417 protein-coding genes, 3 tRNA genes and 4 pseudogenes (2 of these 424 only partly in view) are annotated in these 456,002 nt (G+C 64.6%); 225 read left to right on the top strand and 199 right to left on the bottom strand.

Going from position 1 to position 456,002, the window contains the following annotated elements:
* A protein-coding gene (locus L879_RS19885; RefSeq protein WP_051434933.1) for a thioredoxin domain-containing protein crosses the window boundary here: on the top strand, positions 1–6 show its 3' portion. It extends 621 nt beyond the left edge of the window; only the last 6 of its 627 coding nucleotides appear in the window; its start codon lies off the left edge, out of view; it ends in the stop codon at positions 4–6.
* 181 nt (positions 7–187) lie between these two features.
* Here the strand turns inward: L879_RS19885 and L879_RS19890 are convergent, their stop codons facing one another.
* On the bottom strand, positions 188–1,189 hold the full coding sequence (locus L879_RS19890; RefSeq protein WP_035458312.1) for a complex I NDUFA9 subunit family protein: 1,002 nt from the start codon (positions 1,187–1,189) through the stop codon (positions 188–190).
* 179 nt (positions 1,190–1,368) lie between these two features.
* On the opposite strand from L879_RS19890, the gene L879_RS0100615 reads away from it, so the two are divergent.
* A tRNA-Leu gene (locus tag L879_RS0100615) sits at positions 1,369–1,453 on the top strand.
* A 322-nt stretch (positions 1,454–1,775) separates the two neighbouring features.
* Here the strand turns inward: L879_RS0100615 and L879_RS0100620 are convergent.
* Both L879_RS0100620 and L879_RS0100625 read right to left on the bottom strand, forming a co-directional pair.
* Complete coding sequence (locus L879_RS0100620) at positions 1,776–2,171, bottom strand: (R)-mandelonitrile lyase (RefSeq protein ID WP_027314415.1); 396 nt, start codon at positions 2,169–2,171, stop codon at positions 1,776–1,778.
* A 215-nt stretch (positions 2,172–2,386) separates the two neighbouring features.
* Positions 2,387–3,292 (bottom strand): LysR family transcriptional regulator, encoded by a 906-nt coding sequence (locus tag L879_RS0100625; protein WP_027314416.1) that lies wholly within the window; start codon positions 3,290–3,292, stop codon positions 2,387–2,389.
* A 118-nt stretch (positions 3,293–3,410) separates the two neighbouring features.
* Between L879_RS0100625 and L879_RS0100630 the strand changes: the two genes are divergently transcribed.
* The 4 genes from L879_RS0100630 (at position 3,411) to L879_RS0100645 (ending at position 7,314) form a co-directional block, all read left to right on the top strand.
* Entirely contained in the window at positions 3,411–4,310 is a 900-nt protein-coding gene (locus L879_RS0100630) for an alpha/beta hydrolase (protein ID WP_027314417.1), read from the top strand.
* 64 nt (positions 4,311–4,374) lie between these two features.
* Positions 4,375–5,694, top strand: coding sequence for an MFS transporter (locus L879_RS0100635; RefSeq protein ID WP_051434934.1), 1,320 nt, complete (start codon positions 4,375–4,377; stop codon positions 5,692–5,694).
* 85 nt (positions 5,695–5,779) lie between these two features.
* Positions 5,780–6,502: an SDR family NAD(P)-dependent oxidoreductase gene (locus tag L879_RS0100640; RefSeq protein WP_027314419.1), complete on the top strand. Its 723-nt coding sequence runs from the start codon at positions 5,780–5,782 to the stop codon at positions 6,500–6,502.
* Positions 6,499–7,314, top strand: coding sequence for an SDR family NAD(P)-dependent oxidoreductase (locus tag L879_RS0100645; protein WP_027314420.1), 816 nt, complete (start codon positions 6,499–6,501; stop codon positions 7,312–7,314). The genes L879_RS0100640 and L879_RS0100645 overlap by 4 nt, the downstream gene beginning before the upstream one ends.
* A 28-nt stretch (positions 7,315–7,342) precedes the next feature.
* Here the strand turns inward: L879_RS0100645 and L879_RS19895 are convergent, their stop codons facing one another.
* The 4 genes from L879_RS19895 to hemP are packed head-to-tail and all read right to left on the bottom strand — an operon-like array spanning position 7,343 to position 10,256.
* On the bottom strand, positions 7,343–8,131 hold the full coding sequence (locus L879_RS19895; RefSeq protein ID WP_035458313.1) for a heme ABC transporter ATP-binding protein: 789 nt from the start codon (positions 8,129–8,131) through the stop codon (positions 7,343–7,345).
* On the bottom strand, positions 8,128–9,210 hold the full coding sequence (locus tag L879_RS19900) for a FecCD family ABC transporter permease (protein ID WP_051434935.1): 1,083 nt from the start codon (positions 9,208–9,210) through the stop codon (positions 8,128–8,130). The genes L879_RS19895 and L879_RS19900 overlap by 4 nt, the downstream gene beginning before the upstream one ends.
* A complete protein-coding gene (locus tag L879_RS0100660; RefSeq protein WP_027314421.1) occupies positions 9,207–10,070 on the bottom strand; it encodes a heme/hemin ABC transporter substrate-binding protein in 864 nt (287 codons plus the stop codon). The genes L879_RS19900 and L879_RS0100660 overlap by 4 nt, the downstream gene beginning before the upstream one ends.
* A 15-nt stretch (positions 10,071–10,085) precedes the next feature.
* The gene (hemP, locus tag L879_RS23040; RefSeq protein WP_245265142.1) at positions 10,086–10,256 is read right to left on the bottom strand and encodes a hemin uptake protein HemP; all 171 of its coding nucleotides are present in this window, start codon (positions 10,254–10,256) and stop codon (positions 10,086–10,088) included.
* A 244-nt stretch (positions 10,257–10,500) separates the two neighbouring features.
* Between hemP and L879_RS0100675 the strand changes: the two genes are divergently transcribed.
* The 5 genes from L879_RS0100675 to L879_RS0100695 all read left to right on the top strand — a co-directional run bounded on the left by L879_RS0100675 (position 10,501) and on the right by L879_RS0100695 (position 15,376).
* Positions 10,501–12,654 carry a TonB-dependent hemoglobin/transferrin/lactoferrin family receptor gene (locus L879_RS0100675; RefSeq protein WP_084020591.1) on the top strand — a complete coding sequence of 718 codons (2,154 nt, stop codon included), beginning with the start codon at positions 10,501–10,503 and terminating at the stop codon, positions 12,652–12,654.
* Positions 12,655–12,692: 38 nt separating this feature from the next.
* Positions 12,693–13,031: a heme-degrading protein HmuQ gene (gene hmuQ, locus L879_RS0100680; RefSeq protein WP_027314423.1), complete on the top strand. Its 339-nt coding sequence runs from the start codon at positions 12,693–12,695 to the stop codon at positions 13,029–13,031.
* A gap of 11 nt (positions 13,032–13,042) precedes the next feature.
* Positions 13,043–13,546 carry a heme utilization cystosolic carrier protein HutX gene (hutX, locus tag L879_RS0100685; RefSeq protein WP_027314424.1) on the top strand — a complete coding sequence of 168 codons (504 nt, stop codon included), beginning with the start codon at positions 13,043–13,045 and terminating at the stop codon, positions 13,544–13,546.
* A gap of 27 nt (positions 13,547–13,573) precedes the next feature.
* Positions 13,574–14,329, top strand: a complete 756-nt coding sequence (locus L879_RS0100690; protein ID WP_027314425.1) for a HugZ family pyridoxamine 5'-phosphate oxidase — start codon at positions 13,574–13,576, stop codon at positions 14,327–14,329.
* Between the two features lie 132 nt (positions 14,330–14,461).
* Positions 14,462–15,376: a YihY/virulence factor BrkB family protein gene (locus L879_RS0100695; RefSeq protein ID WP_027314426.1), complete on the top strand. Its 915-nt coding sequence runs from the start codon at positions 14,462–14,464 to the stop codon at positions 15,374–15,376.
* Here the strand turns inward: L879_RS0100695 and L879_RS23435 are convergent.
* Both L879_RS23435 and L879_RS0100705 read right to left on the bottom strand, forming a co-directional pair.
* Positions 15,373–15,534 carry a hypothetical protein gene (locus L879_RS23435; protein ID WP_154664034.1) on the bottom strand — a complete coding sequence of 54 codons (162 nt, stop codon included), beginning with the start codon at positions 15,532–15,534 and terminating at the stop codon, positions 15,373–15,375. The two genes, L879_RS0100695 and L879_RS23435, sit on opposite strands and share 4 nt — an antisense overlap.
* A gap of 189 nt (positions 15,535–15,723) precedes the next feature.
* A complete protein-coding gene (locus L879_RS0100705) occupies positions 15,724–16,269 on the bottom strand; it encodes a sigma-70 family RNA polymerase sigma factor (protein WP_027314427.1) in 546 nt (181 codons plus the stop codon).
* Positions 16,270–16,644: 375 nt separating this feature from the next.
* On the opposite strand from L879_RS0100705, the gene L879_RS0100710 reads away from it, so the two are divergent.
* The 9 genes from L879_RS0100710 (at position 16,645) to L879_RS22445 (ending at position 25,237) form a co-directional block, all read left to right on the top strand.
* Positions 16,645–17,154: a cytochrome b gene (locus L879_RS0100710; RefSeq protein ID WP_027314428.1), complete on the top strand. Its 510-nt coding sequence runs from the start codon at positions 16,645–16,647 to the stop codon at positions 17,152–17,154.
* A 165-nt stretch (positions 17,155–17,319) separates the two neighbouring features.
* Positions 17,320–17,934 (top strand): ribonuclease D, encoded by a 615-nt coding sequence (locus L879_RS0100715; protein ID WP_027314429.1) that lies wholly within the window; start codon positions 17,320–17,322, stop codon positions 17,932–17,934.
* Between the two features lie 104 nt (positions 17,935–18,038).
* On the top strand, positions 18,039–18,827 hold the full coding sequence (lptC, locus tag L879_RS19905; protein WP_161634614.1) for an LPS export ABC transporter periplasmic protein LptC: 789 nt from the start codon (positions 18,039–18,041) through the stop codon (positions 18,825–18,827).
* Positions 18,824–19,468, top strand: a complete 645-nt coding sequence (locus tag L879_RS19910) for an LptA/OstA family protein (RefSeq protein ID WP_051434937.1) — start codon at positions 18,824–18,826, stop codon at positions 19,466–19,468. The genes lptC and L879_RS19910 overlap by 4 nt, the downstream gene beginning before the upstream one ends.
* A gap of 43 nt (positions 19,469–19,511) precedes the next feature.
* Positions 19,512–20,357, top strand: coding sequence for an LPS export ABC transporter ATP-binding protein (gene lptB, locus L879_RS0100730; protein ID WP_027314430.1), 846 nt, complete (start codon positions 19,512–19,514; stop codon positions 20,355–20,357).
* 136 nt (positions 20,358–20,493) lie between these two features.
* Positions 20,494–21,918 carry an RNA polymerase factor sigma-54 gene (rpoN, locus tag L879_RS0100735; protein WP_027314431.1) on the top strand — a complete coding sequence of 475 codons (1,425 nt, stop codon included), beginning with the start codon at positions 20,494–20,496 and terminating at the stop codon, positions 21,916–21,918.
* Positions 21,919–22,032: 114 nt separating this feature from the next.
* Positions 22,033–22,611, top strand: a complete 579-nt coding sequence (gene hpf / locus L879_RS0100740) for a ribosome hibernation-promoting factor, HPF/YfiA family (RefSeq protein WP_027314432.1) — start codon at positions 22,033–22,035, stop codon at positions 22,609–22,611.
* A gap of 82 nt (positions 22,612–22,693) precedes the next feature.
* The gene (gene ptsN, locus L879_RS0100745; protein ID WP_027314433.1) at positions 22,694–23,152 is read left to right on the top strand and encodes a PTS IIA-like nitrogen regulatory protein PtsN; all 459 of its coding nucleotides are present in this window, start codon (positions 22,694–22,696) and stop codon (positions 23,150–23,152) included.
* A gap of 93 nt (positions 23,153–23,245) precedes the next feature.
* Positions 23,246–25,237, top strand: coding sequence for a methyl-accepting chemotaxis protein (locus L879_RS22445; RefSeq protein ID WP_051434938.1), 1,992 nt, complete (start codon positions 23,246–23,248; stop codon positions 25,235–25,237).
* Positions 25,238–25,252: 15 nt separating this feature from the next.
* Here L879_RS22445 and L879_RS0100755 read toward each other — a convergent pair whose 3' ends face one another.
* The 5 genes from L879_RS0100755 to L879_RS24440 form a co-directional block, all read right to left on the bottom strand.
* The gene (locus L879_RS0100755) at positions 25,253–25,735 is read right to left on the bottom strand and encodes a GNAT family N-acetyltransferase (RefSeq protein WP_035458314.1); all 483 of its coding nucleotides are present in this window, start codon (positions 25,733–25,735) and stop codon (positions 25,253–25,255) included.
* Positions 25,736–25,942: 207 nt separating this feature from the next.
* A complete protein-coding gene (locus tag L879_RS0100760) occupies positions 25,943–26,671 on the bottom strand; it encodes an SIMPL domain-containing protein (RefSeq protein ID WP_027314435.1) in 729 nt (242 codons plus the stop codon).
* 94 nt (positions 26,672–26,765) lie between these two features.
* Positions 26,766–27,851: a polyamine ABC transporter substrate-binding protein gene (locus L879_RS0100765; protein ID WP_027314436.1), complete on the bottom strand. Its 1,086-nt coding sequence runs from the start codon at positions 27,849–27,851 to the stop codon at positions 26,766–26,768.
* Between the two features lie 100 nt (positions 27,852–27,951).
* The gene (locus L879_RS0100770) at positions 27,952–29,106 is read right to left on the bottom strand and encodes an aminotransferase (RefSeq protein ID WP_027314437.1); all 1,155 of its coding nucleotides are present in this window, start codon (positions 29,104–29,106) and stop codon (positions 27,952–27,954) included.
* Positions 29,107–29,204: 98 nt separating this feature from the next.
* Complete coding sequence (locus tag L879_RS24440; protein WP_027314438.1) at positions 29,205–29,927, bottom strand: calcium-binding protein; 723 nt, start codon at positions 29,925–29,927, stop codon at positions 29,205–29,207.
* A gap of 198 nt (positions 29,928–30,125) precedes the next feature.
* Between L879_RS24440 and L879_RS0100780 the strand changes: the two genes are divergently transcribed.
* The 3 genes from L879_RS0100780 (at position 30,126) to L879_RS0100790 (ending at position 33,968) form a co-directional block, all read left to right on the top strand.
* Positions 30,126–31,130 (top strand): FecCD family ABC transporter permease, encoded by a 1,005-nt coding sequence (locus tag L879_RS0100780; RefSeq protein ID WP_027314439.1) that lies wholly within the window; start codon positions 30,126–30,128, stop codon positions 31,128–31,130.
* Positions 31,127–31,909, top strand: coding sequence for an ABC transporter ATP-binding protein (locus L879_RS0100785; protein ID WP_027314440.1), 783 nt, complete (start codon positions 31,127–31,129; stop codon positions 31,907–31,909). The genes L879_RS0100780 and L879_RS0100785 overlap by 4 nt, the downstream gene beginning before the upstream one ends.
* Before the next feature lie 94 nt (positions 31,910–32,003).
* Positions 32,004–33,968, top strand: a complete 1,965-nt coding sequence (locus L879_RS0100790; protein WP_027314441.1) for a nucleoside-diphosphate sugar epimerase/dehydratase — start codon at positions 32,004–32,006, stop codon at positions 33,966–33,968.
* On the opposite strand, the gene L879_RS0100795 is transcribed toward L879_RS0100790, so the two are convergent.
* The 6 genes from L879_RS0100795 to L879_RS19930 form a co-directional block, all read right to left on the bottom strand.
* Positions 33,901–34,842: an NAD-dependent epimerase/dehydratase family protein gene (locus L879_RS0100795; RefSeq protein ID WP_027314442.1), complete on the bottom strand. Its 942-nt coding sequence runs from the start codon at positions 34,840–34,842 to the stop codon at positions 33,901–33,903. The genes L879_RS0100790 and L879_RS0100795 overlap by 68 nt on opposite strands.
* Positions 34,839–35,864, bottom strand: a complete 1,026-nt coding sequence (locus tag L879_RS0100800; RefSeq protein WP_027314443.1) for an MraY family glycosyltransferase — start codon at positions 35,862–35,864, stop codon at positions 34,839–34,841. Before L879_RS0100800 ends, L879_RS0100795 begins: the two co-directional genes overlap by 4 nt.
* 1 nt (position 35,865) lies before the next feature.
* On the bottom strand, positions 35,866–36,873 hold the full coding sequence (locus tag L879_RS0100805; RefSeq protein WP_027314444.1) for an NAD-dependent epimerase: 1,008 nt from the start codon (positions 36,871–36,873) through the stop codon (positions 35,866–35,868).
* 142 nt (positions 36,874–37,015) lie between these two features.
* Positions 37,016–38,425: a calcium-binding protein gene (locus L879_RS22455; protein WP_051434939.1), complete on the bottom strand. Its 1,410-nt coding sequence runs from the start codon at positions 38,423–38,425 to the stop codon at positions 37,016–37,018.
* Positions 38,426–38,610: 185 nt separating this feature from the next.
* Positions 38,611–39,519, bottom strand: coding sequence for an MBL fold metallo-hydrolase (locus L879_RS0100815; RefSeq protein WP_027314445.1), 909 nt, complete (start codon positions 39,517–39,519; stop codon positions 38,611–38,613).
* A 94-nt stretch (positions 39,520–39,613) separates the two neighbouring features.
* Positions 39,614–42,157, bottom strand: a complete 2,544-nt coding sequence (locus tag L879_RS19930; protein ID WP_051434940.1) for an ABC transporter ATP-binding protein — start codon at positions 42,155–42,157, stop codon at positions 39,614–39,616.
* Positions 42,158–42,349: 192 nt separating this feature from the next.
* Here L879_RS19930 and L879_RS22460 point away from each other — a divergent pair, with 192 nt between their 5' ends.
* Positions 42,350–42,904, top strand: a complete 555-nt coding sequence (locus L879_RS22460) for a hypothetical protein (RefSeq protein WP_027314446.1) — start codon at positions 42,350–42,352, stop codon at positions 42,902–42,904.
* A gap of 101 nt (positions 42,905–43,005) precedes the next feature.
* Here L879_RS22460 and L879_RS22465 read toward each other — a convergent pair whose 3' ends face one another.
* The 4 genes from L879_RS22465 to L879_RS0100845 form a co-directional block, all read right to left on the bottom strand.
* Positions 43,006–43,533 (bottom strand): hypothetical protein, encoded by a 528-nt coding sequence (locus L879_RS22465; protein WP_051434941.1) that lies wholly within the window; start codon positions 43,531–43,533, stop codon positions 43,006–43,008.
* Between the two features lie 82 nt (positions 43,534–43,615).
* A complete protein-coding gene (locus L879_RS23440; protein WP_027314447.1) occupies positions 43,616–45,565 on the bottom strand; it encodes a cadherin domain-containing protein in 1,950 nt (649 codons plus the stop codon).
* A 109-nt stretch (positions 45,566–45,674) separates the two neighbouring features.
* Positions 45,675–46,724 carry a helix-turn-helix domain-containing protein gene (locus tag L879_RS19945; protein WP_051434942.1) on the bottom strand — a complete coding sequence of 350 codons (1,050 nt, stop codon included), beginning with the start codon at positions 46,722–46,724 and terminating at the stop codon, positions 45,675–45,677.
* Positions 46,725–46,878: 154 nt separating this feature from the next.
* Positions 46,879–47,523, bottom strand: a complete 645-nt coding sequence (locus L879_RS0100845) for a dienelactone hydrolase family protein (RefSeq protein ID WP_035458315.1) — start codon at positions 47,521–47,523, stop codon at positions 46,879–46,881.
* A 126-nt stretch (positions 47,524–47,649) separates the two neighbouring features.
* Between L879_RS0100845 and L879_RS0100850 the strand changes: the two genes are divergently transcribed.
* From L879_RS0100850 to L879_RS0100865, 4 genes are all read left to right on the top strand, one after another.
* Positions 47,650–48,216 (top strand): HPF/RaiA family ribosome-associated protein, encoded by a 567-nt coding sequence (locus L879_RS0100850; RefSeq protein ID WP_027314449.1) that lies wholly within the window; start codon positions 47,650–47,652, stop codon positions 48,214–48,216.
* Between the two features lie 213 nt (positions 48,217–48,429).
* Positions 48,430–49,182: an invasion associated locus B family protein gene (locus tag L879_RS19950; protein ID WP_051434943.1), complete on the top strand. Its 753-nt coding sequence runs from the start codon at positions 48,430–48,432 to the stop codon at positions 49,180–49,182.
* A gap of 237 nt (positions 49,183–49,419) precedes the next feature.
* A complete protein-coding gene (locus L879_RS0100860; protein WP_027314450.1) occupies positions 49,420–50,316 on the top strand; it encodes a DMT family transporter in 897 nt (298 codons plus the stop codon).
* Between the two features lie 56 nt (positions 50,317–50,372).
* A complete protein-coding gene (locus L879_RS0100865; RefSeq protein ID WP_027314451.1) occupies positions 50,373–50,870 on the top strand; it encodes an MmcB family DNA repair protein in 498 nt (165 codons plus the stop codon).
* 9 nt (positions 50,871–50,879) lie between these two features.
* On the opposite strand, the gene L879_RS0100870 is transcribed toward L879_RS0100865, so the two are convergent.
* Both L879_RS0100870 and L879_RS19955 read right to left on the bottom strand, forming a co-directional pair.
* Positions 50,880–51,437, bottom strand: coding sequence for an ActR/PrrA/RegA family redox response regulator transcription factor (locus tag L879_RS0100870; protein ID WP_154664035.1), 558 nt, complete (start codon positions 51,435–51,437; stop codon positions 50,880–50,882).
* Between the two features lie 57 nt (positions 51,438–51,494).
* On the bottom strand, positions 51,495–52,874 hold the full coding sequence (locus tag L879_RS19955; protein WP_051434991.1) for an ActS/PrrB/RegB family redox-sensitive histidine kinase: 1,380 nt from the start codon (positions 52,872–52,874) through the stop codon (positions 51,495–51,497).
* A gap of 228 nt (positions 52,875–53,102) precedes the next feature.
* Here L879_RS19955 and L879_RS0100880 point away from each other — a divergent pair, with 228 nt between their 5' ends.
* The 3 genes from L879_RS0100880 to L879_RS19960 all read left to right on the top strand — a co-directional run bounded on the left by L879_RS0100880 (position 53,103) and on the right by L879_RS19960 (position 56,516).
* Positions 53,103–54,365 carry a polyhydroxyalkanoate depolymerase gene (locus tag L879_RS0100880; protein ID WP_027314453.1) on the top strand — a complete coding sequence of 421 codons (1,263 nt, stop codon included), beginning with the start codon at positions 53,103–53,105 and terminating at the stop codon, positions 54,363–54,365.
* 76 nt (positions 54,366–54,441) lie between these two features.
* Positions 54,442–55,185 carry a M48 family metallopeptidase gene (locus tag L879_RS0100885; RefSeq protein ID WP_027314454.1) on the top strand — a complete coding sequence of 248 codons (744 nt, stop codon included), beginning with the start codon at positions 54,442–54,444 and terminating at the stop codon, positions 55,183–55,185.
* A 131-nt stretch (positions 55,186–55,316) separates the two neighbouring features.
* Positions 55,317–56,516, top strand: coding sequence for a multidrug effflux MFS transporter (locus L879_RS19960; protein ID WP_035458323.1), 1,200 nt, complete (start codon positions 55,317–55,319; stop codon positions 56,514–56,516).
* Here the strand turns inward: L879_RS19960 and L879_RS0100895 are convergent.
* The 3 genes and pseudogenes from L879_RS0100895 to L879_RS19965 form a co-directional block, all read right to left on the bottom strand.
* Positions 56,501–56,851, bottom strand: coding sequence for a DUF1330 domain-containing protein (locus tag L879_RS0100895; protein WP_027314455.1), 351 nt, complete (start codon positions 56,849–56,851; stop codon positions 56,501–56,503). The two genes, L879_RS19960 and L879_RS0100895, sit on opposite strands and share 16 nt — an antisense overlap.
* Positions 56,852–57,011: 160 nt before the next feature.
* Positions 57,012–59,138: a transglycosylase domain-containing protein gene (locus tag L879_RS0100900; protein WP_027314456.1), complete on the bottom strand. Its 2,127-nt coding sequence runs from the start codon at positions 59,136–59,138 to the stop codon at positions 57,012–57,014.
* Between the two features lie 116 nt (positions 59,139–59,254).
* Positions 59,255–59,935, bottom strand: a pseudogene (locus tag L879_RS19965) (UdgX family uracil-DNA binding protein); the annotation flags it as partial.
* Between the two features lie 196 nt (positions 59,936–60,131).
* Between L879_RS19965 and L879_RS0100910 the strand changes: the two are divergent.
* Positions 60,132–60,506: a ComEA family DNA-binding protein gene (locus tag L879_RS0100910; protein WP_027314457.1), complete on the top strand. Its 375-nt coding sequence runs from the start codon at positions 60,132–60,134 to the stop codon at positions 60,504–60,506.
* A gap of 51 nt (positions 60,507–60,557) precedes the next feature.
* Here the strand turns inward: L879_RS0100910 and L879_RS0100915 are convergent, their stop codons facing one another.
* Positions 60,558–61,061 (bottom strand): PRC-barrel domain-containing protein, encoded by a 504-nt coding sequence (locus tag L879_RS0100915; protein ID WP_027314458.1) that lies wholly within the window; start codon positions 61,059–61,061, stop codon positions 60,558–60,560.
* A 118-nt stretch (positions 61,062–61,179) separates the two neighbouring features.
* Complete coding sequence (locus tag L879_RS0100920) at positions 61,180–61,602, bottom strand: OsmC family protein (protein WP_027314459.1); 423 nt, start codon at positions 61,600–61,602, stop codon at positions 61,180–61,182.
* Between the two features lie 91 nt (positions 61,603–61,693).
* Between L879_RS0100920 and L879_RS0100925 the strand changes: the two genes are divergently transcribed.
* The 5 genes from L879_RS0100925 (at position 61,694) to L879_RS0100945 (ending at position 65,622) form a co-directional block, all read left to right on the top strand.
* Complete coding sequence (locus L879_RS0100925; protein ID WP_245265143.1) at positions 61,694–62,338, top strand: DUF1345 domain-containing protein; 645 nt, start codon at positions 61,694–61,696, stop codon at positions 62,336–62,338.
* A gap of 127 nt (positions 62,339–62,465) precedes the next feature.
* Positions 62,466–63,698, top strand: a complete 1,233-nt coding sequence (locus L879_RS0100930; RefSeq protein ID WP_035458327.1) for a glycosyltransferase family 2 protein — start codon at positions 62,466–62,468, stop codon at positions 63,696–63,698.
* A 19-nt stretch (positions 63,699–63,717) separates the two neighbouring features.
* Positions 63,718–64,794, top strand: coding sequence for an HlyD family secretion protein (locus tag L879_RS0100935; RefSeq protein WP_027314462.1), 1,077 nt, complete (start codon positions 63,718–63,720; stop codon positions 64,792–64,794).
* Positions 64,784–65,047, top strand: a complete 264-nt coding sequence (locus L879_RS0100940; protein ID WP_027314463.1) for a TackOD1 domain-containing metal-binding protein — start codon at positions 64,784–64,786, stop codon at positions 65,045–65,047. Before L879_RS0100935 ends, L879_RS0100940 begins: the two co-directional genes overlap by 11 nt.
* 26 nt (positions 65,048–65,073) lie before the next feature.
* Entirely contained in the window at positions 65,074–65,622 is a 549-nt protein-coding gene (locus tag L879_RS0100945) for a GNAT family N-acetyltransferase (RefSeq protein ID WP_035458446.1), read from the top strand.
* Here the strand turns inward: L879_RS0100945 and L879_RS0100950 are convergent.
* The 3 genes from L879_RS0100950 to L879_RS0100960 all read right to left on the bottom strand — a co-directional run bounded on the left by L879_RS0100950 (position 65,619) and on the right by L879_RS0100960 (position 68,170).
* Positions 65,619–66,164: a regulatory protein RecX gene (locus L879_RS0100950; RefSeq protein WP_027314465.1), complete on the bottom strand. Its 546-nt coding sequence runs from the start codon at positions 66,162–66,164 to the stop codon at positions 65,619–65,621. The genes L879_RS0100945 and L879_RS0100950 overlap by 4 nt on opposite strands.
* The gene (locus tag L879_RS0100955) at positions 66,161–66,913 is read right to left on the bottom strand and encodes a phosphatase PAP2 family protein (protein ID WP_027314466.1); all 753 of its coding nucleotides are present in this window, start codon (positions 66,911–66,913) and stop codon (positions 66,161–66,163) included. The genes L879_RS0100950 and L879_RS0100955 overlap by 4 nt, the downstream gene beginning before the upstream one ends.
* Positions 66,914–66,976: 63 nt before the next feature.
* The gene (locus L879_RS0100960) at positions 66,977–68,170 is read right to left on the bottom strand and encodes a winged helix-turn-helix domain-containing protein (RefSeq protein WP_027314467.1); all 1,194 of its coding nucleotides are present in this window, start codon (positions 68,168–68,170) and stop codon (positions 66,977–66,979) included.
* A gap of 241 nt (positions 68,171–68,411) precedes the next feature.
* On the opposite strand from L879_RS0100960, the gene L879_RS0100965 reads away from it, so the two are divergent.
* Complete coding sequence (locus tag L879_RS0100965) at positions 68,412–69,914, top strand: MDR family MFS transporter (RefSeq protein WP_027314468.1); 1,503 nt, start codon at positions 68,412–68,414, stop codon at positions 69,912–69,914.
* A 15-nt stretch (positions 69,915–69,929) separates the two neighbouring features.
* On the opposite strand, the gene L879_RS0100970 is transcribed toward L879_RS0100965, so the two are convergent.
* On the bottom strand, positions 69,930–70,139 hold the full coding sequence (locus L879_RS0100970) for a hypothetical protein (protein ID WP_027314469.1): 210 nt from the start codon (positions 70,137–70,139) through the stop codon (positions 69,930–69,932).
* Between the two features lie 302 nt (positions 70,140–70,441).
* Between L879_RS0100970 and L879_RS19970 the strand changes: the two genes are divergently transcribed.
* From L879_RS19970 to L879_RS0101000, 6 genes are all read left to right on the top strand, one after another.
* On the top strand, positions 70,442–72,007 hold the full coding sequence (locus tag L879_RS19970) for a helicase HerA domain-containing protein (protein WP_035458331.1): 1,566 nt from the start codon (positions 70,442–70,444) through the stop codon (positions 72,005–72,007).
* A gap of 67 nt (positions 72,008–72,074) precedes the next feature.
* Entirely contained in the window at positions 72,075–73,511 is a 1,437-nt protein-coding gene (locus L879_RS0100980; protein WP_027314470.1) for a M20 family metallopeptidase, read from the top strand.
* Between the two features lie 145 nt (positions 73,512–73,656).
* Positions 73,657–74,595, top strand: a complete 939-nt coding sequence (locus L879_RS0100985) for a ring-cleaving dioxygenase (RefSeq protein WP_027314471.1) — start codon at positions 73,657–73,659, stop codon at positions 74,593–74,595.
* 227 nt (positions 74,596–74,822) lie between these two features.
* Complete coding sequence (locus tag L879_RS0100990; protein ID WP_027314472.1) at positions 74,823–75,341, top strand: putative pterin-binding protein; 519 nt, start codon at positions 74,823–74,825, stop codon at positions 75,339–75,341.
* Between the two features lie 26 nt (positions 75,342–75,367).
* Entirely contained in the window at positions 75,368–77,308 is a 1,941-nt protein-coding gene (locus L879_RS0100995; RefSeq protein ID WP_051434946.1) for a putative bifunctional diguanylate cyclase/phosphodiesterase, read from the top strand.
* A 122-nt stretch (positions 77,309–77,430) separates the two neighbouring features.
* Complete coding sequence (locus tag L879_RS0101000; protein WP_027314474.1) at positions 77,431–77,820, top strand: 6-carboxytetrahydropterin synthase; 390 nt, start codon at positions 77,431–77,433, stop codon at positions 77,818–77,820.
* A 70-nt stretch (positions 77,821–77,890) separates the two neighbouring features.
* Here the strand turns inward: L879_RS0101000 and L879_RS0101005 are convergent, their stop codons facing one another.
* Complete coding sequence (locus L879_RS0101005; protein ID WP_027314475.1) at positions 77,891–78,706, bottom strand: MipA/OmpV family protein; 816 nt, start codon at positions 78,704–78,706, stop codon at positions 77,891–77,893.
* A gap of 168 nt (positions 78,707–78,874) precedes the next feature.
* Between L879_RS0101005 and L879_RS23445 the strand changes: the two genes are divergently transcribed.
* Positions 78,875–79,093 carry a hypothetical protein gene (locus L879_RS23445; RefSeq protein ID WP_154664037.1) on the top strand — a complete coding sequence of 73 codons (219 nt, stop codon included), beginning with the start codon at positions 78,875–78,877 and terminating at the stop codon, positions 79,091–79,093.
* Between the two features lie 13 nt (positions 79,094–79,106).
* On the opposite strand, the gene L879_RS22470 is transcribed toward L879_RS23445, so the two are convergent.
* The gene (locus L879_RS22470) at positions 79,107–79,676 is read right to left on the bottom strand and encodes a BON domain-containing protein (protein WP_051434947.1); all 570 of its coding nucleotides are present in this window, start codon (positions 79,674–79,676) and stop codon (positions 79,107–79,109) included.
* 87 nt (positions 79,677–79,763) lie between these two features.
* Between L879_RS22470 and L879_RS19980 the strand changes: the two genes are divergently transcribed.
* Positions 79,764–80,036, top strand: coding sequence for an HNH endonuclease (locus L879_RS19980; protein WP_027314476.1), 273 nt, complete (start codon positions 79,764–79,766; stop codon positions 80,034–80,036).
* A 47-nt stretch (positions 80,037–80,083) separates the two neighbouring features.
* Here the strand turns inward: L879_RS19980 and L879_RS0101020 are convergent, their stop codons facing one another.
* Positions 80,084–80,527: a MarR family winged helix-turn-helix transcriptional regulator gene (locus L879_RS0101020; protein WP_027314477.1), complete on the bottom strand. Its 444-nt coding sequence runs from the start codon at positions 80,525–80,527 to the stop codon at positions 80,084–80,086.
* A gap of 71 nt (positions 80,528–80,598) precedes the next feature.
* Here L879_RS0101020 and L879_RS0101025 point away from each other — a divergent pair, with 71 nt between their 5' ends.
* Complete coding sequence (locus tag L879_RS0101025) at positions 80,599–81,030, top strand: VOC family protein (protein WP_027314478.1); 432 nt, start codon at positions 80,599–80,601, stop codon at positions 81,028–81,030.
* A 186-nt stretch (positions 81,031–81,216) separates the two neighbouring features.
* Here L879_RS0101025 and L879_RS0101030 read toward each other — a convergent pair whose 3' ends face one another.
* On the bottom strand, positions 81,217–83,271 hold the full coding sequence (locus L879_RS0101030; protein ID WP_027314479.1) for an NAD(+) synthase: 2,055 nt from the start codon (positions 83,269–83,271) through the stop codon (positions 81,217–81,219).
* Positions 83,272–83,439: 168 nt separating this feature from the next.
* Entirely contained in the window at positions 83,440–83,880 is a 441-nt protein-coding gene (locus tag L879_RS0101035; protein WP_027314480.1) for a PAS domain-containing protein, read from the bottom strand.
* Positions 83,881–84,008: 128 nt separating this feature from the next.
* On the opposite strand from L879_RS0101035, the gene L879_RS0101040 reads away from it, so the two are divergent.
* Both L879_RS0101040 and L879_RS0101050 read left to right on the top strand, forming a co-directional pair.
* Positions 84,009–84,935 carry a 1-phosphofructokinase family hexose kinase gene (locus L879_RS0101040; RefSeq protein WP_027314481.1) on the top strand — a complete coding sequence of 309 codons (927 nt, stop codon included), beginning with the start codon at positions 84,009–84,011 and terminating at the stop codon, positions 84,933–84,935.
* A gap of 114 nt (positions 84,936–85,049) precedes the next feature.
* Entirely contained in the window at positions 85,050–85,571 is a 522-nt protein-coding gene (locus L879_RS0101050; RefSeq protein ID WP_027314482.1) for an Hsp20/alpha crystallin family protein, read from the top strand.
* Positions 85,572–85,630: 59 nt separating this feature from the next.
* On the opposite strand, the gene ppsA is transcribed toward L879_RS0101050, so the two are convergent.
* Positions 85,631–88,048, bottom strand: a complete 2,418-nt coding sequence (gene ppsA, locus L879_RS0101055; RefSeq protein ID WP_027314483.1) for a phosphoenolpyruvate synthase — start codon at positions 88,046–88,048, stop codon at positions 85,631–85,633.
* 243 nt (positions 88,049–88,291) lie between these two features.
* Here ppsA and L879_RS19985 point away from each other — a divergent pair, with 243 nt between their 5' ends.
* Together L879_RS19985 and mgtA are read left to right on the top strand one after the other, a co-directional pair.
* A complete protein-coding gene (locus tag L879_RS19985) occupies positions 88,292–88,750 on the top strand; it encodes a YbhB/YbcL family Raf kinase inhibitor-like protein (RefSeq protein WP_035458333.1) in 459 nt (152 codons plus the stop codon).
* 21 nt (positions 88,751–88,771) lie between these two features.
* On the top strand, positions 88,772–91,360 hold the full coding sequence (mgtA, locus tag L879_RS0101065; protein WP_027314484.1) for a magnesium-translocating P-type ATPase: 2,589 nt from the start codon (positions 88,772–88,774) through the stop codon (positions 91,358–91,360).
* A 30-nt stretch (positions 91,361–91,390) separates the two neighbouring features.
* Here mgtA and L879_RS19990 read toward each other — a convergent pair whose 3' ends face one another.
* Together L879_RS19990 and L879_RS22475 are read right to left on the bottom strand one after the other, a co-directional pair.
* Positions 91,391–92,242, bottom strand: a complete 852-nt coding sequence (locus L879_RS19990; RefSeq protein WP_161634616.1) for an ABC transporter ATP-binding protein — start codon at positions 92,240–92,242, stop codon at positions 91,391–91,393.
* A 298-nt stretch (positions 92,243–92,540) separates the two neighbouring features.
* A complete protein-coding gene (locus L879_RS22475) occupies positions 92,541–93,290 on the bottom strand; it encodes a calcium-binding protein (RefSeq protein ID WP_051434949.1) in 750 nt (249 codons plus the stop codon).
* 261 nt (positions 93,291–93,551) lie between these two features.
* Here L879_RS22475 and L879_RS0101080 point away from each other — a divergent pair, with 261 nt between their 5' ends.
* The 4 genes from L879_RS0101080 (at position 93,552) to L879_RS0101095 (ending at position 96,847) form a co-directional block, all read left to right on the top strand.
* On the top strand, positions 93,552–94,466 hold the full coding sequence (locus tag L879_RS0101080; RefSeq protein WP_027314485.1) for an NADP-dependent oxidoreductase: 915 nt from the start codon (positions 93,552–93,554) through the stop codon (positions 94,464–94,466).
* 173 nt (positions 94,467–94,639) lie between these two features.
* Complete coding sequence (locus tag L879_RS0101085; RefSeq protein ID WP_027314486.1) at positions 94,640–95,443, top strand: aspartate/glutamate racemase family protein; 804 nt, start codon at positions 94,640–94,642, stop codon at positions 95,441–95,443.
* Positions 95,444–95,470: 27 nt separating this feature from the next.
* On the top strand, positions 95,471–96,253 hold the full coding sequence (locus tag L879_RS0101090; protein WP_027314487.1) for an aspartate/glutamate racemase family protein: 783 nt from the start codon (positions 95,471–95,473) through the stop codon (positions 96,251–96,253).
* Between the two features lie 93 nt (positions 96,254–96,346).
* Positions 96,347–96,847 (top strand): nuclear transport factor 2 family protein, encoded by a 501-nt coding sequence (locus tag L879_RS0101095; RefSeq protein WP_027314488.1) that lies wholly within the window; start codon positions 96,347–96,349, stop codon positions 96,845–96,847.
* A 73-nt stretch (positions 96,848–96,920) separates the two neighbouring features.
* On the opposite strand, the gene L879_RS23450 is transcribed toward L879_RS0101095, so the two are convergent.
* Entirely contained in the window at positions 96,921–97,115 is a 195-nt protein-coding gene (locus L879_RS23450) for a hypothetical protein (protein WP_154664039.1), read from the bottom strand.
* A gap of 72 nt (positions 97,116–97,187) precedes the next feature.
* Here L879_RS23450 and L879_RS20000 point away from each other — a divergent pair, with 72 nt between their 5' ends.
* From L879_RS20000 to L879_RS0101110, 3 genes are all read left to right on the top strand, one after another.
* On the top strand, positions 97,188–97,763 hold the full coding sequence (locus tag L879_RS20000; protein WP_051434950.1) for a TRAP transporter small permease: 576 nt from the start codon (positions 97,188–97,190) through the stop codon (positions 97,761–97,763).
* A gap of 3 nt (positions 97,764–97,766) precedes the next feature.
* Positions 97,767–99,074 (top strand): TRAP transporter large permease, encoded by a 1,308-nt coding sequence (locus L879_RS0101105; protein WP_027314489.1) that lies wholly within the window; start codon positions 97,767–97,769, stop codon positions 99,072–99,074.
* 112 nt (positions 99,075–99,186) lie between these two features.
* Positions 99,187–100,329 (top strand): C4-dicarboxylate TRAP transporter substrate-binding protein, encoded by a 1,143-nt coding sequence (locus L879_RS0101110; RefSeq protein ID WP_027314490.1) that lies wholly within the window; start codon positions 99,187–99,189, stop codon positions 100,327–100,329.
* 159 nt (positions 100,330–100,488) lie between these two features.
* On the opposite strand, the gene L879_RS20005 is transcribed toward L879_RS0101110, so the two are convergent.
* Entirely contained in the window at positions 100,489–101,163 is a 675-nt protein-coding gene (locus tag L879_RS20005) for a GntR family transcriptional regulator (RefSeq protein ID WP_084020599.1), read from the bottom strand.
* 155 nt (positions 101,164–101,318) lie between these two features.
* Here L879_RS20005 and L879_RS22480 point away from each other — a divergent pair, with 155 nt between their 5' ends.
* From L879_RS22480 to L879_RS23455, 12 genes and pseudogenes are all read left to right on the top strand, one after another.
* A complete protein-coding gene (locus L879_RS22480) occupies positions 101,319–102,092 on the top strand; it encodes a helix-turn-helix transcriptional regulator (protein ID WP_027314491.1) in 774 nt (257 codons plus the stop codon).
* A 178-nt stretch (positions 102,093–102,270) separates the two neighbouring features.
* Complete coding sequence (locus L879_RS0101125; protein ID WP_035458335.1) at positions 102,271–103,047, top strand: SDR family oxidoreductase; 777 nt, start codon at positions 102,271–102,273, stop codon at positions 103,045–103,047.
* Positions 103,048–103,175: 128 nt separating this feature from the next.
* Positions 103,176–103,943, top strand: a complete 768-nt coding sequence (locus L879_RS0101130; protein ID WP_027314493.1) for an SDR family NAD(P)-dependent oxidoreductase — start codon at positions 103,176–103,178, stop codon at positions 103,941–103,943.
* A gap of 32 nt (positions 103,944–103,975) precedes the next feature.
* Complete coding sequence (locus tag L879_RS0101135; RefSeq protein WP_027314494.1) at positions 103,976–104,716, top strand: SDR family NAD(P)-dependent oxidoreductase; 741 nt, start codon at positions 103,976–103,978, stop codon at positions 104,714–104,716.
* Positions 104,717–104,828: 112 nt separating this feature from the next.
* Positions 104,829–105,659: an SDR family NAD(P)-dependent oxidoreductase gene (locus L879_RS20015; RefSeq protein ID WP_084020601.1), complete on the top strand. Its 831-nt coding sequence runs from the start codon at positions 104,829–104,831 to the stop codon at positions 105,657–105,659.
* Between the two features lie 7 nt (positions 105,660–105,666).
* Positions 105,667–107,361 (top strand): FAD-dependent oxidoreductase, encoded by a 1,695-nt coding sequence (locus L879_RS0101145; protein WP_027314495.1) that lies wholly within the window; start codon positions 105,667–105,669, stop codon positions 107,359–107,361.
* Positions 107,362–107,373: 12 nt separating this feature from the next.
* Positions 107,374–108,000 carry a glutathione S-transferase gene (locus tag L879_RS0101150; protein ID WP_027314496.1) on the top strand — a complete coding sequence of 209 codons (627 nt, stop codon included), beginning with the start codon at positions 107,374–107,376 and terminating at the stop codon, positions 107,998–108,000.
* A gap of 357 nt (positions 108,001–108,357) precedes the next feature.
* The gene (locus tag L879_RS22485) at positions 108,358–110,550 is read left to right on the top strand and encodes a hybrid sensor histidine kinase/response regulator (RefSeq protein ID WP_051434953.1); all 2,193 of its coding nucleotides are present in this window, start codon (positions 108,358–108,360) and stop codon (positions 110,548–110,550) included.
* A 273-nt stretch (positions 110,551–110,823) separates the two neighbouring features.
* On the top strand, positions 110,824–114,609 hold the full coding sequence (locus L879_RS0101160; protein WP_154664040.1) for an autotransporter domain-containing protein: 3,786 nt from the start codon (positions 110,824–110,826) through the stop codon (positions 114,607–114,609).
* An 860-nt stretch (positions 114,610–115,469) separates the two neighbouring features.
* Positions 115,470–116,579 (top strand): acyltransferase family protein, encoded by a 1,110-nt coding sequence (locus tag L879_RS20025; protein ID WP_051434954.1) that lies wholly within the window; start codon positions 115,470–115,472, stop codon positions 116,577–116,579.
* Positions 116,580–116,734: 155 nt separating this feature from the next.
* Positions 116,735–116,893 (top strand): annotated as a pseudogene (locus tag L879_RS24555) (transposase); the annotation flags it as partial.
* The gene (locus tag L879_RS23455; protein WP_161634617.1) at positions 116,893–117,504 is read left to right on the top strand and encodes an IS5 family transposase; all 612 of its coding nucleotides are present in this window, start codon (positions 116,893–116,895) and stop codon (positions 117,502–117,504) included. The pseudogene L879_RS24555 and the gene L879_RS23455, both read left to right, overlap by 1 nt.
* Positions 117,505–117,732: 228 nt before the next feature.
* On the opposite strand, the gene gyrB is transcribed toward L879_RS23455, so the two are convergent.
* From gyrB to mutM, 10 genes are all read right to left on the bottom strand, one after another.
* On the bottom strand, positions 117,733–120,159 hold the full coding sequence (gene gyrB / locus L879_RS0101180) for a DNA topoisomerase (ATP-hydrolyzing) subunit B (protein ID WP_027314500.1): 2,427 nt from the start codon (positions 120,157–120,159) through the stop codon (positions 117,733–117,735).
* Between the two features lie 201 nt (positions 120,160–120,360).
* Entirely contained in the window at positions 120,361–120,975 is a 615-nt protein-coding gene (locus L879_RS0101185) for a LysE family translocator (RefSeq protein WP_027314501.1), read from the bottom strand.
* A gap of 146 nt (positions 120,976–121,121) precedes the next feature.
* Positions 121,122–121,919 carry a CPBP family intramembrane glutamic endopeptidase gene (locus L879_RS20035; protein WP_051434955.1) on the bottom strand — a complete coding sequence of 266 codons (798 nt, stop codon included), beginning with the start codon at positions 121,917–121,919 and terminating at the stop codon, positions 121,122–121,124.
* A 4-nt stretch (positions 121,920–121,923) separates the two neighbouring features.
* Entirely contained in the window at positions 121,924–123,075 is a 1,152-nt protein-coding gene (gene recF, locus L879_RS0101195) for a DNA replication/repair protein RecF (RefSeq protein WP_027314502.1), read from the bottom strand.
* Positions 123,076–123,399: 324 nt separating this feature from the next.
* Complete coding sequence (gene dnaN / locus L879_RS0101200) at positions 123,400–124,518, bottom strand: DNA polymerase III subunit beta (RefSeq protein ID WP_027314503.1); 1,119 nt, start codon at positions 124,516–124,518, stop codon at positions 123,400–123,402.
* Positions 124,519–124,656: 138 nt separating this feature from the next.
* Positions 124,657–126,159 (bottom strand): chromosomal replication initiator protein DnaA, encoded by a 1,503-nt coding sequence (gene dnaA, locus L879_RS0101205; protein WP_027314504.1) that lies wholly within the window; start codon positions 126,157–126,159, stop codon positions 124,657–124,659.
* Between the two features lie 779 nt (positions 126,160–126,938).
* The gene (gene rpsT, locus L879_RS0101210) at positions 126,939–127,205 is read right to left on the bottom strand and encodes a 30S ribosomal protein S20 (protein WP_027314505.1); all 267 of its coding nucleotides are present in this window, start codon (positions 127,203–127,205) and stop codon (positions 126,939–126,941) included.
* Positions 127,206–127,379: 174 nt separating this feature from the next.
* A complete protein-coding gene (locus L879_RS0101215) occupies positions 127,380–128,183 on the bottom strand; it encodes a TSUP family transporter (RefSeq protein ID WP_027314506.1) in 804 nt (267 codons plus the stop codon).
* Between the two features lie 2 nt (positions 128,184–128,185).
* Positions 128,186–128,959, bottom strand: coding sequence for an enoyl-CoA hydratase (locus L879_RS0101220; protein WP_027314507.1), 774 nt, complete (start codon positions 128,957–128,959; stop codon positions 128,186–128,188).
* Positions 128,960–129,069: 110 nt separating this feature from the next.
* Positions 129,070–129,963: a bifunctional DNA-formamidopyrimidine glycosylase/DNA-(apurinic or apyrimidinic site) lyase gene (gene mutM / locus L879_RS0101225; protein WP_027314508.1), complete on the bottom strand. Its 894-nt coding sequence runs from the start codon at positions 129,961–129,963 to the stop codon at positions 129,070–129,072.
* Positions 129,964–130,058: 95 nt separating this feature from the next.
* On the opposite strand from mutM, the gene ubiE reads away from it, so the two are divergent.
* The 8 genes from ubiE to L879_RS23910 all read left to right on the top strand — a co-directional run bounded on the left by ubiE (position 130,059) and on the right by L879_RS23910 (position 136,278).
* Positions 130,059–130,808: a bifunctional demethylmenaquinone methyltransferase/2-methoxy-6-polyprenyl-1,4-benzoquinol methylase UbiE gene (gene ubiE / locus L879_RS0101230; protein WP_027314509.1), complete on the top strand. Its 750-nt coding sequence runs from the start codon at positions 130,059–130,061 to the stop codon at positions 130,806–130,808.
* A 3-nt stretch (positions 130,809–130,811) separates the two neighbouring features.
* Positions 130,812–132,386: a 2-polyprenylphenol 6-hydroxylase gene (gene ubiB / locus L879_RS0101235; RefSeq protein WP_027314510.1), complete on the top strand. Its 1,575-nt coding sequence runs from the start codon at positions 130,812–130,814 to the stop codon at positions 132,384–132,386.
* Entirely contained in the window at positions 132,383–133,597 is a 1,215-nt protein-coding gene (coaBC, locus tag L879_RS0101240) for a bifunctional phosphopantothenoylcysteine decarboxylase/phosphopantothenate--cysteine ligase CoaBC (RefSeq protein ID WP_027314511.1), read from the top strand. Before ubiB ends, coaBC begins: the two co-directional genes overlap by 4 nt.
* Positions 133,594–134,049, top strand: a complete 456-nt coding sequence (dut, locus tag L879_RS0101245) for a dUTP diphosphatase (protein WP_027314512.1) — start codon at positions 133,594–133,596, stop codon at positions 134,047–134,049. The genes coaBC and dut overlap by 4 nt, the downstream gene beginning before the upstream one ends.
* A gap of 10 nt (positions 134,050–134,059) precedes the next feature.
* Positions 134,060–134,509 (top strand): RrF2 family transcriptional regulator, encoded by a 450-nt coding sequence (locus tag L879_RS0101250; protein WP_027314513.1) that lies wholly within the window; start codon positions 134,060–134,062, stop codon positions 134,507–134,509.
* A 74-nt stretch (positions 134,510–134,583) separates the two neighbouring features.
* Positions 134,584–135,558: a cysteine synthase A gene (cysK, locus tag L879_RS0101255; protein ID WP_027314514.1), complete on the top strand. Its 975-nt coding sequence runs from the start codon at positions 134,584–134,586 to the stop codon at positions 135,556–135,558.
* Positions 135,559–135,690: 132 nt separating this feature from the next.
* Positions 135,691–136,041 (top strand): hypothetical protein, encoded by a 351-nt coding sequence (locus tag L879_RS20040; RefSeq protein WP_035458337.1) that lies wholly within the window; start codon positions 135,691–135,693, stop codon positions 136,039–136,041.
* 12 nt (positions 136,042–136,053) lie between these two features.
* On the top strand, positions 136,054–136,278 hold the full coding sequence (locus tag L879_RS23910; RefSeq protein ID WP_035458338.1) for a hypothetical protein: 225 nt from the start codon (positions 136,054–136,056) through the stop codon (positions 136,276–136,278).
* 256 nt (positions 136,279–136,534) lie between these two features.
* Here the strand turns inward: L879_RS23910 and L879_RS0101270 are convergent, their stop codons facing one another.
* Positions 136,535–137,158, bottom strand: coding sequence for a glutathione S-transferase family protein (locus L879_RS0101270; protein WP_027314515.1), 624 nt, complete (start codon positions 137,156–137,158; stop codon positions 136,535–136,537).
* A 49-nt stretch (positions 137,159–137,207) separates the two neighbouring features.
* Complete coding sequence (gene typA / locus L879_RS0101275) at positions 137,208–139,037, bottom strand: translational GTPase TypA (RefSeq protein ID WP_027314516.1); 1,830 nt, start codon at positions 139,035–139,037, stop codon at positions 137,208–137,210.
* 311 nt (positions 139,038–139,348) lie between these two features.
* On the opposite strand from typA, the gene L879_RS0101280 reads away from it, so the two are divergent.
* Entirely contained in the window at positions 139,349–139,732 is a 384-nt protein-coding gene (locus tag L879_RS0101280) for a YybH family protein (RefSeq protein WP_027314517.1), read from the top strand.
* A gap of 99 nt (positions 139,733–139,831) precedes the next feature.
* On the opposite strand, the gene L879_RS0101285 is transcribed toward L879_RS0101280, so the two are convergent.
* Positions 139,832–140,941 (bottom strand): site-2 protease family protein, encoded by a 1,110-nt coding sequence (locus L879_RS0101285; RefSeq protein WP_027314518.1) that lies wholly within the window; start codon positions 140,939–140,941, stop codon positions 139,832–139,834.
* Between the two features lie 232 nt (positions 140,942–141,173).
* Between L879_RS0101285 and L879_RS0101290 the strand changes: the two genes are divergently transcribed.
* The 4 genes from L879_RS0101290 to L879_RS0101305 are packed head-to-tail and all read left to right on the top strand — an operon-like array spanning position 141,174 to position 142,697.
* Positions 141,174–141,497, top strand: a complete 324-nt coding sequence (locus tag L879_RS0101290; RefSeq protein WP_027314519.1) for an ArsR/SmtB family transcription factor — start codon at positions 141,174–141,176, stop codon at positions 141,495–141,497.
* The gene (locus L879_RS0101295; protein WP_035458339.1) at positions 141,494–141,925 is read left to right on the top strand and encodes an SRPBCC family protein; all 432 of its coding nucleotides are present in this window, start codon (positions 141,494–141,496) and stop codon (positions 141,923–141,925) included. The genes L879_RS0101290 and L879_RS0101295 overlap by 4 nt, the downstream gene beginning before the upstream one ends.
* A gap of 56 nt (positions 141,926–141,981) precedes the next feature.
* The gene (locus tag L879_RS0101300) at positions 141,982–142,209 is read left to right on the top strand and encodes a hypothetical protein (RefSeq protein ID WP_027314521.1); all 228 of its coding nucleotides are present in this window, start codon (positions 141,982–141,984) and stop codon (positions 142,207–142,209) included.
* A 5-nt stretch (positions 142,210–142,214) separates the two neighbouring features.
* On the top strand, positions 142,215–142,697 hold the full coding sequence (locus L879_RS0101305) for a DUF1801 domain-containing protein (RefSeq protein WP_027314522.1): 483 nt from the start codon (positions 142,215–142,217) through the stop codon (positions 142,695–142,697).
* Between the two features lie 303 nt (positions 142,698–143,000).
* Here the strand turns inward: L879_RS0101305 and L879_RS0101310 are convergent, their stop codons facing one another.
* On the bottom strand, positions 143,001–144,233 hold the full coding sequence (locus L879_RS0101310) for an argininosuccinate synthase (protein WP_027314523.1): 1,233 nt from the start codon (positions 144,231–144,233) through the stop codon (positions 143,001–143,003).
* A 265-nt stretch (positions 144,234–144,498) separates the two neighbouring features.
* Between L879_RS0101310 and L879_RS0101320 the strand changes: the two genes are divergently transcribed.
* The 12 genes from L879_RS0101320 (at position 144,499) to L879_RS0101375 (ending at position 156,852) form a co-directional block, all read left to right on the top strand.
* The gene (locus L879_RS0101320; RefSeq protein WP_027314524.1) at positions 144,499–145,128 is read left to right on the top strand and encodes a 2-hydroxychromene-2-carboxylate isomerase; all 630 of its coding nucleotides are present in this window, start codon (positions 144,499–144,501) and stop codon (positions 145,126–145,128) included.
* Between the two features lie 85 nt (positions 145,129–145,213).
* Positions 145,214–146,509, top strand: a complete 1,296-nt coding sequence (locus L879_RS0101325) for an MFS transporter (protein ID WP_154664042.1) — start codon at positions 145,214–145,216, stop codon at positions 146,507–146,509.
* 341 nt (positions 146,510–146,850) lie between these two features.
* Positions 146,851–148,548 carry a 30S ribosomal protein S1 gene (gene rpsA, locus L879_RS0101330; RefSeq protein WP_027314526.1) on the top strand — a complete coding sequence of 566 codons (1,698 nt, stop codon included), beginning with the start codon at positions 146,851–146,853 and terminating at the stop codon, positions 148,546–148,548.
* 360 nt (positions 148,549–148,908) lie between these two features.
* Positions 148,909–149,874 (top strand): signal peptide peptidase SppA, encoded by a 966-nt coding sequence (sppA, locus tag L879_RS0101335; protein ID WP_027314527.1) that lies wholly within the window; start codon positions 148,909–148,911, stop codon positions 149,872–149,874.
* Between the two features lie 26 nt (positions 149,875–149,900).
* Entirely contained in the window at positions 149,901–150,215 is a 315-nt protein-coding gene (ihfB, locus tag L879_RS0101340) for an integration host factor subunit beta (RefSeq protein WP_027314528.1), read from the top strand.
* 16 nt (positions 150,216–150,231) lie between these two features.
* A complete protein-coding gene (locus L879_RS0101345) occupies positions 150,232–150,582 on the top strand; it encodes a LapA family protein (RefSeq protein WP_027314529.1) in 351 nt (116 codons plus the stop codon).
* Positions 150,583–150,591: 9 nt separating this feature from the next.
* Entirely contained in the window at positions 150,592–151,539 is a 948-nt protein-coding gene (gene lhpI / locus L879_RS0101350; RefSeq protein WP_027314530.1) for a bifunctional Delta(1)-pyrroline-2-carboxylate/Delta(1)-piperideine-2-carboxylate reductase, read from the top strand.
* Positions 151,540–151,549: 10 nt separating this feature from the next.
* The gene (locus L879_RS0101355; protein ID WP_027314531.1) at positions 151,550–152,209 is read left to right on the top strand and encodes a phosphoribosylanthranilate isomerase; all 660 of its coding nucleotides are present in this window, start codon (positions 151,550–151,552) and stop codon (positions 152,207–152,209) included.
* 33 nt (positions 152,210–152,242) lie between these two features.
* Complete coding sequence (trpB, locus tag L879_RS0101360; protein ID WP_027314532.1) at positions 152,243–153,463, top strand: tryptophan synthase subunit beta; 1,221 nt, start codon at positions 152,243–152,245, stop codon at positions 153,461–153,463.
* A gap of 189 nt (positions 153,464–153,652) precedes the next feature.
* Positions 153,653–154,492, top strand: coding sequence for a tryptophan synthase subunit alpha (gene trpA / locus L879_RS0101365; protein ID WP_027314533.1), 840 nt, complete (start codon positions 153,653–153,655; stop codon positions 154,490–154,492).
* 154 nt (positions 154,493–154,646) lie between these two features.
* The gene (gene accD, locus L879_RS0101370) at positions 154,647–155,507 is read left to right on the top strand and encodes an acetyl-CoA carboxylase, carboxyltransferase subunit beta (RefSeq protein ID WP_027314534.1); all 861 of its coding nucleotides are present in this window, start codon (positions 154,647–154,649) and stop codon (positions 155,505–155,507) included.
* A gap of 19 nt (positions 155,508–155,526) precedes the next feature.
* Positions 155,527–156,852 carry a bifunctional folylpolyglutamate synthase/dihydrofolate synthase gene (locus L879_RS0101375; RefSeq protein WP_027314535.1) on the top strand — a complete coding sequence of 442 codons (1,326 nt, stop codon included), beginning with the start codon at positions 155,527–155,529 and terminating at the stop codon, positions 156,850–156,852.
* 165 nt (positions 156,853–157,017) lie between these two features.
* Here the strand turns inward: L879_RS0101375 and L879_RS0101380 are convergent, their stop codons facing one another.
* On the bottom strand, positions 157,018–157,920 hold the full coding sequence (locus L879_RS0101380; RefSeq protein WP_027314536.1) for a LysR family transcriptional regulator: 903 nt from the start codon (positions 157,918–157,920) through the stop codon (positions 157,018–157,020).
* Positions 157,921–158,014: 94 nt separating this feature from the next.
* On the opposite strand from L879_RS0101380, the gene L879_RS0101385 reads away from it, so the two are divergent.
* Entirely contained in the window at positions 158,015–158,341 is a 327-nt protein-coding gene (locus L879_RS0101385; RefSeq protein WP_027314537.1) for a hypothetical protein, read from the top strand.
* Between the two features lie 44 nt (positions 158,342–158,385).
* Here the strand turns inward: L879_RS0101385 and L879_RS0101390 are convergent, their stop codons facing one another.
* The 13 genes from L879_RS0101390 to L879_RS0101450 all read right to left on the bottom strand — a co-directional run bounded on the left by L879_RS0101390 (position 158,386) and on the right by L879_RS0101450 (position 176,962).
* On the bottom strand, positions 158,386–158,709 hold the full coding sequence (locus L879_RS0101390) for a DUF930 domain-containing protein (RefSeq protein WP_161634618.1): 324 nt from the start codon (positions 158,707–158,709) through the stop codon (positions 158,386–158,388).
* Between the two features lie 486 nt (positions 158,710–159,195).
* Positions 159,196–159,516 carry a thioredoxin gene (gene trxA, locus L879_RS0101395; protein ID WP_027314539.1) on the bottom strand — a complete coding sequence of 107 codons (321 nt, stop codon included), beginning with the start codon at positions 159,514–159,516 and terminating at the stop codon, positions 159,196–159,198.
* Between the two features lie 101 nt (positions 159,517–159,617).
* A complete protein-coding gene (gene addA / locus L879_RS0101400; RefSeq protein ID WP_027314540.1) occupies positions 159,618–163,052 on the bottom strand; it encodes a double-strand break repair helicase AddA in 3,435 nt (1,144 codons plus the stop codon).
* A complete protein-coding gene (addB, locus tag L879_RS0101405; RefSeq protein ID WP_051434957.1) occupies positions 163,049–166,264 on the bottom strand; it encodes a double-strand break repair protein AddB in 3,216 nt (1,071 codons plus the stop codon). The genes addA and addB overlap by 4 nt, the downstream gene beginning before the upstream one ends.
* Before the next feature lie 17 nt (positions 166,265–166,281).
* Entirely contained in the window at positions 166,282–167,016 is a 735-nt protein-coding gene (locus L879_RS0101410) for a nucleotidyltransferase family protein (RefSeq protein WP_027314542.1), read from the bottom strand.
* A gap of 9 nt (positions 167,017–167,025) precedes the next feature.
* Positions 167,026–168,591: a tRNA (adenosine(37)-N6)-threonylcarbamoyltransferase complex ATPase subunit type 1 TsaE gene (gene tsaE / locus L879_RS0101415; RefSeq protein WP_035458477.1), complete on the bottom strand. Its 1,566-nt coding sequence runs from the start codon at positions 168,589–168,591 to the stop codon at positions 167,026–167,028.
* A gap of 29 nt (positions 168,592–168,620) precedes the next feature.
* The gene (locus L879_RS0101420) at positions 168,621–171,119 is read right to left on the bottom strand and encodes a sensor histidine kinase (protein WP_154664058.1); all 2,499 of its coding nucleotides are present in this window, start codon (positions 171,117–171,119) and stop codon (positions 168,621–168,623) included.
* Positions 171,120–171,555: 436 nt separating this feature from the next.
* Positions 171,556–172,956 (bottom strand): adenosylhomocysteinase, encoded by a 1,401-nt coding sequence (gene ahcY, locus L879_RS0101425; protein WP_027314545.1) that lies wholly within the window; start codon positions 172,954–172,956, stop codon positions 171,556–171,558.
* A 107-nt stretch (positions 172,957–173,063) separates the two neighbouring features.
* Positions 173,064–173,384 (bottom strand): HPr family phosphocarrier protein, encoded by a 321-nt coding sequence (locus L879_RS0101430; RefSeq protein WP_027314546.1) that lies wholly within the window; start codon positions 173,382–173,384, stop codon positions 173,064–173,066.
* A gap of 5 nt (positions 173,385–173,389) precedes the next feature.
* Positions 173,390–173,788 (bottom strand): PTS sugar transporter subunit IIA, encoded by a 399-nt coding sequence (locus L879_RS0101435; RefSeq protein WP_027314547.1) that lies wholly within the window; start codon positions 173,786–173,788, stop codon positions 173,390–173,392.
* Positions 173,789–173,876: 88 nt separating this feature from the next.
* Entirely contained in the window at positions 173,877–174,332 is a 456-nt protein-coding gene (locus L879_RS0101440; RefSeq protein ID WP_027314548.1) for an HPr kinase/phosphorylase, read from the bottom strand.
* Positions 174,329–176,182, bottom strand: a complete 1,854-nt coding sequence (locus tag L879_RS0101445; RefSeq protein WP_027314549.1) for a sensor histidine kinase — start codon at positions 176,180–176,182, stop codon at positions 174,329–174,331. The genes L879_RS0101440 and L879_RS0101445 overlap by 4 nt, the downstream gene beginning before the upstream one ends.
* A 78-nt stretch (positions 176,183–176,260) precedes the next feature.
* Positions 176,261–176,962, bottom strand: a complete 702-nt coding sequence (locus L879_RS0101450; RefSeq protein ID WP_027314550.1) for a response regulator transcription factor — start codon at positions 176,960–176,962, stop codon at positions 176,261–176,263.
* A gap of 565 nt (positions 176,963–177,527) precedes the next feature.
* Here L879_RS0101450 and L879_RS0101455 point away from each other — a divergent pair.
* The 4 genes from L879_RS0101455 to L879_RS0101470 all read left to right on the top strand — a co-directional run bounded on the left by L879_RS0101455 (position 177,528) and on the right by L879_RS0101470 (position 182,979).
* Complete coding sequence (locus tag L879_RS0101455; RefSeq protein ID WP_027314551.1) at positions 177,528–179,138, top strand: phosphoenolpyruvate carboxykinase; 1,611 nt, start codon at positions 177,528–177,530, stop codon at positions 179,136–179,138.
* Positions 179,139–179,211: 73 nt separating this feature from the next.
* Entirely contained in the window at positions 179,212–180,663 is a 1,452-nt protein-coding gene (locus L879_RS0101460) for an FAD-binding oxidoreductase (protein ID WP_027314552.1), read from the top strand.
* A 139-nt stretch (positions 180,664–180,802) separates the two neighbouring features.
* Positions 180,803–181,858 carry an ABC transporter ATP-binding protein gene (locus L879_RS0101465; RefSeq protein WP_027314553.1) on the top strand — a complete coding sequence of 352 codons (1,056 nt, stop codon included), beginning with the start codon at positions 180,803–180,805 and terminating at the stop codon, positions 181,856–181,858.
* A 26-nt stretch (positions 181,859–181,884) separates the two neighbouring features.
* Positions 181,885–182,979: an NAD(P)/FAD-dependent oxidoreductase gene (locus L879_RS0101470; RefSeq protein ID WP_027314554.1), complete on the top strand. Its 1,095-nt coding sequence runs from the start codon at positions 181,885–181,887 to the stop codon at positions 182,977–182,979.
* A gap of 12 nt (positions 182,980–182,991) precedes the next feature.
* Here the strand turns inward: L879_RS0101470 and L879_RS0101475 are convergent, their stop codons facing one another.
* A complete protein-coding gene (locus L879_RS0101475; protein ID WP_027314555.1) occupies positions 182,992–184,398 on the bottom strand; it encodes a sodium:proton antiporter in 1,407 nt (468 codons plus the stop codon).
* Between the two features lie 175 nt (positions 184,399–184,573).
* Here L879_RS0101475 and L879_RS0101480 point away from each other — a divergent pair, with 175 nt between their 5' ends.
* Positions 184,574–185,362, top strand: coding sequence for a class II glutamine amidotransferase (locus tag L879_RS0101480; protein ID WP_027314556.1), 789 nt, complete (start codon positions 184,574–184,576; stop codon positions 185,360–185,362).
* Between the two features lie 16 nt (positions 185,363–185,378).
* On the opposite strand, the gene L879_RS0101485 is transcribed toward L879_RS0101480, so the two are convergent.
* The 6 genes from L879_RS0101485 to polA all read right to left on the bottom strand — a co-directional run bounded on the left by L879_RS0101485 (position 185,379) and on the right by polA (position 195,057).
* Entirely contained in the window at positions 185,379–185,663 is a 285-nt protein-coding gene (locus L879_RS0101485; protein ID WP_027314557.1) for a hypothetical protein, read from the bottom strand.
* A 257-nt stretch (positions 185,664–185,920) separates the two neighbouring features.
* The gene (locus L879_RS22490; protein ID WP_051434958.1) at positions 185,921–189,451 is read right to left on the bottom strand and encodes a DUF8508 domain-containing protein; all 3,531 of its coding nucleotides are present in this window, start codon (positions 189,449–189,451) and stop codon (positions 185,921–185,923) included.
* A 165-nt stretch (positions 189,452–189,616) separates the two neighbouring features.
* On the bottom strand, positions 189,617–190,327 hold the full coding sequence (locus L879_RS0101500) for a glutathione S-transferase (protein WP_027314558.1): 711 nt from the start codon (positions 190,325–190,327) through the stop codon (positions 189,617–189,619).
* A 90-nt stretch (positions 190,328–190,417) separates the two neighbouring features.
* Positions 190,418–191,413 carry a 2-hydroxyacid dehydrogenase gene (locus L879_RS0101505; protein WP_027314559.1) on the bottom strand — a complete coding sequence of 332 codons (996 nt, stop codon included), beginning with the start codon at positions 191,411–191,413 and terminating at the stop codon, positions 190,418–190,420.
* Between the two features lie 43 nt (positions 191,414–191,456).
* Complete coding sequence (locus L879_RS20055) at positions 191,457–191,999, bottom strand: GNAT family N-acetyltransferase (protein ID WP_051434959.1); 543 nt, start codon at positions 191,997–191,999, stop codon at positions 191,457–191,459.
* Position 192,000: 1 nt separating this feature from the next.
* Positions 192,001–195,057: a DNA polymerase I gene (polA, locus tag L879_RS0101515; protein WP_027314560.1), complete on the bottom strand. Its 3,057-nt coding sequence runs from the start codon at positions 195,055–195,057 to the stop codon at positions 192,001–192,003.
* A 316-nt stretch (positions 195,058–195,373) separates the two neighbouring features.
* On the opposite strand from polA, the gene L879_RS24445 reads away from it, so the two are divergent.
* The gene (locus L879_RS24445; RefSeq protein ID WP_027314561.1) at positions 195,374–198,772 is read left to right on the top strand and encodes a beta strand repeat-containing protein; all 3,399 of its coding nucleotides are present in this window, start codon (positions 195,374–195,376) and stop codon (positions 198,770–198,772) included.
* 70 nt (positions 198,773–198,842) lie between these two features.
* Here the strand turns inward: L879_RS24445 and L879_RS0101525 are convergent, their stop codons facing one another.
* Positions 198,843–200,051, bottom strand: coding sequence for an ROK family protein (locus L879_RS0101525; protein WP_027314562.1), 1,209 nt, complete (start codon positions 200,049–200,051; stop codon positions 198,843–198,845).
* Between the two features lie 228 nt (positions 200,052–200,279).
* On the opposite strand from L879_RS0101525, the gene xylF reads away from it, so the two are divergent.
* From xylF to L879_RS0101545, 4 genes are all read left to right on the top strand, one after another.
* Positions 200,280–201,326, top strand: coding sequence for a D-xylose ABC transporter substrate-binding protein (gene xylF, locus L879_RS0101530; RefSeq protein ID WP_027314563.1), 1,047 nt, complete (start codon positions 200,280–200,282; stop codon positions 201,324–201,326).
* Positions 201,327–201,477: 151 nt separating this feature from the next.
* Entirely contained in the window at positions 201,478–202,776 is a 1,299-nt protein-coding gene (locus tag L879_RS0101535) for a sugar ABC transporter permease (RefSeq protein WP_027314564.1), read from the top strand.
* Positions 202,777–202,789: 13 nt separating this feature from the next.
* Positions 202,790–203,569, top strand: a complete 780-nt coding sequence (locus L879_RS0101540; protein WP_027314565.1) for an ATP-binding cassette domain-containing protein — start codon at positions 202,790–202,792, stop codon at positions 203,567–203,569.
* A 146-nt stretch (positions 203,570–203,715) separates the two neighbouring features.
* On the top strand, positions 203,716–204,468 hold the full coding sequence (locus tag L879_RS0101545) for an SDR family NAD(P)-dependent oxidoreductase (RefSeq protein WP_027314566.1): 753 nt from the start codon (positions 203,716–203,718) through the stop codon (positions 204,466–204,468).
* Between the two features lie 63 nt (positions 204,469–204,531).
* On the opposite strand, the gene L879_RS0101550 is transcribed toward L879_RS0101545, so the two are convergent.
* On the bottom strand, positions 204,532–205,854 hold the full coding sequence (locus L879_RS0101550; RefSeq protein WP_035458342.1) for an AmpG family muropeptide MFS transporter: 1,323 nt from the start codon (positions 205,852–205,854) through the stop codon (positions 204,532–204,534).
* Between the two features lie 63 nt (positions 205,855–205,917).
* Positions 205,918–206,742 (bottom strand): SIR2 family NAD-dependent protein deacylase, encoded by an 825-nt coding sequence (locus L879_RS20060; protein WP_035458343.1) that lies wholly within the window; start codon positions 206,740–206,742, stop codon positions 205,918–205,920.
* Between the two features lie 133 nt (positions 206,743–206,875).
* Here L879_RS20060 and L879_RS20065 point away from each other — a divergent pair, with 133 nt between their 5' ends.
* Positions 206,876–207,493 carry an NUDIX domain-containing protein gene (locus L879_RS20065; RefSeq protein WP_245265145.1) on the top strand — a complete coding sequence of 206 codons (618 nt, stop codon included), beginning with the start codon at positions 206,876–206,878 and terminating at the stop codon, positions 207,491–207,493.
* On the opposite strand, the gene fghA is transcribed toward L879_RS20065, so the two are convergent.
* Both fghA and L879_RS0101570 read right to left on the bottom strand, forming a co-directional pair.
* Positions 207,447–208,292 (bottom strand): S-formylglutathione hydrolase, encoded by an 846-nt coding sequence (gene fghA, locus L879_RS0101565; protein ID WP_027314568.1) that lies wholly within the window; start codon positions 208,290–208,292, stop codon positions 207,447–207,449. The two genes, L879_RS20065 and fghA, sit on opposite strands and share 47 nt — an antisense overlap.
* Positions 208,293–208,308: 16 nt before the next feature.
* Positions 208,309–209,421 carry an S-(hydroxymethyl)glutathione dehydrogenase/class III alcohol dehydrogenase gene (locus tag L879_RS0101570; protein ID WP_027314569.1) on the bottom strand — a complete coding sequence of 371 codons (1,113 nt, stop codon included), beginning with the start codon at positions 209,419–209,421 and terminating at the stop codon, positions 208,309–208,311.
* A gap of 113 nt (positions 209,422–209,534) precedes the next feature.
* Between L879_RS0101570 and L879_RS0101575 the strand changes: the two genes are divergently transcribed.
* Complete coding sequence (locus L879_RS0101575; RefSeq protein ID WP_051434960.1) at positions 209,535–210,218, top strand: MBL fold metallo-hydrolase; 684 nt, start codon at positions 209,535–209,537, stop codon at positions 210,216–210,218.
* 123 nt (positions 210,219–210,341) lie between these two features.
* Here the strand turns inward: L879_RS0101575 and L879_RS0101580 are convergent, their stop codons facing one another.
* Positions 210,342–211,808: a catalase gene (locus L879_RS0101580; protein ID WP_027314571.1), complete on the bottom strand. Its 1,467-nt coding sequence runs from the start codon at positions 211,806–211,808 to the stop codon at positions 210,342–210,344.
* Positions 211,809–211,902: 94 nt separating this feature from the next.
* On the opposite strand from L879_RS0101580, the gene L879_RS0101585 reads away from it, so the two are divergent.
* Positions 211,903–212,802, top strand: a complete 900-nt coding sequence (locus L879_RS0101585) for a hydrogen peroxide-inducible genes activator (protein ID WP_027314572.1) — start codon at positions 211,903–211,905, stop codon at positions 212,800–212,802.
* Positions 212,803–213,004: 202 nt separating this feature from the next.
* The gene (locus tag L879_RS0101590) at positions 213,005–214,036 is read left to right on the top strand and encodes a cysteine synthase A (protein WP_027314573.1); all 1,032 of its coding nucleotides are present in this window, start codon (positions 213,005–213,007) and stop codon (positions 214,034–214,036) included.
* A gap of 67 nt (positions 214,037–214,103) precedes the next feature.
* Here L879_RS0101590 and L879_RS0101595 read toward each other — a convergent pair whose 3' ends face one another.
* The 4 genes from L879_RS0101595 to L879_RS0101610 form a co-directional block, all read right to left on the bottom strand.
* Positions 214,104–214,481, bottom strand: a complete 378-nt coding sequence (locus L879_RS0101595) for a hypothetical protein (protein ID WP_027314574.1) — start codon at positions 214,479–214,481, stop codon at positions 214,104–214,106.
* 212 nt (positions 214,482–214,693) lie between these two features.
* A complete protein-coding gene (locus L879_RS0101600; RefSeq protein ID WP_027314575.1) occupies positions 214,694–215,461 on the bottom strand; it encodes a sulfite exporter TauE/SafE family protein in 768 nt (255 codons plus the stop codon).
* A gap of 240 nt (positions 215,462–215,701) precedes the next feature.
* Positions 215,702–216,241 carry a GNAT family N-acetyltransferase gene (locus L879_RS0101605; RefSeq protein ID WP_027314576.1) on the bottom strand — a complete coding sequence of 180 codons (540 nt, stop codon included), beginning with the start codon at positions 216,239–216,241 and terminating at the stop codon, positions 215,702–215,704.
* Positions 216,242–216,248: 7 nt separating this feature from the next.
* Positions 216,249–216,848 (bottom strand): helix-turn-helix domain-containing protein, encoded by a 600-nt coding sequence (locus tag L879_RS0101610; RefSeq protein ID WP_027314577.1) that lies wholly within the window; start codon positions 216,846–216,848, stop codon positions 216,249–216,251.
* Between the two features lie 148 nt (positions 216,849–216,996).
* Here L879_RS0101610 and L879_RS20070 point away from each other — a divergent pair, with 148 nt between their 5' ends.
* The 4 genes from L879_RS20070 to minE all read left to right on the top strand — a co-directional run bounded on the left by L879_RS20070 (position 216,997) and on the right by minE (position 219,597).
* Positions 216,997–217,254, top strand: a complete 258-nt coding sequence (locus tag L879_RS20070; RefSeq protein ID WP_035458344.1) for a hypothetical protein — start codon at positions 216,997–216,999, stop codon at positions 217,252–217,254.
* 581 nt (positions 217,255–217,835) lie between these two features.
* Positions 217,836–218,504 (top strand): septum site-determining protein MinC, encoded by a 669-nt coding sequence (gene minC / locus L879_RS0101630; protein WP_210278646.1) that lies wholly within the window; start codon positions 217,836–217,838, stop codon positions 218,502–218,504.
* Positions 218,505–218,521: 17 nt separating this feature from the next.
* A complete protein-coding gene (gene minD, locus L879_RS0101635) occupies positions 218,522–219,337 on the top strand; it encodes a septum site-determining protein MinD (protein WP_027314580.1) in 816 nt (271 codons plus the stop codon).
* Complete coding sequence (gene minE, locus L879_RS0101640; RefSeq protein WP_027314581.1) at positions 219,334–219,597, top strand: cell division topological specificity factor MinE; 264 nt, start codon at positions 219,334–219,336, stop codon at positions 219,595–219,597. The genes minD and minE overlap by 4 nt, the downstream gene beginning before the upstream one ends.
* A 51-nt stretch (positions 219,598–219,648) precedes the next feature.
* Here minE and L879_RS0101645 read toward each other — a convergent pair whose 3' ends face one another.
* The 3 genes from L879_RS0101645 to L879_RS0101655 all read right to left on the bottom strand — a co-directional run bounded on the left by L879_RS0101645 (position 219,649) and on the right by L879_RS0101655 (position 222,626).
* Positions 219,649–220,641, bottom strand: coding sequence for a thermonuclease family protein (locus L879_RS0101645; RefSeq protein WP_027314582.1), 993 nt, complete (start codon positions 220,639–220,641; stop codon positions 219,649–219,651).
* A gap of 163 nt (positions 220,642–220,804) precedes the next feature.
* Complete coding sequence (locus tag L879_RS0101650; RefSeq protein ID WP_051434961.1) at positions 220,805–221,152, bottom strand: septal ring lytic transglycosylase RlpA family protein; 348 nt, start codon at positions 221,150–221,152, stop codon at positions 220,805–220,807.
* A gap of 250 nt (positions 221,153–221,402) precedes the next feature.
* Positions 221,403–222,626 carry an MFS transporter gene (locus L879_RS0101655; protein ID WP_027314584.1) on the bottom strand — a complete coding sequence of 408 codons (1,224 nt, stop codon included), beginning with the start codon at positions 222,624–222,626 and terminating at the stop codon, positions 221,403–221,405.
* Between the two features lie 263 nt (positions 222,627–222,889).
* Here L879_RS0101655 and L879_RS0101660 point away from each other — a divergent pair, with 263 nt between their 5' ends.
* Positions 222,890–223,822, top strand: a complete 933-nt coding sequence (locus L879_RS0101660; protein ID WP_035458345.1) for a DMT family transporter — start codon at positions 222,890–222,892, stop codon at positions 223,820–223,822.
* On the opposite strand, the gene L879_RS0101665 is transcribed toward L879_RS0101660, so the two are convergent.
* A complete protein-coding gene (locus L879_RS0101665) occupies positions 223,814–224,104 on the bottom strand; it encodes a hypothetical protein (protein WP_027314586.1) in 291 nt (96 codons plus the stop codon). The genes L879_RS0101660 and L879_RS0101665 overlap by 9 nt on opposite strands.
* Positions 224,105–224,337: 233 nt before the next feature.
* Between L879_RS0101665 and L879_RS0101670 the strand changes: the two genes are divergently transcribed.
* The 7 genes from L879_RS0101670 (at position 224,338) to L879_RS0101700 (ending at position 229,270) form a co-directional block, all read left to right on the top strand.
* Positions 224,338–224,676 carry a hypothetical protein gene (locus L879_RS0101670; RefSeq protein WP_154664044.1) on the top strand — a complete coding sequence of 113 codons (339 nt, stop codon included), beginning with the start codon at positions 224,338–224,340 and terminating at the stop codon, positions 224,674–224,676.
* A 283-nt stretch (positions 224,677–224,959) separates the two neighbouring features.
* Entirely contained in the window at positions 224,960–225,169 is a 210-nt protein-coding gene (locus L879_RS0101675; RefSeq protein ID WP_027314588.1) for a cold-shock protein, read from the top strand.
* Positions 225,170–225,434: 265 nt separating this feature from the next.
* Complete coding sequence (locus L879_RS0101680) at positions 225,435–226,277, top strand: class I SAM-dependent methyltransferase (RefSeq protein WP_084020609.1); 843 nt, start codon at positions 225,435–225,437, stop codon at positions 226,275–226,277.
* Complete coding sequence (locus L879_RS0101685; protein WP_027314590.1) at positions 226,274–227,023, top strand: pseudouridine synthase; 750 nt, start codon at positions 226,274–226,276, stop codon at positions 227,021–227,023. The genes L879_RS0101680 and L879_RS0101685 overlap by 4 nt, the downstream gene beginning before the upstream one ends.
* Positions 227,024–227,135: 112 nt before the next feature.
* Positions 227,136–227,212 (top strand) — tRNA-Arg (locus tag L879_RS0101690).
* 109 nt (positions 227,213–227,321) lie between these two features.
* Positions 227,322–228,350 (top strand): tyrosine-type recombinase/integrase, encoded by a 1,029-nt coding sequence (locus L879_RS0101695; protein WP_027314591.1) that lies wholly within the window; start codon positions 227,322–227,324, stop codon positions 228,348–228,350.
* A gap of 650 nt (positions 228,351–229,000) precedes the next feature.
* Positions 229,001–229,270 carry a hypothetical protein gene (locus L879_RS0101700; RefSeq protein WP_027314592.1) on the top strand — a complete coding sequence of 90 codons (270 nt, stop codon included), beginning with the start codon at positions 229,001–229,003 and terminating at the stop codon, positions 229,268–229,270.
* Positions 229,271–229,516: 246 nt separating this feature from the next.
* On the opposite strand, the gene L879_RS0101705 is transcribed toward L879_RS0101700, so the two are convergent.
* The gene (locus tag L879_RS0101705; protein ID WP_027314593.1) at positions 229,517–230,191 is read right to left on the bottom strand and encodes a recombinase family protein; all 675 of its coding nucleotides are present in this window, start codon (positions 230,189–230,191) and stop codon (positions 229,517–229,519) included.
* A 240-nt stretch (positions 230,192–230,431) separates the two neighbouring features.
* Between L879_RS0101705 and L879_RS0101710 the strand changes: the two genes are divergently transcribed.
* The 6 genes from L879_RS0101710 (at position 230,432) to scpC (ending at position 237,785) form a co-directional block, all read left to right on the top strand.
* On the top strand, positions 230,432–231,613 hold the full coding sequence (locus tag L879_RS0101710; RefSeq protein WP_027314594.1) for a DUF8462 domain-containing protein: 1,182 nt from the start codon (positions 230,432–230,434) through the stop codon (positions 231,611–231,613).
* A 313-nt stretch (positions 231,614–231,926) separates the two neighbouring features.
* On the top strand, positions 231,927–232,100 hold the full coding sequence (locus L879_RS23460) for a hypothetical protein (protein WP_161634619.1): 174 nt from the start codon (positions 231,927–231,929) through the stop codon (positions 232,098–232,100).
* Positions 232,101–232,294: 194 nt separating this feature from the next.
* Complete coding sequence (locus tag L879_RS20075; RefSeq protein ID WP_154664046.1) at positions 232,295–233,527, top strand: YonV family putative phage-derived protein; 1,233 nt, start codon at positions 232,295–232,297, stop codon at positions 233,525–233,527.
* Positions 233,528–233,872: 345 nt separating this feature from the next.
* Complete coding sequence (locus tag L879_RS0101720; RefSeq protein WP_027314595.1) at positions 233,873–235,186, top strand: pentapeptide repeat-containing protein; 1,314 nt, start codon at positions 233,873–233,875, stop codon at positions 235,184–235,186.
* Between the two features lie 520 nt (positions 235,187–235,706).
* Positions 235,707–236,162, top strand: a complete 456-nt coding sequence (locus L879_RS0101725) for a baeRF12 domain-containing protein (protein ID WP_027314596.1) — start codon at positions 235,707–235,709, stop codon at positions 236,160–236,162.
* 111 nt (positions 236,163–236,273) lie between these two features.
* Positions 236,274–237,785, top strand: coding sequence for a succinyl-CoA:acetate CoA-transferase ScpC (scpC, locus tag L879_RS0101730; RefSeq protein WP_027314597.1), 1,512 nt, complete (start codon positions 236,274–236,276; stop codon positions 237,783–237,785).
* Positions 237,786–237,970: 185 nt separating this feature from the next.
* Here scpC and iolB read toward each other — a convergent pair whose 3' ends face one another.
* From iolB to L879_RS0101750, 4 genes are all read right to left on the bottom strand, one after another.
* Complete coding sequence (gene iolB / locus L879_RS0101735; RefSeq protein WP_027314598.1) at positions 237,971–238,768, bottom strand: 5-deoxy-glucuronate isomerase; 798 nt, start codon at positions 238,766–238,768, stop codon at positions 237,971–237,973.
* A 12-nt stretch (positions 238,769–238,780) separates the two neighbouring features.
* Complete coding sequence (gene iolE / locus L879_RS0101740; RefSeq protein ID WP_027314599.1) at positions 238,781–239,665, bottom strand: myo-inosose-2 dehydratase; 885 nt, start codon at positions 239,663–239,665, stop codon at positions 238,781–238,783.
* Positions 239,666–239,678: 13 nt separating this feature from the next.
* Positions 239,679–241,526 (bottom strand): 3D-(3,5/4)-trihydroxycyclohexane-1,2-dione acylhydrolase (decyclizing), encoded by a 1,848-nt coding sequence (iolD, locus tag L879_RS0101745; RefSeq protein WP_027314600.1) that lies wholly within the window; start codon positions 241,524–241,526, stop codon positions 239,679–239,681.
* A gap of 104 nt (positions 241,527–241,630) precedes the next feature.
* Positions 241,631–243,544, bottom strand: a complete 1,914-nt coding sequence (locus L879_RS0101750; RefSeq protein ID WP_027314601.1) for a bifunctional 5-dehydro-2-deoxygluconokinase/5-dehydro-2-deoxyphosphogluconate aldolase — start codon at positions 243,542–243,544, stop codon at positions 241,631–241,633.
* 144 nt (positions 243,545–243,688) lie between these two features.
* Between L879_RS0101750 and iolG the strand changes: the two genes are divergently transcribed.
* Entirely contained in the window at positions 243,689–244,678 is a 990-nt protein-coding gene (iolG, locus tag L879_RS0101755) for an inositol 2-dehydrogenase (RefSeq protein WP_027314602.1), read from the top strand.
* Between the two features lie 150 nt (positions 244,679–244,828).
* On the opposite strand, the gene L879_RS0101760 is transcribed toward iolG, so the two are convergent.
* The gene (locus L879_RS0101760) at positions 244,829–245,653 is read right to left on the bottom strand and encodes a MurR/RpiR family transcriptional regulator (protein ID WP_035458492.1); all 825 of its coding nucleotides are present in this window, start codon (positions 245,651–245,653) and stop codon (positions 244,829–244,831) included.
* A 311-nt stretch (positions 245,654–245,964) separates the two neighbouring features.
* Here L879_RS0101760 and L879_RS0101765 point away from each other — a divergent pair, with 311 nt between their 5' ends.
* The 4 genes from L879_RS0101765 (at position 245,965) to L879_RS0101780 (ending at position 250,044) form a co-directional block, all read left to right on the top strand.
* Entirely contained in the window at positions 245,965–246,906 is a 942-nt protein-coding gene (locus tag L879_RS0101765) for a sugar ABC transporter substrate-binding protein (protein WP_027314604.1), read from the top strand.
* Positions 246,907–246,986: 80 nt separating this feature from the next.
* Positions 246,987–248,129 carry an ABC transporter permease gene (locus L879_RS0101770; protein WP_035458350.1) on the top strand — a complete coding sequence of 381 codons (1,143 nt, stop codon included), beginning with the start codon at positions 246,987–246,989 and terminating at the stop codon, positions 248,127–248,129.
* Positions 248,129–248,914 carry an ATP-binding cassette domain-containing protein gene (locus L879_RS0101775; protein ID WP_035458351.1) on the top strand — a complete coding sequence of 262 codons (786 nt, stop codon included), beginning with the start codon at positions 248,129–248,131 and terminating at the stop codon, positions 248,912–248,914. The genes L879_RS0101770 and L879_RS0101775 overlap by 1 nt, the downstream gene beginning before the upstream one ends.
* An 11-nt stretch (positions 248,915–248,925) precedes the next feature.
* Positions 248,926–250,044 carry a Gfo/Idh/MocA family protein gene (locus L879_RS0101780; protein WP_027314607.1) on the top strand — a complete coding sequence of 373 codons (1,119 nt, stop codon included), beginning with the start codon at positions 248,926–248,928 and terminating at the stop codon, positions 250,042–250,044.
* Here the strand turns inward: L879_RS0101780 and recQ are convergent.
* Complete coding sequence (recQ, locus tag L879_RS0101785) at positions 250,041–251,843, bottom strand: DNA helicase RecQ (RefSeq protein ID WP_027314608.1); 1,803 nt, start codon at positions 251,841–251,843, stop codon at positions 250,041–250,043. The genes L879_RS0101780 and recQ overlap by 4 nt on opposite strands.
* Entirely contained in the window at positions 251,840–253,111 is a 1,272-nt protein-coding gene (locus L879_RS0101790) for a TIGR03862 family flavoprotein (protein WP_027314609.1), read from the bottom strand. The genes recQ and L879_RS0101790 overlap by 4 nt, the downstream gene beginning before the upstream one ends.
* 151 nt (positions 253,112–253,262) lie before the next feature.
* Here L879_RS0101790 and L879_RS0101795 point away from each other — a divergent pair, with 151 nt between their 5' ends.
* Both L879_RS0101795 and L879_RS0101800 read left to right on the top strand, forming a co-directional pair.
* Positions 253,263–253,727 (top strand): CAP domain-containing protein, encoded by a 465-nt coding sequence (locus L879_RS0101795; RefSeq protein ID WP_027314610.1) that lies wholly within the window; start codon positions 253,263–253,265, stop codon positions 253,725–253,727.
* Between the two features lie 60 nt (positions 253,728–253,787).
* Positions 253,788–255,566, top strand: coding sequence for an SLC13 family permease (locus L879_RS0101800; protein WP_027314611.1), 1,779 nt, complete (start codon positions 253,788–253,790; stop codon positions 255,564–255,566).
* Between the two features lie 9 nt (positions 255,567–255,575).
* Here the strand turns inward: L879_RS0101800 and L879_RS0101805 are convergent, their stop codons facing one another.
* Entirely contained in the window at positions 255,576–255,827 is a 252-nt protein-coding gene (locus L879_RS0101805; RefSeq protein WP_027314612.1) for a hypothetical protein, read from the bottom strand.
* Between the two features lie 403 nt (positions 255,828–256,230).
* On the opposite strand from L879_RS0101805, the gene L879_RS0101810 reads away from it, so the two are divergent.
* Positions 256,231–256,785 carry a hypothetical protein gene (locus tag L879_RS0101810; protein WP_027314613.1) on the top strand — a complete coding sequence of 185 codons (555 nt, stop codon included), beginning with the start codon at positions 256,231–256,233 and terminating at the stop codon, positions 256,783–256,785.
* 149 nt (positions 256,786–256,934) lie between these two features.
* Entirely contained in the window at positions 256,935–257,894 is a 960-nt protein-coding gene (locus L879_RS0101815) for a DMT family transporter (protein ID WP_051434964.1), read from the top strand.
* Here L879_RS0101815 and L879_RS0101820 read toward each other — a convergent pair.
* On the bottom strand, positions 257,857–258,816 hold the full coding sequence (locus L879_RS0101820; protein WP_027314615.1) for a hypothetical protein: 960 nt from the start codon (positions 258,814–258,816) through the stop codon (positions 257,857–257,859). The two genes, L879_RS0101815 and L879_RS0101820, sit on opposite strands and share 38 nt — an antisense overlap.
* Positions 258,817–259,073: 257 nt before the next feature.
* Between L879_RS0101820 and ribA the strand changes: the two genes are divergently transcribed.
* Positions 259,074–260,186, top strand: coding sequence for a GTP cyclohydrolase II RibA (ribA, locus tag L879_RS0101825; protein ID WP_027314616.1), 1,113 nt, complete (start codon positions 259,074–259,076; stop codon positions 260,184–260,186).
* Positions 260,187–260,346: 160 nt separating this feature from the next.
* Positions 260,347–262,041, top strand: a complete 1,695-nt coding sequence (locus L879_RS0101830; protein ID WP_027314617.1) for an L-lactate permease — start codon at positions 260,347–260,349, stop codon at positions 262,039–262,041.
* Positions 262,042–262,105: 64 nt separating this feature from the next.
* On the opposite strand, the gene L879_RS0101835 is transcribed toward L879_RS0101830, so the two are convergent.
* The 5 genes from L879_RS0101835 to L879_RS0101855 all read right to left on the bottom strand — a co-directional run bounded on the left by L879_RS0101835 (position 262,106) and on the right by L879_RS0101855 (position 268,520).
* Positions 262,106–263,275, bottom strand: a complete 1,170-nt coding sequence (locus tag L879_RS0101835) for a M20 aminoacylase family protein (protein WP_027314618.1) — start codon at positions 263,273–263,275, stop codon at positions 262,106–262,108.
* A gap of 90 nt (positions 263,276–263,365) precedes the next feature.
* The gene (locus L879_RS0101840; protein WP_027314619.1) at positions 263,366–264,577 is read right to left on the bottom strand and encodes a hypothetical protein; all 1,212 of its coding nucleotides are present in this window, start codon (positions 264,575–264,577) and stop codon (positions 263,366–263,368) included.
* Positions 264,578–264,774: 197 nt separating this feature from the next.
* Positions 264,775–265,665, bottom strand: coding sequence for a 3-hydroxyisobutyrate dehydrogenase (mmsB, locus tag L879_RS0101845; protein WP_027314620.1), 891 nt, complete (start codon positions 265,663–265,665; stop codon positions 264,775–264,777).
* Positions 265,666–265,722: 57 nt separating this feature from the next.
* The gene (locus L879_RS0101850) at positions 265,723–266,877 is read right to left on the bottom strand and encodes an isobutyryl-CoA dehydrogenase (RefSeq protein ID WP_027314621.1); all 1,155 of its coding nucleotides are present in this window, start codon (positions 266,875–266,877) and stop codon (positions 265,723–265,725) included.
* Positions 266,878–267,023: 146 nt separating this feature from the next.
* Positions 267,024–268,520 carry a CoA-acylating methylmalonate-semialdehyde dehydrogenase gene (locus tag L879_RS0101855; protein ID WP_027314622.1) on the bottom strand — a complete coding sequence of 499 codons (1,497 nt, stop codon included), beginning with the start codon at positions 268,518–268,520 and terminating at the stop codon, positions 267,024–267,026.
* 115 nt (positions 268,521–268,635) lie between these two features.
* Between L879_RS0101855 and L879_RS0101860 the strand changes: the two genes are divergently transcribed.
* Both L879_RS0101860 and tal read left to right on the top strand, forming a co-directional pair.
* On the top strand, positions 268,636–269,526 hold the full coding sequence (locus L879_RS0101860) for a LysR family transcriptional regulator (RefSeq protein WP_027314623.1): 891 nt from the start codon (positions 268,636–268,638) through the stop codon (positions 269,524–269,526).
* Between the two features lie 69 nt (positions 269,527–269,595).
* A complete protein-coding gene (tal, locus tag L879_RS0101865) occupies positions 269,596–270,567 on the top strand; it encodes a transaldolase (protein WP_027314624.1) in 972 nt (323 codons plus the stop codon).
* A 158-nt stretch (positions 270,568–270,725) separates the two neighbouring features.
* On the opposite strand, the gene L879_RS0101870 is transcribed toward tal, so the two are convergent.
* The 3 genes from L879_RS0101870 to L879_RS0101880 all read right to left on the bottom strand — a co-directional run bounded on the left by L879_RS0101870 (position 270,726) and on the right by L879_RS0101880 (position 275,486).
* Positions 270,726–272,405, bottom strand: a complete 1,680-nt coding sequence (locus L879_RS0101870; RefSeq protein WP_027314625.1) for a thiamine pyrophosphate-binding protein — start codon at positions 272,403–272,405, stop codon at positions 270,726–270,728.
* 188 nt (positions 272,406–272,593) lie between these two features.
* The gene (gene amaB / locus L879_RS0101875; protein ID WP_183501296.1) at positions 272,594–274,144 is read right to left on the bottom strand and encodes an L-piperidine-6-carboxylate dehydrogenase; all 1,551 of its coding nucleotides are present in this window, start codon (positions 274,142–274,144) and stop codon (positions 272,594–272,596) included.
* Between the two features lie 208 nt (positions 274,145–274,352).
* A complete protein-coding gene (locus L879_RS0101880) occupies positions 274,353–275,486 on the bottom strand; it encodes a saccharopine dehydrogenase family protein (RefSeq protein ID WP_027314627.1) in 1,134 nt (377 codons plus the stop codon).
* 115 nt (positions 275,487–275,601) lie between these two features.
* Here L879_RS0101880 and L879_RS0101885 point away from each other — a divergent pair, with 115 nt between their 5' ends.
* The 7 genes from L879_RS0101885 (at position 275,602) to L879_RS0101915 (ending at position 283,739) form a co-directional block, all read left to right on the top strand.
* Positions 275,602–276,030: an Lrp/AsnC family transcriptional regulator gene (locus tag L879_RS0101885; protein WP_210163800.1), complete on the top strand. Its 429-nt coding sequence runs from the start codon at positions 275,602–275,604 to the stop codon at positions 276,028–276,030.
* Positions 276,027–277,235, top strand: a complete 1,209-nt coding sequence (locus tag L879_RS0101890) for an NAD(P)/FAD-dependent oxidoreductase (protein ID WP_027314629.1) — start codon at positions 276,027–276,029, stop codon at positions 277,233–277,235. The genes L879_RS0101885 and L879_RS0101890 overlap by 4 nt, the downstream gene beginning before the upstream one ends.
* A gap of 352 nt (positions 277,236–277,587) precedes the next feature.
* Positions 277,588–278,895 carry a sn-glycerol-3-phosphate ABC transporter substrate-binding protein UgpB gene (gene ugpB / locus L879_RS0101895; RefSeq protein WP_027314630.1) on the top strand — a complete coding sequence of 436 codons (1,308 nt, stop codon included), beginning with the start codon at positions 277,588–277,590 and terminating at the stop codon, positions 278,893–278,895.
* A gap of 124 nt (positions 278,896–279,019) precedes the next feature.
* Entirely contained in the window at positions 279,020–279,901 is an 882-nt protein-coding gene (ugpA, locus tag L879_RS0101900; protein ID WP_027314631.1) for a sn-glycerol-3-phosphate ABC transporter permease UgpA, read from the top strand.
* The gene (gene ugpE, locus L879_RS0101905; RefSeq protein ID WP_027314632.1) at positions 279,901–280,746 is read left to right on the top strand and encodes a sn-glycerol-3-phosphate ABC transporter permease UgpE; all 846 of its coding nucleotides are present in this window, start codon (positions 279,901–279,903) and stop codon (positions 280,744–280,746) included. Before ugpA ends, ugpE begins: the two co-directional genes overlap by 1 nt.
* Before the next feature lie 119 nt (positions 280,747–280,865).
* Complete coding sequence (locus L879_RS0101910) at positions 280,866–281,942, top strand: sn-glycerol-3-phosphate import ATP-binding protein UgpC (RefSeq protein ID WP_027314633.1); 1,077 nt, start codon at positions 280,866–280,868, stop codon at positions 281,940–281,942.
* 162 nt (positions 281,943–282,104) lie between these two features.
* On the top strand, positions 282,105–283,739 hold the full coding sequence (locus L879_RS0101915; RefSeq protein ID WP_027314634.1) for an HAL/PAL/TAL family ammonia-lyase: 1,635 nt from the start codon (positions 282,105–282,107) through the stop codon (positions 283,737–283,739).
* A 48-nt stretch (positions 283,740–283,787) separates the two neighbouring features.
* Here the strand turns inward: L879_RS0101915 and L879_RS0101920 are convergent, their stop codons facing one another.
* Positions 283,788–284,090: a hypothetical protein gene (locus L879_RS0101920; protein WP_027314635.1), complete on the bottom strand. Its 303-nt coding sequence runs from the start codon at positions 284,088–284,090 to the stop codon at positions 283,788–283,790.
* 77 nt (positions 284,091–284,167) lie between these two features.
* Here L879_RS0101920 and L879_RS0101925 point away from each other — a divergent pair, with 77 nt between their 5' ends.
* Positions 284,168–284,680: a GNAT family N-acetyltransferase gene (locus L879_RS0101925; protein ID WP_027314636.1), complete on the top strand. Its 513-nt coding sequence runs from the start codon at positions 284,168–284,170 to the stop codon at positions 284,678–284,680.
* 13 nt (positions 284,681–284,693) lie between these two features.
* On the opposite strand, the gene L879_RS0101930 is transcribed toward L879_RS0101925, so the two are convergent.
* From L879_RS0101930 to L879_RS0101990, 13 genes and pseudogenes are all read right to left on the bottom strand, one after another.
* Positions 284,694–285,932 (bottom strand): allantoate amidohydrolase, encoded by a 1,239-nt coding sequence (locus L879_RS0101930; protein WP_027314637.1) that lies wholly within the window; start codon positions 285,930–285,932, stop codon positions 284,694–284,696.
* Positions 285,933–286,012: 80 nt separating this feature from the next.
* The gene (locus tag L879_RS0101935) at positions 286,013–287,056 is read right to left on the bottom strand and encodes an NAD(P)/FAD-dependent oxidoreductase (protein ID WP_027314638.1); all 1,044 of its coding nucleotides are present in this window, start codon (positions 287,054–287,056) and stop codon (positions 286,013–286,015) included.
* A 75-nt stretch (positions 287,057–287,131) separates the two neighbouring features.
* Positions 287,132–287,446 carry a 2Fe-2S iron-sulfur cluster-binding protein gene (locus tag L879_RS0101940; RefSeq protein ID WP_027314639.1) on the bottom strand — a complete coding sequence of 105 codons (315 nt, stop codon included), beginning with the start codon at positions 287,444–287,446 and terminating at the stop codon, positions 287,132–287,134.
* 183 nt (positions 287,447–287,629) lie between these two features.
* Positions 287,630–287,815, bottom strand: coding sequence for a con-10 family general stress protein (locus L879_RS0101945; protein WP_027314640.1), 186 nt, complete (start codon positions 287,813–287,815; stop codon positions 287,630–287,632).
* A 319-nt stretch (positions 287,816–288,134) separates the two neighbouring features.
* Positions 288,135–288,473 (bottom strand): annotated as a pseudogene (locus tag L879_RS23065) (sulfatase-like hydrolase/transferase); the annotation flags it as partial.
* Between the two features lie 4 nt (positions 288,474–288,477).
* Positions 288,478–288,984, bottom strand: coding sequence for a YidH family protein (locus L879_RS0101955; RefSeq protein WP_245265158.1), 507 nt, complete (start codon positions 288,982–288,984; stop codon positions 288,478–288,480).
* A gap of 139 nt (positions 288,985–289,123) precedes the next feature.
* Positions 289,124–290,632, bottom strand: coding sequence for an arylsulfatase (locus L879_RS0101960; protein WP_027314643.1), 1,509 nt, complete (start codon positions 290,630–290,632; stop codon positions 289,124–289,126).
* Positions 290,633–290,803: 171 nt separating this feature from the next.
* Positions 290,804–291,313 (bottom strand): hypothetical protein, encoded by a 510-nt coding sequence (locus L879_RS24140; protein ID WP_245265146.1) that lies wholly within the window; start codon positions 291,311–291,313, stop codon positions 290,804–290,806.
* On the bottom strand, positions 291,310–292,296 hold the full coding sequence (locus tag L879_RS0101970) for a formylglycine-generating enzyme family protein (protein ID WP_084020613.1): 987 nt from the start codon (positions 292,294–292,296) through the stop codon (positions 291,310–291,312). Before L879_RS0101970 ends, L879_RS24140 begins: the two co-directional genes overlap by 4 nt.
* 384 nt (positions 292,297–292,680) lie before the next feature.
* Positions 292,681–293,397 (bottom strand): ABC transporter ATP-binding protein, encoded by a 717-nt coding sequence (locus L879_RS0101975; RefSeq protein WP_027314646.1) that lies wholly within the window; start codon positions 293,395–293,397, stop codon positions 292,681–292,683.
* Positions 293,394–294,170 carry an ABC transporter ATP-binding protein gene (locus tag L879_RS0101980; RefSeq protein WP_027314647.1) on the bottom strand — a complete coding sequence of 259 codons (777 nt, stop codon included), beginning with the start codon at positions 294,168–294,170 and terminating at the stop codon, positions 293,394–293,396. Before L879_RS0101980 ends, L879_RS0101975 begins: the two co-directional genes overlap by 4 nt.
* Positions 294,167–296,014, bottom strand: coding sequence for an ABC transporter permease (locus tag L879_RS0101985; RefSeq protein WP_027314648.1), 1,848 nt, complete (start codon positions 296,012–296,014; stop codon positions 294,167–294,169). Before L879_RS0101985 ends, L879_RS0101980 begins: the two co-directional genes overlap by 4 nt.
* 13 nt (positions 296,015–296,027) lie before the next feature.
* Positions 296,028–297,233, bottom strand: coding sequence for an ABC transporter substrate-binding protein (locus tag L879_RS0101990; protein WP_027314649.1), 1,206 nt, complete (start codon positions 297,231–297,233; stop codon positions 296,028–296,030).
* Between the two features lie 140 nt (positions 297,234–297,373).
* Here L879_RS0101990 and L879_RS0101995 point away from each other — a divergent pair, with 140 nt between their 5' ends.
* The 4 genes from L879_RS0101995 to L879_RS23465 all read left to right on the top strand — a co-directional run bounded on the left by L879_RS0101995 (position 297,374) and on the right by L879_RS23465 (position 300,822).
* Positions 297,374–298,582, top strand: a complete 1,209-nt coding sequence (locus L879_RS0101995) for an amidase (RefSeq protein WP_368086298.1) — start codon at positions 297,374–297,376, stop codon at positions 298,580–298,582.
* A gap of 76 nt (positions 298,583–298,658) precedes the next feature.
* Positions 298,659–299,540: an SMP-30/gluconolactonase/LRE family protein gene (locus L879_RS0102000; protein ID WP_027314651.1), complete on the top strand. Its 882-nt coding sequence runs from the start codon at positions 298,659–298,661 to the stop codon at positions 299,538–299,540.
* 5 nt (positions 299,541–299,545) lie between these two features.
* Positions 299,546–300,559, top strand: coding sequence for an aldose epimerase family protein (locus L879_RS0102005; protein WP_027314652.1), 1,014 nt, complete (start codon positions 299,546–299,548; stop codon positions 300,557–300,559).
* 86 nt (positions 300,560–300,645) lie between these two features.
* A complete protein-coding gene (locus L879_RS23465) occupies positions 300,646–300,822 on the top strand; it encodes a hypothetical protein (RefSeq protein WP_154664047.1) in 177 nt (58 codons plus the stop codon).
* A gap of 6 nt (positions 300,823–300,828) precedes the next feature.
* On the opposite strand, the gene L879_RS0102015 is transcribed toward L879_RS23465, so the two are convergent.
* On the bottom strand, positions 300,829–302,907 hold the full coding sequence (locus L879_RS0102015; RefSeq protein WP_027314653.1) for a M3 family metallopeptidase: 2,079 nt from the start codon (positions 302,905–302,907) through the stop codon (positions 300,829–300,831).
* Between the two features lie 204 nt (positions 302,908–303,111).
* Here L879_RS0102015 and L879_RS0102020 point away from each other — a divergent pair, with 204 nt between their 5' ends.
* Positions 303,112–305,124, top strand: coding sequence for an AI-2E family transporter (locus L879_RS0102020; protein WP_027314654.1), 2,013 nt, complete (start codon positions 303,112–303,114; stop codon positions 305,122–305,124).
* 7 nt (positions 305,125–305,131) lie between these two features.
* Here the strand turns inward: L879_RS0102020 and L879_RS0102025 are convergent, their stop codons facing one another.
* From L879_RS0102025 to bcsN, 18 genes are all read right to left on the bottom strand, one after another.
* Positions 305,132–306,115 (bottom strand): peptide ABC transporter ATP-binding protein, encoded by a 984-nt coding sequence (locus tag L879_RS0102025; RefSeq protein WP_027314655.1) that lies wholly within the window; start codon positions 306,113–306,115, stop codon positions 305,132–305,134.
* A complete protein-coding gene (locus L879_RS0102030) occupies positions 306,112–307,128 on the bottom strand; it encodes an ABC transporter ATP-binding protein (protein ID WP_027314656.1) in 1,017 nt (338 codons plus the stop codon). Before L879_RS0102030 ends, L879_RS0102025 begins: the two co-directional genes overlap by 4 nt.
* Before the next feature lie 2 nt (positions 307,129–307,130).
* The gene (locus L879_RS0102035) at positions 307,131–308,042 is read right to left on the bottom strand and encodes an ABC transporter permease subunit (RefSeq protein WP_027314657.1); all 912 of its coding nucleotides are present in this window, start codon (positions 308,040–308,042) and stop codon (positions 307,131–307,133) included.
* A complete protein-coding gene (locus L879_RS0102040; RefSeq protein WP_027314658.1) occupies positions 308,039–309,049 on the bottom strand; it encodes an ABC transporter permease subunit in 1,011 nt (336 codons plus the stop codon). The genes L879_RS0102035 and L879_RS0102040 overlap by 4 nt, the downstream gene beginning before the upstream one ends.
* A gap of 65 nt (positions 309,050–309,114) precedes the next feature.
* Positions 309,115–310,713 (bottom strand): ABC transporter substrate-binding protein, encoded by a 1,599-nt coding sequence (locus L879_RS0102045; protein ID WP_027314659.1) that lies wholly within the window; start codon positions 310,711–310,713, stop codon positions 309,115–309,117.
* Positions 310,714–310,971: 258 nt separating this feature from the next.
* On the bottom strand, positions 310,972–312,876 hold the full coding sequence (locus L879_RS0102050) for a response regulator (RefSeq protein WP_027314660.1): 1,905 nt from the start codon (positions 312,874–312,876) through the stop codon (positions 310,972–310,974).
* On the bottom strand, positions 312,873–314,597 hold the full coding sequence (locus L879_RS0102055) for a response regulator (protein WP_027314661.1): 1,725 nt from the start codon (positions 314,595–314,597) through the stop codon (positions 312,873–312,875). Before L879_RS0102055 ends, L879_RS0102050 begins: the two co-directional genes overlap by 4 nt.
* Positions 314,594–315,670: a chemotaxis-specific protein-glutamate methyltransferase CheB gene (gene cheB, locus L879_RS0102060; RefSeq protein ID WP_084020615.1), complete on the bottom strand. Its 1,077-nt coding sequence runs from the start codon at positions 315,668–315,670 to the stop codon at positions 314,594–314,596. The genes L879_RS0102055 and cheB overlap by 4 nt, the downstream gene beginning before the upstream one ends.
* Positions 315,671–315,680: 10 nt before the next feature.
* Positions 315,681–317,900 carry a hybrid sensor histidine kinase/response regulator gene (locus L879_RS0102065; RefSeq protein ID WP_027314663.1) on the bottom strand — a complete coding sequence of 740 codons (2,220 nt, stop codon included), beginning with the start codon at positions 317,898–317,900 and terminating at the stop codon, positions 315,681–315,683.
* Positions 317,901–317,927: 27 nt separating this feature from the next.
* On the bottom strand, positions 317,928–319,604 hold the full coding sequence (locus L879_RS0102070; RefSeq protein WP_027314664.1) for a methyl-accepting chemotaxis protein: 1,677 nt from the start codon (positions 319,602–319,604) through the stop codon (positions 317,928–317,930).
* Between the two features lies 1 nt (position 319,605).
* On the bottom strand, positions 319,606–320,163 hold the full coding sequence (locus L879_RS20080) for a chemotaxis protein CheW (protein WP_051434965.1): 558 nt from the start codon (positions 320,161–320,163) through the stop codon (positions 319,606–319,608).
* A 50-nt stretch (positions 320,164–320,213) separates the two neighbouring features.
* Positions 320,214–321,692: a CheR family methyltransferase gene (locus L879_RS0102080; protein WP_027314665.1), complete on the bottom strand. Its 1,479-nt coding sequence runs from the start codon at positions 321,690–321,692 to the stop codon at positions 320,214–320,216.
* Entirely contained in the window at positions 321,692–322,240 is a 549-nt protein-coding gene (locus L879_RS0102085; RefSeq protein ID WP_368086299.1) for a chemotaxis protein CheW, read from the bottom strand. Before L879_RS0102085 ends, L879_RS0102080 begins: the two co-directional genes overlap by 1 nt.
* A gap of 158 nt (positions 322,241–322,398) precedes the next feature.
* On the bottom strand, positions 322,399–324,507 hold the full coding sequence (locus L879_RS20085; protein ID WP_084020621.1) for a tetratricopeptide repeat protein: 2,109 nt from the start codon (positions 324,505–324,507) through the stop codon (positions 322,399–322,401).
* Positions 324,498–325,595, bottom strand: coding sequence for a family 8 glycosyl hydrolase (locus L879_RS0102095; RefSeq protein ID WP_084020623.1), 1,098 nt, complete (start codon positions 325,593–325,595; stop codon positions 324,498–324,500). The genes L879_RS20085 and L879_RS0102095 overlap by 10 nt, the downstream gene beginning before the upstream one ends.
* A complete protein-coding gene (locus L879_RS0102100) occupies positions 325,592–328,153 on the bottom strand; it encodes a cellulose biosynthesis cyclic di-GMP-binding regulatory protein BcsB (protein ID WP_084020625.1) in 2,562 nt (853 codons plus the stop codon). The genes L879_RS0102095 and L879_RS0102100 overlap by 4 nt, the downstream gene beginning before the upstream one ends.
* A 9-nt stretch (positions 328,154–328,162) precedes the next feature.
* Positions 328,163–330,358, bottom strand: coding sequence for a UDP-forming cellulose synthase catalytic subunit (gene bcsA / locus L879_RS0102105; RefSeq protein WP_027314669.1), 2,196 nt, complete (start codon positions 330,356–330,358; stop codon positions 328,163–328,165).
* A 161-nt stretch (positions 330,359–330,519) separates the two neighbouring features.
* Positions 330,520–331,491, bottom strand: coding sequence for a cellulose biosynthesis protein BcsN (gene bcsN, locus L879_RS22495; RefSeq protein ID WP_051434968.1), 972 nt, complete (start codon positions 331,489–331,491; stop codon positions 330,520–330,522).
* A gap of 354 nt (positions 331,492–331,845) precedes the next feature.
* On the opposite strand from bcsN, the gene L879_RS0102115 reads away from it, so the two are divergent.
* Positions 331,846–333,033, top strand: coding sequence for a multidrug effflux MFS transporter (locus L879_RS0102115; RefSeq protein WP_027314670.1), 1,188 nt, complete (start codon positions 331,846–331,848; stop codon positions 333,031–333,033).
* Here L879_RS0102115 and L879_RS0102120 read toward each other — a convergent pair.
* A complete protein-coding gene (locus L879_RS0102120; protein ID WP_183501308.1) occupies positions 333,024–333,893 on the bottom strand; it encodes a LysR family transcriptional regulator in 870 nt (289 codons plus the stop codon). The two genes, L879_RS0102115 and L879_RS0102120, sit on opposite strands and share 10 nt — an antisense overlap.
* A gap of 172 nt (positions 333,894–334,065) precedes the next feature.
* Between L879_RS0102120 and L879_RS0102125 the strand changes: the two genes are divergently transcribed.
* From L879_RS0102125 to L879_RS0102135, 3 genes are read left to right on the top strand one after another with little or no spacing between them, the layout of a single operon-like run.
* The gene (locus L879_RS0102125) at positions 334,066–335,265 is read left to right on the top strand and encodes an acyl-CoA dehydrogenase (protein ID WP_154664048.1); all 1,200 of its coding nucleotides are present in this window, start codon (positions 334,066–334,068) and stop codon (positions 335,263–335,265) included.
* Between the two features lie 14 nt (positions 335,266–335,279).
* Positions 335,280–336,086, top strand: coding sequence for a 4-hydroxy-tetrahydrodipicolinate reductase (dapB, locus tag L879_RS0102130; RefSeq protein ID WP_027314673.1), 807 nt, complete (start codon positions 335,280–335,282; stop codon positions 336,084–336,086).
* A 5-nt stretch (positions 336,087–336,091) separates the two neighbouring features.
* A complete protein-coding gene (locus tag L879_RS0102135) occupies positions 336,092–337,264 on the top strand; it encodes a CaiB/BaiF CoA transferase family protein (protein ID WP_027314674.1) in 1,173 nt (390 codons plus the stop codon).
* Between the two features lie 14 nt (positions 337,265–337,278).
* On the opposite strand, the gene L879_RS0102140 is transcribed toward L879_RS0102135, so the two are convergent.
* The gene (locus tag L879_RS0102140; protein ID WP_084020629.1) at positions 337,279–337,851 is read right to left on the bottom strand and encodes a TetR/AcrR family transcriptional regulator; all 573 of its coding nucleotides are present in this window, start codon (positions 337,849–337,851) and stop codon (positions 337,279–337,281) included.
* Positions 337,852–337,992: 141 nt separating this feature from the next.
* Here L879_RS0102140 and L879_RS0102145 point away from each other — a divergent pair, with 141 nt between their 5' ends.
* Both L879_RS0102145 and L879_RS0102150 read left to right on the top strand, forming a co-directional pair.
* Entirely contained in the window at positions 337,993–339,126 is a 1,134-nt protein-coding gene (locus L879_RS0102145; protein ID WP_027314676.1) for an efflux RND transporter periplasmic adaptor subunit, read from the top strand.
* A gap of 9 nt (positions 339,127–339,135) precedes the next feature.
* Positions 339,136–342,219 carry an efflux RND transporter permease subunit gene (locus L879_RS0102150; protein ID WP_027314677.1) on the top strand — a complete coding sequence of 1,028 codons (3,084 nt, stop codon included), beginning with the start codon at positions 339,136–339,138 and terminating at the stop codon, positions 342,217–342,219.
* A gap of 74 nt (positions 342,220–342,293) precedes the next feature.
* Here the strand turns inward: L879_RS0102150 and L879_RS20095 are convergent, their stop codons facing one another.
* The 7 genes from L879_RS20095 to L879_RS0102185 all read right to left on the bottom strand — a co-directional run bounded on the left by L879_RS20095 (position 342,294) and on the right by L879_RS0102185 (position 349,372).
* A complete protein-coding gene (locus L879_RS20095) occupies positions 342,294–342,746 on the bottom strand; it encodes a Fur family transcriptional regulator (RefSeq protein ID WP_051434969.1) in 453 nt (150 codons plus the stop codon).
* 183 nt (positions 342,747–342,929) lie between these two features.
* Complete coding sequence (locus L879_RS0102160) at positions 342,930–343,355, bottom strand: Fur family transcriptional regulator (RefSeq protein ID WP_027314678.1); 426 nt, start codon at positions 343,353–343,355, stop codon at positions 342,930–342,932.
* A gap of 113 nt (positions 343,356–343,468) precedes the next feature.
* On the bottom strand, positions 343,469–344,644 hold the full coding sequence (locus L879_RS0102165; protein WP_027314679.1) for a Gfo/Idh/MocA family protein: 1,176 nt from the start codon (positions 344,642–344,644) through the stop codon (positions 343,469–343,471).
* A 16-nt stretch (positions 344,645–344,660) separates the two neighbouring features.
* A complete protein-coding gene (locus L879_RS0102170) occupies positions 344,661–345,722 on the bottom strand; it encodes a sugar phosphate isomerase/epimerase family protein (protein WP_027314680.1) in 1,062 nt (353 codons plus the stop codon).
* Positions 345,723–345,840: 118 nt separating this feature from the next.
* On the bottom strand, positions 345,841–346,791 hold the full coding sequence (locus L879_RS0102175) for an ABC transporter substrate-binding protein (RefSeq protein WP_027314681.1): 951 nt from the start codon (positions 346,789–346,791) through the stop codon (positions 345,841–345,843).
* A gap of 65 nt (positions 346,792–346,856) precedes the next feature.
* Positions 346,857–347,855: an ABC transporter permease gene (locus L879_RS0102180; protein ID WP_027314682.1), complete on the bottom strand. Its 999-nt coding sequence runs from the start codon at positions 347,853–347,855 to the stop codon at positions 346,857–346,859.
* Entirely contained in the window at positions 347,852–349,372 is a 1,521-nt protein-coding gene (locus tag L879_RS0102185; protein ID WP_027314683.1) for a sugar ABC transporter ATP-binding protein, read from the bottom strand. Before L879_RS0102185 ends, L879_RS0102180 begins: the two co-directional genes overlap by 4 nt.
* Before the next feature lie 242 nt (positions 349,373–349,614).
* On the opposite strand from L879_RS0102185, the gene L879_RS0102190 reads away from it, so the two are divergent.
* A complete protein-coding gene (locus L879_RS0102190) occupies positions 349,615–350,679 on the top strand; it encodes a LacI family DNA-binding transcriptional regulator (protein ID WP_051434971.1) in 1,065 nt (354 codons plus the stop codon).
* On the opposite strand, the gene L879_RS0102195 is transcribed toward L879_RS0102190, so the two are convergent.
* A complete protein-coding gene (locus tag L879_RS0102195; protein WP_027314685.1) occupies positions 350,676–351,056 on the bottom strand; it encodes a hypothetical protein in 381 nt (126 codons plus the stop codon). The two genes, L879_RS0102190 and L879_RS0102195, sit on opposite strands and share 4 nt — an antisense overlap.
* Positions 351,057–351,400: 344 nt before the next feature.
* On the opposite strand from L879_RS0102195, the gene L879_RS0102200 reads away from it, so the two are divergent.
* Positions 351,401–351,814 (top strand): VOC family protein, encoded by a 414-nt coding sequence (locus tag L879_RS0102200; protein WP_027314686.1) that lies wholly within the window; start codon positions 351,401–351,403, stop codon positions 351,812–351,814.
* Between the two features lie 27 nt (positions 351,815–351,841).
* Here L879_RS0102200 and L879_RS0102205 read toward each other — a convergent pair whose 3' ends face one another.
* Positions 351,842–353,473 carry an alpha-D-glucose phosphate-specific phosphoglucomutase gene (locus L879_RS0102205; protein ID WP_027314687.1) on the bottom strand — a complete coding sequence of 544 codons (1,632 nt, stop codon included), beginning with the start codon at positions 353,471–353,473 and terminating at the stop codon, positions 351,842–351,844.
* Between the two features lie 170 nt (positions 353,474–353,643).
* Entirely contained in the window at positions 353,644–354,444 is an 801-nt protein-coding gene (locus L879_RS0102210; RefSeq protein ID WP_027314688.1) for a DUF1194 domain-containing protein, read from the bottom strand.
* Between the two features lie 292 nt (positions 354,445–354,736).
* On the opposite strand from L879_RS0102210, the gene L879_RS0102215 reads away from it, so the two are divergent.
* The 4 genes from L879_RS0102215 to L879_RS0102235 all read left to right on the top strand — a co-directional run bounded on the left by L879_RS0102215 (position 354,737) and on the right by L879_RS0102235 (position 357,243).
* Entirely contained in the window at positions 354,737–355,156 is a 420-nt protein-coding gene (locus L879_RS0102215) for a DoxX family protein (RefSeq protein ID WP_027314689.1), read from the top strand.
* Positions 355,157–355,355: 199 nt separating this feature from the next.
* Positions 355,356–355,646 (top strand): hypothetical protein, encoded by a 291-nt coding sequence (locus L879_RS0102220; RefSeq protein WP_027314690.1) that lies wholly within the window; start codon positions 355,356–355,358, stop codon positions 355,644–355,646.
* A gap of 276 nt (positions 355,647–355,922) precedes the next feature.
* On the top strand, positions 355,923–356,693 hold the full coding sequence (locus tag L879_RS24145; protein ID WP_051434972.1) for a LuxR C-terminal-related transcriptional regulator: 771 nt from the start codon (positions 355,923–355,925) through the stop codon (positions 356,691–356,693).
* A 334-nt stretch (positions 356,694–357,027) separates the two neighbouring features.
* The gene (locus L879_RS0102235) at positions 357,028–357,243 is read left to right on the top strand and encodes a hypothetical protein (RefSeq protein ID WP_027314691.1); all 216 of its coding nucleotides are present in this window, start codon (positions 357,028–357,030) and stop codon (positions 357,241–357,243) included.
* 102 nt (positions 357,244–357,345) lie between these two features.
* Here the strand turns inward: L879_RS0102235 and L879_RS0102240 are convergent, their stop codons facing one another.
* The 3 genes from L879_RS0102240 to L879_RS0102250 all read right to left on the bottom strand — a co-directional run bounded on the left by L879_RS0102240 (position 357,346) and on the right by L879_RS0102250 (position 360,603).
* Positions 357,346–357,546 (bottom strand): hypothetical protein, encoded by a 201-nt coding sequence (locus L879_RS0102240; RefSeq protein WP_027314692.1) that lies wholly within the window; start codon positions 357,544–357,546, stop codon positions 357,346–357,348.
* A gap of 114 nt (positions 357,547–357,660) precedes the next feature.
* On the bottom strand, positions 357,661–358,551 hold the full coding sequence (locus L879_RS0102245; protein ID WP_027314693.1) for a LysR family transcriptional regulator: 891 nt from the start codon (positions 358,549–358,551) through the stop codon (positions 357,661–357,663).
* A gap of 171 nt (positions 358,552–358,722) precedes the next feature.
* Positions 358,723–360,603, bottom strand: coding sequence for a PHA/PHB synthase family protein (locus tag L879_RS0102250; protein ID WP_027314694.1), 1,881 nt, complete (start codon positions 360,601–360,603; stop codon positions 358,723–358,725).
* A 177-nt stretch (positions 360,604–360,780) separates the two neighbouring features.
* Here L879_RS0102250 and L879_RS0102255 point away from each other — a divergent pair, with 177 nt between their 5' ends.
* The 6 genes from L879_RS0102255 (at position 360,781) to L879_RS0102280 (ending at position 366,744) form a co-directional block, all read left to right on the top strand.
* Positions 360,781–361,617 (top strand): universal stress protein, encoded by an 837-nt coding sequence (locus tag L879_RS0102255; protein WP_027314695.1) that lies wholly within the window; start codon positions 360,781–360,783, stop codon positions 361,615–361,617.
* A 35-nt stretch (positions 361,618–361,652) separates the two neighbouring features.
* Positions 361,653–362,237, top strand: a complete 585-nt coding sequence (locus tag L879_RS0102260) for an NAD(P)H-dependent oxidoreductase (protein WP_027314696.1) — start codon at positions 361,653–361,655, stop codon at positions 362,235–362,237.
* 63 nt (positions 362,238–362,300) lie between these two features.
* Positions 362,301–364,163, top strand: a complete 1,863-nt coding sequence (locus L879_RS0102265) for a heavy metal translocating P-type ATPase (protein WP_051434995.1) — start codon at positions 362,301–362,303, stop codon at positions 364,161–364,163.
* A 128-nt stretch (positions 364,164–364,291) separates the two neighbouring features.
* Positions 364,292–365,893 carry an MBL fold metallo-hydrolase gene (locus tag L879_RS0102270; RefSeq protein WP_027314698.1) on the top strand — a complete coding sequence of 534 codons (1,602 nt, stop codon included), beginning with the start codon at positions 364,292–364,294 and terminating at the stop codon, positions 365,891–365,893.
* Between the two features lie 129 nt (positions 365,894–366,022).
* A complete protein-coding gene (locus tag L879_RS0102275) occupies positions 366,023–366,427 on the top strand; it encodes a hypothetical protein (protein WP_027314699.1) in 405 nt (134 codons plus the stop codon).
* A complete protein-coding gene (locus L879_RS0102280; RefSeq protein WP_027314700.1) occupies positions 366,427–366,744 on the top strand; it encodes a c-type cytochrome in 318 nt (105 codons plus the stop codon). Before L879_RS0102275 ends, L879_RS0102280 begins: the two co-directional genes overlap by 1 nt.
* Before the next feature lie 11 nt (positions 366,745–366,755).
* Here the strand turns inward: L879_RS0102280 and L879_RS0102285 are convergent, their stop codons facing one another.
* The 5 genes from L879_RS0102285 to L879_RS0102305 form a co-directional block, all read right to left on the bottom strand.
* Positions 366,756–367,193 (bottom strand): universal stress protein, encoded by a 438-nt coding sequence (locus tag L879_RS0102285; protein WP_027314701.1) that lies wholly within the window; start codon positions 367,191–367,193, stop codon positions 366,756–366,758.
* A gap of 49 nt (positions 367,194–367,242) precedes the next feature.
* Complete coding sequence (locus tag L879_RS0102290) at positions 367,243–368,085, bottom strand: universal stress protein (RefSeq protein ID WP_027314702.1); 843 nt, start codon at positions 368,083–368,085, stop codon at positions 367,243–367,245.
* 61 nt (positions 368,086–368,146) lie between these two features.
* On the bottom strand, positions 368,147–369,133 hold the full coding sequence (locus tag L879_RS0102295) for a zinc-dependent alcohol dehydrogenase family protein (RefSeq protein WP_027314703.1): 987 nt from the start codon (positions 369,131–369,133) through the stop codon (positions 368,147–368,149).
* Positions 369,134–369,158: 25 nt separating this feature from the next.
* A complete protein-coding gene (locus tag L879_RS0102300; protein WP_027314704.1) occupies positions 369,159–369,440 on the bottom strand; it encodes a hypothetical protein in 282 nt (93 codons plus the stop codon).
* 234 nt (positions 369,441–369,674) lie between these two features.
* Positions 369,675–370,091 carry a MerR family transcriptional regulator gene (locus L879_RS0102305; RefSeq protein ID WP_027314705.1) on the bottom strand — a complete coding sequence of 139 codons (417 nt, stop codon included), beginning with the start codon at positions 370,089–370,091 and terminating at the stop codon, positions 369,675–369,677.
* 76 nt (positions 370,092–370,167) lie between these two features.
* Here L879_RS0102305 and L879_RS0102310 point away from each other — a divergent pair, with 76 nt between their 5' ends.
* Positions 370,168–372,459 (top strand): heavy metal translocating P-type ATPase, encoded by a 2,292-nt coding sequence (locus L879_RS0102310; RefSeq protein ID WP_027314706.1) that lies wholly within the window; start codon positions 370,168–370,170, stop codon positions 372,457–372,459.
* 142 nt (positions 372,460–372,601) lie between these two features.
* A complete protein-coding gene (locus tag L879_RS20105) occupies positions 372,602–373,693 on the top strand; it encodes a L,D-transpeptidase family protein (protein WP_161634620.1) in 1,092 nt (363 codons plus the stop codon).
* Positions 373,694–373,737: 44 nt separating this feature from the next.
* On the opposite strand, the gene L879_RS0102320 is transcribed toward L879_RS20105, so the two are convergent.
* On the bottom strand, positions 373,738–374,403 hold the full coding sequence (locus L879_RS0102320; protein WP_027314707.1) for a transglutaminase-like cysteine peptidase: 666 nt from the start codon (positions 374,401–374,403) through the stop codon (positions 373,738–373,740).
* Positions 374,404–374,563: 160 nt separating this feature from the next.
* Positions 374,564–375,592 carry an endonuclease/exonuclease/phosphatase family protein gene (locus L879_RS20110; RefSeq protein ID WP_035458364.1) on the bottom strand — a complete coding sequence of 343 codons (1,029 nt, stop codon included), beginning with the start codon at positions 375,590–375,592 and terminating at the stop codon, positions 374,564–374,566.
* Positions 375,593–375,802: 210 nt separating this feature from the next.
* Between L879_RS20110 and L879_RS0102330 the strand changes: the two genes are divergently transcribed.
* The 11 genes from L879_RS0102330 (at position 375,803) to phnE (L879_RS0102380) (ending at position 386,282) form a co-directional block, all read left to right on the top strand.
* Positions 375,803–377,137 carry an extracellular solute-binding protein gene (locus L879_RS0102330; RefSeq protein ID WP_027314708.1) on the top strand — a complete coding sequence of 445 codons (1,335 nt, stop codon included), beginning with the start codon at positions 375,803–375,805 and terminating at the stop codon, positions 377,135–377,137.
* 101 nt (positions 377,138–377,238) lie between these two features.
* On the top strand, positions 377,239–378,123 hold the full coding sequence (locus L879_RS0102335; protein ID WP_027314709.1) for an ABC transporter permease subunit: 885 nt from the start codon (positions 377,239–377,241) through the stop codon (positions 378,121–378,123).
* Between the two features lie 11 nt (positions 378,124–378,134).
* A complete protein-coding gene (locus tag L879_RS0102340) occupies positions 378,135–379,067 on the top strand; it encodes an ABC transporter permease subunit (protein WP_027314710.1) in 933 nt (310 codons plus the stop codon).
* Positions 379,068–379,092: 25 nt separating this feature from the next.
* A complete protein-coding gene (locus L879_RS0102345) occupies positions 379,093–380,184 on the top strand; it encodes an ABC transporter ATP-binding protein (RefSeq protein WP_027314711.1) in 1,092 nt (363 codons plus the stop codon).
* Between the two features lie 29 nt (positions 380,185–380,213).
* The gene (locus L879_RS0102350; protein WP_027314712.1) at positions 380,214–381,131 is read left to right on the top strand and encodes a sugar phosphate isomerase/epimerase family protein; all 918 of its coding nucleotides are present in this window, start codon (positions 380,214–380,216) and stop codon (positions 381,129–381,131) included.
* A 92-nt stretch (positions 381,132–381,223) separates the two neighbouring features.
* On the top strand, positions 381,224–381,916 hold the full coding sequence (locus L879_RS0102355; protein ID WP_027314713.1) for a DUF1045 domain-containing protein: 693 nt from the start codon (positions 381,224–381,226) through the stop codon (positions 381,914–381,916).
* Positions 381,913–382,536, top strand: coding sequence for an LbetaH domain-containing protein (locus tag L879_RS0102360; RefSeq protein WP_027314714.1), 624 nt, complete (start codon positions 381,913–381,915; stop codon positions 382,534–382,536). Before L879_RS0102355 ends, L879_RS0102360 begins: the two co-directional genes overlap by 4 nt.
* Positions 382,537–382,689: 153 nt before the next feature.
* Positions 382,690–383,493 carry a phosphonate ABC transporter ATP-binding protein gene (phnC, locus tag L879_RS0102365; RefSeq protein ID WP_027314715.1) on the top strand — a complete coding sequence of 268 codons (804 nt, stop codon included), beginning with the start codon at positions 382,690–382,692 and terminating at the stop codon, positions 383,491–383,493.
* 60 nt (positions 383,494–383,553) lie between these two features.
* Positions 383,554–384,456, top strand: coding sequence for a phosphonate ABC transporter substrate-binding protein (gene phnD / locus L879_RS0102370; protein WP_027314716.1), 903 nt, complete (start codon positions 383,554–383,556; stop codon positions 384,454–384,456).
* Positions 384,457–384,519: 63 nt separating this feature from the next.
* Entirely contained in the window at positions 384,520–385,416 is an 897-nt protein-coding gene (gene phnE / locus L879_RS0102375) for a phosphonate ABC transporter, permease protein PhnE (protein WP_027314717.1), read from the top strand.
* On the top strand, positions 385,413–386,282 hold the full coding sequence (phnE, locus tag L879_RS0102380; RefSeq protein ID WP_027314718.1) for a phosphonate ABC transporter, permease protein PhnE: 870 nt from the start codon (positions 385,413–385,415) through the stop codon (positions 386,280–386,282). Before phnE (L879_RS0102375) ends, phnE (L879_RS0102380) begins: the two co-directional genes overlap by 4 nt.
* A gap of 6 nt (positions 386,283–386,288) precedes the next feature.
* Here phnE (L879_RS0102380) and phnF read toward each other — a convergent pair whose 3' ends face one another.
* Complete coding sequence (gene phnF, locus L879_RS0102385; RefSeq protein ID WP_027314719.1) at positions 386,289–387,047, bottom strand: phosphonate metabolism transcriptional regulator PhnF; 759 nt, start codon at positions 387,045–387,047, stop codon at positions 386,289–386,291.
* 73 nt (positions 387,048–387,120) lie between these two features.
* Here phnF and phnG point away from each other — a divergent pair, with 73 nt between their 5' ends.
* From phnG to L879_RS0102440, 11 genes are all read left to right on the top strand, one after another.
* Positions 387,121–387,609: a phosphonate C-P lyase system protein PhnG gene (gene phnG, locus L879_RS0102390; protein WP_245265149.1), complete on the top strand. Its 489-nt coding sequence runs from the start codon at positions 387,121–387,123 to the stop codon at positions 387,607–387,609.
* The gene (gene phnH, locus L879_RS0102395) at positions 387,609–388,205 is read left to right on the top strand and encodes a phosphonate C-P lyase system protein PhnH (protein WP_027314721.1); all 597 of its coding nucleotides are present in this window, start codon (positions 387,609–387,611) and stop codon (positions 388,203–388,205) included. The genes phnG and phnH overlap by 1 nt, the downstream gene beginning before the upstream one ends.
* Positions 388,206–388,208: 3 nt before the next feature.
* Positions 388,209–389,318: a carbon-phosphorus lyase complex subunit gene (locus tag L879_RS0102400; protein WP_027314722.1), complete on the top strand. Its 1,110-nt coding sequence runs from the start codon at positions 388,209–388,211 to the stop codon at positions 389,316–389,318.
* Complete coding sequence (locus L879_RS20115) at positions 389,318–390,238, top strand: alpha-D-ribose 1-methylphosphonate 5-phosphate C-P-lyase PhnJ (protein ID WP_438268091.1); 921 nt, start codon at positions 389,318–389,320, stop codon at positions 390,236–390,238. The genes L879_RS0102400 and L879_RS20115 overlap by 1 nt, the downstream gene beginning before the upstream one ends.
* Entirely contained in the window at positions 390,231–391,019 is a 789-nt protein-coding gene (gene phnK / locus L879_RS0102410) for a phosphonate C-P lyase system protein PhnK (protein WP_027314723.1), read from the top strand. Before L879_RS20115 ends, phnK begins: the two co-directional genes overlap by 8 nt.
* A gap of 2 nt (positions 391,020–391,021) precedes the next feature.
* Positions 391,022–391,723 carry a phosphonate C-P lyase system protein PhnL gene (gene phnL, locus L879_RS0102415; protein ID WP_027314724.1) on the top strand — a complete coding sequence of 234 codons (702 nt, stop codon included), beginning with the start codon at positions 391,022–391,024 and terminating at the stop codon, positions 391,721–391,723.
* A 15-nt stretch (positions 391,724–391,738) separates the two neighbouring features.
* Positions 391,739–392,884 carry an alpha-D-ribose 1-methylphosphonate 5-triphosphate diphosphatase gene (locus tag L879_RS0102420; RefSeq protein ID WP_027314725.1) on the top strand — a complete coding sequence of 382 codons (1,146 nt, stop codon included), beginning with the start codon at positions 391,739–391,741 and terminating at the stop codon, positions 392,882–392,884.
* 2 nt (positions 392,885–392,886) lie between these two features.
* The gene (phnN, locus tag L879_RS0102425) at positions 392,887–393,447 is read left to right on the top strand and encodes a phosphonate metabolism protein/1,5-bisphosphokinase (PRPP-forming) PhnN (RefSeq protein WP_027314726.1); all 561 of its coding nucleotides are present in this window, start codon (positions 392,887–392,889) and stop codon (positions 393,445–393,447) included.
* A gap of 116 nt (positions 393,448–393,563) precedes the next feature.
* Positions 393,564–393,884, top strand: a complete 321-nt coding sequence (locus tag L879_RS20120) for a GYD domain-containing protein (protein WP_035458368.1) — start codon at positions 393,564–393,566, stop codon at positions 393,882–393,884.
* Positions 393,885–393,985: 101 nt separating this feature from the next.
* Positions 393,986–394,225, top strand: a complete 240-nt coding sequence (locus L879_RS0102435) for a hypothetical protein (RefSeq protein WP_027314727.1) — start codon at positions 393,986–393,988, stop codon at positions 394,223–394,225.
* Between the two features lie 108 nt (positions 394,226–394,333).
* Complete coding sequence (locus L879_RS0102440; RefSeq protein WP_368086300.1) at positions 394,334–395,377, top strand: glucokinase; 1,044 nt, start codon at positions 394,334–394,336, stop codon at positions 395,375–395,377.
* On the opposite strand, the gene L879_RS0102445 is transcribed toward L879_RS0102440, so the two are convergent.
* The gene (locus L879_RS0102445) at positions 395,374–397,539 is read right to left on the bottom strand and encodes a glycoside hydrolase family 3 N-terminal domain-containing protein (RefSeq protein WP_027314729.1); all 2,166 of its coding nucleotides are present in this window, start codon (positions 397,537–397,539) and stop codon (positions 395,374–395,376) included. The genes L879_RS0102440 and L879_RS0102445 overlap by 4 nt on opposite strands.
* A gap of 71 nt (positions 397,540–397,610) precedes the next feature.
* Between L879_RS0102445 and L879_RS20125 the strand changes: the two genes are divergently transcribed.
* The 3 genes from L879_RS20125 to L879_RS20130 all read left to right on the top strand — a co-directional run bounded on the left by L879_RS20125 (position 397,611) and on the right by L879_RS20130 (position 402,232).
* Positions 397,611–399,410: an ABC transporter ATP-binding protein/permease gene (locus tag L879_RS20125; protein ID WP_051434973.1), complete on the top strand. Its 1,800-nt coding sequence runs from the start codon at positions 397,611–397,613 to the stop codon at positions 399,408–399,410.
* Between the two features lie 95 nt (positions 399,411–399,505).
* The gene (locus L879_RS0102455; RefSeq protein WP_027314730.1) at positions 399,506–400,774 is read left to right on the top strand and encodes a glucoamylase family protein; all 1,269 of its coding nucleotides are present in this window, start codon (positions 399,506–399,508) and stop codon (positions 400,772–400,774) included.
* Positions 400,775–400,840: 66 nt separating this feature from the next.
* Positions 400,841–402,232, top strand: a complete 1,392-nt coding sequence (locus L879_RS20130; RefSeq protein WP_161634621.1) for a glycoside hydrolase family 15 protein — start codon at positions 400,841–400,843, stop codon at positions 402,230–402,232.
* A gap of 168 nt (positions 402,233–402,400) precedes the next feature.
* Here the strand turns inward: L879_RS20130 and L879_RS0102465 are convergent, their stop codons facing one another.
* From L879_RS0102465 to L879_RS0102495, 7 genes are all read right to left on the bottom strand, one after another.
* Positions 402,401–402,868, bottom strand: coding sequence for an Lrp/AsnC family transcriptional regulator (locus L879_RS0102465; protein ID WP_027314731.1), 468 nt, complete (start codon positions 402,866–402,868; stop codon positions 402,401–402,403).
* Positions 402,869–403,205: 337 nt separating this feature from the next.
* Positions 403,206–404,042, bottom strand: a complete 837-nt coding sequence (locus L879_RS0102470) for a DUF1684 domain-containing protein (protein WP_027314732.1) — start codon at positions 404,040–404,042, stop codon at positions 403,206–403,208.
* Positions 404,002–405,663, bottom strand: coding sequence for a dipeptide ABC transporter ATP-binding protein (locus L879_RS20135; protein ID WP_084020637.1), 1,662 nt, complete (start codon positions 405,661–405,663; stop codon positions 404,002–404,004). Before L879_RS20135 ends, L879_RS0102470 begins: the two co-directional genes overlap by 41 nt.
* 3 nt (positions 405,664–405,666) lie before the next feature.
* Positions 405,667–406,542, bottom strand: a complete 876-nt coding sequence (locus L879_RS20140) for an ABC transporter permease (RefSeq protein WP_035458369.1) — start codon at positions 406,540–406,542, stop codon at positions 405,667–405,669.
* Positions 406,539–407,474 (bottom strand): ABC transporter permease, encoded by a 936-nt coding sequence (locus tag L879_RS0102485; RefSeq protein ID WP_027314733.1) that lies wholly within the window; start codon positions 407,472–407,474, stop codon positions 406,539–406,541. The genes L879_RS20140 and L879_RS0102485 overlap by 4 nt, the downstream gene beginning before the upstream one ends.
* A gap of 10 nt (positions 407,475–407,484) precedes the next feature.
* Entirely contained in the window at positions 407,485–409,113 is a 1,629-nt protein-coding gene (locus tag L879_RS0102490) for an ABC transporter substrate-binding protein (RefSeq protein WP_154664050.1), read from the bottom strand.
* A 332-nt stretch (positions 409,114–409,445) separates the two neighbouring features.
* Positions 409,446–410,369, bottom strand: a complete 924-nt coding sequence (locus tag L879_RS0102495) for a LysR family transcriptional regulator (protein WP_027314735.1) — start codon at positions 410,367–410,369, stop codon at positions 409,446–409,448.
* 132 nt (positions 410,370–410,501) lie between these two features.
* Here L879_RS0102495 and L879_RS0102500 point away from each other — a divergent pair, with 132 nt between their 5' ends.
* The 6 genes from L879_RS0102500 to L879_RS0102525 all read left to right on the top strand — a co-directional run bounded on the left by L879_RS0102500 (position 410,502) and on the right by L879_RS0102525 (position 415,295).
* Positions 410,502–411,785: an NAD(P)/FAD-dependent oxidoreductase gene (locus L879_RS0102500; protein WP_027314736.1), complete on the top strand. Its 1,284-nt coding sequence runs from the start codon at positions 410,502–410,504 to the stop codon at positions 411,783–411,785.
* A gap of 232 nt (positions 411,786–412,017) precedes the next feature.
* Entirely contained in the window at positions 412,018–412,782 is a 765-nt protein-coding gene (locus L879_RS0102505) for an SDR family NAD(P)-dependent oxidoreductase (protein WP_051434975.1), read from the top strand.
* 251 nt (positions 412,783–413,033) lie between these two features.
* Positions 413,034–413,585, top strand: a complete 552-nt coding sequence (locus L879_RS20145; protein ID WP_051434976.1) for a flavin reductase family protein — start codon at positions 413,034–413,036, stop codon at positions 413,583–413,585.
* 28 nt (positions 413,586–413,613) lie between these two features.
* Positions 413,614–414,021, top strand: a complete 408-nt coding sequence (locus tag L879_RS20150) for a VOC family protein (RefSeq protein WP_161634622.1) — start codon at positions 413,614–413,616, stop codon at positions 414,019–414,021.
* Positions 414,018–414,878, top strand: a complete 861-nt coding sequence (locus tag L879_RS20155; protein WP_084020639.1) for an alpha/beta fold hydrolase — start codon at positions 414,018–414,020, stop codon at positions 414,876–414,878. The genes L879_RS20150 and L879_RS20155 overlap by 4 nt, the downstream gene beginning before the upstream one ends.
* Before the next feature lie 18 nt (positions 414,879–414,896).
* Entirely contained in the window at positions 414,897–415,295 is a 399-nt protein-coding gene (locus tag L879_RS0102525; protein ID WP_027314738.1) for a RidA family protein, read from the top strand.
* Positions 415,296–415,391: 96 nt separating this feature from the next.
* Here the strand turns inward: L879_RS0102525 and gcvA are convergent, their stop codons facing one another.
* Entirely contained in the window at positions 415,392–416,441 is a 1,050-nt protein-coding gene (gcvA, locus tag L879_RS0102530; RefSeq protein ID WP_245265150.1) for a transcriptional regulator GcvA, read from the bottom strand.
* Positions 416,438–417,514, bottom strand: a complete 1,077-nt coding sequence (locus L879_RS0102535) for an LLM class flavin-dependent oxidoreductase (protein ID WP_035458371.1) — start codon at positions 417,512–417,514, stop codon at positions 416,438–416,440. The genes gcvA and L879_RS0102535 overlap by 4 nt, the downstream gene beginning before the upstream one ends.
* Before the next feature lie 195 nt (positions 417,515–417,709).
* Between L879_RS0102535 and L879_RS0102540 the strand changes: the two genes are divergently transcribed.
* Both L879_RS0102540 and L879_RS0102545 read left to right on the top strand, forming a co-directional pair.
* Positions 417,710–418,447: an SDR family NAD(P)-dependent oxidoreductase gene (locus L879_RS0102540; protein WP_027314741.1), complete on the top strand. Its 738-nt coding sequence runs from the start codon at positions 417,710–417,712 to the stop codon at positions 418,445–418,447.
* Positions 418,448–418,460: 13 nt separating this feature from the next.
* Entirely contained in the window at positions 418,461–419,549 is a 1,089-nt protein-coding gene (locus L879_RS0102545) for an LLM class flavin-dependent oxidoreductase (RefSeq protein WP_027314742.1), read from the top strand.
* 123 nt (positions 419,550–419,672) lie between these two features.
* On the opposite strand, the gene L879_RS0102550 is transcribed toward L879_RS0102545, so the two are convergent.
* The 16 genes and pseudogenes from L879_RS0102550 to L879_RS24450 all read right to left on the bottom strand — a co-directional run bounded on the left by L879_RS0102550 (position 419,673) and on the right by L879_RS24450 (position 438,353).
* The gene (locus tag L879_RS0102550; RefSeq protein WP_027314743.1) at positions 419,673–420,761 is read right to left on the bottom strand and encodes a M24 family metallopeptidase; all 1,089 of its coding nucleotides are present in this window, start codon (positions 420,759–420,761) and stop codon (positions 419,673–419,675) included.
* Positions 420,762–420,781: 20 nt separating this feature from the next.
* The gene (locus tag L879_RS0102555; RefSeq protein ID WP_245265151.1) at positions 420,782–421,684 is read right to left on the bottom strand and encodes an ABC transporter permease; all 903 of its coding nucleotides are present in this window, start codon (positions 421,682–421,684) and stop codon (positions 420,782–420,784) included.
* Positions 421,681–422,724 carry an ABC transporter substrate-binding protein gene (locus L879_RS0102560; RefSeq protein ID WP_027314745.1) on the bottom strand — a complete coding sequence of 348 codons (1,044 nt, stop codon included), beginning with the start codon at positions 422,722–422,724 and terminating at the stop codon, positions 421,681–421,683. The genes L879_RS0102555 and L879_RS0102560 overlap by 4 nt, the downstream gene beginning before the upstream one ends.
* Before the next feature lie 2 nt (positions 422,725–422,726).
* Positions 422,727–423,836, bottom strand: coding sequence for an ABC transporter ATP-binding protein (locus L879_RS20160; RefSeq protein ID WP_051434980.1), 1,110 nt, complete (start codon positions 423,834–423,836; stop codon positions 422,727–422,729).
* Complete coding sequence (locus tag L879_RS0102570) at positions 423,837–424,697, bottom strand: ABC transporter permease (RefSeq protein ID WP_051434981.1); 861 nt, start codon at positions 424,695–424,697, stop codon at positions 423,837–423,839.
* 1,195 nt (positions 424,698–425,892) lie between these two features.
* On the bottom strand, positions 425,893–426,594 hold the full coding sequence (locus L879_RS22505; protein WP_084020645.1) for an IS1595 family transposase: 702 nt from the start codon (positions 426,592–426,594) through the stop codon (positions 425,893–425,895).
* A 68-nt stretch (positions 426,595–426,662) separates the two neighbouring features.
* Positions 426,663–426,896: pseudogene (locus tag L879_RS24150) on the bottom strand (transposase); the annotation flags it as partial.
* Between the two features lie 845 nt (positions 426,897–427,741).
* Positions 427,742–429,658 carry a potassium transporter Kup gene (locus L879_RS0102585; protein WP_027314748.1) on the bottom strand — a complete coding sequence of 639 codons (1,917 nt, stop codon included), beginning with the start codon at positions 429,656–429,658 and terminating at the stop codon, positions 427,742–427,744.
* The gene (locus L879_RS0102590; protein WP_027314749.1) at positions 429,659–430,177 is read right to left on the bottom strand and encodes a hypothetical protein; all 519 of its coding nucleotides are present in this window, start codon (positions 430,175–430,177) and stop codon (positions 429,659–429,661) included.
* 125 nt (positions 430,178–430,302) lie between these two features.
* Entirely contained in the window at positions 430,303–430,995 is a 693-nt protein-coding gene (locus L879_RS0102595; RefSeq protein ID WP_027314750.1) for a response regulator, read from the bottom strand.
* Complete coding sequence (locus L879_RS0102600; RefSeq protein WP_027314751.1) at positions 430,992–433,673, bottom strand: DUF4118 domain-containing protein; 2,682 nt, start codon at positions 433,671–433,673, stop codon at positions 430,992–430,994. The genes L879_RS0102595 and L879_RS0102600 overlap by 4 nt, the downstream gene beginning before the upstream one ends.
* A 46-nt stretch (positions 433,674–433,719) precedes the next feature.
* Positions 433,720–434,319: a potassium-transporting ATPase subunit KdpC gene (gene kdpC, locus L879_RS0102605; RefSeq protein WP_027314752.1), complete on the bottom strand. Its 600-nt coding sequence runs from the start codon at positions 434,317–434,319 to the stop codon at positions 433,720–433,722.
* A 12-nt stretch (positions 434,320–434,331) separates the two neighbouring features.
* Entirely contained in the window at positions 434,332–436,389 is a 2,058-nt protein-coding gene (gene kdpB, locus L879_RS0102610; RefSeq protein WP_027314753.1) for a potassium-transporting ATPase subunit KdpB, read from the bottom strand.
* Between the two features lie 10 nt (positions 436,390–436,399).
* Positions 436,400–438,109, bottom strand: coding sequence for a potassium-transporting ATPase subunit KdpA (kdpA, locus tag L879_RS0102615; RefSeq protein ID WP_027314754.1), 1,710 nt, complete (start codon positions 438,107–438,109; stop codon positions 436,400–436,402).
* A gap of 12 nt (positions 438,110–438,121) precedes the next feature.
* A complete protein-coding gene (kdpF, locus tag L879_RS20170; RefSeq protein ID WP_035458373.1) occupies positions 438,122–438,211 on the bottom strand; it encodes a K(+)-transporting ATPase subunit F in 90 nt (29 codons plus the stop codon).
* A 13-nt stretch (positions 438,212–438,224) separates the two neighbouring features.
* The gene (locus L879_RS24450) at positions 438,225–438,353 is read right to left on the bottom strand and encodes a hypothetical protein (protein WP_275944438.1); all 129 of its coding nucleotides are present in this window, start codon (positions 438,351–438,353) and stop codon (positions 438,225–438,227) included.
* A 446-nt stretch (positions 438,354–438,799) separates the two neighbouring features.
* Between L879_RS24450 and L879_RS0102630 the strand changes: the two genes are divergently transcribed.
* The 5 genes from L879_RS0102630 (at position 438,800) to L879_RS0102650 (ending at position 440,762) form a co-directional block, all read left to right on the top strand.
* The gene (locus L879_RS0102630) at positions 438,800–439,180 is read left to right on the top strand and encodes a hypothetical protein (protein ID WP_027314755.1); all 381 of its coding nucleotides are present in this window, start codon (positions 438,800–438,802) and stop codon (positions 439,178–439,180) included.
* Positions 439,181–439,315: 135 nt separating this feature from the next.
* A complete protein-coding gene (locus L879_RS0102635) occupies positions 439,316–439,516 on the top strand; it encodes a hypothetical protein (protein WP_027314756.1) in 201 nt (66 codons plus the stop codon).
* 33 nt (positions 439,517–439,549) lie between these two features.
* Complete coding sequence (locus tag L879_RS0102640; protein ID WP_027314757.1) at positions 439,550–439,936, top strand: hypothetical protein; 387 nt, start codon at positions 439,550–439,552, stop codon at positions 439,934–439,936.
* Between the two features lie 5 nt (positions 439,937–439,941).
* Positions 439,942–440,079, top strand: coding sequence for a hypothetical protein (locus tag L879_RS23470; protein WP_154664051.1), 138 nt, complete (start codon positions 439,942–439,944; stop codon positions 440,077–440,079).
* A gap of 191 nt (positions 440,080–440,270) precedes the next feature.
* Positions 440,271–440,762, top strand: coding sequence for a hypothetical protein (locus tag L879_RS0102650; protein ID WP_154664052.1), 492 nt, complete (start codon positions 440,271–440,273; stop codon positions 440,760–440,762).
* A gap of 1,262 nt (positions 440,763–442,024) precedes the next feature.
* Here the strand turns inward: L879_RS0102650 and L879_RS23475 are convergent.
* Positions 442,025–442,813, bottom strand: coding sequence for a DUF6538 domain-containing protein (locus L879_RS23475; protein ID WP_368086302.1), 789 nt, complete (start codon positions 442,811–442,813; stop codon positions 442,025–442,027).
* A 39-nt stretch (positions 442,814–442,852) separates the two neighbouring features.
* Positions 442,853–442,942, bottom strand: a tRNA-Ser gene (locus L879_RS0102665).
* 265 nt (positions 442,943–443,207) lie between these two features.
* On the opposite strand from L879_RS0102665, the gene rplU reads away from it, so the two are divergent.
* The 5 genes from rplU (at position 443,208) to proB (ending at position 447,029) form a co-directional block, all read left to right on the top strand.
* Positions 443,208–443,600: a 50S ribosomal protein L21 gene (gene rplU / locus L879_RS0102670; protein WP_027314761.1), complete on the top strand. Its 393-nt coding sequence runs from the start codon at positions 443,208–443,210 to the stop codon at positions 443,598–443,600.
* A gap of 35 nt (positions 443,601–443,635) precedes the next feature.
* Positions 443,636–443,902 (top strand): 50S ribosomal protein L27, encoded by a 267-nt coding sequence (gene rpmA / locus L879_RS0102675; RefSeq protein WP_009763277.1) that lies wholly within the window; start codon positions 443,636–443,638, stop codon positions 443,900–443,902.
* A 178-nt stretch (positions 443,903–444,080) separates the two neighbouring features.
* The gene (locus tag L879_RS0102680; RefSeq protein ID WP_027314762.1) at positions 444,081–444,731 is read left to right on the top strand and encodes a GNAT family N-acetyltransferase; all 651 of its coding nucleotides are present in this window, start codon (positions 444,081–444,083) and stop codon (positions 444,729–444,731) included.
* Positions 444,732–444,882: 151 nt separating this feature from the next.
* Positions 444,883–445,917, top strand: coding sequence for a GTPase ObgE (gene obgE, locus L879_RS0102685; protein WP_027314763.1), 1,035 nt, complete (start codon positions 444,883–444,885; stop codon positions 445,915–445,917).
* Positions 445,914–447,029, top strand: coding sequence for a glutamate 5-kinase (proB, locus tag L879_RS0102690; RefSeq protein ID WP_027314764.1), 1,116 nt, complete (start codon positions 445,914–445,916; stop codon positions 447,027–447,029). The genes obgE and proB overlap by 4 nt, the downstream gene beginning before the upstream one ends.
* Here the strand turns inward: proB and L879_RS0102695 are convergent.
* The gene (locus L879_RS0102695; RefSeq protein ID WP_084020647.1) at positions 446,999–447,868 is read right to left on the bottom strand and encodes a DUF72 domain-containing protein; all 870 of its coding nucleotides are present in this window, start codon (positions 447,866–447,868) and stop codon (positions 446,999–447,001) included. The two genes, proB and L879_RS0102695, sit on opposite strands and share 31 nt — an antisense overlap.
* 94 nt (positions 447,869–447,962) lie before the next feature.
* Between L879_RS0102695 and L879_RS0102700 the strand changes: the two genes are divergently transcribed.
* The 8 genes from L879_RS0102700 (at position 447,963) to L879_RS23080 (ending at position 455,231) form a co-directional block, all read left to right on the top strand.
* Positions 447,963–449,204 (top strand): glutamate-5-semialdehyde dehydrogenase, encoded by a 1,242-nt coding sequence (locus tag L879_RS0102700; RefSeq protein ID WP_051434997.1) that lies wholly within the window; start codon positions 447,963–447,965, stop codon positions 449,202–449,204.
* A gap of 23 nt (positions 449,205–449,227) precedes the next feature.
* Complete coding sequence (locus L879_RS0102705; protein WP_035458537.1) at positions 449,228–449,857, top strand: nicotinate-nucleotide adenylyltransferase; 630 nt, start codon at positions 449,228–449,230, stop codon at positions 449,855–449,857.
* A complete protein-coding gene (gene rsfS / locus L879_RS23075; RefSeq protein WP_084020653.1) occupies positions 449,854–450,336 on the top strand; it encodes a ribosome silencing factor in 483 nt (160 codons plus the stop codon). Before L879_RS0102705 ends, rsfS begins: the two co-directional genes overlap by 4 nt.
* Before the next feature lie 75 nt (positions 450,337–450,411).
* The gene (rlmH, locus tag L879_RS0102715; RefSeq protein ID WP_027314769.1) at positions 450,412–450,906 is read left to right on the top strand and encodes a 23S rRNA (pseudouridine(1915)-N(3))-methyltransferase RlmH; all 495 of its coding nucleotides are present in this window, start codon (positions 450,412–450,414) and stop codon (positions 450,904–450,906) included.
* A gap of 3 nt (positions 450,907–450,909) precedes the next feature.
* Positions 450,910–452,259 carry a murein hydrolase activator EnvC family protein gene (locus L879_RS0102720; RefSeq protein ID WP_027314770.1) on the top strand — a complete coding sequence of 450 codons (1,350 nt, stop codon included), beginning with the start codon at positions 450,910–450,912 and terminating at the stop codon, positions 452,257–452,259.
* Entirely contained in the window at positions 452,259–453,575 is a 1,317-nt protein-coding gene (locus L879_RS0102725; protein WP_027314771.1) for a S41 family peptidase, read from the top strand. The genes L879_RS0102720 and L879_RS0102725 overlap by 1 nt, the downstream gene beginning before the upstream one ends.
* Positions 453,576–453,800: 225 nt before the next feature.
* Positions 453,801–454,343: an RNA pyrophosphohydrolase gene (locus L879_RS0102730; protein ID WP_027314772.1), complete on the top strand. Its 543-nt coding sequence runs from the start codon at positions 453,801–453,803 to the stop codon at positions 454,341–454,343.
* Positions 454,344–454,571: 228 nt separating this feature from the next.
* Entirely contained in the window at positions 454,572–455,231 is a 660-nt protein-coding gene (locus tag L879_RS23080; RefSeq protein WP_161634624.1) for a DUF1236 domain-containing protein, read from the top strand.
* Between the two features lie 110 nt (positions 455,232–455,341).
* Here L879_RS23080 and L879_RS0102745 read toward each other — a convergent pair whose 3' ends face one another.
* Positions 455,342–455,536, bottom strand: a complete 195-nt coding sequence (locus L879_RS0102745) for a hypothetical protein (RefSeq protein WP_027314775.1) — start codon at positions 455,534–455,536, stop codon at positions 455,342–455,344.
* Positions 455,537–455,861: 325 nt separating this feature from the next.
* Positions 455,862–456,002, bottom strand: partial view of a PIN domain-containing protein gene (locus L879_RS0102750; protein WP_027314776.1) — the end only. The gene runs 978 nt beyond the window's last position; only the last 141 of its 1,119 coding nucleotides appear in the window; its start codon lies off the right edge, out of view; its stop codon occupies positions 455,862–455,864.

The following is a 456,002-nucleotide window of genomic DNA, read 5'->3' on the forward strand; positions in this document are numbered from 1 at the left end:
GGCTAAAGCATCGGACCCAAAAGTGGACTTGCACTTTTGGGATAGGATCCGATGCTTTCTTCCTGAGTGAGAGCATCGTTCGTGAAAAAGCGGCACGGCAGAAAAGAGCTGTTTCCACTTGCGTAGAAACAGCAGCGAGCCCGTTACGGAAGCTGATTTCTTGACGGGGAACCAGCTTCCGTCTTCGTCATGCCGTGTTGCGCTTGAGGTCGAACTGACCGGTCTTGCGGAAACGCAGCAGATAGCCCGGCACGATGGCCTCGATGGTGGTGGGCGTGATCCCAAGGCCCTGGAGCGTGCGCCCCTCGCGGGCGGCCGCCTCGGAAACCACGTTGTCGCTCTCCAGCAGGATCGCCTGGTCGCGGGTGGTAACGAGCTCGTCCGGGATGAGGCCGAGGGTCAGCCAGTCGAGGCCGCCCAGGACGCTGCCCATGGCCCGGGCCGCCTTGGCCGGAAGCGGGACGATGGTGCGCTTGCGCTCGGTCACGGTGAAGACGAATTCCATCATCTGGCGCATGGTGCGGATTTCCGGCCCGCCGAGCTCGTATGTCCGGCCGGTGGGGACCTTGCCGTCCACCGCCGCCACGATGGCGGCCGCCACGTCGCCCGCATAGACCGGCTGGAAGCGCGTATCCGCTCCGGGCAGGGGCAGCACGGGCAGCATGCGCGCCAGGCTCGCGAAACGGTTGAAGGAGCTGTCGCCGGGGCCGAACATGAGAGACGGGCGCAGGATCACCGCATCCGGCCTCGCCTCGAGCAGGGCTGCTTCGCCCTCCGCCTTGGTGCGGGCATAGACCGATTCGGAATCCGCATTCGCGCCGATGGCCGAGACATGGGTGAAGGACACCGCCTTCGTAGCCAGCCGAGCGATCATGGCCGGAGCCTTCGCCTGGAGCGTGTCGAAACGCTGGCGGCCCGTCTCCTGCAGGATGCCGACGAGGTTGATCACATGGTCGGCGCGGGCCACCGCATGGGCCACGGAAGCCTCGCTGCGCAGGTTCGCATGGATCGGGGTTATCTGCCCCACCTTCCCGAGAGGGAGGTAGTTCGCCATGTTCGGCTGCCGGGTCGGCACGAGCACCCGGTAGCCGCGCTGGGCCAGGAGGCTCACCACATAGCGGCCGAGAAAGCCCGAACCGCCGAAGACGGTGACGATTTGCTGCTCAGGCGTGCGAAGGGCACCGATCATGAAACTCTCCTGCCCGGATAAGGACTTGGTCCAGAGCTTGGGTGTGAATTTTCGAATGTCTCTAGTCAAACGCCGCTCCCCTGTGAAGGGGCGCAGGGCCAAGAAAGCGCATCGGCCGCATTTTCGGTGATTGACGTGCCGCCCGAAGCACCGTAAACGAAGCCTCGCCGACAAGGCATGCCCAGGTGGCGGAATTGGTAGACGCGCTGGTTTCAGGTACCAGTGGTGAAAGCCGTGGAGGTTCGAGTCCTCTCCTGGGCACCATCCATTCTTAAAGGGCGTGCTTCCGCGGAAGCTTTTCAATCAATCAAAGGCTTGAGGGCACCCGAGTGATGCAAACGGGTGATCCGAATGGTCATGCCTTTGGCGCGCCTCTGAAAGCATTCCAAGACCGGAATTCATCGGCTCCGTGAACGGGCTCCTGGGCGCTTGCAGGCTGCCGGGACAATGCGAGCCGGCAGGCTTCCGGAAACCGGCATCGTCGATGATCCTGGAAGCCTTCATCCTTCGATCTCAGCATCCCTCGAGCAGGCCCCGATGGGAGCAGAATCTCCCTTGCCGCGCGGGAGGTCCCTTTATCCCGGCGTCAGCCGCGATACTGCTCGTCGGTCACGTGCTCCATCCAGTCGACCGGCGATCCGTTGAGCTTCTCCTGAATGGCGATATGGCTCATGGCCGTGGTCTGCGTGGCCCCGTGCCAGTGCTTCTCGCCCGGCTCGAACCAGACCACATCGCCGGGGCGGATCTCCTCGATGGGCCCACCCTCACGCTGCACCAGGCCGCAGCCGGCCGTCACGATCAGCGTCTGCCCGAGCGGATGGGTGTGCCATGCGGTCCGTGCCCCCGGCTCAAAGGTGACAAGGGCCCCGGCAACGCGGGCCGGTTCGGGCGCGCTGAACAGCGGATCGATTCGCACCGTCCCCGTGAAGTAAGCCGCCGGCCCTTTTTCAGACGGCTGCAAGCCGGCTCTCTTGATGTCCATGGTTTCAGTTCTCCTGCCGTTTCGCAGACGATAGAGGCTGTCGATGCAGCGACGAGGCGCAAGCATACGTCTTCCAGGCACGTCTGGCTAAACCCTCATGCCTCGTCTTCCCGGCATGTGCGGTGCCGTCACACCCGGAGCAGGGTCTTGATCGCGCGGCGTTCGTCCATCGCACGATAACCTTCGGCGACGTCCGCCCGGCGATGCGCGGGGGCTCAGGCGAGCATGGTGCCCATCCGCTGCGCCACGGCGCGGGCGGCGTTTTCGAGATCCTGGATGACCGGGCGCTGATCGTCGATGCGCCAGACCAGCGCGCTCTCGATGGGCGGCAGGTCGAGCTCCACGAAGGCGATGCCGGGATGCGTAAAGTAGTTCTGGGCGCGGGCCGAGAGCGTCATGACGCAATCGCCGGTGGCCACGGCCACAAGCCCTTCGCGCACCGTGGTGATTTCCGGCCCGGCGGCGATCCGGCGGCCCTCGGGCGTGGCCGTGGGGAAGTGATAGCTTGTCCATCCATCCGAGACATAGCCCGGCGGAAGCTGCACCATGCATTCGTGCCGAAGCTCCTCCGGGTCGACCAGCGCGCGTCCCTGAAGGCGATGACCCTCCGGCACGACGAGCAGGCGCGCATCGCGAAAGAGCGTCGCTCCCCGCGACAGCCCCGCATTCGGGAGGGGCAGGCGGACGATGGCGACATCGACCATGCCGTGCACCACGGCTGAGCCCTGGTTGAGGTAGTTGAGCTCGACGAAGCGCAGCCTGACATCCGGACGCCGGCGCTGGAACTCCGCGACGATTCCCGAGGTCAGCTCGTAGAACCCCCCGCCGAGATAGCCGATCGCGAGCTCCATCCCTCGCCCCTGCGCCCGGCGGCGGGCGTCGCTGAGGGCCGTCTTGAGCGCCATCACCGAGGGCTGGATGTCCTTGAGAAAGGCTTCGCCCAGAGGGGTGAGGCTCACCCGGCGGCTGGTCCGCTCCAGCAGCTTGCCCCCGAGTGCCTCCTCGAGGGCCTTCACCGCTTCCGAAACGACCGACTGGCGCACGCCGATGAAGTCCGCCGCCCGTCCGAAATGCAGCATCCGTGCGACGGCCACGAAGCATTCGAGTTTGCGCAGGTCCATTCCTGATCCATCGGAAAACGCGATTGATAGGCGCGTCTTTTAATATTGATCAATCGGCATACTGGGCAAAGATCGCCTCAAAGAGTCAATCGAATCTTGATCCCAGGGAGGCGGGGGCATGAACGTCGCGGAATGGTCCGTTGAGTTTCCATGTTACGATGCAACCATTCGCGGCACGTTCTATCGGCCCGAGGTGAAGGGCGAGGCGTCTCTGCCAGCCGTGGCCCTCGGCCACGGCTGGGGAATGACCGCCGGCGGGGACCTCGAAGATTATGCCCGTGCCATCGCCCGCCGGGGCATCGCCTGCCTGACCTTCGACTACCGGCGTCTCGGCAAGAGCGACGGCTTGCCCCGCCAAGAAATCGATCCGGCCTGGCAATTGGAGGATTACCGGGCGGCGATCACCTATCTCTGCTCGCGGCCCGAGGTGGATGCCGGGCGGATCGGCGTCTGGGGGACGAGCTATAGCGGCGGCCATGCGCTGGTCATCGCGGCGACGGATGCGCGCGTGCGCTGCGTGGTGAGCCAGGTGCCGACGATCAGCGGCTACCTGTCCGGGTTGCGCAAGACCCATCCCAACAACCTGAAGGCCCTGCACGATCTCTTCGCCGACGACCGGCTGGCCCGGCTGCGGGGCGAGCCGCCGCGCACCATGAAGGAGGTGGGCCTCGAAGGCGAGGCGGGCGTGGCCTATCCGGGCGCGGAATCCTACGATTACATGATGGGGCAGGCCGCCCGCTGCCCGGAATGGCGCAACGAGGTGACGGTCCGTTCCCTGGAAATGGCGCGCGCCTACGAGCCTGGACAGTGGATTTCCCGCATCGGGCCCAAGCCCATGCTGATGATCGTCGCCGCCGACGACCGCCAGACCCCCACCGATCTTCAGCTCCAGGCCTTCAATGAGGCTTCGGCCCCGAAGGAGTTGCTGCTCATCAAGGGCGGTCACTATACGGCCTACACCACGCATTTCGAACGGACCAGCACGGCGGCCGCCGACTGGTTCAGCAAACACCTGTGACCGAAAGCAGGTTGAAAGGCTCGCAAGCAGCCAAGCAGAGCCCAAGCTTCATGGGAGGAAACACATGACAAGCGCTCACATCCTATCGCCCGCCGTGGGGGCGAAGACGACGACCATGGACAAGCAGAAATCGCTGCGCTCCCTGCGCGCGGCGGCCGTCGGCAACATGCTCGAATGGTTCGACTGGACGCTCTACGGCACTTTCGCCGTCTATCTCGCGTCCAATTTCTTCGACAAGACCAATGCGACCTCCGCGCTTCTGTCCGTGCTCGCGGTCTTCGCGGTCGGCTTCGTCGCGCGGCCTATCGGCGGCATCGTCTTCGGTCGCTTCGGCGACCGGATCGGCCGCAAGAACACGCTCATCCTCACCATGTCGACCATGGCGCTCGCGAGCCTCATGATCGCACTCATTCCGAGCTATGAGAGCATCGGCATCTGGGCCTCCGTGCTGCTGCTGGTCGCCCGCCTGCTGCAGGGGCTGGCCCATGGCGGCGAATCGGGCGTGTCCTATGCCTATGTCGCCGAGATCTCGCCGCCTCAGCATCGCGGCCTGTGGGCGAGCTCGGTCTTCGTCAGCGTCACGCTCGGCGTCATGGCCGCGACCTTCCTCGGCATCGTGCTCACCTCGGCCTTCTCCAAGGAGGAGATGATGTCCTACGGCTGGCGCATCGGCTTCGCGGTGGGCGGCCTGCTCGGCATCGTCGCGTTCTACATGCGCCGCGCGGCTCATGAATCGCCGATCTACAGCAACAAATCCGCGAGCAAGGCCGAGGCGCGGCCGCTGACGGGCCAGGAGAAGCTGCAGATCCTGCTCAAGGTCGTCTTCTTCTCCGCATCGTCCAACGTCGCCTATTACACCTGGGTGACCTTTGCGCCGAGCATGGCGATCTCCGCTCACGGCATGGATGCGAACGGCGCCTTCATCGCCAGCCTGTGCGCGCAGATCATCACGCTGCTGCTGCTGCCGTTCTTCGGGCACCTGGCGGACCGGTTCGGCCGCAAGCCCATGGTCTTCCTCTATGGCCTCGGCATCATGGTGGCGCCGTTCCCGGTCAATGCCATCCTCGGCTCCGAGCCCTGGACCCTGTTCGTTTCGCAGGGACTGGGCCTCGCGGTCTGGGCGCTGATCGCCTCCATCTACCCGGCGCTGATCGCCGAGCAGATTCCCACGCAGCAGCGCGCCCTGGGCGTCGGCTTCCTGTCCTCGCTCTCCGTGGCGATCTTCGGCGGCACCGCGCCCTATCTGAACACCTGGCTCAACTCCATCGGCATGTCCTGGGTGTTCTCGGTCTACATCATGGTCCTCGGCCTCCTCGCCGTCATCGCCGCGATGATGATCCGGGAGACGAAAGGCGTGCCGCTGAGCGAGATCCGCGGCCAGTAAACGAGACTTGTAAACGAGACCTGCCGGCTGTCCGCCCGACAGCCGGCACCCTTCACAAAGTGATTTCAAGACAACGAACAGATTCATGGAACAGAAAAAAGTTGCCGTCATTACCGGCGCGAGCGGCGGAATCGGCTCGGCCATCTGCGAGCGTCTGAAAGCCGATGGTTTTACGATCGTCGCCATCGACCGCGTGAGCCCTGCGCAGCAGGATGCGGATTTCGATGGTGTGACGGTCGACATCGCGGACACGCAGGCCCTCGCCAAGGCCGCGGAGGATATCGTCGCCCGCCACGGCGCGATCGATGTCTGGGTCAACAACGCGGGTTTTCTGGAGCGCCGGGAAGCGCTCGACATCAGCGAGGCCGAGTGGAACCGGACGCTCGCGGTCAATCTGACGGCGACCTTCTTCGGCGCACAGTATGCGGCGCGCAGCATGCGCGCCAGCGGCCGCGGCGGAGCCATCGTCAACCTGTCGAGCTATGCCGGCCTCAAGGCGCGGCCCAACTGCGCCGCCTATGCCGCCGCCAAGGCGGCCGTCGCCCATCTCACGTCCTGCCTCGCCGTCGAGTGGGGCCAATACGGCATTCGCGTCAACGCCATCGCGCCTGGATACATCGAAACCGCCATGAGCGCGTGGATGCACCAGGATCCAGTGCAGCGGACGCAGCTGCTGGGGCGCACGCCGCTCGCGCGGCTCGGCGAGCCGATGGAGATCGCCGACGCGGTGAGCTTCCTGGTCGGCAAGGACAGCAGCTACATCACCGGCCATGTCCTGAGCGTCGACGGAGGCATAGTCCGCGCATGAGCGAGTCGTACTGGAACGGCAAGACGTTCATCGTCACCGGCGGCGCGCGGGGTCAGGGCGCGGCGGAGGTCAACCGGCTCCTGGCGCTCGGGGCGAATGCGGTCGTCGTCGATCCGCTGTCGCCGGACAGCGCCGACTGGGCCATCGACCGCGCGCCGGATTCCCGCCTGCGGCTCGTCGCAGGCGGCGTGCAGCTGGAGAGCACGTGGCGCGAGGTCCTGGAGGCCGTCGCCGCCATCGGCGCGCCGCTGGCGGGGCTCGTCAACAACGCCGGCATCACCTTGCGCAAGACCGTCACGCAAACCTCGCTGGAGGAATGGGAGCGCCTGCTGAGCGTCAACCTGACGGGAGCCTATCTCGGCATCCGCATGACGGCCCCGGTGATGATGGACGGCGGATCGATCGTGAACGTGTCGTCGACGGCCGGGCTGACGGGCTATTTCAGCGCCGCCTACACGGCCAGCAAATGGGGTCTTCGCGGACTCGCGAAGGCGGCGGCCATCGAGCTCGCTCCCCGGAAGATCAGGGTCAACACCGTCTGCCCCGGTCTCGTCGACACCCCGATGATCAACAGGCCGAACGGCGGCTACGGTCACGACCAGGCGCGGGCGTTCTTCGAGGGCAACCGGTCCCTGACGCCGCTCGCCCGCGGCGCCGATCCGGATGAAGTGGCCGGAGCGGTGATCTTCCTGCTCGGTCCCGACAGCCGCTTCGTCACGGCGACCGACCTGGCCGTCGACGGCGGCATGATCGGCGGCGGAATCTACAGCCATATCGGCCGCTCCGTCGGCACCGTGCAGGACGCTCTCTGACCGTATCCTCGGTGGCCCAGGACGGCCTTCACGCCACCGCCAGTCTCCAGGGGCTCGGCGGCAGCGGGGATGCGTTCAGGGTGACGCCGAAGACCTCCGCGAGGCGCGTGGGCGTCAGCACGGCGCCGGGCGTTCCCCGGCCGATGAGGCGCCCCCTTTCGAGCAGGACCAGATCGTCGGCGAGATCGGCCGAAAGCTGCAGGTCGTGCAGAACGGCGATGACGCAAAGGCCGTCGCGGGCAAGCGTCCGCGCCGTCTGCAGCAGGGCCAGCTGGTGCTTCAGGTCGAGGCTGGCGATGGGCTCGTCGAGGAACAGGATCTGCTGCGTCTCCAGCGTCCGTCCGGCCGTCAATTGCGCCAGTACGCGGGCGAAGTGAACCCGCTGCCGCTCCCCGCCCGAGAGCGTCTGGTAATTGCGCTGCGCAAGATGGGCCACGTCCGCCTGCTCCAGGGCTTCGTGCGCGAGGCGGCGACGGTCGCCGCGGGACAGGCCCCGGCCGATCCCCTGGGTGCCGAGGCTCGCCACCTCGAGGACCGTGAAGGGAAAGGTGAGGTCGGAGGCCTGCGGCATCACGGCCCGCCGGTGGGCGAGACGCCAGGCCGGAATCGCGTTCAGCGACTCCCCGTTCCATCGCACCGTGCCGCGCGAGGGATGAAGCTCGCCGGAGAGAAGGCGCAGGAGCGTGGACTTGCCCGCGCCGTTGGGGCCGATGATGACGGTGAAGGAGCCGCCCGCGAAGGCAAGATCGATTCCGTCGATCAGCATCCTGTCGCCGCTGCCGTAGGAGAGGCCCTCGGCCTGGAGGAGCGTGTTCACAGGGCCATTCCTCCCGGGCGGCGCAGCAGCAGCCAGAGGAAGAACGGCGCGCCGATGGCGGCGGTGAGAATGCCGATGGGCAGCTCCGCCGGTGCTGCGACGGTCCGCGCGACCGTGTCGGCGGCCACGAGCAGGGCCGCGCCGAGCAGGGCGGAGGCGGGCAGCAGCATCCGGTGATCCGCGCCCGCCAGGAGGCGCAGCACATGCGGCACCACGATTCCCACGAAGCCGATCATCCCGGCGGCGGCGACCGAGGCTCCCACGGCCACCGCCACGAACAGGATCGCGAGCGCCTTCACCCGCTGCACCGGCACGCCGAGATGATAGGCTTCCGCCTCGCCGAGGGAGAGCGCGTTCAGGCCGCGCGCCAGAAAAGGCGTGGCCAGGAGCATCGGCAGGATGAAGGGCGTCGCCGCCGTCACCTTGGTCCAGGTCGCGCCGCTGAGCGAGCCGAGGGACCAGAACGCGAGATCGCGCAATTGCCTGTCGTCGCTCAGATACGAGAAGAGGCCCATGATCGCGCCCGACAAAGCCCCGAAGGCGACGCCTGCGAGCAGCATGGTGGCGATCGACGTGCGGCCGCCGCGGGTCGCGACGAGATAGAGCGCGAGCGTCGTCAGGAGGCCGCCCGCGAAGGCGCCGACGGGCAGGGCGTGGAACGGCAGGGGGCCGATCAGCGGCGCGAGCAGCGCATCGCCGAGAACGATGGTCGCCGCGGCCGCGAGCGCCGCGCCCGCCGACACGCCGACGAGACCGGGATCGGCGAGCGGGTTGCGGAACAGGCCCTGCATCAGCGCACCCGAGGATGCGAGCGCCGCGCCGATGAGAAGACCGAGGAGCAGGCGCGGCAGGCGGACCTGGAGGACGATGAGGGCGTCCCCCTCCATCGCCGCCGTCCGTCCGGTAAGAGCATCCGCGACGATGCCGAAGACGCGCGCGGGCGCAAGGCCGGTGGCGCCGAGGCCGAGGGCTGCGAGGCTCGTCAGCAGAACCAGCGCGGCGAGCGCCGCCAGCAGAAGCGCCGTGCGCTCGCGCAGCGCGAAGCGCGGCCCGCCGTCATGCAGGGCAAGGGCGGTCATGGCTTCGCGTTGCCCGCCTGATCGGGATGCAGCGCCGCCATCAGCCTGCGCGCCGCCTCGGGCGTGCGCGGGCCGAAGCCCAGCAGATAGAGCGAATCCATGACGATGAGCCGCTTCTTCGCCGCTGCGGGGGTCGCGGCGAAGGCCGGGAAGGCGAAGGGGTCCGAGGCCGCGCCTCCGGGGCCGTGGCTCATCATGACGACGGCTTCCGGCGCCGCGGCGATCAGGCCCTCGTCCGACAGGGGTTTCCAGCCGGTCAGGGACGAGGCCACGTTGGCGGCCCCCGCGAGCGCCAGCATGGCGTCGGCGGTGGTGCCCTGCCCGCCGACGAGCGGGCGTCCGTTCTGCAGCGACAGCACGAAGAGCGCCCGCGCCGGGCGGGTCACCCGCGCCCGGGCGTCGGACAGCCGCGCGAAGCCCGCCTCGATCTCCTTCACGAGGGCGACCCCCGGCCCGGCCGCGCCGACGGCCTGCGCGATGATCTCGACCCGCTTCACGATTCCGCCCGGGCTCGGCTCGTCGGGCACGCGCACGACGGGAATACCGGCCTGTTCGATCAGCTTCAGGGCGTCGGGCGGGCCCGCGCCCTCGGAGGCGATCACGAGGGTCGGGTTGAGCGAGAGCACGCCTTCCGCGCCGAGGGAGCGGACATAGCCCACATTGGCCTTCGTCCCGAGAGCCTCCTCGGGAAAGAGGCTCGTGGAATCGACCCCCACGATCTCCTCCGCCTTTCCGAGGCGGTAGAGGATTTCGGTCACCGCTCCGCCGACGCTCACGATGCGGCGGGCCGGGTCGGCCCGAAGCTGCGAGGCGCAGAGGAGAAGCGGTGGAGCAAGAAGCAGCGCGCGGCGCGAGAGCATGGGCGGAGAAACCTTCTACTTGGTGAGGATGAGCTTGCCGTTCGCGGTCACGCGCAGGCGGTAGCGCTCGCCCCGATGGATCAGCACCACCTCGCGTCCCGTCCCGATCAGGCTCGCGACCTCGATTTCCTTGAGGGAGGGCGTCCTGTCGTCCTTCGAAGCGGGCGGCGGAGGCGGGGATTGCACGATCATCTCCAGTTTTTACTCGTTCTAAATTTGATGAAATCTAAACTGACTATGTATTCGCAGTTTAGAATGATGTAAAACTGCAATGTTCAAAGTCAGTATTGACGCAGTTACTTGATTTGGCTATCGGATGTAAACCCTTCTCAGGCGAGGAGGGCCGAAATAGCCAGCCAGCGCGAATCCGACTTCTGCGCCAGCCAGCCAGTCATCAAGAAAAACACGATCAAAGACTGGAATCGTCAGGATGATTACCTTCCTGCGCGAGGGGCTTCGCGCGTCCACATCACCCTTTGCTCTTCTCGTTCTCGCGCCTCTGATGGGCGCCTCTCTCGTCTCGGGTGCGCAGGCGCAGGGCGCTCCCGCTGTGCCGCCCCTGCCGAAGGAAGAGGTTGCGCTGGAGCTCGACACGATCACCGTGACCTCAGGCAAGACCGAGGACAAGGCGATCGACGATCTGGCCGGTTCGAGCGTCGTGACGCGCCGCCAGATCGACCTTCTGCAATCCTCCCGCGTCTCCGACGTTCTTCAGGGCGTACCCGGCGTCGCCGTTCAGGAGACGGGCACCGATCCCGGCCAGGCGGTCAACATCCGCGGCCTGCAGGATTTCGGCCGCGTGAACGTGCTCGTCGACGGAGCCCGGCAGGATTACCAGGTGAGCGGCCACGGTGCGAACGGCACCTTCTATCTCGATCCCGAACTGATCGGGCAGGTGGACGTGGTGCGCGGTCCGGTCTCCACGGTCTACGGCTCGGGCGCCATCGGCGGCGTGGCTTCCTTCCGCACCCGCACCATCGACGACATCCTCGCGCCCGACGAGCGATACGGCGCGGTGCAGAAGCTCGGGCTCGGCACCAACGGCGCGGGCGTCGTCACCAACAGCATGGTCGGCGCGCGCATCGGTACGGCGGCGGATGTGTTCGGCCAGTTCGTCTACCGCAACACCAACGATTATCGCGACGGCAACAACGACAAGATTCAGGATTCGGATTCCGAGCTGACATCCGGCCTGTTCAAGTTCAACGTCAGCCCGGCGGACGGCCATACCTTCAGCGGCTCCGCGCTGCTGCAGAACTACACCTTCACCAATAACGGCGACACGGGCACCGGAACCCGGTTCAGCAACGACGTCACCGCCAATACCTACACCCTCGGTTATCGCTTCAACCGGCCCGACAATCCCTGGCTCGATCTGAGCGTGAAGGGCTATTACACCACGACCGAGGACAACAAGCGGGTCGTGACGCCGAGCAGAACCTACGGCTCCCTCGGTGTGAAGCCAAGCGACCGCCTGGATTACAGCATGGAGACGCTAGGCTTCGACATCAGCAATACGTCGCGCTTCGATGCTGTCGGCCTGGGCCATGCGCTGACATTCGGAATCGACGGCGCCCGCGACCGGGGCGAAACCCTCGACCGCGCAGGCGGATACGGCTCGGCCTTCACGCCGTCGGGCGAGCGCAGCCTGTTCGGCGGATTCGTGCAGGACGAAGTTCGCATCACGCCCTGGCTGCGCGCCATCGGCGCGCTGCGCTTCGACAGCTACGAACTCGACGGTGGCGGCGTGCACGCCGACGGCTCGCGCGTGTCGCCCAAGCTCACCATCGGCGTGGAGCCGGTCAAGGGAATCGAGTTCTACGGCACCTATGCGGAAGGCTATCGCGCGCCGTCGATCACCGAGACCCTGATCCAGGGCTCGCACCCGTTCCCGATCTTCAACATCCTGCCGAACCCATCGCTCCGGCCCGAGGTCGCTCACAACCTCGAAGGTGGCGTCAACGTGCAGTACGACGACGTGCTGAAGGCGGGCGACAGGTTCCGCGCCAAGGTCTCCGTGTTCCAGAACAGGATCGACGACTACATCGATTCCGTCCCGGTGGGGCCGCGCTACAACGTGCCCGTCGTGCCGGGCATGCCTGTGAGCGCCTGCGCCTTCGCGCCCGAGATGTGCCTCATCGGCATTCAGGATCAGCAGTACCGGAACATCGCACGCGCCGAGCTGCAGGGAGCGGAGATCGAGGCAGCCTACGATTGGGGCGGCGGCTTCGTGACCGTCGCGGGCACCGTCATCGAAGGCAGGAACGACATCACGGGCGATCCGCTGAACTCGGTCGTGCCGAACCGGATCAGCACCACGCTGGGCTTGAGGCTGCTCGACGACAAGCTCACCGTGGGAACCCGCCTGACCCTCGTCGACGACAGCAAGAAGAACGTCGCCAATCCCACCGGAGGTTACGGCCTCGTCGATCTGTTCGCGTCCTATCGCTACGACGAGAACATCAGCGGCGACATCACCATCCAGAACCTCTTCGACCGGCAATACACCCAGTACCTGAACAGCGAGCCGAGCCCCGGCCTCACGGCGAAGTTCGGCCTGACGGTGAAGTTCGCCAGCCGCTGACGCCCTCTCACATATTCCATCGAAGGAGATCGTTTCCGATGTTCATTGCCATGAATCGGTTCAAGGTGCGCAAGGACGCCGCGCAGGAATTCGAGAATCTCTGGCTCACGCGGGAAAGCTACCTGCACGAGCTCGAAGGCTTCATCGAGTTCCACATGCTGCGCGGTCCCGAGCGCGAGGATCACGTGCTCTATTCCTCGCACACCCTCTGGACCTCGAAAGCGCATTTCGAGGCCTGGACCCGCTCCGATCAGTTCCGTGCATCGCACACCCGCGCGACCACCAGCACCAACAAGCCGCTGACTCTCGGCCATCCGGAATTCGAAGGCTTTGAGGTGATTCAGACCATCGGCCCGATGTCGAAGGCCGCGGAATAGGATTGCCGGCGATGACCGTGACCGATCTGATCCGGCAGGACCTCGCCGCCAAGCCGGACGGGGTTCTCGAATCGATTGCCGAGAGCCGCGGCGTGCCGCTGGAGGCGGTGCTCGCATGCCTCGAACCCGACGCCGCCCTGCGCGTCGCGGGCAGCCTCTACCAGGACATCTGGAGCGAGCTGACCGGCTGGGGCGAGATGACCTTCGTGGTGCACAGCCGGGACGGGGTGTTCGAGTGCAAGGGCAGCGTCCCGCCGGGAACAGAGGGGCGCGGCTATTTCAACATCCATGGGGACAGCCCCATCGGCGGCCACTTGAGGATGGATCGCTGCCGGTCCATCTACTTCATCGACCGCCCCTTCTTCGGCAAGCGCTCCTGCTCGGTGCAGTTCGTGAACGAGGAAGGCGGCGCGATGTTCAAGATCTTCGTGGGCCGCAATGAGGACCGTTCCCTCAAGGCGGACCAGGTCGCCCGGTTCGAGGCCCTGCGCGAGAAGCATCGCGCGGCGGCCTGACCGGCGCTGCAGGGAGCAAGGAAGCCCATGGCCAAGGAACCGATCCTGCCCGTCGACGACGAGGCCCGCGGGCTCGCGAAGAAGCTCATGCGCACGGCGCGCTCCGGCGCGCTCGCCACGAACGAGCCCGAGACCGGCACGCCGTTCGCGAGCCTCGTGCAGGTGGGCACGGATCTCGACGGGTCGCCTGTCATCCTGACCTCGCAGCTTTCAGTGCATACCCGCCTGCTGGAGGTCGATCCGCGCTGCTCCCTGCTTCTCTCCGCCATCGGCAAGGGCGATCCGCTGGCGCATCCGCGCCTGACCCTGCTGGCCAGGGCCCGGCGCCTCGAACGGGACAGCGATGCGGCGCCCCGGATCCGGCGCCGCTACCTGCTCCAGCATCCGAAAGCCGAGCTCTATGTGGACTTTCCCGATTTCGCCTTCTGGCGGCTGGAGGTCGAAGCGGGCAGCCTGAACGGCGGTTTCGGCCGGGCCTATCGCATGGAAAGGGCGGATCTTCTCGCCGATCTCTCCGGCTTCTTCGATTTCTACGATTTCGAGGCCGAGGCCGTCGCGCATATGAACGGCGACCACGCCGACGCGGTCGGGCTCTACGCCACGAAGCTCTGCGGCGCGCGCGAGGGCGCGTGGCGCCTGATCGGCATCGATCCGGAGGGCCTGCAGCTGGCCCTGGGCGACGAGATCCTGCGCCTGTCCTTCCCGCGGGCGCTGACCGGCCCGCACGAGGTGCGCCCCATGCTCATCCGGCTGGCGAACGAGGCCCGCAACCGGGCCGAATAGGGGCATTTCCATCGGGCGCTCGGAGCCGGCTCCGGAATAATCCTTGCCTTGGAAGGCGCGCGCCCGCATCAAGGGGCCGGAGCGTGCAACACCATCCGCGCGCTCCGCCGATCCGGATTCTCAAGCGTCACGATGCGACCAGCCTTTCTTCCGCCCCGCCTCCGTTCCATCCTCGCCGCCCTGGCCGATGCGGGCTCCAGCTTTGCCCGCAACGACGGCCTCGCGATGGCGAGCCACGTGGCGCTGTCGCTCGTGATCGCGCTCTTTCCCTTCCTGATCTGCGTCGCAGCGCTGGCGGCCTTTCTCGGGGCCGGGCGCATCTCCACGCATATCGTCCACCTGCTGTTCGATTTCTGGCCCGAAGGCGTGGCCGGGCCGCTGGCGCGGGAGGCCGACAAGGTTCTCATCCCGCGCCGGAACGTGCTCACGATCAGCGTCGTCCTGACCCTGCTCGTGGCCACCAACGGGGTCGAGAGCCTCCGGGTCGCCCTGTGCCGGGCCTATGGGGTCAGGCGGTTCCGGCCCTGGTGGCGGGCGCGGCTCATCGGCGTGGGCTTCATCCTGATCGGCGCGGGCGCTCTGGTCGCCTCGTCGGTGCTCGTGGTCCTGTGGCCCTCCCTCTGGCGCTCGGCGGTGTCCTCCATGCCCGATCTCAAGGCCCTGGGCCTGACCTATGACGCGGTGCGCTACGGGCTTGCCTCCCTCGTCCTGGTGGCGGGCCTTGCCGCGACGCATCTCTGGCTGCCGGACGTCCGGCCTCGCCCGCGCGACATGGTGCCGGGCATCGCGGCGACCCTGGTGCTCTGGCTTCTCGGCGCGAGCCTCTACGGCGAGCTTCTCGCAACCATGACGCATATGAAAGCCACCTATGCGGGCCTCGCAGGCATTCTGACGGCGCTGATCTTCCTGCAGATCTCGGCCGCGATCTTCATTCTCGGCGCCGAGATCAACGCGGCGCTGGGCAGGCGCAGAAGCGCGGCGGACGAGACGCAGCCCGCTTCCGCCGCGCCGATGGCTGCGGAGCCGGCCTCCATCCCCCAGCTTTAGCTGATCCCTTCCTCCTGCTTCCGCTCGCAATCCCGTTTCGGGACCTGCTGGGAAGGCTGCTGTTGCTGAGCGAGGACGGTACCGTCCTTTTGCGCCGTCGCCGTGAAGGACGGTGCGGCGATCGTCGTGAGCAAGGCGAGGGAGAGTGCGCGAAGCATGGCTGCTGTTCCCTTCTCGAGGCCGCCCGATGTTCTCATTCAAGAAGAAAGCATCGGATTCAATCCCAAAAGTGCAAGTCCACTTTTCTCGTCCGATGCTAGAGCATGGAATGCAAAAGTGGGAAGCGAGTTCGCGTGAAGAAACGGTTCCAGGCAGGCAGGAAACGGTGCCGGTACCGAAAACCTCGGCTAGGTGTGCATGAGCAGGGCGGCCTTCACGAGCCTGTCGGGTCCGAGATCGTCGTTCGCATCGAAGTTCAGCAGATCGGCGAGCCGGTTGCGGGCGCGGTTGATGCGGCTCTTGATGGTGCCGATATTGGTGCCGCAGATCCGCGCCGCTTCCTCGTAAGACAGGCCTTCCGCGCTGACGAGAAGGAGCGCCTCGCGCTGGTCGAAGGGAAGCTTGCCGAGGGCGCTCAGCATGTCGGTGAGGTCGAGCCGCGCGCCCTGGTCGGGCATGACGGCCATCTTCTCGGCCCAGGAGCCCTTCGGATCCTCGATCTCGCGCCTGCTCCTGCGGACCTGGGTCAGGAAGTCGTTGCGCAGGATCGTGAACAGCCAGGCCTGCATGCTGGTGCCGGGGTGGAACTTGTCGAGATTGCTCAGGCCTTTGAGCAAGGTGCCCTGCACCAGATCGTCCGCCCTGTCGAGACTGCCGGAGAGGGAAATGGCAAAAGCTCGCAGACGCGGGATCGCATCCAGCATCTGCTGCTTCAGGGAGCTTTCGACCGTCACCCTTTTCCATCCTTCCCGATTTCAAGCCAGCTACAAAACCTCTCCCTGGGTCCCGCCGCATTAACCTATGCGAAACTTGACGACACTCATGACGCGCAGGCTCGGCTCGGAACGGGTATCGGCTCCGCTGCTCCAGGCAGGACGCAGGAGCTTCCCGATCGTCGGCCGCAGCCCGCCTGCAGCCCGACCCTGCCCTCTTGAGATGGATCAAACCGCTTCCGCGCCGTCGGGACTAGAGTTTTGATCTCTCGGAAAGGCCGCGCGCGGCCGGTGCGCCGGATGGCCGAAAAGGGCCTAGTTTAGAATTATTACAAAGTTTTAAGTTGCACGCTCACGCTTCGAGGAACAGGATCTCTGCGGTCCAGGAGGTTTCCAATGACCCGCTACCCCCGCGTTCTCATCGTTCTGCATTGGCTGATGGCGCTTCTCATCCTCGCCGCCTGGTTCACCGGCGAAGGCGGACGGTCCGTTCGCGAGAATCCCCCTCTCCTTCACTTCCTTCTCGGCCTCGCCGTGCTGACGTTGGTTCTGCCGCGTCTCGTCCTGCGTCTCGCCCTCGGGGCTCCCGCCCCCACCGCGACGAGCCCGCTTCTGCGGCGGGCGGCCGGTCTCGGCCATGGGGTGCTCTACGCCTTCATGATCGGCCTGCCTCTCACCGGATGGTATGCAGCCTCCCGCATGGGCGTGCCGGTCAATGTGTTCGGATACACCCTTCCCAGCCTCACGGCGGCGGTCCAGGGCTCTCCCGGCCTGATCGCGGAGCTGCATGAAACCGGCGGCACGCTCATCCTGATCCTGGCCGGTCTCCACGCCGCGATCGCGGTCTGGCATCAGGTGGTTCTGCGCGACGGAACGCTCAGGCGCATGAGCCTTTCGGCCGGCTGACCGGCCCGTCCTCTCCGCCCGATCCTGAACCATCCTTGCCGGCCCAGCCTCACCGCTCGTGAGGCTGCGCCGATCCATCAGGATGAGGCGCATCATGCTCAAAAGTGCATTTCCCTTTCGGGGCCGATGCTCTAAGGCCTGTTGCGACAGATTATTGGACGTTCCATGACAGTACGCCTCCATCGCGGCGACCTGCCCGCGGATTACGAGCCCGGCTCCGCCATCGCCATCGACACCGAGACTTTGGGTCTTAACCCGCACCGGGACCGGCTCTGCGTCGTGCAGATCTCCACCGGGGACGGGTCCGCCGATGTGGTGCAGATCCTGAAGGACGGCCCCCTGCCGGAAAACCTGATCCGCGTTCTCTCCGACGAGAGCGTGCTCAAGATCTTCCATTACGCCCGCTTCGATCTCGCCGTCCTGTTCCATGCCTTCGGCGTCATGCCGCGCCCGGTCTACTGCACCAAGGTCGCCTCGCGGCTTGTGCGCACCTATACCGACCGTCACGGCCTCAAGGACCTCACGCGCGAGCAGCTCGGCGTCGAATTGTCGAAGCAGCAGCAATCCTCCGACTGGGGCGCGGACACGCTCACGCCGGCCCAGCTCGACTATGCCGCCTCCGACGTGCTCCACCTTCATGCCCTGAAGGAGAAACTCGATCGTCTGCTGGAGCGGGAGAACAGGCTCGGCATCGCCCACCAATGCTTCGCCTTCCTGCCGACCCGGGCGCAGCTCGATCTCCTCGGCTGGCCGGAAACGGACATTTTTGCCCATTCTTGACGCCTGCTTAAACTTTCCCCCATAAACCCCATATCCGTCATAACATCGCCATGACCCTCCGGCATGGCGCCATGCCGGTTGCGGACGGAAGGGATTTGGACAAAGTGGCGGTCGCTCAGGGCACGATGATGCGGAATGCCCCGGCCTCGGTGCCGGCCGAGCGCTCGCGCGCCTTCCGCAAGGCCCGCCGCCATTCCCGCTGGGTCCGCTTCGCCAAGATCGCCATTCCCCTCGGTTCCCTTGTAGGCATGGCCGCCGTCGGCCTCGTGGCCTATTACGACCCGTTCCGGAAGATCGAGCATCTGAGCTTCGGCGCCATCGGCGTGAGCGGCACCAATGTCACCATGGCCAGCCCGAAGCTCACCGGGTTCAAGAACGACAACCGGCCCTACGAGGTGACGGCCAGCGAGGCGACGCAGGATATCCGCAAGCCCGACCTCGTTCAGCTGAAGGATCTGAAGGCCCGGATCGTCACGGACGATCGCGGCAGCGTCGCGCGGCTCCAGGCCGATACCGGCACCCTGGACACCAAGAAAGAGCAGATGCGCCTGCGCAAGAACATCGTGGTCACCACGGATGCGGGCCACGAGGTCAGGCTCAACTCGGCCTTCGTGCGCTTCAAGGCCGGTTCCGTGGTGTCCAACGAGCCCGTCGTCGTGTCCTTCGGCAGCGGCACCATCGAGGCGGAAGGGCTGAGCGTCACGGAGAACGGCAAGGTCATGAGCTTCGAAGGCCGCGTCCGCACCGTTCTCCAGCCCGGGTCCGATTCCAAGCCTTCTGCTCCCGGCGCCGCCGGCACGGGTCCTGCGGTTCCCCTCAATCCGTCTCCCAAATCCCCTGCCGCGGCTCCCGCACCGGCGCCTGCGCCTCAACCGACAAGTGTCCGTCCATGATGAGTTTCACCCGCGCCGCCCTCGCCATCGTGCTTCTGTCTCCCGTTCCGATGGAGGCCGCCTGGGCTCAGGCCGGCAAGGAGCGCGCCGTCGGCTTCGGCAATTTCGGCTCCAGCAAGGAACCGATCAAGATCGACGCCGACAAGCTCGACGTTTTCGACAAGGAGGGCCGCGCGGTCTTCTCCGGCGATGTGGTCGCGGTCCAGGGCGAGAGCACCATGAAGTGCACGACCATGACGGTGTTCTACGAGCAGCGCGACCAGGAGGGCGGCCGCGTGTCGCCGGCGGCCCAGACGGCGGACGACAGCGCGATCAAGAAGATCGACTGCAAGGGACCGGTCACCATCGTGTCCCGGACCCAGGTCGCGACCGGCGAGAACGCCACCTTCGACCGGGGCTCCAACAAGATCATGCTGACCGGCAATGCCACGCTCAGCGACGGGCCCAACGTGACCAAGGGCGAGCGGGTGCTCTATGACATCAACACCGGCGTCGCCAATATCGAGACGAAGCCCGGTGGCCGCGTGAGGGCGCTCTTCGTTCCCGGCAACGGCGGCCCCGCCCCGACGGGCGCGGGCGGCGGAGCGCCGGCCGCGAACAACGCCAAGCCGAAACCGCCGCAGAAGCCGGCCACGAACTGAGGCGAAAAACCCGCCTTCCTCTCTTCAAGCGAGCGATTGCCCCGTGAAACCTCTGTTCAGCCGTTCCCAGCCCGGTTCCTCGGATGTGAGCCTTCTGGATCGCAGCCCTGCCGAAGCGAACCCTCACTTCCATTTTCAGACGGAAGACGAGGCGGTTTTCGGCGGTCCCGGAATCCTGGCCGTGAAAGGCCTGCAGAAAAGCTATCGCGGCCGCACCGTGGTGCAGGACGCGGGCCTGAACGTGCGCGCGGGCGAGGCCGTGGGCCTGCTCGGCCCCAACGGCGCAGGCAAGACCACGATCTTCTACATGATCACGGGCCTCGTCTCGGCGGATCGCGGCGTCATCAGCCTCGACGGCCACGACGTGACGGGCCTGCCCATGTATCGCCGCGCCCGTCTCGGCATCGGCTACCTCCCGCAGGAAGCCTCGATCTTTCGCGGCCTCAACGTGGAGGACAACATCCGCGCCGTGCTCGAGATCGTCGAGCCGAGCCGCAAGGAGCGCGAGCGCAAGCTCGATGCGCTCCTCGACGAGTTCAACATCACGCGCCTGCGCAAGTCGCCCTCCATCGCCCTCTCCGGCGGCGAGAGGCGGCGCTGCGAGATCGCCCGCGCGCTCGCGGGCGAGCCGACCTTCATGCTTCTCGACGAGCCCTTCGCGGGCATCGATCCCATCGCGGTGGGCGACATCCAGAACCTGGTGCGGCACCTGACCCGCCGCGGCATCGGCGTGCTCATCACCGACCACAACGTGCGCGAGACCCTGGGCCTCATCGACCGCGCCTACATCATCCATTCCGGCCGCGTTCTCACCGAGGGCACGCCCGACGCCATCGTGGCGAACGAGGACGTGCGCCGCCTGTATCTGGGCGAGGATTTCCGCCTCTGAGACATCGCGCGGGAACCGGGGATCGGCACGTCCCGCGCGCTGTGCTGGGACAATCGGCCTTTTGACGGAGCGCGGTCGGCCGCATTACAACGTCGGCGGCACGCAAGAAGCATGCCTGAGGTTTCCGGGGGCGGTCATGAGCGCGATGCCACGGCTGGAGCTGCGCCAGGGCCAGTCCCTGACGATGACCCCTCAGCTCGTTCAGTCCATCAAGCTGCTGCAGCTCTCCCATGCGGAGCTGGCGGCCTATGTGGCGGCGGAACTCGAACGCAATCCCCTCCTGCAGGAAGGCGAGATCCGGGCCGATGCGCCCGTGTCGAGCCTTGCCGATTTCCTGCGCGCCAAGGAGAAGGCGCAGGCCGCGGGCGCCCGCATGATTCCGGGGCCGCCGCCCTCGCGGGGCGAGCCCGGCGCGGCCTCCACCGGTCATGCGACGGGTGCGGGGCACGGGGAGATCGGGCGCGAGATGGAGGATACGCTTGCCCGCGCGGCGAGCCTGACCGAGCATCTGGAAGCCCAGCTCGATCTCGCTACGGCCGATCCCCGCCTGCGCGCCGTCGGCCGGCATTTGATTCACAGCCTCGACGAAGCGGGATACCTCACCGAGGACCTCGCGGCGATCGCGCAGCGGCTGAAGGTCGGGCGCGAGGATGTGGAAACGGCGCTCAGCCTGATCCAGACCTTCGAGCCCTCCGGCGTCGGCGCGCGCCACCTGGCCGAATGCCTCGCGATCCAGCTGAAGGACCGGGACCGGCTCGATCCCGCCATGCAGGTGCTGCTCGATCACCTCCACCTCGTCGCCCGGCAGGATTTTGCGGCCCTGCAGAAGCTGTGCGGCGTCGACAGGGAGGATCTCGCCGGGATGCTGGCGGAGCTGCGCCGTCTGGAGCCCAAGCCCGGCCTCGCCTTCACGCCGGCCGCCATCGACGTCCTCGTGCCCGATGTGCTGATCCGGCCGTTGCCCGATGGGGGTCTGTCCGTCGAGCTGAACCCGGAGACCCTGCCCCGCATCCTGCTCAACCGCTCCTACTACGCCGAGGTGGCGAAGGCCCTGCGCAAGGCGGAGGACAAATCCTTCCTGTCGGAATGCTTCCAGGCGGCGAGCTGGCTCACGCGCAGTCTCGACCAGCGCGCCGGGACCATTCTCAAAGTCGCCACCGAGATCGCCCGCCAGCAGGAGAATTTCTTTCGCGAGGGCGTCGCCGCCCTGCGTCCGCTGACGTTGAAGAGCGTGGCCGAGGCGATCGGCATGCACGAATCGACGGTCTCGCGCGTGACGGCGAACAAGGCTATCGGCACGGAGCGCGGCACTTATCCGATGAAGTTCTTCTTCGGCGCCGCGACAGGCGAAGGCGCGCATTCCGCCAAGGCCGTCCGCCACCGAATCAAGCAGCTCATCGAAGCGGAGAATCCGGACGGCGTGCTCTCGGATGAGGCAATTGCCCAGAAATTGAAATCGGAAGGCATTCAGGTCGCCCGCCGAACGGTGGCGAAGTACCGCGAGGCGCTGCGCATCCCATCCTCCGCGGACCGGAAGCGAAAGCGCAAGGTGAGAGCCTGACCGGTTCGGACCGCTATTTCAAGTCTTGTATTGCCTGCCATTCGGATCATCATCGACCTCAAGCGCAGCCGACGAAAGATCGCATATCGCGAGAGCGCAGGTGAGGAGGACACGATGACGTTGAGAGTATCCGGTAAGAACATCGATATCGGCGAAGCTCTCAGGTCTCAGGTTCAGACCCGAGTGGCCGGCGTGTTGTCGAAATATTTCGACGGCGGCTATTCCGGCCATGTGACCGTCGCTCGCGACGGCAGCGGTTTTCGCACCGATTGCGTGCTCCATCTGACCTCGGGCATGACGCTCGAAGCCTCCGGCGCGGCCGGAGACGCCTATGCCAGTTTCGATCAGACGGCGGCGCGAATCGAAAACCGCCTGCGCCGCTACAAGCAGCGCCTGAAGGACCGCCCGGCTTCCGCCAGCGGTCGCGCGGAAGCGGGCATCGAGGTTCCCTATGCGGTTCTCGAAGCCCCCAGCGACGAGGCGGTCGAGGAAGAAAATTATCATCCCATCGTCGTCGCCGAAACCACGAAGCCGCTGCACAGGCTCTCGGTCAGCGACGCTGTGATGCAGCTCGATCTGACAGGATCCGCCGCTGTCGTATTCATCCACGCTAGCACCGGACGCATGAACGTCGTATACCGCCGCGGCGACGGAGCGATCGGTTGGGTCGATCCGCCGCTTGCACAGCCTTGACGGGGATTACCCCTTCCTGGCCCGGTTCTTGCGTGGAACGGTGAGAGGCCTTCCAGGCTTCACACCAAAATGCAGCGTGATCATGCCCTTGCTGGATTTTCTAGACCCTCGAGCCGTCCTGCCCGCCCTGCGCGTCAGCGGCAAGAAGCAGGCTCTTCAGGAACTGGCCACCCATGCCGCCCGTCTCACGGGGCTCTCCGAGACCGTCATCTACGAGTCTCTCCTGCAGCGTGAGCGCCTCGGCTCCACCGGGATCGGCGAGGGAATCGCCATCCCGCACGGCAAGCTGTCGGGGCTGACCCGGATCTTCGGCCTCGTGGCGCGGCTCGAAAAGCCCGTCGATTTCGAGGCCCTCGACGGCCAGCCGGTGGATATTCTCTTCCTGCTCCTGGCCCCTGAAGGGGCAGGCGCGGACCATTTGAAGGCGCTGGCGCGGGTCGCCCGCGTCCTGCGCGAGCCCGGGCTCATCGAGCGGGTCCGCGCCACCCGGGACGCCACCGCCATCTATGCGATCATGACCGAACTGCCGAAGGCCGCCTGATCCGTCTAGCCGTTAGTACGTTACCTAGCGTAATATCTCCTTAACCTGTCCGCCCCAATCTTGCCGCAAAGACAAGACGAGGGATTTGGGACAATGGCGTTTGTGGCTCGGTGGAAGCTGCCGTCGGTTCGCGCGCGCGTCGCCGCGCTGAGCGGCGTGATGGTGCTTGGTTTTGCGGTGATCGGCGCGGTGTTCCAGGCGGGCCGCAGCGAGGTGGAGCAGGCCCTGGCGGCGCAGCAGACCTATTCCGCCCTGGCCGAGCAGGCCTATCAGTTCCGGGGCCGCGCCGATGCCCTGAAGGTCACGGCGGGGGAATGGACCGCAAGCCGGCTCGCCCATCACGGACAGGCCTTCATCGACCGGCACAAGGCCCTTATCGAGCAGCTCGAGGCCATGAGCGCCGCCTCCGGCGCCCGGCTGATCGAGCCCGAAATCGCGGCCCTGAAGCAGCATGCCAAGGCCCTGATCGACCAGGGCAAGGCCCTCGACAAGCTCTATGCCGAGATCGGCACCAAGCCCGACGAGGGCGCGCAGGGGCGCCTCCTCATGACGGAGGCGAATCTGGAGAAGCTGGTGCGCCCGCTGACGGGCAGCGGCGAGACCATCGCCTGGCGCCTCTGGGCGGCGACGCTCGGCATGTTCACCCAGGAGGCCCGCGCCCGAATCCTGCTCGAGGAGACCCTTCTGGGAGCCTTCGACGTGGAGCAGGGCCGCTTCTCCCGCGCCCTGGCCCAGCTTTCGGGAGATCTCGCCCGGGACAAGGCGACCATCGAGACCGCCGGCGCGGCCTATCAGGAAGCGTTCCAAGCCTGGAGCGCCCTGGAGCAGCAGGTTTCCGGCCAGGGCGAGAAGCTGATGGGGCAGTTCGACCTGCTCGTGCCGGCGCTCGACCAGCTGCTGGCCAAGGTGCGCGACGAGGCCCACAAGACGGCGGATCAGCTCACCGCCTCGCAGGCGCGGACCTTCACCCTGATTCTCTGGGCCATGGGCGCGACGCTTCTGGCCGGCCTCGTTCTGAATTTCCTCGTCGGCCGCTCCATCTCCCTGCCGCTTGCCCGTCTCCGCCAGGCCATGCAGCGGCTGGCCGACGGCGATGCGACCAGCGAGATCCCGTCCACCGGGGCAACCGACGAGATCGGCGCCATGGCCCGGACCGTCCTGGTCTTCCGCGACAATGCCCGTGAACGCGAGCGGCTCACGCAGGAGCGGGAGGGCATGGCGGCCCTCGATGCGGAGCGGGCGCACGCGATCTCCAACGCCATCATGGCCTTCGATTCCTCGGTCGAGCAGATCCTCGCGGAGGTCCGGGAGGTCACGGCCGATCTCGCCAGAGCGTCCGGCCAGCTGGAGGGATCGGCCCATCACGTGACCGAGCAGGCCCAGATCGCGGGCAGCGCATCCATCCGCACGGCGCAGAACATGGCGGCGGTGGCGAGCGCCGCCGAAGAGCTCGATGCCTCGCTCGCCGAAGTCGCCGCCCAGACGAGCGCCTCAGCCCAGGCCTCCGAGCGCGCCGTCGCCGAAGCGCGGGGCGCGTCGGGCAGCATGACGTCCCTGTCCGCCGCGACCTCCCAGATCGGCGAGGTGGCGGGGCTCATCCGCTCCATCGCGGCCCAGACGAATCTTCTGGCGCTCAACGCCACTATCGAGGCCGCCCGCGCCGGAGAGGCGGGCAAGGGTTTTGCGGTCGTCGCCAACGAGGTGAAGGAGCTGGCGGGCCAGACCGCCAGGGCGACCGAGGAGATCGCCCGGCAGATCGAGGCCGTGCAGGCGGCCTCGCGGGAGACTCTGGTGGCGCTCGGCACCGTGCAGGCCTCGGTCGAGGACCTCGCGGGCGTCGTCGCCACGGTGGCCGGAACCGTGAGCCAGCAGACCGCGGCGGTGTCCGAAATCGCCCAATCGGTCGCTCAGGTCTCCTCGGAGGCGCAGGCTGGCACCTCCGCCATCGAGACGACGCAGGGCGTCGCCCTGCAATCCCTCGATGCGGCCCGGACGGTGGCGGATCTTTCCGTGGCCCTGGAGCGGCAGGCCCAGCGCCTCGGCGCCGAAATCGGCCAGTTCCTGAACAATGTCAGGGCGGCTTGACGCGTGAAAGAGGCTTCAGGCCTTCGCGGCCGCGGCCGCGGAGGCCTCCACGGGCCAGCGCGCGATCAGTTTCGGAAAAACATTTGCCCCGAGGCTTTCGTAAAAGGCCTTGGCGGGTGCGTTGTCGGGCAGCAGTTCCCACCGCACGACCTGCCCCTGGGAAGCGGCCATCTCCGCGAGCCGCTTCATCAGCAGGCGGCCCACGCCGCGTCCGCGCGCTTTCTCGCAGACATAGAGGTCGTCGAGATTGATGAACTCCCCGCCGCCCCAGATCGAGTAACGGACCATGGTGCTCAGAAAGCCGATGGCTTCGCCGTCGGCTTCCGCGAGCAGGACCTTGAAGCGCGGCCTGTCCCCGAATCCATCCTCGCGCAGGCGATTCTCGTCGGTCCGGACGGTGTGGGACAGGTTCTCGAAGGCGGCCAGTTCCTTGATGAGCCTGAGGATGGTGGGAACGTCCTCGATGCGCGCCTCGCGGACGGTCACGCTGCTGTTCATGGCTGCGGTCTGCTTTCGTTGGATCGGTTTTCGTCCGCTTAGCGCATCGTGCGAAAAAGTGGACCCGGTTTTTCGCCATCGACGATGCGCTACCCAAAAAAGAGCATCGGATGGATCCCAAAAGTGCAAGTCCACTTTATCTCGTCCGATGCTTTGGCGCAAAGCCGCAGGCCTGTTAGCTTGGCCGTTTCCGCTTTGAATCCGACATCACGGCTGTCCGGTCATTTCCCAGACGAGCTGAACATTGGCGCCGTAGCGGATCGTCGCCGGGGGCACGATCGGCACCGATTCGGCCCCTTTGGCCATCGCCATGGGCATGCGCATGTCCGCCTGAGGCTCGAAGGGCTGGGCCGATCCGTCCCGGATCTCCAGGAGCCGGCCCAGGGACACCCCGGCGGCCTTCGCATAGACCTCGGCCTGCCGCTTCGCGTCCCGGACGGCGGCCTCCCGGGCCTTGTCCGCGCCTTCCTCCTGACGGTCGAGGCCGAAGGAGATGGACTGGAAGGTCATGTCGCCGCTGGCCAGGATCTCGCCGGCAAGCTTCCCGACGCCGTCCAGGTCGCGGGTGGTGATCTGGAGCCGGTGATGGGCCGAGAACTTGGGGGCCTTCAGCTCCTTGCCGTCCGGGCCGATCTGCGGCGGGGTCTGGAAGACCTGGAAATTCGCGGTGCGGATATCCTCCCGCTTGATGCCTAGGCCCTGGATGCGGGCGAGCACCCGTTCCGTCGCGGCGTTGTTGGCGGCACTCGCCTGCGCCACGGTTTCGGCCTGCGTCGCCACCGTCACATGGATGCGGGCGAAGTCCGGCTTGAGCTCCACCTCGCCGCTGCCCATCACGCTGATCGTGGGCTGGCGCGGCGCGGGGGCGGCGTTCTGGGCCAGGGCCGGGGCGGCGAGGCTCAGGGCGAGGAAGACAGCGGCAACGGCAGGGCGCATGAGGTCGAACGTCCTTTTCAAAAAAGAAAGCTCCGCCCGTGAGGCGGAGCTTCGAGGGCGCCGGAACGATGCACGGCGCTACCTGAGCGGGCGATTAACGGCCCGTCTTCACCTTCGTCCAGAGCCGGGTGACGGTGCGCTGGGAGCGCTCGTCATAGGCCGTGTTGGTGAAGAGGCGCTTCATCGTGGCCTCGTCCGGGTAGATGCCGGGATTGTCGAGGATCGCCTTGTCGATGTGCTGCTTCGCGGCGAGGTTGCCGGAGGCGTAGGACACGAAGTTGGTGTTCATGGCCGCGATCTCGGGCTTGAGCATGAAGTTGATGAACTCATGCGCCTCGGCCACGTTCTTGGCGTCCGCCGGGATCACGAAGCTGTCGAACCACATGAGCGCGCCCTCGCGCGGGATCACGTAGCCGACCTCGACGCCGTTCTTGGCCTCCTCGGCCCGGGTCTTGGCCTGGATCATGTCGCCCGAATAACCCACCGCCACGCAGATATCGCCGTTGGCGAGCGCGTTGATGTACTCGGAGGAGTGGAACTTCTGGATGTTGCCGCGGACGCGGAACAGGGCGTCGCCCGCCTTGGTCAGATCCTCCGTGCGCTTGGAATCCGGGTTCAGGCCGAGATAGGCCATCACGCCGGGGAAGAGATCCTCGGGGCTGTCCAGCATGTAGATGCCGCAGCTTTTGAGCTTGGAGGAGATTTCGGGCTTGAGCACCAGGTCCCAGGTGTTGAGCGGCACGTCGCCCAGGATCTCGCGCACCTTCTTCACGTTGATGCCGATGCCGGTGGTGCCCCACATGTAGTTGACGGCATATTGGTTGCCCGGATCGAACACGGCCAGGCGCTGCGTGACCTCGGGCCACTGGTTGGCGAGGTTCGGGAGCTTCGCCTTGTCGAGCTTCTGGAACACCTTGGCGCCGATCAGGCGCTGCACGAAGGGGCCCGACGGCACGACGATGTCGTAGCCCGACTTGCCGGCGAGCAGCTTCGTCTCGACGATCTCGTTGTTGTCGTAGGTGTCGTAGACCACCTTGATGCCGGTCTGTTTCGTGAACTCGTCCAGCGCCTTGGGATCCACGTAGTCGGACCAGTTATAGACGTTGACCACACGCTCCTGGGCGGTGGCGGCGGTGACAAGGCCGAGGCCAAGGGCAACCGAAGCGAGGAGACGGAACATTTTGGGGCGGAACTCCCGAGGTTAAGAGTGACAACGGCGGCAGGCTAGGAAATTCCGAGCCAATAAACAATGCCCAACTTGTTGATGGCCTTGACGGTTTTCAGGCGGCCCGCCGGATGGCCTTCGCCAGCCGTTCGAGCCCCGCGTCGAGGGTCGAATCCTTCTTGGCGAAGCAGAAGCGCACCACGTTCTTGACCGCCCCTTGCGCATAGAAGGCGGAGACCGGGATCGCGGCCACGCCGTGCTCCGTGACGAGGCGGCGGCAGAAGGCGACGTCGTCGGTCTCGCCGAGGGGAGCGATGTCGATATTGACGAAATAGGTGCCCTGGCTCGGGATCACGTCGAAGCCGAGCGTTCTCAGGCCCGCGGTGAAGCGGTCGCGGCTGCGGGCGAAGGTTTTTCGCATGTCCTCGAAATAGGCATCGTCCTTGGCCAGGCCGTAGGCCACCGCCGCCTGAAGGTTCGGGGCCGTGGTGAAGGTGAGGAACTGGTGGGATTTCGCCAGCACCTTCATGATGTGCGGCGCGGCGCACACGAACCCGACCTTCCAACCGGTGAGGCTGAAGATCTTGCCCGCCGAGCCGATCTTCACCGACCGGTCGCGCAGGCCCTCGAGCCCCAGCACCGGCCGGTGCCTCAGGCCGTCAAACACCACGTGCTCCCAGACCTCGTCGGAAATGACGATGGCGTCGAACTTGCGGCAGAACGCGGCGAGAAGGGCGAGGTCCTCGTTCGAGAACACGGTGGCGGTGGGGTTGAGCGGGTTGTTGAACACCACCGCCTTGGTCTTCGGGGAGAAGGCCTTCGCCAGCGCTTCCTCGGTCAGCCGGAAATGGGGCGGCTGGAGCGTGACGAATTTCGGCACGCCCCCGGCGAGCCGCACGAGGGGCAGGTAGGCGTCGTACATGGGCTCGAACAGCACCACCTCGTCGCCGGGCTCCACGATCCCGAGGATCGCGCCCGCCAGCGCCTCCGTCGCGCCGGACGTCACCATCACCTCCGTGTTCGCATCGAGGTCGAGACCCTGCCAGTGCCTGTAATGGGCGGCGATGGCGGAGCGCAGCTCGGGAAGGCCCATCATGGACGGGTACTGGTTGTAGCCGTTGAGCACCGCATCCGCCGCCGCGCGCCGCACGTCCTCGGGGCCTGGATCGTCCGGGAAGCCCTGGCCGAGATTGATCGCGCCGGTCTCCCGGGCGAGGCTCGACATCACTTCGAAAACGGTCGTCGGAAGATTGGCGAAAATGGGGTTCATGCCGGTCTCCGGGCTGCGATGCGGGTCTTCCGGGTTCGTAGCACGGAGCGCACGGAGATCGAACCGTTCAAAACGGATGTTTTTCGGTTTCCGTCCGCTCAGATGACGAGAAAATCGGCGGCCGTCATCTTCAGGTTCTTCGACAATGTCGCAATCTCCACGGCCTTGCCGGAGCCCGAGCCGTCCGCGTCGTACCGAAGAACGCCCTTGGCCTTGTCGTAGATCAGGTAATCGTTCCTGTCCTTGGCCCGGTCGCCGACGGTGAAGAAGGCCTCGTTCAGCTTTCCGGGTTGAAGTTCCGTTCCCGTGCCGAGTTTGTGGAAGGCAGCGTTGTCGAGCCAGATCGAGTCGTCCTTCACCTTGAAGTCCGCGACCCGGTCGAGATTCGTCCTGCCATTCGGCTTTGTGTCGAAGACGAAGGCGTCCTGTCCCGCGCCGCCGGTCAGCACGTCGCGGCCGAGCCCGCCCCGAAGCACGTCGTCGCCGGTTCCGCCTTTGAGCGTATCGCTTCCTTTCGCGCCGAACAGGTGGTCGCTCAGCCTTCCGCCGGAGATCGGGCCGCTCGCAGGATGCACGACAAGGGATTGCGCGGCGAATTCTCCGGCGGCGGTGGCGTAGACGAGCTTGTACTCGCCGGGGACGTTCATCCAGCTCGAGACATTGTTGTTGATGGGATTGAAGGTCAGCCAGGCCACGGGCATGTCGCCCTTGTAGGCCTGCATGAACACGAAGTTCTTTCCGACCGCATTCGTGTTCGTGAACGACAGCCTGTACGTGGTGGTGTGCACGGTGGGCAGGGTTGTGTCCGCTTGCGATGTCATGGCTGACGGTGTCTCCATATTCCGTTGCGGAAGTTATGCCATGTCGAACCGCGTTCAAAGGGGCGGAATGGCATATTTTCCTCGGCTTGTGCGGTTGGGCACATTCCCGGTCGGAAGCGCGTGAGCGGTCTGGCCCACTTCAGGGTGACTCCCGGCCATCCGCTTGCTATCGCTGGGGCCGCAACATCCACTCGGCGCATGTCCCGCTCCCCTTCACCCCTGATCGTCGGCCTGACGCTCCTGATCGCGGTCTTGGCCGGCGCCTCCCTCGCGATCGGCCCGGCGCGGATCCCGCTCGCCACGGCCGTGGAGGCGCTCGTCTCCGACCGGGGCGCGGCGAGCATCGTCGTGCGCGAGATCCGCCTGCCGCGTACCCTTCTCGCGCTCATGACCGGCTGGATCCTCGGGCTCGCGGGCGCGGGGCTCCAGGGGCTCCTGCGCAACCCGCTCGCCGACACGGCCGTGTTCGGCGCGCCGCAGGCTTCTGCCTTCGGGGCGGTGCTCGTCATCTATTCCGGCCTCGTGGGCACCCTGTCCTGGGCACTGCCCTTCGCGGCGATCGCCGGCGCGCTGCTTTCCATCGCCCTCGTCGTGGCGGTGGCGGGGCGAAGCGCCACCATCGTGGTGCTCGTCCTCGCCGGGCTGGCGGTGGGGAGCCTCGCGGGGGCAGGCACGTCGCTCGCCATCAGCCTCTCGCCCAATCCCTTCGCGGTGACGGAAATCGTGTTCTGGCTCCTCGGCTCCTTCGAGGACCGCTCGATGACCCATGTGCTTCTGGCATCGCCTTTCATCCTTCTCGCCACGATCCTGATCCTGTCGGCCGCGTCCGGCCTGCGCGCCCTGGCGCTCGGGGAGGAGACGGCGCTCAGCCTCGGCGTCGGCGTGGCGCGGCTGCGGGGGCTGATCGTGGCCGGGGCCGCCATCGGGACGGGAGCCTGCGTGGCGGTGGCCGGTTCCATCGGATTCGTCGGGCTCGTCGCTCCCCATCTGGTGCGGCCCCTCATAGGTTACGACCCGGCGCGCACCCTCGTTCCGGCGGGCCTTGCCGGCGCGGCCCTGCTGCTCGCCGCCGATTGCGCCGTGCGCCTCATCCCCTCGGCCGGGGAGGTCAAGGTCGGCGTGCTGACGGCCCTTCTCGGTGTGCCGTTCTTCCTGTGGGTGATCGCCCGCCGCAAGGCGGAGCTGGCGGAGACGCCCGCATGACGCGCCTCGAGGCCCATGCCCTGTCGGTCGATCTCGGGAACCGACGCGTCCTCGATCGCGTCGGCCTGTCCCTCGTGCCCGGACGCCTGACCGCGATCGTCGGGCCCAACGGCGCGGGCAAGACGACCCTGCTGCGGGCCCTGGCCGGATTGCAGCCCCCGGGCGAAGGCGACGTCACCCTGGACGGGGTCTCCGTGTCGCGGATGCCTGCCACGGCGTGCGCCCGGTCCATCGCCTATCTGCCGCAGGGCGGCGGCGTGGCCTGGCCGCTGCCGGTTCTGTCCGTCGTCGCGCTCGGGCGGCTGCCGCACGGGGAAAGGCCCGAAGCCCTCTCCGGCAGAGGCCGCGAGGCGGTCGAGACGGCGATCCGGTCGGTCGGGCTCGAAGGCTTCGAGGGCCGTCCCGTCACCGCTCTCTCCGGCGGCGAGCGCGCCCGCGTGCTTCTCGCCCGCGCCCTTGCGACGCAGGCTCCGGTGCTCCTGGCCGACGAGCCCGTCGCCGCCCTCGATCCGCGCCATCAGCTCATCGTGCTCGACCGGCTCAAGGCGCTGGCGCGGGACGGGGCGACGGTGGCCGTCATCATGCACGACCTGACCCTGGCCGCGCGCTTCGCCGACGACATCCTCTTCATGCAGCAGGGGCGCATCGCAGCCTTCGGCAGCCCTGAGGAGGTTCTGACCGAGGAGCGTCTGGCGTCGGGCTTCGGCATCGCGGCGCGGGTCCTGCGCGAGGCGGGGCGCGTCGTGGTGGTGGCCGAGGGTCCCCTGCCGCGCGCCTGAGGGGGCTGCATCGCGGATATCGATAAAGTCACAGGGTTACATTGACAAAGCCGTAAGCCCATCCGATACCGCGAAACAAGGATACGGCAGCTCCATGAATCGGCAGGGTTTCAAGAAGGCACTCATCGTTGTGCATGATCTCGTGATGACGGGCGTGGCCGTCCTCGCGACGTTTTTCGTGCGCTTCGACGGCACGTTTCTGGCCGAGCGCCTGGTCCATCTGCCGCTGTTCCTGCCGCCCTTCATCGCCTTCGCCGGCGTGATCTACTGGTTCTCGCAGCTCTACCGGTCCAAGTGGCGCTTCGCCTCCCTGCCGGACCTGTTCAACATCTTCCGGGCCTCCACCATCCTGGCCGTGACCCTGCTGGTGGTGGACTACATTCTCATCTCGCCGCAATTCCTGGGGACCTTCTTCTTCGGCAAGATCACGATCGCCCTCTACTGGCTGATCCAGATGTTCCTGCTGGGCGGTCCGCGGCTCGCCTTCCGCTACCTGAAATACGCCCGGTCCCGCCACACCCTGCAGCGCGATGCGAGCACGCCGACCCTGCTGCTCGGGCGCGGCAGCGACATCGACGTCATCCTGCGGGCCATCGAGGCGGGCACCGTCAAGAAGATCCAGCCCCGGGGCATCCTGTCCTGGCGCTCCGACGACCTCGGGCAATCCATGCGCGGCATTCCCGTGCTCGGCACCTTCGTCGATCTCGAACAGGTGGTGCAGGACTTCCAGGAGCGGGGCGTGCCCATCCGCCGCCTCGTGGCGACCCCCGGCGCGCTGCTGCCCGAAGCGAACCCGGACATGCTGCTGGCCCATGCCCGCCGCCTCGGTCTGCCGCTGGTGCGGGTCACGAGTCTCGGCGAGGGCATGCGCAACGCCGAGCTCGCGCCGCTCGAGATCGAGGACCTGCTCCTGCGCCCCACCGTGCAGATCGACCGCCAGCGGCTGGAGAACTTCATCCGCGGCAAGCGCGTGCTCGTCACGGGCGGCGGCGGCTCCATCGGCTCCGAGATCTGCACCCGCGTCGTCGCCTTCGGCGCGAGCGACCTGATGATCCTGGAGAGCTCCGAGCCCTCCCTGCACCACATCCTGGAGAACCCCACGCTCCTGTCCAGCGACACGAACGTGGACGGCGTCATCGCCGACGTGCGCGACCGGGAGCGGGTGCGCGACGTGATGTGCGAGTTCAGGCCGGACGTGGTTTTCCACGCCGCCGCGCTCAAGCATGTTCCCTACCTCGAGAAGCACTGGATGGAAGGGGTCAAGACCAACGTCTTCGGCTCCGTGAACGTGGCCGATGCGGCGGTGGAGGCTGGCGCCGATTCCATCGTCATGATCTCCACCGACAAGGCCATCGATCCGGTCTCGATGCTGGGCGCCACCAAGCGCTTCGCCGAAATGTACGGACAGGCGCTCGATGCCGAGTTCATGGGCCGCAACGGCGCGACCCGCACCATCGCCGTGCGCTTCGGCAACGTGCTGGGCTCGGTCGGCTCCGTGGTGCCGAAGTTCAAGGCGCAGATCGCCCGCGGCGGGCCGGTCACCGTCACCCATCCCGACATGGTGCGCTACTTCATGACCACCCGCGAGGCGGCGGATCTGGTGCTCACCTCGGCTTCCCACGCGGAGGAGACCCGCGCGCAAACGGAACGCTCCAACGGCGACGAGCGCGCCTCGGTCTATGTGCTGAAGATGGGCCAGCCGGTGCGCATCTACGAACTCGCCGAGCGCATGATCCGGCTCGCCGGCTATGAGCCGGGCGAGGATATCGAGATCGCAGTCACCGGCACGCGCCCCGGCGAGCGCCTCCACGAGATCCTCTTCGCCCGCGAGGAGCCGCGCACGGAGATCGGCATCGACGGCGTCATGGCCGCCAAGCCCGTCTTCGCCGACCGCGCGCGGGTCGAGGCCTGGCTCAAGATCCTCGAGCGCGCGGTCACGGACGGCGACCGCGCCCTGGTCGAGCGCGTCTTCGAAGAGGCGATTCCGGAATTCAAGCGCCGGGCGACGGCGCCCGCGCCTGCCGCGCCAGTTCAGCAAGCCCGTCGCGCGTCGAGCTGACGGGCTCCCAGCCGAGGGCCCGGAGCGAAGCGGGGCTCGCGACGAGCGAGCCCGCCAGGCGCTCGTAAGCCTCCCCCTTGCCCAGGAGAGACGCCGCCGCCTTGAGCGCGAAGGCGGGAACCGGGACCAGCCCCGGCCCGCGCCCCAGCCCCTTGCGCAAAGCCGCGACGATCTCCGGAATCGTCACCGGCTCGGGATCGGCCGCGATGAAGGGGCGGCGCAGGGAACCGGGAGCCTTCAGGAGCGTGTCCACCGCCGCCGCCAGATTGTCGAGGGAGAGGAGGGATCGCCTTGCCGCCAGTCCGCCGAGCGGCAGGGGCCAGGGCGATTGGGCGAGCGCGAGAAGCGAGGCCATGTTCCCCTTCACGCCGGGGCCGTAGACGAGAACCGGGCGCAGCGCCGCCCAGTCGAGGCCGAGCCCGGCCAGGCCCCGCTCCGCCTCGAGCTTCGAGCGGCCGTAAGCGTCGGTGGGGCGCGGCTCCAGGTCTTCCGTCAGCACCCCCTCGGCCACCGGCCCGCTCTGCGCCCGGATGGAGGAGAGGAAGACGAAGCGCTTCGCGCCCGCCCGCTCGGCGGCCTGCGCGAGCTTGACCGTCGCCTGCGTGTTGATGGTGCGGTAATCGTCTTCCGGACGTCCGGACATGGCGTGCGCCAGGCCCGCCGAATGGATCACCATGTCCACGTCGCGCAAAGCCGCCGCCATGTTCTGCGGGGAAGCGATGTCGCCGATCACGGCGCTCGACGCGCCCTCCGGCACCTCCGAGGGGCGGCGCAGCAGCACCCGGACCCGGTAGCCCCGCATCGTCAGCGCGGCGAGGAGATGCTTGCCGATGAAGCCCGTGGAGCCGGTGAGGGCGATCAGGGGGGCATTCATCGGGCAACCTCCGGGCGGGACTGGGAAAAGCGTTTGAGCAGCAGGCCGACGAGACCGGCGCCCAGGGCGAGGGCGGCCGCCTGCACCGCTCCCGAGGACCAGACCAGTGTCATAGCGGCGAGTCCCGCCAGGGCAAGGTTGAGGCCGAACACATGGGCGCTGACCTGAAGGGCGGAGAAGCCGTTATCCGTGGCCTTCTGGTAGAAATGGCTGCGATGGGCCTCCCATACCTTCTCGCGGCGCGCGAGGCGGCGCAGCAGGGTGATGGTGGCGTCCATCAGGTAGTAGAGCGGCAGCAGGAGGGCCGCGGCGAGCGCGCCGGTCCCCGCAAGCTCCAGCAGCATCCAGCCGACCAGAAGCCCGATGGGCAGCGAGCCCACATCGCCCAGGAAGAGCCGGGCAACGGGCTTGTTGAAGGGCGCAAAGCCCAGAAGCGCGCCGCAGAGCGCCGCCGCCACGATCCCCACGGGCGTCGTTTCGGGATGGATGAACCAGAGCGCGGCGATGAAGGCGGTGACGGGCACCATCTCGGCGACGGTGATCCAGTCTAGCCCGTCCATGAAGTTGACGAGGTTCACGAACCAGACGCCGCCGAAAACGAGAATCGCCTGCTCCACCGCCAGGGGGATCGCGTCCGGCAGGACGCGGCCATGGCTTGCGAGAACCACGATGGCCACGGCCACGGTCTGGAGCACGAGGCGCGGAACGGCGGGCAGGGGACGGATGTCGTCCACCGCGCCGATGATCGCGAGCCCCGCCGCCGCCGCGGCGACGACCGCGAAGGGATAGGTCTCCGTGAAGAGGAGCAGCACCGCGCCCGCCGCGGCGAGGCAGGCCGCCAGAACGGCGATGCCCCCGCCCTGGGGCGTCGGCACCTTGTGGCTCGAGCGGGCGTTCGGGCGCGCCAGCGCATAGCGCACCAGAAGAGGCTTGAGAACGACGATCAGCAGCACCGAGAGCACGGCCCCGCCGGCCAGGGCTGCGGTGAGGCAGGCCAGAGTGAGAAAGGACGATGCGATCATGTCAGACGCCGTGATACCCGCGATACCATGTGACGAAGCGGCGGATGCCCTCCTCGAGGGATGTGGAGGGCACAAAGCCCACGTCCCGGCGCAGGTCCGTGACGTCGGCGCGGGTCTCCAGAACGTCGCCGGGCGGCAGGGGCACGTCCGCGCGGTCGGCCTTGCGGCCGAGGGCGTCCTCGATCAGGGCGACCAGCCGGTTCACCTCCTCGGGGCGGTCGTTGCCGATGTTGTAGACCCGGTGCGGGGCCGGGCTGATGGCCGGATCGGGGCGTTGTGCATCCCAGGCCGGATCCGGCGCGGGCGCCCGGTCCACCAGCCGCACGATCCCCTCCACGATATCGTCCACATAGGTGAAGTCGCGCCAGACCTTGCCCGCATTCGCGACCTCGATCCGCCGGCCCTCGGCGATGGCGTGGGTGAACTTGTAGACCGCCATGTCGGGCCGGCCCCAGGGGCCGTAGACGGTGAAGAAGCGAAGCCCTGTGCAGGCGAGGCCGAAGAGCGAGGCGTAGGAATGCGCCATCATCTCGTTCGCCTTCTTGGTGGCGGCATAGAGGCTGATCGGGTGATCGGCGCTGTCGTGCTCCGAGAAGGGCAGCTTGCGGTTGGCGCCATAGACCGAGCTCGACGAGGCATAGACGAGATGCCGGATCTCCCCATGCCTGCAGGCCTCCAGCATGTTCATGAAGCCCATGAGGTTCGAGGCGGCATAGGGCTGCGGATCGACGAAGCGCACGCCGGGCTGGGCGGCGAGGTGGATCACGCGCTCGAAGCGGTGGCGGCGGAACAGGTCCCGGGTCCCCTCGGCATCGGAGAGGTCCAGGCGCTCTCCGCGAAAGGCGCTTTGAGGCTCAAGCCGGGCGAAGCGGGCTTCCTTGAGGCGCAGGTCGTAATAGGGCGTGAAGCTGTCGACGCCGACCACCCGGTGCCCGGCGGCCAGAAGCTTCTCGGCCACGTGATAGCCGATGAACCCGGCCGCGCCGGTAACGAGGATCGGAGACGACATCGCAAACGCTCACCCTGAACGGCGCGCACCTTAGAGCATTTTTCGGCGATGTGGACCCGGTTTCGCGCGTCTCACGATGCCTTGTGGAGAGGGGTGAGGCAGGCCCGGCCCGCCGCGCGGCAGGCCGGGCCTTCGATTCCGCTCAGATGACGAAGAAGTCCTTGTAGGTCATGGCGAGCTTTTTGGAGAGCGTCGCGATCTCGACCTGCTTGTATTTCGAGCCGGAGCCGTCGGCGTCGTAATAGAGCTTGCCCTTCTTGTCGTCGTAGATGACGTAGTCGTTCTTGTCCTTGGCCTTGGAGCCGATGGTGAAGAAGTCCTTCTTCAGCTGCGCAGGCTTCTTCTCCGAGCCGGATTTTCCGAGCTTGGTGAAGACGGCGTTGTCGAGCCAGAACGAGTCGTCCTTCACCTTGAAGTCCGCGATCGCATCCCGGTTGGTTTTCGCGTTCGGCTTGGTGTCGAACACGAAGGCATCCTTGCCCGATCCGCCGTTGAGCGAGTCGCTGCCCGATCCGCCGTAGAGCTTGTCGTTGCCGCCGTTGCCGTAGAGCTTGTCCTTGCCGCTATGGCCATAGAGCTTTTCGCTGGTGGACTTGCCCTTGATCACGTCGGCGCGGTTGGTCCACAGATTGGCGTCGAGCCTCACGGAGGTGGATGCGGTGCCGTCACTGACCGTCACGTTGAAGAAGATCGACGACAGGGAAGCCGGCGCGCTCTCCGGGCGAGGCGCGGCAACGAAGACCAGCTTCTGGATTGCGGCCTGGACGAAGGCCGGTGTTCCGCTGATCGTATAGATTCCCGTCTGTGCATTGTAGGTGCCGCCGCTCAGGCTCGATGCCAGGAAATAGCCCCAACGCGGCTCGCCGATGCCGATGCTCGCCGTCAGGATGTCGTTATTCGCGTCCGAGACGGTCATCTGCGCGAAGGGAAAGCCTGAATCCGAGATCGCCCCCCGGTTCAGGTTCCCGCCGATGCTGGGCGGGAGGTTTCCCCCGCCTCCGGGATCGTCGTCCCCGGGGCCGCCGGTATCGGGTCCGTGTCGGGGGAGCCATTTCGAGAAGGTCACGAATTCCTGCTCGAAGTCGTGCCCGGTGGTTCCGTCGCCATCGTTCGACAGGATCACGCTGACCAGCCGCGAGAAATCGTCCGGGATCGTTTCAGCCGTGTTCTGATAGGTCAGCGCTCGAAGGAAGGTCTGGACGATCTCAGGGGGAGCTCCCCTGTACCGGGTCGGATCTCCCGGTTCGGGAAACATGATATGAAAATTATAGGTGCCGGAGCCTCCGGGCATTACAATGGCAGGATAGCCATTGATAGAAACCTCGCTCCCTACCTCGAAGCCGTTTGAAAGCGTTACTCCCATTCCAGGCATGATCCCGAGGCGTTCGTGCAGCACATCGGCTGCCCCCCATAACCCGACCTGAACGTCGAGAATACCGTAGCCGCTGATGACCTCGGCATCGCCGCCCCAGTCGAGAGGGGTCGGCCCGCCGCCTTCCACGATCCTGTGGTAGTCGCCATCGAATTTCCACGTATCAAGGGTTTTGGCCATCGACGTTCCTGGGATTTTTCTGGGGCTGCCGCACGGCTCTCAGCCGCACCTGCGAAGCCGTTAATATATGTTATAAAGAATCGGCATCAATGCGCAGTGGCGGAGCGAAAGGGTTACCCCGTGCTCCAGCGCACATAGACCGGAAGAGCAGGCTTTTCCCGAGACCCTGGATCCGATGAGGGGGATCAGGCCTGCCCGGCTTTGGCCAGGACCGGGCCGGAGCGTTCCGGAATCGTCTCCACGATCGGCTCGAAGGTGAGCGACTGGCGCTCGCGCGCCATGAAGGCCGTGGGCATGACGGCCTGCATCTCCGCTTCGGCCGCCTTGAGATAGGCGTCGTCATGGCCGGGATAGAGATGGAAGATCGCCAGGGCCTTCACGCCGGCGGCCTTGGCCAGTTCGACGCCCTTCTGCCAGGTGGAATGGCCCCAGCCGCGGCAATAGGCATATTCCGCATCGGAGAACATGCCGTCGAAGATCATCAGGTCGGCATTGCGGACGAAGGCGGCAAGCTCCGGGTCGGGCCAGGGGTCGCTGTGCTCCACGTCGCTGATGTAGCAGACGCTGCGGCCCCGGTGGCTGAGGCGGTAGCCCGTTGCGCCGCCGGGATGATTGAGCGGATGGGTTTCGATCCGCCTGCCGTCGCCGAAGGTGATCGGCTCGCCCGCCCTGAAGCCGTTATGCTCGAAACGGGCCGGAAGCTGCCCGAGGCGCACCGGGAAGAGCGGCGGGGCGAAGAGGCGGTTCAGGGGCTCGATGGCGCTTTCCCCCTCCAGATGGCCGCAATAGGTGCGGATCACGCGCTCCTTGCCGAGAAGGGCGGGCTTGAAGAAGGGAAGGCCGCTGATGTGATCGAGATGCAGGTGGCTCAGCAGGATGTCGATGGTCTCGGGCGCGTTCTGGCTGAGTTCGGCGCCGAGGGCCGAGAGGCCCGTTCCCGCATCGAGAATGAAGAGCCGGTCGCCGCAGCGCACTTCCACGCAGGGCGTGTGCGATCCAAATTCGACGAATTCAGGGCCGGATGCACAGGTGGAGCCGCGTGTGCCCCAGAACCGGACCTGCAACGCGTCAGAGGATGCAACACACCTTATCATTTCATGATCATGCTCAATCGGGAACCCCGTCTATGTGCGCTGGCGCACATGGTAAGCTGCCCCCGAGCCGGATCGTAGGTCAAGGCGAAAGATGTCACGCATGCAGGGCCTCCGGGGGCCTGACCCGGCGGTCCATCACGGGCTCGCCCCGCTCGAAATGGATAACGGCGTCGAAGGGCGGTTGATCCATGGCCGGTGAAATCGACGGCGTCACGAGAATCAGCCCGCGTCCCACGAGGGCGCGGCGCAGGTTCGCCACCAGCGTGTCGGCGGCGGCCTCCGGCAATCCGTCGAGGGCCCGCTGGACCACCAGGATGCTCGGGCGCCGCACGAGGCAGCGCACCAGATCGACGGCTGCGATCTCGCTCAGGGTCAGGTCGTCTCCCTGCGGATCGATGGGGGTATCGAGGCCGATGCGCGAAACCTCGCCGTCGAGGCCCTTGTGCGTGAGCACGCGGCGGGTGACCTCCTGCACGGCCGCGAGGGCGCCCGCCTGGTCGGCGGCGATGCGCCCGAAGAGCAGGTTGTCCTGAATGCTCGCCGCGGCGCAGAAGCGCGCCTCGTCGTAGAACTCGATGGAGCCGTGCAGGCTCACCGGCAGCATGCGGGCGAAATCGCTGCGCGCCACGAGGATGCGTTCCTCGAAGCCCGGCTCGAGCAATCCCAGGCGGTGGCGGCTTTCGTTGTAGCGCAGGGCGAGGCCGATGAGGCGTTCCTGATCGCGCGCGGTCTGGTCGCTGCGCCGCTGCTCATTGCGCCGGTCGACGAGGTCCTGGAAATAGGGCCGGTCGGCTGCGGAGAAGAAGGAGAAGCGCTCGAAGAGCGGCGATCCGTCCGGGATCTCCGAAAAGATCTCGATCATGCTGGTTGCGATGGAAAGCCCCATGCGGGCGAGGGGCTTGGTGAGCTCGTTGGCCTCCAGGATCGCGCGCACGAAGGGATGGCCTGACAGGCGGTCCTCCTGGAAGGAATCGCCGATGGGTTTGCCGAAGAGCAGGTTCTCGCCGATCGTGGCGTAGCGGTTGTAGCGCGTGGCGCAGAAGGGATCGACGAAGCGGTCGAGCTGTTCGGCCGTCAGCGCGGACTGCACCATGCGGCGCGCCTCCACGATGGCGGCGGCGAATTTCGGCTCCCGTTCCGGATCGATGGTGCCGGAAAGGCCGCGCGCGTGGGTCAGGCGGTCGAGGCCCGTGATGGCGATGGCCTCGGACAGGCGCAGGTCGCGCTCGTTGGCCGGTGCGGCGCAACCGTAGAGCAGGTTGTCCTTCAGGCTGCCCTCGATCAGCACCGTGTTGCCGGCGAAGGCGATGCGCTGGCTGCGCTCCACCGGATCGGCGGCGGCCAGGTCGACGCCGCCATAGGTCAGCCTGCCGATGGAGGGAGGGAGCTGGCCGCTCATGAGGGCGGCCATGAGCCGCGGTCCCGCATCGCCGTCGCCGACCAGGGCCACATGGGACGGGAAGGCGAGCGTCAGGTTGATCGAGGCGATCCGCGCCCCGCTGGCGGGATCGTAGGCCGAGACGCCCTCGGCGACGAGGGTGCCGCTCTCGGGAAGCCTGGCTTTCCCTTTCAGGGCCGCGCGCAGCTTCAGGGGGGCGAGGCTCTTGCCCAGGTCGATCAGCAGCGCCCGCGCCCGCAAGGCGAGCCGGTGCCATTGAACCGCTTCGCGTGTGCCGTAGGCGGCGAGGGACGCAGCCAGAACGCAGGCCGCGACCGTTCCGGCCGTCAGCGGGCGCTCCTGCGAGAGCCAGGCGCCGAGGGCCAGAACGGACAGGGGCGCAATCATGAGCACCGCGGCGGAGGCGGCCTCCGCGAGCGCCAAGCGATACTCGCGCCCCATCACCGGGCGATGGCGGCCGATGAGAGCCTGGCGCACCCGGTCGCGCTCATAGGGCGCGGTGCCGTGGGCGCGCAGCGCCGGGATGCGCTGCTCCAGTTGCGCGAACACATCCTCCGCCGCCGCGCCTTCCTGGCTGCGGGCCGCGGCGGCATCGAACCGCAGGAGCGACCGGCGGGCGCTCACGACGGCTCCCACCGCCAGCACCAGGGCCAGCACCGCGCCGAGATGCCAGTCCATGACGAAGACATAGGCGCAGGCGAGCCCGATCATGCCGCCCAGCTTCACGGGAACCAGGAAGCTCGCGCCCAGGACGCCGTTCTCGCGGGCGAGACCCCGCGCGGCGAGCGCCGTCACCATGCCGATCTCGTCATGGGAGGCGGAGGGCACCTTCAGCACGATGTCGAGGGTGGCCGACTGGGTGCGCGCCAGAACCTGTGCGCCGATGCCCACCGTCAGTGCCTCGAGTCCCGCCAGGATCGCGCCGAGCAGCACGGGAATGATCAGAATGCCGAGGATCGCCGCGAGCGCGAAGGCCGCCGGGCTCAGAGGGATGCCGGGAAACAGAACCGCCGGCTCCGGCCAGAGGGCGGCCGGCGGTGTGACGACGATCCGGAGCAGCGTGGCCGGCGCGCTCCAGCTGCCCGCCCCCGTTGCCCGCTCGACGACGACGCGGACGAGATCGAGGCCGATGAGGATCAGAAGGCCCGCCAGCGCCAGAAGGCCGAGCCCTGCCAGATGGCGGGCAGGCGAGGTCTTCCAGGCCAGACGCAGCGGATCGCGCTCGATGACGGCTCCCAAGGACAGCTCCAACGGTCATTCAGGTTCTGGCACGTTAGCGCATCGTGCGGAAAAGTGGACCCGGTTTTCGCGTGCGCGGCCCTTCGCGACGGCGACGCGGCTCCTGTGCCGTTTTGCCCTCTCGTCTCGCCACGCTTCGACTCTATGTCAACGCCCTTGCTTGCCTGCGAGGAAGGACCGGGGAGCCCGTCCATGACATCCGCCCTGCCGCTCGATCCGGTGTTCCAGCTCGTCCTCGAAGCGCCGACCCGCGTGCCGGGCAGGGACCTGCCGCGCATCCTGGCGGGGCTCTTCCAGGAGCTCGCTCTCTCCGACCCGCCTCGTCCGGTGGAGGAGATCGAGGATCGGATCTGGACGCTCTGGGGATCGCACGAGGATCGCGTCGCGGAGGAGACGCTGGCGGCGGCGGTCGAGGCCATCGGCTCGGGCTCGCTCAAGAAAGCCAGGGCGCTGCTGGATTATCTCGTGGCACAATATCCCGGCTGGGCGGAGGCCTGGAACAAGCGCGCGACGCTCGCCTCCATCGAGAAGCGCGATGCCGACAGCCTGCTCGACATTGCCCAGACCCTGCGTCTCGAACCGCGCCATTTCGGGGCCATTGCAGGCTTCGGCAATATCTGCCTGCGGCACGGCCATCTCAACGAGGCCCGCGCCGCCTTCCAGATCGCTCTTTCCATCAACCCGCACATGGACGATCTGCGCGACATGCTGGAGAACCTGTCGCCGCACCACCTGATGCTGCACTAGACATCGGACAAGCAGAACGGAGGCCGCTTTTCTCGTCCGATGCTCTGAGCGGAAGCGAAGGGAGGGCTCTCGAGCGAACGGCGCGGACCCTCCCCTCGTCGCTATTCCTCGCCGCCGAAGATATCGGCGCAGCGCGAGAACGAGAGGGCTGCCCCTTCGGTGTCGCGGCTGATGCGGACCGCCACGATCCTGCCCTTGTCGTCGGCCGTGATCTGCGCTTCGCAAACCAGATTCACCTGCTGAGCCGGCTGCACCATGGTCGTGACCGAAGGAGCCGAGAAACCGAAGGACGAGCTTGTCGTGCGCGAGCGCGTGACCGTGACGCCGGGAGACGGATGCGCCGTCATCACGGTCGTCCGCTCGGTCGTCCTCATCGGCGACGCGCCGAAGGCGGGCCGTGTCTGATATTGCGCAGGCCTGACATAGCTCATCTCGCCGCCGCGCCAGGTGTAGATGATTCCACCGGAATCGAGCGCATAGCTCGAAACCGGAGGACCGTTCTCCATGAAAAAGCGGTCGACCGGCTGTCCGATCCACTTCGCGCGAACGGCGGTGGCGGCCTGTTCCGTGGTCTTGCATCCGGCAAGAACCAGCCCGGCCGCGAGCACGGCAACGACAGTTTTCAGCATGATAACCCCCTTTAATTCAGGCTTGCGGCCTTCCGTGGAAACATCCCGCTCACGCGCAGAGCGAGAGCTGTGCGTGGCGATGTCAGATGATGAAGAAGTCTGCGACGGAAATCTTGAGACCCGTCTTCAGCACGGCAATCTCCACCTGCTTGTATTTCGAGCCGGAGCCGTCGGCGTCGTAATAGAGCTTGCCCTTCTTGTCGTCGTAGACGAGGTAGTCGTTCTTGTCCTTGGCCTTGGAGCCGATGGTGAAGAAGTCCTTCTTCAGCTGCGCCGGCTTCTTCTCCGAGCCGGATTTTCCGAGCTTGGTGAAGACGGCGTTGTCGAGCCAGATCGCATCGTCCTTCACGCTGAAGTCTGCGATCTTGTCCTTGTTGAAGCTTCTGTTTGGCTTGGAATCGAACACGAAGACGTCCTGGCCTTTGCCTCCCATCAGAGTGTCGTTTCCGAGCCCGCCATAGAGGATCTCCCGGCCCGCATCGCCCGTGAGTTTGTCATTGCCGGAGGTTCCCTTGATCTTTCTCGCAGGGATGGATTCCCTGGCGATATCCTGTAGCTGGATCGTGAGAGTCTCGATGGTGGCAGCGCCCGAGGAATCGATGACGGCTACCGTGATGCGATGCGTCGCCGCCTTTTCGTAATCGAGTTTCGATCCGTCCGCGACAAGGATGGACCGGCCGTCGGCCGACAATGTGAAGCGGCCGCCCGCATCGTCGATCATGGCATAGCGGATCGCATGCCCCTCCACATCCGCGGCAGAGATTATGCCAACCGGCGTGCCGGTGGATGCATTCTCCGCGACCCGGAGGCTTACGGGCCACGACGCGACGGGGGCGTCGTTGACAGGTTCCACGATAAGATTGAACTCGCCGGATCGGGTCAGAAGGTCGCCGAATCCCTCGATCCGGATCCTGAGCTCCCCATGCCAGTTCTGCGGAGGAGTTCCCGCGAGGGTGTTCGATGCGGGATCATAGGACAGCCAGTCGGGCAGGTCCGATCCGTCGGCGAGCCGGATCGTCAGCCCCGACAGCGTTGCAACGACGAGAGGCAGTTGCATGTTCACGGGGCTGTCCTCGCGGATGGACATATCGGCAACCGACAGCGGGAGAAGATTATCGAAGGAGATGGTTGTATTCTGGAATGACAGCGCTTCGACATTGGTGAGGACATCGATGCCGTCTATGCCGCGGTTGTCAGTCAACGTGACGGCGCCTCGTGCATCCACCGCGATCGTGTAGTCCGATAAGCTGCCGTTGAAGACGACGAAATCGAAACCCTTTCCACCGTCGATACTGTCATCACCGGCACCGCCTTGAATGAGATCCGCCCCGTCTCCTCCTAGAATAGTGTCGTTTCCATCGCCGCCGATCAGGGTGTCATTCCCGCTCTGGCCGTTGAGACTGTCGTTGCCATCGCGTCCTTCAAGGCGGTTGGCGAAGGCGCTGCCGTCGATGGTGTCACCGCCGGAACTTCCAATGGCGTGTTCGATGTTCTCGAGGTGCAGCTTCGCGCCGAACAGTCCGTCCGTTTCCTCCGCCCAGCTGCCCGCCAGGCTGATCCTCAGGCCAGAGATCTGCGCTTCGGCGATGCTGTAGTCGATTGTGTCCGCACCGTTTCCGCCGTCGATGGTGTCGTTGCCTTGGCTGAGCACGATGCGGTCATCCCCATCGCCCGCGACGATATAATCGGGTTGCCTCCCACCTGTAATGGTGTCGCTGCCGTTAAGGAGGAAGCTCAGGGTATTCATGCCCGAAGACTGGTTATAGGCAGCGACGATGGATCCGAAGGTGACGTCGAGATCGGACACCCATATCAGAGGTGTCCCGCGATCCCAGACCTCGATCGAGGTCACATGTCCGTCGGAAGCCTCGCTCCAGCTTGCAGGAAGCTCGGAGCCATTGATCACGATGCTGATGTAGCTGGTTTGGATCACGAACCGATTGAGGTCCGCCTGTGTGATCGACCATCCTCCTCTCATTTCCGCAAAGAAATCGAAGAACAGCGAGATCGGTTCTATGCGGAGTGTCGCCATCGGTCCTGTTGCTCCGGGATGGGTCGGTTCAACTGTCTCTTAGCGGGTTGCAGCGAGGCGGACTTTGCCGGTTGCCGCAATTTTTGTGCCCGCAGTCTCAGGTCGTGAGTCATCCGCTCAGATGGCGGATCCATTGCTCCAGGATGGCTCCACCAGGGCCTCCCGGCCCGGCCAGTCGGTGTCTGGCGATGCTTCGGGCCAGCGCGGATTCGGAGCGTGCCTCCCGGGGCGACATGTCGAACATGCGCCGGAAGGCACGGCTGAAGGCGGCTTCGTTTCCGAAACCCCATGAGTAGGCGAGCTCCGCGATCGAGCGATGGGCATTATTCGGCGCTGTGATCTCCGCGAAGCAGCGCAGCATCCGGCGCTCGCGGATATAGCCTGCGACGCCGCCCAGCGGCTCGAATATCCGGGTGAGCGTGGCGCGCGATATGTGAAACTCGCGGGTGATGCGATCGATGGTCAGATCCGCCTCCGCAAGATGGGCGTCGATGTGGCGTTTGATCGTCAGGATCAGCGCACCGCGCCGCGCCGCGACGGTGGCCGCCTGAGCCTCCACCGAGGGGCCGAAGCAGCCCGCGATCAGCCGGGCCGTCGCCTCGGAGAGGCCCGCTCCGTCTTCGGCGCTCAATGAGCCTGCGGTTTCGTCGAGCGTGCGCAGATGAGTGGAGAGCAGACGGCCGAGGGCGGATGCGCCCGGGAGCACGATGCCGTGCAGCCCGTCGGGATTCTTCACCAGGGGCTCCAACAGGGGCCGCGGCACGATCAGGGTCAGGTTGCGAAAGTCCGTGGCCTGCGTGTGCACGGTCCTCGCCATGTCGAGGATGCTGATGTCGCCTTGCTTGACGTGCACGCTCCGGCCTTCCGCCTCTCCCGCATAGCCTCCCTGCGCGTAAAGCTGGACGAGGTAGTGATCGACGCCGCTGCGGGCGATGGTGGCCGAGGATCGGCGGAACTCCTGGGCGCGCGACGTCACGCTTCCGAGGAGAAGCGGTCCTAGGTGGTAGCTGTCGATCACGATCCGGAACGCACCGACGGCCTCGGAATCGGCGAGAGATACGTCGAAGAGATACGATGTAATGTTTCTCCAGATCCAGTAGGCCTCTTCCGGTGAGGAGGACGATGCTCCTTCGAACCGAAAGGAAGGCAGTCCTGGCATGGAGTGGTTGTACGCCCCGGCGGTGGATTTATGGATCGTCGATGAGAATCAATACCCGCAGAACCGGGAAAAGGCGACGGCCAATCGAGCAACCAATCGAGCAATCGGAGCCGCGGATTGCGCCGCTGCGTCCGAAGCTGTCCTCATCCAAATGTCAGGCGCCTGCGAGATGCTTCGCGAACCACCCCACCGCCGCCGACACCACCGCGTCCAGCGTGCCCGGCTCCTCGAAGAGATGCGTCGCGCCCGGAACGACGACGAGGCTCGTGGGACATTGCATCCGCCTCTGCGCGGCGCGGTTGAGATCGAGCACCTCGCGGTCGAGCCCGCCGACGATCAGCAGGGTAGGCGCGGCGACGGAGGCAAGGGCCTCGCCGGCCAGATCCGGCCGTCCGCCCCGGGAGACCACGGCCTTTACGAGATCCGGCGCCAGCGCCGCAGCGACGAGGGCCGCGGCGGCTCCCGTGCTCGCGCCGAAGAGGCCGATGGGCAGCGCGGACAGATCCTCCTCTCGGGCCACCCATTGCAGGGCTTCGGCGACGCGCGTTCCGAGCAGGGGGATGTCGAACACGTTCCGCCGGTCCTCCGCTTCGGGAACGGTCAGGAGGTCGAATAGCAGGGTCGCGAAGCCGTGGCCGTTCAGCTGCCGCGCCACATGGGTGTTGCGCGGGCTGAGGCGGCTCGATCCGCTGCCATGGGCGAAGATCACGAGCCCGCCGCATGCGGGCGGCAGCGCGAGCGTGCCGGGAAGCCCGGACGCGCCGACGGAGACCTCGCGCAGAATGGGGCTTTGGGACATGGCACTAAGCGTAGCGCGCGGGGCCGGCGCTTGTTTGACAATCCGCAATGCAGGGGTGGGCGGGCGGCTCACCCTGTCCGTCTTCGAAGGAGTTGTCCTCATCCCGGCGAGGCAGGAGCGATCGTCATGCAGATACCGGCTCAAATCGATTTCCAGGGCTTCGAGCCGACGGAGCAGCAGCGGGCCTTGATCGACCGGAAGCTCAGCGGCCTGGAGGAGTTCTTCGACCGGATCACGGCCTGCCGCTTCGTCATGAAGGCCCCTCGCCAGCATCACCGGACGAGCGGGCAATACGAGGTGAACATCCATCTGGTCCTGCCCGACGGCCACGAGGTGGCCGTGGAGCGCACGCCGCCCGAGGACGAGCGCTTCGCCGATCCGGAATTCGCCATCAACGATGCCTTCAGCCGGGTCCGGCGGCGGCTGCAGGACGAGGTCCGGCGTCTGCGCGGAGACGTGAAGGCGCACGAGCCTCAGCCGATCGCGACGGTCAGGCGGGTGCAGCCCGAAGAAGATTACGGCTTCCTCGAAACGGGGGATGGGCGGGAGATCTATTTCCACAGGAACAGCGTTCTCGACGATGCCTTCGCGCAGCTGAAGCCGGGTGTGCGGGTGACCTTCGTCGAAGAGGCTGGCGAAAAGGGAGCTCAGGCCAGCACCGTCCGCATTCTCGGCAAGCACGGTCTGCGCTGACCGGCGCGGACATTCATGCGCCTTCCAGCCGATTGCGACGGTCGCGCCGGAACCTTTGGCTTGTCCTGAGACTCTTCTCACATGCGCGGGACCGAGCAGGCGGGCTGCGTCAGCTCACCGCTTCGAACAGGACCGCGTATCCAGGGTAAGCAGCCGCTTCCCTTCGCTCTCATCCCGTCGTCCATCGGTTTCAACGAGAGGAGGCCTCCCGATATGCCGTTCAGCCCCCGCCTCGCAGGTTTCGCGAGCGTCGCGCTTCTGGCGCTCAGCCCCGTGCCCGGTCTGGCCCAGACGGCCGGGCAGGCCCCCAAGGCCCGGCAGAATGCCGCTCCTGCGGGACAACAGGCGCAGCCGCAACCCCAGCCCCAGAGCGCTCCCGTCGTCGTGGAGCTGAAGGCGGAGCCGTCCCAGCCGGAATGGACCAAGGTCTGCGGCCAGGATCAGGCCACGAAGGCCGAAACCTGCTACACCACCCGCGACTTCGTCACCGACAAGGAGCAACGGATCGTCGCGGTCGCGCTCTATGACGCCAAGGGCAAGGCGCCGCAGAAGATCCTGCGCATCCTGACCCCGCTCGGCTTCCTCGTGCCGCCCGGCATCCGCATGGTCGTGGACAAGGGCCAGCCGGTGGCCGGACGCTATACGGCCTGCCTCCCGCAGGGCTGCTTCGCCGAAGCCGCCGTGAAGGACGATTTCGTCGCCGCCCTCAAGAAGGGCTCGGCCCTGAACGTCAGCGCCCGCAACCAGGTGGGCAAGGAAGTCACCTTCGCCGTGCCGGTGGACGGGTTCGGCAAGGCCTTCGACGGCCCGCCCATCGATCCGAAAGTGCTTGCCGAACGGCAGAAGCAGATGCAGGACGAGCTTCAGAGGCGGTCGGAGGAACTCCGCAGCCGGCAGACGGGCACCCCCGGAAATCCCGCCCAGACCCCTGCCGCCGATGCTGGCGCTTCTCAGCCCAAGAACTAGCAATGGCGGGACAGCCCTTCGGAGATGGCTGCCCTGGGCCGCGCGGCACGCAGTGGACAGCTTGGCCGGCATGCCCGAAACTCAAGTCTCGCGTCCCCTGACGCCCGCGTGAGTCGCCGCTGCTTTCCGCATGCAGGCATCGGACAAGGGCTTGGGGAGGCGGTTCGTTCTCGGATGAGCATGTAAGCCCACGCTCCCGGAATATAAAAACTCCAAGGGAGCAAGCTGCCCGACGCCATGGCTCTGCGTGATCTCTTCCTGATGGTCTTCGTCTGCTTTTTGTGGGCGTCGCACACCATCGTCAGCAAGATCGTCGTTTCGGGGATGGAGATTCCGCCCCTGTTCTATGCGGCGATCCGCTTCACCATCGTGGCGGCGCTGACCTTGCCCTGGCTTCTGCCCGCGCCCCGGCCTCTCTGGCGCATCCTGGTCGTCGGTTTCCTCATGGGCGGCGGCGGCTTCGCCCTGTTCTTCCTCGGCATCAGGACCGCCAGCCCCTCGAGCGCCGCGGTGGTCAGCCAGCTCGGGCTTCCCATCACGACGCTGCTTTCCGTCGTCATGCTGGGCGAGACGATTCTCTGGCGGCGCGGCCTCGGCATCGCCCTGACCTTCATCGGCGGCGTGCTCGTCATGTGGGACCCCGGCAGCGGCTTTCCGCTTTCGGGCGGGCTCCTGCTGATTCTGGCCTCCGCCTTCACCGGGTCGCTCGCCGCCGTGATGATGAAGCAGATCGGAGGCGTGAAGCCCCTGCAGTTTCAGGCCTGGGTCGGATTCGCCTCGGTAGTGCCTATGATCCTGCTCACGGCGTCCCTCGAAACCGGCCAGATCGCAAGGGCCACGGAGGCCGGCTGGGCTTTCGTGGCGGCGCTCCTGTTTTCCGCGCTCGTCGTGTCCATGCTCGCTCACACGATCTATTACGGCCTGATCGGGAAATACCCGGCCAATCTGATCGCGCCCCTGACCATCATGAACCCGCTGCTGACCGTGACGCTCGGCATCCTGGTGACGGGCGACCGGTTCGACGGGCGGATGGCACTCGGAACGGGGCTTGCGCTCTGCGGCGTGCTGATCATCGCGCTCAGGCGCAATCACGTCATGCCGCTGGCCTCGGTCCTGTGGGGCCGCTTCCGGTGAGCGCACGCGACAAAGCAGGCCGTTGCGGGCCGGGCGCGAGGGGATAGGCTCTCCCCATGTCCGATTCGCCTGCCATTCTTTCCAAGCCGCTCGTCCTGCCCGCCGATGGCCGCCAGTCGCCGGTCGCGGCGGGGATCCAGCGTGGCGTGCGCCGCCTTTTTTCCGAGATGGGGCACGTCACCCTGCCCGAATTCGGCCTCGCCAATGGCAGGCGCGCCGATCTCATCGCGCTCGCGCCCGACGGGGCGCTGACCATCGTCGAGATCAAGTCCAGCGTGGCGGATTTCCGGGCCGACCGGAAATGGCCCGATTACGAGGATTTCTGCGACCGGTTCTATTTCGCCGTGCCCGAGACCCTTCCCTTCGACATCCTGCCGGAGGATCGCGGCCTGATCATCGCCGACAGCTTCGGGGCGGCGATCATGCGCGAGGCGGGCCATCATCCGCTCGCGGGCGCGCGCCGCAAGGCCGTGACCCTGCGCTTCGCCCACGCGGCCGCGTCCCTGCTGCATGCGCTGGCCGATCCCGACCGGGTGGCCGACGGGCATCTGTAAGGGGGAAGGTCAGCGCGGCGCGCGCTTGGCGAGGATCCGCTGGAGGGTGCGGCGGTGCATGTTGAGGCGCCGCGCGGTCTCGGAGACGTTGCGTCCGCACAATTCGTAGACCCGCTGGATATGCTCCCAGCGAACCCGGTCCGCCGACATGGGGTTTTCCGGCGGCAGGGCACGCTCGCCCGGGCGGGCCATGAGCGCGGCGTGGATCTCGTCCGCGTCGGCGGGCTTGGCGAGGTAGTCGAAGGCCCCCATCTTCACGGCCGTCACGGCGGTCGCAATATTGCCGTAGCCGGTGAGGATGACGCCGCGCGCATCGGGGCGGCGGTTCTTGAGGCGCTCGATCACGTCGAGACCGTTGCCGTCGCCGAGCCGCATGTCGATGACGGCGAAGGCCGGCGGCGCGCTTTCGATGGCGGCAAGGCCGTCCGCGACGCTCTCGGCGACGCGAACCTGATAGCCGCGGCCCTCCATGGCGCGGGCGAGACGGGTCGAGAACGGCCGGTCGTCGTCGACGATCAAGAGACTCTTGTCGGCGCGATCCTCGAATGCGGCGGGCGCATCGGCCATCAGAATATCTCCTTGCATCTTCAGGCAATTCCTTCATGGAGCGAGCCCCGAGGGCTCTTATCTCATATGGGAATTGTTCCCCTGTTCTTTGAGAGTTTCGAGAGAACCTCCCTGCGGCGAAATTGCCGCACCTCGTTCAAACGCATGACGGGGCCAAACGATCCGCGCGATGGCGCCCGTGGCGGGCGGAGCGGCGTTCGTGAGCGTCAGCTCTGCCCCCGAGCGCTCGATGAGGGTCTTGGCGATGAACAGGCCCAGTCCCAAGCCTCCTCCCTCCTCGCTGTCTTGCGTCCGCTCGGCGGCGCTGCGCGTGGTCACGTAGGGCTCTCCCACCCTGAGCAAAATATCGGGGGCGTAGCCGGGCCCGTCATCCCGGATCTCGATGACAACCTCGTGAGGCGACCATGAGGCGCCGATCGTCACCTGGCTCTCGGCGAAGTCGGTAGCGTTGTCGAGGATGTTCGACAGGCCGTAGACCACTCCCGGATTGCGGCGGCACAGGGGTTCCGGGCCCTCGCCTGCTGCCACCGCCTTCACGTCGAAGCCGACCGCGCGCTGCGGCTCGACGACCTGCTCCACAAGATGGCTCAGGGTGATCGTCTCCAGGAATTCCGATTCCTCCTCCTGGCCCATGGAGGTGAGCTTGGTCAGGATCGTGCGGCAGCGCTCCACCTGTTCCTGCAGGAGCCGCAGGTCCTCGCCGACGGGGCCGTCCTTGGGCATGGCGTGGCTCAGCTCCTTCGTCACCAGCGCGATGGTGGCGAGCGGCGTTCCGAGCTCATGCGCGGCGGCGGCGGCGAGGCCGTCGAGCTGGGACAGGTGCTGCTCCCGGGCGAGCACGAGTTCCGTGGCGGCGAGCGCCTGGGCGAGCTGGCGGGCCTCCTCGGCCACGCGCCAGGCATAGATGCCCGTGAAGACCGTGCCGAGCAGGATCGCGGTCCAGATCCCGGACACGTAGAGGAAGGGCAGGGAGAGGCTCTGCCCCGGGTACCAGGGCAAGGGCCTGTGGGCGAGCACCAGGAACGTGGCCGAGCCCACGGCGAGCAGGCCCAGCCCCAGGGTCCGCTCCGGGGTCAGGGCCGTGGCGGAGATCAGCACGGGCGCCAGGAAGAGCATGGCGAAGGGGTTCTCGAGCCCGCCCGTCAGGTAGAGCAGGCCCGCCAGCTGCAGGATGTCGAAGGCGAGCAGGGCCGTGGCGATGTTGTCGCTGAGCCGGTGGCTCGCCGGATACCGGATCCGCAGCAGCAGGTTGACCCAGACCGAGGCGGCGATGACCAGGAAGCACAGGGCGAAGGGAAGCGGGAAGCCCAGCCCGAATCGCACCCCCGCCACGGCGGCGGCCTGGCCCGCGATGGCGAGCCAGCGCAGCCGCACCAGGGTGTCGAGGCGCAGGTGACGCGCGTGATGCGTCAGGCTCTTCGGTTCGATTCGGGCCATCGCCGAACAGAATAGGGCCTGCGGTCCGTTCGCCAAGCGCCCGGCGCGTCCCTATTTTCCTATTGTCGACTTGGCGGTTGCTTTCTCTATCGAAATACGTAGCCCGTTTTCGCTGTGTAACGACAAGTTTGTTGCAATAAGCTCAAGGAACTTTAATCTTAAAATTACGGTTGAGGATAAAGCCTGCAGCATTGCCAGAACAGGCTCCCGCCGGTTGGGGACAGTTCAATGAATCTTTCATACGTTTGGTACGACACCGCGCACTGGCTCTTGAGCCCCGCCCGCGCGGCCTCCGATTTGACGAAGCATTTTTTCGATAATCCCGGCAATCCGCTCACCAACACCCCCTATGCCCGCACCGTGTCCGCGGCCTGCGAATTGTTCGAGCGCACGACCCGGCGCTATGGCAAGCCCGCTTTCAACCTGCCCTTCACCGTCATCGGCGGCGAGGAAGTGGCGGTCACGGAGCGGACCGTCTGGGAGCGGCCCTTCTGCCGCGTCGTCTCGTTCGAGCGTGACCATCCCGCCGCCGCGAGCCAGCCGAGGCTTCTCATCGTCGCGCCGATGTCCGGCCATTACGCCACGCTTCTGCGCGGCACGGTCGAGACCTTTCTGCCGACCCATCAGGTCATGATCACCGACTGGACGGATGCCCGCATGGTTCCCCTCGCCGAGGGGCGCTTCGACCTGGACGATTACATCGACTACCTCATGGCCATCTGCCGGGAATTCGGCCCGGACCTGCACGTGATGGCCGTCTGCCAGCCGGCGGTGCCGGTGATTGCGGCGGTGGCCCGGCTGGAGGCCGAGAACGACCCCTCCATCCCGCGTTCCATGACGCTCATGGGCGGCCCCATCGACACCCGCCGCTCGCCCACCGCCGTCAACCGGCTGGCGGAGGAGCGCGGCATCGAATGGTTCCGCCGGCACTGCATCACGAAAGTGCCCCCGTCCCATCCGGGCTTCTGGCGCGATGTCTATCCGGGCTTCCTGCAGCTCTCCGGCTTCATGGCCATGAACATCGACCGGCACCTCACCGCCCATTGGGAGATGTTCAACCACCTGGTGGACGGCGACGGCGATTCGGCCGAGAAACACCGGGACTTCTACGACGAGTACCTCGCCGTCATGGACCTGACCGCCGAGTTCTATCTGCAGACGGTGGAGAAGGTGTTCGTGAAACACGAACTGCCCAAGGGCGAGATGATTCATCGCGACCGGCCGGTGGACCTGATGGCGATCCGGCGCTGCGCCATCATGGCCGTCGAAGGCGAAAGGGACGACATCTCGGGCGTGGGCCAGACGCTCGCGGCCCTCGACTTGACCCCCAACCTGTCGTCGGACAAGAAACTCTATCACCTGCAGGCCGGGGTCGGTCACTATGGCGTCTTCAACGGTTCTCGGTTCAGGGCTCAGATCGCTCCTCGAATCGCTGAATTCATTGAGAAACACGATCGAGAACCAGTCCGGAAGAAGGCGTCAAGAGCCTGAGTCCGTTCTTGATGCGTTCTTAGGAGCGGCAAACGGCTGCGCTGACAGAATCGGCGCGACGGGGCAGATTGCGGACATGAAATCCGCCCTGTTCCGCCGCGTTCCTGCGGACCCGCCTCATCTCAAAGTCGTCCATGATGGCCAAGTCTTCAAAGTGGCCCTCAAGCGCCGTCCGACAGCCAAGCGAATCACCCTGCGCGTCTCTAACGCGACCGGCGAGGTCGTGCTCAGCATCCCCGAGCGCACCGATGTGGGCCTGGCCCAGAAATTCGCCGACAGCCATAGCCGCTGGATCGCCACCCGGCTCGCCAAGGTGCCGGAACAGGTGCCCTTCGAGCCCGGCGCCCTCGTGCCCTTTCGCGGGGTTCCGCACCGGATCGTCCACTGGTCGTCGATTCGCGGCGTGACCCGGGCCACCACGGGCAGCGAGGGCGAGCCGATCATCGCGGTGGCGGGGGAGGCCGCCCACGTGGCCCGGCGCGTGCGGGACTTCCTCGAAGCGGAGGCCCGGAAGGATTTCGCCGCCGCCGTGAAGAAGCATACGGCTCAGCTCGGAATCCCGGCCAAGCGCATCACCGTGCGCGACACCAAGAGCCGCTGGGGCTCCTGCTCGGCCAACGGCGCGCTCAACTTTTCATGGCGGCTGATCATGGCCCCGCCCTTCGTGCTGGACTATCTCGCCGCCCACGAGGTCGCGCATCTGCGCGAGCTCAACCATTCCCAGCGCTTCTGGAAAATCACCTACCAGCTCTGCCCGCGCACCGACGAGGCGGAGGCCTGGCTCACGACCTACGGCAGCGCCCTGCACCGGATCGGGTGAAGGGAGCGGCATTCCCATGATATCGGGTCGCCGGCAAAAGGGCGGCGATGACGAGAAGGGCCATTTCCCGGCGTGACACGAAAGCCGTTTCGGCTTAGTCCGGGCGCTTCCGCCATACATGCGTTCCGAAAATGCTCAAGCCCGATACCCTGGCCCTCACCGTCGTCCTGGCGCTGCTCACCGCGCTCGGGCCTCTTTCGACGGACATGTACCTGCCTTCGCTGCCCGCGATCGCGGCTGGTCTCGGGGCGACCACCGGCCAGACGCAACTCACGCTTTCCGCCTTCCTCCTCGGCTTCGCCGCGGGCCAGTTCTTCTACGGGCCGATCTCCGACCGGGTCGGGAGGAAGCCCGTGCTGCTCTTCGGGCTCGGGCTCTTCACGCTGGCGAGCCTGATCTGCGCCTTCTCTCCCAATATCGAGACGCTGATCGGCGCGCGCTTCCTCCAGGCGCTCGGCGCTTCGGGACCCATCGTGCTCGGGCGCGCCATCGTGCGCGACTTCTACGAAGGACCGCGCGCGGGCCGGGAATTGTCGCGCATGGGCACGATCATGGGCGTCGTACCCGCCGCGGCGCCGATCCTCGGCGGCGTCATCGACCGCGTCTCCGGATGGCGCATGTCATTCGCCGCGATGATCCTGTTCGGCCTCGGCATGGCGGCCGTCATCGGCCTGCGCATGCCCGAAAGCATCCGCCGGAAATCGGATCTGCCGATCTCCTTCTTCGCCATCCTGCGCGGGTTCGGATTCCTGCTCGGCCATGCGAGTTACCGCACCTATGTGGGCCTTTCCATGCTCACCTATGGCGGGCTCTTCGCTTTCATCTCCGGCTCCTCCTTCGTGCTGCAGACGATCTACGGCCTGGACCCGCTGTCCTTCGCCTTCTCCTTCACCTTCGTGGTGACCGGCTACATCACCGGCACGTCCCTTGCGCAGCATCTCGTGGGCCGGAGCGGGCTCGACGGCACCATCCGCATCGGCGTGACCTGCCTCGCACTCGGCGGCGTCGCCATGCTGGCGCTCGTGCTCCTCGGCGTGCCGTCCTCCTTGAGCATCAGCGCGCCCATGGCGATCTACGGAATCGGCGTGGGCCTCACCATGCCGCAATCCATGGCCTCCGCGCTGATGCCGTTCCCGGAACGCGCGGGCGCGGCCTCGTCGCTGCTCGGCATCTGCCAGATGACGTTCGCCGCCATCGTCGGCATCCTCCTCGGCCGCAACCTCGACGGCTCCGCGATTCCTCTTCCCGCCACCATCGCCACGACAGGCGTGCTGGCGCTGGTTCTGTTCATGGCAACGGGGCGCGCGCGCGGGCATCAACCCAAGCACTGATGCATCGGCGCAAGCTCGGTGAGGATGTCGGCGGCTTTATGGTCGCTTGATACGCCGTCGATGAAGAACATGTCGCCGCGCGAATTCCCGGTGCGCAGCGGCAGGATCTTCCGATAGGCGGGCGAGTCGTACCATGCGCGGGCGCTCGTCTTGTCCGGAAACCCGATCACGATCAGGTCCCCGGACCACGATCCTTCCATCACGGTCGCAGGCCCCCCGTGTATGATGAAGCGCCCGCCGAACGGAGCCAGGGTTTCGTCGATGCGGCGCAGATATTCGACGATGTCAGGACCGACATTGACGTCGTGCAGGTGACCGATGGCATAGGTGGACATGACTTGCTCCTTCTCGAACGATGGAGCGAGCATGCCGGGCCGAGGGAGTGCCGGCGATTACCTCAGAGGTCATGATCCGAGATTTATTCCGAACGGACCCGCCGTCATTCCGGGCACCGGCGGGTCCGGAGTGACTGTCTGGGGTAATGAGGGGCGCGCCTCAAAGCCCGAACAGCTTCTCGAAGAAATTCTTCTCGCGGCTGGCGCGGCGCTGGGGCGCGGGCTGGACCCAACTTCTGTCGCCCGCATTCGCATAGCGCGGATCCGTGCCGGCATCGGCCATGGGGACGTCGGACGGGGTACGGAAGCGCTCGCTGCCGGGCAGCGGCACGGGCTGCTGGTCCTTGAGGGCGATCTGCATGAAGTTGTGCCAGACTTCCGTGGGCAGGTTGCCGCCGGTCACCCTCTTGGTCAGCGTACCGTCGTCGTTGCCGAGCCAGACGCCGGCCACGAGGCTGCCGGAAAAGCCCACGAACCACGCATCCTTGTAATCGTCTGTCGTTCCGGTCTTGCCGGCCAGGGTCCATCCTGGGATCTGCGCCTTCTGCGCCGTGCCGATGACGAAAGTGTTGTGCATCATCTCGTTCATCATCGCCACGACGTTCGGGTCCATGACGCGGCCGAGGCCGCCGGAGCCCGGCCGCTTGTAGATCAGCTTGCCGTCCGTGGTCTTCACCTGCGTGATGACATAGGGGATGACGCCGATGCCGCCATTGGCGAAGGCCGCATAGGCGCTCACCAGTTCGAGCGGCGTCACCTCGGAGGTGCCGAGGGCGAGCGAGCCGTTGGCCTGCAGCGGCGAGGAAATGCCGAGCCGCTGCGCCGTCTGCACCACGGCCTTCGGCCCCACCTCCATATTGAGCTTCACCGCGATGGTGTTGAGGGAGAGCGCCAGCGCGTCGCGCATGGTGACCGGTCCGCGATACTTTCGGTCGTAGTTCTTGGGCGCCCAGCCCTTGTAGGCGACGGGAGCGTCCTCCAGAACCATGTCCGGCGTATAGCCCCGCTCCACGGCGGTGAGATAGACGAAGGGCTTGAAGGACGAGCCCGGCTGCCGGCGGGCCGCGATGGCCCGGTTGAACTGGCTCGTCTCGTAGTTGCGCCCGCCGACCAGGGCCTTCACGGCGCCGTCCGGCTGCATGGCGACGAAAGCGCCCTGGCTCACGTTGAACTTCTGGCCCTTGGCGTTGAGCTCGTCCACCAGCACCCGTTCGGCCGCGGCCTGCATCGCGGGAGCGATGGTGGTCGAGACCACGATGTCGGATTCGACCGTGCCGACGAAATCGTCGAGCACGTCCATCACGTAGTCGGCGGCGTAATTGGCCGAGCCCGCGCCGTTCTGGCGCACCGGCTCCGCCGGCGCGCCGAGGGCGGTCTTGGTCATCCCCGGCGTGATGAAGCCGAGCTCGTTCATGGCCGCGATCACGAGTTCCGCGCGGGCCTGCGCGCGCTCCGGATAGCGGTTGGGGGCCAGGCGCGACGGGGATTGCACCAAGCCCGCGAGCACAGCGGCCTCGGAGAGCGAGACGTTGCGGGCCGACTTGCCGTAATAGCGCTGGGCGGCGGCTTCGACGCCATAGGCGCCGGCGCCGAAATAGACCCGGTTGAGATAGAGTTCGAGGATCTGGTCCTTGGTGTAGTTGCGCTCGAGCCAGAGCGCCAGGATCGCCTCCTGAATCTTGCGCGAGGCGGTGCGTTCCTGCGTGAGGAAGAGGTTCTTCGCGAGCTGCTGCGTGAGGGTCGAGCCGCCCTGCAGGCCGCCGCTGTTGCTCAAGTTGCGGTAGACCGCGCGGGCGATGCCCATCGGATCGATGCCGAAATGGTCGTAGAAGCGCCGGTCCTCGATGGCGACGAAGGCCTTCGGCAGGTAGGGCGGCAATTCCTTCAGGGTAACCGTGCGGCCGCCCGTCTCGCCGCGGTTGGCGAGGAGCGAGCCGTCGCTCGCCAGGATGGCGATGTTCGGTGGGCGCTTGGGCACCGTGAGCTGGTCGATGGGCGGCAGCTGCGAGGCGTAATAGGCCACGATGCCGCCGACCGCGATGACGCCCCACAGGCAGAGCACGAGACCCGCATAGACCAGCTTGCTCAGGAAGGAGCGTCCGCTCCGGCGCTTGGTCTTCTTCGGCCGCGACGGGCGACGTGGCCGCTCGCCCTCATTGCCCGAAACCTGCCTGCGCGCCATGGTCCCCCCAGCCCGATCCTCGGGCGAGAGGCGAAAATCCAGCTCCCCCGCTTCCCCAGCGGGCGCATCGAACACCGGCTCGCGCCGGTCGCGTCCGTTCGCCACGTGTGATCAACCCCGCATTCACATGGCTGGTACGATCCAGCCTTTCATGCTCTGGAGCACCCTAATTGTGGCGGTTTAAGGGGCGGTTAACGGGGATTAACCCATTCTTCATCATGTCATTCCACCGCGAGCCGCAACTCTCCCGTTTCCAGGTCGGCCCGGGCGAGATCGTGAATGTGGCGCAGGTCGCTCAGGAAGGCCTCATAGGCCTCCCGCTTCGTCGCTTCGTCGGGCAGGCGCAGCAGATAGGAGGGGTGAACCGTGATGTAGCCCTGGTAGGGGCCGAACCTGGCCCGCCCGCGCGAGCGGGAGATCGGCGTCGACTTGCCCGTGAGCGCCAGCACTGCCGTTCCGCCCAGAGCCACCACCAGTTTCGGCCGCGCCAGTTCCAGCTCCTTCATGAGCCACGGCCTCTCACGCTTCACCTCGCCGGCACTGGGCTTTGCATGGATGCGCCGGTGGCCGCGCTGCTCGAACTTGAAATGCTTGACCGCATTGGTGAGGTAGGCTTCCGCGCGGTCGATCCCGGCCTCCCTCAGGGCCTTGTCGAAAAGCTTGCCCGCCGGGCCGACGAAGGGACGGCCCAGTCTGTCCTCCTGGTCGCCCGGCTGCTCGCCGACGAAGGCGATATCCGCATGCTCGGGCCCTTCGCCGAACACGGCCTGCGTGGCGCCCGGAACCGGCGGACCCGCCGCCGCGATGATGGCGTTGAGCTCTTCGAGAGTTTTCGGCTCCCGGTCGCTCATGAGTTCGAGAGCATGTTCAGACATACGCTTGCCAGGCATCGCCGCCTCCTGTCCGGTCTTCCGGTCTTCCGGTCAACGCGTCGGGAGGCGGTTTGGATCGGCTCGAAGCTCGACGGTGCGGCCCTGAGAAAAGGAAGGTCTGACGGCGGAGACGGATCGTTTGGCGGCCGGTCCGCGTTGTTTCGATGCTTCGAGCAAGCCGGGCCGAGGTTTTCATCGAAAGGTCCGGCAATCGCAGGAGGTTACGATGCGCTTATCCCATCTTGGAGCCTTGATCGCCCTGGGTTCGCTTCTCGCGTCGCCGGTTCTCGCCCAGACAGCCGCTCCGGGCACGTCCATGCCCGGCACCACGGCAAAGCCGCCGATGACCACCACCGCTCCACCGGCGGGCGCGGCGCGGCCCTCGCCCAGCACCACATCGTCCACGAGCGCCTTGCTCGACATCAACACCGCCTCCAAGGATCAGCTCGACAAGCTGCCCCAGATCGGCGCGGCGCGCGCAGAGGCGATCATCAAGGGCCGCCCCTACAAGGCGAAGAACGAGCTCGTGGACCGGAAGATCATTCCGCAGAGCGCCTATGATGCGATCAAGGACCGCATCATCGCGCACCAGAAGTCTTGATAAACCTTGCGAAAGGGGCCCGACGGGCCCCTTTCCACGACCGACGAGAGCTTAGCGGCTGTACTTGAACTGCGGCGCTGCCTTCAGCTGGTCCTTGGTCATGTTCAGAAGCGCGTGATCGGGCGCTGCGCGGCTCATGTCCTCACTGGTGGTCCGCGCGGTCGAGCCGGTGGTGGCGGGCGCGGTGGTTCCGGTGGCTGTCGCAGCGCGGCGCGGCTCGTTCATGAGCTTGAGCTGCTCGAAGGGCACGGCTACGTCGTGCTCGCCCATGCCGAGGAAGCCGCCGACGCCGATCACGACGGCTTCGATCTTGCCGTTCTGATCCACCAGCAATTCGCTGATGTCGCCGATCTTCTCGTTGTTGTTGTTATAGACGTTCAGCCCTCTGAGCTTGGACGCGCGCCATTGCCCCGGCTGCTCGTGGGTCATCCAGTTGCCGGTGTTCATCATCGTGGTGCCACTTGTGGTGCTGGGGGACTGAGGCTGCTGGGCCAGAGCCGGTGCTGCGATCAGCGCTGTGCCGAGAAAAGCCGTCGCGAGATGTTTGAACAGCATGGGTTCCTCCTCAAGCGTGTTCCGACGCACGAAAAGCGTCTCCACGCACAACGGGGAACTTCGGCAATAGTTCTGTCGCGAGGGCCTCTCACCGGCGGGAAGCTGTCGCAGGGGCCGTTCAGGCCAGCGTGAAATTCATCGTGATCTCTGCGTTGAGCACTTTGGAGACCGGGCAGTTCTTCTCTGCCGCCCGGGCGAGTTCCTCGAACTTCGCCCGGTCGATGCCCGGCACTTTGGCGTTGAGCGTCAGCGCCGATTTGGTGATCGCGAAGCCGTCGCCCTGCTGCTCGATGGTGACCGTCGCTTCCGTGGCAAGCTCTGCCGGCGTGAATCCTGCGCCCTGGAGCTGGAAGGCGAGAGCCATGGTGAAGCAGCCCGCATGGGCGGCGGCGATCAGCTCTTCCGGATTCGTGCCCTTCTCGTTCTCGAAACGGGTCTTGAAGGAATAGGGCGTCGACGACAGAACGCCGGAATCCGAGGTGAGATGGCCCGTACCTTCCTTACCGGTTCCCTGCCAGACGGCTCTTGCCTTGCGGTTCATCCTGATCTCCTTTTGCGGATAAGGTGTGGTCATTTAGGACAGAGGGCGCCGTCCTCCAGGGGCTGGTGCGAGGCGCATGAAGAGCCATTCGATGATGTCATCCATCCAAGCCCGTCTGCATCCGCGCCTTCTCGGCTCGGTCGCGATGGCGATCCTGGTCTTCTCGGCCCTGCCCTCGTCGTGGCCGGTTAATTCGCGGCTGCTCGTGTCCTGGGACATCGGTGTCCTATGCTATCTCGCCATCGCCCTGACCATGGCGGCGCGCTCGTCCATCGCCTCGATGCAGGCGCGTGCCGCGCAGGAGGACGAAAGTGCGGGCGTCGTGCTCGTCCTGACCTTGACCGCCGCGGTGGCGAGTCTTGCCGCTATCGCCGTGGAGCTCGCCGGCATTCACGCCGATCCGGCCGGTCAGCAGGCCTTCCGTCTCTCGATTGCGGCCGTCACCATCCTCTGTTCGTGGTTCTTCGTGCATACGATCTATGCGATCCACTACGCGCATGAATATTATGGCGATGCGGGCGAGCGGCAGGGCCTCGCCTTTCCGCACAAGGACAAGCCCGATTACTGGGACTTCCTCTACTTCTCCTTCAACCTCGGCGCGGCGGCACAGACCTCCGACGTGGTGATCCTCTCCAAGCGCATGCGCCGCCTGGCGCTCGCGCACACGATCCTGGCCTTCCTGTTCAACACCACGGTCCTGGCGCTGGCGGTGAATGTCGGGGCGGGATTGCTCTGAAGCGCCCGGCTCCGATTCTTCAGCAGTTGATCCAGATCAGGGCAGGTGCGAGGTTTCGTCGTATGTAGAGAATACGTTGCGTCAGAAAGACAACGTACCTTCCATCGCGGGGCGTCCATTGAGCGATATGTTGTTGCTGCTGGGGCAGGCAGACTGGGTTCTGCTGGCCTTCGCCGTTCTCGTGTTCGAGGTGCCTCGCTACACGATCTCGCTCGTTTCTCTTTCCCTGCTTCGCCGGTCGCGCCCCGCTCCGCTCGCCTCATTCGCGAACGAGGCCAGGATCAGCGTCGTCATCCCCGCCTTCAACGGCGCAGCGGGCTTGCTCCATTCCATCGCATCCCTGCGCGCTCAGACCCTGGTGCCGTTCGAGATCATCGTCGTGGACGACGGATCAACGGACGGGACGCGCGCCGTCGCCGAGGAGGCGCGGGCCGCCGGACTGATCGACATGGTCATCCATCATGGCAGCCGCTGCGGGCGCAGCCCGGCGGTGAATGCGGGCGCCCGTTTCGCCCGAGGCGACCTGATCCTCGCCATGGATCCCGATACGATCTTCGCGCCTACGGCTCTGGCTCGCCTGGCCGAGGCCTTCGAAGATCCGGAGGTGGCGGCGGCATGCTGCAATCTCCGCGTCAGCAACGAGCAGGCCACGCTCTGGACGGCGTTCCAGAGCCTCGAATACCTGATGTCGATCAGCGCCGGCAAAACCTTCCTCAACATGATCGGGGCGATCGCCTGCTGCTCGGGCGCCTGCTCCATGTACCGGCGCGACGTGTTCCTGCTCAGGGGCGGGCTCGATGTCGGTCCCGGCGAGGATCTCGAGTTCACCCTGCGCCTGCGCCGCTTCGGCCATCGCGTGCGTTTCGTGCCGGAGGCCTGGGCGGCGACGGCGGTGCCCGAGACTGCCATCGGCCTGTTCCGCCAGCGGCTGCGCTGGGATCGCGACGCCCTGCGCACGCGCCTCATCCAATACGGCGAGGGCCGGTTCTTCCGGCCGGAAGGCCTGTCCGACACGCTCCAGCGTCTCGACTTCATCGTATTCGATCTGGCGCCGACCCTCTCGTTCCCGTTCTATCTCGTTTACTGCACGCTGCTGTTCGGCACGGACACCCCGCTGTACCTAGCTGCCGTCTATGTGTTCCTGCTCGTGATGGCGCTGTTCAACATCGCGCTCGCCAACCTGCTGTTCAACCGCTCGCCCACGATCTTTGGCCTGCTCTCCGCCCTGGCCTTTCCGCTCTATCAGGGCATCGTCATGAAGGTCGTGCGCTTCTTCGCCTTCTCGTCCGAGATCCTCTTCTCCGCCTCGCGCCGCGACGACTACGTTCCGCCGCGAGTCCGGCGCGCGCTGACCCACTGAAGCTCCCGAAAGACTTGCCATGAACGTCCAGATCCACCGCCTCGATCCCCATGTGCCCGATCCCGTGGAGAGCCGCCGCTCCCCGGCCGGACGAATGGTGCGTCTCATCTATGCCCTCGGCGTGCTCGGGGTCGTCGGCTTCTTCGTCGTCCGATTCGTCGCTCCCGCCGTTCTGCTGAGCGGGCCGGGAATCGTCTCTGCTCCCCGGGAGATCGTCTCCCTGCCGTATGTCGTGCAGATCCAGCGGATGGAGGCGGAGCCCGGTGCCAAGGTTGAGCCGGGAACCCCCATCGCCCTCGTCCGTTCGCCGCAGATCAGCGAAATCGTGTCGAACCTCATGCGCGCTCTGGCCGATGTGACGAGCCGCGAGGCCGAGCTGAGGGTCAAGGCCCGCGTCGCAAGGGATTCACTCGAATCCGCCCGCACGCGCCTGCGCATGGCGGACGACACCCAGCGCCGTCTCGAAACGGCGGCAGGACAGGAGAGCGCGTCCCTCGTCTACCGGGCGGAGGTCTATCGCGAGCGCGCCCTGGCGGTTCAGAACGTGGTGGCGCTCGAGGCCGAGGCGGAAGAAGCGTCCGCCCAGCTCATGAAGCTTGCCGAAACGCGTCAGCAGATCCAGGCTCAGCTCGACCGCACCCAGAAGGAGTTCGATGGCGGCCGCGTCGTTTCGCCCGTGGCGGGCATCGTGGCGGCGCGGCCGGCCCGGGCGGGCGAGACGGTGGTGGCCGGCTCCTCCATCGCCGAGATCTTCCAGTCTGGCGAAACCTATGTCGACTGGTACATCCCGGATTTCCGCTTCTTCGATCCGCAGCCCGGCCATAAGGTCTTCGTGGTGCAAGGCAGATTCCGCGCATCCGGCATCATCGCCGAAATTCTCCCCATTTCCGATACGATCGAATCGGGGCGCGGCTCGATCCTGCGCGATCCGCAGACGGGGCAGGTGGCGCGCATCCGCCTCGATCCGGGCGTCCAGGGGCCTGCGCTCAATGCGTCTGTGCACGTGCACATGTACTACACGGATATCGCCGATCGCATCGCCGGGGCCGTGATTCGGCTCTTCAGGCTGGAACGGGAGGAAGGCGATGCCGGCTGAGGGTGCCCGTCCCGCCTGCCCCTTCTGCGGAGCGGCCGCTTCCAGGGTCGTGCCCGTGATCCATCACATGATTTGCGCCTATGTGGGTCCGGAATACGATTTCGAGCGAGAGGAGAAAGGCTATCGCTGCCCGAAATGCCGAAGGCCGCTGCGCGACGAGGCGCAGGATTGGGAGGCGGTCGGCGCGAGTGCGCAATGTTCCCGCTGCCATGCGGAATTCCTGGTGAAGGACGCGCTCGACCATTGCGTCTGAGCGATCCCCGCTTCACAGTGGCCGCCATGCTGCAGCCCCTTCTTCCTGGCGGTTCCGTCCCGGTCGTTGAGACCGAACGCCTCATCCTGCGCGGTCACCGGACGGACGATTTTTCCGATTGCATCGCCCTCTGGACCGATCCGGAGATCACGCGCTTCATCGGCGGCAAGCCTTCCACGCGGGAGGAGGTCTGGGCGCGCTTGCTGCGCTATGTCGGCCATTGGGCCCTTTTGGGATTCGGCTACTGGGCCGTCGAGGAGAAAGCGACCGGCCGCTTTGCCGGTGAGGTCGGTTTCGCCGATTTCCGGCGCCAGATCGAGCCCTCTCTCGACGGCGTTCCGGAAATCGGCTGGGTGATCGCGCCTCACGGCCACGGCAAGGGCTATGCGACGGAAGCCGCGCGCGCCGCCATCGCCTGGGCCGACGGTCATTTCGGCCCTGGGCGCACCGCCTGCATCATCGCGCCGGAGAACGAGCCCTCGCTCCGCGTGGCGGAGAAATGCGGCTACAGGGAATCCTGCCGCACCAGCTACAAGGACAATCCGACGATCATGTTCGTTCGGGAGAGCGCTTAAGCGCTCTCGTCGTCGATCTCGCCGTCGATGATCCTGCGCGCCACGTCGAAGCGGAAGCCCGCGCGGGCCATGGCGGCCATGTCCTTGTCCCGGTAGGGCGCGCGCTCGCCGGGCCGGAAGGGGCCGAGCCTGCGGCGGCGGGCGAAGGTGCGGGCGGCCTGCTCCTCGTCGCCTTCCTCGGTCTCCAGCGCGGCCGCGATGGTGGCGTGGTCGACGCCCTTCGCGGAAAGCTTCGCCTGGATCGCGCGCGCCGATCCGCCCCGGCGGCGCAGGGTCGCGACGCGCGCCTCCGCGTAGCGCGTGTCGTCGATAAGGCCGCTGCGCAGGCTTTTCGCCACCACCTCGTCGACCATGTCCTGGAAGGCCCCGGGATCCTCGCCGCGCAGGCGGCAGCGATTGTCCACCTTGCGGCGGAGCACGCGCCGCAGGTTCTCCGCCGAGGAGGCATAGCGCTCGAGATAGGCGAGCGCCGCCCGCTGCAGATAGGCGGGCGTCACCGGGCGCGGCGGCTTGCGAGGGGTATTGCCGGCCTCGTCCGTCATTCCGGCTTGGCATCGGCTGGGGGTGAGGCCTCGCCCGGCTTTTCCACCTGGCCGCCCCGCTGCAATTGCAGCGCCACGAACCAGCAGAGCGCCGCCCAGGCCGCCCCGACCGACCAGCCGGCGACCACATCGCTCGGCCAGTGGACGCCGAGATAGACGCGGCTCATGCCCACGAGCAGGGTCATGGCGATGGCGAGCCCCATGATGAAGGCGCTGACGCGCCGGCTTCTTTCCACCCGGGCGAGCAGCGCGCCGAGGGTCAGGTAGGTGATGGCGGACATCATGGCGTGCCCGCTCGGGAAGCTCGCCGTGTAGACCCGCGTCGCATGGGGCACGAGGTCGGGCCGGGGCCGTTCGAAGCCGAGCTTGAGACCCGTCGAGATCAGCGTGCCTCCGACGATGGCCACCACCACCAGGAGGGCCGCGCCGCGCTTTCCCGCCATGAGCAGATACGTGACCGTCGCCAGGGTGAGCAGCGTCAGGATCGCGTAGCCGCCGAGGCCCGTGATGTCCCGCGCCGATTCCTCCAGCCAGGAAGGCCCGAGGGGATTGGCCGGGTTCTGTGGATCGCGCAGGGCCAGCAGGAGCCGGCTGTCGAGGGCATGGGTCTCGCCCTCCCGCACCTCGTCGGCAAGGGCGATGAAGGCCCAGGCGAAGAAGCCGCAGGCCGAAAGCGAAAGGAGCGGCCCGACCTCGTTGAGGCGCAGGCGCAGCCACAGGCGTTTGGCGGGGACGAGAAGCGTGTTCATGAACCCATGAGATAGGAAATCGCGGAGCATCTGGCGAGAGGCGGCGTCGGCAGTCTCCGCAGGTTACACCTCAAGCCCTTTCCGCCACGCCTTCGGCGCGGCGATGTCGGCGAGCCCGAGCCAGTCCGCCATGAGGCGCAGCTCCTCGCCGAGAGCGGGAGCGATCTCGTCCGGCCGGACCGCGGCTTCCGGGTGGATCGAGTGGACGATGAGGGTTCCGTTCGCGCGGTCGGCCTTGAGATCGACCCTGGCGACGATCCGCTCGCCCAGCACGAAGGGCAGGCAGTAATAGCCGAATTCCCGCTTCTCGGCGGGGGTGTAGATCTCGATGCGGTAGCGGAAGTCGAACAGGCGCTCCGTGCGCGTGCGCTCCCAGACGATGGGGTCGAAGGGCGAGACCAGCGCCCGCGCCTCGACGCGGCGGGGAACCCTCGCCTCGGGCGAGAGATAGACCGGCCCGTTCCAGCCCTCGACGGCGACGGGTATGAGATCGCCCGCTTCCACGAGTTCGGGAATGCGCACTTTCGCATCCCGCGGCTCCAGGCGGAAATAGTCGCGCAGGCAGCGTTCGGAGGCGATGCCGAGGGAGCGGATGGACAGCCGCAGGAGTTCGCGCTGCGCCTCGTCCTCCGGCGGCGTCGGCATGGCCAGGGTGGCGGCGGGCAGCGCTCGCTCCGGCAGGTCGTAGAGGCGCTCGAAGCCGCGCCGCGAGGCGGTGGTGACCTCGCCGGCCCAGAAGAGCCATTCCAGTGCACGCTTGCCGTCGCTCCATCCCCACCAGGAACCCTGTCCCTTGCCGCCGATGGAGAGCTCGCCCGCACCCAAGGGGCCGCGCGTTTCGATCTCGCGGCGCACCTTTTCGATGAAGGCACGCTTCTCGCGGCCGAAGCGGGCGAGGCCGCCATAGAGGCCCTCGCCGCTTTTCGCGCGCGCCATGCGCCAGCGGAAGAGGGGATGCAGGTCGAGCCGGATCAGGGAAGCCTCGTGCCCCCAATACTCGAAGGCCTCGCGCCTCTTCGGATGATAGGCGGATTGCTCGAGGAGCGAGCGGTCATAGGGGCCGATGCGCGAGAAGAGCGGCATGTAATGGGCGCGCACCAGCACGTTGACCGAATCGATCTGGAGCAGGTGCGAGCGCTGCAGCACCCGGCCCAGGTGCCGCTTCGTGGCGGCCGCGGGTCGGGCTTGGTGAAACCCCTGCGCGGCGAGTGCGATGCGCCGGGCCTGGGCGAGGCTGAGATCTGTGCGGGACGGCATGGCGTGAACAATAGAGGAACATCGTGGAGAAAGGCCAGACCCGGCCTGCGGGTTCGAAGGCGCGAGGGGGCGGAACCTGTGGATGGCGGCGGGCTTAGAGCCTTGTCGGGAGCGGCCCTTCGGCCCTGCCCGACGCGCTTAGACCTTTCTTCAGGCGGAATGCATACCACCCTTGCAGCCGAGAATCCGGCACAGGTGCGATTCGTCCTCTAGATGAACGGGCCGGAACGCGAAGGATATCATGGACCAGTCACCCACAGCCCATCCCGAGAGCGGCCAGAGCAAGGCTCTGAGCCATGCCGAGATCCGCACCATCATCGTCGGCGTCCTGCTGGCGATGTTCCTGGCGGCCCTCGACCAGACCATCATCGCGACGGCCCTGCCGACCATCGGGCGCGAGCTCGGCGACCTGGAGCACATCTCCTGGATCGTGACGGTCTATCTCCTGACCTCCACCGCCGTGACGCCGCTCTACGGCAAGCTCAGCGATTCCTATGGCCGGCGCATCATCATGCTGATCGGCATCGTGGTCTTCATCATCGGCTCCATCGCCTGCGCGCTCGCGCCGAGCATGGTCGTCCTCATCCTCGCCCGCGCCCTGCAGGGCATCGGCGGAGGCGGGCTGATCGCGCTCGCCCAGACGATCATCGCCGACATCGTGCCGCCGAGGGAGCGCGGCCGCTACCAGGTCTACTTCGCCAGCGTCTTCCTGTCCTCGAGCCTGCTCGGGCCCGTGCTCGGCGGCTTCTTCGCGGAGAAGATGCACTGGTCGGTGATCTTCTGGATCAACCTGCCGCTTGGCCTCACCGCCTTCGCGCTCGCCTATCGCAGCCTGAAGAAGCTGCCCCGGCACGAGCGTCCCCACCGGCTCGACCTTCTGGGCGCGGTCCTGCTCGTCGCGGCCACCGTCGCGCTGCTGCTCGCCCTGAGCTGGGGCGGCCTGCGCTATCCCTGGGCCTCGCTGCCGATCCTCGGGCTCATCGCCCTGTCGATGCTGCTCTGGGGGCTGTTCGCCGCCCGCATGCGGCTCGCGCCCGAGCCGCTGATCCCGCCGGGCGTGCTGCACAATCCGGTCGTGCGCATGGCGACCCTTTCCGCCTGCTTCGGCATGGGCACCTATATCGGGCTCACCATCTACCTGCCGGTCTATTTCGAGGCGGTGCGCGGCCTCTCGGCGAGCCTGTCGGGCCTGGCGCTCATTCCGCTCATGGCGGGAACGGTGGTGGGTGCGACCCTCTCCGGCCGCACCATGGCGCGGGTCGCCCATTACAAGCGGCTTCCCACGGCGGGGCTCGCGGTGGCGATGGCCGCCACGGGCCTTCTCGCCTTTTACGGCCAGTCCCTGTCCATCCTCGCCGTCGAAGGCGTGCTCGCCGTCATCAGCATCGGCCTCGGCACGCTGCTTCCCGTGAGCATGGTCGCGACCCAGAACGCGGTCGCGCCGCACCAGATGGGCACGGCGACGGGCACGGCCAATTTCTTCCGCTCGCTGGGCGGCGCCTTCATCGTGGCGATCTTCGGGGCCATCGTGCTTTCCGGCTCGGGCCTGAACGGCGCGACGAGCTTCGAGGGCCTGAGCAAGGTGGCGGCCCGGAGCGGAATCGACCTCGCCGGGGTCTTCAGCCATGTCTTCATGGCGGCCATTGCGGGCTTCGGGCTGGCGCTCGCCTTCCTGCTCGCCCTGGAGGAGCGGCCCCTGCGCGGCAGCGCCGTCAAGGCCGCGGAGGCGGCGGTGGCGGATTAAAACCGTTCTTGCCTTTCACCGCCGGGCGCGCAGCAGGATCCACAGGGCCGACAGCACGATCGCCAGAACGAGAAACAGGCCGACGGTCGTGAAAACGGCCTCGGCCCGGGATTCGGCTGCCGGAGGCAGCCTCATCTCGTCCGCATACTCCCGTATGACGGACCGGTCGGCGACGGCTTCGGGATGGGCCGCGACCGTCCGGAGGGCTTGGCCGAAGGAAGCCATAGCGAGCGTTCCTCCTCTCCCGCGTCCGCGGAGAACGCCTTGAAGATCAACCCCCGGGGGCGTGTACGGGTTTCCCGGATCCTGCGGCGTCGTGGCTGGGGATAGCGCATGTAGCCTGTGGAGAGTTCGGTTTTCTCCGGCACGTCGATGGGCACGGCCGTGTTAGAGCATTTTTCGGCGAAGTGGATCCGGTTCGCCGTTCAAAAATGCGGCATGGCAAAGACGAGAGCCGATTCGACTGACGTGGAATCGGTTCCGGCGTGCCGGCCGGACTTTTTTCGAAAACCGCACGAGGGAGGCTGATGAAGGTCGGGATCGACATGGGGCAGGTTTCTTCGGGCGGGGGCTCCCCCGCGCTCGGAGGACAATCGGCGCAGCTCGATCTGGAGGAGCTTCTGGCGACGCGCCTGCTCGTCCAGGGCAATTCCGGCTCCGGCAAGTCGCATCTCCTGCGCCGCCTTCTCGAACAGAGCGCCTCCCTGGTGCAGCAGGCGATCATCGACCCCGAGGGGGATTTCGTGACGCTCGCCGACAAGTTCGGCCATGTGGTGGTGGACGCCTCCCGCAGCGAGGGCGACCTGCAGCGCATCGCCGCCCGCGTGCGCCAGCACCGGGTCTCCGTGGTGCTCAGCCTGGAAGGGCTCGACGCCGAGGCGCAGATGCGCTGCGCGGCGGCCTTCCTCGGCGGCCTCTTCGATGCGGAGCGCGACTACTGGTATCCCATGCTCGTGGTGGTGGACGAGGCGCAGCTCTTCGCCCCCGCCGCGGCGGGCGACGTGTCCGACGAGGCGCGCAAGGTCTCGCTCGGGGCCATGACCAACCTCATGTGCCGCGGCCGCAAGCGCGGGCTTGCCGGCATCATCGCCACCCAGCGCCTCGCCAAGCTCGCCAAGAACGTGGCGGCGGAAGCCTCCAACTTCCTCATGGGCCGCACCTTCCTCGACATCGACATGGCCCGCGCCGCCGATCTTCTGGGCATGGAGCGCCGTCAGGCCGAGATGTTCCGCGATCTCGAGCGCGGTCATTTCGTGGCGCTCGGCCCCGCGCTCTCGCGCCGCCCGCTGCCGATCCGCATCGGCCCGGTGGAGACCTCCACCCGCACCGGCACCTTCAAGCTCATGCCGCTGCCCGAGCAGCCTAAGGAGGAGGCCCGCGACCTCATCTTCACGGCGAGCGAGGAAGAACTCGCCGCCCGTCCCGTGGTGCAGCGCCGCGCGCCGCTTCCGCCGCCCGCGCCCTCCACCAACGATCTTCTCGCCCAGCTCGCCCGCACCCGCGCCGCGGCGACGCCTGAGCCGCAAAGCGCCGAAGCGACGGAAGAAACGAAAGCCGAGCGCGAGGCCGCGCTCGACGCCATCCTGCGCGAGATCCTCGACGATCCGGAGGCCGCCTTCCGCTCCGTGGCCGTGCTGTATCAGGATTTTCTCGTCCGCTGCCGCATCCGCCGCGTCTCCGGCGAGCCCTTGAACCTTCCCGCCTTCCGCCGCCGCCTCGCGGTGGCGCGGGCAGGCGTCGACACCGCTACCGCCGAAGGCACGGAATGGGACCGCGCGGTCGCCTTCGCGAACGATCTCGAGGAGGACATCCAGGGCGTGTTCCTGCTCCTCGCCCGCGCCGCCATGGAAGGCGCGCCCTGCCCGCCGGACGGCGAGATCGCCCGCGCCTGCGGCAGCCGTTCGCCCGGCCGCGCGCGCCGCCTCATCGCCTATATGGAAACCCGCAACATCGTCGTGACCCGCAACGACCCGCGGGGGCTTCGCATCATCGCCCTGCCGGATCTCGGCTGGGAGACGGGCCCGGGCGACCCGAACGCCTTCGAGGAACCCGTGGCGTCAGCGGATACGCGGGATTTGTTTGCGGCGGGGTAGGGTGTCCACTTTCCCGCGCGATGCGGTAGGCTTCGCCTCACCATAGAACCATGTGAGACCGACAATCATGCATAACGACCCCCTCAGCCTCGATTCCATCGTCAAGCATGTCGATGCGAAAGCCGCCGATTACTGCGCCTTGAGCGACCGCATCTGGGCGATGCCGGAGTTGGCGTTCGAGGAGCACCGGTCGGTCGCCGAGCAGATCGCCATGCTGGAGCGCGAGGGCTTTCGCATCACCCGGAATGCCGGCGGCATGGCGACCGCGTTCGTGGCGGAATATGGCAAGGGCGGTCCCATCGTGGGCATCCTCGGCGAGTTCGATGCGCTCCCCGATCTCGCGCAGGTGTCGGGCGTCACCGAGCACAGGCCCACGGCGAGCGGAACGCCGGGCCATGGCTGCGGCCACAACCTGCTCGGATCGGGATCGGCGCTCGCCGCCGTCGCCCTCAAGGATGCGCTCGAGGCGGAGGGCATCGCGGGCACCGTGCGCTATTACGGCTGCCCGGCGGAGGAGAGCGGATCGGGCAAAACCTTCATGGCGCGCGAAGGGCTGTTCGACGATCTCGATGCGGCCTTCTGCTGGCATCCGAACGTGGTCAACGAGGTCTCCACCGAAAGCTCGCTCGCCTGCATCCAGGCGTACTTTCGCTTCACGGGCCGCGCGGCGCATGCGGCCGCCTCGCCCCATCTCGGGCGCAGCGCGCTCGACGCGGTGGAGCTGATGAATGTGGGCGTCAACTACATGCGCGAGCACATGCCCTCCGATGCGCGCGTGCATTACGCCACCACCAACACGGGCGGCATCGCGCCGAACGTGGTGCAGGCCTATGCGGAATCGCTCTATCTCGTGCGTTCGCCGCACCTGCCCGATGCGGAGCGCCTCTTCGAGCGCGTGACGAAGATCGCCGAGGGCGCGGCGCTCATGACGGAGACGAGCGTGACGGTGCAGATCACGGACGCGACCTCCAACATCGTGCCGAACAAGGCCCTGCAGGAAGCCATGTACGAGAACATGCGCCGCATCGGGCCGCCCGCCTTCGACGCGGCGGATCTCGGTTTCGCGCAAAAGCTCCAGGCGGACGCGCTGAGCGCGGCGGACATCCAGGAGAGCGTGAAGACCTTTGGCGCCGCGCTGAAGGGCAAGGCGCTTCACGACGGTGTGCTCCCGATGCCCGAGCGCGAGGGCGTGATGATGGGCTCCACCGATGTGGGCGACGTGAGCTGGATCGTACCCACGGTGCAATGCCACGCCGCGTGCTTCGCCGTCGGCACGCCGTTCCATACCTGGCAGCTCGTCACCCAGGGCAATCTGCCCGCCGCCCACAAGGGCATGGTGCTCGCCGCCAAGGCCATGGCGGCCACCGCCGCCGATTGCCTGCGCAACCCGGATCTCCTCGCCCGCGCCAAGGCGGAGCTGAAGGAGCGCACCGGCGGCCGCGCCTATCGCTGCCCGATCCCGCCCGAGGTCACGCCCGAGGATCTGCATGGAAAGGCGGCCTGACGGCGGCTTCGCCGTTTCTTGTCGCAGCGGACAGGAGCGCGCGGCATTTGTTTTGCATTGACGCAAATCGACTTTGGCTTTTGCTGGGGTCGATCTTGCGACAGTGCAAGCCTATCTTCATGGCAACGTCAATGGAGACAGCCCCATGAAGCTGACCGGAATTCATCACCTGACCGCCGTCACGGCGGATGCGCGCGGCAACCACGCCTTCTACACGCAGGCCCTCGGCCTGAGGCTCGTGAAGAAGACCGTCAACCAGGACGACGTCTCCGCCTATCACCTGTTCTACGCGGACGGGAAGGCCTCGCCCGGCACCGACATCACCTTCTTCGACTGGCCGGTGGAGCGCGAGCGGCGCGGCACGCACAGCATTGCCCAGACGGCCCTGCGCGTGAACGGCGAGAAGGCGCTGCAATGGTGGAAGGAGCGCTTCAACAGCCTCAAGGTCGCGAGCGAGCGGATCGTCGAGCGCGACGGACGCCTTACCCTCGACTTCGAGGATTTCGAGGGCCAGCGCCTCACCCTCGTGGATGACGGCGGCCAGGGCGAGGCGCACCCCTGGGAGCGCAGCCCCGTTCCGGCCGAGTACCAGATCCGGGGCCTCGGCCCCATCAGGCTCAGCGTGCCCAAGATCGAGCGCACCGCCCGCGTGCTGACCGAGGCCATGGACATGCGCGCGGTCCGGGAATACCGCGTCGGCGACACGCCGGTGCATGTGTTCGAGATGGGCGAGGGCGGGCCTGCGGCGGAGCTGCACGTGGCCGTGGAACCGCATCTGCCCTTCGCGCAACCGGGCGCGGGCGGCGTGCATCACGTGGCGTTCCGCACGCCCGACGAGCGGAGCTATCAGGAATGCTGGGAGCGGCTGCAATCTCTCCGTGCACCGTCGAGCGGGCCCGTCGACCGCTACTACTTCCGCAGCCTCTACTTCCGCGAGCCGAACGGCATCCTGTTCGAGATCGCCACCGACGGTCCGGGCTTCGCGACCGACGAGCCCATGGACAAGCTCGGCGAGCGCCTGGCCCTGCCGCCCTTCCTCGAGCCGCGCCGGGCGGAGATCGAAGCGGGCCTCAAGCCGCTCTGAGCGTCGACCGCAGGCATCCGATTTCAGCAGCCGCCCCGCAGAGATGCGGGGCGGTTTTTTGCAGGCGGACGCCATCCTCGTGACCTCGGGACGGCGAACGATGACCGGTGACTGTCATTTGTTTCATATATTCTGCGAGCACTTTTGCTTATCGACCTGAGTCGTGTAAGACTTTTCTCAAATTTCTTGTGTTTGAGTATTCATATTACATTTCGTAGGGGGTCTTCATGGCGGCGCAGAAGTTGATGGCGGGCTTGGTGGGGGCGCTCGTTGCGCTCTTCGGTCTCGTAGGAATGGCCTATGCCGCTCCCCTGGGGACGCCGACGGAAAAACCGATCCTGACGATCACCGGCAAGATCGGCGCCACCAACAAGGACAAGGCCGCGCAGTTCGACCGCGCGATGCTGGAAGCCCTCGGCCTGGAAACCATCGAGACGACGACGCCCTGGCATGAGGGCAAGGTCAAGTTCGAAGGCGTCTCCATGAACAAGCTGATGAAGCATGTGGGCGCGACCGGAGAGCGACTGATCGTCGTCGCGCTCAACGATTATGCCACCGAAATCCCGATGGAGGATTTTGCGAAGTATAAGGTGATCCTCGCCCTCAAGCGCGACGGCGAGTACATGTCCGTGCGCGACAAGGGTCCCTTGTTCATCATCTATCCCTACGATGCGGATCCGGATCTGAAGACGCAGACCTATTATGCCCGCTCGGCTTGGCAGGTCGCCAAGTTCGACGTGAGATAGCGCATCGAAGATCCAGGGGCCGCCTCTTGTCGCTGCGCACCTTCAAAACGGTCATCGCCATCGTCATCGGCGGCTTCCTGATCGCAGGCATCTACATCACGGTGCTGGTCGTCCAGCGCCAGGGGGCGCTGCAGCAGATCTCCGCCTATTATCCCGCCTGGGAGGCCGGGCAGGCCGCATCCGAGTTCATCCGGCTGGAGCATCGCCTGGCCGAGTTCCATCACCCGGAAAGCGGCGTCGACAAGGACGAGATCGATCTGCGCTTCGACATTCTCTATGCCCGGGCGAAAACGCTGAACGAAGGCCGCTTCCAGGACCTGCTCGATCGGGACCCGGAGCACAGCGCGACCTTGCGCGAGTTTCAGGATGCGCTCAGAGAGGTCCAGCCTCTGATCGCCGCGATCGACAGCGATCCGACAGCCGCCCGCAAGGCGCTCGATATCCTCAGGCCCCACGAGGGCAAGCTCGCGCAGCTCGCATCGGCCGCCCACAACCACGGCGCGGCGCTCGTGCAGAAGGATCAGCAGGAACTGGTGCGCCTGCATTGGGTCTTCTCCGGCATCGCGGTGGTTCTGATCGTCATCGGTCTGGCCCTCATCTTCCTGCTCGACCGGCACAACCGCCTCTTGGGGCGTGCTCACCAGGAACTCCATGTCCTGGCCCATCAGGATGCGCTGACGGGCCTGCCCAATCGCGTGGTGCTGCGCGACCAGCTCGATCAGGCGCTCGCCAGTCTGCGGCCCAGGGGGCCCACCGTGGCGGTGTCCTATCTCGATCTCGATCTCGATCACTTCAAGGACGTGAACGATTCCTTCGGCCACGAGACAGGCGACGAACTGCTCAAGGCCGTGGCGGATCGCCTGAGGGACTGCATTTCCGAGCAGGAAGGCCAGGTGAGAAACCTGATCTCCCGTTTCGGAGGCGACGAGTTCGCGATCCTGCAGACGGGCATCCAGCGGCCCGAACAGAGCGCCGCGCTCGCGTCCCGCATCGTCGAGGCCCTGCGCGCGCCGTTCAGCATCGACGGCCAGGAGCTCTTCATCGGCACGAGCATCGGCATCGCCCTGGCGCAGGCCAACGTCACGTCGAGCCAGATCCTCAAGCATGCGGACATGGCCCTCTATTACGCCAAGGCCGATGGACGCGGCACGTTCCGCTTCTTCGAGCAGGCCATGGACGAGCAGCTTCAGGCCCGCCGCGCCCTGGAAGTCGACCTGCGCAAGGCGGTGACGAACGGCGAGTTCGAACTCTTCTACCAGCCGCAGATCAATCTCAGGGACGACGAGATCGCCGGCTTCGAAACGCTCCTGCGCTGGCATCATCCGGAACGGGGCATCATCTCGCCGTCGGAATTCATCCCGGTGGCGGAGGATACGGGCCTGCTCTCGTCCCTGGGCGAATGGATCATCGAGCAGGCATGCCGGGAGGCGGCCACATGGCCGCGCGACATGCATGTCGCCGTGAACCTCTCGCCCGTGCAGTTCCGCAGCCGGGGGCTCGTGCAGACCGTGAGCCGCGCGCTTGCGCTTTCGGGACTGGCTCCCCAACGGCTCGAGCTGGAGATCACCGAGTCGGTGCTGCTCCAGGACAACGAGATGACGGTCTCGACCCTGCATCAGTTGCGCCGTCTCGGCGTGCGCATCGCGATGGACGATTTCGGCACCGGCTATTCATCGTTGAGCTATCTGCGCAGCTTTCCGTTCGACAAGATCAAGATCGACCAGTCCTTCGTGCGGGAGATGTCGCAGCGCGCCGATTGCCTGGCCATCGTGCAATCCGTCGCCAGCCTCGGCGCGAGTCTCGGAATGCCGACCGTCGCCGAAGGGATCGAGACCGAGGAGCAGCTGCGCCAGATCGAGGCCGCCGGATGCACGGATGCCCAGGGCTACTATTTCGGCCGCCCGAGGCCTGCGCGGGAGCTGGTCTATACGCTCGCCGCGCTCAAGAACGGCGTGAAAGTCGCCTGATGCGGGCCGGTGTGGATTGTCGGCGGCAGGCAATGATCTATGATAGGCAAATTGTCGTCGAGGCCCCGGGCCGGACAGCGCTGACAGGCCGTTTCAACCACGTCACTTCTGGAGCAGGATGAATGAAGACCTATTGCGAATTCACGTTCGAGGCCGCGCATTCGGTGGCTCCCTATTCCGGGCTGCACGGGCACACCTTCATCGTCAAGCTGACCTTCGGCGGCCCCGTCGACGACGTCTACGGCTGGCCGGTCAATCTCTACGACGTCGAGAACTACATCAAGGAGATCAAGGGTGAGCACGGGTCCGGGCTCGATCACGGCAACCTGGATCTCAATCCCGCGATCGGCATCGCCTCCCTGGAGAACGTCACCAAGTACATCTGGAAGCTGGTGAAGGAGCGTTTTCCCGGCCTCGAGGAAGTCGAGCTCAAGCGCGGCATGGCCGGCTCGTCCGAGGGCTGCATCTATCGTGGCGAAGGCGCGGCGACGGCTGCGAGCCTCGCAGCCTGACGGACGCATCCGGAAAGAAAAAGCCGCCTCTCGGAGGCGGCTTTTTTCGTTTCTGAGCGGCTGTTCCTCCTCAAGGAGTGTAGCCGAAGGAATAGGAGACGGTCAGCCCGAAGCCGACCTGATGCTCGGAACCGAAGCGCTTGACGATCGGGCTGTCGGCCGCATCGCCCACCAGGTGCTTGTAGGTGACGAAGGCGGTCGTCGACCATTGCGGCGACCAGTCGTAGCTTATGGCGCCGGTCGCGCCCACCGAGGTGATGCCGCCGGACGGCCGGTAGGGCGTCACCTGACCGTTCAGCGCGGCTTCCACGGGCGTCACGCCGAAATAGGTGCGGGTGAATTCGCTGTCGCCGAGCGCGAGGCGGGGACCGATCGAGAGGGTGACGGCTCCGAACCTCTGAACCGCGTCCAGGCCGAAATCCGCCACGAAGCCTTCATGCCCGTTGAAGCCGCGGCGCACCTCGGCGCGGGCGCGAAGGAAGTCGATGGGCCAGTATTCCACGAACACGCCGGGCTCCACCGCCCAGTCGACCTTCTGCAGGCCGAAAAGCTCCCGATTGTCCTGCAGGTAGCGCCCGCCCTGGAAACGGCCGACCACGCCGATGCGGAACACCGATTCGTCGAGGAACGAGAAGCTCAGGCCGTCATCGGGCGCGCTGAACCGTTCGACCGTTCCCGCGCGGCGGAAGCTCAAGGAGGGATAGCCGATGAAGCTGAATTCGTCGGAACCGGGATAGGACGGACCCACCCTCACATTGCCCTTCACCGTGACGATCCAGCCCGAAGTCTGCAGCGATTCGGGCGTGAAGAGCAGGTCCGCGGCCTGCGACAGGGTCGGAGCCGCGACGAGGCAGGCGGCGAGGGCGAGAGATCGGGCAATGCGCATGATTCTTCCAAACTCGACATTCCAATCCGGATGTCGTGTCCGCAAATGCGCGCAAGGTCAAGCCACGGACTTTACCTATGGTTTCGCCATTCTGACCGAGCAGGGGGCCGCCGCAGAACTTTCTGTGAACTGGACGGTTGACTGGCAAGAGTATCGAGGGAGGCTTTCTTGTCCTCATATTGCGCCGGCAGCCGTCCGCAGCCCGACGAGTTCTATCCCAAGCCGCCGCCGACGGAGCCGCAGCCCGTCATGCCCTCGCCGCCCGAGAGCCCGCCGACGGCAACGCCGTCCAGCCCTCCCTCATCTCTTCCCGAGCAGCCGCCGGAGCCGGAGAAACCGGTTATCCATCCCACGCCCCAGCCCGAGGTGCCCCGCAGCCGGGGTTGAGAGGCGCTCAAGGTCAGGAGGCGGAACTGTCCGGCAGGTCAGGAATGCCCTGGACGCGCAGATTGTTCTGGACATGGGCGACGCCGGAAGCGAGTTCAGCCAGATCCTCGGCGCGGTGCTTGAGGCCGCGGCTCGACACCGTGCCGTTCAGGGTCACCTCGCCATCCTTCACCGCGACCTCGATGGTGGAGGCGTCGATGAAGGGATCCTCCGTCAGCCGTTCGCACACATCTTCGTGAATGCGCTCGTCCGGCCGCCTGTAGCCCTTGGGGCCGCGGCCGCGATACGGCCCCGTCGCAACGCGTCCCGTCATCCTGTTCGAGCGAAATTCCGCATCCTCCGGATCGCGGTCGCCGAAAGCGCCGTAGCCGGACCGGAAGCGGCTGTAATCCGGATCGAAGCCTTCGTCATCGGGCGGGCCGCCTCGTCCATCGTCGATGAAGCCGCCAGACGGCTCCCCCGCACCGCTGCCTTCGCCGTCGGGCGAAGGGCGGCCTGTTCTGCGAAAACCGACGGCGCCGCGCGGAGCGTCGCCATCGGTGTCGTTGAAGGGGTTTCGATTCCTGCGGCGGGTCTCTACCATGGCCGTGCTCCTTGCGATTGCAGGAGCAACCACTCCGCTTTCCCGCGGTTCCACACGACATCGGCGCACACGATCGGCGAATTCCCCATGAAAGCAGCGCAGCGGCTCAGGCTCTTCGAGGATGTTTATGCCCGCGACGGGGGATGCTGCGTCTATTGCGGAATTCCCGCGCGCCGTCCCGGGCGGGGCGTGAAGCGCGCGCCCGATCTGGCGACGCTCGATCATGTCCACCTGAAATCCCATGGCGGGCCGCTGACCCGCGACAATCTCGTGCTGGCCTGTTCCGCCTGCAACAACGAGCGCGGAACGATGGAGGCCGAGGCGTTCCGCACCCTGAAGGCGGCGGGACGCAAAGCCTGACCGGGAGCAGCGGAGCCGAAGGAGGCATCGCCTTCGTGCGATGCGGCTCAGGAGAGCGCGAGCAGATGGGCGCGCAGGCGGTCGGCTTCGTCGCCTGCCAGGGCTTCCACCGCCTTGTGCGTATCCTCCCAGATCGGAACGGCGCGGGCCAGGAGGCTCAAGCCCTCCGGCGTCAGCAGGATCAGGCGGCTGCGCTTGTCCTTGGGATCGGCCTGCACCTTGAGCAGCCCGCGCCGCTCGAGGGGCTTCAGGGCCGCCGTCAGGGTCGTGCGGTCCATGGCCAGCAGCGAGGCAATCGATCCCATGGCGGCCGGTTGAGGCCGGTTCAGGGACATGAGCAACGAGAATTGTCCATTGGTGAGGCCGACCGGGCGCAGCGCCTCGTCGAAGCGGCGGGCGAGCGCCCGCGCGGCGCGCTGCGCATGCAGGCACAGGCATGTGTCACGGACGAGCAAGGTCGTCTCGAAGGGTACATCCCGCTTGTTTGACATGCTGCTATTATGTTGATATCAACTTAAATGTCAAGTTCTTCTGTAACCAGCTATCACATCCAGGGGGAAACATGTCCAAGCTGATCTTCGTGAACCTGCCCGTCAGCGATCTTGCGCGGGCGGTTTCCTTCTACGAGGCCGTGGGGGCGGTCAAGAACGAGCAGTTCACCGACCATACCGCGGCCTGCATGGTCTTCTCCGAGACCATCCATGCGATGCTGCTCACCCACGACAAGTTCCGCCAGTTTACCCCGAAGGCGATTGCCGACGCGAAGACGACCACGGAGGTGCTCATCGCCATGTCCGCCGAGAGCCGCGAGGCTGTGGATGACATGATCGACCGGGCGGGCGCGGCGGGCGGCACCGTCGATCCGGGCCCGAAGCAGGATTACGGCTTCATGTACGGCCGGAGCTTCGAGGATCCGGACGGCCATATCTGGGAGGTGATGTGGATGGATGTCGAGGCGGCGAAGGAAGCGATGGGCGAGATGGCGAATGCCTGACGCTAAAGCATCGGACGAGAAAAGTGGACTTGCACTTTTGGGATCGATCCGATGCTTTCTTCTTGAGTGAGAGCAGCGTTGAGGGCGGACCCGCAGGGCCGCGTCAGCGAAAACCTGATCCACTTTTCGCTCGCGCGGCCCGCTGGGTCCGCACGATGCTCTAACGGTCCGAGGGGCGGCGGAGCCCTATGAGGGCTCCGCATCCGGAACGTTTCTCTCCAGCTCGGCGAGCCAGAGGCCCGGCCCGGCATCGGATGGAGCGCGCCAGTCGCCGCGGGGCGAGAGGGAGCCGCCGGACGAGATCTTCGGCCCGTTCGGCATCGCGGTGCGCTTGAACTGGCTGGTGAAGAAGCGGCTCAGGAAAACCCGCAGCCAGTGCTTGATGTCGCGCAACTCATAGGCCCTGCGGGACGCCGCCGGAATGTTCGGCGGCCAGGTGCCCGCCTCGGCGTCCTTCCACGCGTGCCAGGACAGATAGGCGATCTTCGACGGCCTGAAGCCGTAGCGCGTGAGATAGTAGATGTTGAAATCCTGCAGCGCATAGGGGCCGATCGTTGCTTCCGTCGACTGGATCTGTCCTGAGGAATCCTGCGGCACGAGTTCGGGCGAGATCTCCGTCGCCAGGATGGCGTGAAGAAGATCGGCGGTCGCCTCGTTCACCTCGCCCGAGGCTGCGACGAAGCGGATCAGGTGCTGGATCAGGGTCTTCGAGACCGAGGCGTTGACGTTGTAGTGGGACATCTGGTCGCCCACGCCATAGGTGCACCAGCCGAGCCCGAGCTCCGAAAGATCGCCCGTGCCGATGACGATGGCGCGATGATGATTGGCGAGGCGGAACAGATAATCGGTCCGCAGGCCGGCCTGGACGTTCTCGAAGGTCACGTCGTAGACCGCCTTGCCCTCAGCATAGGGATGCCCCAGGTCGGCAAGCATCTGCCGCGCCGCCGGGCGGATGTCGATCTCGGCGGCGCTGACGCCGAGGGCCCGCATGAGGGCCCAGGCATTGCCCTTCGTGCCTTCGCTGGTGGCGAAGCCCGGCAGGGTATAGGCCAGGATGTTGGTGCGGGACAGGCCGAGCTTGTCCATGGCGCGGCAGCAGACGAGGAGGGCCTGTGTGGAATCGAGCCCCCCCGAGACGCCGATGACCACTTTCTCCGTGCGCGTGGCCTGCAGGCGCTTCACGAGGCCCTGGACCTGGATGTTGTAGGCCTCGTAGCAGTTCTCCGCGAGCCTGGCGGGATCGGAGGGCACATAGGGGAAGCGTTCGACGGGCCTCAGCAGCGGCAGGGCCTCCTCGGGCGCGTCGAGGGTGAAGGGAACGATCCGGAAGTCGCCCGGCGTAACCTTCGACGCGTCGCCGCAATCGCCGAACGTGACCCGCCGCATGCGCTCCTGGCGCAGCCGCCCGAGATCGACATCGGCCACCGCCATGGCGGAGCCCGACGGAAAGCGCTCGGTTTCCGCAAGCTGCACCCCGTTCTCGAAGATGCCGCCATGGCCGTCCCAGGCGAGATCCGTCGTCGACTCGCCGGGGCCTGCCGCCGAATAGGCATAGGCTGCGATGCAGCGCATGGATTGGGAGCCGCACAGCAGACGCCGGTCCTCGGCCTTGCCGATGGTGATGTTGCTGGCGGAGAGATTGAGAAGGATCTCGGCCCCCGCGAGGGCAGCCTGCGTGCTCGGCGGCTGCGGCACCCACATGTCCTCGCAGATCTCCACGTGGAAGGTGAAGGGGCAGCTTCCCGCCGACCGGAACAGGAGATCGATGCCGAAGGGAACCTGGAAGTCCGCGAGATCGATCCCTTGCCCGCGGATTCCCGCGCCGGGCGCGAAGTGGCGGCGCTCGTAGAACTCCCGGTAGTTCGGCAGATAGGCCTTCGGAACGACGCCCAGGATGCGCCCCGCATGGATGACCACGGCCGTGTTGTAGAGACGCCCGTCCAGGCGCAGGGGCGCGCCGACCACGGCCACGGGAAAGAGCGCCGCGCTTTCCGCCGCGAGTCGCGCCAGGCTCTCTTCCACCGCCTCCAGAAGCGCATCCTGATGCAGCAGGTCGTCGATGGCGTAGGCCGACAGGCCGAGCTCGGGGAAGACCATGAGCGCGATCCTCTCCGCGTGCCCCTGGCGCAGGAGTTCGAGGGTGCGCTCTAGATTGAAGACCGGATCGGCCACTTCGATCCGGGGAACGCAGGCCGCGACGCGGGCGAAGTCATGACGATAGGGCGAAAAGAAGGATGCCATCCCAGATCCGATCGAAGGGGTCTTCCGCATAGGGCGGCCGGAAGGCCTGCCATGGCAACGCTCGACCCTGAGGCGTTGCATCGCTCTTACCAAGTCGGGCCAGGGCAGCTCAATGCCATCGCCGTTCGCGGCAGAGGGATAAGTCCAGGCAGCCGGATCGCCCGGGGCTTACCCGGACGTCCGGGCGACGGCCCCGAGCAGCAGCTGCACATGACCCTCGCCCCAGGTCGGAAGAAGAATCCGTTCATAACCCGCGCCGGAGCGGACATAGGTCGGGGCGCTGCGAGCGACGGTGGCGCTGCATTGCCTCACGAAATCCTCCAGGGGGCCGTGCTGCCGGATCTCGTCCGCGAAGAGACCTTTCAAGGGAACGTCGTAATGGGAGCCGATCCGCTCTCCCACCTGCTCGAAGCGGAAGCGCTCGGGATTCTCGAAAGCCTGCATCAGAAGGATGCGGCTTTCGAGTTCCGGGATCTCGGACAGATTGATGTCGTCCGAAAAGGGCATGGAATTTTCCCCGCGGATGAGGTCCTTCCAGTAAAGCTGGAGCCGCGCCAGTTCGGAATCGATGGAGGGAGGCAACGAATAGGCGCTTGCGTCAGATCCCATGACACTCTCTCCTCATCGAGCCGCCCGGCTCCCCATGACGCAATTAGAGCAGCGCGCGGAAAAGTTGACCCCGCAGCGCTGGCCGGTTCCGTGAACGCGGCTATCATGGCCCGAAGGGAGGTGCCGGAATGACCCAGGTTGTGACGCTGACAATGAACCCGGCGCTGGACATCGCCACCAGCGCGGACAAGGTCATGCCCACGGACAAGATCCGCTGCGGCACGCCTCGCTACGATCCGGGCGGCGGCGGGATCAATGTGGCGCGGGTGATCCGCACCCTCGGCGGCGATGCTCTCGCCGTCTTCCCGGCGGGCGGGGCTTCCGGCCAGGCGCTCGATGCCCTGCTGGACCGGGAGCACACGCTTTATTGCCGCGTGCCCATCGCCGGCGTGACGCGGGAAAACTTCACGGTCGACGAGCGGCAGAGCGGCCAGCAGTTCCGCTTCGTGCTGCCGGGGCCGGCCCTGGGGGAAGAGGAATGGCGCGCCTGTCTCGGCCGCCTCGCCCGGCTGGCCGAGGGCGCCCGCTTCGTCGTCGCCAGCGGCAGCCTTCCGCCGGGCGTTCCCGCCGATTTCTTTCAGCAGGTGTCCGATCTCGCCCGGAAGGCCGGGGCCCGTTTCGTGCTCGACACCTCGGGCGAGGCCCTGCGCGAGACGCGCACGGGTGTGTATCTGCTCAAGCCCAGCCTGCGCGAGCTGCGCGAATGGGTCGGGCAGGAACTCGCGACCGAAGCCGAGCAGATCACCGCCGCCCGGAGCCTGATCGCGCAGGGCGTGGGCGAGATCATGGTGGTGTCGCTCGGCGCCAAGGGCGCTCTCCTGGTCACGGCGGGCGAGGCCGTGCGCCTCGATCCCATCGCGGTGCCGGTCCGGAGTGCGGTCGGTGCGGGAGACAGCATGGTCGGCGCCATCGTGTTCGGGTTGACGCGAGGCTTTTCCCTGCGCGAGGCCGTGCGCCTGGGCATGGCGGCGGGTGCCGCGACCCTGATGACGCCGGGCACAGAACTCTGCCGTCGCGACGACGTGGAGCGTCTCTACGGCGCGCCCATCGCGTAGGCCGCGAAGCGCCATGCGAACGATGCATCCGTGAGTTTGACGAAACGCAATGTCTCCGGGCCGGTCTCGGGCATGGTGATCGCGGCTGGGGTGACTGTGACAGGAGACATGCGAATGGCTGAGACAACCAAGCTCCCTCTGAAGAGCGGAAAGGGTGCGCTCGCCGAGACGGGTCTGACCTCGTTCGAGCGGATGCGCCGGGAAATGGACCGCCTGTTCGACGATTTCGGACGGGGCTTCCTCTCTCTCTCGCCGCGACGCTTCATGGCGGATGTCGAGCCGTTCTGGTCGTCCATGGGGCGCGGCCACGAGCCCGTCGTCGACGTCGTCGAGCGTCCCGACCGGTTCGAGGTCACGGCCGAGCTGCCGGGCATGGACGAGAAGAACATCGAGGTCAAAGTGTCCAACGGAAACCTGGTCATCACGGGCGAGAAGAAGGAAGAGCGGGAGGAGAAGGAGGCAAATTACCACCTCTCCGAGCGGCGCTACGGCTCGTTCCAGCGCTCCTTCAGCCTGCCCGCGGGCGTCAGCGCGGACAGGATCCAGGCGAATTTCCAGAAAGGCGTGCTGACCGTGACGCTTCCCAAGACGGAAGAGGCGAAGAAGGAAACGAAGATCGAGGTCAAGGCAGCCTGAGCCGTCGATTCCCGGATGGGGAGGAACGCTCCGGGTTCACTCCCCATCGCAGGTTCCGGTCACACGCCGCTCCGCCCGAGTTCCCGCTCGATATCGAGAATGCGCTGCGTGGTCTTGAGGACCGAATCGGGATTGAGGCTGATGGAATCGATCCCCAGCCGCACCAGATATTCCGCAACCTCCGGGTAGTCGGAGGGGGCTTGGCCGCAGATTCCCGAATGGCGGCCGTTGCGGCGCGCGCCTTCGACCGCCATGGCGATCATCTTCAAGACACCCGGATCGCGCTCGTCGAAGTCGAAGGCGACGATCTCCGAATCCCGGTCCACGCCGAGCGTCAGCTGGGTGAGGTCGTTGGAGCCGATGGAGAACCCGTCGAAGCAGCGTGAGAATTCATCGATCAGGATGACGTTGTTGGGGATCTCGCACATCACGTAGATTTCGAGGCCGTTCTCTCCCCGCCGCAATCCGAACTCGCCCATCTTCGCGATGACCCGCTCGGCTTCCTCGACCCTGCGGCAGAAGGGAATCATCGGGATGATGTTGACAAGCCCCATATCCTCGCGCGCGCGCTTGAGCGCCGCGCATTCGAGCGCGAAGCCGGCCTCGTAGGCCGGATGCGCGTAGCGCGAAGCGCCGCGGAAGCCAAGCATCGGATTGGCCTCCATAGGCTCGAAGGCCCGGCCTCCGAGCAGGCTCGCATATTCGTTCGTCTTGAAATCCGACAGGCGCACGATGACGGGCTTGGGAAAGAAGGCGGCAGCCAGAGTCGCGACACCTTCCGACAGGCGCTCGACGAAGTAATCGGAGGGCGTCGCGTAGCCCTCGGTCAGGCTCTCGATCTGTGCGCGCTCCTCCGGATCGACGCGCTCCGGATGGACGAGAGCCATCGGGTGGATTCTGATGGCGTTCGTCACGATGAATTCCATGCGCGCGAGGCCCACGCCGTCATTGGGCAGGAAGCTCAAGGAGAAGGCGCTCTCAGGCTCGCCCACGTTCATCATGACCTTGGTGACGGGGCGCGGCATCGCGGACAGATCGATCCTCTCCACCGAGAACGGCACTGCGCCGTCGTAGACCCTTCCGCTGATTCCCTCCGCGCAGGAGACGGTGACGAGATCGCCGGTCCCGATCCGGCTCGTCGCATTGTCGGTTCCGACCACGGCGGGCAGGCCGAGCTCGCGGGCGACGATGGCAGCATGGCAGGTGCGGCCGCCCCGGTTGGTGACGATGGCGGAGGCCGTCTTCATCACCGTGCCCCAGTCGGGAGATGTGCTGTCGGCGACCAGGACCTCGCCGGGCTGGAAGGCGGCGAGGTCCGCCTGGCTGGCGACGATTCGCGCACGGCCCGATGCGATCCTCGTTCCCACGGCGCGCCCGGTGACCGTCACCGGCCCCTTCCCGGTCAGGCGATATTCCTCGAGCTTGCTACGGTCGATCCGCGACGCGACGGTCTCGGGCCTCGCCTGGACGATGTAGATCTCCCCGTCGATCCCGTCCTTCGCCCATTCGACGTCCATGGGGCGCCGCATGCCGGCCTTGGCGCTGTAATGTTCCTCGATCTTGATCGTATGATCGGCGAGAAGAAGGACCTCCTCGTCGCCGATGCAGAACCGGGCGCGTTCCTTCCGGTCGGTCGGAATGTTGCGTGTGTGCTCGCGGATGCCGCCCTGGGCATAGACCATCTTGATCTTCTTGGATCCGAGCGAGCGCCTGAGAACATGGCGCTTGCCGCTCTTGAAGGTCGGCTTGAACACGTAGAACTCGTCGGGATCGACCGTGCCCTGCACCACGTTCTCGCCCAGCCCATAGGCGCCTGTGATGAACACCACGTCGGGAAAGCCGGTCTCCGTGTCGATGGAAAAGGTCACGCCGGATGACGCCAGGTCCGAGCGCACCATCTTCATGATGCCGACGGAGTTCAGGACCTTGAAGTGGTCGAAGCCGTTGTTGATGCGGTAGCGGATGGCGCGATCCGTGAACATGCTCGCAAAGCAGCGCCGCAGGGCATCGAGAACCTGCTCCTCGCCTGCGATGTTGAGATAGCTCTCGTGCTGGCCGGCAAAGCTCGCCGTCGGAAGATCCTCAGCCGTGGCGGAGCTGCGGACGGCGACCGTCAGCTCGGACCCGTATTCCTGAACCAGCTCCCGATAGGCGCGGCGGACTTCCTCCGCCAGCTCCGGAAAGAGCGGGCAGCTATAGACCAGTTCCCGCGCCTGTCGTGCGCGATCGGCCAGATCGGTGAGATTGCCCGGGTCGACCGGGTCGAGGATCGTGTGCAGGCGCGGCCATGCGCCGGCCTGCTGCAGCGTTGTCCGGTAGCCCTCCGCCGTGACGGCAAACCCGTTCGGGATGCGCAGGCCTTTCGGCGTCAGCTCGCGGTAGAGTTCTCCGAGAGAAGCGTTCTTGCCCCCGACGAGGGGAACGTCCTGAATGCCGATATCCTTGAAGAACCTGATGTACCGGTAATGCGAGGGCATGATCGCCTTCCTCCTGACCGACGGCGTCCGGAGAGATTCCTCTCGCGCGTTCCTTGAGCGATGCCCCGGATGGGGCCCAGGATCCCACTACATGCCGAGGATAGGCAATGCAGATGCCTGATTCACATCGCATTCTCCGCGACGGATCGGCCGACCGGCATTGACTTTCATCAAGGCCGAAGAGCCAAAGGAGGAAGAGTTTCGTGGTTCGGGTCGCGGGTCCGGGCCAATGGAGGCTCACGCATGCAGCTTAGATCGGATGCTTTCCACGACGGGGCCGTCATTCCCGATCGATACACCTGCGACGGCGCAGACCTGTCGCCGCCCTTGCGATGGGATGGCGCGCCGGAGGAGACGCTCAGCTTCGCGCTGCTCTGCCTCGATCCCGATGCGCCGCGGGGAACCTGGCATCACTGGGCTGCCTACGACATTCCCGCCGAGATGCGGGAACTTGGACCGGGTGCGGCTCAGGCGGCTGCGCGGCACGGCTTCCGGCAAGCGATCAACGATTTCCGCAAACACGGTTATGGCGGTCCATGCCCGCCTCGCGGCGGCGGGCCGCATCATTACCGTTTTCATCTTCTCGCGTTGGACGTCGCGCATCTTCCCATGGCCGGCGACTCCCTCTGCCAGGACGTGGAGCGCGAGGCCCGCAGGCATCTGCTGGCCGAGGCGCGCCTTATGGGAGTCTATGAGAGATAGCGAGCGGTCTGCGGATCGCCGATGAGGCGCAGGTCCATTCTACCGGGGAGAAGGCAAACGCAGCCAAGCCCATCAGACGACTTCTGGTCTCGCTCCGCCGAGGCAAGCTTTGCGTCTCTCCGGTCGGAGGAGCAGGGCCTGTCCGCGCAGGAAGCGGCCCGGCGCCTGCGGGACGTTGGCCGCAACATCGCGGTCGAGCCCGTCCGCCGCAGGATTCTCGCCAAGATCGGCAAGCGCCTGATCGAGCCGCTGATCGCGATCCTGATCGTGGCGGCGCTGATTTCCGGCGCGACGGGAGACTGGGCGAGCTTCGGCATCATCCTGTCCATTCTCGCCATCTCGATTGCCCTCGACGTGACGCAGGAACATCGCGCCGAGAAGGTGGCCGAGGCGCTGAAGCAATCCGTGGCCGTGCGCGCGCAGGTGAAGCGCGGCGGCCGGCCGGTCGGCGTGCCCGTCGAGAACATCGTTCCGGGCGACATCGTTCTGCTTCGGGCGGGCGATCTCGTCCCGGCGGACGGCATCTTGCTCGAAAGCCGCGCCGCCCATGCCAACGAGGCGCTCCTGACCGGAGAGCCGTTCCCGGTGGAGAAACGGCCCGGCCCCAGCGCGGCGGCGACGCCGGCGGAAGCCTTCAACGCCCTCTTCGGAGGAACGGCCCTCGTCAGCGGCGAGGCTACCATGCTCGTGGTCGCAACCGGCGCGCGGACCCGCTTCGGCGGCATCGCGGCGGCCCTGCGCTCGGAGGAGCCGCCCACTTCCTTCGAGCGCGGGTTGCACGCCTTCGGCGTGCTCATTCTGCGCATCACAGCCTTCCTGGTGCTCTTCGTGCTCCTCGCCAATCTGGCGCTTCACCGGCCCGTGCTGGAATCCTTCCTCTTCGCCGTGGCGCTCGCGGTCGGGCTCACGCCGGAACTGATGCCGATGATCATGACCGTGACGCTCTCTCGCGGCGCGGTCCGGATGGCCGCCCGCAAGGTGGTGGTGAAGCGGCTCGCCGCGATCCACGATCTCGGAGCCATGGACGTGCTCTGCACCGACAAGACGGGAACGCTGACCGAAGCCAGCATCGACCTCGTGGCGCATCCCGGCTTCAGTGGAGAGGATTCGGAGCGTGTCATCGAATTCGCGGCCGTCAACAGCCGCTTCGAAAGCGGCGTCAAAAGCGCGCTCGACGATGCGATCCTGGCGCATACGCAGGAGAAGCCTCTCGACGCGTGGCGGAAGATCGCCGACGTCCCGTTCGATTTCGAGCGGCGACGGGTTTCCGTCCTCGTCGAGAACAGTCGAAGGCGCCTCCTGATCGTGAAAGGCGCGCCGGAGGAAATCCTGGCGCGGTGCAGCCGGGTGGACATGGGCGACGGCGTTCCGGTTCCTCTCGATGAGGAGAAAAGCGGGAAGCTGCAGGCGCTGCTCGCCGCGAAATCCGAGGAGGGGCTGCGCTGCCTTGGCATTGCCTGGCGCGATATGCCGGAGGATCGCGCCGCGCCGGCTGCCAAAGACGAGCAGGATCTCGTCTTCGTCGGGTACTGCGTCTTCGTCGATCCGCCCAAGGCATCGGCGGCGGAGGCCATCCGCCGCCTGGAGCGCGCGGGGGTGAGGATCGCAATCGTATCGGGCGATGCGGCGCCGGTCCTGCGCCATATCGTCGAGACCCTGGGAATACCGGCCAAGGGCATGCTGACCGGGGCTGACATCGCCGGGCTTGGAGACGCGGCCCTGGCGGCGCGGGTGGCCAAGGTGGACCTCTTCGCGCGCGTGTCGCCCGACCAGAAGACGCGGATCGTCCGGGCGCTCCAGGCCCGCGGCCATACGGTGGGGTTCATCGGGGACGGAATCAACGACGCGCCCGCCATCAAGGCTGCCGATGCGGGCCTCTCGGTCGATGGGGCCTCCGACGTCGCCAGGGCCGCCGCCGATCTGATCCTGCTCGAGCACGATCTGGGAGTCGTAGCGGATGGGGTTGCGGAAGGGCGGCGAACCTATGCGAACATCATGAAATACGTGCGCATGGGCACCTCGTCGAACTTCGGCAACATGCTGTCGATGGCCTTTGCGTCGCTCTTCCTGCCGTTCCTCCCGCTCACCCCCATCCAGGTCTTGCTGAACAACCTCCTCTACGACGTCAGCGAAACGGGCATCCCCTTCGACGACGTCGACGAGACGGCGACCAAGCGTCCGCACAGCTGGAACATGCACGAGGTGCTGCGGTTCTCCCTGATCATGGGGCCCCTGTCCTCCCTCTTCGACATCGCGACCTTCGTGATTCTCCTCCATGTCTTCGGCGCCTCGGCGGAGGTGTTCCGGACAGGGTGGTTCCTGGAGTCCATGGCGACGCAGATCCTCGTCGTCTTCCTGATCCGCACCGCACTTCCGGCTTGGATCAGCCGGCCGAACCGGGCCCTGGTCGCGACCTCGCTCGGCTCCCTCGGCCTCGCGATCCTCCTGGCCCTTTCACCCGTCGGCCATTGGCTGGGATTCTTCACGCTGCCATGGCCGATCCTGCTGTCCATAGCCGCGCTGATCGGGGGCTATCTCCTGATGGCGGAGTTCCTCAAGCGCCTTGCCCTCGCGCCGCAGCAGGGGAGGAGCCACCAGCGCAGGCGATAGGGCCTCGGCCGATATCCGGTCCGGCGGCGATCATCCGTCCCGCAGATTGTTGGCGGCTTGCCTGATCATGTCGTACTTCGTTTCGGTGACCTTGAGGTCGCGAAACCAGTTCACCAGGTCCCCCCACGGCTCGTTGAGCTGGCCCAGCCCCGACACGAAGGCGACGATCGTTCCGACCCTCACCTCGCCCTTCACGACGTAATAGCCGCCCAGCGCGAGAATGGCGGCGATGCCGAGATGGTACATGAGGTTCATCAGGAAATTCATGCTGAACTTCAGCCGGATGATGCCCATGTTGAGGGAGAACACGTGCGCGACGCGCTCATGCTGCGAATGCCCGTCGGCCATTTCCAAGGGCGAAGCTGCGATGACGCCGACGCTGATCTGACGCAGCGCCGCAATCCTGTAGGAAACGCGGCGGTTGATGGCCTTCTGCATTAGCGGCACGAAGATCAGCTGCGGCGAGAAGACGGCAAAGGCGGCCAGCGCCATCAGAGGCTGGAGATAGACCATGTAGGCGAAGATGCCGATGAGGAGCCCGCCCTGGAGGACCGGCTCCGAAAGGCTCGCGCCGACGGGATCCGCCTCGTCGATGACGAGAGAGATCTCCACGCCCTGCGTCTCCGCGCGGCGATGCTCGTGCATCAGGCGGTCGAAATTGTCGAGAAGAGCGATGCGAAGCCAGCGCACGGCTCTCTCGCTCACAAAACCCCGGTAGACGTTCATCGTGAGCTTGAGAATTCCGGCGACGAGGGCCACGCCGGCATAGGCGGCGGCCAGGTGAAGGATCGCGCCGATATCGCCGCCTGCGAAGGTGTCGTTGACGATGCGTCTTTGCAGCTCGAGCGGGGCGATGCCCACCGTGAAGACGAGAACGGACAACAGGCAAAGCCAGATCTGGTGCTTTGAGCTGACGAACAAGACGAAAGCGAGGAGATCGGGGGGAACTTTCGCAGGGAGAAGGACGCGCGACCCGCCCGCCTCTCCCGGCGGCTCTTCTCCCGTGTAGGACTGCGCGGTGCCTGGTTGCAACGATGTATACCGAAGATCACGGCTGAGACAGACATGAAAACCTTCGCTGCAACGAATGACATTGCGCAAAGTCAAAGCTCTGGATCGACTGCGGCAGGTCGGATGGCGCGGGCCGGCGCCTCCTGCCTGTGCGACGCGCTTCCGCCGGTCAGATGATGTAGTGATAGCTCATCTCGGCCGCCTTTCCGGCGCCGATCAGGACCACGCCTGTCTCAAATCGGTCATCGTTGTTCAGATCGGACAGAAGATAGCTCCTGTCGGTTGTGGCATTGTACAGGAACACATGCACGATACTCGTGCTCATGAACCGGCTCTCGGCATCGGCGGCAGCGGCGGCGATGGAGGTCGCGGTGGTGCTGGCCTCGCGGTAGTTGCCCCACGTGGCCTTGATGCTCATGTCGATCCAGTCCGTCTGCGGGTTCCAGTCGGCGATGGTGTCCGCGCTCGTCGTGGTGATCCCGGACGAACCGCGACGGAAGACGAACATGTCGACGCCGGATCCTCCAACGAGCCAGTCCCGCCCGCTTCCTCCATCGAGCCAGTCGTCGCTGGATCCGCCGTTAAGATAGTCCAGTCCCGACCCGCCATAGAGGTCGTCATAGCCTGAGCCGCCATAAAGATCGTCGTTGCCCGACTCGCCGAACAGGATGTCGTAACCGTTTCCGCCGACGAGATAATCCTGGTTGGACCCGCCATAGAGATCGTCGGGACCGTCTCCACCGTTCAGGTAGTCGTCGCCGCTCCCGCCATAGAGAATGTCATAGCCCCAGCTGCCATAGAGATCGTCGTTGCCGCCATAGCCGTAGAGATCGTCGTCTCCGCCGTAACCGTAGATCCGGTCGCGGGCCTCTGTTCCGATGAGAAAGTTCGGCCAGTCATTGCCATAGATGATAGCCATGGATTCCTCCGAATGACTGCCCCCGATAACGTGACTGGAAGCGCTGCCGCATGTGCAAACGGGCTAGCGCATTCCAGCAAGCCAAGTTGCTTCAACGTCGCATGAAAAGAAGGGAAAACTGTGATGAATCGACTAGAACGGCGGCAGTATCTGCGCCGAACCCTGTAGCGCTCACGGCCTCTTCATCCGCACGCGATTTGACGCGATGCATGAAACGTCTCTAACACTCACGCTTCGCGCAAAAGGCGGGGAGGAGGCGGTATGAAGGCAGTCTATATCGAGCGCTTCGGCGGTCCCGAGGTCCTGACCTATGGCGAGAGGCCGGACCCTGTTCCTGCCGATGACGAGATCCTGATCGACATCGCGGCTGCAAGCGTGAATGCGGCTGACTGGAAGCAGCGGCGCGGTCTGGATGCCGATATCGCGTTTCCGCACATTCTCGGCCGGGACGTATCCGGCACGGTGACGGCCATCGGCGCGGCGGTTACGATGTTTCGGCCCGGGGATGAAGTCTTCGCGGTCTCCTTACGTGGCAAGGATGGCGGTTACGCCGAGAAGATTGCGCTTCAAGAGACCATCGTCGGGCGCAAGCCTGCGGGCATCCCGCATGCCGAAGCCGCCGCCATGGCTCTTACGGGTCTGACTGCGGTGAGCGCGCTTGAGGAGACCCTGCGGCTGCAACCGGGCGAGACAATTCTGATCCAGGGCGGGGCAGGAGGCGTCGCAGGCTTCGCGATCCAGTTCGCCAAGCATATCGGCGCGCGGGTGATCACGACTGCAAGCGCCGCAAACCATGACTATGTTCGCGGCCTCGGAGCAGATGAGGTGATCGACTACAACGCCGTCGACTTCACCCGTGCCGTCGAAGGATGCGATGCCGCGCTCGATACGGTGGGCGGCGAGGTAGCCGAACGCACATTGCGGACGTTGCGCGCCGGAGGGAGGGCAGCCTTCATCGGCGGGCCGGCTCCGGCTCCCGACCGCCCTGACATTGTCTCCCTGAAGCCGCCGGCGACCCGTTCCACGAAAGCCATGAACCGCATCGCCGAGCTGATCGAGGCAGGCGCGGTCCGCCCTCCGAAGATCGCCCTCTACGAGCTGTCGCAGGCTGTGGACGCCCACCGGGTCAGCGAGTCGCGCCACTTCCAGGGAAAGCTGGTCTTCAAGGTGCGGTGAATCCTCATGATATTCCTGGGCCATGCCGCAGCGCGGCTCATGAAGGACGCCCTGTCACCATGCCGGGGGACAGACGAGGGTGAATGGCGCTCTTACGCTCGAAAGTGTCAATGATGTAATGCAGGCCGTTTGGCCTGTGACAGCGCACGTGAGATGCGCGACAGGGTGGTTCGATGACGCTGCGAATCTGGTTCCAGTCGACGGTCGAAATCGCGACCTATCACAGCTATCGTCAGGCCCTGCTCGACCATTTTGCCCGTGTCGCCCCCGACCTGGAGGTGGCCCTGCATGGCGTTCCTGACGGGACCTGGGGCGGATTGGCGAACAGCCAGGTCATGCAGATGCCCTACGCCTATCACAAGATCCTGAGCGACGTGCTGTTCGAGCAGCTTCGCAAGGCGGAGCGGGAGGGGTATGATGCCTTCGTGCTCGGTTCCTTCACGGAGCCCTGGCTGCGGGAGCTGCGGTCCATGACCGATATCCCCGTGGTGTCCACGGCGGAGGCGGCGGTTCACGTGGCCTGCTCCGTGGCCCAGAAATTTGCGCTGGTCACCATGAATGTCGAGAACGAATGGTTCCAGCGGGTCAACATGCAGGCGCGTAGCCTGGAGGGCCGCATCAGCGGCATCTATGTCGTCCGCCCGGAGGCGACCGAGCGCGAGATCAACACGATCTTCACCGATCCTTCCGCCTATCTTGCGCGCTTTACCGATGTCGCGCGGAGGGCCATCGGGCAGTGCGCCGATGCGATCATCCCCTCCGAGGGCCTGGTCGCCACGGTTGTGGCGCGCAACGACCTGCGGGAGATCGATGGCGTTCCCGTCGTCGATCCCATCGCGGCCGCCGTTCTCTACGCGGAGATGATGGCGAAGCTTCACCGTCACACGGGCCTGAAGCCGGGACGCCGCTGGCACTATGGGAAGCCGACGCAGGCCGTTCTCGACTTCATTGCCGGCAAGAGCGCGCTCATCGGCTGATTCCCACTCCTGATCGAAGGTCTGACAATGAAAATCTGGTACCAGTCGACGCTGAACTTCACCTATTTCCCGAATTACGAGAAGGCGCTCGCCGCGCATTTCAAGCGGGTCGCGAGCCCCGGAACCGAAGTGGTCCTCAACGGCCGCCGGAGCAGCTTCGGCAGTCATCTCGATACGGCCGACGTGATCGGCTCACCGATCATGTATCACACGGTGGTCGCGCCCGCCTTCGTCAAGTCCCTTCTCGATGCGGAAGAAGCCGGCGCCGACGCCTTCGTCGTTGCCTCGTTCAGCGAGCCGATTCTGCCGGAGCTGCGCTCGCTGGCGCGCATTCCGGTGGTCTCTATGCCGGAGGCAAGCTTCATGGCCGCGTCGATGAGCGCGCCGAAAGTAGGCCTCGTCACCTTGAACAAGCTGGTCATTCCCTTCATCGAGAAGTCGGCCTCCCTGCACAAGTGGAAGGATCGCCTCAGCGGAATCCACCTGATCGAGGGCGACGTGTCCGAGGCGGAACTCGACGCCAATTTTTCGTCTCCCGGTCCGTATCTCGACAGGCTCGTCGCCGGCGTGCGGGAGGCCATCGCCGCCGGAGCGCAGGTCGTCATCCCCGCCGAGGGCGTGCTGGGGGTGATGGCGGCCGAAAACGGGCTGACGGAGGTCGACGGCGTTCCCGTGATCGACGCCATCGGCACGCCGGTCCTGTTCGCCGAGCTGGCGGTGGCGCTCAAGAAGCGCACCGGAGTGGCTCAAAGCCGGGTGGCTTATCCGTTGCCGAGCGATGCGGCGCGCAATCTCCTCGCCGGCGCCTGAAATCTCGAAGCATCGGAGAGTGAGCCGAGCGGGCGCCGGCCCTCGGTCTCACCGCCGCCAGTTGCGCAAGGTCGTTATGAAGGACGGGGATGCATGATGGACAATCACGATATCGAGGCGCTGGAACGCCGTTTGCGAGCGGTTGAGGACAGGCTGAGCATCTACAACCTGATCAGCGCCTACGGCCCGGCCGTCGATGCGTGCTCGATCGAGAACAATGCGGAATTGTGGACCGAGGACAGCGTCTACAAGGTCGGCGGCCTGGGCGAGTATGTCGGCCATCAGGGGCTGCGTGACATGATCGAGGGTCCCTTCCATCAGGACGTGACGAACGGCGGCTCCGGACACGTCCTATCCCTGCCGCATGTCCATCTTGACGGCGACCGGGCCGTGGCGACCAATTACGCGAAGCTCTTCGCGCATCGGGATGGTGTCTTCACGTTGAGGCGGCTCGTCGTCTCCCGCTGGGAGCTCGAGCGACGGGACGGCCAGTGGAAGATCAGGCGTCGCACCAACGTGTTGCTCGACGGTTCGCCCGAGGGAAAGGCCCTTCTGGCGCGCACGCCGGAAGGATTGGATGCCTCGAACACGTAGCACGAGGGCGGGCTCACAGCGAGGCCGCATCCCGCCATCCGCATGACCCTGCAACGGCTCTGAAGGGAACCTGTCACGAGGAATAAAGAGCTATTCTGTCCACGTGATCCTGCTTCCGGTAGGGCGCTGACGGGTCGCCGCATGCGAGAGGCAAGGCGACGGAGGGAACATGGAAGAGCCACTCCGCATCCTGGAGCACCCGTTGTTCCGTCACAAAAGCTAGTGACAGACGCTCGATGGCGGCGGCGCGATAATAGTTTCCTGCCATGGTGTGGCAGTTGCCGGTTCGACCGGCCAACGTCTAATAGGGCGGGCATAAGGACCTGTGGAGGATCGTAATTTGAACCAGTCGGAAGCTGTGGCGCCGAGAACTCTCGGCTCCGAAAAGCCGCATCCTCTCGATCGGATGAGCCGGGTCTTGGCGACCATCGGCGGTATCGTCCTGATCTTCATGATGCTGCACATCATGCTCGATGTGTTCATGAAGTATGTCTTCAGCGCGCCCGTGCAGGGAACGCTCGAGATCGTCTCTTACTACTACATGGTCATCGCCGTCTTCCTGCCGCTCGCTCTGGTGGAGCTGAAGCGCGAGCAGATCGTGGTCGATGTCTTCTTCAACATGTTCCCGCGCAGCCTCAAACTGGCCAGCGTGATCTTCAGTCTGGTGCTCAGCGTCGCGATCTACGCTGCCCTGACGTACCGCTCGACATACGATGCGCTGCATGCCCAATCCATCGGCGAAATGGCGATGGGATCGGCCATGACCATTGTCTGGCCGTCCCGCTGGGCCCTGCCTGTCGGCTTCGCGAGCGCGGGGCTGGTCTGCCTCTGGCATCTGATCGGCGTTCTCAACGGACGCAACCGAAACGTCTGGCTCGAGGCGTATGACGCCAGCGCCGAATACGTCGTGGAGTAAAGTATGGACCGTCTCGATATAGGATTGATTTCGGTCGGCGTCGCCTTGGTGCTCATGGCCATCAGGGTGCCGATCGGGCTCGCGCTGATCAGCGTGTCCTTCGTGGGCATCGCCGCGATCTCCAGCTGGAAAGCCGCATGGGGAGTGCTGAGCACGATTCCCTACTCGTTCATCGCCGCATGGGAGCTCAGCGCCGTGCCCATGTTCCTGCTGATGGGCTATGTTGCGGCAAGGGCCGGCATCACCAATGGCCTCTTCACGGCCATGCGCATGCTCTTCAGCTGGGTGCCCGGCAGTCTGGCCGTGGCGTCGGTCGGCGCATCCGCATTGTTCGCGGCCGCGTCGGGGTCTTCGGCTGCGACTTCGGCCGCCCTGGCGCGCATCGCCGTGCCCGAGATGATCAAGGCCAAGTACCACAAGGGCCTCGCCACCGGCACGATCGCGGCCGCCGGGACGCTCGGCTCGCTGATCCCGCCCTCGATCATCATGGTGATCTACGGGGTGTTCACCAACACCGCCATCGGTCCGCTGTTCGTGGCGGGCGTGGTGCCCGGCATCCTCACCGCCATCGCCTTCTCGGCCATGATCATGATGCGCGTGAAGCTGAATCCCTCCCTTGCGCCGCGTTCCAAGGTGAACCTGACCGAGGAAGAGCGCCGGGCCGCGTTGCGGGATATCTGGCCGCTGCCGACCCTCATCCTGGGTGTGCTGGGAAGCATCATGCTGGGCATCGCCAGCCCGACGGAAGCAGGCGCGCTCGGCGCTCTCATGGCGATCCTGATCGCATGGAAGCGCAGGAGCATTTCGAAGCGCATGATCTGGGACTCGCTGCTCGATACGGCCATCTCGACCGCGGTCGTCTTCTTCATCGCCATCGGCGCAGCCATGTTCCAGCGGTTGATGGGGATCAGCCAGCTTCCGGCCTTCTTCTCGGACAGCATCCTGTCGATCAGCGACAACAAGTATGTCGTGATCCTGATGATCGCCTTGATCTACCTGGTCCTGGGCATGTTCCTCGACTCGATCGGTATCATGCTGCTGACGCTTCCGGTCGTTCTGCCGCTGCTGGTCGCGCTCGACTTCAACATGATCTGGTTCGGCATCCTCGTCGTCAAACTTCTTGAAATCGGGATGGTCACGCCGCCGCTTGGACTCAACGTCTATGTCGTCAAAAGTTCCCTAGGAAACCAGGTCGATCTGATGACGGTGTTCAAGGGCGCGGGCTGGTTCATCGTGACGGATCTTCTGGTCCTCACGGCCCTCGTTGCTTTCCCGATCCTGTCGCTTTGGCTTCCGTCGCTCATGGACTGACCAAGCTTCACCGCTCCGGGGAATAAGGAGGTTGCCCTTGCCGTTCCCCAACCTGTCTCCACTGCCATCAGCCCCCATAAGCTGATCTGAACTCACAACCGAGGAGGAAACGATGAAAAGATTCAATCGCATTCTGATGAGCGCGCTGCTTTGCGGAGCGGCCGTCTGTGCAGCCGCTCCGGCAAGCGCGGACAATTTCAGCTACTCGATCTATCTGTCGCCGACCGAGCCGCTTGCGGCCTACGGCTATATTCCGTGGGCCAAAGCCATCACCGAGCGCACGGGCGGAAAGGTCAAGATCGAGACCTATCTCGGCGGTTCTCTGCTTCCGGCGCGCGACAATCTTACGGGAACCCGGGACGGTGTGGCGGACATCGCCATGCACCCCATCACCTACACGCCGTCCGAGCTCCCGATCTGGAACATCATCCCGGATGTGGCATTCAAGTTCCCGGATCCCTTCGTCACGGCCTTCGCGAGCACCGAGTACGGACTTCTCGATAAAGAGGGCAATGGCGAGTTCGCGTCCGCCGGCGTCGTCTATCTCGGCGGCTATTCCACGCCGGCCTACCACTTCATCTGCCGGGATGCGAAGATCGCCAGCGTGGCGGACCTGAAGGGCAAGCGCGTGCGCACACCGGGCGGTCCTTGGTCGCGCTTCGTCAAGTCCATCGGCATGGTCGACGTGAACATTCCCTCCTCCGAAATGTACACGGCCTTCGAGCGCGGAGCCGTGGATTGCGGAGCGGCGGACCCGACCCACCTGATCTCCGGCGCGAACCTCCTGCGCGTCGCCAAGGGCTACAGCGTCATGAACATGGGGCCTTACTTCGCAGGCGCCTCCTGGATCGTGAATCCCGCGTCCTGGTCGCGCATCAGCCCCGAGAATCGCAAGATCATCTTCGAGGAAAGTGCGAAGGGTCTCGTTGCGGCCATGGTTGGCTACGTCACAAAGGGCGATGAGGGCGTCTCTCAGGCGCGTGCGGCCGGCATCGCCATGGTCGAGCCTGCAGCCGACCTCACGGCGGCTTACGACAAATTCGTCGCAGGGATCGACGCCGACATGGTTGCTGCCGGAACGAAAGCCGGCGTGAAGAACATGGACCAGGAAGTGGCCGACATCACCGCGCTCATGGCCAAGTGGACGAAGCTGCTCGACGGCGTCGACCGCAACGATCAGGCGAAGATGTCCAAGCTGGTCTGGGACGAGATCTACAGCAAGCTCGACCCCAACACCTACGGCGTGAAGAAGTAAGACAATCCAAGCTGGCGCCGATATCCGGTGCCGGCTTCCTGCATCCGTTCGAACAGCCACGCTCTCGCGTGGCTGTTTCGTTTTTTCGGCTTCCAAGACCTCAAAGGATCTACTGGCGTGCAGCAGGCAACATGTTCCCCGGAACTCGGGTTCGAACATTCAAGCCAGGTGCACCCCCGGCTCGAGCCGCTGAAACATCAGAAACGTTCGCCTGATGTGGGCCCGCATCTCCCGTTCGGCCCTTTGGGAATCCCGTGCCAGGAGGGCATCGACGATGGCAGCATGCTCGGCATGCGCCAGGGCCATTTCCTCCCGCGTGCTGGATCGGACGACCGGGCGGTTGAGATAGAAGCGGCCCGTTTCGTAGATTGCTTCCTTGAGCTGCTCGTTGCCGGCGGCGTCGATGATGGCCGCGTGGAAGTCGCGGTTCGTGGAGATGCGCCGGTCTTCGTCGCCCGGTTCGACCGTCAGGCGATCTTCATGAATGCGCTTGCAGCGCCGCAGCTGATCGTCGGTGCCGCGCTGCGCCGCCAGAAAGGCTGCAAAACCTTCGAGCGCGATGCGAACTTCGAATTTTCCCAAAACCTCGGCGGGCGTGTATTCCCGCACGGCCCAGCCGCGTCGGCGCGGCACGATTAACCCGATCGCCGCAAGCCGCTGCAGGCTTTCGCGGATCGGCGTGCGGCTGACGTCGAGGAGCTGAGCCAGGTCCGTCTCGATCAAAGGCTCGTTCGGGCGTAACTCTCCGGTCACGATTTTTGCCCGCAGTAACTCGAACACGCGGTTGGATATCGCGTGAGTTATGTCTCCAGCCACTTCCGAGAGCTCCTCCAACCTCAGATTAATGCTCCGATACCATCATACATTTTAGTGAACAATCTTGTATGCAGAAATGATTTGCATGTGGAAACCGTTGGGTTAGTGTCATTTCCACGCCAAGCTGGACACAAACAGAGCGGACACACCGCCGTACGGCCCTGGAGGACGCCATGTACGTTTCAAAGATCGATGCCGCCCAATCTTTGCCCTACGCCTTTCAGGCCGCGCTGGGGGATCTGATCGAAGCTGTCGGACGGCCCAATTTTGCCGAAACTCTGTTTCGCACGACCCGCTCGGCGACGGGCTGCGACCAGCTGATCGTTTTTACAGGTGTCTGCGGTCAAGCGCCAAAGACCGCGATCATGCAGGGCATCGATGCGCCGATCTGGCGCAACGAGCGCTATGTCAACGATTACTGGCGTGTCGATCCTATCCGCCTTGTGGAACTGGAACTCGAATCGTCTGGCGCGTCGCTCGCGCTCATCGAAGCGCGCGATCTGTCGAGTGCCGAATATCGCGATGATTGCTTCACCGAGGCGAACCTCTACAGCCGCGCCTCCACCTGCCGGAACCGCGACGGGCGCATGGTGCGGTTCAATCTCTATTTCAAGGATCGCCGCGCCTTTGATCCGATCGTCAGCCAGTACTTGAGCGATACGTCCGAGCTGATGGATGTGCTTCTTCGCCGTCATGGCATTCACGGCGAGCGCACGGCCCATCGCCTGGGGCAGCAGAATATCGCTGACCGCTTGCGCGTTGTTGCGCCGGAACTCACCCAGCGCGAGCTGCAGGTCTGCACGCACATCGCCCGAGGGCTGACCTCGGAAGGGATCGCGCTCGAGTTGGGAATCAGCCTCAACACGGTTCTGACCTACCGAAAGCGAGCCTACTCACGCCTTAACATTTGTACGCAGAACGAGCTTCTGCAACTGTTGGTTTCTTAAGGCGGTTCATTCCGCAACAATTAATGCCGGGGCGCCTTCGGACAAGCCGGACCGGCAGTGACCGAATTGCTCTGCCCCTGTGAAAATCGGCTAGGCTCTAGCGTCACATCCCGATGGGACTGCATGGATGCTGCCCGATGCTAGTCTTTGACAAACGGCAGCGATGAGGACACGCGTCATGGGTAAGCGTCTTTCGGGCAAGATCGCCATTGTGACCGGTGGCGCGTCGGGTCTGGGCGCCGCCATCAGCAGGCGTTTCGCCGCGGAGGGGGCGCGCCTGGTGATCGCCGACCTCGATCGTTCAAGGGCGGAGTCGCTTGCCGCGGAGCTCGGCGCCGATGGCAGCGAGGTTGCGGCCTGCCCGGTCGATGTTTCCGAGGGCCCATCCTACGAGGCCATGGTTTCCTTCGCGACCGCGCGCTACGGCATCCCGAACATCATCGTGAACAATGCCGGCGTGCCCCAGCGCTATCATGTGGCCCATGAGGTCGATGAGGCGAGCTACGACCGGCTCTATGACGTGAATGTCAAGTCGCTCTACTGGTGCGCCGTCCATGCCATTCCCGCCATGATCGAGAACGGAGGTGGAGCGATCGTGAATACGTGCTCCGTCTCGGCGACGCGCCCGCGGCCCATGAACACGTGGTATGCGGGCTCGAAGGCAGCCGCGGTCGTCACCACGAAGGCTCTCGCTCTCGAATACGCGCGTCAGAACATCCGCGTCTGCGGCGTGAACCCTGGTCCCGTGGATACGCCGCTTCTCGCAGACGCGCTCAGCGGCTTCGGCGGCGCGAACGAGCAGGCCATCGCACGCGGGAAAATGGCGGAAGGAATTCCTCTCGGGCGCATCGCGCAACCGGAGGAGATCGCCAATGTCGTGCTCTTTCTTGCGTCCGACGAGGCCAGTTTCGTGACGGGCGTAGTCGTCGAGGTCGATGGCGGCCGCGCCATCTAGAACCTCGCGATGAGCGCTCTCAACGGGAGCACTCGCACCTGTCGCAGGTCCTGTCACAAGACTTGGGGATAGGAGCGTTTCCGCCCGAAAGCTACATCTGGCGACCGAACATAACGTGAGGAACCAGCATGTTGGGATTGGCGCTGATCACAGGCGGCGGACGGGGAATCGGACTTGGCATTGCCAAGCGTCTGGCGAGCGACGGCTGGAAGGTTGCGATTGCCGACCTGACCCTCGAGCAGGCTGAAGCCGGCGTTGCGGAGCTTGCCGGCACCGGCCATTCCGCATGGCAGGTCGATGTCAGCTCCGAAAGCTCGGTCGAGAATCTCTTTGACGGGCTGGAGGCTTCCCATGGGCCTGTGACGGCGCTCGTGTGCAACGCGGGCCTTCTCATCATGGTCAATAACGAGCGCCCGCCGCTCGTGGATCTCACGGTTGACGACTGGAACAAGACGCATGCGGTCAATGCCCTGGGGACGTTCCTGTGCTGCCGGGCCTATGCCCGCAGGCGGCACAAGGTTCCGGTCGCCAATGGCCGCGTGGTGACGACCAGCTCTGTCGCCGCCGAGCTCGGCGGCTATCGTTCGTCGTCCAGCTACATTTCATCGAAATCGGCGGTTCTCGGCTTTACCAAGGCGGTCGCGCGCGAACTGGCGCCGCTCGGCATCACCGTCAACTGCGTGGCGCCGGGCGTTATCGATGCGCCCATGCTGCACATCACGAGCACGGAAGAGAACCGCGCGGCTTCCTTCGAGAAGCTCAGCCAGTCCGTGCCGCTCGGCCGTCTGGGACGTCCGGACGATCTTGCCGGCGCCGTGTCGTTCCTTCTGTCTCCGGATGCGTCCTACATCACCGGAGCCACTATCGACGTCAACGGTGGTTACCGGATGGCCTGAGGTGCGCGAGAAAGCGCGTTGAGGATCTCACGATGACAACATTGCACGACAAGCCCCTGGCATTGGTCACGGGCGGCGCCCGCGGAATTGGGCGGGCGATTGCGGAAAGATTGTGCGCCGACGGTTTCGCCGTGGTCGTTCTCGACCGTGAGCGCGACGCAGGTGCGGCCTGTGCCGCCGAATTGTCGCGGCAGGGATATCGCGCGAGCTTCGAGTTCGTTGACCTGTCGGATCATGCCTCGCTCGGAGCGCTCGTTGAGCGTCTCCCCGCTCCGAGCGTGCTCGTCAACAATGCGGGCATCTTCGACAACAAGGATCTGTTCGCGATTGAGAGCCGCGACTTCGCCCGGATGATGGATGTCAACGTCACGGCCCTCTTCCTTCTTTCGCAGGCGGCGGCCAAACGGATGAAGCCCGGCGGCAAGATCGTGAACATCGCTTCCCGCGCCTATCTCGGCGCGAAGGGGCATGCGCATTACGTCGCCTCGAAAGCGGCTGTCGTGGGCTTGACCCGCGCGATGGCGTTGGAACTCCTGCCGCAGGGCATCATGGTGAACGCGGTCGCTCCCGGCGGTGTCGAAACGGAAATGGTTGCCCGCCAGTCGCCCGAGGCGCGTGCGGCCTTGCTCGCCCTGCAGCCCACCGGAGCGCTGGGCAAGCCCGCCGATATCGCCAATGCGGTCGCCTTCTTCGCTTCGCCGAAGACCGATTTCATCTACGGACAGGTGTTGGTCGTCGATGGCGGAAAATCGCTTGGAGGCGTCGCCGTTTAGTGGGCGCACATGCATCCGCAATCTCAAAGCGAGCGGCGTTTCAACGCATGAAAGCCGCCGCTGGCCTGAACGATGACCGCGTGGCCTGACGGCCAAGGACGAGAACAATCGAATGACTTATGCTTTTGGCCTTAACGGGCGAAACGTGATGGTGACGGGCGGTGCATCGGGCATCGGCTGGTGCTGCGTCGAGGCTTTGACGCGCGACGGCGCGAACGTCGTCATCGTCGACATCAACGCCGAGGGTGCCGAGAAGGCCGCGGAAACGGTGCGTGCGCGGGGCGGCAGGGCGTTGGCCCTGAGCTTCGACGTGAGAGACACGGCTGCGACGGAAGAAGCGTTCTCTCGCGCCGAAGCGGAGATGGGGCCGTTGGACGGGCTGGTCGCAGCCGCAGGGATCGCCCGCTCCGCCCCGGCCACGGAGGTGACGTCCGATCTTTGGGAAGCGGTGATCGGGGTCAATCTGACCGGACTTTTCTATACCGTTCAGGCCGCCGGACGGCGCATGGTGGCGCGGGGGCGCGGCTCCATCGTCACCATCGGATCGACCTCCTCGATCGGCGGCCAGGCCGGACGCGCCGCCTATTGCGCCGCGAAGGCCGGTGTCGTGGGGCTGACCAAGGATCTGGCGATCGAGTGGGGATCCTACGGCGTGAGGATCAACGCCGTCGGACCGAGCGTCACGGATACGCCCATGGTGCGCAACGGCCTGCCCGAGAAATTCCTCACCGATGTCGTCGCCGAACGAACTCCCCTCGGACGCCTCGGCATGCCCGAGGAAGTGGCCAATACCTGTCTCTTCCTGCTGTCGGATCTCTCGAGCTACATCACCGGCACGCTGCTGATGGTCGATGGCGGCGTGTCATCGGGGTTCTTCACCGCGCAGAATGGACGCGATCTCTCGTCCAAGGCGATGCTCGCAGCCGGCAAGTACAAGGAATAACGCCACCGTGACCGTTCCTGCAGATCGTTACGACGTCATTGTCATCGGCTCCGGCGCGGGCGGATTGTCCGCCGCGCTGACGGCTGCCGTCGAGGGGCTTTCGGTTGCGGTCTTCGAGAAGGCCGAGTTCATCGGCGGCAGTACGGCGGTGTCCGGTGGGGCGGTCTGGATTCCGTCGAACCACCTGATGGAGGGAGCCGGTCACGAGGACAGCCGCGAGGCCGTCATGGCCTATCTCACGGCCGCGCTGGGCAACCGTCTGCGAGGCGACATGATTGCGGCCTATCTCGACAACGGCCCTCGCATGGTCGAGTTCATGGCCGCCCATACCGAGGTGAAGTTCGCGGCCCGCCCCGTATCGCCGGATTATCTTTCCGAAACGCCTGGCGCATCGATGGGCGGACGAACGATCGATCCGCTGCCGTTCGACGCCCGTGCGCTGGGGCGAAACTTCGACAAGCTCCGTCCCCCGCTTCACACCTTCATGGTGCTCGGGGGCATGATGGTGAACACGAAGGACATCAAGGCATTGCTGACCGCTTTCAGCAAGGCGGAGAGCTTCGCGCACAGCGCCAGGTTGGTCCTACGCTATGCACGCGACAGGCTCTCCCACCGGCGCGGCACCCGCCTGCTGCTCGGCAATGCCCTGGCCGCCAGACTCTACAAATCCGCACTGGACCGGAACATCCCCATCTTCACGAAGGCCGCGGCCGCCGATCTCGTGACCGACAACGGGCGCGTGACGGGAGTGCGCATCGAGCTCGATGGAAAGGTACGCACGATCCACGCGCGGGCGGGCGTCGTGCTCGCGACCGGCGGCTTTCCTGCAAGCCCCACCCTGCGCGGCGAGCACATGCCTCATGCCGAGGTTCACCGCACCATGGCGCCCCAGGATAATCGCGGTGACGGCATCAGCATGGCCGTGCGCGCGGGCGCCCGGATCGAGACCGACAACAAGGGCGCCGGACTCTGGACGCCGGTCTCGGTGATGAAACTGCCCGATGGCGGCGAGAGGCTTTTTCCGCACCTGATCATCGACCGTCAGAAGCCTGGCCTGATCGCCGTGAACCAACGGGGAAAACGCTTCGTCAACGAAGCCGTCTCCTACCACGAGTTCGTCGAGGCGATGCATGCTGATCCGGATGCGGTGCCCGCCTATCTCGTGTGCGACGCACGCTTCCTGCGCCGCTACGGCCTCGGATTGGTGCGCGCCAAGTATGACCGGCCGGACCCTTTCGTCCGCGCCGGTTACCTGCTGACCGCCCCGACGATCGAGGGCCTCGCCGATGTGCTGAAGGTCGACCGGGCCAATCTGGCAGAAGCCGTTGCAGGCATGAACGAGGCTGCGAGGACAGGCGTTGATCGCGTATTCGGGAAGGGTTCCACACGCTACAATCGCTATCTCGGCGATCCCGAGCATCAGCCTAATCCCTGCCTCGGTCCGATCGAGACGGGTCCCTTCTATGCCGTCAAGGTGTGGCCGGGCGATATCGGCTCGGCAACGGGGCTGCGCGTCGATGACCATGCCCGTGTGCTGGATACGTCGGGGCAGCCGATCGAGGGGCTGTTCGCCTGCGGCAACGACATGAACTCCGTGATGGCAGGGCATTATCCGGCGGCGGGAATTACGCTCGGTCCCGCTCTCACCTTCGGCTACATTGCGGGCCAGACCCTGGCCCGTGCGGCAAAGTCCAACCCTTAAGGCAGGCACGCCATGAAAGTTTTCTATTCGCCCCACTCTCCCTTCGTTCGCAAGGTTCTCGTTGTCGCTCACGAAGTCGGCCTGTTCGACAGGATCGAGCTTCTGACCAGCGCAGCGGGCCCGGTCACTCGCGACGCGCATATCGTCGCGTCCAACCCTCTCGGACAGGTGCCGACCTTCTTCACGGATGACGGCACGATGCTCGCCGACAGCCGGGTGGTCTGCGAGTACCTGAACGACCTTGCCAAGGCCTCTGTCTATCCGGTTTCGGGCGAGCGCCGATTTGCCGTGCTGACCGAGCATTCCCTCGCCGACGGATTGCTCAATGCGGCCCTGCTGGCGCGCTACGAGCGCATCCTGCGCCCCGCGGAAAAGCAATGGGACGATTGGTACGAGGGGCAGTTCGCCAAGGTGCGTTCGGTCATCGATTATTTCGACAGTGCTGCCGCCACCCTCGAAGGCCGCGTCGATATCGCCACGATCACGCTGGCCTGTGCCCTGGCCTATCTTGACCATCGCTACCCCGACTACGACTGGCGCACGGGCCGTGACGCGCTGGCCGCCTGGCATCGCCGCTTCTCCGACCGGCCTTCGATGCAGGACACCAAGTACGGCGTCGACCGGGTGGCGGCAGCCTGACGCCCCGTCCCCGGAAACGGCCCTGCCATGTCCAGCCGCACCGGAGCCGGACGTGGCAGGGAATTCAAGCACGGCCGTGGGGCAGGCCGGTAACGATCACGGCGGTCCAGAGAACCGATGCCGCCGTCGTCCGCTAATTTTCCGTCGCCCTCCGCGATGAAGACCGTCCGCTGCCGCTGGCGGAGTTATAATTCTCCAGGGGGGCGCGATGCGAGCCTGCCAGGACCATTGACTTTTGCCCGCAAGCACTACTTCGGACGGATCAGCAGGCCTGACGCATGAACCTGATTCTGCGTAAGGCAGCTGAATTCTGTTTCTGGTTGCGGACTCCTCGGTCAAGACAAGGACATGAAGCCCATGGACGTGCGCGTCGCGTGGCGGTCTTTCGGAAGCATCGGCACAATCCTGGCACTGCTCCTTGCGGCCCTTCTCATTCCGGCTTCCCTGTTCGGTGTCGTCGCATGGAAGACCCGCACCGAGGCTTTGGCCCAAGCCGCCCGCAGCGCCGACAAGACGGTCACCATCCTTCACGGTCACGCGCAGCATATCTTCGAAACCTACGAACTCGTGATGGATCGGATCGAGGACCGCCTTCGGACAGAATCCTGGCCTCGTCTTGATCGGTCCGCCGACTTCCACGCGTTCCTGCAGGAGATCGTAACGGCCAAGACACAGATCGGATCGATCCAGGTGTATGACGCAGACGGTAATCTTCAGAACACTAGCCTTCAGTTTCCGCCGCCTGTCGCCAATGCGTCCGACCGGGAATACATGCAGGCGTTCCGATCAGGTTACCGCGGCACGTTCATCGGCGAGATCGTCACAGGCCGCGTCACCGGTCAAATCGCTTTCAATGTGGCCCGCCCTCTCGTGAACGACCGGGGCGAGCTGATCGGGGCGCTGCTTCTGTCGGTCTATCCCGACTACTTCGTCGCGTTCTATCAGCGTGCCGCCATGGGCTTCGATTATTCAGCCGGCCTTGTGCGGTCTGACGGAAAATTCCTGGTTCGGGACGCCGAGTCGAAGATTAGCGTCGATCAGCCCCGTGCCAGCGAGACCTTCATGGCAGCCATCGCCAAGGCGCCAGAAGGGCGCTTTCCGTCCGTCTCAGCCGTGGATGGGATCCGCAGGATCGTCGCTTACAAGAAGCTCGACCATTATCCCGTCTACGTCCTGTTCGCCTTCGGTACCGACGCCGTCCTCGCCGAGTGGCGCCGCACGATGGTACAATATCTCATCTTCGCCATCCCGGCGGTGATCGGCCTGATGTTGCTGTCAGGCCTCGCCCTGGTTCAGATCCGGCGGGAACAGGAGGTCACGCGGCGGCTTCGAACAGAGATGCAACGCCGGGAAGCGACGGAGGCCAAGCTCATCCGGGCGCAGCGGATGGAAGCCCTGGGGCAGATGACGGGCGGGATCGCTCACGATTTCAACAATCTGCTCACCATCGTCATGGGTAATCTCGATCTGCTGCGCCGGGCCAAGGAAGACCGCCGGGAACGTCTGATCGACAACGCCCTCCAGGCCGTGGAGCAGGGCCGGAAGATCACCACTCATCTGCTCGCTTTCGGGCGCCGGCAATCGCTCCATCCTGAAGTCGTAAACTTGAACGGACTGATCGCCGGCATGGACGACATGCTGGCGCAGTCACTGCGCGAGAACATTTCTCTCGACCTGGATCTGGCTCCTGATCTGTGGCGGGTGGAGATCGATCCAAGTCAGCTGCAAGTGGCGCTCATCAATCTGGCTGCCAACGCCCGCGATGCCATGCCGGAGGGCGGCAGCTTCCGGATAAAGACCGAGAACGTCGTTCTTCAGGGGCCGGACGCCGCAGACGTCGTCGCCATTACGGTGAGCGATACGGGCGCCGGCATTGACCCCGAGGTGCTGCCGCGGGTGTTCGAGCCGTTTTTTACGACCAAGGACGTCGGCAAGGGAAGCGGCCTGGGCCTGGCGCAAGTCTACGGCTTCGCCGAGCAATCCGGGGGAGCGGTCGAGGTTCGCAGCGCTCTCGGCCGCGGCACCTGCGTTCTGCTGACGCTGCCTCGCAGCACGGCGCCCCTCACGGTGCCGGAGACCCTGCCGGCGCCAAGGGGAGAGACCGGCGTCATTCACGCCAGGATTCTGCTGGTAGAAGACAATCCCCAGGTTGCGGAGGTCGCCGCGGCGCTGCTGCGGGAGCATGGGCATACGGTGACAGTAGCCCCGAATGCACGGGCGGCGCTCGATGTACTGCAATCGGGCGGTGCGATCGATGTCGTCGTTTCGGATATGGTGATGCCGGGCGACATGGGGGGTTTTGAGTTGGCCCAAAACCTTCGGCAGAAGCGGCCGGATCTGCCGGTGATCCTCGTGACGGGCTACAGCGAGGAAGCTTCCCGCGCTGGACTGGAAGGCTTTACGTTGCTCCGCAAGCCCTATGCGCCGCATCTTCTGGCCCAGACGGTGCAGGCGGAACTGCGTGCGAGGTTCAGCCGGACCGTTACCCAGCCTTACCCCTCGAAGCATCGTCAGGCTCCCCAGGAGATGACCGGATCGACCTATCCGTGAGGAGGCCTCTTCACGTTCGCCATCTCCCTTCCGCCTGAAGGTATCGGCGAATCCGGTTGGAGTGTTGAGAGAAATTATGAAACAGAAAATCTCTTACAATATTTTATAACTCTTCATTATTATTTTAATATCATTACGTTTTGCGTTGTTGTCCAGCAACATCCGGAAAAAACTTTAGGGCAGATGGCGCCGATATAGGAATTCAAACTTCCCGCTCAGGGCCAGTGGCTGCAAGAAGCTGCATAGCTTCTCTTGCCGAACCGGATCCCTTTCATGCCCGCGAGCCGCCTTCCGAACCTGTTTCTCGCCTCGCCTTCCTTTTCTCTCCTGCGTTCGACCAGTGTCATCGCTCTGGTTCTGGCCACGCCGGCTCATGCCGATTCGGTTTTCTGGAACGGACCGAGCGGTGGGAGCTGGTTTGTCGATTCGCATTGGGTCTGGGATGGCCACACCCCCGGCGCGGCTGACAACGCTTATATCAACACAGCGGCGGGGCCGTTGATTCCGCTGGGCATGAGCGGTTTCGCCGGCAATCTCTATGTGGGCACCTCGTCTCAAGGTGTCCTGACCGTTGACGGCGCGCTTACGACGGGGAGCGCGTTGCTCGGCAACAGCGCCGGGGCGGAAGGCACCGTCACTGTCTCGGGCGGCACATGGACGAACAGCGGTGTCCTCACTGTTGGAAGCGAGGGGCAGGGCTCGCTCGTCGTCACGAGCGGCGGTTCCGCGTCGGCCGGTACAACCTATCTCGGGACGGGCGTCGGCGGCACCGGCAGCTTGCTGGTCGAAGGAGGTTCGGACTTCAACGCGGCCGGCTTTCTCCTTGTCGGTTATGCCGGCAACGGCGGATCGGGCGGGACGCCTGGCGGGAATGGGACACTCTCTGTCACCGACGGATTGGTGACCAGCATCGGCGCCGTGATCGCCGATGGCATAGGAGCGACGGGCAGTGCCACGATTTCCGGCTCCGACAGCGACTGGATCAATGCCGGTTCCCTGACGGTTGGCGGCGGTGGTGTCGGCAGCCTGACGATCCTGAACGGTGGTTATGTTTCGAGTTGCTGCGTGACGACGATCGGTCAGGCGGCGTCCAGCGCCTCCAGCTCGATCGATATTGCGGGCACAGGGTCCTTCTTGGAGAGCTCAGGCGGCCTGATTGTCGGCAATTATGGCGCTGCGACCTTGACCGTCGGTTCCGGCGCCACGGTCAGCAGCGGGGGCGGCGTGATCGGGCGGCATTCCGCCAGCACGGCGACAGTGACCGGCTCGGGGTCCACGTGGACCAGCGGCGATCTTCTGATCGGTGGCGACAGTTCCGATCCTCTGGGGACGGCTGGCAACGGCACTCTGAACATCAGTGCGGGAGGTGCAGTCACCAGCACGTCTGCACGTCTGGGCGACGTGGCCGACGCCAGCGGCTCTGCGACGATCGCGGACAACGGCTCCAAATGGACGATCACCAGCGGCAATCTGCAGGTCGGGGCGCGCGGCACCGGTGATCTGACAATTCGCAATGGAGCCGCCGTCGAGGCGGTTCATTCCATCATCGGGACCAATACCGGCGCAAGCGGCGAGGCGACCGTGACAGGCGCGGGCAGCCGTTGGACGAGCTCCGGCAACCTTTATGTCGGCAATGAGGGAAGCGGTGTACTCCGGATCGAGGACGGTGCCGCCGTAACGAGCGCGGCCGGTTACATCGCCACGCTTTCCGGTTCCGATTCATCGGTCACCGTCGATGGTGCCGGTTCGTCCTGGACGATGACGGAGGCGTTCATCGCGGGCTACAGCTCCGGCACCACGGCGACGGTCACCTTGAGGGACGGCGGCAGGATCAGCGCGTTGCAAGGAACGCTTGGCGATCTCGCCGGCTCGACCGGCACCATGACGGTCACGGGTGCCGGCTCGAACTGGAATGCATTCGTCGACAGCAGCGTCGCTTATTCCGGCTGCATGAATGTCGGCCGCTATGGAAAGGGCGTTCTGACCGTATCCGATGGCGGCAGCGTCACCGGGCACAGGCTCTACATCGGCAACGAGACGGGCTCCAGCGGAACCGTCACCCTCACCGGCGCCGGTTCCGAAGTGGCCATGGCCAGCCGCTTGTTTATCGGAGCCTATGGCAACGGCACGCTGACCCTGTCGCGTGATGCAGCCCTGCGCGCCTCCGATATCGTCATCGCCCGCGGCGCGGGCGTTGCCGGAACGCTGAACATCGGCGCCGCTTCCGGCCAGTCGGCGCAGGCGGCCGGTGCGGTCGATGCGAGCGCCGTCACCTTCGGCGACGGCGCCGGCAGGCTGGTGTTCAATCACACGGACACATCCTACGTCTTTGACGCACCCATGTCCGGCGCTGGGCAGGTCCTCGTCGAGAACGGGGTGACGACGCTGACGGGCAATTCCGGCGGCTTTACCGGAACGACCACAATTGAGGCCGGCACGCTGGCGGTGAACGGAAAACTCGGCGGCGCGCTGGACGTGCAATCGGCGGGCCGCCTGCAAGGCATCGGCTCCGTCGGCGACACCACCGTCAGGGGCACCGTCGCGCCCGGCAACTCCATCGGCACGTTGAATGTGAATGGCAACGTCACGTTCCGTCCCAGCTCGATCTATGAGGTCGAGATCGACGGCTCGGGGAAGTCCGACCGCATCGCGGCGACGGGAGCGGCGACCATCAATGGCGGCACGGTGCAGATCCTGCCCGACCAGGGCGTCCGGTTCCGCGCCGATCACGCCTATGCCATCCTGACCGCGCAGAGCGGCGTGAGCGGACGGTTCGGCGGCATCCTGAGTTCCGACTTCGCCTTCATCACGCCGACCTTGGGCTATGGGGCCGATGCGGTAACGCTCACCATGGTGCGCAAGACCGGGCCGCGGGCTCCGCTCGCCTTCCGCACGGCGGCGGCCAGCGGCAACCAGTACCGCACGGCCGATGCCGTCGAAGCGCTGGGCGCGGACAACCTGCTCTACGACACCGTCCTCGGTGCCAGCGTCGCCGGGGCGCGGCAGGCCTTCGACGCGCTCTCCGGCGAAGCCCATGCCTCCGCCGCCAAGGTGGCTTACGAGGACAGCCGGAAGGTGCGCGAGGCGGTTCTCGCCCGGCTCAGGGAGCCGCTCGGCGGACCGGCCTTGCCGCTCCTGGCGCAAGGCCCCTATGGCGCAGCCTTCGCGGCGGACCGGCCCGGCAAGGCTCCGCTGCCGGCCGCGCTCGCCCCGGTTCCGGCGCCGCTGCGCCATGCCCTCTGGGGCGAGGGCTTCGGCTCGTGGGGCAAGGTGCGCTCGGATGGCAATGCGGCCTCCCTCGACACCTCGACCGGCGGCTTCATCCTCGGCGCCGATGCGCAGATCGGTGACGGCCTGCGGCTCGGTCTGGCCGGCGGCTACATCTCGACCGCGTTCGATGTCGAGGCCAGGCGCTCCTCCGGCTCCAACGGGAGCGTGTTCGGGGCGCTGTACGGTTCCGGCCGGTGGGGCGATCTCTCGCTCCGTCTCGGCGCGGCCTATGCCCACCACGACATCGACCTCAGCCGCACGGTCAGTGCCCCGGGCTTGGCCGATGCCGTCAAGGCCTCCTATGACGGCGCGACCCTGCAGGCCTTCGGGGAGGTCGGCTACCGCTTTGCCCTGGCCGGTCTGGCGTTCGAGCCGTTTGCGGGCGCTTCCGTGCTGCGGCTTGACACCGACGGCTTCCAGGAGCGCGGCGGCGCGGCGGTGCTGACGGGCTTCGGCCGGACCTACGAGCTCGGCACCACGACGCTGGGGATCAGGGCCGAGGCGCAGCCGAGCCCCGAGATGCCGCTGACGGTGCGGGGCCTCCTCGGCTGGCGTCACGCCTATGGTGACGTGGAGCCTGCGGCGCTGGTGGCGTTCGCCGGGGGCGCAAGCCCGTTCAGCGTGGCAGGCGTCCCGGTCGACCGCGATGCGCTGGTGGTGGAGGCCGGGCTCGACTGGCAGGCGTCGGACGCGATCAGCCTGGGCGTCTCGTATTCCGGCCAGATCGGCAGCCGGGCCCAGGACCATGCCCTCAAGGGCAATCTCGTCTGGAGGTTCGACACACGCTGACGCGGCCCGTCAGGTCGGCGCAATGCGCCAGGAAGAAGGCAGTAAATGGAAGAGGCGACGCAGTCTCATCGATTGCGTCGCCTCTTTGATGTCCGCTTCGCCGTATGTGCTTAACGGTCCACGAGTGGGCCGTGAATCAAATAGGGCAAAACGAAGTTTGGTAAATTCAGTAATTTAGCAATTACCTGGATTCATAAGGCCATAATCCTATTCTAGCGCAAAATCAGTCAGTCATTTGTGCTGCTAGAGGAACTGACCTGCATGTCCCGACTGCTGTAGACGCACTGCGCTCCTGAGGCTGCTTGGAGATTTGCTACGATGGTTATACCCGAATGGTCGAGGTCACGCGTGTGGGTATACTGTTGAAGTCAATGCCGTAATGCGGATTTGGGAGGTCCAGGCAAAGCGTAAACCAGCCCATATCGCTACGATATCGAAGGCGTACCGCAACCGGCTCGCACTGCTGACGCAGTTTTTGACGGATCGGCTCGGTTCGCGGCTGCACCTCTCGACACCGGAGGGCAGCTTGAAATTGGTCGTCGGGATCCCCGAGCTGGCAGATGACGGACCTCTACGCGAAAGCCTCATTGCCAGCGGTTTCGCGATGTCGTTGCTTTCGGACTATTTCATCAGCCCACCTTAACAGGGCCTGGTTGTCGGCTCCGGCTCCGCGAAGGAGCGCGATGCCCGCAAGTTTGCCGATGCTTTGAAACGGCAACTGGATGGACCTGTTCGGGGCTGAGCCGCAACAGGTCCTTTCGATCGGTTGGCAACTGGTTCTGTACAGGGGCCATTTCCGGTGCAGGAGACTGGACCCATTATTTTGGTGAATGCGGGTGCAGTAGGTATGGAGCGCAGTAATGTCGATTGTCGAGTCAATAATGAACGGGCCCGCGCCCTCCCCCACGCCGCGCAATGTCTGGATCGACCGGTTGCGTGCAGGCCTAACCGTGCTCGTCATCACTCATCATGCTACTATCACCTACGGCGCCAGCGGCAGCTGGTTCTTCAAGGCAACCGAGGCAATCAGTGTTCCCTTGACCTTTATGGCCGCAGTCAATCAGGCCTTCTTCATGGGGCTGTTCTTTATGGTCTCGGGCTATCTCGCGCCAGCATCACTAGACCGCAAGGGGACCGTTGGCTTCCTCACTGACCGTGCGATCCGTCTGGGTCTTCCGGTGCTTGTGTTCGGCTTCTTATTGGGGCCTATGACCATCGCTGCGGCGACCGCACCGTTGCACGCCATCCCGGCCGAGACAGCATCGCGGATCCTGCGCGGCGTCTTCGTCCTCGGGCCGATGTGGTTCCCGGCGGCGCTGCTGTTCTTCTCCGTCGTCTTGGGGTTCTGGCCACCGCGTGACAGAGCGGATCAGCCCGTGCCACCCTTTGGCTTGTGGCTGACGCTTGCCTTGTTGACTGGAAGTGCTGCGCTCCTGATCCGGCAGATCATTCCAGTGGGCACATCCGTCCTCGGTTTCCAGATCGGCTATTTCGCCTCCTACATTGTGCTGTTCGCCGTCGGCGTGCGGGCGGGCCGCGCGGGCTGGTTGAGTCGGCTGCCGCTTCCCGCCCTGCAGCGTGCAATGCTCGCTGGTCTGGTCACCCTGCCGCTTCTGCCCGCCGTTCTGCTCACCACGAATGACGTGCAGTTTGAGACGGGCTTCTCACTCGCCGCGATCACATATGCTCTTTGGGAGCCATTGATTGCCCTCAGCGCTATTCCCTCGCTGATTGTCTGGAGCCAGCGATGCGGCGACCGTGCACGGCCATTTTGGGCTTGGGCCGCAGCCAACAGCTACGGGGCTTTCATTCTGCACGCCCCGCTCCTCGTCGCAATGAGCCGGGGACTGGAGGCCCTCAACACGCCGCACGGCATCGCCCTACCGCTGTCAGTAATTGGAACGGTATTGTTTGCCTTCGGTCTGACCGCAGTGCTGCGACGGTCAGCGCTGGTCCGGCGCGTTGTCTGACTCCGCCTCGCGCCGTCCTTCGGTCGCAGGATTCATCATACTCTCCTAGGCTATGTAGACGGATTGGGTCGAGCATTGGCTGAGTGGATTCCCAAATCAGGCGGGCGATGATTCATGGCAGATCGGCTTCAGGAGGCTCGACCATGCTGACGGGAATGACGGAGGAAGACTGGGCGACGGTGCTGCGGGTGTTTGCGGCTTCGTGCTCCCGGCGTGGCGCCAAGGGCCGCAACGACCGCCGCTTCCTGGAGGCGCTGCACTCCTTCACGGTCCACAACATCACCTGGCGAGCCCTGCCCGAGTGTTTCGGCAATTGGAACTCAGTCTGGAAACGCTTTTGGCGCTTGAGCCGGGCGGGCGTGTTCGAAGCCTTCTTCGAGGTCTTGGCGGCTCTGAGCAAGACCGCTCACCTGATGAAGATGTTCGACACAACCATCGTACGCGCCCATGTCTCGGCGGCTGGGGCAAAAGGGGGCAGAGCCGGCAGGCGCTGGGCCGCTCCCGGGGTGGGTTCTCGACCAAGATCCACCTTAAAACCGACTGGAATGGCGACCCGCTGGGCTTTCACCTGACCGGAAGCGAGGTCAGCGACAGCTCACACTTTGAGACGCTGCTCGACGTCGGGCCGGACATCACGCCCCGCGCTGCGGTAGGCGACAAGGACTATGATGCAAAAGCCAACCGACAGGCCGCCCGATCCCGCGGCATCTGCCCGACCATTCCGTACCGCACAACGACCAAAGAGAAGCCGAAGTTCTTTCCCAAGGCGCTCTACCGCGCACGGGCACGCATCGAGCAAACCATAGGCAAGCTCAAGCGGTTCAAGCGCGTTGCTTTACCTCGTGAGGAGACGGACGAGAACTACGGCTCCTTCGTCGCGCTTGCTCCGAGCTTCATCCTGATCAAACCCGTCCACACGACCTAGTATCAGCGCTCTATCGAACCCAACAATGTTCGTTGGCATGAATAAACTCGCGATATGGCTCAACCACTTCGCCTATCGCACCAGCTCTTGAGGGGCGCACCTGTCAACGGAAAAGGGCCCACAGGGGATGAACTGTGAGCCCTGAAAATACAAAAGTCGGTCTAATTGCCTGTCGAATGGAGTCTATATGCCTGTTTTTAGGGTCTATATGCTTGTCGGGACATGCGGTCAGACGTCCAGGTTTGCCACCGATAGGGCGTTTTCCTGGATGAATTCGCGGCGGGGCTCCACAACGTCGCCCATGAGCTTGACGAAAAGATCGTCGGCGTCGGTCGTGTCCCTGACCTTCACCTGCAGGAGCGAGCGCACATCGCGGTCGAGGGTCGTCTCCCACAGCTGCTGGGCCGTCATCTCGCCGAGACCTTTGTACCGCTGAAGCTGCAGGCCCTTGCGGCCGGAGGCGATCACGGCGTTGAACAGCGAGAGCGGGCCGTCGATCTGCATCTCGTCGTTCTTGCGCACCAGCTTTGCGGGCTTGGCGTAGACGTCCTGCAGGGACTTGGCGCGCTCGTCAAGCTTCTTCGCCTCCTGGCTGGCGATCAGGGCCTGGTCGAGAACGGCGGTCTGGGTCACCCCGCGCACGGTGCGCGAGAAGACGTAGCCGCCCTCGCTCACTTCGCCGGTCCAGCCGCGTTCGAGCTCTTCCGAAATCGCATCGAGACGCTGCGCGATATAGGTCGCAGCGGCGGGGCCGCGCTGCGGATCTTCCACCACGTCGGGGCGCAACGCTCCGGCAATCGCGGCCTGCTCGACGGCCTTGCGGTTATAGCGCGTGTGCAGGTTGTTCAGCACCTGGCGGACGAGGCGCGCCTCGTCGATCAGGCCTTTGAGCTGGTCGCCCTGGAATTCCACGCCGGTTTCGAGGCGCAGCGAAGCGCTCTCGATACCCGCATCGATGAGGAAGTCTTCCAGCGCGCGCTCGTCCTTCAGGTAGATCGCCTGCTTGCCGCGGGTCGCCTTGTAGAGCGGCGGCTGCGCGATGTAGAGGTGCCCGCGCTCGATCAGCTCCGGCATCTGGCGGAAGAAGAACGTGAGCAGCAGCGTGCGGATGTGCGAGCCGTCCACGTCCGCATCCGTCATGATGATGATGCGGTGATAGCGCAGCTTCTCGACGTTGAACTCCTCGCGGCCGATGCCTGTGCCGAGCGCGGTGATCAGCGTGCCGATCTCCTGGCTCGACAGCATCTTGTCGAACCGCGCGCGCTCGACGTTGAGGATCTTGCCGCGCAAGGGGAGAACGGCCTGGAAGGCGCGGTCACGGCCCTGCTTGGCGGAGCCGCCGGCCGAGTCGCCCTCGACGAGCAGCAATTCGCATTTCGAAGGGTCGCGCTCCTGACAGTCGGCGAGCTTGCCGGGCAGCGACGCGATATCCAGCGCGCCCTTGCGGCGGGTGAGCTCGCGCGCCTTGCGGGCGGCCTCGCGCGCGGCTGCGGCTTCCACCACCTTGCCGACGAGAGTGCGGGCTTCCTGCGGATGCTCCTCGAGCCAGTTGTTGAGCGCTTCGTTCACGACATTCTCGACGGCGGGACGCACCTCCGAGGAGACGAGCTTGTCCTTCGTCTGCGACGAGAATTTCGGATCCGGCACCTTCACCGAGACAATGGCGGTCAGGCCCTCGCGGCAATCGTCGCCGGTGAGCGAAACCTTTTCCTTCTTCGTGAGGCCGGAGGATTCCGCATAGCCGTTCACCTGGCGGGTGAGAGCCGCGCGGAAGCCCGCCAGATGCGTGCCGCCATCCCGCTGTGGGATGTTGTTGGTGAAGCAAAGCACGTTCTCGTGGTAGCTGTCGTTCCACCACAGGGCCACTTCCACGCCGATGCCGTCCTTCTCGGAGCGGATGACGACGGGCTGCTGAATCAAGGGGGTCTTGGCGCGGTCGAGATAGCGCACGAAAGCTTCCACGCCGCCCTCGTACATCAGCTCCTCGCGCTTGTGTTCCGCATGGCGCTTGTCGGTCAGCACGATGCGCACGCCGGAGTTCAGGAAGGCGAGTTCGCGCAGGCGGTGTTCGAGCGTCGCATAGTCGAACTCCACCATGGTGAAGGTTTCAGGCGAGGGCAGGAAGGTCACTTCCGTGCCGCGCTTGTCCGGAGCGTCGCCCACGACGGCGAGCGGCGCCACGGCGTCGCCATGGCGGAACTCCATGAAGTGTTCCTTGCCGTTGCGGTAGATTCGAAGCTTCAGCCAGGTCGAGAGAGCGTTCACCACGGACACGCCCACGCCGTGCAGGCCGCCGGAGACCTTGTAGGAATTCTGGTCGAACTTTCCGCCCGCGTGCAGCTGGGTCATGATGACTTCGGCCGCCGAGACGCCTTCGCCCGGGTGGATGTCGGTGGGAATGCCGCGGCCGTTGTCGGTGACGGTGACCGAGCCATCCGCATTGAGCGTGACGGTCACTTCCGTCGCGTGACCGGCCAGCGCCTCGTCGATGGCGTTGTCGACCACCTCGTAGACCATGTGGTGCAGGCCCGAGCCGTCATCGGTATCGCCGATATACATGCCGGGCCGCTTGCGCACCGCATCAAGACCTTTCAGCACCTTGATCGATTCCGCGCCGTAGGCGTCGGCATTCGCGTTGATAGCAGGTTCGGCCATTTGGGATCCTTCAAGGCGCAGCGGACAGGAACAGGCGCGCCAGGGTTTTTGATTCGTCAGATCAGATATTTAGTGACGATTGGTTGAAATTTCACCCCCGCGCGCATACGCGCGCGTGATGCGGGGCGGAAAAATCCACCAGAATTTGACAAATCGAAGCCATTCAGAGGCGGTTCTTTGCCTCAGGGTCGGAAAAGACGTTCAGCGCGCCGCTACGGCAGCCGCGGCGCCCGCCAGCATGGCTCCCGTGGTGCGGTTGAGGATGCGGATGGCGCGCGGCGTCGTGAAGAGCTGCCGCGCGCGGGCGGCGAGCACGATGTAGCCGCCGAAAACTACGGCCAGGACGCTCAAGGTCGCGGCCACGAGCTCCGCATAGCCCAGCACCGTGATGCGGGTGAGGTCGAGGATCGTGGGCAGGAGGGCCAGATAGAACACGATGGTCTTCGGATTGCCCAGGGTCAGGGCTAGGCCGCCGAGCATCAGCTTGGCCGGGTGTTCCGCACCGGAATCGGCCTTCACGTCCCGGGCGAGGGCCGGAGCGGTCCAGATCTTGTAGGCGATGTAGAGCAGGTAGGCCGCGCCGGCATACTTGATGACCAGGAAGACCTCGTGGAAGGCCTGCGCCAGGGCCGCAAGCCCGAGAACGGCGAAGGTCAGCCACACCACGTCCCCCAGGGCCACCCCGATGCTGAAGGCCACCGCGCCCTTCGGGCCGCGCCCCAGCACCCGCGCCACGATGGCGGCAATGCCCGGTCCCGGCGAGGCGGCGGCGATGAAGAGGGCGGAGGAGAAGAGCAGAAGTCCTGCGAGATCCATGGGTCCGGTACCGGAAGGGGCGACGAGGCGATGACCCACCATAGATCGCTGCGGCCACCGGCGCCATCAAGGAGTTGTGATGGTTTTCATCACCGGCGCCGCTCCCCGGAGAATATCGAAGATCCGCGCACCGCCAGGCCGGGCTCTCACCCGGCGACGGCTTGCCCGAGCCATGCGAGCAGGGGCGTCGCGATCCAGAAGGTCGCGTGGCTTGCGGCATGGGCAAGCATGGCGTGCTCCAGGCTGCGCGAGGCATAGAGCCAGCCGAAGAGCAGCCCCGCGACCGTGTTGAGCCCGAGTGTCCTGGCGATCAGGATCTGATTGTCCATCTGCCCCATGCCGGCGACCGCCCCGAGATGGCCCGCCGCGAAGCCTATGGCTGCGATCACGATGGCAATCCAGACCACGATAGGCCGCGCCCGGCCCCGGGTGAGGCGCAGGCCCGCCCAGACCAGGAGCGTCATCAGCCCGAAGCGGAGCATCAGCTCCTCGGTGATGCCCCCGTAGAGAAGGCCGAGAAAACGCCCCTCGAGCGTGACCTCGTCCAGCCGGGGAACGACCGCGAAGGCTTCCGGGAAGATCCGGCGCAGGACGAGATCGGCCGCCGCCACCATGGAGGCGACGGCGAAGGCGAGGAGGAGCGTCGATCGCCAGCCGCCCGTGGCCGGTCCGGACGCTTGCCCGCGCAGGCGCCGCAGGATCAGGCAGGTCAGGCCGGCCTTCTCCGCCAGGGCGACGCCGAGGGCGACGGCGGCGAACAGGAGGAGGGCAGGCTGCCCGAGGAGCAGAAGGGCGAATTCCGTCCGCGACAGCGCGGGCGCGCCCGGGAGACGGCTCGCCTGCTCGATGGTGGCCTCCATGAGAGGCACGAGCGACAGCACGCCGAGCAGTCCCAGGCCATAGAGAGCGAGGAAGGGTTTCAGGACGCGGGTCGTGAAGGTCATGGCATCAAAGCGGTTCGATCGTGCCGGGCGACACCTGCAGCAGGTCGGCGCGGCCCTGGAGTTCGGCAAAGAGGCCCGGGTCCGCTCCCGTCATCCAGACCTGTCCGCCCAGGGCTTCGAGGGTGTCGTAAAGGCCGGCGCGGCGGCGGGGGTCGAGATGGGCCGCCACCTCGTCGAGGAGCACGAAGGGGGCGATGCCGCTCATGCTGGCCACGAGCCGCGCATGGGCGAGCACGAGGCCGATGAGCAGCGCCTTCTGCTCGCCGGTGGAAGCCAGGTTGGCCTGAATGTCCTTCGGCCCATGGCGCACGAGCAGGTCGGATGCCTGCGGGCCCACGAGGGTGCGCCCAGCGGCGCGGTCGCGGTGGCGGTAGTCGCGCAAGATGGCGCGGTAGCGATCCTCGGCATCCACCGCGGGCAGGGTGGCGACGAGGGTGTCGAGCTCGCCTTCCAGGCCCATCGTGGCGAAGGGGAAGGGCGAATCATCCTCGCGGGTTTCGAGGATGAGCGCCGCGAGACGCTCCACGGTTTCGCGGCGCGCGGCGGCGACGGCGATGGCGAGTTCCGCCACCTCGCGTTCCAGCGCATCGAGCCAGAGGCGGTCGTCGGGATTGTCCTCCAGCACGCGGTTGCGCGAGCGCAGCGCCCGCTCCAGCGCGTTGACCCGCGCGCCGTGATCCGCATCGACCGCGAGCACGAGCCGGTCGAGAAAGCGACGGCGGTCGCCGGCGGGCCCCCGAAAGAGCGCGTCGAGATCCGGCGTGAGCCAGACGACGCGCAGATATTCGGCGAAGGCCGTGGGCGAGGAGGCGGGCATGCCGTCGATGCGGCAGATGCGCGAGGCGCGGGAGCCTTCGCCCGGCTGGTCGAGCCCCGTGCCGAGACGGTGCTCGCCGTAGGGCGCGTCCAGGGTGAGGGAAACGGCGAAGGACCCGGGGCCGCCCTGGCGCGCCATCTCGCCGAGCTCCGCACGCCGCAGGCCCCGTCCTGGCATGAAGAGGGAAATGGCCTCCAGCACGTTGGTCTTGCCTGCTCCGTTCTCGCCCACCAGCGCCACGAGCGGGCGCGAAACGGCCAGGTCCAGGTTCGCGTAGGTGCGGAAGTCCTGGAGGATCAGGCGGACGATTCGGGAGGCGGCGGCCGGGGAGGATGACATGCGCCCCCTTCTTTCAGGAGAGGGCGCGAAAGATCAAGCGTTGGCGATGTCGCCCAGGCCTATTTGGTCATCCCGGACGGCGTAGCCGATCCGGGATCGCGAGACGGGAGAGCGCCTGCACCTCCACCGTCATTCCCGCGCAGGCGGGAATCCATAAACACCGTGAGAGCAGAATAAAGCGAGCGGGATTAGCTGCAATTTTCCTCGGACTGTCGTGGTTATGGATCCCCGCTTTCGCGGGGATGACAGCGTTGGGGCTTTCCGCTCTGTCCTGACAACGATCCCGGGTTCTACTGCGTAGCCCCGGGATGGCGCTTTGAGCGATTACACCCGCATCGGCATCAGGACGTAGAGCGCGGCGGCGCCTTCGCGGTCCTGGATGATCGTCGGGGAGCCGGGATCGGCGAGCTTGAACAGGGCGGTGTCCCCGTCGAGCTGGCCCGCGATGTCGAGAAGGTAGCGGGCGTTGAAGCCGATATCGATCGGCGCGCCGTCGTAATCGACCTCGAGTTCTTCCGTCGCGCTGCCCGAATCCGGGTTGTTCACGGTCAGCGTCAGGCGCCCGTCGGAGAGCGCCAGCTTAACCGCGCGGCCGCGCTCCGACGAGATGGTGGAGACGCGGTCCACGGCCTTGGAGAAATCGGCCCGCTCGACCACCAGGAGCTTGTCGTTCCCCGCCGGGATGACCCGCTGGTAATCGGGGAAGGTGCCGTCGATGAGCTTGGAGGTCAGCACCACGCCGTCGAAGGTCAGCCGCACCTTGGCGGAGGACAGTTCGATGGTGACGGTTTCGGAGCCGTCCTCCACGAGCTTGACGATCTCGGCCACGGCCTTGCGCGGGACGATCACGCCGGGCATGCCTTCCGAGCCCGTGGGGGCCGGGATCTCGACGCGGGCGAGGCGATGGCCGTCGGTGGCGACCGCGCGCATGACGACGGAACCGCCCGCCTCCAAGGTGTGAAGGTAAATGCCGTTGAGGTAGTAGCGCGTCTCCTCCGTCGAGATCGCGAACTGCGTCTTCTCGATCAGGCGCTTGAGATCGGCGGCGGACAGCGTGAAGCTGTGCGGCAGGTCGCCGGCGGCGAGATCCGGGAAATCGCTTTCGGGGAGGGCCTGCAGCATGAAGCGCGAGCGGCCCGAACGGATCTGCATCTGCCCCAGGTCCGCCGTCATTTCGAGGGAGACCTGCGCGCCGTCCGGGAGTTTGCGCACGATGTCGTAGATCATGTAGGCCGGAACGGTGGTCGAGCCCGCATCCGTGATGTCGGCCGGGATCGTCTCCGTCACCTCGATGTCGAGGTCCGTGGCCTTGAGGCGCAGGGAACCCTCTTCCGCCCGCAGGAGGACGTTGGACAGGATCGGAATGGTATTGCGGCGCTCGACGACGCGGTGCACATGCCCCAGCGCCTTCAGCAGAGCGGCGCGCTCAACGGTAACTCTCATAACCTTAGGCACCTGGTTTCGGTGAAATTCTTGGCTCGCTCCCGTCCGAGGCCGGCCTCGGACGGAACAAGCGGGGCGGCAAGATTGGCTTTTGTCGCCGGAGAAAGCAAGGCCGGGGCCTGCCCGGCCCGAAGGGCCTTATTCCTGCAGCATCCGCTTGAGAAGCTCGACCTCGTCGGAGAGGGCGTGATCTTCCCCCAAGGCCTTCTCGATCTTGCGCACGGCGTGGAGTACGGTGGTGTGGTCGCGCCCGCCGAAACGGCGGCCGATCTCAGGCAGTGAACGCAGCGTCAGGACCTTGGACAGGTACATGGCGATCTGGCGCGGGCGCACCACGGCGGCGGTGCGGCGCTCCGAGAGGATGTCCGAGCGGGAGACGTTGTAGCGCGAGGCCACCAGTTTCTGGATGTCCTCGATCTTGACGCGCTTGGGCTCCCGGTTGCGCACCAGGTCGCGGATGGCGGTCTCGGCGGTTTCGAGGGTGATGGCGGAACCGGTCAGCGTCGCATGGGCGAGCAGGCGGTTCACCGCGCCTTCGAGATCGCGTCCGTTGGCGGTGATCGCCCGCGCCACGTAGGCGATCACGTTCGGCCCTACATCGAAGGTGGGGTGGATCGTCTTCAAAGCCTCGATGCGGGTGGTGAGGATCGAGGTGCGCAGCGCCTCGTCCAGGGCGCTGACCTCGACCACGAGGCCGCCTGCGAGACGCGAGCGGACGCGCTCGTCGAGGTTTTCGAGATCGGCCGGCGGACGGTCCGCGGCGATCACGATCTGGCGGCCCGCATCGATGAGGGCGTTCAGCGTGTGCCCGAATTCCTGCTGGATCTGCTTGCCCTGGATGAACTGCACGTCGTCGATGATGAGCAGGTCGATGCCTCGAAGACGCTCCTTGAAGGCCAGCGATGTCTGGGCCTTCAGGGAGGCGACGAAGCCGTACATGAAGCGGTCGGCGGTGAGATAGATGACCCGCCGCCCCTGCGCGCGCACCGCATGGCCGATGGCGTGCAGAAGATGCGTCTTGCCGAGGCCCACGCCCGCATGGAGATAGAGCGGGTTGTAGATCGCCTGGCCGTTCTGCGCGTGAGCCACCCGGTCCGCCGCCGCGTGAGCGAGGGCATTGGAGCGCCCGACGATGAAGCTGTCGAAGGTCAGGCGGGTGTCGAGCGGGGCGCCGCCGAGATCGCTGTTCTCGCCGCGCTCTTCCAGGGGGGCGGCCGTGGCAGCGCTCTTCATCTCGCCCGCTATGCTCGGCATGGCCATCGAGGCCGCCGGAGCCGGGCGCGGCGCTTCGGCGGCGCGACGCCCGGCGGCGGGATCCCGCCCGAGCGTGTTGCGCACGCCGATGGAGACCCGGTCCACGTCGCCGGTCTCGGAGCGGTAAACCGCGAGCACCCGGTCGGCGTAATGGGATTCGATCCAGCTCTTCAGGAAACGGGTGGGAACCGTCAGATAGGCGCAGCCCTCGACCACCGAATCCAGCTCCAGGCGCCCAAACCAGCTGGCGAAGATGTCCTCGCCCAGCTCGGCCCGCAGACGGCGCTTCACCCGCGCCCAGACATCCGCCGCCGTTTGTTCGCCCGGACCCTCCACACCGTTCTCGCTCGGAGCGGCAAAGGTTCGGTGATCTTCGCTGCGATACATCAAAAGTTCCTCCACGAGGTCTCGACGCCTTACAAGGCCGAAACCCCCACGCATGACCCGTCTTGAACACCAAGGCACAAATGCCTCACAGGTTATTCAAAACGTGGCGCCCCCAATTGTACTAAAGATTATCCGATCACATTTAAGAGGAGATGGTCCTCGGCTGCCATCTCCTTTGTCTTCACTCAAGTTCTAACAAGTTTACCTCTCGGTAAAGGATAAGCCTGCACTTGTTTCTCAAGACAATGAAACAACGACCGACCCCCACGCATGGCGTCTTTAGTTCGAACTTTAGGTGAATGACTTCACGGCGAGCCGTTGAAGCAAAGCGACCTTACACAGGGTGCAGGACGGCGTGCAATACGGCCGAGTCGAGTCACAAGCGCTTGAGCGATCCCGGGGGCGCTCACAGCCTCGTCCACAGGTTTTGAATCGAGGCTTTAAAGTCCTGACTCTTCAACTGATTCACTGTGTCGCTCCGGCCCGATCGCAGGCCCGAAAAAAGAGTCTTTCCGCAACCTTGATTCAGAACCGATTCGCGCCGACTCGGTGGGCGATTCCGATGCTTTGCGGTCCTTTGCCTGCTAACATCTTGAAGAAATTAAATTTTTTATGTGCGGTTCAAATCTGAACTGTGAAGCTTTCACCCCGTCAGACGGGGATAAAGTCAAGTTCCTGTGTGGATAAAATTTGAGGACCGAAGCCGGCCGCAGGCATGAAAAAACCCGGCCTCTCGGCCGGGTTCGTTCCTGATGAGCGGATGCGCTCGCAGAGGCTCTTTAGGCGCTCAGCGACTTGATGCGGTGCGCGAGGCGCGAAACCTTCCGCGAAGCGGTGTTCTTGTGCACGATGCCCTTCTGAGCGGCGCGCATCAGCTCCGGCTCGGCGGCGCGCAGGGCCGCAACGGCCTCGGTCTGGTTGCCGGAGGCGATGGCCTCTTCGACCTTGCGGACGAAAGTCCGCATCCGGCTGCGACGCGACTTGTTGATCGCGGTGCGCTTCGCGATCTTGCGGGTCATCTTCTTGGCGGACACGGTGTTGGCCATGGCCCATCCTCGTTCTTTTCAAAATCCGATGGCAAGGCTCAAGCTCGGCAGAGAGCTCCGGCAGCGATCGGTTGATTGCATGGAAACCGAAGAGCCCGCGGGACGCGCGGGCTCATGTGAGGCGGCTTATAGACGCGAAGCTCACGAACGTCAACGACCATAGGCCTTTGCGCGTCAAAAAAGCATCGAGAGCGCCTCCTGCGCGGTCCGGCGCCAGGGATTGGCCGGGTCGAGCAGGAGGCGCAGGGCCATCAGGCCGGAGACGAGGACCAGGAGCGGCCGGATGAGCCGGGAGCCGAGGCGCATGGCGAGCCGCGAGCCGATCTGGGCTCCCAGGAGGGAGGCTGCGGACATCGCGAGCCCCACGGGCCAGACCACGGCTCCGGTCGCCGCGTAGAGGAGCAGGCTGCCCGCGTTGCTCGCGAGATTGACGAGCTTGGTATGCGCGGTCGCCTTCACGACCCCATAGCCGAGGAGCGTCACGAAGGCGAGCATATAGAAGGAGCCCGCGCCCGGGCCGAAGATGCCGTCGTAGAAGCCGATGGCGACCGGCGCGGTCAGGCCGAAGGCCAGGGCCGTCATGCGGGCATGGGCGTCCTCGTCCTTCACCTTGCGCGAGAACGCGAAATAGAGAGCGATCGCGATGAGCAGCAGCGGGATCAGCACGTCGAGCACGGCGCGCGGCAGGAACTGCACGCAGAGCGCCCCCGCGATGCTGCTCGAAAAGGCGACCAGGGTGAATCCCCAGGCCCTGTTCCATTCGATCAGCCCCTTGCGGCCGAAGGTATAGGTGGCGGACGCCGCGGCGACCGAGCCCTGCACCTTGTTGGTGGCGATCGCCTGCGCCGGATCGAGGCCCGCGAGCAGAAGGGCGGGCACGGTCAGGAGGCCGCCGCCGCCTGCGATGGAATCGATGAAGCCCGCAAGGAAGGAGACCGCGGCCAGGGCCGCGATCATGTCGAGACCGATGTCGGGCACGGTTACCGGTTCTTGAAGTCGGCGGCGCGCTTTTCCACGAAGGCGGCCATGCCTTCCTTCTGGTCGGCGGTGGCGAACATGGCGTGGAACAGCCGCCGCTCGAAACGGATGCCCTCGGCGAGCGAGACCTCGTCGGCGCGGTTGATCGTTTCCTTCGTCATCATGGCGATGGGCAGCGACATGGAGGCGACGGTCTGGGCCGTCTTCATGGCCTCGTCGAGCAGGTCCGCAACGGGCACCACGCGGGCGACGAGCCCCGAGCGCTCCGCTTCCTCCGCGCCCATCATGCGGCCCGTCAGGCACATCTCCATGGCCTTGGCCTTGCCGATGAGACGGGTCAGGCGCTGGGTGCCGCCCATCCCCGGCATCACGCCGAGCTTGATCTCGGGCTGGCCGAACTTGGCGTTGTCGGCGGCAATGATGAAGTCGCACATCATGGCGAATTCGCAGCCGCCGCCCAGGGCGAAGCCCGCCACCGCCGCGATCATGGGCTTGCGGCGTCCCGACACCTTTTCCCAGCCGGAGAAGAAATCGGCCATATAGGTGTGCGGATAGGTAAGGCTCGCCATCTCCTTGATGTCGGCGCCGGCGGCGAAGGCCTTTTCCGAGCCGGTGATGACGATGCAGCCGATGCCGTCATCCGCCTCGAAGGCGTCGAGCGCCTGGTTCACCTCGCCGAGCAGCGCGGAATTGAGGGCGTTCAGGGCCTGCGGCCGGTTCAGGGTGATCAGCCCCACCTTGCCGCGCGTCTCAACCAGAATCGTCTCGAAAGCCATGCCGGCGTCTCCTCCTCGGTGGAAAGACACCGGTAGGCGAGGGCGGCAGGCGCGGCAAGAGAAAATCGGGAGGGCTATGCTTCACCTTCCGGCAGGCGCGGGCATCCCTCTCAGGCGCGGGATCGCTTCTGGCAGCGGGGACAATAGAAGGTGGAGCGCCCCGCCTGCACGAGCCGCGCCACCGTGCCCGTGCAGCCCGGGGTCGTGCAGGGCTCGCCCTCCCGGTCGTAGACCCGGAAGGAATGCTGGAAATAACCGAGGGTCCCGTCCACCTGCGCATGGTCGCGCAGGGTCGAGCCCCCCGCCTGGACCGCCTCGGAGAGCACCTCGCGGATGACGTCGGCGAGCCGGTGCGCCTTTTCCGTCGGCAGGCCCTTCTTCGTGGCGAGCGAACCCGCCGGGGCTTCCGGATGGAGCCCGGTGCGGAACAGGGCCTCGCAGACATAGATATTGCCCAGGCCTGCGATGAGGCGCTGGTCGAGCAGGGCCGCCTTCAGGGGCGTGCGCTTGCCTGAAAAGAGCCTGGCGACCGCCTCGCCCGAGAGTTCGTTGCCGAGGGGCTCGATGCCCATCCCGGCGAAGTGCCTGGAGGCTTCGATCCCGGACCGGGGCACCAGATCCATGAAGCCGAAGCGGCGGGTGTCGTTATAGATGACGGAGGCCCCGTTGGAGAGCCGGAAGACCACGTGGTCGTGGGCGCCCAAGGACCCGTGCTCGTGATGGAACTCGCCGGGCATCCGGGTGGCGCCGTCCATCGTGACGAGGAAGCGGCCCGACATGCCCAGATGCATGATCAGCACCTCGCCCGAGGAGAGATCGGCCAGGAGGTATTTGGCCCGGCGGCTCAAGGAGCGCACCTCCTGGCCTTCCAGACGCTCCGCGAACCTTTCGGGAAACGGAAAGCGCAGGTCCGGGCGGCGCTGCACCACCTTGGTGAAGCGGGCGCCCACCATGGCGGGCTCCAGGCCCCGGCGCACGGTCTCGACTTCGGGCAGTTCGGGCATCAACCATCTCTCGGCTTCTTGGAGGCTCTTACATAGCCATCGGGCCGCGCTTCCGCTATGGATCGCCGCTACAGGTGACGAGAGGCTTGACGATCATGACCGACGAGAACACCCATTTCGGGTTCCAGTCCGTGCCCCTGGGCGAGAAGCAGGGCAAGGTCAACGAGGTCTTCCGCTCCGTGGCGAGCCGCTACGACCTCATGAACGACCTCATGTCCGCAGGCCTCCACCGCCTCTGGAAGGACGCCCTCGTCTCCACCCTGCGCCCGCCCCGGGACCGACCGTTCCGCCATCTCGACGTGGCGGGTGGCACCGGGGACGTAGCCTTCCGCATTCTGGACGCGGGCGGGCCGCAGACCCATGTGACCGTGCTCGACATCAACGGCGAGATGCTGAAGGTGGGCGCCGAGCGCGCCGGTCACCGCTATGAGGGCCGCATCGATTTCGTCGAGGCCAATGCGGAGGAGCTGCCCTTCGAGCCCAAGACCTTCGACGCCTACACCATCGCCTTCGGCATCCGGAACGTGCCGCGCATCGACCGGGCGCTGCGCGAGGCACACCGGGTGCTCAAACCCGGCGGGCGCTTCCTGTGCCTCGAATTCTCCAAGGTCGACGTGCCGGTGCTCGACAGGATCTACGACGCCTATTCCTTCAACGTCATCCCGAAGCTCGGGCAGATGGTGACGGGGGATGCGGAATCCTATCAGTACCTCGTCGAGTCGATCCGCCGCTTCCCGACGCCTGTGGCCTTCGCGCGGATGATCGAGGAGGCGGGCTTCAGGCGCGTCACGCACCGCGCGCTGACCGCCGGCGTGGTCGCCATTCACTCGGGCTGGAAGATCTGACACGTGATCGGCAGCCTCGTTCATCTCGCCCGCAACCTGCATGCCGGCTTCATTCTGGCGCGCGAAGGCGCGCTGGCGCTCGTGGATGCGAACGCCCTGCCGCCCTCCGCCCGCCTGGGGCTGAAGCTGGCGCGCCTCGTGGAGCGCCCGCAGGCCGGTGACGGCGCGGCGCGGCTCTCGAAAGCACTCACGCGGCTCGGGCCCTCTTACGTGAAGTTCGGCCAGTTCCTGGCGACCCGGCCCGACATCGTCGGCGTGGCGGCCGCCCGCGACCTGGAGCGCCTGCAGGACCGCATGCCGCCCTTCCCCCGGGCGGAGGCGGTGCGCATGGTCGAGAACGCCCTGGGCCGCCCCATCGACGACCTCTTCCTGGAATTCAGCGAGCCGATCGCGGCCGCTTCCATCGCGCAGGTCCACAAGGCCCGCATCCGCACGGCGGAGGGCGAGGAAACGGTGGCGGTGAAAGTGGTGCGGCCGGGCGTGCGCGAGGGCTTTGCCCGCGACCTGCAGGCCATGCGTGCCGCCGCCCGCCTGTTCGAGCGCATGGTGCCCGATGCGCGCCGCCTCAAGCCCCTGGAGATTGTGGAGGCGCTCGCCCGCTCCGTCGCCGTCGAGATGGATCTGCGCCTCGAGGCCGCCGCCGTGTCGGAACTCGCCGAGAACACCAGGGACGATCCCGATTTCCGCGTGCCGAAGCCCCATTGGGACCTCACCGCCCGCGACGTGCTCACCACGACCTGGATCGACGGCATCCGCCTCAACGACCTCGCCGCCATCGACGCCGCCGGCTTCGACCGGGTGGCGCTCGGGCGCACGGTGATCCAGTCCTTCCTGCGCCATGCCATCCGCGACGGCTATTTCCATGCGGATATGCACCCCGGCAACCTGTTCGTGGATGGAGAGGGACGTCTCGTCGCCGTCGATTTCGGCATTATGGGCCGGCTCGGCATGAAGGAGAGGCGCTTCCTCGCCGAGATCCTCCTGGGCTTCATCCGGCGCGATTACCTGCGCGTGGCGCAGGTGCATTTCGAGGCCGGCTACGTGCCGCCGCATCACTCGGTGGAGGATTTCGCGCAGGCCATCCGCGCCATCGGCGAGCCGATCCACGACCGGCGGGCGGACGAGATCTCGATGGCGAAGCTGCTCACGCTGCTCTTCGAGATCACGGCGCTGTTCGACATGCAGACGCGCATCGAGCTCGTCATGCTGCAGAAGACCATGGTCGTGGTGGAGGGCGTGGCCCGCAACCTCGATCCGAAGCTCGACATGTGGACCACCTCCGAGCCGGTCGTGCGCGAGTGGATCGAGCGCAATCTCGGTCCCCTCGGCCGGGCCGAGCAGGCGGGCCGCGGCCTATGGACCCTCGCAGGTGTGATCGGCGACCTGCCGGAGCTCGCCTTGCGCGCCGAGCGGGTGCTTACCCAGCTCGAGGACGTGACGGCGCGGGGCGTTGCGCTCAACCAGGACAGCGTCGCCGCCATCGGCCGCGCCGAGGCGCGGGGCAATCGCTGGGGCGTGGCGGCCTTGTGGATCATCGCCGCCTCGCTGGCGATCATGCTGTTGAGGGGCTTCGCATGACGGTGCTTTCAGGAAAACGAATCCTCCTCGTCATCGGCGGCGGGATCGCGGCCTACAAGTCGCTCGATCTCATCCGCCGCCTGCGCGAGCGCGGGGCGTCCGTGCGCTGCATTCTCACCAACGGCGCGCAGCAGTTCATCACGCCGCTCGCGGCGTCCGCCCTCACCGGGCAGCGCACGCATACCGATCTCTTCGACCGCGAGGACGAGGCCGATATCGGCCACATCAAGCTCGCGCGCGACGCGGATCTCGTCGTCGTCGCTCCGGCCACCGCCAATCTCATGGCGAAGATGGCAGGCGGCCACGCGGACGATCTCGCTTCCACGGTGCTGCTCGCCACAACCCTGCCGATTCTGATCGCGCCCGCCATGAACGTGCGCATGTGGCTGCACGCGGCCACGCAGCGCAATCTGAAGATGCTGCAGGCCGACGGCGTTCATGTGGTCGGGCCCAACGAAGGCGCCATGGCGGAGGCTGAAACGGGCCCCGGCCGCATGGCGGAGCCTCTCGAAATCGCCGCCGCCGTGGAGCGCCTGCTCTCCCCTTCCGGCCCGCTTGCGGGCAAGCACGTGATCGTGACCTCCGGCCCGACGCACGAGCCGATCGATCCGGTGCGCTACATCGCCAACCGCTCCTCCGGCAAGCAGGGCCACGCCATCGCTAAGGCTGCAGCGGAAGCAGGCGCGCGCGTGACGCTCGTCTCCGGTCCCGTCACCGTGCCCGATCCTGCGGGCGTGACGGTCGTGCATGTGGAAAGCGCCGGCGAGATGCTGGAGGCGGTGGAGAAGGCGCTTCCCGCCGATATCGGCATCTTCGCCGCCGCGGTCGCGGACTGGCGCGTGGCGAATGCGGGCGGGCAGAAGATCAAGAAGAAAGACGGCGCCCTGCCGAACCTGTCGCTTGCCGAGAACCCCGACATTCTCGCCACCGTTTCGCGCCGCACGGAGAACCGTCCTCCGTTCATGGTGGGCTTTGCGGCCGAGACGGAGAACGTGATCGCCCATGCGCAGCAGAAGCTCGCGAAGAAGGGCTGCGACCTCATCGTCGCCAACGACGTCTCGACGGCGACGGGGGTGATGGGCGGCGACAGCAACACCGTGCATCTCGTCACGGCATCAGATGTGGAAACCTGGCCGACCCTCTCGAAGGCGGAGGTGGCGAAGAAGCTCGTCGAGCGGCTGGGCGCGATGACGGGAGACCGCAAACCATGAGGAAGCGTCTGCGCATCCAGCGCCTCGCGCATGGTGCCGGTCTGCCGCTGCCGCGCTACGAGACCGCGGGCGCGGCAGGCATGGATCTGATGGCGGCCAACCCGGCCGACGAGCCGGTCGTCCTGCACCCCATGCAGCGCGTGCTGGTTCCCACCGGCCTCGTGTTCCAGCTCGAACCCGGATACGAGGCGCAGGTGCGGCCCCGCTCGGGGCTGGCGTTCAAGCACGGCGTCACGGTTCTCAATGCGCCGGGCACCATCGATGCGGATTATCGCGGCGAGGTCCAGGTGCTGCTCGTCAATCTCGGCTCCGAGCCGGTCGCTATCACGCGGGGGATGCGCATCGCCCAGATGGTGATTGCGCCCGTGACCACGGTGGAGCCGGTCGAGGTCGAGACCGTCGATGCCACCGACCGGGCTGCCGGAGGTTTCGGATCGACCGGATTGGGTTAAAGTCTTCGCCATGAATTTTCTGTCGCGCCGCTCGCTTCTCGCCATCGCCGCCGTCACGGATATCGCGCTCCATGCCCGGCCCATGCCGGTCTCGGCCAAGTCCCTCGCGGCCCGGCACAACCTGCCGCCGCGCTACCTCGAGCCGGTGCTCCAGGCCCTGGTGCGCCAGGGCGTCCTGAAAGGCGTTCGCGGCCCTCGCGGCGGCTATGAACTCGCCCGCGAGCGGCGGCGCATCACCGCCGGGGACATCGTGCGCATCGCCATGTCGGCCCTGGAGGAGGACGGCTCCTCGCCGACCCCGGAATCGCGCCTGGCCGAAGCCGTGGTCGGCCCTCTGGTCCAGCGCGGCACCGAGGCCTTTCTGAGCGAACTCGACAAGGTGACGGTGGAGGATCTGTGCCGGAAGGCGCAGGCGGAATCGGTCGCGGAATCGATCCCTGCCGTCGATTTCACAATATGATATGTGAATTAATGTAATTATCGACACAGAGTGCGGAAAAAGATAATGTTCCTCCGACCTGCAAGGAGGATCTCATGGCTGACATCGTCAACGCATCCGGCACGAAGCCCGGGCGCGGCCGAATCTACGGCTCGATTACGGAAACCATCAGCAACACCCCGCTCGTGCGCCTGAACCGCCTGCCCAAGGAGCACGGGGTCGACGCGGAAATCCTGGTCAAGCTCGAGTTCTTCAACCCGCTCTCCAGCGTGAAGGACCGTATCGGCGTGAACATGATCGAGGCCATGGAGGCCGCGGGCAGGATCGTCCCCGGCACGACCCTCATCGAGCCGACCTCCGGCAATACCGGCATCGCGCTGGCCTTCGTGGCAGCGGCGCGCGGCTATCGCCTCATCCTGGTGATGCCCGAGACCATGTCCATCGAGCGCCGCAAGATGCTGGCCTATCTGGGGGCGGAGCTCGTCCTCACGCCCGGACCGCAGGGCATGAAGGGGGCCATCGCCAGGGCGGAGGAGCTCCTCGCCGAGATCCCCAATTCGGTCATCCCGCAGCAGTTCAAGAACCCGGCCAATCCGGAGATTCATCGCAAGACCACGGCAGAGGAGATCTGGAACGATACCGACGGGCGGCTCGATGCCTTCGTGGCGGGTGTCGGCACCGGCGGCACGATCACGGGCGTCGCGCAGGTCCTCAAGCCGCGCCTGCCGAACCTGAAGGTGTTCGCCGTGGAGCCGGAGGATTCCCCCGTCCTGTCCGGCGGCCAGCCTGGCCCGCACAAGATCCAGGGCATCGGCGCGGGCTTCGTGCCCGACGTGCTCGACCGCTCGCTTATCGACGGCGTGGTGACGGTGGGCAACCAGACGGCCTTCGACGTCGCGCGCAAGCTGTCCAGGCTCGAAGGCATTCCCGGTGGCATCTCCACCGGCGCCAACGTGGCGGCGGCCCTCGAAGTGGCGGCGAGGCCCGAATTCAAGGGCAAGCGCATCGTGACGGTCGCGCCGTCCTTCGCTGAGCGGTACATCTCGAGCGCGCTCTTCGAAGGGTTGTGAGAAGCCGCGCATCGGTAAATCGAAAGGGCGGCATCCGGCCGCCCTTTTTGTTGGCCTCGCGTTCAAGCTGAGCCAGAACTTCCCTTCCCCCGCCGGGTTCTCCCTTCCAAGCGAAAGGTCAAGGAGCCCATCATGGCGGAGCGCAAGGCGCCTCATTCACTGAAAGACCGGGATGCGGCCCGGATCCGCAACGAGCAGCGCGGCGGCGATGACAGCCCCATCGATCCGAATCGGAAGAACGGCGCCGAGGGCAACGCGACCATGCGGCGCGTGTGGGACGAGCCCGGCGGCGAGGCCTACAGCTATCGCGCCGCGACGCGCGGAGCGGGCGGAGATGCGGAAGACCACGGCGAGCTGACCGCCGCCGAGACGCCGGAAACCACCCGGCATTTGAGCGATGCGAGCCTTTCCCCCGAAGACAAGGACGCCACCGCCGAAGCCATCGCGCGCGCCACCGCCGTCAACGGCAAGGACAAAGGCTGACAGGAGAGAGCCATGGGTTACGCAGCTTACGGCAACCATTCGGACGATCAGAAGGAAGCCGCCGAAACCAAGCGCTCCGGCAGCGGTGGAACGCCGGAGAACAGGGGCAAGCGCCCTGCCATGCATCCGGCCGGTCCGCATGCGGATCCCAGCTTGACCAATCCCGATTCCACGCCCGGCACCGGCGCGCTGTCCGATGACGATCAGGGCGGTGAGGCGGATCCCTCCAGCGGCTGAGCCGCACCGATCGTTCTCTCGAAAGGAAAAGTCGTGACCTCCCCTGAGAAGAAATCCGATCGGGCGGCCGAGACCGATATCAGCGCTCCGCGCCTTATGCCCCAGGGCCGTAAAGATCCAAATGCCTCGGGTGAGGATTTCGCTGACCCGATGGGCGAGGGGGCAAAGAAAGGGCAGAGTGACAAGGCTGAGGGATGGCCTCCATCACGCCTTCACTGCGAAAGCGGACGCTCGCCTTGAAAGACGGCCCTTCTGATCACGCTCCTCCGTCGCGGCCATACAGACGAAAACCCTCACGCTCGCAAAGGTTTTCGTAATAACGTTCGACGGCTGCGAGATCGGGCCGCTGCAGCGGAATGCTCTTCCAGCGGTGGATCGACAGGCCGATCACGATATCGGCGCAGGTGAAGGTCGAACCGGCGATATAGGCGCCTGTGCGCGACAATTCCCGCTCGATCACGCCGACCGCGGCGCAGAATTTTTCCCACGACGCCGCAATTTGCCGCTCGTCCTGGAAGTTCGGGTTCTGGCGCACGGTTCCCATGAAGGCGTAGCGCCACGTGTTGTTGAAGTCGGAGACCTGCCAGTCCATCCACTTCTCGACATGAGCGCGCTCGGCGGGCGTGTTCGGGAGAAGATCGTGCCGGCCTTCCCGGGCCGCGAGATAGCGGACGATGCTGTTCGATTCCCAGAAGAGCTGGCCCGCATCCTCCAGCACCGGGATCATGCCGACGGGGTTGAGCTTCAGGAAAGCCGCGTCCGCGACGGGGCGTGTTCCACCGCCCCAGTCGATCCTCTCGAAAGGCAGGTTGAGTTCGGCGCAGGTCCAGAGCACCTTCCGCACATTGATCGACCCTGCATAGCCGTGAATCTTCAGCATGCTGTCCCCCCAAAAATAAAGGCCGCCAAATGGCGGCCTTCTCGTCATCTTACGCGCTCAGCGCTTCCTTCGAGCGCTCGGCGCGCTTGCGGTCGTTGGGGTCGAGGATCGCCTTGCGGATGCGGATCGATTTCGGCGTCACCTCGACGAGTTCGTCGTCCTGGATCCAGGCGAGCGATTTTTCCAGCGTCATGCGGATCGGGGGCGTGAGGCGCACCGCTTCGTCCTTCGAGGTCGTACGGATGTTGGTGAGCTTCTTGCCCTTCAGCACGTTCACCTCGAGGTCGTTCTCGCGGCTGTGAATGCCGACGATCATGCCCTGATAGACCTTCCAGCCGGGCTCGATGATCATCGGGCCCCGGTCTTCCAGGTTCCACAGGGCATAGGCCACGGCCTCGCCCTGGTCGTTGGAGATCAGCACGCCGTTGGTGCGGCCGCCGATCTCGCCCTTGTAGGGTTCATAGGCGTGGAAGAGGCGGTTCATGATCGCGGTGCCGCGCGTATCCGTCAGAAGCTCGCTCTGGTAGCCGATGAGGCCGCGGGTCGGAGCGTAGAACACGAGGCGCTGGCGGTTGCCGCCGGAGGGGCGCATCTCGACCATCTCGGCGCGGCGTTCGGACATCTTCTGCACCACGACGCCGGAGAATTCCTCGTCCACGTCGATTACCACTTCCTCGATGGGCTCGAGGGTCTGGCCGGTGGCCTCGTCCTTCTTGAACACCACGCGGGGACGCGACACGGCAAGCTCGAAGCCCTCGCGGCGCATGGTCTCGATGAGGATCGCGAGCTGCAATTCGCCGCGGCCGGAGACGTAGAACGAATCCTTGTCGGCGGCTTCCTCGATCTTCAGCGTCACATTGCCTTCCGCTTCCTTGAACAGGCGGTCGCGGATCATGCGGCTCGTCACCTTGTCGCCCTCGGTGCCGGCCAGCGGGCTGTCGTTGACGATGAAGGACATGGTCACGGTCGGCGGGTCGATGGGCTGCGCCTGGATCGGAATGTCGTTCTCAGGGGCGCAGAAGGTGTCGGCCACCGAGCCCTTTTCCAGGCCCGCGATGGAGACGATGTCGCCCGCCTCGCCGAGCTCAATCGGCTGACGCTCAAGGCCACGGAAGGCCAGGATCTTGGACACGCGGCCGGTCTCGACCAGCTTGCCCTCGCGGTCGATCACCTTGATCGACTGGTTCGGCTTCACCGTGCCGGACGAGATGCGGCCGGTGACGATGCGGCCCAGGAAGGGGTTGGATTCGAGGAGCGTGCCCAGCATCCGGAACGGGCCTTCCTCGGTCTTGGCCGGGGGCACGTGCTCGAGCACGAGGTCAAAGAGCGGGGCAAGGCCCTGGTCGCTCGGGCCTTCCGGCGACTTCGCCATCCAGCCGTTGCGGCCCGAACCGTAGAGGATCGGGAAGTCGAGCTGCTCGTCGGTGGCGTCGAGCGCCGCGAAGAGATCGAACACCTCGTTGATCACTTCCTGGTGGCGGGCGTCGGGACGGTCGATCTTGTTGATCGCCACGATGGGCTTGAGGCCGATCTTGAGGGCTTTCGACACCACGAACTTGGTCTGCGGCATCGGGCCTTCAGCCGCGTCCACGAGAACGATGGCGCCGTCCACCATGCTCAGGATGCGCTCCACCTCGCCGCCGAAATCGGCGTGGCCCGGGGTGTCGACGATGTTAATGCGGGTATCCTTCCAGACGACCGAGGTGGCCTTGGCCAGGATGGTGATGCCACGCTCCTTTTCCAGGTCGTTGGAATCCATCGCGCGCTCTTCCACGCGCTGGTTCTCACGGAAGGCGCCGGATTGCTGGAGCAGCTTGTCGACGAGGGTGGTCTTGCCGTGGTCGACGTGGGCGATGATGGCGATATTGCGCAGTTTCATAGGGGGTCTTTCAAAGTCAAAGCGGCCCGGCACGCGGCGGATGTCCCCGCGCCCCTGGCTCGTACCGGGCGGAAAATGATGTTCCTGCAATATAGGGAGAATGGTGAGGCCGCAATAGGGCGGGCAACAGGATTGCAGGCCAAGGCATCGGAAAGAAAGGCGGATCGGCCCTTCCGGGGACCCTTCGATGCTTCGCGGGATGGCTAGGCAGGCCGGTCGAGTTTGGCTACTTTATTGCAAGATCGCGGTGAGAGCCGCCGAACCGGCGCGACCGGGACTTTTGTCCTTCCCATAAGGAATTACGATACAAGATGTCAGTCCAGCAACTGATCGAGACCGACAGGGCCTTCAACGAGATGGCCCAGAGGGAAGGAACCGGAAAGGCCTTCATCGCCTATGCCGCCGAGGATCCGGTGCTGATCCGGCCCGGCCAGATGCCGCTTCTCGGGCGGGGGCCCTTCGTGGAGGCCTTTTCCCAGGTGAAGGGCGCGGTCCTCGCCTGGGAGCCCCTCAGGGCGGACATCGCCCGCAGCGAGGACCTCGGCTATACCTTCGGCCGGTACCAGGTCCGCGAGAACGGCGCGGTCACGGCTCACGGGGTCTATGTGAGCATCTGGAAGAAGCAGCCCGACGGATCCTGGAAATTCGTCCTCGACGGGGGCGGTGCGACGCCGGAGGAGGTCCGGGCGCCGTAGACCGTCCCAGAGCTGTTTCCTCTTGCGTGGAATCATCTCCTTTCTTCGGCGTCCCGCACTTTTTAACGGCGAACCGGATCCATCTGGCCGGCAAATACTCTAGGCATAGGTTTTCCGGTTGCGGAAGCGCCAGTCGGGGCGGACGCTGCGGACCATCATCATCTCGCCCACATTCTCCGGGGTGAGGATGCCCACGAGGCGCTGGCCCGCGTCGAGCACCAGCAGCGCCGGGGCCTTGGACTCGGTCAGGAGGGTGAGGGCGGCGTCGAAGGGCTGCCAGTCCAGAACCGTCGGCAGGTCGCGCTTCATGACGTCGAGCACGGGCATCGCCGGGCCGCCCTCGCGCAGGGCCACGATCAGGCCGTCGCGGGTCAGGAGCCCCCGCGGATAGCCCGAGCCGTCCACCACGGGAAATTCCTTCTGCGAGGTGCGCAGCATCAGGTCGACCGCGTCGTCCAGGGTCGAGGCGGTGGTGAGCACTTCGACCGGGCTCACCATGCCCGCGCGCACCGGCAGCCCCGAGGTCGCATCCTTGAAGGCCACATGCTGGGATTCCGCCGTGGCCGAGAGATAGATGAAAAGGCCGATGACGATGAGCATCGGGTTCACGAAGAGGCCCGCCAGCGCGAACAGGAAGGCCGCGCCCTGGCCGATCCGGGCGGCGATCCGGGTCGCCTCCGCGTGGTCCATGCGCATGGCAAGCAGCGCGCGCAGCACCCGCCCGCCATCCATGGGAAAGGCGGGGATCATGTTGAAGACGACGAGGAAGATGTTGGCGGCGGCAAGCCGCGCCATGAGCCCGGCCTGGGGGTTCTCCAGGGCGGTCGTGGCGGCGGTGCCGAGGTTGACGCCCAGCGCGAGAACGATCAGGCCCGCGATGACGACGTTCACGGCAGGCCCCGCGACGGCTACCAGGAGCTCCTCGCGCGGGTTCTCGGGGATCCGCTCCAGGCTCGCCACGCCGCCGATGGGCCAGAGCGTCACTTCCGGCGTCTTGATGCCGAAACGCCGCGCCGTGAGGATGTGCCCGAATTCATGCGCCACCACGCAGGCGAAGAGCAGCACCATGAACACGACGCCGTCGAGCGCCGCCGCCCGCCCGCCGACCTGCCACTGCGCCGCGCCGATCCAGATTAGGAACAGCAGAAAGGTCACATGCACGCGCACAACGGTTCCGGCGATGCGGGCGATGGGAAAGGACCAGAGCATCGAAAACTCCAACGGGCTTCCGATCTTCAAGGTAGAACGGAACGGGCAGGTTCGGAAGTCGGGGAAGCCCCGTACCCGGCCTTCGAAGGACAGGTCGCAGCATCGCCCTCTTGAAACGACATGGCCGGCGGCTCTTCCAGCGGGATCGTTGTGCGGCTGAGCATTCCTCCTTGACATACACATAACTCGTTGGTTATTGATCAGACCAATAACCAACGAGTTATGGATTGCGATGTCCAAGTCCCACGAAATCCTTTTCCGAGCACTCGCCGATCCGACGCGGCGAGCCATTTTCGAGCGGCTGTGCCAGGACGGAGATCAGACGGTGGCGGCCCTGACGGCCAGGGCCAAGGTCTCGCAACCGGCTGTCTCAAAACACCTCGGAGTGCTGAAGCAGGCCGGCCTCGTGCGTGACCGCCACGAAGGCCGCCAGACGCACTACACTGCGCAGCCCGGAGCCCTGGCCCCGCTGGTCGACTGGACAAGCCGAATGGCCGGCTTCTGGCAAAGCCGTTTCGACGATCTCGAAGATCTGCTGAAAAGGATGGACCAATGAACGAAATGGTGACCGAAACGCGCTCCGTCATCGTCGAACGGGAGATGCCTCACCCGCCGGAAAAAATCTGGCGTGCGCTCACCCAGCCGCATCTGATCGCGGAGTGGCTCATGAAGAACGACTTTGAACCGGTCCTGGGCCACCGTTTCAATCTTCGTGGAGATTGGGGCGGCGTGCTGGATTGCGAGGTTCTTGCCGTCGAGCCGAACAGGACGCTGTCCTACACCTGGAATTTCACGCACGATGACGCTGCCTTCAATCTGAGGAGCGTGGTGACCTTCACTCTGACCCCAACAGGCACGGGGACTCTCCTGCGCATGGAGCAGGTAGGCTTCCGGCCGGATCAGAAGCAGGCCTACGGAGGTGCCAAGATGGGGTGGCAGGGGTTCCTCGCGAATCTGGAGCAGGTCTTAGCGCGGATCGGTTGAAGGCCGTAAGGCGGGTCGTCCGGATCTGCTTCGGCTCATCGTCGGAGGAAGTCACAATGAACTGTAACAACTGGATTCGGCAGGGCCACCGATGGCTGTCGATCGCTTTCACGGTGACCGTCGTCGCCAATTTCGTCGCCCGTTGGTGGGGCGAACCTCCTGCCCTGGTGGTTTACTCGCCACTTCTCCCGCTGTTCCTTCTCCTGCTCACCGGCCTCTACATGTTCGCGTTGCCGTATGCCATCAAACGGCGCAGCGGACGACGTATTATCTTACAGAGGTGAACGGAATGTCCGACAGCACATCCGGCACCTCGGCGAAGGTCGCAAGAAAGACCACCACCAAATCGGCTACTGAAGTCGTCCTCCTTTCAGGCGGCAACCCTCAGATCGCCAAGGGATATGGCGAGGCCCCCGTGCAGGCCTACATCGCCGCCATGCCTGGCTGGAAGAGCGACCTTGGGCATCGCCTGGATGAGATTATCGTGCGTACCGTCCCCGGTGTGCGCAAGGCGGTCAAATGGAACTCGCCTTTCTATGGGGCCGGCGCCGCAGACCCGGAAAGAGGGGGTTGGTTCCTTAGTTTCCGGTGTTTCACGAAGTACGTAAAAGTGACTTTCTTCCGCGGCGCGTCGCTGCGTCCACTTCCGCCAGGCGAATCCAAGCACAAGGAGGTCCGCTACCTCGACATACGCGAGGATGACCGGTTCGACGAAGCTCAGTTTGCCGATTGGGTGAAGCAAGCGAGCCAATTGCCCGGCGAGCGAATGTGAACGGACAGTGCCGAGCAGGTGCATGACGAGAGCGGACGCCGATGCGAGTAAACGCGTCAGGCCTTGCCTTCAATGCGGGTCCGCATCCGCCCGCTAGGGTAGGATGCGTCTCGTTGCGCGCGCGAATTCGAATGCCGCCCAAGCAAGAAGTTCAAGCCAGGGGCCGCCTGTCCGTTTCGTGAAACGAGACGGACGTTGTGTCTAGATCCGATCCGCACATGACACTTGAGCAGTCGCTGCGCTTCCCAAAACGACAATGCCCGGCACAAGGCCGGGCATCCACGCAAAGACGTCGCTTCTTTCTTACAGCCCCAGCTTCTTCTTGCGCTGGGCGAGTGTACGCAGGCGGAGCGCGTTGAGCTTGATGAAGCCCGCGGCATCCCTGTGGTCGTAGGCCACCGCGCCTTCCTCGAAGGTCACGAGGTCCTGGTCGTAGAGCGTGTAGGGGCTCTGGCGGCCGATGAGATGGACGCCGCCCTTGTAGAGCTTGAGCGTCACTTCGCCGGTGACGAATTCCTGGGACTTGTCGATGAGGGCCTGCAGCATCTCGCGCTCCGGCGAGAACCAGAAGCCGTTATAGATGAGCTCGGCGTATTTCGGCATGAGCTCGTCCTTCAGGTGCGCCGCGCCCCGGTCGAGGGTGATCGACTCGATGCCGCGATGGGCGAGGTGAAGGATCGTGCCGCCGGGGGTTTCGTACATGCCGCGGCTCTTCATGCCCACGAAGCGGTTCTCGACGAGATCGAGGCGGCCGATGCCGTTGATGCGGCCGAGCTCGTTGAGCTTCGCGAGAAGATCGGCGGGGCCCATCTTCTTGCCGTCGATGGCGACCGGGTCGCCCTTGAGGAACTCGATCCTGATCACGGTCGGCTTGTCGGGCGCGGACTCGGGATCGTTCGTGCGCGAATAGACGTAGTCCGGCACTTCGAGCGACGGATCCTCCAGCACCTTGCCTTCGGAGGAGGCGTGCAGGAGGTTGGCGTCGACGGAGAACGGAGCCTCGCCGCGCTTATCCTTGGCGATCGGGATCTGGTGGGCCTCGGCAAACGCGATGAGCTGCTCGCGGGAGCGCAGGTCCCATTCGCGCCAGGGGGCGATCACGGTCACGTCGGGCTTCAGGGCATAATAGCCGAGCTCGAACCGCACCTGGTCGTTGCCCTTGCCCGTCGCACCATGGGCCACCGCATCCGCGCCGACCTTCTCGGCGATCTCGATCTGCTTCTTGGCGATCAGCGGGCGGGCGATGGAGGTGCCCAGCAGATAGAGGCCCTCGTACTGCGCGTTGGCGCGGAACATCGGGAACACGTAATCGCGCACGAATTCGTCGCGCAGGTCCTCGATGAAGATGTTCTCCGGCTTGATGCCCAGAAGCTCGGCCTTCTTGCGCGCCGGCTCCAGTTCCTCGCCCTGGCCAAGATCGGCGGTGAAGGTCACCACCTCGCAGCCATAGGTGGTCTGCAGCCATTTGAGGATGATGGAGGTGTCGAGGCCGCCGGAATAGGCGAGCACGACCTTGTTCACGCGCTTCTCAGCCATAGCAAAGTTTCCAAGGAGTGAGGGTGCCAGCGACTTAGAACATCGGACCCGAAAGGGGAAGCCACTTTTGGATTCGCCCGATGGCCCCGGGCCCATGCTCTTCTGGCAGGAGGTCATGGCGGGCAAGCGGCCCGGCATGCTCCAGGCGCAGCCCTGGCTAGATTTCGATGGGGTGCCATAACTTAAGGGAATGATTTAGGGCGCCAAGAGAGCCAAAAGGTGCCTCGGGCCATTCTCTCCGGGGCTTCCGTAGCGGGAAGCGTTCATGCAGCGTCAGCCGATTCTCGAATTCTGGTACGAGTTCGCCTCCACCTATTCCTATCTCGCCGCCATGCGCATCGAGGCGCAGGCCAAACAGGCCGGGGTGCAGCTCCTGTGGCGGCCGTTCCTGCTGGGGCCGATCTTCAAGGCGCAGGGCTGGGACACCTCTCCCTTCAACCTCTACCCCGCCAAGGGCCGCTACATGTGGCGCGACATGGAGCGGGAGGCGGTCCGGTTCGGGCTGCCCTTCTACCGTCCCAAGACCTTTCCGCAGAACGGCCTCCTCGCCGCCCGGGTCGCCCTTCTGGGCACCGACCGCGGCTGGACCCCGGCCTTCACCAAGGCGGTCTACACGGCGCAGTTCGCCGAGTGCCGCGACATCGCCGATCCGCAGGCGATCGCCGGGATCCTCACCGGTCTCGGGATCGAGGCCGAGGCCGTCCTCGCCGAGGCGCAGGGCGAGGCGAACAAGACGCGCCTGCGCCGGATGGGCGACGAGGCCCAGTCGCGGGGCCTCTTCGGGGCGCCGACCTTCTTCGCCGAGGACGGGGAGATGTTCTGGGGTAACGACCGTCTGGAGCAGGCCCTCGACTGGGCCGTGACCCAGGCCCGCCGCGCGGAATGGCCCGGCTGATCCCGCCTGCCGCCCCATCGCCATTGCCTGACAGCACGCAGCATGCCCGGCGGCCCGCGCCGGAGCTTTTGAGGATAACCGTTTCATGTTGATGCAGAACGACCTGGCCGACCGCAGGAAGCGCCTGAAATCGATCCTCGGCGGGTCGGCGGGCAATATGGTCGAGTGGTACGACTGGTATGTCTATTCGGCCTTCACGCTCTATTTCGCGCCGATCTTCTTTCCCAAGGGCGACCAGACGGCCCAACTCCTGAACGCGGCCGCCGTCTTCGCGGTCGGCTTCCTCATGCGGCCCATCGGCGCCTGGATCATGGGCATCTATGCGGACCGGAAGGGCCGCAAGGCGGGCCTCACCCTCTCGGTGACGCTGATGTGCACGGGCTCGCTCATGATCGCCGTCACGCCCGGCTACGAGAGCATCGGCGTCTTTGCTCCCATCGTCCTGGTCCTTGCCCGTCTCCTCCAGGGCATCAGCGTCGGCGGCGAATACGGCGCCAGCGCCACCTACCTGAGCGAGATGGCGGGCAAGAGCCGGCGCGGGTTCTTCTCCAGCTTCCAGTATGTCACGCTCATCTCGGGCCAGCTCCTCGCCCTGGGCGTGCTGCTGATCCTGCAATTCGTCCTGCCCGAGCGGGATCTGGAGGCCTGGGGCTGGCGCATTCCCTTCTTCATCGGCGGCGTGCTCGCCGTCCTCGTGTTCTACCTCCGGCGGGGCCTCGCCGAGACGCAATCCTACAAGAACGCGCAGAAGGCCGAGGTGCCGCGCTCCAGCGGCCTGGCGCTTTTCACCAAGTACCCCCGCGAGGCCTTCACGGTCATCGCGCTCACCGCGGGCGGCACGCTCGCCTTCTACGCCTACACCACCTACCTGCAGAAATTCCTGGTCAACACCTCGGGCTTCTCCCGCGAGACGGCGAGCCAGGTGACGGCGGCCGCGCTGTTCTTCTTCATGCTGCTGCAGCCGGTGGCGGGCTCCCTGTCCGACCGCATCGGCCGCAAGCCCCTCATGGTGGGCTTCGGCGTCCTGGGCGTGCTCTTCACCTACCTGATCTTCTCCACACTTGCCGGAACGAAGGACCCGTTCATGGCCTTCGGCCTGTCGCTGGCGGCCCTGGTGATCGTCACCGGCTACACCTCGATCAACGCCGTGGTGAAGGCGGAGCTGTTCCCGGCCCATATCCGGGCGCTGGGCGTCGCGTTGCCCTATGCCATCGCCAACACGGTCTTCGGCGGCACGGCGGAATACGTCGCGCTGTGGTTCAAGCAGGCCGGGATCGAGTACGGGTTCTTCGTCTACGTGACGGTGATGATCGGCCTCTCTCTCGTGGTCTACCTGCGCATGAGGGACACGCGCGACCACAGCCTGATCCACGAGGACTGAGGCCCTCCGGGGCTGCACCAGGCCTCCCCGGCCCGGCCGGGGAGGCGCAAATCCTTGAAAGTCTTGTGATCCGGGCCCGATTGGGATAAGAGAACCCCCATCCTACAGGACATTGACGGTCAACGTTGTGTAAGGGTGCGCCTGACGCGCCCTTATGACGCCCGGTAAGTCCTTGAGGAACAAGCGTTTCCATCCGTCGATGATGCGCCGGCCTGCTCGAGGAGAGCAGCATGCCTCGGACATGGCCCTCAAGGGGCGTCCTGAGGCAGCGGCGGCTGGGAACGGCCCGTTAACACGAGCCGCCGGCGTTGCCCCTTCGATAGGGCCATTCAGGAGAACCTATGTCTGCAGCTTTCCAGCAGCCGAGCCGTGAAGACTTCGCCGCTCTGCTCGAAGAATCCTTCCGTACGTCCGAGATCAGCGAAGGCTCGGTCGTGAAGGGCAAGGTGGTCGCGATCGAGAAGGACGTCGCGGTCATCGATATCGGCGCCAAGACCGAAGGTCGCGTCGCTCTCAAGGAATTTGCCGGCCCGAACCGGGACCAGACGGTCAATGTCGGTGACGAGGTCGAAGTCTATGTCGAGCGCATCGAGAATGCGCTGGGCGAGGCCGTCATCTCCCGTGACAAGGCCCGCCGCGAAGAGTCGTGGGTGAAGCTCGAGAAGGCCTTCGAGGCTGGCGAGCGCGTCAACGGCACGATCTTCAACCAGGTGAAGGGCGGCTACACCGTCGATCTCGACGGCGCCGTGGCGTTCCTGCCGCGCTCCCAGGTCGACATCCGCCCGGTGCGCGACGTCACCCCGCTCATGGGCGTGGCCCAGCCGTTCCAGATCCTCAAGATGGATCGCCGCCGCGGCAACATCGTCGTGTCGCGCCGCACGGTCCTCGAGGAGAGCCGCGCCGAGCAGCGCTCCGAGCTCGTGGCCAACCTCGAAGAGGGTCAGGTCATCGACGGCGTGGTCAAGAACATCACTGAATACGGTGCGTTCGTTGATCTCGGCGGCATCGACGGCCTGCTGCACGTCACCGACATGGCATGGCGCCGCGTGAACCACCCGTCCGAGGTCGTAACCATCGGCCAGACGGTCAAGGTCAAGATCATCAAGATCAACCACGAGACGCACCGCATCTCGCTCGGCATCAAGCAGCTTCTCGCCGATCCGTGGGAGGGCATCGCCGCCCGCTACCCGGTCAACGCCAAGCTGAAGGGCCGCGTCACGAACATCACCGACTACGGTGCGTTCGTGGAGCTCGAGCCCGGCATCGAAGGCCTGATCCACGTCTCCGAGATGTCCTGGACGAAGAAGAACGTCCACCCCGGCAAGATCATCTCCACCTCTCAGGAGGTCGAGGTCGTGATCCTCGAGGTCGATCAGGTGAAGCGCCGCATCTCGCTGGGCCTGAAGCAGACGCTCCAGAACCCGTGGGAAGCCTTCGCCGAGAAGCACCCCGTCGGTTCCGTCGTCGAGGGCGAGGTGAAGAACAAGACCGAGTTCGGTCTCTTCATCGGTCTCGAGAACGACGTGGACGGCATGGTCCACCTCTCGGATCTGGACTGGAACCGTCCGGGCGAGCAGGTCATCGACGACTTCAAGAAGGGCGATATCGTGCGCGCCCAGGTTCTCGACGTGGACGTCGAGAAGGAGCGCATCTCGCTCGGCATCAAGCAGCTGGCCGGCGATCCCTTCGCCGAGGCCGGTGAGCTGAAGAAGGGCCAGATCGTCACCTGCGAGGTTCTCGAGGTGAAGGACGGCGGCCTGGAGGTGAAGATCGTCGACACCGACCTCACCACCTTCGTCAAGCGCTCCGAGCTTGCCCGCGACCGCGCCGACCAGCGCCCCGAGCGTTTCGCCACCGGCGAGAAGTTCGATGCCCGCGTCACGCAGTTCGACCGCAAGGCCCGCCGCGTCACCGTCTCCATCAAGGCCCTCGAGGTCGCCGAGGAGAAGGAGGCCATGGCTCAGTACGGTTCGACCGATTCGGGTGCGTCGCTCGGCGACATCCTCGGCGCCGCCCTGAAGGCCAAGGACAAGAAGTAATCGCGTTCCAAACGTCAGGAACGCGATGGATCCCCGGGCGATGAGCCCGGGGATTTTTTGTTTCAGGAAACCCGTGCGGGCGATCGCACGGGTTTCTTGTCGGCCGCCTTGCACAAGACCCGGTTTCCCTGACGTGGAATCGGGTCTTGTCTTTGCTGTGCCGTATTTTTGAACGGCGAACCGGATCCACTTCTCCGAAAAATGCTCTATCTGCCTCGCTTGGAAGCACTTTCAGGCGAGGCGGATTTCGGTTCGCGGCCTGGAAAATGCATCCAAACCCATCTAGGGTGCAGCCCCTCGCGGGGCTCTCCCTCGCATCCGACCTGGAACCAGCAAGAGACGAACCCAAGAGATTTGCCGATGTCCATCGATGCCGAAGCCATCGCCGACCGCCGCCGCCTGCGCCGCAAGCTCTCCTTCTGGCGGGTGGCGGGATTCTCCGGGCTGATCGCTGCCGTGGCGGCCATCGGCTATGCCGCCGCCGACCGGGCGGGCTATGGCTCGATCCAGAACCAGATCGCCCGCATTTCCATCCACGGCGTGATCGCCGGCAACCAGCGCCTCGCCGACCTGATTCAGCGGGTGGGCGACTCGGGGGCGGTCTCCGGCGTCGTGATCTCCATCAACAGTCCCGGCGGCACCACGACGGGCTCGGAGGAACTCTACCGCAACATCCGCCGCCTGGCCGAGAAGAAGCCCGTCGTCACCTTCGTGGACGGCACCGCGGCCTCCGGCGGCTACATCACGGCCATCGCCTCCGATCACATCGTCGCCCGCGAGACAGCCATCGTGGGCTCCATCGGCGTGCTCTTCCAGTATCCCGACCTGTCGGGACTCATGGGGCAGGTCGGCGTGAAGCTGGAAGAGGTGAAGTCGACGCCCCTCAAGGCGGAGCCGAGCCCGTTCAAGCCGACCTCGCCGGAGGCGCGCGCCGCCATGCAGGCGGTCGTCAACGACACCTATGACTGGTTCAAGGGCCTCGTGCGCGACCGCCGCCGCCTGAACGAGTCCGAACTGGCCACCGCCTCCACAGGGCAGGTCTTCAGCGGCCGCCAGGCCGTGCCCCTGAAGCTGATCGACCGGATCGGCAGCGAGCGCGACGCGGTCGACTGGCTGGAGCGCGAGAAGGGCGTGGCCAAGGACCTGCCGATTCGCGATTGGAAGCCGAGCTCCGACCGGGATCTGTCGATCTTCGCCATGAGTGCGGCCGTGGCGGATCTCTTCGGCTTCGAGAAAGTGGCCGAGGCGTTGAGGAAGACCTCGGCCCATGCGGAGATTGCGCAGCTTGACGGCCTCCTGGCTGTCTGGCAACCTTCGGAAAAATAAAGCAACGTCAAAGATATAGCTGGTCCATGATCAAGTCTGAACTCGTGCTCAAGATTGCTGAGCAAAACCCGCATCTTTACCAACGCGACGTGGAGAAGATCGTGAACGCGATCCTCGACACCATCGCCGATGCGCTCGCCCGGGGCGACCGGGTGGAGCTGCGCGGCTTCGGTGCGTTCTCGGTGAAGAAGCGGGATGCCCGCACGGGCCGCAACCCGCGCACGGGCGAAGCCGTTTCCATCTCCGAAAAGGTTGTTCCCGTCTTCAAGACGGGCAAGGAAATGCGTCAGCGTCTCAACGCGCCGGCCCCGAAGGTGATGAAGGCGGCCGCCGCCCAGTGATTCGTGAGAGGTGTCCGTGATTCGCTTTCTGAAGGCGCTCGTTCTCCTGCCGGTGGCCATCCTGGTCGTCCTGCTTGCCGTGGCGAACCGCGCGCCGGTGACCCTGTCGCTCGATCCGTTCTCAGACGCTGCGCCGGAATTCTCCACCCGGCTGCCCCTGTTCGCCGTCATCTTCGCCGCCGTCATGGTGGGCGTGCTGATCGGCGGCACGGCGACCTGGCTGGCGCAGGGAAAGAACCGCAAGTCGCGCCGGGAACTCCGGCGCGAAACGCGGCAGCTGCGTTACGAGGCCGAGCGCCTGAAGGCTCAGAGCACCCCGGCCACCACTCTTCCGGCAGCCGTTCCCTCCCAGACCTCCAGATTTTAAGTTCATCCCATGCATGTCGTGACTGCGGCCGAGATCGATCGGGTTCTCACCTTTCCTGCCCTGGTCGATGCCCTGACCGACGCTTTTCGCGCGGATTTCGTGACGCCCGTCCGCCATCATCACGAGATCGAACGGCCCGGCTCCCACGGCACGCTCCTGCTCATGCCGTCCTGGACCGGGCCTGCGATGCAGGACGGCTTCCTCGGGGTGAAGGTCGTCACCGTCTTTCCCGAGAACGGCGCCCGGAACCTGCCCAGCGTGATGGGCTCCTATCTGCTGATGGACGGCACGACCGGCGCACCGGTCTCGGTGCTCGACGGCACGCGCCTGACCGTCTGGCGCACGGCTGCGGCCTCCGCCCTCGCGGCGCGCTATCTGGCCCGCGAGGATGCAAGCCGCATGGTGATGGTGGGAGCGGGCGCGCTCGCCCCCTTCCTCATCCGCGCCCATATGAGCCAGCGCCCGATCCGCGAGGTGGCGCTCTGGAACCACCGGCCCGAGAAGGCCGAAGCGCTGGCGGCCCAGCTCCGCGCCGAGGGCCTGCCCGTCACGGCGGCGACGGATCTGGAGGCGGCGGTGCGCGAGGCCGATCTCGTCTCCTGCGCGACGCTCTCGACCGCGCCGGTCGTCAAGGGCTCCTGGCTGAAGGAGGGCGCGCATCTCGATCTCGTGGGTGCCTTCAATCTCAAGATGCGCGAGGCGGACGACGAGGCCCTGCGCCGGGCGCAAATCTACATCGACACCCCGGCGGCCAAGACCGAGGGCGGTGACGTGGCGGTCGCTCTGCACCGTGGCTCCATTACCGAGGACCATATCCGCGGCACCCTGACGGATCTCTGCCGCCAGGCGCCCCATCGCGGCCAGGCCGTGATCACCGCCTTCAAGTCGGTGGGTGCCGCGCTGGAGGACCTGGCTGCGGCGATCCTGGTCTGGCGGAGCCTGGACAAAACGTCGTAAGCTGCAGCCCATGGACAACCTGGTGAAGATCTGCGGGCTCTCCACGCCCGAAACCCTCGATGCCGCCCTCAGCGCAGGCGCGGACCTCGTCGGCTTCGTGCGGTTTGCGAAGAGCCCCCGGCATGTCGGCCTCGATCTCGGCCGCCAGCTCTCCGCGCAGGCGAGGGGGCGGGCGCAGTGCGTCGTTCTGCTGGTCGATCCGGACGACGAGGCCGTCTTCGAGGCCGTCGAGGCGCTCAACCCTGACCTGATCCAGCTGCATGGGCACGAGAGCCCGCAACGCGTGGCCGAGATCCGTTCGCGGGCCCAGCTGCCGGTGATGAAGGCTTTCGGCATCGCGGAGCATTCCGATCTGGCTGCCCTCGCACCATATGCGGGAAAGATCGATCATATTCTGCTCGACGCCAAGCCGCCCCGCGATCCGGGTGCTCTGCCCGGCGGGAACGGGCTTTCCTTCGACTGGCGGCTGCTGAACGGGCTTGACCCCAAGGTTTCCTTCATGTTGTCAGGAGGGCTCACCCCCGACAACGTGGCGGAGGCGATCCGGCTCACACGGTCGAAAGCCGTCGACGTGTCGACCGGGGTGGAAAGCGGGCCGGGCCTGAAGGATCCAGGCAAGATCGAGGCGTTCATCAGGGCCGCCCGGACAGCTTTCGCTGCTCAGCATTAGCGCATCGCGACGCTCAAGAAGACAGGACAGGCCGTGTCAGCTCAAGCCCAACCCAATTCCTTCCGCACCGGACCCGACGAGCGCGGGCATTTCGGCCAGTTCGGCGGACGCTTCGTCGCCGAGACCCTGATGCCGAACATCCTGGAGCTGGAAAAGGCCTATGAGGAGGCCAGGAACGATCCGGCCTTCCATGCCGATATGGAGTATTTCTCCAAGCATTATATCGGCCGTCCGAGCCCGCTCTATTTCGCGGAGCGCATGACCGAACATCTCGGCGGCGCGAAGATCTACTTCAAGCGGGAAGAGCTGAACCATACCGGCGCGCACAAGGTGAACAACGTGCTGGGCCAGATCCTTCTCGCCCGCCGCATGGGCAAGAAGCGCATCATCGCCGAAACGGGTGCCGGCCAGCACGGCGTCGCCACCGCCACCCTCTGCGCGCGCTTCGGCCTCGAATGCGTGGTCTATATGGGCGCGGTCGACGTGGAGCGGCAGAAGCCCAACGTGTTCCGCATGAACATGCTCGGCGCCAAGGTCGTGCCCGTGCAGTCCGGCACGAAGACCCTCAAGGACGCCATGAACGAGGCCCTGCGGGACTGGGTCACCAATGTCGCCGACACCTTCTACTGCATCGGCACGGTGGCGGGTCCGCACCCCTATCCCGCCATGGTGCGCGACTTCCAGTGCGTCATCGGCGAGGAGACCCGCGCGCAGATGATGGAGGCGGAGGGCCGCCTGCCGGATTCGCTCGTCGCCTGCATCGGCGGCGGCTCCAACGCCATCGGCCTGTTTCACCCGTTCCTCGACGACAAGGGTGTCGAGATCTACGGCGTCGAGGCTGCGGGCCACGGCCTCTCGAACCTGCACGCGGCCTCGCTTTCCGGCGGCCGCCCGGGCGTGCTGCACGGCAACCGCACCTATCTCCTCATGAACCGGGACGGGCAGATCGCCGACGCCCATTCCATCTCGGCGGGCCTCGATTATCCCGGCATCGGCCCGGAACATGCGTGGCTTCATGAAATGGGCCGGGTGAACTACATCTCCGCCACCGACGACGAGGCGCTGGAGGCCTTCCAGCTCTGCGCGCGGCTCGAGGGCATCCTGCCCGCGCTGGAGCCGAGCCACGCGCTCGCCAAGGTCATGGAACTCGCGCCCAAGAAGCCCAAGGATCACCTGATGGTGGTCAATATCAGCGGCCGCGGCGACAAGGACCTGTTCCAGATCGCCGAGCATCTGGGGAGCAAGATCGCCTGAAGACGAGCCGAGAGACACCACCTAGCCCTCCTCCCCCTTGTGGGGAGAAGGTAGAGGAGGGGGTGTGAGCGCGGCGCTGGTCTAGTTCAGCGCCGACACCCCCACCCTGGCCCTCCCCCCAAGGGGGAGGGAATCGTGCCGGCGTTAAACGGTTTCGCCCCTACTTCCTCCCATGCTAAAGACCCGCCCATGACCCAACGCATCGAAGCCCGATTTGAGAAGTGCCGCGCGGAAGGCCGCGCCGCCCTCGTCACCTACATCATGGCTGGCGATCCGGATCCGGAAACCTCGCTCGCCATCCTCAGGAGCCTGCCCAAGGCCGGGGCCGACATCGTCGAATTCGGGCTGCCCTTCACCGATCCCATGGCCGACGGCCCCGCGATCCAGGCGGCCGGCCTGCGCGCCCTCAAGGTGGGCCAGGACACGGTGAAGACCCTCGACCTGATCCGCCGCTTCCGGGCCGAGGACCAGGATACGCCCGTGATCCTCATGGGCTATTTCAACCCGATCTTCGTCTATGGCGTCGACCGCTTCCTCGCGGACGCGAAGGAGGCGGGCGTGGACGGCCTGATCGTCGTCGATCTGCCGCCGGAGGAGGACGACGAACTCTGCCTCCCGGCGCTCAAGGCGGGCCTTGCCTTCATCCGGCTCGCCACGCCGACCACGGACGACAAGCGCCTGCCGGCGGTCCTCGCGAATACGGCGGGCTTCGTCTATTACGTGTCGATCACCGGCATCACCGGCGCTGCGACCCCGGATTTCGGCAAGGTCGCCACGGCTGTGGAGCGCATCAAGCGCCATACGCCTCTGCCGGTCGTGGTGGGCTTCGGCGTCAAGAACGGCGCCCATGCGGCGGCGGTGGCGGAAGGGGCCGATGGCGTCGTGGTGGGCTCGGCCTTGATCGACGCGCTGAAAGCGACCCTCGACGACCAGGATCGCGCAACGGTAGGCTCCGTCGAGGCCGTCACGAAGCTGGTGAAAGAGCTGAGCGAAGGCGTGCGTTCGGTGGCAAAGCGTGCGGCGGCCTAATAGATAGACCTACGGTCCCTCATCCTGAGGAGCAGCTATAGGCTGCGTCTCGAAGGAGGGTCCAGAGAGCACTGGAAAAGCCCTGATCCTTCGAGACGGCCTGACGGCCTCCTCAGGATCAGGACTTCCGGGATGCTGACAGGAAGGTATAGCAATGAACTGGATTTCCGAAGTCGTCCGTCCGAAGATCAAGACGCTCTTCAAGCGCGAGACGCCGGACAATCTCTGGATCAAGTGCCCGGAAACGGGGCAGGTCGTGTTCCACAAGGACGTGGAGGCGAACCAGTGGGTGATCCCCGGCTCCAACCACCACATGCGCATCTCCGCCACCCAGCGGCTCCAGCTCATGTTCGACGGGGCGACCTGGCTCGACGTGGCCCTCCCGGACGTGGCCGTCGATCCGCTCAAGTTCCGTGACGAGAAGCGCTATGTCGACCGCCTGAAGGACGCCCGCGCCAAGACCGGCCAGCAGGACGCGTTCAAGGTCGGCTTCGGCCGGGTCGAGGACCTGCCGATGACCGTCGCCGTGCAGGATTTCGGCTTCATGGGCGGTTCCCTCGGCATGGCGGCGGGCGAGGCCTTCATCAAGGGCGCCGAGACGGCGCTCGACAAGAAGACGCCCTACGTACTCTTCGCCGGGTCCGGTGGCGCGCGCATGCAGGAGGGCATCCTCTCCCTCATGCAGATGCCCCGCACCACGGTGGCGATCCGCCGCCTGCGCGAGGCGCGCCTGCCTTACATCGTCGTGCTCACCAACCCGACCACGGGCGGCGTGACCGCCTCCTATGCCATGCTGGGCGACGTGCATCTCGCCGAGCCCGGCGCGCTCATCGGCTTCGCCGGCCCGCGCGTGATCGAGCAGACCATCCGCGAGAAGCTGCCCGACGGCTTCCAGCGTTCCGAATACCTGAAGGAGCACGGCATGGTGGATGCGGTAGTCCATCGCCATGACCTGAAGGCGACGATTGCCCGCCTGTCGCGCCTCTTCACCAAGGCCCCGGCCGTCGCTGCTTAAACGAGAAGGGTTCAGGGTGATGGAATCGTCAGATGCGCTGATCGCGCGCTTTCTTGCCCTGCACCCGAAGACCATCGACCTGTCGCTCGGGCGCATCCAGAGGCTGCTTGCGCAGCTTGGTCACCCAGAGCGCCGCTTGCCTCCCGTGATCCACGTGGCTGGCACAAACGGCAAGGGCTCCACCATCGCCTTCATGCGGGCGATCCTGGAAAGCGCGGGCCTTGCCGTTCACGTCTATACCTCGCCGCATCTCGTGCGCTTCCACGAGCGCATCCGCCTCGGCCGTTTTGGCGGTGGGCAATATGTGAGCGAGGATCGCCTCGTCGAGGCCTTCCGCCGCTGCGAGGCGGTGAATGGAGGCGAGCCGATCACCATGTTCGAGATCACCACGGCGGCGGCGATCCTTCTCTTCGCGGAAGAGCCCGCCGACGTGCTGCTGCTCGAAGTGGGATTGGGCGGACGCTTCGACGCGACGAACATCGTCGGCAAGCCGGCCGCTGCCGTGGTGACGTCCATCGGTCACGATCACGCGGAGTATCTCGGTACGACGCTGCAGGCCATCGCCAGGGAGAAGGCGGGCATCTTCAAGCGCGGCTGCCCGGCAGTCATCGCGACGCAGGATTATCGCGAGGCGGATGACACCCTGCGCGCCGAGGCGGAGCGCATCGGCGCGATGCCGATCCTCGTCGGCGGACAGGATTTCTCCACCCATGAGGAGAGCGGACGGCTCGTCTATCAGGACGAGAAGGGCCTCCTCGACCTGCCCTTGCCCAAGCTCATCGGCCGTCATCAGTTCATCAATGCGGGCACGGCCATCGCGGCCCTGCGGGCGGCGGGCTTCGAGACGTTCGAGGCGCAGGCTTTCGAGGCGGGCCTCACCCGCGCCGAATGGCCGGGCCGGCTGCAGCGTCTCAACCGGGGACGCCTGCCGGAGATCGCCCCCCAGGGCTGCGAAATCTGGCTCGACGGCGGGCACAATCCCGATGGCGGCCGCGTGCTCGCCGCCGCCATGGCGGACCGGAGCGAGCGGGCGGACGCGCCTCTCGTCCTGATCGCCGGCATGCTCGGCACGAAGGATTCTCAGGCCTTCTTCAAGAACTTTTCGGGGCTCGCGCGGGAAGTGATCGCGGTGCCGATCGCAGGCCAGATCGCCGCGCGCCCCGCCGAGGAAGTCGCCGCCATCGCAGCGAGCGTCGGCCTCACCGTCTCGACCGCCGCCAGCGTCGAAGCGGCGCTCGCCTCGCTCCACAACTACGTCTGGGACCAGCCGCCCCGGGTGCTCATCTGTGGCTCGCTGTACCTGGCGGGCGAGGTCCTGGCGGCGAACGGCACATTGCCGGAATAAGCCATCGGAATGAACTCGGCGCATCGTGCGGACCCGCTTTTCACGATGCGCTAGAGCATCGTGCGGAAAAGTGGACCCGGTTTTCCGCCCGAACGATGCTCTCGCTCAAGAAGGAAGCATCGGATTCAATCCCAAAAGTGCAGATCCACTTTTGGGTCCGATGCTTTAGGGCTGCATGACTTTCGGCGATGTCCTGACCGCGGAAAGAACGGTCTCCCTGAACCAGCGATGTCCCGGGTCGCCGTGAAGAGAGGGCGGCCAGCTCATGACAAGCTGAAACGGCTCGACTTCGACCGGCAGCGGAGAAACGCACAAGGCGCTTCCGGCGAGGGTGCTCGTGAGCCGTTCGGGAAGAATCGCAAGGCGCCGCGCGCCTTGCACGAGCTGCGCGAGGCTGCCGTGCTGCGAAACCGTGAGCCCCACGCGCCGCCTCTTTCCAAGCTTGTGCAGCGCGTGATCCACCGCGTCATGAAGCCGGGACGGCGCGGGAGCAAGGAGCACATGCTCGACCGAGCAGAAGGTATCGAGATCGATCTTCCCGGTTCCCGGGCCGCCAAGCCGATCGTGCAGGCAGACGAGCCGATCCCTGAACAGGGCCTGCATGCGGTGGTGAGGAGGCACGGCGTGTTGAGGCCAGAAGGCCAGATCGATGGCATCGACGTCGCTGGCTCCGCCGGGCTCCTCGATGACCATGCGAATGCCGGGTGCCCGGTCGCGCAACGCCCGATCGAGATCGGGCAGGATGACCGCTTGGGAATAGACGCTTGCCAGAAGGCGAAAGCGCCGCTCCGATGTCTGAGGGTCCCAGACGGTCGCTTCCTCGCTCAAGAGCTGCAAGTCCGCGAGAATGCGTTCGATGACTGGCTTGATGCTGTCAGCCCGCGTCGTCGGCAACAGCTCCGACGCGTTGCGAACGAAGAGGCTGTCCCTGAAATGATCGCGCAGCCGCCGCAGATGCCCGCTCATCGTCGGCTGGGACACGTGCAGGGCCTCTGCCGCCGCCGTGACGCTCCGTGTTCTGTAAATGGCGAGGAACGCCTCAAGCAGGCGGGGCTCAAGATGGGGCATAGGCTGAAGCCTATACACATTATCGGCGGTTTCCGTCTACTCGCCGACCCATGCCTCTCCGTATGTAGCCTGCGACAGCAGAGGAGAGGATCGCATGAACGCAGAACAGATCGACGGCCTTATCCGCGGCGCCACCGTGTATCACCGGTTGCCCGAAGGTTCGTCCCATGGGACCGGCGAGGTCGCCTTCTATTTCGGGCAGGACGGCAGGGCCGTTGCACGCTTCCCAGGCGGAAAGAGCCAAACCGGCACATGGCGGATCGAAGGCGACACCTACCGGCTGGACTGGGAAGGCGGCCTTCAGAACAGCCGTTCTTCCCTGACTAAGGCAAATGGCTCGATCGTCGTCAGAAATGCCGCTGACGGCACGGTCCGCTCCCAGATCGTCAGGATCGTGCCCGGCAATCCCGAGGGCCTATGAGCGGCGATCCGGGCACGCAAGAGGACGGGGGTGCCATTCGCGATCTAATCGCTGTCGAGTGACGGATCCGGTAGATTGTATTTTTCCCAGAGCCGCTGCGGGATCTCCGATCCAAGCGTGAACGCGAAGCTCTCGACGGCCTGACGGTTCGCGGAAAGTCCGCATGTGAAACTCAGGCCGTACCAGAGCCTTTTGCTGCGGAATGCGGCGCCGTCGGCGATCAGGGTATCGCCGACGATCCTGGTGTCCGCCTTCGCATAGGCGACGACGCGGTCGGGCAGGAAAAGCCGCAACGCGGCGATCTGGGCCATCGCCTCGAGGTCGCAGAGTTGCTCCAGCCGCGTCTCCTCCTCAAAGAGCGGAAGCATCTCCCGCATCTTCCGGCTCAGGGGATGGGACAACGTCTCTCCCGAGAGGATCCTGGTTGCTTTGATGGTGCCCTGCCGGGACGAGATCCGATCCCTGTTCCCGGTCCCTGTCGGACCGGCGAGGGCCCGAACCTGATCCGGGGTCCATATCTCGACCGGCACGCTTTCCGAAAGGAGCGGAGACGGTTGTCCGGAGCGCAGGGAAAAGCCGAACGTCGACAGCAGGAAGGCGTGCAGGGCCAGCGAAACGGCAACGCCGTACGACCTTGCGTCAGGCGATGACAGATCAGCCCGCCTCTCCCTGAAGCGCCATACGCGCGATGCCCCTTCCAGACGGCCCTCCCGATATGGCCAAGCTCAGGGCTTATCAGGCGACATTGCAGCAAGAGTGCGGCAGGGCCCGGAGCCGCTTTCGCCGACGTCGGGCCATGGCCAATGAAAAGGGGCCTTCCGGCCCCTCGTCGTCTTGATGAATTGTCGTCTGATTCAGGCCGAGGCCTGGATCCACTTGGTGAGGTCGCCCTTGGGGGCCGCGCCGATCTTCTGGGCGACGACCTTGCCGCCCTTGAACATCATGAGCGCCGGAATCGAGCGGATGCCAAGCTGCGAGGCGATCTGCGGGTTCTCGTCCACATTGACCTTCGCGATCTTCACCTTGCCGGCCATCTCGTTGGAAATCTCTTCCAGGGCCGGGCCGATCATGCGGCAGGGCCCGCACCATTCCGCCCAGAAATCGACCACGACGGGCTCGGCGGATTGCAGGACGTCCTGCGCGAAGCTCGAGTCGGTCACCTTCACGGTTGCCATCACATCACCTTTGACTTTGAGCGCGACTCACTCGCGAGCCGCTCTGCTATAGGGCCAAGGTAAGAACCGGCGGAGAGGGAATCAAGCAAGGCTATAGACTCTCACGCCGCTTTGATGAGGGTAAGTGCCGATTCCAGATCCTGTTCCGTCAGCTCGTGGATCACGGGCCCCGAGGTCCAGATCAGGAAGGTGCGGATCCGTTTGTCCGGATAGATCTCGGAGAGCAGAGCCCGGTAGAGGGCGAGCTGCGCCACGTAGGATGCGGGCGGCGGCTGGCCGGGCCGGGGCGCCCGCGCCGTCGTCTTGAAATCCGCCACCAGCACCTCCGTGCCGCTCTCGGCCAGACGGTCGATCTGGCCCGAGACCAGAACCTCTCCCGCGGCGGTTTGCACCCGCCCGGCGATGGGGGCCTCGGCGCGCGAGCCCTTGCCGAACAGGGGCTCCAGGTCCGGATGGTCGAGGACGCCGAGGGCATTGGCCAGGATCGATTCGCGCAAGTCCGGCGCCAGGCGCGGCGCGCGGGCCCTCACATAGGCGCGCGCCATGCTCTCCCGGTGCTCCGGAGCGAGGGCGGGAAGCCGCTCCAGCAGGGCGTGAACCAGCGTGCCGCGCAAGCGCGCCTCGGGCGCGTAGGGCCCGTCGCCGGGCCGGGTCATGCGGTCGGCGGCGCCGAGGGCGCTGGAGGGACGGATCGGCGGCAGGGGCTCGGGCTCCGGGAGGGCCGCCGCCGTCAGCCACCCGGGCGCGGCGAGGGGAGCGAGCGGCGGCACATCCGCTTCAGCCACGAGCGTACGCGCCAGCGCCGAGCCGTCGCGCCAGACCGAGACGGGGCCGTAGGGCGCCTCGTCGAGCTCCAGGCTGCCCGCCTTGCCGGCGAGGCCGTGGCGGATCATCTCGCACCAGGCTTCCGGCCTGGTCTCATTGCCGTTCGTGCGGTAGGGCGCGATCACGAGCCGGTCCTTGGCGCGGGTCATGGCCACATAGAGCAGGCGGTTGTGCTCTTCGTAGCCCTTGTCGTGCAGAAGCTCGCGGGCCTGCCGCATCGCGCTCGAATCGGATTTCCTGCCCGGCGCCCAGATGGGGATCTTGTCGCCTGCCGCCGTCGTGAGCTGCAGCAGCGGCGGGTCCCTTCCCAGAACCTCGCAGCCGTCGATGAGAACCACGATGGGAGCCTCGAGACCCTTCGCGCCGTGCACGGTCATCACGCGCACTTCGTTGTTCACGGAATCGAGATCGCGCTTGATGGTGTGGGAGGCGGATTCGAAGCGGCTGAGGAAGACGGTGAGCGAGGGCGTCTCCGTCATCTCCGACTGATGCGCGAAGCAAAGAAAGGCGTCGATGGCATCGCCCGCTTCGCTGCCCAGCCGCGCCACGAGCTGCGAGCGTCCGCCGCGGGGACCGAGCAGGGTGGCGAAGAATCCGAAGGGGCCGTGATCGCGCGCAAGATCGCGCCATGCGCTCAGCGCTTCGCATCCGCGCTTGGCCTTCCCGTCGCCCGCCTTTGCGTGGCGCTCCAGCGCCGCGTTGAGCGATTCATCGTCGGAACGGCCGGCGGCGATGCGGATGAGATCGTCGTCGGTGAAGCCGACGAGGGGCGATTTCAGGGCGGTGGCGAGCGTCAGGTCGTCGTTCGGCAGCAGCGCCGCGCGGCCCGCCGCCACGAGATCGAGCACGGCGATGTGCTCGCCGATATTGAGCCTGTCCGCGCCCGCCACGGGCACGCCCGCCTCCTTGAGCGCGCGGATCACGGCCTCGAAGGCCGCGCCGCGCTTTCTCACCAGCACGAGAACGTCGCCCGCCTTCCAGAGGCGGCCCGTCTCGTCGCCCTTGGTCGTCCAGCACTTGACGGCCTGCGCGATGCGCCGCGCGACCTTCACGGGCGGCGATTGCTGCTCCGGTTCGTCGAGGGGCAGGGCCCAGGCCTCGGGCTCCTCTTCCTTGGCAGGTTCTTCCGTCTTCCACAGCTCCACGAGGCCCGGCGCATGGGGGCGCGCGCTCTCGTGCACCGTGCCCACGGCCTTGTCCTCGAAGGACAGGCCCTTGAAGTGCCGCTCGACCGCGAAGGTGGCGTCCACCGCCGACAGCACGGCTCTGCCTGAGCGGAAGGACATGGTGAGCGACACGTCCTCGAAATGCAGCTCCGCCTCGCGCACCTTCTGCGACCAGCTGCGGCGGGTGGATTCGAATTCCTGCGGGGCCGCTCCCTGGAAGCCGTAGATCGACTGCTTGGGATCGCCCACGGCGAAAAGCGTGCGCACGCGTTGGCCCGCCGCGCCCGCGCCTGCGGTGAAATCCTCCGTGATCTTGCGCAGGATCTCCCACTGCTCCGGGTTGGTGTCCTGCGCCTCGTCGATGAGCACGTGGTCGATGCCGCGATCGAGCTTGTAGAGCACCCAGGCGGTGTCGCCGCGGGAGAGCAGGGCCAGGGTCTTGTCGATGAGATCCTGGAAGTCGAGCGCGCCGAGGCGCATCTTCGCCTTCTCGACGCGGGCATGGATCTCGGAGGCGAGCGTGAACAGCGCCTGCGTGCGCTCGACGGCGCGCGCGGCCGCGCTCCTGTCGATGAGAGCGCAGATCCGGTCCTGCTCGCGCAGCAGTTCGTCCTTCAGGCTTTCGCTCACATCCTTTGTGAGGAAGGCCGATCCTTTACGCGGTGTTCCGCTGTCGGTGATGAACACCGAGAGGTACTGCGTCAGCTTCGCCGAAGGCTCCGTGGCCTCGGCGGCGGCGATGAGGGATTCGGCGCGCTTCTGGTCCGTCGTCTTGCCCTGGAGAAGCTCCTGCGCGATCCCAGGCCACTTCTCCGGCTTGATGCCGCCTTCCAGCATGGCGCGCTCGATGCTCTCGAGCGTTTCGTCCGGTTTCAGCCCGAGTTCCCCGCGCAGCCGTTCGATTCCTGCGGGATCGTTCAGGAATGCCTTGCACTTCAGGGCCGCGTTGATGGCGGAGGAGAGCGCGTCGCCCACCGCTTCCACGCTGACGATGTCGAGCGCTTCCTTCAGTTCGGGAAAATTCCCGTTGGCCGCATCCGCCATCACGTTGGCGGTCTCCTGCGCCAGCATCTCGTCCGTCTGGCTCTCATCCAGCACGGCGAAGCGCGCGGGCACATTGGCCTCGAAGGGCACGAGATGCAGAAGCCGCTCGCAGAAGGCGTGGATGGTGTCGATCTTCAGGCCGCCAGGCGTTTCCACCGCGCGGGCGAAAAGCGTGCGCGCAAGCTTCACCTGCTGGCGCGAAGGTTTCGCTCCTTCGAGTTCCGTGAGTTCGGCGACGAGGCTTTCCTCATCCATCGTCACCCAGCGTCCGAGGCGCTCGAAGACGCGGATCGCCATGTTCGCGGCGGCGGCCTTGGTGAAGGTGAGGCACAGGATCCGGCCCGGCAGCGAGCCCGCGAGCAGCAGGCGCACGACCCGGTCGGTCAGCACCTTGGTCTTGCCCGCGCCGGCATTGGCAGACACCCAGGCGGAGGCGCGCGGGTTGGCGGCGCGGCGCTGCGCGTCCTTCGTGTAATCGGGAATGACGAGATCGCCGCTCATTCCGAACCCTCTCCCCCGCCCGCGCTCGCCAGCGACCATTCCTTCACGCGCGCCAGATGATCGTATTCGGAGAACCGGCGCGCATATTTCGGGAAGGGCCGCGAGACATAAGCCGCCTCACCTTTGACGAAGCGCAGGATCATGCCCTCGAAGCGGCGGCGGTGCTCTTCCACGATCTCGGCGACGGAGCGCTCCTCGTCGCGTCCGGGCTTGATCTCGCGCGGGTCGAGGGGCGTGCGTCCGCCCGTCGTGTGAACGTAGAGAAGAGAGGGCGTCTCCTGCGCCATCGGCAGGCCCTTGAACGCGCCTTTCATCAGCATCATAGCTTCAAGGGTCAGCTGCGGCGAGAAGCCCGCATAGACCTCGCGCACGCCGGGAGGCTGGCCCGTCTTGAAATCGACGATGGTGAAGCCGCCGTCGCGGCGATGCTCGATCCGGTCGGCGCGGGCGCGCAGGTTGAACACCGAGCCGTCCGGCAACGGAATCGAGAGGCGGCCGCTATGTTCCGCGTAAACCTCGACGAGAGCGGGACGGCGTTCCTGCTCCCAGTCGAGGAACGCGGCGGCGAGCCTTTGGAAGCGGGGCCACCATTCCGCGTAGAGTTCGGGATAGGCCTCCGCGATGTCGGCGAACGCCACCTCGCCAAGGCCCAGAAGGATTTCGAGCGCATGGGCCGGAATCTCTTTCGGATAGCGCTGCGCGAATTGCCCCACCACGTCGTGGATGATCGTGCCGCGCTCCGCCGCGCTCGGCGTCACGGCGATCGCGTCCAGCGCATCGAGCTTGAGGACATGCCGCGCGAAGATGGAATAGGGATCGCGCACCAGCGTCTCGATTTCCGTGACGCTCAAGGAACGCGGGAAGAGAGCCGGATCGGGCTTCGGCTTCGGACGGGGCAGGGGCGGCGCGGGGTCGGGCGTGTCGAGAATGCGCGCGAGGCGGCGGTAATACTCGCCCGCCTTCGTCATCTCATCCCACACGTCCTTGCCGGTGAAGGCCTTCAGGCGCTGCAGGAATCGCGAGGGCACCATCGGCGATCCGTCGCGCTTGTGCGCCCGCGTGATCACCACGTCCTGCGTGCCGAGCGCTTGCACGAAATCGTGCGCGGTCTGGCCGATGCGCCGCTCCGGCGGCATCAGGCCCACCCGCGCGCGCATGGGGCGGTTGAGGAATGCGTCCGTCACCGTGCGCGGCGGCCAAGTTCCCTCGTCCAGACCTCCGAGCACCACGCGGTCGACGGAGAGAAGGCGCGCTTCGAGCAGGCCGAGGATCTTCAGGCGCCGATGCGTCGCGCGCGGTGAAGGGCTCAAGCTTCGCTGCTTGGCCAGTGCGGTGAAGAAGCTTGGATAATCGGCGAAGCGGCCTTCCAGGGGATGGCCTGCCTCCTCGCGGATATCGGAATTCTCCAGATCGTCGAAGAGCGCGGCCAGAGCTTCCCTGGATGAATCGTCGGCCGTTTCCTCCGCGCCGTCCTGCGGAGAAGCCCAGAGCCGTTCGACGGCCCGGCGATGGTGTTCCACCAGCGCCATGAGGTCGAGCCTGCCTTCACCCTGGGCCGCGGGCGTGAACGACTTGAAGGCCTCATCGAGTTTCTGCAACAGGTCGTCGGCGCAATCCCAATCCGCATCCGTCAGCCGCTTGCGCGGGCGGGGCGCGCGGGACTCGTTCCCCGTTCGGCGAGCCGCGAGCGCGGCGCGGATCCCCGCGATGCCGAGGGCGGGAGCAGGGCCGCGCAGTACGCCGATTTCGAGCACGCTCGCCGCATGTTCCACCGCAGCGCGCGGGAGTCCCAGTCGCACGAGCGGATGCGCCAGCAGCGCCAGCAGCCGCACAGGGCGCAGATCGTCGGCGGCCGCTTCCGCCGCGAGCCTCGCGAGGCGCCCGGCCGGCGTGTCGGCGAGGGGAATGCCGGCCGAATCCTCGACGCTGAGGCCCCAGCGTCCGAGTTCCGCCGTCACGCGCGCGGCGAGCGCCCGGTCGGGCGTGACGAGGGCCGCCGTCCTGTGCGGATGGGCGATGGTTTCGCGCAAGGCGATGGCGATGGCCAAGGCCTCCTCGCGTTCGTCCGTCGCCTCGACGATGGAAAGTCCCCCGCAGCCGCTCCGGCTCAAGGCCATGCGATCCTCGGGTGCGATCAGCGCCCAGCGATCCGTGGTGTCCGCCGGGCGCAGCGCTTCGGACAGAAGGCGGTTGCGCGCCTTCGCGGCGTCCGGCACCGCGCCCAGAATCGTGACGGCGGAGCGCGGAATGCGCAGGTGTCTGTCGAGGAGGCGGCGCAGCGAGGCCTGCGGATGGCTGTGCACCGGATCGGTCGCGTCGTCGCCGGCGCCGCCGATGGTGGACCAGCTCTCTTCGTCGAGATCCGTGTCGAGGCCGGGAAGCACGATGGCGCCTTTCGGCAGTCGCGCGATGACGCCCATGAGATTCGCGGTGGCCGGCACGGAACCCGTCGAACCGGCCACGACGATCGGATGCTCCGGCCTCTCGCGGGTGAGGCGCCGGGCTTCCGCTTCGAGGAGCACGTTGCGCCGCTGCGCCGGGTCGCTCGCCTGGCGCTCCGCGAGAATCCTGGGCCAGTGCTCGCTTGCGATCTGCACGAAATGGCGGGTGATCTCGAAATAGGTCGAATAGTCCGCATCCACCGCGAGTTCGAGGGCGTGCCAGTCGATGCCTTCCGTGGTGAAGGCATCCATTAGCGTTTCGAGATCGCCTGCGAGGTTCACCGCATCGGCGGGTGAGGCGGGCACCATGAAGGGCACGTCGGGGCCGAGCTGCAGGAGGGCCCGGTCCACCTCCGCCGACCAGCGCTGCACGAGGCGCGTGAGAATGAGGCGGCGCTCCAGGGGCGGGATCGGCGGCTTGAGGCTCGCGGCCTCCGCGAACGGCGTGCCTTCGAGGCCCGTCAGCTCGAACTCGGCCTCATCGGTTTCGCCCAAGGGGACGATGCGCGGCAGAAGCTGCGCCCGGCCGCCGCCGCGCTCGGCGAGAAGCGCGATCAGGGCGCGCGTGGCGCGGCGGTTGGGAACATAGATGGTGATGTCGGACAAGGCGGCGGGATCGTCGCCCAGGGTGCCGACGAGGCGGCCGTCGAGCAGCGCATCCACGAGGGTCGGGAGAAAGGCGCATCCCGGAGGGATGGAAAACACCCGCGGATCGGTGCGTCGCGACGGCAAGACCCGATCGGAAAACCGGTCCCCATTGTCCCGGGTCATGCCGGCACCTCAACCTCTCATCGCTTGCCGGCGGCGAGGCATGTCTCGGCCTCGGCAATCGCCTGCGGCTCTCCAACATGCAGCCATTGTCCCTCCATGCACAAGCCGTAGAGGCGGCCCTTCGCGATGGCGCGGTCGTAGAAGGCATTGGCGGAGAAGGCTCCGTCGGGCGTGCCGTGAACGAGTTCCGGCTTCACGATGGCCACGCCCGCATAGGCGAAAGGAGCGCTCGGATCCGTTCCGCGGCGGCGCAGGAGGCCGCTTTCGTCCATGTGAAAATCGCCGGGCCCTTCGAATCCGATGCTTGTGGATAAAGGCGCCACGAGCATCAGGATGTCCATCCGCTCCGGGTCCCAGGCCTTCACGAGGCGCTTGAGGTTGGGCTCCTCACCCTCGATCCAGAGCGAATCGGAGTTGAAGGTGATGAAGGGCTCGTCGCCCAAAAGCGGCAGGGCCTTCTTCACGCCGCCGCCGGTTTCCAGGAGTTCGGCGCGCTCGTCCGAGATGACGATGCGCGGCATCGTGCGGGTCCGCAGATGCGCCTCGAGCATGTCGGCGAAGTGATGCACGTTCACCACCACCGACTCGATGCCCGCCTCGTGGAGCTTGTCGAGGGTGAAGTCGATGAGGCTCCTTCCCGCCACCTTCACGAGAGGCTTCGGCATGGTCGCCGTGATCGGCAGCATGCGCTTGCCTAAGCCTGCGGCGAGGACGATGGCTCGATGAGGGGCACGCGGAAAGGTCTGGGACAAGGATCGGGCTCAGGATGAGGAAGGCTCGTCATCCGCATGCGGGATGAGCCTCGGCAGATATTTCTCATACCAGCCTTTGAGCTTCCCCAGGGCCGGATGGGCGAGGTTGCGGATGAGATAGGCCTCGATCCGCGGCAGGTGCTTGAGGTAATGCGGCTTGCCGTCCCGCCGGTCGAGGCGCGCGAAGATGCCGAGGATCTTGGTGGCGCGCTGCCCCGCTATGATGGCGTAGGCGCGGGCGAAGGCCGACACGTCGAAATCGGGATCCGCGCTCTTCCGCTCGCGGGCATAGAGGCCGATGAGCTTCAGCTCGAGTTCCGGCGGCACGGTCACGCGCGCATCCTGCAGGAGCGAGGCGACGTCGTAGGCGGGCGAGCCCAGCACCGCGTCCTGGAAATCGATCAGGCCGACGCGCTGCAAACCCTGGCGCTCCGGCAGCCAGATCAGGTTGGGCGAATGGTAGTCGCGCAGGGTCCAGGTGGCGGGGGCGGACAGCACCTCGCCCAGGGTCTCGGTCCAGAGATTGACGAATTCCGCGCGGGCCGAGCCGGAGAGATGCGTGCCGATGATGTGCGGCACATACCAGTCGAGCAGCAGCTCCACCTCGATGAGGAGCGCTTCGAGGTCGTAGGGCGGGATCGCGTGATCGATGCCCTCGGCCACGGGCAGGACCTGCGGCAGGGTGTGGCCGTGGAGCTGCGCCAGGAGCCGCGTGGCCTCTGCGTAGCGCTCCGGGATCGGGCCGTCCGCGTCGGCGAAGGGTTCCGAGCCGAGGTCCTCGATGAGGAGGAGGCCAGCCTCCAGGTCCTCGCCGTAGATATACGGGGCGCTGTAGCCAAGGGCGCGCAGGCCCTTGTCCATGGCCACGAACGCATGGACGGTCTCGGCGAGCTTCGCGATGGTGGTGTAGGGCTTGCCGCGCCTGACCGCGGGCCCGACCGGGCGCGGCGGCGAGATCATCAGGAGCGCGGTTTCGCCAGTCGGCTTCACGAGGTGCTCGTAGGACCGGATCACAGAGGCATCGCTCGGCATGGGCTGGCGCTTGGCATCGCCCCAGCCGCAGCGCTCCACGAGATTCCGGTAGGCCTTCATGCGCTGGAGGCGGGAGGCGAAGGCGCCCGTGCCGGTGAGCATGGCGAGCCGCCCCCTGCCCTGGCTGCCGGGGGCGAAATCCAGGCGGATGTCGAGATGCTCGGGTTTGAGCGCATCCTCGGCCCGTTCCGGCCATTCCACGAGGGCGATGGCGTTCTCCGTCATCTCGTCCCAGCCGAGCTCCGTCAGCTCGTAGCCGCCGGAGAGACGGTAGAAATCCGCATGGACGATGGGGCATTGCGGGCCGTCATAGACCTGCATCAGGGTGAAGGTCGGGCTCGGAACCTCGAGCTCCGCATCGCCTGCGAGAAGGCGCACCAGGGCGCGGGCGAGCGTGGTCTTGCCGGCGCCCAGGCCGCCGGAGAGGGTGACGAGATCGCCGGGCCGGAGCTCCTCGGCCAGGACCTTCGCGAAGCGCTCCGTCGATTCGTGGTCGGGAAGCCTCACGATCCATGCGGCCTGCAAAATTTCCTGCTCGGGCATGAGAGCCAATCCATTCACCATCGCTGTTCCTATTCGGCTGCGATTGGAGTTAGCGCAGATTGCCCGGATCGGCCATCCGAAGGCGTCTCATGTCGCTCATTGGGGAAGATGCAGGTCACCGTGGTGCCCATCCCCGGAGCGGACGCCACGTCGATGCGGCCGCCATGCAGCTCCACGAAGGAGCGCACGATGGAGAGGCCCAGGCCCACGCCGCGGTGGCGGGTGCCCAGCGTGTGGCTTTCGAAGCGCTCGAAGATCCGCGCCTTGATCTCGGCCGGGATGCCGAGCCCCTGGTCCTTCACCTCGAAGATCACCTCGCCGCCGCGCTTGCGGGCCGAGACGGTGATCGTCTGGCCGGGGGACGAGAAGCCGACCGCGTTGGAGAGCAGGTTGAACAGGATCTGACGCACGCGCTTGCCGTCGGCGACGAAGGTGCCGATGTCGTCCGGCGCATCGATCACCACCTTCAGCGCCGATTCGGCGAGCCGGTCCTCCAGGCCGCGCATGGCGGCCTCGATGGTGGAGCGGATGTCCACGATTTCCGGCGTCAGCTCCAGCGAACCGGTGTCGATGGAGGCGAGGTCGAGAATGTCGTTGAGGATCGCCAGCAGCGATGCCGACGAGCGCATGATGTGATCGGCGTAATCGCGCTGGCGCGGGTTGAGCGCGCCCACCGTCTCGTCGCCGAGAAGCTGCGTGAAGCCGATGATGTTGGTGAGCGGCGAGCGCAGCTCGTAGGAGACGTGATGGACGAATTCGTCGCGCAGCCGCGAGGCGCGCTCCAGCGCCTCGTTGCGCTCGGTCAGCGCGCGCTCCACGTTCACGCTCGCGGTCACGTCGGTGAAGCTCAGGAGCGTCGCGCCGTCCGGCAGGGGCTGCGCGGTGCAGTCGAGGGATGAGCCGTCCTGCCGTTCGATCCGGCAGGACAGGCCCATGCGCATGTCGGCAAGACCCGCCACGGCGCCGCGAATGTCGATCCAGGGCTCGTCCTGCGGCGCCATGGGGCGGCAGGCCCTGATGATCGTGTCGATATGCGGGTTCTCGGCCGTCATCTCGGAGGAGAGATTCCACATGTCGGCGAAGGCGCGGTTGTGCAGCTTGAGGCGTCCGTCCGAGCCGAACACGGCGACACCCTCCTTCAGGGTGTCGAGGGTTTCGCTCTGCACGCGGGTCAGCGAATGGACCTGCGAGGCCAGCTCGAAACGCTCGCTCACGTCGTCGAAGAGATAGGTCACGCCGCCCTGGGGATTGGGGTTGATGACCACGCGCAGGGTGCGCCGGTCCGGCAGGTGCCACCAGATCTGCTGCTGCTCCACGGAGCGGTAGCCTTGCAGGAAATCGGCCTTCCAGGCGCGGAAATCCGCCTGTTCGGGAAGCTTGCGCGCCGCGCGCAGCCTGTCGAGAACCTCGCTGTCCGTGGGGCGCGAGGCGAGGAAGGCGGCATCGAGGCCCCAGAGCTGCTGATAGGCGGCGTTGCTGAAGATGAGGTTCTGCGATCCGTCGAAGATGGCGACCGCCGTGGGCAGCTGATCGAGGGTGCGCACATGGGCGTCCATCTGGCGCTGCAGGTCGGTGCGGACCGCTTCCAGCTCCGACACGTCGACGGCGATGCCCGCGCAGCCGCCGGCGGTGGGACGCTCGATCACGTCGAGCACCGCGCGATGGCCGGCCACCACGGCGGTCACGCGGCCCGAGAAGGTGGCGCCGGCCTGGCGGCTGCGGCGGGCCTCTTCGCGGGTCGGCGCGCTCAGGAGTTCGAGGGAACGGTTGATTGCATCGTCGAGGTCGCGGGCTTCGACCGAACGCAGATAGGCCTGGTTCGCCCAGAGCAGCCGGTCCTCCATGTCGCGGATCCAGAGAGGATAAGCCACGTCGTCGAGGAGCATGGTCATGGAGCGCAGGTCGCTGCGCGCCGTCGCCAAGTTGGCCTGCGTCCTCAGGAGCTCGGCCCGGTCGCCGGTCACGTCCCGCAGGCGCAGGATCGCCCGTCCGCCGATGGTGCGTCCCTCCACGTCGATGAAGCGGTTGCCGAGGCCCCGTGCCGTCAGGCGGAAGGCCTGTCCCCGATCCTTGAGCTGCTCCAGGGCGCTTTCCACGCTGGCGGCATCGGCGGCGGAAAGCCACGTGCCGAAGGCCAGGGCGCGCTGCGCGGGCGCGTTCTCTCCGATGATGGAAGGATCGCCCTGGAAGCGCGGTTCCCCGTCGCGTCCGTTCCAGCTCACCAGGAGCTGCCGCTCCGAACCCATGAGGAGGGCGGCGAGGTCGTCCGCGCCGCGCAGCGCCGCGATCTCGTTGCGCAGGGTTCGCTCCATGCGGGCCGAGCGCTTCTGCTCGCGCATCAGGAGCATGGCCGTGGTGGTCGAAAAGGCGAGGAGCCCCATGAAGAGGCCGAAATAGACGGCGTTGTGCAGGTCGAGGCCGTGCAGGAAGCCGATGAGGTCCGAGGCCTCCTCCGCGAAGGGCAGATTCAGGGTGCTGGCGAGCGCCGCCTTCGAGGTTCCGGCGAGCAGCACCAGGGACAGGGGCATGCGGCCCGAGCCGACGGGAGAGCCTCTCCTGTCCTTGCTGCCGTCCTGACGCTCCCCGTGCCCGGCCATGCCGTGCTGCCCTTCCTTCTTCGGCGGCCCGACGAACAGGCCAAGTTGGATCAATCCCCGGCTGCGCTGCTCAACGCCACAGAGGTCAACCGTCTACGCATGAACGGAACTGCCGGCGCAGGTTTGAGGCCGAAGCACAGCCGGTCGATTCGCGTTCACTCTAGACCACCCCCGACTCCGCCAGGAAGAGGGTTAACACGCGCTTAAACTTCCTTTGGAGAAGCTGTGCGCAATTCGTCGAACCATATTGCATTTGTGACACACACATGCCGCTGCGACAGAGGGCTCGATTCGACGAAGGGCAGGCCAAAGAAAAAGCCCGGCCTGAGGCCGGGCTTCCCTCTTTCGTCCAGAATCTGCGAACCGGTCAGTAGCGGTAGTGGTCCGGCTTGAACGGGCCAGTTTCCTTGACGCCGATATAGGACGCCTGGTCGGGACGCAGCTTGGTGAGCTTCACGCCGATCTTCTCCAGGTGCAGGGCGGCGACCTTCTCGTCCAGGTGCTTGGGCAGGGTGTAGACCTTGCGCTCGTACTTGCCCTGGTTGGCGAAGAGCTCGATCTGGGCGAGGGTCTGGTTCGTGAACGAGGCCGACATCACGAAGGACGGATGGCCCATGGCGTTGCCGAGATTCACGAGGCGGCCTTCCGAGAGCAGGATGATGCGGTGCCCGTCGGGGAACTCGATCTCGTCCACCTGCGGCTTCACGTTGTTCCACTTGAGGTTCTTGAGAGCCGCGACCTGGATCTCGTTGTCGAAGTGGCCGATGTTGCAGACGATGGCCCGGTCCTTCATCGCGCGCATGTGCTCGATGGTGATCACGTCCTTGTTGCCGGTGGCGGTGACGAAGATGTCGGCGCGGGGAGCCGCGTCTTCCATCGTCGTGACCTCATAGCCCTCCATGGCGGCCTGGAGCGCGCAGATCGGATCGACCTCCGAAACCAGCACGCGGCAGCCGGCCTGACGGAGCGAAGCGGCGGAGCCCTTGCCCACGTCGCCGAAGCCCGCGACCATGGCGACCTTGCCGGCCATCATCACGTCCGTGCCACGGCGAATGCCGTCGACGAGGGACTCGCGGCAGCCGTAGAGATTGTCGAACTTCGACTTCGTCACCGAGTCGTTCACGTTGATCGCAGGGAAGAGGAGCTTGCCCTCCTTCTCCATGATGTAGAGGCGGTGCACGCCGGTGGTGGTCTCTTCCGACACGCCCTTGATGGAGGCGGCGAGCTTCGCGAACCAGCCCTTCGGCTTCTCGGAGAGCAGGCGCTTGATCAGCGCGAAGAAGACCTCTTCCTCTTCCGATCCCGGCTTGTCGAGGAAGGCCACGTCGCCCTGCTCGGCGCGCAGGCCCATATGGACCAGCATGGTCGCGTCGCCGCCGTCGTCGAGGATCATGTTCGGCATGCCGCCGTCGTGCCAGTCGAACAGCTTGGCGGTGTAGTCCCAGTATTCCTTCAGGGTCTCGCCCTTATAGGCGAAGACCGGGATGCCGGCGGCGGCGATGGCGGCGGCGGCGTGGTCCTGGGTCGAATAGATGTTGCAGGAGACCCAGCGGATGTCGGCGCCGAGAGCCTTGAGCGTCTCGATCAGCACCGCGGTCTGGATGGTCATGTGGAGGGAGCCGGCGATGCGGGCGCCCTTCAGGGGCTGCTTCGGGCCGTATTCCTCGCGGACGGCCATGAGGCCCGGCATCTCGGTTTCCGCGATCGAGATTTCCTTGCGGCCGAAATCGGCAAGGCCGATGTCTTTGACGATGTAATCCTGTGCCATGTTGGCCTCTTTCTCTGCGTCCATTCGGGTGGAATTGGCGCAGTCTCTACCAGAGAGCCGGGGCAGAGGCAATCAAGATATAAAGATGTCTTTATATGTTTTGCCGGTCACTCGTCCTCGCCGAACCGGTTGGCGAGGAGATCGTCGATGGCCTGGAGGCAGGCGGCTGCGTCCGCGCCCTTGGCGGTGACGGTGATCGTGGTGCCCTGGGCGGCCGCCAGGGTCAGGAGACCCATGATGGAGCGCCCGCCCACGGTCTCGCCGCACCGGGTCACGGTCACGTCGGCGTCGAAGCGCTCGACGGTCTGAACGAACTTGGCGGAGGCGCGGGCATGCAGGCCGCGGCGGTTGATGATGGGCAGTTCCCGGACCTCGGCCCCGTCGGGGATGGGAGCAGGGGGGCAGTCCTGATCGAGGGGCTGGTCCATGCTGGTCACTTTCCCGAGAGAACGCGCGAGGCGATGTTGATGTATTTGCGCCCGGCCTCCTGGGCATGGGACACCGCATCGGCCAGGGATTCCTCGTCGCGCACGCTGGCGAGCTTGATAAGCATGGGCAGGTTGATCCCGGCCACCACCTCGACGGAGCCGTTCATGCAGGACAGGGCCAGGTTCGAGGGGGTGCCCCCGAACATGTCCGTCAGAACCACAACCCCCTGGCCCGAATTGACCCGGCACACGGCGTCCATGATGTCCTTGCGCCGTGTTTCCATGTCGTCGTCGGGGCCGATCGTGATCGTTTCAAGCTGCTCCTGAGGTCCCACCACATGCTCGAGCGCCGCCTTGAATTCCGTCGCGAGCTGCCCGTGGGTGACGAGCACCATTCCAATCATAATGTTCCAGGTCCGAACGCTCCGAGAGCGGAGCCGCTATTTTGTGCACCGCGAAGCCAAGCGCAAGAGCAATGAGAGGAAAAGTTCATCACAGCGTCACCACCGTGTCGCAAACACCACTCAGGCAACCCAGCGCGATGTCCGCGGAGCTTGCCCCGGCCTGCATCCGGACGCGAGGGATCATGACGCCGCAGAGCGCGATGCGCCGGTCGCTGTCCTCGGGGTAGCGGGCCACGTCCTCGCAGAGGTCGATCACCAGGCGGATGATTGCGGCCGGCTCGAAGGGCCGGCGGACGATTCCGAGGCCGAAGATCTCGATGCAGCCGTCCAGGGGCTCGACCGGGCGGGCCAGGAGCCGTCCGTGCCGCGCCTCGATCCGGGTCCGGTCGTCGCTGACCAGCCGCCCGAAGCGGCCCGCCCGGAGGGCCAGCGATACCACCTCGCGGGCGAGGGTCGACTTGCCCGACCCCGATGCGCCCCGGATCAGGAGCCCCGCCTCGCCGACGAGCACGCAGCCCGCGTGGATCGTCTGCGGGGCGCTCAAGGCGCTCTCCTTCCCGGTTCGCGCCTGGCCTGTTCCTTGTCCTTCTTGCCCGGCTCCTTCTTGGCCTTCGCGCCCTCGATGGGAAGGCGGATGACGAACCGGGCACCGAGGCGCCTGGGCTCGCCGGTTTCATCGGGCGGGCCGAGCCGGTTCTCGGCCCGGATCGTGCCGCGATGGGCCTCGATGATCTGGCGGGAGATGGACAGGCCGAGGCCGGAATTCTGGCCGAAGCCCTGTTCGGGCCGGTCGGTGTAGAAGCGCTCGAAGATCCGGTCGAGGGCGTCCGGCTCGATGCCGGGGCCGCTGTCCTCCACCAGAATCTCCACCTCGTTGCGGCGTCGGCGCATCGAGACCTTCACCGTCTCGTCGGGGGGCGAGAAGGAGCGGGCATTGTCGATCAGGTTGTTGAGGACCTGGCCCAGGCGGCTGTCGTGGCCGAGCACCAGGAAGGCGTCGCGGTTCTTTCCCGCATTCTCGATGGCGAGGGCGATGAGGGGATCGTTCGCCTGCCGCCGCTCGTTGGCGACGGAGACCACCGCCTCGAGAAGGCGGGTCATGTCCACGGGCTCCGCGTCGGCCCGGGCGAGCTCCGCGTCGAGGCGGGAGGCGTCCGAGATGTCGCTGATCAGGCGGTCGAGGCGCTTCACGTCGTGCTGGATGATCGACAGGAGCCGCTGGCGGGATTCTTCGCTGCGGGCGAGCGGCAGGGTCTCCACCGCGCTGCGCAGGGAGGTGAGGGGGTTCTTCAGCTCGTGCGCCACGTCCGCCGCGAAGCTCTCGATGGCGTCGATGCGGTTGTAGAGCGCCTCGGTCATGTCGCGCAGCGCGCCCGAGAGGTGGCCGATCTCGTCGGCGCGATTGGTGAAGTCGGGAATTTCCTGGCGGGACTTGGTGCCCCAGCGCACCCGCTCGGCGGCCTCCGCCAGACGGCGCACCGGCCCGGCGATGGCGCCGGCCAGGAAGAGCGACAGGACGATCATGACCACGGCCGCCACCAGGAAGACCTGGAGCAGGGCGAAGCGCTCGGAGGCGATGATCGCGTCGATGTCGCCCTCCTGGGTCGAGAGCAGGAGCGCGCCCTGGATCGTGCGGAACCGCTGGACAGGCACGGCCACGGACACGATGGTTTCGCCGCGGCTGTTGATGCGCACCACGCTCGCCTGCTGGCCCGTGAAGGCCTGCTGGACCTCTGGCAGGGATTTGCCGTTGATCGGCCCGGCCTCCTCCAGCACCGGCCGCTTGGTGCGCCGGAACATCTTGCGGATGCTGTTCCATGTCCGCTCCATGGCGGTCATGGTGTCCTCCACGTTGGCGACGGGAGGAAGATCCATGCGCAGGATATCGCCGCGGGAATAGAACGACCGGGAATCGAGAAGCAGCATGCCGTCCCGGTCGAAGATCCGGGCGCGGGTCTTGGTGGGCGTCACCAGCCGGCGCAGGAGAGGGGCGACGCGCTCGGGATTGATGGAGAACTCGAGCGAGGAGAGGGATTCGTCGTTGAACCGCTCGGTCTCGCCGGCCTGCATCTGCAGGAGCTTTTCCGGATCGATCGTGATGGTGTTGGTCTCGACCGTCGCCGAGCTGGCGATGGCGCCGGCGATGATCTCGCCCTGCGTGAGCAGGCTCTGCACCCGGGCCTCGATGAGGCCCTCGCGGAACTGGTTGAGGTAGAGGAAGCCCACGAGCAGGGCGACGAGCCCGGCCAGGTTGAGCATCACGATCCGGCGCGTCAGGCTCGACGAGGCGCGCTGCACGAGCATGCGGCCGACATGCTTCAGCCGGGCCAGGACGCCCTGGGGGACGGGCGCATCGTCGAAGCCCGTCTCGGCGTGGATGGGGTCAGCCTTCATGCCGCTTGCTAACGCATCGGACCGGAATGGGGCACCGGGTCACGACCGTCCTTTCAGGTTGCTTGCGCCTTCAAAGCGTCAGGCTTCCTTGAAGCGGTAGCCCACGCCGTAGAGGGTCTCGATCATTTCGAAACTCGGGTCAACCGACTTGAACTTCTTGCGCAGGCGCTTGATGTGGCTGTCGATCGTCCGGTCGTCCACGTAGACCTGGTCGTCATAGGCCGCATCCATCAGCGCGTTGCGGCTTTTCACCACTCCCGGGCGCGTGGCGAGCGCCTGGAGGATCAGGAACTCCGTGACGGTCAGGGTCACCGGCTCGCCTTTCCAGGTGCAGGCATGGCGCTCGGGATCCATCTTGAGCTGGCCGCGCTCCAGGGCCTTCGCGTCGGTTTCCTTCGGGGTCGAGGTCTGGTCCTTGGGGGCGAAGCGGCGCAGGACCGCCTTCACGCGCTCGACCAGGAGGCGCTGGGAAAAGGGCTTCCGGATGAAGTCGTCGGCGCCCATCTTGAGGCCGAACAGCTCGTCGATCTCCTCGTCCTTCGAGGTCAGGAAGATCACGGGCAGGTCCGACTTCTGGCGCAGGCGGCGCAGCAGCTCCATGCCGTCCATGCGCGGCATCTTGATGTCGAAGATGGCCAGGTCCGGCGGGGCGTGCTTGAGGCCGTCCAGGGCCGAGGCCCCGTCGGTATAGGTCTGGATGCGGTAGCCCTCCGCCTCGAGGGCGATGGAAACAGAGGTCAGGATGTTGCGATCGTCATCGACAAGGGCGATCGTTGGCATGAACTCTTCCTTAGCTTGGCACGGACGATTGTCAGCTCTTTATGGTCGTCTGACAACGCAGGAGGCCCTAAAACGTCCCCAACTGCGCCTTTCTCGTGGCGTAAATATGAATTTTGATGGTGGCCTTCCTCGGGGAACGACCGGGATCGGCCATAAAGTGGTGTCTACAGGCGCCCGGTTCAACCTGAGATGAACGGTCCATGACGGATCGGACGGGAAAGGCCGGGCCTTTCCGGGGCTGATGTTCTGGCAGGATTCCCGGGCGGCGATCAGCCTGTCCCGCGCGAATTTCCCGTCCGGGACCCCGTCAATCCTACGAAAGAATTCTCCAAAACCCTGAAAATTGGGGAGAATGGGCCTCATGGAGGTCTGGCTTCTGCAAAAATAGAATGCGATGAAACGACCCGAGTTGACGGTACCGGCAATTGACCTAAAGAAAGTCCTTATGCTCAAGCGAGGCGTCAAGGCAGTGCTGGGCCTGACTTGTTTGACCCTACCCATGTGACGGCCATCGGACGGCGGCACATCCGGCTGCGCGGTGACTGGCAATCAGGAGAAGTCTTCCGTGGAAAATATCGGCGTTTTCAACAGCGCGCAGGGCGCTGAGGCCATCGGTCTCCGCAATCTCAAACGGATCTACTGGAATCTCGAGGCGCCTGCGCTCTACGAGCAGTCCCTCATCCGGGGGGAAACCAAGCTCGTGAAGGGCGGCGCCCTTCTGGCCGAGACCGGCGTGCATACGGGCCGTTCGCCCAAGGACAAGTTCGTGGTGCGCGACGATACCACGGAAAGCACCGTCTGGTGGGACAACAACGGCGCCATCACTCCGGGCCATTTCGACGCTCTCCTGGAGGATTTCCTGTCCCATGCCAAGGGCAAGGAGCTGTTCGCCCAGGACCTCTACGGCGGTGCCGATCCGACCTACCGGGTCAAGGCGCGGGTCTTCACGGAATACGCCTGGCACTCCCTCTTCATCCGCAACCTCCTGATCCGTCCCGAGATGGGAGAGCTCGCCGATTACGTGCCGGGCCTGACCATCATCGACCTGCCCTCCTTCAAGGCCGATCCCGCCCGCCACGGCTGCCGCAGCGAGACGGTCATCGCCTGCGACTTCAAGCGCAGGATCGTGCTCATCGGCGGCACGTCCTATGCCGGCGAGATGAAGAAGTCGGTCTTCACCTATCTCAACTACGTGCTGCCCGCCTCGAACGTCATGCCCATGCACTGCTCCGCCAATGTGGGCCATGAGGGCGACGTGGCCGTGTTCTTCGGCCTCTCGGGCACCGGCAAGACCACCCTCTCGGCCGACCCGAACCGCATCCTGCTCGGCGACGATGAGCACGGCTGGGGCCCGAACGGCGTCTTCAACTTCGAGGGCGGCTGCTACGCCAAGACCATCCGCCTTTCCCGCGAGGCCGAGCCCGAGATCTTCTCCACCACCGAGCGCTTCGGCACGGTGCTGGAGAACGTGACCGTCGACCCGACCACGCGCATCCCAGATTTCGACGACGCGTCGAAGACGGAGAACACGCGCTGCGCCTATCCGCTCGACTTCATCCCCAATGCGAGCCCGACGGGCCGGGCGGGCATTCCGAAGAACATCGTGATGCTGACCTGCGACGCCTTCGGCGTGCTGCCTCCCATCGCGAAGCTGACGCCTGCGGAAGCCATGTATCACTTCCTCTCCGGCTACACCGCGAAGGTGGCGGGCACGGAGAAGGGCGTGAAGGACCCGGAGGCCACCTTCTCGACCTGCTTCGGCGCGCCCTTCATGCCGCGTCACCCGTCCGTCTACGGCAACCTGCTGCGCGACCTCATCGCCAAGCACCATGTGGATTGCTGGCTCGTCAACACGGGCTGGACCGGCGGCAAGTACGGCGTCGGCCGCCGCATGCCGATCCGCGTCACCCGCCGCCTGCTCACGGCGGCCTTGGACGGATCGCTCTCCAAGGCGGATTTCCGCCGCGATCCCTATTTCGGATTCGCGGTCCCGACCTCGGTGCCCGGCGTCGAGCCGCACATCCTGTATCCGGTGAAGACCTGGCAGAACAAGGCGGAGTTCGCCGAGACGGCCAAGCGCCTCATCGACATGTTCAACGAGAACTTCAAGCGATTCGAGAGCCACGTGGATTCCGACGTGCGCTCCGCGGCCCCGCAGATGTCGGTGGCGGCCTGAGAGGTCAGGTTATCTCTCACCTGAAATCGTGTAAAAGGCGGCCCATGGCCGCCTTTTCCATGTCAGGCTCCCGATGACCGACACCGACCTCGCCCTCTTGGATCTTTTGTCCGCGCGCCTGGGAAGCGGTCACGTCATCCGCGATCCCGCCGCCATGGAGAGCTATCTCACCGAGGAGAGAAAGCTCTATCGCGGCGCGGCCATGGCCGTCCTGCGCCCCGGCAGCACGGAGGACGTCGCCTTCGCGGTCCGTGCATGCGCCAAGGCGCATGTGGCCGTCGTGCCGCAGGGCGGGAACACGGGGCTGGTGGGCGGCGGCGTGCCGCACAAGGGGATTGTCCTGTCGCTCGCCCGGCTCGACCGGATCCGCGAGGTCGATGCGTTCAACGCCACCATCACCGCCGAGGCCGGGTGCATCCTGAAGACGGTGCAGGACGAGGCGGAGAAGGTCGATTGCCTCTTCCCCCTGTCCCTGGCCTCCGAGGGCTCCTGCCGGATCGGCGGCAACATCGCCTCCAATGCGGGCGGCACCGCCGTGCTGCGCTACGGCAACATGCGCGATCTCGTCCTCGGGCTCGAAGTCGTGCTCGCCGACGGGCGGATCTGGAACGGGCTCAAAGGGCTGCGCAAGGACAACGAGGGCTATGACCTGAAGAACCTCTTCATCGGGTCGGAAGGAACCCTCGGGATCGTCACGGCCGCGGTGCTGAAGCTCTTCCCGCGGCCCAAGGCCCGCGCCGTCGCCTTCGCGGGCTGCGCTTCTCCGCATGCGGCGCTCGCCCTCTTCGAGAGCCTGCGCCGGCAAACGGGCGACCAGCTCACGGCCTTCGAGTACATGCCGCGCTTCGCCCTGGAGATCGTCCTCAAGCACGCGGCGGGGGCGGTCCGCCCGCTTGCGGGCGATCATGCCGCCTATGCCCTGATCGAGCTGTCCTCGCCCGATCCCGAGATCGACCTCTCCAAGCGCCTGGAGAGGGTGCTGGGATCGGCCCTGGAGGCCGGGATCGTCGAGGATGCGTCCATCGCCGCGAGCGAGGCCCGGAACGCCGCGCTCTGGCACCTGCGCGAGAGCCTGCCGCACGTGCAGAGGATCGAGGGCGGGTCGATCAAGCACGACGTCGCCGTTCCCGTGTCCAGGATCGCGGATTTCATCGTCGCCGCGAGCGCGGCCTGCGAGCAGGCGCTGCCCGGCGTGCGCGTCTGCGCCTTCGGCCATTTCGGTGACGGCAACATCCATTTCAACCTGAGCCAGCCCGTCGGCATGGACAAGGCGGCGTTCCTCGCCCAGTGGAAACGGTTCAACCGGATCGTCCACGACATCGTGCACGGCATGAACGGCTCGATCGCCGCCGAGCACGGGGTCGGCCTCATCAAACGCGACGAGCTGGCCCGCTACAAGGATCCGGTCGCCCTGGAGCTGATGAAAACGCTTAAAGTAGCGCTCGATCCACAGAACATCCTGAACCCCGGCAAGGTCGTGGCGCTGGGCGCGGACGCGCCGCCTTCCCTGCCTGTCGCGCAGTGACCCCGAAACAGCTGTCGGGAAGGCGCGGCGCAGGGGGCCGCCTGCCTTGACCCGCCCGCCCCCGTGCCTACGATGGCGCTGCCGGAAAGGGAAACCGGCGAATGCCGGTCAATACATCCCTGAAGAGGAAGGAAGCCCAGTGGCCTCGGTCGAGATTCGCAACATCCGCAAGAACTTCGGACCGGTATCGGTCATCCAGGATGTGTCCATCGACATTCAGGACGGGGAGTTCGTCACCCTCGTCGGCCCGTCCGGCTGCGGCAAGTCCACGTTGCTGCGCATGATCGCGGGGCTGGAAGACATTTCCGGCGGCGAATTGCGGATCGGCCCGCGGGTGGTCAACGGCGTGCCGCCGAAGGAGCGCGACATCGCCATGGTGTTCCAGAACTACGCGCTCTACCCGCACATGACGGTGGCCGACAACATGGCCTTCTCGCTCAAGCTCAAGCGCGCGCCCAAGGCCGAGATCAAGGCGCGCGTGGACCGCGCCGCCGAAATCCTCGGGCTCTCCAAGCTCCTCGACCGCTATCCGCGCCAGCTCTCCGGCGGCCAGCGCCAGCGCGTGGCCATGGGCCGCGCCATCGTGCGCGATCCGCAGGTCTTCCTGTTCGACGAGCCGCTCTCCAATCTCGACGCCAAGCTGCGCGTGCAGATGCGCACGGAGATCAAGGCCCTCCACCAGCGGCTCAGGACGACCACGATCTACGTGACCCACGACCAGATCGAGGCCCTGACCATGGCCGACAAGATCGTGGTGATGCATGACGGCGTGGTCGAGCAGATCGGCGCGCCGCTCGAGCTCTACGACCGCCCGGCCAATCTCTTCGTCGCGGGCTTCATCGGCTCGCCCGCCATGAACTTCCTCAAGGGCCGTCTCCAGGGCGGGCGCTTCATCGCCGGGGATGGCACCGCGCTTCCCGTCGCCCATGCGCCGGAGGCGTCGGACGGGCGGCCGGTCGTCTACGGCATCCGGCCTGAGCATTTCATGCTGGATGAAACCAACGGCCTGCCGGCGGAGGTCGCCGTGGTCGAGCCGACGGGCTCGGAAACCCAGGTCTTCGCCAGGCTCGGCGGCGCCGATGTGGTGGGCGTGTTCCGCGAGCGCATCGACGCCCGCCCGGGCCAGCAGATCCGCCTCACCCCCGATCCGCGCCTCGTTCACCTTTTCGACGAGCAGACCGGCCAGCGCCTTTGAGGCGACGCCGAGCGGTCGACACGGCCATGGACGTCCTCGTCATCGGAGCGGGCGTGGTCGGGCTTGCCGTTGCGCGCGCCCTCGCCCTTCGCGGTCACGGCGTGATCCTCGCCGAGGCCACCGGAGGCATCGGCAACGGAATCTCCTCGCGCAACAGCGAGGTGATCCATGCGGGCATGTACTATCCGGAAAACTCCCTTCGCGCGTGCCACTGCGTCGGCGGGCGCCGCATGCTCTACGCCTTCTGCGAGAGCCACGGCGTGCCGCTTAAGAAATGCGGCAAGCTCATCGTGGCGACGAACGATCTCGAACAGGCCAAGATCGAGGGCATCTACGCGCAGGGCCTCGAAAACGGCGTGGAGGGGCTGTCCCTCCTGAGCGGCGAGGAGGCGCGGGCGCTGGAGCCGAACCTGTCCTGCACCGGCGCTGTGCTGTCGCGGGAGACCGGCATCGTCGACAGCCACGCGCTTATGCTGGCGCTTCAGGGCGACCTGGAGAATGCGGGCGGCGTCATCGCCTTCCATGCGCCCGTCGAGCGCATGGCGCGGGAGGGCGCGTCCTGGCGCGTCGAGGTCGACGGCGCGGAGCCTGGCGAACTCGGCGTCGATGCGGTGGTGAACGCGGCGGGCCTCGGGGCCCAGGCGCTCGCCCGCGCGACGGACGATTACCCGCCCGGGCGCGTGCCGCCGCGCGTGCTCGCCAAGGGCAATTACTTCGGCTGCCTCGGCAAGCCCGCCTTCTCGCGCCTCATCTATCCTGCGCCCGTCGATGGCGGGCTGGGAACGCATGTGACCCTCGATCTCTCCGGCCGCATGCGCTTCGGGCCCGACGTCGAATGGGTCGAGCGCGAGGATTACGAGGTCGATCCGCGCCGCGCGGAGAGCTTCTACGCCTCCATCCGCCGCTACTGGCCGGGGCTGCCCGACGGCGCCTTGGTTCCCGATTATGCCGGCATCCGGCCGAAGCTCACCGGGCCGGGGGAGAAGACGGCGGATTTCATGATCGACGGCCCGGCGGAGCATGGCCTGCCCGGCCTCGTCCATCTCTTCGGCATCGAGAGCCCGGGGCTCACCGCGTGCCTTTCGCTCGCAGAGGACGTGGCGGACAGGCTCAGCGCTTGACGTCGGGTTTGCTCACCCCCTGAAGAAAAGCAGGGTCACGAGCAGGAAGGTCGGGATCAGGATGCCGCCCGACCAGAGCAGGTAGCCGAAGAAGCTCGGCATCTTCACGCCGCCTTCGCGGGCGATGGCATAGACCATGAAGTTGGGCGCGTTGCCGATATAGGAGTTCGCGCCCATGAACACGGCGCCCGCCGAGATCGCCGCGAGCGTCAGGGCCCCGCCGGTCATCAGCTGCTGCGGATCGCCGCCGGCGAGCTCGAAGAAGACGAGATAGGTCGGCGCGTTGTCGAGGAACGAGGACAGGCCTCCGGTCAGCCAGAAATAGGCGGCGTTGTTGGCGCTGCCGTCCGGGTTCGACACGAGCGCGACGAGCGGCGCGAAAGCGCCGTCCGCTCCGGCCTTCAGCATGGCGAGCACCGGGATGATGGCGATGAAGATGCCTGCGAAGAGTTTCGCCACTTCCTTGATCGGTCCCCAGGAGAAGCCGTTCTCCGCGCGGTTCGCCTTCGGTGTCATGGCGAGCGAGAGGACGGTGACCGCAATCATGATGAGGTCGCGCAGGGCATTGGCGAGCTCGATCTCGGTGCCGAGCACGGTGACGCGGCCCAGATCCACCGTCGCGCTCATGAGGATCGCGCCGATGATCGCCAGGATCAGCAGGAAGTTGACGCCGCCGACGAGGCGCACCGGATTGTCCGGCGTCGGATCGGGCCGCATGCGGCCTTCCCTGCGGTAGATCGCCATGTCGATGACGAAGAAGAGCGCCAGCAGGAGACTGCAGGCGAAGAGGGTTTCGGGAAAGAGATGCGTGGTCGTCCAGAAGAAGTCGACGCCGCGCAGGAAGCCGAGAAAGAGCGGCGGGTCGCCCAGGGGCGTGAGCGAGCCGCCGATGTTCGACACCAGGAAGATGAAGAACACGATCACGTGCACGTTGTGCCGCCGGTCGTCGTTCGCCCGCATGATCGGGCGGATCATCACCATGGAGGCGCCCGTGGTGCCGATGAAGCTCGCGAGCACCGTGCCGATGGCGAGCAGGATGGTGTTGGTGCCCGGCGCGCCGTGGATGTTGCCCCGCACCAGGATGCCGCCCGCCACCGTGAAGAGGGCGAGCAGGAGCAAAATGAACGGGATGTATTCCAGGAAGGCCGTGTGGGCGAGGGCGTGAACGGCTGCCATCGGGCCTGCCGCGACGGCCATGGGGATCAGAACCAGGAGCCCCCAGAGGGCCGCGATCTTGCCTTGGTGATGCTCCCAGAAATGAGGGGCCAGCAGCGGGAAGAGGGCTATGGAGAGCAGGATACCCGCGAAAGGCAGCGCCCAGACGAATCCGAGGCTCGCCCCATCGAGCTCCGCCGCAAGGACAACCTGGGGCGCAAGGGTCAGGGCGGCGGTCAGCGCCAGATGCGAAAGGCGAGGCATGCGTTCGGCTCCCCCGGAAGGCCGTTTGGGCCAGCTTGTTCTTCGATGATGGGAGATAGCTTTATGGGAACGGGTCGAAGGCCGCAACGGCTTGGCGTTAACCGCCTGTTCACGATAAGACAAAGATAGTACAACATCGTTACAAAGCTTGCCGCGCCAAGGGGTTGCCCAACCGATGTGCCGCTTTCTCGCCTATCAGGGAGAGCCGATCTTCCTCGACGAACTCGTCTGCGCCCCGGCCCATTCGCTGGTCCACCAGTCGCTGCATGCGGTCGAGGCCAAGACCGAGACGAACGGAGACGGTTTCGGCATCGGCTGGTACGGCGAGCGCGAGGAGCCGGGCGTCTATCGGGAGGTCCGTCCCGCCTGGTCCGACGAGAACCTGCGCAGCCTGTGCGAGCAGGTGCGCTCGCGGCTGTTCTTCGCCCATGTGCGCGCCTCGACCGGCACCTCGACCACGCGGGCCAACTGCCACCCCTTCGCCCATGGCCGCTATCTCTTCATGCATAACGGCCAGATCGGCGGCTACGGGCGCATCAAGCGCCGCCTCGAGGCGCTCATTCCCGACGAGCTCTACGACCGCCGTCTCGGCACCACCGACTCGGAGGCGATCTTCCTGGTCGCCCTTGCCAACGGGCTGTCCGAAGAGCCCGTCATGGCCATGGCGCGGACCCTGAAGACCGTGCGCGGTCTCATGGACGAGGCCGGAATCCAGGAAGCCCTGCGCTTCACCGCCGCCTTCACCGACGGCGAGAGCCTCTGGGCCTATCGCTGGGCCTGCGACGCCCGTCCGCCGACCCTCTATTTCCGCGAGGACAACGGCAACCTGCTCGTGGTCTCCGAGCCCATCGACGACAAGACGCGGGGCTGGCGCGAGGTGCCCAAGGGCTGCTGCCTCGCGGCGGAGAAGGGCAACGTCAGGGTGGAATGCCTGAACCAGGCCATGGGCTGCCTGGCGGCCTGAGCGCCCCGGAGAGGCCTCAGGCGTTCAGCCGGCCGGACTGCTGGGCGAGCAGGGGCATGAGCGCCCCTTTGAGCGCCTCCATCTGCAATTCGGTCTCGGTCCGGGCGGAATGCGCATCCGGCGTATGGAGCATGCGCAGGCGCGCGTTCTCGGCTGCGAGCCTCTCGTTCTCCGCCATCAGGATCGCCACCTTCTCCTCGGCGATGCGCAGGCGCGCCAGGGCTTCGTTCCGCTCCTGCTCGCGCAGCTGCGCGCGGTCGCGCCAGAGACGGTTGGCGACGCTCTCCGATTCCTCACTCATGGCCAGCTCCTGACATGATCGATGGTCGTGATCGGGACCGGCACGCGCAGCCCTTCCGTCGTTCTCATGCCGAAGCAAAGAGCGGCGCGATGCATCGGGACGGATTCCATCACGGCCGATGTGGCTTTTCTGGGGTGAGATGATAAGGGCGCAGATGTTAACCCATCGTTGGCGCGGCTCCATCGTCCGGCCCGAGAACCGAAACGTGCCGCCTCGGCTCTCGCCGGGCGGCACGGATTTGGGTTCTTCGCTCTGGATCAGACGACGAAGAAGTCGTGATAGAAGAGCTTTTCCTTGTTCGCCAGGGTCGCGATCTTCACCTGGGCGCTCTTTCCGGTGCCGTCGGCATCGTAATAGAGGGACCCGGTCTTGCGGTCATAGACGATCCGGTCGTCCGCATCCTTGGCCTTCGTGCCTTCCACGAACATCTTGGAGGCGAGCTTCACGCCCTTGGACGAGCCCTTGCCCAGCTTGGTGAAGACCTTGTCGTCAAGGAAGAAACTGTCATCCTTGCTCTTGAAGTCCAGCACCTTGTCCACGTTGGCGCTCTTGTTCGGCTTCGTGTCGAACACGAAGATGTCCTTGCCCGATCCGCCTGCGAGCGCGTCGTTGCCGAGCCCGCCGGAGATCCTGTTGGCGCCGCCGTTGCCGGTAATCGCATTGGCGTAGCCGTTGCCGGCGAGCATGATGCTGCCTGCGCCCGTGGCTGTCAGCACCTCGATCTCGACGCTCGAGGCCAGGGTGAAGCTCACCGACGTCTCCACCGTGTCCCTGCCGCCGCCTGCGGCCTCGACGATCCTGTCGAGAGCGTTGTCGACCCGGTAGGTGTCGTTGCCGCCATTGCCCTGCAGCAGGTCCGCGCCGGCGTCGCCGTCGATGATGTTGGCCTCCGCGTTCCCGGTGAGAACGTCGGCAAAGCCCGAGCCCCACAGGTTCTCGATGGAGTTGTAGCTGTCGCCGGCAGCCTCGCCCTGGTTGCCGCCGGGAGCGGCGAGGCTGGCCGTGACCCCTGACGCGGCGCCGAGATAGGAAGCCCAGTCGCTGCCGCTGCCGCCGAAGAGGCCGTCCGCGCCCGCGCCGCCGAAGAGCAGATCGTCGCCCGCATCGCCCTGCAGGTAGTCGCGACCCCCGCCGGCGCGCAGCGCATCGCCTCTGCTGCTGCCGATCAGCGCATCGCTGGCCTCGCTGCCGAACGCCTGAGGATTCAGCTCGGTCGCGCGAACCACGCGGAAGGTGGAGCGGGCCACCAGCGCATCGTGGTCGCTGGCGCGCTCCGTCACATCGAACTCGGAGTTGATGCGCACGATGTCGAAGGCCTCCATCCGTGCCCGCATCGCGGCCGAAACATAGATGTGATCGAGGGACTGGGAATTGCCTTCATAAACGTAATCGGTGCGGTCCAGCGGATTGGCGATGAAATCCTCGGCCATGTTCCAGAGCACCTGCTGGCCGCCTTCGTAGGTTCCGTCGAGGATTCTCAGCGGGTTGCTCCACGAGAAGTCGTTGAGATCGCCCAGCACCGCCACATTGGCATTGGGGTCGGCGGCGAGCAGCGCATCCACATAGGCGTTGATGAGCTTCGTCTGCTCCATCCGCTGCAGTTCCGAAACGAGGTTGGGCGGGTTGTTGGAGCCGAAGATCGGATCGTCGCCGCCCTTCGAGTTCAGGTGGTTGTTGATGAAGGTATAGACCTCGCCGTTGAACATGAACTTGGCGACGAGAGGCTTACGGCTGGATTCGAAAGCGTCGTTGACGAGCGGGTCCGGATCGACGATGCGCTGGAGCGAGCCCTCGACGAGGTCGACTACGTCGTCGTTGTAGAGGAAGGCCTGGCGGATGTTGCCGCCGGTCTGCCCGCCGTCCTTGCCGTCCTCGGGGTTGAGATAGGCGAACTTGTAGCGCGGCCCGCCCGCCTTCACGATCTCGTCGACCAGCTTCTGCAGGGTCTTGTCCGCGGAGACGGTGCCGTTGTTCACCGAACCGCTGTCGTCCTGAACCTCCTGCAGGGCCAGCACATGGGGCGAGCCCATGTTCTTGACGATCTGTTGCGCGAGCTTGGCGAAGTGGCCGCTGTCCACGTCCGCGTCGCCGTCGTCGTCATTGATGTCGAGGTTCTCGACGTTGTAGTTGCCGAACGAAAGGAAGAAATCGTTCCAGGCCGTGACATTCGTCGTTTCCGCCTGAAGGGTCGATTGCGCCGTCACCACGGGCGTGGAGCCGATCAGCACCTCATAACTCCCGAAGCCGTAGGACATGATGCCGGTCGTTGCGCCGAGCCGCGCTCCCACATCCACCATCGGCATGCTGAGCGAATCGCGGATATTGTCGAACTGGATGCGCTCGGGGTTGAAGTCGCTCGATGTGGCCGACAGGCCGCCGCGCCCGTTGAGGCTCGATGCGTCATAGGCACCCTCGATGACCGCGTAGATCTCGCCGTAATTGTTCGTCGCGCCGACGACGCGGGTCGGCTCGACGGTCACGCGCATCCCCTCGAGGGCTTCGTAGAAGGCCTTGGCGGCCTCCAGGTCGCCGGTGGGCGGCCTGATCCCGTTCGGTCCGATGACGACTGCCTCCGGCAATTCATGGCCCTTGGAGAGAACGGAGACGGTGGCGCTGGAGCCGAACTGCGTCAGCGTGAGGGCCGTGGAATCCGCAGGCTTGTATTCCGTCACGACGCCGGAAACGGAGACCATGTCGCCGACCTCGACATTCGGCGTCCAGTTGGAGCCGCGGAACACGAAGATGGCGTCGGAGGTAGTGGCGTCCCCGTCGCCGTTCACGTCCTGGATATAGAAGCCGCGGGTGGTGCCGGTCATCTGGATGCCGGTGATCACGCCGCGCGTCGTGACGGGGTCCTTGTTGGCGTAAGCGGAGGTGTGGCCGTGGCCCTGGATCTCGTAAATGGCGATCGGATCGTCATTCGCGATGGTGCTGGTGGCCGAACCCTGCGCGATCGTGACGCCCGTGGAGGCATTTGAGAGAAGGACGGAGAACCGCTCGCTCGCCTCATAGGCCGTGTCGCCCTTGACGGAGATGCTGATCTGCTGCGTCGTTTGCCCGGCGGAGAAGGTGAGGGTTCCGTTGAGGGCGCCCGCGAAATCGTCCTCGGAGGCCCAGCCCGCCGCGCCGAGGCCGCCGAGGCTCCAGTCGACCGTGACGTCTTCCGCCGGATTGGCGCGCGTGACCGTGAAGGTGAAGGTTGTGATGCCGTCGTTCCCCTCGGCCTTGGTGGCCGCATCGGCCGCGATGGAGAGCGTCTGGCCCGCCGGCGGGTCGGCGAAGGTCTGGCCCGTATTGACGCCGTTGCGCGTCGCCGTGTTGTCGGCGCTGAAGACCGCCCAGGAGGTGAAGCCGGTCGAATCGTAGCCCGTGCCCTGGCGCTGGATCGAGCCCGTGGCCGAGCCCGTTCCGTTCTCGAGGACGCCCACATCCTTGCTGGTCATTCCGGCGGCCGCGCCGTCGATGGCGGTGATGGTGCCCTCATAGCTCCAGAACTCGACCACGTTGCCCGCCGCATCGACGAGAGCGAAGCCGTCCGGCGCGCCGTTCTGGAGGCCTACCGCATCGACGCTGATGAAGCCGAAGCCGTTGCCGGTCGCGTCCGCAATGGTTCCCGAAAGGGCGATCTCGGGGCCGCTCGCATAGAGGCCGTTGTTCGAGCCGTTGTAGAGCTGGATCTTCCAGCCGGTAAGGTCGGTCCCGGCGCGGCCGGCGATCTCGATGAACTCGTTCAGATCGTTTGTGCCGCCGTTGTCGTAGTGAAACTCGTTGATCCAGACATTCGCCATGATGGGTCCTCGCGTGTCGTTTCAGGCCCCTGCCGGAAGGCAGTTAGCCATGAAACGATGTATTATTAAGAGACGCAAGTCCTAGGCGAGGCATGTGACAGCCTTATGAAAGGCAGGCCGCGCGTATAACTTTGACAGTTTGCGCGCCCCGAAGGCAGCGAAGGCCTAGCCGTCGAGCTCCGGATAGTGCCGGAAGATTCCTTCCTCGTTGAAGGGGATGCGGCGGGGGCTCTTCAGATAGGCCTCGATGCGCGCTCTCAAGGAGACGGCGTGGTGGAGGGCAGCCACACGCGGCGTTTCCTCCAGGACGCGCCGCATGGCTTTGGGAAAGGCATAAGTCAGGCCCTCGACGACCTGGAACAGGGACAGGTCGGCATAGGTCAGCCCGCGCCCGACAAGATGGGCGTCCCCGCCCGGATTGCGCGAGAGGATCCTCTCGAACCAGGACAGGAATTTCGGGATCCGCTCCTCTCGGAAATCCGTGGCCCGCCGCAGGGCTTCCGGCTTCTGGTCCTCATAATAGAGATTGACCGAGAGCGGATGGTGTGTGTCGTGGGCTTCCGCCACGAAGTCGCTGATGGTGAGCTGGATCTGGTGGGTCCACAAGCCTCCCGCCGGATCCTTCGGCGCGAGGCCGTGCCGTGCTCCGAGATAGAGCAGGATCGCTGCCGTCTGCCCGATGAGGGTTTCGCCATCTTTCAGAAAAGGCGGCGCGAAGGGTGGATGCTCCGCGTGCTCCATCAGCCGCATCATCGCGGCCATGCCGCCCGGCTTCCGCGCCACGTCGACATAGTCGGCCCCCGTCTCTTCGAGGGTGAGACGCACGAATTCGCCGCGTCCCTGAATCGTGGGCCAGTAGTAGAGTTCGTAGGCCATGGCGGGCTCCCGGTGCGATGACGGGAATGTGTCCTCCGAAGGACCGCCGGCAAGGGCCCTCATGCCTTTCGGGCCGTGCAAGGCGATCCCTTACTCCATCGTCACGGGGTGCACCGGCTGCCCCGTGCGGGCGAAGGCATCGATGTTGGCCAGGGTGGTCTCGGCGATGCTCGTGAGCGCTTCCTGCGTGAAGAAGGCCTGATGGCCCGTGATCAGCACGTTCGGAAAGGTGAGGAGGCGCGCGAATTGATCGTCGCGGATGATCTCGGCCGAATGGTCGCGGAAGAAGAGCTCGCTCTCCTCCTCGTAGACGTCGAGCGCCAGGCTGCCGATGATGCCGCTCTTCAGTCCGGCGATCACCGCGCGGGTGTCGATCACCGCGCCGCGGCTGGTGTTGACGAGCATCACGCCTGGACGGCAGCTGCGGATCGCGGCCTCGTCGATGAAGCGGTGTGTCTCGGGCGTCAGCGGGCAATGGAGGGTGATGATGTGGGACTGCGCCAGGAGCTCCGCCTTCGACACATAGCGGGCACCGAGCGCTTCGGCCTCTGAATTCGGGAAGGGATCGCAGGCCAGGAGCTCGCAGCCGAAACCGCGCAGGATGCGCAGCACCACGGTGCCGATCTTGCCCGTTCCCACCACGCCGACCGTCTTGCCGTGCAGGTCGAAGCCGAGCAGTCCCTCGAGGGCGAAGTTGCCCTCGCGCACCCTGTTATAGGCGCGGTGAATCTTGCGGTTGAGGGTGAGGATGAGCGCGAGGGTGTGCTCCGCCACCGCGTGAGGCGAATAGGCCGGGACGCGGGCCACTGCGATCCCGTTCGCCCGTGCTGCTTCGAGATTCACGTTGTTGAAGCCTGCGCAGCGCAGGGCGATCAGGCGAACGCCGCCTGCGGCGAGACGCTCGAGGCACGGGGCGTCGAGCATGTCGTTGACGAAGACGCACACGGCCTGGGCATCCTCGGCCAGCGCCGCCGTGGCGGCCGAGAGGCGCGGCTCGTGATAATCGAGATCGTGTCCGCTCGTTCCGTTCGCCGCGTCGAGGAAACGGCGGTCGTAGGCGGTGGTACTGAAGACGGCGACACGCATCGAACCCTCCTGCTATGCCCCTCTTCGCCGGCGAGAGGCGACGTTAATGCGCCTCGTCCCAGTTCTGCGCAGAATGTACTTCCGCCGCAAGGCCTTGTAATGCCTCACCCTCGAGGCGCAGATGTCGATGGGAAAGATCCCGCATGCCGATGGTCTCATAAAAGCGAAGAGCCGGTCGGCCTTCCTCGACAAACAGTTCAATTCGCTCCCATTCTCTTTCCAGAGCGGTTCTTGCGACGGCACTCATCAGCCTTCGCGCTGCACCTGATCGTCTTTCCGGCGGGATCACGTAGAGGGCATGTACGATGCCTATCGGCTTGCCGCGCCAGCCCGCATAGCCGCGAAAGAAGGAGACGAAGCCGACAGGTTGCTCAGCGCGTTCGGCAATGTAGGCCTCGAAGAGCGGATAGGGGCCGAAACCGTTCAGCCGAATCTGCTCCGCCGACGTCCACGGCTTTTGACCCGGAAGATGATCCTCGATCAAGGCAGCCGTCATAGAGAAGAGCGTTCCCGCATCCCGTTCAAGGGCTGGCCTGACAATGGGATTCTGCTTCGACCGTGCCCCAAGATCGAGAGCATCGCTCATCTCAATGCGCCTCGTCCCAGTTCTGCGCGGCGCGGGCTTCCACGGCGAGCGGGACTTTCAGTGTCACGGCCGGGAGGGGGGCCTGTGTCATCACGTGCGAGATTACCGGCAGGGTCGCATCGACTTCGTCGTCCGGAACTTCGAAGACCAGTTCGTCGTGCACCTGCAGCAGCATGCGGGCCGAGAGGCGCTCCGCCTGGAGCGCGTCTTCCATGCGGATCATGGCGCGGCGGATGATGTCGGCGGCGGAGCCCTGGATCGGCGCATTGATGGCCTGGCGCTCCACGCCCGCGCGCTCGGACGGGTTGCTCGACTTGATCTGCGGATAATGGCAGACGCGCCCGAAGAGCGTCGTCACGTAGCCTTTCTCGCGGCAGATGCGCTTCGTGTCCTCGATATAGGTGCGGATGCCGGGGAAGCGCTCGAAATACTGCTTGATGAAAGCGGAGGCCTCCGCGTTGCCGATGCCCAGCCGCGTGGCGAGGCCGAAGGCCGAGATGCCGTAGATGATGCCGAAATTGATGGTCTTGGCCTGGCGGCGCAGGTCCGGCGTCATTTTCTCGAGCGGCACGCCGAACATGGCGGAGGCCGTTGCCGCGTGAATATCCTGCCCCTTGGCGAAAGCCTCCTGCAATTGCGGTATGTCCGCGATGTGGGCGAGAATCCGCAATTCGATCTGGCTGTAGTCGGCGGAGATGATCTTGTGGCCCGGCGGCGCGATGAAGGCGGTGCGGATCTTGCGCCCGGCCTCGGTGCGGATCGGGATGTTCTGCAGGTTCGGGTCGGACGAGGAGAGGCGACCCGTCGTGGTGGCGGCGAGCGAGAACGAGGTGTGCACCCGCCTGGTGTCGGGATGCATGTGCTCCTGCAGGGTGTCCGTGTAGGTGGATTTCAGCTTGGCGAGCTGGCGCCATTCGAGAATCCGGGCGGGCAGTTCGTGGCCCGCCTGCGCCAGCTCGTCGAGGAGCGTCGCGGGCGTGGCCCATTGTCCGGACGGGGTCTTCTTCGCGCCGGGCAGGCCCATCTTGCCGAAGAGAATGTCACCGATCTGCTTCGGCGAGCCGAGCGCAAACTTTTCGCCGGCCATCTCATGGATCTCGTCCTCGAGACGGGCGAGAATCTGCGCGAAATCGCCGGAAAGGCGGCTGAGGATCTGCTGGTCCACGAGGATGCCGCGCATTTCCATGCGCGCGAGCACGTCCACCAGGGGGCGCTCCAGCGTCTCGTAGACGGTGGCTTTGCGCTCGGCGACGAGGCGCGGCTTGAGCACTTGCCACAGGCGAAGCGTGACATCCGCATCCTCCGCCGCATAGGCCGTGGCCTTGGCGATCTCCACCTTGTCGAAGCTCACCTTGTTCCGGCCCGTGCCCGCCACATCGGAGAAGGTGATGGGCGAATGGCCGAGATGGCGGCGGGAGAGTTCGTCCATGCCGTGCGAGCCCTTGCCCGCATCGAGCACGTAGGAAATCAGCATCGTGTCGTCGAAGGGCCGCACCTCGATGTTGTGGCGTTTGAACACGACCCAGTCGTATTTGAGGTTCTGCCCGATCTTGAGGACGGAGGCGTCTTCCAGCAGCGGGCGGATGACGTCGAGCGCGTCGGTGACCGGGATCTGCCCCTTCACCAGCCCGCCGCCGAAAAGGTCGGATTCGTCGCGGTGCTGAAGCGGGACGTAGCAGGCCTTGCCGGGCTCCAGCGCCAGCGAGAAGCCGACGAGGTCGGCGCGATTGGCGTCGAGATCGCTCGTTTCCGTGTCGACGGCCACATAGCCCTGTTCCCGCGCTTGGGCGACCCATTCCTTCAGGCGCTCCAGGCTGGTGACGGTCTCATAGGCATGGACGTCGATGGGCGAGGAGGAGGCTTCCGTCGCACGCTGTCCCGCAAGCTGCGAGGGCGTGCCGAGGCCCTCGACCGGCTGGCGAAGGGTCGCGGTCTCCGGCAGGTCGAGCCCGGCGAAGGGATCGGCCTCGCCCGCGCCCGCGGCCTTCCTGTCGAAGAAGGGCACGGCGTCGCCGGTCGGCGCGGCCATGCCCGTTCCGTTGCCGTTCCAGCGGATGGCCTCGCCGCCGGGCATGAGGCGCGGATCGGGCTGGATCGCGGCGGGATCGGCCTCGTAGAGTTCCGCGACCCGGCGCGTGATCGTGTTGAACTCCATGGCCTTGAGAAAGCCGATCAGCGTCTTCGGATCGGGCTCGGGCACGCGCAACTCGTCGAGCGGCACCGGGACGGGCGCGTCGCAATCCAGCGTCACGAGCTTCTTCGACAGCCGCGCGGCCTCCGCATTGTTGACGAGGGTCTCGCGGCGCTTGGGCTGCTTGATCTCGCCCGCGCGCTCCAGCAGCGTTTCGAGATCGCCGTATTCCTTGATGAGCTGCGCCGCGGTCTTCAGGCCGATGCCCGGCACGCCGGGGACGTTGTCGGACGTGTCGCCCATGAGCGCCAGCACGTCGCCGATCTTTTCCGGCGGGATGCCCTCCCATTTCTCCATCACGGCGGCTTCGTCGAGATTGCGCTCGGGCCGGTAGCCCGGCTTTCCCTTGGAGCCCGACTCGAAATCGTAGAAGCAGACCTGCGGCCCCACGAGCTGCATCAGGTCCTTGTCGGAGGAGATGATGAGCACGTCCGCTCCCCGGGCCTTGGCCTGCTGGGTATAGGTGGCGATGAGATCGTCCGCCTCGTAGCGCTGCAGCTCCACCGGCTCGAGCCCGAAGGCGCGGATCGCCTCGCGCATGATCGGCATCTGGACCTTCAGGTCCTCCGGCGCGTCCGGTCTGTGGCCCTTGTAATCTTCGTAGAGCTCCTTGCGGAACGACCCTTCGGACTTGTCGAGCACGATGGCCAGATGCGTGGGCTTCAAGCCCGCGGCCCCGTCGCGCATGAACTGCAGCAGCTTCGAGACGAACAGGCGCACGGCCCCCGTCGGCATGCCGTCCGAGGTCCGGGAGTTGTATTTCTGGTCCTGGTTCATGGACTGGAAATAGGCCCGGAAGATGAAGGACGAGCCGTCGACGAGAAACACATGATCGCCGGCTTGAACGGGACGGGAGGACGAAGACATCGGGTCTCGGGGGCTTTCTGACGCTGTTCGGAGGGAAGAAATAGCGGGTCCGGGGGCGGATGGCTATGGCAGGCGTAAATAGGAAGCCCGGCGAGAAGTGCACTCAACCAAAAGTAGCAAAAATCGGTGCGAAGACATCCGATGGTGAGGGCAACCTTCACTATTTCCCCGAAGCTTAACGATGTGTGATGGCGCACCTTTGAATGGCGATGGTCTGATATAATCTTGCGCGAATCTCATGTGCCGGATATGAGCATAACCAAACGGAATTACATATCGAAACCGGCGTCGGCCAATTTTAGCGTGAGGAAAGACCATGGCGATCGAGAAATGGGGCAATGCCAGAACTGTTTCCGTAGGGGTAAAAAGCTCCTATGAGGGCACTGTCACGTCCCTCCCCAATGGCGGCTATGTTGTGGTCTGGGATGCCGACACCATCACTTGCGTCCAGGTCTATGACGGATTGGGAAACCCCGTCGGCCCCCGGCGGGATATCCCGAGCACGGTCGGCAATCCGAGAAAGGCGCAGGTGACCGCGCTTGACGACGGCAGCTTCATCGTTGCCTGGAGCGGCGCGAGCTCGGCGATTCAGGCGCAGAAATTTTCGATCACGGGCGTTCCCGATGCAAGCGGCCCGGTGCTGATCGCAGGCACTGAAAACAGCCATACCAACGATTTCCCGTCAGTCGCATCCTGGGGAACGGATAAGTGGGTCGCAGTCTGGGCTGATTCAGATAATTCTACCGGCAACCCTCCGGATAACATTCAGTTCCTGCGACAGGGCGGCACGAAGTTCAGCATTGCGACAGCCGCTGGCGTCACCGATCCGGACGTGGTCGAACTGGCCGATGGCCGTCATGTAGTCACCTGGGAGGAAAGCGGCCGGATCAAGGTCGCTATCGTCAATGCCAACAATACGGTTCAACCGCTGGCCGACGCGCTGGGCGGCAGCTCCGCAAATGGACGTGAACCGACGATCTCCGCCTTGTCCACTGGCGGCTTCGTGGTCAGCTGGCGAGATTCGGGCGACCGAAAATTTTCCACGCAGGTTTATAATTCCAACGGGACACAAGTCGCTGCGGGTTCCATGCTCAAGCAGGGAGAATATGTCCAATACCCGCCGGAGGTCGTCGGCTTGACGAAGGGCGGCTTCGAAGGGGGATATGCCGTCGTCAGCGTGGATTGGATCGGAAAGGATAATGGCGATATCTACCTGCGGCTAGTTAAAGCTGATGGAACGGTCGTTGGCCCCAAGCTGATCAACGACGGCACGCTTCAGGCCGGCAGCCAGTGGCTTTCCTCGGTCACGGAGTTGCCCGATGGGCGCATCTCCATCGCCTGGGATAGTGGCGGAACGATCTACAACCAGATCATCGATGCACGCGAAAAGGCGGTGACCGTCGAAGGGTCGACCTGGGACGATACATATGTCGGGACGAACATCGCCGATCAGACGGATATCCTGAAAGGCCGAGCCGGCAACGACGCACTCTATGGCGGCACGGGCGACGACGTCCTCAACGGCGGCATCGGTGCGGATCGTCTCGACGGCGGAGCCAATTTCGATTGGGCTTCTTACGTCAATGCCACGACGGGAGTGCAAGCCAGCTTGGTCGATCCGAAGCAGAATACAGGCGAGGCACAAGGCGACAGCTACATTTCGATCGAGGGCATCGAAGGTTCGGACTTCGACGACAGGTTGACCGGCCTCAACAGCGGATCTGCCCTGTCGGGACGATGGGGCAACGATACGCTGAATGGCGGTGCGGGTGTTGATACCCTGAATGGCGGTATCGGCAACGATTGGCTCTATGGCGGAGCCGGTGCCGATAATCTCCATGGCGGCGACGGCGATCCGTCTTCCGCTTCCTATGTCAATGCGCAGGCCTTTGTCGGCGATACCGCATCTTATCAAGGTGCTTCATCAGGCGTGCGGGCCAATCTGGGCAATGCTTCGGAGAATAAGGGAGACGCGGCCGGGGACAGCTATGTCAGCATCGAGAACCTGGTCGGGTCCGAGTTTGCCGACGTGCTGACCGGCGACGCCAACGCAAACTGGATCGCCACCGTCGACGGCGACGATCTGGTGTACGGCCTGGCCGGCAACGACCTGTTCTGGGGCCAGGGCGGCAACGATACGCTTGTGGGTGGTGCTGGAGCCGATACCCTCGATGGTGGTGCGGGGTTCAACTATGCGTCCTATGCGGATTCCGCAGCCGGCGTTGTCGTTAATGGTCTCAATCCCTCGCTGAACACAGGTGACGCTGTCGGCGACGTCTTTGTTTCAATTCAAGGACTGATCGGATCCAAATTCAACGACACATTGTCGGGCTTCGATAACAGCATTGCTCTTTGGGGCGGAGACGGAGCAGACAAACTCACGGGAGGTGAAGGATCGGATACTTTGGATGGCGGATCCGGTGCGGACAGCCTCAATGGTGGCGGAGGAATTGACTTTGTCAGCTACCAAAGCTCCGGTACGGGTGTCACGATCGTCTTGCCAAAGAATGGAGACGGTACCGTTGGCGAAGATATCTTCACAAATATCGAAGGCCTGATCGGCTCAAACTTTAATGATGTTCTCACAGGCAATACAAGTTCCAACGAACTTCGCGGCATGGATGGCAATGACATTCTCGTAGGTGTTGGCAGTAGTTCTGGCACTAGCGACACCTTAAACGGCGGCAGTGGGATCGACACCGTCGATTACTCCGCCGCCACGACGGCCGTGACGGTCAACCTTGCCACAGGCAAAGGTTCGGGTAGCAATACCGCGGGTGATGTCTATGTGGGGATCGAGAATGTTATTGGCTCCCAGTTTGGCGACACCTTTGTCGGCAATGGTGCGACCAATGCATTTTATGGCGGCAAGGGTGACGACATCTATTATGTCAGCGCCGGTGACGTCGTTGTTGAAGGCGCTAGCGAAGGCAACGACACGGTCGTCACGGATGCGAACTACGCGCTCGGTGCCAATCTTGAATCGCTGACGGGCACCGGTGGCGGTGCTCTCATCCTCACCGGCAATGCACTGAGCAACACCATCACGGGCAATGCCGCCGGCAACTGGATCGACGGTGGAGAAGGGGCCGATACGATGATCGGCGGCGCGGGCGATGACTTCTATGTCATCGACAATGCCGGCGATGTGATCATCGACACCGAGGGTAACAACAAGGTTCTGTTGAAGACAGCCTACGATCTGTCCAAGCTGCCCTCATCGGTGATCGTCTCAATTGCCGATGGCATCAACATCCCCATTACGGGGACGAACGGCGCCAATGTCCTCAGGGGCAATGCCGCGGCCAATATCATGAAAGGCCAAGGCGGCAACGATACGCTCTATGGCCTGGCCGGCAACGACAGGCTCTATGGTGGCTCGGGCAAGGACGTGTTCGTGTTTGACACGCGCCTGAACAAGAGCACGAATGTGGATAAGATCTATGACTTCAAGTCCAGGGACGACAGCTTCTGGCTCGACAATGCGATCTTCACCAAGCTGGGCAAAGGCACGCCCACCAAGCCGGCGAAGATCAAATCGGGCATGTTCTACGAGGGCACGAAGGCGCACGACAAAGACGACCGTATTATCTATGATAAAAAGACCGGAAACCTGTACTACGATGCGGACGGAACAGGTAGGTCTGCTCAAGTGAAGTTCGCCACCCTCTCCAACAAGGAGAAGCTCTACTACCACGATTTTCTGGTGATCTAAGTCGTACGTCCAACAGACATCAAAGTGCCGCCCGGCGAAAGCCGTGGCGGCACGTTTCGTTTCGGGACTTTCAAGCGGCCTTCAACCGCGCGAGGTCGAGGTCGAGTTCGCGCAGGGACTGCATCACCACGCCTTCGGTCAGGAGATCCATGGAGGATTCCACCACATGGATGGTGGCGAGCGCGCGCAGCTCCGGGATCGTCTGGGATTCGAGTGCCGCCTCGAAGGAGGGGCGCAGGAGGTCCATGGCGCGGGTGCCGGGGCCGCAGATCACGATATGGTCGGGCTCCAGCGTCTGGATCAGGATGCCGACCGCATCGCCCAAAACTTCGCCCGCCGCATGGAAGAGGTTGAGGAGGGCGGCATCGCCCGCGCGGGCCTGCTCCACGATGGCGCCCATGGCCTCCTCGCCCGGCAGCAGCAGGGTCGGGGCCGGGCGATGGTCGATAAGCTGCGCATCCCGGTGCAGGGCGTAATCCGCCAGATAGGCCTCGATGCAGCCGCGCCCGCCGCAGCGGCATTGCGGCCCGCTCCGGCGCAGGCGCACATGACCGAACTCGCTGCCGCCGAACCGGGCGCCGCGATAGAGCTCGCCCTGGATGAGAAAGCCGAGGCCCACGCCGTCGCCGATCATGAGGCAGGCTGTGCGCCCGGAGCGGAGGTCGGCGTTGCGCTGCGTGATGGCGAAGGCCATGGCGCTGGCGTCGTTCTCCATGAGCACCGGCTTGCCCAGGCGCTGGCCCAGTCCCGATGCCAGGGGCAGGTCGCGCGCGCCGAGCACGGGGCTCCAGGCCACGATCCCGTCCCGCGTATCCACATAGCCCTGGCAGGCGAGGCCGATGGCCTTCACGTCCGATGCGCCGTTCTCCTGGGCGAAGGCGGCGATCGTTTCCGCCAGCACGTCCATCAGCTCCTCGGCGCCGAGATTGCGCAGGCGGCGCTCTACATGCAGGCTCGCCCGGTTGCGGCCTGCGCTGTCCACGAGCCTGAGCTCGATCCGGTTGAAGCCGGTCCAGACGCCGATGACGGAGCCCAAGGTCCCGGCGAAGAAGAGGCGCGTCTTGGGGCGGCCGCGGATCAGCCCGGCGGCCTGGTCTCCGGCCTCCTCGGTCGCCAGGATGCCTTCATCGAGCAGGCTTGCCGTGAGATCCGAGACGCTCGCCGGGCTCATGCCGAGGTGCTGGCCGATCTCCACCCGGGCCATGGGGCCTTCGCGGCGCAGGGCCTCGAGCAGGCGCCGCCGGGCCGTTTCGCGGGGGGAGAGGGGGGGTATGGTCATGGGCTCCACTTTATTCGGCTCATGAATAAAACAATTCCAAGGGAGGGAGATATCAGACCAAAATATGAGATGGGAGGCGCTTGATGCGCGACGAAAGTGGAATAATTATTTCTGCGCTCGAAAAATAACACATGGCAGGTTGAGCCTCGTCCGTCGATCCGTCCTGGAGCCGACACTCTGCCATGAGAACGGCGCCTTTCCAGAGAGGCGCCGACCAGGAGGAAACCGATGTTTTCGAAGAAACACGCTTTGATTTCTCTTGCCGCTCTCGCCCTGTCCGCGGGAGCCGCCTTCGCCCAGGGCAAGGGGCCGGTGATCGGCGTCAGCTGGTCCAACTTCCAGGAAGAGCGCTGGAAGACCGACGAGGCCGCCATCAAGGCCGCCATCGAAAAGGCCGGCGGCACCTATGTCTCGGCCGATGCCCAGTCCTCGCCCGCCAAGCAGCTGACCGATATCGAGAGCCTCATCGCCCGCGGCGCGAAGGCGCTGATCGTGCTGGCGCAGGATGCGGATGCCGTGCGCCCGGCCGTCGAGAAGGCCGTGGCCGAGGGCATCGCGGTCGTGGGCTATGATCGCCTCATCGAGATCCCGCAGGCCTTCTACCTCACCTTCGACAATGTGGAGGTCGGGCGCCTGCAGGCCCGCGAGGTGCTCAAGGTGAAGCCCGAGGGCAATTACGCCTTCATCAAGGGCTCGGGCTCCGATCCGAACGCCAATTTCCTGTTCCAGGGCTCCATGGAGGTCCTCAAGCCCGCCATGGATTCCGGCAAGATCAAGAACGTGGGCGAGGCCTACACGGATGGCTGGCTCCCTGCAAACGCGCAGCGGAACATGGAGCAGTTCCTCACCAAGAACAACAACAAGATCGACGCAGTGATCGCCGCCAATGACGGCACCGCGGGCGGCGCCATCGCCGCTCTCGCGGCGCAGGGCCTTGCCGGTTCCGTGCCGGTCTCCGGCCAGGATGCCGACAAGGCGGCCCTGAACCGCGTGGCGCTCGGCACGCAGACCGTGACGGTCTTCAAGGATGCGCGGGAACTCGGCCGCAACGCGGCGGAGATCGCCATGCAGCTCGCCTCCGGCAAGAAGCTCGGCGAGATCCAGGGCGCGAAGAGCTGGAACCTCGGACCGAAGAAGCAGAACATGACGGCGCTCTTCCTTACCCCCGTGGCGATCACGAAGGACAATCTCGACGTGGTCATCAATGCGGGCTGGGCCTCCAAGGAGGTGGTCTGCCAGGGTGTGAAGGCGGGCACGGTGAAAGCCTGCAACTGATCGGAGCTTGCTCCTTGCCATCCCCGGCGAGCCTTTGAGCGAGGCGAGGGGATCCATCGCGCCGAACGCGTGAATGGATCCCCTTTCCCTCCGCTCCGGCCGGGGATGACGGTCTTTCAAAACTCTTCACTCGTCCTTTGAGCGTCACGCCATGAACGCACCTGTTGCCACAACCGCGCCGCCGCCGATCACCACGTCCGGTTCGCTTCTGTCGAAGCTCGAGATCGACGTGCGCATGCTCGGCATGCTCGCAGCGCTCGCCGCGATCTGGATCGGCTTCGATCTTCTGTCCGGCGGCGTCTTCCTCACCCCGCGCAATCTCTGGAATCTGTCGGTCCAGACGGCATCCGTGGCGATCATGGCGACGGGCATGGTGCTCGTCATCGTCACGCGCAACATCGACCTGTCCGTCGGCGCGATCCTCGGCGTCACCGGCATGATCATCGGCGTCGCGCAGGTGCAATGGCTGCCGGCCTATCTCGGGCTCGAGCATCCGCTCACCGCGCCGCTCGTCGTGCTGCTCGCCATGGCGGTCGGCGGATCGATCGGCCTGTTCCAGGGCTGGCTCATCGCCTATCTCGGCATCCCGTCCTTCATCGTCACGCTGGGTGGCCTCCTGGTCTGGCGCGGCGCCGCCTGGTGGGTGACGACCGGCCAGACCGTCGCGCCCATGGATACGCGTTTCAAGGCTCTCGGCGGCGGCGTGGAAGGCGCGCTCGGCGCCACGGTCACATGGGTCATCGCCGCTCTCGCCTGCGGCCTCGTCGTCGTAGCGCTCGGCGTTGCGCGCCGCAGGCGCATGCGCTTCGGCTTTCCCGTGCGACCCGGCTGGGCGGATGCGGTCATCGCTACATTCGCCTGCGGTGCCGTCCTTGCGGCGGCGGCCATCGCCAATGCCTACCCGCTGCCCGCGGGCACGGCCCGCCGCTGGGCCGAGGCCAACGGCATCGCCTGGCCCGATGGCGGCCTGTTCATTCCCCATGGGGTCGCGCTGCCTGTTCTGATCGCCGTTCTGGCTGGCCTTACGATGACCTTCATCGCCACGCGCCGCCGCTTCGGCCGCTACGTCTTCGCCATCGGCGGCAACCCGGAGGCGGCGGAGCTGTCGGGCATCAACACCCGCTGGACGCTCATGAAGGTGTTCGGCCTCATGGGGCTGCTCTGCGGCATCTCCGCCTGCATCTCGACGGCGCGCCTCAATGCGGCGACGAATGCCGCGGGCACCCTCGACGAGCTTTACGTCATCGCCTCCGCGGTCATCGGCGGCACGTCGCTCGCGGGGGGCATCGGCACCATCGCGGGCGCGATGCTGGGCGCGCTCGTCATGCAGTCGCTGCAATCGGGCATGGTGCTGCTCGGTGTCGACACGCCGCTGCAGAACATCGTCGTCGGCGCCGTGCTCGTCCTCGCCGTGTGGGTCGACGGCCTCTATCGCCGCCGCATCAAGTAAGGACAAGCGCATCATGCAAACGAACGGAACGGCACCTCTCGTCGAGATGCGCAACATCTCCATCGCCTTCGGCGGCATCAAGGCCGTGGACGACGTGACCGTCGATCTGCGCCCCGGCGAGGTGGTGGGCCTGCTCGGTCACAACGGCGCGGGCAAGTCGACCCTGATCAAGATCCTTTCGGGAGCCTACAGGCCCGATGCGGGCGAGATCTATGTGAACGGGGAGCAGGCCGATATTGCAAGCCCTCGCGACGCCAAGCGTTACGGCATCGAGACGATCTACCAGACGCTCGCGCTTGCCGACAACATCGATGCGGCCGGCAACATCTTTCTCGGGCGCGAGGTTCTCACGCCCTACGGCACCCTCGACGATGCGACCATGGAGGCCGAGACGCGCAAGGTGATGGCGCGCCTCAACCCGCATTTCCGGAGATTCAAAGAGCCCGTGAAGGCGCTCTCCGGCGGCCAGCGGCAATCGGTGGCCATCGCACGGGCGATCTACTTCAACGCCCGCGTTCTCATCATGGACGAGCCGACGGCGGCGCTCGGCCCCGCCGAGACGCAGCAGGTCGCCGATCTGGTGCTCCAGCTGAAGAAGGAAGGCATCGGCATCTTCCTCATCAGCCACGACATTCACGACGTGTTCGGTCTCGCCGACCGGGTGAGCGTGATGAAGAACGGCAAGCTCGTGGGGTCCGCCAACGTGCAGGACGTCACGCAGGATGAAGTGCTCGGCATGATCATCCTGGGCAAGTGCCCGCCCGGTGCAACGCCGGGGCCAGGAGCGAGTTGATCTTGCGGGCATCGTCCCGGATGACGCGCATAGACGGTCCGGGATCGCATCCAGGTGAGGGCGTTCGTCCCGCCCTTGCGATGCCGGGCTTTGCTCGGCCGTCCCCGGATGCCACGTCACTCTTTCGAACACTGAAGCGAGGATCCATGACCCAGACCATCTACGGTTCCCTGAAGGGCAAGTCCGTTCTCATTACCGGCGGTGCGAGCGGCATCGGCGAGAGCATCGCGCGCGCCTTCCATGCCCAGGGCAGCAAGGTTGCGATTCTCGACTACAATGCCGAGGCGGGCGCAGCCCTGGCGAAGGAACTCGGCGAGCGCGTGCATTTCGAGCATTCCGACGTGCGCGACATCCCGGCCTTCCAGGCCGCGATCCGGCGCGCGAGCGATGTCATCGGCCCGATCACGATTCTCGTGAACAACGCCGCGCGCGATGATCGTCATACCATCGACCAGGTCACGCCCGAGTACTGGCGCGAGCGTTTCGCCACCAATCTCGATCACCAGTTCTTCGCGGCCCAGGCCCTCTTGCCCGACATGGAGAAGGCGGGCGGCGGCTCGATCATCAACATGGGCTCCACGAGCTACATGGTGAGCGACGATTCCTTCGCCGCCTACAAGACCGCGAAATCCGCCGCCGTCGGCCTCACCCGTGCGCTCGCCCGCGAACTCGGGCCGAAGAACATCCGCGTGAACTGCATCGTACCCGGCTGGATCATGACCCAGCGCCAGATCGACCTGTGGCTCACGCCGGAAGGGGAGAAGGAATTGCTCAAGCGCCAATGCGTGAAGCGCAAGCTCGTCCCGCAGGACATCGCCAATTTCGCGCTCTTCCTCGGCGCGGACGATTCCAGCGCCATGTCCGCGCAGACCTATCTCGTGGACGGCGGCTGGGTGTGAATACGGCTTGATGCTGCGTCGTCCCGGGTCCCTGGTCCCTATACCCGGGATGCTAACCGATTGTCACGCTCTCGATCCGGCTCCGACGGCAGGAACAGCTTCTGCCTTCTCATCCTTCTCCCGAACCGTCTGCATCGTGTCCCGCCTCACCACGAAACACAGGATCACGAGCGGAATGCCGATGCTGGCGGTGGCGGTGAAGAGAAGCGGATAGCCGTAGGCATCCACCACCGCGCCGGACGCGCCGCCGATGAGCTTGCCCGGCAGGGCATAAAGCGAGCTCAGCAGGGCGTATTGCGTGGCGGCGAAGCCCGGCGAGGTCAGGCCCGACATGTAGGCGATGAGCGCCGAGCCCGCGAAACCCGCTGCGAAATTGTCGAAGCTGATCGTGGCGATCAGCAGATCGAGTCGCGCGCCTTCCAGGGCAAGCCACGCGAACATGAGGTTCGAGGATGCGGCGATGGCGGCCCCGATGAGAAGCGTCCACCAGAGCCCGAGGCGGGTCAGCGCAAGGCCGCCGGCGAAGGCGCCGATGATGCCCACCCAAACGCCGTAGAGCTTCGAGACATTGGCGATATCGGCCTTGGAGAAGCCGAGATCGATATAGAGCGGGTTGGCCATGACGCCCGCCACGAAATCGGGCAGGCGGAAACAGGCGATCAGGGCCAGGATCGGGACGAGGATGAGCCCCTTGCGCCGGAAGAGATCGGCCACGGGCTCCACGATGGCGTCCGCGATGGGGAGATGCTCGCGCGCCGCGCCCTCGTCGGCGCGCGGGGCGAACAGGGTGCCGACGATACCCACGACCATCAGGGCCGTCATGGCGATGTAGGCGCTGCGCCAGTTCACGAATTCCGCAATGTAGAGCGCGCCTGCGCCGGCACAGATCAGGGCGAGGCGGTAGCCGAGCTGATAGGAGGCGGCCATCATGCCCTGCCGCTCGGTGGCGGCGACATCGATGCGCCAGCCGTCGACGACCACGTCCTGCGTGGCCGAGGCGAAGGCGACCAGAAGGGCCGAAGCGACGGTTAGCCAAAGGCTGGTCTGGGGATTGCTGGAGGCGATTCCGACAAGCCCCAGGGCCACGACGATCTGCGACAGCGCCATCCAGCCCCGGCGGCGGCCGAGGAGCCGCGCCAGAACCGGCACGTCGTAGCGGTCGACGATGGGCGCCCAGAGGAACTTGAAGGAATAGGCCAGCGCCACCCAGCTCAGCATCCCGATCTCGGTGCGCGAGATTCCCGCTTCCCGCAGCCAGGCGGAGAGGGTGCTGAAGACGAGCAGAAAGGGCAGGCCGGAGGAGAAGCCCAGAGGCAGCATGAGGGCAACGCGCCCGTCGGTCAGGATATCGCGAAACGAGAGACGGCGTTTGGGGGCTGCGGACATGAAAAGAATCGTGAGGAATGAGACAGGGCGGCCACATTGGCACAAGGGCGGGCCGGTGCACAATCAGCCGCTCTCCTCGCCCTTCTCGACGGCTTCGCAGAGCTTGGCCAGAAAGACCTCGAGCGCCTCCTCCGGGGCGCAGTCGCGTTCTGTCAGGACCTGCAATCCCCATTGTTCCAGCACGGCCTGTTCCACGGGGTTGGGGCGCAGCATGAAGACATGGGATTGCGGCCGGTCCCGCTCATAGCCCGACCCCGCCCAGGTCTTCCAGAGCCGGTGCAGCAGGAAGCGGATGTTGAGATCGCTCATGCTGTAGCCGATGAACAGGATCGTCTTGCCGAGCGCATCGGCGCGGAACTTGATGTCGAGGGGCGATTCGAAGGACAGGCGCTCGAGATAATCGGTTTCGGCAATGACGATGGATCCGTCGTCGTCGAAATCGCCGTGATATTTCACGATCTGCGGAACGCCCTCGCTCACCAGAGCGATGTCCTTGGCATTGACGATCTTCACATAATCCTTGCCGTGCAGCTCGAAGGCGGTCTCCAGGTTGCGGTCGAAATTCGTGGTGTAGACGATGGGGAAATCGAGCCTGCAGATGAGTTCGTGCACGCGGGAGGATTTCAGGGCTTCTTCGGGAATGGTCCAGTTCCGGTCCATCCAGCTGCGCAGGGGGCCGATGCTGCCCTGCTTGAAGCGATAATATTCCGCGAGTGTCAGGTGGTTGATGTCCGCTCCCTGGAGGTCGGTGAGGTCGAGCTTGAGCTCGGCGGCGATATGCTCGACTAGGGTGCTCCAGGAAGGCAGGCCCACCGTCATGGAGACGCCGGCCCCGGCGAACAGGATCGCCTGCTTCCTCCTGATCGCGGCCACCAGATCGTCGAGCACGCCACTCTCCTTCGGAACTTCCTGCGCTTAACGCGCGAGACCGCCTTTGGGCTTCACCGGACGGAAACGGGATACCTTAAGCGTTTCGCGTGTTGTCATAGGATGGAAGTCGCCGGATCGGAGACAGCGAGACGTGACAGCCTACCGGATCACCAAGGTCGAAACGCTCTTCGAGGGATGGCGCAGGCTCATCAGGCTGACGGTCAAGATGCCGGACGGGCGCACCATGGCGCGCGAGGTCCTCAACAGCGGCGATGCGGCGGCCGTGCTTCCCTACGATCCGCAGGCCCGCACGGTAATCCTGATCCGCCAGTTCCGCGCGCCCGTCATGCATGTGGAAGGGCATCCGGATTTTCTGGAAGCCGTAGCGGGGCTTCTCGACGGCGATGAGCCGGAAGCCTGCGCCAGGCGCGAGAGCATGGAGGAAGCGGGGCTTCGGATCGGCACGCTGGAGCCTGTCGGGCTCTTCTGGACGGCTCCCGGCATCACGACGGAGCGCCTGCACCTGTTCCTGGCGCCCTATGCCGCGAGCGACCGGGTGGCCGAAGGCGGCGGGCTCGCGGACGAGCACGAGGACATCGAGGTGCAGGAGGTCCGCATCGACGCGCTTGTGAGCATGATGGACCAGGGCGCCATAGCGGACATGAAGACCCTGGCCCTGATCCAGACCCTCCGGCTCCGCCATCCGGAGCTGTTCGAAGGCGTCAGAGGCTCAGGCGCTTCGCATGCCAGCGCAGATGGTCCTCGATGAATGTCGCGATGAAGAAATAGGAATGGTCGTAGCCTTCCTGCATGCGCAGCGTCAGCGGAATTCCTGCGCGGCTACAGGCGGCCTCCAGCAATTGCGGTTTGAGCTGGCTCTCCAGGAAGCTGTCGGCCGTGCCCTGATCGACGAGCAACTCCGGAAGACGGGCGCCATCGTCGATCAGGTCGCAGGCATCGTACCCTCGCCAGTCTTTCTCATCGGGGCCGAGATAGCCTGACAAGGCCTTTCGTCCCCAGGGACAGCAGCTGGGGGCTGCGATCGGTGCGAAGGCAGAGACGGAGCGAAAGCGGTTCGGGTCGCGAAGGGCGAGAATCAGCGCACCGTGACCGCCCATGGAATGCCCCATGATGCCTTGGCGCATCATGTCGGCCGGAAGCTCACGGCCGATCAAGGTCGGCAGCTCGTGGGAAAGATAGGAGTACATCCGGTAATTCTTGGCCCAGGGTGCCTCTGTCGCATCCACGTAGAAGCCCGCGCCGAGACCGAAATCATAGGCGCCTTCCGGATCGTCCGGCACACCCTCGCCGCGGGGGCTCGTATCGGGTGCGACAAGGATCAGGCCGAGTTCCGAGGCCGCGCGCTGCGCGCCCGCCTTCACGGTGAAGTTCTCCTCCGTGCAGGTGAGACCGGAGAGAAACCATACCACCGGCACCTTGCCCTTTTCCGCCTGCGGCGGAATGAAGACGGAAAGCCGCATGGGCGTGCCTGTCTCGCGCGAGGCATGGCGATAGACGAACTGGGTGCCGCCGAAGCAGCGCGCCTGCGAGACGATCTCGAAGCTCAAGGCTCTCTTCCTCAGGTCAGTAGACGATCACGGAGCGGATCGACTTGCCCTCGTGCATGAGGTCGAAGGCGGTATTGATCTCTTCCAGCGGCATCTTGTGGGTGATCAGGTCGTCGATGTTGATCTTGCCCTCCATGTACCAGTCGACGATCTTCGGCACGTCCGTGCGGCCGCGCGCGCCGCCGAAGGCCGTGCCCTTCCAGACACGGCCGGTGACGAGCTGGAACGGACGGGTGGCGATCTCCTTCCCCGCTTCGGCCACGCCGATGATGATGCTCTCGCCCCAGCCGCGATGGCAGCATTCGAGGGCCTGGCGCATCACATCCGTGTTGCCGGTGGCGTCGAAGGAGAAATCCGCGCCGCCGCCCGTCAGGTCGAGGATGGCCTGCACCACCTTGTCGTTGCCGATCTCCTTCGGGTTGATGAAGTCGGTCATGCCGAACTTCTCGGCCATGGTGCGCTTGGACGGGTTGATGTCGACGCCGATGATCTTGTCCGCGCCCACCATGCGCGCGCCCTGGATCACGTTGAGCCCGATGCCGCCGAGACCGAACACCACCACGTTCGCCCCGGGCCATACCTTCGCGGTATAGATCACCGCGCCGATTCCCGTGGTGACGCCGCAGCCGATGTAGCAGATCTTGTCGAAGGGCGCGTCCTCGCGCACCTTGGCGAGGGCGATTTCCGGCAGAACGGTGAAGTTCGCAAACGTCGAGCAGCCCATGTAGTGAAACACGGTCTCGCCGTCGCAGCGGAAGCGGCTCGTGCCGTCCGGCATGACGCCTTGTCCCTGCGTGGCGCGGATGGCGGTGCAGAGATTCGTGCGGCGCGACAGGCACGATTTGCAGTTGCGGCATTCGGGCGTGTAGAGCGGAATCACATGGTCGCCGGGTTTCAGCGTCGTCACGCCGGGGCCGACCTCGCGCACGATGCCCGCGCCCTCGTGGCCGAGAATCGCCGGGAACTTGCCCTCGGAATCCAATCCTGAGAGCGTGTAGGCGTCCGTGTGGCACACGCCCGTCGCCATCACCTCCACGAGCACCTCGCCCGCCTTCGGGCCCTCGATGCGGATGGTCTCGATGGTGAGCGGCTTGCCAGCCTCCCACGCCACGGCGGCCCTGGTTTCCATGCTCGTGTCCTCGCCCTCGGTTTGATTCGATGAGGGGGACTATGCGAAGCTGCATAACGCAAGGTCAATAGAAGCCGCGCTCCCGCGCCTTTCCAGGGCAGGCTCCAGAGCTTATGTCTCACGGCGACGACAGGAAGGATTCCATTGTGCCAGACGTCAGAGCCGCCATCATCCCCGTGACGCCGTTCCAGCAGAACTGCACCCTGCTGTGGTGCGAGAAGACGAAGAAGGCCGCCGTGGTCGATCCCGGCGGCGATCTCGACCGCATCCGCCAGGCCATCGCGCAGAGCGGCGTAAGCGTCGAGAAGATCCTTCTCACTCACGGCCATATCGACCATGCGGGCGGGGCGGCGGACCTGCGGGACGAACTCGGCGTGCCGGTCGAGGGGCCGCACGAGGCGGACCGCTTCCTCCTCGATCATCTCGAGGAAACCGGGCGCGGCTACGGCATCCCGGCGCGTCCTGTCACGCCAGACCGCTGGCTGAACGAAGGCGACACGGTCACGCTCGGCGACCTCACCCTCGATGTGCTCCATTGCCCGGGCCATTCGCCGGGCAGCGTCGTGCTCGTCTCGAAGGCTGAGCGCTTCGCTCTGGTGGGCGATGTGCTCTTCCAGGGCTCCGTCGGACGCACCGATCTTCCGGGCGGCGACGGAAAGGCCCTGATCCGTTCGATCAAGGACAAGCTCCTGCCTCTCGGCGACGACATCGCCTTCATCTGCGGCCATGGCCCCATGAGCACCCTCGGCCAGGAGCGACAGACCAATCCGTTCCTGCAGGGCGAAGAATTGCTCTGAGGCGATTGCCATACGTGTTTCCCTCCGGCAGCTGAAGGGCCGGAAACGACCATGTCGCAAAAAATGAAACGGCCCGGGATTTCTCCCGGGCCGCTCTTTTTGTCCCTACGGCTTGATTATGGATTATTCGGCCGCTTGGAACGCTACTTCGCCCTTCAGGCCCATGCGGTCGGCCACGCCGAGGCCATAGGCCTTGTCGGCGAGGTAGAAGTGCACGATCTGCCGCTTCACGATCTCCTGCGGCACGCCCTGCATCGCTTCCGCGATGTTGTCCATGAGACGGCCCTGCTGCTCGGGAGTCATCAGGCGGAACAGGTTGCCCGCCTGCGTGTAGTCGTCATTGCCGGCGCGGTGGTCGTAGCGGTCGGCATCGCCCGAGATCTTGAGCGGCGGCTCGGCGGCGCGCTGGGTCTGAACCGGGCCGTTGAAGGAGTTCGGCTCGTAATAGGCATCGCCGCGGTTCGGGATGTCGGACAGCATCGCGCCGTCGGCATGGTAATGGTGCACCGGGCAGCGCGGACGGTTCACGGGCAGCGCCTCGTAATGCGTGCCGACGCGATAGCGGTGCGCATCCGCATAGGCGAAGATGCGGCCCTGCAGCATCTTGTCCGGCGAGAAGCCGATGCCGGGCACGATGTTCGACGGCGAGAACGAGGATTGCTCGACCTCAGCGAAGTAGTGCTGCGCATTCCGGTTCAGTTCGAGAATGCCGACTTCGATGAGCGGGTAATCCTTGTGCGGCCACACCTTGGTGAGGTCGAAGGGATTGTAGGGGGTCTTCTCCGCATCGGTCTCCGGCATGATCTGGACGCAGAATCTCCAGCGCGGGAAGTCGCCCTTCTCGATGGCTTCGTAGAGATCGCGCTGCGAGCTCTCGCGATCCTTGGCGACCACTGCCTCGGCCTCGCGGTTGGTCCAGGTCTTGATGCCCTGCATGGACTTGAAGTGGAACTTCACCCAGAACCGCTCGCCGGCCTCGTTGATGAACGAGTAGGTGTGCGAGCCGTAGCCATTCATGGAACGGTAGTTCTGAGGCAGGCCGCGATCCGAGAACAGAATCGTCACTTGGTGCAGGCTCTCGGGGCTCAGCGACCAGAAATCCCACATCGCCGTCGGCGAGCGCAGGTTGGTGGAGGGATGGCGCTTCTGCGTGCGGATGAAGTCGGGGAACTTCAGCGGATCGCGGATGAAGAACACGGGCGTGTTGTTGCCGACGATGTCCCAGTTGCCCTCTTCCGTGTAGACCTTGAGCGCAAAGCCGCGCACGTCGCGCTCCGCATCGGCCGCGCCGCGCTCGCCCGCCACAGTGGAGAAGCGCAGGAAAACTTCCGTTTTCTTGCCGATCTCCGAGAAGACCTTCGCCTTGGAATATTTCGTGATGTCGTTGGTGATGGTGAGCGTGCCGTAGGCAGCGGAACCCTTGGCATGCACCACGCGCTCCGGAATGCGCTCCCGGTTCTGATGCGCCAGCTTCTCGATCAGCTGGTAATCCTGCAGCAGCAGCGGGCCGCGGGCACCGGCGGACAGGCTGTTCTGGTTGTCGGCGATCGGCGCACCGGCCGTTGTGGTCAGTGTCGTGGTTTTCGTCATGGTCGTCCCCGTTGATGCGCGCGGAAAATGCCGGGAAACCTCCATAAGGTCCAATTGTATTGATTACAAAGTGCGATCAGTTATTCTGATGGGCATGGTCACACTCCGTCAGCTCCGCTATTTTGAAACCTTGTCGCGCGTGAAGCATTTCGGCATGGCGGCCGAGCATTGCGCCGTGACGCAGCCCGCACTGTCGATGCAGATCAAGGAGCTGGAGCGTGAGCTCGGCGTGGAACTCGTGGAACGGCGGGGGAACACCGTCGCCATCACGCCGATCGGCCAGGAGATCGCGGCGCGGGCCGACGCGATCCTGAATCAGGTGCGCGAGTTGTCGGATTACGCGCGCCAGCATCAGGGCCTTCTCACAGGCCCCCTGCGCCTCGGAATCATTCCGTCGATTGCGCCGTATCTGCTGCCCGATCTTCTCACGGAGGTCGCGAGGCAATATCCGCTGCTCGATCTGCAGATCCGCGAGACGCAGACGAACGCTTTGCTCGACGAGCTGCTCCGAGGCGACCTCGATGCGGCTCTTCTGGCGCTGCCCGTTCCATCGCCGCAGGTGGAGACCATGGCCCTGTTCGAGGATCGCTTCCTCATCGCCGTTCAAAGCCGCGCCGCCGCGAGCTGGAAGGATTGCGATCTTTCGGCGCGCATCGGACAGGAGCGCCTGCTGCTCCTCGAGGAGGGGCATTGCCTGCGCGATCAGGCGCTTCAGTTCTGCCACATCGCCAACATGCAGGCGCGCAAGGCCCTGGGGGCCGCCTCGCTCACGACCATCATGCAGATGGTGGCGGCCGGTCACGGCATCACGCTCTTGCCCGAGATCTGCGCCGAGACGGAGGTCGACCGGCGGCGCGTCGCCCTGATCCCGTTCCCCGACGAAGCGCCGATGCGCACGGTCGGTCTGGCGTGGCGCCGCACCTCCACGCGCAAGGCCGATTTCACCGCCCTAGGCGAACTCGTCAGGGCGCTGGGGCCCGCTGCACGGGGGTAGGAGCCGAAGCCTCCCGTTTCGCGGATACCGGCGAAGGACCATGCGCTCGCTGCCTTGCCCGCTGGCGGTGTTCGCTATAAAGAACATATGAATTCGTGCAACGCTCGATAATCACATGACTTGAATGTGATTATTCGGGGCGAGCTTCCGCCGATGGCGTCAGCCAGGCAAGGAAGCCCTGCCCGACAACCAGGCATTCCCCATGACGATCAAGCCCGACGTCCCCTCCGCCATCGGCAACACGCCTCTGATCAAGCTCCGCCGCGCATCCGAACTCACCGGCTGCACGATCCTGGGCAAGGCCGAGTTCCTGAATCCCGGCCAGTCGGTGAAGGATCGCGCGGCGCTCTTCATCATCCAGGATGCGGTCAGGCGCGGCGCGCTGCGTCCCGGCGGCGTCATCGTCGAGGGCACGGCGGGCAATACCGGCATCGGACTGGCCCTCGTCGGCAATGCCATGGGCTTCAGGACCGTCATCGTCATTCCGGAGACGCAGAGCCAGGAAAAGAAGGACATGCTGCGGCTGGCCGGTGCGGAACTGGTCGAGGTGCCTGCCGTGCCCTACGCGAACCCGAACAACTACGTGAAGGTGTCGGGCCGGCTGGCCGAGCGCCTCGCCGCATCCGAGCCGAACGGCGCGATCTGGGCGAACCAGTTCGACAACGTGTCGAACCGGCAGGCGCATATCGAGACGACGGGACCGGAAATCTGGGAGCAGACAGAGGGCAAGGTCGACGGTTTCATCTGCGCGGTCGGCACGGGCGGTACGCTGGCCGGCACCGGCATGGCATTGAAGGCGCGCAATCCGAAGGTCACGATCGGGCTCGCCGATCCCATGGGCGCGGCGCTTTACAATTACTACACGGCAGGCGAGCTGAAGGCGGTCGGCTCCTCCATCACGGAAGGCATCGGCCAGGGCCGCATCACCGCCAATCTCGAGGGCGCGCCCATCGACGTGGCGTTCCAGATTCCGGATGAAGAAGCGCTGCCGATCATCTTCGATCTTCTCGAACATGAAGGCCTCTGCCTCGGCGGCTCGTCCGGCATCAATGTGGCGGGCGCCATCCGTCTCGCGCTGCATCTGGGCCCCGGGCACACCATCGTGACCGTGCTGTGCGATTACGGCACGCGCTATCAGTCCAAGCTCTTCAATCCGCAGTTCCTGCGCACGAAGAACCTGCCCGTTCCAGCCTGGCTCGAGAGAGAAAGCGCCATCGATCCGGGGCTCGTATAAGGCGAGTCCTCCGCCGTCCGAGGCGATGCGCCGCGCCCGATCCGTCCGGGCGCGGCGTTGTCTCACTTTAAGCCGCCGAAGACGTTCCCGTCTCCGAACCCGGGTTCGGGGTTGTGCTCGTGACGGGCGTTTCATCGGAACGCTGCTGATGAGGGCGGCTCAGATTGGCGGGCGAGCGGCCGGCCGAGGACGTCGCCTGCGGGGCCTTCGCGTGAATCGCATGAAGATCGCTCTGGATGCTCTCGAGGAGATCGATCATCCAGGTCTCGCCGTTCTGAATCCGCTCCCGCAGCGCCGATTTCGCGATGTCGAGTTTCGCCGAAATCTCCATCGTATTGCGGGAGGGCAGATCGCCGAAATCCTGCTCGATGGCGGCCAGCTCGCGCATCAGCTCCTCACGCAGGGGGCGCTGATCGTCGGTCATGATCAGCGGCGAGTTCAGCATGCCCCGCAGGGCCGCCCATCGCAGGCCGAGAGCGCTAACCGATTGCGTTCCGTCGAGTCCTGACAGGTTAGGGGATTTGAGCCACGATCATTTCCTTTTTGCGAGAACCCAGAATCGAGGGACGCAGAAAGGATCATGGTTGTGGCGTGAATCGGGCGGCGAGGCATGAAAAGCCGCCCGGGTTCGCGCTCTTTCGCGTATGGTTATCGAATTCAGCGGATAAAGAAATACAGTGTCAGTGCAGCGCCCACCGCTATCACCAGCCAGCGGATGATGCTCGCAGGCAAGCGTCGGCCGAAGACCACGCCGAGATAGCCGCCGATCACCGAAGCCGCGCCGACGATCAGCGTCTCGGGCCAGCTCACGAGGCCCGCCGCCACGAACAGGACTACGGCGACGAGCTGGATGATCGTCGAGCACAGATGCTTTGCGGAATTGATCAGGTGGAAATCGTCGCCCTCGGTGATCGCGAGCGCGGCGAGCATCACGATGCCCATGCCCGCGCCGAAGAAGCCGCCATAGATCGCAACGCCTGTCTGGAAGGCGAGGCCGGCCGCCCAGGCCTTCGTGGACGGATGCGGTCCCTCCTGCTTGCCGATGGCGCGCGCGAGCGCCACGATCTTCGGGCTAGCGGCGAAGAGCACGGTCGCGAACAGCAGGAGCCACGGCACGAGCAGGCGAAACGCGTCGTTGTTGGTAACGGTGAGAATGTAGGCGCCGCCCAGGCCTCCGATGAGGCTGACGATTCCGAGAGCCGCGAAGCGGCGCGCATTGGCCGCAAGTTCACGCCGGTAGGCCCAGGCGCTCGACAGATTGGCGGGCGTGACGGCTACCGCGCTTGTGGCGTTGGCGATGACGGGCGGAAGGCCCGACGCGACGAGGGCCGAGAAGGTGAAGAAGGTGCCGCCGCCTGCGATTGCGTTGACGAGGCCGGCCGCGAGGCCCGAGGCGGCGAGCAGCGCCGCAGTGGATAATTCCATGATCGCTTATCTTGGTGGAGAAACAGGGTGGGGGTGGAGCGACGCGAAAGGCCATAGCATGGCCAGCGTGTCGAACCCATTAGGCCAATGTCTAGAGCATTTCTCGGCGAAGTGGATCCGGTTCGCCGTTCAAAAATGCGGCATGCGCAAGAAAAGAGCTGCTTCCACGCATGGGGAAGCAGCTCTAGCCCGAGAACGGGGCATTGCCCAGCCTTCAACCGGCATCCCGGCGCCTCCCGCTCAGGCGGCGGGAATCTGTTTGTAGAAGACCGTCGTGTCGCAGAATCCGCCCTTCGGCCACAGGGCATAGTTCGGGATGATACCGGATCTGACCCAGCCGATGCGCGCATAGAGGCGCTCCGCATCGCTGCCCGTCACCGTGTCGAGCACGAGAACGGATTTCCCAGCTTCCTGCGCGGCCTTCTCGGCCGCCAGCATCAAGGCAGCGCCGAGCCCGCGTCGGCGCGCGGAACGATGGACGAGCATCTTGGCGATGTCGGCCCGGTGAGGCTGATTCTCCGGCTGCCTGAGAACGACCTGCACGGTGCCGACGATCCGGCTGCCGTCCTGCTCCTGGGCGACGAGCAGGATGCGCTCTCCGGCGGCGACGCCCTCCGCCACGCCCTGCCAGAACGCATCCGCCCGGTCCTGGGTCAGGGGCGACATGAAGCTCACCGAGGCGCCGCCCTCGACGCAGTCGATCAGCACGGCGGACAGGGCGCCGATCTGCTCCCTGGCCTCGGATGGCGTGAGCCGGCGGATGATGATGGATTCGGTCATGGGGCGCTCAGCGGGTGGAGCCTGCTCCCGCCCGCCCCTCAGTAGCGAGCGCCACCAGATAGCGGGCGGGATGTTCGGCGCGGTTACGGAAAACGGTCGGTCGGTCGAGGCGCATGGAGAGGCAATCGCCCGTGGCGAGACGGTAGGTCTCGTCGCCCAGGGTGAACTCGATCTCGCCTTCGACGATCCAGATCTGCTGATGGATGGCCGCTGCGCGAAGGCCCGTATCGTAGGCCACGCGGGCGCCGGGCGGGAGCACCACCTCGACCAGCTCGACAGGAGAGGGGAAGCCGGGCGCGGAGAGGTTGCGGCGCATGTAGCCGCTTTCCGGATCGCGCCATGTACGCTGCTCGGCACGGCGCGCCAGGGGAGAGGCTCCCTTGCCGTCCTTCTCGGCGAAGAGTGCTGCGAGCGTCACGCCGAGGCCCGCCGCGAGCCTGTCGAGAACGGCTGCGGTCGGACTGCTCTCTCCCCGCTCGATCAGCGAGATCATCGACCGGCTGACGCCCGTTCGCTCCGCCAGGCCGTCGAGCGTCAGCCCGCTCTCGGCCCGCAGGTCTCGCAGGCGCGCCGCAAGGTGGACATTAATCGCAGGGGTCTCTTCCATGAAGTTAGACTAAAAATCCAATATAATGGAGTCAAGCGATGGAACCGGCCTCTTCGCGCCGCTGCTGGTCCGTCATTGCTGCGGTTTGTTGTGGATCACGCGGGGACCATCCATTGCCCTTACGAGAACAAAAGAAGATTTTCAGATCATGTCGAACGTGATCTTCCTCGCTCCGCGCCAGAAGCCGGAACAGCCCGCTGCCGCCGAGGCGGAAGAGAGGGCTGCGCTCGCGGCGGAGCTCATCGGCCTGATCGAGCGGGTGCGGGAGCTGACGGAGAAGGCGGCGGCGCTCCCCGGGCCGACCCTGCAGATCCAGCAGACGGCCCAGCATTTGCTCGATGCCGGCACCGCGCTCGAGCGCGCCGTGGATTCGCTCACCGAAGGCGGTGAGTGGGTGCCGTTCTAGAGCCATTTCAGGAAAAGTGGGAACCGGTTTTCCGTCCGAAATGGCGGGCAGCAAGAACGTGTACAGCGGCTTGCGATTCCACGAAAATGCAAACGGCTCTAGGCTCGCGCGGTTTTTTTCCGGCGCAGTCCGATCACCCAGGCGGTCTCGATATCGTGCGCCTTCTCTCCGGAGCATGGGACGAACAGACCGGCTGGCGCATCTGGCTGCCATAGCCGCGGCATGAAAATAATCTTGGCCCTGAGGCAGGGGATGGGGCGCTGGCCCTTGGTGAACCTACGGTCAATCGAGGCCGGGCTTTCCCCGAATACTGAAAAACCGATGGCAGACGCCCATGAAGGGCGACGGATTATCCTTATAATCCTTGAAAGGGCCAAGTTTTGGGTGAGGGCGAGCCGGTCTCATTTGGGCGGATACGGGCCGCGTCGGCCGGCGGTTAAGAATTTTCTTGGGGTCCCCCGGTTCCTTTAACGGTCCATTAACCATAACGGCCGAAATCATGGACCATTAAAGGAATCTGAACTCCCGTGACCATTGCCGTTCGAAATCGTCCCTCACTTCGCTTCCGCGGCAGGTCCTTCATGGCCCTGGTTCTCGCGCCCGAAGTGCCGCTGAGAGACTGGCTCGAGGACCTCGACGCCGTTTCGCAGCGCTCCCCCGGATTTTTCACCGGGCGTCCCATCATTGCCGATGTCTCTTCGCTGAAACCCTCGAAGTCCGAGCTGAAATTCCTGCTGGCGGCCTTCAAGATGCGCAATATCCGCGTCATCGGCCTCGAGGGGGCAGCGCCCGAGAACGTCGATGCCGACATGCCGCCGCAGATCACCGGCGGCAAACCCGCCGGCGAGATCGACATTCCCGACGAGGCCCATGCGGCGGTTGCCGCGACCGGCATTCCGTTCGGCGACGCGCCCGTGCCGGAGAAGTCGCTTCTCATCGAGGGGTCCGTCCGCTCGGGACAGTCGATCCTTCATCCGGAAGGCGACGTGACGGTCCTGGGATCCGTGGCCTCGGGCTCCGAGATCGTCGCCGGCGGCTCGATTCATGTCTACGGCACCTTGAGGGGCCGCGCCATCGCCGGCTGCACCGGCAATTCCCGCGCTCGCATTTTCTGCAGAAAATTTGAAGCCGAATTGATTGCAATCGACGGCCTCTACAAGACCGCTGACGATCTTGGAGGCAAGTTCCTCGGTCAGCCCGTGCAAGTGAACCTGGATGGCGACTCCATCATCCTGAAAACATTGGATTGAGAGAAAGAGAGACGACAATGGCCAAAGTCTTGGTCGTAACTTCCGGCAAAGGTGGCGTTGGCAAGACAACGTCTTCGGCGGCTTTGGGCGCAGCGCTGGCGCATGGCGGCGATAAGGTCGTCGTCATCGACTTCGATGTCGGCCTGCGCAATCTGGATCTCGTGATGGGAGCCGAGCGCCGCGTGGTGTTCGATCTCATCAATGTGGTGCAGGGCGACGCGAAGCTCAATCAGGCGCTCATCCGCGACAAGCGGCTGGAGAACCTTTCGCTGCTGCCCGCGTCGCAGACCCGCGACAAGGATGCGTTGACCGAAGAGGGCGTGGCCCGCGTGTTGAACGAGCTGCGAGAAAAGTTCGACTGGATCATCTGCGACAGCCCGGCCGGCATCGAGCGCGGCGCGACCATGGCCATGCGCCACGCGGATGTGGCCGTCGTCGTGACCAACCCGGAAGTCTCCTCCGTTCGCGATTCCGACCGCATCATTGGCCTGCTCGATTCCAAGACCGAGAAGGCGGAGAAGGGCGATCGCATCGAGAAGCACCTGCTGCTCACCCGCTACGATCCCGCCCGCGCCGAGCGCGGCGAGATGCTGAAGGTGGAGGACGTTCTCGAGATCCTGTCCATCCCGCTCATCGGCATCATTCCGGAGAGCGAGGAGGTTCTCAAGGCCTCGAACATGGGCTCGCCGGTCACCCTCAACAACCCCGCAAGCGCGCCGGGTCGCGCCTATTTCGACGCCGCGCGCCGGCTCAAGGGCGAGACGGTCGAACTCACCATTCCCACCGACAAGAAGGGACTGTTCGGCAAGTTGTTCGGACGGAGGGCTGCATGAGTCTCCTGAGTTTCTTCAACCGGCGCACCTCCGCGCCCGTCGCGCGCGAGCGCCTGCAGATCCTGCTGGCGCACGAACGCGGCATCGTCGGCGGCAAACCCGACCTCGTCGCGCAGCTGCGGGAAGAGATCCTGGCCGTCGTCCGGCGCCATGTGATGGTGGAGCAGGACAACGTTCAGGTGAAGATGAACCGCGATTCCGACATCTCGACCCTCGAGATCGAAATCGAGATTCCCGGCCCGGCCGGAGCGCGCGCCTAAAATGCAGCTCCATGGAGAATGAGTGGCTCCTGCGATGCAGGGGCCGCTTTCTCATGGCTGGTTGCTCCACACGCCGATCCTGGCTTCGCGCGCCTTGTCGGCAGCAGCCTTGAGTTCCGGCGTCGCATCGTCCGCAGGCTTTCCGCCGCCGTTGAACAGCACGACGCGCGACAGATCCTGCTCTCCCACGCGGCAGCGATAGACATCGTTTCCGCCCACGGGCTCGCAGGCGACCTCGCGGCCGTTCAGGTATTGCGCCAGATCCTCTGGCTTGCCCGCACCTGGCGCCCATTCGACGCCGAACAGACGCACGACTTCACCGTTCAGGGAAAGAGTGGCCGTGTCGATCACGTCCGGCACGCCGCGCAGCGACGCCGAGGCTGTCGTGGATCCCGTGCTCGACGGCTCCGGCTCCCGGATGGGACTTGAGGCGACAGGACCCGGCGCGGTCGCGCCGGGTTGTGGAACGGCTCTGTCCTCGCTTTTGAAGATGAAGACGCCGATGCCCAGAAGAAGGGCCGCGGCGGCTGCGAACGCGAGGCTCGGGCGAAGCCAGGAAAAGGTTTTCGTCTCGCTGAAAACGATCCGCTCGCGCTCCGCGCTCATCGGGCCTGTTTCGATGTTCGGCTGCGCGCCGCCTTGATCGAGGGTGAGCCAGTCGCGCTGAGGCTTCCCGCGCTCGCGCGGCTTTTCTCCGTCCTCGGCGGGCATGGGCCTCTCGCGCTTAGCGGGTCTGAACAGAACAGGATATCTCCCCCGCAGCTCCGCGAGGAGATCCTGCATCGTGAAGTCGTCCTGGCGCCCGTTCCTGTCCACCGTTCGCGGCGTGCCGTTATGATCGATGACGATGAGCTTGAAATCGCCATCGATCTCCGACGGACGCAGGGAGGATTCGACGATCAGTTCGAGGGCGCGGCGGGCGTCGTCGGTCAGATCCAGCGCGTCAAGTTCCGCGCGGATCGCCTCGCGCATCTTCTCCCGCATCCGGCCCCAGGCGTGGCGCGGATCCGCCGGGGAATCGTGAGACATGGAATCGTCCATCATCAGTGACACCTTCGGGGCACTGGAGAAAGCGGGTGAAAGGCGTCCCGGTTCCATGGGCCGCCCGGACCGGAAGATGCGGCCCGGGCGGTTTGCAATGGTCAGATGGTCGGCAATGATTTGGTGATGAAAAAGGAGCCGGAGCCGAAAAGGCGCTCCGTTCCGGTCAGAGCTGGACGACGGTCACGGAACCGACGCCCGAGATTCCGATGGCCTGCGCCGAGGCCTTCGAAAGGTCGATGACGCGGCCATGGGCATAGGGGCCGCGATCGTTGATGCGCACCACGACGGACTTGCCGGTGCGCTTGTTCACGACCCGCACGCGGGTGCCGAAGGGCAGGGTGCGATGGGCGGCTGTGAGGTCGTTCGTGTCGAAGGTTTCGCCGCTCGCCGTCTTGCGCCCGTGAAAGCCCGGGCCGTACCAGGAGGCGCGGCCGTTCTGAACGATCTTGCCGGGGGCCTGAACCGGCTCGGCCTGTGCTTCGGGTGTCGAGAAAATGGCCGATCCGACCATGAACAAACTGGCGATTGTAAGCAATACCTTGCGTTGATCCACGTTGCATTCCCTTGTCTGTTTTTGAAGAATGCGCAAAATGGAGGCTAATGAGGCAGGAATAAGACGCGATCCACGCTGCAAAGAGATCGCTATAGCCTCATGCCCTTACGATCATCATCATTAAACGATACGGATAACGTAGCAATTTGCAGGTATAGCCTCGGATCACGAGTCTATTGCCTGGGCCCGATCGTCCGTCTTGCAAGGGTCAGGCTCGATCCGCGCGGCGGGGTGGCAAGGCTGTGAGCCGGATCGCGAGAGCGAGCGCCGCCAGCAGCAGGCCCGTCACGAGGCCAGCCACGCCCGGCCAGCCTCCCTTCGTCCAGAACACGCCTCCCAAGGTGCCGATGGCGCTGGAGCCCAGGTAATAGCAGAAGAGGTAGAGCGCCGAAGCCTGCGCCTTCGCCGTCAGGGCCCGGCTGCCCACCCAGCTGCTGGCGATGGAATGCCCGCCGAAGAAGCCGAAGGTGACGGCGACGATGCCTGCCAGGATGAGGGCGAGGTTCTGGAAGAGGGTCAGCACCACGCCGATGAGCATGACGACGATCATGCTCCACAGAACCCGTCGGCGGCCGAGCCTTCCGGCGAGCTCTCCGATCCAGGCCGAGCTCAGGGTTCCGATCAGGTAGGCGGTGAAGATCGCGCCGATGGCCGTCTGGCTTAAGGAGTAGGGGGGCTCTGTCAGGCGGTAGCCGAGATAGTTGTAGAGCGTCACGAAACCGCCCATGAGAAGGAAGGCTTGTGCGAACAGCGCCCGAAGCCCCGGCTCCTTGAGATGCTTCCCGAACGAGCGCAGCAGCTCCGCCGGCCGGGCCGGGCGGGGGCTGAAATGGACGGAGGGCGGCAGGCCGCGCCAGGCGGAAAGGGCTGAGGCGAGCCCCACGGCTCCGATCAGGCCGATCGCCAGCCGCCAGGAACCGAGATCCGTGAGCGCGCCGCTGATCACCCGTCCCGCCATGCCGCCGACCGCGTTGCCGCCGATGAAGAGGCCCATGGCGAGTCCGATGGACGCCGGGTCCACCTCCTCGCTCACATAGGCCATGGCCACGGCGGGAAGGCCGCTCAGGGTGATCCCGATCAGCATGCGCGCCACGAGCAGGCTGGTCCAGTCGGGAGCCAGGGCGGAAAGGATGGTGAGAAGGGCCGAGGACAGAAGCGAGGCCACCATCACGGGCTTTCGCCCCCATACCTCGGATAGCGAGCCCGCCACCAGCATGGCCACGGCGAGAAGGCCGGTCGAGAGCGACAGGGAAAGGCTGCTGATCGCGGCGCTCACCTGGAACTCGCGCGAGAACTCCGGCAGAAGGGGCTGGACGCAATAGAGGATGGCGAAGGTCGAGAAGCCCGCGGCGAAGAGGGCCAGGTTCAGCCGCCAGAAGGCGGGCGTTCCCCTGACGAGTCGGCTCGGTCGCTCCGGCGTATCCTGATGCATGAATGACGTTCCGCGGACCTTCGATGATGAAAAGGCCTGTTTCCGGCCGATTCCCGATGACCGTCGGATTCGGCTACCCTATGCTCAAATCGCGAGTGTAGTGCGGAGCGCGATGTGATCCATTCGCATAAAGCATGGACTATGTGCCGTCTTTGCACTTCTCCGGGTGAGGAAACGGTATTTTATACGAGCCCGACTACCTCCAGAACTTCGGATCCTCAGGCTCGTTGCGTCCGCGCGCGAGCCTGTTTTTTGAGTCCATCATGACATCCTCCTCCGCTGACCGGACGAATGCGGCTCGGCCCGAGCCCTCCAGCCTGCCGGCGCCCTCCCAGCTGCGGGGGATCGTGTTGCTGATCGTCTCCACGATCGTGTTCGCGGTGGCGGACGTGATCACCAAGCGGCTCGCGTCCACGCTGCCGCCTCCGGAGGTGGCCTGGATGCGCTATGTCACCTTCGCGCTCGCGGTGGTTCCGGCCGCCCTGGCGAGAGGCGGGTCCAAGATCTTCCGCTCCCGGCGTCCGGGCCTGCAGGTGCTCAGGGGGCTCGGAATGGTCGGGTCGTCCCTCATCTTCATCGAGAGCCTGCCTTACCTGCCGGTCGCCGACGCCACGGCGATCTTCTTCGTCTCGCCCATCCTGATCATGGCGCTGTCGGTTCTCTTTCTGGGGGAGACGGTCGGCTGGCGGCGCTGGATGGCGGCGGCACTCGGCTTCATCGGCGTGATGATCGTCGTGCGTCCCGGCACCGGATCCTTCCAGGCGGCGGCCGTCCTGCCGCTCGTGTCGGCGGCGAGCTGGGCCGTGGGGGCGGTCGTGACGCGCAAGATCGCCGGGGACCAGGCGCTCACGACATTGGCCTATTCCTCCCTCGTCGGCGGGGGCGTGCTGACGCTCTTCCTTCCGTTCCAATGGGTGACGCCGGACCTGCCCGAGATCGGGCTCGGCCTGTGCATGGGCATTCTCTTCGCCATCGGCCATTGGCTCGTCGTCATGGCCTATCGCCATGGCAATGCGTCGATGATCGCGCCCTTCGCCTATGTCCAGCTCGTCTGGGCCGGTCTTCTCGGCTATGCGGTCTTCGGCTCCGTGCCGGATCCATGGACGGTTACGGGCGCGGGCATCATCGCCCTGAGCGGCCTCTACACGGCCTACCGCGAGCGCCTCCGCGCCCTGGAAAGGAAGTTCTCAGGCTGAAGCGCTCGAATGGACCACGCGCAGGCGCGGGCGGGCCGTGCGGCTGTAGAAATTGAGCTCGACGAACGCGTCGTCTGCCGTGCCTTCCACGAGCCGGTAGCCGAACTGCTCCACCAGCGCACGCACCTGGCCCAGGTTGTCCTTGGAGATGCGGCGGGTGAATTCCGTCAGATCCTGGCTCATCAGCGCCGCGACGATGCCGATCTCGACCCCCTGGTCGAAGTCGGCGCTGCGCGCCGGAAAGCGAAGCCGCATACCCTCGGCAAGATGGATGTGATGCATGGGATCCTGGTTGGTTCACACGTCGTTGTCGGGGTTATCGAGCCAAAGATCCTACCGGTTGCTTAAAGTGCGCGGTGGCGGCCCGGCTCGGCCTCAGGTGTGGTTAATCCTTCGTGCAAGAATGCCGCGCGGATCCTTGTCGGCAGCTTTGCATTGATCCTCGGCGGATCCTGTCTCCTGCCCGGTGGGCGGAGGCATGGCCTCCGTTCCCGGCGATTTCCGTGAGGTGCAGCATGAGGCAGCTTTTGATCGGGACCGCGTCGGCCGCAGCCCTGATGGGCACGGCGGCGCACGGGGCCGATGTCGGATATGTCACCCGCTCGCAGGCGGGCTGGGTTCAACCCGGCCACGCGATCGCGCGGCTGGCGGACGAAGGCATCGGCTATTCCGTCCTTCACGACACGCCAGACGTATTCCGCCGGGGTTATCGTGTGCACGTGACCTGTACCATCGACGAGACCTTCGTGCAGACCTATTGCCCCACCCCGGCCTATCTCGCTTCCTGCCCGCGGGCCCGGATCGCCTGCGCGGATGGGTCCGAGGAGGTTCACGCCCTGCGCCTGAAATACTGAAGTCTTGCGGCAGATCCAACCGCATCCCCTTGCCGGGGCTTGCTTTGCGAGCGTCGCAAGCAAGGTTTGAGCCGGCTGGCTGCCTTTCCGTCTTGAATTCGCCTTGAATGAGCATTACATGATCGTCATCGACATTTGGCCGGACATTCGGGCCGTTCCGCCTTGGCATGCCAGGCGCACGTTCAGACAACCTTACCAAACATCGACGAACCCGAGCGCGAGGCCGTGCTTTCGCACGCCTTTGGCTCACGTGCACTGATGCAGACCAACCAAGGATATTCCCATGATTACGGGCACCGTGAAATTCTACAACGACCAAAAGGGCTTCGGCTTCATTCAGCCTGACAACGGCGACAAGGACGTGTTCGTCCACGCCACCGCCCTTGAGCGCGCCGGCATCCGCGGCCTTCGCGAAGGCCAGAAGGTCACCTTCGACACGGCCGAAGACCGCCGCAGCGGCAAGGTCGCCGTCAACAACATCCAGGCGGCCTGAGCCCCTGTGTCAAAAAGGCGGCATGGCGCGCCATGCCGTCCGGCAAAGCCGCTCCTCGTGAGCGGCTTTTTTGTTTTCCGGACGCCGGGCGAGCCTTCGCCAAGGCAGGGACCGGCAATTCGGAATCGTTGGCGCTTACCTTCCAGCCCATGGCGTAATAAGAACGCCGGCGTTCAATGTGGATCGGGTTACCTTGCAAGAGACGATACGAAGCGGCGTCTATGGAACGCCACCGGCCGAACTGGCCGAAGCGCCGGAGGGAGCGATGCAGTTCTCCCCCCTGATCCCGGGCTCCGCGGCGCTCGAGGAGCAGCCGGAAGGGGCCTTGGACAGCCTGCTCGTGCTCGCGCCGCCCGGCACCGTGGAGCGGCGCTACACCACCGCGCTTGCCCTGCGGGCCCTCGGGCTGGGCGGGGCGCTGACCATCCTCGCGCCCAAGGACAAGGGCGGCTCCCGGCTCGCCAAGGAGCTGAAGGCGTTCGGCTGCGAGGTCAGCGAGACGTCCCGCCGCCATCATCGCATCTGCACCTGTGCGCGGCCGTCGAGCCCGGCCGGGCTCGACGAGGCGCTGGCCGAGGGCGGCCCCCGCCATGACGATGCCCTGGGCCTGTGGACCTGGCCCGGCGTGTTCAGCTGGAACCGCCTCGACCCGGGCAGCGCCCTCCTGGCGCAGAGCTTGCCGCCCCTGAGCGGCAAGGGCGCGGATTTCGGCTGCGGCATCGGCATTCTGTCCCGCGCCATTCTGGCCTCTCCGAAGGTCGAGCGCCTGGAGATGGTCGATATCGACCGCCGCACCGTTGCCATGGCCGCGCGCAACATCGACGACCCGCGGGCTGCGATCCGCTGGGCGGATATCCGCGGCGGCACCGGCCTCAAGGGCCTCGATTTCGTGGTGATGAACCCGCCGTTCCACGACGGCGGAGCGGAGGATCAGTCCCTGGGCCAGAGCTTCATCCGCCGCGCGGCGGAGGCCCTGCGGCCCGGCGGCGTTCTCTGGCTCGTCGCCAACCGTCACCTGCCCTACGAGGCCGTGCTGAAACCTCTTTTCAAGCGCGTGACGCCGAAGGTGGAGACCGGCGGCTACAAGATCTACGAGGCGATGCGATGAGCAAGGTCCCGACGCTGCGCCTCGACCGGCTGCTCGCCAATCTGGGCTACGGCTCCCGCCGCGAGGTGCAGGGGCTCGTCCATGCCGGCCTGGTGGTTCTGGACGGAGCGGTCATCGACGATCCCGACCGGCGGATCGCCGTGACCCGCGACCTCTCGGAGCGGATGCAGATTCAGGGCAAGCCGCTGGATCCGCCGCCGGGCCTCGTGCTGATGCTGCACAAGCCCCTCGGCGTGACCTGTTCGCACAAGGAGGCGGGGCCTCTGGTTTATTCCCTGCTCCCCGACCGCTGGCGGCGGCGCGACCCGGCTCTCTCGACCGTCGGGCGGCTCGACAAGGAGACCTCGGGACTCTTGCTGATGACCGATGACGGCGCCCTGCTGCACCGGATCATTTCGCCCCGCGCCAACATCTCCAAGCGCTACCGCGTGACCCTCGACCGGCCCCTGAGGGGCGACGAGGCGGAGATCTTCGCCGCCGGAACCCTGATGCTCGAAGGCGAGGACAAGCCGCTCCTGCCGGCCCGGATGGAGGTTATCTCGCCGACCGGCGCCCATCTCACGATCACGGAAGGGCGCTACCATCAGGTCCGGCGCATGTTCGCGGCCGTAGGCAACCACGTGACAGCCCTGCACCGCGACCGGATCGGCGCGCTGGACCTGCCGGCGGATCTGGAGCCGGGGGGATACCGGCTCTTGAGCGAGGCCGATCTCGCCCTGGTGCTCCCGCCTGGCAAAAGCACCTGACGGTGGATCCTATGGGCCAAGGCGCTCTGGCCGGAGGTTTCGTCGCCTCTTCGTCAGAGGTTGCCCTCAAGGCCGTAATCGGATAGGGAAGAGACCGGCCATTCGCCGCAAAGCACCCGTAGCTCAGCTGGATAGAGCGTTGCCCTCCGAAGGCAAAGGTCACACGTTCGAATCGTGTCGGGTGCGCCACTTTTAAGTCCTTGAAAGACTTACGATTGGCTCCAAAGGGTCCCTTCAGAAATCATCGGAAACACCCGTCTGTCACAGCATTTGTCACAACGCTGAGGCAGAGACACTTATGGCGACCTTCAGAAAGCGCGGCTCCTCTTGGCAGGTCCAAGTCAGGCGCGAAGGCCATCCTCCGCTATCCAAAAGCTTCCCCACGAAGTCTGAGGCTATGGCATGGGCGAGGGGTATCGAGACCCAAATTGACCGCGCGGAGCTTCCCCCAACCATCGGTGATCTACGAAAGCTCTCCGTAGAGGACCTCCTGTGCCGCTACGAACGGGAAGTCACACCTACAAAGCGAGGCGAAAAGTCCGAAAAATCCCGCATCGGGACCATAAGGAAACATGACATAGCCAAGGTGCGGCTTTGTGACCTCTCGGGGGCTGATGTGGCGAAGTATCGGAATGAGCGGCTCAAGATAGTGAAGGCTCCCACAGTACGGAGGGAGCTTGTGATCCTGAGGCACCTCTTCGAGGTGGCTCGCTTGGAGTGGAATGTTCCCCTAACCGCCAACCCCGTTGGCTCAGTCAAGATTCCCAAGGACTCAAAGCCGAGAGAGCGAAGGCTTGAGGCTGGCGAGGCTGAAAGACTCCTCAGCGCCATCGGAGAGCGCACGGCTTGGTATCTCCGTCCTCTCCTCCTGTTGGCCATCGAAACAGGGATGCGCCGGGGAGAGTTGCTGTCTGTGCAGTGGAAGGACGTGAACCTGACGGCTCGGACTATAAGGCTCCACAAGACCAAGAACGGGGAGCCTCGGGTGGTGCCTCTGACGCCTCAGGCCATCGATATTATCTCCTCCTTGAAGGAGCCAAGCTCTGATTTGCGGAACAGAACCACCGACTATCTCTTCCCGGTTAAAGCCAATGCGGTCAGGCTGGCTTGGGAGCGCCTCAGGACAAGAGCTGGCATTGAGGATTTACGGCTGCACGACCTGAGGCACGAGGCTGTCTCGCGGTTCTTTGAACTTGGCCTAACAACTCCTGAAGTAGCCCTCATCAGCGGCCATCGGGACCCTCGGATGCTCAATCGGTACACGCACCTAAAGCCTAAGCACGTAGCTGAGAAGCTTGCGAGGCTTACATCTGAGGCTTCGACCTGACACAGTGTCGTAGTTTAGCAATGATCTGGAATACTAATTCCCGCCATTCGGTAGCGGGCGAAACAGTCAGCCTGATCCCATCCGTCTGGCATTTTCTTCGCCAACCCGAGCTCGCTCAGTCTCCTATCCTCCTCAATGTGAACGACACAGCCGAGGACGTAGGTTCTGAGAATATGGCCTACGGTGTCTGGTTGTCCTGAGGAGGTTAGGAGTAGGTCTGAGACAACCCGGAGAGGGACAACATGCTCATAGGTAAGCTTCTTTGAATTACGTTCCGTGGATGCACGAGCGGAGCGCAATCGACGAGGATCGAACTTGCGATACTCCCTCTCCTCCCAGACTGTCATTATAGCTGGACGTAGGGTCCAGCGGATTGCTGAAAGGGAGCCGTCACCACCTTGGCGCCACAGAACCTTTGACGCTTCAATAAGCGCACATATGTACTCGATGCGCTGCTCCTCGGTAGCTGTTCCAGTAGGATTGGGACGGTGCTTCCGATTGTGTGGATTTTTGAACGCGGAGGATTGATCATCAAATGGATTCACGAGGGCCAGACCTTAATGCTTACCTGGTGTGCTTTCTAATCGCTCTCGGAGCACCGAAAGCAAGCGTTAACACGGCAACACTTACCCCATAGGAGAAAACTGCTCATGTCTGTTCGCGTTTGGATTGATGAGGAAGAGGTACTCAGGAAACCAAGTGGCCCATTGCAGGTGGACATTTCAGCCGGGTGGAGCAACCAATTCAATGAACACCAGTTGGAAGTCGCCTTCCGTGTTTACGGGAAAGAGCGATCAGTCGTGATCGGCGGTAATGATCTGGAGCGAGTGTTTCGGACACTTGCCGCCTATCCGTATTTTCGAAACTTCGTGCACCCCGAATACCTCGCGCAAATTGAGCGTCGTCATCAACAGGAATAACCCCCAGAAGGCGAGACCTTGCACGGCAATGCCCCAACAACGCGCGAAGGCTTTAGCCCCTTTTTGAAAGTGGGGTGGGTAGAATGTAGGAAAGCCAAAAGGCTGCGGAGGGACCCAAAAGGGGCCCACGCTCCTTACTGGCTGCAAGAGAAGCTCCCAAGCCGCAGGACGCCTCTGCTCTCTTAAGTGTCGTGAGTACCCATCGGATAGGACGGTGGTAGATGGGTAAGATCTACAACTCAGACATTAGGCAAGCCTCGCCAGCACCCGCGATACACCAGCCGGGGTCCAGACATTCCCGCCACGAGCCGTAGGGATGCCGCGCTCATTAAGGGCTTTGGCGATAGCGCCGAGGGACAAAACACCAGACGCTTTAAGCTCCTCAATAATAGGGGCAAGATCGGTAGCGCGTTCGGTGGCCTTATTGCCTCTCACGGCTGCACTAACCTGCCTGGCCGCATCATCCACTACAGAACCGCGATTGCCTCCTAACTTCACCCCACGAGCCTTAGCAGCCTTGAGAGCCGCTTTAGTTCTGGCGGAAATCATGCGGCGCTCCTCATCAGCGACCATTGCCATGATACCGACTGTGAGGCGGTTGGCGTGGGGCATATCAGCGGCAACGAAATCCACTCCTGCCTTCTCAAGCCCCAGGAGGAAGTGAGCATCACGAGATAGCCTATCGAGCTTCGCAATTACGAGCTTGGCTCCATAGAGACGGCAGGCTCGGAAGGCTTTAGCAAGTTCAGGACGGTCGCTGTGCTTGCCGCTCTCAACTTCCGTGAACTCGGCTGCGAGGGTCCAGTTCCCGCCATTGAGGAACTGTCTCACGGCTTCCTTCTGAGCCTCAAGGCCCAAGCCGGACGCCCCCTGCTTTGCGGTGCTGACGCGGTAATAAGCGATGTAGGTGCCTTCAGCCATTCGCGTATCAAAACTGTCTACGAACGTTGACACAAATGATAAAGAGTGGCTTGGCTCAAATCAAGGTCGCAGGTCACCAAGAAGGGTAAAGGTTTAGCAATTTTACCCATTTTGAACGGATTTATGTTAAAAACTGATAAACTTGATATAGATCCCCAAGCCTTGCAAAAGGCTTATGAGAAATTTATCTAATTTGACTAATTCGACGTTATAAATTGATAAACTGGATAAAAGCTCTAAATGGACCCTGTAAGAAACCCCTTTGCACCGGGAGCTGGGAACCCCCCGCCCGAGCTTGCCGGACGAGCCATTGTGCTCGACGATATGAGTACAGCTCTCCAAAGGATTGCTATCGGCAGACATGCGCAAAGCTCAATCTTGGTGGGTCTGCGGGGTGTGGGGAAAACTGTCCTTTTGGTCCGAATAAAGGACTTGGCTGAGGGGTTCGGCTACAGGACCCACTTTGTAGAGGCACACGAGGGTAAGACACTCCCCGAACTACTTACCCCTGGCCTCCGCTCAGTTCTCTTTTCATTGAGCACTATTGAAGGTGCCAAAGAGGCAGGTCGCAGAGGTCTCCGCGTTCTGAGAAGCTTTATCAGCGGCTTGAAGGTGACGGTTAACGATGTCGAGTTTGGCCTTGGGATCGATCCCGAACCGGGCAGTGCGGACAGTGGGGATATTGAAGCCGATCTCCCCAACCTCTTCGTCGCAGTTGGCCAAGCGGCAAAAGCGGCCCAGAAGCCTGTGGCAATCTTGGTCGATGAGTTACAATATCTCACTGAACAAGAGTTCAGCGCGTTAATTATGTCCGTCCACAAGGTAAGTCAGTCAAATCTGCCCGTTACAATTGTAGGTGCTGGCCTTCCCCAAATCCTTGGCCTCGCTGGTGAGTCTAAGTCTTATGCGGAAAGGCTATTCCGATATCCCAAGATCGGCGCTTTGGAGCAGAGCGATGCAAAAGACGCTATTCGCACACCTATCGAGGATGAGGGTGCACGCATAGACGAGGATGCATTGGATGCCATCCTCGACGTTACTGAGCGGTACCCCTACTTCCTTCAGCAATGGGGCTATGACGCTTGGAACATCGCCAGCGATGATGTGATCCGCCTCGTAGACGTCAAATCTGCAACCGAGGCATCAATCAAGGCGCTGGACGAAAGCTTCTTCCGGGTTCGCTTTGACAGATGTACGCCTGCGGAGAAGAGGTACATGCGTGCGCTGGCTGAGTTCGGGCCAGGATCGCACCGCTCCGGCGATATTGCTGACAAGCTTAACGTTAAAACAACCAGCGTTGGGCCTATCCGTGGGAAGCTCATAAAGAAGGGAATGATCTATTCGCCCCAGCACGGTGATACTGCATTCACAGTCCCCCTGTTTGACGCCTATATGCGACGCGTCATGCCGACCTTCACCTGACCATTTTTGTGACGCTTTAGGAGGAGGTGTCTCTTCCCTCCATAAGACTGCTGCTTCCTTAGGGAAGCACAGAACCTCTCTCCAAAGTCTCAGGACTTGTCCATGATGGGCAGGTCCTTTTTTATGTTGTCACATCAACAGAGACACAGCCAGAGGCGGACAAACCGTAGCGCGACACACTAACCGAAATTTGCACAGAGAGCGCCACCAAGCGCTTAGGATCACCTCAAGAGGCTCTCCATTCGGAGGGCCTTTTTTCATTTCGGAAAGGACAACACGAATGATTACACGACGCTTTAAAGAGCCAAGGGGGTTGGCTGAGAACACCCCGTTTTATGGCCTGTATGTACGGGTCACAGGCGAGAGTAGAGAGCTTCTTAAGAAGGCTCAGGAAATCGCAACGGAGCGATTAGGAGCCACGCCAAGTAATCCCATTCTGCTCGATGAACTTCTCAAGGCGTATTTGCGCGAAGCAGCCAAAGGCTGAGGCCACTCCGATTTTGTGCTCTCTAAAATCGGATTAAGTGCAAAAATATGCTTATCTTTCAAGCTGTTATGGGAGGGAACCTTAAAAAGAAGAGTGTTCTTTCTCTGGCTGTTCTCCCTGCCACAATCACAATAGGACGTTGAGAGATGATAACTGTAATCGACTCGATTATGGGCTCTGGAAAGACGAGCTTCATGATCGACTATATCAACCAAACCTACCGAGAGGCTCAGGGCTACTGCTTCAGTGATGATCCTCTTCAGCCCCCAAAGTTCATCTATGTCGCTCCACTCCTGTCAGAGGTGGACCGCATTAGTGAGGCATGTCCCGATCTTTATTTCCGTGACCCTCAACCCGTTCAGGGGCGAAAGCTCTATCACTTAGGCACCCTTGTGGAGCAGGGGGCGAATATCTGCACCACTCATGCACTCTTTCGGTCCATCACGAAGGAAATTTGCCAGAAGATTAGGGAGCAGAATTATACCCTCATTATCGATGAGGCCCTTGAGTGCGTATCGATTTTTGATGAGCTGACAGCTTCAGATAAGAATCTCCTCTTCCGCGATAACCTGATCTATGTGGAAGAGGGCACCAATCGAGTTAGGTGGAACCACAAGGACAACGAGAACTACTCAGGTAAATTCAACCACATCCGTGATCTTTGCGACAATGGCAACCTCGTCCATTACCGCGATACGGTGATGCTGTGGGAGTTTCCTACTGAGTTCATCCAATCGTTCGCTGAGGTGTTCGTTCTGACTTACCTCTTTGAGGGCTCTCCAATGTCCGCCTACCTGCGGGCAGAGGGCTTAGAGTACGAGGTACGGACAATCAAAGAAGGTGGGCTCGCGCCTTGGGACGGCAGCCATGAGAAGGTCAGAAAGGACGAGCTTAAGAAGCTCATCCACATCTATGAGGGCCCTCTCAACAGGTGTGGTGAGTCAGGAGTCCGCTCCAATCCGTTCTCTGCTACCTGGCTGAAGAACAGGTCTCCCGAGTTCCTCCGAGGCATCAAAGCGACAACCGAGTACTTCTTCAGATCGGTGGCTCGAACGGTGTCTATGGACAATGCGTGGACCACCTATTCGGAAGCGAAGCGGCACCTTGCGGGTGAGCGCTACACTCGGGGCTTTATCCCCTGCAACGCGAAGGCCACAAATGACTATCGTCACAAGAAGTCCCTCGCGTACCTCTGTAACGTGTTCTACAACCCTTACATCAAGGGCTACTTCGCAGATCGCTGCATAGAGGTCGATGAGGATGCTTTTGCTCTGTCTGAGATGATCCAGTGGATTTGGCGAAGCCAGATCAGGGACGACAAACCCATCACCGTGTTCATTCCATCGGAACGCATGAGAAGCCTTCTCATTGCGTGGCTTAACGACTCTGAGGATTCTCAGTGTGGAGAGACTCACTTGGCGGCTTGATAAGTCCTTGATCTGCATGAGAACATAGCAGGAACTCTGGAGTATTGCGGCGGTGGAGCAACCTTTCAACAAGGCCATCGCCTTCTAACCAGAGGCAGAGGGAAGAGCGCTTTAGGACTCTTGGGGACAACCGTTGGTTCCTGAGGGCAACTCTATAGCGCCTTCCTCTCTCCTGATTATGGTCAGTGTCAGTTGTAGCTTGAGCAGAACGTAATGGATCAGAGGAATCCCCTCACTCAAGGCAGGTCAGAGGAAACCCAAAAGCAGCCTCGTGGCTGGCCTATTGTCCTCGATTGGCTGCGCTCTCCACCCCACACGTTCGCTGCTCCAGCTTCAGCGGGCCTAATGATTCTCAGCTTTCTATTCCTGATCCTCAGCATTGTAGCTGTACTGAGGTTGGGTTGGGGACTGGTGTATGGGAGCAACCAAGACGCTCTTGAGGCTTCAAGAGTGTTCCTACCCTTGGCTGCGGCTGCTGTGGGCCTCCCGCTCATCATTTGGCGGCTTGTGATCCTTAACAGGCAAACGAGGACGGCCGAGGAGAAGACACAGATTGACCGTGAGACGCACTACACCTCGATTTTCTCAAAGAGTGTAGAGCACTTAGGGGCCACGAGAGAGCATAAGGAAACCTCAGAGAGTCGGGGCAAGTCAGAGCCGATATCCCGTACCGTTCCAAATATTGAGATGAGATTAGGAGGGCTGCACTCACTGGCGAGATTGGCGGAGGAGAGTACCAGAGACTCTTTGAAAATCCAGAAAATGCTCTCTTCATATGTCCGTGAAAACTCGTGGTATCTGCGAAATGGAACACGATATGCATCTCAACCCGATGGTAAATACCCTTTCTTTTCGAAGTGGATGTTTCTCAACGCGCAAAGCACTGACGAAGAAAAAGCGGATAAATACTTGAACGAATGGCGCGACAGGGTTGATTCCAAATATGATAGCTTTACGGAATGGGCGGGAACATTGCCCGAAACGAGGGTGGATGTTGCAGAAGCCGTCTCAAATCTAATTGCTTTGGTAACCTCACAACAAATCATGACGGAGCTTTATGAGAGCTTGTTTGTCGAACAAGCTTTTCTTAGTCGCCGATTTAAGAAATTTCGCTTTAGAAGGTGCGTCTTTGTCAAATGCACTTTTCAATTGTCAGACAGCGACTTCAATCGTCTTGAGGATTGTGTGCTTGTAGATTGCACATTCTATATCAACGACAACAGAATTTATTTTAGGAGTTGCGATTTTTATGGCGGAAGCATAAATGATGCGAGTGGAGGGAAAATATACTTCAACGCAGTGAATCTGGTTAAGCTTACGAGCTATGCAACTCAGAGTAATACTACGCTTGAGTTGCTTCACTCGACACTTAAGGATTTTAGATTTTTCGGTGACAACATAACTTTAACTGCAAAGAATAGTTCCTTGATAGATTGCAATTTCGACAAAGCAGGATTTACCGCCGAATCAACTATTGAGAGGTCCAATTTTATTGCAACATCGTTCAAAGAGGCTGACTTATCGGCCCTCACGAACATCGCGGCGGCGACCCTTGACGAGATGATTGCTTCTCCGGCGACTCTTCATCCTGGAGGAACAAGACCCTCCTCATGGCCTCCTTATGATCCTGACTACGTTGACGATGACATACCGTTTTGAGATGCGGAGTCTGTCACAGCCTGTGTCACACCATATCTCACAGTCCCACGATTTTGAGGCTTGTCCTACTGGACTCTTGAAGCCCACAAGGGCGCTTGAACTGAGCCTGAGGCTGTTCTAATTGTAAGGCGTGGCCGATGGGTTTTTCATCGGTTTCTGAAGGGATTAGGCGGATTCGTCTGCCTTTTGGTCAACACCCGTAGCTCAGCTGGATAGAGCGTGAAGGGCACCCTGAAAGGGTGTCCGACCTTGCCCTCCGAAGGCAAAGGTCACACGTTCGAATCGTGTCGGGTGCGCCATGTTCTAAGTCGCGAGCAGACTTGGAAGATGGCTCGCAGGAACTCCCCTTGAGAAATCGTCGGCAAGACCGCCCCCGCAGCCCGGGTTGTGTTGGCGCGCGATGCCCGTGTCGATCCGCAGGGCTTCATCCGTGTTCGCCCGGCGCGGCGCGCTATGATCTGGATCAAAGCACCCCCGGTTCGATTGGCGAAGAATGGCTCCCGTAACAAGGAGCAACGCAGTGACCAAGGATCTCAAGCTTCCCCATGACGGACTGGTTCTCGTCAGCGATGGTCGGAAGGCCCTGTTCATCAAGAACAAGGGGGATGATCTCTATCCCAACCTCCAGGTGGAGCGCGTTCTCGAGGCTCCGGACAACCTTCCTACGCGCCAGCAGGGAACGGATAAGCAGGGACAATCCTCCACCGCCATGGGTCAGCGCAGCGCCATCGAGCAGACGGACTGGCACGAACTGGCGGAGCGGAAATTCGCAGGCGAAGTGGCCGAGGCCGTCAATGCCGCCTGCTTCAACGGAGGCGTGAAGCATCTCATCGTGGCGGCGCCGCCGCGAACCCTGGCCGAGCTGCGCAACCGCTTTTCGGATCATGTGAAGCAGAAAATCCTCGCCGAGGTGAACAAGGACCTGACGAAGCATCCGGTCTACGAGATCGAGCAGCACCTGATGACGCGCGCCTGAACGCAGAGCCGGTATGGCAGGGTTGCGCTGCGGTTGTCGACGGCCTCGACATTCTTGTGTAAAGCGCAGCCCATTGCGCCCAGCCGGGGCGCTCAAGAGGAAATGCGAGACGTGTCAGACGGAGCCCGTGTCCTGGACCCTGTTCTGAAGGGCAAGATCATGTCGGCCGAAGAGGCCGCCGCCCTCATTCCATCCGGCATCAATGTCGGCATGAGCGGGTTTACGGGGGCGGGTTACCCCAAAGCCGTCCCGCTCGCCCTGGCCCGGCGCATCGCGGCCGCTCATGAGCGGGGCGAGCCTTTCAAGATCGGCGTCTGGACAGGCGCCTCGACCGCGCCTGAACTCGACGGCGCCCTGGCGAAGGTCGACGGCATCGAGATGCGTCTGCCCTACCAGTCGGATCCGACCTGCCGCGAGCGCATCAATGCCGGACAGATGGACTATATCGACATTCACCTGTCGCATGTGGCCCAGTTCGTCTGGTTCGGCTTCCTCGGGCATCTCCATGTTGCCGTCGTCGAGGTGGCTGCGGTGCTCGAAGGGGGCCGCCTCCTGCCCTCCACGTCGGTGGGCAACAACAAGACCTGGCTCGACCAGGCGGACAAGATCATCATCGAGGTCAACCGGCATCCGAGCCTCGGCCTCGAGGGCATGCACGACGTCTATTACGGAACCAGGCTTCCGCCGCATCGCCAGCCGATTCCGCTGACCCATCCGAGCGACCGGATCGGCACGCCCTACCTGGAATGCGACCCGTCGAAGATCATCGCGATCGTCGAGACCGACCAGCCGGACCGGAACACCGTCTTCACGCCCCCGGACGAGAATTCCCGGCTCATCGCGGGCCATATCATCGAGTTCCTGACGCACGAGGTGAAGAAGGGGCGGCTGCCCGAGAACCTTCTGCCCCTGCAATCGGGCGTGGGCAACGTGGCGAATGCCGTCTTCGCCGGGCTGAAGGAGAGCCCGTTCGAGAACCTCACCGCCTATACGGAGGTGCTGCAGGACGGCATGCTCGATCTCGTCGCTTGCGGCAAGCTGAGCTTCGCGTCCGCGACGGCCCTGTCCCTCAGCCACGAAGCCGCCGCGACCTTCAATGCGAAGATCGACGACTTCCGCAAGAAGATCGTCCTGCGTCCGCAGGAAATCAGCAATCATCCGGAGATCATCCGGCGGCTCGGAATCATCGCCATGAACGGCATGATCGAGGCCGATATCTACGGCAACGTGAACTCCACCCATATCATGGGATCGAGCATCATGAACGGCATCGGCGGCTCGGGCGATTTCGCCCGTAACGCCTATCTCTCGTTCTTCATGACGCCGTCCCAGGCCAAGGGCGGGGCGATCTCCTGCATCGTTCCGATGGTGTCGCACGTGGACCATACGGAGCACGACGTGCAAGTGATCGTGACGGAGCAGGGGCTTGCGGATCTGCGCGGGCTCGCGCCGAAGCAGCGTGCGAAGCTCGTCATCGAGAAATGCGCGCATCCGCATTTCCGGCCCGCGCTCGAGGATTATTACCGGAGAGCGCTGAGGGAGAGCCCCGGACGGCATACGCCGCATCTGCTCGACGAGGCGCTGAGCTGGCACAGCCGCTACCTCAAGACCGGGATGATGTAAGAAAAAAGGACCCCGCTTCGGGGTCCTTTTCATGTCTGCGCCGTGCTCTTTAGAGCATCGTGCGGACCCAGCGGGCCGCGCCAGCGAAAAGTGGACCCGGTTTTCCGCCCGAACGATGCTCTCACTCAAGAAGAAAGCATCGGATTCAATCCCAAAAGTGCAGCTCCACTTTTGGGTTCGATGCTTTATCCCAGCATCCATGCGTGATCGGGATCGTTGTGGAATTTCCAGACCCGCTTGGGGCCCGCCATCACGTTGAGATAGTAAAGCTCGTAGCCGTGCGGCGCGCCGACGGGGTGATAGCCCTTCGGCACCAGCACCACGTCGCCATTCGCCGCCGCCAGCGTTTCGTCAAGGGAGCGGTCGTCCGTGTAGACCCGCTGGAGGGCGAAGCCCGTGGGCGGATTGAGGCGGTGGTAATAGGTCTCCTCCAGCAGCGACTCGTGGGGCAGCATGTCCCGGTCGTGCTTGTGGGGCGGATAGCTCGACCAGTGGCCGGACGGTGTGATGACCTCGACCACGAGCAGGCTCTCCGCCGGTTCCGTCTCCGGCAGGATGTTGCGCACATGGCGCGTATTCGTGCCCTTGCCGCGGGTCTCCTGGCCCACCTGGTCGGGACGGATCACGCGCGGGGGCAGCCTGCCCTTGGCGGGCGCGGTGCAGACGGCGATCTCGCAATCCGTCTCCGCTTTCAGCGACCATTCCGAACGGGCCGGCGCGTAGAGCGACCACGGATCCGGCTCGAAGGGCGAGGAACGCCCGCCGATCGTGCCGAAATCCTGGCCTCCTGCACCCACATGCGCCTTGCCTGAGAGCATGACGATGCAGGCTTCCCGATCTCCCGTCGCCTGTTTCAGGCTCTGCCCGCTTTTGAGCCGATAGACCTCGAATCCCACATAGGTCCATCCGGCGCTTTCCGGCGTGATGGCATGGATGCGCCCGCTCTCATCGGGCTTCGACGGCTTGACGAGAAGCTTCGACATCGGCAGCACTCCTTATCGCAGGCCTGCTTCCTTCAAGAAGCGGGTGAGATTGGCATAGCCCATCTTGGCATAGGTCAGCGGGTGGGCCTTCTTCGGGTCCTGCTCCGCCTCGATCACCACCCAGCCGCTATAGCCCGGCAGCTCCTTGAACACGGAGACGAAATCCACCATGCCGTCGCCGGGCACCGTGTAAACGCCTTCGATGACGGAATCGAGGAAGCTCCAGTTCTGTGCGCGCGACTTCTCCATCACGGCCCTGCGCACGTCCTTCGTGTGCACGTGGCTGATGCGGCTGCGGTAGCGGCGGGCCAGCGCCGCCGGATCCGCGCCGCCCCAGGTGGCATGGCCGGTGTCGAGCAGGAGGTGCACGGCTTCGCCCGTGGCGCTCATGAAGGCGTCGATATCGGCCTCCGATTCCACGATGGTGCCCATGTGGTGGTGGTAAACGAGGCGCACGCCTTCCTGCAGCGTGCGCTCGGCGACCTGCGTCATGCGGCGGCCGAACTCGGCCCAGTCGCCGGCCTTCATCACGGGGCGCTGCGACAGGGGCTTGGTGCGGTCGCCGTGAATGGCGTTCGAGGTCTCGGCGAAGACCAGCACTGTAGAGCCCATGCTTTTGAGCAGGTCGAGATGCGGGCGCAGCGCCTTCATCTCCGCCTCGGCATCGCGCTTCAGAAGCTCGGCTGAGTACCAGCCGGAGACGCAGGCGAGCCCGAAGGGCGCGAGTGCCTTCTTCAGGGCTTCCGGCTCGCGCGGGAACTTGTTGCCGAGCTCCATGCCTTCGAAGCCCGCCTCCTTGGCCTCGGCGAGGCATACTTCCAGCGGCGTCTCGCCGCCGAGTTCCGGCATGTCGTCGTTGGACCAGCCGATGGGGTTCGCCCCGATGCGGATCGTCATGTTCTTTTCCTCATTAGTCGCCCACGCGCTGAGACGCGAGAGCCGTTTCGTAATTCCTGCGGGCGGTTCTCACCTGCTCGCGCGACGACACTTCCGGCACCGCCACGTCCCACCAATGGCCGCCTGCATCGGTCGAGGCCAGGGGATCGGTGTCGATGACGATCACGGTGCTGCGCTCGGCGCTGCGTGCCTGGCGCAGGGCCTCCTCCAGCTCGCCGATGCCCTTCACCTTCACGGCCAGGGCGCCGAGGCTGGCCGCATGGGCGGTGAAGTCGATCTCGGGCAGGGTCACGTGGTTCGTGTGCTGGAGCAGGTTGTTGAAGCTCTCCCCGCCGGTCGCGCGCTGCAGGCGGTTGATGCAGCCATAGCCGCGGTTGTCGAGCAGAACGACGGTGAGCTTGTGCCCCAGCATCACGGAGGTGGCGAGTTCCGAATTCATCATCAGATACGAGCCGTCGCCCACCATCACGATGACCTCGCGGTTCGGATCGGCCATCTTCACCCCGAGCCCGCCTGCGATTTCGTAGCCCATGCAGGAATAGCCGTATTCCATGTGGTAGCCGAGCGCGGCGCTCGCCTTCCAGTGCTTGTGCAGCTCGCCCGGCAAGCCGCCTGCGGCACAGACCACCACGTCGCCGGGCGAGGAGGTGCGCTGCACCGCGCCGATCACCTGCGCATCGGAAGGCAGTTCCGCATTGGTCGGGTCCGTGTAGCGGGCGGCCGTCGCGAACCAGCGGGACTTTTCCTCCCGCGCCTTCGCCGTCCACACCTCCGGCGCTTTCCAGGTTCCCAGGGCGCGGCTCAGCTCTTCAAGGCCCACGCGCGCATCGGCAACAAGGGGCAGCGCGTTGTGCTTCGTCGCGTCGAAGGCCTGCACGTTGAGGCCGACGATGCGGCGCCCCGGGTTCTTGAACAGGGCCCAGGAGCCGGTGGTGAAATCCTGCAGGCGTGTGCCGACCGCGATCACCAGATCGGCTTCCTCGGCGAGCGCATTGGCTGCGCCCGTGCCGGTGACGCCGACCGCGCCGAGGCCGGCGGGATCGTCATGCGCGAGGCTCGACTTTCCGGCCTGCGTCTCGCCGACGGGAAGGCCGTGCCGTCCGGCGAAATCCGCCAGCGTCTTTTCCGCGCCTGAATAGAGCACGCCGCCGCCCGCGACGATGAAGGGCTTCTTTGCATGGCGGATGAGATTCGCGGCTTCAGCGAGTTCCGACTCGTCCGGGCGGATGCGGCGCGGCGTCCAGACCTTCTCCGCGAAGAAGCTTTCCGGGTAATCGTAGGCTTCGGCCTGGGTGTCCTGGCAGAGCGCGAGTGTCACGGGCCCGCAATCGGCGGGATCGGTGAGCACGGCCATGGCGCGCTGGAGCGCGGGAACGATCTGCTCGGGGCGCGCGATGCGGTCGAAATAGCGGGAGACGGGACGGAAGCAATCGTTCGCCGAAACCGTGCCATCCGAGAAACTCTCGATCTGCTGCAGCACCGGATCGGGCCTGCGGTTGGCGAAGACGTCGCCGGGCAGGAGCAGGACCGGCAGGCGGTTCACGTGAGCGACCGCCGCCGCCGTCACCATGTTCGTCGCGCCGGGCCCGATGGAGGTGGTGCAGGCCATCATGCGCCGCCGCCGGGAGGCCTTGGCGAAGGCGATCGCCGCGTGAGCCATGCCCTGCTCGTTATGGGCGCGAAAGGTGGGAAGTGTGTCGCGTACGCCGTGCAATGCCTCGCCGATCCCCGCGACGTTGCCGTGGCCGAAGATGGCCCAGACGCCGCCGAAGAGCGGCAGGACCTGTCCGTCGATCTCCGTCTTCTGCGCCGTCAGGAAGCGGGCGAGGGCTTGGGCCATGGTCAGGCGGATCGTGCTCATGCGGGTTCCTCTCGAATGGTGCCGACCTTGGGGGAGGGGCGCTGCCTTCTCAAGCTGGTCTTCAGGATAACGGAAGCGGCTCCCTCAGGAGACGCCCCCTCGGTTCATGCCGCTTGCGAACGCGCCGAAACCCGTTGCCAAGCCTCCACGAGGCGTTGGAAGCGGGCCGCCATGTCGCTGACGGCGTCGTCGTCCGAAATCTCGCCCTTGAGCCAGCGCCGCGCCGCATCGTTGAAGATCGTGCGTCCGACCGCGAAGCCCTTGACCTGCGGCTCGGATGCGGCGGCGGCGAAAGCCGCCTCCAGCTCGTCCTCGGGCGCTTCGAGACCGAGAAGGACGATGCCCCGGCAATAGGGATCGTTCCTCGCGATCACGGCGCCGATGGCGTGCCACGCGGCCTCGTCCCGCTGCGGTTCGAGCTTCCACCAGTCGGGCTTGATGCCGAGATCGTAGAGGCGCTGCAGAATGCCCGCGACCGTGCCCGTGTGGAGCGGCCCGTGCTTTCCGGCGATGATCTCGACCAGCAACTCGCGTCCGATGCGGCGCGCGGCGTCGTGGAGGCGCAGCAGCTCCCGCTCCTGGCGCTCCCTGAGCTCCTGCGGATCGTCGGGATGGTAGAAGCACAGGCACTTGATGGTGTGCCCGACCGGCCATTCCACCAGCTTCGCGCCGAGCGAGCCGCCGCCTTCGAAATCGAGCGGGCGCGAGCCCGGCATCTCCACCGGGCGACCGATCCAGAACGGATGATCGGCGGCGCGGAACAAGGCTTCGCGGCCATAGGTGCCGTCGATCAGCATGCCGAAGCCCTCGCGTCCGTTCGCCACGCGCGCCGCGGCCTGCACGGCGAGCACCTTGAAATCATGGATGCGCGCAAGGGGCGCGCCGGTTTCCTTCGCCATCGCCTCGAGCTGCATGCGGTGGTCGATAGCGAGCGCCATGAGGGTGCCGGAGACGGGACGGCGCGTCGTCGCCCAATGGATGTGGTTGATGTCCTCGTCGAAGCGCAGGGCCTTGTGGCGGCTGCCCGCCTTCAGGAAATGCTGCAGTTCGGGGAAGGTGGGAATCTCCGGCGAGCAGAGCAGGCGCGAGACCGCGAACGCGCCGCTCGCATTGGCGTAGGCGCAGCAGGTCTCGAGCGGCTCGTTTCTCAGCCACCCCCGCAGGAAGCCGGAGAGGAAGGCGTCGCCCGCGCCGAGCACGTTATAGACCTCGACCGGGAAGCCGGGACCCTTCACGCCGTCGTCGAGCGAGGCCGGTATCGCACCGGGAAACACGACGCAGCCCATGGGGCCGCGCTTGCAGACGATGGTCGCGTTGGAAATCGCACGGATGGTGCGGATGGCGTTAAGCGTATCTTCGGACCCGCCCGCGATGTGCAGCTCCTCCTCCGTGCCGACGATGAGATCGCAATCGGCCAGGATGGGTTTGAGATGCTCCGTCACCGCATCGGAGCGCACATAGCGCGATTCGCCCGCGCCGTGGCCGAGGAGACCCCAGAGATTCGGGCGGTAATCCACGTCGAATACCACCTTCCGGCCATGGGCCTTGGCGATGCGGATCGCCTTCTTCTGCGCGGCCGCGGTGGTCTCGCGCGAGAAATGCGTGCCGGTGACGACGATGGCCGCGGCCGAGGCGATGAAGCTCTCGTCGATATCGTCTTCCGTCAGCGCCATGTCGGCGCAATTGTCGCGGTAGAAGATCAGGGGAAAGGAATCCTCGTCCCGCACCCCGAGAATCACCAGGGCGGTGAGTCGCTCCTTGTCCGTGACGATGCCTTTCGTGGAGACGCCCTCGCGCTCCATCTGCTCGCGGATGAAGCGGCCCATGGCTTCGTCGCCGACGCGGGTGACCAGCCCCGATTTCAGGCCGAGCCGCGCCGTGCCGATGGCGATGTTAGCAGGGCATCCGCCGACGGCCTTCGAGAAGGAGGCCATGTCTTCCAAGCGCCCGCCCACCTGCTGGCCGTAGAGATCGACCGAGGAGCGGCCGATGGTGATGACATCGAGGGCTGGCTTCATGCTATTCCTCCCGCTTCCGGCCTTGTCGAGCCGTGTGAGAGCCGCGTTGGCCCTTGCAGTTATAGAACGTTTATTCTATTAGCAGTTTACGATGGAATATCAATTCCAAATTTGCCGTGAGCCGGCAAAGAACCAGGGGGAAACATGATCAGGATCGCCGTTCTGGGCGCGGGTCGCATCGGCCGCATCCACGGGCGCAATGCCGCCAACCATCCCGATGCCCGCCTCGTGGCGGTCGCCGATCCGCATGCTCCCGCTGCGCAGGATCTCGCCGCGGCGACAGGTGCCGAGGTCGCGCCGCTGGACGCGATCGTCGAGCGCTCCGACGTGGACGCCATTCTCGTCTGCACGCCGACCACGACCCATGCCGACCTGATCGAGCGCGGCGCGCGCGCGGGCAAGGCCGTGTTCTGCGAAAAGCCCGTCGATCTGTCGAGCGCGCGCATCGAGGCCTGCCTCGCCACGGTGGAGAAGGCCGGCACGCCGCTGATGATCGGCTTCAACCGCCGCTTCGACCCGAATTTCGCGTCCCTGCGCCGCCGCCTCGCCGACGGCGAGGTGGGCGAGGTGGAACTCGTCACGATCCTGTCCCGCGATCCCGGCCCGCCGCCGGTAAGCTACATCGCCACCTCGGGCGGCCTCTTCCGGGATATGATGATCCACGATCTCGACATGGCGCGCTTCCTTCTTCTCGGCGACGAGCCGGTGGAGGTGCACGCGGTCGGCTCCGCCCTCGTGGACCCGGCCATCGGCCAGGCGGGCGACGTAGACACCGCCGCCGTGATGCTCAAGACCGCGAAGGGCCGGATCGTGCAGATCTCCAATTCTCGCCGCGCCACCTACGGCTACGACCAGCGCATCGAGGTGCACGGCTCGAAGGGCATGATCCGCGCGGGCAACATCCACCGCACCACGGTGGAGGTGGCGAACGCCTCCGGCATCACTGCCGATCCGGTACAGGATTTCTTCCTGGAGCGCTATGCGGAAGCCTATCGCGAGGAGCTCACCACTTTCCTCGACGCCATCCGCGACGGCAAGCCGTGCAATCCCACCGGCCGCGACGGCCTCATGGCCCAGCGTCTTGCGGACGCGGCGACGGAATCGGCACAGAGCGGCAAGCCGGTGAAGGTTTAAGTAACAAGCGTCATCCCGGGGCTGCGGAGCAGAACCCGGGAACGCTGGACGAGTGTGGCTTCCTTTACTTCTCCCGGTAGGCGGTGAAATCAGCGCCTCATTCTGAAAGCGCTCCCGGATCGGCTTCGCCGTCCGGGATGACGTCCTCCGTCACCCCTCCGCCCGCTTCTCGGCCGTGCCGACCGCGAGGGCCATCGCCAGGGCGAAGGAGGCGGAGAGCGACCGGAAGGCGCCGAAATCGGCCTCCGCCACCTCGATCCACACATCGGCGCTTGCAACCAGCGGACTGAAGGCTGAATCGGTGATGGCGACGACCGGCACGCCGCGCTGCGCGGCCGCCGCCGCGAGATCGGCGGTGACGGGCGCATAGGGCGTGAAGCTGATGGCGAGAACCGCGTCGCGCTTCGTGGCGGTGGCGAGCTGCTCGGGACCGAGCTGGCCCACATGGTCGATGAGGATCGCCCGCACGCCCAGCTTGCCGAAGGCATAGGCGCAATAGGCGATGACCGGAAAGACCCGGCGCGCACCGAGCAGATAGATCGTGTCGGCTTTCGCCAGAGTCTCGATGGCGCGGGAGAGTTCTTCCGGGCGCACGGATTCGCGCATGCGCTCCAGCGACACGGCGGCGGCATTGGTGAAGCCGTCGAGCAGCGACGCCGCGTGAACGTGATGCCCCTCGGCCTCGCGCAGGCCCTTCAGCCGCTCGCGATAGTCCGGAAACCGCTCGCGCAGGCGGTCGCGGAAAATCTGCTGCAGATGGGAGAAGCCGTCATAGCCGAGGCTCTTGGCAAAGCGCACCAGGGTGGAGGGCTGCACGCCCGCATGTTCCGCAATGCCCGCCACCGTGCCGAAGGCGACATCCTCGGGATGCTCCAGGGCAAAGGCGGCCAGCTGCTTCAGGCGTTTCGGCATGGCCTCGCGGCGGCTGAGCAGGAGCGCCCGCAGGCCGTCGTAATCCTCCGGCGCCGCAGCCATGACCGCATCCCCACTGCCCATGCTGTCCTCCGCTCGCATGTCCCCAACCTCCGGTTTCAGATGGGGCCTTGACACCGATCCTACAAAAATGGAATAAAAATTCCAATATATGAACAAAAAAGGTTCTGACGTTCCGTTTTCGCGGGCGATCGGATCGGCAGAGGGAACGCGTCAAGACGGATGATTCGCGCTCTGCGGTCATTTGTTTTCTCTCTGCTCTGACAGGCAAGCGGCCTCTTGGCCGTCCGAGACATCACGGCACGATCCGTTCGGCTGTGGTGCCTGCATGAGAAACCTTTGGGAGGAAGCCAATGAAAGCACTCGTTACAGGCCTCGCGGCGGCAGCTGCCCTGGCGCTCGCCACAGCGGCCCCCGTCTCGGCCCAGCAGAATTCCCGCATCATCGTCGTCAGCCACGGCCAGGCCAACGATCCGTTCTGGTCGGTGGTGAAGAACGGCGTCGCGGCGGCGGGCCAGGACATGAAGGTCCAGGTCGATTATCGGGCTCCCGAGACCTTCGACATGGTCGCGATGGCCCAGCTCATCGACGCGGCCGTGAACCAGAAGCCCGCAGGCCTCGTCGTGTCGATCCCCGATGCTTCGGCGCTCGGTCCGTCGATCCAGAAGGCCGTGGCCGCCGGCATTCCGGTGATCTCCATGAACTCCGGCTCCGACGTGTCGAAGAAGCTCGGTGCGCAGCTCCATGTCGGCCAGGACGAGGTCGAGGCCGGGCGGATCGCCGGCGCCAGGCTCAAGGAGATGGGCGGCAAGGTGGGCCTCTGCGTGAACCAGGAGGTCGGCAACGTGTCGCTCGACCTGCGCTGCAAGGGCTTCTCGGAAGGCTTCGGCGGCAAGGTGACCGTGCTGCCGGTGACGAACGATCCGGCCGATGTGCGCGCCAAGGTGAAGGCGGCGGTTGCCGCCGACGGCTCCGTCGACACGATCCTGGCGCTCGGCGCAGGCACGGCAGGCGAGCCGACCGTCGCGGCGGTGAAGGAAGCGGGCAAGACCGGCGCCATCCGCGTCGCCACGTTCGACCTCTCCGCCGGCTTCCTGAAGTCGGTCGCCAGCGGCGAAGCGGCCTTCGCCATCGACCAGCAGCAATACCTTCAGGGCTACCTGCCGGTCGTCTTCCTGGCGAATTACGCCAAGTACGGCCTGATGCCCGGCGGCAATGTTCCTTCCGGCCCGAACCTGATCACGAAGGAAAAGGCCAACCAGGTGATAGACCTGTCCGCGAAGGGCATCCGCTGAGCATTCTTTGAAAAGGCCCGCGGTCGCGATGGCCGCGGGCCTCTTTAGTTTCATGAAGTCATTGCGTGAGGGAGGCGCTCATGGCGAACACCACTCAGCCCGCCGCGGACTTGTCCTCGGCGCAAACCGTCAAGCAGATTCAGGATGAGCGCCTGAAGGAAGTTTCCGTTCTCACGAAGATCATGCGGCGTCCCGAACTGGGCGCTCTGGCCGGCCTGGTCCTGGTCACGATCTTCTTCGTCTCGACCGCCGATGCGTCGATGTTCACGCTGGCGGGCATCATGAACATCCTCTCGCCTGCGGCCCAGCTCGGCATTCTCGCCATTGCGGCGGCCCTGCTCATGATCGGCGGCGAGTTCGATCTCTCCATCGGCTCCATGGTGGCCTTCGCGGGCCTCGTCTTCGGCGCCTTCATCACGCTCAGCGGCTGGCCGCTGCTGTTGGCGATCGCCGCGACCTTCGTCGTCGCCTCCGTGCTCGGCGGCCTGAACGGACAGATGGTCATCCGCACGAGGCTGCCGTCCTTCATCGTCACGCTCGCCTTCCTGTTCATCCTGCGCGGACTCTCGCTCGTCGGCCTGAAATGGGCGACCGGCGGCTCGACCCAGATGCGCGGCATCGGCGACACGGCAGGCGAAGGCCTCATCCGCGAACTCTTCTCGGGTGTCGCCTTCGAGGGCCTGTTCGCGTGGCTCGCGGCGCATGATGTCATCGCCAAGTTTCCCAATGGCGTGCCGACCGTGACGGGCGTCCCCGTCTCCATCGTCTGGTTCGCGCTTTTCGCGCTCGCGGCCACCTGGGTGCTGCTGCGCACCCGCGTCGGCAACTGGATCTTCGCCGCAGGCGGCGATCCGAACGCGGCGCGCAATTCCGGCGTGCCGGTCGACCGGGTGAAGACCGGGCTCTTCATGCTCACCGCCTGCGCGGCGGCGCTGGTCGCCATTCTCACGGTGCTGGATGCGGGCTCCACCGACGCGAGGCGTGGCTTCCAGAAGGAGTTCGAGGCCATCATCGCCGCTGTGATCGGGGGTTGCCTGCTCACCGGCGGCTACGGCTCGGCCATCGGTGCGTTCTTCGGCGCCATCATCTTCGGCATGGTGTCGATCGGCCTTACCTATACGCGCTTCGATTCCGACTGGTTCCAGGTCTTTCTCGGGGCCATGCTGCTGCTCGCGGTCCTGTTCAACAACTTCATCCGCCGCAAGGTGACGGGAGAGCGCTGATGGATCAGGACATTCCGCTCATCGAGGTCCGCAAGCTCGTCAAGCATTTCGGGTCGGTCATCGCTCTGTCCGGCGTCTCGCTCTCCGTCCATCGCGGAGAGGTCATGTGCCTGCTCGGCGACAACGGCGCGGGCAAGTCCACGCTCATCAAGACGCTCGCCGGCGTGCACCGCCCCACCTCGGGCGACTTCCTGGTCGAGGGCCAGCCGGTGGCCTTCACGAGCCCGCGCGATGCGCTCGATGCGGGCATCGCCACGGTCTATCAGGATCTCGCGATGATCCCGCTCATGTCGGTCACGCGCAATTTCTTCATGGGGCGCGAACCGGTGAAGGGCGTCTGGCCATTCCGGCATGTGGATTTCGATCATTGCGACGCCGTCACCCGCGAGGAGATGCACAAGATCGGGATCGACGTGCGCGATCCGCATCAGGCGGTCGGGACGCTCTCCGGCGGAGAGCGCCAATGCGTCGCCATCGCCCGCGCCGTCTATTTCGGCGCGAAGGTGCTCATCCTCGACGAGCCGACCTCCGCGCTCGGCGTGGCGCAGACCTCCATGGTGCTCAAATACATCCATCAGGTGCGGCAGAAGGGCCTCGGGGTGATCTTCATCACCCATAATGTGCGCCACGCCTATGCGGTGGGCGACCGTTTCACGGTGCTCAACCGCGGCAAGACGCTCGGCACCTACAGGAAATCCGAGATCGCCATCGACGAGCTGCAGAACCTCATGGCCGGCGGCAAGGAATTGCAGGCTGTGTCGGAGGAATTGGGCGGGATGGTTTAGGGAGAAGCTTCATGACGGCGCTCGGCATCGGCCTCATTGGCACGGGCTACATGGGCAAGTGCCACGCGCTCGCCTGGAACGCCGTCGCTTCCGTCTTCGGGGATGTCGAGCGTCCGCGCCTCGCGGTGCTGGCCGAAGTCTCGCAGGAGCTGGCGGAACGCAAGGCGCGCGAACTCGGATTCGCGCGCGCCACCGGAGACTGGCGCGCGCTCGTTGCCGATCCTTCCGTCGACGTGGTGTCGATCACCACGCCCAACGCCTTTCACCCGGAGATGGCAATCGCCGCGCTGGAGGCTGGCAAGCATGTCTGGTGCGAGAAGCCCATGGCGTCGACGCTTAAGGACGCGGAGCGGATGCTGGCGGCCGCACGCGCATCGGGCAAGGTGGCGGCGCTCGGCTACAACTACATCCAGAACCCCGTCATCCGCCTCATCCGCCGCCTGCTGGACGAAGGACGGATCGGCGCGGTCAACCATGTGCGCCTCGAGATGGACGAGGACTTCATGGCGGACCCGGAAGAGCTTTTCTACTGGAAGAGCGAGGCGACCTCCGGCCATGGCGCGCTCGACGATTTCGGCGTTCATCCCCTGAGCCTTCTCTGGGCGCTTCTGGGCGGCGTGCGGCGCGTGTGCGGGCACATGTCGAAACCCTATGCGGATCGCCCCGTCCGGGGCGGCGGCCGCCGCGCGGTGGAAACCTACGACATCGCGACGGTTCTGATGGAGCTCGAGAACGGCGCTTCGGGCGTGCTGACCCTCAACCGCTCCGCCTGGGGCCGCAAGGGCCGCATCGCCGTGCAGCTCTTCGGCTCGAAGGGCAGCATCGTCTACGATCAGGAACGCATGAACGAGGTGCAGCTCTACACGGTGGATGACGCGAAAGAAACGCAGGGCTTCCGCACGATCCTCGCAGGGCCTCGGCATCCGCCCTATGACCGGTTCGTTCCCGCGCCCGGCCACGGCCTCGGCTTCAACGATCTCAAAGTGATCGAGTGCCGCGAGCTGATGCGCCGCATCGCGGGGGAGACGGCGCATCTCATCGCGTTCGAGGACGGCATCCGCATCGAGCGCACGGTCGATGCCATGGCGCGCAGCGCCCATGAGGGGCGTTGGGTGGAGGTGATGTCTTAAGCTGCGTGCGCCTTCAGCACGCCGAGGAACGCATCCGCGTAGCGGTCGAGCTTGGCCTGACCCACGCCGTGAACCTCGCCGAAGGCACGCACGGTCGTGGGGCGCTTCGCAGCCATGTCGATGAGGCTGCGGTCCGAGAAGATCACATAGGCGGGCACGCCCTCCTCCTTCGCGAGCCGCGTGCGCAGGGCCTTGAGGTCGAGCAGCAGCGGATCGTCGGAGGGCACCACGGATTCCGCTTCCATGCGCGAGCGCCTGCGGCGGCGCTCGGCGGGCTTCATGAGCACGTCGGAGCGCAGTTCGATTCGCTCCTGGCCTTTGAGCACCGCAACACCCTTGTCGGTCAGAGTCCAGCGTCCGTATTCCGCAAGCTCCAGGCCGATGAGCCCAGCCGCATAGATCTGGCGCAGCAAGGAGCGCCACTCGGTCTTCGAGCGGTCCGCGCCCACGCCGAAGGTCTTGAGCTTGTCGTGACCGAAGCGGCGGATGGAATCGGTGTCCTCGCCGACGAGGATCCCGATCAGGTGCTCCGTGCCGAAGCGCTCGCCCGTGCGTGCGATGGCGGAGAGGATCTTCTGCGCCTCGATGGTGCCGTCGAAGGACATCACGCCGTCGATGCACAGGTCGCAGTTGCCGCAGGGCTCCGTCGTCTCACCGAAATAGGCGAGCAGGGTCTGGCGGCGGCAGCGCGGCGCCTCGCACAGGGCGACGAGGGCGTTGAGCCTCTGGCGCTCCACCCGCTTCTGCTCGTCCGAGGCATCGCTCTCCTCGATCTGCAGGCGGCGCAGGCGCATGTCGTCGAGGCCGTAGAGGGTGAGCGTGTCGGCCGGCGCGCCGTCGCGGCCCGCGCGGCCGATCTCCTGGTAATAGGCCTCGATGGATTTCGGCAGGGCCGCATGGGCGACGAAACGCACGTCCGGCTTGTCGATGCCCATGCCGAAGGCGACGGTCGCCACCATCACCACGCCGTCTTCCTGCAGGAAGATGTCCTGGTTCTTGGCGCGGTCGGGCTGGCTCATGCCCGCGTGATAGGCAAGCGCCCGGTAGCCTGCCTGGCTCAGGGAATCGGCGAGCCGTTCCGTGGAATCGCGGGACGAGCAATAGACGATGCCGCTCTCGTGCCGGTGCTTGTCCAGGAACGAGAAGAGCTGGCGGCGCGAATGCTCCTTCGCCTGCATGGCGAGCCGCAGGTTCGGGCGGTCGAAACCGTGGATGAAGAGGCGCGGCTCCTCCTCGAAGAGCCGGTACATGATGTCGCCCCGCGTCGCCACGTCGGCGGTGGCGGTGAGCGCGATGGTCTGCACGTTGCCGAGACGCTGGCGCACCTCGCCGAGCATGGCGTATTCCGGCCTGAAATCGTGGCCCCATTGCGAGACGCAATGCGCCTCGTCGATCGCGAGCAGGTTCACGCCAGACCGGGCCAGCCACTCGGTCGTGCCGGTATTGGCGAGCCGCTCGGGCGAGGCATAGAGAATGCGCATGCGCCCCTCGCGCACCGCGTCCACCACCCGGCGGTTCTCGGCCTGGTCGTTGGCGGAGTTGAGGCTTCCCGCCTCGATGCCGAAATGACGAAGCGCCGCCACCTGGTCGCGCATGAGGGCGATGAGCGGCGAGACCACCAGGGTCAGGCCCTCGCGGGCGAGCGTCGGCAGCTGATAGCAGAGGGACTTGCCGGCACCCGTCGGCATGATGGCGAGCACGTCCTCACCGGCCAGCACCGCGCGCACGATCTCCTCCTGTCCTTCGCGGAAGGAGGAAAAGCCGAAAACGTCGTGGAGAATCTTCGCCGGGTCGATCACGGATGCCGTGTGGCCGATGACGGATTCGACGTCAATGCGTCATGGGGAATCCGCAGGAAGGAAAGCATACCCCTGGCGGCGGCGATTCCGGTGGCGAAGGCGGCCTGGAGCAGGTAGCCGCCGGTCGGGGCCTCCCAGTCCAGCATCTCCCCCGCCACGAATACGCCCGGCAGCCGCCTGAGCATCAGGTGCTCGTCGAGCTCAGAGAATGGCACGCCCCCGGCGCTGGAAATGGCCCTTTCAAGGGATTTCGCGCCGGTGAGTCTCAGGGGGACGGCCTTGATGAAGCGGGCCAGCGCCTCGGGCTCCGTGGGCAAAGCGGGGGAGGCCTCGCGGAGCAGGGCGATGCCGACCGGGCTCAGTCCTGCGGCCTTGCGCAGGAAGGTGGAGGCGGATTGCCCCTTCCGGGACGATTCGAGCCTCTTGAGCAGGACGCCATGGGCCAGGTCGGGTCTCAGGTCGATCTGAAGAGCCGCGTTGCCGTCCCGCTCGATGGCGTCGCGCAGGCGCGCCGAGAGGGCGTAGACCGCGCCGCCCTCGATGCCGTCCGCCGTGATCACGGCCTCGCCCCGGACGCGCGTCCCCGCGAAGGTGAGAGCGATTCGCTTCAGGGGCTCGCCCGCGAACCGGTTGCGCATGAGGTCGGACCAGGGGCAGGTGAAGCCCATATTGGCCGGACGGAAGGGGGAAACGGGAATGCCGTGCCGGGCGAGGGCGCTTATCCAGCTCCCGTCCGCGCCGAGGCGGGGCCAGCTCGCGCCGCCCAGCGCCAGAAGGGTGGCGGCGGGGGTGATTCGCACCGTCTCTCCTGCGGCATCGGTGAAGACGAGCCTGCCGTCCTCGTCCCAGCCCTGCCAGCGGTGGCGCAGGGCGAAGCGCACGCCGAGGCCCTCCAGCCGGGACAGCCAGGCGCGCAGGAGAGGGGAAGCCTTGAAGGCCTTCGGGAAGACGCGCCCGCTGGAGCCGACGAACGTCTCCTGCCCCAGGCCTTCGCTCCAGGCCCGCAGGGCCGCGGGAGGGAACGCCTCGATCAGGGGCTCGAGCTGCGGCCGCGCCTCGGCGTAGCGGGCCACGAATCGCCCGAATTCCTCCGAATGGGTCAGGTTCAGGCCCCCGCGTCCCGCCATGAGCAGCTTGCGGCCGACCGAGGGCATCCGGTCGTAGACGGTGACGGAGAGGCCCGCGCGCCCCAGGACCTCCGCGGCGATCAGGCCGGCGGGGCCGCCGCCGATGATGGCGACTTCGGGGGAGGAAGATTTCAAGGACATGCGGTCTGCTGACGCGGGAGGGAGGGGAACCTGGACCCTCGGGCAGCGACATGGCATGCAGCGGCGGGGTTCATGGCTTGAGCACATGAACGCCATAGAACATTTTTTTTCAAGAGGAGCGGCGTTTCAACGCCGCCCGAAGGGGAATGCGATGCGTGCTCTTACCGTCTGCGCCTTGATCGCGCTGGGGCTGGCCGGCTGCGCGAGCGAATCAGCCCTGACCCCCAAGGATGCCGTTCTGGCGAGCTCCACCAGCGATGCCGCCGCCGCCGCCCGTCTGATCTCGGCCTATCGCGTGTCGAAGGGTCTGAGCCCGGTGACGGTGGATCCCACCCTCAACAAGGCCGCGGAGCATCAGGCGCGGGCGGTGGCCGCGGCGGGCCGGCTCAGTCACGGCAATTTCGCGAGCCGCATGGATGAATACGGCATCGTCGGCTATTCGGCCGAAAACCTCTCGGCCGGATCGGATACGGTCGACGGGGCCATCGGCCGCTGGAAGGCCTCTCCCGGCCACAACAGCAACCTCCTGATGCCCGAAGCCCGCAAGATCGGGCTCGCCCGCGCGGATGCGAACAACCGCTACGGCCGCTACTGGGCGCTCGTGCTTGGGCAATGATCCGGGCACAAACGGAGCCGTGAAGCGTTAGGATTCCGGTTTCCCTCGCTTGCGCTCCGCATGACCCATCAGCAAATGCTCTCCTTCGCCATCGTCGCCGGGATGATGGCTCTCTTCGTCTGGGGACGATGGCGCTACGATCTCGTCGCCGTCGTCTCGCTGCTGACGGCCGTTCTGGTCGGCATCGTGCAGGCCGACAAGGCCTTCTCAGGCTTCGGCGACGACATCGTCATCATCGTTGCGAGCGCGCTTCTGGTCAGCGCGGCGGTCGCGAAGTCGGGCATCCTGGAGGCCGCGCTGAACCGGGTCGGGCCATACTTGCGCACCACGCAGATCCAGATCGTGGTGCTGGTCGGCGTGGTGACGGTTCTCTCCGCCTTCGTGAAGAATATCGGCGCGCTGGCGATGATGATCCCGGTCGCGTTCCAGATCGCGCGGCGCACCCAAACGCCGCCGTCCAGCTTCCTCATGCCGATGGCCTTCGGCTCGCTTCTCGGGGGCATCGTGACCCTCGTGGGCACCTCGCCGAACATCATCGTGTCGCGCGTCAGGGGTGAATTGCTGGGCGAGCCCTTCGGCATGTTCGACTTCGCGCCCGTGGGCGTCGGCATCGCCCTTGCGGGCGTCGCTTTCCTCGCCTTCGGCTATCGCCTGCTGCCGCAGGGACGGCAGGGGGCGGTCTCCCTGGATGCGGCGCTCAACATCAAAGACTATGTCACCGAGGCCCGGGTAACGCCCGAATCCGATGTGGTCGGGCAGACGGTGGCGGACCTGCACAGGCTCGCCAATGGCGAGGTGAAGGTGGCGGCCATCATCCGCAACGAGACCCGCAGCTCCAGTCCTCTCCCCGATGCGAGGATCCGCGAGAACGACGTGCTCATGCTCGAAGGCGAACCGGATGCGCTGGAGAGCGCCGTCGCCCGCGCGAAGCTGAAGCTCAGTCACGAGCATCGGCAGCCGGAGACGGACGAGGCCACGGATGAGATCGGCGTCATCGAGGCCATCGTCGGGCCGAATTCAGTCCTCACCGGCCTCTCGCCCGAGCGCATCGGCCTCTTCGAGCGTTTCGGCGTCAACCTGATCGCTGTGAGCCGCAGCGGCGTGCGCTTCAAGGAGCGCCTGCGCACGATCACCTTGCGCCCCGGCGATGTGATCGTGCTGCAGGGCAACCTCAAGAAGCTGCCCGATACCCTGCGCGATCTCGGCTGCCTGCCGCTCGCGGAGCGCGACATCCGGCTCGGCAGCGCCCGCCGCAGCCTCGTTCCCGCGCTGATCCTGGCCGCTGCCATGGTGCTGGTGGCCTTCAACATTCTGCCGGTTGCGATTGCCTTCTTCGGCGCGGGCGTCCTGCTCGTGCTCTTCGGCTCGCTCACCCTGCGCGAGGCCTACGAGACCGTCGAATGGCCCATTATCGTCATGCTGGGCGCGCTGATCCCGGTCAGTGAGTCGATCCGCACGACCGGCGGCACGGATCTGATCGCGGGCTGGCTCTCGCACGCGGCGAACATGCTGCCGCCGACCGGGGCGCTCGTGCTCATCATGGTGGTGGCGATGGCGGTGACGCCGTTCCTCAACAACGCCGCGACCGTGCTCGTGATGGCGCCTATCGCGGCAAGTTTCGCCACCCAGCTCGGGTTCAGGCCGGACGCCTTCCTCATGGCGGTGGCGATCGGAGCGGCCTGTGACTTCCTCACGCCCATCGGCCACCAGTGCAACACCCTGGTCATGGGTCCGGGCGGCTACCGCTTCGGAGATTACTGGCGGCTCGGCTTGCCGCTCTCGATCCTGGTGGTGGCGATCGGCATCCCGCTGATCATGCTGGTCTGGCCTTTGCGGTAAGGTCCCGGATCAGCGCAGGAAGGCGGTCAGCAGCAGGGTGGTGCCCGCCACCGATGTGGAGAGGGTGACGATCATGGCCCAGATGTGCAGCCGGTCCCGCTCTTCCTGGTTGAGCAGGGGGCGATAACGCGAATCCGACCGTCCGAAGATGAAGCTTGCGGTCCGCGCCGGCCGCGGGTCATGCGGCAGCACGCAGAAGCTCGACCTCACCGTCTGATGCCGGACGTCATAGGAGGGTTCGCGGGAGAGCGGCGGGGTCATGGCTGGGCGCTACGCAGGATGAGAGTGCGGGCAAGACGTTCGCTTCGAACTCATGAAGGAGAGGTAAAAGCGCCATGCTTCTTCCCCAATGTCGTAAACCAAACCTTTCCGGGGAGGCCGGCCGGAACCAGCTCGCGCCTGGCCATGCCATGCTTTTCAGGGACCTGCGATTGCGATACGTAGTATCGTAATAGACGTGGAGGTGCCCGTGAGCAGAATATTGGGTTTGGGAGCCGTTCTCGTGCTGGGGCTGGCATTGTCGGCCTGTAATCAAACGAGTGCGGGCTCGGCTGCCGGTGAGATAGCCTCGGCGCTTGATCCTACCGGGCTCTCCGGTCTCGCAAAGGATGCCGCAGACGCCGCCCAGGCATCTTCCGGCTCAGCGGGCGTGGACTTCAGCAGCATGGCTCCTCGTCTTGCGGATATCGCGGCAGGCAACACGTCCGGCCCGAACTACATGGCTCCCGTCGACCGCCAGATCGCGCTCACGATGGCAAGGCAATCGGCATCCATGGCGCGCTCTGCCGGTTACGCGGCCATCGACGCCGCCATGACCGGCGGAATGAGCCTCGCGGGCTCCGGCTACAGTTTGGCCATGCAAGGCGCCGGGAATGCCATGCTGGCGGCTCAGATGGCCAGCGTCAGAGCGCAGGCGAGTGCCGATGTCGCAAAGGCGGAGGCGCAGGAGAAGGCGGCGCAGCTCGTTCCGGATGCGGATCGCCCGTCGGAAGCGCAGGCTGTGCTGTCGATCATCGACGGATCCTCCGGTAAGAGCGCCTCGTGGCAGAACCCTGCCACCGGCGCCTCCGGAAAGGTCACTCTCAAGGCCATGGACAAGAGGATGTTCGGCGGCCTCGACTGCCGCTCGATCCAGCGGGAATGGAAGAGCGGCGCAACCCTGCGCAGAGGCGACATGCTCGCCTGCCGCAGCAAGGGGGAGTGGTACCTCCTCTCATGACGCATCTCATGACGCATCGTCCCGGTCGGGCAGGCTGAATTCTTCACTGGCACGGATGCCGGCCCGCCTGATTCTCTGCTCTGACAGAAAACGGGTCGTCACATCCTGTCTGCCGTGTCATGTCGTGTGCTTGTTCCGAAAGCGCAGACATGACACAGGCCTCCGTTCAGAAAACCATGACCCCGTCCGATTGGGCGCTGCTCGCCGTTCTCTCCATCGTCTGGGGAGGCTCCTTTCTTTTCATCGGCGTCACCGTTCGCGAATTGCCGCCACTGACCATCGTGGCCTTGCGGGTCACGATGGCGGCCTTCGCCCTGTTGCTCGTCCTGAAGGTCATGGGCGTGGGTCTGCCGCGCGCCCGCCAAGCCTGGACGGCCTTTCTGGGGATGTCGATCCTCAACAACGTGATTCCCTTCACGCTCATCGTCTGGGGCCAGGGCCATATCGCGAGCGGCCTGGCTTCGATCCTCAATGCGACGACACCGCTCTTCACGGTGATCGTGGCGCATTACCTGACCGATGACGAGCGCCTGACGGGCCAGAGGCTGGCCGGGGTGATCGTGGGTTTTGCCGGTGTTGCCGTCATGATCGGGGCCGCGGCCTTGGGTTCCTGGAATGCCGGCATCCTGGCGCAGCTGGCCATCCTCGGCGCAGCCTTGTCCTACGGCTTTTCCGGCGTCTTCGGGCGGCGCTTCAAGACCATGGGGATTCCTCCGCTGGCGACGGCAGCAGGCCAAGTCACCGTCTCGAGCGCGCTTCTGCTGCCGGCCGCGCTCCTCGCCGACCGTCCCTGGACCTTGGCCGTGCCGAGCGCCGGAACCATCCTGTCGCTCGCAGCGCTGGGCCTCGTCTCGACCGCCTTCGCCTATCTGATCTTCTTCCGCCTGCTCGCGCGGGCGGGCGCCACGAATGTGGGGCTCGTGACGTTCCTCATCCCGGTGAGCGCCATCCTACTCGGCGTGTTCGTGCTGGGCGAGACGCTGGCTGCGCGCCATGTGGCCGGCATGGCCCTCATCGGCGCAGGCCTCGTGCTGATCGACGGCCGCCTGGTCTCGGCCCTGGCCGGCTTCGTCAGCGCGAAGAAGCCGGCGAGCTGCGGAAACGGTTGAACATCATGTCCGGCGCGCTGGTGTTATGGCGCGACGGCACGAGGCGGCCCATCCAGGCATCGGTCGCCTTGGCGCTCCGGAATGCCATGATAGGCTCCTCGCGCCAGGACCGGGCACCTTCCTCCCGCACCGCGATGCGCGCCACATCCGCGTTGAACTCGGTCACGTACATGGAGCGCAGGCCCGCGAAGGGGAGGCCGGCGATCGGCCGGTCGAAGGCGACGTCCAGGGTCATGCGCTCCTCGTTGAGAGCCTTGAGCGCGACCTTTCCCGTGCCGCCCTGGGAGAAGGTGAGCGTGAAGGCCATGGCCTTCGGGTCGAAGGTCACATCCTTGAGGTTCACCACGGGGCGCTGGTCGAACTCCACCGGCCCGACGAGAAAGGAGGAGCCGTAGGAGCTCCAGTCCAGGTGCTCGGGCGGAAGGGGCTTGATGCGCCAGTAGCCGTCGCCCGGATAGATTACGAGCACCTCGATCGCCTTGCCGTCCCGCTTCTTCAGCAACTGGAGGAGATGGATCTTGCGCTCGACCCGGGCGCCGATGGTCACCGTCACCTCGCTCGGGCGCCAGAATTCCGCGAAGGACAGGCCCATGATGCGCACGTTGCCATCCTCGTAGAGGGTGGTCATGGTCGGATGCGGCTTGGTCGAGGTTTCCTCCGAAATGTCCTCGCAGGCCGTCCAGTCCGGCTCCCAGCGGTCCTTCTGCAGGCCTCCCATATAGGCCGGATGCACGGCCTCGATCTGGAAATGCCGCACCTCGGACGAGGTGAAGTTGACGGCCACGTTGTCCTTTTCCGCGCAGAGGACGGGTTCGCTGGCATTCGTCACCTCCACGGCCAGCCCATCGAGGGTGGCGGCGCCGGCGGAAGTGGCAAGTCCGAGGAGGCCGAGGGCAACGAGCCTGGGAAGAAGCATGGACATCGTCTGGATGATCTCTTGCGGAAGCGAGGCGGGACGAGGCGCACAGATAGCGCGGTCCGGTTATGCCGTCGAGCCAAGAGACCTTTGCATGGGAGCCTGTTGATTGGGCATGGCTGCCATCGCATCTATGCGATTAGGGTTCGAAAGGGCCCTGTGATAGGGTACAGACGGCCTTGAAGCGCGGCTTCAGGGCAGATTGTTCCCAAGACCCTCTTCATTCGCCGGATTTTGAGGCTGTTCGCCTGAGTTTTTCGATGATGCGCCTGACCTTGAGCCTGTCCGACAACCCCGCCGCGACCGCGGTCGAGCGGGCGATCATGGAGTTCCGCAGCGCCCGTCCCGTCGTGATCGATGGGGCGCAGGGCAGCGCGCTCGCGGTCGGCGTCGAGAACCTGGACGAGGCCATGAGCGTCGAGATCGGGGCCATGGCCGGCGGCCACGCCCATCTCGTCCTGCCGGCGGCACGGCTTCGGCGTCTCGGGCTCGAGCGGGACACGCCCGGCCGGGTCGCACTGCCCGTAGTGGACCGCAGCCGCGTGGAGCTCCTGGCCCTGAGGACCGACGGGCGCATCGACGCGCCGGTCCGTCCCGCCGATCCCCGGGACGAGGAGGCGTTGGAGCTTGCGCGCCTCTCCCTGATGCTTCCCGCCGTGATCGTGGTTCCGCTGGCGCCGGGCGTCGAGATCGATCCGTCGCTCCTGCGCGTGTCTGGCGAGGCCGTGCGGGGCTATCGCCGCGCCAATGCTCTCGACCTGAAGATCGTCAGCCGCGCCCCCGTTCCGCTGGAGGGAGCGCCCACGAGCGAGTTCGTGGTCTTCCGCGGCGGCGAGGGCCTGCGCGATCAGGTGGCGATCATCGTCGGCAAGCCGGACCTGTCCAAGCCCGTGACCGTGCGGCTGCATTCGGCATGCCTCACGGGCGATCTGTTCGGCAGCCTCAAATGCGATTGCGGCGACCAGCTGCGCGAGACCGTGCGCTTCATGGCGCACAACGAGGGCGGCGTGCTGCTCTATCTCGATCAGGAGGGGCGCGGGAACGGCATCGCCAACAAGATCCGAGCCTACAAGCTCCAATCGCAGGGCTACGACACCTACGATGCGGATGAGGTCCTGGGCTTCGAGGCGGATCAGCGTCGCTTCGACTTCGCCGCCGTCATGCTCAAGGAACTCGGTGTCGGCAAGGTTCGTCTCATGACCAACAATCCCGAGAAGATCGCGGCTCTCAGCCAGGCCGGCCTCGATGTGATCTCGGATCATCGCGTGCTCGGCCGTCCTACGGCCGAGAATGTCAGCTATCTCGCCGCCAAGCGTGACAGGGCAGGGCACTATATCGACCTCGAAGGCATGCTCGCCTGCTCGAACAAGGACTGACCGGCAAGGCCTAGCCGGGCGGCGGGGCAATATTATTCCGCTGCTCGTATTGCCGAGGCGCTATCTCCTTCTAGCTTTTTCCTGAGGCGGCCTGACCGGTGGGGCCCGACCGCCAGCCATGCATGTGCCGGCGCGCGCCGGCGGGTTCAGGGAAACGCCCATGTGGAGTCAGGTCTATAATCCGTTCGGCAACGCCACGTTGTCGACCATCGCAGCCGCCATCCCCGTTGTCCTTCTCCTTGTGATGATCGCCTCCGGCAAGGTGAAGGCTCATATCGCCGCCATGGTGGCCCTTCTCGTGGCGATCGGGGTCGCCGTCCTTCTCTTCACCATGCCCGCGGGACTTGCCGTTCGCGCAACCCTTTTCGGCGTCGCCACGGGCATGTTCCCGATCGGCTGGATCATCCTGAACGTCATCTTCCTCTACCGGCTCACGGTGGAGAAGGGTTGGTTCGCGACGCTCCAGCAATCGGTCGGCGGCATCACGACGGACCGCCGCCTGCAATTGCTCCTGGTCGCCTTCTCCTTCGGTGCGTTCTTCGAGGGCGCGGGCGGATTCGGCACCCCCGTCGCCGTGACGGGGGCTATTCTCATCGGGCTGGGCTTCTCGCCGCTTGCCGCCTCCGGCCTGTCCCTGATCGCCAATACGGCGCCCGTCGCCTACGGGGCCCTCGGCGCTCCGATCCAGGGCCTGGCCTCCGTGACGGGCTTCGATCCCTATGTTCTGGGCGCCATGGTCGGGCGGCAGCTGCCTTTCTTCTCGCTCATCGTGCCCTTCTGGCTGATCTGGGTCTTCGCGGGATTCCGCGGCATGGTCCAGGTATGGCCCGCCATTCTCGTCTGCGCGGTGTCCTTCGCGGTGCCGCAGTTCCTGATCTCGAACTACATCAATCCCTGGATCGTCGATATCGGGGCGTCGCTCATCTCGATGGCGTGCCTCGTCGGCTTCATGCGGATCTGGCACCCGAAGGAGATCTGGACCTCACCGGCCCTGCGGACGCGGGACGATTCCGCGGCAACCCTGTCGCAACCCGCGCCGCTGGGCTCCGGCATGCCTCGCGGAGCGCCCTCGCCGACGCCGCAGGCAAGCCGCAACGACGTGGTCTGGGCCTGGGTGCCGTGGATCATCCTGTCCGTGATCGTTGCGGTCTGGGGCACCGGCTGGTTCAAGGCTCTCGTCAATCCGATCTTCACCTGGAACTACCCGGTTCCCGGCCTGCACAACCTCGTACAGAAGGTCGCACCGATCGTTGCGTCTCCCACTCCGGAGCCTGCGGTTTTCGCCTTCACCTACATGTCCTACACGGGCACGGGCGTGCTGATCGCGGCCATCATCGCGGGCTTCGTCATGGGGTTTTCGCCCTTGCGGCTCATCACCGCCTGGTTCGAGACCATATGGGTGCTGCGATACTCCCTCATCACCATCGCGTCGATGCTGGCCATCGGTACGCTCACGCGCTTTTCGGGGGTTGACGCCACGCTTGGACTGGCCTTCGCCGGAACGGGAATCCTCTATCCGTTCTTCGGCACCTTGCTGGGCTGGCTCGGCGTGGCGCTGACGGGCTCCGACACCGCGTCCAACGTTCTCTTCGGCGGTCTGCAGAAGATCACGTCCGGCCAACTCGGGCTCTCGCCCATCCTCATGGCGGCCGCGAACTCATCCGGCGGCGTGATGGGCAAGATGATCGACGCGCAATCCATCGTCGTGGCCTCGACGGCGACGAACTGGTTCGGTCATGAGGGCAGCATCCTGCGGTTCGTGTTCTGGCACTCCATCGTGCTGGCCTGCCTCGTCGGCGGCCTCGTGATGCTGCAGGCTTATGTCTATCCCTTCACGGAGATGGTGCTGCACTGAAGGCCGGGACAAAAGAAAACCGCCGCCGGATCGTCTCCGGCGGCGGTTGCGTTCATCCGATCCTTTATCGGGCCGGCATGCCGGTTTCGACGATCTTCGCCCAGAGCGAGACGCCGTAGGGGCTTGCCTCGTCGTTGAAGTCGTAGGCCGGGTGATGGACGCCCGCCGTGTCGCCGTTGCCGAGGAAGATGTAGGCGCCCGGCCGCTGCTCCAGCATGTAGGAGAAATCCTCTGCGCCCATGAGGGGCGGAACCGTCGTGTCGACCGCATTTTCGCCGCTGATGGAGCGGGCGACATTCACCATGAACTCCGTCTTTTCCGGATCGTTCATGGTGACCGGATAGCCCCGGTCGTACTCGACGGTTGCCGTTGCGCCGAAGGCCGTGGCGACGTTCTCCACGATGGCGCGGATGCGCGCCTCGGCGAGATCGCGCACCTGCGGCGAGAGGGTCCGCACGGTGCCGAGCAGCATCGCCGTCTGGGGAATGACGTTGAAGGCCTCGCCAGCCTTCACGGTGCAGACGGAAACCACCACCGAATCGAGCGGGTCGGCGCTGCGCGAGGCGATGGTCTGCAGGGCCGTGATCACATGCGCCGAGATGACGACGGGATCGATGCAGTCATGCGGGCGCGCCGCATGGCCGCCCTTGCCGTCGATGGTGATGGTGAAGCGGTCGGCTGCCGCCATCATCGCACCGGGACGGATTGCGAAATGGCCCACGGGAATGCCGGGCATGTTGTGCATGCCGTAGACCTCCTGCACGCCGAAGCGCTCCATGAGGCCGTCCTTCACCATCTCGTTGCCGCCGCCTCCGCCTTCCTCCGCCGGCTGGAAGATGACCACCGCCGTGCCGTCGAAATTGCGCGTCTCGGCCAGATACTTCGCGGCCCCCAGCAGCATCGCCGTGTGCCCGTCATGGCCGCAGGCATGCATCTTGCCCGGTACCTTGGACTTGTGGGGAACGTTCGTCGCCTCCTCGATGGGAAGCGCATCCATGTCCGCGCGAAGGCCGATCACCCGGCCGGAATTGTTCGTGCGACCCTTGATGACGCCTACGACGCCCGTCCGTCCGAGGCCGGTCACAACTTCGTCGCAGCCGAAGCTCTTCAGCTTCTCCGCGACGATTCCCGCCGTGCGGTGCACGTCGAACAGGAGCTCCGGATTTTCGTGGAAGTCGCGGCGCCACGCGGTGATTTCATTGGCGAGGTCGGCGACGCGGTTGATGATCGGCATGAACAATCCTCAGGCAAGAATTCAGGATCCTCAGCCAAGCAGAGCCGGGGCCGTTCCGTCAACCGTTACGGTAAAGCCTGCTGACGGATCTCAGAGCTTGTTGCGCAGGATGGCCTTGGGCCGCGTGGTGCGGAACTGACCGCGGTCGATGGCCACGAAGATCAGCACCAGCACCACGAGGGCGGTGAACCACCAGACCTGCGCGGTGCCGATGCCGAGGCAGCCCAGGGCATAGGCGCAGGCGAAAGCCGCCATGATGCTGGGTGCGACGGTCGAACGGTGATTCTTGGCGCGGATGGCGGCCTGATAGAGCAGGATGCTCCCCGCCACGGCCCCCACCAGGCCGAGTTCGTACCAGACCTCGAACAGCAAGGTGGAGGGAGCGTTCGGCGGCACCAGCCCGACGAACCGGCCCCGCAGGGCGGTTTCCAGCCCATGTCCCGTCAGCAGGCGGAGCGGCTCGCCGAGGATGATCTGACGCCAGACCTCGATGCTGGCCGTCACCGGGGCTTTCGCCCCGAACAGGGCTATCGCCAGGGGCTTGGCGAGAAAGGGCACGAGCGGGGCGAGCAGAAGGAGGCCCGCCATGACGAGACCGGTCAGGCGGGCGCCGAGCCCGGCGCTCACGGCCGTCAGGACGAAGACGATGGCACCGGCCGCCAGGCCGTAGAGGGGCAGCCCGCCCTGGGTGAGCAGCGACGAGACGGCCACGGCGAGCGCCAGGCCGATGGCCTCCAGGTTTCGCCCGCGGGAATGGAGCCAGGCCAGCGCCGGCCAGAACAGCAGCACCAGCATGAGCATGCCGCGTTCGAGGCTCAGGCCGTCCGGGTCGAACCTGCTTCCGCCTTCGAGTGCCAGGGGAATGCTGATCAGGGCGGCGAGGCCCACGCCCACGGGCAGGAGATAGAGATTGGCCGAGCGCATCCGCTCCGGCACGGCGAGATAGCCTCCCAGGCCCATCAGGATCATGCCGGTGATGTTGAAGAGGCGCTCCGAGGCTTCGGCCAGAAAGGGCGTCCAGACCAGGGACAGGGCGGCCCAGGAGAGCAGGACCAGCCCGGCCATGCCGCCCGTCGACGTCATCAGCGCGGCCAGTTTCTCCCGCGCATGCCTCGCGCTTCCGTCGAGCACCGAGGCCAGAACGAGAAGAATGACCGCCAGCGGCGCCATGACCACCAGCGCGCGCCTCGTGAACAGCGCGGCAAGGGGAACCGCGAAGAACAGGATCGCGAAGCCGAGGCGTCGCAGCATGGCGGCGGCGTCGGCGGAGGGGTTGGCCGTTCGGAAGGCGGGGCGGACCATGCGGGCAGACAATCGACAGTTGAAGCCTCGGGAACGGGAAGCCTAATGGACGCAAAGCCCAAAAGCTGTAGGTGCCGTGCAACACATCCCGCCTCTATCTCACTGCGGAAGGCGTCATGCAGGCGGCACCGGGCGCTCGGCCGGGGTGTCGGGCTGCGTGGCCGGAACGGATCCGGCCACGGCATGGAAGGGGCGGGCTAGTCCTTCCGCCCGCGGATGAAGTTGACGATGCCGGAGAAGTCGTCGCCCTCGTGGCCTGCATTGGCGAAGAGTGCGTAGAGCTGGGCGGCTTCCGCGCCCAGCGGCGTCGAGGCGCCTGAGGCGAGCGCCGCCTCCTGCGCCAGCTTCAGGTCCTTGAGCATCAGCGCCGCCGCGAAGCCCGGCTTGTAGCCGTTGTTCGCGGGCGAGGCCGGAACCGGGCCCGGCACGGGGCAGTAGCTGGTGAGCGACCAGCACTGGCCCGAGGAGGTGGAGGCCACGTCGAAGAGCGCCTGATGCGAGAGCCCGAGCTTTTCGCCCAGCACGAAGGCCTCCGCCACGCCGATCATCGAGATGCCGAGGATCATGTTGTTGCAGATCTTCGCCGCCTGCCCCGCGCCTGCCTCGCCGCAATGAACCACCTTCTTGCCCATCTTGGAGAGAATCGGCTCCGCGCGGTCGAAGGCCTCCTTCGTTCCGCCGGCCATGAAGGTGAGCGTCGCGCCCTTCGCGCCGCCGACGCCGCCGGAGACCGGCGCGTCGAGGCTCGCGAGGTTGCGCTCCTGCTCGCGCGCCATGACATGCGCCTTGCGGGCGCTTTCCACGTCGATGGTGGAGCAGTCGATCAGGAGCGTACCTTCCTTTACCGTAGGCAGAATATCCGTCCAGACGGAGAGCACGTGCTTGCCGGCGGGAAGCATGGTGATGACGACCTCGGCATCGCGCACGGCATCGACCGTGGAACCTGCGATGCTCAAGCCATCCGCGCGCGCCTGATCGCAGGAAGCGGGAGACAGATCGAAGCCTGTGACGGCATGGCCTGCTTTGACGAGATTGGCGGCCATGGGCCCGCCCATATTGCCGAGGCCGATAAAGGCGATGTTGGTCATGGTTCCTCCGAGGTTGTTCCCTCCCTGCAAGGGGGAGGAGAATCGGTTGGCGCCCTGTCAGGGCCTGTTGCCGCGCCCCACCAGATCGCGCGCCACGATGAGGCGCATGATCTCGTTGGTGCCTTCGAGAATCTGATGCACGCGCAGATCGCGCACGATCTTCTCGACGCCGTAATCGGCGAGATAGCCATAGCCGCCATGGAGCTGGAGCGCTTCATTGGCGACCTCGAAACCGGTATCGGTGGCGATGCGCTTGGCCATGGCGCAGAGCTTCGTGGCTTCGATGGCCTTCGCGTCGAGCGCGGCCGCCGCGCGCCACAGGAAAGTGCGCGCCGCTTCAAGCTCGGTCGCCATGTCGGCAAGCTTGAACTGGAGCGCTTGGAAATCCGCGATGCGCCTGCCGAAGGCCTTGCGGTCGTTGACATAGGACAGCGCCTTGTCGAGCGCCGCCTGCGCGCCGCCCAGCGAGCAGGCGCCGATATTGAGGCGCCCGCCGTCGAGGCCCGACATGGCGATCTTGAAGCCGATGCCCTCCTCGCCCAGCCGGTTGGCGACGGGCACGCGCACGTCCTCGAAGATCACGGCGGCGGTGGGCTGCGCGTTCCAGCCCATCTTCTTTTCCTGCGCGCCGAAGGAGACGCCGGGCATGTCCTTCTCGATGACAAGCGTCGAGATACCGGAGGGGCCTTCCTCGCCCGTGCGCACCATGGTCACGTAGATGTCGGAGGTGCCCGCGCCGGAAATGAACTGCTTGACCCCGTTGACGATGTAATGATCGCCGTCGCGCACGGCCTTGGTCTTGAGCGCGGCCGCGTCCGATCCCGAGCCCGGCTCCGTCAGGCAGTAGCTGGCGATCAGCTCCATGGTGGCGAGGCGCGGAATGTAACGCTGGCGCTGCTCCTCCGTGCCGTAGCGGTCGATCATCCATGTCGCCATGTTGTGAATCGACAGATAGGCGGAGACGGCCGGGCAGCCGGTGGCGAGCGCCTCGAAAATGAGCGCGGCATCGAGGCGCGTCATGCCCGATCCGCCCACATCGTCGCGGGTGTAGATCGCCGCCATGCCGAGGGCGGCCGCCTCGCGCATCACGTCCACGGGAAAATGCTTCTTCTCGTCCCATGCGAGGGCGTGAGGAGCGATGTTCTCCGCCGCGAAGGCGAGCGCCATGTCGCGGACGGCAATCTGGTCTTCGGTGAGTGCGAACTGGTTCATGGTTCTCATCGTCACGACAAGGGCGCGTCGAGCGCGCCGACATTGGATCTAGAGCATCTTGCGGCGAAGTGGCCCCGGTACGCCGTGGAAAGATGCGGGCCAGAAAAAATGGCCGGGAGCAGACCCCAGGCCATGGTCACGATGACTTACTTCATCGTCGGAATGGAAAATTCCGCGCCTTCCTTGATGCCGGACGGCCAGCGCGAGGTGACCGTCTTGGTCTTGGTGTAGAAGCGGATCGCGTCCGGGCCGTGCTGATTGAGATCGCCGAAGCCGGAAGCCTTCCAGCCGCCGAAGGTGTAGTAGGCGAGCGGCACCGGGATCGGCACGTTGATGCCCACCATGCCCACATTCACGCGGGAGGCGAAGTCGCGGGCGGCATCGCCGTCGCGGGTGTAGATCGCGACGCCGTTGCCGTATTCGTGCTCGGAGGGCAGGCGCAGCGCCTCGTCGTAGTTCTTGGCGCGCACCACGGACAGGACGGGGCCGAAGATCTCTTCCTTGTAGATGCGCATCTCAGGCTTCACCTCGTCGAAGAGGCAGCCGCCCATGTAGAAGCCGTTCTCGTAGCCCTGCATCTTGAAATTACGCCCGTCGACGACGAGCTTCGCCCCTTCCTGCACGCCGAGATCCACATAAGAGCGCACCTTCTCCATGTGCGCCTTTGTGACCAGCGGGCCGAAATCGGCGGACGGATCGGTCGAGGGGCCGACCTTCAGGCTTTCCACGCGCGGGATCAGCTTGTCCATGAGCGCGTCGGCGGTGGCCTTGCCGACCGGCACCGCGACGGAGACCGCCATGCAGCGCTCGCCCGCCGAGCCGTAGCCCGCGCCGATGAGCGCGTCCGCCGCCTGATCGAGATCGGCGTCGGGCATGATGATCATGTGGTTCTTCGCGCCGCCGAAGCAATGCGCGCGCTTGCCGTTGGCGGTGGCGCGGGAATAGACGTATTGCGCTATCGGCGAGGAACCGACGAAGCCCACGGCCTTGATGTCCGGATCGTCGAGGATCGCGTCCACCACTTCCTTGTCGCCGTTGACCACGTTGAGGATGCCGGCGGGAAGGCCTGCCTCGAGCATCAGCTCGGCGAGGCGCATCGGCACGCCCGGATCGCGCTCCGAGGGCTTCAGGATGAAGGCGTTGCCGCAGGCGATGGCGGGCGCGAACTTCCACATGGGGATCATGGCGGGGAAGTTGAACGGCGTGATGCCGGCCACCACACCGAGCGGCTGGCGGATCGAGTACATGTCGATTCCGGGGCCGGCGCCTTCGGTGAACTCGCCCTTCAGGAGATGCGGGATGCCGCAGGCGAATTCCACCACCTCGACGCCGCGCTGGATGTCGCCCTTCGCATCGGGAATGGTCTTACCGTGCTCGCGGGCCAGAAGCTCGGCGAGGGAATCGGTTTCCTTGGCGATGAGTTCGAGGAACTTCATCATCACGCGGGCGCGGCGCTGCGGATTGGTGGCGGCCCAGGCGGGTTGGGCGGCCTTGGCGTTCTCCACCGCCTGGCGCAGCTCGTCCCTGGAGGCCAGCGCGACGCGGCCGATGACCTCGCCGGTCATGGGCTGAAAGAATTCGGTGGTCCGCCCCGACTTGCCGGGAACCTGCTTGCCGCCGATGAAATGTCCGACCTCGCGCATGGCGTCTTTCCTCCTGATTTTCGGTGCCTCGTTCTAGCATTGTCAAAACTGCACGACTATGGGCGAAGATGAGGCTTCCGTTGTGCAAAAATCCCAATATGCTAAAGATCCGCGGATGAGCGCTTTCGATTGGGACGATCTCCGCTTCTTCCTTGCGGTGGCAAGGGCCGGCCGCCTCACGGTCGCCGCCCGCCGCCTGGAGGCGGATCATACCACGGTTTCCCGCCGCATCTCGTCCCTGGAAAAGGCGCTTCAGGCCAAGCTCTTCGAGCGCAGGCCCCAGGGTTACACCCTGACCGAGCAGGGAGAGCGGCTGCTGGCGAAGGCCGAGAGCATGGAAAGCCAGGCGCTGGCCGTGGCAAGCGAAGTGGGCGGCTCGGACTTTGCGCTGTCCGGCACCGTGCGCGTCGGCGCGCCGGACGGGCTCGGCACCTATTTCCTGGCGGCCGAGCTCGGCGCACTCGCCGAGCGGCACCCGGACCTCACGATCCAGCTCGTGGCGCTTCCCCGCACCTTCTCGCTCTCCAAGCGCGAGGCGGATATCGCGGTCACGGTCGAGCAGCCCACCGAGGGGCGGCTCGTTTCGCGCAAGCTCACCGATTACCGGCTGCGGATGTATGCCTCGGACGATTACATCGCGCGGCACGGGGTTCCCGCCACGCCGGAGGACCTGTCGGGTCGGCTGCTCGTCACCTACGTGGCGGATCTCATCTACAGTCCCGCTCTCGAATACTTCTCAGGCCTCGAGAAATACGGCCCCCGGCGCTACGAATGCGCCAGCGTGGTGGCGCAGCTCGAGGCGGTGAGGGCAGGGGTCGGCATCGGCATCCTTCATGATTATGCCGCCCGGCAATATCCGGAGCTGAAGGTCGTGCTTCCGGACATTTCCTTCACCCGCACCTACTGGATCGTCACCCATGCGGAGGTGCGCAGCCTTCACCGTATTGCCGAGGTCCACGCCTTCATGCTGGACAGGGTGAAGGCCAACCGCAACCTGTTCATGTGACGACTTCGCCCTTCACGCCGCGGCCTGAACGTCTTAAGTCTGGCCCAGCAAAACCTCACGGAGACCGGAATGCCCTCCAAGCTCGACCAATTGCGCGCCATGACGGTCGTCGTCGCCGATACCGGCGACCTCGATGCGGTGCGCCGCCTGAAGCCCCAGGACTGCACCACCAACCCGACCCTGCTCCTGAAGGCGGTCGAAACCCCGGCCTACGGCCACATCGTGGACGAGGCCCTGGCCTGGGGCCGCAAGCAGGGCGGCTCCCGTGAAGGCGTGGTGGCGGCGGTCTGCGACCGGCTGGCGGTGGCCTTCGGCGCGGAGCTTGCAGGCATCGTGCCGGGCCGCGTCTCGACGGAAGTGGATGCGGACCTTTCCTTCGACACGCAGGCCACTGTCGAGAAGGCCCGCGCCATCATCAAGGCGTATGGGGAGCGCGGCATCGGGCGCGAGCGGATCCTGATCAAGATCGCCTCCACCTGGGAGGGTATCCGCGCGGCGGAGATCCTCCAGAAGGAAGGCATCGACTGCAACCTCACGCTGCTCTTCGCCCAAGTCCAAGCTCAGGCCTGCGCCGAGGCGGGCGTGTTCCTCATCTCGCCCTTCGTCGGCCGCATTCTCGACTGGCATGTGAAGGCGGGCGGCGGACCCTATACGGGCGAGACCGATCCGGGCGTGCTCTCCGTGCGCAACATCTATGCCTCGTACAAGGCGCAAGGAATCGAGACCGTGGTGATGGGCGCGTCCTTCCGCAATATCGGAGAGATCGAAGCGCTCGCGGGCTGCGACCGCCTCACCATTTCGCCCGCGCTCCTCGACGAGCTGGCGAAGGCGGAAGGCGAGCTGCCGCGTAAGCTCTCGACGGACAGCGTGGAAAAGATCGCGCCCCTGCCGCGCATGGACGAGAAGAGCTTCCGCTTTGCCTTGAACGAGGACGCCATGGCGATGGAGAAGCTCGCCGAAGGCATCCGCTCCTTCGTGAAGGACCTGCGCTCGCTGCGCTCGCTCGTCGCGAAGCGGCTCGATGAAGCGAAGGCGGCGTAAAGCCAGGATTGCACTGTCATTCCGGGGTGGCCAAAGGTCGAGCTCGGAATCCAGAAACGCTGACGGAATGAAGAAAGGCGCTGCGGTTCGTGCAGCGCCTTTCTCGTTTCATGGCATTGGATATGGATTCCGGGCGGCCCCGGAATGACAGCGAGAGCTTACTTCTTGGCTTCCAGCGCCTTCTCGCGGATCGCGGAGAGGGACATGGACGGCGTGATCGCCTCCGGGTCGAGGATGCAGTGCAGGATCGCGGGCTTGCCGGAGGTCAGAGCCCGCTGAAGCGCGGGGGCGAAATCCTCGGTCATCTCGATGCGCTCGCCATAGCCGCCGAAGGCGCGGGCATAGGCCGCAAAATCCGGGTTCTGCAGCATCGTCGCCGAAACGCGGCCCGGATATTCGCGCTCCTGGTGCATGCGGATCGTGCCGTACATGCCGTTGTCGAGCAGGATGACGAGGATCGGCAGGTCGTACTGCACGGCGGTGGCGAATTCCTGCCCGTTCATGAGGAAATCGCCGTCGCCGGCGAACACCACCACGGGGCTGTCGGGCCGCAGGCGCTTGGCGCCGACGCCTGCAGGCACGCCATAGCCCATGGAGCCGGACGTGGGCGCGAGCTGCGTGCCGTATTCACGGAAGGGCCAGAAGCGGTGCACCCAGGTGGCGAAGTTGCCCGCGCCGTTGCAGAAAATCGTATCGGCTGGCAGCACCTTGCGCAGATGCGCCATCAACTCGCCCATCTGCAGGGGGCCCGGAACCCGGATCGAAGACGGGTCGCTCCAGGCGAGATAATCCGCGTGGGCCGTCCTGGTGCTCTCGCTCCAGGGAAGCGAAGCGGGCGGCTGCACGCCTTCGAGCGCGGCGGTGAAGGCGACGGGCGAGGCGTTGATGGCGAGATGCGGAGCATAGACCCGGCCGAGCTCGCTCGAATCCGGATGCACGTGCACGAGCGTCTGCCGCGGAGCCGGGATGTCGAGGAGCGTATAGGCCTGGCTCGGCACCTCGGAGAGCCGCCCGCCGACGAGCAGGACGAGGTCCGCTTCCTTGATGCGGGCGAGAAGCTTCGGATTCACGCCGAGCCCGAGATCGCCGATGTAAGAAGCGTGGTCGGCGGGAAACAGCATCTGGCGGCGGAAGGTGCAGGCGACCGGAAGTTCGAAGCGCTCGGCGAAGCGCACGAAGCTCTGCACCGCAGCCTCGGACCAACGGCTGCCGCCGAGCAGCGCCACCGGCTTCTTCGCGCCGTGCAGCAGCTTTTGCAGCTCCGCCATCTGCGCGGGGCCCGGATGCGTCTCGATGACCTGATAGCGCGGCGCGTCGGCAACGGACGCCATCTCCGTCAGCACGTCCTCGGGCAGCGCGATCACGACCGGGCCGGGACGGCCGGAGGTCGCCACATGGAAGGCGCGGGAGACGATTTCGGGAAAGCGGGCTGGATCGTCCACTTCCGTCGCCCATTTGGCGAGCGGGCCGAAGGCGGCGCGGTAGTCGAGCTCCTGGAACGCCTCCCGCTCGCGCATGCCGCGCTCGATCTGGCCGACGAAGAGGATCATCGGCGTGGAATCCTGCTTGGCGATGTGAATGCCGGGCGAGGCGTTCGTCGCGCCGGGGCCGCGGGTGACGAAGCAGATGCCGGGACGGCCCGTGAGCTTGCCGTAGGCCTCGGCCATCATCGCCGCGCCGCCTTCCTGGCGGCAGACCGTGATGTTGATCTTGGCATCGTGCAGCGCGTCCAGGGCGGCGAGGTAGCTCTCGCCCGGAACGCAGAAGATGTGATCGACCCCGTGCAGGGTCAGTTGATCGACAAGAATCTGGCCGCCGGTGCGGGAGGTCGCTGTCATGGAAGGCTCGCGATGTAAGAAGAATGGATAGAAAAAACGGAGGGCTAAAGCATCGGCCCCAAAAGTGGAAACCACTTTTGGGATCCTATCCGATGCTTTCTTTTTGTTGAGAGCATCGTTCTTCGCGGAAAACCGGATCCACTTTTCCGCGCGATGCTCCAACGCCCTCCGCCATCACTTCAGGACGATCAGGCGTCCACGTCGAACTTCACGCCCTGGGCGAGCGGAAGCGTGTTGCCGTAATTGATCGTGTTGGTGGCGCGGCGCATATAGGCCTTCCAGGCATCGGAGCCCGACTCGCGCCCGCCGCCCGTTTCCTTCTCGCCGCCGAACGCGCCGCCGATCTCGGCGCCCGAGGGGCCGATATTCACGTTGGCGATGCCGCAATCGGAGCCCGTCGCCGAGATGAAGGTCTCGGCTTCGCGCATGTTGAGCGTGAAGATCGAGGAGGACAGGCCGGCGCCCACCGCGTTGTGCAGCGCGATGGCCTCGTCGAGGTCCTTGTAGCGCATCACGTAGAGGATCGGCGCGAAGGTCTCGCGCGTGACCGGGCCCGTCTGGGCGGGCATCTCCACGAGAGCCGGGCGGGCATAGAAGCCGTTGCCGCTCACCTCGGTGTAGCGTCCGCCGCCATGCACCTTGCCGCCGGCCGCGCGGGCTTCATCGAGCGCGCGCTCCATGCCGTCGAAGGCGGCCTTGTCGATCAGCGGGCCGACGAGCGTGCCTTCCGCGCGCGGATCGCCGATCTTGACGCTGGAATAGACCTTCGCGAGGCGCGGCACGAGCTGGTCGTAGACGCTCTCGTGCACGAAGAGGCGGCGAAGCGTCGTGCAGCGCTGGCCCGCCGTGCCCATGGCCGCGAACGCGATGCCGCGCAGCGCGAGGTCGAGATCGGCCGAAGGCGCGACGATGGCGGCGTTGTTGCCGCCGAGCTCCAGGATCGCCCGGGCGAAGCGCTGGGCGAGCTTCGGGCCGACCTGGCGGCCCATGGCGGTGGAGCCGGTGGCGGAGAGAACCGGCACGCGGTGATCGTCGACGAGGATCTCGCCGATCTCGCGGCCGCCCAGCAGCACCTCGCAGAGGCCTTCCGGCACGCCGCCGAAGCGCTTGGCGGCGCGCTCGACGATGGCGTGGGTGGCGAGCGCGGTCAGCAGGGTCTTCTCGGAGGGCTTCCACACCACCGAGTCGCCGCAGACGAGGGCGAGCGCCGCGTTCCAGGACCACACGGCAACGGGGAAGTTGAAGGCGGAGATGACGCCGCAGACGCCGAGCGGATGCCAGGTTTCCATCATGCGGTGATCGGCGCGCTCGGTGGCGATGGTCAGGCCGTAGAGCTGGCGGGAGAGGCCGACCGCGAAGTCGCAGATGTCGATCATCTCCTGCACTTCGCCGAGGCCTTCGGAGACGATCTTGCCGGCTTCCAGCGTCACGAGGCGGCCGAGGTCGTCCTTGGCGGCGCGCAGCTCCTCGCCGAGAAGGCGGATGAACTCGCCGCGCCTGGGGGCAGGGACCTTGCGCCAGGCCTTGAAGGCGGCGTCGGCGCGGCCGATGGCGGCCTTGGCCTCGTCGGGCGTGGTCTCACGCACATGGGCGATCACCTCGCCGGTGATCGGGGACACGGCCGGGCGGCCGGTGGAAGCGAAGGCGCTCTCCGGCACGCCGAGGCGCGCGAGAATGGCGCGGGCCTCGTCCGCGACGGAGGCGGGCGTGGAGGATACGGGTTTCAGGCTCGCGGTCATGTCGAATCTCCCCTGGGATTAAGCTTGGGCTTCGCCGGAAGCCGGGCGCCCCCGTTCGTTGTGGAACGAAACGAGGGCTGCTGTCAGGCAAACGTCTTAATGCATGACCGGGAAGCCTGGGAACTGCTTTTCCCGAATAGGGTCATGCCATTTTGTAAACAACCGGAGGGCTCCCGCCTCGCAAGAATGCGGGAGCCCGATCCTTTCGTCAGGCCGCCGGGTCGAGGCGGATGCTCCTGGCGCCGGGCTCCTGGCCCTCGTCGAGGCGCACGCCTGCATAGACGCGGCCGAAGCGGTTGGCGAGGAAGGCTTCGAGACCGATCTCCTCCTGGCGCACGAAGCCCCTGCTCGGCAGGCGGCCCTGGACGAGCAGGTCGAGCATGGCGCAGATGCCCGCGGCGGTGGTCACCTGGATCGCGGTGCGCTGGACGCCTGCGACCTTCTGCCCGTAGATGCTGCGGGCATAGGTTTCCTGCACGTAGCGGCCGCCGCGCTCGCCGGTGACGGTCACGAAGACGATGACCATGTCCTGCATCGTGGCGGGAACGGCGTTCTCCAGGATGTCCTTCAGGACCTCGCGGCGGTTGCGCAGCTGCAGGTCGTTGAGAAGCACCCGCATGAGGGCGCAGTGGCCCGGATAGCGGATGGTCTTGTAGTTGAGGTTGCGCACCTTGCCTTCGAGCGTCTCGCAGAGCGTGCCGAGGCCGCCCGAGGTGTTGAAGGCCTCATAGCGCGTGCCGTCGAGGGAGAACTCCTCGAGCTCCTCCATGGCCGGAACCTCGCGGAGCTTGCCGTCGACCACCGCCTCGCAGCGCTCGATATACTCGTTGATGACGCCGTCCGTGCTCCAGGTGAGGTTGTAGGAGAGGGCGTTCGAGGGATATTGCGGCAGGGCGCCGACGCGCAGGCGCACCGTGTCGAGCTTGTCGAAGCGGCTGGCGATGTCGTGGGCGACGATGGAGATGAAGCCCGGGGCGAGGCCGCACTGGGGAATGAAGGCCGTCTCGGCGCCCTCGGAGAGCTCCTTCACCATGCGGGTGGTCGCCACGTCCTCGGTCAGGTCGAAATAGTTCACGTCCGCGAGGCGCGCGGCCTGGGCCACGTGGCCGGTCAGGTGATAGGGCGCGGCGCTGAGCACGGCGTAGTGACCCTTGAGGGCATTCTGCAGGGCGACCGCGTCATTGAAGTCGAGCTGGATCGTCTGCACGCCATCCTTGGCGACCGTTTCGAGCGCGGCGGCGGAGGCGTCCGCGACGGTGACGCGGTAATCGCCGGTCTCGTGAAGCATGTCGACGATGGTGGAGCCGATCTTGCCGGCGCCGATGACGAGAATCGAGTGCATGAGGTACCTCCCTGTAGAGGCCCGAGAAAAAGGCAAAGCTCTGCAAAGCGCCATAGACAACCTGACGAAAAGCCGATTAGATTTCGGCGAAACGCCAATATGATTGGTCATGATGATGTTGGATGCCACGGATCGCGCCCTGATCGCCCTCCTGCAGGAGAACGCCCGCATCGGCCATGCGGAGGCCGCACGGCGCCTGAAGCTTTCGCGCACCACGGTCCAGGCGCGGGTGGAAAGCCTGGAGCGCCGGGGCATTATCGCGGGCTATACCCTGCGCCTTGCGGACGAGGTCCGCAGCCGCATGGTGCGGGCCCACGTGACCATCGTGGTCGCGCCCAAGGCCTCCGCGGGGGTCGTTGCGGGGTTGCAGCGCATGCCCGAATTGCGCGCGCTTCATTCGGTTGCCGGTTTTTTCGATCTTCTGGCGGTGGTAGAGGCGGAGGATGTTCCCTCCCTCGACGCCGCCATCGACAAGATCGGTGCGCTCGAGGGGGTGGAGCGCACCCAGTCCTCCATCATCCTCTCAACGAAATTCGAACGATGACCTCTGCAGCCTCTCATTCCGCCGATGTCGTGATCGTCGGCGGCGCCGTCATGGGCTCCTCCGCGGCCTATCACCTGCTGTCCGATCCCGGCTTCAAGGGCCGCGTCATCGTCGTGGAGAAGGACCCGACCTATCAGCTGTCGGCTTCGGCCCTGTCGGCCGCGTCGATCCGCCAGCAATATTCCAGCGCGGTGAACATCCGCATTTCGCTTTACGGGATCCAGTTCCTGCGCAGCATCGGCGATCGTCTCGCGGTCGATGGCGACCGGCCGGAAATCGGGCTGAAGGAGGGCGGCTATCTCTATTGCGCTTCCGAGGCGGGCGCGTCGGTCCTGGCGGAGAACCAGGCGCTGCAGGCGGCGGAGGGCGCGGACATCCTGTTCCTGAAGCCGGACGAACTCAAAGCCCGCTTCCCCTGGCTCAACGTGGAGGATCTGGCGGCGGGGACCTGGGGGCGCTCGGGAGAAGGCTGGTTCGACGGCTGGGGCCTGCTCCAGGCCTTCCGCAGGAAGGCCCGCTCCCTCGGCGCCGAATATGTGAAGGGCGAGGTGGCCGAGGTCGAGCGCGAGGGCAACGCGGTTGTTGCCGTCCGCCTGAAGGATGGCACCCGGATCGCCTGCGGCACCCTCGTCAACTGCGCCGGCTCCGGCGGGCGGGCGCTCGCGGAGATGGCGGGCGTCCGGATCCCGGTCCAAGCCAAGCGGCGCTACGTGTTCACCTTCTCCTGCAAGGAGCCTGTGGAGAACTGCCCGCTGCTCATCGATACGTCGGGAGCCTATGCGCGCCCGGAGGGAGAGGGGGCCTTCATCTGCGGCGCCTCGCCGGAAGCGGATGTCGATCCCGACTGGTTCGACGAGGATCCCGCAAGCCAGGAGATCGACTTCTCCTTCTTCGAGGAGTTCATCTGGCCCTCGCTCGCCCATCGCGTGCCGGCCTTCGAGGCCATCAGGCCGGGCCGGGCATGGTCCGGGCCCTACGACATGTGCCTGCTCGATCACAACGCCATCGTCGGCCAGGCGGGCGATGTGAAAAACTTCTATCTCTGCAACGGCTTCTCCGGCCATGGCCTGCAGCAGTCGCCGGCGATCGGCCGGGGGCTGGCGGAGCTCATCGTCCATGGAGTCTTCCGCACGCTCGACCTCTCCGAGCTCGGTTACGAGCGCGTGCTCGCCAACCGGCCGCTTCTCGAGCGCAACGTGATCTGACGCACGGGCACGGAAGGAAAGGCCAGGCCCGTTCCCGCCGATCCGCCCGCGGCATCGTCGCGGGCGATTCGCTTTCAGGCCGCCGCTCCCGCTCCGGCGACGTCCGGACACTTCGACCTTCGTCGGAGGAGAGGGGGGTTCCCAGGTTTCTGCCTCCTCGATCCTCCCTCAACGGGGAGGCGAACCGGCTGGATTGTCTCGCCTGCCGTTAAGTCTTTTGGGGGAAAAGGGCTTCCATTTTGAAGCCGGCTATGATTGTCATGTTTCTGTCATAGTAACGTCATCCAGCCGTAACGCAGGGGTGATGAACGACAAAAACGTCCCAGACGGGATGGATATGGGAGAGATCAGTATGATGAAGAAGTCCCTCCTCGGCGCGCTGGCTTTCGGCCTGGCGACGAGCACCTCCGCCTTCGCCCAGACGGAGATCCAGTGGTGGCACGCCATGACGGGCGCCAACAACGATGTCGTGAACCGTCTCGCCGAAGAGTTCAACAACTCGCAGAAGGACTACAAGGTCGTCGTCAGCTACAAGGGCCAGTACGCCGACACCCTGAACGCCGGCATCGCCGCGTTCCGCGCGGGCAACGCCCCCCACATCCTGCAGGTCTTCGAAGTCGGCACCGCGACCATGATGGGCGCGAAGGGCGCCGTGAAGCCTGTCGCCGAGATGATGAAGGAAGCCGGCGAGAAGTTCGATCCGAACGCCTATCTGCCCGCCATCACCGGCTACTACTCCACCGCCAAGGGCGAGATGCTCTCCTTCCCCTTCAACTCCTCCTCGATGGTCATGTGGATCAACAAGGACGAGCTGAAGAAGGCTGGCGTCAACGAGATTCCGAAGACCTGGCCCGACGTGTTCGCCGCCGCCAAGAAGCTCAAGGCCGCCGGTCATGACACCTGCGGCTTCTCGAACGCCTGGGCTTCCTGGGCGAATGTCGAGCAGCTTTCGGCCTGGCACAACGTGCCGATGGCCACGAAGGCCAACGGCCTCGACGGCTTCGACACGGAGATGAAGTTCAACTCGCCGTTCCATGTCCGTCACCTGCAGAACCTCGTCGACCTGCAGAAGGACAAGACCTACGACTATTCGGGCCGCGATTCGAAGAGCGAGGGCCGTTTCACCTCCGGTGAGTGCGCGATCTTCCTCACCTCTTCGGGCTTCTACGGCAACGTGAAGGCCAATGCGAAGTTCGATTGGGCCAACGCGCCGATGCCCTACTACCCGGATGTGGCGGGCGCTCCGCAGAACTCCATCATCGGCGGCGCTTCGCTGTGGGTCATGGGCGGCAAGTCGGCCAACGAATACAAGGGCGTTGCCAAGTTCTTCGCCTTCCTCTCGGATACCGACCGTCAGGCCAGGCTGCACCAGGAATCGGGCTACCTTCCGATCACGAAGGCTGCTTACGAGAAGACCAAGGCGTCGGGCTTCTATGAAAAGAACCCCGCTCTCCAGACGGCGCTGATCGAGCTGACCAACAAGGAGCCGACCGAGAACTCCCGCGGCCTTCGTTTCGGCAACATGGTTCAGATCCGCGACGTGATCTCCGAGGAGATCGAGGCGGCTCTCGCCGGCCAGAAGTCCGCGAAGGACGCGCTCGACGCCGCGGTCAACCGCAGCAACCAGATTCTGCGTCAGTTCGAGCGTACCATTCGCTGAGCCTGACTGAATAAGGACTTTTCATCCCGGGCAGCCGAAAAGCTGTCCGGGATGATCTTATAAGGCAACCTCGCAGACCGGTTGATGCCGTCCTCTGCACCATCACCGGACAACCGTAAGCGCGATGGAAAAACGAGCTCATTTTTCAGGGTGGACGCTGCCCCTGCTGCTGATCCTGCCGCAGATGGCTATCACCGTCATTTTCTTCTACCTGCCGGCCTCTCAGGCGATCTGGCAGTCCTTCCTGCGTGAAGACGCCTTCGGCCTCGCCTCCGAATTCGTCGGTCTCGAAAACTATGCCGCATTGTTCGAGCAGCCCGAATATTACCGGGCGATGATCACGACCGTGATCTTCTCGACGCTGGTGGCCTTCTTCTCGCTCGCCGTCGCCCTTCTTCTCGCCACCCAGGCTGACAAGAACATTCGCGGGGGACACGCCTTCAAAACCCTGCTGATCTGGCCCTATGCGGTCGCCCCCGCCATTGCAGGCGTATTGTGGATGTTCATGTTCCATCCGACGCTCGGCACGCTCGGACGCCCGCTCAATGTCATGGGATTCAACTGGAATCCCATGCTTGACGGCACGGACGCCATGATCCTGCTCGTGCTTTCCGCGACCTGGAAGCATGTCAGCTACAACTTCCTCTTCTTCCTCGCCGGCCTTCAGGCGATCCCGAAGAGCGTGATCGAAGCCGGCGCCATCGACGGCGCGGGACCCGTTCGCCGCTTCTGGACGATCGTCTTCCCGCTCCTGTCGCCGACCACTTTCTTCCTTCTCGTCGTGACCATCGTTTACGTGTTCTTCGAGACGTTCGGCATCATCGACGCCGTGACGGGGGGCGGCCCTGCCGGCCAGACGACCACTCTCGTCTACAAGGTTTACGCGGACGGCCGCTCCGGCGGCGATCTCGGCCTCTCGGCCGCGCAATCGGTGATCCTCATGGTCATCGTGATCGCGCTCACCGCCATCCAGTTCCGCTACGTCGAACGCAAGGTGCAGTACTGATGGTCGAGAATCGTCCCTTCGCACAATTCATGGCCTATCTGACGCTCGCGATCGGCGTCGTCGTGGTGGCCTTCCCGGTCTACCTGGCCATCATGGCGTCGACCTTCGACACTGCGACCATCATCAACGGCAACATGCCGCTTACCCCGGGCAATCAGGCCGCCGAGAACTACACGCGCGCCCTGTTCTACGGTGGCAAGCTGGCCCGCGAGCCTGTCAGCATGATGATGGTCAATTCCATGATCATGGCGCTCGGCATCGCGTTCGGTAAGATCCTGATCTCGATCATCTCGGCTTATGCGGTGGTCTATTTCAAGTTCCCGTTCCGCAAGACGGCCTTCTGGGTCATCTTCATCACGCTGATGCTTCCAGTCGAAGTGCGTATCTACCCGACCTACAAGATCGTCGCCGATCTCGGTCTGCTCGATACCTATACGGGCCTCATCATGCCGCTGATCGCATCGGCCACCGGAACGCTGCTCTTCCGCCAGTTCTTCATGACGGTTCCGGACGAGCTTCTGGAAGCCTCCAAGATCGACGGCGCGGGCGCGTTCCGCTTCTTCAAGGATACGCTGCTTCCGCTCTCCATGACGACGATCGCGGCGCTGTTCGTGATCCAGTTCATCTATGGCTGGAACCAGTATCTCTGGCCACTGCTGATCACGACCAAGAGCTCGATGCAGACCATCGTCATCGGCATCAAGAAGATGATCACGACGACCGACGCGCTGACTGAATGGCAGATTGCCATGACGACGGCCGTGCTCGCGATGGTTCCGCCGGTCCTGGTGGTGATCTTCATGCAGAGGCTGTTCGTGAAAGGCCTCGTCGAAACGGAGAAGTGACGCTCGAAGCCGCGCAGGTCCCTCCGGTGCAAGCGCCGAGGGACCCTTCTCAGGAAACTTGAAATATTCTCGCCCGGAGCCCTCAAGCGGTGCGGGCCGATGCTAAAAGGAATGAAACGATGGCAGGGGTAACGCTCGATACCGTCAGGAAGATCTATGCGGGAAACGTGGAAGCGGTGAAGGGCGTATCGCTCGCCATCGATGACGGTTCGTTCTGCGTGCTGGTCGGGCCTTCGGGCTGTGGAAAGTCGACGCTTCTGCGCATGATCGCCGGGCTCGAGACGATTTCCGACGGCAGCGTGAAGATCGGCGATCGCGTCGTGAACCAGATCGAGCCCGCCGACCGCGATATCGCCATGGTGTTCCAAAACTATGCGCTCTATCCGCACATGACCGTCTACGACAACATGGCCTATGGCCTGCGCAACCGCGGCACGCCCAAGGACGAGATCGAGAAGCGCGTGAAGGAAGCCGCCCGCATCCTCGCCATCGAGCCCTTCCTCGCCCGCAAGCCGCGACAGCTCTCCGGCGGCCAGCGCCAGCGCGTGGCCATGGGCCGCGCCATCGTGCGCAAGCCTCAGGTCTTCCTCTTCGACGAGCCGCTCTCCAACCTGGACGCCAAGCTGCGCGTGCAGATGCGCGTCGAGATCAAGCGCCTCCAGAAGGCCCTCGGCGTGACCTCGATCTACGTGACCCACGATCAGGTCGAGGCGATGACGCTCTCCGACAAGCTCGTTGTGATGTCCGGCGGCCAGATCGAGCAGGTGGGCAGCCCGGCCGAGGTTTATCGCCGCCCCGAAACCCGCTTCGTCGCCACCTTCATCGGCTCCCCACCCATGAACATCCTGCCGGGTACGGTGGAAGGTCCCGGTCGCGTCTCGGTGGGCGGCCAGTCCATCGCCGTCACCGACATACGTGAGGGGCTTACTCCCGGCACCGCCGTCGAGGTGGGCCTGCGCCCCGAGGACGTGCAGGCGGGCGCCGCAGGCGCCAGCTCGCTCGCCATGGATGTGGATTTCGTCGAGGAGCTCGGCGCGACGCAGCTCTTCCACGGCAAGGTTGCCGGCGCCGATTTCGTCGTGCAGGCCTCCACCGGCCAGATCGCGGCGGATATCCGCAAGCTGACCCTCTCCGTCGACCCGGCCAACGTCCATCTCTTCGACCCGCAGACCACGAAGCGCCTCGGCCGGGTCTGATTGTCTGCAGCCGGATTCTATATCGTGGCATTCGGGCCCCGGGCTTGCCCGGGGCCTTTCCGTTTCGTGAAGGGAAAGCTCCGCCGTTCCGGCGGGCTTTCTCCAGGCAGCGGTTGCACCCATCCCGAAGCCTCGGTATCGGTTGTCCGAACATGAGGAAGAATGATGACGGTCAAGCTCGACGGAGCAACGCTCAGGATTGAGGATGTGGTGCGCGTGGCGCGCCCGGATGCGACGGGACGTTTCGCAGAAGCGGTTCTGGCTCCGGAGGCCCGCGAGCGGATCGCGGCGACACGGGATTACATCGACCGCACCTGGATGCATGACGATGCGCCGCTCATGTATGCCTTCAACACGGGCGTCGGGCTGTTCAAGGATCAGCGCGTGCTGATCGCCGACATGGCGGACTATCAGCGAAACACTGTCTACGCGCATGCCACAGGCGTCGGCGAGCCTTTCGCGGAGGATGTGACGCGCGCCATGATGCTTCTGCGCGCCAACGCCTTCGCATCGAATTATTCCGGGCCGCGCGTGGAGCTGGTCGAGCGCCTGCTCGCCTTCCTCAATGCGGGCCTGCATCCGGTCATCCCGCAGAAAGGCTCCGTGGGCGCCTCCGGCGACCTTGCGCCCCTGGCGCACATGGCGGGCGCCGTCTGCGGCTTCGAGGAAGCGCTGATGGTCTATCGAGGCCGCCTCATGCCTGCCCGCGAGGCGATTGCGGCAGCAGGCTTCGAGCCCGATTTCGAGCTCGGTGCGAAGGATGCCTCCGCCCTCATCAACGGCTCCACCACATCGCTCGCACTGGCGGCTCTCGCGACCCACGATGCGCGCCGTCTGCTCAAGCAGGCCGACATCGCCATGTGCCTGTCGCTGGAGGCCATGCGCGGCGAGCTTGCGGCTTTCGATCCGCGTGTACACCGGGCCCGCCCGCATCCGGGCCAGGCCCGCGTGGCGCGCAATCTGCTTCGCATTCTCGACGGATCGAAGCGCTGCTCGCAAGAAGCCCGCGAAATCGCCTTTCCCGACGAACGGCGCCAACCGGGCACGCCTGCATCCCCGCGCGTGCAGGACGTGTATTCCCTGCGCTGCACGCCGCAGGTTCATGGGCCTGCCGCCGAGGCGATCGAGTATGTGGAGCGCATCGTCGGCACGGAGATGAATTCCGCCACCGACAACCCGCTGATCTTCGACGATGGCCAGGGCGGCTACGTGTCGATCTCAGGCGGCCATTTCCACGGCCAGTACCTGGCGCAGGCAATGGACGTCCTGGGCATCGCCATGGCCGATCTCGGCGCGATCTCCGAGCGCCGCCTCGCGCGCCTCATCGACCCCACCATGTCCTACGGCCTGCCGCGCAACCTGCTCGCAGGCAAGCGCGGCCTCAACACGGGCTATGCCACGGTGCAATGCTCCATGTCCGCGCTGGTCATGGAAAATCGCGGTCTCGCGACGCCGGGCTCCGTCGATTCCATTCCGAGCAAGTCGAACGCGGAAGATCATGTCTCCAACTCCACCTGGTGCGGGCGCAAGGCACGCGTCATCGTGGAGAACGTGGAGCAGATCGTGGCCGGAGAGCTGCTCATGGCGGCGCAGGCGCTCACGCTCGTGGAGCCGCTTGCCAAGGATGCGCCGCTGGGCAAGGGCTCGCGTGCGGCGATGGAAGCGATCCGCGCGGTCATACCGCCGGCGCTCGACGGCGATCGCTGGTATGCCACCGAGATGCGCCAGGCGCTCGATCTGGTGCGTTCCGGCGCCGTGATCGCCGCGGTCGAGAGCGCGGTCGGCGAACTCGAGTAAGCGAAAGGGCCGGCTTTGCCCGGCCCTTGGATCGACGCGCTGAGCCGGTCAGCGGCAGCGGCGTACGTCGCGCACGACGAAACTGCCGTTCGGACGGTAGACGCGCTCCCGGACCCAGCGGCAGCGATTCTCGTAGCGCTGCCATGCGGGAACGCCGCAACGGCGCACGGTGCGATAGACGACACGGCCGTCCGCGCGTACGGTGCGCACGCGCCGCGTCACGCAGGCGACGCTGTCCACGAGCGAGGGGCCTTGAATACGTTCGGGGCTGAAACGGGCTTCTGCTTGCGGAACTGCGAGGAATCCTGTGCCGAGAGCAAGGGCGAAAGCGGGGAGAATGATGGCTCGCATCGTCCATTCCTTATGATTGAAGAGGCTGACGATAACGGCAGGTCTATGTCATGGTTCCTGAAACTGGAATAAAAGCCATGTCACGCATTCTCATTCGTCCCGTTCATGCCTCGGATGCCGCAGAACTGGTGGCGGCGAACCTCGCAAGCATCGCGCTCCATGAGCCATGGGTTTCCCCGTGCCGGGATCATGCGAGCTTTCTCGGCTATCTCACGCGCTGCGACGGCGAGCGCGCCGTGGGCTTCATTGTCCGGGAGCGGGAGAGTGGACGGATCGCCGGCGTCGTCAACCTGAGCGAGATCGTGCGCGGGGGCTTCCAGAGTGCCTATATGGGTTATTACGGCATGGCAGGCATGAGCGGGCGCGGCCTCATGCGAGAGGCGGTGAGCCTCGTACTCGCGCAGGCCTTCGGCGATCTCGGCCTGCATCGCGTGGAAGCAAATATCCAGCCCGGCAACGAGCCTTCCCGCAAACTCGCCCAGCGGCTCGGCTTTCGCTTAGAGGGCTATTCACCCCGCTACCTGAAGATCAACGGCCAATGGCGCGATCACGAGCGCTGGGCCATGCTCGCGGACGAATGGCAAGGCTGACGCGGCAGAAATTCTACCCTGCAACCCGCTTGACGGTCTCGATCAGCACGCGGGCCGCCACGTCCGCATCCTCGACCGTGATCGACTCTGCCGGGTTGTGGCTGATGCCGCCCTTGCAGCGCACGAAGAGCATGGCCGAGGGACAGAGGGTCGCCATGGCGACCGCATCGTGACCGGCGCCGGAGGGCAGGTGAAGCGGCTCGATCCCGAGGCCTTTCACAGCGTTCTCCAGATGCCCGATCAGCCCCTTGTCCATGGGGGTTGCGGGCGAGTCCATGAAGGGTTCGATGGTGAAAGCGACACCGCGCCTCTGGGCCGCAGCCCGGCACTCCGTCACGATGTCGTGCACCATGGCCTGCCGCACCGCATCGTCCGGCGAGCGGGCGTCGAGGGTGAAATCGACCCGTGCGGGGATCACGTTGATCGCTCCCGGCTGCACCTGCGCCACGCCCACGGTCGCTACCGTGTCTGCGCGGAGGGAGCCTGCGCGCTCCACGATGCCGATCATCTCCGCCACCGCTGCGAGCGCATCGCGGCGCATGGTCATCGGCACCGTGCCGGCATGGCCTGCCTCGCCGACCACATGGGCACGGGCACGGGTAATGCCGTTGATGGCCGAGACGATTCCCACCGGCAGTTCCCTGGCCTCGAGCAGGGGGCCCTGCTCGATATGGACTTCGAGATAACCCCGATAGCGGCCCGGGTCGCGGGCAAGCGCCGCAATGCCGTTCGGATCGCCACCGAAGCCGATCAGGGCATCGCGCAGTGCGATCCCGTCCTGATCGCGGCCATCGAGCCAGGCCGGGTCGTAGCGGCCGGCAAGGGCGTAGGACGTGGACAGATTGGTCGGGAAGCGGACGTTCTCCTCGTCTCCGAAAGCCACGATCTCGATGGGACAGGCGGGCACGATGCCCTGCTCCTTGAGCGCCTCGGCGGCGACGATGCCGAGCACGACCCCGAGATTGCCATCGTACCGGCCCGCATCGACCACCGAATCGATGTGGGAGCCGATGAGAAGGGCAGGAGCCTCGGGATTCCTGCCTTCGATGCGCCCGACGACGGAGCCGAGAGCGTCGATGTGAGCGGCAAGACCGGCATCCCGCATGAAGCCCAGGGTCGTATCCGCAGCGGCCCTGTGCGCGGGAGAGAGATACAGGCGCGTGATGCGCCCGAATTCATCGCTGTGCGCGGCGAGAGCCTCGATCATCGCCATAACGCGATGGCCGAGGGTGAGGTCGGAAAGGTTCGTCATGATGCGAGAGTTTCAGGAACCGGGCGGCTTCGCAAGGGGAAGCACGCCCGAGGCCCGAAACGAGGTAAACCCGAGCCTCGTCAGGCGGCCACGCCGAGCTTCTTCTGCAGGCTCGTGGACGAGGTCGTGTATTGGAAGAGGAGCTTCTTCTCGGGGTAAACGTAGCGGTGCACCTTCTGGGCCGCCAGCGCGCCTTCGTGGAAGCCGGAGAGGATCAGCTTGAGCTTGCCCGGATAGGTATTGATGTCGCCGATGGCGAAGATGCCCGGAACGTTGGTCTCGAACTTTTCCGTATCGACCGGGATCAGGTTCTCATGGAGGTTCAGGCCCCATTCGGCGATCGGGCCGAGCTTCATGGTGAGCCCGAAGAAGGGCAGCATCACATCGCAATCCACCGTGAACTCCGAACCGTCGTCCTTGCGGATGACGGCGCCCTCCAGCACGGGCGGCTCGCCCTTGAGAGCGCTCACCTGGCCGAGATGCAGGTCCATCTCGCCGGCGGCGACGAGGGCGCGCATCTTCTCGACGGTGTGGGGCGCGGCCCGGAAGGCGTCGCGGCGGTGGAGCAGGGTCAGGCGCCGGGCGATGGGCTGCAGGTTCACCGTCCAGTCGAGGGCGGAATCGCCGCCGCCGACGATGAGCACCTTCTTGTCCCGGAACATCTCCATCTTCCGTACGGCGTAGAACACGCCCGTGCCCTCATAGGCCTCGATGTTGTCGATCGGGGGCTTCTTGGGCTGGAACGAGCCGCCGCCCGCCGCGATGATCACGGACTTGCAGGTGAAGGTGGTTCCGTTCTCGGCGGTCCTGACCCTGAACAGCGGCGCCTCGGGCGTGCCGAGGGTCTCGATGCTTTCCACCATCTCGTTGAAATGGAAGGTCGGGTGGAAGGGCTCGATCTGCGCCATCAAGTTGTCCACGAGCCCCTGGCCGGTCACCATCGGGAAGCCGGGAATGTCGTAGATCGGCTTCTCCGGGTAGAGCTCCGCGCATTGCCCGCCTGCCTTCGGCAGGATGTCGATCAGATGGCATTTGATGTCGAGGAGCCCGAGTTCGAACACGGCGAACAGGCCCACAGGCCCGGCACCGATGATGACGACGTCCGTTTCGATATGGTCGGTCATGAACAGGCTCCTTGGAGAGACCGCATCCGAAAAGCACGGTCTCCTGGTCTTGGCAATGCGGCAGGCTCGACGGTGTCAGTTCCCGGTGGGGGCGAGGGTGACCTCCAGGCCGTCGAGTTCGGGGGTCCAGATGATCTGGCAGGACAGGCGGGAATTGGGCCAGCTGACCACCGTGTCCAGCTGGTTCTCCTCCTCCTCGGTCGGAGGATGGAGCTTGTCCAGCCATTTGTCGTCCACGAAGACATGACAGGTAGCGCATTCGCAGGCGCCGCCGCACAGGCCCTCGATGGGCAGCCCCCAGTCCCGGATGATCTCCATGACCCGCCAGCCCTCGAGGGCTTCGAGAGTGTGGCGCTGGCCGTTACGGTCGGTCACATGGATCACGCCCATGGATAAGGGTTTCCTCAAGGTCGGGATGAGAAGCGGGTGGGGCCGCGAGCCCCGACTGCATATCGGGCCTGGAGCCGCCCCGTCAATCGTAGCCGGCCGTTCCGGCGCTCCGTTTAGGGGCATCCCGGCATAAAAAAGGACCGCCTTTCGGCGGTCCTCCTTAGGGAATGAGAGTGCTCCGTGCTAGCGGCCGCGGCCACCGCCGTGGGAGTGTTCGCCACCCTTGCGCCCGGCCTCGGACGCCTTCTCAGGGGTGTTCTTTAAGCTGCCGCCGCCGGCCTCGCCGCCCTTCTTCGCGATTTCGCGCTGCTTGCTCTCGTCCATGGAAGAAAAGCCGCGGTTGGAGCCGCCAGATTTATTCTGAGCCATCATCAATCTCCTTTTTGCTGGCCTAGACGGCGAGTTAACGAGCAAGTCAGGAAGGTGTTCGGTTTGGTTTATCGTTTTTCAAGAAGATCTATCTTTGACCGAGGAAAACAAAATTATCCAACCTGTGCAGGTCATCATATGTTAAATTTCAATAGGACAATTTCATATGTTTCTATTTCATTCAAGAATATTTGGTCGTGATTATGGAAGATAGGCCCGTATCTTATGACTAAACTTGCAAGGATGCGGCATATCGCCGATCTGGAAACGGCAAAGTCTGTCGCGTAAATGTAGGGCCTGCCTTCGGCTGAATGAATATCCTCGTGAGCGGGCCGGTATCCTCGATCTTCTGTCTGCCGACCTGGCCCCATCGCGGTTCTTCCGCTGGATCGTCCTCATCCTGCGCCCAGGAATGGATCACGCCCCTTGGACCCGTCATCTTGCGGAAGGTGGGGAAGTCCTTATCGGAGGTTTAGTCCGACCTCTCCGGCTCCTCTTTGGCATTGAGGTGGTAGAGGTTCCCGAAGAACTCGTCGAAACCATGCATCGTCGGCAGATGGCTGTTGAGGTCGCCGAGATGGTTTTTGCCGAATTGCCCCGTCGCATATCCCTGGTTCTTGAGAAGTGCGGCGATGGTGACGATCTTGTCCGACATGCCGACCTCAACCGAACGGCCCGATCTGGAAGGTCATGCTCACGATGGCGCCGATCCCGATGAGAAGCAGGATCACGGCGGTGATGAGCGTGAACGAAGGGGGGAATCGGCTTTCGCCGTAGATCAGTCGAGCGGCCCTCATCTCCTTGCGCTGCGCGCGCAGGCCAAGCATGAACTGGCTGTGAAAGACGATGCCGCCGATCAGCATCACGATGCCGAGCATCACCAGCGTCATGCCGAAGTTCCGTGCGGAGCCGACGTGAGTCATCGTGCCGGCCTCGCGCAGCTTCTGGAAGAACTGAAAGATCGAGAAACCGAAGCCGATGAGAGACAGCGACGTACGGATCACCGCCATCAGAGTTCGGTCGGCGCTCATGCGGGTGCGCTGGAACGACATGCCGGTCCGGCGCGCGGACAACTCGACGGACATGTCATCGCTGATAGGACGTTTCGGGTTGGAATCGGCCATCGTCAGAATCATCCTCGTTCGGCAGGATGGCTGCATCGGGACCATGCCCAACACGGGACGGCATGGAACCTGCCTCAGCTCGGGGCGGCGGACGGAGGTCCATCCGCCGCGCTGTCGCCGTCTTTGTCTGCTGCCCTTTCCGGTCAGCCTCTCTTGCAAACTGCTCCAGCAGGACTTGGAAAGCTCAGTGGTGCCCGCCTCCTGCAGTCTCCATAATCTTTTCCATCACCTGATCGATGCCGAAGCTCGCTGCTTTCTGCCGTGGTGGGAATTCTCTGAACGTTGCGAGAAACTCCGCGACGCCTGCCTGTGCGGGGACGAGCATGAAGGCGTGGTCCAGGAGCCAGTCATAATAAGTATTGGAGGTGATGTCCGCGCGTTCATAGGGGTCGGTGCGCAAATTGAATATTTTGGGAACGCGCAGCGTTATCATCGGCTCGGCCCAGACTTGGAGCGTGCCGCGAGCCCGCTGCTCCATGAAGGCGAATTTCCAGTTATCGAAGCGAAGGCAGGCGAGATCACCATCATCCGTGAAGTAGAAGAATCCCTTCCGCTCGTGTTGTTTGGCCTTTCCGGTGAGGTAAGGCATAAGGCTGAAGCCATCGATGTGAACCTTGAACGTCTTGCCGTTCGCCTCGTAGCCGCCCTTCTTAAGCTTCTCCTTAACGTCCGGATCGCCAGCCGCTTCGACGATGGTCGGCAACCAGTCGAGATGACTGACGATCTCGTTGCAGACTGTCCTGGGCTTTATCACCCCTGGCCAGCGCACCAGGCATGGTACGCGATATGCACCTTCCCACATCGAATTCTTCTCGTTGCGGAACGGCGTCATGGCCGCATCCGGCCACGAGTTGATGTGCGGACCGTTGTCGGTCGAGTACATGACCATCGTGTTGTCGGCGATACCGAGTTCATCGAGCAGGTCAAGCATCTTGCCGATGTGCTTATCGTGCTCAATCATGCAGTCGTGGTATTCGGACTGCCAACGTCCAGCTTGGCCACGAATGCGGTCCTCGATATGCGTTCGGAAGTGCATGTGCGTCGTGTTGAACCAGACGAAGAACGGCTTGTCGTCCTTGGCTGCCTTCCTGATGAAGTCCTGCGCGGCCTTGAGGAACTCGGTGTCGACGGTCTCCATCCGTTTCTTGGTCAGTGGGCCCGTATTTTCGATCTTCTGTCCGCCCTTGCCATCCGACCAGCAGTGGAGCACACCGCGCGGGCCAAAGTTCTTCCTGAAGTTTGGAAAATCCTTTTCGCTCGGGTAGTCGGGAAGCTCCGGTTCCTCCTCTGCGTTGAGATGATAGAGATTGCCGAAGAACTCATCGAAGCCGTGCATCGTCGGCAGGTGCTCGTCACGGTCGCCGAAATGGTTTTTGCCGAATTGGCCGGTCGCGTATCCCAACGGCTTCAACAGCTCAGGAATGTTCGGGTCTTCGGCGCGCATGCCGAGTTCGGCGCCAGGCAGGCCGACCTTGGTCAGGCCGGTGCGCAGTCCGCATTGCCCGGTGATGAAGGACGCGCGGCCTGCCGTGCAGCTCTGCTCGCCGTAGTAATCCGTGAAGAGCATGCCCTCTTCGCCGATGCGGTCGATGTTGGGCGTCCGATAGCCCATCATCCCTCTCGTAAAGATGCTCAGGTTCGATTGGCCGATATCGTCACCCCACAGGATCAGGGAGTTCGGTTTCTTCGCCATGGCACGCCTCCTCTGCGTCAAGATGGCTGGACGAAACGCACAAGCGCATGGGCCGCCTGTCGCGCATCATGTCGGTGTCTCTCACACGTCCCTGCAATGCTGCGGCTCTCTGCGGTATCCCATGCGATGATGGACGAGCGGGGAGGCCGGGCAGCCGACATGATCTGCTCCTCACGATACCGGACCGGTAGACCTGCGCCTTGCCCACCACCGGGCAAGGCGGCAGAACGGCCCGCGCAACAGAACGTAGGGGAGGAACGCGAGCAGGATCGAAACAAGCACAGTCTCGGCCGGGAAGAAGGCGTCTAGAACGACCGCCTGATAGATTCCGTCCATGACGAGGCCCAGCAGGATGATCCGCGCCGTCGCGATCACGCCTTCGCGCAAGCGCCCCGTGCTCCCGTTCCGGTCCGTGAGCAGGGCCCACAGGTAAGGCGAGCGGTTGAGGCGTGCGTCCTTCATCCCATCGTAGAAGGCCGCGATGGCCGCCATGGTCGGCTGGAGGATGAAGCGGAAGGTCATCGGACCCCCGGGCCGCTCCAAGATGTTGCGCCCGATCCGGCTCAGCACTTCGGTCGAGAATCCGTACCAGAACAGGCCGAGACCGACGAGGACCCCGGCCACGATGACCACGAAGCGAGCCAGCAGCAACTGGTTGGCTGTCACGGTGTCGGCCATCATGTCCCCCGGACCTCGCGCACCACGCAGCGGAAGCCGACATGGCTGGTGGAGGTGTCGACCGGCTCCGGATGCCGGGCGGCCGGGCGGTAGCGGCGACAGTAGCTCGGCGCGCATAGATGCGAGCCGCCCTTGAGCACCTTGCGCGGGATGCGGATCTGCGGCTGGCAGGGGTCGTAGCTGTCGGCCTCGCGCCCGCCGCGCGGGTTCTCGGGGATGCAGCAGGCCTTCGGCGCGTCAGACGGGTGCTTGGGCGCGTACCAGTCCGACGTCCATTCCCAGACGTTGCCGATCATATCGTAGAGCCCGTAGCCGTTGGGCGGATAGGCCCTCACCGGCGAGGTGCGCTCGTAGCCGTCCAGCTTTGTGTTCTGGAAGGGGAATGCGCCCTGCCATGTATTGGCCATATGCCGGCCGCCGGGCGTCAGCTCGTCGCCCCAGGCGAACTCGGCGCCGTCGAGCCCGCCACGCGCGGCGAACTCCCATTCGGCCTCCGCCGGCAGCTCCTTGCCGGCCCAGGCCGCATAGGCCTCGGCGTCCGGATAGGCGACATGCACCACCGGGTGATCGTCGAGACCCTTGATCGAGGAGCCGGGCCCATAGGGGCGGCGCCAGTTGGCACCGAAGACGAAGGCCCACCACTGGCTCCAGTCGCTCAGGTTGACCGGGTAATCCGGCGGGCTGAAGACGAGCGATCCTGCCTTGAGCATGTGCGGCAGCGCGCCGGGATAATCCTTCGGATCCGGCGTTCTCTCCGCGACCGTGACATGGCCCGTCGCTTCCACGAAGCGGCGGAACGCGCGGTTAGTGACCGGCGTCGCATCCATCCAGAACCCGTCGACCGTGACGCGGTGGACCGGCGCCTCCTCCGGATAATGCCTGTCCGATCCCATCCTGAACGTGCCGCCCGCAATCCAGACCATGCCCGGATGCGGAGCCTTGCTCTGCAGCTTGGCCGGAGAGGATCCGGTATCGATCAGCGCCATGGCGCAGCCCTCACCTTACTGAAACCCACAAGGCCTCATGCAGCGTCCTGGATCGCATTTCCGATCCAGGGCACGGCGTGGGGCAAAACGGTACACCAGCGGTTCCTTCAGCCCGCCGACGCACGCCATGGGGTTTCAGTATGTCGGATCACGGGCCTTTGCTTGACCGAACAGGACAGCGGCCGGGCAATTCGGGATAGGTCGCAACAGGAGGATGGAGTCGCGTGGCGTATCTCGTGATCGGATCGCCACTCAGGCAGGTGACACTCCTAAAGCATCGGACCCAAAAGTGGACCTGCACTTTTGGGATTGAATCCGATGCTTCCTTCTTGAGCGAGAGCATCGTTCGGGCGGACCCGTAGGGCCGCCTGAATGGGATCGGTGTTAGCCGCCCAGGGTTCCTTCGCGCAGAGCCTTGTCGGCCATCAGCTCGGCCATGGAGCCCTGGAACCGCATCTCGCCGCGCTCGATGACGCAGGCGCGGTCGCTGATCCCGGCGGCAAAGGCCCAGTTCTGCTCCGAGAGAAGCACTGCGACGCCTTCCGCCTTCATGGCCCGGATCGCCTCGGCCATCATCTGCACGATGACCGGGGCGATGCCCTCGGACGGCTCGTCGAGCAGGATCGCATCCGGATTGCCCATGAGGGTGCGCGCGATGGAGAGCATCTGCTGCTCACCGCCGGACATCTGGTTGCCCCGGCGGCCACGCATCTCGCCGAGGTTGGGAAAGAGCCGGAACAGCCGCTCGGGAGTCCAAGGCGAGCGTCCGGCTTCCGCCGTCCGGCGGCCCGTCTCCAGGTTCTCCTCGACGGTGAGATCGGTGAAGATGCGCCGGTCCTCGGGCACGTAGCCTAAGCCGAGGCGTGCGATCCTGTAGGTCGGGAGCTTGCTCAAGGAATGTCCCTTGAAGGTCGCATGGGTGGCGGTGGCCGAAACAAGCCCCATGATCGCCTTCAGGGTCGTGGTCTTGCCAGCCCCGTTGCGGCCGACGAGCGCCACCACCTCGCCCGGATAGAGATGGAGCGACAGGCCGAACAGCACCTGCGCCCGGCCGTAGAAGGCGCGCAGGTTCCTGATGTCGAGCAGCACGTCTCCTCTCATGCGGGGCCCGTTCCTTGGGATGGCTCGAGGGCATGGCTGTCGCCCAGATAGGCGCGCCTGACCTGGGGGTCCTGGCGGATCTCGTCCGGAGTTCCGGCCGCGATGATCTGGCCGCGCAGAAGCACGATCACCCGGGCCGCGTGGCCGAAGACGACGTCCATGTCATGCTCGGTGAAGAGAACGCCGATGCCCTGGGAGGCGGCGATGGAGGCGGTGAGGTCCATGAGCGCGGCCCGCTCCTGCGGCGCCATGCCGGCGGTGGGCTCGTCCATGAGGAGCAGCTTCGGCTGGCCTGCAAGCGCAATGGCGAGTTCCACACGCTTCACGTCGCCATAGGCCAGCGCCGAGCAGGGCATGTCCGCCGCCTCCGCCATGCCGACCTGGGCGAGCAGGTCGACCGCTCCCGCGCGATGGCGCTCCCGCGCCGGCGTCCAGAGTCCCCGGCTCTGCCGAAAACGGCTGATCAGCGCCATCTGTACATTCTCGGCCGCGCTCATGGAAAGGAATGTCTGCGCCACCTGGAAGGTGCGCCCCACGCCGCCGCGGAAGCGCGCCTGCGGTGAGGCATGGGTGATGTCCTGCCCGTCGATCAGCACCTGTCCGCGATCGGGCCCGAGCTGGCCGCCGACCATGTTGAACACGGTCGACTTCCCCGCGCCGTTGGGTCCAATGATGGCCAGCATCTCGCCGCGCGCGACGGTAAAGGATACGTCGCGCGCCGCCACCACGCCGCCGAAGGATTTGTGCAGGCCCGTCACGGTCAAAAGCGTCATGCCCGCGCCTCCCACCGGTCCCGGACGGTGCCGACGAGGCCGCGCGGGAAGAGGAGCACCATCGCGATGATGCTCAGGCCCAGGAACAGGCGCCACAGGGGCGTGAGCGGCATGATCCAGTCGCGCAGGGCGTGCAGGGCGCCGGCACCCACGAGAGGTCCGATCACGGTCTGAATGCCGCCCAGGAGCAGCATGGTGAGCGCATCCACCGAGGTCGAGATGCCGAGCAGGCTCGGATCCACCGATCCGCGGGAAAAGGCATAGAGACCGCCTGCGAGGCCCGCCGCCGCGCCCGCGGCGATGAAGGCGAGCCAGCGGTGCCGACGGATCGCGAGGCCGATGGCCTCCGCACGGGCTTCCGAGTCGCGGGCCGCGCGCAAGGCATAGCCGAACGGCGCGTCGATGATGCGCTTCAGAAGCAGCACCGCCACCAGAGTCAAAGCGGCCGTCAGCAGGTAATAGGGAACCGGTCCGCTCGCCCAGCGCGAGGGCCACACGCCGACGATTCCGTTGTCGCCGCCGGTCACATCGACCCATTGAAAGGCGACCGCATAGAGAATCTGCGCGGCTGCAAGCGTCATCATGGCGAGATAGATGCCGGACAGGCGCACCACGAAAGCGCCGATCAGGCCTGCGCCGAGGGCAGCGAGGGCAAGCCCGAGCGGCAGCGCCGTCTCCATCGACGTGCCGAACCATTTGACAGCAAGCGCCGCCCCATAAGCGCCGAGGCCGAAGAAGGCCGCATGGCCGAAGCTCACGAGCCCGCCGACGCCGATGAGAAGCTGCAGGCTGAAGGCGAAGAGCGCGAAGATCAGGATCTCCGTCGCGACCTTCAGAAGATATGCATCCGCGATCAGCGGGAAGCCGGCGAGAGCCGCGACCGTGAAGAGCAGAATGAACGGACGGCCAGGCTGAGGCTTGCGGCTGGCGATGCCCACTGCATGGGTTCCGCCGATGACCTCGGCGCGCCCGAAGAGCCCGTAGGGCCGGATCGCCAGCACCACGGCCATGAGCAGGAACACCACGACAAGGGTGCTCTTGGGAAAGATCAGGATGCCGAAGGCCTGCAATTGTCCGATGATGAGCGCTGCGAGAAACGCGCCCGGCACGCTGCCCATGCCGCCGACCACCGTGACGACGAAGGCCTCCGCGATGATCGCCAGATCCATTCCCGTATTGGCGGAGACGCGCGGGATCTGGAGCGCACCGCCCAGGCCCGCGAGGAATGCGCCGAGAAACAGCGTGCCGGTGAACAGCAGCGCCTGGTTGACGCCGAGCGAGGCCACCATGTCGCGGTCCTGCGTCGCCGCGCGCACCAGCACGCCGAAGCGCGTCCTGCGCAGCAGGAGCCAGACGAGTCCCAGTACGATGGGACCGGCCGCGATCAGAGCGAGTTCATAGGATGGGAAGCGCCGCCCGAGGATGTCGACGGGCGCGCGAAGTCCCGGCGCGCGCGGCCCGAGAATGTCTTCGGGGCCGAAGACCTGCACGACGAGGTCCTGCACCACCAGCACCACGCCGAAAGTGGCGAGAAGTTGGAAAAGCTCCGGTGCGCCGTAGATGCGCCGCAGGAGCACGACCTCGATGATGACGCCGATCACGCCGACGATGAGGGCCGAGGCAAGGATGCCCGCCCAGAAGGCAGTGGGCCCGAAAGAGAATTCGAGCAGGCGCGGGATCAGGGTCGCGGCCGTGTAGGCGCCGATCATGTAGAGCGAGCCGTGAGCGAAATTCACGATCCGCGTGACGCCGAAGACGATGGTCAGGCCGCAGGCGGTGATGAAGAGCGAGGAGGCGCTGGACAGCCCGCTCAGGGCCTGAACGGCGAGGAAGGAGGGATCCAGCGCGATCAATCCGCTAGTCCTTCCGCACCGCCTTCACCTCGGCCTCGGACGGCATGAACGAAGCGCCGTCCTTGTAGGTCCAGTCCGTCATGCCGCCGGTTGCGCCCTTGAGCACGAGCTTGCCGACCCAGGCGCCCATGCTGGATTGATTGTCGATGCCCCGCATGGTGACGGGACCGACGACCGTGTCGAACTTCGCATCCTCGAGCGCCTTGATGAGCGCCTCCGTATCGGTGGAGCCCGCGCGTTCGATGCTGTCGCGGATCATGTTGACGACCATGTAGCCGAGCAGCGAGCCGAGGCGGGGCGTCTCGTTGTACTTCGCGCGGTAGGCGTCCACGAAGGCCTTGTGCTTGGGCTCCTTGATCTCGTCCCACGGATAGCCGGTGACGGTCCAGCCCGTGGGCACTTCGTCCTTGAGGGGCAGGAGCCATTCGGGCTCGCCGGTCAGCAGGGAGAGAACCGTTGCGCCTTCGAAGAGGCCGCGCGTGTTGCCCTCGCGGACGAACTGGGTCAGGTCGGGGCCGAAGAGCACGTTGAAGATGCCGTCGGGCTTGGCCTGTTCGAGGGCCGAGACGGTGGCCCCCGCCTCGATCTTGCCGAGAGCCGGATACTGCTCCGCGACGATCTGCGCTCCGGGCACGCGTTCCTGGATCAGGCGCTTGAACACGCCTGCCGCGGACTGACCGTATTCGTAGTTCGGCGCGACGATGGCCCAGCGCTTGGCGCCGGAGGCCTTCGCCTGGTCTACCAGCATGCCGACCTGCATGAAGTTGTTCGGCCGGATGCGGAAGGTATAGCGGTTGCCCTGCGCCATGGTGATGGCGTCGGTGAGCGGCTCTGCGGCGACGTAGACGACCTTCTTCTGGTTCGCGAAATCCGCCATCGCGACGCCGACATTCGACAGGAAAGAGCCGAAGAGCAGGGAGACGCCCTCGCGGTTCACGAGTTCGTCCGCCACGCGGGTGGCGCTGCCCGTGGTCGCGCCGTCGTCCCGGGACACGATCTCCAGCTTGCGGCCCAGCACGCCGCCCTTGGCGTTGATCTCGTCGAGGGCCATCTGCCAACCATTACGGTAGGGTACGGTGAAGGCCGCCCACTGAGCGTAGGAGTTCAGCTCGCCGAGCTTGATCGGAGGCTGCTGCGCCTGAACCGTGGGTGATGCGAATGCAAATGCCGCTCCAAGAGCCAGCCAGCGGATCGTCGATGCCTTCGCCATAGCGCGTCCCTTCCGTCGAGAACCTGCGAGCATGTAGAGCCAATCGGGCCGAGAAGAAAGATGCAAACTGCCGAGCTTCATCAATTCCTTCCTTGCCGTGGGGCCGATGAGAGTGACAGATTTGCCGTCCTTGCAGTTCCATGTGTGACAGATCCATGCTCCTCGACCGCGATCCCGCCCGCGCCTTCATGCCTTATCCGGCCGTCTCGGTCCCCCATGCCGCAAGGGGGCCGCTCTCCGGCCTGACCTTCGCCGCCAAGGACCTCTTCGACGTGGAGGGCTATCCGACGAGCGCGGGCTCGCCCCACATGCTCGCCATGTCCGGCATCAAGTCCCGCACGGCCCCCATCGTCCAGACGCTGCTGGATTCAGGGGCGCGGTTCGTCGGCAAGACGATCACGGACGAACTGGCCTTTTCCATGAGCGGCAAGAACGCCCATTTCGGCACGCCCGTGAACGGCGGTGCGCCGGACCGGATCCCGGGCGGCTCGTCCTCGGGCTCGGCGGCGGCCGTCTCGAACGGGCTGTGCGATGTCGCGCTCGGCACCGACACGGGCGGGTCCGTCCGGGCTCCGGCGAGCCATTGCGGCCTCTTCGGCATCCGTCCGACCCATGGCCGCGTCAGCCTCGAACTCTGCCACGATCTCGCTCCCTCCTTCGATACCTGCGGGTATTTCACCCGCGACGCGGCCACCTTCGTGCGGGTCGGGAAGGTCGTGCTGGGAGAGGATCCGGCGCCTCTGCCGCCAAAGCCCCGGGTGCTGCTGGCGCGGGACGCGTTCGCGCTGCTCCAGGGACAGGTGCGTGAGGCCCTTGCCCCGGCGTTGCGCCGGGTCGGGAGCGTGCTGGGCGAGCCGCAGGAGGCCGATGCGGCGACGGAAGGCTTCAGCGTCCTCTACTGGGCCATGCGCTATATCCAGAGCCGCGAGGCCTGGGCGGTCGACGGGCCGATGATCGAGCGCTTCCACCCGCCCCTCGGCCCCGGCGTGGCCGACCGGTTCGCCTTCTCCAAGGGGGTGAGCGATGCCCAGGTGGCCGAGGCCCAGGTGATTCGCGCGGCGTTCCGGAAGCGTTTCGAGGCCCTGCTCGGCGGCGATGCGGTGCTGGTCCTGCCGACCATGCCCGATGTCGCGCCGCTTCTCTCCGAGAGCGACGAGGCCCTGAACGACTACCGCAACAACGCCCTGAACCTGCTCTGCCTGTCGGTGCTCTCGGGCCTGCCGCAGGTCTCGATCCCGCTCGCCTCCCGCCTCGGCGCTCCGTTGGGATTGTCGATCATGGGGCCTGCGGGCTCGGATCTGAGCCTCGTGGAGCTGGCCCGCTGCATCGCAGAGACCGGAGCCTCCTGACGGACCCATCCCGCGCGGACGGAGTTACCGCCAGAGTGAAGCAGCGGCCGAGGGCCTCAACCCGGGAAGGACGATCATGACCCATCCAGCCGTGCACCCGAAGACGCCCCACGTGGCGGTGGCCAGCGCCTGCATGCTCGGCGAGGGTCCTGTGTGGGATCACCGCTCGAACACCTTGTTCTGGGTCGACATCAAGAACCCGGGCATCTGGCGCTATCACCCCGAGGCGAAGGAGCATGTGCGCATCGATGCGCCCGAGCGGATCGGCTTCGTCGCGCTGACCGCCGATCGGGATGTCGTCCTTGCGGGCTTCAAGTCGGGGCTTGCCCGTTTCAACCTCGAGACGGGCGCCGTGCAGCCTCTCGTCTCGCCCGACGAGGACAAGCCGAACAACCGGATCAACGACGGTCATGTGGGACCGGACGGGGCGGTTTATTTCGGCACCATGGACGATGAGGAGGCAACCGAATCGGGGGCCTTCTGGCGCTGGGACGGCAAGGAGCTGACCCGGTTCCATTCCGGAATCGTCGTCACCAACGGACCGGCCTTCAGCCCCGACGGCCGGGTGCTCTATGCCACCGATACGATTCGGCGGACGGTCTATGCGCTCGATGTCGCCGGCGGCCTGATTGGCGAGCCGCGTCCCTTCGCGCGCTTCGAGGAGGGGTGGGGGCACCCGGACGGCATGGCGGTCGATGCGCAGGGGCATGTCTGGGTCTGTCACTGGGGCGCCTCGCGCATCACGCGCTTTGCCCCCGACGGGTCGGTCGAGCGCATCGTGCCCGTTCCGACGGCGCAGGTGACGAAATGCGCCTTCGGAGGGCCGGACCTCACGACGCTCTACATCACCACGGCCGCCATCGGCCGCGATCCGCATGTCGACGTGATGGCGGGGCATCTCTTCGAGGTCGAGACCGGCGGCATCCGCGGGCTGAAGACCAACATCTTCGAGGGATAAACATCATGACCGTCGCGCGCTTCGGCTCCCTCAACGGACAGGACGTCCTCCAGGTTTCCCTGAACGGGCCGGACGGCATGGCAATGCAGGTCCTGACCTGGGGCGCGGCGATGCGCGATCTCGTCGTTCCCGCCGCGGCCGGGCCTCAGCGGGTCGTGCTGGGTCTCAATTCCATCGAGGATTATATGGCCCATTCCCCGTACTTCGGTGCTGTGGTCGGGCGCTATGCCAACCGCATCGGAGGGGCGCGGTTCATTCTCGGCGGCGAGACGTTTCATCTGCATCCCAATGAGGGCCGGAACCAGCTTCATGGCGGCCCCATGGGCTTCGGCACCCGTCTCTGGAGCCTCGTCGATCACACGACGTCCAGCGTAACCTTGAGCCTCGTGTCGGAGGATGGCGACATGGGATATCCGGGCCGGCTCGCCGCCACCTGCACCTATACGCTTCTGCCAGGATGCCGGTTGCGCATCGCGCTCGAGGCGACCTGCGACCGGATGACGCCGGTCAACCTGACCACCCACGGCTATTTCAACCTGGATGGCAGCGCGGACATCCTGGCTCACCACCTGATGATCGCGGCCGATTACATCACGCCGACCCGCTCCGATCTCATCCCGACCGGAGAGATCAAGCGCGTGGCGAATACCGGATACGATTTCACGTCCCTCAGGCCGATCGGCGCGGCCGAGCTCATGCATGAGCGTATCCACTACGACATCAACTATGTCCTGCGGGGGCCTTATGAAGAACTCCGTCATGCGGCGACGCTGTCCTCGCTCGGAAGCGGCGTGTCCATGGAGCTCTGGACGACGGAACCCGGCCTCCAATTCTATGACGGTCATCTGATCAACATGCCGGTGCCGGGGCTGGGAGGAGTCAGGTATGGCCGCCATGCCGGACTCTGCCTGGAGCCGCAGCGTTTCCCCGACAGCCCCAATAATGCCCACTTTCCATCGTCTATCCTGCCGCCGGGCCAGGTTTCCCGGCAGATCACCGAGCTGCGATTCTCGCAGTGACGTCAGGAACTTTGCACGAGCGTAGCCGTTTCTTTTCTGTAGCGTAGCGTTTCCGGATAAACACGAATCAAGAGGGAAAGGCGCTCATGCCCGTGCTCGATGCGAAAGCCCTGGAGACCGATCCGAAGGGAATGGCTTTCCTGAAGAGCGTGCTGCATCCGGATATCCCGACCGAGACGCCTTCGAAGGAGGCGCCCCGGATCTTCAGGATCCGCTTTCACATGGCGAAGCGGATGAGAACGCTCATCGCCGGAACGGCCTGACCCTTCTCAAGCATCCTCGACCGCTGCCATCAATCCGCGCTTGGCCAGGAGCGCATCAGCCGTAGGCAGACGCCCCCGGAAGGCCGTATAGGCCTCCGCCGGATCGCGCAGGTTTCCGGCGGAATAGATGAAGCGCTTCAGCTTGCCGGCCATGTCCGGATCGAAGGCATTGCCCGTTTCCTCGAACGCGGTGAAGGCATCCGCGTCGAGCACTTCCGACCAGAGATAGCTGTAGTAGCCCGACGAGTAGCCGTCGCCGGAGAAAACATGCGTGAAATGCGGCGTGCGGTGGCGCATGATGATCTCGCGCGGCATGCCGATCTTGCGCAACGTCTCCGCTTCGAAACCCGAGACGTCGAGATCGTCCAGCTCCCTGCGGCGGTGAAGCTCGAGATCGACGAACGCCGAAGCGAGATACTCGACCGTCGCAAAGCCCTGGTTGAAATTGCGCGCGGCCATCAGGCGGGTGAGCAGTTCCTCCGGAATCGGCTCTCCCGTGAGGTAGTGGGTGGCGTAGCGGCGCAGAATATCCGGCTGCGAGAGCCAGTGTTCGTAGAGCTGCGAGGGAAGCTCCACGAAATCCGTCGAAACGGCCGTGCCCGCGAGCAGCGGATAGGTCACGTTCGAGAGAAGCCCGTGCAGACCGTGACCGAATTCGTGGAAGAGCGTGCGTGCATCGTCGAAGCTCAGGAGCGAGGGCTCGCCCGCGCCGCCCTTGGCGAAGTTCATCACGTTGACGATGATGGGGCGGACATCGCCGGTGAGCTTTTCCTGTGAGCGGAAGGCGCTCATCCAGGCGCCGCTGCGCTTGGAAGGACGAGCGAAGTAATCGCCGATGAAGGTACCGGCGTGCCCTCCGCCAGCGTCCAGAACCTGCCAGGCGCGGATGTCGGGATGATAGCGCGGAAAGTCCTTCAGCTCCTGAAAGCTCAGGCCGAAGAGACGGTTCGCCGTCTCGAAGGCCGCTTCGATGATGCGGTCGAGCTGGAAGTAAGGCTTGATGGTCGCCTCATCGAGGTTGTGGCGCGCCATGCGGACCTGATCGGCATAATAGCGCCAGTCCCAGGGCTCGATGACGATGTTGTCGCCGATGGACTGCGCCTGGGCCTGAAGGTCGTTGCGCTCCTCCTCGGCGCGGGCGCGGGCGGGGGCCCAGACGTCGTTCAGGAGCTTGAGCACGTTGTCGGGCGTCTTCGCCATGGTGTCGGCGAGCTTGAAATCCGCAAAGGTCTCATAGCCCAGGAGCTTCGCCCGCTCGGCGCGCAGGGCCGTCGTCTCGGCGATGATGGCCTTGTTGTCGGTGGCGCCGCCGTTGTCGCCGCGCGCGGCCCAGGCGTTGAACGCCTGCTCGCGCAGATCGCGCCGCTTGGAGAATTGCAGGAAGGGCTCGATGCTGGAGCGGGAAAGGGTGATGACGTACTTGCCCTTCAGTCCGCGCTCCTCCGCGGCCTGAGCCGCCGCTTCCCGCAGGAAGGAGGGCAGGCCTTCGAGATCGGCTTCTCCGTCGAGAACGAGCTGGTAGGATTTTTCATCCGCCAGCACGTTCTGCGAGAATTGCGTGCCGAGGCTCGCCAGCCTCTCGGTGATGGCGGCCAGGCGCTTCTTCTCTTCGGGCCCGAGCTTCGCGCCCGCCCGGACGAAAATGGTGTGGTAGCGGTCGAGAACGCGGGCCTGCTCCGGGGTGAGGCCCAGGCTCTCGCGCTTCTCGTAGAGCGCCGCCACGCGCTTGTAGAGCGCCTCGTTCATGAAGATGCTGTTGCGGTGCTTGGCGAGGATCGGCGCCATCTCGCGCTCCACCGCCTGAATCGCATCGCTGGTGTGCGAACCGGCGAGATTGAAGAACACGCCGCCGACCTTTTTCAGAGTCTGGCCGCTGCGCTCCAGCGCTTCGATGGTGTTGGCGAAGGTAGGCGGTTCGGGGCTGTCGGCGATCGCTGCGATCTGGGCCTGCTGCTCGGCGAGGGCCGTGTCGAAAGCGGGTCTGTAATGCTCCGGTGCGATGCTCTCGAAGGGCGGAAGACCGAAAGGCGTGGTCCATGGCTGAAGAAGGGGGTTGCCCGCGAGAGTCGCGTCTGAAGCCGTCATGATCGCTCCTGCCTGATGCCGTTGGGCTGCAAGTCTTAGCGCATCGTGCGGAAAAGTGGACCCGGTTTTTCGCCGGCGGCGGGCCTCGTTCTCGTCCTCGGCTGAGGCGGATGCTCAGAATGGCCACGTTCAAGGATCGTTTCAGGCTTGAGCACGTTGTTGCAGGACGGCGCGATCGTCTCGCGCCTGGAAGAGATCGACCGCATGCGCCCTGCATCCGCTCCCGTGCCCCCTCCCGAGACGGAGATTGACCCCCCCGGCGTTCCAGGACTCTCGGGGCTGATGACCCTTGCCGTCGGCGTGGTCGTGCTGGCAGCCCTTTATGTCGGGCGGGAGGTTTTCCTCCCTGTGTTCCTCGCCATCCTCCTGGCCTTCGTGCTCGCCCCGTTCGTCGAGCTGCTGCGCCGCTGGCATCTGGGCCGGGGACCCTCCGTCATCATCGCCGTGCTTGTCGCCTTGGGCATCATCCTGTCTATCGGCGGGGTGATCGGCTTCCAGCTGGCGGGCCTCGCGACCGACCTGCCACGCTACCAGAGCACCATTCGCGAGAAGGTCGGATCCCTCCGCGAAGGGGCGATGGGCAGGTTACCCGGCCTTCTCAAGGATTTCGGCCGCCACATCGATCAGGCCGTCGCGGAGCCGCCGGAAAAGACCTCTCCTGCGCCCGCCACCTCGACGCCGCCCCCTGAAGAGCCGAAGCCGCTCCCCGTCGAGGTGCACGAGCCGGACCCGACACCGGCGCAGGTGGCCAGAAACGTGCTGTTGCCCATCGTCGGACCCCTGGCGACCATGGGCATCGTCTTCGTGGTGCTGATCTTCATTCTCATGCAGCGGGAGGATCTGCGCGACCGCATGATTCGCCTTTTCGGATCGAGCGACCTGCACCGCACCACGGCGGCCATGGACGATGCCGCGCGCCGTCTCAGCCGCTACTTCCTGACCCAGCTCGCCCTCAATGCCTGCTTCGGCCTGGTGGCCGGAATCGGCCTGTGGCTCATCGGCGTGCCAAGCCCCGCCCTGTGGGGCGTCTTCGCCGCGCTCATGCGGTTCGTGCCCTATATCGGCTCCTTCCTCGCCGCCGTGCCGCCGATTCTTCTGGCCGCCGCCGTCGATCCCGGCTGGTCGATGGCGCTCATGGCCCTGGCGCTCTTCGTCATCGGGGAGCCCCTGATGGGACACGTGGTCGAACCGGTCGTCTACGGGCAGAGCACGGGTCTTTCGCCCTTCTCCGTCGTTCTCTCAGCGATCTTCTGGACATGGCTATGGGGGCCGGTGGGCCTGGTCATCGCCACCCCGCTCACGCTCTGCCTCGTGGTGCTTGGCCGGCATGTGGAGCGGCTGGAATTCCTGGATGTCCTCCTCGGCGATAGACCGGCCCTGACCCCAGCCGAGAATCTCTATCAGCGGATGCTGGCAGGCGATCCGGATGAAGCGCTGGAATCCGCCGAACTCCTGCTCAAGGAACGCTCGCTCACCTCCTATTACGACGAGGTCGCCCTGAAAGGACTCCAGCTGGCGGCGAACGATGCGACGCGCGGCGTCATGACCCAGCGCCAGCTTGAGCAGGTCAAGGATGTGGTCACATCCCTCGTGCAGGACCTGAGCGGTCATGACGATGTGGAGCCCAAGCCTCACGAAACGAAGGACGAGCCGGTGGCGGCACGGGTCAGCGAGCAGCCCGACAACAAGCAGCCCGCAGCCGAAGCTCCTATGCCTGAGGAAAGCGGGATCCCCGAAACCTGGCGTGCCGAGGGAGCCATCATGTGCGTCGCAGGCCGCGGTCCCCTGGACGAGGCGGCCGCCGAGATGCTGGCGCAATTGCTGGGCAAGCACGGACTCGGCACGCGCGTGGTTTCTCATGAGGCCGTGTCGCGGCGGGAGATCTTCGGCCTGGACATGACGGGCGTGCAGATGATCTGCATCAGTTATCTGGAGATCAGCGGGACTCCTGCGCATCTGCGCTATTTGTTGCGCCGTCTGAAGCAGCGCGTGCCCGACGCCCCGACCCTTGTGGGTCTCTGGCCCGTCGATGATCCGGTGCTGAAGAGCGAGGCCATGCGCGCGACTCTTGGCGCGACCTACCACGTCTCGTCGCTGCGCGAGGCTGTCGTGCAATGCCTGAGGGTCGCCACGGGCGAAGAGAAGCTTTCGCAAGCCGAGGTCAATCCGGCCCCGGGACAGGCAACGGCAGCCAAGCGCCTGCCGTTGCCCGCGTAAAGTCGGATCAGGCCGCCTCTTCCTTCAGGAAATCCTCGGCGTAGTGGCAGGCGACCTGCCGTCCGTCGAGCTCCCGCAGAGCCGGGCGCTCCACCTTGCAACGCTCGGTCACATAGGGGCAGCGGGTCGAGAACACGCAGCCCTTCGGCGGGTTGAGCGGGGAGGGGAGTTCGCCTTTGAGCACGATGCGCTTGCGCTTCACGCCGGTGATCCCGGGCGTCGAGGAAAGCAGCGCCTGCGTGTAGGGATGCAGCGGACGGGCGTAGATCCTGTCCTTCGGACCGTGTTCGACGGCATTGCCGAGATACATCACGAGCACGTCGTGCGCGATGTGCCTGACGACGCCGAGGTCGTGCGAGATGAAGAGATAGGCAAGGCCCATCTCTTCCTGAAGATCGGCGAGGAGGTTGAGCACCTGCGCCTGGATCGAGACGTCGAGGGCCGAAACCGGCTCGTCCGCGACCACGAGCTTCGGAGAGAGCATCAGCGCACGTGCAATGGCGATGCGCTGGCGCTGGCCGCCGGAGAACATGTGCGGATAGCGGTTATAGTGCTCGGGCCTCAGGCCCACCTTGGCCATCATCGCGCGGACCCGCTCCTTCCGCTCCGCGGAGGACAGGTTGGTATTGATGACGAGAGGCTCCTCCAGGATCGTCCCGACCTTCTTGCGCGGGTTGAGGGAGCCGTAAGGATTCTGGAACACCAGCTGCACCATGCGGCGCAGCTCCTTGGCATAGTTCGACGGCGGATTGACCGCATCGATGCCGTCGAGGGTGAGGGACCCTTCGGTCGGCTTTTCGATGAGCGTCACCATGCGGGCGAGCGTGGACTTTCCGCAACCGGATTCGCCCACGACGGCAAGGGTCTTGCCGGGCTCGATGGCGAACGAGATGCCGCCGACGGCTTGCAGATTGGCCGGCTCCTTGAACAGGCCGCGCTTGATCTTATAGACCTGCTTGAGGCCCTTGGCTTCGACAACGGGAGCCTTCACGACGCAGCCTCCGTCCCAACAAGATGATCTTTTTTGATGTGCGCGTCCCGTTCCGGATCGCCGAGGGGATAATGGCAGCGGATCTGTCCGCCGGCCCAGGGGCGCAGCGCGGGGCGCACGTTGCGCGAATGCTCGGTCGCATAGGCGCAGCGCGGGCTGAACAGGCAGCCCTTCGGCCGGTCGTAGAGGCCCGGCACGACGCCGGGAATCGTTGCCAGGCGTCCGCCTTCGCTCCGCTCAGGCAGAGCGGCGAGAAGCGCCGCCGTGTAGGGATGCTGGGGCGAGGCAAACAGGTCGGCGGCGGAGCGCTCCTCCATGATCTGCCCCGCATACATCACCATCACGCGCTGGGCGGTGTCGGCCACCACGCCCATGTTGTGGGTGATCATGACGAGCGCCATGTTGCGCTCCTTCTGCAACGTCATGAGCAGATCGAGGATCTGCGCCTGGATCGTCACGTCGAGAGCGGTCGTCGGCTCGTCCGCGATGAGCAGCTTGGGATTGCAGGCGATCGCCATGGCGATCATCACGCGCTGGTTCATGCCGCCCGAAAGCTGGTGCGGATAGGCGGACAGGCGGCTCTCGGGAGACGGAATGCCGACCTGCTCGAGAAGCTCGATCGCCCGGCGGCGCGCCGCCTTGCGGTCCATGCCTTCGTGCAGGCGCAGGGTTTCCGTAAGCTGGAAGCCGATGGTGAAGGACGGGTTCAGGCTGGTCGTCGGTTCCTGGAAGATCATCGCGACGTCCTTGCCCGTGAGCTTGCGCCGCTCCCTGTCGGAGATCGTCAGGAGATTGCGTCCGTTGAAGGCGAGCTTGTCCGCCTTCACGCGGCCGGGGAAGGGGATGAGGCCCATGAGGGCCAGCATCGTCACGCTTTTGCCGGAGCCCGACTCGCCGACGACGCCGAGAACTTCGCCCTCTTCGAGCTTCAGGCTCACGCCGTCCACGGCACGCATGATGCCGCCTTGGGTCGGAAATTCGACCGAGAGATTTTCAATTTCGACAAGTGCCATGGTCAGCGCTTCAGTTTGGGATCGAGGGCGTCGCGAAGACCGTCGCCCAGAAGATTGAAGGCAAGCACCGTGATGAGGATCGCAAGACCGGGGAAGGTCACGACCCACCATGCACGGAGCACGAACTCGCGGGCATCGGCCAGCATGGTTCCCCATTCCGGAGACGGCGGCTGCGCGCCGAGGCCGAGGAAGCCGAGAGCCGCCGCGTCGAGGATCGCGGTCGAAATGCCGAGCGAGGCCTGGACGATGAGAGGCGCGGTGCAGTTCGGCAGCACCTCCTTGAACATCAGCCGCAACGCTCCGGCGCCGCTCACGCGGGCGGCCATAACGTAGTCCTTGGAGGTTTCGGTGATGACTGCGGCGCGCGCAAGGCGCACGTAATGCGGCAGGATCACCAGGGCCACCGCCATCATCGAGTTGATGAGGCCGGGACCCAGGATCGCCACGATCACGATGGCGAGCAGAAGGCTCGGCAAGGTGAGGACGATGTCCATCAGGCGCATGATCGCGATCTCGGTCATGCCGCGGACATAGCCGGCGATGAGGCCGAGAATGGTGCCGAAGACGATCGAGACCGTCACCACGATGATGCCGATCAGCAGCGACAGGCGCGCGCCGTAGATGAGGCGCGACAGGATATCGCGACCGATCGGATCCGTGCCGAGCGGATAGGCGATCGAACCACCCTCCTGCCAGAACGGCGGCTTCAGGGCGATCGTGGTGTCCGTGATGTAAGGCGAATGAGGCGCCAGCACATCCGCGAAGACGGCGAGCAGCACCACGGCCACGATCACGGCGAGGCCTGCGACCGCGCCGCGATTGGCGCTGAAATAGCCCCAGAATTCGCGAAGCGGATGAGGAGGTGTGGCCGTCGGTGCGGTGACGGCCGGAGCTTCCATGGTTTCAGTGGTCATCGCGTATGCCTGATGCGCGGATTGATGAGGCCGTAGGTCAGATCGACGAGCAGATTCACGCTCATGACGATGGCGCCGACGAGGAGAAGGCCGCCTTGGAGGACGGGATAATCGCGGCGGAAGATCGCCTCGATCAGCCACTTGCCGATGCCCGGCCAGGAAAAGATCGTCTCGGTCAGAATGGCGCCGGTGAAGAGCACCCCCACCTGCAGGCCGATCACGGTCACGACCGGGATCATGGCGTTGCGTAGGGCGTGCAGCGCGATCACCCGGAACCGTGAGAGGCCCTTGGCCTTCGCGGTGCGGATGTAGTCCTCACCCAGAACCTCCAGCATGGCCGAGCGGGTCATGCGGGCGATGACGGCGAGGGGCACCGTTCCGAGCACGATGGTCGGCAGGATCAGGTGCTCGAGAGCCGAAAGGAAAGCTCCCTCTTCCTCCGACATGAGCGAGTCGATCAGGAGGAAGCCGGTGACCGGCTCGATGTAATAGAGAACGTCGATGCGGCCCGAGACGGGCGTCCATCCGAGCTGCACGGAGAACAGCAGGATGAGGATCAGGCCCCACCAGAAGATCGGCATGGAATAGCCGGTCAGGGACAGGCCCATGACACCGTGATCGAAGATCGAATTTCGTCGGACAGCCGCCAGGATGCCTGCGGGAATTCCCAACACCAGGGCGAACAGAATGGCGCAGACCCCCAGTTCGACCGTTGCCGGGAACAGATTTTGGAATTCGGTCAGCACGGATTCCCGCGTGACGATGGACTTGCCCAGATCGCCCTGCAGGACGCGGCCGATATAGATGCCGTACTGCACAAGAAGCGGTTGATCCAGGCCGAACTCCTTCTTGAGCTGTTCATGGCGCGCAGCATCGATGCCGCGCTCTCCGGCCATGGTCTCGATCGGATCGCCCGGAACGAGCCGGATCAGGAAAAATGCCACCAGGGTGATTCCGATGAAGGTCGGAATGAGGAGGCTCAGGCGGGTCAAAATGAAGCGGATCATGTCTTAAAAACGGAAAAAGGCGGAGCAGCTATGAAGCTGCTCCGCCGGAGGCCACTGGAAAAGCCTTACTTACCCTTGATGTCCACACCGTAGAAGGTATGGCGACCGAAGGGCGAGAGCTTGAAGTCGACCACTTCCTTGCGGACGGGCTTCAGCTGCACGGCATGGGCGACGGTGAACCAGGGAGCCTGCTCCTTGAAGATCACCTGAGCCTGCTCGTAGAGCTTCGTGCGCTCTGCGACGTTCGTCGTGACCTTCGCCTTGGTGACGAGCTCGTCGAACGGCTTGTAGCAGAACTTGGCCACGTTCGAGCCGTTGGTCTGAGCCGAGGCGCAGCCGAGCAGGGTGTGCAGGAAGTTGTCCGGATCGCCGTTGTCGCCGGTCCAGCCGAGCTGCACCATCTGGTGCTCGCCGGCCTGGGCGCGCTTGCGATACTCGCCCCACTCATAGGTCTTGATCTCGGCCTTCACGCCGACCTTGGCGAGGTCGGCCTGCATCAGCTCGGCCATGCGCTTGCCGTTCGGGTTGTACGGGCGCTGGACGGGCATGGCCCACAGGTCGGTCTCGAACCCGTTCGGGTAGCCGGCTTCAGCCAGGAGCTTCTTGGCGGCTTCCACGTTGTACGCGTCGTCCTTGATGGACTTGTTGAACGACCATATGGTCGGCGGGATCGGGTTGGTGGCCGGAATGCCCGTGTCGAGATAGATCGCCTCGACGAGGGCCTTCTTGTTGATGGCCATGTTCAGCGCCTTGCGGACGCGCACGTCGTCGAAGGGCTTCTTGGTGGTGTTGTAGGCCAGGTAGCCGATGTTGAGGCCAGGCTGCTCGAGGATCGTGACGTTCGGATCCTTCTTCATCGCAGCCAGATCGGCCGGGTTCGGATAGGGCATCACATGGCACTCGCCCTTCTGGAGCTTGGCCCAGCGGACGGAGGCGTCGGGCGTGATCGAGAAGACGAGGTCGTCGAGCTTGGCCTTGCCGCCCCAGTATTCCGGGAAGGCCTTGTAGCGGATGATCGCGTCCTTCTGGTACTGAACGAGGTAGAACGGACCCGTGCCGATCGGCTCTTGGTCGATCTTCTCGGGCGTTCCGGCCTTCAGCATCGCATCGGCGTATTCCTTGGACTGCACGCCGGCCCACTGCATGGCGAGGTTGGCCAGGAACGGAGCTTCAGGCTGGTTCAGCGTGACCTTGACGGTGTAGTCGTCGACCTTCTCGACCGACTTGAGCAGCTTGGGCATGCCCATGTCGTCGAAATAGGAGTGGTTCGGGCTCGTGACCTTGAAGTAGGGGTTCGATTCCTTCCACTGACGCTCGAACATGAACACGACGTCGTCGGCATTCAGATTACGGGTCGGCTTGAAGTTCTTGTTGGAGTGCCACTTGGCGTTCTTGCGCAGATGGAAGGTATAGACCGTGCCGTCAGCAGAGATGTCCCACTTCTCGGCGAGACCGGGGACGACCGTCGTGCCGCCGCGCTCGAAATCCACGAGGTTGTCGTAGATCTGCTCGGTCGCATCGAACGAGGTACCCGTGGTGTTGACGCCCGGATAGAAATTCTCCGGGCTGCCTTCGGAGCAGTAAACCAGGGTTTTGGCGGCCAGCGGAGCGGCGGCCAGGAAGGCCGGGACGCAGATCGCGGCGAAAAGGGCTGACTTTTTCATACCTAAGTCCTCTGAGACGGCTCTACTCGTGGCCGTTCTGTGACGAAGTTAAGGTGCGAAGCCCCATTATTGTCAATCTGTCCACGCAACAATGGATAATTTTTGGAAGAAATTTACCATTTTATGCATCTGCCCTAACGTAAAGTGTCGCGGCAAAGGGTCGATTTTTCGCGATTCCGTAACGGTTCGCGTTCGCAGTTGCGAAACCTTATCCACAAACGCTGAAATGGGGCGAAGAATATTCCCTTAGGGAATCGACTACTTGCGTTCCCGGCGATGGGCGGCTTCGGTGACCTTGGCGGCCAGGTCCTCCCGCGTGAACGGCTTGTGGAGCATGAGATAGTCGTCCGAAACCCGTTTCGGATCGGCATATCCGGTCACGAGCAGGATGCCGATGTCTGGCCGGACCTCTCGCGCCTTGTCGGCCAAATCGGTTCCGGTCATGCCCGGCATGGCGAAGTCGGCGATCAGAAGATCGATGTCGCTGTCGGATTTCACGATCTCGAGCGCTGAGGATCCATCCGCCGCTTCTACGACCCTGTGCCCCATCTCGGTCAGATAGGCGGCCGTCACCGTTCTCACTTCGGCATCGTCATCGACGAGGATGATGCGCACCTTGGGCGCATCGGGCGCGACGACCTGTTCCTTCCGCGGGCCGGTTTCCTTTTCCTCTGCGGCGCGCGACAGATAGAGTTCCACCGTGGTGCCCGCGCCGACGGCGCTCTGGATGGTCACTGTGCCGCCCGATTGCTGGGCGAGCCCATAGACCATGGGCAGACCGAGCCCGGTGCCCTTACCGACTTCCTTCGTGGTGAAGAAGGGCTCCAGGACGCGGGTCAGGATTTCCTGCGGGATGCCGCTGCCCGTATCGGCGACGGAGATGACCACGTAGTCGCCGCCGCTCAGATCCGTGATCTGTCCCTCCTCGACCATCTCGTTGCGGGTGGAGAGGGTTAGGACGCCGTTCTCAGGCATGGCGTCACGGGCGTTGATGCAGAGATTGAGAACCGCGAGTTCCAGCTGGTCGGGATCGACCAGGGCGGGCCAGAGACCGTCCGCGAGGCGCCGCTCGATGCGGATCACGCCGCCGAGCGTGCGTGTCAGCAGGTCGTTCATGCCGGCGATGGTTTCATTGACGTTCACCGCCTGCAGCCGCAGATCCCGCTGGCGGCTGAAGCTCAGCAGGCGCTGGGTCAGGGAAGCGCCGCGCTCCGCAGCATAGGTGGCGTTCTGCAGCAGGCGCGTCAGCCGGGGGTCGTCCGGCGCCCGGCGCGAGGCAAGGTCGAGGCTTCCGAGAACGGCCATGAGCAGGTTGTTGAAGTCATGCGCCACGCCGCCCGCGAGGGTTCCCAGCGCCTGCATCTTGTCCGCTTGCCGCAGGCGCATCTCCATCAGCTTGCGTTCGGTGATGTTGCGCTCGATGGTAGCCAGATTCGTCACAGCCCCGGATTCGCCCAGGATCGGGATGCGGTTGATGAGGAACCACTGAGACGCGCCGTCGGGCGAAGACCGCTCTTCGATCACTTCATCGGGCTTTCCGGCCGCGATGGCCCGGCGCTCCGCTTCCTCGATCATCGTCGCCCGTTCCGGTGAGATGTAATCCCGCTCCCGGCGGCCCAGGCATTCGCCTGCGGAACAGCCGAGACTCTGCGCCTTGCTGGCGTTCAGGCGGACGAAGCGGCCTTCCAGGTCCTTGAACGAGATCAGGTCCTCCGTGCTCTCCATAAGCCCGTGCAGGAGTGCGCGTTCGGTGTCGAGTTCCTTGGCCAGCATGCGCCGCTGATAAGCATTCGCGACCATGTTGGAGAGCGCGGCCGGATCCCAGGGCTTGGGCGCGTAGGCCATGATCCGGCCTTTGTTGACCGCGCCGATGACGGCCTTCAGATCCGCGTAGCCCGTGAGAAGAATGGCTTCCGCATCCGAAAGCTCGCGTGCCTTGGCGAGAAACTCGTCTCCTTGCATCTCTGGCATGCGCTGGTCGGAGATGATGACGGCGATGTCCGGCTCCCGGCGGAGGATGTCGAGCGCCTTGATCGGGGTCGAGGCGGTCAGGACACGATAGTCGTCCTCGAGCAGATCTTCGATGGCGATCAGGATGTCCGGTTCGTCGTCGACGACCAGGATCGTGCCTTGGGTTGAATGTATCTCACTCGGCAAGGTCATGAAACAATCCGCCTCGGGATCGTGATGGTGAAACTCGCGCCCCCCGTGGGGCCTGGCTCCACCGAGATCGATCCTTTGTGGGCCTGAACGATGCTATAGGCGATCGCCAAGCCAAGTCCAGTTCCGGACCCGACGGGTTTGGTCGTGAAGAACGGCTCGAAAATGCGCTCCCGAAATTCCGATGGAATGCCTGGACCCGTATCGCTGATCCTGATCGTATAGGTTGTCGCGTCGCTCTCGGTTTCAATGTCGATGCCGCCCGTGCCCTTGATGGCATCCGCGGCGTTGCCGACGATGTTCATGACGACCTGGTTCAGCAGGGCGGGGGAACAGTAGAGGTCCGGAACCGCGTTGTAGCGGCGGCGGACGTCGATGCGGCTGCCGAGCTTGTGGCCGAGCAGGGCCAGCACGGTTTCGATGGATTCCGGCACGTTGACGGTCTGGAAATCGCCTTCGTCCAGGCGCGAGAAGCGCCGCAGATTGAGGCCCAGCTCCTGGATCCGGGCCAATCCCAGCTTCATCGCCGCGACGCGGTCGCGCGACTTTTGAATCTGCCGTTCGAGTCCGGCCTCCGGCGGCATCTTGGTGGCGATCTCGGTGAGCAATCGTTCCACCGTTCCCTGGTGCGCCTGGATGAAGGCGAGGGGATTGTTGATCTCGTGGGCGATGCCGGCCACCAGCTCGCCGAGGGATGCCATCTTGGCCGCCTGGACGAGCTGGGCCTGTGTTCCCTTCAGGAGAGCGTTGGCCTCTTCCAGTTCACGGTTCGCCTTGGCGAGGGCCTCCGCCAAGGCTGCCTCCGCCCGTGCTCTGGCGAGCGCGAGCTCCCGTTCCCGCAACTCCGTCTCGATGCGCCAGTTCTCGTCCTGCATCAGCTTGCGCCGGACGAGCGCCCGAATGCGCACCCGCATTCCGTCTGCCTCGAGCGTCGAGGGAACGATGTCGTCGACTCCGGCGGCAAAGGCGCGGGCCAAAAGGTCTCCGCCCTCCTCGTTGCCGAGACCGACGATGGCGAAGCTCGGCGCATCCGTCCCTGGGAGAGGGGCCAGCCCGCGGTAAAGGTTCAACTGGCGGCAAAGCCCGATGCCGTCGAAATTCGGGCTGAGCAGGTTGACGAGAATGCAGTCCCACGTGGCTTCCGGCGAGCGAACCTGTCGGAGAGTCTGCGCCGGGTCGGCAGCCAGGGATACCGCATAGCCCTCATGGGCGAGCATACCCTGGAGCTCGGTTCTGCGCGCCGGGCAATCGTCGGCGATGAGAATGCGGGCCCGGCGGAAGGTGCCGAAGCTGGGAGATTGCCGCTCTTCACGGGAATCGCCGATGGGAGAGGAGGGTCGGCGCAGCAGCGCCTTGATCCTGAGGATGATCAGTTCCTGCTCGGCAGATTTGGAGATATAGGCGTCCGCCCCGCTTTCCAGGCCCTGGCGCTCGACGGCGCGTTCCCGCGCCTCCGTCAGCATGATGACGGGGATGGCGCGGGTGCGCACGTTCAGGCGCAGCTGCCGTGTCAGCTCGTCGCCATTCATGCCGGGCAGGTGGTAATCGGCGATGACCAGATCTGGCAGCTTCTCGTTCAGGCCGTCGAGGGCCGCCTCCGCCGTCGAGCGCCAGGTCACGTGAAAACCGTTTGTCTCCAGCATGTGGCGCAGCTGCAGCGCCTGGGTCTCGGAATCCTCGACCAGGAGAATCTCGGCGGCCGGTATGATCGCTCCCGTGCTCATTCGCCTCCTCCCCGCGCCAGCCTCACGAGGCGGGGCGCGATGAGGTCGAGAGGCAGGCTGACATTGACGCCGCCGATCCTCGCTGCCGCCGCGGGCATGCCATAGACGACGGCGGTGCTCTCATCTTCCGCAACAATATATCCTCCGGCTTGACGCATCTCGACGAGGCCCTGCGCCCCATCCTCGCCCATGCCCGTGAGAATGACGCCGAGCCCTCTCCGGCCCACCGACTGCGCCATCGATTTGAACAGAAGAGTGGCAGAAGGGCGCTGATTGTTGAGGGGCGGCTCGGCGCTCACCTTCAGCGTCCCCGCAGCGGACAGGAGCAGATGCCGGTCGCCGGGAGCGACGTAAACGCGGCCTGGAACCGGGATTTCCTGATCCTGGGCGAGACGTACGTCGAGCGGGATCAGCCCGTTCAGCCAGGAGGCGAAGCCTTCCATGAAAGGGGCGCCCATGTGCTGGACGAGAAGGATCGGCAGAGGAAAGTCCTCCGGCAGCGCCCCGAGAACCTTCGCGAGGGCGGGCGGCCCGCCCGTGGAGGCGGCGATGCCCATGATGCCCGGGCGCGTCAAGCTCCATTCCTGCTCGCGTTTCGGAGCAGGCGGAACGCCGGTCTCGCGCCAGGGAGCGAAGGAGCGCTGCCGGACCACGGGCACCTGGCTCATGATGTAGAGCTGCGTGCAGATGGTATTGGCGATCGCGGCATAACCCGCGCTGGAGAGGCCGACGGGTTTCTCCACGACGGTGAGCGCGCCGGCCTTGAGGGCGTTCATGGAGATCTTGAGAGAGGAATCCTCGATGCTGTCGGCGATGACGACGATGGGAGTCGGATGTTCCGACATGATCCGGCGCGTCGCCTCCAGGCCGTCCATGCCGGGGAGCCGGATGTCCATGGAGACGACATCCGGTTGAACGCGTCCGATCTCCCGGAGCGCCTCTTCCGCCGAGCTGACGGCAGCGGCCACCACGAGGCGGGGGTCGCTGGCGATGATATGGACGAGCAGCTGCCGGACGACGAGGGAATCCTCGACGACCATGACCCGGACCCGCGATTGAGACGCCATACCCATCACACGAGACTCATAACACCTGCCCGATCGTCGCCAGCAGTTCGCGCTGATCGAACTTCTGCTTTGTAATATAAGCGCTCGCGCCCAGATCGAGACCCTTGCGCACGTCTTCCGGATCGGCGCGGGAGGTCATCAGGATCACGGGGACCGGAGAAAGCCGAGGATCGTTCTTGATCGCCTGCAGGAGGCCGAAACCGTCCATGCGCGGCATTTCCACGTCGGCGATCACGAGGTCGATCATGGCCTCGCCCGAACGCAGGATGTGCAGGGCATCGATACCGTCGACGCTGAGAACGACCTCGTAGCCCTGCGCCTCCAGGATGCTTTTCTCGAGGGTGCGGGTCGTGATCGAATCGTCGACGACGAGGATGGTCCTGGCCCGGCGCTCCGCCTCCGGGGCCCATTGGGACAGGCCCAGGCCGCTGGCCGCCAGCCTGCCTTCGTTCCTGACCCAATGCTCGATCAGCTTGTCGGGGCTCAGCACGAGAGCCGGCATCTCGCTTTCCAGGAGGACGGTTCCGGAGACGAGTTCGCTCAGCCCGATCGCCTGGACATCGCTGACCAGCATGGTGCGGACATCGTGAAACGCGTTGACGGCGAGCGCGCAGGTACGGGAGCCATGGCGGACGAGAGCGGCCTTCACGTGTCCGGCCTCGGTGGGAAGGGGTGCATTGGAGGATCCTGTCAGGGCTGCAAGGGCAACGATCGGGACGATAACGTCCTGCCCCCCGATCTCGATCCGGGCCGTCGGCCGGCCTTCCACACTTTCCAAGGCATCGGCGCGCAACCGCAGGAGACGATCCACCGCATGGGAGGGCAGGCCGAACATCCGGCCTTCTGCCTCCAGCAGCAGAAGCGGCTGGCGCGCGGCCGTGAAGGGGACGTTCAGCAGGACTTCCGTCCCCTGTGGATAGCGCGGCCTGAGCAGCACCGACCCCTGGAGCTTGCGGGCGGCCTCGGCCACCACCGACAGGCCCATGCCCCGGCCCGACAGCCGGTCGACCTCGCCCGCCGTCGAGAAACCGGGCGTGAAGACCAAAGAGAGCAGCTGGTCCATCGGCGGCGGGGGATGGCCGGGAGCGCGAGGCTGGAGCAGCCCGCGCTCGATGGCGACCTGCTCGATCCGGTCGAGATCCGGCCCGCGCCCGTCGTCGCGGATGCTGATGACGAGACGCCCGCCGCGCGGAGCCAGCTCGATAATCACCTCGGCCCGCTCCGATTTCCCCTTGGCCCTGCGCTCCTCGGGCGGCTCCACCCCGTGGCTCATCGCATTGCGCAGGAGGTGCATGATGGGGTCCTTCAGCGCCTGGAGCACCTGCCGGTCGACCTGGAGATCGAGGCCGATGCTGCGCACCTGCACGTCCTGGCCCATCTTGCGGGCGAGTTCCCTCACCATGTGCCCGAAGCCGCCGAAAACCGTTTCCGCCGAGACGAGCGAGACCCGGTCGATGTTGTCGCGGACCTGGCGCGCGGCCTGCTCGATCGACCATGTGGATTGCCGCCGGTCGCGCGACAGGGCGGACAGCCTGCGGAACAGGGCCTTCAAGTTCTGGTCGAAATCGCGCAGGCGCGGGATCGGGGATGGCCCGCGCGCGTCGCGGCCGGCAGCGTCCGCTTGTGCGGCGTTCAGCGCGTTCACCTGCGCGTGAAGCTGATCCCAGCTCCTGCGCAGGCCGCGGATTTCCAGCTCGATCTGCCGCAGGGCATGATCGAAGCCTTCGTCGGCCTGCAACTCGGCAAGCAGCTGGTGCATGGAATGGGAGAGCTCCTCCATCTGCTCGGTGGCCACGCGCAGGTAGGAGCCCGTAACGGTTTCGGCGGAAGCAGCCGTATCGGTTTTCGATGCCGGTATATCCTGATCGAGCGGCACGGTCTCCGGCGCAGGGGGCGAGGGAGGCTGCGGCGCGGGCTCGGACGGACTGAGCACCTCGGCCACGAGATCCTCGATCAGGTCGAGATCCTGCCGCACTTTGGCAGCCGTCGGCCGGTCGAGGGATTGCTGGCCTTCGAGCACTTTCGAGAAGAGCGCCTCAAGCTGGTGCGCGACCTCCTCGACCGCAGGCAGATCGACCGCGCGGGCGGCGCCCTTAAGGCTGTGGGCGCGACGAAAGACATCCGTCAGGTCGATCGGACCCGCGCCGGCATTGTCGAGCGCGGACCGGATCGCGTGCAGATGCTCGCGATGCTCCGCGTCGAAGGCCGCCAGCAGCTGTTTGCGGATATCCGTCACGATGGATGCGCCTCCGTCATCGCGGACTCAAAGACGGTAGCGCTCGACGAGGCCGAGAAGCTGTTGCGCCAGCGTCGAGAGATTGCCTGCCGCCGTTTCGAGCTGGCGGGTGCCGGCCGCCGTCTGCTGGCTCGCCTGCCGGATGTTCTGGAGCGCGCCCATCACCTGCTCGATTCCGAGCTGCTGCTGGTTGGTGGAGGCCACGATCTGCTGGAAGGTCTGCACGCTCTCCTGGATCTGGCTCGAGATGCCGGTGATGGTCTGCTGGGTGATGTCCGTGCGTTCCTTGCCGGCGCTGACGCGCTTGACGGCTTCCTCGGTGAGCATCACGGACGAATTGATGCCGCGCTGAATGTCGCCCAGGATCGAGCGTACCTGCGTCGTCGCATCCTTCGCCTGATCGGCGAGCGTCTTCATCTCCGAGGCGACCACCGCGAAGCTGCGGCCGTTCTCGCCGGCGGCCGCGGCTTCGATGGCCGCGTTGAGGGCGAGAAGATGGGTGCGTTCGGAAATGTCGTTGACCGATGCGACGATCTCGCCCACGGCCTGCGTCTTCTCGCTCAGCGCCACGATGTTCTCCGCCACGGCCTCGGCCTGCTCGCGGATAGCGTCCATGGCGCGGGCGGTGTCTTCGACGGCCTGCAGTCCGGCCATGCTGGTCTGCGCCGCCGCCTGAGCGGACGCGATGACCTCCTGCGCGCGCTTGCCGATCTGGGTGCCCGAATGGGTGATCTCGTCGACGGTGGCTGCGGTCTCCTGCACGGCGGCGAGCTGCTCCTCGACGGAGGCGGCCTGCTCCTGGGTCGAGGCGCGGATTTCCGCGGCTGCGGCGTTCAGGTTCTCGGTCGCCTCTCGGCTTTGACTCGCGAGCTGGCGCAAGCCTTCCACCATGGCGTTGAGCGTTGCTCCGAGATGTCCGATCTCATCCTTGCCGGTGATGGCCATCTGGCCGCCGAGCTCGCCGCGCCCGACCCGCTCGACGAAGCTCATAAAGGCGCTCAACGGACCCGTGATGGAGGAACGCAGGGCATAGGTGATCAGGATGCTCAGGACGGCGGCTCCCACCATGGCCAGGATGATGGAGAGACGGCTCTGCTCGTAGACTTCGCCGACCCGCTGCTGTCCGAGAATGATGGCTTCGCTGAGGATGGAACGGGCCTGTTCCAGGTTCTTCCGCCAGCTGTCCCGGCTCGCGTTGAGGGAGCTCTGAGTCGATAGAACGGCGGCGAGATCATTGCTCTGCAGAGCTGAGAACTGCCGTTCCGTCGTGCTGCGGAGCTGGCGCAGGTCGCCATTGGCGCGGTTGAGAAGGTCGGAAATCCGCTTCCAGGCATCCGCGCGCTGTTGCGTCAGGGACCGCGATGCATAATCGTTCGCCGTGGAAAGAGCCTGCGCCATGGAGGCCTCGGTCGCATTCGCCTGCTGCTCCCAGACGCGGATCAGGTCGTCCGGGTTCGATTGCTGCTGGCCGAGCGCGCGCAGGAGATAGCGGGAAAGAATTTCCTCCCGCACGCCGCGCATCATGTTCTGTTGGTCGCCGAGGCTTTCGATCTGTCGCATCACCGTCAGATCGCGCGTGACGATTGCCTCGGTGGATTGTCGCACGTCGTCGATCTGGTTGATGGCATAGAGTCCCAAGCCCACGATCAGGGCGACAATGACGGCGAAGCCGAGAAGGATGCGGTTGGCGATCGAGATCGTCACGTCAGACTCCGGAAACAGAGGAAGAGGGCAGGAAGGAACGCAGCAGGCGTTCGATGTCGAGAAGGGACACGGTTTCGTCGCGATCGGGTGCGGCGGTGCCGGTTTGCACTTTGCCATGGCCGGTCACGGCATCGCTGGAAAGCCCTATGGTTTCGGTATCCCCCAGGGGCGTGACATCAGCAACCGCGTAGGCCCGGTCGACCCGCAACGCCACGGGCAGCTGGACATACCGGAGCAGAACGAAGTGCTGGCCGTCGTGATCGCGGGAATCGGGCTTGAGCCCAAGGGCGAGGGCGAGATCGATCACGCTCACCAGCCGTCCGCTGCGGCCGAACAGGCCGACCAGGGCCGATGGCCCTGCCGGAACGGCCGCGCATTCCTGCGGCGGCAGCACCTCCGCAACCGACCCGATGGGAATCCCAAACCGTTCCCGGCCCGCGCTGCAGACCAGAACGCGCGGCAGCGCTTCTGCAGGTTCGGCCGCGATGCCTCTGCGGTTTGCGAGGCGTTCGGTTCTTTCGTCGAGGATGTTTCGAATGCGTTCCTCTTTGGAACGCACTCTCGTCCTTGCCATCTGCCTGAGCTTTCGGCGCACGGATGGTGCCATCGTCATGACGTGCTCCCGGGCTTCGTTCTCTTGGGCTTCGCCACCGCGTCGAGATGGAGGCGCACCAGATGGCGAAGGTCCTTCGCGATCAGCCCATCCGACTCGTCGAGAATCCGCTCGTCGGAAAAGGCGGCTGCAACCCGGGCCGCGTTGGTCAGGCAGCGTATTCCAGGGCCGGATCGTCCTTCCGAGAGCAGCAGGAGTCCGAGATGGTAATGGGCCATGGCGAAATTCTTATCGAGATAAATGCTTTTGAGGAAGCTTTTCTCAGCTTCGCCGGGGCGTCCAAGACCCTGCAGGACGAGGCCGTGATAGAAATGAAGAGGGGCGTTCAGGGACAGGTGCGCGAGCGCGCCCCGGCAAAGGGCGTCCGCTGCTGCGAAATCTCCCGCATCGGCTCGGGTTCTGATTTCATCCAGGACTGTCCTCGGCTCTTCCGGAGCCTCCGAGGGCAAGGGCTCCAGGGAACGCGCCGCGATGCGGGGTTTCGCCAGCTTCCTGTCCGGCTCCCGTCGCTTCGGCTCGGGAAGGATCGGCTGCCAATCCGGCAGAGCCGGGCTGGCAGGGTATGGAGCTGGGACCCGCACGGTCTCCGAGCCTTGCTTCGAGCCTTGCCGGTAAGCCACCGTTCCCGGCAGGTTCAGGGTCCGCATCATGGCGGAGAAGGATGGGTTGGGCTCCGCATGGCCCAGGAGCATCCAGCCATCTTCTGCGAGGCGATCGTGCAGAGCCGCGACGATCCGGGTCACGGTTTCGGGATGGAAATAGATCAGAACGTTCCGGCAGAGAATCAGGTCGAAATCGGTGAGCTCGAGAGGGGAGGAGCCGTCGAGCAGACTGAGCAGGTTGTGCCGCTCGAAGCGAACAAGCGCGCGAAACTCCGGCCGAACCTGCCACTGTTCCTTCCCGGCTTCTGCAAAATAACGGTTCCTCTCGGCTTCCGGCATGGACCTGAGCGCCCATTTGCCGAAGCGGGCTTCCCGCGCTGCGTGAAGGAAGCTGTCGTTGATGTCCGTTCCGACGATGCTGATGCGCCATGTCCCGATCTCCTCGCCAAGGATCTCCTTCACCAGGATGGCGAGTGAATAGGGCTCCGCTCCCGTGGAGCACCCGGCGCTCCAGATGCGAAGCCGCCGCGTATCGTTCTTGCGCGCGAGGATCTCGGGCAGGATCGTCTCGCGCAGGGCCGCGAACTGCTCGGCATAGCGGAAGAAGAACGTTTCGCCGATGGTGATCTCGGCTTCCAGCCTTCCCCATTCCAGGGGGCCAGAAATCGAATCGTCGAGAAGGTTCAGGTATTCAGAGGAATCGGAGAGGCCGGTGGCGCGCAGGCGCTTGCGCACACGTTCCCACAGCAGGTCGTCCTTGTCCTGGTAATAGAAATGGCCGGTGCGCGCGATGATGCGGTCCTTGAGCTGGACGAAGCCCGCATCGAGCAGCGGAAGGGGGAGGGGCCGGGCGGCCCTGAGACGTACAGCCATCAGGCGGGGGCCGCCCATTCGCCGAGACGGTTCTGCGCCTGGCGTGAAAGCTCTGCCAGGGCCTGTCGCTCCTCGGCCAGCAGAAGGCGCTCCACGGACAGCAGATGAACGAGCTGGCCGTTCCAGCTCACTTCCGCCTCGACGCAGCCGTTCAGGGTTTCGGCCTCGCGCACGGGGAAGACGTCGGACATGCCCAAGCGCACGACATCCAGCACGCGATCCGCAAGAAGCGCCTGTACGCCCGACGCGCCCTTTCCTTCGAACAGGATGAGATGCCGGTAGAGGGCGTCTTCGGGATCCTGATCGGCCTGTTCAAGCCCGAACAGCACATCGAGACGCAGAACCGGAACCGCCTGGCCGCTCAGGTTGAAGAAGCCGGCAACCGACCTCGGCAGGACCGGGGGGCGCCACAGGCGGGGCAGGGGCAGAAGCTCGCGCACGGCGCTTCTGTGCAGCGCGCAGGCCGTACCGCATACATCGAACACTATGATCTGCAGGTTTGCCATGGCTTGATACGCGCGCGGAACACAAGGGGCCCAAATGCCCATCGAAACATAATTAGGCGTAACTTCTTCCAAGACAACAGGCTGGGGATCGGCTGCCTCAGGAGCGCCTCTGGCCCAGGATATCGGGCACCTTCGCACATGCGGCGTCTGCCGGAGGCGTTGATGCAACGGAGCTCAAGGGGGCTTGAGACTCCGAGGCCTTAGCGGGCGTGAGTGGTTGCTTCCCGGATGGCGTTCAGCCCGGCGCTGGCGTCGTCGGAATATCCCGTCTGCTGCACGGCCCGGAAAATCCGCTCCGCATCCCTGTAGCGTCCGAGCTTGTAATAGGACCATCCACGGATCAGCAGCAGATCGTTCTGTTCGGGCACGATCCGCGACCGTTCGCTCAGGGCGAGGAGGGTCTCGCTGTAGCGCCCGTCCCGATAGGCCGCCAGGGCCCTCTGCGACAGGATCGCGGCACCGAGTTCGACGCGGCGCTCGCGGGTCTGCGGCGCCTGGGCCGCGGCGATGGCGGCCTCCGAGGTCAGGTTCTTGCGCAGATAAGCCAGGGACTTGCCGTAGGCCGCTTCCTCACGGGTGCGGGAGCCGCCCGTCGCCATGGCCTGATCGAAGGCGGCAACGGCTTCCAGAGGACGGTTGACCTCCATGAGGCACCAGCCACGGGTCAGGGCCGCGTCGCCGGAGAGCCTGGTTGCCGGGCTCGTCATGGCGCATTGGCGTCCGAGGGCGGACCGGGCTTCGGACTGGCGGCGCCGCACGCCTTCCACGGTACGGAGAAGGATGCGCTCTCCATCCGTGCGCTCGACGGCGACCTGCTGGGGAACGTAACGCTGCTGAGCCGGAACCGGTGCGGGTTCGACCGCGGCGATGGGAGGCTGAGCGGGAACAATCCGCGAGTCGTAGGGGCGGGTGACGCCATCCGCGAGGTCGGCGATGCGCTGCGAGCGGCTGCGCCATTGCGCGACCACTTCGTTGAAGGTCGCGCGCTCGTTCAATCTCTGCGTCGAGAGGGCGAGGCCGTAGGCGGAGGGTTCGTCGTCCGGCTTCCAGTTCAGGGCCGTGCGGAACCAGTCCCGCGCCGTGCGGAACTGCTGCGTGTTGTAGGAGTACCAGCCGAGCGCCTGGGCGCCATCGGTAAACCGCTGCACCATCACGACGGGCACGATCCGCGCGACCACCTGCGCATCGAGGCGCGGCGGCGGATCCTGGCTCAGCAGGGCGGTCGCCACGTCCAGATAGATCTTCATGTTCTCGGGGGCCCGGTCGCGCCACTCATGGGCGAAGGCCTCCGCCTCCACGAGTCGGTTCAGGGCGCGAAGAGACATGGCATAGCCTTCGGCCGCCTTCGTGCCGCCGTTCCGGTCAAGAGCCGTCTTGAACAGCTCGAGAGCGCGCGAGGGATTGCCGTGATGGAAATTGTACCAGCCGAGAATCAGGACGGGGCCGGCCTCGTCCGATTTCTGGATCAGCCGTTCGACCACGGCGAGATCCTCGGGCGCGGCGATCGTCTTGCTGTCCAGCGAGGCGCGTTCGACCCGGCGCCGGGCGAGCTCGTCGCGGATCGAGCTGAAATCGTCCGGCGTCTCACCGGTTTTGCGCTCGAACTGCAGGAGGTCGGTCACCTGCTGATCCGTCAGAAGCGAAAGAGCCTTCTGCAGGGTCGCCAGACGCTCGCCCGGATCGGCGCAATTCGTCAGCAGATAGGTGTATACGTCCCGTGTCCGGTCGGGCTGATCCGTGCGGGCGAAGGCTTCGGCCACGCGCCAGAGCACGTCCACGTTCAGGCAGGTCAGGAGACCGGGCGATTCCGTCGCCACGGAGAGCACGGTTCGCCACTGCCCTGTATCGGATGCATTGATCAGGCGACGGCGCGCTTCTACGGTCTGCAGGGCCGTGACCAGCTCCTCCGGCGGCTGCCAATTGGGGTCCGACGATTGACGCTCCGCAATGGCGGCGCGCACTTCGGCGATCCGGTCCTCGCGGTAGAGGTTCCACAGCCGTTCGATGATCGGATCGGGGGCAGCGGCCGCACCGGCCGACAGCTGCGACAGATCGCTGGGCGGAGTCCAGTTGGGATAGAGCGCGCGCAGGCGCGCAATTTCAGCATTCACGCGGCGCGTGTCACCCTGCGATGCGAAATAGCGCAGAGCGGATTCGTCCACCTGCGGCTGGGATCCGCTTGCCGGCGGAGTAGGCGCGGGCGGTGCGCCGGCCTGTGGCTGGTTGCCGTCAGGGCCTGTCTGCTGCGCAAGCGCTGCGAAGGCCAGGATCGCAACCGCAATCGTTATCGCACTGCCGACTAGACGCATCGCGGATATTTTTCACCGAGCAAGGATTTCGCCAGAAGATACAGAGTCGACGGATAATAAAGCTTCGGCTCGAAGGTCTTCATCGATTCCGGAACGGGTGTTCCGTCGAGCACGCAGGCCAGAGCGGCAGGCAGGATGGCATAGCCTTCGTCGGTCAGTCGTTCCCGAACATGTCCGGTGACCACATTGACCACGGCGATCCCCTCACTTTCCGCAGACCAGCGCAGCTTGAGAGCCCTCAGCCACTCCAAATCAGTCATCCCTGCTCTCATTAGGTAAAGAGGTATCCTTAAGGAGTTGTAACCAAACTCCGGAGGAAAACCGTCCGCAGGCCTGGGCTGCAGCCCGTTTCTGATGGAAAGCCAATCGGCAGGCAGCCTGATCCGGCCCGATGTTGCCTGCTGCAGCAGCATCACGCCGTCGCGCCAGACACGCGTCCATTCATATTCCGGCGCAAGAGCCGCAAGCACCGGAAAGGCCTCGAACACCCAGTAGGAGAGATTGACGACCGGGCCGTCCGTGCGGTCGTCCGGGCCGAAACCCTGAGCGCCCGGCAGAAGAAACATGGAACGCCCGCTGCGGCTGAAGGTATTCTTACCGATGGCCTTCGCGATTTGCTGGGCGGCCGCCGTATAACGCGGCTCCTGCCACGCCGTTCCGGCTTTCGCGAGCGCATAGGCGATCAGAAGGTCTCCGTCGGTCGCGTTGTTGCGGTCGGTGACGTGGGGCTTTCCGTCCGGATCCCATTTCCAGACCGCCAGGCCGTCGTCCCGGATGAGCAGTTCGGTGAAGGTGAAGCTCCAGATCTGCTCGAAGCTGCGCCGGTCGCCGGCGGCCAGAGCCAGCAGCAATCCATATCCCTGCCCTTCGCTGTGGCTGATGTCTCCGTTGGCGTTGTCGATCACTCGCCCGCTGCTGTCGACGAAGCGGGAGCGATAGGCCTCCCAATCGGCGGAGGAGAGCGTGCCCACCACTTTCAAGGGCTGCACGGCGAGGGTCTGAGCGGAGACAGCCGATCCCATGAGCAGCGAGAGCGCAAAGAAGAGCCGGGGGAGTGCCTGCAGGCACCGCGCCGTCCTGATCGTCATGACCGCCGTCCCAGCCGGCTCAGGAGCAGGGAGGTCGCAATGCCGAGGAACACGCAGCATGCCAGCAGGATCAGGGCATATTGCAGGATGTTGGCCGACATCCAGTTCGCCGCGACGAGACGCAGGTTCGTCAGAGACAGAGGCTGCGTCTGCACGAACCGGTAATCGTTGATCGGCTCGATCTGCAGCTTCATTTCCCTGGGTTCCAGCGCGACGGCCCGTCCTGCAACCTGGGACCACAGCAGCGGATCCGTGAGACGCGCCGATTCCTGCGCCAGCGCGCGATCCGTGCGGGCCGTCACGAGGGTCCAGATGCCGGACTGGTCGGTGCGGTTCTGCGCGATCAGCAGGGAGGCCCGCTGCGGCGGCTCATAGGGGGCATCGGAACGCTCTTCGAGCGACAGGGACGACAGGGAGATGCCGAATGTCTTCTCGATCCAGTCCTGGACCGTGCCGAGCGTCTGCTGAAGAATGCCGCGCCGCTGGAACGTGTCCGACCAGCGCCTGCGGACCTCGTCCGTCGACGATGTGGTCATGCGGTCCGCGGAGAGCTGGCTGACGGGCAGGCTGAACTCGGCGCTCGCCAACGGTTGGCCGCCTTTGTCGCCGGGGGCGGGAGTCGAGGGCCAGATCATGCGCAGGTGCTCCGAGACCTTCACGCGGTTGAGCAGGCCCGGAGGAATCTGGTCGACCGCGCCTATGAACAGCACGGATTCGTCATCGGCGGAGGCGGCATTGGCGAATTGCGCCTGAACCGGTGCGCCGGCGGAGCGCGCCATGCGGGCGAGCAGGGTCCCCGCGGCGGAGTAGTTGGGAGAATCGAGCCGGGCCAGGACGACGGTCGTCGGAAGGTCGCCCGCCGGGAAACGGCCCGCGCTCAGAACGGCGAGATCGGGAAGACGTCCGATCCGCCCGTAATTCGGGAATGAGAGCGTGGTCGTGTCGAACAGCACGAAGCGGTTCGTCTCGGAAAGCGTTTCCCCCGGCGTGCAGCGCTCGTCCGCATCCGTCAGGAGCGCGGCCTCGACATTGATCATGTTGAGGCCCGACTTGAAGTTCTTGAGGGGCACTCTCACGGTATGCCGTCGGACGATGTCGCCCTGGGACGTAATCGTCATCCGCGTGCTGATCATGCCGTTCACGAACACGTTGACATGACTGCCGGGACGGACCGCCGACGTGTAGGCTGCATCCAGATGCAGGATCGCCTCGCCGTATTCGGTGGCGTAGAAATCCGGAGGAAGGTTGATGGCGAAACTGGTTTTGAGGCGGCGTCCCGAGAACTCCTGGGTCGGAACGCCGAGATCGCCGAAGCGGAAGGACTGGCCGCCGAAAGCGGTGGGCACTTCCGGCCAGTGCCAGGAGGCGGTGTCGACGATGCCGCGCTCGGCGCTCTTCGCATTCGCTGCTTGTCCGCCGACGATTCCGATCGCGGTGTCGAGGTCCTGCCAGGTCGGCCCCGAGACGACCAGCGTCGAGCCCATGGAACCCGGCTCCTGCATCATCATGGTCAGAGGCTGGATCGTTGCGGCATCGGACACGCCCGCGATCAGGCCGCGCAGCTCGCCGGCCAGGCCCATGACGACCTTGATCGTGCCGACGGGAGACGGGCCTGGATCGGATTCCATGACCTCGATCACGGGGTGGGCATAGCGTCCGCGCAGGGCGACCATCTGCACGAGACGCAGCAGGCGGTCGCGGATCTCGGGACGATAGATCTTGGGGGCGACCACCCGGATCGTAGTGATGCCCGCATTGTCGATGCCGACGGCGGGCAGGTCGTCAAGCCCGCGCAGCGTCTTGGTCGCGCCTTCGGCGAAAGTGAGCCTCGTCGCGGCCGCATCGACATCGGTCCAGAGTTCGTAGGTTGCGTCGATGGAGCAGTCCGTCCGATGACGCTGGAGCGCTTCCATTCGGATGATGTTCTGCCCGGCGCGCAGGAGGCCGGGGCGGACCGTCGCCGTGATGCGCTTGATGTCGTCCGGCGAGGCAATGGGCGCATCGACCACGGATTCGCCGTTGATCGCGATCCTGAGGCGCGAGCCCTCGGGCATGACCACGACGGCATTCTTGTAGCCGATTGTAAAGGTGGCCCCGCTCGCGGCTTCGTCCTGGGTGAGATGGAACGTCCAGGATCGCGCATCCGTCTCACCCTCGAACCGGATCGACTCGAAGGGAAGGACAGGCCGCTCGATGCGCACGACGCCGCGCGCGGATGCTGCAGGGGTGGCTGCGGAAGGGGCTCTGGCCGGCTCCGTGGTTTTCGGAAGAGGGGAGGGGGCTGCCGGAGCCTGAGGCTGGCCGCCCATGCTGAAGGGGGTGGACGAACCCGCGGGCGCAGCAGGACGGGCCGTTCCCGGCGAAGCGCCGGGACGCATCTCGAACGGGGCCCCCGTGGCGAGCGGTTGCCCTGCCGGTTCCGGCTGTGACGGGCTTGGCGTGGATTGACGCGCACCCGTCCCGCCGGGGGACATGCTGAAAGGAGTGACCTGGGCGAGGGCTGACTGAGCCCCGAAGGCTCCGGCGGCCAGCAGATATAGGATCGAGACCCGACGCACGATGTACCTCTACTTGACGGCCGTAGCGGCGGTGGAGGCCTGAGGGCTGGAGCTGCCGATCCGCTGCAGGCCGAAGAAGTAGGAAAGGCCCCGTCCGGTCTGGTAGAACGCAACCATGAAGAACCATAGTGTTCCGCGCAGAACGCCGATGTCGTGATGGCGGTTCTTCTGGAATTCGCTCCATTGATCCGCATTGGCGAAGACGAGATCGGCGATCATTCTCCGATGCTCGTGCTTTTCGATCACGAAGCGGCACCCGAGCAGCAGGCCCTTGTCGTCCATGTTGACCTTGCGGATTTCCAAAGGCAGCTGCTGGACGGGGAGATTGGAGAAGGGCTGGAACTCGAGAATGCCCGACGTTCCCTTCTTCAGGTTCGGCTCGGCGGACGGAGGCACATGAAGTCTCCCGCCTCCGACCGATACGTCCACCAGCACCGCATCGACCGCCTCGTCGCCCATGATGAAGCGGCACGGACGTTCGACCCGCACCCGGTGGCTCTGGCGCCGCGTGGCGCGTTCCGACACCACGCCGAGCGCGCAGCCTGCGACGATGAGATTGAGGATATTCCAGGCACCGGTCACGAGGGTGAGGTCGGCCTTGTAGGGCTCCATCCAAACCCGCACGCCCGTGGCGATGACGCCGAGGACGAGGATGCCGAAGATGATGAAATAGGGCATTCCCAATTCCGAGATCCGGCTCTGATCCATGGTCTCGTTCTTGGCCGTGACCTTGAAGGTTGGCTTGCTCGGATTGGCGACGACCGATAGCACGGCCGGCAGCAGGTAGATCGTCTGGATGTATTCGTACAGATCCGAAATCCACGGCCAGCGGTAGCGGCCATAGAGATAGTTCTGCATCATGAAGTTCACCATCATGTAGGTGAAGGTGTAGGCGAAGAACTCGCCGCCCGATGCAGTGAAGATCTCGAGGGAGAAGAAGAGGTAGCAGAGCGGCGACACGAGGAAGCAGAACCGTGAGAACGGAAACAGCCAGAACATGCTGCTCGACATGTAGCAGAGGCGCTGAGACAGCTTCAGGCCGCGTTTGAACGCCGGGAACTTGTAGTGCATGATCTGCATCATGCCCTGCGCCCAGCGCGAGCGCTGCCCGATGAAACTCGCGAAGGTGTCGGGCTGCAGGCCGGCAATGAGCGGCTTGTCCACGTACACGCTGGTCCAGCCGCGCGAATGCAGTTCGAGCGCCGTTTCGCAGTCTTCCGTGATGCTCAGGCCGCTGAAGCCGTTGGTCTCCTGCAGGGCTTCACGCCGCAGAACCGCTGCCGATCCGCAGAAGAAGGCCGCGTTCCACTTGTCGAGGCCGCGCTGGATGACGCCGTAGAACATCTCGTTCTCCGACGGCATCGTCTGGAAGGTGCCGAGATTGCGCTCGAGTGGATCGGGGTTGATGAAGAAGTGCGGTGTCTGAACCAGGAAGAGGTTCTTGTCCGCGGTGAAGTGCCCGACGGTCTCCGTCAGGAAGCTCCGGGCCGGAGCATGGTCCGCGTCGAACACGGCGATCAGGTCGCCGGTCGAGTGCTCGAGGCCGTTGTTGAGATTGCCGGCCTTAGCGTGCACGTTGCGGGCGCGGGTCAGGTAGCGCACCTCCAGCGCCTCGCAGAGCGCCTGGAGCTCGGCCCGCCGGGCGCGGGCCTCCTGGGCGACGATGGTGTTGGGCGAGTTGCACTTTTCATCCGTGCCGCCATCGTCAAGCAGCCAGACGGTCAACTTGTCCCCCGGGTAGTCCATGGCCTTCGCCGCGGCAAGCGTCGTGGCTAGAAGGTCCGAGCCTTCATTGTAGCTCGGGACGAAGACGTCGACGGTCGGCAGGTTCTGGGTATCGATCTGGGGCGCCTTGCGGGAACTCAGGGGACTCGACACCACGAAGAGGCTGAGGAACAGCATCAGCACGCTGTACATCTCCGCGAAGTACAGCAGGATGCCGGGAATGAAGCTCGCCACGTCGGTGATCGGCGGGATCGTGCTGGTGGTTCGCCAGAAGACGTAACGCAGGACGATGGCGGTCCCGAGAGCCAGAGCGATCAGCCTCCAGACGCCTTGAGCGCGAAAGAACTTGAGAATGATCATGCAGGCCACGACGGTCAGACCTGCGATGAGATGGGCTTGGAGGCTGATGGGAAGAACAATCAGCGAGACGATCAGTATCGCCGCCACAGCCCATAAGGCTACGATAAGACCTGCTCGCATGTGTCTGGGTTCTCGGCTCTGATATTCGGGGTGCAATAACTCGCTTAGTTCATGTCTTAACCCAGGTCCATGTCTATGTGGACCACGTTGCTTAGGTTTTGTATCGCATTAGTGAATGAAGTGATGTATAATGTAATATCATTTCATTGCTGATCTTGGCGTCACTCCCGTGGCGGCGGGGGGACAATTGGGTAACCGGTCGAACCTGCCGCCGACGGAGCGGAGGGGCTCGGCGCCGTTGTCGGCATGACCGTATCCTTGTCGATCACGCGTCTCTGGACCTCCGGGGCAGGAAGGCTGCGGCGCGGTTCCCGATACAGGGTCCGCCGACGAACCTCCGCCGCATTCGGACCGCCGAGATTGAGCGGATACATCGGTGTATCGATCTGCCCGAAGCCCGGGGGCGGGGATGCGGGCTCCCCGTAGGGGTTCCACGATTCCTGCCGGTAATAGGCCGAGATCGTATAGCCGTAGAAGACGCGCAGGAGCTGGTCCACGCTGGCATCGGCGTCGCACAGGCGCAGCCGCACCGAGATGACGCCGCCCGGAACCAGAATGGCCGGGGCGCTGGGCTCGATCTGCTGCCAGGCATAGAGGCACGTATCGCCTGTCGCGGAGCGCCCCGTGGCAAAGCCGAAGGGGCCGAACTTGTTCTGCACGTAGACGAGGGAGGTTCTCATGTCGACGCCCGGCAGGCGCTCTTCCATTTCCTGCTGGATCTTGTCCGGGACAAGGGCCGGATAGGACAGGCTCGAGGGAATTTCCGGGTTATTCGCCGTGTTGTTGTACAGGGTTACATAGAAAGCGTTCTGCCCGGTCGTCAGGGAGGCGGTCGAGAGAGCGATTTCCTGCGAGAGGCCGTCCTGGTAATCGCGCTGCAGGACCGCGACGACGAAAGGCCCGCCCGGCGGAGGCACGATGACGGCCCGCGTGACGGGCACTTCGGACATGAGGGTTGCAAAGCCGAGATCGGAGCGTCCCGCGCAGGCGGAAACGGCCATGGTGACGCTCGCCGCCGCCAGGAGCCGCAGGGCCATCCACAGACGCTTCGGCCGGTGATGGGTCGGGCTCTCGGGCGCTCCGGGAAGGGTGGGGCCGAAACTCATCTGATGCGAGGACGTCGAAGCGGACATGGGGAACTTGAAAATCCTGGTGGCCAGTCGGCCAGCCAATGCGGGCCGCTTCGAGGAGAGGGAAACTCCTTCTGCGATGCGCCCCTTCAGCTGGATGCTTAACCACCTATGACCATTCATGGTTAACGAAAGGTAAGCATTGCCCCCCGTATCGGACTATAATCCGCCCCATCAAGCGGTTTGTCTTGACGGGTCCGCCGCAAGGCCTACAAATGATGCCGTGCTCCCAGGCTTATGCGCCGGGATGATTCCGCAAGCTCAACCCATTTCAGAATCGTCTGGCCTGATCCTTTAGGCGATCCGGCCTTTTTTCGATCCGGTTCCATCGCCCGGGTTCCAAGAAAGCCTTTCTCGATGAAGTCCGCCTTTCTGCGCAACGCGCTCGTCCTCGGCATGCTCTCCGCTGTCGGGCCCTTCGCCATCGACACGTATCTGCCCGCCTTTCCGGCGATCGCCCGCGAGCTGCAGGTCGATGTCAGCGCCGTGCAGATGAGCCTGATGAGCTTCTTCGTGGCGGTCGCCCTCTGCCAGCTCGCCTATGGGCCGCTTTCGGACCGGTTCGGGCGCAAGCCGCCGCTCTATTTCGGCCTGGGGCTGTTCGTGCTGGCGGGGATCGGCTGCAGCTTCGCGCCGAATGTGGAAACCCTCATCGCCTTCCGGTTCCTGCAGGGCGTCGGTTCCTGTGCGGCGATGGTCATTCCCCGCGCCGTCATTCGCGATCTGCATACCGGGCATGAGGCGGCCCGGTTGATGGCGACGACCATGCTGGTCTTCAGCGTCTCCCCGATCCTCGCCCCGCTCGCCGGCAGCGCCCTGACGGCGTTCTTTGGGTGGCGGGTGATCTTCTGGGCCGTCGCGGCGATCGGGCTCGCCGGTCTGGCGGTCGTGCTCTTCCTCCTGCCCGAGACGCACAGGCCCGCTTCGGACCGCAAGGGCATCGCGCAGGCTTTCGCGACCTACAGGGCCCTTCTCAGGGACCGTCGCTTCCTGAGCCTCGCCTTCATCGGCGGGTTCAGCCAGGCGAGCTTCTTCGCCTATCTGGCCGGGTCCTCCGTCATCTTCATCGAGCATTTCGGGCTGACGCCGTCGCAATACAGCATGGTCTTCGCCTCGAATGCGATCGCCTTCATCGGCAGCGCCCAGTTCAACAGCACTCTCATGCGCCGGTTCGGCGCCGAAAGGGTCGTGCGTGTCGCAATCTCCGTCTTCGCGGCATTGGTGACGTCTCTTTTCCTGCTGACGGTGATCGGGATCGACAGGGCCTATGTCCTGTGGGGGCTTCTTTTCGTGTCCTTCGGCTGTCTCGGTCTCGTAATTCCGTCAACGGCGGTTCTCGCCCTTGAAGAGCATGGCCCCGTGGCCGGCACGGCCTCGGCCCTGATGGGCACGCTTCAGCTCAGCACGGGTGCCGTGATGATCGTGCTGGTCAGCGCCTTCTATGACGGCACGCCCCTGTCGATGGTGAGCGCCATCGTGATCTGCGGGCTGATGGCCCTAGCCTTGAGCATCCGGACGATGAAGGCGAAGCGGGCTTATCCCTGACGGATCCGGTCCAGGATCCAGTCGCGGAAGGAGCGCAGCAGCGGCGTCTCGGCCTTGTACTCCGGATAGACGAGATAATAGGCCCCGCCGCTGGCGAGGCTCTTCGGGAAGAGAAGCTCCAGGCGTCCCGAGGCCAGCTCGTCCGCGATCAGGAAATTCGGAATGAGGGCGGCGCCGAGCCCTGCGGCGGCGGCCTGGGCCACCATGGCGAATTGTTCGAAGCGCGGGCCACGCAGGGGGTTGCTTACCTCCACGCCGACGCTGGAGAACCACTCCGCCCAGGCCGTCGGGCGGGTGCTCTGCTGAAGCAGGGTGGCGCGGGCCAGGTCCTTCGGGGAGTGCAGGTTCTCCCGTGCCCGGTAGCCGGGGCTGCAGACGGGTACGACCTCCTCCGTGCGCAGCAATTCGCACATCGCGCCCGGCCAATGCGGCTCGCCGAAATGGATGGCGGCGTCGAAAGGCTCGGCGGCGAAGTCGAAGGGCACGAGGCGGACCCCGAAATTCACGGTCGCGCCCGGATGCCGGGCGAAGAAATCCGGAATGCGCGGAATGAGCCAGCGCGTGCCGAAGGTCGGCAGGGTGGCGAGGTTGAGCACCCCTGTGGTGCCCGAGAGCGCGATGGCCTGATGGGTGGCGTCGGAGAGTTCTGACAGGGTATTGCGCACCTGGGAGGCATACATGCGCCCCACATCGGTGAGCACCACCCGCTGGCGGCTGCGGCTGAACAGGGAGACGCCGAGGGATTCCTCCAGCTGCTGGATCTGCCGCGAGACGGCGCTCTGGGTCAGGTTCAGTTCTTCGGCCGCCCGAGAGACGCTGCCATGGCGGGCCGTGGCCTCGAAGGCCAGGAGATTGCCCATATTGGGCAGGAAACCGCGACGAAACACAAGTTCATTCCGATTGAGAATAACCTGCTGCGAAGATGTCGATTTACTTTTGGCCTGTCCAGCGCGATTTTGCCGGTCAAATTCAATGGGGTTGGCTGGCCTCGCGCCGGTGCTTCCCAAGCCTTGCATGAGAAGGATGAATGTCATGGCCGGTCCGCAGCATGAACTCGCGAAGCTCAAGTGGGAGGATCCCCTCCTCCTCGACGACCTCCTCACCGACGATGAGCGCATGATCCGCGACACGGCCCGGTCCTACGCCCAGGAGAAGCTCCTCCCCCGCGTGATCGAGGCCTATCGCGAGGAGAAGACCGACCGCGCCATCTTCAACGAGATGGGCGAGCTGGGCCTTCTCGGCGTGACGATCCCCGAGGAATACGGCTGCGCGGGCGCGTCCTACGTGGCCTACGGCCTCGTGGCCCGCGAGGTGGAGCGGGTCGATTCCGGCTACCGCTCCATGATGAGCGTGCAGTCCTCCCTCGTCATGTACCCGATCTATGCCTATGGCTCCGAGGAGCAGCGCCGGAAATACCTGCCCAAGCTCGCCTCGGGCGAGTTCGTGGGCTGCTTCGGCCTCACCGAGCCGGATGCGGGCTCCGACCCCGCCGGCATGAAGACCCGCGCCGTGAAGATCGACGGCGGCTATCGTCTCACCGGCTCCAAGATGTGGATCTCCAACTCCCCCATCGCGGATGTGTTCGTGGTCTGGGCGAAGTCCGAGGCGCATGACAACGAGATCCGCGGCTTCGTGCTGGAGAAGGGCATGAAGGGCCTCTCCGCGCCGAAGATCGGCGGCAAGCTCAGCTTGCGCGCCTCCATCACCGGCGAGATCGTCATGGATGGTGTCGAGGTGGGCGAGGACGCGCTGCTGCCGAACGTGTCGGGACTCAAGGGACCCTTCGGCTGCCTGAACCGCGCGCGCTACGGCATCTCCTGGGGCGCCATGGGCGCGGCGGAGGATTGCTGGCACCGGGCGCGCCAGTACACTCTCGACCGCAAGCAGTTCAACAAGCCGCTCGCCGCGACCCAGCTCGTGCAGAAGAAGCTCGCGGACATGATGACCGAGATCACCCTCGGCCTTCACGCATCGCTGCGCGTCGGCCGTCTCTTCGACGAGGGCCGCATGGCGCCCGAGATGATCTCGCTCGTGAAGCGCAACAATTGCGGCAAGGCGCTCGACATCGCGCGCCAGGCCCGCGACATGCACGGCGGCAACGGCATCCAGGAAGAGTACCACGTGATGCGCCATGCGCAGAACCTGGAGACGGTGAATACCTACGAGGGCACGCACGACGTGCACGCTCTCATCCTCGGCCGCGCGCAGACGGGGCTGCAGGCGTTCTTCTAAAAGAGGAGCAGGCAATGCCTCTTCGCATCACGCTCGCAGGAGCGACGGGCTGGGTCGGCAAGGCGCTGGTGGCTGCGATTGCAGCCGCCGACGATCTCGAACTCACGGGCGCCGTAAGCCGCAGTGCTGCGGGCCGGGATGCGGGCGAGGCCACCGGTCTTCCCCGCCTGGGCGTCGCGATCAGCGCCACGCTCGAAGAGGCTTTGAAAGCGCCGTCCGACGTGGTGATCGACTACACCAAGCCCCATGCGGTCAAGGCTCATGCGCTGACGGCGTTGGCGCATGGCCGCCATGTGGTCGTCGGCACATCGGGCCTCTCCGCGGAAGAATATGCGGAGATCGATCGCGTTGCCCTGAAAGCGGAGCGCGGCGTGCTGGCCGCCGGGAATTTCTCGATCACGGCGACGCTGCTGCGCCGTTTCGCGCTGGAGGCCGCGCGCTACGTGCCCGACGTGGAAGTCGTCGATTATGCCTCCGCGACGAAACCCGACACGCCCTCCGGCACGGCACGCGAACTGGCGGAGCTCCTGAGCGAGGTCCGCCAGCCGGCCACCTCGAAGCCGGTGAACGAGCTGACCGGAATTCGCGAAACGCGCGGCGGTGCTCTCGGTGCTAAGGAGCCGGTGCAGGTTCATTCCCTGCGCATGCCGTCTTTCGTGCTCTCGTGCGAAGCCGTGTTTGGCGCGGATAACGAACGTCTCGTCATCCGTCACGATGCGGGGTCGTCGGCTGCCCCTTACGTTGCCGGCACGTTGCTTGCTGCCCGCCGCGTCTCCTCCTTCATCGGATTGAAGCGCGGCCTCGATGCCGTGATGGATTGATGCTCATGAAACCGCTCGAAGGCCTGAAAGTTCTCGAACTCGCGCGCATCCTCGCCGGCCCCTGGGTGGGCCAGCTGCTCGCGGATCTCGGCGCCGACGTGGTGAAGGTGGAACGTTCCGGGGCGGGCGACGACACGCGCGGATGGGGGCCTCCCTTCGTCGACGCGGCCGATGGCGGCGATCTCTCGGCGGCCTATTTTCATGCCTGCAACCGCGGCAAACGTTCCATCGAGGCCGATTTCGAGACCCCCGAAGGCCAGGCGCTTGTGCGCAAGCTCGCGGCCCATGCGGATGTGGTGATCGAGAACTTCAAGGTCGGCGGCCTGAAGAAATACGGGCTCGACTACGAGAGCCTCAGGGCCGTCAATCCGCGCCTCGTCTATTGCTCCATCACGGGTTTCGGGCAGAACGGGCCTTACGCATCCCGCGCGGGCTACGATTTCATGATCCAGGGCATGGGCGGGATCATGGATCTGACGGGCGATCCGGACGGCGAGCCGCAGAAGATCGGCGTCGCCTATGTCGACATCTTCACCGGCGTCTATTCGGTGGTCGGCATTCTCGCGGCGCTTCGCCGCCGGGACCGGACGGGAGAGGGCGCGCATCTCGACATGGCGCTTCTCGACGTGCAGACGAGCGTGCTCGCCAACCAGGCCATGAACTATCTGGCTTCGGGAAAGGCGCCCCGCCGCATGGGCAACGCGCATCCCAACATCGTGCCCTACCAGGTCTTCCCGGTGGCCGACGGCCATGTGATCGTGGCGGTGGGCAACGATGGCCAGTTCTCGCGCTTCGTCGCCGTGCTGGGGCAACCGGAACTCGCGCAGGACGAGCGCTTCGCGACCAATGCGGGCCGCGTGCGTCACCGCGCCGAGCTCGTGCCGATCCTGACGGGTCTGACAATTAAGACAACGCGCGATGCCTTGCTGTCGGCTCTGGAAAAGCAGGGCGTTCCGGCGGGACCCATCAATACGGTCGCCGACGTTTTCGCGGATCCTCACGTCGTCGCGCGCGGCATGAGGATCGACCTGCCGTCTCCGGCTGCAAAGGGAGGCGCGATTCCGTCCGTCCGCTCGCCCATCGTCATGAATGGAGAGCCGATGGCGGCGCATCGTCCTTCGCCGCGCCTCGGAGAGCACACGGACGAGGTGCTGAGCGATCCGTCCTGGATGGCCTGAGACGGGCTTGACGCCTATCCGGCGATGCCCTTGGTGACGAGGCGCTCGATCGCTTTCACGATCCGGTCCCTGTCTTCTTCCGAGAACGGGCTGAGGCCGTGCATTTCGAGATTGCTCAGGCCCTCGGTGGCGAGCCACGCCAGCAGGGCGGCGTCGAGATCGTCGGAATTGGCCTTCAGCTTCTCCAGCGTGGCTGCGATCACCTGACGGACGGGGTCGAGGAGGCGGGGATTCTCCGCCGTAGCCGCCAGCATGCCGGTGGCCATGTCCTGCATCTTGCCGCCGCAGCATATGTTGAGCAGGGTTTTCGTCACCACGCGGGCTTCGAGATTGGGCCCGGGAGGAGCCTTTGCCCGCAACGCCTCCTTTTCGGAGGAGACTTGGTCGATCATGCGCTGGATCATGCCCTGCAGCAGCGCGTCCTTGGTGGGAAAGTTATAAAGTAGCCCGCCTTTGCTGAGCCCTGCCTTCTCCGCAACGGCCTCCAGCGTCAGGCGGCCCGCTCCGATCGTGCCCACAAGCTCTGCGGCCGCATCGAGAATTTTTTCTCTCGAACTTTTGCGGCCTCGGGTACAGGGAAACAACATTGACCTATCTTGCAACTAAACCGTCCAGACGGTATATAAATTCCCCTACGGCCTTGGCGTCAAGGGATAGCTGCGCTAATGCCGCACCTCCTTAGTCTTAGATGAGCCCGTTAAAGGGTTTTGAAACTCGGAAAAAGGCCTATGAAACGGCGCCTCGTAGTTGCTCTTGTGTTCATTCTCGCGGTCGGACTGTGCGGCGGCCTGGTCTGGTTCAACTTTTTCCGCGACAAGATGATCTCGCAGTTCTTCGCCAACATGCAGCCGCCGCCGCAGACGGTTTCGGCCGCCAAGGTCGAGGCGAAGGCCTGGACGCCGAGCATCAGCGCCATCGGCACGGCCAAGGCCGCCAACGGCGTCGAGCTGGCGTTCGAGACGCCCGGCATCGTCAAGGAAATCAAGTTCAAGGCGAACCAGAACGTCCGCGAGGGCGAGGTGCTCGTCCAACTCGACGATACGGTGGAGCGCGCCGACATCCAGGATGTCCAGGCGGCCGTGAAGACCGCCGAGAGCAGCTTCGAGCGCGCCAAGACCCTGTCGGCTCGCGGCTTCGGCACGGAGGCCAACCTGGATCAGGCCAGCGCATTGCTCGCCGCTGCGCGCTCCCGCCTGGCGCGCCTGCAGGCCACGCTCGAGCAGAAGGCCCTGAAGGCCCCCTTCTCCGGCGTGATCGGCATTCCGCGGATCGATGTGGGGCAATATCTCCAGCCGGGCACCGTCATCGCGAGCTTCCAGGATCTATCCTCGATGAAGGTCGACTTCACGGTTCCGGAGCAGCGGGCCGGCGAGATTTCGCTCGGACAGGAAGTGCGTGTCGGCTTGACGGAAACGGATCTGCCTTTCAAGGCCCGCGTCACCGGCAAGGACCCGCGCGTCGATCCGAAGACCCGTCTCGTATCCGTCCAGGCTCTCGTGGAGGACAACAAGAGCGGGGCCATTCTTCCGGGCCAGTTCCTGCACGTGGAAGTGATTCTTCCCGAACAGCCGAATGTCATCACTCTGCCGCAGACGGCGGTCATCACGAGCCTCTACGGCGATTATGTCTACACGATCGAGCAGGAGGAGCGGGCCGGTCAGCAGGTCCAGGTCGTCCGGCAGGTCTTCGTGAAGACGGGTCGCCGGCGCGGCGGCGCTCTCGAGGTCATCTCGGGCGTCCAGCCCGGCCAGCAGGTTGTCGCCTCCGGGCAGAACAAGCTGCAGGCCGGTTCCGTCGTCAAGATCGACAATACCATCGATGTGACGAAGCTCGACACGACGAAGCTCGCGAGCGGGCAATAGGCATAAGCTATGAGCTTTACAGAACTCTTCATCCGCCGCCCTGTCCTGTCGATGGTGGTGAGCCTCCTGATCCTGCTGCTGGGTGCGCAGGGTCTGATGAACCTTCAGGTGCGCCAGTACCCCGAGGTCGAGGAAACCACCATCACGATCACGACGACCTATACGGGCGCCAGCGCCGACCTGATCCAGGGCTTCATCAGCACGCCCATCGCCAAGTCGGTCTCCAGCGCGGAAGGCGTCGATTACGTGACGACGCAGAGCCGCCTCGGCATCAGCACAGTTTCCGTGCGCATGCGCCTGAACACGGATCCGAATGCCGCGCTTACCGAGGTCACCGCCAAGGTGCAGCAGGTGCGCGCGCAGCTTCCCTCCGAAGCCGAGGACCCGGTCATCATGAAGGGCACGGGCCAGAGCTTCGCTCTCATGTACATCACCTTCGGCAGCACGGAGATGAATCCGGAGCAGGTCTCCGAATTCCTCACCCGCGTGGTGCAGCCGCGTTTCGCCACGCTTGAAGGCGTGGGTAATGCCGAGATCCTCGGCGGGCGCGATTTCGCCATGCGCGTCTGGATCGATCCCGTGCGCCTGGCGGCGCGCGGCGTAACCGCCGGCGACGTGGTGGCGGCGATCCGCGCGAACAACTTCCTCGCCGCTCCGGGCAAGACGCAGAGCGAGTACGTGGCCTATCTGCTCGACATGCAGACCACGCTCCAGACGCCCGAAACCTTCGGCATGATGCCGATCCGTTCCAACGGCGATCAGGTCGTGCGCCTGCGCGACGTGGCCGATGTGGAACTCGGCCCCAAGAGCACGGATGTGAAGGTCAGCTTCAACGGCAGCGAGGGCACCTTCATCGGCATCGTGCCGACGCCTTCCGCCAACCCGCTGACCGTCGCCGACGAGGTGACGAAGGCGATCGACGCGATCCGTCCCACCCTGCCCAAGGGCATGACGGTCCAGATCGTCTACGATGCGTCGAACTTCATCTCGGCCTCGATCGAGGAAGTGTTCAAGACCATCGGTGAGGCGGCGCTGATCGTCGTGGTCGTGATCCTGCTCTTCCTGGGATCCTTCCGCTCGGTCCTGATTCCCATCGTGACGATCCCGCTCTCGCTCATCGGCGTGTGCTTCTTCCTCTATGCGCTGGGGTACTCGATCAATCTTCTGACCCTGCTCGCCATGGTTCTCGCCATCGGCCTCGTGGTCGACGACGCCATCGTGGTGCTGGAGAACATCCACCGTCATATCGAGGAGGGTCTGAAGCCCATCGACGCCGCCATCGTGGGCATGAAGGAAATCTTCCTTCCCATCGTCTCCATGACGATCACGCTGGCGGCCGTGTATGCTCCGATCGGATTCACGCAGGGCCTGACGGGTTCGCTCTTCCGCGAGTTCGCCTTCACCCTCGCGGGATCGGTGATCATCTCGGGCATCATCGCGGTGACGCTCTCGCCTATGATGTCGTCGAAGCTGTTGAAGGCTCACGGCGGCCAGGGGCGCTTCGCCGCCTTCGTCGACCGGACCTTCACGCGGCTCGAGAACTGGTATGCCCGTCGCCTGAAGGGCTCGCTGGATTATCGCGGCGTGACGCTCGTCATTGTCGCGGTCCTGCTCGGCACTACGGTCTTCCTTTTCACCAAGACCTCCTCGGAGCTTGCGCCGGAAGAGGATCAGGGCGCGTATCTCGGCCTCGTGAATGCGCCGAAATATGCAACCGCCGACTACACCCAGGCTTTCTCCAAGCAGTTCACCGGAGCTGCCGAGAAGATTCCCGAGATCGACGACAGCTTCCTGATCGTCGGCATCGATGGCGGCGGCGGCGGCTTCGTCGGCTTCAAGCTGAAAGAGTGGAGCGAGCGCCAAAAGAAGGGTGTGCAGACCAAGCAGGAGATTCAGAACCTCCTCAACGAGAACGCGGGCGTGCAGGCCTTCGTCTTCGCGCCGCCCTCTCTGCCCGGCGGCGGCGACGGTCTGCCGATCCAGTATGTGCTGCGCACGATCAACGATTCCTCGCAGGCATACGAGGTCGCGGAGGAGATCCGCAAGCGGGCGATGAAGTCGGGCAAGTTCATCATTGTCCAGAACTCCATCTCCTACCAAACGCCGCGTGCCCGCATCACGGTCGACCGCGACCGGGCGGCTGCGCTGGGAGTGCCTGTCTCGGAGGTCGGCAACACGCTCGGCGCTCTCGTGGGCGGCGCGCCGATCTCGAAGTTCGACCGCGACAGCCGGAGCTACGATGTCGTCAGCCAGGTCCGTCAGGCGGATCGCTTCAATCCTGAGCGCCTGGCCGAGTACTACGTCCGCGCGTCCGATGGTTCCATGGTTCCGCTATCGGCTCTCGTGAGCATCAAGACGGATGCGGCGCCTGCCGCCATCGAGCAGTTCAACCAGCTCAATTCGGCAACCCTGTCGGCGCTGCCCCTGCCGGGCGTGACGACGTCGGATGGCCTCGCCACCCTTCGCTCCATCGCTCAGGAAGTCCTGCCGCAGGGCTTCTACGAGGATTACGCAGGCCAGTCCCGCCTGGAGATCCAGGAGGGCAGCTCGATCTTCCTCGCCTTCGGCCTTGCCGTCATCGTGATCTATCTGGTGCTGGCGGCGCAGTTCGAGAGCTTCCGCGATCCGTTCATCATCATGATGTCGGTGCCGCTCTCCATGTTTGGCGCCATGATCTTCCTGAACCTGGGGCTTGCGACGCTCAACATCTACACGCAGGTGGGTCTGATTACCCTCGTGGGCCTGATCACGAAGCACGGCATTCTGATGGTGGAGTTCGCCAACGAGCAGAAGGAAAAGCACGGCGTCAGCAAGCGCGCGGCCATCGAGGAAGCGGCTCGGGTTCGCCTGCGCCCGATCCTCATGACCACCGCCGCCATGGTGCTCGGCGTCGCGCCCCTGCTCTATGCCAGCGGTGCAGGTGCAGCGGCCCGTTTTTCCATGGGCCTCGTCATCGCCTCCGGCATGTCCATCGGAACGGTCTTCACCCTCTTCGTGGTGCCGATGTTCTATACCTTCATCTCGAAGGAAACCGTGCGGGCGGGCAAGGTGGAGGAGCATCATCCCCACCGTCAGGCGCTGGCGGCGGAATAAATAAAAGGCCGGGCATCGCCCGGCCTTTCGATTCTCTTGAGCGAAGGCAGGGGCGCGCCCCTGCCTTTTTCGTTTCAGCGGGCGATCTCGCCTTCGACTTCCATGAACGGAGAGACGGACTTGAAGCCGGCCTGCTCGGCAGCCTTGCGGACGGCCGCCGCGACCTCGGTCGAGTGAACCTCGATGGTCTCCCCGGTCTTCGAATCGACGAACATGATCTTCATCGCGTTCACGTCCGGCTGGCCGTGGGAGATGACATAGGAATTCTGGGTGGCAAGGCGATGAACGAGACCTGCATCGCGCAGGAAGTCCAGGGCGCGATAAATCGTGACCGGAGCCAGGCGCTTCTTCTCGCTGCTCAGACGATCGACCAGATCGTAGGCGCCAACCGGGCCGCCGCTCTGCACGAGCTCGCGATAAACGCGCTCGCGAATCGGCGTCAGCCGGAGGTTGTTCTGCCGGCACAGATCGTCAGCACGACGAAGAAGGCTTTCTTCTTCTTCTTTTCTAAGGGCCTTGGTGCTCATGACCGCACTCCTGTTATTACGGAATCTACATATTCATATAGGTAAAATAGATCCGTGACAACGTGCTATCATTGCGGAATGCGTTTGCAGCTGTGCATATTCCTCTAAGTAAAATGGCAATCGCGCATAGCTTGAGCCTAGAGTTGCATAAATAAACAATATTTCATTTATAGTGAAACGAAGTTACTCGGCTTCGCTTGTCTGACCGCAGGTTTCGCAGAGGCCGCGAATCTCGACCGTGACTTTCTTGGCCGAAAAGGCGTGATCCTCGCTCCAATGGGACAGGCGCTCGCTGATATGCGTATCGGTGAATTCCTTCACCAGGCCGCACCGCTCGCAGATGGCGAAGGCCGCCATGTCGTGCTCGTGGTGGGGGTGCTTGCAGGCCACATAGGCGTTGAGGCTCTCGAGCCGATGGGCGAGGCCCTTCTCGATGAGCTTGTCCAGGGAGCGGTAGACGGTGGGGGGCGTCACAGCCCCCTTGGCCCGCATCTTGTCGAGGACCTCATAGGCCGAGAGCGGATTCTGGGCCGCGCAGAGAATCCGGTGAACCCGCTTCTGGGTTTCGTTCAGCGCTTCGAGGCCGTGGTGGTGATGCGTATGCGCCATTCTGAAATCGTCGGTTCCGCTTCTCAGGGTGGTCGCCCTATACGTCATGATTGCGGAAGCGATTTCAAGACATTCGTGGGAAGGGCCGGTCAGACCTTTCCCAGCGCAGGACTTTAAAGGTCGACCCAGGCCGCCTTGCGCTGTGAGGAGCGCAAGGCGGCCTCGATGAACCGCACGCCCCGCACGCCGTGATCGACGGTCGGAACCTGAAGCGCATAGGGATGGGGCTCGCGCTTTTCCAGCCGCGCCGCGATCTGCTCGGCCACATCCGTGTAGAGCTGGGCAAAGCCTTCGAGATAGCCTTCGGGGTGTCCGCCCGGGATGCGCGAGGCCGCGCGGGAGACGTCGTCGGCGCCGGAGCCGTTGCGCCGGATGAGGCGCGGCGGCTCGCCCAGGGGCGAGAACAGGAGCCCGTTGGGATTCTCCTGATGCCATTCGAGCCCGGCCTTCTCGCCATAGATGCGGATGCGCAGCCCGTTCTCGAGGCCTGCGGCCACCTGGCTGCACCAGAGCATGCCTTTCGCGCCCGATGCGAAGCGCAGCATCATATGCGCGTTGTCGTCGAGCCTCCGCCCTTCCACGAAGGTGTGCAGCTCCGCCGAGAGGGAAGCGACCTCGTCGCCCAGGATGAACTCGGCGAGGTTGAAGGCATGGGTGCCGATGTCGCCGACCGCGCCCGCGGGCCCCGAGCGCGCGGGGTCCGTGCGCCATTCCGCCTGCTTGCTGCCCGTCGCTTCCATGCGGGTCGCGAGCCAGTCCTGCGCATACTCCACCTGAACGACGCGAATCGCCCCGAGCTCTCCGGCCTGGACCATGGCGCGGGCCTGCCGCACGAGAGGATAGCCGGTGTAATTGTGCGTCACCGCGAAGATCAGCCCTGTCTCGTACGCGAGCCTCGCGAGCTGTTCGGCTTCGCGGCGTGTGGTGGTCAGCGGCTTGTCGCAGATCACATGGATGCCCGCTTTCAGGAAGGCGCGGGCGGCAGCCGCATGAGCGTGGTTGGGTGTGACGATGGCGACCGCGTCGATTCCGTCCTTCAGCCGCCGCTCCCGCCGGGCCATCTCGTTAAAGTCGCCATAGATGCGGTCAGGCTTCAGGAGAAGGTCCTCGCCCGAGGCGCGCGCCCGTTCCGGATCGGAGGAGAGAGCTCCCGCCACGAGCTCCCAGCGGTCGTCGAGGCGCGCGGCGATGCGATGCACCGCGCCGATGAAGGCGCCGCGTCCGCCGCCGACCATGCCGAGACGCAGGCGGCGGTTCAGTCTCTGCTCTGGAGAACCTGCAATCGTCATGCCTCGTCCCTTTCGCTCATGCGGCGTCGATGCCGAGCATCCGGCGGTTGGCCGCCTCGTCCGTTCCGCCCGCGGCGAAGTCGTCGAAGGCCTTCTCCGTCACGCGGATGATGTGCGCTGCGATGAATGCGGCACCTTCCCGCGCGCCGTCCTCGGAGTGCTTGAGGGCGCATTCCCATTCCAGCACGGCCCAGGAATCGTAATCGTACTGCGTGAGCTTCGAGAAGATGGCGTTGAAATCGACCTGCCCGTCGCCCAGCGAACGGAAGCGCCCGGCGCGGTCGGTCCAGCTCTCGTAACCGCCATAGACGCCGACGCGACCGGACGGATTGAACTCGGCATCCTTGGCGTGGAAGGCCTTGATGCGCTCGTGATAGAGATCGATGAAAGCGAGATAATCGAGCTGCTGCAGCAGGAAGTGGCTCGGGTCGTAATTGATGCAGGCGCGGGCATGACCCCCGACCGCATCGACGAAGCGCTCGAAGGTCGCGCCATCGTGGATGTCCTCGCCGGGATGGATCTCATAGGCCACGTCGCAGCCCGCCTCGTCATAGGCATCGAGAACCGGACGCCAGCGCCGGCCCAGCTCCTCGAAGGCGGTCTCGACGAGACCGGCGGGGCGTTGCGGCCAGGGATAGAGAAACGGCCAGGCGAGCGCGCCGGAGAAGGTGACGCTCGCTCTCAGGCCGAGGCGCCTGGAGGCGCGGGCGGCCATCATCATCTGCTCGACCGCCCATTGCTGGCGGGCCTTCGGGTTGCCGCGCACCTCGGGCGTCGCGAAACCGTCGAATGCTTCGTCATAGGCCGGATGCACCGCGACGAGCTGGCCCTGAAGATGGGTCGAGAGTTCCGTGATCTCCAGGCCGTGGGAGCGGACGATTCCCTTGATCTCGTCGCAATAGGTTTCGGACTCCGCCGCTTTCCTCAAGTCGAAGAGACGGGCATCCCAGGTTGGAATCTGCACGCCCTTGTAGCCGAGGGAGGCCGCCCAGCGGCAGATCGCGTCGAGCGAGTTGAACGGGGCTTCGTCGCCTGCGAACTGCGCAAGGAAAAGGCCGGGACCTTTCATGGTCTTCATGGATGAGCTCCCAGGAATCGTATCGGAGACAAGGGTAAGGCAAGGGCAAGCCGTCCGTGTGCGAGCGGCTTTCCGTTGCCTCGCCCCTCCTGTGGGGAAGGGGCGAGGGCGGCTCCGATCAGAACGGGGAGTTCGGGAAGTAGTGATCCTTCGCGTTGTCCTTGGTGATGAGCTGCGCGTTCAGCACGAAGGTGCCACGCATGGGCGCGTTCGTGTAGAAGCTCGCAGCCGTCACATGCATCGCGGTAGCGACCAGCGCCGGCGGATAGGTTACGTTGACGGGGATCATCTTGTCGCCGTCCATGACGCGCTTGACCATCTCCTTCATGCCCGCGCCGCCGACCACGAACTTGATGTCCTCGCGCTTGGCCTGGCGGATCGCCTCCAGGACGCCGAGGGCCATGTCGTCGTCCGCGGCCCACACGGCGTCGATCTTCGGATGCTTGGACAGGAAGTCCTGCATCACCTTGAAGGCGTCGTCGCGGTTCCAGTTGGCATATTGCTTGTCGATGATCTTGACGCCGGATCCCTCGATGGCCTTCTCGAAATTCGTCACGCGCTCGTCGTCGAGAACGGTCGGAATGCCGCGCAGGACCACGATGTTGCCCTGCTTGAGGGTATCCGCGAAGTACTTGCCCGCGATGCGCCCGAAGCCCGGATTGTCGCCTGCCACGTAGATATCCTGGATCGTGGGGTCCTTCAGGCCGCGGTCGATGACCGTGATGAGGACGCCCTTCTTCTTCACCTCGCGGACGGGGTTCGTCAGCTCGTCCGAATTGAAGGGCAGCACCACGAGGGCGTCGATCTTCTGGGCGGTGAGGTCGTCGAGCGCGTTCGCCTGCGATGCGCCGTCAGGCGAAGTCTTCACGATGACCTTGAGGCCGGGATGGGCCTTCTCGAGCTCCTTCGCGGTCTCCTGCGCGTGATACACCGCGCCGCCCGTCCAGCCATGGGTGGCTGCCGGAATCGACACGCCAATGGTCACGTTCTTCTGCTGGGCTATCGCGCCGGTGGCGACGCCGGCCATAAGTCCCGCCGCGATGGCGATCTTCCATGCCGTTGCTTTCATCTCATTCCTCCCTGGAAGGTTGCTTCTGAGCCCTTTCTCCCTAGTCCGGGGGCTCAGGCCCGGTTTCATCGCCCGCGGTGGACAGACCGCTGCACGAGCATGGCGACAATGATGATGGCGCCCTGAACCGCTCCCACGAGGAACTCGGAGACGAAGTTCGACAGCACCATGATATTCGCGACGATTTCGAGGATGACAGCGCCGACGACGGTTCCCCAGACGCGGCCTACGCCGCCCTTGAGCGCCGTGCCGCCGATGACGACGGCGGTGATGGCCTGCAATTCCCACAAGAGGCCCGTGGTCGGCGTGGCGGATCCGAGGCGCGGCACATAGACCAGAACCGCGATGCCGACGCAGATGCCCTGGATGATGTAGGTGAGCGTGCGCACGCGCCAGATCGGAACGCCCGAATAGCGGGCGACGTCCTCGTTCGAGCCGAGCGCGATCACGTGCCGCCCGAAGGCGGTGCGGTAGAGGATCAGCGCGCCGATGGCCGCAACCAGGAGAAAGGCGATGATCGGAACCGGCACGCCGAGAATGCTGCCGAAATAGACCGGGCGGTAGAGTTCGCGCAGTTCGAAATTGCGCATCGTGATCGTGCCGCCGGCCGCGAGCCAGATGACCAGGGAGCGGTAGATGCCCATGGTGCCGAGCGTCACGATGAAGGGCTCGATGCGGCCGAAGGTGACGATGAGGCCGTTGGCCAGCCCGCAGGCTGCGCTCAAGCCGATGGCCGCCAGCATGCCGAGGGCCAGGGTGCCCATATCGCTGCCGCCGAGATGATTGAGCGTCAGGATCATGATTCCGGCGGTGAGCGCCGCCATGGAGCCGACGGAGAGATCGAGGCCGCCGCTCGCGATGACGAAGGTCGCTCCCACCGCGATGATGGCGATGAAGGCCGAGCGCGTCACCACGTTGAGCAGGTTCGAGGCGGTGAGAAAATCCGGATTGACCAGCGCGCCTGCGATCATGAGTACGATCAGCGCGATGAAGGGCGAGAGCGCCCGCATGTCGAGGGTGAAGCGGCGCTTCTCGGCGCCTGTGCGAAGCACGGTTTCGGTCATGCATGGCCCGCGGCGATTTCCGCCGCCCTTTCTTCGTGAACGCCTGTGGCGAGATAGACGATGGAATCTTCCGTCAACCCGGCTTGCGCGACCTCGCCGGCAATGCGCCCGTTGCGCATGACGATCACCCGGTGGCACAGGCCGATCAGCTCCTGCATCTCGGACGAGATGACGACGACGGCTTTTCCCTCCGCCGCGAGGGATGCGATGAAGCGGTAGATCTGCTCCTTGGTGCCGATGTCGACGCCGCGCGTCGGCTCGTCGATAATGACGATGCGCGGTTCGAGCAGCATCATCTTGGCCAGGAGCAGCTTCTGCTGGTTGCCGCCGGAAAGCTGCCCGGCCAGGAGATCCCGGCGCCGGGCGCGGATGTCGAAATCCCTGATGGCCCGATCGAGCGCCTTCTCCTCCGCTGCGCCGTCGATGAACGGGCCGTGGCTGAACGTGTCGAGGGCCGCGAGGGAGAGATTGACCCGAAGGTTCTGCTGCAGCAGCAGGCCTTTGCCCTTCCGGTCCTCGGAGAGATAGACGATGCCTGCCGCCATGGCCTCGCGCGCGTCGCGGAAATCAACGTTCCTGCCGTCGAGGGTGATCGCGCCGTGGCTCGGGCGAAGGCCCACCAGCCCCTCGAAGAGTTCCGTGCGTCCCGCGCCGATCAGGCCGCCGAAGCCGAGGATCTCCCCGCGATGAAGGGTGAAGGAGGCCTTCTCCACATAGCCGGGGACGGCCATGTCGCGAACCGCCAGAAGAACCTGATCGGAGGCGGTTTCCGGTTTTTCGGGATAAAGCTTGGACATGTCGCGGCCCACCATGAGGCGGGCCATTTCGAGGGAGCTCAGCTCATCGATGTCGCGGGTCGCGACGTGACGCCCGTCCCGCAGCACGGTGACGCGATCCGCAATCGCCTTCACCTCGTTGAGGCGGTGAGAAATGTAGAGAACTGCAACGCCCTGGTCCCGCAGCTTGCGGATGATGCCGAAGAGGCTTTCGGCCTCGATGGGGGTGAGAACCGCCGTGGGTTCGTCGAAAGCCACGACCTTGTGGGGAACGAGCAGGGCGCGGGCGATCTGCACGAGCTGCCGGTTGGCGATGGAAAGGCGGCCGACCTGCCGGTCGGGGTCGATCTCGGTCCCGAGTTCGCGCAGGATCGCGCGCGTGCGCTCGCGCATTGCCTTGTCGTCGACGAATCCGAAGCGCTTGATCTCCCGGCCGAGAAATAGGTTCTGCGCCACCGTCAGGTCGGGCGCGAGCAGGATCTCCTGGTGGACGAGAACGATTCCATGCGCCTCGGCATCGACGGGACCCGAAAATGTCACCGGACGATCGTCGAGAGACAGGCTGCCTTTCGTCGGTGCGAGATGACCCGACAGGATGCGCATCAGGGTCGATTTTCCCGCGCCGTTCTCGCCGATGACGGCGTGAACCTCGCCGGGCTTCAGATCGAGCGAAATGCCGGTCAGGACCTCGATGGGCCCGAAGGATTTCGAGATGTTCTCTGCGCGAAGAACGGAAGCCATGAACTGCTCCGGGTGAGCGGTCTGGAGCATCCGAGCGGGCGGATGCGGCCGTGGAGAGCGGGAGCAGAGATCAGCGGGACGGGGCGTGAGCAGGCATCCGGTTCCTCCTGGCGATGTCGTCCTCTTCCGGGACGTTTTTCGAACAAGCCGTCGAAAGGTTCGACTAAGCTTTATGTAATCGATTACATGCAACTTTACCCAAACCGCGGCTTCTGTCAAACACGGCCTGAAAGGGGACGAGCATGGACGAGGCGGCGCAGTCGGGCAGGCGGGGGAGAGCATCCGTGCGGGCCGCGCGGATACAGGATGTCGCGAAGCTCGCCGAGGTCTCGACCGCCACGGTCAGCCGTGCGCTCGCGACACCCGAGCGCGTGTCCGCCGAAGCCCGCGCCCGCGTCATGGAGGCCATTGCCAAGACTGGATACGTGCCGAATCCCGCCGCGCGCACCTTGAGGTCCCAGAAGACATACATGGTGCTGGTCGTCCTGCCCGATCTGGCGAACACATTCTTCTCGAAGATCCTGCGCGGCATTGAGGAAACGCTGTTCGAGGCCGGTTACGGCATGATCATCGGCGATCTCGACGGTTCGCCCGAGAAGGAGGCGCACTTTGCGGCCTACACGGCAGCGGGCCGCGTGGACGGCGCAATCCTGCTTCATGGCCATCTCTTTGGGCAGAGCCGGGGCGGGGAGGGCGCACCTGACCGGATAGGCATTCCGCTCGTGGCGCTCTGCGAGGCGATCCCGGGAGCGGACATCCCGCAGATCGAGATCGACAACCGCGCGGCGGCTTCCCGCATGACACGGCATCTCGCTTCCCTCGGGCACCGCAGCATCGCTTATGTAAGCGGGCCTGCCGGTAACATTCTCGAGCTCGAGCGCTTCCTGGGCTACAGGGACGGGCTTGAGGCCGCCGGCCTGTCCTTCGATCCGGCTCTGGTGATTCCCGGGGACTACACGATCGAATCCGGCGTGGCTGCCGGGCAGAACCTCGTCGCGCGCGCAAGCCGGCCGACGGCGGTGTTCTGCACCAGCGACGAAATGGCCATCGGCCTGATGCGCACGCTCTTCTCGGCCGGACTGAAGGTGCCTGACGATATCTCCGTCGCAGGCTTCGACGATATCGAGTTCGCTGCCGTCGCCGAACCGGCGCTGACCACGATTCATCAGCCCCGGAGAGAACTCGGACAGGCCGCGGCGACGGCTCTCGTCGCCCTCCTGCAGGGCCGCCCGACCCCGAAGCGGATCCGGCTGGATACGGAACTCGTGATTCGCGACAGCGTCGCAGCGCTTTGTCCAATGTCCTAGACCATCGAAAATGCGCCTACGAGCAGCACCAGGACGAGACCGATAAAACCGATATAGCCGTAAAGGGCCTTGCGGGAGTGTCCATGGGCATAGCTGTCCTTTTCGGCGCTGTCCTGCCATCGGACGGATGTTTCCTGGTGCCGCGCCTGATCGACCTGTTCCGGCTTGGGAGAGTAGCCGCCCGCTTCGTCATCGGTGCCCAGCGGAGAGAGGGCCGGATCGAACACCTCGTTCTTGTCGCCCGTGCGGCCGCTGTCGATGTCGTCCTTGAGCTGCGCCGAGGTCGAGCCTTGAGCCAGGGGCGAAGCCTCCATCGGCTCGATGGTGCGCGCCGGAGGAATGTCGGCACGGTCAGGGTTGTCTGGACGGGTGGACATGCGAACTCTCCCGGGATCCATGATTGGGAAAACCATCGGGCGCATGCGGGGTTCCTGCCGGGGCGCAGGGCAAAAACCCCATCCGGACAAGAAAAAAGGCCGTTGTTGCCAACGGCCCGAAGTTTAGGGAGGAAACGCCCAAGAAGGGCAGCAACGCTGCGACGCCAATCGCCGTGTTGCACTGCGATAGATAAGGGGTGCACCGATGCTGTTCAAGATGAAAAGGTCAGCATCGTTGCCCAATTTTTCGCCGCCCTGATATGCCGGAAATGCAAAGGTAACTGGACATGTCGGCGATGCCGAAGGACAAAACGGAGGCACATCGTTCCCCTGGGAGACCTGGAATGCCGAAGCTGAATGCCGTACTCGAAACCGCGCTCTATGTGGACGACCTCGACCGCGCCCGGTCGTTCTACGAAGACAGCCTCGGCCTGACGCTTCTCCTGCACAACCAGCGCATGTGCGCTTTCGATGTCGGAGGCAGGAGCGTGTTGCTCCTGTTCGTGCGTGGGGGATCGACCGAGCCGATCACGACCCCCGGCGGAACGATCCCGCCCCATGACGGGCAGGGGCCGCTGCACATTGGCTTCGCGATTTCCGCCGAGGAGCTGGAGGCCTGGGAGCGGCGGCTCAAGGAATGCGCCATCCCGGTCGAGAGCCGGGTCACCTGGTCGCGGGGCGGAACGAGCCTCTACTTCCGGGACCCGGACGGGCATGTGCTGGAACTGGTCACGCCGGGTCTCTGGGCGACGTATTAGGCCGCCCGGGATAAGCCTCCATCCTCCTCAGGTGACGACGCTCGGCTTGTCGCGGCCGGTGCGGCCCGCGATGTCGGCAATCTCATTGGCGGCCTGCACGACAGGCGCTAGGACCTCGGCGGTCGGCAGATCGTGCCGGCTGGCACTCGGCTCGAAGCGCTCCAGATAGACCCGCAGCGTCGCACCCGAAGTGCCGGTGCCCGACAGGCGGAACACGGCGCGGGCATCTTCCTTGAAGAGGATGCGGATGCCCTGCTTCGGCGTTACCGATCCATCGACAGGGTCCGTATAGGCGAAGTCGTCGCAAGCCTGGACCGTCAGGCCGGCGAAACGCTGGCCGGGAAGAGTCGGGAGCTTCGCCCGCAGGGTATCCATCAGTGCATTGGCGGGCGCCGTTTCGAGTTCCTCGTAATCGTGGCGCGTGTAGTAATCGCGACCGAACGCGGCCCAGTGCTCGCGCACGATCCGATCCGCGGGTTTCTCGAGAACCGCCAGGATGTTGAGCCAGAGCAGCACGGCCCAGAGCCCGTCCTTCTCGCGGATATGGTTCGAGCCCGTTCCTGCGCTCTCCTCGCCGCAGAGGGTGATGAGGCCGGCATCGAGAAGGTTGGCGAAGAACTTCCAGCCTGTGGGCGTCTCGAAGCAGCTGATGCCGAGCTTGGCCGCCACCCGGTCGGCTGCGCGGCTCGTCGGCATGGAGCGCGCCACGCCCGCCAGGCCCTTGGCATAGCCGGGGGCGAGATGCGCATAGCTCGTGAGGATCGCCAGGCTGTCGCTCGGCGTCACGAAAAGGCCCGGCGCGACGATCATGTTGCGGTCGCCGTCGCCGTCGGAGGCTGCGCCGAAATCGGGGGCGTCCGGGCCGTGCATCAGCTCCATGAGATCGTGGGCATGGACCGGGTTCGGATCGGGATGGTGGCCGCCGAAATCGGGCTTGGGCTCGCCGTTGACGACGGTGCCCGCGGGCGCGCCGAGGCGGCCTTCGAGAATCGCCTTCGCATAGGGCCCGGTGATAGCATTGAGCGCGTCGAAGCGCATGCGGAAGCCGGAGCGGAACAGCGCGGCGATCTTGTCGAAGTCGATCAGCCGCTCCATCAGCTCCGCGTAATCGGCGACCGGGTCGATGACTTCGACCGTCATGTCGCCGACCTTGACCTGCCCGATGCGGCTCAGGTCGATGTCCGGCTCATCGGCGATCCTGTATTCGGTAATGGCGCTCGCCCGCTTGAACACCGCCTCCGTGAAGGATTCCGGCGCCGGTCCGCCATGGGACATGTTGAACTTGATGCCGAAATCGCCGTCCGGGCCGCCGGGATTGTGGCTGGCGGAAAGGACGAGCCCGCCGATGGCCTTGTGCTTGCGGATCACACAGGAGGCGGCAGGCGTGGACAGGAGTCCCTTCTGCCCGACGAGGACGCGGCCGAAGCCGTTGGCGGCCGCCATCTTGATCGCCGTTTGAATGACCGAATCGTTGAAGAAGCGCCCGTCTCCGCCGATCACCAGGGTCGCGCCCGCAGCCCCCTCGACGGTGTCGAAGATCGACTGAATGAAGTTTTCCACATAGCGCGGCTGCCGGAAAACGGTGACCTTCTTGCGCAGGCCGGACGTGCCGGGGCGCTGATCGGAAAACGGTGTCGTCGGAATGCGGGTGGTCACCATTGGCTCTGATCACTTCCTTGCTTGGCGCTCGTTAGGCCGGCTTTCGGGCCTTGAACGGGGTCCCGGGCGGGACCGGTAGGATTCTAGGCTCGCTCAAGGCAGATGCCATGCCGAAGATGAAGGCAGGATGAAAGCTTATGGTTGACGGCGGCCTCCCCTTCCGGACCTTTTCAGTTGCGGTCCCAGCGATACATCCCGCGATCCCCTTCCGGGCAGGCGGAGGGCGATTGTGTCTGCACCGTCTGGATCAGCGGGGAGGGGGCTGGAAGGGCCGCGATTTCACGGATGATCTTCGTGCGGATGGCCTCCGCGAAGTGCTGACGCTCGCGGACGGGAATCAGGAATGCGCCTTCGCCTCCGATGACGCAGTCCTTGTAATAGAGATCGAGATTCTCCATGTCGCCGAAGCCGCTGGGCCGCTTGAGCATGATGGGAAGCCCGTTGATGGTGATGCCCTTGGCAACCGCCTCGTCGCGCGCCGCCATGACGCCCCGCCCGCTGCTGTTGGGCCCGTCTCCGGAAATATCGATGACCCGGCGCAATGGCTCGACGCCTGTCCGGTCGAGGAGTTTGGCGCTAAAGTCGATGGCACCGGAGATCGAGGTCCGCCGCGTGCGGCCGATGGGAGCGTTGTCGAGGCCATCGGCGAACTTCATGGCGCTCTCAGGACCGTCAATGATGGTCCAGGGAACGATGACCGTCTGATAATCCACCCCCGACCATTCGACATAGGTCACGATGATCCGCCCCACGATGCCCTTTCGGATCGCGTCGTGGACAAGAGGAGAGCGAAAGGCCTCCATGAAGCCCTGGCGCTGGAGCTCCTGCTCATCGGGATCCATGGAGCGTGAGACATCCACGGCCAGAACCAGCGCGACATCGACTTCGGTCTCTGCCTGGGCGCGAGCGGCCGAAAGCCAGAAACCCATCGCCAGGAGAGCCATGACCGCGCTGAAAACCCCTTTCCTCATCCCTGCCTCCATCCTGCTGAGGTTAGAGCAACGAACGCAAAAGTCGGCACCGGTTTTGCGTCAAAAGATACCCCACAGCGAAAGCGTTAAGCTGACAGGAAACGCCGATCCGGCAAGGCTCGACCCGCTCAAGCGCTAAGGGACAGGCCTCACATTAGCGTGAATGCGACCGGCGGCCCCGCCGCAAGGAAAATGTGCTGATGGGAATTCCTCATTTTCCCGACCGCAACCGGATGGCAGAATGGCCTTGCGCTGTCAGTGCGGCAGAGTTCAGCCGGAGGATCTTGCATTCATGTCGACCGCTCTCGACCGTTGGGCCCCTTATGCACTGGCTATCTTGAGAATCGTCACGGCCTTGCTCTTCATGGAGCACGGAACGCAGAAGCTTTTCGGCTTTCCGGCTCCGCCGCAGGGTGGAACGCCGCCGCTTTTCTCCCTGTTCGGAATCGGCGCCGTCCTCGAACTGGCCGGCGGCTTACTGGTCCTCCTGGGATTGTTCACCCGGCCTGTGGCCTTCGTTCTGGCCGGTGAGATGGCGGTGGCCTATTGGATGTTTCACGCTCCGCAGAGCCCTTACCCGGCCCTGAATGGTGGCGATGCGGCGGTCCTGTTCTGCTTCGTGTTCCTGCTCCTCGTCTTCACCGGGCCCGGCGCCTGGAGCCTCGATCGCGAGGAACGGCGGACGGAGCGGCGTCATTCATGGGAGCGGTAAGCGCGAGGAAGTCCCCCGGGTGCAACCACTGAGAGTGCTGGAACGGTCTCTACCTCGAAAGAGTTTGGGGTGATGAGGCCGCTGTCTGAAAATGTCGCGTGGCACGGTTGCCATTCAGCGCCAGATTCTTCTAGAGGCTAGAGGCCCTTCGCGCCGCAAGGGGACGATGGCGGGGGCATGCGTTGCGTCAGGAGTATCCATGGCTGAGATCATTGCCTTCAAGGATCTCAAGAAAATCGCCGACCGCTGCGAGGTGTTGACGCTGTTCGAACGAAAGCGCCCTTCGCAGTCGAAATCCCGTTCCGAACCCAAGGCCTTCGATTTCCCGAGTTGCCGTCCCTTCATCTCCGGCAACCTGACGGATCTCTTCGAGCAGGCGAATGCGGTGGCGATGCGCCACCATCATGGCGATCCGAATGTGCCTGCCATCGTGGCCGAGAAATGCCTGGAGCTGATTCAGGCGCTGGAACAATACGCCCAGCCGGAATGAACGGCGCACGATGATCCGGAAGGGTAGGAGGCACTCCGGGTTACCTCTTGCGGGCTTTACAGGCTCAGGAACCAAGCCTTCTCCCGATGGTTGATGCCACGCTCGATCCGGCCGCGGATCGGGATCTGGATATGGCTCCGACTCGTCAAGGATTCGCCGCATCGGCTTCAAACCGGAAAACCTGCTTTCCGGTCCGATGCCCGAGCTTCGCAGAATCCCATGACCGGCGTCATCATCCTCAGCTTGAGCATCGACGGCATCAGGGGGTAAGGAGACATGGGACACGATATTGTCCATGAAGAGCAGATTCTCCCAATCGCTCAGGTTTCGTTCCCTACAGTGCCGACCAGGCTGATTTGCCAGAACATGCTTTTGCGAACCGGCGTCGGCCATATTCTCTCGGGCACGCGCTTCGTGCTGGCGGAGGAAGCCGGCGAAGATGCGGACACGTTGTCGTGTCTCAGCGATTGGGAGCAGGGTCTCTTCCTTATCTGCGAGAGCCACTTCCGCGAGGATTGTGGGGATATCGTCACGGATCTGAAAACACGCTTCCCTGCCGCCCGTGTTGTCTTGCTTGGAGAAGAACCGGAGCCGCGCAAGATCATGCAGCTCCTGCAGGCTGGCCTGGATGGATTTTGTCCGAGAAGCATGAGCCATCAAGCCTTGATCAAGGTGCTCGAGCTCGTGATGCACGGCGAGACATTCGTTCCCGCCTGCGCGGGGCTTGCCTTGATTGAGCAGTCGCTGAAGGGTCCCTCCATGAGGTTCGGGTCCTCGGTTGCGCTCATGGCGGCAGAGAATTCTGCAGCGCTTCTGGACAAGCTGTCGGAGCGCGAGGCGCAAATCCTGAACTGTCTCACGCGGGGGGCGTCAAACAAGCTGATTGCTCGTGAACTCGGCGTTGCGGAGGCAACCGTCAAGGTGCATATCAAGGCCATCCTGCGGAAGGTCAAGGCGTGCAACCGCACCCAGGCCGCCATGTGGGCTGTCGATCATTTCGACTCTCTCCAGGAGAGAACCTGTATCAATCCCACGATCAGACGATGATCCGCGCGGAACGGTGCTGTCGTCATCATCCTGGCGGATCGCTCCGAGCCCGTTTTCACGCAGGAAAATCCGCTCGTCATGAAGGGAAGAGCCGTATGGATCATGGATGCAAGAACCCGTTCCTGATTCCTTGTTCTAGGCAAGCATTCCGACGATGAAGACTTCTGTCCATCTACCTCCATGGGGGTAGTCCGTGTGGTGAGTTGCGGATCAGTCGAGCAGGGCTGTAAGCCTGTTTCCATCCTGATGGCGTAGCCGATAATCCGTAAGAGCGTACTGAACGCCTTCAGGCTCAGATCGATAACAAAGCACCCTTCGGTGCAGTGGGGCGAATATGGATTATCAAGTCGAACTGGTGGCTCGCGCATTCTATGATGCCGAGAATGAAGACGGCTCGTGGGACGGCGAAGCGGAGAGCACCAGGCAAGAGTTTCGCGGCTATGCCCGAAACGCCATCGCGCTCCTTCATGACGATATCGGCGTTCTTCTCCTGGCTCTGGAGCGCGCCGCCGCAGAAGAGAATCCGGAAAGGGAAAGAGCCGCAGCTTAAGCGTGCGAGCTTTTGACAGACGAGGCTTGAGGATCGCCCATGAATTGCACGATCCTCAAGCAAAATTCGAGATGGTTTTTCCTCTCGAGCATGTGCCGGGCATCAATGCGTATCCGGCGGCAGATCGGCGATCCGCTTGATCTCATAAACGACCAACACCAACACGACAGACATCACGACAAGGCCGAGGGCATTCGTGAGCACGCTCGCGCTGACTCCCGACGCCGAAGAGACGAGGGCCAGCAGGATCAGGAAGGGCAGTCCGAGAGCGATCGCGAAGACGGCAAGAAAAGACCGTGGCATGGCCGGTTCCCTGAGATTGGCGGAAGTTCTTCAGGTAGCCTTCCAATCGTGGAGAAAATGAGGTTGTGGCTTCCGCGTCTCTCCACCGCCGCGCGTCGGATGCGAGCCCGCTTCTCAGAAGTCCCAACGCTGCGCCTTGGCCACGAGAAAGTCCCGGAACGCCTGGACCCGCGCGACGGAACGCATTTCTTCCGGATAGACGAGATAGCTTTCGAGGCTCGGCATCTCCACGTCCCGCAAGACCTGCTTCACTTTCGGATTGGTGCTCATGGCGTAATCCGGCGCCATGCCGATGCCGGCTCCGTTCTCGATGGCCTGCCGGAGAGCCAGGCTGTCGTTGACGACCAGCCTGGCGGGGCGGGGATCCTTCGGATCGCGTCCCAGATGCGTCAGCCTGTGCAGATCCAGAATGAAGGACGGCTGATCCCCGCCCAGGCAGAGAAGGGCGTGCTTGTCGAGATCCTCGATACGCTCGGGCTCGCCGAACCGTTCGATATAGGTATGCGCCGCGTAGGCATGATACTGGATCGTGAAGAGCCGGCGCTGGATCAGGTCGGGCTGCGCCGGGCGCCGGAGCCGGATGGCGATATCGGCCTCCCGCATCGCGAGATCCAGCTCGTCGTTCGTCAGGATCAGTTGAATCTGCACGTCCGGATAGCGGTCGAGGAATTCCGTGATGCGCCGGGCCAGCCAGATCCCGCCGATCCCCACGGTCGCCGTGACCTTCAGCTCGCCGGCGGGCCGCTCGCTGGTGTCGGTGAGGCGCTGGCGGGTTTCGTCCAGGCGCAAGCGCATGTCCTGAGCGGCCCGGAAGAGCAGTTCCCCATGTTCCGTGAGGACGAGCCCGCGGGGATGCCGGTGAAAGAGCGGGACCTTCAGCTCGTGTTCCAGGGTGCTGATCTGCCGGCTCACCGAGGACTGGTTGACCCCCAGCTTCTCGCCGGCGCGGGTGAAGTTACCGGCATTCACCACCTCGTAGAACAGTCTGATCTTGTCCCAGTCCAATCGAAATCCCCAGCGTTGGCAGAGACGTACAGGTAAGATGCGGGACCGTGCCAGATCAACCTTTATCGTCCGGGTCGTTCCCGCTTCGCCGCACGGCCATGGGGAAAAGCCTGCCGGGCGCCGCTGAATTCATGGGCAATGAATGCCGTGCGAGGCCATGCGGGCAGCCGCTCAGGCCTGAAGCACGTAAGTTCCCGGTGCATTGCACAAAGGCGCATAGCCCTCGGCGGGGGCTCCCATGCGCGGCGGGGCGGTTGGCTCGCCGGAATGGGAGGTCAGCCAGCGCGCCCATTCGGGCCACCAGGAGCCATCGAAGCGTGGCGCGATCTTGGTCCAGGTGTCCGGGTCCAGATAATGGCCCGAGGCCGATCGCGTCAGAATCTGGAAATGCGCCTTGTCGTTGTCGGGACCGGTCACAATACCGGCATTGTGGCCTCCCGATGTGAGGAGAAAGGTTACCTCCGTGTCGGAGAGAAGATGGATCTTGAAGGCCGAGCGCCAGGGGGCCACGTGGTCGCGCTCGGTGCCGACAGCGAAGATCGGCGCGCGGATGTCGCGCATGGCGATGGGGCGCCCGTCCACATGGAAGCGCCCCTCCGCCAGATCGTTGTCGAGGAAGAGCTGCCGCAGATACTCCGTGTGCATGCGATAGGGCATGCGCGTCGCGTCTGCATTCCAGGCCATCAGGTCGTTCATGGGCGTGCGCTCGCCCAAGAGGTAATGCCTGACGAGCCGCGACCAGATCAGGTCGTTGGAGCGCAGGAGCTGAAAGGCTCCCGCCATCTGGCGGGTGTCGAGATAACCCTGGCTGCGCATCAGGTCTTCGAGGAAGTGGAGCTGGCTCTCGTTGATAAAGAGGGTCAGCTCTCCCGCCTCCCGGAAATCGGCCTGCGCCGCCAGGAGGGACATGGTCGCAAGGCGCTTGTCGCCTTCGCGGGCCATGGCAGCGGCGGCGATGGAGAGGAGCGTCCCGCCCAGGCAATAGCCCACCGCGTGAACCTTGCGGTCGGGCACGACCGCATTCACCGCATCGAGCGCCGCCATTACGCCGAGCTTCCGGTAATCGTCCATGCCCAGATCCCGGTCCTCGGCGGTCGGGTTCTTCCAGGAAATGATGAAGACCGTGAAGCCCTGATCGGTGAGGTAGCGGACGAGGGAATTCTCCGGCGAGAGATCCAGGATGTAATATTTCATGATCCAGGCGGGCACGATCAGGATCGGCTCCGGCCGCACCTTGTCGGTGCTTGGCTTGTACTGGATCAGCTCGATGAGCCGGTTGCGGTAGATCACCTTGCCCGGCGTCACGGCCACATTGCGGCCGACCTTGAAGGCCTCCGTGCCGGCAGCGGGCTTCCCGTGCACGATCCGCTCCCAATCGTCGATGAAGTTGCGAAGCCCCTGCACGATGTTCTGCCCTCCCGTCTCGGCGATCCGGCGCTGGACGACCGGGTTCGTCGCGATGAAATTCGAGGGCGAGGCCATGTCGAGGATCTGGCGCATGGCGAATTCCACCACCGCCTCGTGCTGCTTCGTGACGCCGTCGACATCGGTCGTGGCGTTGTCCCACCATTGCTGCTGCAGCAGGAAGCTCTGCTGAACGAGATTGTAAGGCCATTGCCACCATTCGGTCTCGGCGAAGCGGTGGTCCTGGGGCAGCGGTTCGATGCAGGGCTCCGACGAGCCCCCGCTCGTAGCGCAGCAGGAAGCGAATTGCGCGAGCCGCGCCCATTTGCGGGCGCCTTTCGTGATCAGCTCGACCTGCTTGCCGGGAGATATGGCGAGGTGGACCCCCCAATCCATGAAGGCGCCGACGACAGCCGCAGGCGACAGGCCGCCCGTGAGGCGCGCCAGGCTCGCATGGGCGACATGGTCGAGGGAATCGCGAAGCCGATGGAGCTCGGGGTCCTCCCAGGTATCCAGAGGGCGGTTCGTCGCCGATGGCGGGACTTCGGGGCGCACGGGCAGGCCGGGCTGCGCGGCAGGTGCAAAAGCCCGAGCCTTGCTGCGCGATGCGCGGCTGCTCTTGACTGTCGGGGACGGGCGAGCTGGCATCACGGCCTCCGGGCTTGCACCCTCGCGCGAGGGTGGGGAATGATGGCAGCATGACAGGCAAGGTCATGCGGAGCGTTGCGATGGATCAAAGCATCCTGCGCGATTTCGTCTAGATGATGATGCCGTTGACGGCGCGGCGGCCCCTCCTTCGCGTCCGGGCATGCAAAGGAGAAGGCGATGATCAAGGACGTCATGGTGCATCTGGACGGCAGCCCCGAGGACGAAATCCGGCTCGAATACGCCCGGTCCCTCGCCTCCGGCGAGAAGGCGCACCTGGTCGGCGTCTTCACCAACCTGCTGCCGGACCTCTCGATCGCCATGCCCTTCGACGGTGGCGCCGCTGCCGTCGTGCAGGTCGTTTCCGAACTGGAGGATCAGGCCCGCAAGGATGGCGACGTCACGGTGAAGCGCCTGACGGAGAAGCTCGCCGGCCTGCCGGCGCCGGCTGAGCTGCGCCGCTTCGACGAGACCATGGGCACTATGTCGATCAGGGTGGCCGAGCTGTCCCGCTACGCTGATCTCTTCGTCGCCACGCGTCCCTATGGGGCAGGCGATACGCCTGTCTGGCTCGATCTCGTCGAGTCCGTTCTCTTCGGCGGCGGACGCGCGCTCCTGATCGTCCCGCCCGGCTATCGCCGGCAAGGCGCGGTTCAGACCGTCCTCGTCGCCTGGAACGGCACCCGCGAGTCCGCCCGGGCGCTCAGCGAGGGCTTGAGCTTCATCGAGAAGGCGACCCGCGTCGTCGTCGTCATGATCGATCCGAAGCCCGACACCACAATGGAAACGGATATCAAAGCGCATCTTCTCCGTCACGGAGCGGTGCCGGAAGTCGTCACCGTTCAGAGCAACGGGCGCGAGGTTGCCGACGTGGTTCTGGACGAGGCGAACCGCGTCTCGGCCGATCTCCTCGTCATGGGTGGATACGGTCACACCCGTTTCCGCGAGCAGGTCTTCGGCGGTGCGACACTGGATATGCTGACCGTCTCGGATCGCCCTATCCTTCTGGCGCATTGAGGCTACACCAGCTCCTGCCTCAGGGGATTGCCGGCATGGCGCGCGTCACCATCATCCAAGGCCATCCGACGCCCGACACCCGGCATTTCTGCCATGCCCTGGCCGATGCCTATGCCCGAGGCGCGGCCGAGGGCGGACACGAGGTCCGCGTCGTCCCGGTGGCGGAGCTCGATTTTCCCCTGCTGCGATCCAAGAGCGACTGGGAAGGCGCTTCGCCGCCTCCCGGTCTTGTCGAAGCGCAGCAGGCGCTCGCCTGGGCCGAGCATGTCGTCATCATCTATCCTCTCTGGCTCGGGGGAATGCCGGCCCTCCTCAAGGGATTCATGGAGCAGGTCTTCCGTCCAGCCTTCATGATGGGCGGGGCCGGGCCCGGAGCGAGCTGGAAAACAGCTCTCAAGGGCCGCTCGTCGCGCATCGTCGTCACCATGGGCATGCCGGGCTTCGTCTATCGCTGGTATTTCGGGGCGCACAGCCTCAGGAGCCTCAAGCGCAGCATTCTCGCCCTTGTCGGGATCGGCCCGAACAGGCATACGCTGATCGGCATGATCGAAAGCATGAGCGATGCCAGGCGCGAAGCGTGGCTCGAAAAGCTCCGCAGGCTCGGAACGAGGGCCCGGTAAGCTGCAATGTCCGGCATGAACAAAACCAAGGCTCAAGCCTCCTCCTGGCCGAACCTGCCTTCCATGCCGAGCGCGGAAGGGGTTTGGAAGCTTCACTGCTTCATCCGTCCGATTCTTGTCGTCATCCCTCTGCTCGGGTTGCTCCTGGGGTTCGGCGCGCGCCTGGCCGGATATGGCCAATGGGCGGGACTGATCTGGGCCGGTTCGACCGTGCCGGTCCTGAGCGCCCTGCTTGTCGAGATCGTCGCAAGCCTGCGGCGCGGGGATGTGGGACTCGACATCGTCGCGGCCCTGTCCATGACCGCGGCGCTCGTGTTCGAGGAGCCTCTCGCCGCCGTGGTGGTGGCGCTGATGTATGCGGGCGGGCAGTATCTCGAGAGCTTTGCCGAGCGCCGCGCCAAGCGCGAGATGACCGCGCTGCTGGAGCGCGTTCCCCGCACGGCGCTCCGGTATCGCGACGGGCAGCTTGAGGAGGTCGGCCTCGATGTGATCGCCCCGCAGGACCGCCTGCTCATCCGCCAGGGAGATGTGGTGCCTGTCGACGGCATCGTCGACAAGGGCGTGGCGGTGCTCGATCAATCGGCTCTGACGGGCGAATCCCTGCCCGTCCAGAAGGGCGCGGACGATGCGGTCATGAGCGGCGTCACCAATGCGGGAGCCGCCTTCGATCTGCGTGTGACCCACCGGGCCGCCGAAAGCACCTATGCGGGCATCATTCGCCTCATCGAGGCGGCGCAGGCGTCCAAGGCTCCCATGACCCGGCTCGCGGACCGGTTCGCCATGGCCTTCCTGGCGCTCACCGTCGTTCTCGCCGGTGGCGCCTGGCTCTGGACCGGCGATCCGATCAGGGCCCTTGCCGTGCTCGTGGTGGCGACGCCCTGTCCGTTGATCCTGGCCGTTCCGGTCGCCATCGTGTCCGGCGTGTCGCGGGCCGCCAAGGCCGGCGTGCTCGTGAAGGGCGGCCGGGCGCTGGAGATGCTCTCGCGAGTGCAGGTTCTGGTGATCGACAAGACCGGCACCCTCACCCACGGCGAGGCGAGCCTGTCGGAGCTCAAGCCTCTCGACGATGTCCCGGCCGAACGTTTTCTCCAGCTCGCGGCATCGCTCGAGCAGGCCTCGAAGCACGTGATGGCGCGGGCCCTCGTGCAGGAGGCGCAGGCGAGAGGATTGGCCCTGCTGCTGCCGTCCGATGTGGCGGAGATTCCCGGCGAGGGATTGCGTGGCATCGTCGACGGGCACGATGTTGTCGTCGGGGGCGTTCGTTACGTTCGCAGGCAGATTCCGGGCCTCGGCACCGGGCTGGACGGCAGCCGGTACCCGGTAGGATCGGTCGTGGTGGCGGTGGCGATCGATGGGCGGCTTGCGGGACTTCTCGTGCTGGCCGACCGGCTGCGTTCGGAAGCCGCGCATGTCATCGACGGGCTGCGCCGTCTCGGCGTGAACCGGATCGTGCTGGCCACGGGCGACCGCAGCGACGTCGCCGAAACCGTCACGGCCGGTCTGAGCCTCGACGGCGTTCATGCCGACCTGACGCCGGATAGAAAGATCGGCATCGTCCAGGACGAGAAGAGGCATGGCTTCGTGATGATGATCGGCGATGGGGTCAACGATGCCCCGGCCCTTGCCGCCGCCGATCTCGGGGTGGCCATGGGCGCGAAGGGGGCCGCGGCCTCCGCCGAGGCCGCCGATGTCGTTCTCCTCGTCGACCGGCTCGACAAGATCCCGGTCGCCATCCAGGCGGCGCGCTGGTCGCGGCGCATCGCGTTGCAGAGCGTCTATGCGGGGATCGGCCTCTCCGTGCTCGGGATGATCGCCGCGGCCTTCGGTTATCTCACCCCCGTTCAGGGGGCGCTGATCCAGGAAGCCATCGACGTCGCCGTGATCCTCAACGCCCTGCGGGCCCTCTGGGGACCCGAAACGGCCTGAAGGTCCTCTTCCAGTCTGCTCCGGTCGGCGAGCGACGCAACAGGCACTTGGGGTGAAATGAACGCAACGGCTCGACGGTGATGGCCCAAGATGCCATCTTCCCACACGGCTCAATTCCTATCCAGGAGATCTCCTTGTCGCTTCGCCTTCACTTCTACGGCGCCGCCCGCACCGTCACGGGTTCCTGTTTCCTGCTCGAGACGGAGGCGGCCCGCGTCCTGGTCGATTGCGGCATGTTCCAGGGGTCGAAGGAGGAGAGGGAGCTCAATTACCAGCACTTCCCCTTCCGCGCGGCGGGCATCAGCGCCCTGTGCCTGACCCATGCGCATATCGACCATAGCGGCCTGGTTCCGAAACTGGTGAAAGCCGGGTTCGACGGGCCGATCTATGCCACGTCCGGCACCACGGACCTCGCGTCCATCATGCTTCCGGATTCCGGCTATATCCAGGAGGTCGAGGTCAACCAGCTCAACCGCCGCAACAGCCGCCGCGGCCGGGAGACGGTCACGCCCATCTACACGGAGGAGGACGCGATCGCTTCCTTGCGGCAGTTCCGGTCCGTGGCCTACGGCCAATGGCAGAATGTGGCTCCCGGGTTCCGGGCCCGCTACTGGAATGCGGGCCACCTTCTGGGCTCCGCATCCATCGAGATGGAAGTGGCTCCCAACGGCGCCAAGGAGCCGATCCGCTTCCTGTTCTCCGGCGATGTCGGCCCCGATCACAAGCTTCTGCAGCCCGATCCCGACGGGCCGAGCAATCTCGATTACGTCATCCTCGAATCGACCTACGGCGACACGGATCGCGACGGCACCACTATCGAGCGCCGGCGGCGGATGCTGCGGGACGAGGTGCGCGCGGCAATGAAGCCGAGCGGCGCCCTGCTCATTCCCTCTTTCGCGGTGGAGCGGACCCAGGAGCTTCTCGTCGATCTCATGGAGCTGATGGAAGCCGGCGAATTGCCGGAGATTCCGATCTTCATCGATTCTCCCCTCGCCTCGAAGGCGAGCGCCATCTTCAAGCGGCACGCCAAGGAACTCAGAAACGGTTCCGACCTCGTTCAGGCCCTCGAGTCGCGCTTTGTCCGCTTCACCGAGACGGTCGAGCAGAGCAAGGCCATCGACAGGATCCACAGCTTCCACATCATCATCGCGGCGAGCGGCATGTGCGAGGCGGGCCGCATCCGTCACCACCTGAAGGCCTGGCTCTGGCGTGACGAGGCCACCGTTCTCTTCGTCGGCTTCCAGGCGCAAGGCACCCTCGGGCGCATCCTTCAGGACGGCGCGTCGAAGGTTAGGATTCATGGCGAGGAGGTGAATGTCCGGGCCCGCCTGCGGACGCTGGATCTCTATTCCGGTCACGCCGACGGACCCGAGCTGAAGGCCTGGCTCGTCGACCGCCTGCCGGTCCGCCGCGGGGTCTTCCTGGTGCACGGAGAGGATCCGGCGCTGAAGGCGTTGCAGACGTCTTTGGCCGACATCCAGCACGTTCCCCATCCGGTCATTCCGGAGATCGACGACATTTACGACCTGAGCGGCGAGACGGCGGTTCGCGTCGAGCGGCGCGAGCCGCGCCTGCCGGCTTCGAGCGCCGGGCATCGCGACTGGCACAACGACTACGCGGAGCTGATGCTCGAGATCAACGAGGCCATCGACGCGGCGGCGGACAGGAAGGCCAAGGCCGTCGTCATCCGGCGGATCCGGGAGGCCCTCAAGGATGGAGCCCACGGGTAATCTCAGGTAGATTCGTCCCCTCGCAGCGCGTCTCCAGATTGACCGGGATCAAGGTGGAGACGCAGCGCGCCTCTAAGCTTTGCTGAAACTGCGGGCCCGTCCGAGGCCCGCTTCATCCTGGAGGGACCATTGCTCTATCACATCACGCTCCATCTGGCCCGCAGCAAGCAGTTCCCGGAAGGAAGCCCGCGATACGGCTACGAGATCACCGCGCCCCTCGATGCCGAAGGCCATCTCGACCAGGAGGAATGGGCCGGAAAGAGGGCCTATTGCCGGGTCCGCCGCTTCTGGGGCGACGAGGGCGAGCGGAATGGCGTCCTGGTGCGCCGACCGGGCGGAGCCGGCGGCGCGACATGGGTGATCGACTACAACCAGGACCGGGCCGGCGACGAAGAGGCGGGCTATCACCTGCACCAGCATCGCTTCGCGGTGGGCGAATACGTCACCATTCAGGACGATGACGAAAAGCCTCACACCTTCCAGGTCGTTTCCGTGAACAGGGCCGAGCCTGCCAAAGCGGAGGAGCATCGATGATGAGACGCGTTCCGCTCCTTTGTCTCGTCCTCGCGCTGACGGCTGCGCCGGCCGTCGCCCAATCCGGGCGCGTGCAGCGCGGCTTCACCTTCGCGCAGACGAACTGCGCCCAGTGTCACGCCATCGGTCGCGTCGGCGAGAGTCCCATCCCCGAGGCGCCGCCCTTCCGGACCCTGCACACCCGCTATCCCATCGAGGATTTGGCGGAATCCCTGGCCGAGGGCATCACCACGGGGCATCCTTCCATGCCCCAGTTCCAGCTCGATCCGGCCCAGATCAACGATCTTCTCGCCTATCTGAACTCCATCCAGGATTAGGCCCCGGTCCATCAGCGCACGACGAGGACCGGGATCTTCGAGTGGGTGAGCACCTTCATGGTCTCGCTGCCCAGAAGCAGCGCCGAGACGCCGCCGCGTCCATGGGAGGCCATGACGATGAGATCGCACCGCTGGCTTTCCGCAGTCCGGATGATCGCCTGATAGGGCGCGTCGTCTTCCAGATGGAGGGTCCTGGCGTCGATGCCGAGGCCGCGGGCGATCTCCGACGCCTCCGCCAGGGTCCGCTCGGCCTGCTTCTGCATGTGCTCCTTGAAGGTGGACGGCGTCTCCTCCAGCTGATCGGCTTCGACCGCAAAGACATGGAAGCGCTCGGTGACGGTCAGCAGCAGCACCGCCGCGCCCAGGGCCTTTGCCAGGTTGGTTCCGTGCTCGACGGCTCGTGCGGACAGGGACGAGCCGTCGGTGGCGATCAGGATAGTCTTGTACATTCTGGCCTCCCTCACGTGAGGAAAAAGCCCCCAATAGCCGTGCCCATTCTTAGTAGGAGAGGAACAGGGGCACCGGGCAATTCTTGAGCAGCGACTGCGTCGTGCCGCCGAGCATCAGCTGGCGGAAGCGCGAATGCACATAGGCGCCCATCACGATCATGTCGGCGCGCGTCAGGTGCGCGTGATTGCGCAGGGTCTCGGCGACATCGCCGTTCTGGGCCGGCAGGGTCAGCACATTCACGTTGATGCCGTGCCGTGCGAGATGCGGCGCGATTTCGACTCCGGGCACGGTCCGCGTCAGGTCCTTCTCGCCCGTGACGCCGATCAGCTCGACCTGTGAGGCGGCCCGCAGGATCGGCAGGGCGTCGTTGAGAGCGCGGGCGGCCTTGGCGCTGCCATCCCAGGCCACGATGATCCTTTTGCCGGAAAAGGCCTCGCAGCCATCGGGCACGGTGATGAGCGGGCGCCCGCTGTCCATGAGCACCGCTTCGATCAACCCCCGGTCCACAGCGAGGGAGATCGGCTCGGAATCGAGCACCGTCAGGTCGTGCGTCCGCGCCAGGGCGGTGAAGCTCTTGATCAGGTCCGGATAGGCGAGCTGCGGCGCCTGGGTCGTGCAGGCGAGCCCCGAGGCGGCTGCGGCGCGCTCGGAGAAGTCCGCGACCCCGCGGGCGAGGGCGTCCAGCCTGCGGTTCTCGGCATTCACGAGCTGTTCGGCAAAGCTGCTGACGAAGGCATGCGTCAGGGTCAGTTTCAGCGACGCGGCCTGGACGGTCACATGGGCGCCGGCTTCGCGGGCCAGGGAGAGCCCGTAGGCGAGAGCGGAGGATCGCTCCTGAGCATCCCCTTCCTCGGTCACTCCGATCAGAATGCTGCGGATGTTCTGGAGCATGGGCATATCCCTTCTTCGGTCGAGGTGAAGCTTAGGCTTGGCGGTGTGGGCGGTTTCGCATTCATCGGGGTATCAGCACGGCTGCGCCCTGGAGTCGGCCGGAGCGGAGGTCCTCCAGGGCATCGTTGGCGGCTTCCAGGGGGTAGGGCATTGTTTGCGTCCTGATGCGCGCCTTGGGGGCGACGGCGAGAAAGTCCAGGGCGTCCCGACGGGTCAGATTGGCCACCGACACGATCTGCCTCTCCCCCCACAGGAGCCTGTATGGAAACCGCGGGATGTCGCTCATGTGGATGCCGCCGCAGACGACACGCCCGCCTTTCCTGATGGCGGAGAGAGCCGTCGGCACGAGATCGCCGACGGGCGCGAAGATGATCGCGGCGTCCAGGCGTTCGGGCGGCTCCCGGTCCGAATCTCCGGCCCAGACGGCGCCGAGCGAGCGCGCAAAATCCTGGGCCGCGCTATCGCCCGGGCGCGTGAAGGCGAAAATGCGCCGTCCCTGCCAGAGGCAGACCTGGGTGATGATGTGGGCGGCGGCGCCGAATCCGTAAATGCCGACCGTTTCGGCCGGTCCCGCCGCGACCAGGGAGCGCCAGCCGATCAGGCCGGCGCAGAGCAGGGGAGCGAGAGAAACGGGATCGCCGTTCTCCGGCAGCCTGAAGGCATAGGCCGCGTCGGCGATGGCGTGAGAGGCGAAACCGCCGTCGCGGGTATAGCCGGTGAACAGCGGATCGTCGCAGAGATTCTCGCGGCCCGAGGCGCAATAGGGACAATGCCCACAGGTATGGCCAAGCCAGGGAATGCCGACGCGCTGTCCCAGCTTGAGGCCGCCGACACCTGCGCCGAGCCCATCCACGCGGCCCACGATTTCATGACCGGGAACGAGGGGCAGCTTGGGGTGGGGCAGGTCGCCGTCGACCACGTGGAGATCGGTGCGGCACACGGCGCAGGCTTCCACGGCGACGCGGATCTCGCCAGCGGATGGAGACGGCAAGGGCCGCTCCTCGAGCACGAGAGGCGTACGGAGCCGGCGAAGGACCATGGCTTTCACGGCGGATGTCTCCCGTTTCCGCCGTTCAGCCGAAGGTCGCGTCCATCCGTTCCCGCAGGGCCATCAGTTCCGCGACATAGGGGATTCGCCGTTCGCGATGATCGTGCTGGAGCTTGCCGATCATGTCTCTCTTGCGGTCATCGTCCATCGCGCTGCTTGCGACGCGCGTGACATTCTTCTCGTGAGCGACGTCGATATCCGCGAGCGCCGCCAGCACGGACTGGAGCCGCGGAAGAATGTCGGGGGAATAGAAGCGGCTTTCTCCTGGCATGTCCCGCATCTGCAAACATTCGGCATGGGCGATCATGGAGGCCTCCGCTGTTTCCCTCGGGCTCCCGAACGGCCTGACCTCCGCCGCGAATCGAACCCGAAAAGTGAGCGGGCATTTTGGTCAATGCGGGGCAGCTTGGCGGTGCTGTCGACGCCCATGGAGCGACTATGAAATCATCATGGGACGCTTTGCGCCTCGCCTGCATTGACGCAAATCAAGTAGCTCGCAGCGTGAGCGTGCGAATCTCCCTGTCCGACGCCTGCACAATCGTCAGTGATGCCGATGCTGGCATTGCCCATGATCGGCCAGCACTTCGATAATCCGGCAATCCGAGACCCGGCGGTTGTCGCAGGCGACCATGGCTTCGAGCTCGTCGCGCAGGGCCGTGAGGCGGGCGATCTTGTCGTTGACCTCGTCGAGATGCGTCCGCGTGATGGCATGGACCTCGCCGCAGGAGCGGTTGGGGTCGCTCGTCAGATCGAGAAGCTGCCGGATCGCCTCGACATCGAATCCCAGCTCGCGGGCGTGGCGGATGAAGTTGAGACGCCGCACCTCGGGGGCGCCATAGCGCCGCTGCTGGCCCTCGGTGCGGGTGGGTTCGGGCAAGAGGCCGATCTGCTCGTAGTAGCGGATCGTCGGCACCTTCACGCCCGTCCGCCGGGACAGTTCTCCAATCGCCAGCTCCATCTTAAAGAACCCTCTTGAACCTCTAGTCGCTAGAGCATGTAGGGTCTCCTCGAATCGATGTGAAGAGGTTTTTCCGATGAGCGAGGCATACGATCTGCCCGATCACCACGGCGATCAATCTGAAGCCGAACCCGCCGGGGGGCTGCGCACCCGCTACAGGGTCTCCGGCATGGATTGCGCGTCCTGCGCGGCCAAGATCGACACGGCCTTGCGGCGCGTGCCGGGGGTGACCCAGGTGAATGTTTCGGTTCCGGCCGGAACCGTGACGGTGGCGCATGACGGCACAGTCGCCACGGACGCCCTCGCAAGGACGATCGGAACGCTCGGCTACACGGTCACCGGGCAGGGGCCTGTGGATGCCAAGGCGGCCCGACCAGGAGAGGCGAAGCGGGATCACGAGCACGGCCCCGGCTGCGACCACGACCATGATCATGATAACAGGCACGACGGAGAGGCTCTCGCGGGACTGCACGGTCACCTGCACGAACACGGGCCGAGCGAAGGGCCGTGGTGGAGGAGCCGGCGCGGTCTTCTGACCATCGCCTGCGGCATGGCGCTCGTGGCCGCCTACGGGATCGGCCGGCTCATGCCCGAGATCGGGCATTGGGCGTTCCTCGTCGCCATGGCCGTCGGGCTCTTTCCCATCGCGCGCCGCGCCTTCGTGGCGGCGCATTTCGGCACGCCGTTCTCCATCGAGACGCTCATGACCATCGCCGCACTCGGTGCGGTGATCATCGGCGCGACCGAAGAGGCCGCCATGGTGGTGTTCCTCTTCCTCGTCGGCGAACTTCTGGAAGGTGTCGCGGCCGGGCGGGCGCGCGCGAGCATTCAAGGGCTGACCAGGCTCGTGCCCAAGACCGCGCTGATCGAGCGTGACGGCGGGACCGCAGAGGTCCAGGCCGAGAGCCTAGCGGTCGGTTCCGTCATCCTCGTGCGGCCCGGCGACCGCGTCCCCGCCGATGGAGTCATCGTCTCGGGCGAGAGTGCCGTCGATGAAGCGCCTGTCACCGGAGAGAGCACGCCCAAGCGCAAGGAGGCCGAGGATGCCGTCTTTGCCGGCACCATCAACGGCGAGGGGCTGCTGCGCGTGCGCGTCACCGCCGCCGCGCAGGACAACACCATCGCGCGCATCGTGCGTCTCGTGGAGGAAGCGCAGGAGAGCAAGGCCCCGACCGAGCGCTTCATCGACCGCTTCTCGCGCTATTACACGCCCGCCGTTCTCGTCGTCGGCGCGCTCGTCGCCGTCCTGCCGCCGCTGCTTTTCGGCGAAGCATGGGGTGAGTGGGTCTACAAGGGGCTGGCGATCCTGCTGATCGGATGCCCCTGCGCGCTCGTCATCTCGACCCCGGCCGCCATCGCCGCAGGGCTTGCTGCGGGTGCCCGCCGCGGCCTGCTCATGAAGGGCGGCGCCGTGCTGGAGACCCTGGGCACCATCACCATGGCGGCCCTCGACAAGACGGGCACTCTGACCGAGGGCAGGCCTCGGGTCACGGACGTGATCCCGGTCGCCCGCCCGGAGCGTGAGGTTCTTTCCCTCGCCGCCGCCCTGGAGACGGGGTCGAGCCACCCGCTCGCCACGGCGATCCTGGCGAAGGCGGCGGAGGCCGGCGTCCCGGTGCCGCCTGCGGCGAATGCGGGCGCCGTCGGCGGCAAGGGCGTCACCGGCAGCGTGGGCGGGGTGCCGCTCTTTCTCGGCTCGCCCAAGGCCGCCGGCGAGCAGGTGACGCTCACGTCGGAGCAGACGGCGCTGATCACAGGGTTGAACGACGAGGGCAAGTCCGTCTCGGTGCTGCTGGCGGGCGACAGGGTCGCCGGGGTGATCGCCATGCGAGACGAGCCGCGTGCAGATGCCAGGGAGGGGCTCGAGGCCCTGAAACGGGCCGGCGTCGACACGCTCATGGTGACCGGCGACAACCGACGCACCGCGACGGCGATCGCGGCGGGGCTCGGCATCGAGCCCCGGGCCGATCTGCTGCCGCAGGACAAGCAGGCCATCGTGCGCGAGCTGCAGGCCAACGGCCACGTGGTGGCCAAGATCGGTGATGGCATCAACGACGCTCCGGCGCTTGCCGCCGCCGATATCGGCATCGCCATGGGCGGCGGCACGGACGTGGCGCTGGAAACCGCCGACGCGGCCGTCCTGCACGGGCGCGTGCTCGACATTGCCCGCATGGTGCGCCTGTCGCGGGATACCATGGCCAATATCCGGCAGAACATCGCCATTGCGCTCGGGCTGAAGGCTGTGTTCCTGGTCACCACGATCCTCGGCATCACCGGCCTGTGGCCCGCGATCCTGGCCGATACGGGCGCGACGGTGCTGGTGACCGCCAACGCCATGCGCCTGCTCGCAGCCGGAGGGCGAACCTGACGCCTCAATCCTGCCGGACTTGCGCGCAACGTATTCGCTGCCGGAGAGGTTCGCGGCAAAGCGGACCCTGAACCGGCGGCAAGGGAAATCGGGGACCCGTCCGGCGCTGTACGTCCGGGCGGATCGGAATGCGGGGATCCCCATGATGAAGCGCATCGCATTGACTGCGGGCCTCGTGCTCGCGCTCGCCGCCTGCCAGGGCGAGAATCGCTCCACGCGCCATCTGGCGCCGATCCCGCCCTCCACCATGGCGCTCATGTCCGCCAAGGGGATGTCGCCGGGCGATCCGATCCTCATGCGGGCCTACAAGAAGGAATCGGAGATCGAGGTCTGGAAGCGTGGCCGTGACGGCAAATACGCACTGCTCAAGACCTATCCGATGTGCCGCTGGTCGGGCCAGCTCGGCCCGAAGATCCGCGAAGGGGACCGCCAGGCGCCGGAGGGGTTCTATGCGATCACCCCGGCGCAGATGAATCCGAACTCCGCCTATTATCTGTCGTTCGATACGGGCTTCCCGAATGCCTACGACCGCGCCCATGGCCGCACGGGCGCGCACCTGATGGTGCACGGCTCGTGCTCGTCGAGCGGCTGCTTCGCCATGACGGACGAGGCCATCGCCGAGGTCTACGCGGTGGCCCGCGAGGCCTTCGCAGGAGGCCAGCGCAGCTTCCAGTTCCAGTCCTATCCGTTCCGGATGACGCCCGAGAACCTCGCCAAGCATCGCTACGATCCGAACATCGCCTTCTGGCAGAACCTCAAGGAGGGGTCGGATTATTTCGAGGTGGCGAAGCAGGAGCCGCAGGTCGGCGTGTCCGGCGGACGATATGCCTTCGGCGGCGATGCCTCCGTGATGACGGCGGTCGCCGAAAAACGGCAGCGGGATGAGCGGGAGATCGCGACGCTCGTGACCGGAGGGATGCAGCCGGTCAGGCTCGTCTACAGCGATGGCGGGCAGCATCAGAGCTTCCGCGAGGCGCTCTCAGGGGAACCCGGATCCGGCAATCGCCTCGGCGACGTGAGCAGGCCCGAGGCTATTGCCGCGGGGCCGCAGGAGATCCTGCTCGACGCGAATGGCAGGCCGAAGCAGACGTCCCGTCCGGCAGTGGCCTATACCTCGCAGAAGCCGGCGGCCGTTGTGCAACCTCAGGCCCCTTCCGCAGCGCGGACGGCGCAGCAGGCCGGCGGCGATGAGCGTTCGGTGCTCGACCGCATCAAAGGTCTGTTCGGCGGCTAGAGCATCGCGCACAAAGGGCAATGCCCTTTTGAGCTCTGCGAGATTCAACGTCCTGCAGTGACGGTCGGCGACGCGAACGCACCGCCGAGAGAGGCCCATTCCACGCCCTTGTCGCTTTCGCGCTTGATGTAGGTGTAGCCCGTCTGGTGCCACGGCAGGATGGCGTTGCGCTTGTTGTCCAGGATGAAGTCGCCCCGGTTGGTGCGCACCATCATCACCGCATGGCCCGCGCCTTCCTCGTCGATGACGACGGTCATGCGCAGCGCCCGGCGTGGGAAACCGGCCTCGACGAGGTGCTTGCGCTTGAGGAGCTGGTAATCCTCGCAATCGCCATAGCCGTCCTCGGCGAGGTCCCAGATGTCCTCGACGCCCCAATGATCCATGTCGGTCTTCGGCTTGATCTGCGCATTCACCTGGCGGTTGATGCGCAGCAGCGTCTGCCAGTTGCGTGCGTTCAGGGCGATGGTTGCGGGCTCGGAGGCGTCGACGGCGCACTCCGCAGGGTTCTGCTCGCAGAAACGGACCCAGCCGAGGATCGGCTTGGCGGGACCGACCTGGGCCACGGGGTGGGCGGTCGTCGGCAAGGAGCCGGTGGGCTGCGCCTGGGAGCCGCCGGGGATCGCGGCGAGCATGGCGACAAAGCCGGCGAGACGGAGCACGGTCCCGAAAGAAGGACGAATGTTCAGAAGCCCGAAGAGAGGTTGCCGCATAGCCCCCGCCGCTGTGTCGTTAAGGTTTTGTTCATCAAAACTGACACAACGGCAGGGGAAGGCTCAAGCCAGAAGTTAAACAAGAGTTAACAGGTCGCACCCCGCTTCGTTCCGCAAGGCGCCGCCTGCCCGCCTGGGCCCGGTGTCGCAGGGCGTGCGGTCAGGCCAGTTGCAGGTCGATGCTGACCAGCTCGTGATCCGAGATCGCCGCGCCGTCCGCATCGACGGCGCTCCAGGTCCGGCACCCGCTGACGGCGACACCGCGAGCGAATAGCCAGTCGAGCCGCGTGAAGGGCGCGCTCGGCGTTCCGTCCGGGCGCATGCGCTGCGTCGCCTGTCCGTCGTTGCAGGTGCTCCACGTGAACCCGGCCTCCGCCATTTCTGAAAACAGCGGCTCGACGGATTGGGGATCCTGGCAGGCCGCGCGCAGGGCGGCCGGTTCTGAGGGCAGCGCATCGGTGTTGAAGTCGCCGCCGATCACGGCCGGCGCATCGCCGATCCGCGTCCGCAGCGCATCCAGGAGCTGCCGCGTCTGGAGCGCGCGGCTCGCCGGCGTGCTGCGACTCTCCAGGTGAACCGAGACGACCCAGAGTGGAGACGGGGCCGCCGCAAGTCGCGCGGCGATCGCCATCCGTCCTCCCAGGCGGCGCTGGTCCGCGTCGCTGTTGCTGAACCACGTGGCGCCGTGATCGAGAGGAACGACGAAGGCATCCGCAAGGCGGCTTCGGCTCATGATCGCGTTGCCGTGCAGGCTGAGGGTGTTGCTCTGGCCCGCATGCCAGCGCATTTCCCGGCTGTCGCCGAGGCCCAGTTCCACGAACTCGACGGCGAAGGCGAAGCCCTGCTGCAAGGGTCCTGCGAGATCCTGCACCGTATGGCGGTTTCCCGAGCGCGCCATGCCGACATCCATCTCCGACAGAAGCGTGACGTCCGCGGCAACGGTTTCGAGAAGGCGGCGCGAGGGGCGGTCGTACTTGCAGCGCTCCGCGTTCCAGGCCGCGATGCGGATCGTGGATCCGAACGGCACGGGAGAGGGCGGCGGAACGAGCTCGATCGCATGAAGGGCGGGAATGTGTCCCGCAATCGCATCGTGCGCTTGCCGGGTCGCGGGAGCCTGTCGTGCTGCGGCGAGCTCGGGGAGGGGAGTGGGCGGAAAGGCGGGGCAGGTTTGCAGAATGATGTCTCGCATGGCTCTGATGGAAATCGTGAACGGGGGCGACAATCGCCGGCGGGTTGCAGACATGCTTCCCGTGACGGCATGATGACATTTCATCGTTCAGGCATGCTGAATTTCTGCCGCTGTCATGTTTGCGTCACGCAAACTTTGATGCGCTGTCACCAAGCGGTTCTATCGAGGCTCGGTCAACGCCAGCCTCATGGCATGATTGAGAGATATCACATGAACCGCTTTCTTCTCACGGGCGCGACAGCGCTCGCGCTTCTCTGCTCCGGTGCCGCACAGGCGCAGCAGCGCATCAAGATCGAGCTTTGGCAGGGCCTGACAGGCGATCTCGGCAGCGCCGTCGAGGAGGTCTGCCAGCGCTTCAACGACTCGCAGAAGGAATTCGAGATTTCCTGCCCGACGCAGGGCTCCTACGACTCGGCCGTTCAGAACGCCATCGCCGCGTTCCGCGCCAAGAAGCAGCCCACCATCGTGCAGGTGTTCGACGCCGGAACGCTCGATCTGATGCTCTCCGAAGCCTTCGTTCCCGCGCGCAAGCTGATGGAAGAGAACGGCTACAAGATCGACTGGACGAACTACTTCCCCGGCATCGCCAACTACTACGCCAATTCGAAGGGCGAGCTTTACTCTTTCCCCTTCAACTCCTCGAGCGCCCTGTTCTACTGGAACAAGGACGCCTTCGCGAAAATCGGCAAGACGGAAGCGCCGAAGACCTGGCAGGAAGTGGAAGCGTTCGCCCGTGCGCTGAAATCCGCTGGCTATGAATGCCCGATGGCGATCAACTACGATACGTGGACGCTGCTGGAGCAGTTCTCCGCCATCCATGGCGAGCCGATCGCCACTAAGGACAACGGCTATGGCGGCCTCGATGCCGAGCTGGTGATCAACAAGACCAAGTTCGTCGACTACATCAAGTTCATGAAGAAGGGCCTGGACGAGGGCCTGTTCAAGATCAAGCTGCCGGAGACGGGCGCCAACATCGTGCAGGCCTTCGCCTCGGGCGAGTGCCAGATGACGATGACCTCCGTCGCCGATCACGGCACCGTCGGCAAGACCGCCAAGCCCGAGATGAAGTGGTCGGTGGCCATGCTCCCGGTCATGGAAGGCACCAAGCGTCTCAACTCCCTGGTGGGCGGCGCTTCTCTGTGGGTGCTCAACGGCAAGTCGAAGGACGAGTACCGCGCTGCGGCCGCATTCCTGAACTTCATCGCCAAGCCCGAATCCGAGCTCTTCTGGTCGACCCGCACCGGCTATATTCCGGTCACGAAGACGGGCTTCCAGCACCTGAAGGAACAGGGCTTCTACGACAAGCCGCAATACAAGGGCCGTGAGATCGCCCTCGAGTCCCTGACGGCCAGCGAGGTCACGCCCGTAAGCCGCGGCATCCGCCTCGGCGGATTCATCCAGATCCGCAAGGAAATGCGCGACGCTCTGTCCGATATCTTCGCGGGCAAGGTTTCGGTCGAGGACGGCATCAACGCCGCCGTCGAGCGCTCCAACGCGGTCCTGCGCCGCTTCGAGAAGACCTACGCGGGCAAGCAGCTTCTCTGATCGCAACAAAGCCGCTGAGGCTCCTGCCGGCGCGCTTCCAGGCGCGCCGGTTCACCACTGGTTCGGCCGGATCGTCGCTCCGGCTCGGGGAATGTTCTTTCATGGATCGGCGTGCAGTCTACAAGACAGCCTGGATCGGCGGCCTTCTTCTGGCTCCGCAGCTTCTGCTGGTGTTCACGTTCTTCTACTGGCCGACAGGCGCGGCCCTGTTCTGGGCTTTCACTCTGGAGCGGCCCTGGGGCGGCGGAAACGAGTTTGCGGGCCTCGACAATTTCCGCATGGTGTTCTCCGATACGGCGTATTGGGGCGCCGTGTGGCGCAGCATGGTCTTCGCGCTCGGCAGCACGGCTCTCGCCATGGGTCTCGCGTTGCTCTTCGCGCTCTTCTGCGACCGCCAGCTGCGGGGCTACAAGGCCTACCAGACCATGCTGATCTGGCCCTACGCGGTGGCTGCTCCGGCCGCGGGCGTCGCGTTCCGCTTCCTGTTCGCGCCGGAGGCCGGTGTCTTCGCAGCCTTGAACAAGATTCATCCCGATTTCTGGAACCCGTCGGTCAACGGTTTCCATGCGATGATCCTCATCGTCGTCGCCTATTCATGGAAGTACCTCGCCTATAACTTCATCTTCTTCCTGGCTGCCCTGCAATCGATCCCGCGCGCGCTCATCGAGGCGTCGGCGATGGACGGATCGGGTCCGTTGCGGCGCATGTGGGACATCCAGCTGCCGCTCCTGGCCCCGACGATGTTCTTCCTGCTCGTCATCAACATCACGGACAGCTTCGTCGATTCCTTCGGCATCATCGATCTGACGACGCATGGCGGACCGTCCAAGGCGACGACGCTTATGGTCTACAAGATCTATTTCGACGGCTTCAAAGGGCTCGATTATTCCGGCGCGGCTGCGCAGTCCATCGTCCTGATGCTCCTCGTCATGGCGCTCACCTTCGTCCAGTTCCGCTTCATCGAGCGGCGCGTGCACTACCGGTAAGGAGATCAGCGATGATCGAGCGGACCCCTGTCCTCAACTTCGTGACCCATGCCGTGCTGCTCGTCGGGCTCGCCATTGCCTTCGTGCCCATGTGGCTCGTTTTCGTGGCGGCCACGCTCTCCCTGCAGGAGATCAACACGCCGCCGATCAGCCTGCTGCCCGGCAGCCATCTCTGGGAGAACCTCGCCGAGGCCTGGGCGCGCGCCGATCTCGGCGTCAAGCTCACCAACAGCCTCATCATGTCCGTCGCCGTGGCGGCTGGAAAGATCGCGCTCGCCTCGATCACGGCATTCGCCCTCGTCTTCTTCCGCTTCCCGGGACGCATGGCCGCATTCTGGCTGATCTTCATCACCCTGATGCTGCCTCTCGAGGTGCGCATCGTCCCCACCTATGCGGTGGCGGCCAATGTGTTCTCTCCCTACCAGACGATCCTCGACGTGACGGGTTTCTCCTGGCTCTGGCAGCAGCTGACCGGCACGGAGCTCGCCCTCGAGTGGAACCTGCTCAACTCCTATACCGGCCTCATTCTGCCGCTCGTCGCGACGGCCACGGGCACCTTCCTCTACCGGCAGTTCTTCCTGACCGTGCCGGAGGAACTCATGGAAGCGGCCAAGATGGACGGCGCGGGTCCCTTGCGGTTCTTCCGTGAGATCCTGATGCCGCTCTCGATCACGAACATGGCGGCGCTCTTCACCATCATGTTCATCTATGCCTGGAACCAGTATCTCTGGCCGCTTCTCATCACCACGGACCGCACCCACCGCGGCACGGCCGTGATGGCCCTTCGTCAGCTCATTCCGATGAGCGGCGATTCAACCGGCGGCGGCGTTCCCGATTGGAACGTCGCCATGGCAGGCTGCCTGATCGTGGTAGCGCCGGCGCTCCTCGTGGTGGCCCTGATGCAGCGCTTCTTCGTGCGCGGCCTCATTGCCAGCGACAAATAACCTTTCATCGAACGGAGGCTTTCACATGGCCGATATCGACATTCGCAGCGTCCGCAAGGCTTATGGCAAGAACCAGGTCGTCCATGGCGTGGATCTCTCGATCCGCTCCGGCGAGTTCGTTGTTATTCTGGGCCCCTCGGGATGCGGAAAATCGACGCTTCTGCGCATGATCGCAGGGCTCGAAGCCATTACGGAGGGCGAGATCGCCATCGCGGGCGATGTGGTCAATGCCATGGAGCCGCGCGAGCGCGGCTGCGCCATGGTGTTCCAGAACTATGCGCTCTATCCGCATATGACGGTGGCCGACAATATCGGCTACGGCCTGAAGGTTGCGGGCCTCTCCAAGCCCGAGCGCAGGGCGCGGGTCGAAACCGTCGCGAAGTCCCTCGGATTGTCGGATTATCTCGACCGCAAGCCAGGTCAGCTTTCCGGCGGCCAGCGCCAGCGCGTGGCCATGGGCCGCGCCATGATCCGCGAGCCGAAGGTCTTCCTGTTCGACGAGCCGCTCTCCAACCTCGACGCCAAGCTGCGCGTGCAGATGCGCATCGAGATCCGCAAGCTCCACAACCGCCTTGGCACCACATCCGTTTTCGTCACGCACGATCAGGTCGAGGCGATGACGCTGGCGGATCGCGTCGTGGTCATGAACGGCGGGCATATCGAGCAGGTCGGGACGCCGGAGGAGATCTACCGTAATCCGGCGAGCCGCTTCGTCGCAGGCTTCATCGGCTCTCCGCCCATGAACCTGTTCGAAGGCCGAGTTACGGGACCGGGCGAGGTGGAGGCGCAGGGCATTGTGCTCTCCGTTCCGCATGCGGGGCTCGCCCGGGGCCAGGCTGTCACCGTCGGCATTCGCCCGGAGGAGGTTCTGCTCGGCGCTGCGGGATCGAATACGGCATCCATCGATGTGGATTTCCGCGAAGAGCTCGGCTCCGTGCGCCTGCTGCACGGGCAGGTCGCGGGAGCCGATTTCGTGATCCAGGTTCCGGCGACGACCGCTGGGCCGAAGGTCGGCCATTTTTCGTTCGAGGTGCCCGCGCGGGCCGTCCATCTCTTCGATGCCGAAACCGGAATGCGCATCGATCCCGTGGCTGGCGGCATCCGGGCCGCCGCCTGACAGATTGTCTTTGAAGAGGAGCTTTCTCAATGTCTCGAAACGTTCTCGGCACCGGCATCTCCGCGAAGCCCGGCAAGCCCGATCTCAGCGAATTCGCGCGCAATCTCGATCAATGCCAGGCCTTCGGCGTGGAAACGATTGAGCTCCCGACCTTCGACCTGGATTTGGTCGTCGGCGGCCGGATCCGCAGGGATCAGCTCGCCGCGCTCAAGGCGATCTGCGCGGGCCGTGATGTGATCTATACGGTCCACGGGCCGCTCGCCATCAACTTCTTCGATGCGCCGTTCCGCAACCGGCGTCACTTCGACGTGCTCCAGGCCTCGCTGGAGATCGCGGGGGAACTCGGCGCGGTTCATTACGTCATGCATTCCGGCCTGATCGGCGTGATGCAGCATGACGGCCTCGAGGAAGCCTACGCCCGCCAGCGGGAATGGCTCGTCCGAGCCGGAGACGTTGCCCGCCAGCACAGCGTGATCCTCTGCGTCGAGAACCTGTTCGGCGGCTACGAGGGCAAGGTCCATGCGGCCAGCCCCTCGCGGCTCGCCCGCGAGCTCGCCGCCGTCGATCACAGCCATGTCATGGCGACGCTGGATTTCAGCCACGCCTATCTGAATCTCTCCTTTACGGGCGGGGACCTGGTGTCGGAATGCGCGGCGCTCGCGCCCTTCGCCAAGCACCTGCATGTGCACGATTCCTTCGGGCGTCAGGACGATATCTGGATGTTCACGCAGGGCGAGCGTTTGGCCTATGGCCATGGCGACCTCCATCTGCCGGTCGGCTGGGGCGACATCCCGTGGGATGCCCTGATGGCATCCTGCATCTTCCCCCAGGGCGTGGTGTTCAACATCGAGCTGCAGGACCGCTACTGGCATGTAGGCCAGGATTGCGTCGATGCGACGAAAGCCCTGGCCGCCAAGGCCCGCACGGCTCTGGCCGCAGCAGCCTGACTCTTTCGGCCATAAGCTCTAAGATCGCTGGCGCCGCGGCCTCCCTGCCGCGGCGCGCTCTCATTTCTCCTTTGGTCCGTCCGTCCTTCCCCATGCCCCTTCCTCGTTATGCGCTTTACTTCACGCCCCGGCCCGGCTCGGAGCTGGCTCGCCTCGGCGCGGCCGTGCTTGGATACGACTGCCATACGGGTGCCGCGGTCGAGCAGCCCATGCTTCCGGAAATTGCTCCCGACGAGCTCCACTCCTGCACCGCCGATCCGCGCCGCTACGGTTTCCATGGCACGCTCAAGGCCCCGTTCACGCTGGCCGAGGGCTGCACCCTCGATGCGCTCAAGAACGCCCTGCGCGCCTTTGCAGCCGAATGGCCCGCATTCGATGCGGGAACCGTATCGCCGCGCCGGCTCGGCCGGTTCATCGCGTTCACGCCGGATGCACCATCGGCAAACCTGCAGATCTTGGCTGCGGAATGCGTTGCGGCTTTCGACCGGTTCCGGGCTCCGCTCTCCGACGCGGACCGGCAGCGCCGCGCGCCGCAAGGCCTGTCGCCGCGCCAGAAGGCTCTGCTGGAACGCTGGGGCTATCCCTATGTTTTCGATCAGTTCCGCTTCCATATGACCTTGAGCGGAGCCCTGCCGGAGGAGCGCCTCGATGCATGGCGCGATGGCCTCGCGCGCTTTGCCGGTACACAGCCGCTCGTCATCGATGCGTTGACGCTTCTCGCGCAGCCGAGCCCCGATGCCAGATTTCGGGTCGTTGCACGATATGATCTGGGAGGACAACCATGAGCACCAAGCAGCTCGGCGAAACACCCGTCGTCGCGCCCTCGGCGACGATCCGCGATTGCCGGCTCGGACGCTATACCGAGGTCGGCGCGAGGACCTCCCTGACCGAAACCGTTTTGGACGATTATTCCTACATCGTGCACGACGGCGAGGTCATGGATACGACCATCGGGAAGTTCTGTTCCATTGCCTCCCATGTGCGCATCAATCCCGGCAATCATCCGATGCACCGGGCCAGTCAGGCGCATTTCACCTATCGCGCGCGCCAGTACTGGCCGGAGGAAGAGGACGACGAAGCCTTCTTCGCCTGGCGGCGGTCGCACCCGGTCGTCATCGGGCATGACGTGTGGATCGGGCATGGCGTCGTCATCCTGCCGAGCCGGACTATCGGCACCGGTGCCGTGATTGGCGCAGGCTCCATCGTAACGCGCGACGTCGAGCCCTATACCATCGTTGCCGGCAATCCTGCCCGCGTCATCAGGCGTCGTTTCGACGAGAAGACGGCGGAGAGGCTTCAGGTCCTGGCATGGTGGGACTGGGATCACGAGCGGCTCCGGCGGGCTCTTCCCGACTTTCGCAACCTGTCCGTCGAAGAGTTCCTGAAACGCTACGAAGCGGCCTAGAACTTCTGTGTCGCGCCAGTCTCGTGGTGCCGATTTCGCCGCACCACGATTTTTGCGTGATACTGTCTAACGATTGTCATCCAAGCGTCTTGCAAAGGTCATTTCGGTTTCATCGGGCACGGCTAATCAAGCGCCAGAACGCGAGGTGATGCCATGCTTGTCATTGAGGACCTGTCGCGACGATTTGGCCAGAAGACCGCAGTCGATCGCGTTTCCCTGACCATTGAGCGCGGATCTTTCGTCGGCGTGATCGGCCGCTCCGGTGCCGGAAAATCGACGCTCCTGCGTCTTGTCAACCGACTCGTCGATCCCTCCGCCGGCCGAATTGTCTACGATGGCGTCGACGTGACGCACCTGCGCGGCAAGTCCCTGCGGGACTGGCGCGCCCGGTGCGCCATGATCTTCCAGCAGTTCAATCTGGTGGGCCGCCTCGACGTCATGACGAACGTGCTCATGGGGCGCCTCAGCGAGACCTCCGGCCAGCGCTCACTACTGAAGCTCTGGAGCGCGCAGGACAAGGCGATGGCCCTCTCCGCCCTCGAACAGTTCGACATGGCGGGTTTCGCCGCCCAGCGCACCGAGCAGCTCTCCGGCGGACAGCAGCAGCGCGTCGCCATCGCCCGGGCCCTGGTACAGCAGCCCGACATTATACTGGCCGACGAGCCGATCGCCTCGCTCGATCCGCGCAACACGCGCCTCGTCATGGATGCCCTGGCGAAGATCAACCGTGACTACGGCATCACGGTCTTGTGCAATCTTCACTCTCTCGATCTCGCGCGCGCCTATTGCGACCGCCTCGTCGGCATGTCTTCCGGGCAGGTCGTGTTCGATGGCGGTCCCCTCGATCTCACCGAGGATGTCAGCCGCCGCCTGTATGGTCTCGAAGCCGGTGACGTCCTCGAGATCGATCATATCGAGAACAGCAGATCCAGCCTTCCGGCCGCCTTCGCGGCTTGAGGATGGTGCCGTGCAAGCGGCTTTTGGCTTTTCCTATCTGAAACCATGGAGATTTTCCCTATGATCACCCGTCGCCTCGTTCTCGGCGCGGTCGCTTCGCTTGCACTGGCGGGAGCGGCCCTAGCTCAGGATTGGAAATCGAAGTATCCCGAGATCGTCTTCGCCATCATTCCGTCCGAGAATGCCTCCGGTGTGACCGATCGCTATGCGCCGTTCGTCGAGTACCTGTCGAAGGAACTCGGTACGAAAGTCACCCTGCGCATCGCCAACGACTACGCCGCCGTGATCGAGGGCCAGCGCTCCGGCAACATCCACATCGCCTCGTACGGTCCTTCGTCCTATGCCCGCGCCTTTACGACCGGCGCGAAGATCGAGCCCTTCGCCATCGAGACGAACCTGGACGGCACCAAGGGTTATCACTCGGTGCTGTGGGTAAAGGCGGATTCGCCCTACAAGGCCATCGAGGATCTCAAGGGCAAGAACCTGTGCCTCGTGGATCCGAACTCGACCTCGGGCAACAACGTTCCGCGCTTCGCCATGAGCAAGATGAGCATCGTTCCCGAGCAGTTCTTCGGCAAGGTGGTTTATGCGGGCAGCCATGAGAACGCCGTGCTCGGCGTGCAGCAGGGAACCTGCGACGCCGCTTTCAACTGGTGGAACGACGAGAACGAGTCCAATCTTCTGCGCATGGCCCGCAAGAGCATGGTCAAGGCCGAGGATTTCCGGATCATCTTCAAGTCGGAGCAGATCGTGAATTCGCCGATGGCGTATCTCTCCGATCTCCCTTCGGATCTGAAGGCGAAGATCAAGCAGTCCGTTCTCGATCTGCCCAAGAAGAATCCTGAGATTTTCCAGAAAATGTTCGACGGCAAGCAGGGGCCGTGGCAGGCGGTCGATCACAAGGCCTACGAGCCGATCATCGAGCTCAACGCCTTCGTTGATTCCCTGCGCAAAAAGTCCTGATACCGATCCACATGACGGCAGTCCGCTCCCGACGGAGCGGACTGTCCCTTCGTTCTGGTTCCCATGGCCACGTCACTCCCCCGCCTGACCGACGACCGGCTTGCCGCGCTGATGCAGGCCTATCACGATGCCGTCCGGGCGAAGCGTCTCCGCTCTATGGCGTTCGTTTGTATCGTGATCGGGCTGATGTTTCTGTCCGGCTGGGTAGCTCAAGTCGATCTGTTCAAGCTGGTAGCGAATTTCGGAAATTTCTTCAGCTATTTCGACCGGATCATGACCTTCGACAGCGGGCCCGTGGCGGGGCAGCGCGTCTGGACCGATCCGGCCGAGTGGTTCTGGGGGCTGAGGAAGTGGCTGATCCTCCTCGCCGACACCATCCTGATCGGCTATCTGGGAACGGCTCTGGGCGCCATCGGCGCGTTCCTGCTCTGCTTTTCCGCCGCTGCCAACCTGATGCCGAACCCATGGCTTCGCAGCGGCGTGAAACGTCTCTTCGAGTTCTGCCGCACCGTTCCTGAGATCGTCTTCGCGCTGATCTTCATCATCGCCTTCGGTCTCGGCCCGATTCCCGGGGTCCTCGCCATCGCCCTTCATACCATGGGCGCTCTCGGAAAACTTTTTGCGGAAGTGGTCGAGAACATCGACATGAAATCCGTGGAGGGCTCCGTTTCGACGGGCGCGAGCTTCAGCCAAACGGTCCGTTTCGCGGTCTTGCCGCAGGTTCTGTCGAATTTTGCGAGCTACACGCTGCTGCGCTTCGAAATCAACGTGCGTGGCGCGTCCGTCATGGGCTTCGTGGGCGCGGGCGGAATCGGGCAAGACCTGATCGAGGCGATCCGCAAGTTCTACTATGCCGATGTCTCCGCCCTTCTTCTCCTGATCATTCTCACCGTCACGGTCATCGACCTGGGCACCGAGCGTCTGCGCCATGCCCTCATCAGCCGCGAGGAGCGACCATGAAGGCTTCCTCCCAAGGGATCGGTTCCGATCTGCCCGCGTTGAAGGCGCGCTATCCCGAGCACTTCGCCGCCTCTTGGACGAAGCGCGCGGCGGTCGTCGGGGTCGTGACGGTTCTGTCCGGTCTTTTCCTCTTCGGTTTCTGGCGTCTGGACTTCTCCCTGGACAGGATCCTGTCCGGCATCGGGAAGCTTGGAACGCTCGTCCTGCTCATGCTGCCCCCCAATCCGGGAAGCTGGGCAAAGTTCTTCACCTTCATTCATGCGCTTGCCGAGACGGTGGCCATCGCTTTTCTCGGAACCCTTCTCGCCGCGCTCGTGGCGTTCCCCATCGGTCTCGTGGCGGCACGCAACACCACCGTCAACCGCCTCGTCCAGTTCGCATCCCGCCGGCTGCTCGACGGTATCCGCGGCATCGATACCCTGATCTGGGCGCTCCTGTGGATCAACGTGGTCGGCCTCGGCCCCTTCGCCGGCGTGCTCGCCATCATGACGAGCGATATCGGCACGTTCGGGAAGCTCTTTTCTGAAGCCATCGAAGCCGCCGACAGGAAGCCTGTCGAGGGCATCATCTCGACCGGCGGGACGCGCCTGCACCAGATCCGCTTCGGAATCCTGCCCCAGGTCTTTCCAGTGATCGCGGGGCAGGTGCTCTATTTCTTCGAGTCGAACACCCGCTCGGGCACGATCATCGGCATCGTCGGAGCCGGAGGAATCGGGCTGCACCTGGCCGAGCAGATCCGCACGCTCGAATGGCAGGCCGTCTCCTTCCTAGTGCTGCTGATCCTGGTCATGGTGGCCGTGATCGATGCGCTCTCGGCGCGGCTGCGCAGGGCCATCATCGGCCGTTCGCAGCAACCGCCGATGTGACGGCTCTCACTGCTCGATCACGAGATCGACGCGATCGGCGCTGAAGAAAGAACGCGTGGCCTGGATCCGATGCCCATATTGGTTGACATTGATGCTGTCGATCACGAGCAGCACGCGCCCTGGCGAAAGTTCGAGGCAGGCGGCCTCCTCCACGGTCGCGATCCTCGCCGAAATGCGCGTCGACAGCCGCGAATAATCGGAGACCTCATGTCGCGCAAAAGCGCGGGTGAGGGAGCCGGTTTTGCGGTAGGTGGCATCGATGCCGGAAAAGCGCGGCAGAGGCAGCCAGGTCCAGGCCATCGAGATCGGAACCTCGTCCGCCCGGTTGAGCGTGACCATTTCGAGAACCGCTGCGTCTGGCTTGAGTCCGAGGGCCTCGGCGATTTCCGCGGTCGCAATCGTCTCGGTCGAGCGGATCAGCTCGCCCCGCGCCTCGCGGCCCGCCTTGGCCATGAGTTCCGAAAAGCGCGTCTTGCGGCCGATGGCGTAGGGCAGGGGCTTGGCTTCCACGAAGGTGCCTCCGCCCTGCGTGGCGCGCACGAGGCCCCGGGCGGCCAGAGCGGCCAGGGCCCTGCGCACCGTGTGCCGGTTGACGCCGAAACGTTGGGCGAACTGCATTTCGCCGGGAAGCTTCTCGCCGGGCTTGAAGAGCCCGCCCGCAATGTCCGCTTCGATGCGGTCGGCAATCTGGCGCCAGGCCGTCAATCCGGCGCCCCGGTCGAGGGGATCGGAAGCCGTCGGGTCGAAATGTGAGCGTTCCGTCATCAAAGCTTCATCTGAATATGTTGTCTATTTATCTATACAACACGACAAGTCGATTGCCAACAAGGGTATGCCCATGGCCTTTGCCTCCCAATCCGCCTCTCCAGGCGCTCTCCCGGACGACGGCACGATCGCCCGCCGGCGGAGGGCCATGGCTCTGTGCGCCGATGCCGAGCGCTCGGATCTCGAAGCGATCCTCGCCGCCCTTCGCTGCGAGGACGGCGTGGAGGACCTGCGCCGGCCCGAGACCGGCCTCGTGATGGTGCGCGGCCGCATGGGCGGCGACGGCGCTCCGTTCAATTTCGGCGAGGCGACCGTCACCCGTGCCGTCGTGAGGCTCGCCAGCGGTGAAGTCGGTTTCGCCTACCAGCTCGGACGCGATGCGCCGAAGGCTCGCATGGCCGCCATCATCGACGCGCTTCTGCAGAATCCTCTTCGCAGCCTGGAAACGGACATGGCGCTCTCGCCGCTCGAGCAGCGGCTTTCCGCCGAGCGCGCACTGCGCGAACGCCGCACGGCGGCGACGCGCGTGAATTTCTACACCATGGTGCGGGGAGAAGATTGATGACCGCTCTTGCTCTCGGCTTTGCCGATCAGGTCACCCAGGCGCAGCAGGTCTTCGGCGCCGTCATGAACGCGCTTGCGCATCCGGGCCGCCTTCAGACCCTGCGCATCGATATTGCGCCACCCCGGCCGTTGACGCCCGAGCTCGCCGCCGTCGCCCTGGCGCTCGCCGATCATGAAGCGCCGATCTGGATCGATGCGCGGCTTGCCGCTGAACAGGCCGTCGCGGAATTCCTCCGCTTCCACACGGGAGCCGCCATCGTGGCCCGCCCGGAGGAAGCCGCCTTCGCGCTGATCACCGACCTCGAAGAGCCTCTTCCCCTGGATCGTTTCGCTCTCGGCAATGCGGAATATCCGGATCGTTCCACGACGCTCGTCTTCGCCGTGTCCGATCTTTCCGAGGCAGGAGGGTGGACGCTGGCGGGACCTGGGATTCCCGCGCGCCGCAATCTCATGGCTTCGCCATGGCCGCACGATCTGGCGGAGATCGTTCATGCGAACCGTTCGCTCTTCCCGCGCGGCCTGGATGTCCTGCTTGCCGCGCCCGGCAGGGTTGCCGGGCTGCCTCGCACCACGCGTTTCGTCGAGGAGGTTTGAGCTATGTACGTGGCCGTGAAGGGCGGCGAAGCAGCCATTGACAACGCCCATCGCCTTCTCGCGCATGCGCGGCGTGGCGATCCTTCGGTGCCGGAACTGTCCATTGCACAGATCGCCGAGCAGCTCGCCCTGCTCGTCGACCGCGTGATGACGGAAGGATCGCTCTACGACCGCCAGCTTGCAGCCCTGGCCCTCAAGCAGGCGCGCGGGGATCTGATAGAAGCCGTGTTCCTGGTGCGCGCCTTCCGCACGACCCTGCCGCGCTTCGGCTATTCCGAGCCGGTCGGCACGGCCCGCATGGAAATCAGGCGCAGGATTTCTGCGACCTACAAGGATCTGCCCGGCGGGCAGGTTCTCGGGCCGACCTTCGACTACACGCATCGTCTGCTCGATTTCGTGCTCGCCGCCAATGGCGAAGAACCTGTACCGCCCGCCGAGGCCGATGTGCCGCAGGACGAGGGCGGCACGCCGCGCGTGACGGATCTCCTCGATGCGGAAGGGCTGATCGAGGCATCGAGCGCGGCCCTTGACGGATCGCCCGTCGGCGACATCACCCGCGAGCCCCTGAGCTTTCCCGCCGAGCGCGATCTGCGCCTGCAGGCCCTGGCGCGGGGCGACGAAGGCTTCGTTCTGGCGCTCGGATACTCCACCCAGCGCGGCTATGGCCGCACGCATCCCTTCGTCGGTGAGGTCCGCGTGGGCGAGGTCGAGGTGGAGTTCACGCCCGAGGAGCTCGGCTTTGCCGTGCCGCTCGGACGAATCACCGTGACGGAGTGCCAGATGGTCAGCCAGTTCAAGGGATCTGCCGCGGTGCCGCCTCAGTTCACGCGGGGCTACGGCCTCGTCTTCGGGCAGAGCGAGCGAAAGGCCATGGCCATGTCCCTCGTCGACAGGAGCCTGCGGGCCCGCGAACTCGGAGAGGATGTGGTAGCCCCCGCGCAGGACGAGGAATTCGTCCTCTCCCATGCGGACAACCTGCAGGCCACGGGGTTCGTCGAGCACCTGAAGCTACCGCATTATGTCGATTTCCAGGCCGAGCTCGATCTCGTGCGCCGCATGCGCGCCGAGCACGAGCGGGGCCAAGCCATTCCTCTCTCGGAGGCTGCAGAATGATGACCCGCGCATCGACCGATGCCGCGCCGGAGGCCGGCTACAATTTCGCCTATCTCGACGAGCAGACGAAGCGGATGATCCGCCGGGCGATCCTGAAGGCCATCGCCATCCCCGGCTACCAGGTGCCCTTCGCCTCGCGCGAAATGCCGATGCCGTACGGCTGGGGCACGGGCGGCGTGCAGGTGACGGCGTCGATCCTCGGCGGCGATGACATCTTGAAGGTCATCGACCAGGGCTCGGACGATACCACGAATGCCGTCTCGATCCGCAAGTTCTTCGAGCGCACGGCCGGAATCCGCACAACGACCCATACGCGCGAAGCGACGGTTATCCAGACCCGGCACAGGATTCCGGAAGAGACGCTGCAGGAAGGGCAAGTGATCGTCTATCAGGTTCCAATTCCGGAGCCCTTGCGGTTCCTGGAACCGCGCGAGACCGAGACGCGCAAGCTGCACGCGCTGGCCGAATACGGACTCATGCATGTGAAGCTCTACGAGGACATCGCCCGGCACGGTCACATCGCCACGACCTATGCCTATCCGGTCGAGGTCGCAGGGCGCTACATCATGGATCCGTCTCCGACGCCGAAATTCGACAATCCCAAGATGCACCGGATGGCAGCCCTGCAGCTCTTCGGGGCAGGCCGCGAGAAGCGTATCTATGCCGTCCCGCCCTATACGGAGGTGAGAAGCCTCGACTTCGAGGATCACCCCTTCCACATTCAGACCTTCAAGGACCCTTGCGCTATCTGCGCGGCCACGGGCGTCTATCTCGACGAGGTCATCATGGACGATCGCGGAGGGCGCATGTTCGTCTGCTCCGACAGCGATTTTTGCGAAGAACGCCGGGCCTGTGGCCATCGCGGCTCCATGCTGGCCGAGGCTCCAGCAGCCCTGACCGGAGGCAACACCCATGCTTAACGATCTTTCGCAAGCGCCGCTTCTGTCCGTTCGCAACCTGACCAAGCATTACGGCGAGCGCCTCGGTTGCGCCGACGTGTCCTTCGACATTTACGAAGGCGAGGTGCTCGCCGTCGTCGGCGAGTCGGGCTCAGGCAAATCGACCCTGCTCGGCCTCCTCGCGACGGAGTTGGAAGCGAGCGCCGGTTCGGTCCGCTACCGGATGCGCGATGGCGTCACGCGCGACATGGCTTCGCTGACGGAGGCCGAGCGACGCCTTCTGCTGCGGACCGACTGGGGTTTCGTGCGCCAGGATTCCACGCAAGGCCTGCGCATGAGCGTTTCGGCCGGCGGCAATATCGGCGAGCGTCTGATGGCGGTCGGCGCGCGTCATTACGGCAAGATCCGCGGACAGGCCCTGGACTGGCTCGAGCGCGTCGAAATCGACCGGGGCCGGATCGACGATATCCCGAAGGCGTTTTCCGGCGGCATGCGGCAGCGCCTTCAGATCGCGCGCAACCTCGTGACCCATCCGCGTCTCGTCTTCATGGACGAGCCGACCTCGGGGCTCGACGTCTCGGTCCAGGCGCGCCTGCTCGACCTGATCCGCAGCCTGGTGAGCGAACTCGGGCTTGCCGTCATCATCGTCACGCACGATCTCGCCGTCGCCCGGCTGCTCTCGCACCGGATCATGGTCATGAAAGGCGGGCGCGTGATCGAAGCGGGCCTGACCGACCGCGTGCTCGACGATCCGCACGCGCCCTATACCCAACTCCTCGTCTCCTCTGTCCTGGCAGCCTGATCATGCAACCTCTCGTTCAGCTCGACGGCGTCTCCAAGGCCTTCATCCTGCACCTGCACGAGGGCGTGCGCCTGGATGTCGTCTCCGGCGTGACCTTCGCGGTTGCTCCGGGCGAATGCGTCGTGCTCGGCGGCCCTTCGGGTGCCGGCAAGTCCTCGCTCCTCAAGATCGTCTACGGCAATTACAGCTGCGATTCAGGCCGCATCTGGATCCGCGACGGCGAGGAGAGGATCGATGTAGCGAATGCGGAGCCGCGACGGATCCTGGACCTGCGCCGCCATGTCATGGGCTATGTGAGTCAGTTCCTTCGGGTGATCCCGCGCGTCGGCGCGCTCGAGATCGTGGCCGCCGCTGGCCGCGAGGGTGGGCTCGATCCGCAATCCGCGCAGGAACGGGCGCAGGAGTACCTGTCCCTGCTGAACGTCCCCGAGCGGCTCTGGGCGCTTCCTCCGGCGACCTTCTCCGGCGGCGAGCAGCAGCGCGTGAACATCGCGCGCGGCCTCATCGCCGACAGGCCGGTGCTTCTGCTCGACGAGCCGACGGCTTCGCTGGATGCGCGCAATAGGGCCGTTGTCGTGGAACTGATCGAGCGCAAGAAGAAGGCCGGCGTCGCCATCGTCGGAATCTTCCACGACGAAGATGTCCGCGACAGGGTCGCCACGCATGTCGTCGATGTGACGCACTTTGCAGCTAAAGCGGCCTGACAAGGGACCGAATCGATGACAGACCACATCACTATCATCCAGAACGGGAAGATCATCCTCTCCGACGACATCCTGCACGGCTGGGCCGCCATCGAGGACGGGCGCATCGTCGAGTTGGGCGAAGGGCGGCCGCCCGAGCGTGGCCTCGATCTGAGTGGAGATTACCTCATCCCCGGACTCATCGAGCTTCACACGGATCACCTGGAAAGCCATTACGTGCCGCGCCCCAAGGTCCGCTGGCATCCTCTCGGAGCCGTGCTTGCCTACGATGCGCAGATCGCATCCTCCGGCATCACGACGGTGTTCGACAGCCTGCGGGCCGGCGTCGATGTAGATGGCGGGGGTCTTGGCGCGGAGCTGATCGATCTGGCCAATGCCATCGAGGAGGGGCGGCGTCACAACCTTCTCCGCTGCGAGCATCTCACGCATCTGCGCTGCGAGATTCCGTCTCCCGGCGTGGTCGAGATGGTCGAGGATTTCGTCGCGCGGTATCCGGTCGGGCTGATCTCACTGATGGATCACACGCCCGGCCAGCGCCAGTTCCGGGATCTGACGAAGTACCACATCTATTACAGCGGAAAGATGGGCAAGTCTCCTGAGGAGATCGACCGGATCGTGGCCGAGAAGCAGCGCGTCAACGGCGACCGCTCGGCCGTCAACAGGCCCGCTCTCGTCGCTCTCGCTCGAAGCCGGAGCATTCCCCTGGCCAGCCACGACGATACGACCCTCGATGAAGTGGAGCAGTCGATCCGCGAGGGTGTCGCCCTTGCCGAGTTCCCCACGACCCTGGAGGCGGCCAAGGCGAGCCATGCGCAGGGCATCACCGTGATGATGGGCGCGCCCAACCTCATCAGGGGCGGTTCGCACTCGGGCAATGTGGCGGCGGAAACCCTGGCGCGCGAAGGCGTGCTCGACATCCTGTCCTCCGACTATGTGCCGGCGAGCCTGCTGATGGCAGCCTTCGACCTGCCGCGCCGCGCTCCGGCGATGACGCTGCCCGAAGCCATCCGCACGGTGACCGGGAACCCCGCTTCGGCGACGGGCCTGTCCGACAGGGGCGAGATTGCGCCCGGCAAGCGGGCCGATCTGGTGCGGGTGCACATGAAAGGCGAGACCCCTGTCGTCCGTCAGGTCTGGCGCGGCGGCCAGCGGATCGCCTGAGCATGACGGGCGGCTTCGTTCTCGTGGTCGGTCCTAGCGGGGCTGGCAAGGATACGCTTCTCGCGCAGGCGCGCAAGGAACTGGCGGCCTGTCCGCAGATCGTGTTTCCGCGCCGCCTCGTGACGCGCGCCTCGTCCGTCTGGGAGGAGCACGACACGATCTCCGACGCGGCGTTCGAGCGCGGCGTTGCCGTGGGCAGGTTCGCGCTCGCCTGGCGCGCCCATGGCCACGGCTATGCCATACCGGGCCATTGCCTCGATGAGGCCGCCGTGGGTCGCATCGTCGTCTGCAATGTCTCGCGGATGATCGTCGAGACTGCCAGGCAGCATCTGCCGAACGTATCGGTCGTGGAGATAACGGCGCCGCGGGACATATTGGCGGCCAGGCTCGCGGGCCGTGCCAGAAGCGACGATGCGGATCTCGGCGCAAGGCTCGAGCGCTCGAAGGACACTCCGCTTCTCTCTGCCGACGTCACGATCGTGAACGACAGGGCGCCGGACATCGGGGCAGGCCTCCTGGTCGGCTTTCTCCAGCGGACGATGGATTCCTGCCTGAAGGTCTGAGGCGGGCCGGGCCGTGAAAGTGTAATTCCGGTTTTCCGCTTTGAAGATTGATGTCGGTCAATCTTGAAGCTCGAGAATCTGCGAGCCTGGGAACATCGAGGCGAGAGGATGTTCCCATGGCTGTCTTCATCATGCTCACGCGGATCAGCCCCGAGGCGGTTCGCTCCCCAAAGGCTCTGGAGGATCTGGAAAAGCAGGCCATGGACCGCATTCGCCAGGAATGCCCGGGCGTGGAATGGATCGGCAGCTATGCCGTGCTGGGGCCCTGCGATTATGTCGATCTGTTCAAGGCCGCAGACATCGAGACGGCAACGAAGGTCTCGGCGCTGATCCGAACCTTCGGGCACGCGCAGACGGAGGTCTGGGCGGCGACGGAATGGCAACGCTTCAAGGAGATCGTCCGCAACCTGCCCGGCGCAGCGCGCCAGGACAAATGATCCTTGTTCAGTGGCGATCCCGTCGGGAAAGCCGATGGGATGCGAGCGGGAAACTCGCCTTCGCCCGAGGCGTTCTTCCGTGGGAAACGTGAGGAAAACCGATGCCGGACGCGACCCTTTCCAAGAGCGACCTCGTGCGACTGGTCGGCGACATGCCCGATGAGGTTCTCGTCTCCATCCTTGAGACCGGCGCGAGCGTCGAGGATATCGAAGCGGCGCTGCAACGGATCGCCAGCGCGGACGATGTCATGGGCAAGATGGGACGGCCGCTCTCAGGACCGGCGGTCGCCGTCTACGATATCCTTCTTGCCGAAGAAGCGGCCGACGAACGGGAGCGATGATCGCCGGGGCGACGCCGGTCTCCAACAAGGACGGTCGCTCTTGACATGGCTCCGCTTCAGCTCCGGCGGGTTCGCCTGGACGCGCTCATGTGCGAAGATGCCGGGGACATGCCAGCAGGGGATGAGGGAAACACCATGCTCACGTTTCCGCTTCTCATCGGCGATATCGGCGGAACGACTTCGCGGTTTGCGCTACTTTCGGGGCAGGGCGCCCCGCCGTCGCGCCTCAGCGTCATGGCGACGGCCCGTCATGCAACGCCGAGCGATGCGATCCGCGCCGCTCTTGCCGCACTGCGCGGCGAAGCGCCACGTGCCGCCTTTCTCGGCGTCGCGGGGCGCGTTGACGGGCCTGTCGTCCGCCTGACCAATGCACCGTGGGTTGTCAACGCGGCGCAGATCGGCATGGATCTCGGGCTCTCGGCCGTTTCCCTCGTCAACGATTACGTGCCGGTCGCGGCCCTTTTGCCGTCGCTCGATAGGGAAAGCACCGGCGCGCTCGTCCATGTCGGTCCGGCGCTCCGGCTCGTGCAGGGCAATCGCATCGCCCTGGGGCCGGGGACCGGCCTCGGGGCGGCTGCCTGCATTCCCGTGCAGGAACGCTTCTGGCTTCAGCCGACGGAGGCAGGACACATGGCCTTCGGCGCGTGCGATTCCGAGGAGCTTGCAACCTGGCCGCGGATCGAGCGGGCGGGCGCCCGCATCGCTGTCGAAACCGTTCTGTCGGGACCCGGTCTGGTGCGCCTCTATCGCGCCGTCGCACGGCGCGAGGGCCGCGAGCCGCTGCATCTTCTCACGCCTGCCGAGGTCATCGCCGCCGCTTCGTCCGAGAGGGACGAAATCGCTTCCGAAGCTCTTGGCCTGTTCTTCTCGCTCCTCGGGCGTTTTGCCGGCGACATGGCGCTCGCCTTCAACGCCAGCGGCGGCGTTTATCTCGCAAGCGGCATCCTTCCCCGCATCGTCGGGCTTCTCGACAAAAGCCGGTTCAGGCAAGCCTTCGAGCGGAAAGATCCGTTCGAATCCGCCATGGCGCGCATTCCCACCTTCGTCGTCACCCAGCCGGAGCCCGCCATGGCTGGCCTGGCGCTGATCGCCGGCGCGCCGGACAGGTTCGTCTTTCAAACCTATGGATGGAGCGCCGCGGGCGCTTCTTAAACCGGTGAAGGCGTCGAGCGGATCTCGACGGTGAGCCGATGGAGCTTTGCCCGGTCGGCGTTGGCGCCGACGAACACTTCGATGGTGCCCGCGTCGAGAACGGGCTGGAGAGCGGCATCGCGATAGCGAAGGTCGGCGACCGCAACGCCGAGGCTCAGCGTCCCGCGACGGCCTGCGGGAAGCGCGATCTTGGCGAAGTCCTTCAGCTCCAGAACCGGGCGCGAGACCGACGCCACCGGATCGTGGGTGAACAGGAAGATCGTCTCCTCGCCCTCCCGCGTCCCTTCATTGCACACCTCCACCGTCACGACGAGATGGTCGGACGGCCCGAGCGACGTTGCCTCCACGCGCATGTCCGTCAGCGTGAACCGGGTGTAGGACAATCCGTCTCCGAAGCGGAACAGGGGATCGTTCGGCAGGTCGAGATAGCGGCTCGTGAAAGGATCGTCGGGATTGAGCGGCCGCCCGGTCGGCCGCTGCGCATAATAGACCGGAACCTGGCCGACGGCGCGCGGCCAGGAGACCGGCAGCTTGCCGCTCGGGTTGAAGCGCCCCGTCATCACGTCGGCCAGGGCATGCCCGGCTTCGTGGCCGAGGAACCCGGCGGCGAGAACGGCGTCGGCGCGCTCCGTCAGCCAGCCGACCGTGAGGGGGCGTCCGCTCATGAGCACGGCCACGACGGGCTTGCCGAGCGCCAGGACCGCCTCGGCGAGTTCGCGCTGGCGCCCCGGAAGATCGAGGCTCGCGCGGGAGGCCGCCTCGCCGCTCATGAACCGTGCCTCGCCGAGGCAGAGAACCGTCACGTCGGCCTGAGCGGCAGCCGCCACGGCGGCGGGAATTCCCTCCCGCTCCCCGCCGCCCGGATCGAGCGCTTCGACCGGGAGAAGTTCCACGTGTGGAAGCGCGCGCTTGAGGCCGTCGAGGAGGGTCGCCGCATCCTCAGGCTTGGCGAGCGCAGACCAGGGCCCCAGCATGTCGGTGCGGGCGTCGATCAGCGGGCCGATGAGCGCGATGCGTTTCACGGATGCGGCGAGCGGAAGAATTGCGTGCTCGTTTTTCAGGAGCACGATCGAGCGCCGCGCGGCCTCCCGCGCCAGGGACCGGAGCGATCCGCGTCCGGAGGAGCCGGAGGTGCCCGTGCGCTTTTCGCGATAGGGATCGCGGAAAAGACCAAGCTTCGCCTTGAGGGTCAGGACGCGCCTTACGGCGGCGTCGACATCCTCCATGCTTGCCGTGCCGCGCTGCAGCGCATCCGGCAGGGATTGCGCATAGACGCCGCTCGCCATGTCGATGTCGACGCCTGCGCGCAGGGCCAGACCTGCCGCAGCCGTCCGGTCTTCGGCGACGCCATGCCTGATCAGTTCCGCGATCGCCCCGTAATCGCTGACGGCGATCCCGTCGAATCCCCAGTCCCGGCGGACGCAATCGTGCAGCACCGCCCTGTTCGCCGTCATCGGAACGCCGGCGAGATCGGTAAAGGCCGTCATGATGGCCGCCACGCCGGCCTCGATTGCGGCCTGGAACGGAGGAAGATAGACCTCGTGCAGCAGGCGTTCCGACATGTCCACCGGTGCGTAGTCGCGCCCGGCCGCCACGGCTCCGTATCCCGCCAGATGCTTGGCCGTTGCGGCGAGGGTGCCGGGCGCTCGGAGGTCGTCGCCCTGGAAGCCCTGCACCTTGGCCGCAGCGAAACGCCGGGCCACCAGAACGTCTTCACCCGGACTTTCTGCGATGCGGCCCCAGCGGGGATCGCGGGCAATGTCGAGCATGGGCGCGAAGGTCAGGTTGATCCCGTCCGCGGCGGCCTCGGCTGCTGCCGCTTGCGCCGTCCGCCGCCAGAGGTCTGGATCGAAGGCGGCCGCTTCCGCGAGCGGGATCGGAAAGAGCGTGCGATGGCCGTGAAGCACGTCGAGACCGAAGAGAAGAGGAATTTTCAGGCGGCTTTCCTCCACGGCGATGCGCTGCACCATGCGGATTTCCGTGGGGTCGACCAGGTTCAGGAGGGAGCCTGCGAGCCCTGTCCTGACGGCGGTCATCATGTCGACGGGCTGGCCTGAGCCGGTGATCACGCGTCCGGCATCCAGCATCGTCAACTGGCCGAGCTTCTCCTCCAGGGTCATCGCCCGGATCAGCGCGTCGATCCTTGCCCTTTCCTCCATCATGCCCCCTCTCGCCGGGAGACGCGGTTGGCGCGATACTGACGGATAAGAGAACCTTGATCGGGAGCTCCCGAATGCCGGATCGACCCAAGTCCTCTTATGCCCTCGTATGGGGCCAAGTGCTGGCGATGATATACGCACTCGCACGCTCAAACCAGCGCGGGAGGCTGCTGCTGCTTTGCGTCGGGCTCGTGGTTGTGATCGCTGCCAACACGTTCGGGCAGATCCGGCTGAACGCCTGGAACCAGGGATTTTACGACGCGGTCGCGCAGAAGCAGGTCGCCGCATTTCTCTGGCAGCTTCAGGTCTTTGGCCTCATCGCCTCGAGCCTGCTCGTGCTCGGCGTCACGCAGACCTGGCTTCACGAAACCCTGAAAGTGGTGCTCCGCGAAGCCCTGACCTACGATCTGATCCGGGAATGGCTGGAGCCGAAGCGGGTCTATCGCCTGTCCCTGGCGGGCGAGATCGGCGTCAATGCCGACCAGCGTATTCACGAGGATATCCGGCACTTGACGGAGCTTTGCGCCGATCTCGGTGTCGGCCTGCTGCAATCATCGCTGCTTCTCATCACCTTCGTCGGCGTTCTGTGGGGTCTTTCCCGTGAGATGGCGCAAACGAGCACGAGCATCGTCACCGCCGTGCCGGGATACATGGTGTGGTGCGCGCTGGCCTACGCGGCCGTCAGTTCGTGGATGAGCTGGCGTGTGGGCCGTCCGCTGATCGACCTCAATGTGGAACGCTCCTCCCAGGAGGCAGGCCTGCGCTTCGCGCTCGTCCGCGTCAGCGAATCCGCCGAGGCGATCACGTTGTTCCAGGGCGAGGCCGATGAGCGCCGGCGTCTGGAGAGCGAGGTGGGCCGGGTGATCGGCGTCGCACGGCGTCTCGCGAACGGGCTGGCGCGCCTGACCTGGATCACCGCGGGGTCGGGATGGCTCGCCATCGTGGCTCCGTTCATCGTCGCGGCTCCCGGCTATTTCACCGGCAGCCTCAGCTTCGGCGGGTTGATGATGACGGTGGCGGCCTTCATGCAGGTCCATCAATCCCTGCGGTGGTTCGTGGACAATTTCTCGCGCCTGGCGGATTGGCGGGCGGCGTTGCTGCGCGTCATGCTGCTCCGCGAGACCCTGACCGGACTCGATACGCTCGTCGAGGACGCGGAGCGGATCGCTTTCCGCGAAGGCGAGGAGGCGAAGCTCGTCTTCGACAAGCTCGGCGTCGTGCTGTTCCGGGGGAAGGCGATGCTGACCGAGCCGCATGTCGAGATCGGACCGGGCGAACACGTGGTCATTACCGGGGATCCCGGCGCGGGCAAGAGCGCCCTGTTCAAGGCGCTCGCGGGCCTGTGGCCCTGGGGAACCGGCTCCGTGCTCTGGCCGCCCGGGCAGGCCATCATGTTCATGCCGCGCCGCCCCTATCTCCCGCCAGGCTCGCTGCGGGCCATCCTGGCTTATCCCGCCTCTCCGGACGGTTTCGCGGGCGACGCCTTCCTCGCGGCGCTCGACCGCGTAGGGCTGGGGCACCTCAAGCCTGATCTCGACAGGGAGGACCGGTGGGACCGCATGCTGCCGCTCGAGGAGCAGCAGAGGCTCGCCTTCGCACGCCTGATGCTGCACCGCCCACGTTGGATCATCTTCGACGAGGCGATCAGCGCCCTCGACGAGGACAGCCGCCGCCTGATCCTGTCGATCTTCGAGAACGAACTCGCGGGCGCCACCGTGATCAGCACAAGCCGCCGCCCGTCCGGCGACATGTTCTATGACCGCGTCCTGCACCTCGTCCGGGATCGGGAAGGCACGCTGACACGCCGCGGCAGTTCCCGTTCGCCCGAGGCATGGTCGCTGCCGTCGGGAAGTCCGGTGCAAAGCGGAACTTAAGGTCCGCGTCCAAGCCGGAGAGCGCCGAGACTCGACGGTGGCCGCGCATGACTGGTATTGTCACCTGGCGGTGCATCTCATGAATGCGAGGCTGCATGATCTCCTCCGCCCGTCTCGACAGCTCACGGCCCGATCAGGACACGTCCCGCATGCTCGATGCGGTTCAGCGGGAGACATTGCGCTACTTCTGGGATTACGGCCATCCGGTGAGCGGCCTCGCGCGGGAGAGGATCACCATCGGCCAAGCTCCCGATGACCGTGTCGCCATCGGAGCGTCGGGCATGGGCGTCATGGCAATCGTCACCGGTGTCGAAAGAGGATGGCTTCGGCGGGAGGAGGCCGTCGAACGGCTTCTCACGATGGCCCGCTTTCTCGAAAGCGCGCCGTCCTACCATGGCGTCTTCCCGCACTGGATGAACGGCCGGACCGGCGCGACCATTCCCTTCTCCCGCAAAGACGACGGTGGCGACCTCGTCGAAACGGCTCTTCTGCTGCAGGCTTTTCTCTGCGCCCGCCAGTATTTTCAGCGGTACGATCCGCACGAGAGCGAATTGCGGCGCCTGATCGACCGGCTCTGGACCGAGACGGAATGGGACTGGCACACCCGCGGAGGGCTGAAGATGCTCTATTGGCATTGGAGCCCCAATCACGGCTGGAGCATGGATTACGAGATCAGGGGCTGGAACGAGTGTCTCGTCGCCTACGTCCTCGCCGCCGCCGCGCCGCGCTACGGAATCCATGAGGGCGTCTATCATGGCGGTTGGGCGCAAGGGCGGGACTTCCTGAACGGACGGACCTATCACGGGATCGAACTGCCTCTCGGTCCCGATTGCGGCGGTCCGCTCTTCTTCAGCTACTACTCCTTTCTCGGCCTCGACCCGCATGGGCTCAAAGACCGCTATGCCGATTACTGGCTGCAGAATGTCCATCATGTCCTGATCAACCGCGAGCACTGCATCCGCAATCCCCACGGCTTCAAGGGATACGGCCCGTATTGCTGGGGGCTGACGAGCGACGATACGGATGAGGGATACCGGAATCTTCATCCCATGCTGGATCTCGGCTTCATCGCGCCGCACGCCGCGCTTGCGAGCATACCCTATTGTCCCGAGGCCTCCCTGCAGGCCCTGCGTCATTATTTCGGACCTCTGCGCGAGCATATCTGGGGCGAGTGCGGGTTCGTCTCGTCCTTCAGCGAGAGCAAGGGGTGGTATTCGCGCGACTATGTCGGCCTCGATCAGGGGGCGACCGTGGCGATGATCGAGAATTATCGCTCGGGCCTGTTCTGGAAGCTTTTCATGAGCTGCCCTGAGATCCGCTCCGGGCTCGTGAAGCTCGGCTTCGAGAGCCCGCATCTCACGTGAACGACCATGCCGGCGCGCGATGAAGGACGAGATGATGAGGATCTCCTTTCCTGGATGGAAAGGCAGATGACCTGTTCCTCCGTCGCCATTCTTCGCAGCGTCTCCGCCACGGATCGCGTGATGCGGCGGGAAGCCTTCGGACAGAGGATCGTGCCGAAGGCCGGATCGATCGTGGCTGCGCCAGAGACCGACCTCTCCGGAGGCGACCCGGACTATTTCTTTCACTGGCTCAGGGATTCCGCCCTCGTTATGGATGCCTTGCGCCTTCTCTACCGCGGCGGGCGTTTGCCCGATGCCGCTACGATCTTCGACGATTTCGTCGCCTTCAGCCTCGCCCTGAACCGTCTCGACGGAGTTTCTTTCCTCCGTCATGCCAGGATACGGGAAACGGTCAGACAGGATCACCTGGCCTATCTGCGTTCCGACGACGATCTCATGCATGCGGCCGGAGAAGCCCTTCCAGGCGAGGTGCGCTTCAATCCTGACGGTACGCTCGACATCGTCCGGTGGAACCGGCCGCAGAACGACGGCCCCGCTCTGCGCGCGCTCAGCCTTTTGCGCTGGCGCGAGTCGGGCCTGTTCGGCGAGGTTGCCGCGCAGCTTCTGGCGCAGGATCTTGCATTCGTCGAGCGGCACTGGGCCGAGCCCTGCTACGACCTCTGGGAGGAAAAGCTCGGCCATCATGACTACACGCGCCTCGTCCAGATGGCGGCTCTCGAGGATGGCGCAGCGTGGATGGCCGAAACCGGAAAGTCGCAGCAGGCGCAACGCCTGCATTCGGCCGCGCATGCTCTCCGGGAGGAACTCGACCGCCACTGGTCGGCGGAAGAAGGCTGTTACCGCAGCCGGTCCGACGCGCCGCGCGGCGCCGGCGACAGGGCGCTCGACACCTCTGTCGTGCTGGCCGTCCTGCACGCGAACCGAGGCGAGGGAGCGCACAGCGTGCTGGATCCCAAGGTGCATGCGACGTTCGACAAACTCGAGGAACTTTTCACCGCGGAGTACCGCATCAATGCCGCGCTTCCAGCCGGACGCGGTCCGGCCATGGGACGTTATGCGGGCGATCGCTACGTGAGCGGAGGTGCGTGGTACATGACGACCCTGGCCGCCGCGGAATTCTTCTACCGGCTCGCGGGCCGTGTGGCGCAGGGCTGCTCGCTCGAATGCAGCGCCGACAATGCATCCTTTCTGGTGCGCGTTCTCAAAAGCCGCCCGACAGGTTCGCGGCTGCCTTCTGAGGAGATCGACCGGGCGGCGCTCACGGACGCTCTTCTTGGCCGGGGCGATGCCTTCATGACGACGGTGCGTGACTACACTCCCGACTCGGGTGAGCTGTCGGAGCAGTTCGACCGGACCACCGGGCGGCAGACATCGGCCAAAAACCTCGCCTGGAGCTATGCCGCCTTCATCACCGCTTACGAGGCGCGGCGCAGAGCGACATCGCCTAAGTCAGCCTGAAGAAAGCTGGATTCACTTCGCCAGAAATGATTCTAGAGCATCGTGCGGAAAAGTGGACCCGGTTTTCGCTGACGCGGCCCTTCGGGTCCGCTCTCAACGATGCTCTCACTCAAGAAGAAAGCATCGGATGGATCCCAAAAGTGCAGGTCCACTTTTGGGTCCGATGCTTTAGCGTTTGTCGCCGGGCGTCAGAGCGTAGGCGGTGGTGGATTTCACGCGCTGCATGGCAAAGCGCGAGGTCACGTTCTTGAGCGGGATCTCATCGATCAGGCGCTTGTAGAAACTGTCATAGGCCGCCATGTCCGGTACCACCACGCGCAGCATGTAGTCGACATCGCCGGCCATGCGGTAGATTTCCATGACTTCCGGCAAGGAGGAAACGAAATCCGCGAAGCGTTCCAGCCATTGTCCCGAATGATCGGAGATCTCGATGGAGACGAAGACCGTCAAGCCGAGGCCGATCTTCTCCGGGTCCAGGATGGCAACCCGCTTCTGGATGACGCCCGTCGCTTCCAGCCGCTGGATGCGCTTCCAGCAGGGCGTTTGAGACAGGTTCACCCTCTGGGCGAGCTCTGCAATCGAGATGTTGGCATTCTCCTGCAAGAGCGTCAGGATTTTCGTATCCGTCGCATCCATGCTCGACCCTGGTTCGGCAAAGAAAAATCTCGAAAGGGCATGGCTTTCGAACCGAGCATCCTCTCGGAATGTTCTTTATAAAGAACATTTTTCCTGAATCAAGTCCAAGCGGATCGGATCTGAAGCGGCCGGTGAAGCATGAGAAGCAAGAATTCGGGAAGGCTCACTCTTCCTGAAGTCACTTCGAGAAGCGCTTGCCGGTCCGGATGTTCTTAAAAACGAACGTCCCAATTGCCTTTTCAAGGTTCCCGCCGGGGCGCTCCAAGGGTCATTCCTGCCCGTCTTCGGAGCCAGAATCGACCACGGCGCCGTCCCGACGCCGGACATTGCTCCTGCATCAGGCCTCGGCCTGAAAGAGAGGAAGCATTTCCCCTGCCGCGATGTGCAGCGGGAGCCTGTTCTCCGAAGGCGGCAGGGGGCATGTGGCGAAATCGGTGAAGGCGCAGGGCGGGTTGATGGCCTTGTTGAAGTCCAGAACGATGCGGTCTTTCTGGATCTCGCCCACCAGGAAGCGGCTTGCGCCGTAGGTTTCGCGGCCGGACGTCCCGTCGCGCAGCACGAACATGGGGGCGTTCTCCGTGCCGTGCGTCGGCCACAGCTCGTATGAGCGGCCATCGCGGCTGAAGACCGCCTTATGGCTCACCATGATCGTGCTCGGGATTCCGATGACGCTGTCCACCTCGAAGGGTCTCGGGGTTTCGAGAACAACCCAGTCGGCGACGATCCGCCAGGAGGGATCGACCGGGAAGCGGGGAATCGCGGAAAACGTTCGCCTGTTGCGGCTGTTGCCATCGAGGATGCGCAAGGCCTTTCGCCCGTTGCGCTCGATGAGATAGAAGGACATGCTTCCGAATGTCACGCGCGTCGGCGCTTCGGGACCTGCGGAGAGCTGCGCTTCCTGGAGAGCCTGCCCGTCGATGGCGCCGCCTGCGGAAGGGTCGAGGCTTACGGTCACGGTGCCTTGCGCGTCCTGGGCGATCGTTCCTGCCCGCGCCGGAATGCCGGCGATGACGATGTCGTTGTCCGGAGCCGAGCCGAAGCGCCAGACTCCCGGGTCCAGCCATTCCAGCCCTGCGACGCTCAACCAGCCGTCGTCCTTCGTCAGGGCGGCGAGCCGCTGCGAATGCCAGGTCTCAAGCGCTGACAGATAATGTGTCTCGTCCGGTGCGGTCATTTCTGGACTCATGGGTTGCGAAAGGCCTGTGCGTGGGGAGGCGCGGCAGAGCCGCGAGCAGCTCCCGCGTATAGGCGGCGCGCGGGTTCAGGAAAATCTCGTCCACGGGCCCCTCCTCGACGATCTTTCCGGCATGCATCACCATCACCCGGTCGCTCACATGATGAACGACGCCGAGATCGTGGGAGATGAACAGCACCGTGAGGCCGAACTGCTTCTTCAGATCGTCCAGAAGGTCGAGAACCTGGGCCTGTGTCGAAACATCGAGGGCGGAAACAGGCTCGTCGCAGATGAGGATCTCGGGTTCCATGGCCAGGGCGCGGGCAATGGCGACGCGCTGCCGTTGCCCGCCTGAGAGCTGGCGCGGGCGGCGGTAGAGATGGGCTTCGCTCAACCCGACGGAGAGGATGAGCTCGGCGGCCCGCGCTCTCCAGTCGCTCTTCGGAGCGCCTGCGATCTCCAGCGCCTCGGCGATGATGTCCATGACCCTGTAGCGTGGATCGAACGATCCGAGCGGGTCCTGCGAGACAAGCTGGATGCGTGGTCGCAAGGGCCGTCTCTGCCGCTCGCTCAGCCCGGACCAGGACTGGCCCCTGAGAGTCACCTCGCCCCGGTCTGGCTGCTGCAGGCCCAGGAGCAGGCGCGCGAGGGTCGTTTTCCCGCTGCCGGAAGCCCCGACAAGGCCCAGCGTCTCGCCGGTACGGAGCGTGAGGGTGACGTGATCGACCGCAAGCCGGCTGCCGAGCCTCTTGATCAGGGCTCTGGCTTCGAGCGCGATCCCGTCCTCCCGTCTCCCGGGCGCGTCCGAGGACGTGGAGGGCGGCGTATCGGCCGTCAGCTTCCGGCCCTTGGTCGTCGCCGAGGGAATCGCAGCCAGCAGGGCGCGCGTATAGGGCGCCTGCGGGTCTGAGAAGATGCGGTCGGGGCTCCCCGCTTCCACGACCGCGCCGTCCTTGAGAACGATGATATGGTCGGCGAGCGAGGCCACCACGGCCAGATCGTGCGAAATGAGGATAAGGCCTGTCCCCTTGGCCTTCATGTCGCGAAGCAGGCTCAGAACCTGGGCCTGCACGATCACGTCCAGCGCCGTCGTCGGCTCGTCGGCGATGAGAAGCGCGGGATCGGCCGCGATGGCGGATGCGATCAGGGCGCGCTGGCGCAGGCCGCCCGACAATTGATGGGCGTATTGGCCGACGCGCTCCTGCGGGTCGGGAATGCCGACGGAGGCGAGAAGATCGAGAACCTTCTGCCGCGCCTCCTTTCGGGAGAGATCGACGTGCTGCGTCAGAGCCTCCGCGATTTCCGATCCGATGGTCTTGAGCGGATCGAGCGACACCAGGGCGTCCTGGAGGACGAAACCGATATGGCGTCCTCGCACGCTCCGCCATTGCGAGGGCGAAAGCTGCCGAAGATCCTTGTCGCCAAGGCGCAGGTTCCTCGCGGTGACGGTGGCGTTGTCGCCTGCAAGTCCCACGAGGGTGCGGGCGGTCACCGACTTGCCCGAGCCGGATTCTCCGACGATGGCGACGCACTGGCCGGCATCGACGGAAAAGCTCAAGCCGCGAACCGCAACCGAACCGGGGAATGAGACGCTGAGGTCTTCGACGGTCAGAAGATGCATGGTTCAGGCCCTGCCATCCGAAAGCGCCTTGAGATAGCGGCCGAGAACGGTGGTCGAAACGACGGTGAGCGTTGCGAAGATTCCCGGAAAGACGCCGATCCACCAGGCCTTGCGCAGATAGCCCTGGCCCTCCGCCAGCATCAGGCCCCATTCCGGTGTCGGCGGCTTGGGGCCCAGGCCGAGATAGCTGAGCGCGGCGGAGGACAGAATGGCGCTGCCGATGCCGAGCGTCGACAGGACGATGAGGGGACCGATGGTGTTGGGCAGCACATGCCTCAGCAGCGTGACCCAGCGGCGTTGGCCGAGGATGAGGGCGGCCTCCACATAGCCCGACTGGCGCACCACCAGAACCTGGGATCGCACGATGCGCGCGTAGCGCGGAATCTCCGCGATGGCGATGGCCAGGAGCACGTTGAGGCTGCCCTTGCCGATGAGGGCGACCACGGCCATGGACATGAAGAGGGCCGGGAAGGCGAGCAGAACGTCGATGATCCGCATGAAGGCCAGATCGACGGCTCCACCCGCGCTGCCGGCGATGAGCCCGACGAGGAGACCCACCGTCACGGCGATCAGGGTTGCGCCTAGGCCGATGGACAGAGAGTAGCTCGCGCCGTGCACGACGCGGGAGAAGATGTCGCGCCCGAGCTGGTCGGTCCCGAAGGGAAACGCGAGGGAAGGCGCCCGCAGCGAATGGAGAAGGCTGAGCTGATAGGGATCCTTGGGCGCGATGAGCTCCGGAAAGAGCGCGCAGAGCACGAGGAAGATCACCACGAGCGTCGCCAGCGCGACGCCGAAGGGAACGCGGCGCAGGCCTGAAAAGGCCCGCGGCCCCCATCGCCGTGGCGCGGAATCGGTAACTTCGGGAGCAAGATCGGTCATCGGGTGGAGACGCGTAGCCGTGGGTCGACCAGACGATAGAGCAGGTCGGCGAGAATGTTGAGGACGACGAAGACGAAGGCCACGAAAAGGACGATTCCCATCACGACGGGAATGTCATGGTTCGTGATCGCCTCCAGGGTGATGCGGCCCAGCCCCGGGCGTCCGAAGACCTGCTCCGTGACGATGGACCCGGCGAGAAGTCCGCCGAACGTTTCCGTGCTGATCGTGATGGCCGGGATGAGCGCGTGTCCGAGGGCATGCCTCCAGCGAATCGCCCATTCCGACAGGCCCCGGGTGCGCGCCGTCAGAATGAAGGGCTGTTCGAGCGCGCGATCCATCTCTTCCCGCATCACCTGGCTCAGGCTGCCGAACACGGCGACGGCCAGGGTGGCGACGGGCAGGACGAGGGAACGCCAGCCGCCATCCGCGACCACTGGAAAGAGCTGCCATTGGAAGGAGAAGAAGGTCAAAAGCAGAATGCCGACCCAGAGAACCGGCGTCGAAACGCTCAAGAGCTCGAACGAGGACAACACGCGGCGCAGCCAGGACTTGCGGCCTGCCGTGAGGAGGGAGGCGAGGAAGGCCATGACGACGGCAGCGAGGACGGCCAGGGACGCGAGCGTGAGCGTGGAGCCGATTTCGCTTCCGATGATCGACGTCACCGTGCGGCGCTGCTGATACGAAATGCCGAGATCGCCCTGCGCAATCCGCGTGACGAAGCGCTGGTACTGCACGAGCACCGGCTGGTCGAGGCCGAAATCCGCGCGGATAGCGTCGCGCAGCTCCGGCGTGACCGAGGAATCCGCGCCGTAGATCACCTGAACCGGATCGCTCGGGAAGAGCTGGAGGATGGCAAAAGCCAAAGAAGCAGCGGCCCAGAGGACCGCTGCTCCCGCAAGGATGCGGATGAATAGTTCTCTTGCGATGTGCAAGACGAGCCTCTTACTTCGCGAGCCAGACGTCGTAGTAGGAGCCGATCTGGCCGGAGGTTCCGAACGTCACGCCCTGGACCTTCTTGTTCGCGGCGAGAAGAACGGTGGGGTTCGCGATCGGGATCAGGTAGACCTTCTCCGCGATGATCTTCTGCGCGGCCTTGTAGGCGGCGATGCGTTTCTCGCGGTCCGTCGTCGCAAGTCCGGCGGCCAGGGCGCTGTCCAGGTCCTTGTCCTTCACGAAGCCCCAGTTGGTGTTGCCCTTGTCCCAGGTCTCGGTGGAGTAGAATGCTCCGTAGAGGAGGTTGGGCTCGCTCGCGGCCTGCGACGTGTCGACGATGTCGTAGTCATTGGCCTTGAAGCGTGCGTCCGCCGTGCCGAAATCGACCACGTCGCGCACGTAATCCACGCCGATGGCGGCAAAGGCCGCCTTCAGGCCCTGCGCATAAAGATCGCGCTGCTGGTTGGTCCATGGCGCGGCGGAAATGCCGCGCAGGGTGAGGCGCTTGCCGTCCTTCACGCGGATGCCGTCGCTGCCGACTTTCCATCCTGCTTCGTCGAGCAGGGCCTGCGCCTTCTTGGCGTCGAACTTCCATGACTTCTCAAGCGATGCGTCGTATCCGGTGGCGACGGCGGGCGTGAGGGCCGCATAGGCCGGGGTCGCCGTGCCCAGGAACACGGCCTCGACGAGGCCGGCATAATCCGCGCCGAGGCGCAGGGCCTCACGCACCTTGACGTCGTCGAGGGGCGCCTTGGACTGGTTGAGCCAGAACGACCATGGAATGCCCGGCTGCTGTGCCTGCAGAAGCTTCAGATGCGGCTTCGCCTTGATGTCCTCCACGGAGATGGCGGGTACACCCGTCGCAATGTCGGCCTGGTTCGATTCAACGGCGCCGACGCGAACCGAATCCTCTTTCAGGAAGCGCAGTTCGACCTTGTCGAGATAGGCCTTGCCCTCGTGCGCCGCGTCCTTCGGGCCCCAGTTGTAGTCGTCGTTCCGCTCGAAGACGAGGTCGCGGCCCGGCGTGCGCGACAGAACCTTGAACGGTCCGGAGCCGGCGGTGATGCCGGGGCCGCCGGCGCAACGCTCCTCCTTGCTGTACTTCTGGATGGAGGCGGGCGAGATTAAGCCGACAGCCGGCTCGCTCAGGTCGTGAAGGAGAGGGCTGTAGGCCTTGCGCAGCTTGACGGTGACAATGTTGCCGCTGGCGGAGATCGACTCGATCGGCGCACCGCCCGCCTTCTTCACGTCGAGCCACCGCTGCAGGTTGAAGCGCACGGCCTCCGCATCCAGCGGTGTCCCGTCATGGAACTTCACGCCGTCGCGAATGGTGAAGGCATAGGTCAGCTGGTCGTCGGAAATCGTCCACTGGCTGGCGATCCAGGGATGAAACCGGCCATCGAGGCTCTCGGACACGAGGCGGTCGTAGATGCTCTGCAGGGCGGTCTGCGTGTTGCGCGACGTGCCTTCGATCTGGTCCAGGCAGAGCGGTTCGTAGGTCACGACGCGCAGGGTTCCGCCCGATTGCGGCTTGTCCTGCGCAAATCCTGCGCTGGGCATGGCGCTCAAGGCCGTTGAAACGCACAATGCGATGCCTGCCTTTCGTGCGAGCCCCGCGACAGAACCTAACTCCGCCATGTTCATCTCCGATGATTATCGTTGTCGGTACGCATTTATTGGTTCGAAGGTAGAAAAATATTCTTCCGCTTTCGCGCCTGTCAACGAAAGAGCGGGGCATATTCTTGCTTTTATCGGTTGGCTTGGAAACATATTTTCTCTTTGTTTCTTCCTGCGCAGGATGAGCCTCCTCTTCGCGGTCGTGACGGCGAGACGCGATTGTCCGTCCCCTTCGCCGAATTCGCTCGTCGCGTCTTCGCGCGAGCGTTCCAAGGCGGCTCCGATTCTCGGCCGATTACGCACCAGCGTCATCTTCAGGTCCAAAAATACCGGATCGATGCGATGCCAAAAGCCTACCTCGACAGCGGATCGTCTCCGGTACTCGCGAATTCCTGAGTTTCGCGGACGATCCATTGCCGGAACTCCACCAGGGGCCAGTACGACGAACGGCTCGACGGCCATGCGAGATAATATTGCCCGGCGCTTCGCATCGGCAGGTCGATGGCCGGGACGAGATCCCTTCGTTTCAGTTCATCCTCGATGAGGAATGCCGGCAGGAGGGCAATGCCAAGGCCCGAGATGGCGGCTTGGGCTGCGGTCGCGAGCTGATCGAAAAGCATGCCGTGAAGGGGCTCCGTGAGGGCATCCTGCGCTTCGAACCAATGCTCCCATGCATCCGGGCGGGAGACGAGATGCAGGAGAGGGGCCTTCAGCAGATCTCCTGGCCGCTCGAACTTGTAAGCGTCGAGGAGCGATGGGCTGCAGACGGGTACCACCGTCTCGCTCATGAGAAGCTCGAGCTCGGCGCCGGGCCAGTCCGGCGCGCCGAAATGAATGGCGGCATCGGCCTGTTCGAGATTGAAATCGAACGGCGCCAGACGGGTGGCCAGGTTGACCGTGATGCCGGGATTAGCGCTGAGGAAACGCGGCAGGCGTGGCGTCAGCCATCGGGTCCCAAAGGTCGGCAGGATGGCGAGATTGAGCGTTCCGCCTTTCGGATTGGCGCGAAAGCTCAGCGTGGCGCTCGAAATGCGCTTGAGCGCTTCCCTGATCTCGCGGGCATAAGTCTCGCCGGCCGATGTGAGGCGGACGGTTTGGCGCTCTCTGAGGAAAAGGTTTGATCCGAGCAGCTCCTCGAGGACACGAATCTGCCGGCTGATGGCCCCTTGAGTCAGGTTCAGCTCCGCGGCGGCGGCGGTGAAGCTTTGGAGGCGTGCCGCCGCCTCGAAGGCCCGAAGCAACGACATGGAAGGCAGGAAGCGGCGCGCTGTGCCCATTTCATTACCTTTGGTGATGATCTTATAAAGAAAACTGGTTTGCCTGCGGGGCGCTTTCTTGAAATCCGATTACAGGAAGGAATGAAGTTCGGATAGAGCGATTCCCAATCGCTCGTTTCAGGGATGCCCGGAATGAGAAACGATCCGCGAAGCCATGGCCTCTGGGAGCGCTCGGCTCCTCCCGCGCCCCCCACGACCGGCCTGACGGGCGATATCGTGGCCGATGCGGTGGTGATCGGAGCAGGGTTTACCGGCTTGTCGGCGGCCCTTCACCTGGCGGAGGCCGGAGCCTCCGTGGTGGTGCTGGAAGGCGTCGAGATCGGCTTCGGCGGGTCCGGCCGCAATGTCGGTCTCGTCAATGCCGGCATGTGGGTGATGCCCGATGATCTCCCGGGGGAGCTCGGCGAGGTCTACGGCTCGCGCCTCCTGCATCTGCTCGGCGAAGCGCCGAGCGTGGTCTTCGAGCTTGTCGAGAAACACGGCATTCCCTGCGAGATCGAGCGCAGCGGCACGCTTCACTGCGCCGTCGGCGCGAAGGGATGGAGCGAGCTTCAGGAACGGGCGCGGCAATGGCAGGCCCGTGGCGCGCCGGTCCTCCTGCTCGGTGCGGAGGAAACCGCCCGCAAGGTCGGAACCGACGCCTATGCCGGTTCACTCCTCGATCTGCGTGCCGGAACGATCCAGCCGCTCGCCTATGCGCGCGGGCTTGCGGCCGCTGCGATCAGGGCCGGAGCCAGGATCTTCACCTCAAGCCCCGTGATGGACGCGCAGGAAGACGGCAGCGGCTGGCGGGTCCGCACAGGCGCAGGCTCGGTCCGGGCCAAATGGGTGGTCGTGGCGACGAATGCCTATACGCTTCAGGTCTGGCCGCAGATCCGGGCCGAGCTCGTGCACCTTCCCTATTTCAATCTCGCCACCAAACCCCTGAGCGATCATCTCCAGAAAACGATTCTGCCCGAGAGGCAGGGTGTTTGGGATACGAAGGAGATCCTCAGCTCCTTTCGGTTCGACCGTCAGGGCCGCCTGGTCTTCGGGAGCGTCGGGGCTTTGCGCGGGCCGGGCCGGTCCATTCATCCCAACTGGGGGCGGCGCGCCTTGAAACGCCTGTTTCCGCAGCTTGGGGACGTCGAATTCGAGTTCGAATGGTACGGCAGCATCGGCATGACAGGCAACAGCCTGCCGAAGTTCCGCAGGCTCGGCCGGAACGTGGTTTCCTTCAGCGGCTATAACGGCCGGGGCATCGCGCCGGGAACTACCTTCGGCCGCACGCTGGCACGGCTCATCCTCGGTGAAATTTCCGAGGCCGACCTGCCTCTTCCGCTGACCGAACCTGAGCCGGTGCGGTACCGGGCCGTGAGAGAAGCCTATTACGAGATCGGCGCCCAGATCGCTCATGCCGCAGCATCGCGGTTCTGATGAGAGCGTGCGCCCGTCATGCCGAGGCCGGAGCCTATGAAGGATACGGGCCTCCAAGCGCGCAACCGCTGGTCACGCAGACGGTCGAACCTCAAAAGCAGGGCTAATCCCTGCAAAAGGAAAACTATGTTGAGGGCGAGTGCGGCACCGGGGTAGTCATTCCGCGAGGGGCTGCAACCCGTAGCAGGTCTTCAGCGCAAAGAAGGCGGCTTGCCAGTAAGGTGGACATGCAATGGACCTGCCAAGAATGCCTTCTCTTTCGCTTCAGGGAAAGCGGGCCCTCGTCACGGGCGCTGGGCGGGGAATAGGTCTGGGGGCGACAGTGGCGCTGGCTGAAGCCGGAGCTCATGTGACCTTGGTAGCCCGCTCGCGAGACGAAATCGCCGAGGCTGCCGCAGCGCTCAGGGGCAAGGGCTGCTCGGCCGATCATGTCGCCTTGGATATTACCTGCACGGAGAGTGTTGCTTCGCTGATCGCCTCACGGGATCCTTACAACATTCTTGTCAACAATGCGGGAATGAACCGCCCCAAGCCGATGCTGGCCGTTTCCGAAGATGATTTCGACACGATCGTAGGCCTCAATGTTCGCGCAACTTTTTTCTTGTCTCAGGCAGTGGCTCGCCGCCTGATCGATGCGGGACAAGCCGGTTCGATCATTAACATGTCGTCCCAGATGGGACATGTCGGTGCGGCCGGTCGCTCCGTTTACTGCGCCAGCAAGTTTGCGATTGAGGGCCTGACGAAGGTCATGGCGATCGAGCTCGGGCCGCATGGCATTCGCGTGAATACGATCTGTCCGACCTTCATCGAAACCTCCATGACGGAGGATACGCTCAAAACGCCAGGTGTCCGGGAGACGGTTCTGTCGAAGATCAGGATCGGACGGGTCGGGCGTGTCGAGGATCTCATGGGAGCCGTGCTCTATCTCGCTGGCGATGCTTCGGCCCTGGTCACGGGTTCTGCGCTCATGGTGGATGGCGGGTGGACTGCAGGCTAACGGGCCACGTAAACGAGATCTCCCGAAATTCTCGGCCGAGATCGGCAACACGCATTTTCGTTCGGCGTATGAGGAATAAGCGGAGCTTGGCCAATTTCTCATCCGAACAACATCTTATGAATCTCTAAGAAACGACCGTTTGAAAAGCCATCCTGGTCGGAATACCTGTTTCTCATGAAACAAATACATGGTCTCAAACCGGCATCTTCGAGTCTTTCGCCGGCAAAACCGGATACCAACGGGATGCTTACATGACAGGATCTTCCCGGGTTGAATGGAAGCCCGCGCCGTCTTTCGCAGAAGTATCTGATTTTCGTCTTGCCATGCGCGAGGTGGCCGGTGCCGTCACCATCGTCACGGCAGGAAAAGGGGAGGATCGACGCGGCCTGACCGTCACCGCACTCTGTTCCCTGTCGACCGATCCTCCCAGTCTGATCGTTTGCGTCAACAAGTCGTCCGAAGGACATAAGATGATACAGCGCTATGGCAGCTTCTGCGTAAACGTGGTGGCAGGCGATCATGGTGAACGTGCCGATCGTTTCGCAGGGCGCACGGGCCTTCGCGGCGAGGATCGTTTTGCCGCCGAGCATTGGACAACCCTCGCGACGGGGGCTCCAGTCATGGCAGACGCGATCGCCGTTCTTGATTGCGATGTTATCGATGCCTTAGATCGAGGGACGCACACGATCTTCATCGGTGGCGTGCGAGCGGTACAATGCGAACCTAACCGACCTGCTCTCGTCTACCGCGCCGGGCAGTACCAGGTCGTTCACGACAAGCCTTCATTGCCGGAGTTCGCATGAAACCAAGCAGAAACCGGTGAGTCGTTCCATGCGTGTGAAGCATTTGCAGTCTATATATTTTCCCTGCAAGAACGTGCCTGCGGCAAGGGCCTTCTACGAGCAAGTTCTTGTACTGCCGCTCAAATTCGCCGATGGGGAAAAGTGGGTTCAGTATGAGGCCGGTGGCGCAAGCTTTGCCATTGGATCGTTAAGCGAGGCGCCTCCGGCTGCTGCCGGAGCGATCCCGGTTTTCGAAGTGGATGATTTCGATGACGACCGGATCACGGCGGCTGGCGGCACAGTGATCGAGCGCCGCGACATGGGCGATCATGGCTGTCTTCTTTCAGTCATCGATCCTGAAGGCAATATCTTTCAGCTCTTCTGCCGGGAGAGAGAGAAAGGTGCTTCGACGATCCAGATGCAATCACCGGTATCTTCCAGCAAGGAACGCAGATGACGACCTGGACATTGTCTCGCCGAACCGTCGTTGACGGTGTCGAAGTCGCATACGACATCATGGGATCTGGCCCTCCGGTCGTTCTTGTTCATGGTTTTCCAAGCCATTCGTTCATCTGGCGCCATGTTGCTCCGAGATTGGCGGAAACTCATAGTGTCTATCTCTATGATCTTCCTGGACAAGGTTTGTCCGAGAGGCGCGACGGGATGGATGTGAGCGATCCGCGTCAGGCTCGGGTTCTCAAGAAGCTTCTGGATTATTGGAAGCTCGATCGGCCAGCCATCGTTCTCCACGATATCGGAAACAGCTACGGCATGATCGCCTATTATGACGAAGGATGCCGCTACGAGCGCATCGCCTTCGTCAGCGCAGCGATGCTCAATCCCTGCGTCACGGCGGCAACACTGCATGCCCAGAAATACATCGAAGCCTATCGTACGATGCCGAACTGGATCTACGAACAGATCCTGGAAGCCAGAATCCGGTCGACGACCTTCAAGCCGATCCAGAATGTGGCGCGCCTGGCTTATATGAAGCCGTTCCAGGGAGATCTCGGCCAGGCAGTCTGGTATAATCGGGTTGCTCAAATCGATCCACGACACACGGACAGGCTCGAGCGCCAGCTCGGTCCATTGGACGTTCCGGTCCGGATCATATGGGGCACGGACGATACATGGATCCCTGTCGATCAGGCCGTGCGGTTGCAGCGCATCCTGGGTGGCCCGACTTTGAGTTTGATCGAGGGAGGCGGGCATTTCCTCATGGAGGATGCCCCCGAGGAAGTGACCAGACACCTCATCGACTTCCTTAACGAGCCTGCGGTCGCACAAAAGACCGCGACTATCGTGAAACGCTAATCGAAGAAACCTTTAGACATGACCTCTCGACGCTTGAACATTTCATCAGGTGCTCCCTACGAGCCCATCTATGGCTACTCGCGCGCCGTTCGCTATGGCGACCAGATTCACGTATCAGGAACCTGCGCTCCCAAAGGCCACGAAAACAGTGACAGCTATACGCAGATGATGGCGGCTTTCGACATCATCGGCCGCGCCCTTCGGGAGGCAGGCTCTTCCTTTGAGGATGTCGTGCGGACTGTCGTTTACGTTACCGATATAGCAGATTTCGAAGAGATTGCCCGCGCGCACGGCGAGGTCTTCAAGGATATCAGGCCGGCCAGTACGACGGTGCAGGTGACATCCTTCCTGCGTCCATGGCAGAGAATTGAGATCGAAACCTATGCGATTGCCGGGGCCCACAAAGCTGAGGCCTGATACCGGCCTATCCGTTTAGTCCATCGTTCGATACCGTGCGATGGGCTGGCGTGACTGCTGCAACGCCGCGAATGCGACTCCTTCATCGGCAGAAGATTACGAATCCGTGGTGTAGCGTTGCGTGATGGCACGTTCCGCTTCCAGGCGAATCCAGCGCCGAAAGCTGGCTATGGCAGGCTTGTCGCCGTACTCCGTGCTGGAAAGGACATAGAATCCCTCTTCCGCCTGGATCTCGACGTCGTAAGCATGGACGAGGCGGCCGCTTCTGAGATCCTGCTCTGCCAGAAAGTAACTGGTCAGACAGATGCCTTGCCCCTGTGCAGCGGCTTCGAGCATAAGGACGCTGTCGCTGAAATAGAGAATATCGCCAAAGCTCATTCCGGAGCATCCGGCCGCCTCGAACCATGAAGTCCACGGACTGCCATTGACGACCTGAAGCAGAGTTTGCTGGGTCAAATCTTCAGGGCGCTTGACCGGCCCGCTGCCTGAAAGAAGCGAGGGGCTGCAGACGGGAAAAACCGGCTCCTGTGCCAGCAGCTCGGCGCGCATGCCCGGCCAGCGTCCGTTGCCCCAGCGGATCGCGACGTCGATATCCTGTCGCTCGAAATCCACGGTATCGTTCGACGCAAGCAGTGTCACCTTGATCTGAGGGTGCAGCTCCATGAAGCGCTTGAGCCGTGGCAGGAGCCATCGGCTCGCAATCGATGGGGCAGCGTTGACGCAGATGACGGTCGGAAGGGACGGATCGACGAGCCTGTCGCAGGCCCGTCCGATCATAGCGAGAGCTTCCTGGATTGAGCCCGCCAGCGAACGACCCTCGCGGGTCAACTCGATCCTGCGTGGCAGCCGCCGAAACAGACGGACCTCAAGAAAATCCTCAAGCTGGCGGATCTGCTGACTGACGGCGGATTGGGTGACGCAAAGCTCATCCGCCGCGAGAGTGAAGCTGCCATGCCGCGCTGCAGCATCGAAGGCCCGGAAGAGGTTCAACGGCGGGAGGCGGGACAGCCGCCGACCGACACGTATGTCCTGATCGCCCCTGGCCGGGCCGGCATCGGGCGTCTGGTTGGGCTGAAGATCTGGTGACGCCCTATTCCCCCCGCTCATGTCCACCCCCGTATCGTGACCGACAGCGTCGCCTCTCATGCGGCACCCAGGAGAGGGTCCGATCGCAATTCGATCATAGTACCGAGCTGCGGTACAACATCACAACCGAAACGTTCGATCGAAGCCAGGGTCTCATGGCGCCCTATCCCGGCAAATCCCATGAAGCAGGATAAATGGGTGGGCTTGAGGGTCTCCAGCTCCTGATGAAGCAGATCGGCGCAGTAATTGGCCGGGCCGATGATCGCATTGTCCAGGAAATCATCCAAAGGGGGTTCGTCGTTGAGGGGCATCAGCCTCAAAAAGGGGCCGTCCTTGGAGGGGGAAGGGGTGTTGAGCGTGACAGCCGCGCGCGCGAGATCGCGGACGCAGCGTGCCGCGTGTCGTGCATCGTCCGCGTCGTCCGTAACGTAAACATAGCGTTGAACGCCGAGCGGCATCGTGTCGGGGTCGCCCCCGGCGGCTTGCCAGCGCTCGGCAATGCTCTTCCGAAAGGCCGCTGCGGCCGCCAACCCGCGGTGGCCGAAACTCATGAACACTGTGTGGTTCCCCCTGGCTGCGCGGGCAACGGCGTCCGGATGGCTCGTCGCAACGAAGATCTCGGGCATAGCGAGACCGAAGGGCCGCATGGGAAGATCGGTTCGAGCGATTTCATAGAATTCACCCGAATAATTGATGGAACCTATCTTGAGCCCCTGCTCGATGATGTCCCAGGCTTCGAGCATCATCCTGTGCTTGTTCTCAGGGATGATGCGGAAGCGGTTGAACTCGTAGGGTTGGTACCCGCTTCCGAGCCCAAGCGCGAAGCGCCCGCGCGTGAGCAATTCGGAGAATGCGATCTCCTGGACGACCCGCAGCGGATTGTGAAACGGCAGCGCCAAGACGGCAGGCCCCAGACGAATGCGCTTCGTCTGGGTGGCGCAATGCGCCACCATCAGGAGCGGAGAGGGACAGATCGAGTGATTGGTGAAGTGATGCTCGGCGAACCAGGCGATGTCGAAGCCCAGATCCTCGGCCATGCAGACAGCATCGACCGTGGTTCTCAGGACCGAGTCGGGCGATGTATTCCGATCGTAAAGGCCCATCAAGTTGAAGAGACCAAGGGTAGTAGCCATAGAACCTCTCAATCGTTCTCAGGCTACTGCTGAAGCTGAAGGCCCGCAAATCAGGATAAGTTGGGCCGATATTAGAGCAGCTTGGTCATTAATGTGTGTGGTACGGCACTTATTTGCTCAGTAGAATTTGCCGTTTGAAATGAGTGGCGCTGCCTTTTACCCCGTATGAGGGAGCCCCTTCCGAAGGAGCCGTCCATGGACGTAAAAGATCAATCCATCGTCGTCACCGGCGGAGCCAGCGGGCTTGGTCGCTCGGTCTGTTGTACGCTCGCCGCAGCCGGCGCACGGATTGCCATCATCGATATTGATCGGCAGGCGGCTGAAGCTCTCGCGGCAGAACTAGAAACGGCGGGCGGGCGGGTAGCGGCAATTTGCGGCGACATCACCCGCAAGGCATCGGCCCATGCCTTATTCGAACAGGCGGTCAATGCGCTGGGACCGATTCAGGGACTGGTGAATTGCGCGGGCGTTTATCCGCGTCGCCCGATTCTGGAAGTGTCGGACGAAGACTGGGATTTCAGCTTCGCCGTCAATGTTCGTGGGCTGTATCACATGAGCGTTGCCGCGATCGAGCACATGCGCCTGCGACGCAGTGGCCGCATCGTGAACGTGGCTTCGATCGATGCCTTCAAGGCTCATCCGAAGAACATTCATTATGCTTCCATGAAAGCGGCCGTGGTCAGCCTCACGAAGAGTCTGGGAGAGGCCTTTGCTTCGGATGGCGTGCTGATCAATGGCGTAGCCCCAGCAGCCATCGCGACCGAGAAGGCAAAGGCCTCCGGGTTCTTGCCGGAAATTGCAGCAACGACGCCGATCGGGCGCGCGGCGGATCCTGAGGATGTGGCCGAGCTGGTTCAGTTCCTGCTTTCCAAGAGCAATCGTTACATGGTCGGCGAGGTCGTCGTGATCAGTGGCGGATATTTCATTCCATAATGCAGGGTGCATCATGAGCCTCGGAATCTTCAACCTAATGACCCTTCGCGATCACCCGGATGGGGTCGCCGGCGTCATCGCCGATACTCGCGAGATGGTTTCGTTGGCCGAGGAGATCGGATTCGAAACCGCCTGGTTTGCGGAACATCATTTCACGAATTATTCCGTGAGTGTCTCGCCGCTGATGATGGCGGCCCATATGGCGGGATATACGAAGCGGATCAAGCTTGGGGCCGGCGTTGTCGTGCTCCCGCTTTATCATCCCCTGCGCGTAGCGCAGGAAATCGCTCTGCTCGATCAGCAGACCGACGGCCGTGCCGTGCTTGGCGTCGGAACCGGCTATCAGAAATACGAATTCGAGCGCTTCGGGGCCGATGTCGATGCGAAGACCGATGTGTTCCTTGAGTACTGGTCGGTCGTAGAGCAGGCCCTCGTGGAGGGAAGGGTTGAATTTGCCGGGCGTTACATCCAGGTGCCCGACACGGTTTTCACCCTTCGCCCCGTCCAGAAGCCTCTCCCTCCTGTCTTCGTTACGTCGCCTCATCCGCAAATTCTGTCCCGTCTGGCAAAATGGGGAGGGGTTCCGTTCATCACCGCTGGGTGGCGTGGATCTCCTGCGTTGCCGGGTGTTGCCGAACAGGTGAGGAAAAGCTGGGTGGCTGGTGGACTCGACCCGGAAAGAATGCCCCTCGCCATTCAGCAATATATCCATGTCACCGACAGCCGCGAAGAGGCCCGGGAGGCCGGCGAGCGCGCTCGTTATGTGGCACGGCTCGTGCTGGCATTGCGCGAATCGAGCATCGATCTGAGCGGCTCGCTGATCGACGCGCCTCCCTTGCCCGACGAGCCGCCGGTCGAGACATTCGTCGGCAATCTCATCATTGGCGACGTACAGCACGTCGCCGAGCGGATCGTAGCGGAGTTCCGGAAGCTGAGGCCGGTGCATTATAACTGCTTCTTCCAGTTCGGCGGAATGCCAATCGCCCGGGCGCGGCGATCGCTCGAAAGATTCGGGGCAGAGGTTTTGCCGTTGGTGGAGAGAGAAGTTGGGCCCTTGCGCCGGTCCGGCTCCATACTCGCCCCTGTGTTTGCGGCGGAGTAAGTCTTCTTGACGCAGAACTCCTTGCCAACAAATAAAGTGCTCGCCTTGAACGGGCTAGCCTCGCGCTGACAAGCATGAGGTGAAGCACGGATCGGAAAGATCCGTGCGCTGCCCAATCGGGCATCAGCAGATGACGCTATCCCGGCTCAGCCGACTCAAAATGCGTGGACCATTTTTTTCGAGGACCACGATTTCCTCCAGCCGAAGGCCAAAACGGCCGGGCAGATAGATTCCAGGTTCAATGGAAAAAACCATCCCCTCTTCGAGAACGGTTTCACTCATAGCGGTGATATAAGGGGGCTCGTGCCCCTCCAATCCAAGGCCATGGCCAGTGCGGTGGGTGAAGTACTCACCGTAGCCTGCATCGCGGATGACATTGCGGGCGGCAGCATCCACAGTCTTTGCGATGGCGCCAGGAACAGCCGCTTTCAGGGCGGCCTGGACGGCCCGCTCTACGATCCCGTGGACCTGCAGGTATTCGGTGCTTGGAGGGCCCACATGAGCCATGCGCGTGATGTCGCTGGAGAATGCGCCGAACCTGCCTGCCAGATCGATGACGACAGCGTCACCGGTCTTCAGAACGCGATCGCTGGTGAAATGATGGGGAAATGCACCGTTCTCCCCACCTCCGACGATCCCGAAGAGCGGCTTAGCCCCTTGTGCCTCGAACGAACTGGCTATGGCAGCGGCCACATGCCGCTCCGTTACTCCAGGTCTTATGGCCTCGAAGGCCTTACGCATTGCCTCATCGGCGATCAGGGCATTCGCTTCTATCGCAGCAATTTCCTCCGATGTCTTGCACTGGCGGAGGCGGCCGACGCTTTCAGATGCAAGTCCGACGTCCGAAACCTGCAGTGCACGCATGAACAGCAAGGCGAAGTCGGCACGCATGCTCTCGTCGACTTGAACACGCGCAGGCGCTTTGATGTCGAGATCGTTCAACAGGGCGATGAGGGGAGCATGCGGATCCTGGCCGTCTTCGTATGTAAAGAAGGGAAGATCGGTCGACTTTCGCATGTCTGCCGCTTCGAGAGTCGGAACCAGGAATGCGGCTGCACGCGGAGTAACGACAAGAAGATTGGGCCTTTCATCGGAATGAGGACGAAGGCCAGCTACATATTGCATGTGCGGACCAGGTCCGAGAGCCAGGGCAGCAATTTTCTGATCGCGAAGATGCACCTGCAACCGGGCGAGATTGGAAGTCGAGGCCATCGAACGCTCCTGAATCGAGTTTACGGTCTATATTGTCGCTGGATGACGGATGTCGACACGAACGTCAGTATGAGTGTCGTCATCATCAGGATGAAAGCCAGGGCCCCGCCGAATGGCCAATTCGACTGACCTGTAATCTGCTGGTAGACCTGAGGTGCCATGACGTGAAAGCGCGGACCTCCGAGAAGGACAGGCATCGCGTAGGCATTCATGCAAAGAATGAAGACAAGAACAGTCCCGGCCAAGACGCCCGGCAGAGCCAGCGGAAGGATGACGTGTCTGAAGGTCATCAGCGGTCCTGCACCGAGATTGGAAGCCGCAAGTTCGAGGTTCGGGTCTATGCCCTCGATGACGCTCTGCAAGGACAAGATCATGAACGGGAGAACGACGGCGACTATTCCTACGAAGACCGCACTTGGCGTGTAGAGAATTTCGATTGGAGTTCCGATAAGACCCATTTTCAGGAGAATTTGGTTCAAGAATCCTTGATTTCCCATAATGGCCATCCAGCCCGCTGCGCGAACCATGTTGCCGACGAAGAGCGGGAAGATGGTCAGTATGATCAAGAGACTCTTCCATCGAGCAGGAGCACGCGCAACGAAATAGGCGACCGGAAAAGCCAAAGCGAGTGTGACCGCCGTTGAAAGGACTGCTACTTCGAAAGTCCGCAGCAGAACGCTTCGGTAGAAGGAATCCGTCAGGATTTCGGTGTAGTTGCTGAGCGTAAACGTCTCGATCATGAGATCGTAGCGATCATATTGATTGAAACTGATCCTGAAGAGCATGAGCAGGGGCAGAAAGAGGATTCCGGCAACAGTCAATGTTGCCGGAACGGCGAGAGAGGCAACGTTGTGCCTTGACTTCCCGCCCTTGCCCAAGGCGGCCGCCTCAACAGCCGCAGATAGTGTCGGGGCGTCTCTCAAGCGAGAAACTCCCTGTCCCACCATTGCCTGAGATTCTGGTATTCCTTGGCTAGGTAGGCGAAGTCCGGGTTTCTCAGCTTCGCTGTCTCTTCTGCGGAGAAGCTGACTTTCTTTGCAAGTTCGGGCGGAATCTGGGCATTCGTAACTGTTGGGGAATAACCCATGGTTTGCGCGAATGCGATCTGACCCTGAGGATCGAGCATGGCGTTCAGGAAGGCGAGGCCGAATTCCTTGTTGGGTGCGTTTTTCGCGATACAGGCTTCATAGGTGACCGGAATCAGACCTTCTGTCGGAACCACATTGGTGACGGGAATGCCGGCTTTTTCCCATTGCACAGCACGCCCTCGCCAAAGGGCCGTGATCCAGATCTCGCCTGACTGCAAGGCCTGGCCGACAGCCTCGTTGGATGGGTAAACCCGTACCCCGAGCTTCTTCCATTCGAGCAACCGCTTTTTCGCGGGCTCGAAATTGGAGAGACTGTCGCCTCCCGCCAGAGCGGCGATGGCATACATCCAGTTGAAACTCAGATCGACGATGCCGACCTTGCCGCGATACTTCTCATCCCAGAGGTCGGCATAGGACTTGGGTTGCGCATGATTCGGGTTATAGATCAACACCATGCCGCTGAAGAGCTGCGACACCGAATGCGTGCGGCGCAAAGCCGGGATCACGTTCTTGATATTCGGGACGTTCTCTTCGGTCAACGGTTCAAGGGCTCCCGACAGGGAGACGTCGTAGACATCGGAATCCGGCAGGCAGGCCACATCGATCGTGCCCTTCGGTAGGCGCCGCTCTGCAATGAGTTTGTTCTTGCGAGGTCCCTGTCCTGCGACATCCCATTGAACGGAGATGCCCTGAGGTGCCAGCAACGGCTTGACGATATTTGCCTCGAGCAGGTTGAGATAATCGCCGCCCCATGTTCCGACAACGCAGGATTTTTCCTGCGCGAGGGCAGGAGTGCCAAGGGCTGATGCACCGATGGCGGTTCCGGCACCCAAGAGAAAAGTTCGTCTGGAGAGTGTAAAGCTTGCTGATGTCATCGTTAGTCCTCCGTTCGGTTCTTGTATCTTCCCTCATTGTCAGGCCAGTCTGATGCATCGAGTATCTGACTGGCTTTCACCGGCCATGAAATTCGGACCGGTTCGCCTTCTTTGAGCGAGGCGATATCGTGCGATGCCGTTCGGCTATGGACAGAGATTGTTTGCCCTGTATCTGATCCGATCATGACCTCGTTCACCGGGCCGAGGAACGTGATTGCGCGGACGATGCCGGACAGGACGTTCGGATGCTTGGGTGCCGCATCTCCCGGTACCAGGTCGATGCAATCGGGGCGGACGGACAGAATGGACGTCGACGAAGGGGCGGATCCGCTAAAGTAGAACCTTTGGCCCGACTGCGTCAGAAAAGTGCCGGGAGCGGAGACATATCCCCGCAGAAAATTCGCTCGGCCCATGAAGTCGGCAATGAAGGCCGTGCGAGGAGTATCGTAGAGCTCACGTGGCGTTCCGACCTGCTCGATCCTGCCTTTGTTCATCACGACGAGCCGGTCCGCAACCGCAAGGGCCTCCTCTTGGTCATGGGTGACGAAAATCGTCGTCAAGCCGAGCTTTCGCTGTAATTGCCGGATTTCAATACGTACGGCGTGCCTCAGTTTTGCATCAAGGTTGGAAAGCGGCTCATCGAGAAGAAGAACATCGGGCGTGATCGCCAACGCTCGAGCCAGCGCGACGCGCTGCTGTTGTCCACCCGACAGCTGACGCGGATAACGGTCGAGCAGATGATCCAGGTGGACGAGGCGCAGCATTTCGAGAACGCGTGCCTTAATGTCGGCACGAGCGACATTGCGCATTTCGAGGCCGAAACCGACATTCTGCGAAACCGTCATATGAGGAAACAGGGCATAGTTCTGGAATACCATTCCGGTTGAGCGGCGGTAAGGAGGCATCTCGGTGACATTGTGCTGACCGATCCGGATCTCACCAGCCGTCGGCAGAACGAAACCCGCGATCATGCGCAGTGTCGTTGTCTTTCCGCAGCCTGATGGGCCAAGGAGAGCAACGAGCTCTCCCTGTTTGACCGTAAGCGAGAAGTCATGAACGGCATCCACTCCGCCATAAGTCTTGCCTACGTGAGAGAGGGTAACCTGCTTCATTTAAACGATCCTCGACAGCTTGACGAAACGATCAGTGATCAGGAGACAGGCTCCGATGAGCAGGATCTGCACAACGGAAACGGCTGCAATCGTCGGGTCGAACTTCCATTCCAGGTACTGCAGCATTGCGATTTGCAGCGTGGTTCGTCCTGGCCCTGCCAAGAAAAGAGACATTTCCAGATCGGTAAAGGAAACGATGAAGCTGAAAATGGCGGCTGCGAAAACGCCGGGGCGTATCGTCGGTAAAGTGACCCGCGTGAACGTTGTGAGAGGACGGGCGCCCAGGCTCATGGCCGCCTCTTCGAGCGACTTGTTCATGCCGACCAGCGTTGACGATACGAGGCGAACCGTCCACGGGATCGTCAGTGCTACATGAGCCATAACAAATCCGGGCAGGGTCGAGATCATCCTGACGCCCGTCCATAATTCCAATTGAATGAAGTAGATGTAGATGGCTGTTCCCGCGACGATGCCGGGTACGATCAGGGGCGAGAGAAGAAAGGTGTTCAACACCTCACGGCCGGGAAACCGACCGCGCACGAGCGCAAAACTGGCGGGAATGCCGAGTGCTAGGCCAGCAATCATGGCGAACAGGCCGATTTTGACCGAGGTCAGGAACCCATCCAGGAAAGCCCCGGCCGCCCATGCATTCGAGAACCATTTAAGGCTATATCCCCTCGGAGGGAATGTGATGACCGCATTTTCGAAGACACTGACCCAGAATACAAAAATAACTGGGGTGAACATGAACAAAAAAACGGAAAGAACGATGAAATAATAGAGGAAGCGCCATATCGACGTAGCAAGCACACCGGATGATGCGGCATCAGAGGCGAAGCCAACGGCAGTTCTCCAGTTCATCGGCGCCTATCATTGTTGAGAAACCGGTTTCGAGCCTGAACTCTAGAAGGGACTATCTCAGTCGTTCAAACGCCAAATTCTACTGTTCAGATAAGAGGCTCGGGAGTAACGATTTGAGGCCAAGTTGCACTTATCAATTCCTCCCGCCGTTTAGGAAGTGACACGTCTTGTAGTTGCGAGGTCTTTGCCGAGAATCATCGGCGCAGGTACTTGTTATAGATCCTGTTGGATTTACGCGGTCCCGAATAGGAGACGACTAAAATCTTGCTCTGCAATCCGCTAGAAAGGGAGGCTGTAGCAGTGTCGCATGACATGTGGGATATAACGATTGCGATAGAGGGTGGCGATTGCTGTCAGGCAAAACTTTGGCCTATTATCCCTTTCGCAAGAGTAGCTCCTAAATCTGGTATAGCCAAGCCTTTTGCAATTTCCTGGTAGTATTGCCATGCTTTCTTTCTGTTGTGAGAAGATATGGCAAATGACTAAAATCAACTCGTCAGCAAAAGAGCTCCTATCCAATAATATTTGGAGGCTTATTGATACAACTAAGATCATTATTGGCTATCCACAATAGAATGCAGAAGTAGCTATTAATTTATATACTCTTTTTAAAGAATACAAAAAGCGTATATCGACTCATATAATCAAGCTGAATTCGAAGCCGTTATCAGTGATATTGTAGAAAATGGCTTTGCCTATAAAGAGATAAACTCTTACGACTTTAATAAGGGCTCGAAAGATTACTAAACTCTCGTTAAACCGAAAAACCTCAAGAAGCCCATGACAGTAAAAATAGCGCCATAGAAAATCCTTTTCTTAAGAGGGAAGCCCTGTCCAGGCTCTCCGACCCAAAGAATAGTCGCCTCTTTTCCATCAATAATACGCTTATCTCCAAATTTTGGCCCGTTATGCAACTGTGCTGCTGATAGTTTGAAAGTAAGTAATTATATTTATATCAGTATACACGTGTAGATTTGCTGCATCTGAACGCAACTCAATTACAAATCTGGCCTAGCAATGGTTCGCGTGAAGGCCGATGTACAAATCAAAGCGTCTGACGGATGATCTTTCTCTTATTTCCGATCAAAGCATCCCTGATAATGCACAATAGCATCCCGTTTACGTGCTCTTTAGCGATGAGGAATACACGCTGCTTTTCGACACGCCTTTCGACAAGGCGAGTTATTATGAGAAGCTAAAGCGCATAGTTATAGTTCATCGCGATAGCCCGTTGCCTCTGACCACCGTACTTGACCCTGACACCAGCGAAGCGCGTGATGATTGCGGCCATCCTCTCCGTGTCCTTAAAGGTGCGGGTATTCCAGCGGAAGTCAAACTCCGCGCAATACAGCGATAGGTGTTGTGTGCCGACCTTGTGATACATGCCGATCAAGCCGCGCTTGAGGAGGCTGATAAAGCCTTCAACCCTGTTAGTTGACATAGTGCCACGGGCATATTCGCTAGCCGCGTGATTGACGGATTCATGAGCAGCAAACTTCTTGCCGACCTTCTTGTAATAGGCGGCTTCATCGGTGTTCAGAACGGTCTCTTGATGTACCTGCTCTTCTAGGATCGATGAAACCGTTTCGGCGTCCACATTGCCGACGACAAAGCTACGTGCGGGTCCGTCACGCTCAACAAGCGTCACAACCTTCATCTTGTGGGCATAACCACGCGCACCTTGGGGCTTCTCATAGGCGTTGCCCCAAAAGGTCTCATCCGCCTCAACAATGCGCCTATCACCACCAAGGCGGACTGAAAATTTTCTTTGATGGCCTCTCGAATGCGATGGCTCAAATACCATGCAGTCTTGTAGGTCACGCCCAAGATGCGCTGCAATTTCTTGGCGGAAATGCCCTTCTTGGCCACCGTAAAGAGATAAATTGCCGTAAGCCATTTCCGAAACGGAAGGTGAGTGCCCTCCATCACCGTGCCTACTGTAACGGTAAAATCCCTATCGCAATTGTTGCAACGGTAGACGCCTTCACGAACCCCTTTGCCTTGGAATGCGTAGATGCGTTCTTCCGCTTCGCAATGCGGGCAAACCGGCCCTTCCGGCCACAGTTTCGACTCAAGAAACTTTCGAGCTTCCTGATCGTCGTGAAAATAGGGCTTATTAAGCTCCAATGAGTATATCCTCCCATTTATGCAGATACTGCATATCAAGTAACTACTCTTGTAAAAGGGACAATGGGCCAAAAGAACCGTCTTGGATTACGGTCTCCTAGACGACAGATTGGTGTGTGTTCCATTGATCATGCGTCGTGCTCGTAAGGCGAAAGAGAGAGCGCCACGGCTCCCGTGCGTGCCAGAGGTCGTTTTCCTTGCTGTCCTTGCTGGCTTGCTTGCCAAGGCAGCTATTCTTGCGATTTCTACCCTGAACAGGCGGCCATCGCCCACTCGAACTGTGTCCGAAAGGCAGTGAGCAGTCACCCCAATCTGTGGCCTCCAGCGACTCTTCCGGAGTGGATGAGATCGCAAGAATTATTCATGGGCAAGCTCCGCGGAACTACCTTCCTCCGCTATCTACCCGTGACTTGGAGCTTGCCCGGGCACTCGACTTCCTGATCCGGAATGGAGGCAGCCAAGGGCCCGTGGCGGACCGACAATGGCAAGTCTTTGAACGCGTTTCTCTTCCTCTTGCAGTCTACCTCCGGGATATTGATGATCGCTCCCGCTGGGGTGACCTTCGCAATGAGATCCGGCGCATACAGGTATTGTGTGTGCGTGTCCCTGATCTATCCGAGAGAGACCTCAATCGAGAGTATGTGGTGAAGGTAGCGACACTGGCCGATGCCTGGGTTGATCGAGGCCGGAATCTGCTCGCCGAGTTGGAGACGATGGAGAAAGATTCAGGCTCTCCGAAACTGGTTCTGGATCTGCCTGAGGATCAAGAGCACCTTACTGCGCCGGGCTCCAAAGTCTCGTAGGGTGGTTCACATGAATGTCCGCAGTGGGAGGAAAAGCGGACATCCGCTTGAGGTCAGGAAAGTGCCATTTCGAGACCTTCTTGGGCTCTTCGCGATCATGAGCCAAGAGCTAGTTCAGACCGTGACCTGGGTGCCGACCTCGACCACGCGTCCAGTGGGGATCTGAAAGAAATCCGTGGCGTCACTGGCCGACTTGGAGAGGCTGATGAACAGCTTGTCCTGCCAGAACGGCATGCCGCCATGAGCGGACGGCCGGATCGAGCGGCGCGAGACAAAGAATGAGGTCGTCATGATGTCGAACTTGAAGCCCTGCTTGCGCAGAAGCGCCAAACCACGCGGGATATTGGGCGTCTCCATGTAGCCGAAGCTCATGGTCGCGCGCCAGAACGAATCGCCGAGAGGCTCGATATGAACGCGCTCCTCGTCAGTGACGCGGGGCGTGTCCTCGGTTCTTACGGTCAGGATCACGTTCTGCTCGTGCAGGATCTTGTTGTGCTTGAGGTTGTGCATGAGAGCGGAGGGGGCGGTCTCGGGATCGCTCGTCATGAAGACGGCGGTGCCCTTGACCCGGTAGGGCTGGCTCTTATGCAGCATGCCGATGAGTTCGTTAAGGGGAACATCCGCTTTGCGGGTTTTCTCGAACAGGATGCGCGTGCCGCGTCGCCACGTCAACATGAGCGTAACCAACAGCGCACCGACGAGCAGAGGCATCCAGCCGCCCTGCGGGATCTTCAGGGCATTGGCCGCCAGGAAGATCGTGTCGATGATCAGGAACGGCGCGATGACACAGGCAGCAAGCCACGCCGGCCACTTCCAGAACCGCCAGACGACGAAGAAGGCCATGATGGCGGTCACCACCATCGTGCCCGTGACGGCAATGCCATAAGCGTGAGCCAGAGCGCTCGAACTCTTGAAGGTGATCACCAGTAAGAGAACAGCGAGCAGCAGCATGTAGTTCACCTTGGGGACGTAGATCTGGCCTTTCTCGGTCTCTGACGTCCAGCGGATCTCCATGCGTGGCAAAAGCCCGAGCTGGATCGCCTGCTGGGTCAGGGAGAAGGCGCCCGTGATCACCGCCTGGCTCGCGATGATGGTGGCGATGGTCGCCATGACGACCATCGGCAGCAGCGCCCATTCCGGGTAGAGCAGGAAGAACGGATTCTCGATCTTGGCCGGATCGGCGAGCAGCAGCGCGCCCTGTCCGAAATAGTTCAAGGCAAGGCACGGCAGGACGAAACCGAGCCAAGCGAGCTGAATCGGCCGCCGCCCGAAATGGCCCATATCGGCATAGAGCGCCTCCGCGCCGGTGACGGCGAGGAACACCGCCCCGAGGGCGAACAGGCCCGCCGTGCCATGCGTGGCGAGGAAGACGATGCCATAGGTCGGGCTGATCGCGGCCAGGATGCGGGGCTCGTCCGCGATGTGGAGCAGCCCGCCCAAAGCCATGAGCGCGAACCACAGCGCCATGATCGGGCCGAAGAAGGCCGCGACGCGCGCGGTGCCATGGCTCTGCACCGCGAAGAGACCGATCATGATGACGCCGCTGAGCGGCAGGACATAATGCTCGAAGGTAGGGTTGACGAGGGTCAGGCCTTCGATGGCCGATAGCACCGAGATGGCGGGGGTGATGATGGCATCGCCATAGAACAGAGCAGCGCCGATCATACCCAGCAAAGTGATGACGAGGATGTTGTGACCCATGGCTTTTTGGGCCAGCGCCATGAGCGTCAGCGTGCCGCCCTCGCCGTTGTTGTCCGCACGCAGAATGAAAATCACGTATTTGACTGTGACGATGAAGATCAGCGCCCACAGGATGAGCGAGACGATGCCGAAGACCATCTCACGCGTCACGACACCGCCCGCAGCGGCGGCGGAGAGGGATTCCTTTAGGGCATAAAGAGGGCTCGTGCCAATGTCGCCATAGACGACCCCGAGCGTGCCCAGCGTCAGCAGCCAGAAGCTGGAGCCTTGATGGGTCGAAGGAGCTTCCGCCTCCGCTGAACGGGATTGGGTCGGGGCCGGAACACTCATTTATCGATCCGCCTGATGCGTGATTGGACCCGCTCCGACATTCTCCATCCGTCTGAACGGGGTGACATTGCTTGGGGCTCGCCCTTGCATCTTGAGAATTTGGGCCTGAACGAGAGCGCCCATGGTCGCGAGGGCCGGATGATCGTGCTGGAACTCGGCCACATCCTCGATCCAATTGATCGCCAGGCCGCGCACGCAAATCGCGCAGTTCCATCGCTGGTCGTCGCAGGACAGGCGGTGGATCGACCAATCGGGCAGTTCCCATCCGATCAGCCAGAATCCGAGGTCAAGCCAGGCTTGCGCTTCGATCAACCGCTTCACGGCATCGTTGGGTCCGATCGCCGACTGAAGGCGGGGACAGGCATGTTGCAGCAGCTCTGCCACAAGGTCAGCCGTCGGCTGAGAGGCCGCCTCGATCCGTGACAGGAGAGTACGGCGCTCACGTTCCAGGTTTTGCCTCGCGAGATTTTGTTTCGGCCACATCTTGGCGATCCCAACAGACAGGAACGCGATTGGCATCTTAACCCAACCGAACAATGCGTCCTGACCCTTTGGGTCACACATGGTCAGATTGGGATAAATATTCGATTGGGAAGTCGAGAGCTCGTTATAAAGGCCGTATAAAGATCCTGCTTCGAAGGGACCTAGACCGTATCGATCAGGCGGTAGCCGATTCCAGGCTCCGTTAGAAGAAAGCGCGGATCGGAGGGGTTGGGCTCGATCTTCTGCCGGAGCTGGCCGACATAGACCCGTAGATATTGCGTGTCGTTCTCGTGGGCCGCACCCCAGACGGCTGTTAGGATCTGCTTGTGCGTCACCACCTTACCCGCGTGGCTCGCCAGAAAGGCGAGGAGATCGAATTCCTTGGGAGTGGCGCTCACATCTGCTCCCTGTAACGTCACGCGACGCCGGGGAATATCGATCTCCAATCCTCCCACGCTCAAAACCGGGGTCTCGCCCTTGCGCTGCATGCGGTGGCGCAGAGCCGTGCGCAGGCGAGCCATGAATTCGCCCATGCCGAACGGCTTGTTGACGAAGTCGTCCGCGCCGAGGTCGAGGGCGGCGATCTTCTCGGCCTCGCGGTCACGGGCAGATAGCACGATGATCGGCACATCGGACCATTCGCGCACACGGGCGATCACCTCCTTGCCGTCCATGTCGGGAAGACCGAGATCGAGCACGACCACATCGGGAGCATCCCCTGCGATGCGCCTCAGGCCTTCGGCCGCCGTTCCCGCGCCGACCGCTTCATAATCGTTCGCTTCTAGAGCCGGCTTGAGGAAACGGAAGATCGCCGGTTCGTCATCGATGACGAGCACCCGCGTCGGGCTGGTCATGGCTTTGTCTCCTTCAGTGGCAGCCGGACCGAGATGCGTGTACCGTGACCGTTCGCGACCGGGCTTTCGGCAGCAATCGATCCATTATGGGCACCGACGATCCCTTTCGCGATGGCAAGTCCCAGTCCTGTGCCTTCGCCCCCGTCGCCATCCTGTTCGCGGCCACGGACAAACTTCTCAAAAACCTTAGGGAGCAGCGTTGAGGAGATGCCCGGTCCATTGTCCGTCACGGAGAGCACGATCTCACCCCCCTCCTGATGGGCCGCAAGTTCGACTCGCGCCTCCGGTCCCGCATAGCGGATGGCATTGCCGACGATGTTGGCAAGGGCCTGGTCGAGCAGAGAAGGATCGGCCAGGACGAAGGGAATGTCCGGCTCGACGACAACCCGGAAGCCTTGCGTCGCCCCCCGTCGTTTCGCGAGAGCCACGACTCTGTCGAATGCCTCCCGGACATCGACCCAATCGCGGCGAAGCTCAAGGGCTCCTGCCTCGACGCGGGTCATCGAGAGCAGGTTGCGGACCATCCGGTCGAGATGCTCCGCCTCGTCCTTCACCTGATCGAGCAGATCCTGCCGCGCCCGTTCCGGCATTCTCGGCCCGTAGTCGATGAGGCTGGTCGCCGCTCCGAGGATCGACGCGAGAGGCGTGCGGAAGTCATGGCTGATCGAGGTCAGCAGTGTATTGCGGACTCGTTCCGTCTCGGTCGCGGTATGAGCCGCCGTGATCTCCCGTGCCAGCCGTGCCCGCTCCATGGCTGCAGCCGTCAGCTCTGCCACGGTTTCGGCGAGGGTCCGGGCTTCCGAGTCGAGCATGTTTCCATCGAGCGCGAGGCCCATGACTCCGACACAGCCATGGGGGGAGCGCAGGGGCAGAAAGAGCCAGCGGGCTGACGGCAGCGTTCCCGTCCCGGCACCCGCCGCCTCGTCCTTCTCGTAAGCCCAGCGCGCTGCCGAGGCCGAAGCGGTATCCAGTTCATCTTCCGGTGGCCAGGAGGCTGCAAGCTCGAGTTTATCGCCCTGCGGCAGGAGGATAGCTGCCGGCCGATGGAGATAGCCGTTCAATTCGACGACGGCTCCCTCGGCGACCGCATTGGCATCGGGGAAGCTGGACAGCCTGCGGGTGAACTCGTAGAGCCGCCGCGTCGCCCGCGCCCGGCTGACCGCAGCCGCAGCCTGCTCCCGCGCCCGTCCGGCAATGGCCGAGGTCAAAACGGCAGCGCCCAGGAAGATGAAGAGCGCAAGCAGCTCGTGCGGACGGGCGACCGTGAAGGTGTAGACCGGATCGATGAAGAAGAAATTGTAGCCGAGGAACGACAGGATCGAGCTGAAGACGGCAGGCCAGATGCCGAACCGGACGGCGGCAAACAGCACGGCGACCAGGAAGATCATAGAGACATTCGGCAGCGAGACTACGGAGGTCATCGCCAGCCCGACGACGATAGCCGCAGCAACGGCAAGGGCCGACCACAGGAAAGGAGCCCACGACTGGCTGACCTCCATCCGTGGGAGACGGTTCCACCATCGCACCTTTCGGGCCTGCGCGTCCTTGGCGGTCACGACGTGAATGGCGATATCCTCGGCATGATGGACCAGTTGGTGGGGCAAGGAATGCCCGACAAGTTCGGACCACAAGCCGCCACGGGATCGTCCTACCACGATCTGGGTGACGTTCTCAAACCGGGCGAACCGCAGCAGTTCCTGAACCATGTCGCCTGCGACGAGGGTCTTGGCCTCTTCGGCACCCAGGCGCTCGGCTAGCTGGAGCGTTTCATCGATGCGCCGCCGCTCCTCGCTCCCGAGCAACACGCCCGGCCTCTCCACGGTCACGGCAAGCCAGGGCGCACCGATCGCTTCGGCCAACCTTTTGGCATGACGCACCACCGCCGGCGAGCTCTCGTCGGTGCCGACACAGACCAGGATGCGCTCTCCGGCCGCCCAGGGTCCTTCAAGTCCGCTGCTCTGCATCCGTTCGAGCAGGTCGCTGTCGATGCGCTCAGCGGCCCGGCGAAGGGCCAGCTCGCGCAGGGCAACGAGGTTGTTGGGACGGAAGAAATTGTCGACGGCGCGAGCCGCCGTGTCCTGAACATAGACCTTACCCTCGGCCAGCCGCTTGAGGAGCTCGTCCGGCGGGAGGTCGACGAGAACCAGCTCATTCGCCTCGTCGAACACCGTATCGGGCACGGTCTCGCGCACGCGAACCCGCGTGATGCGCTGGACGACGTCGTTGAGGCTTTCGAGATGCTGGATGTTAAGCGTCGTCCAGACATCGATCCCTGCCGCCAGCAGCTCCTCGATGTCCTGCCACCGCTTCGGATGACGGCTGCCAGGGGCATTGGTGTGAGCATATTCGTCGACGAGAATGAGCCGAGGGTGGCGCTGAAGCGCGACATCAAGATCGAATTCCTGCACCATCCGGCCGCGGTATGGAACGGATAGGCGGGGCAAGATCTCGAAGCCCTGGAGAAGGTCCTCTGTTTCCTGACGCCCATGGGTCTCGACGAGGCCGATCACCACATCCGTCCCGCCCTCTCTTGCCGTCCGGGCGGCCTGGAGCATGGCATAGGTCTTTCCAACGCCGGGGGCCGCCCCCAGAAAAATCTTGAGGCGGCCGCGACCTTCGCGGTTGGCGAGGGTGAGAAGCGCGTCCGGGGACGCACGGGGCGTCTCGGTCAGAGCCATCAGGACGGAGCCTCCGCTATTTTACGATCAGCCATTGCGGCCCCCCTCAAGAACCCAGTTTGTCGAGCGCGCGGTTGACCCGCAGAACATTGACCCGTGGTTCTCCAAGGAGGCCGAAGGTTCTCCCCTCCGTTGCAGTTTCGATGACCTGTCGCACCTGAGCCTCGGACATGTTTCTGGCTGAGGCAATTCGAGCGACTTGAGCCTTCGCGAAGGCAGGAGAGATATGCGGATCGAGGCCGCTGCCGGACGTGGTGACGGCATCGCCCGGTATCTGTTGCGACAAGCCCGCCTTGCGCCAGGCCTCCGAGGACGCTGTCAGACGATCCGCCAGTTTCGAGGAGGTCGGCCCCAGGTTGGAGCCGGTCGAGGCCGCCGCGTTGTAGGGCGCATCCACGGTCTTCGTTGGATCTGTCGGATCGGCGGCGCTCGTGGCGGAGGGCCGGGGCCAGAAATAACGGTCGGACGTAAAGGCCTGCCCGATCAGATCGGATCCAATGATGCGGCCATCTCTTTCGACAAGGCTTCCATTGGCCTGTGCGGAAAAGAAAGCCTGTCCGATGCCCGTAACGGCGAAGGGATAGGCAAGTCCCGTCAGGGCTGTGAACAGCAGGAGCAGGACAAGTGCGGGTCGAAGGTAAGACATATCGGCCTCCTTTTAAGCCCAGCCAATTGCAGTGACGGCAAGATCGATGATCTTGATGCCGATGAAGGGTACGACGAGCCCGCCAAGACCATAGACCAGGAGATTGCGGCGGAGCAGGGTCGCTGCGCCGAGCGGCCGATAGGAAATGCCACGCAGCGCCAGCGGGATCAGCGCGATGATGACGAGCGCGTTGAAGATCACCGCCGACAGGATGGCGCTCTGCGGCGTCGACAGCTCCATGACGTTCAGCGTGCCGAGTTCGGGAATGGCGGCCACGAACAGGGCCGGAATGATCGCGAAGTACTTCGCCACGTCGTTCGCGATGGAGAACGTGGTCAGCGACCCGCGCGTCATCAGGAGCTGCTTGCCGATGCCGACGATCTCGATGAGCTTGGTCGGATTGGAGTCGAGATCCACCATGTTTCCGGCCTCGCGGGCGGCCTGCGTGCCGGACTGCATGGCAACGCCGACATCGGCCTGCGCCAGAGCCGGGGCATCGTTCGTGCCGTCGCCGCACATGGCCACGAGGCGGCCTTCCGTTTGCGCACGGCGAATGTAGTCGAGCTTGTCCTGCGGGGTCGCCTCGGCGATGAAGTCGTCGACGCCGGCCTCCGAGGCGATGGCCGCCGCCGTCACCGGGTTATCGCCGGTCACCATGACGGTACGGATGCCCATGCGGCGCAACTCCGCAAAACGCTCCTTGATGTCGGGCTTGACCACGTCCTTCAGGTGAATGACGCCGAGCAGCCTGCTTCCGTCGGTCAATCCAAGCGGGGTTCCGCCCGAGCGGGCAATGCGATCCACGGCAGCGGCGAAACCTGCATCGGAGACATTCCGGCCGCTGGCATCGCGCACGAAACGGAGCACGGCATCGACGGCTCCCTTTCGCAAAGTGCGTGTGCCGAAATCGACGCCGGAAAGCCGGGTTGTCGCAGAGAACTCGATGAATCGTGCATTCTCCGGAGACTGTTCCGGGGCTTTCACGCCATACTTCTCCTGAGCCAGCGCCACGATAGAGCGGCCCTCCGCCGTCTCGTCCGCGAGGCTTGCCAGAAGGGCTGCCTCTGCCGCCTCCCGCTCGCTGACGCCGGATACCGGAATGATCTCGGAGGCCATGCGGTTGCCAAAAGTGATGGTGCCCGTCTTGTCGAGGAGCAGCGTGTCCACGTCGCCCGCGGCCTCCACGGCCCGGCCCGACATGGCCAGCACATTGAAACGGATAAGACGGTCCATGCCCGCGATGCCGATGGCCGAGAGAAGGCCTCCGATGGTCGTCGGGATCAGCGTCACGAGAAGCGCCACCAACACCGGGACCGGAACATCGGCGCCTGAATAGCGCCCCAAGCCCGCAAGCGTTACGACGGCGATCAGAAAGATGATCGTCATGCCTGCCAGGAGAACGTTGAGGGCGATTTCGTTCGGCGTTTTCTGCCGCTCGGCTCCCTCCACGAGAGCGATCATTCGGTCCAGGAACGAGGAACCGGATGCCGCCGTGATGCGGATGACGAGCCAATCGGAAATCACCGTCGTGCCGCCCGTGACGGCGGAGCGGTCGCCGCCAGATTCCCGAATGACAGGCGCGGACTCGCCTGTAATGGCGGCTTCGTTGACTGAGGCGATGCCTTCCACCACCTCGCCATCTCCGGGGATCAGGTCCCCGGCCTCGACCAGGACGTAGTCTCCGACCTCCAGGTCAAGGGCCGGGACGTTTGCATGCAGTTCCTTGCGTTCGGGGTCGTAAAGCCGCTTGGCGATGGTCTGCGTGCGCGCCTGACGCAAGGTGTCGGCCTGCGCCCGCCCTCGCCCTTCGGCCACGGCCTCCGCGAAATTGGCGAAAATCACTGTGAACCAGAGCCAGGCCGCGATCTGCCCGGTGAAAAACGCGGATGCGTCTGTCACGAGATCGCGGACGAACAGAACCGTCACCAGCAAGGCCACCACTTCCGTCACAAAGATGACCGGATTGCGGATAAGGTCGCCGGGATTGAGCTTCTTGACGGAGTCGAGAACCGCTTGGCGCAGGATCGCTCCATCGAACATCGAGATGGTTGGTTGACTATGTTTGCTCATGGAGCACCTGTCAGAATGTTTTGCCGGTGAGCATCATCACCTGCTCGGCAATGGGGCCGAGGGCGAGGGCCGGGAAAAACTGGAGGCCGCCGAGGATCAGGATCACACCGATCAACAGGCCGATGAACAGCGGTCCGTGGGTCGGGAATGTGCCTGTCGACGATTCAAGCTTAGTCTTGGCAGCCAGAGATCCCGCGATGGCCAGCATCGGCACGATGTAGGCGAAGCGGCCGAGCAGCATCGCAAGCCCGAGCGTCGTATTGTACCAGGGCGAGTTGGCGGTGAGCCCGGCAAAGGCGGAGCCGTTGTTGCCCGCCGCCGACGAGTAGGCATACAGGATCTCTGAAAGGCCATGAGGGCCTGCATTGAGCAGCCCGGCCAGGCCCTGCGGGATCACGGCGGCCACTGCCGAGAAGCCCAGGATCGCGGTCGGAAGGATCAGGACGGCCAGCATGGCCATCTTGACCTCTTTCGCCTCGATTTTCTTGCCGAGATATTCCGGCGTGCGTCCTACCATGAGGCCGGCGACAAATACGGCGATGATCGCCATCACGAGGATTCCGTAGAGTCCGGACCCGACGCCGCCAGGCAGGATCTCGCCGAGCTGCATCAGGAACATCGGAATGAGTCCACCGATGGGCGTGAAGCTCGCGTGCATGGCGTTCACCGCCCCGCACGACAGACCTGTGGTCACGGCGGCCCAGAGAGCCGATAGCGCCAGTCCGAAGCGGACCTCCTTGCCCTCCATATTGCCGTCCGCAGGGTTGATCCCAGCCTGATGCAGCATAGGCGTTCCGGCTGCTTCCGCTGCATAAGTGATCGCGATGCCTGCGACGAGCAGGACACCCATGACCCAGACCAGGGCGCGGGCCTGCCGGTTGTCCCCGACGAGGCGGCCGAAGGCGAAGACGATAGCGACCGAGATCACCAGCATCTGCCAGACCTGGACGAAATTCGTGAGTGCCGTCGCGTTCTCAAAGGGGTGAGCGGCATTCACGTTGAAGAAGCCGCCGCCATTGGTGCCGAGCTGTTTAATAGCGACCTGGCTGGCGACGGGTCCGAGGGCGATTGTCTGCTTCGCACCTTCGAGCGTTGTTGCGTCCACTGAGGAAAGCATGGTCTGCGGCATCCCGAGCGCCACCAGCAGAATGGCGGTGAACAGGGCCAGCGGGAGAAGGACGTAGAGGGTCGAGCGGGTCATATCGACCCAGAAATTGCCGACCGTATTCATCTTGGAGCGTGCAAAGCCTCGCACCAGCGCCACCGCCAGGGCAAGCCCCGTCGCGGCGGAGAGAAAGTTCTGAACCGTCAGCCCTGCCATTTGCGAGAAATGGCTCATGGTCGTCTCACCGCCGTAAGACTGCCAGTTCGTGTTGGTCACGAACGAGACAGCGGTGTTGAAGGCGAGGTCGGGGGAGAGAGCGCCGAAGCCTTGCGGGTTGAAGGGCAGGAAGCCTTGCAGCCTCAGGAGTGCGTAAAGCAGGACGAAGCCCGCCGCATTGAACAGGAGCATCGCCAGCGCATAGGCGCGCCAACCCTGCTCGCGGGCGGGATCGACGCCCGCCAACGCATAGAAGCTACGCTCGACAGGCCCGAGCACAGGCGAGAGAAAGGTGCGCTTGCCGGCGTAGACTTTGGCCATGAAGGCACCGAGCGGCATGGCCGCCAGCAGGACGGTCGCGAGAATGATGGCAATCTGAAGCCAGCCGTTGAGGGTCATCGGTCGGGCCTCCTAGAACCGTTCCGGCCTGAGCAGCGCCAGGACGAGATAACCGGCAAGACCAAGCGCAACGAGGCCGCCGAGGAGAAGATCGAGGGACATGGATGAGCCTCCCTCAAAGCCGCTCGGCCGCGCGGGCATAGAGCGCCATGAGCGCAAAGAACCCGAGGCCGAGGAGGAGATAGACAAGGTCGTACATGACAGCACCCTCAAGTGAGTGCTGAACGCTACCTCCGGAGGCCATCAAATCTCGATCGGGAAATGTGGCCCAGAACATAAAGACGGCATAAAAGCCGCTTTAGACCGACACGAGAACAGCATCCATCGCGGTCCGATCCAGAGATCGCCCATCGGTGTCAAAGCGAACATTCGGGAGGTCTGCCCGGGGTCAGGTAGTGAAATTCATTCACTGACAGGGGCATCCGATGTTCCGGTCCAAAGCGGACGTTCATCCCCCGTCCGAAACCCTTCACACACCGAGAATTTCGGAGGTTCTTTGCAGAGGTCGGCTCCCACAGATTTTCCGGACCCTCCGGCCCAGACCGTTAGGTCTCCCTTAGAGGGGCTACGGGTGTAAGAACTCATCTTTTGAGAGGTGTCTGAAGGCCTCGTCAAAATTTTTTCTCCTGTCCGGGAACTTTTCTCAAATCCTCGACCTCATGTGGGGGGCAAGACCAACAGGAGTGCTCTTTGACCTCACGACGCCAGCATCCTAAGCCCTTCGACTACGGGCACATTTCGATCGCAGACAAGGAGGCTCTGCGCGGCTGCGCCTCCGCCATCGCTGTGATTGCCAGGAAGACCAACCTCCAGATCCTCGAGCGAGCCAAGGCATTGGTGCCTCGTGGATTCGAGAAGTGGGTGTCCCGGGAGTGTCAGATGTCGCCCAAAACGGCGGGAAACTACCTCAGGATTCACCAGCGCTTCGGCAGCCGGCGCGACAGCATCGCGGATCTGGGCATTAAGCCCACCACGCTGGTCAAGCTGGCGACCGCGCCGGATGAAATCGTTGATGAGGTGTTCAGCCGGATGGAGGCCGGGGAGCCTCTAATCGGCCGTGATGTCGAGTAGATCCTCCGTGCCGCTCGTACTTCCAAGGCAGCACGGAGCCAACGGGCGGAGGATGCCCACGCACCTGGGCGGAAGGGACTGCTAGCTTTCCTGAACGGGTGTGTGCGGACGAGCGTCAACGAGTGGATGGAACACTTGACAGCGCTTCATGCCAAGGTCGAGGCGGCGATGCCTGGCGAGAAAGCCAAGAAGCGCTTCCACAAGGGGAAGTTCGTGAAAGCTGTTGCCTGGGAGGCGACGTGGCTTCGAATCGAGCTGCAGCGCATGTCCGGCTGCTGCTTCTGGAACAAGGCAGGCGAGTACATTGGCAAAACCTGGAAGGATCGCCTCCAGTGACCGGAGGGGCAGTGGAAGGACGTCAACGATGCCTTGACCACGCTCGAACGGAGCGAAACTATCAAGGTCGATGACCTCGTGAGCGCCCTTCGCTCCGAAATCCTTCCCGCACTGGGATGGGCTTTGGGACGTGATCCGGTTCTGTCTGAGGACGGGCAAGCACTCCCGCCCGAGTTCGTGCGTGAGATGGATCGGTTGGGCATCGGGACCACCGAGGTCACGGCAGGGGGGCTCAACGGAGAACCCGACGACTCGGTTGCGGAGCCGGGCGCCTCGCTGGTAATCTCCTCCTATCAGGTTGAAACGGGCGCCTGTCTGACCAAGGAAGCCGATTCCATCGTGCTCCCGACTGATCTGATCGTGTCGGTCGGTCAGCCGATCGGTCCGGTCCCTGGCATTTCGAGTCCTGGAGCGTGGTGAACAGGATGTTCGAGGCCTTCCTCTCCATCCCGGACATAGCGGCGGCGCTCTCGCAGATCATAGTGGTCCGGCTCGTTGTCGTGTCGACCCAGCCCGCCCATTCCGACAGGTCCGGGAAGATCAATTCATTCCAGGTGCGGTAGGACCAGAAAGGCGAAAGGGGATTCTTGATCCGCATCGCATTCGACATGGCGCCGGGATCGGCGCCGAGGGGCAGGAACTCCTTTGTGATGCCCGCATGGACGCCCCGCCAGAGGCTCATGATGTCCCGGCGGCAGCGCGGGTCGTTGGGGCCGAACCATACGCTGGACTGGTAAGGCAGCAGATAAATGACATGGGGGCGCTCAATGCAGCCGTCCGGCAGCTCGAAACCCACGACGATGTGGGGCAGGCATGGCAGCTTGAGCTGTTCGATCTCGTACCGGAGCGCGTCCCAGGACGGGAACGTGATATCAAGGTCGATCCGGAAGACGCCGCGAACTTCCGAGTTCAGCACGATCCAAGGATTATCGAGGCTGAGCAGCTTCGAGTCGCCTTTGGTCATGATGTCCTTGGTGCGGCCACTCATGAGACGCGAGGTCCGTGGCGTAAGCTGGACGATGCGACGCAGGACATGGCTCTTGTCGGAGCGCAGTCCGATCTCGGTGAACGGCGTCCGGTACCGTCCGCCGATCTTCTCGCCGAAGCATTGGAAGCCGTCGGTCAGGCGCCGATGGACCAGATCGCGGCGCGACAGCACTCGCTCGGCGAAGAAGGTATCATCATCCTCGGTGCAGTGGGTTGGCGCCCTTCCTTAATCCCGGACATGACCTCGCGCAGCCACTGAGCTTCGGTCCAGCGTGTCTCGAACACGCGAACGCATTCAGGGACTGTATCGCGAGCGCGAAGGGTGGCTCCATGGCTTGGTGCGTCAACATTTTTGGCTTCAGGGGCAGAGGAGGGCGTCGACTGGCCGAGGGTATGTCCCGGCCTCCGAGTCACCGCAGGGACCCTCGCATCAAATTGACGAGGACGATGCCGACAAGCATTTTAATCACACTCCAGGAAGCGCCGGGGAGGGCCGCCACAGCCCAGTGATCCGGCGCTTTCCTATTGATGAGAACTGTCGGCGAAGCGAAGGACAAGCCCTATTCGGTAGGGAAAGCAATATCAGCCGACGTTCTATCGGTTCGACGTCTTATCTCCTACATCAAACGCATGACTTCACTACAGAATGCACCTCCGAGTAGGGAACTTGTGTAGTGGATTGCATCCCCACGTTAAGGCATCAGGACGTTGTGTAGCGTGGTAACTTCGAAATTTCATGGAGAAGCATGTTCATTTCAAAGTCCCCGTACGCTTCCCCTTCCGTTGCAGGGACGTGTCCCTGCATGTAGTCACGCGCTCCCGGGTCCATTTTTACCTTTCGGGCGATCGTCTTGAAGCGGTGCCGCCATGCATGGTTCGGAGCCAAGATAGGGTCATCGATGCCTAAGCCACGTACCCACTTAGCGATCCTCTCACCTACCTTCTTGTACTGAGGATTCCCCATGGAGCCGCCGCGGCTGCGCGCTTTGTCGTAGAAAAGAGGCCCCCCTCCCTTGCTGCGAGCAAAGTCCAGAAAACCTTGCTCGATCAGGTGTGGGTGGATCGCGACATACCGAGTTTTTTGTCTTTGGTCGATCCTGCCTCAGGCGTAACCCACATCACCCACACACCATCAACCTGCTTCACGTCCTCTGCCCGAAGCTGGTCAATCTCGCCAACGCGGGCTCCGGAATATGCGCATAACCAAGGAATCCAGCGACGCCCAGAAGCATGCTCCGGAGAAATCCTCTCAGTCGGTGTAAGGAGCGTTACTGAAAGTACAGTTCGCGCCTCCGTGTCTGTGTATCCCTTGCTCCTCGTCTTCGAGCTTTTGGGGATCCTCAGCTTGATGCCATTGACAGGATTAAGGGGTATTTTCTTGTTATCGACAGCCCATTGGCATGTTGATCTTAAAGCTGAGAGATAGCCGAACTTCACAGTGCGATTTGCCAATCCAGCAGCAAGTAGTCGATCCTTCCAGCCAACACACCATTCCGGCGTCAGTTCACGTAGGTCGGCAATTTACTCTTCGACTTTGGCTATCATCGGCCGCCAACTCTTGATGGTGGCATAAGAGAGTTCCGCTTCCTTGGCATAGGAATCGAAAATTGTCGTAGGTAGCATAGACGCGTCAGTCGCGGTCTCAAGGAGTGGTTTGGCATCAAGCTCCAACTGTGGGAACCGACCTGCATCGGGATCAGGACGATAGTCGCCCTTGGCATTCCTGAGGATATGCTCCCGGGCTTGGCATACTGCCTCATTTACGGCGATCTTGCTTCTGTCCAAGCTCTCGGCGTCGACCAAAAGTCCCTTTCGCGAAAGGTAATCCCTTACGATCCGGGCATGCCGGTTCAGCCGCGCATTTTCGCACACAGCCTTCTGCGCGGGCGTGGTAAGTTTGGAAACCTTCACCTTTTCAGGTTTCAGGACGGCCCAATCGCTGAGTAACATGGCGCCCCAAGTGTTCAGGTTGCCAGGATTATCTTCATTTTGAGAAACGATCTCCCGATAGATTTCGCCAGCAATAGTAAAAGCTTGCTTCTGAGAAATCGAACGAACTCCTTGCCGCAGGTTGCGCCATTGTGACTCCACCTCGGCCGATATGTGTGCGTGCTCAACCTTCGCAACCGCTGGGTCTCGGGTGTTCAGACTACGACGAAGTCCCTTTTTGCCGATAACCGAGACCAAATCCTCTGGTACATGCTTCCGGTACCAGAAAATTCCAGAGTCAGGGTGTTCCAGGGACGAGTCATACGCAGGACCATGTGTACCGCCTTTGTGTACCAGCGCGGCGGCTGCAGAGTCCTTAATCCCAAAGGATTCTTAAATTTCAGTGTATTAGAAGAAAGCTGGCGGAGAGGGGGAGATTCGAACTCCCGATACGGTTGCCCGTATGCCGCATTTCGAGTGCGGTGCATTCAACCACTCTGCCACCTCTCCGGAGGGCGGAGGCGTTTAAGCCCCGCTGGTTGAGGCCGGGTGGATATCACGGGCTTGGCGGGTCTTCAAGCGCCAAAAGTCAGGTTTTTGATTGACAAAGGTGGGGGGTGTCCGTAGATAACCGTCCTCTATGAGCGGGTACGAGTGCCCGCGCATGTCCGTGCGGCAGCTTTGTCCTGCCGTGAACCGAAGCCGGAAACTGCCAAAAAGCCAATCCGGTGGGGGCTTTCCCCGCTGAGAATTGGGTTTGAACACGAGGATCAAGATGTTCGCAGTGATCAAGACCGGCGGCAAGCAGTATCGCGTTGCCGCCAACGACGTCATCACCGTCGCCACGCTCGCAGGCGAGCCGGGCACCGCCGTCACGTTCGACCAGGTTCTGATGGTCACGAACGACGGAACGACCCAGGTGGGCGCCCCCCTCGTCGAGGGCGTGACCGTGGCGGGCGAGGTGGTGGAGCACACCCGCGGCGAGAAGGTCATCTCCTTCAAGAAGCGCCGCCGCCAGAATTCGCGCCGCAAGCGCGGGCATCGCCAGGACTACACCGTGGTGCGGATCACCGAGATCCTCGCCGGTGGCGCGAAGCCCAAGAAGGCTGCGGCCAAGAAGACCACCAAGGCTGCGGCTGACGAGGCTGCGCCGGCGACCGCTGAATAAGCGTCGACAACTGACATAGAACACGGGAGTAACCCATGGCTCACAAAAAAGCAGGCGGTTCGTCTCGCAACGGTCGCGACTCCGAAGGCCGTCGTCTGGGCGTCAAGAAGTTCGGCGATCAGCAGGTCGTCGCCGGCAACATCATTATTCGTCAGCGCGGCACGAAATGGCATGCCGGCGCCAATGTCGGCATGGGCAAAGACCATACCCTCTTTGCCACGGCCAATGGCCGAGTCCGATTCCTTACGCGTCAAGGCCGAGCCTTTGTCTCGGTCGTACCGGCCCAAGAGGCTGCAGAGTAAACGGCGAGAGCGATACGAAGGAGCTCCCGCCGGCATCACACCGACCCGGCGGATCCAAAGCTCCAGACAGGCCCCCTAAAGGCCAAGCTCAGATCCGAAACTGACAGGGGAGGTGGGATGTCCGCCTCCCCTTCGTCTTTTTCGGGCCCAGGGAGGGCCCACGGATCGGAGCAAGACGATGTTTCCCGACCTCACCCGTGACGATGTTTTCCGCCTCGAGACCCGCCGCCTGTGGCTGCGCTGGGCCCGACTCGCGGATGCCCAAGCCATCGTACGCCTCGCCGGTGAAAAAGCGGTCGCGGACATGACGGCGCGCATTCCGCATCCGTATCACCCGGACGATGCCGAGCGGTTCATCTTCCAGTCCCGGCGGTCCAACGCGGACGGCAGCGGCCTGCAGCTCGCCATCACGCCCAAGGGCAAGCCCAACAGCCTCATCGGCATGGTGGGCATCGGCCCGGATCCGGACACCGGCAAGCCCCATCTCGGCTACTGGCTCGGCACCCCCTATTGGGGCAAGGGCTATGCCACCGAGGCGGCCCGCGCCGTGATCGACGCCTTCTTCGCCTATGGCGAAGGGGACGAGCTCACCGCGAGCGCCCGGGTCATCAATCCGGCGTCCCGGCGGGTGCTGGAGAAGTGCGGCTTCGCCTATCAGGGCGCCGGCCTCGTCGAGCTGCCGGCCCGCGGCGGGCTCTATCCGGCCGACCATTTCCGCCTCGACCGGCGGGCCTGGGAAAGCCTGAAGACCTGGAGCCACACCGGCCTGGTGCGCGAGCCCCACTCCGTCGAGGTCGAGGTGGAGCGGGAGATGTCGCTCGCCAGCTGACAGCCGGACAGGCGCTCCCGGAAGGCTTTTCGGGGACGATCCTCATGATTCCGTCGCTCCCGCCCGATGATCCGGGCGGGAGCACTTTTTTAACGGCAAAGCTGCATCCGCTTTTGCGAAAAATGCTCCAGTCCCGTAAAGGATGCGGGTTATGAAATTTCTCGACCAAGCCAAGATCTACATCCGCTCCGGCAATGGCGGCGCAGGCGCCGTCTCGTTCCGCCGTGAAAAGTTCATCGAGTTCGGCGGGCCGGACGGCGGCGACGGCGGCCGCGGCGGCGACGTGTGGGCGGAATGCGTGGAGGGGCTCAATACCCTCATCGACTACCGCTACCAGCAGCATTTCAAGGCCAAGACCGGCGGCCACGGCATGGGCAAGAACCGGGCCGGCGCCAAGGGCGCCGACGCGGTGCTGAAGGTGCCCGCGGGCACCGAGATCCTGGAGGAGGACGGCGAAACCGTCATCGCCGACATGACCCATGTGGGCCAGAAGGTGCTTCTGGCCAAGGGCGGCAACGGCGGCTTCGGCAATGCCTATTTCACCACCTCCACCAACCGCGCCCCGCGCCGGGCCAACCCCGGCCAGGAGGGCGTGGAGCGCACCCTCATCCTGCGCCTCAAGCTGATCGCCGATGCGGGCCTCGTGGGCCTGCCCAATGCGGGCAAGTCCACCTTCCTGGCGACCGTGACCGCGGCGAAGCCGAAGATCGCCGATTATCCCTTCACCACGCTCCATCCCGGGCTCGGCGTCGTGCGCATCCACGGGCGCGAATTCGTGCTGGCCGACATTCCCGGCCTGATCGAGGGCGCTTCCGAGGGGATCGGTCTCGGCGACCGGTTTTTGAGCCACGTGGAGCGCTGCCGGGTGCTGCTGCATCTGGTGGAGGGCACGAGCGAGGATGCGGGCGAGGCCTACAAGACCGTCCGCCACGAGATCGAGGCCTATGGCCATGGCCTCGCCGAGAAGCCGGAGATCGTCGCGCTCTCGAAGGCGGATGCCCTCGACGAGGAGACGCTGAAGGAGCAGCTCAAGAAGCTGAAGAAGGCCTGCAAGCGGACGCCGCTCGTGGTCTCCTCCGCGTCGGGCCAGGGCGTGCAGGAGGTGCTGCAGGCGCTGCTGTCCGTGATCGATCAGGCGAAGGCCGAGGACGAACCTGTTCGGCCCCAGGAAGAGTGGCATCCGTGACACTGCAGATCAGTCAGTTCCGCCGCGTCGTCCTCAAGGTCGGCTCCGCGCTTCTCGTCGACCGGGTGCGCGGCAGGCTGAACCATGCCTGGCTCGCGGCGCTCGCCGAGGATATCGCGGACCTCCATGCGAAAGGCGCCGATGTGCTCGTGGTCTCCTCCGGCGCCATCGCCATGGGGCGCACGGTGCTGGGGCTTCCCTCCGGCCCGTTGCGGCTCGAGGAGAGCCAGGCGGCCGCCGCCGTCGGACAGATCGCGCTCGCCCGCACCTGGTCCGAGGTGCTGGCCCATCACGGCATCACGGCGGGGCAGATCCTGGTGACGCTGTCCGACACGGAGGAGCGGCGGCGCTATCTCAACGCCCGCGCCACCACCCTGAAGCTGCTCGAGATGCGGGCGGTTCCCGTCATCAACGAGAACGACACGGTCGCGACCTCCGAGATCCGCTACGGCGACAACGACCGCTTGGCGGCCCGCGTCGCCACCATGATCGGCGCCGATCTCCTGGTGCTGTTCTCGGACATCGACGGCCTCTATACCGCGCCCCCGGCTTCCGACCCGAGCGCGCAGCACATTCCGGTGGTCGAGCGCATTACGCCCGCCATCGAGGCCATGGCCGGCGGCGCGGCATCCGAGCTTTCGCGCGGCGGCATGCGCACGAAGGTCGAGGCCGGCAAGATCGCCACCTCCGGCGGCACGCATATGATCATCGCCGACGGGCGCGCGAAGAATCCCTTGAAGCGCGTCGCGGAAGGCGGACGCTGCACGTGGTTTCTCACGCCGTCCAATCCCGTCACCGCGCGCAAGACCTGGATCGCAGGCGCGCTTGAGCCGCGCGGCACGCTCTTCGTCGACGAGGGCGCGGCCCGTGCACTCGAGGGCGGGGCGAGCCTGTTGCCGGTGGGCGTGCGCCGGATCGAGGGAGCCTTCCATCGCGGCGATGCGGTAACGATCCGCAGTGAATCCCGCGTGCTCGGCCGGGGCCTCGTGGCCTACGATGCGGAGGAGGCCGTCCGTATCATCGGCCGTCCGAGCCGCGAGATCGAAGGCATTCTCGGTTATCCCGGCCGCGCGGAGATGATTCACCGGGACGACATGGCGCTGAGCGACTGATCGCCCAGAAGCTGCAGAAGATCCTGCGCGTCGCCGGACGCGGCGCTTTTGACGTCGTTGTCGAAATAGACGTAGACGCTGCGGCCGCCCCGCCGCCATGCGCCGATCCGGCGGGCCCAGCCGCGCAGTGCGGCGGCGCCGTAGCGTCCTTCGTAGCGCCCGCCCGTGCCGTGGCCCTGCACATAGGCGAAATCCGCCGTAATCTCCCAGGACGCGGGCGCATCCGCGTGATCTGAGATGCACAAAGCCGCGTTGTGGTCGCGCAGGATCCGGAACGTGGCCTCCTCGTACCAGCCCGGATGGCGGAACTCGAAGGCGCAGCGCCGTCCGCGCGGGATGAGCGACAGGCAGCGCGCCACCCGCTCCCGGGTTTCGGCATCGGCCCGAAAGGTGGGCGGCAGCTGGAACAGCGCAGGGCCGAACTTGTCGCCCAAGCCGTCCATGCGCCTGAAGACGAGAGCGAGACTCTCCTCGATATCCTTCAGGCGCTTCATATGGGTGATGAAGCGCGAGGCTTTCCAGGCGAAGACAAAGCGTTTCGGCGCGGAATCGCGCCAGGAGCGCACCGCCCGCTCGCTCGGCAGCCTGTAGAAGGAGTTGTTGATCTCCACCGTGTCGAAGCGCTGGCCGTAATAGGACAGGAAGTCCTTGATCTTTAAGCGCGCCGGGTAGAAAGGTCCGTGCCAGGACCGGTAGTGCCAGCCCGAGGTTCCGATGCGGATCTCCGGCTCGCACAGGGCAGGATCGACCGAGCCGCTTGGCTCCGGAACGGCCTGCCGTGCTATGGGTTCCGATCGGGATACTTTCCCCCGCATTGCCGGGGGCTGGGACTTTGACATGGACGACACTCGGGCCTTGAGCGCGGCGGCGCTCGCTGAACATCTCAACGCGTCAGGCGCGGCGTCGGTTGACCATCCCGACGTCCCGGCTCTCATGGCCGATCTCGGCCGCCGCGCCCGCGCCGCCGCCCGCCGGGTGGCCCTGGCTGGCGCCGAAGAGAAGAACGCTGCCCTGCGCTCCATGGCCGCCAGCATCCGGGCGCGGGCAGGCGCGATCCTGGCCGCCAATGCCGAGGATCTGGCCGAGGCGCGGGCCAAGGGGCAGCCTGCGGCCTTCATCGACAGGCTCATGCTCGATTCCGGGCGGCTGGAAGCCATCGCTGCCGCCGTGGAAAGCATCGCCGCGCTGCCCGACCCGGTCGGGCGCGTGCTCGCCCGCTTCGAGCGTCCGAACGGCCTTCTGATCGAGCGCGTTGCGACGCCGCTCGGCGTCGTCGGCGTGATTTTCGAGAGCCGCCCGAACGTGACGGCGGATGCGGGCGCGCTCTGCCTCAAGGCGGGCAACGCTGCGATCCTGCGCACGGGTTCCGAGAGCTTCCGCTCGGCCCGGGCCATCGCCGAGGCGATGGGGGAGGGGCTCGAACGGGCGGGCCTGCCCGCCGATGCCATCCGCCTCGTGCCGACCCGCGACCGGGCGGCCGTGGGGGCCATGCTCACGGGGCTTGACGGCAATATCGACGTGATCGTGCCGCGCGGCGGCAAGAGCCTCGTCGCGCGGGTGCAGGAGGAGGCCCGGGTGCCCGTCTTCGCGCATCTGGAAGGCCTCTGCCATGTCTTCGTGCACGGGGCGGCCGATCTGGAGATGGCGAAGCGGATCGTGCTCAATGCCAAGATGCGCCGCACAGGCGTGTGCGGCTCGGCCGAGACGCTGCTCGTCGACCGCGCCTGCGCCGCCACCCACCTGAAGCCCCTGGTGACCATGCTGCTCGAGGCCGGCTGCGCCGTGCGCGGGGACGAGGCCGCGCAGGCGGCCGACCCGCGCGTGACCGCTGCGACCGAAGAAGACTGGCGCACCGAATATCTCGACGCCATCATCGCGGTGCGGGTGGTCGACGGGCTCGACGAGGCCATCGGACATATCGAATCCTATGGCTCCCATCACACGGATTCCATCGTGACGGAGGATGAAGCCGCCGCCGAGCGCTTCCTGATGGAGGTGGATTCGGCCATCGTGCTCCACAACGCATCGACCCAGTTCGCCGACGGCGGCGAGTTCGGCTTCGGGGCCGAGATTGGCATCGCCACGGGCCGCATGCATGCCCGCGGCCCAGTAGGCGTGGAGCAGCTGACCTCCTTCAAGTACCGCATCCGCGGCGCGGGCCAGACGCGCCCGTGACGCCTTCTGCATCCCCCTTCCGAATCGGGCCCTCGGGCCTGACCCGTCTGCCGCGGGCCGCCCGCGGCATGCGGATCGGGCTCTATGGCGGCTCCTTCAATCCGGCCCATGCCGGGCATCGCCATGTGAGCCTCATGGCCCTGAAGCGGCTCGGCCTCGACCGGGTCTGGTGGATCGTCACCCCGGGCAATCCTCTCAAGGACACGGGCGAGCTCGCCACGACCGCGATGCGGGTGGCCGAGGCCCGGCAGATCGCGGACGATCCCCGCATCGACGTGACCGCCTTCGAGGAGGAGATCGGGGCCCGCTACACGGTGGATACCCTGTCCTTTCTCAAGCGGCGCTATCCGGGCGTGCGCTTCGTCTGGATCATGGGGGCGGACAACCTGGCGAGCTTCCACCGCTGGCGGGGTTGGCGGCGCATCGCCCGGATCATGCCCATGGCCGTCATCGACAGGCCCGGCTGGACCTTGACGGCCCTGCGCTCCCGCAGCGCCACGGCCCTCGCCCCTAACCGGATCGCGGAGGCCGATGCCCCGGCCCTGCCGGGGCTCAGGCCGCCCGCCTGGGTCTTCCTGCACGGACCGCGATCCCACCTCTCGTCCACCCAGCTGCGCCTCTTGCGGCGAACTTCCTCCACCCGAGGACGTTGAAAAACGGGGCCTTCCCGCATTATCTTAAAGGCAGGCGCCCAGGAGCGCCGTTGAGAAAGGGTCTGAACCTGAACCGACTATCTTCCGTCGAAGCGGACGCAAACCCGCTTCCTCCTCTCTCCGGAGCGGATGCTCCGGCCGTTGAGGACCTCCGGACCGCCGTCTTGGCCTCCCTCGAGGACATGAAGGCCGAGAACACGGTCGAAATCGACCTGGCCGGCAAAACCTCGCTCGCCGATACCATGATCGTCACATCGGGCCGCTCCGACCGCCATGTCGGCGCGATCGCCGATCGCGTGATCAAGGACCTCAAGGATAAGGGATTCGGCAATGCCCGCGTCGAGGGCCTTCCCGCCTGCGACTGGGTGCTGATCGATGCCGGCGACGTGCTGGTTCACGTTTTCCGTCCCGAGGTTCGTGGCTTCTACAACCTCGAGAAGATGTGGGGCGCCGACCGCCCGCAGGATCGCGCCAGCTGAGGCATGGCCCGGGCGCGTGACAGTAAAGCGCTGCCCGGCCAGGACCTCGCGGGCTGACATGAGAAGGCCGAGATCGTGCGACTGAGCTTGCTGGCCGTGGGCCGTCTCAAGAGCGGCCCCGAGCGGGAGCTGGTCGAGCGATACAGGCTGAGGATCGAGGGCATGGGCCGGGCCCTGGGGCTCGCCGGCTTCGACATCGTGGAACTGCCCGAAAGCCGGGCGCGCCGGGAGGACGACAGGCGGGCCGAGGAGGCTGCGGCCCTTCTGGAGAAAGCCGGCCCCTCCGTGCTGATCGTCTTCGACGAGCGCGGCAAGAGCCCTTCCAGCGAGGCCTTCGCCGAAAGGGTCAGGCAATGGCGCGACGAGGGCCGCCCCGGATTGGCCTGCGTGATTGGCGGGCCGGACGGCCTCGACCCCAGGATCCGCCAGCGCGCCGACCTCGTGGTGTCCTTCGGGGCCCTCACGATGCCGCATCAGATCGTGCGGGCGCTCGTGGCCGAGCAGCTCTACAGAGCCCTGACAATCATGGCCGGACACCCTTATCATCGCGCCGGACATGATGATTCCTGACGGATGAACCGCCTCAACCTCTTTTCCGGCAGAGCTTTTGCCCTTGCCACATGGATGATCGCCGCCAGCCTGGGTCCCGCCGGAGCCCAGCAGCTCGCGCCTGCGCCCGCGGCCCCGTCCGCTCCGGCCGAGACGGTGGAGGAGAAGGCGCGGCGCGAGCAGGATCTCAAGGTTCTCGAAGAGGCCATCACAGCCAATGCGGAGGCGCGCCGCCGCCTGGAGACCGAAATCGAATCCATCAGGGCGGACCGGGCCAAGCTCAATGCGGCCCTGATCGAGACCGCCGAGCGGGTGCGCGGCACCGAGGACCGGATCCGGGGGCTGGAACAGAGGCTCCAGACCCTTGGCGCCAGCGAGGCGGCGATTCGACGCTCCCTCCAGAGCCGGCGCGGCGTCATCATCGAGGTCTTCGCTGCCCTGCAGCGCATGGGCCGCCGCCCGCCGCCCGCGGTGCTGGTGCGGCCCGAGGACATGCTGGAGGCGGTCCGCGCCTCGATCATGCTGGGCGCCGTGCTGCCCGAGCTGCGCGTCGAGGCCGAGATCCTCGCCACGGACCTGGCCGAACTGGTGCGCCTGAAGGAGGCGATCACCACCGACCGGACCACCCTCAATGGAGAATTGACGGCGCTGACCCGGGAGCAGGAGCGTCTCTCGGCTCTCATGGCGGCCCGCCAGAGCCGCATCGCCGAGGTCGAGCGGGATGCCGGCGCGGAGCGGAAGAAGGCCGAGGAGCTGGCGCGTCAGGCCGGGACCCTCAAGGAGCTGATCGACCGCATGGAGGCCGAGATCGCCGGCGCGCAGCGGGCGGCCGAGGAGGCCCGCAAGGCCGCCGAGGCGCAGGAGCGCCAGACCCGGGAGAAATTCGCCCAGCTCGCCTTCCGGGATCCGGCGCGGCTCGCGCCGAAAATCCCGTTCGCCGAGGCCCGCGGCCTGCTGCCGCGCCCGGTGAGCGGCGAGACGACTCTGGATTTCGGCGCGCCTGACGGCTATGGCGGAACGTCGCGTGGCATTTCGATCATGACGCGTCCGAAGGCATCCGTGGTATCACCGGCGGACGGGTGGGTGGCCTTTGCCGGGCCGTTCCGATCCTATGGTCGACTCTTGATCATCAATGCCGGTGGGGGATACTATATCCTCCTGGCCGGTATGGACCAAATCAACGTCGATGTCGGGCAGTTCGTGCTCGCGGGCGAACCCGTTGCGACCATGGGAGAGGCCCCTCTCATGAGTTTGATCGGCGCCGCCATAGAAAAGGACAATCCCGTCCTCTATGTTGAGTTCAGGAAAGACGGCGGTTCTATTGACCCAGGTCCCTGGTGGGCAAAATCGCAAAGCGAAAAGGTTCGCGGATAATGCGCAAACTATCCCTCTTGATTCTCGGTGCGGCGATCGGCGCGGGCGGCGCGACCATGGTGTCGCAGACCAGCCTCCTGTCGGGCATGAGCGCCATTGCCGCCTCGGCTGACACCTACCGGCAGCTGAGCCTTTTCGGAGACGTCTTCGAGAAGGTCCGCACGGATTACGTCGAGAAGCCCGACGAGTCGAAGCTGGTCGAGTCCGCCATTAACGGCATGCTGACCTCGCTCGATCCGCATTCGAGCTACATGGACGCCAAGAGCTTCCGCGACATGCAGGTGCAGACGCGCGGAGAGTTCGGCGGCCTCGGCATCGAGGTCACCATGGAGGACGGTCTCGTCAAGGTCGTGACGCCCATCGACGACACGCCAGCCTCCCGCGCCGGGATTCTCGCCAACGACATCATCACCTCCATCAACGACGAGCCCGTTCAGGGCCTCAACCTGAACCAGGCCGTCGACAAGATGCGCGGTCCCGTGAACTCCTCCGTCACCCTCAAGATCCAGCGCAAGGAAGCCAAGGATCCGGTGGTGGTGAAGCTCACCCGCGAGACCATCAAGGTGCGTCCGGTCCGGGCCCGCGCCGAGGGCGACATCGGCGTGCTGCGCGTGACCCAGTTCAACGAGCAGACCTATGACGGCCTGCGCACCGGCATCGAGAAGCTCACCAGCGAGATCGGCGCCGACAAGGTGGCGGGCTTCGTCATCGACCTGCGCAACAACCCGGGCGGCCTCCTCGATCAGGCGATCATGGTCTCCGATGCGTTCCTCGAGCGGGGCGAGATCGTTTCGACCCGCAGCCGGAACGCCGAGGATACCCAGCGCTTCAGCGCCAAGTCGGGCGACCTGACCAAGGGCAAGCCCCTGGTGGTGCTCGTCAATGGCGGTTCGGCCTCGGCCTCGGAGATCGTGGCCGGCGCCCTGCAGGACCACAAGCGCGCGACGATTCTCGGAACCCGCTCCTTCGGCAAGGGCTCCGTGCAGACCATCATCCCGCTCGGCGGCAACGGGGCCGTGCGCCTGACCACGGCGCGCTACTACACCCCGTCCGGCCGCTCGATCCAGGCCAAGGGCATCGATCCGGATATCGAGGTGCTGCAGGACATTCCCGACGAGCTGAAGGGCAAGGACGAGACCAAGGGCGAGGCCGGTCTGCGCGGCCATCTCCAGAATGGCGGCGATAAGGAAGAGCGCGGCGGTTCCTCCGCCTACATTCCGCCGGATCCGGCCAAGGACAAGCAGCTCCTCGCGGCCTACGACCTGCTGCACGGCGTGCGCAAGGGCGCGGCCAACACGACCATGACGCCGAACTGAGGCGTCTCGTCCTTTCGTTCGAGAAACAATGATGCAAATGGGCCCGGCGCGAGAAATCCCGCCGGGCCTATTCTCACTCAGGCTTCCACAGCCCCGCAGAAAGGCTTGTGCAAGGGGCGACGAAACGGCACTCTCTTCGCCTGCTTCGGAACCATCGCGTCGCGCCGGTCCCCTCTTCAGGGAACCGGCTGTGCCGGGTTCCGCCTTTGAGGGAGTACGTGTCGGATGAGGAGCGCAAGAGGATCACAGGCCAGAAAGGATCTGCCCTATCGCTCCTGTGTCGGCGTGATGTTGCTCAACAAGGAAGGCCTGGTCTTCATCGGGCGACGCCGTTCCGAATCCGATGCGGTGGCCGACGGCTATGCCTGGCAGATGCCGCAGGGCGGCATCGATCCCGGCGAGGATCCCTATCAGGCGGCCCTGCGCGAACTCTATGAGGAAACGAGCGTGCGCTCCGTGAGCCTGCTCGCCGAAGCGCCCGAATGGTATGCCTACGATCTTCCCTCCATGGTCGCCGGGCGGGCCTGGCGCGGGCGCTATCGCGGGCAGAACCAGAAATGGTTCGCCTTCCGCTTCGAAGGCGACGAGAGCGAAATCAACATCCTCCAGCCGGGCGGCGGCGGTCACAGGCCTGAATTCGACGAATGGCGCTGGGAGCGCATGCACCGCCTGCCGGAGCTGATCATCCCGTTCAAGCGCCCGGTCTACGAGAAGGTCGTCGCCGCCTTCTCCTCATGGGCGCCGGATATCTCGAACGGCTCAGTATAGATCTCGAAGATCCCGAGCTTTCCGCATTACCGCAAAGGTGAAGCTTGGCATCGACATCCATCCGGGGTGTTGCGGTGCAGTCATGAATACGTTGTTTCCATTCATGTTCATGAATGGACGATGACTGTATTTGAGGCAGCGAAATAAGAGCGGAACCCTCTTGAGAAGATCTCGTTGTCACGCATGGCAGAATGCCCGTGCGGGCATGTTATTCATGGGAGATCTTCAATGCGTACGACCTTGATGGCGACGGTCGCGGCCGCGGCTCTTTCGTTGAATGTGGCGGCCATGGCGCAGACAAGCGGCAGCGGGAGCACCTCCGGCGGCGCGGCCGGCGGCTCCTCGGGCAGCTCGACGATCATGACGACGCCCGGCGCTTCCGGTTCCGGTTCGTCCATGAGCGGTTCGGGGAACGCGTCGGGGGCTGCGAGCGGAACGACGCAGGGCTCCGCTTCCGGCAGCACGTCCACGAGCCCCGGTAAGGCTGGCAGTGCGGCGCAGAACGCCCAGCCCGGTACGGCCAAGGGCACCGCTTCCGGCAGCGGCACGATGAGCACGACCGGCAAGGCTCCGGGCAAGGCGGGCACCGCCGAAACCACGGGCAGCACGACCTCCGGCGGCTCCATCAATGTCACGTCGGAGCAGCGGACCCAGCTCAGCCAGTCGTTCCGGAGCGTGAACGTGCAGCCCCTCAACAGCGTGAATTTCAGCATCAGCGTCGGCTCGACCGTGCCGGCCTCGGTGACGACGCTCTACGACTGCCCGGATAATGTGGAACGCATCCTGACCGGGCTGCCCGCGTGTAAGTACATCGTGGTGCGCGATCAGGTCGTGATCGTGGAGCCCAGCTCCCGCCGCATCGTGACCGTGATCGAGCGCCGTGGCTGATCGGCACGCATTCTTCGGATGCACCTTCTTAAGAAGCCCGCGGCTCCTGAGCCGCGGGCGTTTTCGTGTCCGGAAAAGCCTTGGTCAGCAGGCGATCGGATGCGCAGACCTTAAGCTGCGTAGGGAAAGGCAGTCCTCTCCGCCGGCGGCAGCTCGCCGGCGCGGTGCTGAGCCAGCATCTTGAGGGCGGCGCAGGCATAGGCACGGAACTCGTCCTTGATGAGGTCGTGCTCGCGCTCCCAGGCAAAATCCTCGTTCTCCGCCGCGTGCAGGGCACGCGCGACAAATTCGATCTCGGAATCCATGACAAGCCCCTCCTCGTGGCGTCACGTTATGGTTGGTCTTTGCCGAAAATGTCGGAAACGCCCCCATGCGCTGCCCGAACCGTCGCCGCATCTGTCGTTTTCGGTTCCCGTCATTTGTTCCAAACAAAGGGCAGCCATCAAGGTCAAAGAGGGGGTAACTCAAAGGTGCAGGGAGATCGTGCTTCAAATGGAGGGCAGTCTTGTGCCTGCACGCCTATGCCAGCAGGCAGGCTTATTCTATCTCAGAGAAAAAAGTAAATTAAATTACATCATACTTTGGCGGCGAGAGCAACCTGTCTATTAGACTAGAAGCAGTATTGCATGTTCAATCATCTGTACCCCAATCGATCTGGACTTCATCGAAATCCACATCGGTAATAGCGTCCACTAATTCAACTTCTGAAATATGAACTTTTCCACGTGAGGGATCTATTAGATCTCCCTCGATTGTCACAAGGACTGCGGC

Origin of the sequence: Microvirga flocculans ATCC BAA-817 (genome assembly GCF_000518665.1) — a bacterium.
GTDB classification, from domain to species: domain Bacteria; phylum Pseudomonadota; class Alphaproteobacteria; order Rhizobiales; family Beijerinckiaceae; genus Microvirga; species Microvirga flocculans.

Coding starts and splice junctions, on each gene's coding strand:
- L879_RS0102550 (WP_027314743.1), bottom strand. CDS start 420,761: ATGGCCTCGACTTCCAATCTCGCCCGGTTGCAGGTGCATCTTCGCGAT.
- L879_RS0102720 (WP_027314770.1), top strand. CDS start 450,910: ATGAACCGCCTCAACCTCTTTTCCGGCAGAGCTTTTGCCCTTGCCACA.
- L879_RS0102540 (WP_027314741.1), top strand. CDS start 417,710: ATGGACGTAAAAGATCAATCCATCGTCGTCACCGGCGGAGCCAGCGGG.
- trpA (WP_027314533.1), top strand. CDS start 153,653: ATGACCCAACGCATCGAAGCCCGATTTGAGAAGTGCCGCGCGGAAGGC.
- L879_RS0101305 (WP_027314522.1), top strand. CDS start 142,215: ATGTCCGACAGCACATCCGGCACCTCGGCGAAGGTCGCAAGAAAGACC.
- L879_RS0101380 (WP_027314536.1), bottom strand. CDS start 157,920: ATGCCCCATCTTGAGCCCCGCCTGCTTGAGGCGTTCCTCGCCATTTAC.
- dnaA (WP_027314504.1), bottom strand. CDS start 126,159: ATGTATCGCAGCGAAGATCACCGAACCTTTGCCGCTCCGAGCGAGAAC.
- L879_RS23910 (WP_035458338.1), top strand. CDS start 136,054: ATGGGTTACGCAGCTTACGGCAACCATTCGGACGATCAGAAGGAAGCC.
- L879_RS0101835 (WP_027314618.1), bottom strand. CDS start 263,275: ATGCCGATCATCAACCGCGTCGCCGACCTCGCCAATGAAATCACCGCG.
- L879_RS0101535 (WP_027314564.1), top strand. CDS start 201,478: ATGAACGCACCTGTTGCCACAACCGCGCCGCCGCCGATCACCACGTCC.
- mmsB (WP_027314620.1), bottom strand. CDS start 265,665: ATGACCAACATCGCCTTTATCGGCCTCGGCAATATGGGCGGGCCCATG.
- lhpI (WP_027314530.1), top strand. CDS start 150,592: ATGCATGTCGTGACTGCGGCCGAGATCGATCGGGTTCTCACCTTTCCT.
- L879_RS0101975 (WP_027314646.1), bottom strand. CDS start 293,397: ATGAGAGGAGACGTGCTGCTCGACATCAGGAACCTGCGCGCCTTCTAC.
- L879_RS0101385 (WP_027314537.1), top strand. CDS start 158,015: ATGAACGCAGAACAGATCGACGGCCTTATCCGCGGCGCCACCGTGTAT.
- phnH (WP_027314721.1), top strand. CDS start 387,609: ATGACCGCTCTTGCTCTCGGCTTTGCCGATCAGGTCACCCAGGCGCAG.
- L879_RS0101720 (WP_027314595.1), top strand. CDS start 233,873: ATGATTCTCAGCTTTCTATTCCTGATCCTCAGCATTGTAGCTGTACTG.
- bcsN (WP_051434968.1), bottom strand. CDS start 331,491: ATGTCCGCTTCGACGTCCTCGCATCAGATGAGTTTCGGCCCCACCCTT.
- L879_RS20145 (WP_051434976.1), top strand. CDS start 413,034: ATGACAGGATCTTCCCGGGTTGAATGGAAGCCCGCGCCGTCTTTCGCA.
- L879_RS0102265 (WP_051434995.1), top strand. CDS start 362,301: ATGCCGAGCGCGGAAGGGGTTTGGAAGCTTCACTGCTTCATCCGTCCG.
- L879_RS0100880 (WP_027314453.1), top strand. CDS start 53,103: ATGAATCTTTCATACGTTTGGTACGACACCGCGCACTGGCTCTTGAGC.
- L879_RS0101185 (WP_027314501.1), bottom strand. CDS start 120,975: ATGGATCTCGCAGGACTTCTGCTCTTCTCCTCCGCCCTCTTCATCGCC.
- L879_RS0101810 (WP_027314613.1), top strand. CDS start 256,231: ATGGCTCCTCGTCTTGCGGATATCGCGGCAGGCAACACGTCCGGCCCG.
- phnF (WP_027314719.1), bottom strand. CDS start 387,047: ATGACGGAACGCTCACATTTCGACCCGACGGCTTCCGATCCCCTCGAC.
- L879_RS0102185 (WP_027314683.1), bottom strand. CDS start 349,372: ATGGCTTCCGTTCTTCGCGCAGAGAACATCTCGAAATCCTTCGGGCCC.
- L879_RS23450 (WP_154664039.1), bottom strand. CDS start 97,115: ATGGCAGGAAACTATTATCGCGCCGCCGCCATCGAGCGTCTGTCACTA.
- L879_RS0100915 (WP_027314458.1), bottom strand. CDS start 61,061: ATGCTGTTCAAACATCTCGCGACGGCTTTTCTCGGCACAGCGCTGATC.
- cheB (WP_084020615.1), bottom strand. CDS start 315,670: ATGGGTATGGCGTCTCAATCGCGGGTCCGGGTCATGGTCGTCGAGGAT.
- L879_RS0101800 (WP_027314611.1), top strand. CDS start 253,788: ATGACCCATCAGCAAATGCTCTCCTTCGCCATCGTCGCCGGGATGATG.
- L879_RS0100710 (WP_027314428.1), top strand. CDS start 16,645: ATGACCCGCTACCCCCGCGTTCTCATCGTTCTGCATTGGCTGATGGCG.
- L879_RS0100640 (WP_027314419.1), top strand. CDS start 5,780: ATGGAACAGAAAAAAGTTGCCGTCATTACCGGCGCGAGCGGCGGAATC.
- L879_RS19970 (WP_035458331.1), top strand. CDS start 70,442: ATGAAGGTCGGGATCGACATGGGGCAGGTTTCTTCGGGCGGGGGCTCC.
- gcvA (WP_245265150.1), bottom strand. CDS start 416,441: ATGAGAGGCGACGCTGTCGGTCACGATACGGGGGTGGACATGAGCGGG.
- L879_RS19890 (WP_035458312.1), bottom strand. CDS start 1,189: ATGATCGGTGCCCTTCGCACGCCTGAGCAGCAAATCGTCACCGTCTTC.
- L879_RS20160 (WP_051434980.1), bottom strand. CDS start 423,836: ATGAAGCAGGTTACCCTCTCTCACGTAGGCAAGACTTATGGCGGAGTG.
- ahcY (WP_027314545.1), bottom strand. CDS start 172,956: ATGGCACAGGATTACATCGTCAAAGACATCGGCCTTGCCGATTTCGGC.
- mutM (WP_027314508.1), bottom strand. CDS start 129,963: ATGCCCGAACTGCCCGAAGTCGAGACCGTGCGCCGGGGCCTGGAGCCC.
- L879_RS0101600 (WP_027314575.1), bottom strand. CDS start 215,461: ATGGAATTATCCACTGCGGCGCTGCTCGCCGCCTCGGGCCTCGCGGCC.
- L879_RS0100955 (WP_027314466.1), bottom strand. CDS start 66,913: ATGAACACGCTTCTCGTCCCCGCCAAACGCCTGTGGCTGCGCCTGCGC.
- L879_RS0102505 (WP_051434975.1), top strand. CDS start 412,018: ATGGACCTGCCAAGAATGCCTTCTCTTTCGCTTCAGGGAAAGCGGGCC.
- L879_RS0102135 (WP_027314674.1), top strand. CDS start 336,092: ATGAAACCGCTCGAAGGCCTGAAAGTTCTCGAACTCGCGCGCATCCTC.
- L879_RS0101610 (WP_027314577.1), bottom strand. CDS start 216,848: ATGGAAGAGACCCCTGCGATTAATGTCCACCTTGCGGCGCGCCTGCGA.
- L879_RS0102205 (WP_027314687.1), bottom strand. CDS start 353,473: ATGGTGACCACCCGCATTCCGACGACACCGTTTTCCGATCAGCGCCCC.
- L879_RS0102680 (WP_027314762.1), top strand. CDS start 444,081: ATGTTTCCCGACCTCACCCGTGACGATGTTTTCCGCCTCGAGACCCGC.
- L879_RS0102355 (WP_027314713.1), top strand. CDS start 381,224: ATGCCCCTTCCTCGTTATGCGCTTTACTTCACGCCCCGGCCCGGCTCG.
- L879_RS0101585 (WP_027314572.1), top strand. CDS start 211,903: ATGGTCACACTCCGTCAGCTCCGCTATTTTGAAACCTTGTCGCGCGTG.
- L879_RS0100695 (WP_027314426.1), top strand. CDS start 14,462: ATGCGACCAGCCTTTCTTCCGCCCCGCCTCCGTTCCATCCTCGCCGCC.
- L879_RS0101955 (WP_245265158.1), bottom strand. CDS start 288,984: ATGGTCCCGATGCAGCCATCCTGCCGAACGAGGATGATTCTGACGATG.
- L879_RS0102340 (WP_027314710.1), top strand. CDS start 378,135: ATGATCGAGCGGACCCCTGTCCTCAACTTCGTGACCCATGCCGTGCTG.
- gyrB (WP_027314500.1), bottom strand. CDS start 120,159: ATGGCCGAACCTGCTATCAACGCGAATGCCGACGCCTACGGCGCGGAA.
- L879_RS0101680 (WP_084020609.1), top strand. CDS start 225,435: ATGCAGTTCTCCCCCCTGATCCCGGGCTCCGCGGCGCTCGAGGAGCAG.
- L879_RS19945 (WP_051434942.1), bottom strand. CDS start 46,724: ATGCCAGGACTGCCTTCCTTTCGGTTCGAAGGAGCATCGTCCTCCTCA.
- L879_RS20130 (WP_161634621.1), top strand. CDS start 400,841: ATGACCTGTTCCTCCGTCGCCATTCTTCGCAGCGTCTCCGCCACGGAT.
- L879_RS24145 (WP_051434972.1), top strand. CDS start 355,923: ATGGGACACGATATTGTCCATGAAGAGCAGATTCTCCCAATCGCTCAG.
- L879_RS0101545 (WP_027314566.1), top strand. CDS start 203,716: ATGACCCAGACCATCTACGGTTCCCTGAAGGGCAAGTCCGTTCTCATT.
- L879_RS0102495 (WP_027314735.1), bottom strand. CDS start 410,369: ATGGGCACAGCGCGCCGCTTCCTGCCTTCCATGTCGTTGCTTCGGGCC.
- L879_RS20150 (WP_161634622.1), top strand. CDS start 413,614: ATGCGTGTGAAGCATTTGCAGTCTATATATTTTCCCTGCAAGAACGTG.
- L879_RS0100645 (WP_027314420.1), top strand. CDS start 6,499: ATGAGCGAGTCGTACTGGAACGGCAAGACGTTCATCGTCACCGGCGGC.
- L879_RS0101135 (WP_027314494.1), top strand. CDS start 103,976: ATGACAACATTGCACGACAAGCCCCTGGCATTGGTCACGGGCGGCGCC.
- L879_RS0100815 (WP_027314445.1), bottom strand. CDS start 39,519: ATGATAAGGTGTGTTGCATCCTCTGACGCGTTGCAGGTCCGGTTCTGG.
- dut (WP_027314512.1), top strand. CDS start 133,594: ATGAGGAAGCGTCTGCGCATCCAGCGCCTCGCGCATGGTGCCGGTCTG.
- kdpA (WP_027314754.1), bottom strand. CDS start 438,109: ATGACCCTCAACGGCTGGCTTCAGATTGCCATCATTCTCGCGACCGTC.
- L879_RS0101775 (WP_035458351.1), top strand. CDS start 248,129: ATGGATCAGGACATTCCGCTCATCGAGGTCCGCAAGCTCGTCAAGCAT.
- L879_RS0101310 (WP_027314523.1), bottom strand. CDS start 144,233: ATGGCTGAGAAGCGCGTGAACAAGGTCGTGCTCGCCTATTCCGGCGGC.
- L879_RS20070 (WP_035458344.1), top strand. CDS start 216,997: ATGTCGAACGTGATCTTCCTCGCTCCGCGCCAGAAGCCGGAACAGCCC.
- L879_RS0101980 (WP_027314647.1), bottom strand. CDS start 294,170: ATGACGCTTTTGACCGTGACGGGCCTGCACAAATCCTTCGGCGGCGTG.
- rpsT (WP_027314505.1), bottom strand. CDS start 127,205: ATGGCCAACACCGTGTCCGCCAAGAAGATGACCCGCAAGATCGCGAAG.
- hpf (WP_027314432.1), top strand. CDS start 22,033: ATGACGTTGAGAGTATCCGGTAAGAACATCGATATCGGCGAAGCTCTC.
- L879_RS19910 (WP_051434937.1), top strand. CDS start 18,824: ATGATGAGTTTCACCCGCGCCGCCCTCGCCATCGTGCTTCTGTCTCCC.
- L879_RS0102055 (WP_027314661.1), bottom strand. CDS start 314,597: ATGAGCACGGGAGCGATCATACCGGCCGCCGAGATTCTCCTGGTCGAG.
- L879_RS20040 (WP_035458337.1), top strand. CDS start 135,691: ATGGCGGAGCGCAAGGCGCCTCATTCACTGAAAGACCGGGATGCGGCC.
- L879_RS0101820 (WP_027314615.1), bottom strand. CDS start 258,816: ATGTCCATGCTTCTTCCCAGGCTCGTTGCCCTCGGCCTCCTCGGACTT.
- rpsA (WP_027314526.1), top strand. CDS start 146,851: ATGTCTGCAGCTTTCCAGCAGCCGAGCCGTGAAGACTTCGCCGCTCTG.
- L879_RS0101760 (WP_035458492.1), bottom strand. CDS start 245,653: ATGGCTGCGGCGCCGGAGGATTACGACGGCCTGCGGGCGCTCCTGCTC.
- L879_RS0102545 (WP_027314742.1), top strand. CDS start 418,461: ATGAGCCTCGGAATCTTCAACCTAATGACCCTTCGCGATCACCCGGAT.
- L879_RS0101990 (WP_027314649.1), bottom strand. CDS start 297,233: ATGGCGAAGGCATCGACGATCCGCTGGCTGGCTCTTGGAGCGGCATTT.
- xylF (WP_027314563.1), top strand. CDS start 200,280: ATGTTTTCGAAGAAACACGCTTTGATTTCTCTTGCCGCTCTCGCCCTG.
- L879_RS0102140 (WP_084020629.1), bottom strand. CDS start 337,851: ATGTTGTTTCCCTGTACCCGAGGCCGCAAAAGTTCGAGAGAAAAAATT.
- L879_RS0101780 (WP_027314607.1), top strand. CDS start 248,926: ATGACGGCGCTCGGCATCGGCCTCATTGGCACGGGCTACATGGGCAAG.
- L879_RS0100885 (WP_027314454.1), top strand. CDS start 54,442: ATGAAATCCGCCCTGTTCCGCCGCGTTCCTGCGGACCCGCCTCATCTC.
- L879_RS0101505 (WP_027314559.1), bottom strand. CDS start 191,413: ATGCGTGTCGCCGTCTTCAGTACCACCGCCTACGACCGCCGTTTCCTC.
- L879_RS0102220 (WP_027314690.1), top strand. CDS start 355,356: ATGGCTGAGATCATTGCCTTCAAGGATCTCAAGAAAATCGCCGACCGC.
- L879_RS0102725 (WP_027314771.1), top strand. CDS start 452,259: ATGCGCAAACTATCCCTCTTGATTCTCGGTGCGGCGATCGGCGCGGGC.
- tsaE (WP_035458477.1), bottom strand. CDS start 168,591: ATGCCCGAGCAGGAAATTTTGCAGGCCGCATGGATCGTGAGGCTTCCC.
- L879_RS22465 (WP_051434941.1), bottom strand. CDS start 43,533: ATGCTGAAAACTGTCGTTGCCGTGCTCGCGGCCGGGCTGGTTCTTGCC.
- L879_RS0102745 (WP_027314775.1), bottom strand. CDS start 455,536: ATGGATTCCGAGATCGAATTTGTCGCGCGTGCCCTGCACGCGGCGGAG.
- L879_RS0102525 (WP_027314738.1), top strand. CDS start 414,897: ATGACCTCTCGACGCTTGAACATTTCATCAGGTGCTCCCTACGAGCCC.
- L879_RS0101125 (WP_035458335.1), top strand. CDS start 102,271: ATGGGTAAGCGTCTTTCGGGCAAGATCGCCATTGTGACCGGTGGCGCG.
- L879_RS0100770 (WP_027314437.1), bottom strand. CDS start 29,106: ATGAACCCCATTTTCGCCAATCTTCCGACGACCGTTTTCGAAGTGATG.
- L879_RS0101090 (WP_027314487.1), top strand. CDS start 95,471: ATGAAAATCTGGTACCAGTCGACGCTGAACTTCACCTATTTCCCGAAT.
- L879_RS0102145 (WP_027314676.1), top strand. CDS start 337,993: ATGAAACGGCGCCTCGTAGTTGCTCTTGTGTTCATTCTCGCGGTCGGA.
- L879_RS0101590 (WP_027314573.1), top strand. CDS start 213,005: ATGACGATCAAGCCCGACGTCCCCTCCGCCATCGGCAACACGCCTCTG.
- L879_RS0102590 (WP_027314749.1), bottom strand. CDS start 430,177: ATGCCAATCGCGTTCCTGTCTGTTGGGATCGCCAAGATGTGGCCGAAA.
- iolE (WP_027314599.1), bottom strand. CDS start 239,665: ATGACGATCCGCATCGGGGCGAACCCCATCGGCTGGTCCAACGACGAC.
- L879_RS0101815 (WP_051434964.1), top strand. CDS start 256,935: ATGACACAGGCCTCCGTTCAGAAAACCATGACCCCGTCCGATTGGGCG.
- L879_RS0101580 (WP_027314571.1), bottom strand. CDS start 211,808: ATGACGAAAACCACGACACTGACCACAACGGCCGGTGCGCCGATCGCC.
- phnD (WP_027314716.1), top strand. CDS start 383,554: ATGATCACCCGTCGCCTCGTTCTCGGCGCGGTCGCTTCGCTTGCACTG.
- dnaN (WP_027314503.1), bottom strand. CDS start 124,518: ATGAGAGTTACCGTTGAGCGCGCCGCTCTGCTGAAGGCGCTGGGGCAT.
- kdpB (WP_027314753.1), bottom strand. CDS start 436,389: ATGAGCAAACATAGTCAACCAACCATCTCGATGTTCGATGGAGCGATC.
- L879_RS0101915 (WP_027314634.1), top strand. CDS start 282,105: ATGATGACGGTCAAGCTCGACGGAGCAACGCTCAGGATTGAGGATGTG.
- L879_RS0101650 (WP_051434961.1), bottom strand. CDS start 221,152: ATGGTCGGATCGGCCATTTTCTCGACACCCGAAGCACAGGCCGAGCCG.
- L879_RS20055 (WP_051434959.1), bottom strand. CDS start 191,999: ATGAGCGATGCTCTCGATCTTGGGGCACGGTCGAAGCAGAATCCCATT.
- L879_RS22470 (WP_051434947.1), bottom strand. CDS start 79,676: ATGGTAGAGACCCGCCGCAGGAATCGAAACCCCTTCAACGACACCGAT.
- L879_RS0102435 (WP_027314727.1), top strand. CDS start 393,986: ATGCCGGACGCGACCCTTTCCAAGAGCGACCTCGTGCGACTGGTCGGC.
- L879_RS0101095 (WP_027314488.1), top strand. CDS start 96,347: ATGATGGACAATCACGATATCGAGGCGCTGGAACGCCGTTTGCGAGCG.
- L879_RS0102650 (WP_154664052.1), top strand. CDS start 440,271: ATGGGGGCGCTCAATGCAGCCGTCCGGCAGCTCGAAACCCACGACGAT.
- tal (WP_027314624.1), top strand. CDS start 269,596: ATGCCCTCCAAGCTCGACCAATTGCGCGCCATGACGGTCGTCGTCGCC.
- L879_RS0101885 (WP_210163800.1), top strand. CDS start 275,602: ATGTTGGATGCCACGGATCGCGCCCTGATCGCCCTCCTGCAGGAGAAC.
- L879_RS0100935 (WP_027314462.1), top strand. CDS start 63,718: ATGAACGTCCAGATCCACCGCCTCGATCCCCATGTGCCCGATCCCGTG.
- L879_RS0100950 (WP_027314465.1), bottom strand. CDS start 66,164: ATGACGGACGAGGCCGGCAATACCCCTCGCAAGCCGCCGCGCCCGGTG.
- L879_RS0102700 (WP_051434997.1), top strand. CDS start 447,963: ATGGCCGATCTCGGCCGCCGCGCCCGCGCCGCCGCCCGCCGGGTGGCC.
- L879_RS0101080 (WP_027314485.1), top strand. CDS start 93,552: ATGAAGGCAGTCTATATCGAGCGCTTCGGCGGTCCCGAGGTCCTGACC.
- L879_RS0100965 (WP_027314468.1), top strand. CDS start 68,412: ATGGACCAGTCACCCACAGCCCATCCCGAGAGCGGCCAGAGCAAGGCT.
- L879_RS23470 (WP_154664051.1), top strand. CDS start 439,942: ATGTTCGAGGCCTTCCTCTCCATCCCGGACATAGCGGCGGCGCTCTCG.
- L879_RS0102000 (WP_027314651.1), top strand. CDS start 298,659: ATGACCCATCCAGCCGTGCACCCGAAGACGCCCCACGTGGCGGTGGCC.
- phnK (WP_027314723.1), top strand. CDS start 390,231: ATGCTTAACGATCTTTCGCAAGCGCCGCTTCTGTCCGTTCGCAACCTG.
- L879_RS0101035 (WP_027314480.1), bottom strand. CDS start 83,880: ATGGGATCTGACGCAAGCGCCTATTCGTTGCCTCCCTCCATCGATTCC.
- L879_RS0100755 (WP_035458314.1), bottom strand. CDS start 25,735: ATGAACAGCAGCGTGACCGTCCGCGAGGCGCGCATCGAGGACGTTCCC.
- trxA (WP_027314539.1), bottom strand. CDS start 159,516: ATGGCAACCGTGAAGGTGACCGACTCGAGCTTCGCGCAGGACGTCCTG.
- L879_RS20015 (WP_084020601.1), top strand. CDS start 104,829: ATGACTTATGCTTTTGGCCTTAACGGGCGAAACGTGATGGTGACGGGC.
- L879_RS0101695 (WP_027314591.1), top strand. CDS start 227,322: ATGGCGACCTTCAGAAAGCGCGGCTCCTCTTGGCAGGTCCAAGTCAGG.
- amaB (WP_183501296.1), bottom strand. CDS start 274,144: ATGACCGCGAGCCTGAAACCCGTATCCTCCACGCCCGCCTCCGTCGCG.
- L879_RS0102600 (WP_027314751.1), bottom strand. CDS start 433,673: ATGGCTCTGACCGAGACGCCCCGTGCGTCCCCGGACGCGCTTCTCACC.
- L879_RS0100980 (WP_027314470.1), top strand. CDS start 72,075: ATGCATAACGACCCCCTCAGCCTCGATTCCATCGTCAAGCATGTCGAT.
- L879_RS20140 (WP_035458369.1), bottom strand. CDS start 406,542: ATGACCGATCTTGCTCCCGAAGTTACCGATTCCGCGCCACGGCGATGG.
- L879_RS0101550 (WP_035458342.1), bottom strand. CDS start 205,854: ATGTCCGCAGCCCCCAAACGCCGTCTCTCGTTTCGCGATATCCTGACC.
- L879_RS22455 (WP_051434939.1), bottom strand. CDS start 38,425: ATGGCCAAAACCCTTGATACGTGGAAATTCGATGGCGACTACCACAGG.
- kdpC (WP_027314752.1), bottom strand. CDS start 434,319: ATGTCTTACCTTCGACCCGCACTTGTCCTGCTCCTGCTGTTCACAGCC.
- L879_RS0102260 (WP_027314696.1), top strand. CDS start 361,653: ATGGCGCGCGTCACCATCATCCAAGGCCATCCGACGCCCGACACCCGG.
- L879_RS20035 (WP_051434955.1), bottom strand. CDS start 121,919: ATGACCTTCACGACCCGCGTCCTGAAACCCTTCCTCGCTCTCTATGGC.
- L879_RS0102020 (WP_027314654.1), top strand. CDS start 303,112: ATGCGCCCTGCATCCGCTCCCGTGCCCCCTCCCGAGACGGAGATTGAC.
- addA (WP_027314540.1), bottom strand. CDS start 163,052: ATGAGCGGCGATCTCGTCATTCCCGATTACACGAAGGACGCGCAGCGC.
- L879_RS0102045 (WP_027314659.1), bottom strand. CDS start 310,713: ATGAAAAAGTCAGCCCTTTTCGCCGCGATCTGCGTCCCGGCCTTCCTG.
- L879_RS0102080 (WP_027314665.1), bottom strand. CDS start 321,692: ATGGCTGTACGTCTCAGGGCCGCCCGGCCCCTCCCCCTTCCGCTGCTC.
- L879_RS0101795 (WP_027314610.1), top strand. CDS start 253,263: ATGCGTGCTCTTACCGTCTGCGCCTTGATCGCGCTGGGGCTGGCCGGC.
- L879_RS20085 (WP_084020621.1), bottom strand. CDS start 324,507: ATGCGTCTAGTCGGCAGTGCGATAACGATTGCGGTTGCGATCCTGGCC.
- L879_RS0101570 (WP_027314569.1), bottom strand. CDS start 209,421: ATGGAAACCAGGGCCGCCGTGGCGTGGGAGGCTGGCAAGCCGCTCACC.
- L879_RS0102335 (WP_027314709.1), top strand. CDS start 377,239: ATGGATCGGCGTGCAGTCTACAAGACAGCCTGGATCGGCGGCCTTCTT.
- L879_RS0100925 (WP_245265143.1), top strand. CDS start 61,694: ATGATGTCATCCATCCAAGCCCGTCTGCATCCGCGCCTTCTCGGCTCG.
- L879_RS0102255 (WP_027314695.1), top strand. CDS start 360,781: ATGATCAAGGACGTCATGGTGCATCTGGACGGCAGCCCCGAGGACGAA.
- L879_RS0102120 (WP_183501308.1), bottom strand. CDS start 333,893: ATGGGCAATCTCCTGGCCTTCGAGGCCACGGCCCGCCATGGCAGCGTC.
- L879_RS0101540 (WP_027314565.1), top strand. CDS start 202,790: ATGCAAACGAACGGAACGGCACCTCTCGTCGAGATGCGCAACATCTCC.
- L879_RS0101770 (WP_035458350.1), top strand. CDS start 246,987: ATGGCGAACACCACTCAGCCCGCCGCGGACTTGTCCTCGGCGCAAACC.
- L879_RS0101840 (WP_027314619.1), bottom strand. CDS start 264,577: ATGGTCCGCCCCGCCTTCCGAACGGCCAACCCCTCCGCCGACGCCGCC.
- L879_RS0100690 (WP_027314425.1), top strand. CDS start 13,574: ATGGCCAAGGAACCGATCCTGCCCGTCGACGACGAGGCCCGCGGGCTC.
- L879_RS0102345 (WP_027314711.1), top strand. CDS start 379,093: ATGGCCGATATCGACATTCGCAGCGTCCGCAAGGCTTATGGCAAGAAC.
- L879_RS0101850 (WP_027314621.1), bottom strand. CDS start 266,877: ATGAACCAGTTCGCACTCACCGAAGACCAGATTGCCGTCCGCGACATG.
- L879_RS0101670 (WP_154664044.1), top strand. CDS start 224,338: ATGAGGCAGCTTTTGATCGGGACCGCGTCGGCCGCAGCCCTGATGGGC.
- L879_RS0101645 (WP_027314582.1), bottom strand. CDS start 220,641: ATGATGGACGATTCCATGTCTCACGATTCCCCGGCGGATCCGCGCCAC.
- L879_RS0101420 (WP_154664058.1), bottom strand. CDS start 171,119: ATGCCCCTGTCCCTGGTGCTGCTCGCCGGAACCTCGAAGGCGGCGCTC.
- L879_RS0102285 (WP_027314701.1), bottom strand. CDS start 367,193: ATGTACAAGACTATCCTGATCGCCACCGACGGCTCGTCCCTGTCCGCA.
- L879_RS24445 (WP_027314561.1), top strand. CDS start 195,374: ATGGCGATCGAGAAATGGGGCAATGCCAGAACTGTTTCCGTAGGGGTA.
- L879_RS20025 (WP_051434954.1), top strand. CDS start 115,470: ATGTCGATTGTCGAGTCAATAATGAACGGGCCCGCGCCCTCCCCCACG.
- L879_RS0102030 (WP_027314656.1), bottom strand. CDS start 307,128: ATGGCACTTGTCGAAATTGAAAATCTCTCGGTCGAATTTCCGACCCAA.
- L879_RS22505 (WP_084020645.1), bottom strand. CDS start 426,594: ATGGCTTACGGCAATTTATCTCTTTACGGTGGCCAAGAAGGGCATTTC.
- L879_RS0101890 (WP_027314629.1), top strand. CDS start 276,027: ATGACCTCTGCAGCCTCTCATTCCGCCGATGTCGTGATCGTCGGCGGC.
- L879_RS0102455 (WP_027314730.1), top strand. CDS start 399,506: ATGATCTCCTCCGCCCGTCTCGACAGCTCACGGCCCGATCAGGACACG.
- L879_RS20155 (WP_084020639.1), top strand. CDS start 414,018: ATGACGACCTGGACATTGTCTCGCCGAACCGTCGTTGACGGTGTCGAA.
- L879_RS0100845 (WP_035458315.1), bottom strand. CDS start 47,523: ATGTCCCAAAGCCCCATTCTGCGCGAGGTCTCCGTCGGCGCGTCCGGG.
- L879_RS0100630 (WP_027314417.1), top strand. CDS start 3,411: ATGAACGTCGCGGAATGGTCCGTTGAGTTTCCATGTTACGATGCAACC.
- L879_RS0101375 (WP_027314535.1), top strand. CDS start 155,527: ATGGAATCGTCAGATGCGCTGATCGCGCGCTTTCTTGCCCTGCACCCG.
- L879_RS0102200 (WP_027314686.1), top strand. CDS start 351,401: ATGCCGAAGCTGAATGCCGTACTCGAAACCGCGCTCTATGTGGACGAC.
- L879_RS0101300 (WP_027314521.1), top strand. CDS start 141,982: ATGAACTGTAACAACTGGATTCGGCAGGGCCACCGATGGCTGTCGATC.
- L879_RS23435 (WP_154664034.1), bottom strand. CDS start 15,534: ATGCTTCGCGCACTCTCCCTCGCCTTGCTCACGACGATCGCCGCACCG.
- L879_RS0102400 (WP_027314722.1), top strand. CDS start 388,209: ATGTACGTGGCCGTGAAGGGCGGCGAAGCAGCCATTGACAACGCCCAT.
- L879_RS0102445 (WP_027314729.1), bottom strand. CDS start 397,539: ATGATGGAGGAAAGGGCAAGGATCGACGCGCTGATCCGGGCGATGACC.
- L879_RS0100660 (WP_027314421.1), bottom strand. CDS start 10,070: ATGCTCTCGCGCCGCGCGCTGCTTCTTGCTCCACCGCTTCTCCTCTGC.
- L879_RS0102585 (WP_027314748.1), bottom strand. CDS start 429,658: ATGAGTGTTCCGGCCCCGACCCAATCCCGTTCAGCGGAGGCGGAAGCT.
- minC (WP_210278646.1), top strand. CDS start 217,836: ATGGCCCTGGTTCTCGCGCCCGAAGTGCCGCTGAGAGACTGGCTCGAG.
- L879_RS0102535 (WP_035458371.1), bottom strand. CDS start 417,514: ATGGCTACTACCCTTGGTCTCTTCAACTTGATGGGCCTTTACGATCGG.
- L879_RS0100920 (WP_027314459.1), bottom strand. CDS start 61,602: ATGAACCGCAAGGCAAGAGCCGTCTGGCAGGGAACCGGTAAGGAAGGT.
- iolD (WP_027314600.1), bottom strand. CDS start 241,526: ATGAGCACGATCCGCCTGACCATGGCCCAAGCCCTCGCCCGCTTCCTG.
- L879_RS0102350 (WP_027314712.1), top strand. CDS start 380,214: ATGTCTCGAAACGTTCTCGGCACCGGCATCTCCGCGAAGCCCGGCAAG.
- recF (WP_027314502.1), bottom strand. CDS start 123,075: ATGTCATCCTCCCCGGCCGCCGCCTCCCGAATCGTCCGCCTGATCCTC.
- L879_RS0101250 (WP_027314513.1), top strand. CDS start 134,060: ATGAATTTTCTGTCGCGCCGCTCGCTTCTCGCCATCGCCGCCGTCACG.
- phnE (WP_027314718.1), top strand. CDS start 385,413: ATGAAGGCTTCCTCCCAAGGGATCGGTTCCGATCTGCCCGCGTTGAAG.
- L879_RS0100960 (WP_027314467.1), bottom strand. CDS start 68,170: ATGCCGTCCCGCACAGATCTCAGCCTCGCCCAGGCCCGGCGCATCGCA.
- L879_RS0101920 (WP_027314635.1), bottom strand. CDS start 284,090: ATGCGAGCCATCATTCTCCCCGCTTTCGCCCTTGCTCTCGGCACAGGA.
- L879_RS0101160 (WP_154664040.1), top strand. CDS start 110,824: ATGCCCGCGAGCCGCCTTCCGAACCTGTTTCTCGCCTCGCCTTCCTTT.
- L879_RS0100870 (WP_154664035.1), bottom strand. CDS start 51,437: ATGGCCGATGCGCCCGCCGCATTCGAGGATCGCGCCGACAAGAGTCTC.
- L879_RS0102730 (WP_027314772.1), top strand. CDS start 453,801: ATGAGGAGCGCAAGAGGATCACAGGCCAGAAAGGATCTGCCCTATCGC.
- L879_RS0101355 (WP_027314531.1), top strand. CDS start 151,550: ATGGACAACCTGGTGAAGATCTGCGGGCTCTCCACGCCCGAAACCCTC.
- L879_RS0101750 (WP_027314601.1), bottom strand. CDS start 243,544: ATGAAGCCAGCCCTCGATGTCATCACCATCGGCCGCTCCTCGGTCGAT.
- L879_RS0101030 (WP_027314479.1), bottom strand. CDS start 83,271: ATGGCATCCTTCTTTTCGCCCTATCGTCATGACTTCGCCCGCGTCGCG.
- L879_RS0102190 (WP_051434971.1), top strand. CDS start 349,615: ATGGACGAGGCGGCGCAGTCGGGCAGGCGGGGGAGAGCATCCGTGCGG.
- L879_RS0100985 (WP_027314471.1), top strand. CDS start 73,657: ATGAAGCTGACCGGAATTCATCACCTGACCGCCGTCACGGCGGATGCG.
- L879_RS0101945 (WP_027314640.1), bottom strand. CDS start 287,815: ATGGCTCAGAATAAATCTGGCGGCTCCAACCGCGGCTTTTCTTCCATG.
- L879_RS0101660 (WP_035458345.1), top strand. CDS start 222,890: ATGACATCCTCCTCCGCTGACCGGACGAATGCGGCTCGGCCCGAGCCC.
- L879_RS0100970 (WP_027314469.1), bottom strand. CDS start 70,139: ATGGCTTCCTTCGGCCAAGCCCTCCGGACGGTCGCGGCCCATCCCGAA.
- L879_RS22485 (WP_051434953.1), top strand. CDS start 108,358: ATGGACGTGCGCGTCGCGTGGCGGTCTTTCGGAAGCATCGGCACAATC.
- L879_RS0101480 (WP_027314556.1), top strand. CDS start 184,574: ATGTGCCGCTTTCTCGCCTATCAGGGAGAGCCGATCTTCCTCGACGAA.
- L879_RS0101970 (WP_084020613.1), bottom strand. CDS start 292,296: ATGGCGCTGATCGATACCGGATCCTCTCCGGCCAAGCTGCAGAGCAAG.
- L879_RS20135 (WP_084020637.1), bottom strand. CDS start 405,663: ATGCATCTTCTGACCGTCGAAGACCTCAGCGTCTCATTCCCCGGTTCG.
- L879_RS0100760 (WP_027314435.1), bottom strand. CDS start 26,671: ATGCGCCCTGCCGTTGCCGCTGTCTTCCTCGCCCTGAGCCTCGCCGCC.
- L879_RS0101665 (WP_027314586.1), bottom strand. CDS start 224,104: ATGCATCACATCCATCTTGCCGAGGGTATGCGGCTTCGCTTTCCGGCG.
- L879_RS0101500 (WP_027314558.1), bottom strand. CDS start 190,327: ATGGCCTACGAACTCTACTACTGGCCCACGATTCAGGGACGCGGCGAA.
- L879_RS0101000 (WP_027314474.1), top strand. CDS start 77,431: ATGAAGACCTATTGCGAATTCACGTTCGAGGCCGCGCATTCGGTGGCT.
- L879_RS0101685 (WP_027314590.1), top strand. CDS start 226,274: ATGAGCAAGGTCCCGACGCTGCGCCTCGACCGGCTGCTCGCCAATCTG.
- sppA (WP_027314527.1), top strand. CDS start 148,909: ATGTCCATCGATGCCGAAGCCATCGCCGACCGCCGCCGCCTGCGCCGC.
- L879_RS0102125 (WP_154664048.1), top strand. CDS start 334,066: ATGGCCGGTCCGCAGCATGAACTCGCGAAGCTCAAGTGGGAGGATCCC.
- L879_RS20125 (WP_051434973.1), top strand. CDS start 397,611: ATGCCGGATCGACCCAAGTCCTCTTATGCCCTCGTATGGGGCCAAGTG.
- minE (WP_027314581.1), top strand. CDS start 219,334: ATGAGTCTCCTGAGTTTCTTCAACCGGCGCACCTCCGCGCCCGTCGCG.
- L879_RS0101445 (WP_027314549.1), bottom strand. CDS start 176,182: ATGAAGGCTGACCCCATCCACGCCGAGACGGGCTTCGACGATGCGCCC.
- ppsA (WP_027314483.1), bottom strand. CDS start 88,048: ATGCCCTCGCATTACCGGTACATCAGGTTCTTCAAGGATATCGGCATT.
- L879_RS0102180 (WP_027314682.1), bottom strand. CDS start 347,855: ATGACCGAAACCGTGCTTCGCACAGGCGCCGAGAAGCGCCGCTTCACC.
- L879_RS0101940 (WP_027314639.1), bottom strand. CDS start 287,446: ATGGGCGTGATCCATGTGACCGACCGTAACGGCCAGCGCCACACTCTC.
- L879_RS20095 (WP_051434969.1), bottom strand. CDS start 342,746: ATGAGCACCAAGGCCCTTAGAAAAGAAGAAGAAGAAAGCCTTCTTCGT.
- L879_RS0102050 (WP_027314660.1), bottom strand. CDS start 312,876: ATGACCTTGCCGAGTGAGATACATTCAACCCAAGGCACGATCCTGGTC.
- L879_RS0101925 (WP_027314636.1), top strand. CDS start 284,168: ATGTCACGCATTCTCATTCGTCCCGTTCATGCCTCGGATGCCGCAGAA.
- hmuQ (WP_027314423.1), top strand. CDS start 12,693: ATGTTCATTGCCATGAATCGGTTCAAGGTGCGCAAGGACGCCGCGCAG.
- L879_RS0101460 (WP_027314552.1), top strand. CDS start 179,212: ATGACCGACACCGACCTCGCCCTCTTGGATCTTTTGTCCGCGCGCCTG.
- L879_RS0101805 (WP_027314612.1), bottom strand. CDS start 255,827: ATGACCCCGCCGCTCTCCCGCGAACCCTCCTATGACGTCCGGCATCAG.
- L879_RS23080 (WP_161634624.1), top strand. CDS start 454,572: ATGCGTACGACCTTGATGGCGACGGTCGCGGCCGCGGCTCTTTCGTTG.
- L879_RS0102085 (WP_368086299.1), bottom strand. CDS start 322,240: ATGGGCATTTGGGCCCCTTGTGTTCCGCGCGCGTATCAAGCCATGGCA.
- L879_RS0101860 (WP_027314623.1), top strand. CDS start 268,636: ATGAGCGCTTTCGATTGGGACGATCTCCGCTTCTTCCTTGCGGTGGCA.
- L879_RS0101105 (WP_027314489.1), top strand. CDS start 97,767: ATGGACCGTCTCGATATAGGATTGATTTCGGTCGGCGTCGCCTTGGTG.
- L879_RS0101830 (WP_027314617.1), top strand. CDS start 260,347: ATGTGGAGTCAGGTCTATAATCCGTTCGGCAACGCCACGTTGTCGACC.
- L879_RS0102035 (WP_027314657.1), bottom strand. CDS start 308,042: ATGACCACTGAAACCATGGAAGCTCCGGCCGTCACCGCACCGACGGCC.
- L879_RS19960 (WP_035458323.1), top strand. CDS start 55,317: ATGCTCAAGCCCGATACCCTGGCCCTCACCGTCGTCCTGGCGCTGCTC.
- L879_RS0102215 (WP_027314689.1), top strand. CDS start 354,737: ATGTCGACCGCTCTCGACCGTTGGGCCCCTTATGCACTGGCTATCTTG.
- L879_RS19955 (WP_051434991.1), bottom strand. CDS start 52,874: ATGGCCCGAATCGAACCGAAGAGCCTGACGCATCACGCGCGTCACCTG.
- L879_RS22490 (WP_051434958.1), bottom strand. CDS start 189,451: ATGGCGAATGTCTGGATCAACGAGTTTCACTACGACAACGGCGGCACA.
- L879_RS0102175 (WP_027314681.1), bottom strand. CDS start 346,791: ATGAAAGCAACGGCATGGAAGATCGCCATCGCGGCGGGACTTATGGCC.
- L879_RS0101220 (WP_027314507.1), bottom strand. CDS start 128,959: ATGGCTTTCGAGACGATTCTGGTTGAGACGCGCGGCAAGGTGGGGCTG.
- L879_RS0101855 (WP_027314622.1), bottom strand. CDS start 268,520: ATGCGCGAGGTCGGACATTTCATCGGCGGCAAGCAGGTTCCCGGCAAG.
- L879_RS0102695 (WP_084020647.1), bottom strand. CDS start 447,868: ATGTCAAAGTCCCAGCCCCCGGCAATGCGGGGGAAAGTATCCCGATCG.
- L879_RS0102300 (WP_027314704.1), bottom strand. CDS start 369,440: ATGATCGCCCATGCCGAATGTTTGCAGATGCGGGACATGCCAGGAGAA.
- L879_RS0101930 (WP_027314637.1), bottom strand. CDS start 285,932: ATGACGAACCTTTCCGACCTCACCCTCGGCCATCGCGTTATGGCGATG.
- L879_RS0101700 (WP_027314592.1), top strand. CDS start 229,001: ATGTCTGTTCGCGTTTGGATTGATGAGGAAGAGGTACTCAGGAAACCA.
- L879_RS0100930 (WP_035458327.1), top strand. CDS start 62,466: ATGTTGTTGCTGCTGGGGCAGGCAGACTGGGTTCTGCTGGCCTTCGCC.
- L879_RS0101525 (WP_027314562.1), bottom strand. CDS start 200,051: ATGACCATACCCCCCCTCTCCCCCCGCGAAACGGCCCGGCGGCGCCTG.
- L879_RS0101605 (WP_027314576.1), bottom strand. CDS start 216,241: ATGACCGAATCCATCATCATCCGCCGGCTCACGCCATCCGAGGCCAGG.
- L879_RS0100780 (WP_027314439.1), top strand. CDS start 30,126: ATGTCCCGCTCCCCTTCACCCCTGATCGTCGGCCTGACGCTCCTGATC.
- L879_RS0102570 (WP_051434981.1), bottom strand. CDS start 424,697: ATGAACTGGAGAACTGCCGTTGGCTTCGCCTCTGATGCCGCATCATCC.
- L879_RS0101130 (WP_027314493.1), top strand. CDS start 103,176: ATGTTGGGATTGGCGCTGATCACAGGCGGCGGACGGGGAATCGGACTT.
- iolG (WP_027314602.1), top strand. CDS start 243,689: ATGATCAGGATCGCCGTTCTGGGCGCGGGTCGCATCGGCCGCATCCAC.
- L879_RS0102115 (WP_027314670.1), top strand. CDS start 331,846: ATGAAGTCCGCCTTTCTGCGCAACGCGCTCGTCCTCGGCATGCTCTCC.
- L879_RS0101325 (WP_154664042.1), top strand. CDS start 145,214: ATGTTGATGCAGAACGACCTGGCCGACCGCAGGAAGCGCCTGAAATCG.
- L879_RS0100675 (WP_084020591.1), top strand. CDS start 10,501: ATGATTACCTTCCTGCGCGAGGGGCTTCGCGCGTCCACATCACCCTTT.
- L879_RS0100910 (WP_027314457.1), top strand. CDS start 60,132: ATGCGCTTATCCCATCTTGGAGCCTTGATCGCCCTGGGTTCGCTTCTC.
- cysK (WP_027314514.1), top strand. CDS start 134,584: ATGGCTGACATCGTCAACGCATCCGGCACGAAGCCCGGGCGCGGCCGA.
- L879_RS0101710 (WP_027314594.1), top strand. CDS start 230,432: ATGGACCCTGTAAGAAACCCCTTTGCACCGGGAGCTGGGAACCCCCCG.
- L879_RS20120 (WP_035458368.1), top strand. CDS start 393,564: ATGGCTGTCTTCATCATGCTCACGCGGATCAGCCCCGAGGCGGTTCGC.
- L879_RS0102320 (WP_027314707.1), bottom strand. CDS start 374,403: ATGCGGCAACCTCTCTTCGGGCTTCTGAACATTCGTCCTTCTTTCGGG.
- L879_RS0101295 (WP_035458339.1), top strand. CDS start 141,494: ATGAACGAAATGGTGACCGAAACGCGCTCCGTCATCGTCGAACGGGAG.
- L879_RS0100625 (WP_027314416.1), bottom strand. CDS start 3,292: ATGGACCTGCGCAAACTCGAATGCTTCGTGGCCGTCGCACGGATGCTG.
- ptsN (WP_027314433.1), top strand. CDS start 22,694: ATGCCCTTGCTGGATTTTCTAGACCCTCGAGCCGTCCTGCCCGCCCTG.
- L879_RS0102095 (WP_084020623.1), bottom strand. CDS start 325,595: ATGACGATCAGGACGGCGCGGTGCCTGCAGGCACTCCCCCGGCTCTTC.
- ubiE (WP_027314509.1), top strand. CDS start 130,059: ATGACCGACGAGAACACCCATTTCGGGTTCCAGTCCGTGCCCCTGGGC.
- L879_RS0100635 (WP_051434934.1), top strand. CDS start 4,375: ATGACAAGCGCTCACATCCTATCGCCCGCCGTGGGGGCGAAGACGACG.
- L879_RS0101450 (WP_027314550.1), bottom strand. CDS start 176,962: ATGCCAACGATCGCCCTTGTCGATGACGATCGCAACATCCTGACCTCT.
- L879_RS0101285 (WP_027314518.1), bottom strand. CDS start 140,941: ATGCTCTGGTCCTTTCCCATCGCCCGCATCGCCGGAACCGTTGTGCGC.
- iolB (WP_027314598.1), bottom strand. CDS start 238,768: ATGTCGAAGCTTCTCGTCAAGCCGTCGAAGCCCGATGAGAGCGGGCGC.
- L879_RS0101050 (WP_027314482.1), top strand. CDS start 85,050: ATGGCTGAGACAACCAAGCTCCCTCTGAAGAGCGGAAAGGGTGCGCTC.
- L879_RS24440 (WP_027314438.1), bottom strand. CDS start 29,927: ATGACATCGCAAGCGGACACAACCCTGCCCACCGTGCACACCACCACG.
- L879_RS0102210 (WP_027314688.1), bottom strand. CDS start 354,444: ATGAGGAAAGGGGTTTTCAGCGCGGTCATGGCTCTCCTGGCGATGGGT.
- L879_RS0102560 (WP_027314745.1), bottom strand. CDS start 422,724: ATGACATCAGCAAGCTTTACACTCTCCAGACGAACTTTTCTCTTGGGT.
- addB (WP_051434957.1), bottom strand. CDS start 166,264: ATGACCCGGGACAATGGGGACCGGTTTTCCGATCGGGTCTTGCCGTCG.
- rpoN (WP_027314431.1), top strand. CDS start 20,494: ATGAGCGCGATGCCACGGCTGGAGCTGCGCCAGGGCCAGTCCCTGACG.
- phnG (WP_245265149.1), top strand. CDS start 387,121: ATGGCCTTTGCCTCCCAATCCGCCTCTCCAGGCGCTCTCCCGGACGAC.
- accD (WP_027314534.1), top strand. CDS start 154,647: ATGAACTGGATTTCCGAAGTCGTCCGTCCGAAGATCAAGACGCTCTTC.
- ugpE (WP_027314632.1), top strand. CDS start 279,901: ATGGTCGAGAATCGTCCCTTCGCACAATTCATGGCCTATCTGACGCTC.
- L879_RS0101435 (WP_027314547.1), bottom strand. CDS start 173,788: ATGATTGGAATGGTGCTCGTCACCCACGGGCAGCTCGCGACGGAATTC.
- L879_RS0101020 (WP_027314477.1), bottom strand. CDS start 80,527: ATGTCAAACAAGCGGGATGTACCCTTCGAGACGACCTTGCTCGTCCGT.
- L879_RS0102420 (WP_027314725.1), top strand. CDS start 391,739: ATGACAGACCACATCACTATCATCCAGAACGGGAAGATCATCCTCTCC.
- L879_RS0101790 (WP_027314609.1), bottom strand. CDS start 253,111: ATGTCCTTGAAATCTTCCTCCCCCGAAGTCGCCATCATCGGCGGCGGC.
- L879_RS0102040 (WP_027314658.1), bottom strand. CDS start 309,049: ATGATCCGCTTCATTTTGACCCGCCTGAGCCTCCTCATTCCGACCTTC.
- L879_RS19980 (WP_027314476.1), top strand. CDS start 79,764: ATGAAAGCAGCGCAGCGGCTCAGGCTCTTCGAGGATGTTTATGCCCGC.
- L879_RS0101995 (WP_368086298.1), top strand. CDS start 297,374: ATGTGTGACAGATCCATGCTCCTCGACCGCGATCCCGCCCGCGCCTTC.
- L879_RS0101485 (WP_027314557.1), bottom strand. CDS start 185,663: ATGAGTGAGGAATCGGAGAGCGTCGCCAACCGTCTCTGGCGCGACCGC.
- L879_RS0101675 (WP_027314588.1), top strand. CDS start 224,960: ATGATTACGGGCACCGTGAAATTCTACAACGACCAAAAGGGCTTCGGC.
- L879_RS0101040 (WP_027314481.1), top strand. CDS start 84,009: ATGACCCAGGTTGTGACGCTGACAATGAACCCGGCGCTGGACATCGCC.
- L879_RS0100790 (WP_027314441.1), top strand. CDS start 32,004: ATGAATCGGCAGGGTTTCAAGAAGGCACTCATCGTTGTGCATGATCTC.
- L879_RS24450 (WP_275944438.1), bottom strand. CDS start 438,353: ATGGCCTCCGGAGGTAGCGTTCAGCACTCACTTGAGGGTGCTGTCATG.
- obgE (WP_027314763.1), top strand. CDS start 444,883: ATGAAATTTCTCGACCAAGCCAAGATCTACATCCGCTCCGGCAATGGC.
- L879_RS0102235 (WP_027314691.1), top strand. CDS start 357,028: ATGGATTATCAAGTCGAACTGGTGGCTCGCGCATTCTATGATGCCGAG.
- L879_RS0100805 (WP_027314444.1), bottom strand. CDS start 36,873: ATGTCGTCTCCGATCCTCGTTACCGGCGCGGCCGGGTTCATCGGCTAT.
- ugpB (WP_027314630.1), top strand. CDS start 277,588: ATGATGAAGAAGTCCCTCCTCGGCGCGCTGGCTTTCGGCCTGGCGACG.
- L879_RS0100990 (WP_027314472.1), top strand. CDS start 74,823: ATGGCGGCGCAGAAGTTGATGGCGGGCTTGGTGGGGGCGCTCGTTGCG.
- phnL (WP_027314724.1), top strand. CDS start 391,022: ATGCAACCTCTCGTTCAGCTCGACGGCGTCTCCAAGGCCTTCATCCTG.
- L879_RS0100785 (WP_027314440.1), top strand. CDS start 31,127: ATGACGCGCCTCGAGGCCCATGCCCTGTCGGTCGATCTCGGGAACCGA.
- typA (WP_027314516.1), bottom strand. CDS start 139,037: ATGAAACTGCGCAATATCGCCATCATCGCCCACGTCGACCACGGCAAG.
- L879_RS0101290 (WP_027314519.1), top strand. CDS start 141,174: ATGTCCAAGTCCCACGAAATCCTTTTCCGAGCACTCGCCGATCCGACG.
- L879_RS0101960 (WP_027314643.1), bottom strand. CDS start 290,632: ATGGCGAAGAAACCGAACTCCCTGATCCTGTGGGGTGACGATATCGGC.
- L879_RS0101320 (WP_027314524.1), top strand. CDS start 144,499: ATGCAGCGTCAGCCGATTCTCGAATTCTGGTACGAGTTCGCCTCCACC.
- dapB (WP_027314673.1), top strand. CDS start 335,280: ATGCCTCTTCGCATCACGCTCGCAGGAGCGACGGGCTGGGTCGGCAAG.
- L879_RS0101470 (WP_027314554.1), top strand. CDS start 181,885: ATGGACGTCCTCGTCATCGGAGCGGGCGTGGTCGGGCTTGCCGTTGCG.
- ihfB (WP_027314528.1), top strand. CDS start 149,901: ATGATCAAGTCTGAACTCGTGCTCAAGATTGCTGAGCAAAACCCGCAT.
- L879_RS0102330 (WP_027314708.1), top strand. CDS start 375,803: ATGAACCGCTTTCTTCTCACGGGCGCGACAGCGCTCGCGCTTCTCTGC.
- L879_RS19985 (WP_035458333.1), top strand. CDS start 88,292: ATGCAGCTTAGATCGGATGCTTTCCACGACGGGGCCGTCATTCCCGAT.
- L879_RS20105 (WP_161634620.1), top strand. CDS start 372,602: ATGATGAAGCGCATCGCATTGACTGCGGGCCTCGTGCTCGCGCTCGCC.
- polA (WP_027314560.1), bottom strand. CDS start 195,057: ATGTCTTCGTCCTCCCGTCCCGTTCAAGCCGGCGATCATGTGTTTCTC.
- L879_RS0100800 (WP_027314443.1), bottom strand. CDS start 35,864: ATGATCGCATCGTCCTTTCTCACTCTGGCCTGCCTCACCGCAGCCCTG.
- mgtA (WP_027314484.1), top strand. CDS start 88,772: ATGAGGCGCAGGTCCATTCTACCGGGGAGAAGGCAAACGCAGCCAAGC.
- L879_RS22460 (WP_027314446.1), top strand. CDS start 42,350: ATGACATCCGCCCTGCCGCTCGATCCGGTGTTCCAGCTCGTCCTCGAA.
- kdpF (WP_035458373.1), bottom strand. CDS start 438,211: ATGTCCCTCGATCTTCTCCTCGGCGGCCTCGTTGCGCTTGGTCTTGCC.
- L879_RS0101005 (WP_027314475.1), bottom strand. CDS start 78,706: ATGCGCATTGCCCGATCTCTCGCCCTCGCCGCCTGCCTCGTCGCGGCT.
- L879_RS0100620 (WP_027314415.1), bottom strand. CDS start 2,171: ATGGACATCAAGAGAGCCGGCTTGCAGCCGTCTGAAAAAGGGCCGGCG.
- L879_RS0102500 (WP_027314736.1), top strand. CDS start 410,502: ATGAGAAACGATCCGCGAAGCCATGGCCTCTGGGAGCGCTCGGCTCCT.
- L879_RS23465 (WP_154664047.1), top strand. CDS start 300,646: ATGCCCGTGCTCGATGCGAAAGCCCTGGAGACCGATCCGAAGGGAATG.
- L879_RS0101085 (WP_027314486.1), top strand. CDS start 94,640: ATGACGCTGCGAATCTGGTTCCAGTCGACGGTCGAAATCGCGACCTAT.
- L879_RS0102015 (WP_027314653.1), bottom strand. CDS start 302,907: ATGACGGCTTCAGACGCGACTCTCGCGGGCAACCCCCTTCTTCAGCCA.
- L879_RS0102465 (WP_027314731.1), bottom strand. CDS start 402,868: ATGGATGCGACGGATACGAAAATCCTGACGCTCTTGCAGGAGAATGCC.
- L879_RS0100715 (WP_027314429.1), top strand. CDS start 17,320: ATGACAGTACGCCTCCATCGCGGCGACCTGCCCGCGGATTACGAGCCC.
- hutX (WP_027314424.1), top strand. CDS start 13,043: ATGACCGTGACCGATCTGATCCGGCAGGACCTCGCCGCCAAGCCGGAC.
- L879_RS0101935 (WP_027314638.1), bottom strand. CDS start 287,056: ATGACCGACCATATCGAAACGGACGTCGTCATCATCGGTGCCGGGCCT.
- L879_RS0102290 (WP_027314702.1), bottom strand. CDS start 368,085: ATGCTCCAGAACATCCGCAGCATTCTGATCGGAGTGACCGAGGAAGGG.
- L879_RS0102490 (WP_154664050.1), bottom strand. CDS start 409,113: ATGGCGGAGTTAGGTTCTGTCGCGGGGCTCGCACGAAAGGCAGGCATC.
- bcsA (WP_027314669.1), bottom strand. CDS start 330,358: ATGCGAGCAGGTCTTATCGTAGCCTTATGGGCTGTGGCGGCGATACTG.
- L879_RS0102195 (WP_027314685.1), bottom strand. CDS start 351,056: ATGTCCACCCGTCCAGACAACCCTGACCGTGCCGACATTCCTCCGGCG.
- L879_RS0100850 (WP_027314449.1), top strand. CDS start 47,650: ATGCAGATACCGGCTCAAATCGATTTCCAGGGCTTCGAGCCGACGGAG.
- L879_RS19950 (WP_051434943.1), top strand. CDS start 48,430: ATGCCGTTCAGCCCCCGCCTCGCAGGTTTCGCGAGCGTCGCGCTTCTG.
- L879_RS0102250 (WP_027314694.1), bottom strand. CDS start 360,603: ATGCCAGCTCGCCCGTCCCCGACAGTCAAGAGCAGCCGCGCATCGCGC.
- L879_RS0101655 (WP_027314584.1), bottom strand. CDS start 222,626: ATGCATCAGGATACGCCGGAGCGACCGAGCCGACTCGTCAGGGGAACG.
- L879_RS0101475 (WP_027314555.1), bottom strand. CDS start 184,398: ATGCCTCGCCTTTCGCATCTGGCGCTGACCGCCGCCCTGACCCTTGCG.
- L879_RS0102595 (WP_027314750.1), bottom strand. CDS start 430,995: ATGACCAGCCCGACGCGGGTGCTCGTCATCGATGACGAACCGGCGATC.
- L879_RS0101025 (WP_027314478.1), top strand. CDS start 80,599: ATGTCCAAGCTGATCTTCGTGAACCTGCCCGTCAGCGATCTTGCGCGG.
- L879_RS0100940 (WP_027314463.1), top strand. CDS start 64,784: ATGCCGGCTGAGGGTGCCCGTCCCGCCTGCCCCTTCTGCGGAGCGGCC.
- L879_RS0101595 (WP_027314574.1), bottom strand. CDS start 214,481: ATGCTGAACTCGCCGCTGATCATGACCGACGATCAGCGCCCCCTGCGT.
- L879_RS0102170 (WP_027314680.1), bottom strand. CDS start 345,722: ATGAAGACCATGAAAGGTCCCGGCCTTTTCCTTGCGCAGTTCGCAGGC.
- L879_RS0101270 (WP_027314515.1), bottom strand. CDS start 137,158: ATGCTGAAGATTCACGGCTATGCAGGGTCGATCAATGTGCGGAAGGTG.
- minD (WP_027314580.1), top strand. CDS start 218,522: ATGGCCAAAGTCTTGGTCGTAACTTCCGGCAAAGGTGGCGTTGGCAAG.
- L879_RS22445 (WP_051434938.1), top strand. CDS start 23,246: ATGGCGTTTGTGGCTCGGTGGAAGCTGCCGTCGGTTCGCGCGCGCGTC.
- L879_RS0101150 (WP_027314496.1), top strand. CDS start 107,374: ATGAAAGTTTTCTATTCGCCCCACTCTCCCTTCGTTCGCAAGGTTCTC.
- L879_RS0100860 (WP_027314450.1), top strand. CDS start 49,420: ATGGCTCTGCGTGATCTCTTCCTGATGGTCTTCGTCTGCTTTTTGTGG.
- L879_RS0101705 (WP_027314593.1), bottom strand. CDS start 230,191: ATGGCTGAAGGCACCTACATCGCTTATTACCGCGTCAGCACCGCAAAG.
- L879_RS0101910 (WP_027314633.1), top strand. CDS start 280,866: ATGGCAGGGGTAACGCTCGATACCGTCAGGAAGATCTATGCGGGAAAC.
- L879_RS0102005 (WP_027314652.1), top strand. CDS start 299,546: ATGACCGTCGCGCGCTTCGGCTCCCTCAACGGACAGGACGTCCTCCAG.
- L879_RS22475 (WP_051434949.1), bottom strand. CDS start 93,290: ATGGCTATCATCTATGGCAATGACTGGCCGAACTTTCTCATCGGAACA.
- L879_RS19900 (WP_051434935.1), bottom strand. CDS start 9,210: ATGACCGCCCTTGCCCTGCATGACGGCGGGCCGCGCTTCGCGCTGCGC.
- L879_RS0101280 (WP_027314517.1), top strand. CDS start 139,349: ATGTCAGTCCAGCAACTGATCGAGACCGACAGGGCCTTCAACGAGATG.
- L879_RS0102440 (WP_368086300.1), top strand. CDS start 394,334: ATGCCAGCAGGGGATGAGGGAAACACCATGCTCACGTTTCCGCTTCTC.
- L879_RS0101880 (WP_027314627.1), bottom strand. CDS start 275,486: ATGCACTCGATTCTCGTCATCGGCGCCGGCAAGATCGGCTCCACCATC.
- rplU (WP_027314761.1), top strand. CDS start 443,208: ATGTTCGCAGTGATCAAGACCGGCGGCAAGCAGTATCGCGTTGCCGCC.
- L879_RS20115 (WP_438268091.1), top strand. CDS start 389,318: ATGACCCGCGCATCGACCGATGCCGCGCCGGAGGCCGGCTACAATTTC.
- ugpA (WP_027314631.1), top strand. CDS start 279,020: ATGGAAAAACGAGCTCATTTTTCAGGGTGGACGCTGCCCCTGCTGCTG.
- L879_RS0102360 (WP_027314714.1), top strand. CDS start 381,913: ATGAGCACCAAGCAGCTCGGCGAAACACCCGTCGTCGCGCCCTCGGCG.
- L879_RS0100865 (WP_027314451.1), top strand. CDS start 50,373: ATGTCCGATTCGCCTGCCATTCTTTCCAAGCCGCTCGTCCTGCCCGCC.
- rpmA (WP_009763277.1), top strand. CDS start 443,636: ATGGCTCACAAAAAAGCAGGCGGTTCGTCTCGCAACGGTCGCGACTCC.
- L879_RS0102150 (WP_027314677.1), top strand. CDS start 339,136: ATGAGCTTTACAGAACTCTTCATCCGCCGCCCTGTCCTGTCGATGGTG.
- L879_RS24140 (WP_245265146.1), bottom strand. CDS start 291,313: ATGATGGCCGACACCGTGACAGCCAACCAGTTGCTGCTGGCTCGCTTC.
- L879_RS0102470 (WP_027314732.1), bottom strand. CDS start 404,042: ATGACCGCACCGGACGAGACACATTATCTGTCAGCGCTTGAGACCTGG.
- L879_RS0101870 (WP_027314625.1), bottom strand. CDS start 272,405: ATGACAGCGACCTCCCGCACCGGCGGCCAGATTCTTGTCGATCAACTG.
- L879_RS20075 (WP_154664046.1), top strand. CDS start 232,295: ATGATCGACTATATCAACCAAACCTACCGAGAGGCTCAGGGCTACTGC.
- L879_RS0101110 (WP_027314490.1), top strand. CDS start 99,187: ATGAAAAGATTCAATCGCATTCTGATGAGCGCGCTGCTTTGCGGAGCG.
- phnN (WP_027314726.1), top strand. CDS start 392,887: ATGACGGGCGGCTTCGTTCTCGTGGTCGGTCCTAGCGGGGCTGGCAAG.
- L879_RS0101430 (WP_027314546.1), bottom strand. CDS start 173,384: ATGGACCAGCCCCTCGATCAGGACTGCCCCCCTGCTCCCATCCCCGAC.
- L879_RS0100895 (WP_027314455.1), bottom strand. CDS start 56,851: ATGTCCACCTATGCCATCGGTCACCTGCACGACGTCAATGTCGGTCCT.
- L879_RS0102240 (WP_027314692.1), bottom strand. CDS start 357,546: ATGCCACGGTCTTTTCTTGCCGTCTTCGCGATCGCTCTCGGACTGCCC.
- L879_RS22480 (WP_027314491.1), top strand. CDS start 101,319: ATGTACGTTTCAAAGATCGATGCCGCCCAATCTTTGCCCTACGCCTTT.
- ribA (WP_027314616.1), top strand. CDS start 259,074: ATGCGCCTGACCTTGAGCCTGTCCGACAACCCCGCCGCGACCGCGGTC.
- phnE (WP_027314717.1), top strand. CDS start 384,520: ATGGCCACGTCACTCCCCCGCCTGACCGACGACCGGCTTGCCGCGCTG.
- L879_RS0100945 (WP_035458446.1), top strand. CDS start 65,074: ATGCTGCAGCCCCTTCTTCCTGGCGGTTCCGTCCCGGTCGTTGAGACC.
- L879_RS0101765 (WP_027314604.1), top strand. CDS start 245,965: ATGAAAGCACTCGTTACAGGCCTCGCGGCGGCAGCTGCCCTGGCGCTC.
- L879_RS0100765 (WP_027314436.1), bottom strand. CDS start 27,851: ATGTTCCGTCTCCTCGCTTCGGTTGCCCTTGGCCTCGGCCTTGTCACC.
- L879_RS0101390 (WP_161634618.1), bottom strand. CDS start 158,709: ATGCTTCCGCTCTTTGAGGAGGAGACGCGGCTGGAGCAACTCTGCGAC.
- coaBC (WP_027314511.1), top strand. CDS start 132,383: ATGACGGTGCTTTCAGGAAAACGAATCCTCCTCGTCATCGGCGGCGGG.
- L879_RS0101575 (WP_051434960.1), top strand. CDS start 209,535: ATGTCTCACGGCGACGACAGGAAGGATTCCATTGTGCCAGACGTCAGA.
- L879_RS0102310 (WP_027314706.1), top strand. CDS start 370,168: ATGAGCGAGGCATACGATCTGCCCGATCACCACGGCGATCAATCTGAA.
- L879_RS0100795 (WP_027314442.1), bottom strand. CDS start 34,842: ATGAATGCCCCCCTGATCGCCCTCACCGGCTCCACGGGCTTCATCGGC.
- phnC (WP_027314715.1), top strand. CDS start 382,690: ATGCTTGTCATTGAGGACCTGTCGCGACGATTTGGCCAGAAGACCGCA.
- L879_RS0102160 (WP_027314678.1), bottom strand. CDS start 343,355: ATGGCGCATACGCATCACCACCACGGCCTCGAAGCGCTGAACGAAACC.
- L879_RS20110 (WP_035458364.1), bottom strand. CDS start 375,592: ATGCGAGACATCATTCTGCAAACCTGCCCCGCCTTTCCGCCCACTCCC.
- L879_RS0102165 (WP_027314679.1), bottom strand. CDS start 344,644: ATGACGATTGCAGGTTCTCCAGAGCAGAGACTGAACCGCCGCCTGCGT.
- L879_RS0102305 (WP_027314705.1), bottom strand. CDS start 370,091: ATGGAGCTGGCGATTGGAGAACTGTCCCGGCGGACGGGCGTGAAGGTG.
- L879_RS23440 (WP_027314447.1), bottom strand. CDS start 45,565: ATGGCGACACTCCGCATAGAACCGATCTCGCTGTTCTTCGATTTCTTT.
- L879_RS0102280 (WP_027314700.1), top strand. CDS start 366,427: ATGAGACGCGTTCCGCTCCTTTGTCTCGTCCTCGCGCTGACGGCTGCG.